This is a genomic window from Thauera sedimentorum (genome assembly GCF_014489115.1).
GTDB classification, from domain to species: domain Bacteria; phylum Pseudomonadota; class Gammaproteobacteria; order Burkholderiales; family Rhodocyclaceae; genus Pseudothauera; species Pseudothauera sedimentorum.
This window is the reverse complement of sequence record NZ_JACTAH010000002.1, coordinates 723,821-1,098,490: the sequence shown is the minus strand read 5'-3', so window position 1 is coordinate 1,098,490 and position 374,670 is coordinate 723,821. Positions and strand designations below refer to the sequence as shown.

Genomic DNA, 374,670 nt, shown 5'->3' with positions numbered 1-374,670 from the left:
CGCGTCCTGCACGCTCTGGATCGTCAGCGTGTCGCCTTCCGGATCCGTGTCGTTGGCCAGCAGCACCGACGGGGCAATGGTCAGCGCGGTGTCTTCCGCGGTGGTCAGTGCGTCGTCGGCCGCTTCGGTGGCGTTGTCGTCGCCGGCGTCCGGGGCGTCATTGACCGGGGTCACCCGCACGCGCACCGTCGCGGTGTCCGTGCCGCCATTGCCGTCGCTCACCGTGTAGGTGAAGCTCGCGTTGCCGGTGAAGTCCGCCGCCGGGGTGAACACCACCTGGCCACCGACCAGCGAGACCGTGCCGTTGACCGCGTCCTGCACGCTCTGGATCGTCAGCGTGTCGCCTTCCGGATCCGTGTCGTTGGCCAGCAGCACCGACGGGGCAATGGTCAGCGCGGTGTCTTCCGCGGTGGTCAGTGCGTCGTCGGCCGCTTCGAGCGAAGGCTCGGGCTGAGGCTCTGGTTCCGGCTCGGGCTCGGGTTCCGGCTCGGGCTGCGGTTCCGGCTCGGGCTGAGGCGCCGGTTCCGGTTCGGTCTGGCTATCTGCAATCAGTGCGGCTTCGGCCAGCGTAGACTGGGCCAACGGCACTTCATTCGTCTCACTCCCTCCGAACTCGAACTCCAGCGAATCCACACCCTCGCTGATCCGCAGCAGGCGCACGAAGTTGCTGCCTTCGCCGCCGCCACCGCCGGCCAGACCGGCCGCGGGGGCTTCGAGCAGGTCGTCGAGGTTGGCGCCCTGGTCGAGGGCCTGGAGGATCTGCTGGATGGTGCCGTCGGCCAGGGCCGCATCGGCCGCTGCGGGACGGGTTTCCTCGGACATCTCCGCGGAAACGGCGACGGTCTGGTTCTCGTCGATGCCGATCAGGGCGCCTTCCAGGCTGGCCAGCTCGACCCGGCCGCCGGCCGAGGTGACGACGATCTCGCCTTCGTGCAGGACGTCGCCGGCCTTCAGCGGGCGGAGGTTGCCCTCGGAATCTCGGGCGAAGGCATTGCCGGTGACGGCGACGACGGTTGCGACGGGCTGGTTGGCCATGTGGGATCTCCTGGTTGATTCGGGCGGCCGGGACGCGGAGGCACCCGGCGGACATATTCGATGACAGCAGGGAGCCTATCCGCCCGGCGGCGGCGGAAAAATTGGACCGATGGACAGGGTGTGAGAAAAATCACGCCCCCGCGGGCCGCTCCGGCGAGCGGAACGCCGCGCCTCAGGCGCTGACGCGCAGGGCGAGCTGCAGGCGGTCGCGCACGCCCAGCTTCTCGAATACGGTGCCGAGATGGGCCTTGACGGTGCGCTCGGTGATGCCGAGCAGACGGGCGATTTCCTTGTTGCTGTGCCCTGCGGCCACGGCGCGGGCCACTTCCTGCTCGCGCGGGGAGAGCCGGATCAGCACATCGGCGGCGGCCTGCGCCGGCTCGGCCGGCAGCGACTTGCGGAAGGCGCCGATGACCCGTCCCATGAGCTCGGGGCCGATCCACAGCCCGCCGTGGCTGACCACCACGGCAATCTCGCGCAGCAGCAGCGGCGCGGCGTAGGCGTGGCAGTAGCCCTGCGCGCCGCAGTCGAGCGCGAGCAAGGCCTCGTCCTGGGTCGGCTGCGGCGAGAGCACCACCACCGAGGGGGTCGCCGGGGCGCCGGTGAGGCGTGCCAGCCTGGCCTCCCAGTCCGGCAGGGAGGCCGACAGCCAGACGATGTCGGCCGGCGGCACAGCCGTGTGCGCGGCCTCCGGCGTGCAGCACACGGCGTCCGGGAAAGCGTCGCGCCAGCGCGCCATCGTGCTGTCGCCGGCAGCGATGAATACGTGTCTGGTCATCTTTCGGTCAACGCATTGGCCCTGGCCCGCAGCACGGGCTTGAGCAGGTAGGACAGGATGGTCTTCTTGCCGGTGAGGATGTCCACCTGGGCGACCATGCCGGGGATGATCGGCAGGCCCTCGCCCAGGCTGGCCTCGCGGGTGCGCACGCGGACCACGTAGAAGGCGTTGCCCTCATCGTCGGTCACGGTGTCCGCGCTGATCTGCTCCACCTCGGCCTCCAGGCCGCCATAGATGGCGAAGTCGTAGGCGGTGAACTTGACCACGGCCTCCTGGGCGGGGCGCAGGAAGGCGATGTCCTTGGGCAGCACCTTGGCCTCCAGGATCAGCGCGTCGTCCAGCGGCACGATCTCGACCACCTCCTTGCCCGGCTGCACCACGGCCCCGACGGTGTTGACCAGCAGGCGCGACACCGTGCCGCGCACCGGCGCACGCACTTCGGCGTGCTTGACGCGGTCGGCCAGGGCACGGCTGCCTTCGGAGAGACTGGCGAGCTTGCCCAGGGTGTCGGAGAGCTCGTTGCGCAACTGGTTGCGCACGTTGAGCTCCACCTCCTGGATCTTGGCCGTGGCCTCGGCAATGGCGGCCTGCACCCGGGAGATCTGCGAACCGGCCTGGTCGCGTTCGCCGCGCAGGCGGGCGACGTCGCGCTCCAGACGCAGCAGTTCGACCTCGGACACCGCGCCGGAATCGATCAGCGGGCGGGTCACCTCGAGTTCCTGGCTGACCAGCTCGAAAGCGCGGCCGGCCTGCTCGCGGCGCGAGCGCGCTTCATTGAGTTCCTGCTGGCGCTGGGCGAGTTGGTCGCGCGCGATCGACAGCTGTGCGTCCATGCCCTGGCGGCTGGAGAGGTAGAGTCGCTGTTCGTGCGCGGCAATCTCCGGCGCATCGCGCAGCACTTCATCCGGGAAGACGAGCTCGGTGCCGCCGGTCAGCGCCTCCAGCCGGGCAGCCTTGGCCTGCAGCGCCAGGTACTGGGCGCGGTTCTCGAGCAGGGAAGAGACGAAACGGGTGGGATCGACGCGCAGCAGCAGGTCGCCGGCATCGACCACCTGGCCTTCGCGCACCAGCATCTCTTCGACCACGCCGCCGTCCACCGTCTGCACCACCTGCAGTTGCGTGGACGGGATGACCTTGCCTTCGCCGCGGGTGACCTCGTCGACCTCGGCCACGGCCGCCCAGAGCACCAGCAGCACGAAGACCAACAGGGCAACGCGCAGCAGCGCGCGAGCACGCAGCGGCTCCTGCTGCAGGCGCGCCCAATCGGCGTCGCCCGCCCAGTCGAGACTGTCGGACTGCGCCGGCGGCAGGATGCGGGAGAACAGGCGGTCGATCAGCGGACGGGCCGTACCGGACAGGCGGTTGCTGGCGCGTCCGACCGCGTCGAACAGGCGGCGCTGGGCGGAAGCCTGCGTCATCAGCCGGCCCTCCCGATGCGCCCCTGGCGCAGCGCCTCGACCACCTGCGCCTTGGGACCGTCGGCCACCACGCGGCCGGCGTCGATGACGATGATGCGATCGATCAGGTCGAGCAGCGAGGTACGGTGGGTGACGACGATCATCGTACGCCCGCGGGCGTATTCGCCCAGGCGGCGCTTGATGTCCTCTTCCGACGAGTGGTCCATCGACGAGGTCGGCTCGTCGAGCAGCAGCACCGGCGGGTCGTTGATCAGCGCGCGGGCAATTGCCACGCCCTGGCGCTGTCCGCCCGAGAGCGACTCGCCGCGCTCGCCCACCAGCATGTCGAAGCCCTGCGGGTGGTTGTTGACGAACTCCAGGATGCCGGCGGTCTCGGCTGCGCGCAGCACCGCGGCATCGTCGGCCAGCGGGGCGGACAGGGCGATGTTCTCGCGCAGCGTGCCGTAGAACAGGGTGACGTCCTGCGCCACGTAGCCGACGTTGCGCCGCAGTTCGGCCGGATCGAGCTGGCGCACATCCACGCCGTCCACCAGCACCGCGCCGCCGGTTGGACGGTACAGGCCGAGGATCAGCTTCTCCAGCGTGGTCTTGCCCGAACCCACCCGGCCCAGGATGGCCACCCGCTCGCCGGGCTGGATGCGCAAGGAGACGTTGCGCAGGGCCAGCGTCTCCTGTCCGGGGTAATGGAAGCTCACGTCGCGGAACTCGATGGCGCCGCGCAGGCTGGGCCGGCTGACGAAATTCGACTCCTCGGGGCGCTCGACCTCCTGCGCCATCAGGGTATCGAGCGAGGCCAGCGCGGTGGCCGCGTTGTGGTACTGCACCAGCAGCCCGGCGACCTGGCCGATCGGCGCCATCGCCCGCGAGGACAGCATGTAGCAGGCGATCAGCCCGCCCATGGTGAGCTCCCCTTCGCCGATCAGGTACACGCCCAGGACGATCATCGCCACGCTCACCGCCTGCTGCACCCACATCGCGCCGTTGGTGGCCGAGGCCGACAGCAGGCGCAGCTGCGCGCCGACCCGCGCCAGCAGCGCCGCGCTGCGCTCCCACTTGCGCTGCACCGGTGCCTCGGCGCCCAGCGCCTTGATCGCCTCGATGCCCACCAGCCCTTCGATCAGCGTGGCATTGCGCTGCGCGCCGGCGCGATAGGTGGTTTCGGTGAGTTCGTGCATCTTGCCCTGCACCGCCATCGCGTAGAGCAGCAGCAGCGCGACGCCGACCACGAAGGGCAGCGCCAGCGGCCAGGCGATCCAGCCGATCACCAGCAGGAACAGCGCGGCGAAGGGCACGTCGATGAAGGCGATGACGGTGGCCGAGCTGATGAAGTCGCGCACCGATTCGAAGGCGCGCAGGTTGGCGGCGAAGGAGCCGGCCGATGCGGGGCGCTCTTCGAGCCGCAGCCCGAGCACGCGCTCCATGATGCGCGCGGAGAGCTTCACGTCGATGCGTCCGCCCGCGAGATCGACGAAGTGCCCGCGCATGGTGCGCAGCACCAGGTCGCCCACCAAGACCACCAGCACGCCGGCGGCCAGCACCCAGAGCGTCTCGATCGCGTTATTGGGCACCACGCGGTCGTACACGTTCATGACGAACAGCGGCATGGCCAGCGCGAACAGGTTGATCAGCAGGGCAGCGATCAGCACGTCGCGGTAGAGCGCGCGGTTCTCGGCGATCACACCCCAGAACCAGTGCTGCGCGCGCGCCGGGCGCACCATCGGGCTGCGCGCGTCGAAGCGGAAGCGCGGCCGCAGGTAGATGGCCCGCCCCGAGTAGCGGGCGGCGAGCTCGGCCACCGGCATGTCCACCGCTGCTTCGCCCAGTTCGGGAAACACCACGCGGGCCACGCTGCGCGTGTCATCCCAGCCGGCGAGTACGCAGGCACGGTCGTCGCCGAGCAGCAGGATGGTGGGGGCGAGCGCGTCGTTGAGCCCTTCCAGCGGGCAGGCCACCACCTTGCTGGTCATGCCGGCGCGCTGCGCCGCACGCTCGAACAGGGACGGCGTCAGCCCGGCCGCATCCACCGGCAGGCCGGCCAGCGCAGTCTCGCGGGTCAGAGTGCCGCCGTGCGCCCGGGTGACCAGAATCAGGCATTCGAGCAGGGCATCAGGCCTGGCAACGGCGACGGCGACCTCCGCTGAGCCGGGGGTCGCACTCTCCATTTCGGTCAGGCTGTGCGCTTCTGCCACGTCGTCGATTTCACAGGTCGAGGTACAGCGGCGCATTGTGCGGCTAGACCAATAATGGTCCAAGAGAAACCGCAAAAATGTTGCGGATTTTTGCACGCGCGCCGCCCATCGGATTCGCGCCGCGGCCGGAACCGGTCCCAGACCCTTGTCCGCAACGCCCGATGAGGACCACAATGAGCGCGGCGCGAACCCCGCGCCGAAGGACTGCGCAAGCGAGGTCAGCGGCATGCACACCCCCGAACACCGCCAGTTTTCCCGCGTCGGCTTCCACGGCGACGCACGCCTGTCGATCGACGACCGGGAGGCGTCCTGCCAGGTCCTCGATCTGTCCCTCAAAGGCGCGCTGCTGCAACTGCACGGTCCGCTCGACCTGCACACCGGCGAACGCTGCCTGCTCGAACTGACGCTGGACGATGGCGCTGCCGTGGTGCGCATGGAGGGCGACATCGCCCACCGCGAGGATGCTCGCGTCGGCCTGGTGTGCCGCGAGATCGACCTCGACAGCATCACCCACCTGCGGCGCCTGCTGGAGCTCAACCTCGGAGACGCGGAGTTGCTGCACCGCGAGTTCTCCGCGCTGATCGCCGACTGAGCACCGACTGAGCATATCGACCGCCGTATCGGCCGCAGCGCCGTGTTGCGGTCGCGGGCGCGAGCGGCACGCCCGATTCAATTCCATTGGCATTGCTCCTGAAGCCTGCGTTACATTGCAGGGCATCCCGTCCGCGGGGCTGCCGACAGTAACCGGGGAAATCCAGGAGATGAGCGACCGCGAGCACACGATCCACCCCGAGGAGCTCGAAGACTTCGTCCGCGAAACCCAGGCCGACGACCTGCTCTACGTCATGGGCGACGATGAAGGCGCCGCCGGCCTGTGCCCCTACATCACCTTCTACATGCGCCATGCGGCGGAGCGCGCCACGCCGCTTGCGCAGGACATGGTCGCGCTGTGCCGGGCATTCGCGGCACTCGCACCCCCCTCCTTCCGGCTGGTGCGCGAAGACGACGGGCGCGGCTGGCGTACCTGCCGCGGCGGTCGACTGCCCGCCCGGGTGGACACCGCCGCCCGCCGGGCCATCCGCCAGGGCAGGGGCTACCTGCTCGAGGCCACCGACAAGGCGCTCGGCTGCGACAGCGCGCGCTGGGCCATCGCCCTGCACGTCGATCGCGACCCCACCCGCTACAGCTACCTGAAGCTGACCTTCCGTCAGCACTGGTACCTGCGCAACCGCGAAACCTGGCACGGCTTCGTGCGCGAAGCCATCGCCCGTCTGCAACCCGTACAGTGCTACAGCGGCTTCGAGATCGGCAACGGCGGTTTTGCCCTGCCATTGCCGCGCTGGCACCGGATGCTGGAACGGGTCTGCGCCACGCGCTTGCTGGGGATGGACATCGACCACCCCGCCAGGATGGCCGAACACGGTCTGCGGCAGAGCGACGGCAGCATCCGCCCGGTCGGCCTCGGCAGCGGCCTGCGCCCGCCGACCTGGTGCTTCCTGCTCTCGCCACACTGGCTGGCCCGCCTCGACCGCAGGCCGCAGGAAGTGGCCGCGGCGCTCGCCCACCCCGAGATCGCCATCGACACCATCCCCTACGCAAGCGGGGGCGATACGGCCGGACAGGTCGCGCTGTGGATTCGCCTGGGCCAGCTCGACGCCTACCCGGCCGACGGTCCGCCGCCGCTGCTGCCCGGACTCGCCGCCCGGCTGCTGCGCCCGCTGCTGCTCAGTGGCCCTGAGCCATTCCTCAGCGAAGCCGGCGGCAGCCTGGACGCAACCGAAGCCACGCGCTGGCTGTACCGCTTCGACACCTACGGGGAAGGCTGAACCCGGCCCGTCACGCCGGAATCGCGCCGTAACCGGACCGGCCAGCCGCCTCAGGCGCGCCGGCGCGCAGCGGCCCCTTTCGAAGCCGCGCAGGATCTCCCGGCCTTGCCGCCGGCCGGCTTGCCGGGCGCCGTCCGTCGGCCGCCCGGTGCGCGTGCTCCCGCCTGGCCTGCCTGCGCCACCGGCTGCTGCCAGGGCACCAGCTGGTCCGGCCGGTTGCCGATCAGGTCGCGCCGGCCCATGGCCTGCAGGGCTTCGCGGATCAGCGGCCAGTTCTCCGGGTCGTGCCAGCGCAGCAGGGCCTTGTGCAGCTTGCGCGAACGGCCGGCGCGCGCGGTCTCCACGTTTTCCGAATCCGCCGAGACCTTCTTCAGCGGGTTGCGGCGGCTGTGGTACATGGTGGTGGCGAGCGCCATCGGCGTGGGCAGGAAGGTCTGCACCTGGTCGGGGCGGAAGCCGTTCTTCTTCAGCCACAGGGCGAGATTGACCATGTCCTCGTCGGTGGTGCCGGGGTGGGCAGCGATGAAGTAGGGCACCAGATGCTGCTTTTTGCCCGCCTCTTTCGAGTACTTGTCGAAGAGTTCGCGGAATTTCTCGTAGGTGCCGATGCCCGGCTTCATCATCTTGGAGAGCGGGCCGGATTCGGTGTGCTCCGGGGCGATCTTGAGCAGGCCGCTCACATGATGGGTGACCAGCTCCTTGACGTACTCGGGCGAGCGCACCGCGAGGTCGTAGCGCAGCCCCGAGCCCACGGTGACCCGCTTCACGCCGGGAATCGCGCGCGCCTTGCGGTAGAGCGAGATCAGCGGGGCATGGTCGGTGCCGAGGTTTTCGCAGATGCCCGGGTAGACGCAGGACAGCCGGCGGCAGGAGGACTCGATCTGCGGGTCCTTGCAGGCCATGCGGTACATGTTGGCGGTGGGACCGCCCAGATCGGTGATGTGGCCGCGAAAATCCGGCATCTTGTCGCGGATGTCCTCTATCTCGCGCAGGATGGAGGCTTCCGAGCGGCTCTGGATGATGCGCCCCTCGTGCTCGGTGATCGAGCAGAAGGTACAGCCGCCGAAGCAGCCGCGCATGATGTTGATCGAGAACTTGATCATGTCCCAGGCCGGGATGCGCGCCCCGCCGTAGGACGGGTGAGGCGCTCGGGCGTAGGGCAGACCGTAGACGAAGTCCATCTCCGGGGTGCTCAGCGGCACCGGCGGCGGGTTGATCCACACGTCGCGCCGCCCCGCCCCTTCGCCGTGCGCCTGGCGCAGCGCGCGCGCGTTGCCCGGGTTGGACTCCAGGTGGAAGACGCGCGAGGCGTGGGCGTAGAGCACCGGGTCGGCGCTCACTTCTTCATACGACGGCAGGCGCACCACGGTATGGGCGCGCTGCGCGCGGCGCTCGGACAGCCTTGCGCTGCGGCTGACGATGCGCACCGGCTGGGCGCCGTCCGCCGTAGCCGGGGCCGCCGCGGCGGGCTCCATGGCGTAAGGGTCGGGATGCGGATCGACACGACCCGGGCGGTCGAGCGCCAGCGAGTCGATCTCCTGCCACGCATCGCCGGGCAACCAGTCGGCGCGCACCATGAAGGCGGTGCCGCGCAGGTCGCGGATCTCGCCGATCGCTTCGCCGGCCGCCAGGCGCTGGGCGAGGGCCACCAGCGCGCGCTCGGCGTTGCCGAACAGCAGCAGGTCGGCCTTGGAATCGGCCAGCACCGAGCGGCGCACCTTGTCCGACCAGTAGTCGTAGTGCGCGATGCGGCGCAGCGAGGCCTCGATGCTGCCGATCACCACCGTGGCGTCCGGGAAGGCCTCGCGCGCGCGCTGCGCGTACACCGTGACCGCGCGGTCGGGCCGCCGGCCGGCCGCGGCGTCGGGTGTGTAGGCGTCCTCGGAGCGGATCTTGCGGTCCGAGGTATAGCGGTTCACCAGCGAGTCCATGTTGCCCGCGGTGATGCCGAAGAACAGGCGCGGGCGACCGAGCGCGCGGAAAGGCTCGGCGCTGGTCCAGTCGGGCTGGCTGATGATGCCGACGCGCAGGCCGTGCGCCTCCAGCAGGCGGCCGACCAGGGCCATGCCGAAGCTGGGGTGGTCGATGTAGGCGTCGCCGGTGACCAGAATGACGTCGCAGGCATCCCAGCCCAGCGCGGCCATTTCGGCACGCGACATCGGCAGGAAGGGCGCAGCCTGCTGCGGCGCGCGCGCGCCGGCGAAGATCGGCGCAGGGGTGGAGCTATCGGGGGACACGGGGAGGGCCTGCTGCGGGGTAAGGGCGTGATTCTACTCGGATTGTCCGGGCGCCGGCCGGTTCCCTCGGCGATGCCCGGACCGTAGGTAGGAGCGGCCTTGGCCGCGATTGCTGCGGAGGTTTCGCCGACAGACGGATCGCGGCCAAGGCCGCTCCTACAGCCGGGTCGGGGGGCTGTCGGCCACGTCGGCGCGGCGGCGGCGCCAGGCCCACAGGTAGATCGCCACGTTCAACGCCAATACGAACAGCCCGAGCCCGACCTGCAACTCGCGGGTGAGGCCGGCCGGGTAGATCAGCGGCCACAGGTAGTGCTCGATGAACCCGCCCTCGATGCCCGCCTGCCCGGCCAGGCGCCGGTAGTGATCCTCCAGCGGGGTGAGCGGGCAGATGAAGCCGCCCAGTTCCACCGCCGCCCCCCAGGCCGCGGCCGGCAGGTGCATCCACGCCGCGCGCGGCCAGCGCAGCGCCAGCAGGCCTCCCAGCACGACAAAGACGATGAAGGCCAGATGCAGCACCAGCAGCGCATCGGCAAGCAGGCGCGGGTCCATGCCGCCCGCCGTTCAGGCCGCCGCGGTGGCGCGCCGCCGGCCCATCGCCAGGCGGTAGATCAGCGGGATGGCGAACAGGGTCAGCACGGTGGAGAAGCCCAGCCCCCAGACGATGCTGGCGGCCACCGGCCCCCACATCAGCGACTTGCCGCCCAGGCCCACCGCCAGCGAGAACAGCCCGCCGATGGTGGTGATCGAGGTGATCAGTATGGGCACCACGCGCCGGCGCGCGGCGTAGATCGCCGCGTGCTGCACGCTCATGCCCGCGGCGAGGCGCTCGTTGGCCGCATCGATCAGCACGATGGCCGAGTTCACCGCGATGCCGGTGAGTGCGATCACCCCGTACAGGGTGTACAGCGACAGCGGATTGCCCGACACCAGCAGGCCGAGCACCACGCCGGTGAAGGCCAGCGGCACGGTGGTGAGGATCAGCAGCGGCTGGAAGTAGCTGCGGAACTGGGTGGCGAGGATCAGGTAGATCAGCCCGACGCCGAAGGCGAACAGGCGGGCCATCGAATCCAGGCTCTCCTGGATGTCGTCGAGCTCGCCGGAGAAATCCAGCGCCACGTTGGGGTAGGCGGCCTGCCGCCCGGCCCAGGCGGCCTTGAGGCGGTTGTTGGCCTCCAGCGTGTCGATGGTTTCGCGGTCGAGTTCGGCCTCCACGGTGATCGCGCGCTTGAACTGGTAGTGGCGGATGTAACCCTTGGAGACGCGGGTTTCGGCATCGACCAGCTCGCCCAGCTGCACGCTGCGCCCGTCGGCCAGCGGCACCGGGCGCTGCAGCAGCTCGGTGACGTCGACCATCGCTTCGGGGCGCGCGCGCACCACCACTTCCATCTTCTCGCCCTGGTCGCGGGTCACGCCGACCACCTCGCCCTCGCCGTAGAGGCGCAGCAGGCGGGCCACCTCGCCGGCCGAGATGCCTGCGCGCGCGAGCTTCTCGCGGTTGGGCACCAGGCGCAGCTCGCTGCGCCCGGCCACGTCGTCGTCGGTGATGTCGCGGGTACCGGGGATGCGCGCCACCTCGGCGAGCAGTGCATCGGCCGCGGCACGCAGTTCGGTGTAGTCGTCGGCCTTGAGCTTGATGCTGATCGGCTTGGCCGTCGGCGGACCACCCTTGAGTTCGAGGAAAGCCGGCTTGCCCTCGCCGCCGAGCGCCAGGATGTGCGGGCGCAGGCGTTCGATGATCTCCGCGGTGTCGGCCATGTCGCCGCGGCGCGGTTCGAGCGAGACGAGCACCTGGCCGTACTGGTCGCCATACAGCGGTTCGGTATCGGTGAACTTGAACCCGGCCGAGGACGACACCGAGCGCAGCTCGTCCGGACCCACCTGCTCGCGCACCACCTGCGCGGCGCGCTCGGTTTCTTCCAGCGTACGCGCCAGGGTCACCCCTGCGGGCATGTCGACGTGAATGTAGAACAGGCGGAGCGAGTCGAACGCGAAGAACTGCGTGCGCACCACCTCGGCGCCGATAGCGCCCAACGCACCGACGAAGGTCATCACCACCATCGCCAGCGCCAGCCGCGGATAGCGCATGACCGCGATCAACATGCGGGAGTAACGCACCCGCACCCTATGAGTGAAGCGCTCGCGCATCAACTGGGCGCGGCTGGGTGCGCGCCGGTAGTCGGGGCGGATCGCCAGCACGTGCGCAGGCAGGATCCAGAAGGCCTCGAACAGGCTGATGGCCAGCGCCACGGTGACCACGAAGGGCACCACGAACATGAACTTGCCGAGGATGCCCGGCAGCAACATCAACGGCAGAAAGGCGGCCATGGTGGTCAGCACCGAGGAGAGCACCGGCGCGCCGACCTCGGCCACCCCGCCCACTACCGCTTCCAGCGGCGGCTCGCCGCGCTGCAGGCGGTAGTAGATGGCCTCAACCACCACCACCGCGTCGTCCACCACCATGCCGAGCACGATCACCACGCCGAGCAGCACGGTGAGGTTGAGCGTGGAGCCGATGCCATCGACCACCAGGAAGGCGCCGGCCAGCGAGAACGGGATGCCGAGCGCCACCAGCACCGCCATGCGGGTGCCGAGGAACAGCCAGCACATGCCGAGCACCGCCAGCAGGCCGATCAGCGCGTTGGACTCCATCACCGCGATCGCGCTGCGGGTCTGGTAGGTCTGGTCGTCAAGCACGGTCAGCTGCACGCCCTGGCCGCGCAGCAGCGGATTTCGCTCGGCGGCGAAATCGGCCAGGCGGCCGACCAGTTCCAGCGTATTGGCGTCCGGCTGCTTGGTCACCGACAGCATGATCGCCGGCATGCCGTTGTAGGCCACCGTCTGCGTGGTGCGCTCGTGGCCGCGCGCCACCCGCCCGAGCTCGTCGAGCGCCACCCTGCCTTCAGGCGTGACGATGGCGGCCTGGGCGAGCACCTGCGGATCGGTGGTCTTGCCTTCCAGGCGCACCAGCCACTCGCGGTCGGCCACCTGCACCCGGCCGCCCAGCGTGTTGCGGAACCAGCCGGCCACGCCGTCGGCGACCTGGATCGGCGACAGGCCGGCGGCGGCCACCCGCTCGGGGTCGAAGTCGACATGCAGCTCGGGTTCGTCCAGGCCCAGCGCCAGCACCTGGTCCACCCCGGCGATCTGTTCGATGTCCTTCTTCAGGCCGAATGCGGCGCGGCGCAGTGCCTCGCCGCCGCCGGGCGCGTACACCGCGAGGATGGCCGAGGGGAAGCCGTTGGAGGAAGTGACCTCGATCACTTCCGGGTCGGTGGCGTCGAAGGGCAGCTCGGCCGCCGCCTTGTTCTGGATCTCGCGGCGCAGGTCGTTGATGCGCTTGTCGAAGAGTTGCTCGGAGATCTCCTCGAAGCGCACCAGGATGGACGACACGCCCTCGCGGCTGGACGAGGACACGAACTTGATGTCCTTCACCTTGGCGAGCGCATCTTCCAGCGGCGCGGTGAGCTCGCGCTCCACATCCTCCGCGGAAGCACCCGGCAGCGTGGTCAGGATGCTGACCCAGTTGAAGTTGATCTCCGGGTCCTGCGCGCGCGGCATGGTCAGGTAGCTGACGATGCCGCCGACGATCACCAGCACGAAGGCAATGTTGGCGAGCGGGTGATTGGTGATCAGCCGCTCGTACCAGCGGCTCACCGCGACGCTCCGGTGGCAGGCAGATCCAGGCCGTGGCGCCCCTCATCGACCAGCAGCGTCTCAGGCGCAAGCTTGACCGCAACCGGGCGCCCGGCTTCGGCCTGCGGCAGCGGCTCGAACACCGGGCGGCCGTCGCGCACCAGCCACACGCCGGAAGCGCCGTCGCGCTGCAGCACCCACGAAGCCGGCAGGTAGGGCTGCGGACTGACCCAGCGCAGTTCCCCGGCCAGGCCGGGCGGCACGCCGTCGCGGGCGGCGAACACCGCCACCTGCACCTGCCCGGCGGCGGACACCAGCGGCGAGACGCGCAGCAGTTTCAGCGGCAGCTCGCGCGACCCGGCCACCAGGCGCCAGGCGCCGGCCGCACGCATCGAGTCGATGTGGGCAGCCGGCACGCGGGCGCGCACCTCCACCCCGTCGTCGGCGGCGAACACCAGCAGGGGCGTGCCCGGCGCGGCCAGATCGCCGACGCTGGCGAGACGTTCGCGCACCACCCCGGCGTAGGGCGCACGGATGACCGTGCGCGACAACTGCAGGCGCGCGGCCTCCAGGCCCTGGCGGGTGGCCGCCAGTTCGCTCTGCAGCACCGCCAGCTCGGTGCGCTTGACCCGCAGCCCGTCGCTGCTGATGAAACCGCGCGCGGCCAGCGCCTCGGTCTGCGCAAGCTGGGCCTCGGCCAGCTTCACCCGGTTTGCCAGCAGCTCCACCTGGGCGCGGGCCCGATCCAGTTCCACGCGGTAGGAGGCCGGATCGATGCGCGCAAGCTCGCCCCCCTTGCCCACCCGCTCGCCCACGCGGGCGGGCAGGTAGTCGATACGCCCGGAAACCTCGGCGGCAATGTTCGCCTCATTGACCGCCACCACCTCTGCCGGCGCGCGGAACTCGGGATGGACGGCAATCTCGGCAAACGGACGGGAGGTCCATTCCGCCGCCGACAGCGCGGCGGGGAGGAGGCACAGCAAGGCCAGCAGAGCTTTCATGGTCGGGGGTATCCGGCGGATTGTGCACTTCTGGTGCCTCACCCGGCCGGCATCGTTCGAATGCGGTGCGCAATTGTGCGACGGCGCATGAATGCCGTCCACCGCGAAGGGCGGAAACGCCTAGTCGACGACGCGGAAGCTCAAGGTGGGAACGGTGAAGTCGTCCGGCGGCGCGCCCAGGGCGATCTCGCCTTCGCCATGCAGCATGATGCCGTCACGTCGCAGCATGAGCGCCTGCGCAGCGCCGGCCAGGCGCACCCAGGTGCCGTTGCTGCTGAAGTCGGTGAGCATGCACTGCCCGCCCGACCATTCGATGCGCGCATGCCGGCGCGACACCCGCGGGTCGTTGACGATGAAGCCCGCCTCCTCGCCGCGGCCGATCACCAGCGGCCCCTCGGCGGCGCCCAGCATGCGCTGCTGGTCCAGCCAGTTCAGCTCCAGGCGCTGTTCGCGCGGCAGTTCCTCGTCGACCTCGCCCACCCCTATCGGAAAGATCAGCGTGGTCTCGGCGGTACGTCCCCAGTCGACCCGCCACACCCGCACCGGCTCCACCTTGCCCTTGATGGCAATGCGGTCGAGGCTGTGGCAGCCCGCACGCTGCTCGTCGCGCAGGCGCTGGAACACCGAATCGGAGAGCAGGATCTCGTTGGCCTGCGCAAGGTCCGACAGCCGCGCGGCGACGTTCACCGCGTCGCCGTAGCAATCGCCGTCATGGTCCACCACGCTGCCGTAGTCGATACCCACCTTGACCGCCACCAGCGCCGGCAGCGGCCCGCCTTCGGCCAGGTCGCGCAGTACCGCCGGCAAGGCGACGCACACATCCACCGCGGCATCGACGTCGTCGAACAGCACCATCACGCCGTCGCCAAGATACTTGACGATGCGCCCGCCGGCCCGCGAAAGGTGGCCGCCCACGCACTGCATCGCCCCGGTGACCATGTGGGTGGCCATGACGTTGCCGACCGACTCGAAGAGGCCGGTACTGCCGGTCAGGTCGGCAAAGACGACCGTCCTCAGCGACTGGCGCACGTGCGTGCTCCGGTCCACGCCAAGCGCCACCGGCACCGTGCGCCAAGCACGGCCCTGCCGACGGGCGCGGCACGGCCGCCCGGCTCACTGGGCACTGCGGTATGGACTTCGCGGATCATGGATTCTCCCAGGTTGCCAGCGGTGCAAGAGCGCTGCGCAACCCCTCGGGCGGCAATCCTAACATCTGTGGATAAGCACGTCATCGCCTGCAACGGCGCGACCATGGCGAAAGCAGTCCACCGTGTGGTCATCGACCATGCCGACCGCCTGCATGAAGGCATAGCAGATCGTCGAACCGACGAACTTGAAGCCGCGCGCGCGCAAAGCCTTGCTCATGGCGTCCGAGACCGGCGTGCTGGCGGGCACGTCCGCGAGCGTGCGCGGGCTGTTCACCACCGGCTGCCCGCCGACGAAGGCCCACAGCCAGTCCACCGGATCGATGCCTTCCTCGCGCATCGCCAGCCAGGCGCGCGCGTTGATCACCGCGGCGTCCACCTTCGCGCGGTTGCGGATGATGCCCGGATCGGCCAGCAGCGCGGCCTTGCGAGCCTCGTCGAAACGCGCCACGCGCTCGGGATCGAAGCCTTCGAACACCTCGCGGTAGTGCGCGCGCTTCTTCAGCACGGTGAACCACGACAGCCCGGCCTGGGCGCCCTCGAGCAGCAGGTACTCGAACAGGCGATGCTCGTCGCGCACCGGCACGCCCCACTCCTCGTCGTGATAGGCGCGATAGAGCGGATCCTCGCTCACCCAGCCGCAGCGCACGCTCATGACGGCTGCTCCATGGCGCGCAAGGCGGCGGCGATGGCCGGCGCCACCGACACTGCATTGCTCGGATGGGCGATGCAGTCGGTGCTCCACACCTCGCCCACGCCGGCCGCCCGGATCGTGGCCAGCGCGTCGCCGGCGAACAGCGCATGGGTGACCGCCACGTCCACCGAAGCCGCGCCGGCCGCACGCAGCAGCTCGGCGGCACGCGCCAGGGTGCGGCCGGAACTGGCCACGTCGTCGAGCAGCACCACCGCGCGCCCGCGCACCGCCACGTCAGGCAGGCGGATGTCCACCTCGCGGTCGCCGTGCCGCAGTTTGGCGCACACCGCATGCTCGAAACCCTGCGCCGCGGCGGCCGCGGCAACCCACTGCGCGGATTCGGCATCCGGCCCCAGCAGCAGGGCGCCAGGCCGGCGTTCGGCCACTAGTGCCGCCAGCAAGGGCGCGCCGAAAACGGTGCGCGCGTCGACCACCGGCACCGCTGCGGCAAGCGTGGCAACCCGATGCAGGTGCGGGTCCACGGTGACCAGGGCGTCGAACAGGGAGGCGAGGAAATCGCCCACGATGCGCTGGCTCACCGCCTCGCCCGGGGCGAAGGCCTTGTCCTGGCGCATGTAGGCGAGATAAGGCGCCACCAGGGTGAGGCGCGCCACGCCCTGCGCGCGCGCCGCGCCGGCTGCGAGCAACACTTCCGTCAGCTTCTCGCTGGGCTGTTGCAGGCCGCGCAGCAGCACCACCTCCGCCGGCAGTTCGGGCGGCAGCCGCAAGCGCAATTCGCCATCGGGGAAGCGGTGGCGCTCGATCTTCACGCAGCGCAGACCGGCTGCGGCGGCGATGCGCCCGGCCAGCGCGGCCTCGTCGTCGAAGTGCAGCAGCAAGGCCGTCATCGCCCCTCCTCAGAACTCCACGAAAACGTGCGGCACCTCGGCTTCGCCGCCTATCGCGTAGCCGATCGCCTGGGCGCAGGCCTGGCGGGCGAACTCGAGGTCGGCCGCGTACTCGGCATGGACGCGGTAGAGCGGCTCGCCCTGGACCACCGGGTCGCCCAGCTTGCGGAACAGGTCGACACCGGCGCACGCCACCTTGGGCGCACCGGCCAGGCGGGCGATGCGCGCCAGCTGCAGGTTGTCGATGGCAGTGACCACGCCGCCCGCCGGCGCGGCCACTTCGAAACTGAGCCGGCCGAGCTTGAGATGGTCGGGGTCGAAGGCGCGCGCGCCCTGCGCACGGATCAGCGCGTTCATCTTGGCCAGCGCGCGCCCCGAATCGAGGATGTCACGGGCGATGGCAAACCCGTCGCCGCCGCGCACGTCCGGGTCGAACTCCAGCATCCGCCCCGCCAGCCGCAAGGCCTTCTGCCGCAGATCGTTGGGCGCCGCGGGGTGGTTCTCCAGCACGCGCATCACGTCGCGCGCCTCCAGCACCGGGCCGATGCCGTTGCCCACCGGCTGGCGGCCGTCGGTGATCACCACGTCGAGCGCCAGGTTCATGCGCGCGGCGACGAACTCGAACAGCTTGCGCAGGCGCTGCGCCTCGGGCATGGCGCGCACCTTGGCGGTAGGGCCCACCGGGATGTCGAGCACCAGGTGGGTGGAGCCGGCGGCGATCTTCTTGGACAGGATGGAGGCCACCATCTGCCCGGGCGAGTCGATCGACAGCGGCCGCTCCACCGAGATCAACACGTCGTCGGCCGGCGACAGCCCGGCGGTGCCGCCCCAGGCCAGGCAGCCGCGATGGGCGCGCACGATGTCGGCCAGCGCCGCCTCGGGCAGTTCGACCTGCGCCAGCACTTCCATGGTGTCCGCAGTACCGGCCGGCGAGGTGATCGCCCGCGACGAGGTCTTGGGGCACAGCATGCCGTGCGCGGCGACGATGGGCACCACCAGCATCGACGTACGGTTGCCGGGAATGCCGCCAATGCAGTGCTTGTCCACCACCGGCCGCTCGCCCCAGTCCAGCCGCCGCCCGGAGTCGACCATCGCGTCAGTGAGGAAGTACACCTCCTCGCGGTCGAGTTCGCCCTGGTTGGTGGCCACCACGAAGGCGGTCAGTTCGATCTTGGAATAGCGATGCTCGGCGATGTCGCGCACGATGGCGCGAAAATCCTCCCGCTCCAGGCGTTCGCCGGCGATCTTGCGGTGCAGCGCGGGAATCGAGGCCGCCGGCTCCGCCTGCGAGACGCTGGCCGGATGGCCGTTGTCCACCCCGAGCTGGGCAAAGGCGTCTTCCGACAACCCCAGCTCGCAGTTGCCGACGATGGCCTCGTCGTCCACCACGTTGAGGGTGGCGAGGATGCGCTTGCCGTTGGCGCGGACCTCCACCTTCGACAAGGCCTGGAAGCCTTCGGCGCGATAGACCGGGCACTCGCGATGCAGGTAGGCCACGTTCTCGCGGTAGGTGTCGATGGCCAGCCGCCGCAGGGCCAGGCGGGAACCACCTTCCACCGGCGTGGAAAGCTCGGGTCGAGGGGCACCGCCTGGGGCGTTAGGGACGTCGGGAGCAGTCATGCCGCAAGCCTACACCGGCGGACGCGGCAGCGACATCAGGCGGCGGGCGCCTTGTCCTTGCTGCGCGGCTTCTTGCGGAACTTGCGCGCCGGCTTCTTGGCGCCCGCACCCTGCTCGCCGCCCTGCGGCGCGCTGCCCGGCTGGGCGGCGTTGCCGCCGCCTTGGGGGCGCTGGCCACCACCGCCCTTGCGGCGCGACTGGCCGCCTCCGCCACCGTTGCGATCGACTGCCGGACCGCTGCGATCGGGCGTGCCGATACGGTTGCCCGGGGCGAACATGATCTCGAGTTCGTTCAACTCGTCCCACTCGGCATCGGTGCGCTGGCTGTCGGGAATGGCCTGCAGCGCCTGCATGCGGGCACGCGGGGAAACTGGTTTTGGTGCGTTCATGGCGCCATTATCCCACTGTTACATCCGGTCATGCCACGGCGCAGCGCGCCCGGCTTGCTCGCGGCTCGTGGCCGTGCCGCGGGCTCGATCGCCGCGAAGTATAGAGGATGGCGCCTCCATCGCCCCATCCGCCACAGGGCGGACGATGAACTTTTCCTACCCTGAACGGCGTAAACAGGCGAAAATTCGCCTTGCGTGCCGCGGACGGCAACGGACGGCTCCGCCCGCTCCGCCCGCCGTGGCGAACATTCCAGCAACCCTTGGCTCCCGCAAGAAGATGACCCAAGCAAGTCCCGCGTCCGCCGACGCCGCGCTGCACCGCGAAGTGGCGGAACTGATCGTTGCCGCCCTGAACCTGGAAACGAGTGCCGACGAGATCGAAACCGATGCGCCGCTCTACGGCGAAGGTCTGGGGCTGGATTCGATCGACATTCTCGAAGTCGCGCTGGTGGTCTCCAAGCGCTACGGCTTCTCGCTGCGCGCCGACAACGAGGACAACCTGCGCATCTTTTCCTCGCTGCGCAGCCTCTGCGACCACATCGCCGCCAACCGGACCCAGTAATGCACATCGGTCGGCGCGGCGCACGCAGCCTGCTGATCGGCGCCGCGGTCCTCGCCTGGCTGGTCCTCGCCTGGCTCACCACCGCCCCTGACGAACCGAGCTCCTTCGGCGCGCTGGTGGCCGTGGTGCCCTACATGGCGATCGCCCTGGTCATGGCCCTGCGCTCGCGCAGCCGGGCGCCGGCGGTGGCGCTGTGGCTCGCGGTCGCCGCCCTCGTGTGGTGGCAGTGGCCGCAGATCCGCAGCCGCTTCGAATGGATCTACCTGATCCAGCACGTCGGCGCATTCTCGCTGCTTGCGCTCGGTTTCGCGCGCACCCTGGCGGCCGGCGCGGAACCGCTGATCACCCGCATGGCGCGGCTGACCCACGAAGACCCGCTGCCGCCCGCGCTGGCGCGCTACACCCGTGGCGCCACGCTGGCGTGGACGCTGTTCTTCAGCGCCATGTGCGCCAGTTCGCTGTTGCTGTTCTTCCTCGGGCAGATGGCCGCCTGGTCGCTGCTGGTCACCCTGCTCACCCCGGCGCTCACCGTGGCGATGTTCGTCGCCGAGTACCTGGTGCGCCTGCTGGTGCTGCCCAACGACATCCGCCCGGGGCTGGTCGATTCGGTGCGCGCCGTGCTGCGCAATCGCAACGGCGCCACGCCGCCGGCGTTCTGAGCCTGCATCCTTCGTTCGCGATGAATCCGCTGCCGCTCGTCTCGCACACCGACCCGGACGCCGTGATCGCCTGGCGCAACGGCCAGCCGGTGAGCGTGCGCCGTTTTCTCGCCGACGTCGCCCGCGTGGCCGCGCGCCTGCCCGACTGCGAACACCTGCTCAATGCCTGCAGCGACCGCTACCGCTTCGCGGTCGGCTTCTGCGCCGCGCTGGCCAGCGGACGGGTGAGCCTGCTGCCGTCCACCTACACGCCCGACACCCTGCGCCACCTTGCCGAGTTCGCGCCGGGTTGCCAGGTGCTGACCGACGGCGACCCCACGGCCCTGCCCCTGCCGGCGGTCGTCTTTCCGCCGCTGGACGAGGCCGGACCGGCAGCCGGCGCGCCCTTCACCGTCCCGCGGATCGCCCCCGACCGCCTCGCCGCCTGGGTGTTCACCTCCGGCTCCACCGGCACGCCGGTGCCGCACCGCAAGAGCTGGGGCCTGCTGGTGGCCAATGTGCGCGCCGAAGCCGCCGCGCTCGGCCTGGACCCGGCGCGTCCGGCCACCCTGGTCGGCACGGTACCGCCGCAACACATGTATGGCTTCGAATCCACCGTGCTGCTGGCGCTGCAGAACGGCGCCGCCTTCGACGCCGGGCGCCCCTTCTACCCTGCCGACATCGCCGCCGCGCTGGCGCGCACCCGCGCCCCGGCGGTGCTGGTCAGCACCCCCTTCCACCTGCGCATGCTGCTGGACGAAGGCATCGCCCTGCCGGCGGCCGAGTTGCTGCTATCGGCCACCGCGCCCCTGCCCGAGGAACTCGCGCGCCGTGCGGAGGCGGCCTTCGACGCCCCGCTGATGGAGATCTACGGCAGCACCGAGACCGGCCAGGTGGCCATCCGGCGCACCGCCGAAGGCGCGACCTGGACGCTGTTCCCCGGCGTGCGCCTGGACGAGCGCGATGGGCAGACCTGGGCCTCCGGCGGGCACATCGAGGTGCCGGTGCCGCTGTCGGACGTCATCGAGCGGATCGACGAACGCCGCCTGCTGCTCAAGGGGCGCAACGCCGACCTGGTGAACATCGCCGGCAAGCGCACCTCGCTGGGCTGGCTCAACCGCCAGCTGCTCGCCATTCCCGGCGTACGCGACGGCGCCTTCCATCTGCCGGACGACGACGGCGGCGCGCAGGTCACCCGCCTGGCGGCCTTCGTGGTCGCGCCGGGCCTGGACGCGCGCGAGGTGCTCGCCGGCCTGCGCCAGCGGGTGGACCCGGTGTTCCTGCCGCGCCCGCTGATCCTGCTCGACACACTGCCGCGCAACGCCACCGGCAAGCTGCCCCGCACCGAATGCGAGGCGCTGCTCGCCGCCCACGGCAGCGCACGCGAGCTGCGCTCATGAGCGGCGGCACGGCGGTCCTGCACATCGCGGCCGACCATCCGGCCTTCGCCGGGCATTTCCCCGGCCGGCCCATCGTCCCCGGCGTGGTGCTGCTCGACGAGGCGCTGCGCGCGATCGCCGCCGCGGAGGGCCTCTCCGCCACCGCCTGGAAGCTGGGCTCGGCCAAGTTCGTCCGCCCGGTCGGCCCGGGTGAGCCTCTGCTGCTGCGCTGGCAGGCGCCCGGCGCCGGCGGCGCGATCGCCTTTGCCATCGAGACTGCCGGACAACCCGTGGCCAGCGGCAGCCTCAGCCCGCAGGGCAGCGGAGTCCCGCCGGCATGAGCGGCAGCCCGACGGCCCCCGAGCAGGGCACCGAGCACCCCGCCGAACGCCCGGCGACCGCCGACTGGGCGCAGCGCCCGGAACGCAGCAACATGGCCATGCTGCGCCTGATGGCCTGGCTGTCTCTGCACCTCGGGCGCCCGACCGGCCGCGTGCTGCTGCACCTGATCGCGGCCTACTTCGTTGCCTTCGCCCCGGCCGCCCGGCGCGCCTCGCGCGACTACCTCGGGCGCGCGCTCGGCCGCCGCGCACGACTGACCGACGGCTATCGCCACGTGTTCAGCTTCGCGGCCACCATCCACGACCGCCTGTATCTGCTCAAGGACCGCTTCGAGCTCTTCGACATCCGCATCGAAGGCGCCGAACTGATCCACGACCAGACCGCCCGTGGGCGCGGCGCACTGCTGTTCGGCGCGCACTTCGGCAGCTTCGAGGTGATCCGCGCGGTCGGCCGCAACCAGCCCGGCCTGCAGATCGCCCTGGCGATGTACGAGGACAATGCGCGCAAGATCAACACCCTGCTGTCGGCGATCAACCCCGCGGCGCGCCCCGAGGTGATCGGGCTGGGGCGGCTCGACGCGATGCTGCGCATCCGCCAGCGCCTGGCCGACGGCGCCCTGGTCGGCGTGCTCGCCGACCGCAGCCTGGACGACGACGCCCGCGTCCACCTGCCGCTGCTCGGCAGCCCCGCCCCGCTGCCCCTCGGACCTTTCCGCATGGCTGCGATGCTGCGCGCGCGGGTGATCTTCATGGCCGGCCTGTACCATGGCGGCAACCGCTACACCGTGCGCTTCCTGCCGATCGCCGACTTCGCCGGCCTCGGCGAACCCGGCGCACCCACGCGCGACGAGGCCATCCACGCGGCCATGCAGGCCTACGCCGCCGCACTGGAAACCTGCTGCCGCGAGGCCCCCTCCAACTGGTTCAATTTCTTTCCCTTCTGGGGCGACGCCCCGCAAGCGCCGCAATGACCGCTCTCCGCTTCCGCCTGCTCGCCTTGCTCGCCGCCATGCTGTCCGCCCCGGCAGTCGCAGCGGCCGGATGGAACCTCGACAGCCTGATGCAGCGCCTCGCCGCCAACGCCGGCGGCCGGGTGCAGTTCGAGGAAACCCGTCATCTGGCCATCCTGGACCAGCCGCTGCGCGCCACCGGCGAACTGGTGTACATCGCCCCCGCCCGCCTGGAACGCCACACCGAAACGCCGGTCCGTGAATCCATGGTGCTCGACGGCGACACCCTGACCCTGACCCGCGAGGCGCGCACCCACACCCTGAGCCTGCGCGACTATCCTGAAGCCGCCGCGCTGATCGACAGCATCCGCGCCACCCTGGCCGGCGACCTCGCCGCGCTGCAGCGCACCTACGCGGTCTCGCTGGCCGGCAGCGAACAGGCGTGGACCCTGGACCTGCTGCCCGCCGACCCGCAGGTCGCGCAGGTGGTGTTGCGCATCACCATCCGCGGTAGCGGCGCCGTGGTGCGCGGCGTGGACATCCTGCAGGCCGACGGCGACCGCTCGTCGATGAAGATAGCGCCGCCGGACGCGAAATGACCCGTCGCCGCATCCTCGCGCTGGGGCTGTGGCTGACGCTGGTGGCGGTGCTCGCCACCGTGGTGGCGCGCGCCAGCTTCACCGCCGACATGTCGGTGTTCCTGCCCGCCGATCCCACCGAGGAACAGCGCCTGCTGGTCGACCAGCTGCGCGAAGGCATGGTCTCGCGCCTGATCCTGGTGGGGCTGTCCGGCGGCGACGCGGCAGCACGCCAGCAGACCTCCCGCCACGTCGCCGCCGCGCTGCGCGGCGATGCGCGCTTTGCCGCGGTGAACAACGGCGAACCGGTCAACCTGGAAGCCGACCGCCGCTTCCTGTTCGACAACCGCTACGCACTCAGCCCCGCGGTCACCCCCGGACACTTCACGGTCGAAGGCCTGTGCGCCGCGCTCGGCCGCACCCTGGACCTGCTCGCTTCGCCCGCGGGGCTGCTTGCCAAGCCGCTGGTCACCCGCGACCCCACCGGCGAGATGATGCGCCTGCTCGACATGCTCGACCGCGGCGAGCAGCCGCGCCGCGACGGCGAGGTGTGGGTGTCGGCCGACGGCGGCAGCGCCCTGCTGCTCGCGCTCACCCGCGCCGAGGGTGGCGACCTCGACGGCCAGGAGGCGGCCATGGCGGCGATCCGCGAGGCCTTCGCGGCGGCGCCGGCGAGTGCCGGCCTGCAACTGGAGATGAGCGGCCCGGGCGTGTTCGCGGTGCATTCGCGCGACACCATCAAGCGCGACGTCACCCGCATCGCCACCATCGGTAGCCTGCTCATCGTCGGCCTGCTGCTGCTCATCTACCGCTCGCTGCCGGTGCTGCTGCTCGGCCTGCTGCCGGTGCTCACCGGCGCGCTGGCCGGCATCGCCGCGGTCAGCCTGGGTTTCGGCGTCGTCCATGGCCTTACCCTGGGCTTCGGCACCACGCTGATCGGCGAGGCGGTCGATTACGCCATCTACCTCTTCGTGCAGACCGGCCACGGCCAGGCGCGCGACGAGGCCGAGCGGCGCGCTTTCTGGCCCACCATCCGCCTCGGCCTGCTGACCTCCACCTGCGGCTTCCTCGCCCTGCTGCTGTCGGGCTTTCCCGGTCTCGCCCAGCTCGGCCTGTACTCGATCACCGGCCTGCTCACCGCCGCGCTGGTCACCCGCTTCATCCTCCCCGCGCTGCTGCCGGCCGGCTTCGCCCTGCGCGACGTCACCGCCCTGGGCGAACGCCTGGGCCAACTGGCCGCCCGCGCCCGCCGCCTGCGCGCCCTCACCCTGGTGCTCGCCCTGGGTGCGCTGGCGGTGATCGCCGCCCGCCACGACACCCTGTGGAACGACGAGCTGCTCGCCCTGAGCCCGGTGCCGGCCGCCGACCAGGCGCTGGACCAACGCCTGCGCGACGAACTCGGCGCGCCGGACGTGCGCTACCTGATCGTCATCGACGCCGGCACCCGCGAGGCCGTCCTGCAGGCCGCCGAAGCGCTCGCTCCCACGCTCGACCGCCTGCAGGCGGACGGCGTGCTGGGCGGCTGGGACAGCCCGGCGCACTACCTGCCCAGCCAGGCCGCCCAGCGTGCGCGGCTGGCCGCCCTGCCGGCGCGCGACGAACTCGCCCGCCGCCTGCAGGCCGCCACCGAAGACCTGCCGCTGCGCGCCGAGCGCCTCACCGCCTTCCTGGACGAGGTCGAAGCCGCGCGCAAGCGCCCGCCGGTCGAACGCGACACGCTGGTGGGCAGCTCGCTGGCGCTCGCGGTGGACGCCATGCTGATCGACGGCGATTTCGGTCATCGCGCCATGCTGCCGCTGCGCGCGCCGGCCGGCGGAGCCTCCGCCCACCTGATCGACGCCGACACGGTGCGCGCCGCGCTCGCCACCGCCGATCTGCCGGCGGGTGCCGGTACGCCGCGCTTCCTCGATACCAAGCGCGAGTCCGACGCCCTCTACCACAGCTACCTCTCCGAGGCGATCCAGCTCTCGCTCGGCGGCGTGGCCGCCATCGTCGTGCTGCTGGCGGTCTTCCTGCGCAGTCCACTGCGCGTGCTGCGCGTGGTCGCGCCGCTGGCCGCGGCGGTGCTGGTGGTCACTGCCGCGCTGGCGCTGGCCGGCCGCCAGCTGATCCTGCTGCATCTGGTGGGCATGCTGCTGGTGGTCGCGGTGGGCTCCAACTACGCGCTGTTCTTCGACCACGCCACCCGCGAAGGCCAGCGCCCGGCACCGCGCACCCTGGCTTCGCTGCTCTTCGCCACGCTGACCACCATGGCCGGCTTCGGCCTGCTCGCCTTCGCCGAAGTGCCGGTGCTGCAGGCCATCGGCGTCACTGTCGGTCCCGGCGCCCTGCTCGCGCTGGTGTTCTCGGCGGTGCTGAGCCGCACCGGCAGCGCGCGGGGCGCGGCATGATCCCGCCCCCGCCACCACGCAGCGGCGCCCGCCTCAATGTGCTGGAGATTGCCGCCGGCACACCCGCCGACACCTTGCTGGTCCTGCTTGCCGGCGCCTACGACCCGCCGCAGGCCTTCGTGCAGGGAGGCTTCATCGATGCGTTGCGCGCCAGCGGCCGCGCCGTCGACCTCGTCCTGGTGGAGAGCGACCTCGCCGCAGTGTGCGACGGCAGCTTCGCCGCGCGCATCGAGTGCGAGATCCTGCAACCAGCCCGCGCGCGCGGCCACCGCCGCCTGCTCACCGGCGGCATCTCCATCGGCGCGCTGTCCGCGCTGATGCACGCAGATGCCCTGCCCGGCGGTGCCGACGGCCTGCTGCTGCTCGCCCCCTACCCGGGCGACCGCACCGTGACCCGCGAGATCGCTGCCGCCGGCGGACTGCGGGCATGGCGCCCCGCCGACGATTACCCCCCCAACGACGAACGCCGCGGCTGGCGCGCGCTGCGCAATCTCGCCGCACGCGGCAAGGTGCCGTTGTGGCTGGGCTACGGCGCCGGCGACCGCTTTGCCGCCGGCCACGCGCTGATGGCCGCGGCACTGCCCGAGAAGGACGTCTGTGCATTGCCCGGCGGCCACGACTGGCCGACCTGGCTGGCGCTGTGGCAGCGCTGGCTGGCCGCCGGCTGATCGCCGCCAAGGCCGCTTCTACGCCAAAACGGTGGCCGCTCGCCCGTGGGAGCGGGCTTGCCCGCGATGCGTCGCTCATCGACGCCCCCACACCGGATTCCGGCTCCCATCCGGGCTACAATCCGCCCCCATGACGCCGCCCCTTGCCGCACGCCGCTGGCGCCCTTCTCCGCTGATCCAGACCACGCTGGGCATCCACCTGGGTGCGCTGGGCGTGCTGTTCGCGTGGCCGCAGCAGTGGGCCGGGGCGCTCGCCGCGGTGGTGGCCAGCCACCTGGCGCTGACCGCCGCCGGACTGTGGCCGCGCAGCGGCCTGCTGGGGCCCAACATCACCCGCCTGCCGGCCGCGGCCGCCGCGCGCGGCGAGATCGCGCTGACCATCGACGACGGCCCCGACCCGGCGGTGACCCCGCAGGTGCTGGACATGCTCGACGCCGCCGGTGCGCGCGCGAGCTTCTTCTGCATCGGCGCGCGCGCCGCCGCCCACCCCGAGCTGGTGGCCGAGATCGTGCGCCGCGGCCACACGGTGGAGAACCACTCCCACCACCACCGCCACCATTTCTCACTGTTCGGCCCGCGCCGCATCGCCGCCGACGTGGCCGAAGCGCAGTCCACCCTGGGCCGCCTGGCCGGCAGCACGCCGCGCTACTTCCGCCCTCCGGCTGGCCTGCGCAATCCCTTCCTGGAACCGGTGCTGGCCCGCAACGGCCTTCACCTGGCCGCGTGGACGCGGCGCGGCTTCGACACCCGCGAAGGCGACCCGGCGCGCGTGCTGGCGCGCCTGACCCGCGATCTCGCCGCCGGCGACATCCTGCTGCTGCACGACGGCCACGCCGCGCTCACCCCGGCCGGCCGGCCGGTGATCCTGGACGTCCTGCCCACCCTGCTCGAGCGCATCGCCGCCGCCGGCCTGCGCCCCGTCACCCTGCGCCAAGCCCTGCAATGACTGCTGCCTTCCGCAAGCGGCTGCTCGACGCCGCCACCGCCCCCTACCGTCCCGCCGGCCATTTCGCCTGGCACTTCGCCCGCGGCAAGCTGTCGCGCGACCCGGTGTTCTTCAGTTTTCTGAGCGACGGCCTGCTGCCCGCCGAGTGCCGCATCGTCGACCTGGGCTGCGGCCAGGCCCTGCTCTCCAATCTGCTCACCGCGGCCCACCGCCTGCACGCCGCCGGCGACTGGCCGGCCGACTGGCCGGCGCCACCCGTGCTGCACGCCTACCGCGGCATCGAGCTGATGGAAAAGGACGTCGCGCGCGCCCGCCCGGCGCTGCCTGCCGTCGCCGAAGTCGTCCAGGGCGACATCCGCCACGCCGCATTCGGCGATGCCAACGTGGCCATCATCCTCGACTCGCTGCACTACATCGACCGTGCCGCGCAAGACGCGGTGCTCACCCGCGTGCGCGACACCCTGCGTCCGGGCGGCACCCTGCTGATGCGCGTGGGCGACGCCGCCGCCGGCCTGCCGTTCAAGCTGTGCATGTGGGTGGACCGCACGGTAACCTTCGTGCGCGGCCATCGCCTGGGCGAGCTGCACTGCCGCCCCGCGGCCGACTGGCAAGCGGGCCTGGAGGCCCTTGGTTTCAGCGTGCGGACCATGCCGATGGACGCCGGCACGCCCTTCGCCAACACCCTGCTCGCCTGCCGGCTGGACGCACCGGGCGAGTGAGCAGCGGCCGGATCGCGGCCAAGGCCGCTCCTACAGCCGATGTGGGAACGGCCTTGGCCGCGATGCGGGCGTCCGGCGCGCCGCCGGCGTTTGTTAGAATCACCCGATATTCGCAGGGACTTTCGCCTTGACGCCGCTCTTCCTCTCCCACTACACCGCCACCAGCTGCATCGGCACCGGCCTAGCCGCCACCCGCGCCATGCTGGCCGCAGGGCGCTCCGGCCTGGGGCATTGCGATTTCGAAACGGTCACGCTGGACACCTGGATCGGCCGCGTGCCCGCAGTCGAGGACGTCGAGCTGCCGCCCGCGCTCGCACGCTACCGCGCACGCAACAACCAGCTCGCCTGGCTCGGCCTGCAGCAGGACGGCTTCATCAATGCCGCGCATGCGGCGGTCGCCCGCTACGGCGCACAGCGCGTGGCGGTCATCCTCGGCACCAGCACCTCGGCCATCCTTGAAACCGAGATCGCCTACCGCCGGCGCGATCCCGCCACCGGCGCGCTGCCGGCCGAGTTCGACTACCGCGGCACCCACAACATCCACTCGGTATCCGAATTCGTGCGCGCGGCCATCGGCGCCCAAGGCCCCGCCTGGGTGGTATCCACCGCCTGCTCGTCGAGCGCCAAGGTGTTCGCCGCCGCGGCGCGCCTGATCGCCACCGGCCTGGTGGACGCGGCCGTGGTCGGCGGGGTGGATTCGCTGTGCCTGACCACGCTGTACGGCTTCAACTCGCTGGAGCTGGTCGCTGCCACGCCCTGCCGGCCCTACGACCCCACGCGCAACGGCATCTCCATCGGCGAGGCAGCCGCCTACGCCCTGCTCGAACGCGCGCCCGCCGAACTGCCGGACGACGCGGTGCTGCTGACCGGCACCGGGGAGTCGAGCGACGCCCACCACATGTCCTCGCCCCATCCGCAGGGCCTGGGCGCGCGCCTGGCCATGGAAGGTGCGCTGCGCACCGCCGGTCTGGCGCCGGCCGACATCGGCTACATCAACCTGCACGGCACCGGCACGCCGGCCAACGATGCGGCCGAAGGCCTGGCGGTCAACACCCTGTTCGGCAGCGGCACCCCGGCCAGTTCCACCAAGGGCGCCACCGGCCACACCCTAGGCGCGGCCGGCGGGCTGGAGGCGGTGTTCTGCGCGCTGGCGTTCACCGACGGCCTGATCCCCGGCAGCCCCGGCACCGACACCGTGGACCCGGCCATCGCCATCCATTACGAACGCACGCCGCGCCGCGCCGCGCTGCACCACGTGCTGACCAATTCGCTGGGCTTCGGCGGCACCAACTGCAGCCTGGTGTTCTCGCGTGCAGGAGGAGCGAGCCGATGAGCCTGAGCGCCACACCCACGATTCCGCTCGCCGCGCGCATCGCCGGCATCGGCCTGATCGGCCCCGGCCTGGACGACTGGACGGCCGCACGCGCGGTGCTCGCCGGCGAAGCGGCCTTGGAGCCGGCCACCACCCGCATCCCTGCCCCCGACCTGCTGCCGCCCGCCGAACGCCGCCGCCTGGGCGCGGTGGTCAAGCTGGCGATCTCGGTCGGTCTGCAGGCCGTGCGCAATGCTGAAGCGGACGCCGCCCAACTGGCCACGGTGTTCGCCTCCTCGGGCGGCGACGGCGCCAACTGCCACGCGATCTGCGAGACCCTGGCCGGCGAGGACCGCCTGATCTCGCCGACCCGCTTCCACAACTCGGTGAACAATGCCGCCTCCGGCTACTGGGGCATCGCCACCCGCGCGATGGCCGCGTCTACCACGGTGTCGGCCTTCGACGGCAGCACCGGCGCCGGCCTGCTGGAGAGCTTCGCCCTGCTCGCCGACGGCAATGAGCCGGTATTGCTGGTGATCTACGACCACCCCTACCCGGCGCCGCTGGCCGCCACCCGGCCGATGCCCGACGCCTTCGGCATGGCACTGCTGCTGGTGCCACCCGCCCAAGGCGAGGGCCCCTTGCTGACGCTCTCCGGCTTTACCGACGCAGCGCCCGACACCCTGGCCGACCCGGCGCTGGAAGCGATGCGCCGCGAGATCCCCGCCGCACGCGCACTGCCACTGCTCGGCCGGCTGGCGCGTGGCGAAGCCGGCACGGTCGTGATCGACTACCTCGACCGCCTCGGCCTGCAGCTCGCACTCACCGAGCTCGCCGCATGACATTCGCCGGCCTGCCCGACCGCGCCTGGATCCTCGCCCACATCCCGCACCAGGGCGACATGTGCCTGCTCGACGCGGTCACCGCCTGGGACGAGGCACGCATCCGCTGCACCGCAAACGGCCACCGTGACCCGGCCAACCCGCTGCGCGCAGGCGGCCGCCTGGGGGTGATGGCCGGCATCGAGTACGCCGCGCAGGCCATGGCGGTGCATGGCGCGCTGCTCGCCGGCGACGCCGCCCCGCCCGCGCCCGGTTTCCTCGGTAGCGCGCGCGGGGTCGATTGCCTGGTCGACCGCCTGGACGACATCGACGCCCCGCTCGACATCGAGGCCGAGCGCCTGTCGGGCGATGCGCGCACCCTGCTCTACGGCTTCACCGTCTCGGCCGCCGGCCGGCCGCTGCTGCGCGGGCGCGCGGCGGTGGTGCTCGGCGCGGCCTCGCCCTCCACCTCCTGACCCGGAACACTCCACCATGACCCAGCGCGCCCTGGTAACCGGCGGCAGCGGCGGCATCGGCCGCGCCATCTGCAAGCGCCTCGCCGCCGACGGCTATGACGTGATCGTGCACGCCAACCGCAACCTTGCCACCGCCGAGGAGCTCGCCGCGGCGATCCGCGCCGCCGGCGGCCAGGCGCGCGCACTGGCCTTCGACATCACCGATGCGGCCGCCACCCGCGCCGCGCTGGAGGCACTGCTCACCGACGGGCCAGTGCAGGTGCTGGTGAACAACGCCGGCCTGCACGACGACGCGGTGTTCCCGGGCATGGCCGCCGAGCAGTGGCAGCGCGTCATCGACGTGAACCTCAACGGCTTCTTCAACGTCACCCAGCCGCTCACCCTACCGATGATCCGCACCCGGCGCGGGCGCATCATCAACATCAGCTCGGTGGCGGCGCTGGCCGGCAACCGCGGGCAGGTGAACTACGCGGCCGCCAAGGGCGCGCTGCATTCGGCCACCAAGGCACTGGCGCTGGAGCTCGCGCCGCGCGGGGTCACGGTGAACGCGGTCGCGCCCGGCATCATCGACACCGCGATGATCGAAGGCGCCTTCGACGCCGACGCGGTGGCCCGCCTGGTGCCGATGAAGCGCGCCGGCCGCCCGGAAGAGGTCGCCGACCTGGTCGGTTTCCTGGCCTCGGACCAGGCGGCCTACATCACCGGGCAGGTGATCTCGGTCAACGGCGGAATGATCTAGACCATGGCCGCTCCGGCGGATGCCCTGCACGCGGTGGGCGTGCACCAGACCGAAACCCTGCTGTTCTTCACCCTGCTGCAACTGGCGGTGATCATCCTCGCCGCGCGGGCCGGCGGGCGGCTGGCGTTGCGCCTCGGGCAGTCCGCCGCAGTGGGCGAGATCATCACCGGCATCCTGCTCGGCCCCTCGCTGTTCGGCTGGCTGGCACCCGGGCTGTTCGACTACGTGTTCCACAGCGCGCCGCCCGAGCCGATGCAGATCCTCTCGCAGGTCGGCCTGCTGCTGCTGATGTTCCAGATCGGCATGGAGTTCGACTTCGGGCACCTCGGCGAACGCCGCCACCGCCGCACCGTGGCCTGGGTGGCCGCCGCCGGCCTGCTGCTGCCCTTCGCTCTGGGTTTCGGACTGGGCGCAGGCGCGCCCGCCATGCAGGTGGACGGCGGCAAGGCCGTGCTCACCGGCTTGTTCGTCGCCACCGCGTTCTCGATCACCGCGCTGCCCATCCTCGGCCGCATCATGATCGAGTTCCAGCTCTCGCGCAGCGCGCTGGGGGTGATCGCGATCAGCGCCGCGGCGATCAACGACGTGGTCGGCTGGCTGCTGCTCGCGCTGGTGTCCACGCTGGCGGTGGCCGGTTTCCAGCCGCTCGCCTTTGCCGGCCAGATCGTGCTGGTGTTCGGCTTCTTCGCGCTGTGCTGGTGGGGCGTGCGTCCGCTGCTACGGCGCGCTGTTCGCCATGCCAAACCCGGGCGCGGGCGCTTTCCGCCCGAGCTGATGGGCCTGCTGCTGGCGATGATCTTCGTCGCCGGCATGACCACCTACCAGCTGGGCATCTTCGCCATCTTCGGCGGCTTCATGATGGGCGTGATCCTGCATGACGAGCACGGCCTGCGCGAGGCCTGGGAGACCCGCGTCGGGCACTTCGTCGCGGTGTTCTTCCTGCCCATCTTCTTCACCTACACCGGCCTGCGCACCGACATCGGCAGCCTGGACACACCGGCTGCCTGGGGCTGGTGCGCGCTGGTGGTGGTGCTGGCCACCGCCGGCAAGTTCGGCGGCTCCTGGCTCGCCGCGCGGCGCTGCGGCCTCGGGCATCACGAGGCGAGCATCCTCGGCATCATGATGAACACCCGCGCGCTGATGGAGCTGGTGGTGATCAACGTCGGCTACGACCTCGGGGTGATCTCGCGCGAGGTGTTCACCATGCTGGTGATCATGGCCATCGTCAGCACGGTCGTCACCACCCCCTGCCTGCGCCGCTGGCTGCCGAAGATCGGCCATCGTCTGCCTTCGGTGGTGCGCGAGTAGAGAACTCACGGTCGTTTGGCCGTTTTCGTCCCCTGACTGTCCGCGACGGACATGGCGGGTCGGGCCGCATGGACCTAACATGCACTCACCCCATCCCAGACAGAGACCCGAAATGTCCGCCACCACCGCCGCCCGCAGCGCCCTCATCGTCATCGACGTGCAGGAATCCTTCCGCCACATGCCCTTCTGGCGCGAGGACGAGCTGCCCGCCTTCCGCGATGCGCTGCTGCGCCTGGACGCCGGCTGCCGCGCGCGCGGCGTGCCGGTGGTGCACATCTTCCACGTCGGCCAGGCCGGCCCGTTCACCGAGGAATCCGGCCACGTGCGCGCGCTCGACTGGCTGCCCGGCGCGCCGGACGCGGTGTTCCGCAAGCACACCCACAACGCCTTCACCGACACCGGCCTGGACCTGTGGCTGCGCCGGCGTGGCATCGAGCGCCTGATCGTCACCGGCATGCGCACCGAGCAGTGCTGCGAGACCACCGCGCGGGTCGGTGCGGACATCGGCTACAAGGTCGATTTCGTCACCGAGGCGACGCTGACTTTCGCCATGACCCACGCCGGCAGCGGCGTCACCTACAGCGCGGACGACATCAAGACGCGCACCGAGCTGGTGCTGGCCGGGCGCTTCGCGCGCATCGCCAACGTGGATGAGGCGCTCGCAGCGCTCGACTGAACAGCGGAGGACACCTGCCATGGCCCTGGAACTGCGCCCCGGCTGCGAATGCTGCGACCGCGACCTGCCGGCCGATGCCGGCGGTGCCTTCATCTGCAGCTTCGAATGCACCTTCTGCGCGGCCTGCGCGCAGCGCCTCGGCCACCGCTGCCCGAACTGCGGCGGCGAACTGCTCGCCCGCCCGCGCCGCCCGGCCGCGGCGCTGGCGCGCAACCCGGCCTCGACCACGCGCGTCTGGCGGCCCGCCGGCTGCGCCGGAGCCTGAGCCATGCCGGCGCGCGACATCCTGCTGGCCCTCGCGGTGGTGCTGATCTGGGGGGTGAACTTCGTCGTCATCAAGCTCGGCGTGGACGAGGTGCCGCCGCTGCTGCTCGGTGCGCTGCGCTTTCTCGCCGCGGCCTTCCCGGCCATCCTGCTGTTCCGTCGCCCGCGTCTGCCGCTGGCGGCCTTCCTGGCCTACGGCCTGACCATTTCGGTCGGCCAGTTCGCCTTCCTGTTCTCCGCCATCCATGTGGGCATGCCCTCCGGGCTGGCCTCGCTGGTGCTGCAGTCGCAGGCCTTCTTCACGCTGATCTTCGCCGCCTGGTGGCTGGGCGAAGCCTGGCGCCCCAGTCAGGTGCTGGGCCTGCTGCTGGCCGGCGCGGGGCTGGCGCTGATCGGCTCGGCGCACGGGCTGACCATGCCGCTCGCCGGTTTCCTGCTCACCGTGGCGGCGGCGTCGATGTGGGCCGCAGGCAACATCGCCACCCGCGTGGTGAGCCGCCTTGCGCCGGCCGGCGAAGCGGTGGACATGCAGGCCTTCGTGGTGTGGTCCTGCCTGGTGCCGCCGCTTCCCTTCCTGCTGCTGTCCTGGTGGCTGGAGGGCGGCGAGGCGATCCGCGCGGCGCTCGCCGGCTTCAGCCTGCAGTCGGCCTTCTCGGTGGCCTATCTCGCCTGGATGGCCACCCTGGTGGGTTACGGGCTGTGGAGCCGGCTGCTCGCCCGCCATCCGGCCAATCTGGTGGCGCCATTCTCGCTGCTGGTGCCGCTGGTCGGCCTGAGCGCGGGCTGGATCGCTTTCGGCGAGGGCCTGCTGCCGGTGCATTTCGCCGGCGGCGCGCTGCTGATGGCCGGTCTTGCGGTGAATCTGTTCGGCACCCGGCTGCTCGCCCGCCTCAGGGGGGCGGCATGACTCACGCCACCGACCGCATTACCGCCTGTAGGAGCGGCCTTGGCCGCGATGGGGATGTCCGTTTTCCCGCACGCCGCATCGCGGCCAAGGCCGCTCCTACCGGGGGGCGGAGATGACGCTGCAGGTGTGGTTCGCGCTCACCCCCAACGTGCTGCTGCTCGACTACGCCGGGCCGGCCGAGGCGCTGCGCATCGCCGCGCAGATGGGCGCCGACCTGCAGGTGCACCACTGCGCCCCGGTCGCGCGCCTGCCCACTTCGGTGGGCGTGGATCTCGCGGGACTCGCCCCGCTGCCCGAGGTCCTGCCGCCGGAGAGCCTGGTGCTGCTCGCCGGCAACACCAACGAGGCGGTCGACCACGCCCTGCCCGAGGCACGCATGGTGATCGACTGGCTGGCGCGCGCACCGCGCGCCGAGACCCTGCTCGCCAGCGTGTGCTCGGGCGCCCTGCTGCTGGCCCGCGCCGGCCGGCTCGCCGGGCGGCGCTGCACCACGCACTACAGCCTCACCGAGGAGTTGCGCCGGCTCGCCCCGGACGCGCGGGTGGAGGACGACCGCCTGTTCGTGGACGACGGCCCGGTGCTCACCAGCGCCGGCATCACCACCGGCATCGATCTGGCGCTCTACCTCATCGAACGCCACTGCGGCCCCGCGCTGGCCGCCGCGGTGGCGCGCCGCATGGTGGTGTTCATGCGCCGCAGCGGGCAGGACCCGCAACTCTCGCCGTGGCTGGCGTGGCGCAACCACCTGCACCCGGCGGTACACCGTGCGCAGGACGCGATTGCGCGCGATCCGGCGCGGCGGTGGACGATCGAGGAACTGGCCGAGCGCGCCCACGTCAGCGCCCGCCACCTCACCCGCCTGTTCGCCACCCACGCCGGCGTGGGCGTCACCGAGTACCAGCAGCGCCTGCGCCTGGCGTGCGCGCGCGGCCTGCTCGTCGACCGCCGGCTGACGCTCGAACAGATCGCGGAGAAGAGCGGTTTCGGCTCGGCGCGCGACCTGCGCCGGGTGTGGCGGCTGCGCGAAGGCGCACCGCTGGCGCGCGCCTGATTCGCCGGTTCGAGCACCCGTCCACGGAACGCGGCGCCACGCATGTAGGAGCGGCCTTGGCCGCGATGCAGCGTGCGCCACAAGGAACATCGCCATCGCGGCCAAGGCCGCTCCTACAGGACGACGCCGGGGCTCCGGGTGCGGAGGGGCGAGGGTCAGCCGCGCAGGCGGCGCCAGACCAGCAGCGGCAGGCGCAGCAGGAAACCCAGGAACAGCCGGCTGTGCATCCAGGTGAGCAAGGTGTTGTCGCGCAGGTAGTTGAAGTGCGACACCCCGCCCTCGTCGGCGCGGAAGTACTTGACCGGCGCATCAATATTGACCGGACGCACGCCGCGCCAGGCCAGGCGCACCACCGCCTCCGGGTCGAAGTCGAAGCGCCGCATCCAGCGCTGGCCGCGCATCACCGCGCGCAGCGGCTCGACCGGATAGACGCGGAAGCCGTACAGCGAATCGCCGATGCCCATCCACAGCGTCTCCAGGTTGGCCCAGGCGTTGGACACCTTGCGCCCGCGCACCCGCAGGAGCGGCGCGCTGGCGTCGAACACCGGGCGGCCGAGGATCATGCGCGCCGGCTGGGCGGCCGATTCGGCCATGAAGCGCGGGATCAGCTCGGCCGGGTGCTGGCCGTCTGAGTCCATGGTCAGCACGTGGGTGAAGCCGGCGCGCGCGGCCTCGTCCAGGCCGTGCAGCACCGCCGCGCCCTTGCCGCGGTTCTCCGGCAGCACGAACACCCGCAGGCCGTCGTCGGCCGCGGCCACCTGCTGCAGCGCCTCGGCGGTGCCGTCGGTGCTGCCGTCGACCACCACCCACACCGGGTTCCACTGCGCTCGCGCCGCGCGCACGGTGTCGAACACCTTGGGGCCGGGGTTGTAGCTGGGGATCAGCACGGCGTGCGTGCGCGAGGAGTTTTCTGGCCCCGTGGCGGGCGAGGGCGGAACGGTCATCGGGCGGTTTCGAGGTTCAGGCGGCCCGCCGCTCGGCGGAGGCGGCGAACGGTGGCGTGTAGCGGGCGTGCGCGAGCTCGTCGGCGAAATAGCTTTCCAGCTCGGCGCCGAAGGCGGTGGCATCGCGCGGCGGATCGAAACGCCGGCCGAGGCGCACGCGGTAGTGGATGGGCATCGGCGGGCGGCGGAACAGCGGCCAGCCCTTGGACAGGTAGTCGGAATCGGTCTCGATGATGATGGCCTGCACCGGCACCTTGGCACGGCGTGCGATCAATGCCGCGCTGGGCATGATGGGATTGACCGGCGGGCGCACGGTGCGGGTGCCCTCGGGGAAGATCAGCAGCTGGCTGCCGGCGCGCAGCGCATCGCACGAGGCATAGACCATCTCCAGCGGTCGGCCGTTGGGGATGTAGCGCGCCAGCCTGGCGCCGCCCCCCAGAAAGATGTTGCGCAGCAGGCTGGCCTTCATGATGCAGGCCACGTCCGGCAGGCGCGAGATCACCATCACCGCGTCGAGCAGGCAGGGGTGGTTGGGCGCCAGGATCAGGGGACCCGCGTCGCGCAGTTCGTCCAGCTCGGAGAGGTCGAAGCGACAGGCTCCGAGCAGGGTGAGGATGTTCAGGTAGAGGCGGAACACCGCGGTGATCACCCGGCGCCCCAGCCGGCGCCCGGCGGCCTCGGGCAGCACGACGTGCAGTACCACCGCGAAAGGCAGCCAGGACAGGCACATCAGCCCGAGCGTGCCCAGCCCGAGGTACAGGCAGACGTATTCGTAGAAGGCGGGCAGGCGGCGGCTCATCGCGCGCTCCGGGGCAAGTGCACGGCCGGGCTTCAGTCGTCCACGGTGACCATGCGCGAGGACTCGCCCAGCACCCAGGCGATGCCCACGCCGGCTGCCCAGGCGCTCTTCTTCTCGACCAGCGGGCTATCCACGAAGGCCGCGCCGCGCAGGGTGTCGTAGCGGACGAAACTGCCGATCCAGAAACGGTCGTAGCGCTTGGACAGCGCCATGATGAACTGCGTGCCGCTATAGCCGCCGCTGGCACGGTAGGCGGGACGGCCGGGCTGCGCGTACCTCGGGTCGACGTCGTAGAAGTAGCGGTGCTGGCGCGCATCGGCGTAGATCGGCCCGGTCAGCATGCCGAGGTTCCAGCCGTGGTAACCGAACGGGTCCTTCACGTCGAGATTGATGAAGGGGGTGAACACCATGCCGACATGCTGCATGCCGCCATGCACGGTGAAGGCCGCGCGCAGCGGCAGGCGCAGGTCCACGCGGGCCAGCTGGTCGGCGCTGCGCCACAGGTTGAACTCCAGCGAGGGACCGACCTCGATGGTGGGTTTCAGGTCGGGCATGCCGCGCCGCGCGCCGTTGCCGCTGCTGTCCACCGGCAGCGAGGCGGCCAGGCTGAGGTTGAGCTCCACCCGCTCGCTGTCGAAGAACACCCCGCGGATGCCGTCGCGGTCGGCCTTGAGAAACTCGCCGCGGTAGATCAGGTAGGGCACCGGCAGGGCGTGGGTGCGTTGCCGGCTGGAGCCGCGGTAGTCCGGAAAGGACACCGCACCGACGCCGACGCCGACCTCCCACAAGGGCATTTCCTCGGCGGCCTGGGCGGCCGCGGCCGCAACGGCGAGCAGCGCGCTGGTCAGTAGCTGTCGAAACTTCATGGTTGTCTTTCCTGAACGGGGTGGCCTGCGCTCGCCTCGATCTCGACCAACAGGTCGGCACGGCAGACGTCGGCCTGCAGATAGGTCACCGGGACATGGCGTCCCAGGCGCGCTTCGACCACCGCGCGCACCGCGGGCAGATCCTCGCCGTGGCGCAGGTAGGCGATGCAGCACAGGTCGCCCAGCGCATAGCGCGCGCCCGGCGCCACCCGCGCGGTCTCGTCGAGTACCGCCTGCAGATTGTCCAGGGTCTCCGCGGTTTGCGCCGCCACGTCACCGACGTGCAGGCTGCGATGGCCGACGATGCTGGCCGTGCCGGAGATGAACAGCAGTTCCTGCCCGCTGCTGGCGAGCAGCGTGGCGCGCGAGAAGGTCGGGCTGCGCGGGCCGTAGTCGGCCGGATAATGGTAGGCGCTGACCTGGCGCGGATTCTCGATGGCCAGCGGCGCGGTGCGGCTGGCGAGGAAGGCGATCGACAGGGGCCCCGCGGGCACCCCGAGCGCGCAGGCCGCCGGCACCGCGCCGATCAGCACGCGGCCGGCGGCGGCGAAGGCTTCCTGCCGGCCGATGTTGAACTGGCGGTAGCGTTCGATGCCGTAGTGGTCGACCTCGTTGATGCGCGGCAGGTAGTTCCACACCCGCACCAGACCCGGATAGCCTTCGGCGTCGAGCACCCTGAACAGGTCGCCGTAGGCCGCACGGGCCGCCTGCTGCAGCGGGCTGGCGCCGTCGGCCGCGTCGAAGGCGGTCTCGGCGAGTTCCACGCTGCCGAACAGCAGGTCGCCGGCACAGCGGTAGCGCACCCGGCCGGCCTGCCCGTCGCGCACCTCGCCGCCCGCCAGCCAGCGCATGCGCCAGGGTTCGAGCGGCGCCAGCAGGGGCGCGGCCACATGGATGGCCGGCAATCGTCCGTCGTTTGCCGCACCGCCAAAGGCGAGATCGCCCAGCACACGGGCGCCGGCTTGGGCGGGTGCGGCGGATTCGATCAGCGGCCAGGCCAAGCGCAGTGCAGCAACCGTCATGCGCCCGCCGTGATCTCGCCGTCGTCCACCGGCTGGATGTTGCGCCGCCTGGCCTGCCAGGCGAAATAGGTGCGCCGCCAGTTGCGGATCGCCGACAGGTAATACACTGCCTTGAAGGCCTTGAGCGAGAACCAGATCGGCGTCTTGCCGTAGATGTCGCCGGCCAGCAGCGACAGCAGCGCCTCGCGCATGCGCAGGTAGTTGCGCGGGCCCATGAACAGGTCGCGCATGGTCGGGCTGGTCATGCGGTAGATGAACCAGGAGAACTCGCGCGGGCCGTGGCGCATGCCGCGGTCGAAGCGCTTCATCGCCGCCTCGGTGCGCGCCGGCTCGCGCAGCGCGGTATCCACCGCGTCGGCGCCGTAGAAGGCGCCCTGCATGGCGAGCATCACGCCCGAGGAGAACACCGGGTCGATGAAGGCGAAGGCGTCGCCGAGCAGGATGTAGTTCTTTCCGTAGGTGTGGTCGGTGGTGTAGGAGAAGTTGCCGGTGGCCTCGGCCGGCGACACCATCCAGGCATCCTTGAGGCGTTCGGCCAGCGGCGCGCACATGGCGATGGTGTCGAGCAGGAACTGCTCCTTGCTGCGCCCCTTGCGCATCTTCATGTAGTACGGCCAGGTCACCGCACCGACGCTGGTCGCGCCGTCGGCCAGCGGGATGAACCAGAACCAGCCGTGCTCGAACCAGTAGATGGTGATATTGCCCTCGTCGGTGCCGCAGTAACGCTCGGCGCCTTCGAAATGGGCGTACAGCGCGGAGCTGTTGTGCCTGGGATTGCGCTGCTTGCTGCGCTGACGGTTGGCGATGAAGGTGTCGCGCCCGGAGGCGTCGATGACGAAGCGCGCGTCCCAGTGCTCGCGCCGGCCGTCGTCGTGCTCGGCGGTGACACGCGCGCCCTGGTCGTGGAAATCCACCTCGCGCACCCGGCAGCCTTCGACGGTTTCGGCGCCCTTGCGCGCGGCGTTGCGGAACAGCACCTCGTCGAACTCGGAACGCCTGACCTGGTAGGCATAGGGCATGGACTTGTCCCAGGCCTGGGCAAAATGGAAGCGCTGCTTGTTCTCGTGATCCGGGGAGACGAACTCGGCGGCATGCTTCTCGATACCGATCGCGCGCATCTCCTCGGCCACCCCGAGTTTCTCGAACAAGGGCAGGTTGGCCGGCAGCAGGGACTCACCGATGTGAAAGCGCGGATGGCGGGCCTTCTCCAGCACGGTGACGCGGTGCCCGCGCTCGGCCAGCAGGGCCGCCGCGGTGGCGCCCGCAGGGCCACCGCCGATCACCAGCACGTCGCAGACATGTGCCTCGCCGGCGGCACCGGCCGCTGCCGGCGTGTCGACCGGCCGCTCACTTGTCATTGCAGTCATCCTCGTTCCCGCTCCGTCAATGCCAACAGGCCATGATGCAATCGCGGGAATATACCCCAGGCGCCTTGCGGTTGAAATGACGCCGCGCAATGCGCGGGCGTTTCCCTCCGGGAGCGGGCGCGATTGCATCCGGGTGTGACGGTCGCTGCCGGCGGTCCGGCGCTTGTGGCACAGTAACGCACCCTTCCATCGCCCCCATCCCAGCCATGAGACCCGCCCGCGCCCTCGTCGACCTCGATGCCCTGCGCCACAACTACCGCCTCGCCCGCAGCCGCCACGGCGGACAGGCGCTCGCGGTGGTCAAGGCCAATGCCTACGGGCATGGCGCGGTGCGCTGCGCGCACGCGCTGGCCGGCGATGCCGACGGTTTCGCGGTCGCCTGCCTGGAAGAGGCGCAGGAGCTGCGGGCGGCCGGCATCACCGCCCCGATACTGCTGCTCGAAGGCGTGTTCGAGGCCGGCGAACTGGACGCCGTGGAACGCGACTCACTGTGGATGGTGGTGCACCACCCCGAACAGCTCCGCATGATCGAACAGGCGCGGCCGGCAAGACCCTACACCGTGTGGCTGAAGGTCAACAGCGGCATGAACCGGGCGGGCTTCGCTCCCGAAGCGGCCGCAGCCGCCTGGCAGCGCCTGAACGACTGCGGCAAGGTGGATGAGATCACGCTGATGACCCACTTCGCCCGTGCAGACGAACCGCAGGTGATCAGCACCGCCACCCAGATCGCCCGCTTCGATGCCGCCACCGCCGGACTCCCGGGGGCGCGCAGCCTGGCCAACTCGGCCGGCGTGCTCGGCTGGCCGGGCGCGCACCGCGACTGGGCGCGCCCCGGCATCCTGCTCTACGGCGCCGATCCGATGCCGGCGGCGGACAATGGCCTGCAGCCGGTGATGACGCTGGAGAGCCGCGTCATGGCCGTGCGTGAACTGGACGTGGGCGAACCGCTGGGTTACGGCGCACGCTTCCACGCCGAGCGCCCCACCCGGGTCGGGCTGGTGGCGATGGGCTATGCCGACGGCTACCCGCGCAGCGCACCTGACGGCACGCCGGTGAGCGTGGACGGTCAGCCGACGCGGCTGATCGGACGGGTGTCGATGGACATGCTCACCGTGGACCTCACCGAACTGCCTGCAGCCGGGCTGGGCAGCCGGGTCGAACTATGGGGCCGGGAAGTGTCGGTCAATGAAGTCGCGAAGCGCGCGGGCACCATCGCCTACGAGCTGCTGTGCAATGTGAAACGGGTGCGCTTCGAGTATCGCGATAGCCTGCGAAACGCCTGACGCAACGACACCCTGGCGGCCGCTCAGGGCCGCACGGTGTCGATTACCAGCTTCACGCCGCCGGCGTCCGGCGCGAGGTCGCTCACCGCACCTTCGAGATCGCCCGCGCGCGCGGTCGCATCCCCGCTCTTCGACACCCGCGCCATCACCACCAGGCGTTCCGGCACTGGCGCATCGCCGGTCATCAGCGGCACATCCTCGAAGCTGAAATCACGCGGCAGTTCGCCGGCCCGGTAGCGCAGCGCGGCCAGCGGCATGCCGCCCTCGGCCGGACGCACGAAGACGAACACGGTATCGTCCGCGGCCACCTGCGCGCGCAGCGCCTCGGCAATGGCCAGCCGCCCCTGCAGCTTCAAGGCGGTGTCCGCGACCTGCGGGGCCGGCTCCGCGGGCGGCAGCGGCGGCATGCCCGCCCGCCCACGCGCCTCGTCGATGCTGGCACGCACCGTGGCCGCCGCTTCGTCGCCGGGCGGAATCGCCGCCAGGATGAGCTCCCAGTGGGACGCGGCGCCGGCAAAGTCACCGCGCTGGTAGGCGGCGGTGCCAGCCAGGGCGCGGGCCTTGAAGTGCCCCGGATCGAGGTCCAGCGCCTTGAGCACCAGCCGCTCGGGCTCGCCGCTGACGTCGCCTTCGCGGGTGGCGGCCATCACATCGGCCCAGTCGGCCAACACGTCGGGGTCGTCCGGGCGCAGCTCGCCCAGGCGTGCATAGGTAGCCAACGCCTTGGGGTAATCCTCCAGCACCAGATAGGAACGTGCCAGCATGGCCCAGCCCTCGACGTTGTCGGGCTCGCGCTCCAGGCGCGCCGCCAGGCCGCCGACCATCTCCTCGATCTGCTCGGGCGTGAAGCCTTGCTGGCTCGCGACCTGCTGAGGCTCCAGCCCGTCCGGCTCTCCCACCGCGAGATACACCAGGGCGGCGGTCAGCGGAACGACGAGCAGCAGCGCCACGCCCCACGCGGGCGAGGGTCCGCCGGCCGCGGCAACGTCACCGCCCTGCCCTTCTTCCAGCGCGCGGCGCTCGAGCTCCTCGCGGTTGCGAGCGTAGGCCGCGTCATCCACCCGGCCCGCTGCGCGTTCGGCGTCGAGTTCGGCCAGTTGCTCACGCAACACCGCCAGCGCGGTTTCGGTCTGGCGCTGGCGTTCATGCCCGGCAGAGGTCTGCGCCCGCGCGCTGAACAGGGGATACAGCACCCACAGCAGGGCGCCGGCCAGCATCAGGCCGGCGAGGATGGCAAAGGCGATCACGGACGGGGTTCCTCGGACGAATGATTGACCGGCCGCCCCTCGAGCAGGGCGCGGGCGCGGGCGTGCGCCGCTTCGTCGAGCGGCGCGGGCGGCGCTTCGGCCACGCGGCGGCGCAGCCGCCACACCAGCCCGCCTACGGCCAGCACCAGCAGGATGCCGGGGCCGGCCCACAGCAGCAGTGTGCTGGCACGGAACGGCGGCGTGAATACGACGAAGTCGCCGAAGCGGGCGACCAGGAAGTCGACCACCTCGCGCTCGCTCTTGCCCGCCGCGAGCTGCTCGCGCACCTGGTTGCGCATGTCCAGTGCCAGCGGCGCGCGCGATTCGGCCACCGACTCGTTCTGGCACACCAGGCAGCGCAGCTTGTGCGACAGCTCCAGCACCCGCGCTTCGAGTTCGGGGTCGTCGCTGACCTGCGCGGCCAGCCGCGCCGCCTCATCGGTGTCCGGCCCTGCGGCCAGCGCCGGGAAAGCCATGCAGCCGGCCAGCAGGGCGGCGCCCAGGGCACGCTTGAACAGGTCAGCCGGCACGGGAGAGCTCCGCGATCTTGGGCAGCAGCACCCGGTCGAGCGTGTCGCGGGTGATCGGGCCGATGTGCTTGTAGCGGATCACGCCCTGGGCGTCGATCAGGAAGGTTTCCGGCGTGCCGTACACGCCGTAGTCGAAGCCGACCGTCCCCTGCGGATCGACCGGAATCGCGCTGTAGGGATCGCCGTGGCGGGCCAGGTATTCGAGCGCATCGGCGCGCGCATCCTTGTAGTTCAGCCCGACCACCGGCACCACGCCGCTGCGCTGCAGTTCGACCAGCACCGGGTGCTCCTGGCGGCAGGACACGCACCACGAGGCCCAGACGTTGAGCAGCCAGACCTTGCCGCGCATCTCCTCCAGGGCAAAGCTGGCCTGCGGGTCGCGCAACTGCGCGACGCGGAAGGCCGGCGCGGGCTTGTCGACCAGCGGCGAGGGCACCTCGCGCGGATTGAGCTTGAGGCCGTAGGCGAGAAAGCCGGCCAGCAGCAGGAAGAGCGCGAGGGGGACGAGGAATTTCGCTTTCATGGGTGTCGGTGCTCAGGCGGTCTGGCGGGCGCCGGCCGGCGCGCGGCGCTCGGCCAGGCGGCGGTAGCGCCGGTCGGCCGCGGCGAGGATGCCGCCCAGGCCCATCAGCGTGCAGCCCAGCCAGATCCAGCTGATGAAGGGTTTGTAGTGGAGGCTGACGATCCAGCTGCCGTCCTCGATCTGTTCGCCGAGCGAGACATAGACGTCGCGGAACGGGCCGATGTCCAGCGAGGCCTCGGTCATCGGCATCTGCTGGGCGAGATAGAGGCGCTTCTCGGGATTCAGCGTGGCGATCGGCATGTCGCCGCGCGCAAGGTCGATGGTCGCGCGCGCCGCCACATAGTTGGCGCGCTCCACGTCCTCGACGCCGCGGAAGGTGAAGGTGTAGCCGGCGAGCCGGGCGATCTGGCCTTCGCGCATCTTCACGTCCTGGCTGGACTCCAGGCTGCCGACCATGGTCACGCCGATGATGAACACGCCCACGCCCAGGTGGGCGAGCCACATCCCCCACCACGCCGCGGGAATGCCACGCAGGCGGTTGACGGCGGCCGCGCCCGGGCGCTCGGCGAGCCGCGCCCACAACAACTGCACGCTGCCGATCAGCACCCACGCGGCCAGCACCAGGCCGAGCACGGTCCGCCAGGTGACGTGGCCGACCGCCACCGCCAGGCCCACGCCCAGCAGCAGGCTGGCGAGTGCGGAGGGCGCCAGGCGGCGCAGGATGCGCGCGCCGATGTCGCCCTTCCAGCGCACGAAGGGCCCGATCACCATCAGCACCACCACCGGCACCATCAGCGGCACGAACACCGCCTCGAAGTAGGGCGGGCCGACCGAGATCTTGCCCAGGTTGAGCGCATCCATGAACAAGGGGTACATGGTGCCCAGCAGCACCGCCGCGGTGACCACCGGCAGCAGCACGTTGTTGCCCAGCAGGGAGGACTCGCGCGAGATCAGCGAAAAGCTGCCGCCGCCGGTCAGCCTGGGGGCGCGCCAGGCGAACAGGGTCAGCGAGATGCCGATCACCAGCACCAGCAGGGCGAGGATGAACAGGCCGCGCGAGGGATCGGTGGCAAAGGCATGCACCGAGGTGATCACCCCCGAACGGACCAGGAAGGTGCCCAGCAGCGACAACGAGAAGGCGCTGATCGCCAGCAGCACCGTCCAGTTGCGGAAGGCGCCGCGCTTCTCGGTGACCGCCAGTGAATGGATCAGCGCGGTGCCCAGCAGCCAGGGCATGAAGGAGGCGTTCTCCACCGGGTCCCAGAACCACCAGCCGCCCCAGCCCAGCTCGTAGTAGGCCCAGCCGGAGCCGACCGCGATGCCGGCGGTGAGGAAGACCCAGGCCACCGTGGTCCACGGCCGCGACCAGCGTGCCCAGGCCGCGTCCAGGCGGCCGCTGAGCAGCGCCGCGATGGCGAAGGCGAAGGCCACCGAGAAGCCTACGTAGCCCATGTAGAGCAGCGGCGGATGGATGATCATCCCCGGGTCCTGCAGCAGCGGATTCAGGTCGCGCCCCTGCTCGGCCGCCGGCAGCAGGCGGGTAAAGGGGTTGGAGGTGAACAGCATGAAGGCGATGAAGCCGGTGCTGATCGCCCCGAGCACGCCGAGGACGCGCGCCATGAAGGCTTCGGGCAGGTCGCGGCTGAAGATGGTGACTGCCACCGTCCACAAGGACAGCGAGGTTCCCCACAGCAGCAGCGAGCCTTCGTGGTTGCCCCACACCCCGGTGATCTTGTAGATCAGCGGCGTGTCGGTGTGCGAATTGACCGCGGCCAGGCGCACCGAGAAGTCGCTGGTGATGAAGGCCCAGGTCAGGCAGCCGTAGGCGAACAGCAGGAAGAAGAGTTGCGCCTGCGCCGCCGGACGGCCGACCGCCATCAGCGCATAGCGCCCGCGCGCGGCGCCCACCAGCGGCACCACCGCCTGCACGGCGGCCAGCACCAGCGCCAGCACCAGCGCGAAATGACCCAGTTCGCCGATCATTGCTGCACCGTCCGCGCGGCCTCGTGGGCCTGGTCGATGGCGTACTGCGCCTCGACCGGCATGTAGTTCTCGTCGTGCTTGGCCAGCACCTCGGTCGCGGTGAAGCGGCCGTCCGCGCCCAGCGTGCCCTGTACCACCGCGCCCTTGCCCTCCTGGAAGAGGTCGGGCAGCGTGCCGCGATAGCTCACCGGGATGACCTTGGCGGTATCGGTGATCGCGAAGCTCACCGTCAGGCCGTCGGCTTCCCGCTTGATCGAGCCGGTTTCCACCATGCCGCCGATGCGGAAGGTGCGGCCCACCGGCGCCTTGCCGTCGATGACCTCGGTCGGGGTGTGGAAGAACACCAGGTTTTGCTGGAAGGCCGACAGCACCAGGGCCACCGCGGCCACCAGCAGGGCGACGCCGCCACCCACGAGCATCAGGCGTTTGTTACGGGCTTTCATTCAAGCGACTCCATCCGAACATCCTTGCCGACGGCGCGCCGCCAGCGCAACAGGCGCAGCACCGTGTCTTTCCGACGGCGCAGCACCAGCACGAGTTCCACCGCCACCAGCACCAGCGTGAGGCCGTAGCTGCCCCACACGAACGGGCCCGCTCCGCCCATCTGCCAGAAGGCCGACCACGATTCCCACTGCATCAGCGCACTCCTCCGGCCGTCCGCGCCTCGGCCTCCAGCACCTCGCCCACCCACTCGGTATGGCGCTCGCGCTCCAGGATCAGCGCGCGCACCCGCCACAGCGCCACCGCGATCGAATACATCCACGCGGCCAGCGCCATCACCAGCATGCCGGCGAGCATGATGCTGGCCATCGACGGCGCCTTGGTGAGGCTCACCGAAGCGCCCTGGTGCAGGGTGTTCCACCACTGCACCGAGAAATAGATGATGGGCACGTTCACCGCGCCGACCAGGGCCAGCACTGCGCCGGCGCGGTCGGCCCGGCGCGGGTCCTCGATCGCGCGGGTGAGCGCGATGAAGCCGAAGTACAGGAAGAGCAGCAGCAGCTGCGAGGTGAGGCGCGCGTCCCACACCCAGTAGGCGCCCCAGGTGGGTTTGCCCCACAGCGCGCCGGTCCACAACGCGACAAAGCAGAACATCGCCCCGGTGGGGGCCAGCGCCTGGCTCATGATGAAGGACAGGCGGGTGTTCATGACCAGCCCCACCGCCGACCAGAAGGCCATCACCAGGTAGATCAGCATCGACATCCAGGCCGCCGGCACATGGATGAAGATCACTCGGTACACCTCGCCCTGCTGGAAGTCGGTGGGCGCGAGGAAGAAGCCGATATACAGGCCGACGATGGTGAGCAGGGCCGCCAGGGCGGCGAACCACGGCGCCAGCCGGCCGGCGAGCGGGTAGAACTGCTGCGGGGCGGCGAAACGCAGCCAGCCTTCGGGCGCACGCGCCGCGGCTCGGCCTGGAGAGGTCATCAGGGTCGTCATGCAGGTCGGGCCAGCGTGCCGGCAAGTCGTTCGTTCATCATTCCATCGCTATCCTGAGGGCGGCGGCACAGGCCCACGGCGCCAGCGCCAGCGCGCCGGCCAGTCCTCCGCCGAGCAGCAGCAAATGGGCCGTGGCCCCGGTACCACCCAGCTGGGCATCCACCGCCCCGGCGCCGAAGATCAGCACCGGCACGTACAGCGGCAGCACCAGCAGGGCCAGCAACATGCCCCCGCCGCGCACACCCAGGGTGAGCGCGGCGCCCACCGCGCCCAGCAGGGCGAGGATGGGAGTGCCGAGTGCCAGACTAAGGGTGAGCACCGGCAAGGCGCCTTGTTCCATGTCAAACAGCAGGGCAAGCCCCGGGGCGGCCAGCACCAGCGGCAGGCCGGTGGTCAGCCAGAACGCGGTGATCTTGGCCAGCACCCACAACACTGCCGGCTCACTAGACAGGAGAAGCTGCTCAAGGGTTCCGTCGGCGTGATCCTGGGCGAACAAACGGTGGAGGGCGAGCAGGCTGGCGAGCAGCGCGGCCACCCACAGCACGCCCGGTGCGATGGCGCGCAACTGGTTGGGCTCGGCACCCACGCCGAAGGGGAACAGGCAGACCACGACGACGAAGAAGGCCAGCGTCACCAGCAGGTCGGCGCGCCCGCGCCAGGACAGCAGCAGGTCGCGGCGCAGGATGGCGAGGAAGCTGCTCAGCACGCGTAGGCCCCCAGGTCGAGCACCTGCGGGGCGCGCGCGAAGGGCGCTTCCTGGTGGGTGGTGAGCACCACCGTGCCGCCGGCCGCACAATGGTCGGAGAGCGTGGTGGCGAGCTCGGCCACCGCATTCACGTCGAGCGCGGTGAAGGGTTCGTCCAGCACCCACAGCGGGCGATGGGCGGACAGGAACAGGCGGGCCAGCCCCACCCGGCGGCGCTGTCCCTGGGACAGCACGCGGGCCGGCAGGTCGAGCTGGCGCGCCAGGCCGATGCGCACCAAGGCCTGCGCGCAGCGCTCCTCGTCCACGTCCTCGTCGCCGGCGGCCGCACAGGCGAAGCGCAGGTTCTCCAGCGGGCTCAGCAGGTCGTTGAGGGCGGCGGCGTGGCCGAGGTAGAGGAGCGCGCGATGGAAGGCCTCGCGCTCACGGCGCACCGGCACGCCATGCCAGGCGACCTCGCCGGCTTCCGGCCAGGTCAGCCCGGTGAGCAGGCGCAGCAGGCTGGTCTTGCCCACGCCGTTGGGCCCGGCCACCCGCAGCATGTCGCCCGGCCCGAGGGTCAGGGCGAGGCCGCGGAACAGCAGGCGGTCGCCCTTGAGGCAGGCGAGATCGGTGGCTTGAAGCATGGGGGAGGATTGAACCACAGGGACGGGGCGGCAGGAAGTCCCGCCGCTTGCCGCCGGACGGGGCGGCGGGTCGACCCTTGGGATCGCGGCCAAGGCCGCTCCTACGAGCTCAGGTAGGAGCGGCCCTGGCCGCGATGGGCGTACTGCCCCGGCGCAGTGACGCGCGGCTTACTGCTGCTGCGTGGCCGGCGGGTGGAACACGTCGGGCGCGACCGCCGGGCGCTCGGCACCGATCTCCTGTTCGATCGGCGGCAGCGAGTGGGCGATGCCCTTGTGGCAGTCGATGCAGGTCTGGCCTTCGGCCAAGCCGGTCTGGTGGGCCTGGTTGGAACGGCGCCCCTGCACCGAGTAGTCGAAGTACTCGAAGCTGTGGCAGTTGCGGCATTCGCGCGAGTCGTTGGCCTTCATGCGCCGCCACTCGTTCTGCGCCAGGCGCAGGCGCTCGGCCTCGAACTTCTCGGGCGTGTCGATGGTGCCCATGACCTTGCCGTACAGTTCGCGGCTCGCCTGGATCTTGCGGATCATCTTGGGCACCCACTCCTTGGGCACGTGGCAGTCCGAGCAGATCGCGCGCACGCCGGTGCGGTTCTGGTAGTGGATGGTGTTGCGGTACTCCTGGTAGACGTTCACCTCCATCTCGTGGCAGGAGATGCAGAACTTCTCGGTGTTGGTCCATTCCATCACCGTATTGAAGCCGCCCCAGAAGATGATGCCCGCGCCGAAGGCGACCACGATGGTGCCGAGCCCCAGTGCCCTGAGCTTTTGCCAGAGGCCTTTCTTCTTCTCGTCAGTCATGTCGTTCCCCGTAGTGTCTTAGCGCAGGCCTGCGGCGGGACGGAAGGAGTTGTCCACCAGCGGCTTGGCGTCGGTTTGCGGCACGTGGCACTGCAGGCAGAAATAGCGCCGCGGGGAAATGTTCGACAGTTCGCCGCCGTCGCGGTCCTTGAAGTGGGTCAGGCTGACCTTGGTCGCCCCGCTCTCCTGGTAACGCGACCATGAATGACAGTCCATGCACTTGTTGAAGTTCAGCGACACTTCGTAGCCTTCGACCTTGTGCGGCACCAGCGGCGGCTGCTGCACGTAGTCGCGCGGCAGCGGTGCGCTGTCGGGCATCTGACGGTAGTTGCCGGGCGCCGGCTCGGGGGCCGCGACATCCGCACCGCGCACACTGGACACGGTCTGCGCCAGCGGGGCGGTGCTTGCGCCAAGGCCGAGCACGGCCACCAGGGACAACACGAGATTACGGGTCTTACGGTTCATGACTCGCTCCTGTCAAATCGGGTCGTAATACGAAACACGTCCTTGCTGCACACGTCGACACAACGGCCGCAGGTGGTGCAGTTCCGGTCGAGGATGAGGGGATGGTCCTGTCCGGCGGCCTTGAGCGCCGGGCGGATGACCTGGGGTTCGGGGCAGACCGCGAAGCAGTCCATGCAGTCGTCGCAGCGGCTGCGGCGATCCGCGGTGACGCGCGGCAGCGCGACGCCGCCGAGCAGGCTGTAGGCCGCGCCCATCGGGCACAGGTGGCCACACCAGCCGCGGCTGGCGATAAAGAGGTCGTAAAGGAAGACACCGAGCACGATGCCCCAGGACAGGCCGAAGCCGAAGATCAGCCCGCGGTGGAACATCGACACCGGATTGACCCACTCCCAGGCCAGCGTGCCGGTGAGCGCCGCGGCGGCGAGCACGAAGCCGAGCAGCCAGTAGCGGGTGCTGGCGTGCGGCACCTTGCCGCCCTTGATGCCGAGGCGGCGACGCAGCCAGGCGGCGGCGTCGGTGACCATGTTCACCGGGCACACCCAGGAGCAGAACGCCCGGCCGCCGACCAGCAGGTAGAAGGCCAGCACGATGGCGCCGCCGAGCAGCGCCTCCTGGTACGGCCACTGTCCGGCCGCAACCGACTGAGCCAGCAGGAAGACGTCGGTGAGCGGCAGCACGCCCAGGGTGAGGCTGGACGACAGGTTGCCTTTCACGATCCACAGGCCGAACCACGGCCCGGCGAGGAACAGCGCCAGGATGCCCAGCTGGGACACACGGCGGGCCAGCAGCCACTTGCTGGCGCGCAGCCAGCCCTTTTCGGTCACCGCGTCGGCGCCGGGCCGGGTCACCGAGCCCCGCACCGCCGCACCGCGGGCGGCGGTGCGGGCGCGCACGGCGGGATCGCAGGCGCCGCTCATGGCTTCCACCCCGAATCGAGTCCGCCCGGTGCATAGGGCGCCGGATCGCCGCTGCCGCCTTGCCGCGGCGCCTGCTCGGTGCGCAGGCGCGTATCGCCATAGGCCTGGCCTTCCATGCCGCGCACCGGCAGCTCCACCTGGTCGCCGATCAGCGAACGGCCGAAGGCCTCGCGCTCTTCCCAGCCCTTGCGGTAGTGCTCGGCGGTCGAGCCCTTGGCAAGCTGGATGGGCAGCACCTTGATGGCCGCCTCGCCCGGCAGCACGCAGGCCTGCTCGCACTTGCCGCAGCCGGTGCAGTGGTCCGAATGCACCGTGGGCAGGAACATGGCGTGGCGGTCGGAGCGCGGGTTGTGGATCATCTCCAGGGTGATCGCCTTGTCGATCACCGGGCACACCCGGTAGCACACGTCGCAGCGCAGGCCGAGGTAGTTGAGGCAGGTTTCCTGGTCGATCAGCACCGCCAGGCCCATGCGCGCGTCCTCGATCTCGGTGAGATTGCGGTCGAGCGCACCGGTCGGACAGGCCACCACGCAGGGGATGTCCTCGCACATCTCGCAGGGGATGTGGCGGGCGTTGAAATAAGGGGTGCCGGTGGCGACGCCGTCGCCCAGTTCGGCGAGCTTCAGCGTGTCGTAGGGACAGTCGCGCACGCACAGGCCGCAGCGCACGCAGGCCGCGAGAAAGTCGCCCTCGACCAGCGCGCCGGGCGGGCGCAGCGCGGTCGCCGGCAAGGCGCTGGCCTGGCGGGAATAGAGGCCCACGCCGAGCGACAGCAGCCCGGCGCCGCCGGCCACCCCGGCCACTTCCCGCAGGAAGCGGCGACGGGGCGGGGCTTTCACCTCTCCGGCACGCTGGGTTTGTTGGTCGCTCATGATCGCGAAATCGTCTGTTAGCAGGTCCCTTCCCCTTCAAGGGGAAGGACAGGATGGGGATGGGTTGCCAGCGGGCTCAAACGATGCATGTGCGAACCTCGTGGGGAAACCCATCCCCACCCCGGCCCTCCCCTTGAAGGGGAGGGTGGGTACGGCGCCCCTTCCAGGGCGGATGGCACTCAGGCCTTGAGGACCTTCACCGCGCACTTCTTGAAGTCGGTTTCCTTCGAGATCGGGCAGGTGGCGTCCAGCGTGAGCTTGTTCACCAGCCGGCCTTCGTCGAAGAAAGGCACGAAGATCAGGCCCTTGGGCGGCTTGTTGCGCCCGCGGGTCTCCAGGCGGGCGACGATCTCGCCGCGGCGCGACACCACCTTGACCGCCATGCCGCGCTGCAGGCCGCGCTTGGTGGCGTCGTCCGGATGCATGAAGATCTGCGCCTCGGGCACCGAGCGGTGCAACTCCGGCACGCGGCGGGTCATCGAGCCGGTGTGCCAGTGTTCCAGCACACGACCGGTACACAGCCACATGTCGTATTCCTTGTCCGGCATCTCCGGGGGATCCTGGTAGGGCAGCGCGAAGATCACCGCCTTGCCGTCCTTGTGGCCGTAGAACTTCACGTCCTCGCCGGCCTTGACGTAGGGGTCGTAGCCTTCGCGGAAGCGCCACAGGGTCTCCTTGCCCTCGACCACCGGCCAGCGCAGGCCGCGCGCCTTGTGATAGACGTCGAAATCAGCCAGGTCGTGGCCATGGTCACGGCCGAACTTGGCGTATTCCTCGAACAGGCCTTTCTGCAGGTAGTAGCCCAGTTCCTTGGACTCGTCGTTCATGTAGCCGGCCCAGGCGTGGCTGTTGGCCTTGTCCACATCGGCGAGCGGGAACTTGTTGACCACGCCGTTCTTGTACAGCACGTCGAACAGGGTCTTGCCCTTGTATTCCGGCTTCTTGGCGAGCAGCTCGGCCGGCCACACTTCTTCCATCTTGAAGCGCTTGGCGAACTCGATGTACTGCCACAGGTCGCTCTTGGCCTCGCCCGGCGGGGAGACCTGCTGGCGCCAGAACTGGGTGCGGCGCTCGGCGTTGCCGTAGGCGCCTTCCTTCTCCATCCACATCGCCGAGGGCAGGATCAGGTCGGCCGACAGCGCGGAGACGGTGGGATACACGTCCGACACCACGATGAAGGCTTCCGGATTGCGCCAGCCCGGGTAGATCTCGTCGTTGATGTTGGGACCGGCCTGCATGTTGTTGGTGGTGGTGGTCCAGTAGCACTTGACCTTGCCGTCCTTCAGCGCACGGCTCTGCGCCACCGCGTGCAGGCCCACCTTGGCCGGCAGCGTGCCTTCGGGCAGTTGCCAGATTTCCTCGCTGATCGCGCGGTGCATCGGGTTCATCACCACCATGTCGGCCGGCAGGCGGTGGGCGAAGGTGCCCACCTCACGTGCGGTACCGCAGGCCGAGGGCTGGCCGGTGAGCGAGAACGGGCTGTTGCCCGGTTCGCTGATCTTGCCCACCAGCAGGTGGACGTTGTAGATCATGTTGTTCACCCAGGTGCCGCGGGTGTGCTGGTTGAAACCCATGGTCCAGAAGGAGGTGACCTTCTTGTTCGGGTCGGCGTACAGCTTGGCCATGCGCTCCAGGCGCTCGGCGGGCACGCCGGACAGCTTGGACACCTTCTCCAGGGTGTACTCGGAGACGAACTTGGCGAACTCCTCGAAGCTGCTGTCCTTGGCCGCGCCGCTGTTGCCCTTGGGCTTGCCATCGGCGCCGGGGTAGCCGTTGTTGGTGGCGTTCACCTCCAGCGCATGGTTGGGACGCAGGCCGAAGCCGATGTCGGTTTCGCCGATCTTGAACTTGACGTTCTTGGCGACGAAATCCTTGTTCACCATGTTGTTGCTGATGATGTAGTGGCAGATGTAGTTGAGGATGGCCAGATCGGTGTTGGGCACGAAGATCATCGGGTTGTCGGCCAGCTCGTAGGAGCGGTGCTCGAAGGTCGACAACACGTGCACCTCGCTGCCGGCGTGGCTCAGGCGGCGGTCGGTGATGCGGCTCCACAGGATGGGGTGCATCTCGGCCATGTTGCTGCCCCACAGCACGAAGGCGTCGGCGTTCTCGATGTCGTCATAGCAGCCCATCGGCTCGTCGATGCCGAAGGTGCGCATGAAGCCAGCCACCGCCGAGGCCATGCAGTGGCGGGCGTTGGGGTCGATGTTGTTGGTGCGGAAACCGGCCTTGTACAGCTTGGCGGCGGCATAGCCTTCCCAGATGGTCCACTGGCCGGAGCCGAACATGGCGACCGAGTCCGGGCCGTGCTCCTTCATGGCGGCCTTCCACTTCTCTTCCATGACGTCGAAGGCCTGTTTCCAGGAGATCGGCGTGAACTCGCCGTTCTTGTCGTACTTGCCGTTCTTCATGCGCAGCAGCGGCTTGGTGAGCCGGTCCTCGCCGTACATGATCTTGGACAGGAAGTAGCCCTTGATGCAGTTGATGCCGCGATTGACCGGCGAATCCGGATCGCCCTGGGTGGCGACCACGCGGCCGTTCTGCACGCCCACCAGCACCGAGCACCCCACGCCACAGAAGCGGCAGGCCCCCTTGTCCCAGCGCACCTTGGTGGCGTTGCCGTTCGATTGCGCCTGGGCCACCACCGGAATGCCGCCGATGCCCGCCGATGCCGCCGCGGCCGCAACCGCATTGGACTTGATGAATGCGCGTCGATCCATGTTCGTCATGCCTCCTGTAATTCAAGACCTTCGTCGGTGTACTCGTAGGCGAGGGTCACGCTGAGCGCATGCTCGGCCATGCTCACCGCCAGAATCGAATCGGTTGTTGCGTAGCCCTCGCCGTCTTCCACGGTGACGACCATGTGGCCGGTCTGCTCGCAGCGACCGTGCACCTCCACGCCGGGAATGCCGCGGTACAGCTCCTCCAGCAGCGCGAAGTGTTCCGGCTTGGCGCGGACCACCAGACTTGCGATGTTCATCCCTCGTTCTCCATTGCAATCGCCCCTACCGGGCAAGGCGCCACGCAGGCGCCGCATCCATTGCACGCAGCGGCATCCAGCTCCGGCAGCGCCACGCCGCCCAGGCGCGGGCGGAAGCGGATCGCCGAGCGCTCGCAGCATTCGCCGCACACGCGGCACTCCACGCCCTGCTGGGCCAGGCAGCTTTCGCCGGCCGCCGCCTTCAGCGCCCACGGCTCGCGGCCTTCGACGCGCCGCAGGGCGGCCGGCTCGCAGCGGTCGACGCACTCGCCACAGAAGCTGCATTCGCCACGGGAAAAATCGATCACCGGGTAACCGCCGTCGCCGTGCACGATGATCGCCGTGGGACAGGCCTGCACGCAGGCATCACAGCGGGTGCAACGCGCGACGAACTCTTCTTCGCCTGGCGCCCAGGGCGGGCGCAGGCCGGGAAGGACGGTGCGGAGACGGCCGCGCAGGAAGCCCCGACGCGACAGAGATACGGTTTCCACGGGAATCCCCATGACGCTCATGGGGGAATGTTGCGCCGCCCGGTTTCGGACGGTCATTGACAGCAGTCAAGTTGCGAACGAGTCGCAACTTGACTGCCGACGGGCCTCAGGCGGTGGCCCGGAGGGAGGCTCAATCGCCGGCGCGCTGGCGTTCCACCGCCCACACCGCGGCTTCCACCCGCGAGCGCAGGCCGAGCTTGCGCAGGATGTGCTTGACGTGCACCTTGACCGTCCCTTCCGCGATGTCCAGCTCGCGGCCGATCAGCTTGTTCGACAGGCCGCCGGCGATGAGCTCGAGGATGCGCCGCTCCTGCTCGGTGAGGCCGGCCTCGGCAACGGTGTCCGGACGGCGCTCGGCGCGCAGCGCGGCGGCCAGCAGATGGGTCAGCTTGTCGCTTACCACCACCCGCCCGGCGGCGGCGTTGCGCACCGCCTCGAGCATCTCCTCGGGCTCCATGTCCTTCAGCAGGTAGCCATCGGCACCGCCGCGCAGCGCGGCGACCAGGTCGTCGCCATGGTCGGAGACGGTGATCATCACCACGCGGGTGTCGAGCTTCGCCTCGCGCACCCCGCGCAAGACCTGCAGCCCGGAGAGATCCTTCATGTTGAGGTCGAGCAGCAGCAGGTCGGGGTGCAGCTCGCAGGCGAGCGCCAGCCCCTCTTCGCCACAGGTGGCCTCGCCGATCAGGCGGAACTCGGGCAGGGTGTGCAGCAACTGGGCCAGGCCCTTGCGGAACAGGGGGTGGTCGTCGACGATGACGACGCGCTGGACGGTCTCGGTCATGCGGTGCTCGTGGGCGGGCCGCCGTCGGCGGCTTCGGGTTCAAGAAAGGCTGCGGCGGCAACCGGAAAGCGCAGCGCCACGCGGGTGCCGCCGCCGGCGCGGGGATGAACGGCGATCTGCCCCTGCAGGCCGAGGGCGCGCTCGCGCATGATGGTCAGGCCGTAGTGATGGTGTCCATCCTCGGCCGCATCATGCAGGCCGACGCCGTCGTCCTCCACGTCGACGCTCAGTTCCCGCCCCTCGATGCAGGCAATGCGCACCCAGCCGCGCTGCGCGCGCGCATGCCGGAGCATGTTCGACAGCGCTTCGCGGACGATGTGCAGCACGTGGATCTCCTGGTTCGGCGTGAGGTGGCAGCCGCCCAGGTCCGCGTCCAGCCCGATCGGCAGATCGCCCCGCGCGGCATACTCTTCGACGGTGTTCGCCAGCAGGGTGCGGAAGTCGCCCTCCATCTTCAGCCGGAAGGAACCCAGCAGCTCGCGCAGCTGCCGGTAGGCCGAGGTGATGCCGTCGCGCAGGTCGGCCAGGATCACGCCGGCCTCGGCCGACCGCGCCGGATCGGCCAGCACCGGCTGCAGCAGGCTGACCTGGATCTTCATGTAGGACAGCGACTGGGCGAGTGAATCGTGCAGTTCGCGGGCGATGATCGAGCGTTCCTCCTGCAGCGCCAGCAGGCGCTCCTGCTCGGTACGCCGGGCCATGCCGAGCGCCATGCCGATGTGGCGCGAGAGCGCTTCGAGCAGCTGGCGCTGCCAGTCCTGCAGGCGCTGGCCTGCCGGCAGGGCCAGGCGCAGCATGCCGTAGCTGCGCTCGGCATCGCGCAGCGGCACCATCAGGATGTCGTGGCCGTCCTCGCGGTGATAGGTCCACGGCGCAGTCGCGCCGGAGCAGGCCGCACAATCCGCCGCGGATTCGTCGCCGCCCCGCTCGCGGCACGGGCCGATGCTGCTCGCCAGCACCACCGCCGGGCCGCCGTGCTTGGGCTGCAGGCAGGCGAAGCTGCCGTCCAGCCCGAGGATCTGCTCGATGTCGCGCAGGGTCGCCTCGTAGGTTTCGGGCGCCGCCGGCGCGTGATAGAGGCGCGAGATGGCGTGGTAGAGCAGCTCCAGCGAACGGTTGGTGCGCTGCAGTTCGGCGGTCTTGGCCTGCACCCGGCGTTCCAGGTCGCGGTAGAGCTTGGAGATCTCTTCGGCCATCTGGTTGAAGGTGGCCCCCGCCCGCCCGAGCTCGTCGCGACCGGTGCGCTGCACCCGGGCGCTGAAGTCGCCGCGGGCGAAGCGCGTCGAGCTGGTGAGCAGGTCGGCCAGCGGACGATGGAGCGAGCGGTTCAGCAGGTACAGCGCGCCGGCCACCACCAGCACGGTGAGCGCGATCGCCACCGCCAGGGTGCTGCGCAACTGGCGGATGCTGGCTTCGGTGTCGTGTTCCAGCACCGCCACCAGGGTGTTGAGCTGCTCGACGAAGTCGTCCACCTCGACCAGCATCTTCTCGTAATACTCGGCGGAAGGCGGCGGCGGACCGCCACCGTCGGCCTCGATGAACAGCGGCTTCAGGCGCAGCCGCCAGGCCGCGTCCACGCCGCGGTAGGTGGCCGCGAACACGCTGCCCGGCTCACGCTCCATCACCCGCATCAGCGAGGGGTGCTGGAGATTGGCCTCGAAATGCTCGATCGCGGCGACCACCCGATCCTGCGCGTAGCGCTCCTGCAGGGCATCGGCGACCACCAGGCTGGCGATCCGGTGGGTGAGCCGTCGCAGGCTGCCGGCCACGTTGATCGCACTGCCGCTGCCCTGGACCGTTTCGGCAACGACCACCGAGGCACTCATGCCCGCCACGCTGATCAGCGTGACCGCCAGCATCGCTAGGCCGACCAGCAGCAGGATCGAGCGCTTGGCGAGGGCGTCCCGTAATCGGTACATCAGTCATCTCCAAGTATCGGATGGCCTCGCGCCATCCACCAGGCGAACAGGATGCGGCGGCACCGGCGGGGCTGGTGAATAGGGGTATCCCCTTACGGCCCCGACAGCCGTGCAATCCGTTTCAACCCGGAATCCCGCACCTAATAATCAATGACTTAGAGCGCGCCGCAGATACCTCGAAGGGGGTATCCCGACAAGATCGGTCGGCCATTCCCGTCCTTCAACGCCCCCTGCATGCCGACTAGACTCCGGATTGTGTCACTGCGGACAACACTGCGGAGGAGTATCCGATGACCCGCGAATCCTGTCTGTCCATCGTCGAAGCGCTTGCGCGGATCGCCCCCTTCGACAGGCTCGCCGACGACGAACGCGAACTGCTCGCGGCCGGCGCCCGGGCCTTCCATTTCTACCGGCAGGAGATCGTCAGCCACAGTGGCCGCCCGGCGGAAGGACTCTACGTGGTCGTCGAGGGCGAGGTGAAGCGTTTCCTGCTGTCCCCGGCCGGCTCGGAGAAAATCATACAGCTCGCCGGCGCCGGCGAAACCTTCGGCGAAGAGGCCGCGCTGCTCGGCCGCGCCCAGCCGGTCACCACCCAGGCCACCCGCGACACCCTGCTGCTGCTGATCCCGTCGGCCTCGCTACGCCGCGCCATGACCGCCAGCGCCGCCCTCAACGGGGCCCTGCTCGGCAGGCTGTCCGAGCGCATGTACGCCCTGATCGAGAACCTGCAGCTGTGCGTGCAGCGCACCAGCACCCAGCGCGTGGCGCACTACCTTGCGCAGCTCGCCCCGCGCGAGGCGAAGCATTGCGACATCCGCCTGGATTCCGACAAGCAGACCATCGCCGCGCAACTCAACCTCACGCCCGAGACCCTGTCGCGCGCGCTGGGTCGCCTGACCCGCGACGGCATGATCCGTCCGCGCGGACGGCGCGGTCTCACCCTGACCGACGTCGGCATGCTGCGCAGTTGCGCGGCGGGCTAGGACGGCTCCCGGCGCCCACAAGCCGAATAATCGAAAGCAGGAGCGGCCTTGGCCGCGATGCGGCCAGCAAGGAAACGACCGCTGCATCGCTGCCAAGGCCGCTCCTACGGTTCTGTTGAGCCGCCCAGCGCCCGTGCGGCGGCCATGCGCGCCGGATCGGCGAACCAGCGCTGCAGGATGCGGCTGAGATCGGCATCGAAGGCGGGCACCCGGCGCTCGTCCAGCAGGGCATCCAGCTCGGCCGGCGTGTCCGCCGAGCCCAGCAGGCACCAGCGGTCCAGCAGGTGGCTGGTGCTGCGCCCGCTGTGCGCGCAGTGCTCGCTCACCACCACCGGCCCCGCCCAGGGCCAGGGTTTCAGACGCACCGCGGCGAGCGCGCCGGCCAGACGCGCATCGTGCTCCTCCGGACTCTCGCGCCCGGCGCAGACGCCCGCGCAACGCTTGGCCTGACAGGCCTGGCAGGCCCCCGCGCCCGCCGGCTCCAGCCCCAGGCGCCGGGGACACAGGCGATACAGCAGGGCGAACTCGCGCAGCAGGCTCTCGGCCTCCTTGCGTTCGCGGAAGCAGCCGTACAAGCCCTCCCAGTCCGCCGGATCGGTAGCGGCGATGCGCACGCGCTGCACCACCGCGCCGCGCTTGCGGCCAGGCGTCAGGCGCAGGGCGAAGGCCTCGTCGGCGCTGCGTTGCTGGCGGTTGTGTAGCGGACGCTGCTCGCGCACCAGGCGGGCCTCCAGCAGGGCCGCGCCGAGTTCGCCGGCGGTCTCGATCCATTCCACCCGTCGCACCGCGCGCGCCAGCGCCGCATCCTTGCCCTGGCGTCCGGCCGCGGACAGGTGATCCATCACCCGGGCGCGCAGCGATGCACCCTTGCCGACGAACAGCAGGCGCTCGGCTTCGCCGTACAGCAGATATACCCCCGGGGTCTCGGGCAGGCCCTCGATCGCGCCCTCGGGCAGGCCGGGCGGACGCGCGGGCGCCTTCATCGCACGCGCCGCGGCGGCGGCCAGGCGCTCGGGGGGGAAGCTCTCGCTCACCAGCCGGGCGAACTGCCACAAGGCCTCGGTGTCGCCCATCGCCCGGTGGCGGGCATCGCATTGCAGGCCGTGGCGGGCGATCAACGCATCCAGCCCGTGGCGGTGATGTTCGGGATGGAGCGCGCGCGAGAGCTTCACCGTGCACAGCACCGGGGCGTCGAAGTCGCCACCGGCGCGGGCAAACTCGTTGCGGATGAAGCCGTAGTCGAAGCGTGCGTTGTGGGCCACGAACACGCAGCCGTCGAGCAGCTCGCGCACCGTGGCGGCGAGCTCGGCGAAGGCGGGTGCGCCGGCCACCATGGCGTCGGTGATGCCGATCAGCTCCTGGATCATGCGCGGAATGGGCATGCCCGGATTGACCAGGCTCTCCCATCGCTCCACCACCCGGCCGTGTTCGACGCGCAGGATGGCGATCTCGGTGACGCGGTCGCGCACCGGGTTGGCGCCGGTGGTCTCGACGTCGACGATGGCCAGTCGTTCGGGCAGCGACATGCCGCGCTCGGGCGCGCTCAGGCTGCGGGCTTGCGCCCGAGGTACTCGCGGAACACTCCCAGGGTGACGTGGCAGCGCACCTCGGCAAAGCCGGCACGGCGCATCGCGTCCATCACCTCGTCCGGGCCTACGCTGGCCTGGATGGTGTCCCAGTAGTATTCCCACAGCCGGCCGACCTCGGGCCCGCTGCGTACCAGACGGGCCAGCAGCGGCACCACGCCGCGGATGTACAGCCGCATCAGCATGCGGCCGACCGCGCTTTGCGGGCGGGTGATCTCCATCACGCAGGCGCGCCCGCCGGGCTTGAGCACGCGCAGGTATTCGGCGAACACCACGTCCAGATCCGCGACGTGGCGCAAGGCGTAGCCCATGGAGAGGAAATCGACCTGGTCGTCGGCCAGCGGAATCGACTCGGCGTAGGCCTCCAGGGTCTCGACGTCGAGCTTCTTGCGCAGTTCGGCCAGCATCCCGGGCGAGGGGTCGAGGGCGGTGAGCCGCCCTGCGGGGCCGATCAGCCGGCAGGCCTCGCGCGCCACCAGGCCGGTGCCGGCGGCAACGTCCAGCACCCGCATGCCTTCGCCCAGCCCTGCGCGCGACAGGGCGTAGCGCCGGTACCAGGCGCCGGTGCCCAGCGCGGTGATCCCTTCAGCGCGGTCGTAGGCGAAGGCGGCACTGTCGAACATCTCGCGGGTCTTCTCGCGACGTTCGGTTTCGGTGGAGAAATAGCTGTCGAGCTGCGGGTCGGCCTGCAGCGGGCTGACGCTGCGGGAGGTATCGGTAGCGGGCATCAGGTCTGCGGCAGGCGGCACGCATGGCGCCTGCCGGGAAGGTCAGTGGTTGGCGTCGTAGTAGTAGGGCTTCACCGGCACCCGCGACTGGGCGTTGCGCGCGGTGCTGTCCAGGTCCTGCGGCTTGTCCCACCACAGGGCGCGCCCCTTCTTCTGCTCTTCAAGCTCCTGCGGGTGCTTCTCGAGCCACTCGCGCATGAACTTGGTGTGTTCCGATTCGTAGATTGCCATGGCCTCGTTCCTGATCTTCTCGGTATTCCGGGCGGGATTCTAACGTGAAAGCCGCGACACCGCGGGTGAATGCGCCCCCGCAAGGAGGACGGGGCCGAACCGGCGCACGCTCAACTCGCCCGGCCGTCGCCGCGCACGCGGCCGATGCGCACCACTTCCGGCACCCGGCGCACCGCACGCATGACCTGGGCCAGATGCATGCGGTCGCGCACCTGCAGGGTCAGGTTGAGCGCGGTGTAGGCCCCCTGCTCGTTGTCCATGGTGAGGTTCTGGATGTTGCAGTCGGCTTCCGAGATGGCGCTCGCCACCCGCGCCAGCACGCCGCGCGAGTTCTTGGTGAGCACCCGGATGGTGACGTCGAACAGGCGGTCGTCGTCACCGGTTTCCCACTCCACATCCACCCAGCGCCCGCGATCGCCGCGCAGCTTGGCCACGCTGGGGCAGTCGTGCAGATGGACTTCCAGCCCCTGCCCCTTGCGGATGGTGCCGATGATGGGGTCGCCCGGAATCGGCTGGCAGCAGCGCGCAAGCTGCACCGCGATGCCTTCCGAGCCGCGGATCAGGATGGCGCCCGCGGGCTTGGGCTTGATCACGTCCGGGCGGCCGGACTCGAGGTCCTGCGCCTGCGCCACGCGGCGCGCGACGATGACCGGCAGGCGCTTGCCCAGGCCGATGTCGGAGAACACCTCCTTCTTGCTGCGCACTCCGCGGTCGCGCAGGAAACGGTCCCAGGCGAAGGTGGAGATCTGCCCCAGCGTGAGGCCGTGCGGACGCAGCGCCTGGTTGAGCAGGCGTTCGCCCAGCGCCACGGACTCCTCCTGCTGGGCGTTCTTCATGAAGTGGCGGATCTGCGCGCGCGCCTTGCCGGTGCGTACATAGGACAGCCAGGCCGGGTTGGGGCTGGCGTGCGCGGCGGAGATGATCTCCACCTGGTCGCCATTGCGCAGTTCGGTGCGCAGCGGCATCAGGTCGCCGTTGATGCGGCAGGCGACACAACGGTTGCCGATGTCGGTATGCACCGCGTAGGCGAAGTCCACCGGCGTGGAGCCCTTGGGCATGGAGAAGATCGTGCCCTTGGGCGAGAACACGTACACCTCGCCCGGGAAGAGGTCGATCTTGACGTGTTCCAGGAACTCGGTGGCCTCGCCCGAGGTGTGCTGCAGTTCGAGCAGCGACTGCAGCCAGGAGTGGGTCTTCTGCTGCAGCTCGGTGAGCGTCTTCTCGTCTTCCTTGTACATCCAGTGCGAGGCCACTCCGGCCTCCGCGATGTGGTGCATCTCGCGGGTACGGATCTGCACCTCCACCGGGGTCCCGAAGGGGCCGATCAGCGTGGTGTGCAGCGACTGGTAGCCGTTGGCCTTGGGGATGGCGATGTAGTCCTTGAACTTGCCCGGCACCGGCTTGTACATCGAATGCAGCGCCCCGAGCGCCAGGTAGCAGCCGGGGATGTCGCGCACGATCACGCGGAAACCGTAGATGTCCAGCACCTGCGAGAAGGACAGGTGCTTCTCGACCATCTTGCGGTAGATCGAGAACAGATGCTTCTCGCGCCCCTGCACCTCGGCCGAAATGCCCCACTGAGGCAGGCGTTCCTCGATGGCGGCGAGCACCTTGCCGACCACCTCGCGGCGGTTGCCGCGCGCCGCCTTGATCGCGCGCGACAGCACGCGGTAGCGCAAGGGGAACTTGTGCTCGAAGGACAGCTCCTGCAACTCGCGGTAGAGATTGTTGAGCCCCAGGCGGTTGGCGATCGGGGCGTAGATTTCCAGCGTCTCGTTGGCGATGCGGCGGCGCTTGGCGGGGCGCACGAAGTCCAGCGTGCGCATGTTGTGCAGGCGGTCGGCGAGCTTGACCAGGATCACCCGCAGATCGCTGGCCATGGCCAGCAGCATCTTGCGGAAGTTCTCGGCCTGCGCTTCCTCGTGGGAGCGGAACTCGATCTTGTCGAGCTTGGACAGCCCGTCGACCAGCTCCGCGGCGGTCTTGCCGAAGCGGTCGGCGATCTCCGCCTTGGAGATGTGGGTGTCCTCCATGACGTCATGGAGGAGCGCGGCGATCAGCGCCTGGCTGTCGAGGTTCCAGTCCGCGACGATGGAGGCCACCGCGACCGGGTGCGAGATGTAGGGATCGCCGCTGATGCGGAACTGCCCTTCGTGGGCATTCGCCGAAAAATGGTAGGCAGCCTCGATGCGGCCGACGTCTTCCGGCTTGAGATAGGTGGCGAGCTTGCTCTTGAGCCGCTCGAAATCCAGCGACAGCACGCTGGAAGTTGGCGGGCGGAAGGGCTCCGGGGCCGGGGCGGCAGATGCGTCCATGGCTGGAACTCCTTCCCCCCGCAGGGGGTCAGGCCTGTCCGCGGTTCAGGACTTCCAGGCCCACCTTGCCCGCAGCGATCTCGCGCAGCGCAATCACCGTCGGCTTGTCCTTGTCACCCTTGTCCAGCTCGATCTGCGGCGTGCCGCCGACGGTCAGCTGGCGCGCGCGGTAGGTGGCGGCCAGGGTCAGCTGGAAACGGTTGGGGATCCTTTTCAGGCAGTCTTCAACGGTGATGCGGGCCATGTGGTTCAGTCCTGTTCGAGAAAGTCGAAATATTGCAGGTGGCGGGCATGCTGATTGGCATAACGCAGCCGGGCGGCACGCACGACCGCCACCAGGTCGTCCACCGCCGCCTGCAACTCGTTGTTAATTATAACGTAGTCGAACTCCCCCACATGGCGCATCTCGCCGCGGGCGCCCAGCAGACGGCGCGAGATCACCGCGTCGCTGTCGGTGCCGCGCCCGCGCAGGCGGGATTCCAGTTCCTCGAAGGACGGCGGCAGGATGAACACGCCGACCGCGTCCGGAAAGGCCTTGCGCACCTGCTGCGCGCCCTGCCAGTCGATCTCCAGCAGCGTGTCGCGCCCGGCGGCGATCTGCTCCTTCAGCCAGGTGCGCGAGGTGGCGTAGTAGTTGCCATGCACCTCGGCCCATTCGAGGAACTCGCCGCTGTCGCGCAGACTGCGGAAGCGGTCGACGTCCACGAAATGGTATTCGCGCCCGTTCTGCTCGCCCGGCCGCGGGTCGCGCGTGGTGAACGAGATCGACAGCTGGACCTTGGGGTCGCGTTCGAGCAGGCCGCGCACCAGCGTGGTCTTGCCGGCGCCGGATGGCGCGGTGACGATGAACAGGGTACCGGACATGGGGGAGGGCTGACTTCTTGCGGGTGGTCCATCTTACTACGACCACCGCCATATGCGCTGCACCGCCGCAAGCCCGGACGCCGGCGCCTATTCGATGTTCTGCACCTGCTCGCGCATCTGCTCGATCAGCACCTTCATCTCCATCGCCACCCCGGTGATGTCGGTGGCGGCGGACTTCGACGCCAGCGTGTTGGCCTCGCGGTTGAGTTCCTGCATCAGGAAGTCCAGGCGCTTGCCGGCCGCGCCGCCGGCCTTGAGGATGCGATCGACCTCGTCCAGGTGGGTGGCCAGGCGCGAGAGCTCTTCGGCCACGTCGATGCGCTGGGCGAACATCGCCACTTCCTGGCGGATGCGGTCCTCGTCCAGGCTGGCGACCGCCTCGCGCAGGCGGGTGGCGAGCTTTTCCTGATGATCGGCGACGATCGCCGGAATGCGCGGCGCCACCTGGGCGACCAGCTCGCGCATGCGCGCGGTGCGTTCGCGGATCATGTCGGCGAGCTTCTCGCCCTCGCGGCGACGCGCGGCGGCCAGTTCGTCGAGCGCGGCACGCGCCAGCTCCACTACCGCGGGCTGCATCTGCTCGAAGGCCAGGCTGTCGTCGGCCAGCATGCCGGGCCAGCGCAGCACCTCGCCCACGCTCAGCCCGGCGGCCTCGGGCAGGCGGGCGCGCACCGTGGCTTCGGCCTCGCTCAGCTGCTCGAGCAGGCCGGCGTTGAGCGCCAGGCTGCGCGGCGCGGCGTCGGTGGTCTGCAGGTTGAGACGGCATTCCACCTTGCCGCGCGACAGGCGGGCGGAGATCAGCTCGCGGATGGCCGGTTCGGCCTGGCGCAGGTCGTCGGCGATACGGAACGCAAGGTCGAGATAGCGGGAATTGACGCTGCGCAGCTCCAGGTGGAGGCTCACGCGCCCAAGGTCGCGGGTCTGCACCGCAAAGCCGGTCATGCTATGAATCATGGATGAATCTCCGGGGACTGACGGGATCGTTTACACTGCGCTTCCCGCCTTCACAGTGCGACGAAGCGCGAATCCTACCCCGCACGCCGATGCCGCCTCAAGCGAACGCTCCCCTGCCGACCGGCTTCCAGCTCGACCAGTACCGCATCGACCGGCAGCTCTCGCTCGGCGGCTTCTCTATTGTCTACCTCGCCTACGACGAGGACGACACCCCGGTGGCGATCAAGGAGTACCTGCCCAACTCGCTGGCGGTGCGCAAGGAAGGCGAACTGGAACCGCAGGTGCCCGACGACAACATGCCGGCCTTCCGCTACGGCATGAAGTGCTTCTTCGAGGAGGGGCGCTCGCTGGCGCGCCTGATGCACCCCAACGTGGTGCGGGTGATGAACTTCTTCCGCGCCAACGGCACGGTGTACATGGTCATGCAGTTCGAGCGCGGCCGTACCCTGCACGACTACATCCACCGCCACCGTGGCGAAGTGAGCGAACGCTTCATCCGCGGGGTGTTCACCCGCATGCTCAACGGCCTGCGCGAGGTGCACGCGCACAAGCTGCTGCACCTGGACATCAAGCCGTCCAACATCTACCTGCGCAACGACGGCACCCCGGTGCTGCTCGACTTCGGCGCCGCGCGCCAGACCCTGCTCACCGACCAGCCGATGCTCAAGCCGATGTACACCCCCGGCTTCGCCTCGCCCGAGCAGCTCAACAACCGCGACGCGCTTGGTCCGTGGAGCGACATCTACAGCGTGGGCGCCAGCCTCTACGCCTGTATCGAGGGCAGCGCACCGCCCCGCTCCGACGAGCGCCAGCAGAAGGACACCCTGCAGCCCGCCACCCGCAGCCATGCGGGAAAGTACTCCGCACAGCTGCTCGAAACCATCGACTGGTGCCTGAAGCTCGATCCGCTCGAACGTCCGCAGAGCGTGTATTCGCTGCAGAAGGCACTGATGCGCAAGGAAGCCGGCGAAGCCATGCCCGCCGGCTGGTTCTCCGATCTCGGCACCCGCCTCCGGTCGTTCATCGGCCGCACCTGAGGGAGTTTCCGTTGAAGTTCACCATCTACCAGGAAAGCCGCGTCGGGCGGCGCAAGTCCAACCAGGACCGCATCGCCTACTGCTACTCCCGCGACGCCCTGCTGCTGTTGCTGGCCGACGGCATGGGCGGCCATCTGCACGGCGAAGTCGCGGCGCAGATCGCGGTGCAGTTCATCACCCAGGCCTTCCAGCGCGAGGCCCAGCCGCTGCTGCACGACCCGTCGATGTTCCTGTCGCGCGCGCTGACCAATGCGCACAACGCCATCCTCGACTACGCCTTCGACAAGAACCTGCCGGAAGCGCCGCGCACCACGGTGGTCGCCTGCGTGGTGCAGGAAGGCCACGCGCAGTGGGCGCATGCCGGCGATTCGCGCCTCTACCTGTTGCGCGGCGGGCGCATCGCCGCCCAGACGCGCGACCACTCGCGGGTGCAGCTGATGATGGACCAGGGTCTGCTCGACGCGCAGAGCGCGGCCCGCCACCCCGGGCGCAACCGCATCTATTCCTGCCTGGGCGGCAGCCATCCGCCGCAGGTGGAGTTCTCCAAGCGCGTCGCGCTGCGCGACAACGACACCCTCGCGCTGTGCAGCGACGGCCTGTGGGGACCGCTGGGCGACAGCGGCGTGCTGCTCGGCCTGTCCGACACCTTCGTGCAGGAAGCGGTCCCCCGCCTGATGGACAAGGCCGAACACCTCGGTGGCGCCACCTGCGACAACCTTTCGCTGATCGCGGTGCGCTGGCACGACGACACCGCGCCGCTGTCGGCCGATTCGGTATCCACCCAGACCATGGCGATGAACGACTTCGCCACCAAGCTCGACAGCTTCGAGCTGAGCCGCAGCCCGACCGCCGCCCTCGACCTGACCGACGACGAGATCGAGCGCGCGATCGCCGAGATCAACGCCGCCATCCAGAAATTCAGCAAGTAAGTGACAAGGACTCTCCCGATGCGCCCCAGCCAACGCCAAGCCGACGAACTGCGCCCGATCCGCCTCACCCGCCACTACACCCGCCATGCCGAAGGCTCGGTGCTGGTCGAGTTCGGCCATACCCGGGTGCTGTGCACCGCCAGCGTGGAAGAGAGCGTGCCGCCCTTCCTGCGCGGCAAGGGCCAGGGCTGGGTGACCGCCGAATACGGCATGCTGCCGCGTGCAACTCACACCCGCAGCGCGCGCGAAGCAGCCAAAGGCAAGCAGAGCGGACGCACCCAGGAGATCCAGCGCCTGATCGGCCGCAGCCTGCGCGCGGTGGTGGACCTCTCCGCGCTGGGCGAACGCCAGATCACCGTGGACTGCGACGTGCTGCAGGCCGACGGCGGCACCCGCACCGCGGCGATCACCGGCGCCTGCGTGGCGGTGCATGATGCGCTCGGCCGCCTGCTCGCCGAGGGCAAGCTCACCGAAAGCCCCCTGCGCGACTTCGTGGCCGCCGTCTCGGTGGGCATCTACCGCGGCACCCCGGTGCTCGACCTCGACTACGACGAGGACTCGGACTGCGACACCGACATGAACGTGGTGATGACCGGCGCCGGCGGCTTCGTCGAAGTGCAGGGCACCGCCGAGGGCACGCCCTTCTCGCGCGCCGAACTCGACAGCCTGCTGGGCCTCGCGGAACAAGGCATCGCCCGCCTGATCGAAATCCAGAAAGCCGCCCTCGCCGCCTGAGTCGCCCCGCCCCGCCCCTGGAGCCCGCCCCATGACCGCCCGCCTCGTCCTCGCCAGCAACAACGCCAAGAAAGCCGCCGAACTGCAGGCCCTGCTCGAACCGCTCGGCCTGCAGGTGATCCCCCAGGGAGAACTGGGCGTGGCCGAGGCCGAAGAGCCGCACGTCACCTTCGTCGAGAACGCGCTGGCCAAGGCCCGCCACGCCGCCGAGGCCACCGGCCTGCCGGCGATCGCCGACGATTCGGGGCTGTGCGTGCGTGCCCTCGGCGGCGCCCCCGGCGTGCAGTCGGCACGCTATGCCGGCGAACCCAAGTCCGACGCGCGTAACAACGCCCTGCTGCTCGAACGCCTGGCCGGCGTCGCCGACCGCCGCGCGCACTTCGTCTCGGTGGTGGTGCTGGTGCGTGCGGCCGACGATCCGCAGCCGCTGATCGCCGACGGCGAGTGGCACGGCGAGATCCTCCAGGCCCCGCGCGGTGAAGGCGGCTTCGGCTACGACCCGCTGTTCTGGCTGCCGGAACTCGACCAGACCGCCGCCGAACTGGATGCCGCGCTGAAGAACACGCTGAGCCACCGCGGCGCCGCCATGCGCCACCTGCTCGACCGCCTGAAAGCAAACCCCCTGTGAGCGCACGCCGCATCATTCCGCTCACCGCGGTATCGTCCGCGGCGAGCGGCGCAGTACCCCTGCCGCAGCGCCCGCAACTGAGCGCTCCGCCACCGCTGGCGCTGTACATCCACTACCCCTGGTGCGTCAGGAAGTGCCCTTACTGCGACTTCAACTCGCACACCGCACGCGCGGCCGAGCCGCCGCATGCGGCGTATGTGGACGCGCTGATCGCCGACCTCACCGCCGCCCTGCCCCAGGTCTGGGGCCGCCGGGTGTACAGCGTATTCCTCGGTGGCGGCACGCCCAGCCTACTGCCGGCGGTCGAACTCGACCGCCTGCTCACCGCGGTGCGCACCCTGCTGCCACTTGAGCCGGGCGCCGAGATCACCCTGGAAGCCAACCCCGGCACCGTGGAGGCCGCGCGCTTCCGCGACTACCGCAGCGCCGGCGTCACCCGGGTGTCGCTGGGCGTGCAGAGCTTCGACGACCGTTTCCTGGCCGCCATCGGCCGCATCCACGGCGGCCGCGAGGCGCGTGACGCGGTGGACGTGGCGCTGTCGAACGTCGAGCGGGTCAACCTCGACCTGATGTACGCGCTGCCCGGCCAGGACATGGAACAGGCGCTTGCCGACCTGCGCACCGCAATCGCCAGCGGTGCCGGACACCTGTCCTGCTACCACCTCACCCTGGAGCCCAACACCCCCTTCGCCCACCAGCCACCACCGCTGCCGGATGCCGACCTGGCCGCCGACATGCAGGACGCCATCGAGGACGCCCTGGCCGGCGCCGGCTTCGGCCACTACGAAACCTCGGCCTTCGCCCGCGCCGGGGAGCAATGCCGCCACAACCTCAACTACTGGACCTTCGGCGACTACCTCGGCATCGGCGCCGGTGCGCACGGCAAGCTCTCCAGCCATGAGGGCATCGTGCGCGAGATGCGCCACAAGCATCCCGAGCGCTACCTCGCGGCCGCCGCGAGCGGCGACTTCATCCAGGAGCGGCGTGAGGTGGGCGTGGCCGACCTGCCCTTCGAGTTCATGATGAACGCCCTGCGGCTCACCGACGGCGTGCCTGCCGCGCTGTTCGCCACGCGCACCGGCATCCCGCTCGCCGCACTCGCCGGGCCACTGGCCGAGGCGCGCGGCCGCGGACTGCTGGCGCCCGATCCGGAACGCCTGCGCCCCACCCTGCAGGGGCGCCGCTTTCTCAACGACCTGCTGCAGATCTTCCTCGACGACGAGGACTGAGCCGCGGCGCGCCGGCCCGCGCTCAGCCCGCCTCGCGCGCGCTCGCGTCCGGCACCTCGAGCTCCCACACCGCCTGCAGCACCGCAACCAGCGCGCGGATGACCGGGTCGTTGGCGCGCCGGCGCAGGTAGGCAAAGCGCAGCGGCACCGAGGGCAGCGCCACCGGCAGCTCGAAGGCGCCGTCCTCTTCACCGCCGACAAGGCCCGCCCGCACGATGCCCAGCCCGACGCCGGCACGCACCAGTTCGATCAGCGCGTCCTCCTGGTTCGCCAGCAGGGTACGCGCGGGCTCGCAGCAGTGTTCGCGGAACAGGGCGTTCATCGCCTTGAAGTAGGCGCAATCGGGCGAGGTAAACACCCAGGGCTGACGCGCCAGCGCGGGCACGCTGACATCCTCGAGCTGCGCGCGCAGCGCCTTGGGCGCGGCGATCACCAGCGGCTCCTCGCACAACTCCAGGATCTCCATCTCGGCATCGTCCGGCTCGCCGGAGATGAACGCCCCGTCGAGCTTGCCGACGCGCAGCGCCGGCAGATTGGCGCCGGTGGTGCCGGCGAGCATGGCCACGTCCAGGCGCGGATGCCGCGCCGCCAGGCCGGCCTGCAGGGCGGTGACCCGCAGGAAGCGCGCATCGGTGTTCAGCCCGATGCGCACGCTGGCGACCAGCTCGTTCTGCAGATTGCGGGCGTGCTGCAGGAAGTCGCCCGCTGCGGCCAGCGCCTGGCGGGCGCGCGGCAACAAGTCCTCGCCCACCGGGGTGAGCCGCATGCCCTTGGGCGTGCGGTGAAACAGGGTGACGCCGAGCGTCTCCTCCAGCGCCTTGATGTGCGCGCTGATCGCCGGCTGGCTGGTGAACAGGCGTTCGGAGGCGCGCGTGAGATTGCGCTCCTCGGCCACGGCAACGAAGGTCCGCAGGTGATAGAGCTCCATGATCGGGTCCGCCAAGGCAGATGTGCGATGTCCGTCAGTAGACCGCAGTTGGCCTGCCCGCGCCATCACCTTTTCCGAAGACCCGCTTCCGGATAAACGATTGGATATGCCGGCGCGATGCGACCAAGCTTGAGCCAGATCCACCAAGACTGCGGGAGCATCCTCATGAACAGCCTGGTCCACATCGCCGGTCGCGCGCTTGTCCGGCCCGATCCACTCGCAGGTCTGCGCCGCCTTGCCCGCGGCGTGCCGAGCACGCTTGCGCTATGGGCGGCCCGCGCCCGTCAGCGCCGCGAACTGCTCGAGCTGGACGACCGACTGCTGCGCGACATCGACGTCAGCCGTGCCGATGCAGAGCGCGAGGCGCGCAAGCCCTTCTGGCGCGCCTGAGCGGCCGACGCATCACGGCGCCTCGCACAGGCAGTGCGCGTACAAGTGGTCGCGGTCGTTCCAGCGCAGCAGGTCCGCAGCGGCGCCTTCCAGCTTGCCGAGCAACTGGGCCAGGAGTGAAGAGCCGACGGTCGGCGCAGGATCGAGGCCCGCGGTCTCGAACAGGCTGCGCAGCAGGCGGCGCGCCGGCGACAGCTGCGCGGCCGGCCAGCTCAGCTCGAAGCGCTCGATGCCGGCCCGCCCGGCTGCGGCCTGCACCGCGGCGTCCAGGCCGCCCAGCTGGTCCACCAGGCCGAGCTCGGCGGCCGTCGTACCGGTCCACACCCGCCCGCGCGCAACGGTGTTCACCTCGTCCACGCTCATCCCGCGCGCATCCGCAACGGTCTGCAGGAAGCGCCGGTAGCCGTGCTCGATGCCCAGCTGCAGGGCTTGCGCAGCCGCCGGCTCCATCGGCCGCCGGGGATCGAAGGCGCCTGCCAGCGGCCCGGTGCCCACGCCATCGACGGTGACGCCGAGACGCTCCAGCGGCTCGGTGAACTCGGGGAAGAGCGCGAAGATGCCGATCGAGCCGGTCAGGCTCACCGGGCTGGCCCAGATCTCGTCGGCCCCGGCGGCAATCCAGTAGCCGCCGGACGCCGCCACCGAACTCATCGAGGCCACCACCGGCTTGCCCGCCTGGCGGGTGAGTTCGAGTTCGCGCCGGATCAGCTCCGACGCCCACGCGCTGCCCCCGGGCGAATCGATACGCAGCACCACCGCCTTCACGCTGTCGTCCTCGCGCGCTTCGCGGATCAGCCGGGCCAGGGTGTCGCCACCGACCGCACCGGGGGGCTGCTCGCCATCGACGATGGCGCCCTGCGCCACCAGCACTGCGATCCGCTCGCCCTCGCCAGGGCGCTCGGCACGCACCGCCGCCAGATAGGCGGCCGCGCCGATCTGGCGGAAGCCGCCGTTGCCGGCATCGAGGAGATTTCCAGCCAGTGCGTCGGCTTCGCCCACGCGCTCGATCAGCAGCTTGCGCCATTCGTCGCGGGTGCTGAGCCGGTCGACCAGCCCGGCGTCCAGGGCGGCGCGGGCCGCATCGCCGCCGGCGGCCGCCAGCGCCGCCGGATAGTCGGCGATGTAGCGCTCCAGCGCGGCCGCATCCAGTTTGCGCGCAGTGGCGATGTCGGCCCGCACCACGTCCCACAGGCCGTCGAGCAGGTCGCGGGTGGCCTCGCGGTCCTCATCCGACATGTCGCGACGGGTGAAGGGCTCGCTGAACGACTTGTATTCGCCGACCCGGAACACATGCACCTTGATCCCGAGACGTTCGAGCGCATCGCCGAAATAGGTGACGTAGCGCGCCAGCCCGCGCAGCAGCAGGAAGCCGTCGGGCGCCAGATGGATCTCGTCCGCCACCGAGCCCAGATAGTACTGGGCCTGGGTGAAACGCTCGCCGCGCACCAGCACCGGCTTGCCGGCGGCGCGGAAGTCCTGCAGGGCCTGGCGCAGTTCGGCGAGCTTGGACAGGCCGCCACCCTGCAGCTCGTCGGTCTCCAGCACCAGCATGCTGATGCGCGCGTCGTCCCGGGCGGCGGCGATCGCTTCGAGCAGGTCGGCCATCACGATCTGCCCCTCGGACGCGCGACTGCCGCGCAGCACGCTCAGCGGATCGTCGAAGGACGACTGCTCGACCAGGGCGCCACGCGGCTTGAGCAGCAGCGCCGCGCCTTCGGGCACCTGCGGCCCGGGGTGCAGGAAGATGGCGAGCACCACGCCCAGCAACAGCAGGAAGACGAGGTTTACCAGCGTGCGGCGTACCGCATCCAGCCACCGCCAGGCTGCGCCCAGCACCCGGCCGATGAAGCCGAAGAATTTTCCGATCATGTGAGGCGCTCCCTGCGTATCCGCGGCGTGACGCGCACGCCCGCCGCTATGACGCGGAGCTTACCGGAAGGTTCGGCGGGACGGGCAGGAAGCGCTCAGGCGCGGCGACGGAAGACCAGGTCCCAGACGCCGTGGCCGAGGCGCAGGCCGCGATTCTCGAACTTGGTCAGCGGGCGGTAGTCCGGCCGCGGCGCAAAACCGTCGGCGCTGTTGACCAGCGCCGGTTCGCCTGCGAGCACCTCCAGCATCCAATGCGCGTAGTCCTCCCAGTCGGTCGCGCAGTGCAGGTAGCCGCCGGGTGCGAGCTTGGAGGCGATCAGCGCAACGAAATCGGGCTGGATGATGCGCCGCTTGTGATGGCGCTTCTTGCGCCAGGGGTCGGGGAAGAACACGTGAACGCCCGCCAGCGTGCCGTCCGGGATCATGTCGCGCAGCACCTCGACCGCGTCGTGCTGCATGATGCGCACATTGCCCAGGCCCTGCTCCTCCACCAGCTTGCACAGCGCGCCCACGCCGGGAGTGTGCACCTCGATGCCGAGGTAGTCGTTCTCCGGGTGCGCGGCGGCAATGCGCGCAGTGGTCTCGCCCATGCCGAAGCCGATCTCGACGATCTTCGGCGCGCTGCGCCCGAAGGCTGCGTCCAGGTCCAGCGGCGCCTCGCGGTAGGCCAGGCCGATGCGCGGCAGCACGGTGTCGAGGTAGCGCTGCTGGGCCTCGGACATGCGCCCCTGGCGCAGCACGAAGCTGCGAATGGAGCGGCGCGAGAAGCGGTGCTCCTCGCCCTCGGGAAAACCGCGGTCGTGAATGCCTTCGCTCATGCTCAGGACCCGATCAGGCCGCTGGTGGGCGAGCTGGGATCGGCCGTGTACAGCTTGCGCGGCATGCGCCCGGCCAGGAAGGCCTCGCGCCCGGCCTCGACCGCCTTCTTCATCGCCCCGGCCATCATCACCGGCTGGCGGGCGGCGGCAATGGCGGTGTTCATCAGCACGCCGTCGCAACCCAGCTCCATGGCGATGGCCGCGTCCGAGGCGGTGCCCACCCCGGCATCGACGATCACCGGCACCTTGGCGTTATCGATGATCAGGCGCAGATTCCAAGGATTGAGGATGCCCATGCCGGAGCCGATCAGCGAGGCCAGCGGCATCACCGCGACGCAGCCGATGTCTTCCAGCATCTTCGCCTGGATGGGGTCGTCCGAGCAGTACACCATGACGTCGAAGCCATCCTTGACCAGGGTCTCTGCCGCCTTCAGGGTCTCGGGCATGTTGGGGAACAGCGTCGTCGGGTCGCCCAGCACCTCCAGCTTAACCAGCGCATGGCCGTCGAGCAGCTCGCGCGCCAGGCGCAGGGTGCGCACCGCGTCGTCGGCGCTGTAGCAGCCTGCGGTGTTGGGCAGGATGGTGAAGCGCTCGGGCGGCAGCACGTCGAGCAGGTTGGGCTCGTCCGGGTTCTGCCCGATGTTGGTGCGGCGGATGGCCACGGTGACGATCCCGGCCCCGCTGGCGTCGATCGCCGCGCGGGTTTCGGCGAAGTCACGGTACTTGCCGGTACCCACCAGCAGGCGGGAAGCGTAGGACTTGCCCGCAATGACCAAGGCGTCGTTCATGATGGACCTGTATGTGAAGGAGTTGCGGAGAATGCCGGAATGCGCCGCCGGTGACGCTCAGCCGCCGCCGACCGCGACGACGATCTCGAGCCGGTCGCCGTCGGCGAGCACGGTCTCGGCGTGACGACCGCGCGGCACGATCTCGCCGTTGCGCTCGACCGCCAGGCGCTTGCCGGCCAGGCCCCGGCGCTGCAGCAGATCGGACACGGTGAGGCCGTCATCCAGGGATTCGGCCTGGCCATTGATGAGAAGCTGGATCATGGAGGTCGGCTTGCGCAGTAGGCCAGCACGGCTGGCAGGGGCGTGGAATCTTATCACGCCGCCGATTGCGCGCCCCAGCCCCGCTCCATTAGAATGCCAGCCTCTTCCGGTGGCCTCCGCCACCGCTACAGCGGGCGTCGTATAACGGCTATTACCTCAGCTTCCCAAGCTGATGACGAGGGTTCGACTCCCTTCGCCCGCTCCACATAGATCTCCTGCCCCGCATCGATGCGCCAAAGACCAAGCGCGAGGTTACGCTGCGCTGCCCCTTCCGGGCTCGGACTGCAATGTGGCGGCGGCGGCCGACAGCGCCAGGATACCGACGGACAGCCATAGCCCCGCGCGGATTCCTTCAGCACCATCCGAAAGCACGCCGCTCAGCACCGGCCCGACACACTGCCCGATGCCGAATGCCACCGTCAGCGTCCCGATTGCCGCGGTCCACGCGTGCGGCGGCATCGTCCGGCGCGCGAAAGAGCCGACCGCCGCGATCACCGCAAGGAACGACCCACCAAACAGCGCGGCGGAAAGATAGGCCCCGCCTGGCGTGGTCCACACGAGCGGCAGCACCGCACCGACGATGACGGTGCCGACCGTGGCGGCTGTTCCCCAGCCGCCTTTCAGGCGCCCCAACAGCGGGCCCCAGGCGAACGCGGCGACGACGGACGCCAACCCGAGCACGGACCAGAACACGGCGACCGCGCCACCGCCAAAGCCCAGCTCGCCTTGCAGGTAAGCAACGATGAATGTCGCGTAGGCGATATACCCGGCGCCGAACAGGCCATAGGAGAACAGCGTCCACGCCATCGTCGCCGGCGACCAGCGCCCTGGCACGGCGGAGGCCGCCCGCGCAGGTTCCGGTGCTCGGCGCAGGGCAAGCCATGCGTACGCACTGGCGACAATCGACAGCCCGCCCAACGCCAGCCAGCCGGCACGCCAGCCCAATTCGGGCAGCAGCGGCGGCACGGCGAGCGCGGACGCCGCCACGCCCAGGCCGGCGCCGGCGAAATAGAGGCCGAGCACGGTCGGCGCGCGACTGCTGCTGCCACCCGCGGCGGCCGCGGTCGCCAGCCCGGCGCCCGCCACGAAGGCCAGCGCCCCGGCCAGCCCCGCGATCGTCCGCAGCACCAGCAGCAGCGCAAACGCCGACATCAGCCCGGAGGCGGCGATACTCAGCGTGGTGACCAAGAGTCCGCCGGCCAAGACGACACGGTCACCAAGCCTGCGGCCCAGCGGCGCGGCCACCAGTGCGCCGGCCAGATAGCCGGCCGCGTTGGCGGCGTTCATGGCGCCGGCCTCCGCGAAGGACCACCCGAGTTCCTCGCGCATGGGCGGGAGCAGCAGGGCATAGGCAAAGCGCGCCAGACCGAGCGCTACCGCGGGTGCCATCGCGAGCCCCACCACCACCCACCATGGGGTCGGCTGACCGCCCAAATCCCGCGCGCGTGGCAGTCCGCCTGCAGGCAAGATTTCGCTGTTAATCAAGATAACCTCCTGGAACAAATGCGGCTTGCCGGCAGGGACGTTCGGCTCTAGCCTTCAATCGTGAAAACTGCGTTCCTGAGTGAAATTCTCGACTGCCGTGCGGTGCCTTACAAACGAATTCGATTGGCGATTCATGTGAGTGAAATTAACAACCGATGATTCCTTACCTGCCTCCGCTCCAGGCCTTGCGCGCCTTCGAGGCCGCGGCCCGGCATCTGAGCTTCAGTCGCGCGGCCGATGAGTTGTCCCTGACCCACGGCGCCATCAGCCACCACATCGCGAGGATCGAGAGCGACCTCGGCGGCAGCCGGCTCTTCGTCCGCGTGGGACAGCGCATGCTGCTGACCGAGACGGGGCAAGTGCTGCTGGCGGATCTGCGGGAAGGCTTGCAGCGTCTGGCAGACGCCTTCGAGCGCGCTCGCACCCACCGCAGTCCTGCCGGTCAGCAACCCAGGCGGACGCTGCACGTGGGAGTGTTGCCCAGCCTGGCCGCACGCTGGCTGGTGCCCCGGCTGTCGCGCTGCCAGGCGGCCTGCCCGGAGGTGGACATCGCCCTTCGACCGTCCGCCGCGCTGGCAGCGCTCGACGGCCACGACGGCATCGACCTGGCGATCCGCTACGGCCCCGGTCGCTGGCCGGGCCTGCGCGCCGAAAAGTTGATGGACAGTCATGTGTTCCCGGTATGCAGCCCGGCCCTCCTCGGCCGCACGGTGCTCGAGGCTCCTGCCGACCTCCTGAAGGTCACGCTGCTGCGCAACCCGAGGCAGCCGTGGGCGCCGTGGTTCAGGGCCGCCGGCCTCGAATTGCCCGAACCGACCGAGGGTCCGCTGTACGATGACGCGGGCCTGCTGTTGCAAGCTGCGGCGACAGGCCAGGGCGTCGCCCTAGCGCGGTCTGCGCTGGCCATGGATGACCTCGCCGCAGGCACCCTGGTCAGGGTCTGCAATACCGCGCTGGTGGACGACTACCGCTGGTGGCTGGTGTGGCGCGAACCATTGCGTTGCGAGCGCGCCGACTTCGACGCCTTCCGGGGCTGGCTCAAGGCCGAGGCGGGGCGTCCCTGAATCGCCCTGCTGCACGCTCCGCCCCCCGCGCCCGCATCGGTCACGATTCGATCCTGAAGCCCACCTTGAGCGTCACCTGAAAGTGGGCCACCTTGCCGTCCACCACGTGGCCGCGGGTGTCGACGACCTCGAACCAGTCGATGTGGCGGACCGATGCCGCTGCGGTGTCGATGGCGTTGCGGATGGCGTCATCCACGCCGGTCGATGACGACCCGACGAGTTCGACGAGCTTGTATACGTGATCGCCCATGTGCGTCTCCTCCTGCTCGACAGTCCCGCCGCGACCGGCCGCCGGCGGCAGCCGGGTCCGCGAGCGGTGTCGCTGTGAGTCGCGCACGGCGCGGGCGGTTCCGCGGCGGCGCGGCACTCCCGCGCGGCGCGGCGGTCGAACCGCCAAGCCCCAGCCCGGAGGAGACCGCCATGACCCCGCAATCCATCGAGAGACTGATGGCCGACATCGAAGCCGAAGACCCCCTGGACGTCGGCGCCCTGTCGCTGGACGGCGAGGCCGCGCGCCATCTGATGGCCTGCCACTTCTGCGAGCTCGACCGCCAGTTGAGCGAGCATGGCCTGGACGCCACTGCACGCCTGGACGTGATGGCGGCCATCGCCGCGCACACCATGGCGGAGAACCTCGTGCTCCACGTCCAGCGCCTGCGCGCGGCAGACAGCAACGAGGCGTTCCGCGCATGGATGCGGCGATACGGCATGCAGTGACAGGCCGCATGCAGTCGTAGAATCGGGCCATGCGCCCGTTCGGGCGCCCCGCTGCGAGGATCACCCATGTGCCAGCTTCTCGGCATGAACTGCAACGTGCCGACCGACATCTGCTTCTCGTTCACCGGCTTTCGCGCGCGTGGCGGACTGACCGACCACCACCGCGACGGCTGGGGCATCGCCTTCTTCGAAGGGCGCGCGGCGCGCGTCTTCCTCGACCCGCAGCCGAGCAGCCATTCGCCGGTGGCCGAGCTCGTGCACCAGTACCCCATCCGCTCGCTCAACGTCATCGCCCACATCCGCAAGGCCACCCAGGGCGAGATCGGCCTGGAGAACACCCACCCCTTCCAGCGCGAGCTGTGGGGGCAGTGCTGGATCTTTGCCCACAACGGCAACCTGAAGGGCTTCGCCCCGGTACTCAGCGGCCGCTTCCGGCCGATCGGCGGCACCGACTCGGAACTGGCTTTCTGCCACCTGCTCGACACGCTGGCCCAGCGCCATCCCGACGGTCCGCCCGAGCCCGCCATGTTGTTCGCCACCCTGCGCGAGCTGGCGTCCGCCGTCGGTGTCCATGGCGAGTTCAACTTCCTGCTCTCCAACGGCGACCGCCTGTTCGCCCACTGCTCGACCCGGTTGACCTACATCGTGCGCCAGGCCCCGTTCGCCGCCGCACACCTGAGCGACCGCGACGTCACCGTGGATTTCCGCGAGCTGACCACCCCGGCAGACCGGGTCGCAGTGATCGCCACCACCCCGCTGACCGACAACGAACACTGGGAGAGCATCCCCCCCGGCACCCTGATGAGCTTTCATCTCGGCACCCCTGAAGCACTCGGCGAGGCCCGCACCGTGGCCGCCACCGCTGAAAACATCACGACCCGAACCTGATAGCCCTTCGCCTGCATAGTCGAAGGGGGTAAAGTCGACACTCCGGAATCCCGCCCTCGGGAGAGATAGACCATGACTTGCCCGCTATGCGCTCGCACGGACGAAGCACTGGTGTGGGAAGACCCGCTGTGCCGCGTCATCGCGGTCGCGGACGACGACTATCCCGGCTTCTGCCGCGTCGTGTGGCACCAGCACGTGGCGGAGATGAGCGATCTCGCCCCGCCCCAGCAGCGGCATCTGCTCAACGTGGTGATGGCCACCGAGATTGCCCTGCGCGAGGCGATGCAACCGGACAAGATCAACCTGGCCAGTTTCGGCAACATGGTGCCGCATCTGCACTGGCACGTGATTCCGCGCTTTGCCGACGACCGCCACTTCCCCCAGCCGGTCTGGGGCGCGGCGCAGCGTGCGCCCGGCCCGACCCGGCACGCGCCCGACCGGCGCGCCCTCGCCGCGGCGATCCGCGATTCGCTGGCGGAACTGACCGCAGGCTGAACGCACACAGACAGAGACCATCACTCACACGGACCGGCCCGAGCACGGAGAACCCATGGACTACCGCAATCCAGCAGAATGCCTGGCCGAGCTGTCCAGACTGCATCCACTAGACGTGGACGGGACCCGCACGACGCTCGACCGCATGATCGCCAGCCTGCTCGACGCGATGCCGGCAGCCAACCAGCATCTGGAGGTCCTGGAGGCCGCGCGCGAGCAGATCGCCCTGGTGCAGGCCGAGTACGCACGCCGCTATGCCGCCCACCCGCTGCCGCCCGACAGCGAGGAGAACAACACCCTGCTCGGCGTCGTCGGCCTGTGGCAGAACATGGCGCGCTCCTATGCGCAGATCACCCGCCAGGACGCACCGCACGGCACGCTCGCGGAACAACTGCCGCTGCTCATCCAGCGCCGCCTGCAATACACCGGCCTGGCCCTGCTCGAATACCTGCGCGCTCACCGCGCGGTGCCGCGCGGTTTGTGGGTCGATCTCCACGAATGCGTGGTGCTCGCCGAGCAGAGCGGCAAGCTGAGGATACGCGTCAGCGACCCGCTCAACGAGGTGTGGCGCGCGCAGAGCCCGCTGGAAGCCTACATCACCGTGTTGCTCGTCGATCTGGCCAACCCCTTCGGCCGCACCGAGCGCGAGTTCAACCTGATCTGCAAGTGGGCGCAGCGCTTCGCGCCCTACTGCAACATCGACGCCGACATCGACCGCTCCCGCCATGCGGCCTATGCGCTTGATCTCACCCTGGACCATGCGCTGCGTCCGCTCGGCCTGCTGACCCCTTCGGCCAGCCTGCGTTGCTTCGACAGCAGCCGTCTTGCCGGGCAGATCCAGGCGACCTTCGGGCAACTGAAGCAGGGCGTGAGCCCCGCTTCGCTCGGCCTCGGCGGCGACTGCCCGGCATCGACCGCGGCGCGCCTGCTGGTGTCGCTCTACCGCCCCTGGGGCCTGGCCTCGGCCGGACGCCGCTTCCCACGGCGTGGCGCCAAGGGCACGGCGTCGTTGTGCGGCGACTGGCTGGCCATCGGCTACCACGTTGCCGGGCAGGTGTTCGAGCAGCCCAAGGCGCTGGACGGTATCAAGAGCCTGCGTAGCGACATCAGCCTGATGACCTTCGGCGAACGCGCCCCCGAGGTCACTCACCCGCGCACCGCCGCCGACCGCGAACGGCGCGCCGAAGAGCTCGGCTTTGCCTGCGTGCGCTGGCAGGTGGCCGACCAGTCGGTCACCGGCTTCCGGCTGGTGCAGATGCATGAGCATGAGCGGCTCGAACACCATCAGCTGATCGGCATCCGTCCGCCGGACAGCGAGCACTTCCTGCTCGCCCGGATCAGCTGGCTGATGTACCGCAACGACGGCGTGATGGAGGCTGGCGTGCAGGTGCTGCCCGGCCTGCCTCAGGTCATCGCCGCGCGCATCCTGACCCTGCAGGTCGGCAACCGCACCCCTTACAGCCAGGCTTTCCTGATTCCCGGCTCCGCGCCGCTCAAGACCCCGGATTCGCTGGTGCTGCCGCACGGCTGGTTCCAGCCCAACCGCGTGCTCGAGGTGTTCCGCAACGAGACGCTGGTGCAGTATCGCCTGCTCAAGTCCCTGGCCCAGGGCCCGAACTTCGACCAGGTCAGCTTCGAGGTCTCTGCGCCGACTGCCTGAGCGGGGCCCGGTTCAGGTCTGCGCGAGGCGAGCCCTGGGGAAGCGGGCGCTGAACCGGCTGCCCTTGCCGAGGCTGCTGTCGACCTTCAGTTCCGCCTGATGGCGGCTGAGGATGTGCTTGACGATCGCCAGCCCGAGGCCGGTGCCGCCGGTCTCCCGTGAGCGCCCCAGGTCCACGCGGTAGAAGCGCTCGGTCAGTCGCGGCAGATGCTCGGGCGCGATGCCGATGCCGGTGTCCTCCACGGAGAACTCCGCCCCCTCGGCGTCGCGTTTCCACAGCAGACGGACCTTTCCGCCGGCCGGCGTATAGCGCACCGCGTTGCTCGCCAGGTTGGCGAAGGCGCTGTGCAGTTCCTTCTGGCTGCCGAGCAGCACGCCGTCGCCTTCGATCTCCAGCGTCACCTCGTGCCGGCCACCGGAGAGCAGATCGGTCTGCTGATGTACTTCGCGCAACAGGCCGGCGACATCGACACGCTCCTCGGCCGGCGCCGGCGCGCCGGTTTCCAGCGCGGACAGCGTCAGCAGATCCTCGATCAGGCGCTGCATGCGCGTCGACTGGTCGTGGGCAAGCTTGAGAAAACGGGCGATGTCCTCACGGGGAAAATCGTCCCAACCGTCCATCAGGGTCTCGAGGAAACCGCTGACCACGGTGAGCGGCGTGCGCAGTTCGTGCGACACGTTGGCCACGAAGTCGCGGCGCATGGTTTCCAGCTTCTCGATCTGCGTGATGTCGCGCGACACCACCATCTTTTGGTCGTCGCCGAAGGGAATCACCTGCACCAGCAGGGTCAGCCCCTTGCGGCGCGCCGAAACCAGCACCAGAGGTTCGGCGTAGTAACCGGAGGCCAGGTAGCGGCCGAACTCGGGCTGGCGCACCAGGTTGGTGACCGGCACACCGAGATCGGAGGCGTGATCCAGACCGAAGTGCTGCTCGGCCTTGCGGTTCATCCACTCGATCGCTTCGTGCTCGGAGAGATAGAGCACCCCGTCGGGCATCGCCTGGCTGGCATCGCGGAAACGCTCCAGCGCCGCGGACAGCCGTTCGCGCATGTCGTAGGCGAGCTTGGCCCTTCTACCCAGATCGGCAAACAGGAATCCCCACACACCGTGGGCTCGCGGCACCGGGGTACCGATGGGTTCGCGGGTCCATAGCGCGAGCTGCTGCATGCTGCGCAGATGATGCCAGCCGGCCAGCAGCAGGCCTGCGACGACCGCCAGCAAACCTGCCTGCGTACCAGCGACGAGGGCCACCACCAGACCCGCCACGGCCAGCAGCGCAAGCGTGGCGAGCGCGCCCACCCAGATGTAGCGCACCGAACGGATCGTCATGCTCCCGAGCTACCGTAGTGGTGCGGATTATCGCACGGCGTCGGCTTGGTCAGCCTGGGCCGAGAAACGGTAGCCGCTGCCGCGCACCGTCTGGATCAGGCGGTCGTGGGCGGTCGGTTCCAGCGCGCAGCGCAGGCGGCGGATATGCACATCGACCGTGCGTTCCTCGACGAATACGTGGTCGCCCCACACCTGGTCGAGCAACTGCGCGCGCGAATGCACGCGCTCCGGGTGCGTCATCAGGAAATGCAGCAGGCGGAACTCGGTGGGCCCCAGGCTAATCGGCTGGTCGCCGGCGGTGACACGGTGGGTGGCGGGGTCGAGTCGCAGCCCGCCGAGTTCGACCGCGTCCTCGGTGGCCTGGGGTGCGCGGCGGCGAAGCACCGCCTTGATCCGCGCCACCAGCTCGCGCGGGCTGAAAGGCTTGGTGATGTAGTCGTCCGCCCCGGTCTCCAGACCGGCAACCTTGTCCTGCTCCTCGCCGCGAGCGGTGAGCATGATGATGGGAATCTCGCGGGTGCGCTCGTCGGCACGCAGCCGGCGCGCGAACTCGATGCCCGGCATTCCGGGCAGCATCCAGTCGAGCAGCACCAGATCGGGCAACGCATCGCGCACGATGCGCTGCGCGGTTTCCGCATCCGCGGCGCGCACCACATGGTGGCCGGCGCGGGCGAGGTTTGCAGCGATCAGTTCCTGGATCGCCGGTTCATCTTCCACGAGCAGAATGTTGGCTGGCATGGCTGGGCTCCGTTTGACCGCGGCCAGTGTATTGCAGCAGTTTGAATCTTTTATGACACGTCACGGCACTGCAACAGCCACTTGTGCGCCGCCGGCCCACCCGAACCCGGGCGCGGGCCGTGATTCGGGTATTATTGTGGCCCCCGACCGGAGCAGCGCACCATGGCAGGACTCGACCAGAACACTCCGCTCCCCACCGGCATCACCCTCCACCGTGCCAGCAGGGTGCTGGAGATCGCCTTCGACGACGGCAGCAGCTTCCGCCTGCCTTTCGAGTTCCTGCGGGTGTACTCGCCTTCCGCCGAAGTGCGCGGACACGGCGCCGGGCAGGAGGTGCTGCAACGGGGCAAGCGTGACGTAGACATACTCGGCCTCGAGCCGGTGGGCAACTACGCGGTCAAGCCGGTGTTCTCGGACGGTCACGACAGCGGCCTGTACTCCTGGGACTATCTCTACGAGATCGGCCGCAGGCAGGAAGCGCTGTGGGCCGAGTATCTCGCCCGTCTGGAGCGCGAAGGCGGCAGCCGCGATCCGGCCGACGTCCCGCCGCCCGCACCCAAGGGCGGCTGCGGCCACCACCACTGATCTCACCCTGAAGGCCGTCGGCCAGCAGATTTACGGGTTCGGACCATGAACGACAACACCACGCACTTCGGCTTCCAGACCGTGGCCGAGAACGAGAAACGCAAGAAGGTCGCGGAGGTATTTTCCTCGGTGGCCGGCAACTACGACATCATGAACGACCTGATGTCCATGGGCCTGCACCGCGTATGGAAGGCCTTCACCATCCAGGTCTCAGGTGTGCGCGAGGGCGACCGCGTACTGGACGTCGCCGGCGGCACCGCCGATCTCTCGCTGGCCTTCGCCCGGCGGGTCGGCGCCAGCGGCCAGGTCTGGCTCACCGACATCAACCACGCCATGCTCTCGGTAGGCCGCGACCGGGTGCTGGACCGCGGCTACGCGCTGCCGGTGGCCCAGTGCGACGCGGAGAAGCTGCCCTTCCCCGACGACTGGTTCGACTGCGTCACCGTGGCCTTCGGGCTGCGCAACATGACCCACAAGGATCAGGCGCTCGCCGAGATGCGCCGTGTGCTCAAGCCCGGCGGACGTCTGCTGGTGCTCGAATTCTCCAAGGTGTGGAAACCGCTCGAGCCGGCCTACGATCTGTACTCCTTCAGGCTGCTCCCCTGGCTCGGCAACAAGGTGGCGAACGATGCCGACAGCTACCGCTATCTCGCCGAATCGATCCGGATGCATCCCGGTCAGGAAGAATTGAAGGCAATGATGGAACAAGCAGGCCTGGGCAAGGTCGATTACTTCAACCTCACGGCGGGCATCGTCGCCCTGCACCGTGGATACAAGTTCTGAACCACGAGACCAAAGCTCCATGAAACAGCTCCTGCTTTCCCTGATCGTCACCGTATTCGCCTTTGGACTGGCCATCCCCGAAGCCGAAGCCAAGCGCTTCGGCGGCGGCAGCAGCTTCGGCATGCAGCGCCAGGCCACACCGCCCTCCGCCCCGCGCCAGCCGGCAGCGACCCAGTCGCAGCCCTCCGGCGCCGCGGCGGCGGCCAACAAGCCGAGATCCTCGTGGATGGGGCCGATCGCCGGCCTCGCCGCCGGCCTCGGCCTGGCTGCCCTGTTCTCCCATCTGGGTCTTGGCGAGGAGTTCGGTTCGCTGGTCCTGATGCTGTTGCTCGCCGGCGGGGCCTTCCTGCTGTTCCGCATGCTGACCCGCAGCGCCGCAGGTGCCCCCAACCGCATGCAGTACGCCGGCGCCGAGCGGGCCGGCGCCGTTGCCGGCGGGCCGGTGCACTTCGAGGCTCAGCCTTCCGGTTCCAGCGGCGGCTCACGCATCCCCGCGGGCTTCGATGCAGAGGCCTTCGCGCGCGAAGCAAAGGTGCAGTTCATCCGCCTGCAGGCCGCCCATGACGCCGGCGACCTGGAGGACATCCGCGCCTTCACCACCCCTGAGGTCTTCGCCGAGGTCCGCATGCAGCTCGCCGAGCGCGGCAGCGCCGCGCAACGCACCGACGTGGTCGAACTCGACGCCGCCGTGCAGGACGTCGCCGAGGAAGGCGGACAGTACATCGTCAGCGTCCGCTTCAGCGGCCTGCTGCGCGAGGAAGCGGATGCCGCGCCGGCACCGTTCGACGAGATCTGGCACCTGGTCAAGCCGATTTCCGGCGGCCGCGGCTGGCAGATCGCGGGCATCCAGCAACTGGGCTAAACTTCGCCCACACGGCTTCTTTCAAAGGGCGGCGTGGCCGCCCTTTTTTCGTTCATGATCGATAACGCCTTCGTAGCGGTCCTCAACCATCTGCTGGCTCGCGCCCCCTGGGCGCGCGAGCGTCTGCAAGCGCATGCCGGCCTCTGCGCCCGTCTCGACGCGCCGCCAGTCACGGTATTTTTCACGGTCACCTCGGCGGGCGAACTCCAAGCGGCCGAAGGCGAAAAGCCGGACGTGGTGCTCACCGTACCGCTCGCCGTGCTCCCGCAGTTTGCCCTGGGACGTTTCGAGGAAGCCATGCGCAGCGTCCATCTGCAGGGCAACGCAGAATTCGCCGACGCCCTCGGCTTCGTGTTCCGCAACCTGCGCTGGGACGCCGAGGAGGACTTGTCGCGCCTGGTCGGCGACGTCGCCGCGCACCGCCTGAGCGGGACCGTCCGTGCGATCGGCGAGGCACAGCGGCGCATGGTCGAAGGCGCTGCCGGCAACCTCGCCGAGTACTTCACCGAAGAGCGTCCGATGCTCGTGTCCCGGGCGGCGACAAGCGGACTAGAGGATGAGCTGCGGGCCTTGCGCGACGCGGTCGCGCGCACCGAGAAGCGCATCGACCGTCTGGCCTCGCGCCTGCACGGCAAACCACGCGCCTGAAGCGCGCGCTGGCCAAGCCGGGACAAAAAAAGGCAGCCCGAAGGCTGCCTTTTCTCTTTCCGGTCGCGCCGGCCGCGATCAGTGACCGCGCTTGCGCAGCTTCTGGATCGCCGCGAGCTGCGCGATGGCTTCGGCCAGTTCGGCCTGCGCCTTCGCGTAGTCCAGCTGCGAGGTCTGGTTCGCCATCGCCTCTTCGGCCTTCTTCTTGGCGTCGAGCGCCTTGGCTTCGTCGAGGTCGCGACCGCGGATCGCGGTATCGGCCAGCACCGTCACCAGCCCAGGCTGAACCTCGAGGATGCCGCCGGCGACGAACACCAGCTCGTCGTCGGCCTGGTTCGGCACCTTCACCCGCACCGCACCCGGCTTGATCCGGGTCATCAGCGGCATGTGCCCGGGCAGAATGCCCAGCTCACCCGCTTCGCCCGGCAGCGCGACGAACTCGGCCAGCCCGGAGAAGATCTGCTCCTCCGCGCTGACGATGTCGACATGTACCGTCATAGCCATAGTGTTTCCTCATCAATTCCGCGCGACGCCTGAACGCCGCGCGGGCGGGCGGATTACTGGAGCTTCTTCGCCTTCTCGATGGCCTCGTCGATGTTGCCGACCATGTAGAAAGCCTGCTCCGGCAGGTGGTCCAGTTCGCCGCTGACGATCGCCTTGAAGCCGGCAATGGTGTCCTTCAGCGAAACGTACTTGCCCGGCGAGCCGGTGAACACTTCCGCGACGTGGAAGGGCTGCGACAGGAAGCGCTGGATCTTACGCGCACGAGCCACGGCGAGCTTGTCGTCCGGCGACAGTTCGTCCATACCCAGAATTGCGATGATGTCACGCAGTTCCTTGTACTTCTGCAGGGTCTGCTGCACGGCACGCGCGGTGTTGTAGTGCTCCTCACCGACGATCAGCGGATCGAGCTGACGGCTGGTGGAGTCGAGCGGATCGACCGCCGGGTAGATACCCAGGGCGGCGATGTCACGCGACAGCACGACGGTGGAGTCGAGGTGCAGGAAGGTGGTCGCCGGGGACGGGTCGGTCAAGTCATCCGCAGGCACATACACGGCCTGGATGGAGGTGATCGAGCCCACCTTGGTGGAGGTGATGCGCTCCTGCAGACGGCCCATTTCCTCGGCCAGCGTCGGCTGGTAACCCACCGCGGACGGCATACGACCCAGCAGCGCGGACACTTCGGTACCGGCCAGGGTGTAGCGGTAGATGTTATCGACGAAGAACAGGATGTCGCGGCCTTCGTCGCGGAAGCGCTCGGCCATGGTCAGGCCGGTCAGCGCCACGCGCAGACGGTTGCCCGGGGGTTCGTTCATCTGACCGAACACCATCGCGACCTTGTCGAGAACGTTGGAGTCCTTCATCTCGTGGTAGAAGTCGTTGCCCTCACGGGTACGCTCGCCCACGCCAGCAAACACCGACAGGCCCGAGTGCTGCTTGGCGATGTTGTTGATCAGCTCCATCATGTTCACGGTCTTGCCCACGCCGGCGCCGCCGAACAGGCCGACCTTGCCACCCTTGGCGAACGGGCAGATCAGGTCGATAACCTTGATGCCGGTCTCGAGCAGCTCCACCGAGGGAGACAGTTCGTCGAACTTGGGCGCCTTCTGGTGGATGGCGCGCAGTTCGTCGGTCTCGATCGGACCGGCTTCGTCGATCGGGCGACCCAGCACGTCCATGATGCGGCCAAGCGTGCCGTGGCCGACCGGCACCGAAATCGGCTTGCCGGTACCGGACACTTTCATGCCGCGGCGCAGGCCGTCGGAAGAACCCAGCGCGATGGTACGCACCACGCCATCGCCGAGCTGTTGCTGAACCTCGAAGGTCAGACCAGCTTCGGCGAAGGAGTCGGCGCTGTCCTCGAGCTTCAGGGCGTCATACACCTTGGGCATGGCTTCGCGGGGGAACTGGATATCCACCACGGCGCCGATGCACTGAACGATCGTTCCTTGACTCATCGTCGTTTCCTTAAATCAATAATCCGTTACACCGCGGCGGCGCCGCCCACGATTTCCGACAGCTCCTTGGTGATCGCGGCCTGGCGGGTCTTGTTGTAGACCAGCTGCAGCTCACCAATGACGTTCTTGGCGTTGTCGGACGCGGCTTTCATTGCCACCATGCGCGCACTCTGTTCCGAAGCCATGTTCTCAGCCACCGCCTGGTACACCAGCGCCTCGACGTAACGCACCAGCATTTCGTCGATGACCACCTGCGGATCCGGCTCGTAGAGGTAATCCCACGAACCTTCCGGCGTACCGAGCTTGTCGCCGGTCAGCGGCAGCAGTTGCTCCAGCACCGGCTCCTGCTTCATCGTGTTGATGAAGCGAGTGTAGGCGATATAGACCGCATCGACCTCGTCGTTCTGGAAAGCGTCGAGCATGACCTTGACCGGTCCGATCAGCTTTTCCAGGTGCGGGGTGTCGCCCAGGTGCACCACGTGCGAGACGACCTTCGCCCCTACGCGCTGCATGAAGCCGAAACCCTTGTTGCCGATGCAGCAGGCCCGGACTTCGGTGGCGCCATTGGCCTCCCATTCCTTCATGGCGTTGATCGCCACGCGCTGGATATTGGTGTTGAGGCCGCCGCACAGACCCTTGTCGGTGGTGACGAGGATCAGGCCCACCCGCTTGACCTGGTCCTTGCGGACCAGGAAGGGGTGCTTGTAGTCGGTCACATTGGCTTGGGACAGGTTCGCGGCGAGTCGGCGGATCTTTTCGGCATAGGGACGAGCGGACCGCATCCTGTCCTGCGCCTTGCGCATCTTGGATGCGGCCACCATTTCCATGGCCTTGGTGATCTTGCGCGTGTTTTGCACGCTCTTGATCTTGGTACGGATTTCCTTACCGCTAGCCATATTCCGTCTCCGTCCTGGGCCTTAGGCCCAGCTCTTCTTGAACTCGGCGATCGCGGCAGCCAGAGCCTTCTCGCCGTCGGCGTCGAGCTCCTTCTTGCTGAGGATCGAAGAGACCAGATCGGCGTTCTTGGACTTGACGTGCTGCAGCAGCGCAGCTTCGAAGGCCAGCACGCGGGAGACGTCGACATCGTCGAAATGACCGTTGTTGACCGCGTACAGCACGATAGCCATCTCGGCGATGGACATCGGCGCGTACTGGGCCTGCTTCATCAGCTCGGTCACGCGGCGGCCACGCTCGAGCTGCTTGCGGGTCGCGTCGTCGAGGTCGGAGGCGAACTGGGCGAAGGCCGCCAGTTCGCGGTACTGCGCCAGGTCGGTACGGATACCGCCGGAGAGCTTCTTGACGACCTTGGTCTGCGCGGCGCCACCGACGCGGGACACCGAGATACCGGCGTTGATCGCGGGGCGGATACCGGCGTTGAACAGGTCGGTTTCCAGGAAGATCTGACCGTCGGTAATCGAAATCACGTTGGTCGGCACGAAGGCGGACACGTCGCCGGCCTGGGTCTCGATGACCGGCAGGGCGGTGAGCGAGCCGGTCTTGCCCTTGACTTCGCCGTTGGTGAACTTCTCGACATACTCGGCGTTCACGCGGGCGGCGCGCTCGAGCAGGCGGGAGTGCAGATAGAACACGTCACCCGGGTAGGCTTCACGGCCCGGCGGACGGCGCAGCAGCAGGGACACCTGACGGTAGGCCCAGGCCTGCTTGGTCAGATCGTCATAGACGATCAGCGCGTCCATGCCGCGGTCGCGGAAGTACTCGCCCATGGTGCAGCCAGCGTAGGCGGCCAGGTACTGCATGGCGGCGGACTCGGAAGCGGTGGCGGCCACGACGATGGTGTATTCCATCGCGCCGTTCTCTTCCAGCTTGCGCACCACGTTGGCGACGGTCGAAGCCTTCTGGCCGATGGCCACGTACACGCAGTACATGTCCTGGCCCTTCTGGTTGATGATCGCGTCCACCGCGACCGCGGTCTTGCCGGTCTGGCGGTCGCCGATGATCAGCTCGCGCTGGCCACGGCCGATCGGCACCATGGAGTCGACCGACTTCAGACCGGTCTGCACCGGCTGGGAGACGGACTGGCGGGCGATCACGCCCGGGGCGACCTTCTCGATCTTGTCGGTGAGCTTGGCGTTGATCGGGCCCTTGCCGTCGATCGGCTGGCCGAGCGCGTTCACCACGCGACCGATCAGCTCGGGGCCGACCGGCACTTCGAGAATGCGGCCGGTGGCCTTGACGGTGTCGCCTTCGGTGATGTGCTCGTACTCGCCGAGGACCACCGCGCCGACGGAATCGCGCTCGAGGTTGAGCGCCATGCCGAAGGTGTTGCCGGGGAATTCCAGCATTTCGCCCTGCATGACGTCGGTGAGACCGTGGATGCGGCAGATACCGTCGGTGACGGAGACCACCGTGCCCTCGTTGCGCGACGTGGCGGCGAGCTGCAGGTTCTGAATCCGGCTCTTAATCAGATCACTGATTTCAGAGGGGTTGAGTTGCATGGATGTATGCTCCTAGTTCTTTAGCGCAGCGGCCATGTTCGCGAGCTTGCCGCGGACCGAGGCGTCGATCACTTCGTCGCCGATGGCGATGCGGACCCCACCGATGAGTTCGGGGTCTACGCTGACCTGCACGTTGAGCTTGGTCTTGAAGCGTGCTTCAAGATCGCTCTTCAGGTTGGTCAGCGTGGCATCGTCGAGCGGGAAGGCGGAGGCGATCTGCGCCTCCTGGACGCCTTCATGTTCGTTCTTCAGCTGAACGAACAGGTCACGGATCTCCGGAAGCAGCTGCAGGCGTTCGTTGGTCACGAGGACGCGGACGAAATTCTGCAGTTCGGCGGACAGCCCTTCCCCGGCCAGCCCGAGCACCAGCTGGATCAGCTGGTCGTCGGTCAGCTTGGGGTCGGCAATGCAGTCCCGCATCTGCGGATCGGCGGCAATCGCTGCCAGCCGATCCAGTGCTTCCGACCAAGGCCCCAGCGCACCTGCCCCGCGGGCCAGCTCGAAGGCGGCATCCGCATATGGGCGCGCGATGGTGACGTTCTCGGCCATGACTTATTGCAGTTCCTGTTTCAGGTTGGCGAGCAGCTCGGCGTGGGCCTGGGCGTTGATTTCCTTGCGCAGGATGCGCTCGGCACCGGCGACGGCAAGCTGGGCGACCTGTTCGCGCAGGGCTTCCTTGGCACGTTGCGCGGCGGCACCGGCTTCGGCTTCTGCGTCTTCACGGGCCTTGGCAATGATGCGTGCGGCTTCGGCGCGAGCATCATCGACGAACTTGGCAGCCTGCTTTTCAGCAGCGGCGCGCGTGTCGCCCGCGGATTCGCGAGCCTTGCGCAGTTCGTCGACGACCTTCTTTTCGGCCAGCACGAGGTCGGCCTTTGCCTTGTCCGCAGCCGCCAGCCCGTCCGCGATCTTCTTCGCGCGCTCGTCCAGTGCCTTCACGATCGGCGGCCACACGAATTTCATCGTGAACCAGCCGAGAATGAAGAACACAACGAGCTGAGCTATCAGGGTTGCGTTCAGATTCACTGTTCCGTTCCCTCTGTTGCGTTAAGGGGATGAACCGAACCGATCAGAGCTGGAACGGGTTGGCGAAGGCGAACATCATGGCGATACCGACGCCGATCAGGAAGGCCGCGTCGATCAGGCCGGCCAGCAGGAACATCTTGGTTTGCAGCGCGTTCATCAGCTCGGGCTGGCGAGCGGAGGCCTCGAGGTACTTGGAACCCATGATGCCGATACCGATACAAGCACCGATGGCACCCAGACCGATGATCAGACCGGCAGCCAGCGCGACAAAACCCAGAACGTTTTCCATGACAACTCCTTGCTTAGAGGTTGGTGAGTTTAAGAAACCAGGTACAGCGTAAAAGAAACTTAGTGGCTCTCGTGAGCCTGCCCGACGTAGACCAGGGTGAGCATCATGAAGATGAAGGCCTGGAGCACGATGATCAGGATGTGGAAGATGGCCCAGACGGTGCCCGCCACGATGTGACCGATGAAACCGAACGCGGTGGCAGTGCCGCCGAGCAGCGCGATCAGGATGAAGACCAGTTCACCGGCATACATGTTGCCGAACAGTCGCATGCCGTGGGACACGGTCTTGGCGAGGAACTCGATGATCTGCATGACGAAGTTCACCGGCCACAGCAGGGGGTGGGCTCCGAACGGAGCGGTGAAGAGCTCATGCACCCAGCCGCCGACACCCTTGATCTTGACGTTGTAGTACAGGCACAGCAGCAGCACGCCGATGGACAGGCCGAGCGCGGCAGACAGGTCGGCGGTTGCCACCACACGCATGTAGGCATGGGCGGGATCGCCTCCGGCAGCGGAATAGACACCGGTCCAGATCATCGGAATGAGATCGACCGGCACCAGGTCCATGGCGTTCATCAGGAAGATCCAGACAAACACCGTCAGCGCCAGCGGGGCAACGAACTTGCGCGACTCGGCGCTGTGCACGATGCCCTTGGCCTGATCGGCCACCATCTCGACCATCATCTCGACGAAGCCCTGGAAGCGTCCGGGCACGCCGGAGGTGGCCTTGCGGGCCGCCAGCCACAAGATGAAGATGGTCAGCAGGCCGAGCGACAGCGACCAGAACATCGAGTCGATGTTGATCACACCCCAGTCAACGATGCTTTCCTGGGGATGCCCGGTGTTGTTGAAGTGTCCGAGGTGGTGAATGACGTATTCGGATGCGGTGGGAGCGTTTCCAGCCATGGTCAGGTCTTTACCAAAAATGCAAACAAGTTCGCTTTAAGAGCCAGGATCAGCGCGATCAACAGAGCGCCCCAATGGACGTCCGGATACAGCGCCAGTCCCAGCACCAACAATCCCACTATCGACGCAACTTTCAGCAGTTCGCCGACGACGAAGGCGGTGACGTGCGTGGCAGCCTGCCGACGGGCAAGCACGACCAGACGCAGCGCAAAGAGCCCGCTCGGAATCACCACCGACAAACCGCCCATCGCAGCGGATACTGCCCCGCGCAGCCCGAAAAAAACGGCCGCAATGGCCGTTGCCAGGAGGGTTGCGCCAAGCTGGAGTAGAACCGCCTTCAGCATTTGCGTCTTGCCGGTGCGCCGCAGAGCCGCGCCACCGCGTTAAAAATCCGGTGAATACTAGGGGTTAACCGTAACAAAGTCAAACCTTCGACGCAGTGCAACAAGTGACCGCACGGTCGGTCATGCATCATATATATGACCGGATTTACAGGGCTTATGGACGCAGCCTTGCGAGCAGCCCGTCGAGCTGGTCGAGGTCGCCGAAACGGATGGCGAGTTCGCCCGCACCCTTGCGGTTTGCCTTGATCTTCACCGTCGCGCCGATGGTGTCGGAGAGCTCCTCTTCCAGGCGCAACAGGTCGCGGTCCGGGGGTGGCGCGGCCTTTTTCTGACGCGGGTTCAGGGTGTGCTGCACCAGGCGCTCGGTTTCGCGTACCGACAAGCCGCGCGCGGCGACGTGGTTCGCGAGCTGGATCTGCCCGGCGCCGTCAAGCGGCAGCAGGGCGCGCGCGTGGCCCATGTCGATGTCGCCGGCCATCAGCAGTTCCTGCACCGGAGTCGCCAGGTTGAGCAGGCGCAGCAGGTTGGAGGCGGCCGGGCGCGAGCGCCCCACCGCGTCGGCGGCCTGCTGGTGGGTCATGCCGAACTCGTCGATCAGGCGCTGGATGCCGCTGGCCTCTTCGAGCGGGTTGAGGTCCTCGCGCTGGATGTTCTCGATCAGCGACATTGCCAGCGCGGCATCGTCGGGAATCTCGCGCACCAGGCAGGGCACTTCGGTGAGCCCGGCAATCTGCGAGGCGCGCCAGCGCCGCTCGCCGGCGATGATCTCGTAGCGCGGCGCACCGTTGACCGCTTCGATCGGGCGCACCAGGATGGGCTGCATGACGCCCTGGGCCTTGATCGACGCAGCCAGTTCCTCCAGCGAACCCGGGTCCATGCGGGTACGCGGCTGGTACTTGCCGGGCTGCAGCGCCTCGGCCAGGAGAGTCTGGAGCTCTCCGCGCTCGGCGTCGTCGTCGCGGTTGGCCGCCAGCAGCGCGTCGAGGCCGCGGCCCAGGCCCTTGAGTTTCGGTGGCGTCATGGCAGTGTCGTGTCGGTTAGAGCGTCTTGACCCGCTCGATCATTTCTTCCGCGAAGGCCATGTAGGCCTGCGCACCCTTGGCGGCACGGTCGAACACCACGCCTGGCATGCCGTGGCTGGGCGCCTCGGCGAGACGCACGTTACGCGGCACGATGGCGCGGAACACCTTGTCGCCGAAGTGCCCTTCGAGCTGCGCCGAGACCTGCTGCTGCAGGGTCACGCGCGGATCGAACATCACCCGCAGCAGACCGATGATCTTGAGGTCTCGGTTGAGGTTGGCGTGCACCTTCTTGATGGTGTTGACCAGATCAGAGAGCCCTTCCAGCGCGTAGTACTCGCATTGCATCGGGATGATCACCCCGTGCGCGGCGCACAGTCCGTTGAGCGTCAGCATGGACAGCGACGGCGGGCAGTCGATGAGGACGAAGTCGTAGTCCTGGTCGAAAGCCTTGAGCGCGTCGCGCAGCCGGTTCTCGCGCCGCTCTAGGTCCACCAGCTCCACTTCGGCACCGGCCAGATCGCGGTTGGCGGGCAGGATGTCGAAGCCGCCGGTCGGCGAACTCGCGCGCGCCTCGGCCAGCGTGGCCAGCCCTACCAGCAGGTGATACACCGACTTGTCCAGCGCGCGCTTGTCCACGCCGCTACCCATGGTGGCGTTGCCCTGCGGATCGAGGTCGACCAGCAGGGTGCGCTGGCCGGCCTGATGCAAGGCCGCGGCCAGATTCACGCAGGTGGTGGTCTTGCCGACCCCGCCTTTCTGGTTGGCAACACAGAAGATGCGAGCCATTCAGTCCCCTTTGTGCTCCGTGCCATCCCTTTCCAGGATGATCAGGTGGCGCTCCGCCTCCAGCCCCGGCACGGCCAGGCGCACCGTTTCGGCGACATGCCATCCAGCTGGCAGGCGGGCGATTTCCTCTTCAGGATACACGCCCTTCATGGCGAACATGCGCCCGCCGGGCGCCAGCAGATGGCCGGCCAGCTCGACGAACAGCGCCAGCTCCGAGAAGGCGCGCGAGATCACGCCGTCGAAGGGCTGCACACTCGCAAGCTTCTCTACCCGCGCGTTCTCGGCGCGGAAGTTGGCCAGCCCGAGCTCGATCTTCGCCTGCTGCTGGAACGCCGCCTTCTTGTTCACCGTCTCGACCGACACCACCTCCAGCTCCGGACGCACGATGGCGAGCGGAATACCCGGCAACCCGCCGCCCGAGCCGATGTCAGCCAGGTGCGCGACGCCAGTGAGATGCGACAGCACGGCGAGCGAGTCGAGCAGGTGGTGGGTGACCACTTCCTGCGGCGCACGGATGGCGGTGAGGTTGTAGACCTTGTTCCACTTGAGCAGCAGCTCGCCGAATGCGATCAGGCGGTCCTGCGTTTCAGCTCTCAGGTCCAGCCCGAGCGCAGCCAGGCCCTCGGCCAGCAGGCCGCGGTAGGGGGCGAGCGCGCTCATGCGCTCTTGCGCCCGTCGTCGGTGCTGCGGGCGGCCAGTTCGCGGCGCTTGAGCCACACCAGCAGCAGCGAGATGGCCGCCGGGGTCACGCCCTGGATGCGGCTCGCCTGGCCGATGGTTTCGGGCTTGCCGGCGGAGAGCTTCTGCTGCACTTCCTTGGACAGGCCGCGCACCTCGGCGTAGTCGAGGTCGGCCGGCAGGCGGGTGGCCTCGGCCTGCAGCTGCTTGGCCACCTCGTCCTGCTGGCGGTCGATGTAGCCCTGGTACTTGGCGGCGATCTCGATCTGCTCGATGACCTGCGGATCGGTTTCCGGCGTGTCCGGCGCACCGGGCAGACTCATCAGCCCCGCGTAGCTGGTCTCGGGGCGGCGCAGCAGTTCGAAGTAGCGCTGCTCGCGCTCCAGCGCCTTGCCCAGCACACGCTCCTGCTCGGCGGCAGGAATCTGCTCGGGGCGCGCCCAGGCGGCCTTGAGCTGCGAGGTGCCGCGCTCGATCGCCTCGCGCTTGGCGCAGAAGGCGGCCCAGCGCGCGTCATCCACCAGGCCCAGCTCGCGGCCCTGCTCGGTCAGGCGCAGGTCGGCATTGTCCTCGCGCAGCTGCAGGCGGTACTCGGCGCGCGAGGTGAACATGCGGTAGGGCTCGGACACCCCGCGGGTGATCAGGTCGTCGACCAGCACGCCCAGGTAGGCTTCATCGCGGCGCGGGCACCAGGGCTCGCGCCCGGCCACCTGCAGCGCGGCGTTCGCGCCGGCCAGCAGGCCCTGCGCGGCGGCCTCCTCGTAGCCGGTGGTGCCGTTGATCTGCCCGGCGAAGAACAGTCCGGCGATCGACTTGGTCTCCAGCGAGCTCTTGAGGTTGCGCGGGTCGAAGTAGTCGTACTCGATGGCGTAGCCCGGGCGCAGGATGTGGGCGTTCTCCAGCCCGCGGATAGAGCGCACGATCTCCAGCTGCACGTCGAAGGGCAGCGAGGTGGAGATCCCGTTCGGGTAGATTTCGTGCGTCTCCAGCCCTTCCGGCTCGAGGAAGATGTTGTGGCTGTCCTTGTCGGCGAAGCGGTGGATCTTGTCCTCGATCGACGGGCAGTAGCGCGGTCCCACCCCTTCGATCACCCCGGAATACATCGGCGAGCGATCCAGGTTGGCGCGGATGATGTCGTGGGTGCGGCTGTTGGTCTGCGTCATCCAGCACGGCAGCTGGCGCGGGTGCTGGGCGACCGAGCCGAGGAAGCTGAACACCGGCACCGGATCGTCGCCCGGTTGCTCGCTCATCACCGAGAAGTCGATGCTGCGCGCGTCCAGCCGGGGCGGCGTGCCGGTCTTCAGCCGGCCCTGCGGCAGCTTGAGTTCCTTCAGGCGCGCGCCGAGCGAGATCGCCGGCGGATCGCCGGCGCGGCCCGCCGAATAGTTCTGCAGGCCGACGTGGATCAGCCCGTTGAGGAAGGTGCCGGCGGTCAGCACCACCGCGGGGGCCTCGAAGCGCAGGCCGATCTGGGTGACCACGCCGGTGACGCGGTCGCCGACCACGGTGAGGTCGTCCACCGCCTGCTGGAACAGCCACAGGTTTTCCTGGTTCTCCAGGCGACGGCGGATCGCCGCCTTGTACAACACGCGGTCGGCCTGCGCGCGGGTGGCGCGCACCGCCGGGCCCTTGGAGGCGTTGAGGATACGGAACTGGATGCCACCCTCGTCGGTGGCCGCGGCCATCGCCCCGCCCAGCGCGTCGGCCTCCTTGACCAGGTGCCCCTTGCCGATGCCGCCGATCGACGGGTTGCAGCTCATCTGCCCCAGGGTCTCGATGTTGTGGGTGAGCAGGAGCGTCTTCGCGCCCATGCGCGCCGCGGCCAGCGCGGCCTCGGTCCCGGCGTGGCCGCCGCCGACCACGATGACATCGAAACGGGTGGGGTAGAGCATGGGGGCGCTCCGCGCTACAGGGCTGGGGAAAGGCGGCGGATTCTACGCCCTTGCGGCGCAAAAGCCTAGCAAGGCACCGCCCTGTTTCACGGAATTACCATTGCCAAACATTGGTTTAGGCGCGCTGCAGAAAGAGCACCGAGCGCGCCTTCAGGCCGGCGCCAGCGGCGCCGCAGCACGCCCGGCCACCGCCCGCTGGCGGGCGTCCAGGCTGTCGCGCAGCAGTTCCAGCGCCGCCTCCGCCGCCGGTCCCAGGCGGCTGCGCGCCTGCAGCACCAGTTGCGAGTCGGGCAGCGGCGGCAGGCCTTCGGCCGCGCCCAGCCGGCGCAAGCCCGGCGCCAGCGCGCTGTCCGACAGCACCGACACGCCCAGCCCGGCACGCACCGCGGCCAGCACGCCGGCCAGGTTGGGGCTGGTGTAGGCCACCCGCCAGGCGCGGCGCTGGCTCTCCAGCACGTGGACGGCATGGGCGCGGTAGATGCAGCCCTGGTTGAACACCACCAGCGGCAGCACCGGCAGCTGTTCGGGCGTGGCCTCGTCGGCGGCCACCCAGTTCAGTGCATCGCGCCAAACGCCAGCAGCCGCGGGCGCCGGGCCGAGGCGCTTGAACAGCGCGATGTCCAGCTCGCCCGCCTCCACCTCGGCCTCCAGCTGCACCGACAGCGCGCAGCGCACCTCCAGGCGCGCCGACGGGTGGCGGCGCGCAAAGCGGCCGAGCAGCAGCGGCAGCTCCTCGATGGCGTAGTCCTCCGGCACACCGATGCGCACCAGCTCCGGCACGTCCTCGGCGAACAGCTGGCGGGCCTCGTCGTTGAGCGCCAGGATGCGCCGCGCGTAGGCGAGCAGGCGCTCGCCGTCCTCGGTGAGCTCGACGCCGCGCACCCCGCGCAGCAAGACCTGCCGGCCGATCTGCTCCTCGAGCTTCTTGACCTGCTGGCTCACCGTGGACTGGGTACGGTGCACCCGGTCGCCGGCGCGGGTGAAGCCGCCGCTCTCCACCACCGAGACGAAAGTGCGCAGCAGCGCGATATCCAGGTCGGCCATGACCACTCCATCGACAGATCGAATGCAAGACATCAGAACTTCGCGTTTTTAAATAGTGAAGACCGCGCTTAGGCTTCAGTCAAGCCCCACCCGCCGGAGTCCGACGATGAAAGCCACCGCCCAGGTCCTGACTGCCCCGCCGCCGGCGAGACGCCTCGCGCTGCCGACCGTGGCGCTCGCCCTGCCCTTCGTGCTGATCTGGACCAGCGCCTTCCCGGCCGCCAAGATCGGCCTCGCCGACAGCCCGCCGCTGATCTTCCTCGCCGCGCGCTTCCTCACCGCCGGCGCGCTGCTGCTCGGCTGGGCGGCGCTGCGCGGCGAACTGCGCGGCCTCACCCTGCGCGACCTCGCCACCCTGGCCCTGCTCGGCCTGCTCAACCACGCGCTCTACCTCGGCCTGAGCTGGACCGGCATGGGCACGCTGTCCTCCGGGCTGACCACCATCATCATCAGCGCCAACCCCATCCTGGTGGCGCTGTTCTCGGCCGCGCTGCTCGGCGAGCGCTTGAGCGGGCGCAAGCTCGCCGGGCTGGCGCTGGGCTTCGCCGGCGTGGTGCTGATCGCGCGCAACCGCCTGGCCGGCGGCAGCGATCCGGCCGAGGGCCTGCTGCTGGTCACCGGCGCGCTGTTCACGCTGGCGCTGGGCACCGTGCTCTTCAAGCGCCTGCGGGTGTCGGTGGGGCTGGCGGCCAACACCGGCCTGCAGACCTTCCTCGCCGGCGCACTGCTGCTGCCGCTCGCGCTGGCCACCGAGAACCCGGTCGAGGTGCAGCTCACGGCCGGCTTCCTGGCCGCCTTCGCGTGGATGGTGGCGGTGGTGTCGATCGGCGCCTACCTGCTGTGGTTCGCCCTGCTGGAGCGCGGCAGCGCAAGCGCCGCCAGCGCCTGGCTGTTCCTCGCCCCGCCGCTGGGGCTGGCCGCCGGTGAGCTGCTGCTCGGCGAGCAGGTCGGCGCGGCCGACTACCTGGGCATCCTGCCGGTGGTGCTGGGCATCGCGCTGGTGACCCGCGCGCGCTGAGCGTGAGCGGGCGGCGCTCAGCGGGCCTCGACCACGCTCACCTCGCCGTCCGCGTCGGTGATCTCAGCGGACAGCAGCGCGCCGTCCGCCGCGTATGTGTAGCGGTGGGCCAGCTCGACCTCGCCATAGACCAGCTTCTCGAACGCCAGCAGCGTACCGGCGGCGTCGAAGTGGCCGCGAAAATAGGTGTTGCGGTTGTTGATCTCGGCCTCGCCGAGTTCGGCGGTCAGGCGGAAGGGCAGCTTCACCCCGCTGTAGGTATTGAAGTAGCGGACGGTCGTGTCGCTCATCAAGCAATCTCCGTATGCAGTTTTTCCCGCAGCACGGGGCCGACCTGTGCGACCCAGTCCTGCAGGCGTTGGTCGGTGAGCCGGCTTTGCGAGCGCTGGTCGATGACGAGGCCGACGAAGCGGCCATCGACCACCGCCGGGCTGTGCTCGAACTGGTAACCCGCCAGCGGCCACTGGCCGACCACCTCGGCACCGCCGTCGACCGCCCAGCGATAGAGGTGGATCAGCGAATGGGCGAAGCGGTCCGGGTATTTCTCCTGGTCACCCAGGCCGAACAGCGCGATGCGCTTGCCGGCGAGCGAACGCCCGGCCAGTTGCGGCATGAACTCGTGCCAGCTCGGTTCCGCGATACGGGTATTCAGCCCGGGCAACTCGTCGATACCGTAGGACGGCGTGCCGAGGATCAGCGCGTCGTACTTCAACAGGTCGTCCGCCGTACAGCGGTTCACATTCACCGGCTTGGCCGCCGTTTCGCCGAGCAGCTTGGCGATTTTCTTGGCAATCAAACGGGTGGTGCCTGAATCGGTGCCGAAGAAGATGCCGATCTGTTCCATGGGTCGCCTCGCGCTTCGGCGCAGCCGATGCGGCCGCACTCAAAATGGAGGGAAAGCACGCGGCATGCCACGGCCGTCAGTGCGCCCAGAGCCTCACAGGCACTGACGAACCGGCGCACGCCTGCCGGTTTGTGCGGTGACGAACGCGACAAGACGGGCCCGGCATGGAGCGGGGCCGACAATCGCCGCCGACCGCAACTCAGTGCTGCGGATCGGCCGGTGCCGGGCGCGCGACCGGCACGACGACCGGCCTGACGCGCAGCGCGGCGATCACGCCGACGATCAGCAGCGCGATACCGGCCAGGGTCAGCGGCGCCGGCCAGGCGGCGCGCAGCATGAAGGCATAGGCCAGCGCGGCCAGCGTCTCGAAGACGATCAGCTGGCCGGCGAGCGCGGTGGGCAGGCGCTGGCTGGCCTGGTTCCAGCACAAGGTGCCGAGCCAGGAGGCAAGCAGGCCGATGGCGAACATCAGGCCGATGAAGAAGGCCGGCCGGGGGCCGAAAGGCATGGGGAGCTCGGCGCCGCCCAAGGCCATGCCGCCCCACAGCAGCGCATAGCCGGCGAGCGCCAGCGGCAGCGTGGCCACGCCCTGCGCGGTGGCCCAGGCACGCGGGCTGCGGTCCGGGTGGGCGCGCAGCCAGTCGGCGTTGCGCAGCGGATACCAGGTCCAGCACACCAGGGCGCCCACCGCCAGCAGCGCACCGAAAGCGTAGCGCGCCGGGTCCGCCGCCTCATCGGCCCGCAGGGCAGCGAGCTCGACCTGATTCACGCAGGCGATGCCGGCCGCGATCAGCGCCAGCGGCAGTGCGAGGCGCGCCCACGGCAGGCGGCCGTCGCGCGCGCCGTTGCGCAGGTTGGCGCACACCGCGATGACCACCGGCAGGGTGCCGATGATCATCGTCGGCAGGGGACCGCCGGCGCGCTGGATGGCGCTCGAGAGGCACAGGTAGTAAAGCAGGTTACCGATTGCGGCGAGCTTGAGCGCCTCCAGCCAGTCTGCGCGGGTGAGCCGCGCCAGCGCGCGGCGGTCCGCCCAGGCGAGCGGCAGGGCGATCAGGCCGAAGGCGAGGTAGCGCCCCACCGACTGCAGCGCGCCGGGATACTCGGGCAGCAGCAGCGGGCCGACGAACACCAGGCCCCACATCAGCCCGGCCGCGAGTGCGTAGAGGGTTCCGATCCACATGATGCAGGCAGTGTGGCAGCGCCACGGTCCGCCGTCTTGTACCGGATTGCGCCACTGGCTATAGGAGCGGGCTTGCCCGCGATTGCGGCCTGCGGAAAAACGAGCGCCGCATCGCGGCCAAGGCCGCTCCTACACGAAAGCTGCTGCCTCAACAGTCGCGCAATTGGCGCTGGTAGCGCGCCGGGGTCACCCCGTAGCGCCGCGCGAAGGCGCGGGTCAGGTGGGCCTGGTCGGTCAGACCAGTGGCCGCAGCCACCTCGGCAGGCGGCGTGCCGGCGGCGAGCTGGCGCTTGGCTTCCGCCAGGCGCAGCGCCATCAGCATCTGCTGCGGGGTGACGTGGTAGTGCGCGCGGAAGCTGCGCAGGAAGTGCCACGGGCTCAGGCCGGCGAGCGCCGCCAGTTCGTCCAGCGTGATGCGCTCGCCCAGTTGCGCGCGCAGGTAATCGAGCACCGGCGCAAAACGCGGCGCGGCGCCGTCACGCGCAGTGCGTCCGATGCTGGCCTGCGGGCGAAAGACCGCCAGCAGTTCGGCGAGCAGGCTGTCGAAGGCCAGCGGCTCGCGCGCCATCCACAGCGCGTCGAGCAGCGCGGTGACGCGCCGCGCGGCGGCCGCATCCTCGCGCACCGCGTCGCGGAAGCACCAGCCGCGCTCGCCGCTGATGCCTTCGACCACCTCCGCATCGATGTAGAGCATGCGGTAGCGCCAACCGCCGGCGGTTTCGGCACGGCCGGTGTGCAGTTCGTCGGGATTCATCTGCACCAGCGAGCCGGCGGGCGCGAGCAGCTCGGCGCCGCGGTAGCGGAAGCGCTCGGCGCCGGTTTCGACCGCCCCCAGGCCGAAGGCGTCATGGCTGTGCGGCTCGAAGGCGTGGCGCACGATGTGCGCGCGGTAGCACTCCACCCCCGGGCGGTGCGCGGGGCGGAAGAAGCGCGCGGCGTCGCGCGCGTCGTCGAAGGTCTGGGGCACGCCTTGCATGGCGGGGAACATAGCACGGCGCGGGGGCGACCAGTGGGAGCGGCCTTGGCCGCGATTCGGCCTTCGGGAAACCACCGCCGCATCGCGGCCAAGGCCGCTCCTACAGGGGCCGCTAGGTGTGCCCTACCGGCAGCGCGGTGTGGTCGAGCACGCGGCGCAGCACGAAGCTGGAATGCACGCCGGTGACCCCGGGGATGCGGGTGATGCGCTGGAGCAGCAGCTCCTGGTAGGCATCCATGTCGGCGACCACCACCTTGATCTGGTAGTCGGCATCCTGCCCGGTGATCAGCAGGCATTCGAGCACCTCGGGGATGCTCGCCACCTCGGCCTCGAAGTGGTCGAAGCGCTCGGGGGTGTGGCGGTCCATGGAGATGTGGATCAGCGCCATCAGGGTGAGCCCCAGCTTCTTGGCATCGAGCAGCGCCCGGTAGCCGGTGATCAGCCCGGACTCCTCCAGCGCGCGTACCCGGCGCAGGCAGGACGAGGGCGACAGCGCGACGCGCTCGGCCAGGTCCTGGTTGCTGATCCGCCCGTCCTGTTGCAGCAGGTCGAGGATCTGGCGGTCGTAGCGGTCGAGTTGCAGCTTGTTGGCCATTCGAATCACCGGAATGCAGTGGATTTCGATTATAGAGTCAATACTGCAAGATTCTGCCGCAAATGGTCGTATCGCAACGCAACAACGCAATCTTCCGCCACGCGGACTCGCCTAAGATTTCTCCATCGCAGATTCAGCACGAAATCCCCGGAGCGCCGCCATGATGTTGTCCGACCCGTCCGCCAAGTACCGCCCCTTCCCCGCCATCGCACTCGCCGACCGCCAGTGGCCGAACAAGCTCATCGAGCGTCCGCCGGTGTGGATGAGCACCGACCTGCGCGACGGCAACCAGGCGCTGTTCGAGCCGATGAACGTGGAGCGCAAGATGCGCATGTTCCGCACGGTGTGCGGGATCGGCTTCAAGGAGATCGAGGTCGGCTTCCCGTCCGCCTCGCAGACCGACTTCGACTTCGTTCGCCAGCTCATCGAAGGCGGCCACGTCCCCGAGGACGTCACCATCCAGGTGCTCACCCAGGCGCGCGAGGACCTCATCCGCCGCACCATGGAATCGGTACGCGGCGCGCGCCGGGCCATCGTGCACGTCTATAACGCCACCTCGCCGACCTTCCGCGAGGTGGTGTTCAACATGGACAAGCCGCAGGTGGTGGCGCTCGCGGTGTCCGCGGTGCGCCTGATCAAGCAGATCGCTGCCGAGATGAAAGCCGAGTGCGGCACCGAGATCGCCCTCGAATACAGCCCCGAAACCTTCTCGGCCACCGAGCTCGAGTTCGCCAAGGAAGTGTGCGACGCGGTGACCGCCGAATGGGGCGCCACGCCGGACAACAAGGTCATCCTCAACCTGCCGGCCACGGTGGAAGTCGCCACCCCCAACGTCTATGCCGACCAGGTCGAGTGGATGCACCGCAATCTCGCGCGGCGCGACAGCGTGGTGCTCTCGCTCCACCCGCACAACGACCGCGGCACCGGCGTGGCCGCCGCCGAGCTCGGCATGATGGCCGGCGCCGACCGCGTGGAAGGCTGTTTGTTCGGCAACGGCGAGCGCACCGGCAACGTGGACATCGTGACGCTGGCGCTCAATCTCTACACCCAGGGCATCCACCCCGGGCTCGATTTCTCCGACATCAACGCGGTGGCGCGCACCGTCGAGCACTGCAACCAGTTGCCCATCCACCCACGCCACCCCTATGTGGGGGATCTCGTGTTCACGGCCTTCTCCGGCTCCCACCAGGACGCCATCAAGAAGGGTTTCGCCGCTCAAAAGGCCGGCGCCCCGTGGAACGTACCCTATCTGCCGATCGACCCGGCCGACGTCGGCCGCAGCTACGACTCGGTGATCCGCGTGAACAGCCAGTCCGGCAAGGGCGGCATCGCCTACCTGCTGGAGACAGAGTACGGCATCGTCATGCCGCGCCGCCTGCAGGTGGAGTTCTCGCGCGAGGTGCAGAAGGTCACCGACGCCACTGGCGCCGAGATGAGCGCGGCGGCGATCTGGGATCTGTTCAGCGCCACCTACCTGGATAGCGTGGAGCCGGTGCGCTACGTCGAGCACCACCTCTTCGAGCACGGCACGGCCCAGGGCATCCGCCTGGTGGTGGAGATCGCCGGCACCCGCCACCTGCTGGTGGGCGAAGGCAACGGGCCGATCGACGCCGCGGTGCACGCGCTGCAGGGCGCCGGCATCCACGTCACCGTGCGCAGCTACGAGGAGCGCTCGCTCGCCCCCAGCCACGACGCCGGCGAGGCGCGCGCCTGCGCCTTCCTGGAGCTCACTGCGGAAGGCCGCGGCGACTGCTACGGCGTGGGGCTGGACGGCAACATCGTCACGGCGTCGATCCGCGCCATCGTCAGCGGGGTGAACCGCCTCGACCTGGCGCTCGGCAGCGGCGACCGCACGCTGGCCGCCTGAGCATGCCCGAGTAAGTCTGCCACGCCGGCCGCAGCCGCCTCACTGCGCGCCGGCGATCACCATCCACGACACGCCGTAGCGGTCGGCCACCATGCCGAAGCTGGAGGCGAAGAAGGTCTTGCCCAGCGGCATCTGCACCTGCCCGCCATCGGCCAGCGCGCCGAACAGGCGTGCGGCTTCCGCGTCGTCCACGGCGTTCAGCGTCATAGAGAAGCCGTTGAAGCGCGGCGCGCCGCCGCACATGCCGTCCGAGGCCATCAGCATGGTGTCGCCGATGCGCAGGTTGGCGTGCATCACCTTCTCCGCGCTGCCGGGCGGAATCGTCTGCGGATCGGGCGACTCCTTGTAGCGCATCAAGGCGAGGATCTCCGCACCGAGCGCGCTGCGGTAGAAGGCCAGCGCCTCCTCGCAGCGGCCGTCGAAGAACAGATAGGGTTCGACTCGCATCGGGCGTCCTCCTCAGGGGGTCAGGTCGAACAGGGCCTTGCCGCTCTGCATGTCGAACGGCACCGAGATGTGCTCATGGGCGATGCGCCAGCCATCGGCGCCGCGGCGCAGGCCGACGGTGCCGCGCAGCCACGAGGTCTTCAGTTCGCCGTGCTCGTCCGGCCCGCCGCAGCGCAGCAGGTAGTGGGCGAAGGCCAGCGTGCCGCCGTCGGCGACGATGGCCGGTTCGGCCATCTCGAACAGGGTGCCGCCCGGGCACATCTCCATGCAGCGCTGCCAGTGCGCGCGGTAGGCCGCGGCACCACGGAACTGCAGTTGCAGCACCGCGTCGTAGGCGACCAGATCGTCGGTGTAGCAGGCCATCACCGCATCGAGATCGGAGGCGCAGGCGGCCTGCACCCAGCGCTTCAGCAGCGCCTCGATGGCGCTGCGCTCGTCGGGGACGGAAGAATTGGGGTTCATGTCGTGACTCCTCCACGATTCAAGGCTGCAGGGTGCGCACCGGACGCACCTCGACGCAGCCGACGCGCGCGGCGGGGATGTGACCTGCGAGCTGGATCGCCTCGTTGAGGTCGCGTGCGTCGATCAGGTAGAAGCCGGTGAGCTGCTCCTTGGTTTCGGCAAACGGGCCGTCGGTCACCGTCAGGCGGCCCGCCCGCATGCGCACCGTGGCGGCCGTGCGCACCGGCTGCAGGGCCTCGGCAGCCAGCATGTGGCCGCTCTCCGCCACGCTCTCGGCGTAGGACTGGCATTCGGCGTCCTGCGGACTGTCGGGCTGGCTGTGCAGCAGGCTTTCGTCGGCATAGACGAGGCAGAGATACTTCATGGAATCCTCCGGGTGGGGTGGCTGACACCCATGGTCGTCGGCGCGGTCGCGATTTCGACACTGCGCCGCGCACGACGTCCTCAGTCTCCGTCCGGCGGCTCGCTGCCCTCCAGCACCCGCAGGCGGCGGGCGAGGAAACGGCGCTCGGGCTGCTGGCGCGACAGGTTCAACGCACGGTGGTAGGCCGCGCAGGCCTCGTCGGTACGCCCGAGCCGGCGGCACAGTTCGGCGCGCGCCGAATGCGCCGGGCCGTAGGCGCCCAGTTCGCCGCGCGCCAGCAGCGCATCGACCAGCGCCAGGCCAGCGCCCGCGCCGTCGCGCATGGCCACCGCCACCGCGCGGTTCAACTCCACCACCGGCGAGGGCGCCAGACGCAGCAGGGCGTCGTACAGGCCGACGATCTGCGCCCAGTCGGTGTCGGCCGCGCAGGCCGCCTCGGCATGCACCGCGGCGATCGCCGCCTGCAGCGTGTAGGGGCCGAAGCGTCCGCCGCGCAACACGTCCTCGACCAGCCGGCAGCCTTCGGCGATCGAGGCGGCGTCCCAGCGCCTGCGGTCCTGCTCGGCGAGCAGCACCGGTTCGCCCGCGGGCGTGGTGCGCGCCGGGCGGCGCGCCTCGGTGAGCAGCATCAGCGCGAGCAGACCGCGCACTTCGGCCTCCGGCAGCAGTTCGGCGAGCAGGCGGCCCAGGCGGATCGCCTCGGCGGACAGTTCGGCGCGGGTCAGCGCATCGCCCGCGGAGGCGAAGTAGCCTTCGTTGAACACCAGGTAGATGACCTGCAGCACCGCATCCAGGCGCTCCGGCAAGTCCCCGCGCGCGGGCACCGCGTAGGGCAGGCGCAACTCGCGGATGCGGTTCTTGGCGCGCACGATACGCTGCGCCACGGTCGGCGTGGCGGTGAGGAAGGCCGCGGCGATGGCCTCGGTGGTCAGCCCGCACACCTCGCGCAGGGTCAGCGCCACACGCGCCTCGCGCGGCAGCGCCGGGTGGCAGCACACGAAGATCAGCCGCAGGCGGTCGTCGGCCGGCTCCTCGGCGGTGGTCGCGGCCTCCGCTTCATCCACACCCTCTTCCAGGCGCCAGGCCAGTTCGGCGAGCGAGGTGTCGAAGCGCGCACGCCGGCGCAAGCGGTCTATGGCCTTGAAGCGCCCGGCCGACACCAGCCAGGCGCGCGGGTTGGCCGGCAGGCCGTCGCGTGGCCACTGCGCGAGCGCGGCGAGGAAGGCGTCCTGCACGGCCTCCTCGGCGAGATCGAAGTCGCCCAGCAGGCGGATCAACGTGGCCTTCACCCGCCGTGCCTCGGCGCGGAAGATGGCATCGATGGCCGCCTGCAGCGGCCCGCTTGTGTACTCGCCCATGATGCGCCCGGGCCTCCAGGCCCCGTCCGTTCCGTTGCTTCATCGTAGGACACGCGCGGCGTTTCGCCCGGCCACTTGATGCCTCACGATGCGGCGCGGGCGGCGAAGAACTCGCCGGGCGAGGCGCCGAACTGTTCGCGGAAGGCGGCGATGAAGGCCGACACCGATTCGTAGCCGCAGTCCAGCGCCGCGTCGGTGACCCGCGCGCCGGCTTCGAGCGCGGGCAGCGCGCTCAGCAGGCGCAGGCGCTGGCGCCACAGGCGGAAGCTGAGCCCGGTCTGCGCGCGCAGCAGGCGGGCCAGGGTGCGCTCGGAGACGCCCAGGCGCACGCTCCATTCACGCAGGCCCTCGCGCGAATCGGGCTGCGCCTCCAGGCGCGTGCACATGCGGCGCAGGCGGGCGTCCTGCGGCATCGGCAGCACCACGCCGGCCTCGGGCGCGCCGGCCAGCTGGTCGAGCAGCACCGCGGCGAGGCGCCCGCCCGGCCCGGTCTCGTCGTAGTCCACCGGCAGCTCGCCGAAGGCACGGATCAGCTCGCGCAGCAGGGCGCTCACCGCGACCACCCGGCAGCCGGGCGCGCCCCATGGCGCGGCAGCGGGGTCGATGTACAGGCTGCGCACCTCGGTGCCCGCGGTGCAGCGCACGCGGTGCTCGACGCCCGCAGGGATCCACACCGCGCGCTGCGGCGGGGCGACGAAGCGGCCGGCCGCGCTGCGCACGTCGACCACGCCGCGGCTGGCGTAGGAGAGCTGGATCCACGGATGGCGGTGGCGGAAGCCGAGCACCTGGTTGGGCAGGGCTTCCACATGGCCGTAGAGCGGGCGGGGCAGGCGGCGCAGTGCGGCAAGCTGGCGGGCGACGGGCGGGTTCATGTCCGGTTGGCGATATCGGCAGTCATTCTGCCGTTAGCCGGAAGTATCCGGCTCCGCTATGGTGCGCGGCAAGCCACTTTCGCAACCCGGAACCCTTCGATCCCATGCACCGCCTGCGCCTCCTCTTCGACAACTTCACCCTCGCGCTGCTCGGCGTGGTTGCGCTCGCCAGCGTGCTGCCGGCCGCCGGCGCCGCGGCCACCGCCTTCGAGCGCCTCACCTGGGCGGCGATCGCGCTGCTGTTCTTCCTGCACGGCGCGCGCCTGTCGCGCCAGGCCATCGTCGCCGGCGCCCTGCACTGGCGCCTGCACCTGCTGGTGTTCGGCTGCACCTTCGTGCTCTTCCCGCTGATCGGTCTGGCGTTCACGCCGCTGCTGCAGCCCCTGCTGGGGCGCGAGCTGTGGGTGGGCATGCTCTACCTGTGCGCGCTGCCGGGCACGGTGCAGTCGGCGATCGCGTTCACCGCGATGGCGCGCGGGAACCTCCCGGCGGCGGTGTGCAGCGCCTCGGCCTCCAGCCTGATCGGCATCCTGCTCACCCCCTTGCTGGTCGGCCTGATGATAGGCGCGCAGGCGGGCAGCGTGCCGCTGGGCGAGGCGGTACTGAAGATCGGCGTGCAGCTGCTGCTGCCCTTTGCCGCCGGGCACTTGCTGCGCCCGGTGATCGGCGGCTGGGTGCAGGGCAATCAGCGCTGGCTGAAGTACGTGGACCAGGGCTCCATCCTGCTGGTGGTGTACACCGCCTTCAGCGCCGCGGTGATCGGCGGCCTGTGGCACACCGTGCCGCCGCAAGCCCTCGCCCTGCTCACCGTGCTGTGCTGCGCCCTGCTCGCGCTGGTGCTGTGGGCGACCCGCGCGATCAGCCGCGCGCTGGGCTTCCCGCTCGAGGACGAGATCACCATCGTGTTCTGCGGCTCCAAGAAGAGCATGGCCACCGGCGTGCCGATGGCGCAGATCCTCTTCGCCGGCGGCGCGGTGGGCGCGGCCATCCTGCCGCTGATGCTGTTCCACCAGATCCAGCTGATGGTCTGCGCGGTGCTGGCGCAGCGCTACGGGCGACGCCCGGAACCCGGGATTCAGGGCGACAGCTGCAGCGCCGCGAGCCGCGCATAGAGGCCGCCGCGCGCGCGCAGGTCGGTGGACGTGCCGGTCTCGACGATGCGCCCCTGCTCCATCACCACGATGCGGTCGACCTGCTGCACGGTGGCCAGGCGGTGGGCGATGATCAGCGTGGTGCGCCCCTGCATGGCCGCCGCGAGGCCGCGCTGCACGAGGATCTCGGACTCGGCGTCGAGCGCGCTGGTGGCTTCGTCGAGCAGCAGCAGGCGGGCGCGCTTGAGGATGGCGCGCGCAATGGCGATGCGCTGGCGCTGCCCGCCGGAGAGCCGCGTGCCGCGCTCGCCGAGGAAGGTGCCGTAGCCTTCCGGCAGGCGGGCGATGAACTCGTCGACGGCCGCCGCGCGCGCCGCGGCGAACACCTCCTCGTCGCTCGCTGCGGGGCGGCCGTAGCGGATGTTCTCCAGCGCGCTGGCGGAGAAGATCACCGGGTCCTGCGGCACGATGGCGATCTCGCCGCGCAGTTCGTGCAGGGCCAGCTCGCGCACGTCCTGGCCGTTGATCAGGATGCGTCCGGCGGACACGTCGTAGTAGCGCAGCAGGAGCTGGAACAGCGTGGTCTTGCCCGCCCCCGAGGGCCCCACCAGCGCCACCCGCTCGCCGGGCGCGATGTCCAGGTCGATGTCGTCCAGCGCGCGCTGCGCGGGGCGCGCCGGGTAGGCGAAGCTCACCGCCTCGAAGCGCAGCGCCGCCTGGTCCGCCGCGACCGCCGCCTGCGGGCGAACCGCCTCGCGGATCGCCGGCGCGGCGTGGAGCAGCTCCAGCAGGCGCTCGCTGGCGCCGCCTGCACGCATGATGTCACCCCACACCTCGGCCAGCGTGCCCACCCCGCCGGCCACCAGCGCGGCATACAGCACGAAGGCGGCCAGCTCGCCGCCGCTCAGGCTGCCGGCGCGCACCTGCTGGGCGCCCACCCAGAGCACGAACAGGATGCTGCCCATCACCGCCGTGATCACCAGCACGGTGAGCAGCGCGCGCACGCGGGTGCGGCGGATCGCGGTGCGGAAGCCGGTTTCGCTGCGCTCGGCGAAGCGCCGCGCCTCTGCCGCCTCCTGGGTGAAGGCCTGCACCGTGGGCATGGCGTTGAGGATCTCGCCGGCGAGTGCTGAGGCGTCCGCGATGCGGTCCTGCGATTCGCGCGACAGGCGCCGCACGCGCCGCCCGATGGCCAGGATCGGCAGGGTGAGCAGCACCATCAGGCCGAGGTTGAGCGCAAAGAGCTGGAAGCTGGTGAGCGCCAGCATCACCATCCCGCCCACACTCTGGAACAGGCTGCGCAGACCCATCGACAGCGAGCTGCCGACCACCGTCTGCACCAGCGTGGTGTCGCCCGACAGGCGCGACAGCACCTCGCCGGTCTGCAGGGTCTCGAAGAACTGCGGCGACTGCCCCAGCACCCGCGCATACACCGCGCTGCGCAGGTCGGCGGTGACCCGCTCACCCACCCAGGAGACGGTGTAGAAGCGCGCCGCCACGGTCAGCGCCCAGAAGCCCGCGAGGCCGAAAAGTGCGATGAAGTGGCCGTCCAGGGTGTGCGCGCCGAGCAGGCCGGCGCCGTTCGCCACGCCATCGCCGAAGCCGCTGTCGATGAGGTCGCGAAAGGCCAGCGGCACCACCAGGATGGTGGCCGAGGCCACGCTGAGCAGCACGAAGGCGAGCAGCAACTGGGCGCGGTAGGGACGCAGGAAGGGCCACAGGCCGCGCAAGGCGGAGAGCGGCGGGGACGCGGCCGCAGCGGGCCGCCGGGCGGCAGCGCTGCCGGCGCCGTCAGCCCGTCGCACGGTCCGGCGCGCGCATGACCGGGGGCAAGGGACGCTGCTCCGCCATCCACAGGTCGTAGTCCATCTGCATCCTCAGCCACACTTCGGCACGCCCGCCGCGATCCACCCCGAGCCAGGCCTGGATACGCCGCGCCATCTCCGGCGAGATGCCGGCGTGCCCATGCAGCACGCGCGACAGCGCGGTACGCGTCACGCCGAGCTGCTGCGCCGCCTCGGTGACCGTCAATCCGAGCGCCGGCAGCACATCCTCGCGCAGCGTCTCTCCGGGATGCGGGGGGTTGAACATGCGTGCCATGTCGATTTCCTAGTGATAGTCGCGGTAGTCCACCAGCACCGCATCCTCGCCATCGAATGCAAAGGTGAGGCGCCAGTTGCCATTCACCCACACCGACCAATGGCCGCTCAGGTCATGCGCAAGAGGGTGAAGACGCCAGCCGGGCAGATTCATGTCTTCCGCCCCTCGCGCGCAGTCCAGTTGGCGCAACTGACGGGCAAGCCGCGGCGCGTGATGAGGCTGGATTCCCGCCCGCGAGCCCTTGCAGAAGAAGGCCTCGATACCCTTGTGCCGGAAGCTCTTGATCATTTGTGTGTAGTGTAGCTTAACGCAAAACAACGGTCGAACGGTCGTATCCCTGAACGAAGCAGATCAACCCCGAAAACTGCCATTACCATATCGCCGAGTTCGCCGCGTTTCGACAGCCGGGAGTCACCTCATGGCCAACCGCAGGCGCCGCACCGCCTCCATCGCCTGGCCTTCGTCCAGGTTGCCGTAGCCCAGCACCAGCCCGTTGCAGGCCATCGGCGGCAGGGCGTAGCGCGACAGCGGGCGCACGCCCAGGCCGAGCGCGGCCGCGCGGCGGGCGATGGCGGTGTCGGGCAGGTCGGGCGGCAGCCACAGGGTGAGATGCAGCCCGGCCTCGCCGCCGGTGATCGCCAGTTCCGGGCCGGGCAGGCGGGCCAGCGCGTCGCGCAGCGCGGCCTGGCGGCGCTCGTAGCGACGGCGGATGCGGCGCAGGTGGGCGGTGTAGTGGCCGCGACGGATGAAGTCGGCGAGCGCGGCCTGTTCGATGCCGTGCCCCGGGCGGGTGGCCTGCCCGGCGGCGCGCACGAAGTCGGCGGCGAGCGCTTCGGGCACCACCAGGTAACCGATGCGCAGCCCCGGATAGAGGGTCTTGCTGAAGGTGCCGGCGTAGACCACCGGCGCATCGGGCTGCAGGCCGTAGAGCGCGGGCAGGGCCGGGCTGCCGCGGCGGAACTCGCTGTCGTAGTCGTCCTCGACCACCCATGCGCCGGCCGCACGCGCGCCGTCCAGCACGGCGAGGCGGCGGGCGAGCGACATGACCCGCCCGGTGGGGTACTGGTGCGAGGGCGTGAGCAGGATCAGGCGCGGGGCGTGCGTCTGCCAGTCGGCCGCGTCGGGGGCCAGCCCTTCCGCATCCACCGCCACCGCATGCAGGACCAGACCGGCCAACCCGAGCGCGGTACGCGCCGCCGGATAGCCGGGGTTCTCCACCCAGGCGGTGTCGCCGGCGTCGACCAGCAGGCGGGCGCACAAGTCCAGCCCGGCCTGGGTGCCGCCGGTGATCACCACCTGCTCCGCACGCACCGCGAAGCCGCGCAGGGTGGTGAGGTGTTCGGCCAACGCGGCGCGCAGGGCCGGTTCGCCGCCGTGCGGCGCGTAGCCGAGCTGGCGCGGGGTCGCCGCCCGCCAGGCGCGCTCCAGACTGGCGCGCCAGGCGCGGAAAGGGAAAGCCCCGAGTTCGGGCAGGCCGGGGGCGAGCAGCGCGGCATCGTCATCCGCACCGGCCTCGGGTTGCAGGGCGGCGACTGCGCGGCGGGCCAGGCCGGGAAGACTGGCCGCCCCCGCCCTGACCGGCGACCTGCCGGCCCCCGCCAGCGTCGCAACGCGGGTGCCGTGGCGATCAGCGACCAGGCAGCCCTCCGCCGCCAGTTGCTCGTAGGCGAACAGCACGGTGTTGCGCGCGATGCCGAGTTCCTCGGCCAGTGCGCGGCTGGCCGGCAGGCGCAGTCCCGGCGCCAGCCGTCCATCCACGATGGCGGCGCGCAGGCGCTGGTAGAGCAGCTGCTGGCGAGGCAAGGCCGCCGGCAGCGGTTCGGCCAGCAACCAGTGAAATCCGCCGGCGCGCGTGCCCCGCCGGGCATCTTCGGGAACGACCGCGGTGACGGACGGGGAGCACTTTGGCGACACGGTGGCTCTATCAAACTGCTGGATGGTGGCACTACGGATGGTGCCATCGGACAGCTAGGCTTGCATCACCTGAAACACATGCACAGCCCGGAGCACCATCATGACCCGTCTTCCCGCCCCCTCGCCGCGCACCCGCGTCCGCCGCCTGCCCGACCGCGCCCATTACGACGCGGACACCGTCGCCGCCGTGGTCGACGCGGCGCGGGTATGCACCGTGGCCTTCAACTGGAACGGCTCGGTGCACGCCTTGCCCACCGCACACTGGCGCGAGGGCGACCACCTCTGCATCCACGGCGCGCGCGCCTCGCGCATGTTGCAGGCGCTCACCGAAGGCGAGTGCTGCGTGACCGTGGCCAGCATCGACGGCCTGGTAATGGCGCGCTCGGCCTTCCACCATTCGATGAACTACCGCTCGGCGGCGATCTACGGGCGCTTCGAGGCGGTCGAGGATGCCGCACACAAGGAAGCGGCACTGCGCGCCTTCATCGAGGCGCTCGCCCCCGGGCGCTGGGCACAGCTGCGCCCGGTCAGCGCCAAGGAGCTCAACGCCACCACGGTGCTGCGCCTGCCGCTGGCCGAGGCCTCGGTGAAGATCCGCAACTGGGGCGTGAAGGACGACGCCGAGGACATGGACTGGCCGGTGTGGGCCGGGGTTGTGCCGCTGGCCACGGTGGCCGGCGCGCCGCAGACCGATCCGGACAGCGTGGTACGTGAGGTGCCGGCGGCCTTCGGCTAAGGCTTCGCGGCCTGCGCTGGCCGCCCGCCGATAATGCCGATAACATTTTCGTGTTGACGTTATCGGCATTCACCATGAGATACCTCTGCATCCGCCGGCTGGCGCTGCACACCCTGCTGGCGCTCTTCTGCCTGGCCCCGGCGACAGGCATGACGGGCGCCGCGACGCCGCCGGCCGTGATGCTCGCCGAGCGCTACCACGAGGCTATCGACCCGGCCGGCTACTGGGTCAGCGAGAAGCTCGACGGCGTGCGCGCGATCTGGGATGGGCAGCAACTGCGCCTGCGCAGCGGACGGCCGATCGTCGCCCCGCCCTGGTTCCTCGCCGCCTTGCCCGCCCAGCGGCTGGACGGCGAGCTGTGGCTGGGGCGACGACGCTTCGACGAGCTCTCCGGCCTGATCCGCCGCGAGGCGCCGGACGATCCGCGGTGGCGCGAAGTGCGCTACATGCTGTTCGAACTGCCGGGCGGGCAAGGCGACTTCAGCGAGCGGGTCGAAGGCCTGCGCGCCATCGCCGCGAGCATCGGCGTGCCCTGGGTGCAAGCGGTGCCGCAGCGGCGCGTGGCCGACCGCCGCGCCCTGCAGGCGCTGTTCGACGAAGTGGTGCGCGGCGGCGGCGAAGGGCTGATGCTGCACCGCGCCGACGCAGCGTGGACGGCCGGGCGCAGCGACGCGCTGCTCAAGCTCACCCCCTGGCTGGACGCCGAGGCGCGGGTGATCGCCCATCTGCCAGGCAAGGGGCGGCTGGCCGGCATGACCGGCTCGCTGCTGGTGGAAACACCGGACGGGCGGCGCTTCCGCGTCGGCAGCGGACTCACCGACGTCTTGCGTCGGACCCCGCCCGCACCCGGCACCCTGGTCACCTACCGCTACCGCGAGCTCACCCCCAAGGGCCTGCCGCGCTTTCCGCGTTTCCTGCGAGTGCGCGAGCTGCCCTGACGGGTGTTGTGGGCGCGGGCCTGCCCGCGATGGCGACATCCGGTTTCCCAAAGTGCGGATCGCGGCCAAGGCCGCTCCTACATCAGCTGCGCTTTGCCCGGCTCCGGCGGGCGTGCAACACTTAGGGCCCCGCCCAACTCTTCACGCCGCCCATGAACAAGACCATCGCCGTCGCCTTCACCGGCGCTTCCGGCATGCCCTACGGCATGCGGCTCGTCGACTGCCTGCTGGCTGCCGGCTGCCAGGTATGGCTGCTGTATTCGCAGGTCGCGCAGATCGTCGCCCGCCAGGAGATGGGCATCGAACTGCCCTCGCGTCCGGCCGAGGTGGAGGCGGCGCTGCGCGAGCGCTTCAAGGATGTCGACGGCCGCCTGCGGGTGTTCGGCCGCGAGGAATGGTTCGCCCCGCCGGCCTCCGGCTCCAACCCGCCGGACGCCATGGTGGTGTGCCCGTGCACCATGGGCACGCTGGCCGCAATCGCCGCCGGCCTGGCGCAGAACCTGATCGAGCGCGCCGCCGACGTGGCCATCAAGGAAGGCCGCAAGCTGGTGCTGGTACCGCGCGAGACGCCGCTGTCCGCGCTGCACCTGGAGAACATGCTGCGCCTGGCGCGCCTGGGCGTGGTCATCCTGCCGCCCAGCCCGGGCTTCTACAACCACCCGCAGAGCATCGACGATCTGGTGGATTTCGTGGTCGCGCGCATCCTCGACCAGTTGGGCGTCGCGCACAACCTGATGCCGCGCTGGGGCGAGACCGGCGAGGGGGCCGACGATGGCCGCTGACACCGCGCGCCTGCCGCTGTTTCCGCTCGGCACGGTGCTGTTCCCCGACGGCCTGCTGCCGCTGCGCGTGTTCGAGGCGCGCTACATGGACATGACCGCACGCTGCCTGCGCGAGCAGTCGAGCTTCGGCGTGTGCCTGATCGCCGCCGGGCAGGAAGTGGGCGAGCCGGCGCTGCCCTACCTGGTGGGCACCGAGGCGAAGATCGAAACCTGGGACATGGGCGAACCGGGCGTGCTGTCCATCGTCGCCCGCGGCGGGCGGCGCTTCCGCGTCGAGGACCACGAGGTCCAGGCCGACGGCCTGCTCACCGCCACGGTGCGCTGGCTGGACCCGGCGCTGGCGCAATCGGTGCCGGACGCCCAGGCCGACATCCTGCCGCTGCTGGGCGCGATCGCCGGCGAGGTCGGCAACCCGCTGCCCGAACCGCACCGCTTCGACGACGCCGCCTGGGTGGGCGCGCGCTACGCCGAACTGCTGCCGATTCCGCTGCGCGCCCGCCAGGCGCTGCTGGAGCTGGACGACGTGGTCAGCCGGCTGGAGATCATCCAGCAGTACCTGCGCCAGCACGGGTTGCTCGGGCGCGAGGGCTGAAGGCGGCCGGCAACAGTGCGGTAGGAGCGGCCTTGGCCGCGATGCGGCGGTCCGCGTAGGCAATCAACGCCGCATCGCGGCCAAGGCCGCTCCTACAACACAGGCAAGCCGAGGCTCGGCCGGAGATTCCGGGGCCGCACGCGCTCAGTGCCACGCCACCTCGGCACACAGCAGGTAGCCGGCGCCATACACCGTCCTGATCAGCCGGGCGTGCTGCGGGTTTTCCTCCAGGCGCTTGCGCAGGCGCGAGATGCGCAGGTCGATGCTGCGGTCCAGCGCGTCCAGGTTGCGCCCGTCGAGCAGTTGCTCGCGCGACAGGATCTGGTTGGGGCGTTCCAGCAGGCGGCGCAGCACGCTGGCTTCGGCCAGCGACAGGCCTTCGCTGCGGCCGTCCGGCGCGGTGAGTTCGTGGGTCGCGGTGTCGAAGCGCCAGCCGGCGAACTCGGCCACCCGCGGCGCCTCGGCGCTGGGTGCGGCCGGCTGGTAGCGGCGCAGCACGCTGCGCACGCGGGCGATCAGCTCGCGCGGCTCGAAGGGCTTGACCATGTAATCGTCGGCGCCCAGTTCCAGGCCGGTCACCCGGTCGTGGGTGTCGCCGCGCCCGGTCAGCACCAGCAGGCCGAAGCCGTGCCGGCTGCGGATCTGGCGCAGCAGTTCCAGCCCGTCCATGTCCGGCAGGCCGAGGTCGAGGATGCACAGTGCCGGCACGCCCTGGCGCAGCTGGCGCAGCAGCGCGGCGCCGGTGGCGAAGTGCTCGCAGCGGAAGTCGTACTTCTCCAGCGCGCCGCGGATCAGCTGCGCGACCGCGGCGTCGTCCTCGACGATCCAGATCGACCCGGCGCTACGCGTCATCGTCCGGCCTCCCGGGCACGAGCGGGGCAATGCGGCTCAAGGCCGCATACAGGCCCTCGCGGGTAAAGGGCTTGGCCAGGATGGGCAGCGCCAGGTCGTCGCCGATGCTCGCCGCGGCGTCGGTGTAGCCGCTCATCAGGATCACCGGCAGCTCCGGGCGGAAGCCGCGCGCGAAGCGCGCCAGCGCGTGGCCGTCCATGCTGCCGTGCATGACCACGTCGGATACCACCAGCGACACCGCGGGGACGCTCTCCAGCAGGTCGGCGGCCTCCTCGCCGTTCTCGGCTTCCAGCACCGCGCAGCCCAGGGCGGCAAGCTGCTTGCGCACCACGCGGCGCACCTCGGCGTCGTCCTCCACCAGCAGCACCAACCGGCCCTTGAGCCAGCCGGCCGGATCGCCCGCCGCCGGGCAGTAGTCGCCCGCCGCGCCATCGCCGGCCTGGGCGCAGGGCAGCAGCAGCGCCACCGTGGTGCCGCAGGCCTGGCGGCTGCGGATGCGCACCCCGCCGCCGGACTGCTTGATGAAGCCGTACACCATGGCCATGCCCAGGCCGGTGCCGCCGCTGGCCTTCTTGGTGGTGAAGAAGGGCTCGAACACCCGCGCCAGGGTGCTGCCGTCCATGCCCTGGCCATTGTCGCCGACGCTGATCTGCACGTAAGGCCCGGGCGCGAGTTCCAGGTCGGCCGCGGCGACTTCGCCCAGCGTCTCGATGCCGGCGTGGATACGGAGCTCGCCGCCGTTGGGCATGGCGTCGCGCGCATTGAGCGCGAGGTTGAGCAGTGCGCTCTCCAGCTGGTGCGGGTCGGCCAGCGCCACCGGCTGCGGCGTGTCGGCCGCGGTGTAGATGGCGATGTTCTCCGGCAGCGAGCGGCGCAGCAGGCGGGTGAGCCCGTGGATCAGCTCATCGACCTCCACCGCGCGCGGCGACAACGGCTGCTGGCGCGCGAAAGCGAGCAGGCGGCGGATCAGCGCGGCGCCGCGGTTGGCCGCGAGCAGGGCGGGGTCGGCGTACTCGGCCACCACCGCGTCGCCGGCGCGCGCCGCGCGCAGTTCGTTGAGGTTGCCGGCGACCACGGTGAGCATGTTGTTGAAGTCGTGCGCCAGGCCGCCGGTGAGCTGGCCGATGGCCTCCATCTTCTGTGCCTGCGCCAGCGCGCTCTGCGTGCGGCGCTGCTCGGTGATGTCCACGCCATGCACGAAGCAGCCCAGCACCTCGCCGGCGGGGCTGAAGTCCGGCACCAGCGTGCTGCGCGCATGGCGTTCGCTGCCGTCCGCGGCGGCGAGGACGTATTCGTAGCTCACTTCCTCGCCGCCCAGCGCGCGGCGCACCGGCTCGGCCACGTGGTCGAACAGGCGGGCACCGATCACCGTGGGAATGGGCTGGTCGACGATGGTCTCGCTGGTCCACCCGAACCACTCGGCATAGCGCCGGTTGGCGTAGCGGTAGGTCCAGGTCTTGTCGAAGTAGGCGATGTGCGCGGGAATCGCGTCGGTGATCTGGCGCAGGCGGCCTTCGCTGTAGCGCAGCGCCACGGTGATCTCGCGGTTCCGCTCGATGGCCGCGGTCAGCTCCGCGTTGGCCGCGGTGAGCTCCGCGGTGCGGCGCTGGATGTGGGCTTCGAGCTCGGCCTTCTGGCGGTCGATCTCGTCCTGGCGCTGCTGCTGGTCGGTAATGTCGGCGTAGAAGGTGACGAAGCCGGCATCGTCGGGCAGGGGCTGGCCGCGCAGTTCCAGCACCCGGCCGTTGGGCCGCACCCAGCGCGTGTGGTGAGGGTGGAAGCGGCGCGCGGCGGCCATGCGCGCGGCCACCAGGGCCTCCACGCAGGCTGCGTCCGCGGTACCGGCACAGTCGTCGTACTCGCCGTACTCGCCGCGCGCCACGTTGTAGCGCACGAAGCGCTCGTAGGGCGTGCCGGCCACCAGCAGCTCCGCGGGAAACTCCAGCATGGCGACGAAACGCCGGTTCCAGGCGATGAGCCGCAGCCCGGCATCGAACACGGTGACCCCCTGATCGAACAGTTCCAGCGCGCCGCCGACCATCTGGCGGTAGAGGTGGTCGCCGACGGGGGCGCCGTCGGCTTGCGGGGCGGCGGAGAGCTGGCGGGCGGCCTGGAGGTTCATCGGTTCGGAAGCAATAGGTTGGCGCGGGCCGGACAGCATGGATTCTAACCGCTGCGCGGGGGCCGGCACGCCACGCCGGCAGCCGCCGACAAGATTGCGTACATTTCCGCGCAACTTCCGACAACTTCCTCTGCCATGTTCCCCGGTCGGGTCGCCATACGCTGGCGTACGTAGCGCGGGGCGCCCGAGCACAAGATCAAGACCGGGAAAGGGAGGAACAGGTGTCGCAATCCGCTTACGACCAGGGGCTGGACCGCAACCCCGCCAACTACGTGCCGCTGTCGCCGCTGTCCTACATCGAGCGCAGCGCCTATGTGTATCCGGACCGCACGTCGGTCATCCACGGCAGCCGCCGCTTCACCTGGGGCGACACCTATGAGCGCTGCCGCCGCCTGGCGAGCGCGCTGGTGCAGCGTGGCATCGGCCGCGGCGATACCGTGGCGGTGATGCTGCCCAACGTGCCGGCCATGGTCGAGGTGCATTTCGGCGTGCCGATGACCGGCGCGGTGCTCAACACCCTCAATACCCGCCTGGACGCCGAGGCCATCGCCTTCATGCTCGGCCACGGCGAGGCCAAGGTGCTGATCACCGACCCCGAGTTCGCCCCCACCATCCGCGCCGCGCTCGAGCTGCTGGACGGGCCGCGCCCGCTGGTGATCGACGCGCTCGACCCGGAGTACCCCGGCACCGAGCGCCTCGGCGAGATCGAGTACGAGGAACTGCTGGCCGGCGGCGACGCCGACTACGCCTGGCAACTGCCCGCCGACGAGTGGGACGCGATTGCGCTCAACTACACCTCCGGCACCACCGGCAACCCCAAGGGCGTGGTCTACCACCACCGCGGCGCCTATCTGAACGCCGCCTCCAACATCATCAGCTGGGGCATGCCCAACCACGCGGTGTACCTGTGGACGCTGCCGATGTTCCACTGCAACGGCTGGTGCTTCCCGTGGACCATCGCCGCCAACGCCGGCATCAACGTCTGCCTGCGCAAGGTCGACCCGGCGCTGATCTTCGAGCTGATCCGCGCCCACCGCGTCACCCACATGTGCGGCGCGCCCATCGTGTACGGCATGCTGATCAACGCCCCGGACGGCCTGCGCGCCGGCATCGAGCACAGCGTGGCGGGCCTGATCGCCGGCGCCGCGCCCCCGGCGGCGATCATCGAGGGCGCCGAGAAGATCGGCTTCGACATCACCCACGTCTATGGCCTGACCGAAACCTACGGCCCGGCCTCGGTGTGCGCCAAGCACCCGGAGTGGGACGCGCTGCCGATCGACCGCCGCGCCGAGCGCAACGGCCGCCAGGGCGTGCGCTACCACATGCAGGAAGCGATCACGGTGATGGACCCGCAGAGCATGGACCTGGTGCCGGCCGACGGCGAGACCATGGGCGAGCTGATGTTCCGCGGCAACATCGTCATGAAGGGCTACCTGAAGAACGAGAAGGCCACCCGCGAAGCCTTTGCCGGCGGCTGGTTCCACACCGGCGACCTGGGCGTGATGCAGGCCGACGGCTATGTGAAGATCAAGGACCGCTCGAAGGACATCATCATTTCCGGCGGCGAGAACATCTCCTCGCTGGAAGTCGAGGAAGTGCTCTACCGCCACCCAGCGGTAATGACCGCCGCGGTGGTCGCCAAGCCCGACGAGAAGTGGGGCGAGGTGCCGGCGGCCTACATCGAGGTGAAGGACAGCGCCAAGGTCAGCGCCGAGGACATCATCGAGCACTGCCGCGCGCATCTGGCGCGCTACAAGGTGCCCAAGCACATCGAGTTCTGCGTGCTGCCCAAGACCTCGACCGGCAAGATCCAGAAGTTCGTGCTGCGCCAGCAGGCGCAGTCGGCCTCGGCCATCGGCTGAGCGCCCTTTCCCGCCACACCGCCGACATCGCGGCCGCGCCCTCAGCAGGCTGCGGCCCGCGGTGTCGCGCGCCGCATACAAGACGAATCATCGACAAAGGAGACGCAGACCATGCTATTGACCCGCAAACACGGTGAGGAACACCCCTACTGGCCGGCCGGCCCGTTCAAGATCCGCCTGCCCTTCATCCACTACCGCTGGGAAGTGGCCGAAACCATCCAGGCCCTGGTGATGTTCGTGGTCGCCATGGGCATGATCCCGCTGCTGCAGAAGTACCTGGGCCTGCCCTACGACGTGGCGCTGGCCTACGTGGTGGTGTGCGGCATCGGCTTCATGCTGCCCAACCTGCTCGGCGTGCCCTTCGTGCCCGGCTGGATCACCCCGGCGATTCCCGTCGTGCTGCTCTTCATCGGCCAGCACGAACCCGGTCCCGACGCCATCCGCGCGCTGGTCGCACTGCAGATGGTGGTCACCTTCATCTTCCTGTTCATGGCGGTCACCCGCCTGGGCTCCAAGCTGGTGAACAACATCCCCAAATCGATCAGCGCCGGCATCCTGCTGGGTGCGGGCATCGCCGCGCTGTCGGGTGAGATCAGCCAGGGCGGCCGCGCCTACAACACGCCGATCTCGCTCGGCATCGGCGGCCTGGTGACCGCCTACGTGCTGTTCTCGCTGTCCTTCCGCGACTGGACCGAGCGCCACCGCTGGGCCAAGATCGTCGCCGGCTACGGCATGGTGCCGGGCATGCTGATCGCCATGGGCATCGGCTGGGCGGTGGGCGAATACCCGCTGCCGGCGGTCGAATGGGGCATTGCCACCCCGGCCTTCGGGCAGATCTGGGACTACCTGCCCTTCACCGTCGGCTTCCCCGGCATGGACCTGCTGCTGGCCGCCATCCCCACCGCGATCATCGCCTACATCATCGCCTTCGGCGACATCATCGTCGGCCAGAGCCTGATCGCCCGTGTGGACCACCTGCGTCCGGACGAGAAGATCGAGGTGGACGTGGACCGCGTGCACCTGGTCACCGGCATCCGCAACGCCATCCATTCGCTGTTCGCGCCCTACCCCGGCCTGGCCGGTCCGCTGTTCACCGGCGCCATGGCCACCATCGCCGAACGCTACCGCTACGGGCGCAGCGCGATGGACACCATCTACTCGGGTGCCGGCGTGTTCTGGATCGTCGGCTTCATCGCGCTCTTCCTGCTGCCGCTGATCACCCTGTTCAAGCCGGTGCTGCCGATCGCCCTGTCGATCACCCTGCTGATCACCGGCTACCTGTGCATCGCGGTGGCCGTGGAGCAGATCGACAACGCCACCTCGATGGGCGTGGCCGGCGTGATGGGCGTGGTGCTCGCCACCCACGGCGCGGCCTGGGGCCTGGGTGCCGGCCTGGTGCTGTGGCTGCTGATCGAGCGTCGCGGCAAGGACGTGCCGGCCGACGAGCCGATCCACGTGGAGGACAACATGCCGCACGAGCCCGACGCCGAAGACCCGGTGCCGGCCAAGGCCGGCTGAACGGCCATCCGTCCCGCGCATTGCGGTGCCTGCGCGCCGCAATGCGCCTCCCCTTATTCGCCCGGCAACGGGCACAACGGCAGGAGCATTTCATGCGCAAAGCCAGACTCGTGACCCTCGCCACCCTCGCGCTTGCGGCAATGTCCACGCCGGCTGCGGCCGACGACCTGCATGTGCGCGACGCGTGGATCCCCGCCTACGCGGACAAACCGGCCAGCGCGCCGCTCTTCCTTACCCTGGTGAATACCGGCAACACCGCCGACCGCCTGCTGGGCGCCAGCAGCCCGGCGGCCGATTCGGTCAGCCTGCAGGGCATGGCGCTGAGCGACGGCGCGCTGAAGGCGCAGCCGGTCAAGGCGGTCGACCTGCCGGCCGGGGTGCCGGTGCCGCTGGCCGCCGGCGGCGTATGGCTGCAGCTCGAAGGGCTCAAGACGCCGCTGCGCGCCCGCGCGAGCTACACCGTAACCCTCAAGTTCGAGAACGGCGGCGAACGCGAATACGCCGTGCGTGCGCGCCCCACCCTGCTGGCCTCGGAGTCGCTCGACAACCTGCGCACCGACCCCCTGCAGCAGCCCGGCCAGCCCACCCGCACCGAAGGGCTGGACGACGCCCTGCGCAGCGACCCCTTCCTGCGCTGACAGGACCAGCCGCCGCGGGCGACGGCCGCGGCGGCGATTTCAGCCCTGGTGCAGCACCTGCTCCAGGCGCCGCTCTAGTCCGACCAGAATATCGGCCATGTCGTCGGACGACTGGAAGAGCGACAGGATGTCCTGCGTGCGCGCGTGCACCATGTCGACGATTTCTTCCTCGAGCTCGTTGCTCAGCCCGAGCGGCGCAAACGAGACTTCCAGCCGGGTCAGCAGCCCGTGCAGATGCTCCGCAGCCCCCTTGTGCAGATCATCCTGATGCCGGTTGTAGTTCGCCAGCGTCCGCCGCGTATCCTCCAGCACCTCGGCCAGCCCGGACTGGGTGGCGCGCAGGCGGTGGCCGCCGATCAGCGACTGGACCCGCGCATCGGCCATCTCCGCGGCGATCGCGAGATGGTCGCGCAGCCGCCCGCACAGCTCGCTGTCGTGCACCGGCATGTCGTTGACCAGCACGGTGACGCCGGCGAAGTTATAGACGCTGCGCGTGTTGAACTCGAAGATGCGGTCCATGGTGGCCATGTGGGCGATGACCGCCTGCTCCAGCGGACGGTCCCGCCCCTGCTCGCTGAGCGTGAAGGTCTGCCAGGGCGCGCGGATCTGCACCGCGCCCTGCAGGTGGAAGGCGCGCAGCATGGCCAGCAGGGCCTGCGCGACCGCGTCCAGGTCCTCGCTCTCGTTCAGCGTGCGCATGAACTTGATGAGTACCGCGTACTCATCCATGTTCGACAGCAGCAGGGAGCTGAGCATCTCGGTGTCGCTGAGTTGCTGGCGCAGGTTCGCCGCATCCGCCAGCGCACGCTGCACCACGGCCACCCTGCGGCGCACCTCGTCGAGCGCATAGGGTTTGAGGATGAAGTCCTCCCCACCGGCCTCGTAGCCCTCCAGGCGCGCGGCGAGGTCCTCCCTGTGCGAGATGAACAGCACCGGGAGGTTGTGCGTGGCGTAGTCGTCCTTGATGCGCCGGCACAAGTCGTAGCCGTTCATCCCCGGCAGCTCGACGTCGAGCAACATCAGATCGGGACGCCGCTGCGCGACGCGCGCCAGGCAGTCCTCGGCGCTGTCGAAGCACTCGACCTCGTGGTCGCGTTCGAAGATGGACTTCAGCACCACGCGCGAGACCGGATCGTGATCCACGCAATACAGGGTCAGGGCGCTCATGCCGACACCCCCAGCACCTCGAGAAAGGGCGCGCCGATGGCCGGCGGCAAGGCCTCGCAGAGGCTGCGCGCCTGGGCGTAATCGAAGACGAAGGCGTCCTCCGGGCCGGCACAATCGCCGGCAGTCGCCGACAGATAGCCCATCGCCCAGGTCGGCATCGCGGCCTGGGCGGCTTCCTGGCGCAGGACCACCTCGACGCCGTGATGACGCGGGTCGCGGGCGATGCGCTCGTACAGGGCGAGCACGGCATCGGGCGGACCTTCCAGCAGCTGCACGAAGACGGGCGCGCGGTGGATCAGCAGCCCCGAGATCCTGTCCCGCTGGTTGCGCGCCTGTGACACGCGCAGAATGTCCAGCATTTCGGGCTCGTCGAACCCCTCGCGCGCAAGGCTGCGGTAAACGATCTGCAGAACCGGCATGGCTATCCTTCGCGGGTCCGCACGAACCCGTCAGTGGCGTTGGCGTACGGCCGCGGCACAGCCTCTCTGCCGCGTCTGACGCAATGCGACATTTCACCACAGCGCCGTACGACCTAAGTGGTATTTGGATCAAACTTCGACAGATTTTCCACGGCGGGGCGGCTAACCTGAGGCCCGGGCGTTCGCGCTAAACTCGGCCTCCCCACGGATACCAAGAACATGAACGAATCCTTCAAGCGCGGCGCCACCGAAGGCTTCCGCGCCTTCCTGCCTTTGTCGGTCGGCCTGATCCCCTGGGCGGTGGTCACCGGCGTGGCCATGCGCTCGATCGGCCTCAGCCCGCTCGAGGCCATGGGCATGAACGTCATCGTCTTCGCCGGCACCGCCCAGCTCGGCACCCTGCCGCTGATCGCCGCCGGCGCGCCGCTGTGGCTGCTGGTGCTCACCGCGCTGGTGCTCAACCTGCGCTTCGTGATCTTCTCCGCCGCGCTGGCGCCGGCCTTTGCCGGCTATTCCAAGGGCCGCCGCACGCTCGCCAGCTATCTGCTGGTGGACGGCGTGTTCGCCATCCTCTCCGAGCGCATCCTCAAGTCGGACGATCCGCACTGGCGCTGGGGCTGCTACATCGCGCCTTCCGTCTGGTGCTGGGTACTGTGGCAGCTGTTCGCGCTGGTCGGCGTGCTCGGCGCCGGCGTGCTGCCGGCGGACTGGTCGCTGGAGTTCATGGCCACCATCGCGCTGATGGTGATGCTGGTGCCGATGAGCGCCACCCGGCCGATGCTGGTCGCCGCGCTCGCCGGAGGCCTGGGTGCGGTGCTGCTGCGCGGGCTGCCGCTCAAGCTCGGCCTGATCGCCGGCATCCTGGTCGGCATCGCCGCCGGCTTTGCCGCGGAACACTGGCAGCAGCGCAGGAGGCAGGCATGAGCGAAGGACTCTGGCTGTGGCTGACCCTGGCTGCCATCGGCAGCACCACCATACTGACCCGCGGCAGCTTCATCATCCCGGGCGAGCGCGCCCGCCTGCCGGCCACCCTGCAGCGCGCGCTGCGCTACGCACCGGCCGCCGCGCTGGCCGCCCTGATCGCCCCCGACCTGCTGCTGGCCGGCGGCGAGTTCGCCCCACTCAACCCCAAGCTCGCCGCGGGGATCGTGGTCATCCTGGTATGCACCAGCCTGCGCAACCCCTGGCTGCCCTTCATTGCCGGCATGGGGGTGCTGCTGTTGCTGCGCAAGGGATTCGGCCTGTAGGAGCGGCCTTGGCCGCGATGCGGCGTACGGGAAAACGACGGCCGCAATCGCGGCCAAGGCCGCTCCTACAGGCACGCGCCGGGTGTGCTCCGGCTAAACTTGACCGCTTCAAACAGGCCCGAGGACGCAGATGCTCTCGATCGAACAGTTCGCCGGATTCCTGCTCGCCGCGGTGCTGCTGACCGCCGCGCCGGGGCCGGACAACATGATGGTGCTGAGCATCGGCATGTCGAAAGGTCGCAGGCAGGGCATCGTCTTCGGACTCGGCTGCGCCCTCGGCTGTCTAAGCCATACCGTGCTGGCAGTGGCCGGGGTGAGCGCGCTGATCGCCACCTCCGCCGAAGCCTTCACCGCGCTGAGGATCTGCGGCGGGCTCTACCTGCTGTGGCTCGGCGTCAGCGCGCTGCGCAATGCCGGGCCAGCGGGTGTCGCGGCGGTGCAGGGCGGCACGCAGACGCTGGGCAGGCTGTTCCTCAAGGGCGTGTTTGCCAACGCCATCAACCCCAAGGTGGTCCTCTTCTTCCTGTCCTTCCTGCCGCAGTTCGTGGTGCCGGAACAGGGCAGCCCGGGCCTGCAGATGGCACTGCTGGGCGTGGCCTTCACCGTGCAAGCGGCGGTGCTCTTCGGGCTGCTCGGCTACTTCTCCGGCACCGTGGGACAGTGGCTCAAGCGCCGCCCGGGCGTCGGTACGCTGCTGGACCGCGTGGCCGGCGCGGTCTTCATCGCGCTCGGCCTCAGGCTGCTGGTGAACCGCTAGGCACGCGGCGCAAGGCCGCTCCTGCCGCTCGCCAGGCTGCGATTACATGCCCAGCGACTTGAGCAGCTCGTCGTGGTCCTCGGCCGCGGCCGGCGCCGCGGCGGGGCGGGCCTGCTGGCCGGCCTGATCGATCAGCGCGTCCGGGTCGGGCACCTCGTCGGCGACGAAGTCGTTCATCTTGATGAACTCGGTGCGGTCGATCGCCAGTTCGAGGTAGAAGATGTTGTTGCGCCCGGTGAAGAAGGTCACCCGGCGCGCTTCCGGTTCGTCCAGGTTGGTGTCCACGCTCAGCATCACCTGCTTGTTGAGCGCCAGCATCTTGGGCTGGTTCTGGGTGATGTGGGTCTGCAGCTCGCGCGCCACCTTGCCGGTGAAGTCGCCGACGATCTGGTTCATCAGCTCGCCCATGACGTTGCTGACCTCGTCCGAGGTGTGCGAACTGGCCAGTTCGTCCTTGGACATGCCCATGTTCAGCATGTACTGCTCGTAGAGCTCCATCGCCGCCGGCGCCGAGAAATTGATCACCACCAGGCCGGAGAAGCCGCCGTCGAACAGCACGAAGCAGCCGATGTCCGGCTTGAGGCAGGTGCGGGTGATGCGCTGGACCATGCCGGAGTAATGCAGCTGGCTCTGCGTGGCGACGGTCAGCACCTTGGTGACCGAGTTGCACAGGCTTCTGAGGATGTCTTCGGTGCCGTACACCACCGGGTTGTCTTGCGTGCTCATGGATGCCTACCGGTCCTGCCCTGGGGAACAAGCCTGAATGTATAACACAGTCGCCGCCGCCACCGGGACTCCCGCCGCGTTCGCACCGTCGCGCTCATTGCGCGCGCAGCGCCGCCAGCGAGCGCGCCGCCACGCCGAGGTCGCGCCAGTTGCCGGGATGGCAGGTGAATAGCAGGATCTGGTGGCGGGTGGCGGCGTCGAACAGCACGCGCTTCATCTGCGCGAGGCGCTCGGGGTCGCTGTGCACCAGCGCGTCGTCGAGGATGACCAGCGTGGGGCGGCCGGCTTCGGCGAGCAGGTCGGCGTAGGCCAGGCGGGCGATCACCCCCATCTGCTCGCGCGCGCCGAAGCTCAGCGCATCGAAGGCGCCGCTCTCGCTGCCGGCGCCACTGGGGCGGGTCAGCGGGCCGGGGGTGAGGTCCTCGTCGATCTCCAGGATGGCCTGCGGGAAGAGCAGTTGCAGGTAGCGGTTCAGGTGCTTCTGCAGCGGGGCCTGCAGGCGGCGGGTGAGCGCGCGGCGCTTGTCGCGCAGCAGGCCGAGCAGCAGATCGAGCGCGGCGGCGCGGCGGCGCAACTCGTCCGCGCGCCGTGCGGCCTGGGCGTGGTCGCGGGCGAGCTCGGCGCGACGCTCGTCCTGGCCGCGGGCGCCTTCGGTCTGCAGCTCCACTTCCAGGCGCAGCAGGCGCTCGCGGCGTTCGCGGTATTGCTTCTCCAGTTGCTCGGCGCTGGCGCGCAAACGCTCGACGTCCTGCTGCAGGATCTCGGGGCGGGCCTCGGCGACCTGGCGTTCCAGTTCGGCGACGCGGGTGGCGAGCGCGGCCTGCTCGGCGCGCGCGTCGGTCAGCTCGCGGCTGGCGGCGGCCAGGCGTTCGGCGCGATCCGGGGCTTCGCACAGGGCTTGCGCCGCGGCGTGCTCACGGGCGGCGGCCTCCAGCCGGCTGCGCGCATCGGCGGCGGCGAGCTGGGCGCGGTGGGCGTCCTCGCGCAGGGCGGCGAGGCTTTGTGCGGCGGCCTGCTCGGCGGCTTCGGCCTCGGTCGCGGTGAGCAGCTCGGTGGTGGTATCGGACGGCGCCGGCAGGCGGCCGAGGGCCTGGGCGAGCTCCTCGGCGCGGGCGGCCAGCGCCGCATGTTCGGTGCGCAGCGCATCGACGCCATGCGGGGCGAGCGCCTGCAGCGTGGCCTGGGCGGCGGCGAGCTCGTTCTGTAAGCGGGCGTATGCCAGCTCGCGCGCCTCGGCGGCCTCCAGCGAATCGAGTCCAAGCCGGGCGAGCAGCGCGCCCTGCGCATCGGCCAGCTCCGCGGCGCGCGCGGCGAGTGCGGCCAGGTCGCTGCCGCCAGGGGCGATTTCCAGGCGGCCGAGGCCGGGCAGCACCAGGGTGGTGGCGGCCAGCACGCGGGTTTCGCCGCTGCCGGTCAGCGTCTGCCCGCCCAGTTCGATCTGTCGGCCCGGCTCCAGCGCATAGCTGAGCCGGGTGGCAGCGGCGCCTCGGCGGATGTCGATGTCGGCCAGTTCGCGCGCCTGGGCGCGCAGGGTCTTGAGATCGGCGGGGCGGATGGCGGCGGATGCGGCCTCGCGCTGCAGCGCCTGCACGCGGGCCTGGGCGGCGTCGGCTTCGCGCAGCTGGGCGGCGGCGCTCTCCAGCTGCCGGCGCGCGGCTTCGGCGTCGCGCGCCAGGCGGGTACGTTCATCACGCTGCCGCGCGAGACGCAGGATGTTGCGGGCGGCCTCCAGCTCGCGCCCGGCCTGTTCCAGGCGCGACTGCCACTGCCCGGCGGGCGCGGTCGCCGCCGCGCTGGCCTGGCGGGCGGCTTCGAGTTCGGCGCCGCGTGCGGCCAGCGCCTGGTCGTCGCGCGCGAAGCCGTCGAGCTGGGCACGCAACAGGCCGGCTCGGCTTTCGATCTGGGCGGCGCGCTGGCGTTCGGCAGCCAGCGCTGCCTGCAGCTCGTGGGTGGCCTGCAGGCGCGCTTCGGCTTGCTGTTGCTGGACGCGGAAGCCGCGCCAGGGCTGCTCGGCCTCGTCCGCGGCGTGCTCGCGGCGCAGCGCGGCGAGCGCATCGACGCGCTCGCGGTAGCGGGCGATCTCGTCGTCGAGCCGGGCGAGCTCGGCGGCCAGCGCGCCCTCCTTGTCCAGCGCCTCCTTGTAAGCGCCGCGCGGGCGCCCGCCGGCTTCGGTGAGCAGTTCGTTGCGCTGCGCTTCCACCGCGCCCAGAAGTTCGTCGCCGCCGCTGGCGGCCACCTCACCGAGCGATTCGTTAAGCGCGCCGCGCAGGTGGTCGGTGGCGTGGCCGACCGCCTCGCGCAGCTCCTGCGCCGCGCCCTGCTCTATCCACAGCAGGCCGGGGATGCCCCAGTGCTCGGCCTTGCTCGCGCCGCGCCCTGCGTGCTGGTAGCCGAGCAGTTCGGCCAGGCGGTTCTCGGCCTCCTCGCCGTCCAGGCTCTCGCGACCGATCTGCAGCGTGCAGCGCTTGCGCGCGAGGAAGGTCTTGGCGAGATGACAGGGCTGGCCGTCGAGTTCGAAGTCGAGCTCCACGGTGGGTGCAGCGGCGGGCTCATTCCAGGGGCGCAGGTCGTCCACGCTGGAGGAGCGGTGACGCTCGAAGAAGGCGGCGCGGATGGCGGCGACCACGGTGCTCTTGCCGGCTTCGTTGGGGCCGGTGAACAGATTGAGCCCGGGGGCGAGATCGGCGATTTCCAGCGCCGTGCGGAACTGGCGGAGTTGCTCGATGCGGATGCGGGTGAGCTTCATTGCGCCTGCCCTCCGGCGGCCGGGCGGCGCGCGGCGAGCAGGCCGGCGAGCAGCGCCAGCGCGTCGCGTGCCGCCTCGGCACGGGCCGGGTCATTAGCCCGTTGTGCGGCCTGCAGCTCGCCGACCACGTCGGCGAGATAGCCGTCGGCGGCGAGCGCTTCGATATCCGCCTCGGTGGGTTCGAGCTGCAGCGCGGCGAGGTCGGCCACCAGGCTGCGCGCGCGGCCCTGGGCCTGCGCGAGCGCATCGGTCAGCCGGCGATGGCCGGCGAGATCGGTGCGTCCGCTCACTTCCATCTGCACCACGTCGGCCGGACCGAAGGCGGCCAGGCGCTCGAGCAGCAGGTCGAGATCGCTCGGCACCTGCAGTTCGGCCCCGGCGCTGTGCCAGCGGTAGCGCCCGGTGACCACCGGGGTCACCACCGGCGGTGCGCCGGGGGCGGCGATGTCGACCAGCAGGGCCTGGCCTGAGGCGTTGGCGCGGAAGCGATCGGTCTCCGGCGTACCGGCGTACCAGGTGCGCGGGTCGATCTCGCGGGTGCCGTGCCAGTCGCCCAGCGCCAGGTAGTCGAGCCGGGCGCTGGCCGCACGCCCGGCGGCGATCGGGTTGGCCGAGTCGATGTCCTCGGCGAGGATGCCCTGCACGCTGCCGTGGGCGAGGCCGACGCGCAGGTAGCCGGCCGGGGTGTCGGCGGCGGCGAACCATTCGGTGAGATCGGCGTGGGTGTTGCGCTGGGTGAGCGGCGCGGGCAGCAGGGCCACGCGTGCGTCGTCCAGCAGCAGCGGCTCGGGGCTGAGGCAGACCGTGAGGTTCGCCGGGATGGCATCCAGCCGCGCGGCGCGGGTCCACACCGACTCGGCGAGCGCGGCGTCGTGGTTGCCGGGGATCATCACCCAGCGCCCGGAAAAGCCGCCCAGGGCATGGAACAGGCGGTGCAGGGTGCGGTCGGTGACGGTCTGCGCGTCGAACACGTCGCCGGCAACCAGCACTGCATCGACGGCGTGCACGGCGGCGAGCTGGGCGAGGCGTTCGACCGCGTTGAAGCGCTCGTCGGCGAGCAGGGCGGCCTCGTCGGCGTCGAACTGGCCGAACAGCTTGCCGATCTGCCAGTCGGCGGTGTGCAGGAATCTGGGCATCGAATCTCGGAAAAAGGAAGGCGGACGGACCGGGCAATGATAGATGAGTCGGGCGCGCAGGAGCGCCCCGGTGGCCGGCGGGCGGCTCACGGTCCATACTGGGACAATCACCGACGCAGAGACTCGCATGCACGCATCCAAACCCGCACGCTGCACCGCCGCGCTGCTGCTCGCCCTGGTGCTGGCGCTGACACCGACCAGCGCGGTGCTGGCGCAGCACTACGACAGCGACACGGTCACCGGCGACCGCGCCACCGACATGGCCGCGGACCTGATCGTCGTGCGTCCGCTCGGGCTGGTGGGTGCGGTGATCGGCACGGCGGGCTTCATCATCGCGCTGCCCTTCACCATCCCCACCGGCACGGTGGACGACACCGCGCGCGAGTGGATCCGCGACCCGCTGGAATACACCTTCAACCGCCCGCTGGGCGACTTCGAGCACTGCGGCGCCGACCGCCACCCCTGCGGCAGGACGCGCTAGGGCGTGCTCACAGCATCCACGGCGGCCACGCCGATGCGATAGCCCGGCAGCAGGCCGTCGGCGTAGGGCGAATGCGCACGGCCGCGCATCTTGCTGCGGTAGGCCTCGCTCGCCTCGCGCCCGCACCAGGCCTCGATGACGTCCGGCCGGGAAGGGTGTTCCGGCAGATAGGCGGTGAGGTCGTACACCACCCCGTCGATGATCATCCAGCAGTCCTCCGCGCGGTCGTGGCGCGCCACCTCGGCGGCGACGTAGCGCGGCTCGCCGCTCGCCACCACTTGCGGCGCCTCCTCCGCCGGCGACAGCCAGGCGGCCAGCCACAGCGCAGCGACGGCGAACCAGAAGGACAGGGTGGCGACGGCGAACAGGCGGCGCATCAGCGGAAGTCGAACAGTTCGAAGTGGATGGCGCCGGGCGGCACGCCGCGGGCGGCGAGCTCACTGCGGGCGGCGTCGATCAGCGGCGCTGGGCCGCACAACTGCACCGCGCGCCCGGCCAGTTGCGGCACGCGGCCGAGCAGATCCGCCAGCGGCGGCGGCCCGTCGGCGGCTTCGGCGAGCAGGGCGAGCTGCGGGTCGGCGCCGGCGAGGGTCTGCAACTCCTCCAGGTAGGCGGCATCCTGTGCCCCGCGGAACAGGTAGATCAGCACGGTCGGCTGCGCGAGCGGCCCGGCGCGCAGCGCGGCGATGAAGGGCGTGATGCCTACCCCGCCGGCCAGCCACAGCTGCGGAGACTTGGCGCGGTCGGCGAGAAAGCGCCCGAAGGGCCCTTCCAGGCGCACGGTGACGCCGGACTCCAGCGCCTGGACATGGGTCGAACACGGTCCCAGGGCCTTGATGCCCACAGCCAGCGTACCGTCGTCGCCGACCCCGCTGACCGTGAACGGATGGAACTCGCGGCAACCGCGGAAATGCGCGCCGTCGCCGAAGGCGGCAAAGACGAACTGCCCCGGCGCCACCGCCATGCGCGGCCCGCAGGGTTCGAGCACCGCCTCGACCATGCGCGCCGCCGGATGGGTGACGCTGCGCACCCGGTAGGGGCGAGCCGCCAGGCCGAGATCCGCGCCCAGCAGCCGCCAGGCGATTGCCAGCACGCTGGCCGGCAGCAGCAACCACAACGGCCCCAGCTGCGCCAGCAGCGCGGCCACGTGCCCCAGCCCGGCGAGCACCCCGGCCCCGGCCAGGTAATGCAGCGCCCGCCAGCGGCGGTAGGGCAGATGCGCGCTGAAGGTGGCGGCCAGGCCGATCATCAGCAGTACCAGCCCCGCCCACCCCAGCCACACCGGCCAGTGATGCGCCCACGGGGCGAGCGCCAGCCAGGCCACCGCGGGCGACTCCTGCCAGCCGGCACCGGCCAGCGCGAGCGGGTGGATGAGCAGCAGCGCATAGGCGAGCACACCGCCGCGATGGTGCCAGCGGTACTGCGCATCCAGCCCGCCGAACAGCGCCGCAAGGCGCGGCTCGCGCACCATCAGCAACAGGCTGCCGGCCAGCAGGCCGCTGCCGGCCCAGGCGCTGACAATGGCCAGTGCGCGCCAGCCGTCCAGCCCCGCCGGCCAGGCCCAGGCCACACAGCCGGCGGCCAGCGCGAGGAGCAATGCGGGGGCGGCCAGACGGTTTGCCGGGGACACGACGGACACCCCGGCGACCGCGTTCATTGCAACCGCCCCTGCGCGCGCAACTGCTCGCAGGCGGACTGCCGCCGCGGGCTCAGCACCACCCCGGCAGCGCGGGCGCGCTCCGCCATCTCGGCGTGATGGGCCTGCTGGTAGGCGCGGCAATCGTCGTAGGAAGTGAAGCTGCGCAGGCGGCGCTGGTGCTCGATGCGCTCGTCCGGCGTCATCACCTGCCAGCCGTAGATGTTCTGCTCACCCGCCCGCCACGGCCCGGCATGGACCGGGAGCTGGACGGCCAGCAGCACCAGCAGGCAGAACGGACGCCACATGCGGACACCTCGCGCGCAAGGCGCTTGTCTGGATGGGCCCAGTATGCGCCGCTGCACCGCTGCTGGCGCTGCGGCAGGTCAAGAATCCCGCATGACAGGATCGCCAGCGGGCGATGCGGCTGCGCTGCCATCCGGGCAAGAGCGTGCCTGCCCCGGCCGGAGCAGGCAGGAAGGGGAGGACCGGCCGGGGCCGCTCCCCCCTCGGCAGGACTCAGCCGAGCACTGCGAGCGCCGCGGCGTAGTCCGGTTCGTCCTTGATCTCGGGGACCATCTGCGCGTGGATCACCTTGTCCGCGGCGTCCAGCACCACCACCGCGCGCGCGGTGAGGCCGGTGAGCGGACCGGAGGCGATGGCCACGCCCCAGTTGCGCGCGAACTCCGGGTTGCGGAAGGTGGACAGGGTGTGCACGTTGGCCAGCCCTTCGGTCTCGCAGAAGCGCTTGGCGGCAAAGGGCAGGTCGGCCGAGATCACCAGCACCACGGTGTTGCTGAGCTTGGAGGCCTCGGCGTTGAACTTGCGGGTGGAGGTGGCGCAGGTGGGGGTGTCCAGGCTGGGCACGATGTTCAGCACCTTGCGCTTGCCCGGCCAGGCATCCAGGCCGACGTCCTGCAGGTCGGCGCCGGTCAGGCAGAAGGCGGGGGCGGCTGCGCCCTTGGCCGGGAAGCTGCCGGCGACTTCGACGGGGTTGCCACCCAGGGTAACGGTGCTCATGGTGTTCTCTCCTTGTTGGTTTCTCTTGCTTGGGGGGTGAAACGCCACCGCACGGCCAGGCCGTGTCAGCGGGTGTAGTAGCCCACGCCCACCAGCATGCCCTCGACCATGCGGAAGAAGGTGGTCTTGCTCTCGACCTTGCCGGTGAGCGGGTTGCGCCAGGCGTACTCGAGCTGGCCTTCGCCCTTGCTGCGGGCGATGTTGAGCATGTCCGAGATGATCGGCTTGCCCCTGGGGTCACGCAGTTCGCGCGCATCGCGACCGACCAGCGCGGGACTGGCGCCGTGGGCGAGGAAGCGGCCGTCGTCCGCGGCGACCACGAAGACGTAGAGGTCGTCCTGGATGAACGCGCCGCCGACCGCCTGGAAGGCGTCGAGCGCGGCCGCCCGGTCCTGCGCCAGCGCGCCGGAGGCCCGCGCCAGCATCTCGCGCGCCTGCGCGGCGCTGGCGCGCGGGGTGTAGAAGCCGACCGCGACGATGTAGTCGCCCACCTTGCGGAACAGCGTCACCTTGGGTTCCTCGCGGTTCTCGGCCGGATTCAGCCAGCGGTACTCCACCCGCCCGGCGCCGTCGCGCGCGGCCGTGTCGAGGATCTCGCGGAAGAAGGCCTTGCCGGCCGAATCGGTACGCCCGGAGACGTTCTGCCCGATCAGCGCGGCCGAGGAGCCGCCGCTGGCAAGAAAGCGGCCGTCCGGCGCCAGCGCGTAAACATAGAGATCACGGTCGACGAATTCGCCCTGCCGGGAGAAATCCGCCAGGGCCGCCTCGCCACCGGCGGCAAGGTGCTGCGCAGCGCGTTCGAGCAAGGCTGCGGCACGCTTTTCGTCCCAGCGCTCGGACAGGCGCTCCGCCGCGGCGGCAGGGCCACCGGCCAACAGGGACAGCAGGGTGAAGCAGGACAGCAGGGCTCGCAGCAGCGAACGGGACATGCGGACACTCCGGGAAACGGGAAAGGAGTTCCAAAGATAGTTAGGCGCGCGGGCGCTGTCGAGCCGGGCGGGGCTGCGCAGCACTCGCGCCGCCCGCGGGCCTCACTTGGCGAACAGCTGGCCGATGTCCTTGAAGGCCTTGAACTCCAGCGCATTGCCGCAGGGATCGAGCAGGAACATGGTGGCCTGCTCGCCGACCTGGCCCTTGAAGCGCACATAGGGCTCGATGACGAACGGCGTGCCCAGCGAGCGCAGGCGTTCGGCGAGCGCTTCCCACTGCTCCCATTGCAGGACCACGCCGAAGTGCGGCACCGGCACGTCGTGGCCGTCCACCGGGTTGGTATGCGCCTGCTCCTGGGCGGCCGTCTTCGGGTGCTGGTGGATGACCAGCTGGTGGCCGAAGAAATCGAAATCCACCCACTGCGCACTGGAGCGGCCCTCGGCGAGGCCGAACACCTCGCCGTAGAAGCGCCGCGCGGCGGCGAGGTCATGGACCGGAATGGCGAGGTGGAAGGGCTGCAGGCTCATCGGCGGCTCCTCAGGAAATTCTGCCTGGCAGGATCGTATCAGCCGGCCATCTGCGACTGCAGGTAGTTCTGCAAGCCGACCAGCTTGATCAGGCCGAGCTGCTGCTCCAGCCAGTGGGCGTGGTCTTCCTCGGTGTCGTCGAGCATCTTCTCGAGGATCTCGCGGGTCACGTAGTCCTGCTCGGCCTCGCACAGCGCGATGGCTTCGCGCAGGTTCTTGACCACCAGCATCTCCACCGCCAGGTCCTTGGTGAAGATGTCCGGCAGGTCCTTGCCGACGGTGAGCTTGGACGGGCTCATCGCCGGCACGCCTTCGAGGAACAGGATGCGGCGGATCAGCGCGTCGGCGTGCTGGGTTTCGTCTTCCATCTCGTGGGCGATGCGCTCGGCGGCCTTGGCCAGACCCCATTCGGAGAGCATGCGCGAGTGGATGAAGTATTGGTCGCGCGCTGCCAGTTCGTCGGCAAGCAGTGCGTTGAGGGCGGCGATGACCTTCTTGTTTCCTTTCATGGCGGGCTCCGCGAACGGTTGGTCGTGTGGATCGGGGAATGATAGGCCGATATGCCGATCTGTAGGAGCGGGCTTGCCCGCGATTGCGGCGAGGTTTACTCGACGGGCGTATCGCGGCCAAGGCCGCTCCTACAGGGGCGGCGGCGGCGGTCAGGCGGGACGGGCGTGGTTGTCGAAGGCGAAGGGATGCGGCCAGTGGCCGCGCGGCTGCGCGCTGGCGGCGGCCACCTGCCACAGGTCGCCGCCGTCGCCCGTGGCGACCAGGCCGCCCCCGGCCACCGTCAGTGCGCACACGCCGGGCGTGGGCAGCTGGCCGACGAAGGCGCCGTCCGCCCGCCACAGCGCGAGCGTGCCGGCGACGCTGCAGCTCACCGCGAACAGCGGGCCAGCCGGATGCTCGACCGCGACGATGTCGCCGGCGTAGCCGCCGCAGGCGGCCAGCACTTCTGCGGAGGCCGCGCCGTAACGCAGCACGTCGCCATCGACGCGGGCGAACAGCGGGCGGGCGTAGTCCGGCGCGGCGGCGTCGGCGGCCTCGTTCTGCAGCGATACCGCGATGCGGCCGTCGGCGGCCTGGGCGATGTGGCGCACGCTCATCCACGGGTCGGGCAGGCGGTAGTGGGCGAGCAGGCGGCCGTCGGCCGGGTCGAGCAGCGCCAGCGAGGGGTCCATGCTGTCGAGGTTGCGCTTCAGGCGTCCGGTTTCCGGCAGCGTGAGGATGCCGCCGTTGGCCACCGCGATGCGCCCGTCGGCGAGTTGCTGCACGGCGTGCGGGCCGATGCCGCCGGTCGGCCAGGCGGCCAGGCGTTCCAGGGTGTGCGCGTCGTAAACGCCCACCCTGCCCTGGCCATCGATCAGCTCGCTCTCGGTGGCGAACAGCAGGCGGCCGTCGCGGCTGAAGGCCAGGTGCCCTTCCAGGCGGATGTCCTCGTCGGCGTCATAGACGTCGAACTCGGCGAGCGGACGGCCGCTGGCGACCTGCCAGCGCATCAGGAAACGGCCCGGGCGGCGCGCGGCGACCACCGCGGAGCCGTCGCCGGACGGATGCCAGGCCAGGTCGTGGCCGCGCGCAGGCAGCTCCAGCGCGCTGGCGAGCGCGTCGCTGCGCCCGGCGAAGAAGCGCCGCGGACGCTCGGGCGAATCCGCCCAGCAGGTGAGCAGCGCGGGTTCGGCGCCGGCCAGCGCGGCACGGGCCGGCGCGGCGAGCTGCGCGAGCAGCAGGCCGGCGGGCACGGCGCCGAGCAGGCGGCGGCGGACGAGGTCAATCGCCATCGCTTTCTCCGAAGCCCACGGTCACCTTCATGGCGTCGGCCACGTCCTCGGCGAGCAGGCGCTGCAGGCGGCCGAGTTCGGTCATCAGGTTTTCGGCGGCCGGGCGGGCGGCCTCGGCGCCGAGATCCCCGGGCAGGTCGGCCAGCGCCGCGGCCACGGCGTCAAGGCGCACATCGACACGGTCGGCGAGCACCAGCAGGCCGCGGCCGCGCATCACCGCGGTCAGGCCCGGCCAGCCCTCGCCGCCCTGCAGCCCGGCGCGCAGGCCGCCGAAGTAGGCAAGCAGACCGTCGCGCGCGGTGGCGCTGCGCCAGGCGTCGGTCTCCGCCGGCCCGCTGCGCGGACGCAAGGGCTTGTCCAGATACTTGAGGCGCAGCACCTCGGTGCTGCCGATCAGGATGTTGATGCCATCGCCGATCAGGCGCGCCTCGCGCTCCGGGTCGGCTTCGGCCAGCGCCGCGCGCCATGCCGGCCAGCCGGTGGCGGTGTCGGCCAGGGCGGCGGCGGCATCCTGCGCCAGCCAGGCGGCGTAGCGGCAGGCCGCCGGGTCGTCGGCGAGCGGCGCGCGCCCGGCGTCGAACAGCAGGTATTCGATGGCCGGCAGGCCGCGCGCGGACAGGCCGATGCGCGCGGTGTCGTCCGGGCTCTGCGCATACTGGGCGATGGAGCGCTCGATCTGCGCCGGCCGGGTGGGCCAGAAGTCGATGCGCCGCAGCACGCGGGTTTCCAGCACCGGGCCGAAGGGCAGCGGCGAGAGCGCGCGCAGCGCAAGCTGGGCCTCGCGCCAGCGCACGCGGGCGGCCGCCAGCGCGGCAGGCCGGCCGGCGCAGGTGGCTTGCAGCGCGGCACCCAGCGCCTCGACCCGCTCGCCCAGCCCGGCGTAACCGGGCGCCAGGCGGGCCTCGGTGAGCGCCGCCATCCACTGCGAGGGCATCACGTAGGGCGCCGGCGCGGCGGCAGCCGCGAGCGGCGCGGCAAGGGCGAGCAGCAGGGTCGCCAGACGGTGCGCGGCGCGCATCACAGCGACTCCACGAACTTGACCAGCGCCTCGCGCGCTTCCTTGCTCAGGCCCAGCACATGCTGCTTCGAGGCTTCGGCCTCGCCGCCGTGCCACAGGACGGCTTCCAGCACGCCGCGCGCGCGGCCGTCGTGCAAGAGGTACTGGTGGCCGTTGACCGCCGGAATCAGGCCGATGCCCCACAGCGGCGGGGTGCGCCATTCGCGGCCGTCGGCCTCGAAGTCGGGGCGGCCGTCGGCCAGCCCTTCGCCCATGTCGTGCAGCAGCAGGTCGGTGTAGGGCCAGATGGTCTGCCCGGACAGTTCGGGGAAGTCCTTGGCCTCGCCGGTGACATGGCTGGGCACGTGGCAGCTGGCGCAGCGCGCTTCGTGGAAGATGCGCTTGCCGGCCAGCACCTGCGGGTCGCGCGGATTGCGGCGTTCCGGCACGGCCAGGGTGGCGGTGTAGAAGATGGTGCGTTCCAGCGCGCGGTCGTCGATGTCGGTGCGGTGTTCGCCGCGCTCGGCACGCCAGGCCGCCTCCTGCTTCTGCCGGGCCACGCAGTCGGCCTGCGCGGCGGTGCATTCCTCGTGCGGGAACAGCCGCGAGGTGATGCCGATGTCGCCATTGAAGGCGCCGGCGGTCTGGTGGGCCACCGTGCCGACGTTGGCCTTCCAGCCGAAGCGGCCGATCACCCAGTCCTGCCGGGAGGTGTCCCACACCCGGTTGGGGCGCCCGGAGATGCCCGCATCCTCGGCGGCCTGGCGCTCGGCAAGCTCGCGCAGGCGGGCTTCGGGGATGGCCTCGAGCAGGCCCAGGCCGATGACCTGGGGCGCGACGCGCGGGGAGACGAGCGTCTGCGGATGCATCGGCCCGTAGCCCAGCTCGGAGAGCTCGTAGCTCGGCTTGCGCAGGCTGTAGGGCGTGCCGTCGGCGAACTGCCCGGCGATCTCCTGGTAGCGCACGGTGATGCGCGCCTCGGGACGCAGGTCGGGCAACGCCAGGTTGTTGAGCTGGCCGCCGTAGGTGGGTTCGGGCACCACGCCGTCCTTGCCGCCCTCGCCCGGAATCGACAGGCGCAGCAGCAGGCCCACCGGCTGTTCGGTGCTGACGCCGTGCTCATCGACCGGCGGCGGGGCGCCGCGGCCGTCCATCGCATGGCAGCCGGCACAGGCGCGGGCGATGAAGTGCGGGCCGAGCCCGTCGCGCCCGGTGGTGGAGGCCGGCGCACCGACCCAGCTCTTCTTGAAGAAGGAGTTGCCGATGAAGAACGGCGTCTGGCGATCCACCGACAGATTGGCCGCCGGGTAGGAAAAGGCGTTGCGGCCGTGGTCCGGGGTGGTGGTGGCGCCGCCGGGCAGTTCTTCGCCGGGCTCGAAGCCGATGCCGGTTGCGGCGGACAGGGTGGCGGAGAGAGCGGCGCCGGCGGCAAGCGCGCCGAGGCCGAGGAGCAGGCGGGGAGAAGTCATGGGCAGCAGGCGGGATTCGGCAATGGCAGGGCGGAGGGGATGCTGCGCGGCAGGCGGGCACCGGCCCACCCGCCGCGCATTCACGAACGGCCGTTTACTCCGGCAGCGCGGTGTTCAGGCGCTTGATGCCGAGCGCGGCCGCGGCTTCGACCAGGCCTTCGGTCTGCTTCTTCAGCGCCACCACGGTGGCCTCGACCTTGGCGCGGCCCGGATTGCCGGCGAGGATCGCGCGGTCGAAGGGCGCGGGAATCGCCTCCGCCGCCTTCACCGAGCCGTCGATCTGGCTATCCACGCGGGTGGCCAGCGCCTTGTTCTTCGCCGCCACCAGGTCGCGCACGCCCGGGCCCTTGAGCACGCTGCCGTCGGCACGGGTGTACTGGCCGCGCCACACGTTGCGGATGCCGGCGGCGTTGGCGACGATGTCGCGGTGGGTGTTGTCCGAGAAGCACGAGTGCTCGTCTTCCTGGTTCTGCGAGTCGAGCGCCACCTCGATGCGCTCGCCGGCCAGCTCACCGCGCGACAGGATGCCGATCGCCGAGATCACCCTGGCGAGATTGCCCTCGTCGGCCGCGAAACTCTTGCGGTAGTTGTCGGCATTCGGCGCCCAGGCGTCCACCAGGCCGGCGAGGTCCTTGACCAGCAGCTCGGTGGTGACCTTCAGGTAGTCGCGGCGACGGTCGGCGTTGGGCGCCTGGCCGTCGACGAAATCGGTGTAGGCACGACGGCCCGGGCTGTCCTCGTAGAGATCCTGGCCCCACAGCATGAACTCGATGGCGTGCCAGCCGGTGGAGATGTTCTCCTCGCCGTCCTTCTCGTTCAGGCCGGCCAGGGTGTCCATGTCGATGCTCACCGAACGGTCGGCGATGATGCCGGCCTCGGCCGCGCCATTGACGAAATCTACATAAGCCTCGTCCATCGGCCAGGCGTTGATCTGGCCTTCCGGGCCGTCCTCACCGTCGATCGGGCCGCCGTAGAAGCGGAAGGCCTCGGTCTGGCCGTACCATTCGCGCGCTTCCAGCCAGGCCTTGCGGGCGGCCTGCAGGCCGGCCTCGGACGGCGCAGCGACGAAAGCGTCCACCGCCTTCTGCAGGGCCAGGGCGCCGGCGTGGGCGTCGGCGTAGCTGGCATGCACCAGCTCACCGTAGTGGGCGAGCACGCGCGGCGCGCTCACCGGCTCGGCGGCCAGCGTGACGGTGGAGAACTGCAGCGCGGCAAGCGCGGAAACCAGGGTGATCAGTCGCATCGGGGTCATCTTCCTTGTAGGTTGTCGGTCAACAGGACGACCGGGCGGCGTGCCGCCCGGTCGCGTGCGGGAGCGGCGCCGGCAAATCAGAACTCCCAGGCGATGCCCGCGTTGGCAAAGCTGCGGTCGTTGCCGCGCCCGACTGCCGCAGACACCTTCAGGCCGTCGACGATCTCGTAGCGCAGGCCGAGCGCGCGGTCCGGGCGGCTGTGTTCGGCGCCGAAGGTTTCGACCACGAAGTTCAGCTGCTCGGTGAGCGGCAGGTCCAGCGCCACGCCCCAGGTGTTCACGCCTTCGCTCTCGCCGCGCTCGCGGGTGATCTCGCGGCCGAGGTTCAGGTGCACCATCTGCCCGCCCTCGAAAGTCCAGGTCGCCAGGCCGCTGAGCGCATGCACGCGGGTGGACACGCCGTCCAGGCGGTCGCGGCCGTATTCGTACTTCAGGCCGGCCGAAAGGCCGGTCTCGGACTGCAGCGGCACCCACTTGATCGCCAGCCCGTGGCCGTTGATGGTGTCGGTGGGCGAGGAGGCGTGGTCGCGGGTACGGGCGAAGCCGATCTCCATTTCCACGTTGTCGATCGGCCCGAAGCCGGCGGCGGCCTCGAAGCCGCGCGCCTCGTCGTCCTTGGACCAGCCGGCCTCCAGCTTGGCGCCACCCTTGTCCAGGGTGCCGGCATCGTCGACGTTGAGCGGGCGCTCGGCATGGGCCAGGCCGCTGGCGCCCAGCAGCGCGGTGGCGAACAGCGGAATCAGACGGCTACGCAGGTCTTGCATGTTGAACCTCGGAATATTGTGGTTTTCAGGTGGACGAGCCGGCCTCCCCGGCGGGCAGGGCGGAAACCACTACCTCAACAGGGATATCCGCGCAGAGGAATACTAATAAGAGTCAGTATCATTTGCAAACAGGAATTGCTGCGCTGCGGCGTTTACGCCACAGGATTGGCGATATCCTCGCGCAGCCCGGCGCAAGCCGACTGCCCATCGCCGCGCGGGCGGCTGAGCACAGGCCAGGCCGCGGCGAACTGCCAGGCGAAGGCGGCGACCCACAGCCCGCCGGCGGCGCCGAGCAGGAGGAGCGGGGCGAAGCCGTAGCCTGCGCGCAGCAGCGCCGCGCCGACGATCAGCCCGGCGCCCAGCGGCACCCGCAGGCCGCGCTCCAGCGGCACCCCGGCATGGATGCGCCCGGCGATGTTCATCACCACGAAGATGGACAGGCCCATGCCACCCGCCATCAGCAAGTGGCGCCCGGCCGAGGGCGACAGCGGCACGCCCAGCAGCGCGAGGCCGAGCAGCAGGTAGCCGGCCGCCATCAGCCAGTACACTAGGTAGAGCATGAACACCCAGCGGCTGAACAGCACCCGCCCGAGGTGCCAGTCATTGGTCAGGTTGAACAGCGCGGCCGCCGCGGCCAGGGCGATCCAGCCCGAGACCGGGGCCAGCGGCGCGAGCAGTTCGACCACGGTGTACAGCGCGATGCAGAACATCGCCAGATTGCGCCGCGGCGGGCGGGCGAGGTATTCCACCGCAGTCTCGCCACGTTCTTCGAGTGCGCCGTTGACCACCCGCATGGAGATGCGCGACAGCGCCAGCACGATGAACACCATCATCACCCCGACCGCCGCGTTGAGCCAGGCGAGCTGCTGGCCGCCGCCCAGCGCGGCGGCGTGGTAGCCCACGGTGCATGCCAGCAGGGCCGCCAGTCCCCACAGGAAGGCCAGATGGCGGCGTGCCGGGTCGCGCCACAGGCGCGGCGCGGCCATCGCCAGCGCGCCGGCGAGCAGCGCGCATTCGGCCACTGCGGCGAGCCACTGCCCGGGCGCCCCGCCCAGCACGAAGCCGGCACGCGCGCCCAGCCACAGCAGCGCCAGCATGGCGACCTGGCGGCGCGGCACCGCCGCGCTGGCGGTGAACTCGGGCAGCGCGGTGAGCAGGAAGCCGAGCAGCGCCGCGCCGCCGAAACCCAGCGCCATCTCGTGCGCATGCCAGGCGAGCGCGCCGCCGGCCACCGTGGGCAGGGCCAGCGCGCCGCCCAGCGCGGCCAGCCAGGCGGCAAACGCCAGCGCGCTCCAGGCCGAGGTGAACAGGAAGAAGGGGCGGAAGCCGCACAGCAGCAACGCATCGAGGCGGGCACGCAGGCCGCCGCTCAGCATTGCAGCCCCCTGCGCGCGGCCGGCGCCCCGCCGGAGGCCACCAGGCGCAGCCCGCCGCCGGCCTGGCAGGTCGCCTCGGCTTGCGGCGCGCCCGCCGCGGTGCCCAGCGCCGGCAGGCCGAAGCTCGCGCGCACCGTGGCGTGCTGCAGCAGCTCGGCGGTGTGCTGGTAGACGAAGGCGTCATCGCGCGCGAGCGCGGGACGGGCAAGGTCGAAGCGCGCGACGATGCGCCCCGGATCGGGCGCCATCACCAGCAGCTGGTCTGAGAGGCGCACCGCTTCCATCAGGTCGTGGGTGATCATCAGCACCGCCATCTCGCGTCCGGCCAGATGCTCGGCGAGCAGGGCGTAGAGTTCGGCCTTGAGGCCGATGTCGAGCGCCGAGAAGGGTTCGTCGAGCAGCAGCAGGTCGGGCTCCATGACCAGCGCGCGCGCCAGCGCCACCCGGCTCTGCATGCCGCCGGAGAGCTGGTGCGGGTACTTCTCCAGGTCGTCGGCCGCCAGCCCCACCCGCAGGCCGAGCTCGAAGGCGCGCCGTTCGCGCTCGCGCCGCACCACGCCGCGCGCCTTGAGGCCCAGGGCAATGTTGTCCAGCGCACGGTTCCAGGGCAGCAGGCGCGGCTGCTGGAACACCGCGGCGGGCGCGGCGAAGTCCGACGCCAGCCGCCCCTCGCGCACTGCCAGCAGGCCGGCGACCAGGTGCAGCAGGGTGGTCTTGCCGCAGCCGGAGGGACCGACCAGGGCGGCGACCTGCCCGACGGGCAGCTCGAAGTCGATGCCGGCGAGCACGGTGCGCAGCGCGTAGGCGTGGCCCAGGCCCTGGGCCTGGAGGCGTTTCGGGATCGTCATCTTGCGGTCCGCCAGCGCTCGACCTCGCGCTTGATGGGTTCGAGCAGCAGGTATTCCACCGCCAGCAGCAGGCCGACCACGGCAAGAATCCAGGCCAGCGTGGCGGCGGTGTCCAGATGCGAGCGGGTCACCGCCAGCGCGGCGCCCACGCCGTCGCTGGTGGCGAGCAGCTCGGCCATCACCACCACCTTCCAGGCGATGCCGAGCGCGGTGATCCAGGCGGGAAAGAGATAGGACAGCACATGCGGCAGATAGACGTCGGTCAGGCGCATCAGCGGCGGCAGGCGATAGGCGGCGGCGAGCTCGGCGAGTTGGCCGTCCACGGTGCGCGCGCCCTGCAGCGCGCCGACGAAGATCACCGGGAAGGCGGCGACGAACACGGTGAATACCGGGGTGCCGTCGCCGGCGCCGAACCACAACAGGGCGAGCACCAGCCAGGCGATGGGCGGGGTGCCGATCAGCACGGTGACCACCGGGCGCGACATCATCGCCGCGGTCATCGACAGGCCGGCGAGCAGGCCCATCGCGCTGCCGGCGGTGAGCGCCAGCGCGAAACCGATGAGCGCGCGGCGCGCGGTGACCAGCAGCTCCGGCCAGGCGCTGCCGTCGGCGAGCAGCCCGGCCAGGGTGGCAAAGGCGGTGCGCGGGTCGGGCAGGATCAGCTCGCCGTAGAAGCCGGCGGCCCACTCCCACAGCGCGAGGCAGAGCAGCAGCGAGGCCAGCGCGCCCCAGCCGCTCCACAGGTAGGCCGGCAGGCCGGCCAGCCAGCGCGCCGCCGCGTTCATCTGCCCGCTCCGGCGTAGAAGCCGTCGTCCGGCAGGCGGCCGCCGACCAGCGCCGGATTGCGCTCGGCCAGCACGCCGTAGAAGAACTCCAGCTCGGCGCGCGCGCCCGCAGCCGGCAACGCTTCCAGCGGGCTGACCGCCAGCGCATCCATCACCGCCTCGGCGCTCAGCAGCTCGACGCGCGCCGCCACGCTGCGTGCGCAGGCTTCGCGATCGGCGATGCATTCGCGCAGCGCCGCATCGTAGGCGGCGTGGATGCGCGCGACGAAGGCGGCGTCCTGCGCGCGCGCGCCGACCACCGCGATGCCGGCCTGCGGCATGCGTGCGGAGCGCTGCAGCACGCGCCCCCACTCGGCCTGCAGGTCGATGCTGCGGTGCAGTTCCGGGGCGATCAGGCCGACCGGGAAGGACTTGGTCTTGCGCAGCGCCATCGACACCGCCGGCTCGGCCAGCAGGGCGTGATCCACGCGGCGCGCGATCAGCAGCTGCATGGCGTCCATCGGGGTGGCCACGTAGCGCAGGCGGAAATCCTTGCGCGGATCAAGGCCCTGGCGCTCGGCCACCACGCCGAAAACGATGTCCGGCATGTCGGCGCGGAAGGGCATGGCGATCTCCTCGCCCTTCAGGTCGGCCAGGGTCTTCAACTCCGCCGAGCGCGACACCAGCCACAGGATGCCCCAGGTGGACACGTTGGCGAGCTTCAGCTGCGCGCCGCGGTTGTACAGGTTGGCCGCCACGTTGGTGGGCATGGCGAGCACGTCGGCGCGCCCTTCCAGCGCCATCACGCGCAGCTGGTCGGGGTCGCGCCAGAGGACGAAGTCCACCTCGTCGGCAATGTCCGCCAGCGCGCCGGATTCGGCCATGCGGATCAGCGGGAAGGACACCGCTGCGGCCGGGCCGGCGAGCACCAGGCGGGGGAGTTTTTCGGCCTGCGCGGAAAGCGGCGCGAGCAGCGCGGCCAGCAGCAGCAGGCAGAGGCTGAAAGGCCGCATCGCGGGCAAGCCCGCTCCTACCGGTACCGCTCGGTGTGTAGGAGCGGGCTTGCCCGCGATCGCCAGAATCCGGCGCAAGACGGCATTCATGCTCAGAACTTCCCGTTCCAGCTCACGACCAGGCTGCGCCCGGGCGCCTGGATCTCGGCGCCGGACACGCCTTCGGTGAGGTGTTCGTGGTAGGCCTTGTCGGCCAAGTTCTTCACCGCCACGCGTACGCTGTGCGCGCCGCGCCGCCAGGTGGCGCCGAGGTCGGCGGTGGCGAAGCCGGCGGTCTCGTTCTCGCTGCCGCGGGCGAACACGGTGGCCACGCGGTACTGGCGGCGCACCAGGCGCAGGGTGGTGTCCAGGGTCCATTCCTGCGTCACCCGGCCTTCCCAGCCCAGGGAGAGCTCGTCGGCCGGCATCTGGAACAGCGGTTCGTCGAGTTCCTCATTGGTGCCGCGCACCATGGACAGCCCGGCGCTCGCCCAGTGGCCGTCGACGAACTGCCAGCGCCCGCGGGCTTCCAGGCCCTTGAGGGTGACCTTGCCGATGTTCTCGGTCTGCTTGACCGGCAGGCCGCTCTGCATCGCACCGGTGATGCGCCCGGTGATGTAGTCGTCGATGCGGGTGCGGTACACCGCCACGCTGTAGTCGAAGCGGCTGTTCGCGCCCTTCAGGCCGAGCTCGATCTGGGTGGCGGTTTCCGGCTTGATCTGCGGGTTGCCGACGTAGAAGTAGCCGTCGCCGCGCGGCGAGGACTCGAAGCGCTCGCGCATCTCGCCGGCGCGCACCCCGCGCGACAGGTTGGCGTAGGGGCGCAGCAGCGGGCTCACTTCGTAGATCGCCGCCAGCGAGCCGGACCACATGCGGTCGCGGCGCGACAGGTTCTCGGTGACCGGCGGATTGCCCACCGCGTCGGCGTCGCCCTTCACCGTATCGTGGCGCAGGCCGGCCAGCACGCCGAGCTGGCCGAAGCGCATGTCGTCCTGCAGATAGACGCCCAGCGCCTCGATGCGGCCGTCGTCGAAGGGGTCGTTGCGCACATAGGCTGCGGCCGGGTTGGGCGGCGCGGTGCGCATCAGGCGCTCGGGCGAGGCCTCCATGCGCCAGGCATTGACGCCGAAGGACAGCAGGTGCTGCGGATGGGCCAGCCAGTCGGCGCGCGCGTCCACGCCGTCGGTGACGAAGCTGACATGGGTGCGGGCGATGTCGCCGATGTCGTCGCCCGCGGCACTGTAGGCGCGCGAGTAGATGCGGCGCTCCATCTCCTGGCGGTAGACGCGCAGGTCGAGGTTCACCGGCGACTCGCCCGATCCCTTGTGGCTGTAGCCGGCCTCGAACAGGACGCGCTTCTGCTCCGGCGAATGCACCGTGGTTTCGCTGATCTGGGCGTGCGGATGGGGCTTGGTGGAGCCGGGATACCAGATGTCCTCGTCGGTATGCTGCTGCAGCGACACACGCAGCTCGTTGGCCGCGTCGATGCGGAAGCGGTACTGGCCGATGAAGCTGTCGGAGTCGTAGCCGGTGTCGTCCACCCGGCCGTCCGGCGCCTCGTAGTCGTCGATGCGCGCGAGCGAGGCGCCGAGCATCAGCGCGTGGTCCTGGTTGGCCGCGTTCATCACGCCGGTGGCGCGCACGCCGCGGCTGGCGCTGTCGTAGGACACCGCGGTGTCCAGCCCGACCCCGGGTTCGAAGCGCGCCTGCGGCAGGCGCACGTTGATCGCCCCGCCCAGCGCGCCGCTGCCGTACAGCACCGATGCCGGGCCCTTGACCACTTCCACGCGCTCGGCCAGCGGCAGGCTCATGAAGGAAGCGATCGCCCCGGCCGGCTGCGCCGAGTTGAAACGGATGCCGTCGACCAGCAGCACCACGCTCTCTTTCTTCAGCCCGCGGATTACCGGGTTCTGGCCCTGGGCGCTGTCGCCGGAGACCGCCAGGCCGGGTTCGCCGCGCAGCGCCTCGCCGAGGTTGTTGGCGCCGCGGCGCTGCAGCGCGTCACGCGACAGCGACAGGGTGGCGGCCGGGGTTTCCAGCTCGTCGGCAGCATAGCCCTTGGCGGTCACGCTGACTTCGCCGAGCACGCTGTCGGCGGTGTCCGCAAGCGCGGGCGGCACGACCAGCGTCAGGCAGGCGAGGGCAAGGGGGCGCATTCTCATCACGATCTCCAGATGGCGGTAAGGCTGGCTGGCGTCGTGCTGGCTTGCCCGGGGTTCAGAATGGCGCCGATGGTACCGTAATGCGAACGATTATCACTTGATGTCGATCAATTCTGCCCGCCCGCGCATCGACCCGCCGGCTCGACGAGGGCTTGACCCCAGGCTCACGATCCTTAAAATGAGATGCGTTATCATTTGCATTCAATCAGGAGCCTCCCTTGTCCCGCTACACCGGCCCCCGCCTCAAGGTCCAGCGCGCACTCGGCACCGCGCTGCCCGGCCTGTCCCGCAAGTCGCCCGACGAACGCAACTACCCGCCGGGCCAGCACGGCGCCAAGCAGAAGCGCAAGTCCGACTACGGCCTGCGCCTGATGGAGAAGCAGAAGCTGCGCTTCAACTACGGCCTCACCGAAGGCCAGATCCGCCGCCTGTTCCGCGAGGCCAAGAACGCCAAGGCGCCGACCGGCGACAAGCTGCTCGAACTGCTCGAGCGCCGCCTGGACAACTTCGTCTTCCGCGCCGGCTTCGCCCCCACCACGGTGGCCGCACGCCAGCTGGTGTGCCACCGCCACGTGCTGCTCAACGGCCGCTCGGTGAACATCCCGTCGATCCGCATCAAGCCGGGCGACACCATCACCCTCACCGAGAAAGGCCGCCGCATTCCCGCCACCGCGGAATGCCTGGGCGAGCCCGCGCTGAGCCGCCCCGAATGGCTGAACTTCGACGAGCAGGCAGTCAGCGCCACCGTCACCCGCGTGCCCGATGCCTCGGAAGTGCCCTTCCCGATCGAGGTCCAGCACGTGGTCGAGTACTACGCGGTGCGGCTGTGATGGGCGCGCTCGCGGTCCACGACGAACGCGCGGCGGACGGCCCGCAGTACACCAGCCGGCCGGAGCTGGCGCTGTCCGCGGTGCTCTACCTGATGTCACGCTTCCCGGCCACCCGCAGCAGCGCGGTGGCCGACGCCATCGCCGACCATCTGCAGATCCTCTGCAACGATCCGCGCCAGCCCGCCTGCGTCCGCGAGACTGCCGACAAGCTGATCGGCGACTGGCACACCTTCGGCGCCCTGTGCGACGAGGAGCTGCTGCCGCAAGGCGGCCTCGCCAACTGAGAGGGCCGGGATGAGCGCGCAGGCCGGCACGGTGGACGAGCTCTACCGCCAGCACCACCCCTGGCTGCTCGGCTGGCTGCGCACGCGCCTGGGTTGCCCGCACAACGCTGCCGACCTGGCGCACGACACCTTCCTGCGCCTGCTCGGCAGCCGGCGCCCGCTCGGCCGACTGAACGAACCGCGCGCCTACCTCACCACCATCGCCCGCGGCCTGGTCATCGATCACTGGCGGCGGCGCGACATCGAGCAGGCCTGGCAGGAGGCGGTCGCCCACCTGCCCGAAGCCCAGGCCCCCTCCCCGGAGACCCGCGCGCTGGTGGTCGAGGCCCTGCTGCGCATCGACGCCATGCTCGACGGGCTGCGCGACAAGGTGCGCGAAGCCTTCCTGCTGGCGCAGCTCGACGGCCTCGGCTACCGCGAGATCGGCGCCCGGCTGGGCGTGTCCGAGCGCATGGTGAAGAAGTACATGGCGCAGGCCATGCTCGCCTGCGTGCTGGCCCTGGACGAGTGCCCCGCCGATGCCGCCTGAGCACCAGCCCGGCATGGCCGCGCTGCAGCAGGCAGCCGAGTGGTTCGCCACCCTGGGCGAGGACGGTGCCGACGAAGCTCAACGCCGGCGCTGGCAGGCCTGGCTGGCGGCCAGCGCCGAACATCGACATGCCTGGGCGCGGGTCGAAGCGGTCAGCGAGCGTTTCGCCCGCATCGGCCAGCAGTCCTCGCCGGAAGCCGCCCGCCACGCGCTGTCCATGCACCCCTCGTCCGGCCGACGCCAGGCCCTCAAGCTGCTTGCCGGCTGCGGCGTGACCCTGCTCGGCGGCTGGCTGGGCCACACCCTGCTCGCCTCCGGCGGGTTGATCGACCTGGTCGCCGCCTGGACCGCCGGCGAACGCACGGCAGTCGGCGAGGTTCGCGAACTCGCTCTCGACGACGGCGGCCGCCTGTGGCTGAACACCGCCAGCGCAGCCGACATCGACTACGGCCCGCAGTGGCGCCGCATCGCGCTGCGCGCCGGCGAACTGCTGATCAGCACCGCAGCGGACCGCCATCAGCCTCCGCGCCCGCTGGTCGTCGACACCCCGCACGGCCGCCTTACCGCGCTCGGCACGCGCTTCTCGGTGCGCCTGAGTCCCGAGGCCACCCAGGTCAGCGTGTTCGAGGGCGCGGTAGAGATCGCCACCGACGGCAAGCTGGTCGGCGTGCTTCCCGCCGGCAGGCAGGCGCGCTTCTCTCGTCACGCGCTGGGCCCCTTCGATCCGGCGGAAACCGCGCGCGAGAGCTGGGTCCGCGGAATGCTGGTAGCCGACAACCGGCGGCTGGACGACTTCATCGCCGAGCTCGCGCGCTACCTGCCGGTGCATCTGGAGGTTGCTCCCGAGGTGGCCACGCTGCGCCTGGTCGGGGTGTATCCGATGCGCGAGCCGGTGAGCGACTTCGGCCGCACGATGATGGCCATCCAGCAGGCCCTGCCGGTGCGTGCCCGCCGGATGGACGCGCACCACTGGCGCATCGAGGCGCGCTGAGCCCTCCGCCCGGCGATTTTCGCCCGGGGCGGTTCCCTTTTTCGCGGCTCGCCCGGCAAGGGAGGTGAACACCCGCTCACACCCATAACAAGACGTTCACCACCATGACCCGACCGACCCGCCCTACCCGACCGACCGTCGCCGTGCGCAGGCTCGCGCGCGCGCTGGCCGCAATCACCCCCGCCATCGCCACCATCCATGCCCCGGCAAGCCTCGCCCAGGCGGCTGCGGTGCGCGACTATGCGATCCCCGCCGGCACACTGTCCTCCACGCTCACCCGCTTCGCCGCCGAGGCGGGCGTTGCCCTGTCGGTGGATGCGGCCCTGCTCGAAGGCCGGCAGAGCGCCGGGCTGCAGGGGCGCTACGGCCTCGCGGACGGTTTTGCACGCCTGCTCCACGGCAGCGGCCTGGGTTTCCGCATCCAGGACGGCCTGGTGCTGATCGTGCATGCGGATGAGGCCGCCCGCCAGGGCCGGCCGGCCGCACTGCTGCCCGAGGTGCAGGTGCTCGACCGCCCCGACTCGCTCGGCACCAGCGTCATCGACCGCCGCCGGCTCGACGCGCTGACCACCGGCAACGGCGACATCACCAGCGCACTGCGCGTGCTGCCCAACATCCAGTACGACATCAACCAGTACGAGGCAGGGCGCCAGGGCGAGATCGCGCCGGCCGAAGTCAGCATCCACGGCGCCAAGACCTACGACAACGCCTTCCTGTTCGACGGCATGTCGTTCTCCAACAACCTGGACCCGATCCAGACCAACCCCAACAACGCGGCCCAACCGTCCTCCTCCAGCCAGGGACTGGCGATCGACACCAGCCTGCTGTGCAGGATCACCGTGCGCGACGCCAACGTTCCGGCCGAGTTCGGTCACTTCAGCGGCGGGGTGATCTCCGCCGACACCTGCGAGCCTACCCGCAGCTTCGGCGGCAGCGTGTCGATGGAGATCGCGCGTTCCGACTGGATGCGCTACCACCTGAACGAGGCCCAGGAGCAGGCCTATGCGGAATCCACCTCCGACACCAGCGCGCCCGAGTTCGACAAGCGCACCTACCGCGTCGCCCTGCAGGGCCGCCCGACCGAGAACCTCGGGCTGATCGCCAGCTATGTGCGCAAGACCTCGGAGATTCCCCTGCGCGGCTATGCAGGCGGCAGGGTCAGCGCCAACGACGACAGCGAGAAGACCGAGGAGCGCCTCAGCGAGAACTACTTCCTGCGCGGCTTCTGGACCCTGACGCCGACGGTGAAGGCGGACCTCTCGGTGTTCCACGCGCCGCAGCGCGACCGCCATTTCATCAACAACGCGAAGAACTCGTGGTTCGACATCGAGCAGGGCGGCCAGGGGGTCAACCTCGGGCTCTCCCACCGGCATGACAAGGTGCTGGTCTCCCACCGCCTGACCTGGAACGAGTACGAGAGCTCGCGCGACGCCGGCCAGAACTGGTACGGCAACTGGCGCTATTCGGCGGGCGACAAGAACTGGGGCTATCGCTCCAGCGCCACCGCCTGGAACAGCGGCGAAGGGCAGTACGGCGACATCGAGCAGACCCAGCACACCGCGAGCTACCAGATCAAGGCGGACTGGCTGCCGCTGCAGCTGGCGAACACCACGCACAGCTTCCAGACCGGCCTGGAGTTCACCCGCCAGGAGAGAACCTTCCACCGCCTTGAAGACGCGATGATGTACCTGCGGACGGCATCGACCACCACCTGCGCCACCGCGGGCGGCGGCACCGACGCCGAGGGCTGCTCGCTGAGCCCGACCTGGAACGGCTGGCCCGGCCAGTATTTCGATCGCGTCACCCGCTACAGCGCCGGTGAGTTCGAGCTCGACAACACCATGCTGAGCCTGTTCGGCCAGTACGAGCTCGAATGGGAGCGCCTGCGCCTGCGCCTGGGTGCCCGCTACCAGAAGGACGATCTCACCCCGGAGTCCACCGTCTCGCCGCGCACCGCGCTGTTCTGGGACGTGTTCGGCAACGACGCCACCCGGGTCGAGCTGGGCGCAAACCGCTATTACAGCCACAACTTCATGAGCCACTACACCAAGCAGCACGTGCTTGCGCTACAGAGCAGCGGCACGCGCAGCCTGAGCGGTGGCGTGCTGAGCGAGTGGAACTACACCCCGGCCACCAGCTGGCGCAACTACCGCGAGAACCTCGACGGCCTGAAGACGCCCTACAGCGACGAACAGGTCGTCGCCCTCAGCCAACGCTGGCTGGGTGCGCGCTGGGGCTTGAAGCTCGTCAAGCGCGAGGACCACGACCAGGTGATCCGCCGCCCGCATCCCGACGGCGGCAACGTGTTCGCCAACGAAGGCCGCAGCGCGGCGCGCACCGCCGCCTTCACCATCGAGACCGAACGCCCGCTGCGCCTGGGCCCGAGCTGGAACACGCTGTCCTTAGGCATCGACTACACCGACGTGCAGACCTCGCACGCCGACTACGAGGAACTCGTCACCGAATCCGAGGAGCAGGAACCGATCCGCTACGACGGCAGCTGCATGGCCTGGAACGAACGCCCGGCCGACAACTACAACCGCCCGGTCACCGCGCGCCTGAACATCATCACCGAGCTGCCCGCCCAGCGCCTGACCATCGGCAACCTGTTCCGCTACCGCGACAGCTACCGGAAGTTCGTCCGCCAGGGCACTGCCGACTGCGGCGGCATGGTCGCCGACAACTACGAACTCACCACCTTCCGCCCGGCGGTCACCTGGGACATGCGCATCAACTACGCCATCCCGGTCGCCAGCGGACAGGAAGCCTTCGTCGCCCTGTCGATCGACAACGTGCTCGACCGGACCAACGAGATCGAGGACAGCAGCAGCGGCATCGTCTACGAGAAGGGCCGCCAGTTCTGGGTCGAGTTCGGCTACCGCTTCTGATCCGCCCCGCCCGGCATTCCGCCGGGCGGCGCCCCTCTCCCCGACCGGATGACCTTGCACATGAACCCACCGAGCTTCCCGGCCCGCCCCACGCGCGCCCGCCGCCCAGCCTTGCTCGCCCTCGCCGCCCTGTCCGCGGCGCTGTGCGCCCACGCCGTAGCCCCCGCGCCGCCGTGCGCCACCGCCGGTGGCTGGGACGCCGCCTGCCTGCGCGCCGCCTACCACCGCGAGATCGCCGACTGGCCGCGCCCCGAGGGCGTAGACCGCCCCGACTGGCGCGAGATGGCCCCGGTGCCGACACTCCCACGACCCGACCAGCCGGCCGCGCTGGTGGCGCTCGGCGAACGGCTGTTCAACGACCCGCGGCTGTCGCGCTCCGACATGCTGGCCTGTATCAGCTGCCACCGCCCCACCCACGGCTTCGCCGACACCCAGGCGGTATCGTCCGGCCACGAGGGCCGGCTGGGCACGCGCAACACACCCACCGTGCTGGGTGCCGGCCATGCCTCCTCACTGTTCTGGGACGGCCGCGCGCCCACGCTGGAAGCGCAGGCCACCGGCCCGATCGCCCACCCGGACGAGATGGCGATGCCGCTCGACGAACTGCCGGCCAAGCTCGCCGCGCTCGACGACTACCCGGCGGCTTTCGCCCGCGCCTTCGGCGACGAGCCCGCCACGGCCGACCAGCCGGCGGTCAGCCTCGCGCGCGTCGCCGCCGCGCTGGCGGCCTACCAGCGCACACTGCTGCCGCCCGAAACGCGCTTCGACCGCTTCCTGGCCGGTCAGCGCGACGCGCTCGACGACCGCGAACTGCTCGGCCTGCACCTGTTCCGCACCAAGGCGCGCTGCATGAGCTGCCACGACGGCGCCCTGCTCAGCGACGGGCGCTTCCACAACCTCGGGCTGACCTGGTACGGGCGCAAGTACGAGGACCTCGGCCGCTACGCGGTGACCGGCGAACCCGCCGACGTCGGCCGCTTCCGCACGCCCACGCTGCGCCAGGTGGCGCACACCGGTCCGTGGATGCACAACGGCCGCTTCCCGGCGCTGCGCGGCGTGCTCAACATGTACAACGCCGGCATGCCGCGGCCCAAGCCGGCCAACGACGAGCAGGCGCGCGACCCGCTGTTCCCGCAGACCTCGGAGCTACTCCAGCCCCTGCAGCTGGACCAGGCCGAACTCGACGCCCTGGAAGCCTTTCTGGGCGTGCTGTAGCGCGCGCCGCCGCGGTGGTCCGCGCCGCCCCGGCGGGGCCATGACAGCCCGCCGGGGCGGGTTCGCTGCCCCACGCGATCCGCGCGGCTAATGCGAACACGCCCTAGCTGCCACCTTCCGGCACATACACGAAGGAGCCGTCCTTCATGCGATAGGCCACGCCGGCGCGCGCGCCTTCGCCAGTGCCGATCTCGCCACTGGCCTGGTAGTGCTCGATGACCTCGCCTTTCTTGACGACCATCTCCATGTTCGGCTTGCCGGGGTTCTTGATGATGGTCACGTCTTCCTGCGTGAACGGGTTCATCGGGTTGTTGGCGATCGCCAGCAGCAGCGCGGCGATGATGACCAGAAAGACGTCGATCAGGTTGACCACCGACAGCACCGGATCGTCGGCCTCGAGGTCGTCCATCAGGCGCAGGCTCATTGCACGCCCTCCGCGGCCAACGGCGCGACCGGATCGTCATTGACCGCCGGCAGCGCGTGCGCCCGCCCACCATGCTTCTCGATTTCCGCCAGTTCGGTGGCCAGCCAACGCCGGCGCACGCTGACCACGCAGTAGGTGATGGCCGAGGCGATCAGCGCCAGGATCACCGCCGAGAAGGCGACGGTGAGGTTGCGGCTGACGTCCTGCAGATTGCCGTCGGCCAGTGCCATCAGCGCCGGCCCCATCGGGATCATGGTCGCCACCAGGCCGAGCATCGGCCCGACGCGGGTGGCGATGCGCAGCATCTCGAGGCGGCGCACCGCGATGGCTTCCAGGTCGGTGACCGCCAGCGCCGGGTCAGCGTGCAGCGCCTCCCGCAGCACGAAGGCGCGCGGGTCGTTGCGGCGGCGCTGGTGTGCTTCCATGATGAAGCTGCCCAGCGCGTGGAAGGCGTAGAAGAACATCAGGGCGACGAACAGCAGCACCGGCAGCATGAAGAGCTGGCTGAGCCCGTACATGGACGATTCGATGAAGTGCGACATGGATTGCATTCCTCCTGTTGAAAACGGATCGGGGATCAGGACGCCGGCCGCAGCGCCGGCGCCGCCCGGCGGCGGGCCTGCTGCAGACCACCGGCCACCAGGGCGAGCAGGGTCAGCGCGGCGAGCAGCAGCTCCGCCCACGGGGCGGGCGCCACCTCGGCCTGGGGCGCAGGCTGCTTCTCCAGCACCTGGCCGGTTACGGTCTCGCCGGCCGCGGCCCCGGCCGCATCGGCCTGCGGTGCACCGGCGGCGAGATTGAGGCCGAAGCCCGCGGCGAGCGCGTTGACGTACTCGTCCACCTTGCTGCTGGCGGGCTGGTAGTCCAGGCGCTCGACGGCGTCGGCATAGACTTCGACCAGCCGGCGCAGGGTGGCCTCGTCGGTCTGCCAGTACTCCTTGCGCGCGGCTTCGAGCATGCGGTCGGCGATCTGCGCCCGGGCGGTGGGGTTGTGGCGCTCGAACCACTCGTTCATGCCGAGGTCGAGCTTGTCCTCGACATAGACGTCGAAGAAGCCCTGCCACTGGTCGTCGCGCACGATCTCGGGCGCCACCGCGGTCCACCCCCAGAAGTTGTTCACCGTGTCCAGCACGTTGATCGTGCCGGCATAGCCTTCCTGCTGCATGGCCTCGATCCACTGCGGGTGGAAGTAGCGCGCGCGCAGCTCGGCGGCAAGGAAGCGCTCCGCCGGCTCGACCTTGCCGTTGGCCGGGTCGCGCAGGTTGCTGATGTACAGCCCCGGCGTCTCGCCGCCCAGGTGGCGCACCGCCAGGCCGATGCCGCCGAGGTACTGGAAGGGGTCGTCGGTGGTGAGCATGCCGTAGAGGTTGGACGAGCGCGCCAGCACCGCGGCCTCGGTGCCCTTGAGGTGCTCGGCATAGAGGTTGAAGCCCGCCGCGCCGTCCGGCCGCGCGACCTTCTCGCCCCAGTGCGCCTCGTCCGGCCCGTAGGCGAACTGCATGCGCGCGAGGTAGAGCTCGGCGAGCTTGCCTTCGGCCTCCCAGGTGTCGGTGGCGAGCGTGGCGTCGTCCAGGCCGGTGCCGTAGGCCCCGCTCTCGCTGGAGAAGATGCGGGTCAGCGCGTGCAGGCGCGCGTCGGCGGCGGGGAAGCCCTGCGCCAACAGGCCGCTCTCCAGCGCCAGGGTGTTGGCGCGCACCGCGTTGTCGGGCTCGTCGAGCGCGGCGACCTTCTCCACCGCGCGCGCGATGTGCAGCATGACATTGGGGAAGTGGTCGCGGTACAGGCCGGTGGCCGACACCACCACATCCACCCGCGGGCGGCCGAGTTCGGCACGCGGGATCACCTCGACGTCGGAGATGCGCCCGAAGCGGTCCCACACCGGCTTGACGCCCAGCGCGTGGAAGACCTGGGCCTCGAGCACGCCGAGGTGGCGCATGGCCTCCACCGACCACAGCGAGAAGGTGGCCTTCTTCATGTCCTGGCCGTTCTCGGCGCGATGGGCGGCGAGCAGCTGGGCGAAGGCCTCCCCGCCGGCGCGCCAGGCCTGCTCGGTGGGCAGGCGCGAGGGGTCGAAGCCGTAGAGGTTGCGCCCGGTGGGCAGGCTGTCCGGGTTGCGCACCGGGTCGCCACCGTACTGGGTGTCGACGAAGCGCCCGTCGAGCGCGCGCAGCAGGCCGGCGTGCTCGCCGGCGGCCGCCAGGGCGTCGAAGTAGCGCCGCCCCTCGGCCAGCAGCGCCGCGCGTGCCGGGTCGGACTCGGGCTGCGCCGCGCCGGGTTGCAGCAGGTGGCCGGCCAGCAGGCGGTAGGGGGCCGAGGCCGGCAGGTTGCGGTAGTCGTCGACGAACAGCTCTTCCGGTTCCTTGAGGCCGAGCGTGGCGTAGAGCGGCGCGCCCAGCATCTGCATCACCGTGCCGATGCGGTGCTCGGTGGCCGGCGCCTCGCCCAGGGTGTGCAGGCCCAGCGGCTGCGCGCTCTGCGCCAGGGTGTGCAGCCAGTCGTGCAGTTCGCGCTCGAAGAGCTTGAAGTCGGCGCGTGCGCGCTCGGCGGTCCAGCCGATGTCCTCGATCAGGTTCAGGCGCGCGGCCTCGTCGACGATCGCTCCTCGCGTGCGCTCCTTGACCGCGCCCTCGTCGAGCAGCTCGTACTGGTGGATGAGGTCGTGCAGCGGCATCAACTCCTTGTGCAGCCCGGCCGGCGAGAACGGCGGCGTCTGGTGGGTGATGATGGTGGCGCGCCCGCGGCGCTTGGCCTGGGTGGCCTCGCCGATGTTGTCGACGATGTAGGGATAGACCACCGGCAGGTCGCCAAGCACCAGGTAGGGGTCGTCATGCACCGACAGGCCGCGCTCCTTGCCCGGCGTCCATTCCTGGCTGCCGTGGGTGCCGAAGTGGATCAGCGCGTCGGCGCCGAAGCCCTGGCGGGCGTAGAGATAGGCCGCCATGTAGAAGTGGGTCAGGGGCACCTTGGTGTCGTGGTAGATGGCCTTTTCGGCCGCTTCGCCGACTTTCCCGCGCGGCGGCTGCGGCATCAGCACCAGGTTACCGAGCTGCATGCGGGGAATGACGAAATGGCGTTCCGGGCCGTCGCCGGCCAGCATCGGGTCGTCCTCGGGCGCGCCCCAGTGGGCGGTCACGCGCTCGCGCACCGCCGCCGGCAAGGCGTCGAACCAGGCGCGGTAGTCGGCCAGCGGCAGGCGTGCGGCGAGGTCGTCGGCGATCAGGGCGTCGAGCCGGCCGCTGCGGTAGAACGGGGCCAGCATGCGGGCCACCGCATCGATCACAGCCTGCTCGCCCGCCGCCGGCACGCTATAGCCGGCAGCGCCCAGCGCAGTGCTGAGCTGCGCCAGGCTGCGCGGCACGTTGAGGAAGGAGGCGGAGACGTTCTTCTCGCCCGGCGGGTAGTTGTAGAACATCAGCGCGAGGCGCTTGTCGGCATTTGGCATGCTGCGCAGGCGGGCCACGCGCAGGAGCTTGGCGACCAGGGCTTCGGCCTGTTCCGGGATCAACGTCGCACGGCCGTCTTCGATGGCGGCGACCATCAAGGGGTCGGTCAGGCCGCTCTGTTCGGGCACGGCGAGCGCGAACGGCACCGACCCGCTGGACACGCCGACCGCGCTGGCGCGCCAGTGCGCCGCGTCGCCCTCGCGCCAGGTCATCGCCTGCAGCACCGGCACGTCCAGGCGCCGGTAATCCTCGCGCCGGCGGTCCTGGTACATGGCCTGGAAATTGACCAGCACGTCCACCGCGGCACGGCCGTTCTCGGTGACGATGTCCAGCGCGCCGACGTCAGCCATCAGCGGATGGTAGAACACCACCGGCTGCGCGCCGCGCGCCTCCAGCCGGCGCACCAGTTCGTCGATGTGGCCCATGCCCATGTTGCCGATGTAGGACTGGTGCACCACGATGCCCACCGCCGGACGGCGCGCGGCGCGCTCGGCGCCCAGCCAGGCGCGGTACTCGCCCAGGCTGGCGACGACCAGGCCCGGGTGGTCGGGGTGGTAGATGCCGGATTCCGGGAAGATAACCGGCTCGGGCACCGGCACCGATGCTTCGCCGAACAGGTGGTGACGCACATAGGCGAAGAAGCCGGCGAAGTTGCGCTGGCCGCCATTGCGGTAGTAGGCGTGCAGGGTCTCGCCGCGGGCCGCATCGAGCCCGCCGCCGGTACGGGGCCCACGCGCGGCCACTTGCAACCAGGGCACCCCGGCGCGGTCGAGCAGTGCTCCGACGGCTTCGTGCATGCGCCGCCCGTCCTCCTCACGGGGCGCGTCGAGCACGACCAGTCCGGCGCCGCCGAACAGTTCCGCCAAGCGCGAGCCGTCGTCGCGGTCAATGTTGGCGATGCGCAGTTCGACCGCACTCTCCGCAGCGATGCGCGACAGCTCGGTGAACTTGCCGCCGAGCACGAAGTCGCTGCTGACGACCACCACCGGCCGCTCGACTGGGCGGACGGACCACAGCACCGCCGCCAGAACCAGCAACAGGAGGAAAGCGAGAAGGGGCAACCACCTGCGGGCCAGCTTGCGGGATGAGGTGGGTGCGGGAGAGGGGGTCAGGGCTTGCATGCGCTAGTCCGCAGAAGGGCCACCGCCCGCGACGGGCGGGCGGACGGCGTTGAAGACAATCAGAAGGAACCGTGCAGCGCCACGCGCAGGGTGCGCGGGGTCTCGGCGTAGCTGAACAGGTCCGACTTGTCGGCCAGGCGCACGTCGGTCAGGTTGTCGATGCCGCCGGTGACGCGGAAATGACGGTTGATCGCGTAGCCCGCGTTCAGATGCACCAGGTTGTATGCCGGCGCCTTGCGGTCGGCCGAGCTGACGTACTGGGGTCCCATGCGCTCGACGCGCAAGCCGGCGTCCCACTGGCCGGCGCGCCAGCCCAGCCGCGCGTTGAGCAGGTGGTCAGTGCGGCCGTTGAGCGGCTTGCCGGTGGTCTCGTCCTCGGTATCCAGCCACTGGGCGCCAGCGCTGGCCTCGAAGCCGTGGCCGAGATCGATGCGCAGCGCGGTCTCGATGCCGTCGATGCGCGCGTTATTGACGTTGTCGTAGATGTAGAAGCGCCGCGGGCCGATCTGGTTGAACTGGCGGGTGGTGATCAGGTCGGTCACCTTGTTGCGGAAGGCGGTGGCCTCCCAGTCGAAGCGGCCGGAGGCGTAGATCACGCCGATCTCCCACGACTTGCTGGTCTCCGGGCGAATGTCGGAATTGCCGTAGAAGGTGTGCGGCCCTTCGGCCCCCTCATAGTTGGAGGAAGCCTGCTTGAGCGTCGGCGCGCGGAAGCCTTCGCCATAGCCGCCGCGCAGCGTCCACGCATCGGAGGCGTGCCACACCAGGTAGGCCCGCGGGCTGGTTTCCGCACCGAAGATGCTGTGGCGGTCGCGGCGCACCCCCACGGTGAGCAACAGGTCGGGGCGCAGCGCGATCTCGTTCTGTACGTAGTACGCGCGGAAATCGGCGTCGTCCTCGCCGCCGGCCAGACCGGCGTTGGTCAGCGTCTCGGTACGCAGGTCGGCGCCGACGGTCAGGTACTGCATGTCGCCGACGGCAAAGCCGACCCTGCCGTCCGTACCGCGTTCGCGCATGCTCTGCGGCCGCGTCGGCGCCACCCCGTTGGTGCGCGAGTTGCTGACCTCGAAATCCGACTCCCAGGCACGCAGCTGGGTGGCCACCCCGTTCCAGTCGGCACGCCAGGTAGCGACCGATTGCGAGCGTTCGATGTCGTAGGTGTCGCGGTAGTACACCCCACTGCGCACCTGGTCGCGCTCGCGCTCCTCGTTGCTGGCACGGTGTTCGAGATCGATCATGTGCGCAGCCATGGGCTGCCAGGAAAGCAGCACATGGCCGGCGGAAAGATCGGTGCCCTCGATCTCCGACAGGCCCGGATCCTCCTCCAGTTCGAGCGCATCGCGCTGCAGCCGGGTGGCCGAGACCGCCAGGCGCAGGGTGTCACTCAGCGCGCCGGACAGGTGCAGGCCGCCGCCGAGCGAGTCGCCATCGCCCGCGCCGCGCACGTCGCGCGCGCTCAGCCGCACGCTGCCGTGCCATTCCGCGTCCGGGCGGCGGGTGATGGTGTTGACCACGCCGCCAACCGCGTCGGAGCCGTACAGCACCGACATCGGCCCGCGCACCACCTCGATGCGCTCGATGCCATCGACCGGCGTCCAGTCGTACTGGAAGTCCGAATGCCCCACCCAGTCGTCGGTGTTGATCACCCGCAGGCCGTTGACCAGATACAGCGTGTGCTTGCCGTCCATGCCGCGCAGCGACATGGTCTTGCGCCCGCCCACGCTCTGGCCGACCAAGCCGACGCCGGTGGTCTCGCGCACGGCGGCCAGCACGTTGTCGGCCGCGGCGGCCTCGATGTCGTCGCGGCCGACAACGGCCGCGGCGGCCGGGGTGTCGCGCACCGACTGCTCACGCTGGGTGGCAGTAACGACGATTTCGTCCAGCGGCGAGTCCGCGATCGCCACCGGCGGCAGCGTGCCAGCCACCACGAAAGCCAGGAGCGGGACAAAGAGACGGCGAAGTCTGGTGTCCGCGCACGCGGACACCATCAACGGGGACAGGCGAACCATCAGGATCTCCAAGGAGTCGTGGCTGGCTACCTATCCACCCGGTGAAATCGGTTGCTGGCTAAGGGGTTGGGGAAAACGGAGGCATTGGCTCCGAAAGCACGAATGTATTAATGATAATGATTCTCTTTTCTACAATCAAGTCATGCCCGCCGAATCGCCAGCGAGCCCGCCCCGAATGGAAAGAGCGCCTGAGACGAGCTTGCCGCCACCTTGCGCTTTATTCGCGAACGATTATCATTTCTAACATAACTCCCGGAGGCGCCCATGCACACCACTGACGCGAATGCCGTACTGAGCCTGGTCAACAGCGCGGTCCAGAACTTGCACCATTACATGGGCTCCGGCTGCCCGCGCGCCGAACGCCAGGCGCGCCTGGCAATCGATCATCTCCAGCTCTACAGCGCCGACCCGGCGGTCGACGCTTCATGCTGCGCGCTGGAGCACTTGCTCGATGCGGTCGCACCGAGATGAACCGTCGTACACGACCGTTCTCCGGGGACGAGTTCGAAACGGCATCGCTGGCGCTTTTCACCCGCTGGCAAACCGCCCTACGGGCCACGACGGCACCGCTGCCGGCGCGACTGACGGGACATGGACCGCTGGGTCGCGCCGTACGGGAACTGTCCCGGTCCGGCATGCCCCCGGCCAGTGGCGGAATGAACGTCTCCTGACTGCAAGGTGCCGCCGTCCGGCGCCCGGCCGGGACGACCGCACTGCCCCCCACCGATCAATCGATGATCTTGCGCACGCCCGACAGGTAGGCCTTGCCGTGCTCGATCACGTCGTCGCGCTTCAGCCCTTCGGAGGCGAAGTGCATGTCGCCGGCGATGTCCTTCATTTCGAGCAGGTGTTCGGAAAGACGGGCGAGGCTGTCCTCGATGGTGTAGCTCAGGCTGTGCACGTCGTGCATGTCGTACTCGCCGACCTCACCGGCCAGGATGGCTTCGAGCTGCTGGTTGGCCTCGCGCAGGTTGGCGATGGTCTGCTCGATGTCGTCGGCCTGGCGGGCCTGGTAGTGGTCCACCCGCGGAGCCGCAGCGGCGTCATCGGCCTGCGCGGCCGGGGTCCATACCGCGCACGCCGCGATGAGGGCGAGAACCGGCAGTTTCTTCATGATCGATCTCCTGTGGTTGAAGTGTTGAATCCCGATGGCTTGGCGGCAGGGCCCGCGCCTCGCCTCAATAAACGTCGCGCCGGTAGCGCCCCTCCTCAGCCAGCCGGGCGAGCGCATCCGCCCCGAGCAGGCGGCCGAGGGTCTCGTGCACCGCCGGGGCCATGCCGACCGCGTTGCCGCAGACATAGATCGCCGCGCCGCCCTCCACCCATTCGCGCAGGGTGTCCGCGGCGCGCTCGAGGCGGTGCTGCACGTACTCGCCTGCCGGCGCATCGCGCGAGAACACCCGGTCGCAGCGGGCGAGCAGGTCGCGCGCCTCGAGGCTGGCGAGCTCGTCGGCATGCAGGGCGTCGAAGGCAGCCTGGCGTTCGCCGAAGATCAGCCAGTTGCGCCCGTCGCCCTGCTGTGCCCGCCAGCGCAGGTGTGCCAGCAAGCCCGCCAGGCCGGTGCCGTTGCCGATCAGGATCAGCGGCCGGGTGGCATTGGCGCCCAGGCGGAAGCCGGGGTGCGCCCGCACCCGGCCGGCGAAGCTCGTCCCGGTTTGCGCCGCACCGCCGAGCAGGGCCGACATGCACCCCGGACGTCCGTCCTCGTCGCGCACCTCGCGCACCAGCAGTTGCGCCATGCCGCTCGCGGGCAGCGAGGCAATCGAGTAATCCCGCGGGCGTTCATCCTCTCCGGGGGGGAAGAGTTGCAGCAGGTCGCCAGGCTCCCAGTCGGGCAGCGCGCACGGCGCGCCGGCGGCATCCACCGCCTGCAGTTCGACCTGATACACCGGCCAGCCCGCACTGCCGGCATTCAGCAGCCGGCTGCTGCGCAGGCACCAGTGCTGCAGGGGCGCGCGCGTCACCGCCGGTGCAGACGCTTCGGACAGCCCGCCGACACTAGCCAGGCGGTGCTGCCAGTGCGCCAGCGCAGCGGGCGCCATGCGGTCCACCTCGATGCGGTCGAACAAGGGACGGGCGCCACTGCGCTGCAGCCAGGCGTCCAGCCGGCGGCCGAAGGCGCAGAAACGCGCATAGCTGGCATCGCCCAGGGCCAGCACCCCGTATCGCAGCGCGGGCAGGTCCGCGGCCACGTGCAGGTATCGATCGACGAAGCCGGCCGCATTGTCGGGCGCGTCGCCCTCGCCGCAGGTACTGACCACGAAGAGCGCTTGCCGGCAGGTCTGCAGGCGGGCGAGATCGACGCGCTCCAGCGGCAGGCAGATGGCGGGCACCCCGGCCGTGCCCAGGGTCTGCGCAGCCTGCTCGGCCAGCTCCAGCGCCTGCCCGCTCTGGCTGGCGTAGGCGATCAGAACGCCGTCGGCGGCGGTCTCCGACGCCGACGGCGTGCGCCGCCGCGCCCTGCCCAGGCATTGCCAGCACAGCGCGGCATAGGCGGCCAGAACGCCGCCGGCCGCCAGCCAGCGGCCGGCATCCAGCGTGCTCAGCATGCCGGGCATCCGGTCACTGCGGGGCGGCCTCGCCCCCTCACTGCGGCAAGACTTCCAGGGTGGCGGTGTAGGCCATGCGGCGTTCCATGTCCGGGTTGCTCGGGCTCTTGCCGGTCATCACCGCGTTGAGGTAGTACAGGCCGGGGCGGGCGAAGGTATGCCGGATGCGCCCCTGCTCATCGGGGAGCAGTTCCACCTTGTCGAGCTGGTCGCGATAGCGGGTACCGCCCTCGACGATGGCGACCTTCAACTGCCCGGCAACCTGGCCGTTGGCATGGAAGGCGAAGCTGACCTCCTCGCCGGCGTACAGATCGTTCGGGTGGGTGACCGGCACCATCTCCAGCCCCTCACCCACCGGCTTCAGTTCGGTGGGGCTGCCCACCGTGACGAAGGTCTCGATGCGCGTGGCGTTCTCGCGCAGCACCAGGTCGGTGGCGCCTGCCGGCACCTTCTCGGCGATCTCGGCCTGCGTGCCGCGCATGCGCTTGGGCTGGCCGTTCTCCTTCCAGCTCGCCATCACGGCCGCGTTGGCCACCGCGATGCGGTAGGTGCCGGGGGCGTCGAGCTTGACGTCGAACACGCTGCGCAGCTGGCCCTGCACCAGGTTCTCGGCCTGCACCGCGCTACCGTCGGCCGCCAGGATGGACAGGCTCTGGCCGACGCTCAAGGGGCGGTAGTTGAAGTGGAAGACCTGGTTCGACACGGCCGCATCCACGGTCACATAGCCATTGCTGGACAGCACGGTGGACGAGGGCACCAGCCAGGTTTCGTGGGCCTGGGCCAGCGGTGCGGCCAGGGTGGCGGTCAGCGCGGCGAGGGCGATGCGGTGCTTGATCATGGTGAATACACTCCTGTCGATGATGGAATTCAGGGCTTCAGGTGCACGGCGACCTTGCCCAGTTCGCGCTCCCCGCGCGCCTCGCGCACCACAGCCTCACGCGGCGGCCAGTCGAAGGGCAGCGTCAGCACTTCGCGGCCACCGTGCTCGCGCGAGGCCTCGACCACCAGGCGATACGATCCGGCCGCCAGTTCGCCCAGGGGCGCGTCGCCGGCCGTGAAAGCGAGCCGGTGCGCGCCGGGATGGCGGGTCGCGCTGGTGACGCCATCCACCGGCACCTGCATGTCGCGTCCGGCGCGCCGCCACCACTGGCGGATGTCCTTCAGCCACTTGGTACCTTCGCCGTTGCGCATCTTCACGTCGTACCAGACGGCCAGATTGGCGGCCACGCTGTTGTCGGGGCGTTCCAGCCACACCGCGACATAGGGGCGCCGGTAGTCGGCCACGTCGATGCGCGGCAGTTCGATGTCGACCTCGATGCCGGCGGAGAGCGCCGGCGCCGCCACGAGCAGGCCGAGGGCGAGAAGCACGGTCTTGTGCATGGGATGCTCCACAACTAGTGAATAAAGAGGATGACCAGCAGCGCCGGCAGCACCACCCCGAGGCCTACCACCGGCCACACGGCGGCGCGACTGGCGGCGTGGACCTGCAGGATGAGCAGGCCGGTGATCGAGAAGACCACGCAGGCCAGCGCGAACAGGTCGATGAACAGGCTCCAGGCCGCGCCGCTGTTGCGCCCCTTGTGCAGGTCGTTGAGCCAGGCGATCAGCCCGCGGTCGGTCAGCTCGTACTCGGCCTCGCCGCTCTGCAGGTCGAACCTCAGCCAGGCGTCGCCGCCCGGGCGCGGCAGCGCCAGATAGACCTCGTCCTCTGCCCACTCGGCCGCACGACCGGCGGGCCGGACGTCGAGGACCTCGGCCAGCCAGCGCTCCGCGGCCGGCGGCAAGGCGGCCTCCTCGCCCTCCATCCGCCCGGCCTGCTCGCGCAAGGCCAGGAGCAGCGCCTGCGGCAGGCCGGCGCTGCGCGTCTCCACCTGCGGGCGCGACTCGATGGCACCCGAATGGTTGAGCGTGATGCCGGTGACCGCGAACAGCAGCATGCCGAACAGACACAGCGCGGAGCTCACCCAGTGCCATTGGTGCAGGGTGCGCAGCCACGCTGCCCGGCGCGCACGAGGCGGCGCGGGCGCGGCGATGGCGGTGGCGGAAGATGCGTCAGCGGAAGGCGGAGGGTAGGTAGGCATACGGATCGGGTGCGGAAAAGGTGTCCTTGCTGCGGCCAAGGGCCGGAACACCGGAGCTCCGGACGACGGCGCGCGGGCCGGGGCGGGTCGCGCCGCAAACGGCGACGGACCCGCCTTCGACCTCACGACCGCGTCAGAAGCGGGCGTTCAGGCTGACCCAGAAACTGCGGGCCTTGTCCTTGTTGTTGTAATCGTCCTCCGGCGCCCAGCCGCCCACGCACTGGCTGCCGCTGGTGCAGCTCACGAAGGAGTAGGTGGTGAAGTCCTCGTCCAGCAGGTTGTTCACGCGCGCATTGAGCGTGAAGTTCTTCGACAGCGCGTAGCTCGCCCCGAGGTGGAAGACCTCGTAGTCCTTGAAGTAGCGGGGCTTGTTGTCCGCGTCCTTGCCACGGTAGCGCTTGGAGCGCGCCTCCATGGTGAGGAACACGTTGAGCTTGGGCATGGCCTGCCAGTCGAGCGTAGCGTTGAGCATGTGCTTGGCCGAGTTGGTCAGCGGCAGGCCCCTGTCGGCGCCGCTCAGCTGCTCGCTGTCGGTGTAGGTGTAGTTGCCGCGCAGCGCCAGCGTGTTCAGCATCTGCCAGCGCCCGGCGATTTCCACGCCCTGGATGCGGGCTTCGTCCACGTTGATCTTCTGGCTGTAGCTGGTGTAGCCGAGGCTGGTGTAGTCACCGAGATTCACGCACGGACGCACGCCGCCGGTGACGTCGCAGCTCTGCGTGGCCTCGCCGGACATGATCTTGTCCTTGAAGTCGTTGCGGAACACCGTGAGGTTGAAGTTGTGGCGGCTGGGATGGTTCCAGTACACCGCGAGCTCGGTGTTGCGGCTCTTCTCGGGCTTGAGGTCGGGGTTGCCGACGAAGGGCGAGGTGCCCTGGCCGCCGAAACCGGTGACGCCGTCATAGAGGTCGGTGGTCTTGGGTGTCTTGTAGCCGGTGCTGATCCCGCCCTTCAGGGTCCACAGCGAGCCGAGCTTGTAGGTGCCGTACAGGCGCGGCGAGAGATTGGTGCCGAACATCTCGTGGTCGTCGTGGCGCAGGCCGGCGGTCAGCGTGAAGGCGTCGGTCGGCATCCAGTTGTCCTCGACGAACACCGACCACATGTTGTGTTCCTGGACCTTGCCCGGGGCGCCCGATTCCATGCCGAACACGCCGTCCTCCAGTTCGCCGCGGATGACCTGCCCACCCAGCACCAACAGGTGGTCGCCGGCCAGGTTGGACAGCGGGATGTCGAGGCGGCCGTCCAGGGTGTACTGGTTGCTCTGCAGCGTGCGCTTGCGCCGCGGCAGGAAGGTGGCTTCGGCGATGGCCTTGCGCTCGTCCACGCTCAAGCCGGCATAGGGGCCGGCGGCGTCGTAGATCTGCTGCAGGAGCTCGCGCTCGGCCACGGTGAAGGGCAGGGTACGGCCGTTATTGTCGGTCTCTACATAGGACAGCGCGACGAAGCTGGTACCGAAGTCCCACTTGCCCTCATGGCTGATGGACCACGAGTCGCGGGTGAACTCCTGCTCGTCGGCATATCCTGCCCGCGGCTGGACCTTGCCGCCGCTGGCACGCCAGATGGTGGCTATGCTGTCGACCGTGCCGAGCGGATAGGCGATGGTGCCGTTCGACTCGAAGGGGCTGTTGTCATAGACCTGCTTCGAGGCGTCGAAATCGAAGCTGATACGCTGATTGTCGGTGGGCGTCAGGTACAGGCTGAAGCCCAGCGCCTTGTTGGTGTTGTCGACCGTCTTGCCGCCGCCACCGAAGCCGAGCACCCGGGTGCGGGTCACGCCATTCGGGTCCACGGCATCCTCGAACTCCGGGTTGGAGGCGTCGCGCTCGTAAAGGCTGCCGCGCAGGCTCATCGCCAGCAGGCCGGGCACGATGGGGCCGCGCAGACTGAAGTCGGTGGTGGTGTCCTCGCCGAAGGCATCGTCGCTCTGGAAGCTGCGGCCGACGGTGATCGACCCGGTCCATTTGCTCACGTTCTTCTTGGTGATGATGTTGATCACCCCGCCCAGCGCGTCGGCGCCGTACAGCGTGGACGCGGGGCCGCGGATCACCTCGATGCGCTCGATGGCATCGAGCGGCGGGATGTGGTTGAACTGGTTGCCGCCGAAGCTGTTCGGGTAGATGTCGCCGTGGTTGTTCTGGCGCTTTCCGTCGACCAGCACCAGGGTGTAGTCGGAGCCCATCCCGCGCATGCTGATGGTCTTCTGCCCGGTCTTGTCGGCGGTCTCGCCGACGTCCACGCCCTCCAGCTCGCGCACCGCGTCGATCAGGGTCATGTAGGGCTTCTTGGCGAGCTCCTCCTGGGTCACCACCGAGATGCTGGCCGGCGCATCGGTGATCTTCTGTTCGAAGCCGGTGGCCGAGACGACCACCTCGCCCAGTTGGTTATCGGCCTCCTGGGCCAGTGCGGAAAACGAGAACGCGGCCAGCAGCGCAGCAACGCAGGGTCGCAGCGCCGGCGCGCCGGCGCGGGACGGAAGGTGAGCCATGGAATCCCCTCTTGGCAATTACAAAGGTCTGGCTGGCTTCCAGGCTCGCGCGCCGGTGGCTGGCTATGTATTACGAACTATTTGCGCATGATAACAATTCTCACTTCTGAATACATTCTTTCGATTCCTTGTGTTGCAACGCCGCAACAATCGCGCCGCGGCCACCGGCCCGCGCCTTGCGAAGTCAGCCCCCGGACACGAGCCTGGCGGCAGCGTCCGGATGCTGCCAGCCACCACCCAGGGCCTTGTACAGATCCACCGTCGCGCTCAGGCGCGCCAGGCGCTGCTGCACCAACTGGTCCTCGGCGGAGAACAGGCTGCGCTGCGCGTCCAGCAAGGTGGTGAGGCCATCGCTGCCTTCCTTGTAGCGCAGCTCCGACAGGCGCAGGGCGCGCGCGGTCTCGTCGCGGATCTCGCGCTGGGTGCCCTCCTGGATGCGGCTGCGCTCGGCCGCGGCCAGCGCATCGTCCACTTCCTTGAGCGCGGTGAGCACAGCCTTGCGCCAGTTCTCCACCAGCACGCGACGCTGCGATTCGCTGGTCTGCACCTGCCCGCGCAGCCGGCCGCCGTCGAAGATCGCCTGCATCAGCGACAGCGTCAGATTGGCGGTATTGACCGGGTTGGCGAGCCCGCCAAAGCCGAACTCCGGGCTGGACACCGCGCTCGACAGACCGATCTGCAGCTTGAGCGGAAACAGGGCTGCGCGCGCCACCGCGATGTTCGCGTCGGCCGCCGCCAGGCGGGCCTCGGCGGCGGCAAGGTCCGGGCGGCGTACCAGCAAGCCGGCGGGCAGCGCCGGGGCGACCGCCGGCACCGCCAGGCCGTCCAGACTGCGACCGCTCACCTCGAAGCCCTGCGGCACCCGGCCGACCAGAATCGCCAGCGCGCGCAGGCTCTGGCGCTCCTGCACCTCCAGCGGCAACAGGGCGTCGCGCGCGGCCAGCACGGTGCTGCGCTGGCGGCTCAGGTCCAGCGCGGAGGCCGCCCCGTAGCGGTAGCGCGCTTCGACGACCGCGAACAGGCGCTCGGCGATGGCGAGGTTGCGCCGCGCGATCTCCAGCCGTTCGCGCAAGGCCAGCACCTGCCAGTAGGCATTGGCCACGCCCGCGGTGAGCGACAGGCGGGTGGCCTCGAAGTCGTAGCGGGTGGCGTTCAGGGTGGCCTTGCTGCCCTGCCAGTTGGCGATGTTGCTGCCCCAGATGTCGATCTCGTAGCTGATCGCCAGGGCTGCGGAGGAGGCCTCGCTGCGGGTGGACACCGTGCCCAGGTCGGTACGCTCGCGTGTCTCGCCGCGGTTGGTGGCGGCGTTCAGGTTGAGGGTGGGAAACAGCGAGGCGCCGGCGCTGCGCACCGCGATCTCGGCCTGCAGCACGCGCTCGGTGGCCACCGCCACGTCCGGGCTGCCGGACAGCGCCTCGGCCACCAGGGCCTCCAGTTCGGCCGCCGAGAAGCTGCGCCACCAGTCGGCGTCCACCGCCTTATCCGCGGGCGCCGCCACCGCGGCCTCGTCCCAGCTGGCCGGCAGGTCGAGCTGGGCGCCGGGATGTTTCAGCGGCAGGGCGCAGCCAGCGACCAGGCCCGCGCCCAGAAAGGCGAGCGCGGTGCTGCGCAGGCGGGACGCCGGCCACCGCAGGGGGTGTTGCGAATTCAGGATCATGCGGACTATCACTCCGAAGCGAGGGCGACCACCGGGTCGAGCCGCGCGGCCTTGCGCGCCGGCAGGAAGCCGAAGACCAGACCGGTGGCGAAGGCGCAGCCGAAGGCGAGCAGCACCGGGGCGAGCGAATACTGGATGGGCGTGCCGAAGGCCTCGACGATGGCCGCCACGCCCAGCCCGGCGGCCACGCCCACCAGCCCGCCGAGCGCGGACACCGCCAGCGCCTCGACCAGGAACTGCTGCAGGATGTTCCTCATGCGCGCGCCGGTGGCCATGCGGATGCCGATCTCGCGGGTGCGTTCGGTGACCGACACCAGCATGATGTTCATCACCCCGATGCCGCCGACCAGCAGCGAGATCGCCGCAATCGAGCCGAGCAGGATGGTCATGGTGTTCTGCGTGGCCGACACGCTCTCGATCAGCGAGGCCATGTTGCGGATCTGGAAATCCTCGGTGCCGTGGCGGGTCAGCAACAGCGCATGGACCTCCTCCTGGGTGCGATCGATCTGCTCCACATCCTCGACCGCGACGGTGACGTTGCGCAGGTGGCGCTGGCCGGTGAGGCGCAGGCTGGCGGTGGTGTAGGGCACGAAGATGGCGTCGTCCTGGTCCTGCCCCCAGGAGGTGGCGCCCTTGGGCGCCATCACCCCGACCACCTGGAAGGGGATGTTGTTGATCAGGATGAAGCCACCCAGCTCGACGCCGTCGGGGAACAGCGCATTGGCCACCGTCTGGCCGATCACCGCCACCGGCGCGTAGCGCGTCTCGTCCTCCACCGAGAAGAAGGTGCCGCTGGCCACCGGCCAGGTGCGCGCCACCACGTAGTCGGCGGCAGTGCCGACCACCTCGGTGCGATGGTCCAGGTCGGCGCGGCGCACCGTCACCGAACTGCTCTGTTCGGGGGCTGCGGCCAGCACGTTGGGCAGTTCGCGAATGGCCTCCACGTCCTCCGGCACCAGGGTGACGATGCTGCCGCGCCCGCGCATGTTGGGCGCACCGGGACGCACCATCATCAGGTTGCTGCCCATGGCGCTGATGCTGTCGACCACCGCGCGCTTGGCGCCGTCGCCGATCGCCAGCATGGTGATCACCGAAGCGACGCCGATGACGATGCCGAGCAGGGTGAGGATGGTGCGGAAGACGTTGGCGCGCAGGGCACGCACCGCGGTGCGCGCGGCCTCCACCAGGTCGGTGAGCGGCGAGCTGCGGTCCACGTGCGGCGTGAAGTCTGGCTCGTCGCGCGCCGGCGGGCGCGGGCCGGGGTCGGACTGGATGAGGCCGTCGCGGATCTCGATGACCCGGTCGGCCGCCTCGGCCACCTCGCGCGCATGGGTGATCAGGATGATGGTGTGCCCGGCCGCCGACAGCTCGCCGAGCAGGCGCATCACCTCGGCGCCGCTGCGGCTGTCCAGCGCACCGGTCGGCTCGTCGGCAAGGATGATGCGCCCGCCGTTCATCAACGCGCGGGCAATCGACACGCGCTGCTGCTGGCCGCCCGAGAGCTGGCCGGGGCGGTGGTCCAGGCGGTCGCCCAGGCCCAGTTCGGTGAGCAGCTCGGCCGCCCGCGCGTGGCGCTCGGCGGGCGGCATGCCGGCATACACCGCCGGCACCTCGACGTTCTCCAGCGCGGTGGCACTGCCGATCAGGTTGTAGCTCTGGAAGACGAAGCCGAACTCCTCGCGCCGCAGGCGGGCCAGTTCGTCGCCGTCCAGCGCCGCCACGTCGCGGCCCATGAAGCGGTAGCTGCCGCCGCTGGGACGATCCAGGCAGCCGAGGATGTTCATCAGCGTGGACTTGCCCGAGCCCGAGGCGCCGACGATGGCGACGAACTCGCCGGGATGGATGGCGAGGTCGATGCCGTGCAGCACCTGCACCGCCAGTTCCCCGCTGTGGAAGCTGCGGGTCACCCCGGACAACTCGATCAGCGGCACGGCCGGCGCTTCGGCGGGCAGGTCGGCAAGAGCGGTCTCGGCCTTCATCAGCGCGGCAGCCTCGGCATCGGCCCGCCCTGCTGGCCGCCGGCGGAGGCCAGGCGCAGGCCGGCCACCACCTGTTCGCCCTCCTGCAGGCCGTCAACGATCTGCGCCGCGATGCGGCTGGTCACGCCGACCTGAACCTGACGTTCCTCGATGCTGCCGTCGCCGGCGAGCACGCGCACCGTGGCGCTGCGCGGCCCTGCTGCGTCACGCGGGCGCCCTGCCCGTCCGTTGCCCTCGGCCGACGGCCGGCGCATGCGCTCGGTCGCCGCGGCGCCGTTGCCCGCGCCGGTCCTGGCGGCCGCAGCGCCCGGCGAGCGCACCCCTGCCCCGGCGAGATTGGACAGCGCCCCCATCGGCACGCTCAGCGCATCGGCCGCGCGCGCGACCACGAAGAACACCTGCGCGGTCATCTGCGTCATCAGCCGGCGGTCCGGGTTGGGCACGTCGAACAGCGCGTTGTAGAGCACCACGTTGTTGGTCACCGTCGGCGTGGGCTCGATCTTGCGCAAGCTGCCGGTCCACCGCTGCCCCGGGTTGCCCAGGGTGGTGAAGTAGGCATCCATGCCCAGGCGCAGGCGGCCGACATCGGCCTCGGACACCTGGGTCTGCACGGTCATGGTGGACAGGTCGGCCACGCGCAGGATCACCGGCGCCTGCTGGGTGGCGTTGAGCGCCTGGCCCTGGCGCGCGGAGATCGACACCACGGTGCCGGCGATCGGCGCCTCGATGCGGGTGTATTGCAGATTGGCCTCGTCGGCGCGCAGGTTGGACTCGACCTGGTCGATCTGCGCCTTGAGCGCCTCGATCTGCGCACGCACCGAGCGCAGCGTGGCCTCGGCCTGCTGCAGCGATTCGGTGGTGGTGGCCTCTTCGGCGATCAGGTTCTGCTGCCGGCGGTGCTGGATCTCGGCCAGCGTCAGGCTCGACTCGCGGTCGGTGAGCTGGGCGCGCAGGTTGCGCAGCTGCGCACGGGTCGCATCGACCTTGCTCTGCAGCACGGTGGCGTCGATCTCGGCCAGCAGGTCGCCGGCCTTCACCTCGCTGCCCACCTCCACATGAAAACGCTTGAGCTGGCCGGACACCTGCGCGCCCACGTCCACGTAGTCGCGCGGCTGCAGGGTGCCGGTGGCGGTGACCAGATCCTCCACGTCGGCGCGCTGCACCGCGACCAGCTGGTATTGCTCGGCCGGCGAGGCGCTGCCGCGCAGGTGCTGCCAGGCAAGGTAGCCCCCTCCGGCGGCCAGGGCGAGCAGGATGGTCACGACGATGATGGGGGTACGGCGGGTACGCGGGGCGGTGGAAGCGGTTCGGCTCATGTCTCGGCAGGCGTCAGGCAATCGTTTGTGCGACGGGAATGAAGGATATTGGAGCAATGACGCTCGGTTTGTATCGTATTGCAGTGCACGGTCGTCATCGTCCGGCAGGTGGACAGACCGCCGGTCGTCACGTAGATTTCATCCAAATGACCGGCGGGCAAGGCCGGCGAAAACCCTGATCAGGATCAATACGGACCTCCGCAGAGATGGACAGACTCACGACCCGGGAGATGACCGCGCGCCTGCGTGCCGCCGGCATTCCGGTCACCCTGCAACGCCTGGAGATCGCCCGCGTGCTGCTGCCGCGGCCGGTACACATGAGCGCCGACCAGGTGCTCAGCGAAGTCCGGGCGACGGTGCCGGAGACTTCCCGGGCAACGGTCTACAACACGCTCAAGCTGTTTCGTGAGAAGAAATTGGTCAAGGAACTGATCGTCGATCCGGATCGCGTGGTGTTCGATTCCAACACCGACCCGCACTACCACCTCTACGACGTGACCACCGGCGAGCTGACCGACGTGTCCGCCGACGAACTGCAGGTGGTCGGCGTGCCGCAGCTGCCGCCGGACATCGAACTCGAAGAGGTCGACGTGATCATCCGGGTGCGCGGCAAGCGCGGCTGAGCCCCTCGCCCCGCCCCGTCATGCGAAGGCCGCCCGGCAAGGCGGCCTTCTTCGTTTCCGCGGCAGGAGCGGCCTTGGCCGCGATACGGCTCTCGTTTCCCCGAAGGCCGCGCCTACCGCGCCGGGACGGTGATGAAGCCCATCTTCTGCACCCCGGCCTCACGCGCGGCCGACATCACCTCGGCGATCTTCTGGTAACGCGTCTCGCGGTCGGCGCGCAGGTGCAGTTCCGGCTGCGGCGTGGCTGCCGCGGCATCGGCCAGACGGACGGCCAGATCGGCATCGGCCAGCGGCTGGTCGTTCCAGAACAGCTTGCCCTCGCCGTCCATCGCCAGGGTCACGGTCTCGGGCTTTTCCACGTTGGGGTCGCTGGAGGCGGCCGGCAGGTCGATCTTGACGCCGTGGGTGAGCAAGGGCGCGGTGATCATGAACACGATCAGCAGCACCAGCATCACGTCGATCAGCGGCACCATGTTGATCTCGCTCATCGGCGCCTGTCCGCCACCCTGGTTGAATCCACCGAAAGCCATCATGCCGCTCCCGCGCTGGGACGCAGCGCCACGGTCCTGGCCCCGCCCGCCTCGCGCGCCGCGCCGGCATCGGGATGGGCGGCCAGGCGCGAACCGGTGGTGAACCAGGCGTGCAGGTCGTGGGCGAAGGCGTCGAGCTCGGAGAGCTCCAGCCGGTTGGCGCGGCTGACCGCGTTGTAGGCCAGCACTGCGGGGATGGCGACGAACAGGCCGAAGGCGGTCATGATCAGCGCCTCGCCGACCGGGCCGGCCACCTTGTCCAGGGTGGCCATGCCGGAGACGCTGATGTTCACCAGCGCGTGGTAGATGCCCCACACGGTGCCGAACAGGCCGATGAAGGGCGCGGTCGAGCCGATGGAGGCCAGCATGGTCAGCCCGGCTTCCAGCTTTGCGGTGGACAGCGCGATCGACTTGCGCAGCGCGCGGGTGACGAACTCCTCGGCATCGAGCTTGCCGCCCAGCGACTGCTGGTGTGTGTGCTGGCGCACATGTTCGGCCGCCGCGGCGCCCTGGCGCGCCAGCGCCTCGAAGGGCGAATCCGGCGCCAGCTTGCGCAGGCGGGCCAGGCCGTCCTGCAGGTCGGACGCCGCCCAGAAGGCTTCCACCGCCTGGTCATGGCGGCGAGCCTGCAACTGACGCACCACGCGCACCAGGATCAGGTACCAGCTGGTCACCGACATCAGCACCAGCGCAAAGGCCACCAGGCGGATCGCCAGGTCGGACTGCGCCCACAGGTGGGCCAGACCGAAGGTTTGCTGCATTTCCACGTTCAGGATCCTTCCAGTTTGAAGACGATGGGCACCAGCACCCAGGCGGCAACCGCGCGATCGCCCTGGCGCGCGGGCACGAAGCGCCAGCGGCGCACAGCGTCGGTCGCGGCACGGTCGAGCCGCCCGGAACCGGAGCTGGCGGACAGTTCGATCTCGGCCGGCAGCCCCTCGGCAGACACCCGCACACGGAGCATCACCCGGCCTTCCTCGCGCATCCGCCGCGAGAGGGGAGGATACGCCGGGGGCGGATTGTTGAGGTAGTCGGCGTCGAAGCGCGCCGCGGTCACCACCGGCGTGCTCGGCCCCGGCGCGGCACGCGAGGGCGCGGCTGGCGCCGCAGCGGGTGCCGGCGGAGCGGGCGGCGCCGGTTCGGCCGGCGCGGCAGCGGCGGGCGGTTCGGGCTCCGGCGGGGTCTCCGCGGTCAGCGCGGTCGGCGCCTTGCTGACCGGCTTGGGCGGAGGCGGCGCGGGGCGCGGCTTGGGCTTGGCCACCGGGACGGGCTTGGGTTTGACCACCGGCTCGGGCGGGGGCACCGGTGCCGGCGGCACTTCCGGCGGCGGCGCCGGCTGCGCCGCTTCGATCAGCGCGACCTGCAGCGGCGCTGCCGCCACCAGCGCCGGACTGAAGTCGGCGCGCGCGATCGCATACAGACCCGCGGCATGCGCCGCCATGACCAGCGCCAGCGCCAGGCCTCGAGTACGCCTGCGCAAGCGCATGGGTCGCGGCCGCCCGGGCCCCGCGGACCGCGGTGCGCGCGCACGAACCGGCGCCGCGCGTTCGCGCGCCGGCGCCCGCTCGGCGACGGGGAAGAATGCAGGGGCAGGCAACGCCCGGTCGGCTAGGCTCATGAGTCCGCTTTCCGGCTTGCCCGTTCAGAGCCCGGCAACGGGCAGCAGCGGCCCCATCGCCAGGTTCATCAGCACCGCGGCAACCACCAGGTAAAGCGCCACCCGCCGGGCGGCGAACGCGGCACTCGCCAGCCGCGCAGGAAGTCCTCGCATCGTCGGTAACATGGCAAACCAGTCCTGTTCGTATCTTGGCGCTGGCTAGCCCGCGACGCGGCGGGGCATGGCTGGCGTGCGGCGCGTCCGGGCCGCCCGGCGCGGCTCAGGAGCCGCCGTCCATCTGCGACTGCAGGTAGTTCTGCAGGCCGACCTTGTCGATCAGGTCGATCTGCGTTTCCAGGTAGTCGATGTGCTCCTCGGTGTCCTCGAGGATGTCTTCGAGGATCTCGCGGGACACATAGTCCTTACAGGACTCACAGTAGGCGATCGCCTCGACCAGCAGCGCACGGCCCTCGGTCTCCAGCTTGAGATCGCCCTGGATGCACTCCGGCACGTTCTCGCCGATCAGCAGCTTGTTGAGGTTCTGCAGGTTGGGCAGTCCTTCGAGGAACAGCACGCGCTCGATCAGCTTGTCGGCGTGCTTCATCTCCTCGATGGATTCTTCGTATTCGTGCTTGCCCAGGCGGACGAGACCCCAGTTCTTGTACATCCGCGCATGCAGGAAGTACTGGTTGATCGCGGTCAGTTCGATCGTCAGTTGCTTGTTCAGGTATTGGATGACCTTCTTGTCGCCTTTCATCGTGCCTCCATCAGGGAAAAAGCCGCGGGGAACGCCTGCGGCGCACCAGCCGCCTGCGAGCCGAGTGCCGACTTCAGGCAGGAGTGCGCGCAGCTTGCGCAACGACCGCAATCGGCGGCCACCCCGAGGTGGTCGCGCAGATCGCGCATACGCCGCACGCCACCCTCCACGGCATCGTGAATATGACGCTCGGTCACCGCGTTGCACACACAGACGTACATGTCAGTCTAGCCCCTGATGGTGGTTGCGAACAGCGCGGCACGCCGCGCCGCCGGCCTGCCTACTTGGTCAGGATCAGCTTGCCCGCCCGGGTGGCGCGCAAGGCATACAGCGCGTCGCCATGGCGGATCATCACGCACGAGCGACCCTGCAGCAGCTTCTCGCTGGCGATCGGCTGCTCGCCGCAGCGCGCGAGCGCCGTCTCGGGCAGGTCGAAGGCCGCGTCGGCTGCATCGCTCTCATCGTGATGTGGACGCTGTTCCATTACGTGTAAGCTTAAGTACAACAAGAATGATTCGCATTAAAACACCGCGAGGCGGCAAGGTCAAGCACGGACCATCGGTGCACGAAGCATGCCGGCGCCTCCTGACCGGGCCGGGCGCCGCGGCGCCTGCCGCTGCGGGCCGTTTCCGACTGTGCCGCGCTCACCTCCGCCCGCTGGGATGCGACAATCGGCGGGCAATGTCGCCAACCCAACAGGAGTCAGCATGTCGGACAAGTACGTGATCGCAGCGCCCGCGCAACCGGCCGTGCCGGTGGTCGGCGGCGGGTTGTTCCCGGTGCGGCGGATCTACTGCGTGGCGCGCAACTATGCCGCCCATGCCCGCGAGATGGGGGCGGACCCGACCCGCGAGTCGCCCTTCTTCTTCACCAAGCCGGCCGATGCGGTGCTGTCGGTGGCCGAAGGCGAGTGCGGCCGCTTCCCCTACCCGCCGGCCACGCGCAGCGTGGATCACGAGCTGGAACTGGTGGTGGCCCTGGGCGCCGGCGGTGCGGACCTGAGCGCCGAGCAGGCCGCCGGCTGCATCTGGGGCTATGCGGTGGGACTGGACATGACCCGGCGCGACCTGCAGGCCGAGGCCAAGGCCAAGGGGCGGCCCTGGGACATCGGCAAGGCCTTCGACGGCGCGGCGCCGATCTCGGCCATCGTGCCGGCCGCCGGCAAGGTGCTGGCGGCCGGCGAGATCAGCCTGCAGGTCAATGGCGAGACGCGCCAGCACGGCGACCTGGCCGACATGATCTGGTCGGTGCCCGAGGTGATCGCCTTCTTCTCTCGCTACTACCGGCTGATGCCCGGCGACCTGATCTTCACCGGCACGCCGGAAGGGGTGGGGCCGGTGGTGCCGGGCGACCGCCTGAGCGGACGCATCGCCGGCGTGGGCACGCTGGAGATCGAGGTGGTGGGCCGCTGATCAGCGCGCGACCGGCGGGCCACGAAGGCTCAGCCGGGCGTTGCGGCTTTCCATCCCGCCCAAGCGCAGGCGGCCGACGAGCACCTCGGCGGTGAGCGGCCAGTCCTCCCAGCGCGGCGTCCCGCCGTCCGTGTCGGCGGACGGCAGGCGCGCGCGCAGCGCATCGAGGTCGAGCGCGTCGATCGCGAGCTGCAGGTCGGGCACGCCGTCAGCGCGCAGCGGCCAGGACCAGCGCCCGCTCAGCGCGCTGCCGGCGAGCCTACCCTCCAGCGTGCCGGACAGGACATCGCCCTCGCTGCCGGACAGGACATCGCCCTCGCCATGGAAGGCGGTGGCGGCATCGATCTCGATGCGCGGCGCGGCGAACGCCGCCCTGCCCGCCGCCTGCCAGCGGCTCACGGCCATGCCGGCCTGATCGATTCTGGCCGACAGCTTCAGCGGCCCCTGCGGGCCGTCCGCCTGCGCCGCGAAGTCCGCCGATTCCAGCTGAACCCCCTCGCCGGCCGCGATGCGTGCGGCGGCGATTTCCAGGCGGCCTTCGTCCAACCGCCACACCCCGTCCAGCTGTCCGCTCAGTCCGGCCGTCAGCGCATCGAGCCGGATGCCTTGCGCATCGAGGCGATAGCCCGTCTCCCCATCCACCGCCAGTTCGCCGGCCAGCGGCCCGGTCAGCTCGATGCGCGCCGTCAGCCGCAGGCGGCCGACCTCGCCCATCGCCACCGGTCCGGCCGCCAGTTGCGGCAGCAGCGCCCGCAGGCGCAGGTCCCGGGCGGGATAGTCCAGCAGCACTTCCGTATCGGCCAGCGTCAACCGGCCGATGACCGGGGCCGGCGGCGCGCCTGCAGTTTCCTGCGGGGCGGCAGGCAGCAGCCAGTCGAGCGGGCTGGGGCGGCCCTGCCCGTCGATATCCACCTTCAGGTGCAGGCCGCGGACATCGAGCGTGGTGATGCGCGGCCGATCGGCCAGCAGCTCGCCGAACGCGAAGCCGGCGGCGATCTCGTCCACCGCGGCCAGCGGCGTGCCATCCGGGCCGCGCAGCACCAGGCCGCGCAGGCGCACCTGCCCGAGCGGCCAGACCCGCCATTCGACCGGTTCGGCCAACGTCACCTGCGGCAACAGCCTCGCCTGCAGGGCGTCTTCCGCCGCACCGCGCAGCCACTCCCCTGCGCGCCAGGCGAGCAGGCCGAGCGCCAGCCCGCCGATCAGCGCGAGGAACAGCAGGGCGAGAACGAGGCGGCGCAGCAGCTTCATCGGTGGGTTCAGGATGGTCCTCCGGGGCTCGATGGTAGCGGCATCGCCGAGATTGTGCGCCGCGCGAGCCACTGGCTATGATGCGAGGGTGCGGACAACGACAATTCCCGCCGCGCTTCCACCCCTTCGACCAGGAGAACCCAGCATGAGCTTCATCAAGGAATTCAAGGAATTCGCGATGCGCGGCAGCGTCGTCGATCTTGCCGTGGGCGTCATCATCGGCGGCGCCTTCGGCAAGATCGTCGATTCGCTGGTCAAGGACATCGTGATGCCCATCATCGGCCGGCTGCTGGGCGGGGTGGATTTCCGCCATCTCTACATCAACCTCGGCGACCAGGTCTTCGAAACCCTGGCCGAAGCCGAGAAGGCCGGCGCGCCGCTGGTGAAGTACGGCTCCTTCATCAACACCGCCATCGACTTCATGATCATCGCCTTCGCGATCTTCGTCGCCATCAAGGCGATGAACCGCCTCAAGCGCGCCGAACCGCCGGCACCGCCGCCGGAGCCCGCGCCCGAGCCGGAAGACGTCAAGCTGCTGCGCGAGATCCGCGACGCGCTGAAGGCGCGCTGAAGGCCTAGCGGGCCTTGCCCGGGCGCCCCGTTGGCCTCGCGCCGGGGCGCCGCCCGTTTGACCGGCGTCAGCGCATGGCGGGCAGGAACAGGGTGAAGGTGCTGCCCGCACCCTCCTCGCTGCGCACCGACACCGAGCCGCCATGGCGCTCGGCCACCGTGCTCACCATCAGCAGGCCGAGCCCCACGCCTTCGACCGCCGGGCCATGTTGGGCGCCGATGCGGCCGAAGCGGCGGAACAGGCGCGACAGATTCTCCGGCGCGATGCCGCAGCCGCTATCCTGCACCGCGACCGCCCAGCCGCCGGCCTCGGCAGCGAGCGCCAGCCGGATCTCCGCGCCGCGTGGCGAATACTTGATGGCATTGGTCAGCAGGTTCACCACCGCACGGAACAGCAGTTCGCGGTCGCCCATGACCAGGCAGGCCTCCTCCTCCTCGATTCCGGGCGCGAAGCGGGTGACGACCCGCTGCTCGCGGCCGCGCGCGAGAGCCCACACTTCATCGGCGGCATCCATCAGCAGCATCTCCAGCGCCACCTCGCTGAAGCTGTCCGCCTGCAGCGCCTCGGCGCGCGCCAGGCGCAGCAGCTTGTCGGCCATGCCGAGCGCCTGGCGCGCATAGCCCTCCAGCCGCGCCTTCCCCGCCGTCATGTCCCCGGCCGCAGGGTGGCCGTCGAGCAGGGTGAGGATGGAGGCCAGCGGCGCGCGCAGATCGTGCGAAAGGAAGTACATCAGGTCCTCGCGGCTGCGCTGCGCCGCGCGGATCGGCGCGATGTCGGAGAGGCCGAACACCGCACCGAGCGGCCCGCCCTGCTCGTCGTACAGACCGCCGACGCTGACCATCAATGCGCCGCCGTCCGCCTGGTCGGTCTCGATGACGCAGCCGCCGCCGGCAGCGGGCATCGGCAGCCCGCCGGCGAAGGCCTGCCCAGCCGGCCAGGGCATGGCAGCGAGCATCTCGCCCTGGGCCTCGGCGCTCCCGCTGCCCAGCAGGTCCGCGGCACGGCGGTTGGCCAGGCGGATCCGGCCGGCCGGATCCGCCACCAGCACCCCCACCGGCAGCGCGTCCAGGGTATCGGCGACGAAGCGCTGCAGGGCACGCTCGCGCCGTGCGGCGTCGCGCACCACCGCGATGCGGGCGCGGAAGGGATCGATCGAACCCGGCGGTGCGGCCTGCACCGTGCCGGTATCGAACGGACCGGCCAGGCCACGCAGCGCGGCCAGCTCGGTATCGAGATAGCGCTGCGCCGCTTCCAGGCGGCGCCAGCTCCACAACGGATAGGCCAGCAGACAGCCGGCCAGCGCGCCAGCCGGCGGCAGCCACAGCTGGCCGAGCGCGAGCAGCGCCCAACTGCCGGCGAGCACCGCCGCCGACACCGCAAAGGCCACCACCAGGGTGAAGCGCGGCCCGGCACGCAGCATGGCGAGCAGCAGGCCCGCCACCGCCAGCACCGCGAACGCCGCCCCGGCGAGGCGGCCGACCGGCACCACCGCGATCCCCTGACGCAGGGCGTTGAACACGTTGGCGTGCACCTCCACCCCCGGCATCGGCCGTGCATGGCCCGAGGTGGGCGTGGGCACGATGTCGCCCATGCCCACCGCGGAGGCACCCACCAGCACCACCGCGCCGGCCAGTGCGCCGGACGGCAGTTCACCGCGCAGCACGTCGGCGTAGGAGAGATAGCGGAAGCTGCCCGGCGGGCCGATGAAGGGGATGTGGAACCAGCCGTCGCGCCGCCAGCCCGGCAGCGCCCGGTCGTCGGCCGGCGGTCGACCCGCCCGCGCCGCCGCGGCGGGGTCGTACAACTGCAGCGCGGCGAGCGCCAGCTGCGGGTGGCGGGCGCTGCCCATGCCCTCCCACAGGTAGGCGCTGCGCGCGATGCCGTCCGGGTCGAGTTCGATGTGGATGTGGCCGAGCGCCGCGGCCGCCTCGGCAAAGGGCGCTGCCGGCAGGGCCTCGCCCGCGCTGGCCGCCGCACGGGTGCCGTGGGTGACCGGCAGCACCACGCGGCCGTGCGCGGCCATCGCCCGTGCGAGCGCCGCATCGCCGGCACGCTCCTCCGGGTCGGACTCCGCGAGGATGATGTCCAGCGCGACCACGTCGGCGCCGGCCTGTGCAAGCTGCTCGATCAGCGCCGCATGCACTGCTCGCGGCCAGGGCCAGCGACCGATCTCCGCGAGGCTGTGGTCGTCGATCGCGACGATGGCCACCGCCGGGTCGGCCGGCAGGCGCTGGGTGGCCATGGCCGCGTCGTAGAGCAGGCTGTCCACCCGCCACAGCCAGCCGTTCCAGGCCGCGCCGCCGGCCAGCCCGGCGCACACCACGGTCACCGCCAGCCACTCGGCCAGCGGCTGGCCGACCAGGCGGCGCAGGCCGTTCAGAGCGCGAGCAGCGGCAGCAGCAACATCCACCACGGGAAGTCGGCCGGAACGATGATGCGCTGCGCGCCGGACCAGGCGCCGACGAAGCCGTCGGCGTCGATCGCACGCACGCGCATGTAGTAGGTGTCCGGCGCCGGACGCGGCAGCTGCACCGCCGGTTCGGCGACCGTGCCGGCATGCAGCACTTCGGCAAAGTCGTCCTGCACGGCGAACTGGTAGTCGAAACGCTGGCCCGGCTCGCCGGCCCAGCGGAAGGCCAGCGTGTCCTCGCCCACTTCCGGCGGTTCGGGCACGGCCGCGGGCTCGCGCACCACCAGGCGCGACACGGCGGACCACGGTCCGTGGTCGCCGTCGGCGCGCACGCTGGCCACCCGCCAGCGGTAACTACCCGGGGCCAGCTCACGACGCAGGCCGGTATCGGTCAGGGCTTCGCGCACCGTCCCGGGTGCGCTGAAATCCTCGCCAGCGACCAGTTCGAAGCGGTAGCTCGCCGCCTCCGGCGCACCGCTCCAGACGAAGTTCACCGGGCCGGCAGGCGCCTTGCCGAGATCGGCCGGTTGGCCGGGGAAGGGCGGTTCCGGCCGGGCCTTGAGGCGGAAGCTGTGCAGCGCGTCGTGGCCTTCCAGGCCTTGCGCATCGACCAGGCGGGCGCGCAGGTGGTATTCGCCGTCCGGCAGTCCGTCGAAGCGGACCTCGCCGCGCGCGCTGCGCTCGGCCAGCACCGGACGGAAGTCCGGGTTTGCGGCGACCTGCACCCGCCAGCGCTCGGCGCCGTCGACCGCCGGCAGGGCGAAGCGCACCACCGGCTCGATGAACAGGGTCGGCCAGCCGCCGAGGTCGGGCGCCGGCGGCAGGGGCTGCGGACGGCCCAGGGCGCGGGAGCCGTCGGCGAGCAGGCCGAAGCCGGCGTCGAGCGCCCGGCGCACGCCGCGCGCGCCGACCTCGACCCGGCCGTGGGTCACTTCCGCGCGGCTGATGCCGGTCTGCGCGTCGTTGGCCACGCGGAAATCGGTGCCGCGCACGCCGATCACCGCGGTGGGCGTCTCGATGCGGTAGCGCGCCGCGGGTCCGCGCTGCGGCTCGGTATGGGATTCCACCCGGCCCTCTTCCAGACGCAGGCCGACGTCCTCGCCGGCCAGGTCCGGATGGCCGTGCAGGCGCTCGACCTGCAGGCGCGAGCGCGCGGGCAGTTCCAGCGTGGAACCGTCGGGCAGGCGCAGGGATACGTGGCCGTCGGCGCCGGTACTGAGCCGGGCGCCCGACTTCACCTCGTCCCCGGCGGCCAGCGCGCGGCCGTCGGCCAGCGCCGCGCCGCTCACCGCCTCGACCCGCATGGCGCGCGGCTCCGGACGCAGCATGCCGCGCGGGATGCGCAGCACGGTGCCGACCGGGATGCTGTAGGGATCGGCCACGCCGTTGAGCTGCTGCAGGCGGGGCCAGGCCGACGGCCGCGCGAGGAAGCGCTCGCCCAGGCCGATCAGGGTGTCGCCGGCGACCACCCGGTAGCGGATGTCGTCGGCCACGGCAGCGCCGGCTGCGAGGACCAGCCCGCTCAACAGCAGGCCACGGATGATGACGGGAATACGGCGGAACGTCATGAGGGCGCCAGAGGGGAAGGTGGAAGGCGGTCGATTCTAATCACCGATGCCCGCCGTCAATTGCAAAATCACGCAAAATCGGCATCCCGCACACCAATACCCCCTTCGTCGGCGCCCCGAACCTCATCCGATTTCGTCGACCGCTGCCGGTGCCTGCACGGCGATGACCCTGTCCTTGCCGGCCCGCTTGGCCCGGTACATCGCCTCGTCCGCCCGCTCAAGCACGGCCTCGGCGCTTTCGCCCGCCTGCCAGGCCGTGACCCCGCCGCTGAAGGTGATCGCCATGTCCTGACCGCCGGCCCGGAACGCCGTGTCCGCCAGCTCGCGGCGCAACCGGTCCAGGGCAGTAGCGGCCTGTTCCAGCCCGGTCTCCGGATAGACGATGACGAACTCCTCGCCGCCATAACGTCCGGCACCATCCTGCGGGCGCAGGTTGCGACGGATTGCCTCGGCGCAATACCGGAGCGCCTCATCGCCGGCCTTGTGCCCCAGTTCGTCGTTGATCTGCTTGAAATTGTCCAGGTCCAGCACCGCCAGACACAGCGGGCGCGCGAGACGCGCTGCGCGCGCGGCCTCCTTGTCGAACAGCTCTTCCAGGCCCCGCCGGCTCAGCAGGCCGGTCAGCTGATCATGGCGCAACAGGCGGCTCGCCTTGTCGAGCTCCTGCTGGAGTTCGTCGATCTGCTGCCTGGCCGCGTGCGCCTCCGGGTGGGCTGCGACGGGTGGCTGCCCGCCCTGCGCGGCATCGGCGTCGCCGGCAGCCACCGGCGGTGCTTCGAGCCGCTCCAGGCGATAACCGTAGTTGTAGGTCGGGCTCAGGCGGAAACCGCGCTCGGGACGCAGGCCCAGCTTGGCGCGCACCCGGCTGATGTGGGTGTCCACGGTGCGGGTGGCGACATTGGGGTTGCGCCCCCACACCGCCTCCAGCATGTGTCCGCGGGAGATCAGGCGGCCGAGGTTGCGGAACAGGAAGACCGCCAGGTCGAATTCCTTTTCGGTCAGCGCCACGGGCTCACCCTCGCAGCTGGCTGCCTTCGTCGCGGTGTCGAAGCGGTAGGCGCCCACTTCCAGCACCGGATCGGCTGCCACCGGGCGCGCCCGCCGCATCACCGCCTCGATGCGCGACAGGGTCTCGAAGCGGCGCATCGGCTTGACGATGTAGTCGTCCGCACCAACGGACAACGCGGCCACCACGTCCTCCTCGGCGTCGCGCGCGGTGGTGAAGATGGCCGGCACGTCGTCGCCGCGGTCCTCGCGCGCCCAGCGCAGCACGTCGTGGCCGGTCATGTCGGGCAGGGTCCAGTCGAGCAGGTAGAGGTCGAAGCTCTCGCGCCCTGCGCTGCGGATGAAGTCGCGCCCGCAGGGGAAGGCATGCACGTCGTGGCCGGCCTCGCGCAGCCAGGCCGACAGCGTGTCGCGGTGTACCGGGTCGTCCTCGAGGATCGCCACCCTCATGCGTAGTCCCCCACGTAGGGATTGTCGGCGCGCTCGTCGCCGAAGGTCGAGCGCGGGCCGTGGCCGGGCACGAAAGTGACGTCGTCGCCGAGCGGGAAGAGCTTCTCGCGGATCGAGGCGATCAGCGTGGCGTGGTCGCCGCGCGGGAAGTCGGTGCGCCCGATGGAGCCGGCGAACAGCACGTCGCCGACGATGGCCAGCCGGCTGCCCGGGTGGAAGAACACCACGTGTCCCGGCGTGTGGCCCGGGGCATGGATGACCTGCAGGGTTTCCGCGCCCACGGTGACCGTGTCGCCGTCGTTCAGCCAGCGCTCGGGCTCGAAGCTGTCCACCTCGGGAAAGCCGAACATCTTGCTCTGCTGCGGCATGCCGGCGATCCAGAAGCGGTCTTCCTCCTGCGGGCCCTCGATCGGCACCTTCAGCTGGCGCGCCAGCGCGGCGGTGCCGCCGGCATGGTCGATGTGGCCGTGGGTGATGAGGATCTTCTCGACCTGCACGCCTTCCTCGCGCACGGCGGCGAGGATGCGCTCGATGTCGCCGCCCGGATCGACCACCGCCGCGCGGCCGGTGGCGTCGCACCACAGCAGCGAGCAGTTCTGTTCGAAGGGGGTGACGGGGATGGTGCGGCAGTGAAGCATGGCGGCATCAGCCTTGCAGGGAAAAGGGGCAATGATAGCCGATGCACTCCGCCCGCTCAGCCCAGCAGCGCCACCGCCTTGATCTGCGCCCACATGCGCAGCCCGGGTTCGATCTGCAACTGGTCCAGTGAACGCCGGGTAATGCGCGCGATCAGCGGCGTGCCCTCGGCCTCCAGGCGCACCAGCACGTGCGCCGGGGTGTCGGCGTCGGCGATCTCGCTGACCATGGCGGGCAGCAGGTTGGTGATGCTGGTGCCCTCCACCTTGCAGAAGGCCAGGCTGACGTCGCGCGCATGCACGCGGAAACGCAGGCGGTTGCCTGGGGCTTCCGGACGCCGTGCAACGAATACATGGCCACCGGGGAAGTCCAGCCGCGTCAGGTGATAGCGTTCATCGTGGTGGCCGACACGCGCCTCGATGACCACCCCGGCGTCTTCCGCGAAGGCCAGCGGCAGGTCGAGGCGGGCCAGCGTGTCCTGCAGGCCGCCGCTCGTCACCACCCGGCCGTCTTCCATCAGCACCACGTGGTCGGCCAGGCGGGCGACCTCGTCCGGCGCGTGGCTGACGTAGAGCACCGGGATGTCCAGCTCGTCGTGCAGGCGCTCCAGGTAGGGCAGGATCTCCTGCTTGCGCGCGTGATCGAGCGCCGAGAGCGGCTCGTCCATCAACAGCAGGCGCGGGCTGGTGAGCAGCGCACGGGCGAGCGCCACGCGCTGGCGCTCGCCGCCCGACAGGGCGTCCGGATAGCGCGTCAGCAGGTGGCCGATGCCCAGCAGCTCGATCACCTCGTCCCAGCCCACGCGGCGCTCGCCCGCCGGGGTGCGGCGCAGCCCGTAGCGCATGTTGGCCGCCGCATCGAGATGCGGGAACAGGCTGGCCTCCTGGAAGACGTAGCCGAGCGGGCGCTTGTGGGTGGGCAGAAAGGTGACGCCGTCCTGCCAGGTCTCGCCATTCACCACCAGGCGTCCGCCCGCAGCCTGCTCCAGGCCGGCCACGCAACGCAGCAGCGTGGTCTTGCCAGAGCCCGAGCGGCCGAACAGCGCGCTCACCCCGCGCGCGGGCAGCGACAGATCCACGTCCAGCACGAAGCCGCCGCGATCGACCCGGAAACGCGCCTCGATGCTCATTGCGCCACCCCCACCACCTTGAAGCGCCGGTTGATCGCGTACACCGCGAACAGCAGCGAGAAGGCGAGCACCACCAGGATGGCCGCCAGCGCGTGGGCGGACTCGAAGTCCATCGCCTCGACATGATTGAAGATGGCGATGGAAGCCACCTGGGTGCGCCCGGGGATGTTGCCGCCGACCATGATGATCACCCCGAATTCGCCCAGCGTGTGGGCGAAGGACAGCACCGCCGCGGTGAGGAAACCACGCCGCGCGAGCGGCAGCGACACGCTCAGGAAACGATCCAGCGGCGAGGCGCGCAGCGTGGCCGCCGCCTCCAGCATGCGCTGCCCGGTGGCGGCGAAGGCGTTCTGCAGCGGCTGCACCACGAAGGGCAGGGAATAGATCATCGAGCCGATCACCAGGCCGGTGAAGGTGAAGGCCAGGTGACCGACGCCGATGTCCTCGAAGAAGCCGCCCACCACGCCGCGCGGGCCGAGCAGCAACAACAGGTAGAAGCCGAGCACGGTGGGCGGCAGGACCAGTGGCAGCGAGACGAAGGCTTCGACCACGATCTTGCCGCGCCAGGCGGTCCGCGCCAGCCACCAGGCCAGCGGTGTGCACAGCACGATCAGGATCGCGGTGCTGACCGCTGCGAGCTTGAAGGTGATCCACAGCGCGGTGAGGTCTTGCGCGGACAATTGCATGCTTGCCGACTCACTCCAGGCCGTAACCGGCGTCCTCGATCACCTTGCGCGCCGCAGCGTCGCTGCGCAGCCAGGCGAGGAAATCGGCCGCCGCGGCCGGATGGTCGGCGCGCTTGAGCGCCACCGCGGCCTGTGCGATCGGCGTATACATGTCGGTCGGCGGAATCCAGTGCGAGCCCGGAATGCCGTCTGCCCCCTTGATCTGCGCCAGCGCGACGAAGCCGAGTTCCGCCGCGCCGGAGGCGACCTGGCCATGGGTCTGCCCGATGGAGTTGCCCTTGACCACCCTGCCGGCCGCTTCCAGCGCGTCCCACACCCCCAGCGTGCTCATGATCTGCTGCGCGGCGGCGCCATAGGGTGCATTGCGCGGCTCGGCGATCGCCAGGTGGCGGAAGCTACCCTCGCGCAGCACCTTGCCCTCGTCATCGACCACGCCGGCCGACGCGCTCCACAGCACCGGTACGCCCAGCGCATAGACGAAGCGCGAGCCCGGCACGGCGAGGCCATCGGCCTCGAGCTTTTCCGGACGCGCCGAATCGGCCGAGAGGAAGACGTCGAACGGCGCGCCATTGACGATCTGCGTGGTCAACGCCCCGGACGAGCCGGCGCTCAGCACCAGGGTGTGGCCGCTGGCCGCCTTGTACATCGCGGCCAGCTTCTGCAGCGTGCCGTTGAAGTTGGCGGCCACCGCCACCTTGATCTCGGCCGCCGCGGACAGGCCCGGGAGAATCGCAACCGCCAGGACGGCCAGGACTCGGGAAACAGGTTTCATCGTCTTACTCCATCAGGGTGAAGGGAAGATCAGTCGTAGGTCGCCAGGATCACGCTGGACGACTTGAAGATGGCGCAGGCGCGGGTGCCGACCGCCAGGCCGAGGTTTTCGCAACTGCCGTGGGTGACCACTGCGGTCACGTTCTTGCCCGAGGGCAGCAGCAGGGTGACCTCATCGTTCACCGAGCCTTCATGGATGGCCGAAACCTCGCCCCACAGCTGATTGCGCGCGGTCAGGCGGATCTCGCTGTCGGTGGACAGCAGCACCGAGGAGGACTTGACCAGGGCGAACACTTCCTTGCCGATCGCCAGGGCGAGGTTCTCCGCGCTGGCCTTGGTGATCACCGCGACGATCTCGGTGTGCTTGTCCAGACGCAGGCGCACCTCGTAATCCACCTCGCCGTCACGCAGCGCTACGATGGGGCCGGAGAACTGGTTGCGTGCGCTGGTCTTCATGGCCATGCGCTGCATCAGGCGGCGGAACTCGTCGATGCTCACCGGGCCGTCGTCGGCCAGGCGCGCGGCCACGCGCTCCAGCGCCGCCTGGGTCTCGATCTCCAGCGCGCGGTACATCGCCACCATGCGCCGGCCGTAGTCGGTGAGCAGCGTGCCGCCGCCCTGGCGCCCGCCGGTGACGCGTACCACCAGCGGTTCGGGCGACAGGTTGTTCATGGTGTCCACCGCGTCCCAGGCCGCCTTGTAGGACAAGGGCACCGCCTTGGCGGCCTGGTTGATCGAGCCGAGGCGGTCGATCGCCTCCAGCAGGCGCACCCGGGTATCGGACAGCGCGCTGCCGGCCGGGGCATCGATCGACAGGCGGCCCAGCAGGCGTTCGGGACATTGCGGGGTCATGGTCGCTCCTTTTATGTTCATCGATATACAGCGAAGATCATGCCAGCGGCCCTGCCTGCACCCATCGCTTGCATTGAAGCACTACAAGCCATGCGCGCCACCGCCAGCGGACAATGCCTGTCGTTTTTTATGTAGTCAACAATATAAAGCGTCAACATCCCTACACCACTGTCCGGCTGCCCGCGGATCAACGCGGCATCGTCTCGCTAAGCACGTAGAAGACCTGCCCGGGTCCGCAGGCGTCATTGCCAATCACCACCCTGCGCACCAGCCAGCGCTCATCGCGCAGCAACCAGGCAGTTACCGCTTCGCCGGCCGCGGCGCGCAGGTAGAACTCCTCGTCGTCGTCCGAGCATGGTTCGCTGAGCATCCATTCGTGCGCGTAGTAGCAGCACGCGCCATCGGCGTCACGCCCGAATACCCGCTGCGCGGCGAGTTCCGCGTCACAGTGGATCTCGAAGGCAATCGGCACGATGACCTGCGTCCGCCACGCCGCAGGCAGTTCGCGGCGCCACGGATGTTCGGCGGCGCGATGCCCGCCGGCTCTCCCGCGCGGCTCGGGCGCAAGGTGCTCACGCATGGCGCCCTCCCTTGCCCGCGCACTCGAAGCGCACCGCCACGTCCGCGGGCGGCGCCGTATAGGGCGCCGAGGTAGCGATCATGTCGGCACCGGACGAGGCATAGGCTGCGGCGTTGTGCACGCCCACGCCGCCGGTGGCCACCAGCAGCGGGGCGAGGCCGGCGGCCTGCAGGCGTTCGCGCAGCGCGGCCAGCCGGTCCGGCGGGAACTTCTCCAGTTGCAGGATCTCGGCGCCGGCCTCGGCCCAGGCGAGCACCTCGTCCGCGTCGCCCACTTCGACCACTGCGCGCTTCTCCGGCTGCAGGGCGCGCAAGCGGCGCACCGTGGCGCCCGGCTCGGCGTCGATGAACAGGCGGTGCTCGGCGAACACCAGCAGGGTCTCCGACAGGCCGAGACGATGCACGATGGCGCCGCCGGCGCGCACTGCCTTGACCGACAGCGCCTTGGTGCCGGGCACGTTCTTGCGCGTGCATGCCACCGCCAGCGGGCGCGCGGCATCCACGATGGCCGCGGCCGCGGTGGCGATGCCGCTCATCCATTCGACCAGGTTCTGCGCGGTCTTCCACGCCCGGTGCAAGGCGGCGGCCGAACCTTCCGCGCTCAGCAGCAAGGCGCCGGCCTCGACCGGCGTGCCGGAGCCGGCCCGTACCTCGCAGCGCGTGTCGCCGGCCAGCTCGAACAGGCGGCGCGCTTCCTCGGTGCCGCAGGCGCGCATCGCGCCCCGGGCGCGGAACTCGACGCGGGCCGGGGCCGCGCCGATGCCGAGCGTCTCGGTGGTGAGATCGCCGGCCGGCACGTCGTCGGCCAGCAGGCGGTACAGGGCATCGTCGGACAGGGCACAGTCGCTCATCGGATCTCCGGGGATCGGCTTGTTTATCTACCGTCGTATATAGCGATATCCATGCCAAGCGAGGGGGCGTTATTCGCCTCGCTATGGTTGCGGCAAAACAACGCTAACAAATAGAGTGCGCCTCACGGAGACAGGCGTGAGCATGCCCGCGTTTCTATGTAGCGAACAACACAACGCGACAACGAACCGACAAACAGTCATACGGAGAACGACATGAAGGTCAGCGCCCGCAACGTCTTCCGCGGCAAGGTCGCCGCCACCCGGCCTGGCTCGGTGAATGCCGAAGTGGACATCGACCTGGGCGGCGGCGACCGCCTGGTGGCAGTGGTCACCCTCGCCAGCCTCGAGGACCTCGGCCTAGCCCCCGGCAGCGAGGTCATCGCCCTGGTCAAGGCACCCTGGGTGATGGTGCTCACCGACGCCTCGGGCGTGAAGCTCTCGGCACGCAACAATCTCGCCGGCACGATCAGCGCGGTGGCGGTGGGCGCGGTCAATGCCGAAGTCACCATCGCCCTTCCCGGCGGCACCGAGGTGATGGCGGTGATCACCCGTGACGCGGTCAACGAGCTCGGACTCAAGCCCGGGGTGGCGGCCACCGCGGTGATCAAGGCCTCGCACGTCGTGCTCGGCGTGCCGGTCTGAGCGCCACTGCGTCGCAAACCCGACAATCCTGTCGCACAGGCGCCCCGGACCAGCACTCCGCCACAAGTCCGGGTTTCCGCGAACTCCCTGTAATGGCGCTGCATGGCGGCCACCCGGTCGCCTTGCCGGCGACATGGCGCGCTTCCTGCTGACTGGAGGCATTTCATCCACTGCACGAGGACGCGAGATGCTGCTCAAGCGCTACGAAGAACAGAACCTGCTGTTCAACTCCAACTTCACCGAGCCGGCCGGTGGCGGGCTGACCGCCTATCGCGGCGACCTGGTGCTGACCGAAGGCGAAGTGGCCGACGCCTCCGGCCGCCGCAAGCCGCCCACCGCCAGCGTGCGCCAGGCCGTGCTGCTGGCCGGCGACGACAAGCTGGTGCTGGCCGCCGGCCAGCTCGACGAACTCGCCAAGCTGCCGCTGTTCGTCGAGCGCTACGCGGCCGACTTCGCGCCCGACATGCAGGCGGTGTTCTTCGTGAACAACATCGGCAAGCCGATGCAGCTGGCGCTGGGCGGGGTGACGTTCCGCCTGCTGCCGCTGGAGGACGGCATGGTGTGGAACGAGTTGCTGGAAGAACTGCGCCTGGAAAAGAGCGACCTCAAGGGCCAGTCGGCTGGCGAGAAGGTGGCCACCGTCTGTGCCGCGCTCAAGGACTACAAGGCGCGCGGCGCCGAAGTGGCGCTGGAAGCGGCGCTGGCTGACACCATCGAGGTGAAGCACGGCGGTCGCGGTCCGGTGTGAGGCGCCGGCCGACCAACGGGTAGGAGCGGGCTCGCCCGCGATGCGGCCGTCGTCTTGCCACACGCCGCATCGCGGCCAAGGCCGCTCCTACACGGACAGGCGCGTCGCCAGCCCTGGGTGGCGCCGGTACGCCCGACACAGGCGGCAAGCGAAGGCCGGCGCGTGGCGCGGGTAACGCCGATGTACGCTTCGGCCGGCCAACGGGTAGGAGCGGGCTTGCCCGCGATACGGCCGTCGTCTTGCCACACGCCGCATCGCGGCCAAGGCCGCTTCTACACGGACAGGCGCGCGGCCAGCCCTGAGTGGCGCTCGGTGCGCCGGCCGCAGGCGGCGGCGAAGGCCGGGGCACTGCCGGCGATCGCCACCCGCTGCGCAGCGCGGGTGACGCCGGTGTACAGCAGTTCGCGGGTGAGCACCGGCGAATCCGCTTCCGGCAGCACCATCAGCACTTCCTCGAATTCCGAGCCCTGGGCCTTGTGCACGGTGAGCGCGAAGGCGGTCTCGTGCGCCGGCAGGCGCAGCGGCGCGAGTGCGCGGTAGCCGCCGCCGGGCGCCGGGAACCAGACCTGCAGTTCGCCGGCGGCATCGGCCAGCGTGAGACCGATGTCGCCATTGAACAGTCCGAGCAGGTAGTCGTTGCGCAGCACGATCACCGGGCGCCCCGGATACCAGTCGCTGCCCGGACCGCGGTCGGCCGGATGGACGAGGGCGGCGCGCAGCCACTGGGCGAGGCGCGCATTGAGCGCGCGCACCCCGCGCGGCCCCTCGTGCACCGCGGCGAGCACGCGGAAACGGTCGAAGGCGGCGAAGGCTGCCGCCGGATCGTCGACGCCCGCGCGCAGGGCATCCAGGAATGCGCCGTAGCCCGCCTCGGCGTGCGCCAGCACCGCGGGCGCGGGCGCGCGCTCGGCGTCCTCCAGCCAACGTACCGCGGGATCCTCGGCCTCGCGCAGCCAGGCCAGCGTGGCACCGCCTTGGCCCGAGTTGATCCCGGCGGCCAGCCGGCCGATGCCCGAATCGGCGGCGAAGCGGTGGCTCTCGGTCAGCCACACCACGCTGTCGGCGAGCGCCCCCGGTTCGCCCGCTTGGGTCGGCGCGTGGCCGGCGAGCGCTTCCAGCCGCGCGCCGGTAGCCGCCGAGAAGCGGCTGCCGGCCGATAGCTCCGCGAACACCGCGCCGGCCTCCACCGCGGCGAGCTGGTCCTTGTCGCCGAGCAGGATCAGGCGCGCGGCGGGCGACACCGCATCGACCAGGCGCGCGGCGAGCGCGAGGTCCAGCATCGAGGCCTCGTCCACCACCACCACGTCGAAGGGCAGCGGATTGTCGGCGTGGTGGCGGAAGCGCCCGGCCTGCGGGGTGACGCCGAGCAGGCGGTGCACCGTCCACGCCTCGGCGGGCAGACGCTCGCGCAGTTCGGCCGGCAGGCGCCCGGCACGGCCGCGCAGGGCTTCGAGCATGCGCGCGGCGGCCTTGCCGGTGGGCGCGGCCAGCGCCACGCGCAGGTCGGGTTGCAGGCTGAGCAGGCAAGCGAGCAGGGCCGCCACCGTGGTGGTCTTGCCGGTGCCCGGCCCGCCGCTGATCACCGTGAGCCGGCGCAGCAGGGCGAGCGCGGCGGCGAGCTTCTGCCGATCGGGGCCCCCGTCGGCACGCGGCGGGAAGAAGGCATCGAGCAGGTCGCGCAGGCGCGCATCCTCGGCCGGAGCGCCGGCAGCGTCCTGCGCACGGGCGCGCAGGGCGGCGGCCAGGGCACGCTCCAGGTCGTAGTGACGGCGCAGGTAAAGGCGGCCGGCGGCGTCGAGCACCAGCGGATGCGCGCTGCCCGGCGCCAGCGCCTGCCCGTCACGGGCGACCACGCCGCTGGCCAGCAAGTGCTCGCGTAGCGTCGCCGGGTCGTCGTCGGCGAACTGATCCAGCGGCAGGCACACATGGCCGGCGCTGCCGGCGAGCGCGAGCTGGCGCGCCACCCGGCGCAGCGCGGCCTGCGCGGCGGATGGCGCGCCCAGGCGCTCGGCCCAGGCCGCGGCGTGGTCGGCGAAGCCGTTGGCAAGATCGAGCGCCGCCGGGGCGGCGCCCGCTGCGGGGGGCGGAAGGTCGGCGTTCATGGTGTTCATGCGGGCTGCAGCGTGGGTTCGCCTGCCAGCAGGCGGTCGAGCGCGTCGATCACCGCGGCCTCGGCGCGATGGCGGAACACGCCGGCGGGCACGCCGTCCGTCTGCCAGTGCGGGCGCACACCGCGCACGAAGAGGTAGAGCACGCCGCCGAAGTGGCGTTCGTAGTCGTAGTCCGCCAGCGTGCGGCGTAGATGGCGGTGCACCGCGACGGTGTAGAGCAGCTGCTGCAGGTGGTAGCCATGCGCAGCCATGGCGCCGGCCAGCGCCGGCGGCGCGTAGTCCTGCATGCGCTCGCCCAGGTGGTTGGACTTCCAGTCCAGCACCCAGTAGCGCCCGTCGTGCTCGAACACCAGGTCGATGTAGCCCTTCAGGTAGCCGGTCAAGTCACCGAAGGCGAGCCGCGGCGCGGGATAGCGGTGCGCGGCCAGCCAGGCATTGAGCGCCTCCGCGCACAGTTGCGGGGCCGGCAGGTGGAAGCCCAGCTCCACCGCACGGCGCGCGGGCGCCACGCGGTCCAGGCGCAGGCCGGGAGCGAGTTCGGTGGCGAGCACATCATGGAGCATCGCACGCAGCATGCGCGGCAGGACCGCAGCCTCGCCGGCGCGCTGCGGATGGTCGGCCAGCGCGCCGGCGATGGCCGCATCCCAGCCGGCCGGGTCGCGGAAGTCGATGCGCTCGAACACCGCGTGGATGCAGTCGCCGGCCACCGGGCCGCGCGGAAAGCGCAGGATGTCGTCGGCCGGCGGCGCCTGCCCGGCCATGGCCTCGGGCGCCACCGGGCGAGCATGGGCGTCGTGGTCGCGCGCGGCCTCGTCGTGGCGGGCGCCGGACACCAGTGCGCTGAAGCTGCCCACCCGCCAGCCCGGCGGGATGGGCGGCGGAGTGAGCGCCTGCGGGCGGCGGGTGGCGTCCAGGCTGGCGGGCAGGGCCTGTCCGGCGCCTTCCGGCAGCGCGGCGAGCGAGATGCTCGGCCCTTCGGAATGCGCGGCGGAGGCTGCGGCCAGGCCCTGCCAGGCGGCCTCGACCGCCTCCACGCCCGGCTTGGCGGCGAACCAGTCGGCCGGTGCGCTGCCCTGCCCGGCGACCATCCAGTTGAGCAGGCTGCGCGTGCTCTCGCTGTAGCCGGGCTTGCCGAAGGACAGGGTGGCGTAACAGCCCACCACCAGGTAGCAGCGGTGGATCGCGCGGGTCAGCGCGACGTAGATCAGGCGCAGGTCCTCGGCGGCGGCCTCCAGCCTGAGGCGGGTGTCGATCTCCGCCTTGTCCGCCGGGTCGAGCGCGCGGCGGTAGTCGAGCAGCAGTTCGCCGGCCTCGTCGTGCCAGGCACGCAGCTCGCCGTCGCCGCCACGGCGGGCATAGCCGTCGAACAGGAAGGGGCAGAACACCACGCCGTACTCCAGGCCCTTGGCGCGGTGGATGGTGACGATCTGCACCAGGTTGCGGTCGGACTCCAGGCGCAGCTGGGCAGCCTCGCCGCCACCGCTCTCCGCGCGGCGGGTGGCGAGCAGGCGCAGCAGGGCCTCGGGCGCGGCGGCGCCGGCGTCCTGCTGCAGCAGTTCGGCCAGATGCATCAGGTTGGTCAGCCGGCGCTCGCCGTCGGGGCGGACGAGCAGACGGGCGGCGACGCCTTCGTCGGCCATCCAGCGCCGCAGCATGACGCCGAAGCCGCGCGCCAGCCACAGCTCGCGCCAGCGCGCAAAGCGCTCCAGCACCGCCGGCAGGGCGGCCTCGTCGGCGGCGAGCGCCGCCAGCGCGGCGGCATCGCGCCCCATCGCGGTGGTGGACAGCGCCGCCAGCACCCGCGCCGGGCGGGTGGGTTCGGCAATCGCCAGCAGCACGCGTTCGAGCTCCTCGGCGTCCTCACCGTGGAACACGCTCATCTGCGCCAGCTCCACGCTGCCCACGCCCAGCGCGGCGAGCGCGCGGCGCATGCGGCTGCCCTGGCGGTGGCTGCGCACCAGCACGGCGATGTCGCCCGGCGCCAGCGGACGCTCGCCGATGCGCAGCTCGCCGGCAGCGGCCGCGGCGAGCAGGCGGGCGATCTCCGCCGCGCTCGCTTCGGCCGCACGCGCCAGCGCCTGGGCGCGCGGCAGGCGCTCGTCCGGCGCCTGCGCAAGTGCCGGGATCTGCCACAGGCGCAGCGCGGCGGGGTCGCTGCCGGAGGGCGTGCGGTCGATCAGCGGCGCGCGCTGGCGGCCGCCGGGCAGCACCGCCGCGTAGTCCAGCCCGGGAAGCATGAACACCGCCGGGTTGGCGGCGAACAGGCGGTTGCAGGCGTCGATCAGCGCGGGCGTGGAGCGCTGGTTGTGGGCCAGGGTGTAGCGCGCATCGGCCTGCTCGCGCGCGGCGAGATAGGCGAACAGGTCCGCGCTGCGGAAGCTGTAGATGGCCTGCTTGGGGTCGCCCACCAGGAACAGGCTGCCGCGCGCGCCGGGACGGTCGTAGACGCGCGAGAAGATGGCGAACTGCAGCGGGTCGGTGTCCTGGAATTCGTCGATCAGCGCGGCCGGGTAGCGTGCGTGCAGGGCTGCGGCGAGCCAGGGCTGGTCGTCGCCGGTGAGCGCGCGGTGGGCGTTCCACAGGATGTCGTCGAAGGCGATCTGGCGTTGCGCGCGCTTGCGGGTACGCAGGTCTTCGGCACACTCGGCGAGGAAGTCGCGCAGCAGCGCGAGGCGGGCGGCGGCCGTGGCCTCCTCCAGCGCGCTGCGGGCCGCAAGCAGGGTGTCGGCGGCGTCGAAGAAGGGGTGGGCGGGCGGGGCTGCGCCGCCGGTGGACTTGTCCGCCAGCGTGGCGGCGGCGAGCAGGTGCAGCTTGCGCTCCTTGGCGGCCGGCAGGGGGTGCAAGGGGTCGCCGCTGGCCAGCCAGGCCGACCACTGCGCGGCGGCGGTGGCGACGGTTTCCGGCTTGTAGCTGCCCTTGTGCAGCTTGACCGCCGGGCCGTTCAGCATGGCGAGCGCGGCGGGCAGCTGCGTCCCGTCCAGGGCGGCGAAGGCGCGGCGCAGCGCGGTTTCGGCCTCGTCCGGGGAGGATGCGGCAGCGGTTTCGTCCCACAGCCGGGTGGCCAGCGGGCGGGCCATGTCGGCACGCAGGTAATCGGCCCACTTCTCCGGACAGTCGCCGCTGCCCACCAGCAGACGGGCGAGCGCGGCGGGCAGCGCGGCGCCGGCCACCCGGCGGCGCCAGAAATCCTCCGCCACCTCGCGGCGCAAGGCGCTGTCGTCCTCGACCAGTTCCAGCGCATAGGGCAGGCCGGCGGCGAAGGGGGTGTCGGCCAGCGCGCGCTGGCAGAAGCCGTGGATGGTGAAGATGGCCGCTTCGTCGAAGACCTGCAGGGCGTGGCGCAGACGCTCGGCCATGGTCGCCGGATCGATGCCGGCGGCGGCGCTGACCGCGATCAGGCGCGGCACGAAGGGGTCGGGCCCGGGGTCGCCGCCGTCGAGCACGCGCAGGGTGTCGACGATGCGTGCGCGGATGCGCGCGGAGAGTTCGGCGGTGGCGGCCTTGGTGAAGGTGACCACCAGCACGCGGTCCACGGTGAGCCCGCCTTCCAGCAGCAGGCGCAGGTAGAGCCCGCAGATGCTCCAGGTCTTGCCGGTGCCGGCCGACGCCTCGATCAGGCGGATGCCGTCGAGCGGATAGGCAAAGACGTCGGGGGCGAGGTCGGGCGCGGACATGCGCCCGATGATAACGCGGCGCGGGCCTGCGCCGATGTCATCGGGCGGTGCAGCTGCGGTCTTGGCTGCAATCGCGGGCAAGGGAGCGCCTATGCCCGGCCGGCGGGGCTGGCCCGGTCCGCGACCGCCCCGGGGAATGCCGACGCTCAGTGCCTGAAGCGCGCCACCAGGTCGCCGAGCTCGCGGGCGACCTGCTCCAGGCTGTGGGCCGACTCGGCGGTCTGCTGCATGGACGCGCTGGTCTCCTCGACCATCTGCGCGATGCTCTCGACCTGCTGGGCGATGGCGTTGCTCGCCGCACTCTGCTCGCGGGTGGCCAGCGCCACGTCGCGGATGCGCGCCAGGGTGACGCCGGCGCCGTCGCGGATGTCGCGCAGCGACTGGGCGGCTTCCTGGGCGAGGTCGACGCCGCGCTCGACCTGCGGCAGCGCCTTGTCCATGGCGCCCACCGCGCTGGCGGTGTCGCTCTGGATGGCGCCGATCATGCCGCCGATCTCCTCGGTGGCGGCCGAGGTGCGCTCGGCCAGCTTGCGCACCTCGTCGGCCACCACCGCGAAGCCGCGGCCCTGTTCGCCGGCGCGCGCGGCCTCGATGGCGGCGTTGAGTGCCAGCAGATTGGTCTGCGCGGCAATCTCCTTGATCACGTTGGCGATCGAGGAGATCTCGTTGGTGCGCGTCTCCAGCGAACGGATCATTTCGGCCGCCGAGGACACCGTGGTGGCGATGCGGTGCATCTCCTCGGTGGCGGTGGCCACCTTCTGCTCGCCGCTTTCCGCGAGGGCGGCGGCCGAGGAGGAGTTGTCCTCGGTGTCGCGCGCGGAGTCCGAGATGTGGTTGATCGACACGGTCATCTCCTCGATGGCGGCGGCCATCGAGGAGGTGGAGTCGGCCTGGCGGTGCGAGGCCACCGCCACCTGGCTGGAGGCGTGGGAGATGTTCTCCGCGGTGTCCTTGAGCGTCTGCGCGCCGCCGGAGATCTGCCCGACCATGTCGCGGATCGAACGCAGCATGCGCGACAGGCCGCCGAGCAGGCTGTCCGGCGCGGCCGAAGGCACGTCCACGGTCAGGTCGCCACCGGCCGCACGCTCCATGATGGCCATCGCCTCGGCCGGTTCACCGCCGATCTGGCGCAGCACCGAGCGGGCGATCGTCACGCCCAGGCCGATGATGATCAGCATGATCACGCCGCTGACGGTGAGGTCCACCATCAGGCGCGACATGAAGGCCTCGGTGACGTCATCGACGTACACCCCGGTGCCGATGATCCAGTTCCACGGGCTGAAGGTGGCCACGTACTGCAGCTTGTCCACCGCCACCGTGGTGCCCGGCCGCGGGAAGGAGGTGTCGACAAAGCCGGCGCCCTGCGAGCGGGCGGTGTTGACGATGTCCTTCACCGTGAAGCGCCCCTGGCCGTCCTTGACCTCCTCGCTCATGTTGCGGCCGGCCCATTCGGTGCGGATCGGGTGCATCACCGCCACGCCGTCGTTGCGCCAGATGTACACGTATTCCGACTTGCCTTCCGGCCCGCCGAAGCGCATGTCCTGCATCGCCCGCTTGGCCAGTTCCTGCGCCTCGGGCTCGGACAGTTCGCCCGCCGCGGCGCGCGCATGGTAGCCGGCGGCGATCTGCAGGGACGCCTGCACCACCGACTGCACCTGCAGCTTGCGGGCGTCCATCAGGTCTTCCTTCACCGCCAGCGCGCTCAGCATCACGCTGAGTGCCAGGCCGATGAAGGCGGCCAGCACGAGCAGGACGATCTTGGTCTTGAGTTTCATCGAATCGAGCATGGCTGCCATTCTCTCTATGGTTCGGAACGCACTCGCAGGGCGGGTTCCAACGGGTCATCGTCCTGCAATTATCGGATCGCCCCCTGATTGACTTTAGGCATAGCGAAGCGGCGTGGCAAAGCGGGGTGTTGCCGGCGCGCTCAGGATGCGGTCAACACCCGCCAGGCCTCGGCCTTGCGCGCCAGGTCCAGGGCGGCGTGCGCGGGGCTGGTGGACGGCAGGCGCAGCGCCGGCAGATCGGCCCAGGCGCCTTGCGGCAGCACGTGGCGGCGATACGCGGCCTCGGCCGCCGCGCCGTTGAAGTAGACGCGCCGGATGCCCGGATAGGCAGCGAAGAAGGCGCGAAAGTCGTTGGGCTGCGCGCTGGCCGCATCGATCGCCGAATCCAGGCTGCCCGGACGCACGCAGGAAGCCAGCACGTCCCACACCGCCACGCCGGCGGCCTGCAGGCAGGCGACGCGCTCGGCGTAGGCGGCGCGCGGATCGAAGCCGTAGAGCGCACCCATGATGGGCCAGAAGGCATTGCGCGGATGGGCGTAGTACTGCCCGGCGGCCAGCGAGGCGGCGCCCGGCATGCTGCCGAGCACCAGCAGGCGCGCGTGCGGCGCAGCGATCGGCGGAAAGCTGAACACCCGCGTCATGCGCCCGCCTCCGTGGCCGGATAGCGCGCCAGCACGCGATAGCCGCCGTCCGCGCCGAGGTCCGAAGCCACCAGGGCGTAGTGGCTCACCGCCCAGCGCAGCGCGACGGCCTGCGCCGGCGGGCGGGCGCCGGCGGCGCGCCGCGCCAGGGTCAGGTGGGGGCGGAAGGGACGCGCCTCCACCGGCAGATCGGCGGCACGCAGGACGTCGCCCAAGGCGGTGTGCAGGGCCGCCAGCGGCGGCGGCACGACCTGCGGCTCCAGCACCGCGAGCCCTTGCGGCCACAAGGCGGGGCGGTCGAGCACCACTTCGAAAGCGTCGAAGGGCACGGCAAGCCCGGACAGCAGCCCGGCGGTACGCGCGGCCGGCACCGCGCCGATGAAATGCAGGGTCAGGTGCAGCTTGTCGCTGCGCACCCGGCGCGCATCCGCCGGCCAGCGCCAGGCGTCGCGGTGGCGGGCGAGCGCACTGCGCAGGCGCTTGTCCGGCCACAGGGCGAGGAACAGGCGGTCGGTGGGAGGGGCGTGGGCGGGCCGGATCACGCCCGGATTCTACCGCCGGCGGGGGCATCGACTGCGGGAGCGGGCTTGCCGGCGATGCGGCCTGAGGGAGCACGAGCGCTGCATCGCGGCCAAGGCCGCTCCTACGGGAGAAACCGGCCCCTGCGCCGGCGGTGGGTCGGCCAGTTGGAGCGGCCTTGGCCGCGATGCGGGCGGCGAGAAGGCGGAGGCCGCTTCAGCTCAGAATGTGTGAAGAAATCGTAGCGAGCGGGTCGGTGGCAAGGCGCGCGGCGCGCAGCGACCGAGACATTTCGGATGGATAGGCGAGGGAGCGGGCACCACGCAGCGCCGCCAGCGGCCCGCGCAGTAGATTCATTCACACCTTCTCAGTCGTCGGGCTGGACCTCGGCGAGCACCAGGCCGATGGCGGCGGCCGGGTCGGTGGTGAGCGACAGGCAGTGCTCGCCGCCGGCGATGTAGTACAGCGCCCAGCCCTCGCCTGCGGCCGCGGGCTTGAGGCGCGGAGGCACGTCGTCGTCCGGGCAGGCGACGAAGCGCAGCGCCGGCCACTGCTTGCGCAGGGCCTCGATGGCGACTTCGCCGTAGCCATGGCGGCCGAGCGCGTCGGCCGCAGCGTCGATGACCTCGGCGCCTATCATGCCTCGGCCTCGGCGGCCGGAACGAAGCGCGCCAGCGAGCGCGCCTCCTTGCCGAGCGCGCGGGCCAGCCAGGGCGGCGGGCTGTTGAGCACCGACTGCAATTGCTTGAGTACCTCGCGCGCCGCACCGCCCGCCGGGAACTTGACCGGGTGCACGCCGACGCGCACCACCTTGGCGGCCGCCGGGCCGCCGATGGACTGCACATAGACCAGCTGGCAGCCGGCGAGCAGTTCGGCGCGCGCGGCGTTGCGGTCCTCGGCGCCGTCGGCCTCCAGCGTGGCGCGCACGCCGGTGAGCCAGATGCCGTCTTCGGCCACGCGGTAGATCAGGAAGCGGTTGCAGGAGCCGAAATGGCCGTCGAGCTGCTCGGCGCTGTTGGAGGCCACCGCCACCGTCAGGGCGCCCTCGCCCTGCGGCGCATCGGCGTCCGGCGCGGGGGCGTCGTCGGCCAGGCCCTCGCCCCACAGGTAGCGCACCGCACTCTTCAGCACGCTGCCTTCGATGCCGGGATCGACGATCTCGTCTCCCTGCAGCATGGCCTTGAGGTCGGCCACGGTCATGCGCGCGAGCTTCTCGTCGGTGACCGGCAGGCCGAGGCGCTCGCCCAGGGCGTGCACGAAGGCGGCGACATTGACCCCGGGCAGGGTGCGCGCGGCCATGGCGATGCGCAGCGCGGTTTCGCGCGAGACCGGGCTGCCGTTGGGGGCGGTGGCGTTCATGGCAAGGGCTCTCCTGGGTATTCGGTGCAGGCGCGGGCGGCAGGCGCCGTCCGCGCCGCTGAAAGTCCGGCTCAGGCGGCGAGCGGGACGATGGTGCTGTCGGTACCCGGGCACACCGCCACGCACTGGGGCTCGTCGAACTCGCCCTCGCACTCGGTACAGGTATCCGGGTTGATCTTGAAGATGCCGCCCTTGTCGGTGATCGACTTGGTCGGGCACACCGGCTTGCAGTCCCCACAGGAGGTGCATTCGGATTGCAGGATCTTGAGCGCCATGATGGTTCTCCTAGCGTGTCATTCCGGGGCGTCGACGCGTTTGGCGCGCAGCGAGATCGGCAGCTTGGGCTGCGCGTCCAGCGGATCGACGTAATAGGTGCCGCCGTTGGCCAGCTTCAGCTCGCCACCCCACTTGTCGGCCTGGTCGAATTCGATCGAGACGATGTTGTCTTCCAGGTCGCGCTTGGGCAGGTAGAACGACAGCCCGCCCTCGGCGGTCTTGCGGATCATGATGTTGGCCATGGGTTTCCTTCTTTCTGTCGGTCGTGTGCGGGCCGGCGGGGATCGCGGCCGAGGCCGCTCCTACGGATGCATGCGCGCGGTAGGAGCGGCCTCGGCCGCGATGCGGCCGCCGGCCTTGCACGGACTCAGCGCACCAGGTCGTAGTTGAAGTCCGTGGTGCCCATGCCGCGGGTCTCGTCGTCGAGCTTCTCCAGCACGGCGTTGACCAGGGTGGTGAGGATGTACATCGCGCCCTCGTAGCCCAGGGTGGTCATGCGGTGCAGGTGGTGGCGGTCGAAGATCGGGAAGCCGAGGCGGATCAGCGGCACTTCGAACTGCGGGCCCTTGTGGGCGGTGTCGCGCTGGATGTACTTGCCGTAGGAGTTGCCGATGAGGAAGTCGGGCTTCTCGGTGAAGCACAGGCTGCGCAGGTGCCACAGGTCGTTGCCGACATACACCTTGGCGTTGGCGCCGTAGGGGCTGGAGGCCAGCAGCTTGTCCATCGCCTTGCCCCAGCGCTTGTTGGCGTTGTTGGACAGTACGTGCAGCGGCTCGGCGCCGAGTTCCAGCAGGAACTGGGTCATGCCCATGACGAAGTCCGGATCGCCGTAGAGCGCGAACTTCTTGCCGTGCAGCCAGGTGTGGCTGTCCTGCATCATGTCCATCAGGCGGCCGCGCTCGATCTCCAGGGAGGCCGGGATTTCCTTGCCGGTGATCTCGGAGACCTTCATCAGGAACTCGTCGGTCCAGGCCAGGCCCATCGGAATGTTGAGCTTGGGCACCTCGTGGTTCCAGGTGTTCTCGACGAACTTCTTGGTCTTCTCGAGTTGCCAGGGCTGCAGCAGGATGGTGTTGTGCGCGTTCGGGGCGTCCTTCACCTCATCCATGGTGGTGCCGCCGGCGTACATGCGGTACTCGCCGTCCGACGGGGTGTCGAGCACTTCGGTCGGGTTGGAGAGGATGCTCGCCTCGACGCCCATCTCCTTCATCATGCGGGCGATGACGCGGTAGTTGCCCAGGTAGGTCTCGAAGCCCGGCACGAAGTTGAGCTTGCCGTTGCTGCCCGGGACCTTGCCTTCCATGGAGTTGAGGGTGAAGTAGCGCGCGATGCCCTCGAACATGTTGTCCCAGCCGGTGGTGTGGCTGCCGACGAAGGACGGGGTGTGGGCGAAGGGCACCGGGAAGTCCTGCGCGATGTGGCCTTCCTTCTTGGAGTTGTTGATGAAGGCGTTGAGGTCGTCACCGATGACTTCCGCCATGCAGGTGGTGGACACCGCGATCATCTCCGGCTTGTACAGCGCCTTGGCGTTTTCCAGACCGTCGAACATGTTCTTCTGGCCGCCGAACACCGCCGCGTCTTCGGTCATGGAGTCGGACACGCAGGCGATCGGCTCCTTGAAGTGGCGGTTGAAGTAGGTGCGGAAGTAGGCCACGCAGCCCTGCGAGCCATGCACGTAGGGCAGGGTCTTCTCGAAGCCCAGCGCGCACAGCACCGCGCCCAGCGGCTGGCAGGCCTTGGCGGGGTTGATGGTCAGCGCTTCGCGGGCGAAGTTGAGCTCCTGGTATTCCTTGGTGGTGGTCCACTCGAAGGTTTCGGCGATCTTGTCGTCGGGCACCTTCTCTTCGAACAGGTCCTGCTTGTTCTTCAGCGACGCCTTGTAGTCGTCGTCGCGGAACAGCGGGTAGCAGGGCTTGATGTCGTCAACGATCTGCATTTGAGGCTCCTTGGCCGGCGCCACTCATCCGTGGACGCGGCACATAAGGTTGATTCCGTGCGGCGGGATGCCGGATTGGGGCCGGCACCCCGCCGTCTGGCTCGTGTTACGTCAGGCGGCAGCCTTCACTTCGTCCGCTTCGGCACTCTTCTTCCACGGCGGGGTCTGCTTGCCCCAGCACGGGTTGTTGAGCGTCATGTCCATGTCGCGGGCGAAGATCGCGAAACCGTCGTAGCCGTGGTACGGGCCGGAGTAGTCCCAGCTGTGCATCTGGCGGAAGGGGATGCCCATCTTCTGGAAGATGTACTTTTCCTTGATGCCGGAGCCGACCAGGTCGGGCTTGACGCGCTTGACGAACTCTTCCAGCTCGAAGCCGGTGACGTCGTCATACAGCAGGGTGGCGTTGCCCATTTCCTTGATGGTGCGATCGTAGTCGTCGCCGTGGGCGAATTCGTAGCCGGTGCCGACCACTTCCATGCCCAGGTCCTCGTACGCGCCGATGACGTGGCGCGGACGCAGGCCGCCGACGTAGAGCATCACCCGCTTGCCCTGCAGACGCGGCTTGTACTTGGCGATGACGGCTTCCATCATCGGCTTGTACTTGGCGATCACGCGCTCGGCGCCTTCCTTGATGCTGTCGTCGAAGAAGGCGGCGATGCGGCGCAGCGACTCCTCGATCTTGGTCGGGCCGAAGAAGTTGTACTCCATCCAGGGGATGCCGTACTTCTCTTCCATGTGCCGGCTGATGTAGTTCATCGAGCGGTAGCAGTGCAGCAGGTTGAGCTTCGCCTTCGGGGTGTTCTCCATCTCGGCGATGGTGCCGTCGCCGGACCACTGGGCGATCACGCGCAGGCCCATCTCCTCGAGGAAGATCCGCGAAGCCCAGGCGTCGCCGCCGATGTTGTAGTCGCCGATGATGGTGACGTCGTAGGGGGTGGACTCGAACTCCTTGCCGTCGCGGTTCGACAGCACCCAGTCACGGATGGCGTCGTTGGCGATGTGGTGGCCGAGCGACTGCGACACGCCGCGGAAACCTTCGCAGCGCACCGGCACAACGACCTTGTTCATTTCCTTCGCGGCCTTCTTGGAGACGGCTTCGATGTCGTCGCCGATCAGGCCGATCGGGCACTCGGACTGCACCGAGATGCCCTTGTGCAGCGGGAAGAGCTGCTCGATCTCCTGCATGATCTTGGCGAGCTTCTTGTCGCCGCCGAAGACGATGTCCTTTTCCTGGAAGTCGGAGGTGAAGTTGATCTCGGCAAAGGTATTCACGCCGGTGGCGCCGACGTAGTAGTTGCGCCGACCGCCGCGCGAATACTGGCCGCAGCCGACCGGGCCGTGGGAGATGTGGATCATGTCCTTGACTGGTCCCCACACCACGCCGCGCGAACCGGCATAGGCACAGCCACGGATGGTCATCACGCCGGGTTGCGACTTGCGGTTGGAGGTGATGCACTTCTTCGACTGCTCGATCGACTGGTCATTGACCGCCAGGTGCTTGGCGCGGTCCTTCTTGGCCTTCTCGGGATAAACCTCGAGAACCTCCTGGATCAGGCTCTCGGTTTCTTCACGGGTGAGCGTAGACATCCTGCTTCTCCTGTTCACACCGGCACCAATCCGTGCACGGCATGCATAGGTTTGCTCGATACCCGGCGACGCACGCCTTGGCGCGCCGCCGGGCGGGTTTCGCCCTGGCGGACGATCAGGCGGCAGCGGCTTCGGCGGCCAGTTCGGCGGCGGTCTTGCCGACGATGGACTCGTCTTCCTGCTCCATGATGCCGAACTCCATCAGCAGCTCTTCGAGCTCGTCCATGGTGCAGGGGGTGGGGATCACGAACTTGGTGTTCTCGATGATCTTCTTGGCCAGCGCGCGGTACTCGTCGGCCTGCTTGGCCTTCGGGTCGTACTCGATCACGGTCATGCGGCGGATCTCGGCGTGCTGCACCACGTTGTCGCGCGGCACGAAGTGGATCATCTGGGTGCCCAGCTTGGCGGCCAGCGCCTCGATCAGTTCGTCTTCGCGGTCGGTGTTGCGGCTGTTGCAGATCAGGCCGGCCAGACGCACGCCACCGGAGTTGGCGTACTTCACGATGCCCTTGGAGATGTTGTTGGCGGCGTACATGGCCATCATCTCGCCGGAGCACACGATGTAGATTTCCTGCGCCTTGTTCTCGCGGATCGGCATGGCGAAACCGCCACAGACCACGTCGCCCAGCACGTCGTAGAACACGAAGTCGAGCTCTTCGTCGTAGGCGCCTTCCTCTTCCAGGAAGTTGATCGCGGTGATCACCCCGCGGCCGGCGCAGCCCACGCCGGGTTCCGGGCCACCGGACTCGACGCACTTCACGCCACCGAAGCCGACGGACATCACGTCCTCGAGCTCGAGGTCTTCCACGGAGCCGGCCTCGGCAGCCAGTTCCATGACCGAGTTCTGCGCCTTGCTGTGCAGGATCAGGCGGGTGGAGTCGGCCTTCGGGTCGCAGCCGACGATCATCACCTTCTTGCCGGCTTCAGCGAGCGCGGCGACCAGGTTCTGGGTGGTGGTGGACTTGCCGATGCCACCCTTGCCGTAGATGGCGGCTTGACGAAGTTTTGCCATGATGCGTTACTCCTTGTCGAAACGGGATTCGGTAATCGATCGTGTAGCACTGGACCACGGCCTCACTTCCGCAAGGACTGTGCCAATCCCGCAAACGGCGCCTAACACACTGAAATGACTGATTTTTGCAGCGATGACCGGGCATCCGACGGCGGCATCCCGTGCGACAAAACCCCTACAATTTGTAGGGCCACGAACATCCCTCCGGCGCTCGCCCGCCTGAGCGCCCCTCCCGCCGCGCGCCTGCCGGTGAATCGCTGCAATCTGCCCGCCGAAGCCCTGGCCAGCCTGGCTTTCCAGCTCGCCCCGGTGGATCTCGAAGTGGACGGCGTGCAGCCCCTGCACCGCCCCTTGTTCGAGCGTTTGTCGCTTGTCGACGATGCGACAGCGCGCGCGCAACTCTTCATGCACTACATGACCGCCCACTTCCTGCTCGACGACGCCCCGGCGCAGGGCCTCACCGAGCACGCGCGCATCGACCGCAGCCGGCTCGACTACCTGCGCCTGCTGCGCGGCTGGTTGTTCGACTCGGAAGGCCGTGAAGGGGCGGTGCTGAAGAGTTGGGTGGAATCGCGCTTCGGCCTGCTCACCGGCTTCCACCGCGGCCCGCTGGGCGACGGCGACTGCCCGGCGCGCACCGCCTTCGAGCACGAGCGCGCGGCCGGCCTGTACGGCACCGGCGCGCTGGAAGCGCAGGTGGATCTCCTCTACGCCTACGCCCAGCACGAACTGGCGCGCCGCCACGCGGGAAAGCGCCACCTCACCCTCTACCGCGGCATCAGCGGGCGCGACGCGCTGGCGACGCTCGCCCCCCTGCCCGACGGACGCAACGCGGTGCTGCTCAACAACCTGAGCTCCTTCTCCGCCAGCCGCGAACGCGCCGGCGAATTCGGCGACCGGGTGATGGAATGCGCGGTGCCGCTGCCAAAGGTGCTGGCCTTCGCCCGCCTGCTGCCCGGCCGCCTGCAGGGCGAGGACGAATACCTGGTGATCGGCGGCGTGGCCGCCGTGCGCCGGGTCGATTGACGCCGCCCCCGACGCTTGTTCGCCCTTGGGAGCGAGCTTGCCCGCGATGCGGCCTTCGTTCTTGCCCACGCCGCATCGCGGCCAAGGCCGCTCCTACAGGCGGGTTCAGGTCCGCTTGAGCAGCAGGTGGGCGATCTCGCCGAAACTCATCGGCCCGGCAAAGGCGCCGGTGCGCTTGAGCGGACGATCCTTCACCCGTAGGAGCGGGCTTGCCCGCGATGCGGCCTTCGTTCTCCCCCGCACCGCATCGCGGCCAAGGCCGCTCCTACAGGCGGGTTCAGGTCCGCTCGATGGCCAGATAGACCAGGGTCTGGTTGAGCAGCAGGTAGGCGATCTCGCCGAAGGTCATCGGCCCGGTGAAGGCGCCGGTGCGCCGGCCTTCCAGGCGGTCGTAGAGGTAGTTGAGGATGCAGTTGCAGGAGAACGCCGCCCCCTCCGCGCCGGCGTGCCCGGTCCCGTCGACGCGCCGGCGTGCCAGCCGGTACTCCACGTCGCCGAACACCGGGGCGTAGAAATCCACCCGCCCGTTCGCCTTGTCCACGCCCTTGAAGGACACGTTGACCATCGCCCCGCAGTAGTCGGCCACCAGCGGCAGGCTGAGGTCGATGTCGCGCGCCGCCAGATAGTCAGCCAGGCGCGCCGGCTGGCCGTTGATCAGGCATTCGCCGGCCGAGAAGCCGGTCTCCGGGAAGCGGATGCGGTCGCCGTCGCCCTGTTCGAGCAGGTTCACGATCTCCACGCGCGCGTAGCGGTCGGCCGGCAGCGGCACGTGCATGACCAGCGCGCGCTCGCTGTCGAACACCCCGGTCTCGCCGTCGATCACCCCGGGGGTGGCATCGCTCAGTTCGTCCAGGTGCACGCCGGCGACCCAGCCGACCACCGGCTTGACGAACATGTCCTCGAAGCCCGGGGCGTTGCGCGCATAGTAGGAATGCACCGCGGAGAACGCCGGGATGATGAGGAAGGAGTAGCCGTGCTCGGGCGCTTCGGCACACAGGCGCGCGAGCGAGGTGAGGTCATGGAAGCGGATCTGCGGCGGCGCGCCATGCACCTCCACCTCGGTGACGAAGAGCTGCTCGCGGCTCGTCTGGCCGCCGTCCTGCCCCATGAAGTAGGGGATGGTGCCGCCGATCCAGTGGCCGCGCGGCAGGCGGTGCAGCAGCGCCTCGTCGCCGGCGATCCACAGCCAGGCGCCGGCGGCGATGCGCTCTGCGGCCTCGGCCACGCTCATCAGGCGGCCGGCGGAAGGGGAAATCGCTGCTTTAGTCATGGCCTGGCTCCGGCATGCGCGCTCACTGCACCACCCGCCCCTCGCCGCGCAACTGGGCGAGTTCGTGGGCAAGCAGATGCTTGTTCTTGAGGAAGTAGCGGCGGCACTCCTGCAGCTTCAGGCTGCGCACCTCGGCGTCTGCGATCAGCTCGAACTGCGCGCGCAGGCGGGTCAGCAGCAGGCGCAGGCCGAGCGCTCGGATCTCGATCGGCAGCGAGCCGTCGAGCAGCGCGGTCCAGACCGGGTCGGCCGGATCGGGCACGTCCGGATCGCCCTGCTCGCGCGCGGGCGCATCGCCCGCCGAGGGCGCGCCGGCGGCAGGTGCTTCACCCGGCGGCGGCATCCCTGCGGCCGACCAGCGCCCGCTGTCGAGCGCGTAGCGGAAGCGCCACAGGTCGGCGATCGGCAGGCGCAACAGGGCGCAGATGCTCTGCAGGCTGCAGCCCTCGCGCAGGTGGGCGAACACCTGGCGGGTGAGCGCACGCGAGAACGGCAGGTCGGCGTCTCCCGTCCACGGCTGATGACTCAGATCTGCGCTGGGCGGTGCGGCGACATGCACGTGCACCTCCCAGTCGCCGAAGTTCACATGGCGCCAGGAGACCGGTGGAGCACTGGGCGGCGCCTTGGCACGGCCGAGTCCGAACCAGCCGCGCGGCGTTTCAAGCGAGATCCATATGTCGTGGCGGCGGCGCGCCGCATCGAGCAGGGACTCGGTCACCGTCCACGGCTCCTCGATCTGCAGCAGTTTGCGCAACACCTGTTGTGGGTCGTTCATGGTCGGGCACGCTCCGGCGGGCTGTGGAGAAACCCGCAGCGGCGCTCGCCGCCCTGCGGGTGTCACCCGCGGGACAAACGCAATTGCCATACCATGCCGGGCCGCCGTCCATGCATTTTGCGATGCATCACGGATGCATTCCGTCATATCCAAAGGACATGAACGCCAAGCGGGGCCGCAGGTGCTGCAACGCGCAAGCCGACCCGGGCCGGGTATCGGTCACGCCGCTGCGCAGAAACGGTACAGCCGGGTGCTGCGACCTGGACCATGCGGACACCGGCGCGCCCGCAGGCACCCTCAACCGTGGCGTTCGGCCACCATCGCGTCGATCGCGGCCAGCACCTCGCCGCTGGCCGATTCGGCCTCGCGCATCGCGCCTATCATGCGCTCGCACACCTTGGGGTCGTTCTCCCAGTCCTGCGCCAGCAGTCCGATCACCTCGTGCACCCGCGCGTGCACGCGCTCGTTGGGCTTGGCCATGCGGGCATAGGCGCTGGTGCCGGCAAAGCGCGCGCGCCCGCCGCCTTCCAGATACCAGCGTCCCAGCTCGGCCTCGTGCGCCGCCTTGGAGGCGGTCAGCGACTCCTCGCCTTCGCCGTTGCGCTCGATCGCCATGTAGGCGCTCTGCATGTAGAGCACGTGGTCGAGCTTGGCGAGCGAGGCGTTCGACAGGTCCTTGGCGCGGTCGAGCAGTTCCAGCGTGCGCTCGGACGACTCGGCCAGACGCTCGAAGCCCGCGCGGAACTCGGTGACCTGGCCAGCGGCGGCCTCGGACACCTCGCTGGTATGGGCGGTCTGCCCCACCATGCCGTCGACCCGATCACGCAGGCCGCCGATGATGCTGCCGACTTCGGTGGCGGCGTTCTTGGTGCGCTCGGCCAGCTTGCGCACCTCGTCGGCCACCACCGCGAAGCCGCGCCCCTGCTCGCCGGCGCGCGCCGCCTCGATGGCGGCGTTGAGGGCCAGCAGGTTGGTCTGGTCGGAGATCTCGGCAATGATCAGGATGGTGCGGTCGATCTGCCGGCTGGCCTCGCCCAGTTCCTCGGCGGCGCGGCGCATCTCCGTCATGCGGCTGCCGATGCCTTCCAGCGCGCTGCCGATGGCCTCGGTGGTCTGGCGGCTCTGCCGTGCGGCGGCCAGGTTCCGGTCGGCGATCTGCGTGACCTCGTCCATCTCCCGGCTCACCGCGCTCAGATCCGCCTGGTTGCCCTGCAGATTGCCCAGCAGCTTGCTCATGTTGAGCCCGTGCATGCCCGAGCCCAGGCGGTTGCGCGCGATGTAGTGGGCGTTGTCCTCCATCGCCTGCAGCGCCTCGTTGATGCGGTGCAGGGACTCGGCAAACTGCCCCGGCATGGCGCCGTCCAGCGCCCGGCGGTGGTACTCGCCGCGCGCCGCGCGGGCGAAGCAGGTGGACACTTCCTTGAAGTAGGTCTCCACCAGGTCCAGCAGTTCGTTCAGCTCCCAGGCCACCAGCCCGACCTCGCCGAGCTTCTCGGTGCGGGTGATGCGCTTGTGCAGGCGCCCTTCGCGCGCCTCGGTCACCACGGTGCGCATGTAGTTCAGGGTATGCAGCGGCCGGCGGAACTGGCGCACCGCGAACAGCGCAAAGGCGATGGACAGCAGCGGAAACAGCAGGTGGGCGTAGTTGAGCCCGGCACGCAGCGCGCCGACCACGGCCAGCGCCACGGTGATGGCGCAGAACACGGCGCACACCATCTGGAAGCGGCGCTCCAGATTCAGCGAGCCGTGGCTGCGATGGTGGCGGCCCACCTCGATTGCATGTGGCATGACCGGCTCCTCAGCCCAGTTGCAGCGCAAGCGCGAAGCGTTCGTAGGATTGCCCGCCGAGGCGCTCTTCGAGCAGCGCCCGGGAGGCTTCGATCGCGCGGGCCGGGCCGGCCTGGCGCTCGGCCGCGACCATCTCGGCGTACAGCGCGCCGGCGGCCTCGACCCCGCGCTGCGAGGGCCGGCGGCGCACCGAGAAGTAGCCCACCACCTCGCCGCCGGGCTCGCGGTCGGGGGTGACGTTGGCGAACACCCAGTAGTGGTCGCCGTTGGCGGTGAGGTTCTTCACGAAGCCGAAGAACTCCTGCCCGGCCTGCAGGGTTTCCCACATCATGTGGAAGACCGCACGCGGCATGTCCGGGTGGCGCACGATGTTGTGCTGCACACCGAGCAGATCGTTCTCGGCGTAGTCGCACAGATGCATGAAGGCGCGGTTGGCGTAGGTGATCTGCCCCTTCAGGTTGGTCTTGCTGACGATCTGCTCGTCCGCCCCGAGCGACACCTCGCGCCCGGTCAATACGATGTTCTTTTTCTTCACTGCCGGTCCTCCCGGAATGGCCCGCTGCCTGCCGCGGGCCGGCGCCTCGTCCGGCGTCCGCATCCTGCGCCGCCGTGCATGTCCTTCGGCATATCGACACCATGCAATTGAAATTAAGCCCCATTTTGGGTTTTGTCGCAAAGCCGACATCGTCGCATGGGTATCGACCACCGCCTTCGACCAGCAAGGGCGCGGCTTTCGGGCGCGCCGGCAGCGTGGCACCGTTCTTGCACGATCCCAGGCATCCGCCCATGCAACCGACAGGACCCATCATGGACACGTGCCTTGCAGAGATCCGCGCCGCCCTAGCCAGCGGCACCGTCGTCCCCTTCCTCGGCGCCGACGTGCTGGCCGACGTGAGCCACCGCGACACCGGGCGCAAGATGCCGGCGACCAGCGACGAGCTGATCCTCGCGCTCAACAACGGCCAGCCGATGGCCCCGCGGCTGATGTACGAATTCCCGCGCGCGGCGATGAACGTCGAACTCAAGCGCGGGCGCAGCGCGGTGAACCGCGCCATGGAGCAGATCTACGCCAACGACGGCTGGAGCGAGGCCGCGGTGCACCGCTGGCTGGCTGGCCTCGAACTGCCCTACGTGATCGACCTGAACCGCGACAGCGGCCTGCAGAAGCTTTACGCCAACCGCCCGCACACGCTGATCGTCGGCACCGCGCGCATCGCCAGCGGGCTGCGCTACAAGCTCTACCGGCACGACGGCACCGGCTACAGCGCCGCGGTCGAAGAGAGCGAGATCGACCCGGCCGCACCCATCCTCTTCAAGCCCTGTGGCACGCCCTGGCCGGAGCCACAGTGGATCGCCTCGGACGCCGACTATGTCGACTACATCACCGAGCTGATGGGCGGCTTCGCCATTCCCAACTACCTCAAGGAACGGCGCAAGGGCCTCAAGTACCTGGTGGCCGGCACACGGCTCAACCGCGACACCGTGCGCATGCTGCTCTCCGACTTCATCTACAGTGCGGCGCAACCGGCCGGCTGGGCGCTGATCCCCGAACCCAACGACAAGGAGCGGCGCTTCTGTGCGCGCATCGGCCTGACCGTGGTGGAAGCCGACGTGCGCGAACTGGCCGGCATCAGCATCAACGAGCCGGCAGCGGCCTGATGGGCGCGCTCACCTTCATCGACGAACGCCACGCCCTGGGCGTGGCGGAGATGGATGCCACCCACCGCGAGTTCGTCGCCCTCGCCGCCGAACTCGCGGCAGCCGACGATGCGCGCTTTCCCGCGCTCTACGCCGGCTTGCTGGAACACACCCGCGCACACTTCGCCGCCGAGGACGCGCGCATGCGTGCGACGCGCTTCCCGGCCATCGGCGAGCACACCAACGAGCACCAGCGCGTGCTCGGCGAACTGATGGCCTTCGGCCGCGGCGTGCAGGCCGGCCGGCTCAAGCTCGCGCGCGCCTACGTGCGCGAGAGCCTGCCCGGCTGGTTCGACCTGCACCTGGCGACCATGGATGCGGCGCTGGCGGCGCATCTGAAGCGTTTGGTGGATGTGCCCGGCTGAACGGGGCTGCCGCTGAAGAAACCTATCGCGGCCAAGGCCGCTCCTACACGCTGGCAAGCGGCGCGGTCGTTCACTGCCTCCGCATCTGTAGGAGCGGCCTTGGCCGCGATCACCCGGCTCAGCCTCCGGCCTCCGCCTTGTAGCGCTCGCGCAGCTCGCGCTTGAGCAGCTTGCCCGACGCATTGCGCGGCAGGTCGTCGACGAAATACACCCGCTTGGGCGCCTTGAACGGCGCCAGGCGCTCGTGGACATGGGCGATCAGCGCCTCGGCGCTGGCGGTCGCGCCCTGCTTGAGCGCCACCACCGCGACCACCGCCTCGATCCAGCGCGCGTCCGGCAGGCCGATCACCGCCACCTCGGCCACCGCCGGATGGGTGTACAGGCATTCCTCCACCTCGCGCCCGGCCACCACCACGCCGCCGGTCTTGATGATGTCCTTGATGCGGTCGGTGATGTAGAGGTAGCCGGCCTCGTCGAGATAGCCCACGTCGCCGGAGCGGAACCAGCCGTCGGCAAAGCTCGCCGCGGTTTCCTCGGGCTTGTTCCAGTAGCCGCTCATCAGCTGCGGCGAGCGGTGCACGATCTCGCCCATCTCGCCCGGCGGCAGGTCGCGCATCTCGCTGTCCACCACCCGGGTCTCGACCATGTAGATCGGCCGGCCCGCGGACGCCGGACGCTCGGCATGCTCCTCGGGGCGCAGCACGGTGGCGAGCGGGGCGATCTCGCTCTGCCCGTAGCAGTTGTAGAGCTGCAGCGCGGGCAGGCGGGCGGCGAGCTCCTGCAGCACCGGCACCGGCATGATGGAGGCGCCGTAGTAACCCTTCTGCAGCGAGACCAGACGCGCCGGCTCGAAGCCCGGGTGGCGCAGGAAGCCGATCCACACCGTGGGCGGGGCGAAGAAGGAGGTGATGCGCTCGGCGGCGATCAGCTCGAAGCACTGCTCCGGCTGCGGGCTCTGGATCAGCAGCGTGGTGGCGCCGACCAGCAGCTGCGGCATCAGGAAGACATGCATCTGCGCCGAGTGGTAGAGCGGCAGCGCGGCCAGCGCGCGGTCCTCGGCACGGATGTCGCAGGCCAGCAGGGTGCTGGCGTACTCGGCGAGCAGCGCGCGGTGGCTCATCATCGCGCCCTTGGGCGCGGCGGTGGTGCCCGAGGTGTACAGGAGCTGGGCGATGTCGTCCTCGTCGACCTCGATCTCCGGCGGCGTGGCATCACCCGCGGCCTGCGCCCAGGCCAGCACGTCGTGCGCGTTACCGCCGCACAGCGTGCCCTGCCAGGCGCAGCCCAGATCCGGGCCGAGCGCGGCGACGTGTTCGGCCATGTCCGGGTCGCAGAACAGCGCCCGCGCGCCGGACTGCTCGACGATGTAGCCCAGCTCGGCATCACGCAGCGCGTAGTTGATCGGCACGTGGATCAGCCCGGCGCGCACGCAGCCCAGCCACAGCAGCACATAGGCATCCGAGTTGCGGCCGTAGGCCGCCACCCGGTCGCCGGTGGCCAGGCCCAGGGCGAGCAGGCGCTGGGCCACGCGGTTGGCGGCGGCGTCGAGTTCGGCGTAAGTCCAGCTGCGCGCCTCGAAGCGCAGCGCCTCGCGCGCCGGGTTGCGGCGCACCGAGCGCGCCAGCGCGTCGCCGATCAGCTCGCGGCGCGCGCGGCGCACATTGGCCGCGCTGCGGGGGTCGAGTTCGGTCGGGGTCATCGGCACGTCTCCATCCCTGGTCCGGTCATCACTTGGCGGCCATGCGCAGCGCGCCGTCGATACGGATGACCTCGCCGTTGAGCATCGGGTTCTCGCAGATCGATTTGACCAGTTGCGCGTATTCGCTGGCCCGCCCCAGGCGCGAGGGGAAGGGCACCATCTTGCCGAGCGAATCCTGCACCTCCTGCGGCAGCCCGCGCAGCATCGGGGTCTCGAAGATCCCCGGGGCCAGCGTCATCACGCGGATGCCGTAGCGCGCCAGCTCGCGGGCGATCGGCAGGGTCATGCCGACCACGCCGGCCTTGGAGGCGGAATAGGCCGCCTGGCCGATCTGGCCGTCGAAGGCAGCCACCGAGGCGGTGGTGACGATCACCCCGCGCTCGCCTTCCTCGTTGGGCGCCTGCCGGCTCATTACGTCTGCGGCCAGGCGGATCGGGTTGAAGGTGCCGACCAGGTTGATCATCACCCCGCGGGTGAAGCTCTCCAGCCCGTGCGGGCCGTCCTTGCCGACCACCTTCTCGCCCGGCGCCACGCCGGCGCAGCACACCAGGGCGTTGAGGCTGCCGAAGGCGCTCACCGCAGCGTCTACCGCGGCACGGGTGGAGGCCTCGTCGGTGACGTCGGTGCGCACGAAGCGCACCGCCGCGCCCAGCTCGTCGGCCAGCGCGTGGCCGGCCGCTTCGTTGAGGTCGGCCAGCACCGCCTTGCCGCCGCCCGCCACCACCATGCGCGCGGTGGCCGCGCCCAGGCCGGAGGCGCCGCCGGTGATCAGGAATACCGAGTTGTCGATCTTCATTGCTGTTTCCTTCGCGTGTTTCAGAGTCGTTCGATGACGGTGGCGGTGGCCATGCCGTGGCCGATGCACATCACCTGCAGGCCGAACTGCCCGCCGCTGCGCTCCAGGCCGGTGAGCATCTTGGCCATCAACCCGGCACCGGTGGCGCCCAGCGGGTGGCCGTGGGCAATCGCCCCGCCCCAGGGGTTGAGGCGCGCCATGTCCGGGCGGAATTCGCGGGCGAAGCACAGCGCCACGCTGGCGAAGGCTTCGTTGACCTCGATCCAGTCGAGGTCGCCCACCGTCAGGCGGGCCATTTCCAGCGCGCGGTGCGCGGCCGGGATCACCCCGGTGAGCTGCATCACCGGGTCGGAACCCACCGCCACGCGGGCAAGGAAGCGCGCGCGCGGCGCCAGCCCCAGCTCCGCGGCGGCGCGTCGGCTGCCGACCACCACCGCGGCGGCACCGTCGGTCATCTGGCTGGCGTTGGCGGCGGTGACCACCCCGGTTTCCGGCGAGCGGAACACCGGCGGCATGCCGCGCATGCGCGCCTCGTCGATCTGCGCGCGGATGCCTTCGTCGTGGGCCAGGGTGAGCGCGGCGCCCTCCTTGTCCACGCCCTGCTGCGGCAGGATCTCGTCGTGCCAGCCGGCCACGCGCGCCTCGTTGGCGCGGCGGTGGCTTTCGATGGCGTAGTCGTCCAGCTCGGTGCGCGACAGCTGCCAGCGCTCGGCGATCAGCTCGGCGCTCTCCACCTGGTGCGGGATGGCGTAGCGCGCGAGGATGTCCGGGTGCAGGCCGTCGAAGCCGCGGAACTCCCCCTTGCCCAGGGTCAGGTCGAGGAACATCGGCACCCGGCTCATGCTCTCCACGCCGCAGCCGATGGCGAAGTCCAGGTCGCCGGCGGCCACCGCCTGCGCCGCGGCATGCACCGCAAACTGGCTGGAGCCGCACATTCGGTTCATGGTGACGCCCGGCACCTCGGCCGGCAGGCCGGCCAGCAGCGCCGCCTGGCGGGCGATGTTGGCGCCCTGCTCGCCGGCCTGGCTGACGCAGCCGGCGAGCACGTCGCCGATCTTCTCGCCGGGCACGCCGCTGCGCGCCAGCACGCCGCGCAGCGCGGCGGCCAGCAGTTCGTCCGGGCGGGTCTCGCGCAGCGCGCCGCCGCGGCGGCCGAAGGCGGTGCGCACCGCGCCGAGGATGACCGCTTCGTTGGGATTATGGTTTGTCATCGCTGTTCTCCTGTGTTTCAGGCCCGCTGCATTTCGCGGGCAATGATGTTGCGCTGGATCTCGCTGGTGCCTTCGTAGATCTGCAGCACCTTGGCGTCGCGGAAGAGCTTCTCCACCGGGTATTCGGTGGAATAGCCCATGCCGCCGAAGATCTGCACCGCCTCGGTGGCCGCCCACATCGCCGCATCGGCGGCAAAGGCCTTGGCGATGGAAGCTTGCACGGTGTTCGGCCGGCCCTCATCCACCAGCCAGGCCGACTGATAGGTGAGCAGGCGCGCGGCTTCGAGCTTCATGCGCATCTCGGCCAGCTTGTGCGCCACCGCCTGGTGCTCGATGAGCGCGCGGCCCATGCTGCTGCGCTGGGTGGCATAGGCCAGGGCCTCGTCCACGCAGCGCTCGACCAGTCCCACGCCAAAGGCGGCGACCATGGGGCGCGAGTGGTCGAAGGTCTTCATCGCCAGCGCGAAGCCCGCGCCCTCGTCGCCCAGGCGATGGTCCTCGGGCACGAACACGCGGTCGAAGAACACTTCGCAGGTCGGCGCCGCGCACTGGCCGAGCTTGCCCAGCGGGCTGCCGACGCTCAGTCCTTCGCTCTCGCGCGGCACGATGAAGGCGCTCATGCCGCGATGGCGGGCGGCCACATCGGTCTTGACGAAGACCACGAAGAACTCCGCCAGGTTGGCGTTGGAAATCCAGATCTTGCTGCCGCTGAGCAGGTAGCCGTCCTGCACGCGCTCGGCGCGGGTACGGATGCCGGCCACGTCGGAGCCGGCGCCCGGTTCGGTGAGCGCAAAGCTCGCCAGCGCGCCCTGCGCCGCGCGGCCGAGGTAGCGGCTGCGCTGCGCCGGCGTGCCGGCGATGACGATGGGCTCGGTGGCGAGCGCGTTCACGCACAGCGCGGTGCCGATGCCCAGGCAACCGCGGCACAGCGCCTCGGTGACCAGCACCAGCTCCAGGCAGCCCAGGCCGCCGCCGCCCACGTCCTCGGGCAGATTCACCCCCAGCAGGCCGAGTTGCTGGGCGCGCTCGTGCACTTCGACCGGGAAGCGCTTGTTGCGGTCGGCCTCGGCCGCGCGCGGGACGATCTCGCGTTCGGCAAAGCGGCGCGCGAGTTCGCTGATCTCGCGCTGTTCGGGGTCGAGTTGGAACTGCATGGGGTCTCCTTGTGAGGATCTCTTGCTTGGCGGAGGGGGCAACCCATCCCCATCCTGTCCTTCCCCTTGAAGGGGAAGGAACCTTCTAATGCGGCCCGCGCGTGTTCATCGCCAAGCAATCCAGAAGGCGATGGTTTGCTCCCTCCCCTTCAAGGGGAGGGCTGGGGTGGGGATGGGTTTACCGCGCGCTATCCGATCTGCCCGAAGCGCGCCGGACGCCGCGCGGCGAACGCGCCCACGCCCTCGGCAAAATCCGCCTGCACCACCATCTCCAGAAAGCTCTCACGCTCGGCCGCCAACGCGGTCGGCAGGTCACTGTCGAGCGCGGCGCGCAGCAGGCGCTTGATGCCGGCCTGGGCCGCGGCCGGGCCGGCGGCCAGGCGCTCCGCCAGGGCGCGGCCGGCGGTGGCCAGTTCCGCGGGCGGGACCACCTCGCAGGCCAGGCCGAGGGCGAGCGCTTCGTTGGCGTCGATCGGCTTGTTCAGCAAGGCGGCCGCGAGCGCCCGGCGCAGGCCGAGCAGGCGCGGCAGGTGCCAGGTGGAGCCGCCGTCCGGTGTGGTGCCGATGGCGCCGTAGGCGAGCACGAAGCGGGCGTCGTCGGCGGCCACCAGCAGGTCGCAGGCCATGGCCAGCGAGAAGCCGAAGCCGGCCACCGAGCCGCCGGCCAGGCCGATTACCGGGCAGGGCAGCGCGGCGATGCCGGCGATGGCCTCGTGCACCGCGCCGATGATCCGGTCGATCTCGTCTCGGCAGGCTGCGGGTCCGTCGGCGAGCAGGGCGTTGAAGCGATGCACGTCGCCACCGACCATGAAGTGGGCCCCGCTGCTCTCGATCAGCACGGCGCGTACCGCGGGGTCGGCGGCCACGGCGGCGACCGCGTCGCGCAGGCCGCGCGCCATCGGCAGGTCGAGCGCATTGCGCGCCGCGGGACGGTCGAGGACGATGCGGGCGATGGCACCCTCGCGTTCGAGGCGCACGCCGGCAGGCTGCAGATCAGGCATGGGACGGGGCTCCTGAGTACATAGCTTCGATCACCTCGGCGTAGGTCTTGTAGATGCTCGACCGGCGCACCTTCATGGTGGCGGTGACCTCGCCGTCGTCGTGGTCCAGTTCCTTGGTCAGCAGGTGGAAGCGGCGGATGTGCGAGACCTGGGCGAGCTGGGCGTTGCCGCGGGCGATCTCGGCGTCGATCAGCGCGCGCACATCGGGGTGTTCGACCAGCGAGCGGAAATGGGTGAAGGCGATGCGCCGCCCTTCCGCCCACTTGGCCACCGTCTCGTAGTCGATCTGGATCAGCGCGGAGACGAACTTGCGCCCGTCGGCGATGACGATGCACTCCTTGATGTAGGGGCTGGCCTTCATCGTCTTCTCGATCTCCGAGGGCGTCAGGTTCTTGCCGCCGGCGGTGATCATGATGTCCTTCAGGCGGTCGACGATGTGCAGCTGGCCGTCGCGCTCCTCGACCACGTCGCCGGTGTGCAGCCAGCCGTCGCGCACCGTCTCGGCGCTGGCCTCGGGGTTCTTGTAGTAGCCGGCGAACACCATCTCGCCGCGGATCAGCAGTTCGCCGCGCTCGCCGATGCGGTAGTCGGCGCCGAGGATGGGGCGGCCCACCGAGCCCAGGCGCACCGCGTCCGGCGGCTGGCCGGTGATCATGCCGGTGGATTCGGTGAGGCCGTACACCTCCACCAGCGGCACCCCCAGGGTGCGGAAGAAGGCCACCACCGCGGGCGGGATGGGCGCGGCGCCGGTGAGCGCGATCTTCGCCCGGCGCAGGCCGATGAAGTTCTGCAGCGCGCGCAGGATGAGCCAGTACCACAGGCCGTAGGTGAGCCGCTCGCCCACGCTGCGCTGCGCCGGCGCCTTGTGCGCGAAGGGCGCGCAGGCCGCCTGCGCACGGGCGAACAGCCAGCGCTGCAGCGGGCCGGTCTCCAGCATCTTGATGTTGATCGCCGAGTGCAGCTTCTCCCAGATGCGCGGCACGCCGAGGAACATCGACGGGGCGATCTCGCGCAGGTCCTCCTGCACGGTGCGGATCGACTCGCCGAAGCTCACCGTGGAGCCGAGATAGACCGGGGTGAAGGTGGTGAGCATCTGCTCGGCCACGTGGCACAGCGGCAGGTAGGACAGGTGGCTGGTATCGGCATCCAGCCCCAGGCGGTCGATGATGCCCGGCGCCACGCCGCGGATGTTGGCGTAGCTGATCATCGCCCCCTTGGGCTTGCCGGTGGAGCCGGAGGTGTAGATCATCAGGCCGACCTGCTCCAGGGTCTGCGCGGCCAGCGTCTCGTCGATCAGGTGGCGGTGGGTGGCCTCGTGCTCCACGCCGATGCGCTCCAGCTCCTCGAAGGAGATCACCCGGTCGCGCACGCGCTCGTCCACGTTGCGCAGGCCCTTGGTCTCCATCACCACGATTCGCCTGAGGTGGGGCAGCTGGTCGAGCGCCTCCACCACCTTGTCGGTCTGCTCCTGGTCCTCGCACACCACCAGTTCGACGTCGGCATGGTTGAGCACGTAGGCCACTTCGGGCGCCGGGCTGGTGGGATAGACGCCCACGGTGACGCCGCCGACCAGGCCGGCGCCCATCTGCGTAAGCACCCACTCGATGCGGTTCTCGGCGAGCACACCGACGTGGCCGCCGGGCGACAGGCCGAGCGCGCGCAAGCCCAGGCCGACGTGGCTGGCGCGGCGGTAATAGGACTCCCAGCTGATCGCCTGCCAGATGCCGAAATCCTTCTGGCGGATGGCGGTGCGCGCCGGGTTGCGGCGGGCCTGCTCGCGCAGCATCTGCGGCAGGGTGAGCGGAGGTAGCGGATTGGTATGCATGTCAGGACAGCCAGCGCTTGCGGCGCTTGTAGTGCTTGATGTCGCGGAAGCTCTTGGTCTCGCCCCCGCCCCCGACGCCGAGGTAGAACTCGCGCACGTCGTCGTCCGCGGCCAGCTTCTCGGCCGGCCCGTCGGTGACCACCTTGCCGGTCTCCATGATGTAGCCGTAATGGGCCACCGCCAGCGCCACCGAGGCGTTCTGCTCCACCAGCAGCATGGAAACCTTCTGCTCGGCGTTGATGCGCGCGATGATCTCGAAGATGTTCTCCACCAGCAGCGGCGCGAGGCCCAGCGAGGGTTCGTCCAGCAGGATCAGCTTGGGCCGGGCGATCAGCGCGCGGCCGATGGCGAGCATCTGCTGCTCTCCGCCGGACAGATAGCCGGCCAGGCCGTTGCGGCGCTCGAAGAGACGCGGGAAGTACTCGTACACCAGATCGAAGTCGGGCTTCACACGCTCGACGCGACCGGTGAGCGCGTAGGTGGCCGATACCAGGTTCTCCTCCACGGTCAGGTCCTCGAACACCCGGCGCCCCTCCATCACGTGGAAGAGCCCGGCGCGCACCAGCTCGTGCGGGCGCAGCGCGCCCACCGGCTGGCCGTCGAAGCGCACCTCGCCGCGGGTCAGCTCGCCGTTCTCCAGCCCGAGCAGGCCGGAGACGGTCTTCAGCGTGGTGCTCTTGCCCGCGCCGTTGGAACCCAGCAGCGCGACGATGCTGCCGCGCGGCACGGTCAGCGACAGCCCGCGCAGCACCTGCACCGCCTTGTTGTAGATGACCTCGATGTTGTTCACCTCGAGGACCGCATCCGCAGGCGCCTGCGGGGCGGCGGCTAGCACCGCCCCGAGCGCGGCATCGGCCACGTTCATGCCCGCCTTACTCCAGCACGATCCAGTCGGAAGCCGGCACCATGCGGCCCGCCTTCACGTCCGCACGGTAGATGCGCCCGACCGGGATCGAGTTGCCGCGGATGGTGATCGGGGTGCCGATCAGCCCGCCGGTGTCGAAGTTCTCGATGGAGTTCAGCGCCGCCTTCAGGTTGGCCGCGGTCATCGGCTTGCCGGCCGCCAGCGTGCGGCGCGCCGACTCGGTGTACAGCATGGCCGACAGGAAACCCTGGATGTAGGGCACCGACTGGTACTCCGGGCGCATCGTGCGGATCTTCTCCAGCATCGGCGCGGCCTCGGTGTCGTAGTAGTAGCGGTAGGGCATCACCCCCATGAAGCCCTCGGCCGCCTCGCCCATCTTCATCACGGTCGAGTTGTCCATGGTCCAGAAGGTGCCCATGAACTTGGTGTCCATGCCCAGCTTGCGCGCCTGGCCGATGAACTCCGGGATCGGCCCCAGGATGTAGCCGTGGAAGATCGTGTAGTCCGGCCGCGCGCGGCGCAGCTTGGCGATCTCGGTGGACACGTCCACCGCCCCCGGCGGGGTCATGATCTCCACCGCCATCTTCAGGCCGAGCTTCTCGGCCGCCGCGCGGCTGCTCTCGATCGGGTCGCGGCCGAACTCGGTGTCCGAGTAGATGAAGGCCACCTTGGCGCCCGGCTTCTCCTTGGCGATGTGGCGCAGCAGGATGCCGAACATCTCGGTGTAGTCCGGGCCGGCGATGAACTGGTAGGGATACTTCTGCGGGTCGTTCAGCTCGGTGGCGAAGGAGGCCCCCGACATGATCATGCTGCCGGCGCGGTCCAGTTCCGGGTTGATGGTCTTGCTGAAGGCGGTGGAGTCGCCGTAGTAGAAGTTCACCGCGTTCTGGCTGGTGATCTTCTTGAAGGCGGCCACCGACACGTCCACCTTGTAGGCGCTGTCCTCGGGCACGTAGCGCAGCTTGTAGCCGTCCACGCCGCCGGCGTCGTTCACCATCTTCACGTAGTCCTGGATGCCGGCGTGGATGCCGATGCCGGCAAAGGCGAACACGCCGCTCATCGGAATCGAGCCGCCGATGACGATCTCCTTGTCCACGGCGTGCGCCGGCGCAATGGCGGCCAGGCCCGCGGCGGCGGCCGCAGTGGCCAGCCAGCGCTTCAGCTTCGTTGTCTTCATGGGTGTCTCCTCCTAGGGTTTGTTGTGCTCAGGCACGGAAGGGCCAGAGATGGAAGAAGCGTCGGATGCGCCGCCAGATTTCCTGCAGGCCGAGTGGCTCGAAGACCAGGAAACCGACGATCAGGGCGCCGAACACGATGGTGCGCACCGGCGACAGCGCCAGGGTGGCGTCGGCGAAGGGCAGCCAGCCGACCACCAGCTTGAGGGCCTCGGGCACCATGGTCATGAAGGTCGCGCCGAGGACGCCGCCCAGGATGGTGCCCATGCCGCCGACGATGACTGCGGCGAGGAAGAAGATGGACATGATCAGCGGGAAGCTCTCCGGCGTGACCACGCGGAAGAAGTAGGCCCACATGCCGCCCGCCACCCCGGCGTAGAAGGACGACAGGCCGAAGGACAGCAGCTTGTAGCGCAGCAGCGGAATGCCCAGCACCTCGGCGGAGATGTCGCGGTCGCGGATGGCGATGAAGGCGCGCCCGATGCGGGTGCGGAACAGGTTTGCCGCGCCCAGCAGCATCAGCAGGGTGAGCGGCACGAACAGCCAGTACAGGCGGAAGGAGGTGTCCAGCGCCACGCCGAAGAACTCCGCCGGCGGCACGGTGATGCCGGCATGGCCGCCGGTCACCGAATGCCAGTTGGCGAACACGAAGTGCAGGATCACCGAGGCCGCGATGGTAGCGATGGCCAGGTACAGGCCCTTGACCCGCAGCGAGGGCAGGCCCACCACCACGCCGGCCAACATGGCCACCGCGCCGGCGGCCAGCAGGTTGAGCAGCACCGGGCTGCCGAACTGCTGTTCGAGGGCCGCAACGGTGTAGGCGCCGACGCCCATGAAGGCGGCCTGGCCCAGGCTCACCAGGCCGGTGTAGCCGGTGAGGATGTTCAGCCCGGTGGCGCTGGCGATGTTCACCGCCACCAGGCAGGCCAGGTACAGCCAGTATTCATCGGCCATGAAGGGGAAGACGAGCAGGGCCACGCCGAGCACCGCCAGCCAGAAGTACTGGGTGCGGCTGTCGAACAGCGCTTCGTCGTGCCGGTAAGTGGCGCGTGCGGTTCCGATACGCATTACAGCCTCTCGATTTCATGGGTGCCGAACAGGCCGTAGGGCCGGACCAGCAGCACCGCGATCAGGATCGTGAAGGTGGCGAGCAGCTTGTATTCGCCGCCCATGTAGCCGCTGGCCAGCGCCTCGACCACGCCGATGAAGATGCCCGCCACCAGCGCGCCGAGCACGCTGTCCAGGCCGCCGACGATGACCACCACCAGCACCGACAGGCCGAACACCCCCATGGTCGAGGAGATGCCGCCGACCGCACCGACGATCACCCCGGCAATCGCCGCGATCATCGCCGCCACCGTCCAGGACAGCGAGAACACCTTGGGCACGTTGATGCCCATCGAATAGGCCGCCTGCTGGTCCGAGGCGGTCGCGCGCAGCGCCACCCCGCCGCGCCAGAAGCGGAACACCGCCAGCGCCACGCCGATCAGCGCCGCCGCCACCAGGAAGCCGTAGAACACCTTGGGCGGCACGAAGGCCTCGCCGATCATCACCGGGTCGTCGGGCATGAACTCCGGCAGGCGGCGCGGCTCCGAGGTCCAGATCAGCTCGACCACGCCCACCAGGATGGAGGCCAGACCCACGGTGACCATGAACACCGAGATCGGCGACTCGCCCAGCATCGGGCGGATGGCCACCCGCTCCAGCAAGGCGCCGGCCGCGCCGCTGCCGATCACCGCCACCAGGATGGCCAGCCACATCGGCAGGTTGAAGCTGGTGGCCAGGCCGAAGCACAGGTAGGCGCCGATCATCAGCATCTCGCCGATGGCCAGGTTCACCACCCGGGTGGCCTTGTAGATCATCACGAAAGCCAGCGCGGTCAGCGCGTACAGCCCGCCGGAGCCCAACCCGGCCAGCACGATTTCCGCCAGGTACAGCCAGTCGAAGTCCATGCTCACACCCCCGCCGCCATCGCCGGCGCATGCTTGTGCAGGCGCTGCCGCAGTTCGGACACGTCGCCCGAGCCCAGGTAGGCCTTGATCACCTCCGGGTTGGCCTGCACCTCGGCCGGCGTGCCGTCGGCGATCACCTGGCCGAAGTTGAGCACCACCACGTGGTCGGAGAGGTCCATGACCATGCCCATGTCGTGCTCCACCATCAGCACGGTCACGCCCCACTCCTCGCGCACGTCGAGGATGAAGCGCGCCATGTCCTCGGTTTCCTCGCGGTTCATGCCGGCGACCGGCTCGTCGAGCATCAGCACCTTGGGGCGCATGGCCAGCGCGCGCGCCATCTCCACGCGCTTCTGCAGGCCGTAGGAGAGCACCGACACCGGCATGTGGCGGATGTGGTCGATCTCCAGGAAGTCGATGATGCGTTCCTCCACCTCCTGGCGCAGGCGCATCTCCTCGCGGCGCGCCCGCCCCAGATAGAACAGCGCGTCGAACACGTTGGTGCGCAGATGGGCGTGGCGGCCGAGCTTGATGTTGTCCAGCACGGTCATGCCGCGGAACAGCGCAATGTTCTGGAAGCTGCGCGCCAGGCCCAGCCTGGCGCGCTCGGGCGGGCTCACCCGGGTGATGTCCTCGCCCTGGAAGCGGATGCGCCCGGTGGACGGCTTGTAGAAACCCGAGATGGTGTTGAACAGCGAGGTCTTGCCCGCGCCGTTCGGCCCGATGATGGTGGTGATCGACCCCGGTGCCACTTCGAAGCCGACGTCGTTCAGCGCACGTACCCCGCCAAACGCCAGCGTCAGCCCCTCGACCTCGAGGATCGGGTTGACCTTTCCTGGATGCACTTCGTCTCCTCCGCCCCGGCGCCTCTTCACGGGCCCCGTGGGTTATGCTGTGCTTTCGCTGCCACTGGCGTGGCAACAGGAAAATTCTCTGTTTCTGCCGCACTGCAAAAAACTCGCGCTGCGGCAGTAACTTGCGCTCCATACTAGGCAGTACGGGCGGCGATGTGGATGACAGAAGCCGCCTAAAACTTGGCATTTCCTGCCATGTTGCAAACCGGGATCTGCAATGCACGAAAACCTCGGCGCCCGCTCCGCCACGCTACCGATCCGCTTCGTCGGCGACCTGCTGCTGCGCCTGGGCGACGAGCGCCGCACGCGCGCGCTGGCCTGCATGCAGCGCGCCGGCATCGCCCCCGCGCTGCTGCAGCAGGACACCGCGCGGGTCACCGTGGAACAGTTCGCCCACGTCTATCGCCTGCTCGCGGTGGAACTGGACGACGAGACGCCCGGCTACTTCTCCCGCCCCCTGCGCGGCGGCACGCTCAAGTTCCTCTGCCTGGGCATGCTGGATGCGGCCAACCTGCGGGTGGCCATGCACCGCTTCTGCTGGTTCTTCCGCCTGGTGATCGACGACATGCACTTCGTCATGTCGCAGGAGGGCGCGCTGACCCGCATCGCCCTGGTCGAGCACGTCGCCCTCGGGCCGGCGCGCGAGCTGATCCTGGAGACCATGCTCATGCTGGTGCAGGGCGTGGCCTCGTGGATGGTCGACCGGCGCATCGCCTTCGCCCGCCTGGACCTGGCCTACCCGCCGCCGCCCTACGCCGCCGAGTACATGCACATCTACCCCGCGCCGGCGCACTTCAACGCCCCGGTGACCGCCTTCCACCTCGACTCCGCCCTGCTCGACGCGCCCATCCGCCAGGACAAGGCCGCGCTCTCGGCCTTCCTGCGCAACGCCCCCACCGACTGGATCTACGTCACCGGCGGCAAACGGCTGATGACCCACCGCGTGCGCGAACTGCTCGAAGCCCAGCTGGCCGACGCCCCCACCGTCGAGGACGTCGCCCGCGCCCTGCACATCTCGCCGCGCACCCTGGCGCGCCACCTAGCCCAGGAAGGCACCGGCTTCCAGGCGGTCAAGGACGCCCTGCGGCGCGACATCGCCATCGCCCGCATCTCACGCACCGACCAGCCCATCGCCACCATAGGCGCCAGCCTGGGCTTCGACGATCCGGCCACCTTCAACCGCGCCTTCAAGCAATGGACCGGCAGCCCGCCCGGCGCCTACCGCAAGCGCCGCGCAGCGGGGGCCGACAACCCGCGCCCGCGCTGACGCCCGCGCTGACGCCCGCGCTCACGGGCGCTCACTCACAGGCGATCACTCACAGGCGGTCAAACTCATCCGCCATGCGCCGGCGCAGCGCCGCATCCGGCATCGGCCCGCGGAGCGCCCCCATGTTCTCGCGCATGTGCGCCGGCTGCGAGGTGGCCGGAATGGCGCAGGTAACCGCCGGATGCGAGATCACGAACTTGAGGAAGACCTGCGCCCAGTTCGTGCAGCCGATCTCCGCGGCATAGCCGCGCAGCGGCCGGCCGCGCACGCGGTGGAACAGCCCGCCGCCGTCGAAGGGGCGGTTCACGATCACTGCGCAGCCGCGCTCGGCGGCCAGCGGCAGCAGGCGGGCCTCGGCCTCACGGCGGGCGATGCTGTAGGTGAACTGCACGAAGTCGAGCGGCTCGCTGCGCATCAGCGCGGCAAAGTCCTGGTGCCGGCGCCCGTGCGAGGTGGTGATGCCGATGTAGCGCACCGCGCCCTCGGCCTTCATCCGCCGCAGGGTGGGCAGGTGGGTCTCCCAGTCCAGCAGGTTGTGCACCTGCATCAGGTCGAAGCGCGGCACGCCCCACAATTCCAGCGAGCGCGCCATCTGCCGCTCCCCCATCCACCCGCCCGGGGTCCACACCTTGGTGGCGGAAAACAGCGCCGCTGCCCCCGGGCTCTGCGGCAACAGCTCGCCCAACACCGCTTCGGCGCTGCCGTACATCGGCGAGGAATCGATCAGGCGTCCGCCCGCAGCGAAGAACTCCTGCAGCACCTGCCAGCGCGTGGTGAACGCCTCTCCCGTGCTTACCCCGCCGCGGCCGATGTCGAAGGTGATCCAGGTGCCCATACCGATCGCCGGCAGACGTTCGCCGGAAGCAGGCACCGTGCGCATCGCCACCGCCTCGCCCGCCTGCGCCGCCGACAGCCGCGGCAGGCCGGAGAGCGCCAGCGCCGCCAGCGCCAGAAAGCGGCGGCGCCCGGCGCACGCTGCGGGAAAGCGGAGATCACGCCCGCTCATGCCAGCCTCCAGGGACGATAACGGCTGGTTCGACCCCGATCGGCGCCGCAGGGTTTCGTCGCCCGGTGCTTCCGCACGCGGCGGGGTGGCAAGGCGGCGCCCACGCCGCACCCGCCTGGCACGATCCCTGCACTACACCCGCATGCCCACCCGGAGGCCATCGTCATGCAGATCAGCTCCGCGTCCTACGCTCCCATCCCGCAGAACACCCCGACCCGCGCCAGCACGCGGGAATCCGCCCCCGCCGCAACACCGGACGCTGCGCCGCAGACCCTGCACACGCTGCCGCCGCTGCGCCTGCTCCAGGGCGCCGAACTGCAAGGCGCAACGGCAGACTTTGCCGCCGACCTCGGCAAGCTGTTCCGCTCGGCCGGCATCTCCGTGCCGCCCGACCCGGTGCTGAGCATGGACTTCGCCGGCAAGGTCGTGGTGGCCAACGACCACCCGGACAAGGACCGCATCGAGCAACTGTTCGTCGACAAACCGGAGATGCGCGACCGCTTCGCCGAACTCTCCGCCGCGCACTCCCTGCAGCGCGCGGTGGAAGGCTACGACGACTTCGTCGCCGCCTACGAACGCCTCCAGGGCAACCCCGAAGCCCAGGCCGCCCTGGTCCGCGACCGCATCGCGCACAACAAGGCGCAGTTCTTCATGAACATCGGCGCCGACGGCGCTGAACCCTTCTTCGGCGGCCTGGGGCGGGTAACGGCCTAAGCGTCCCGATCGGCCCACCAAAACCATCCGGACGCCACTTCCGCGAACCGAAAAGAAGTTTGCGAACAGACGCGATCACCTGACCAACTGACTCTGGCATTCATAGACACCTAGCGATTCGGCCGGGTGCGCGATTGCACCACGTAGTTGGGACTTTCGTATCGCGCGAGATTGCTTGATCTAGGTCATCCATTGATGACCATGGACTAGTCACAATTCGTATCAATGTGTAACGTTTCGCCGCAATCTACTGTTGAGAAAGCCCGGGGCACTGATCGCGGCGCATCTCATCTACGAATTTTCCGTGTGGCTTCACAGGGGTTTCTCACACTCGGTTCGGTGATGCGACTCACCTCGTTGATCCAACCCGTCCCATAGGACCACGCAAGACAGACCACCGGAACGGTCAACCACCGACAACATAGGTATCGTGAATGCCCAAATACATAGCAAGAGTAGGAGCCTCGGCAATCTGTATCGCGCTAATTAGCGGATCGCTGCTGTCCGGATGCGCAACCGAGAGTTCCCGCACATTGGCCGTACAACAGGTGGCATCGGCAGCCACACCTTACGTTGGAAAACGTAGCCCGATTTCCGTCGGCAAGTTCGACAATCGCTCCAGCTTCATGCGTGGGATCTTCTCCGACGGAGTCGACCGCCTTGGAAGCCAGGCCAAGACCATTCTGATCACTCATCTGCAACAGACAGGAAGGTTCAGGGTGTTGGATCGCGACAACATGACAGAGATCAAGCAGGAAGCTGCTCTTTCAGGGGCACAGCAGAAGCTTAAGGGCGCGACCTTCGTTATCACCGGTGACGTGACCGAGTTCGGCCGAAAGGAGACCGGCGACAAACAACTATTCGGAATTCTCGGACGCGGAAAATCTCAAGTGGCCTATGCCAAGGTAAGCCTCAACGTTGTCGACGTTGAAACATCCGAGGTCGTCTATTCATCCCAGGGTGCCGGCGAGTACAGCCTGGACAACAGGGAGGTAATCGGCTTTGGCGGCACAGCTAGCTATGACTCGACACTGAACGGCAAAGTACTCGATCTTGCGATTCGCGAAGCAGTCGACGGGCTTGTCGCTGGCATCCATGCAGGCGCATGGCAGCCAGCTCAGAACTGAAGAACGAAGGAGAGCCCTCGATGCCCACATTCACCATGCGTCGTATGGCGCGAGTCATCGCCCCTGCAACACTGCTACTGCTGAACGCCTGCGCAACCGGGCCCGGCCCGCTGTACTACTGGGGTGAGTATCAACCACAAGTCTATGGACACCTAACTGGCGAGAAAGGCCCTGACGAACAGATAGCAAGCCTAGAGGCTGGTATCGAGGAAGCGAAAGCCATCGGCAAACCCGTGGCACCCGGATACCTTGCACACCTCGGCATCCTCTACGCTGAGAAGCAGGATGGCGAAAAAATGCTTGAGTACCTAGATGCCGAGAAAAAGTTGTATCCAGAAAGCTCCGCTTACATTGACTTCTTGATGAAGTCCAAAGCCAAGCCATCCAACTAGAGGTGTCGCTCCACAATGACCTGGTCACCCATTCTTAAGGCCATGCCACTGGTCGCCGCAGCACTGCTCTCAAGCGGCTGTGCAACTCAACAGCCCTACGACTATACGGCGTACAAAGAGAGTCGCCCCAGTTCCATCTTGGTCCTACCTCCGCTCAACATGTCACCGGACGTATTGGCGACAAACAGCGTTCTCTCCCACGTAACACTGCCCTTGGCAGAGTCCGGCTACTACGTTTTCCCCGTCACCCTGGTAAACGAGACGTTCAAGCAGAACGGGCTCGTGAATCCGGCGGAGATGCACGACGTTACTTTGCAGAAGCTGAGGGATATATTCGGAGCAGACGCAGCGCTGTACATCACCGTACGTCAGTATGGGACCACCTACGCGATCATCTCGAGTGAAAGCCGAGTCACCGCCGAGGCACGCCTCATAGATCTAAGAACCGAACAGACTTTGTGGTCAGGCACCGCAACTGCGTCGAGCGCAGAGGGACGCAGTTCAAGCGGAGGACTGGTTGGGCTCTTGGTGTCAGCCCTAGTTCATCAGATCGTCGAGAGCACTACGAACCGCGCACACCCCATCGCCGGCATCACGAGCAACCGGCTACTCGCCGCAGGGCGCCCCAATGGAATTTTGTATGGCCCGCGGTCACCGAACTACATGACCGACGGCAACACCCGCCCTTAGGGCGAAACTGGGGACAGACCACGGTTTCAAGTGCAGAACATGCTCTGTCCCCAATCGCATGATCCGTCTTTCAACCGAAGGGGAGCAGCAGCGCGCTCCACGCCCGTTGCACTCAGCACAGTAGCTACTGCACCAGACGCCCGAGCGTACCCTCTACAGCTCCTCCAACCCCTCATGCAGCCGCTCAGCCACCCGTAGCCGGTTCCCCGCCTGAATCTCCGGCAGGCGGGCGAGTGCGGATACCAGCAGGTTGAGCACGCTCATCGCGGCGGCGTAGGAGTCGAACTGCGCGGAGCCGCGCGATTCGCAGGCGATGCGCCAGGTGGCGTCGACTTCCCTGGCGGGGGTGGCGGCGTCGGTGAGGACCAGTACCGGTACGCCGGCCTTTTTCGCAAGGCGGGCGATCTGGGCGACGATGGGCACGCGGCGGCGGAAGGCGAGGATGACGAGCATGTCTTCCGCGCCGAAGCCGGCGAGGTCTTCGCCGACGGTTTGTCCGGGCTGGGGCAGCAGGGCGACCTGGTCCTTGAGCAGGACGAGCTGGCGGGCGAAGTATTGCGCCAGGGCGTGGCTGTTGCGGTAGCCGACCACGCCGATGCGGCGCGCGCGAGCCAGGGCGGCGACCGCCGGTTGCACGACGCCGGGGGTGAGGCGTTCGAAGGTGAGGGCGAGGTTCTGCAGGTCGCGGCGCAGGTGTTCGCCGAAGGCCTCGTCCGAGGCCGGGGGCAGGTCCGGCGCGGCCTGGAAGCCGGGCGCGCCCCAGCGCTGGGCTTCGCGCGCTTCGCGACGGGCGGCGGCGAAGCTCTCGTAGCCGACGCGCTGGATGAAGCGGGTGACCGCGGCCTTGGAGCTGCCGGCGATGGCGGCGAGTTCGGTGGCCGAGTGGGTGGCGAGCAGGGCCGGCTGGGCGGCCAGCAGTTCGGCCAGCTTGCGCTCCGAGTCGGGCAAGGGTTCGGCGAGCGCTTCGATGCGCTCGTCGATGGGCTTGAAGCGTTTGGCTGGCTTGGGGGTCATGCGGGGCTGGGGGTGTTGTTCTTGGTGGGGTTGATTGCCGTTGAGCCGAACGCTTGTGCTGGGTGAGCCTGAATGATCGTTGTGATGCGTTCCTCCCCCTTCAAGGGGGAGGACAGGTGGGGGATGGGTTTCCGGAGGGCGTAACCGGCGATTCTTTGTGCCTCGTCCGAAACCCATCCCCACCCCGGCCCTCCCCTTGAAGGGGAGGGGGTAAAACAAGCGCCCCTTCAAGGGTGCGGTTGAAACTACGCGGGTTCGACCGGCCCCTTGGTATCGACGATCAGGCGGTACGTTTCCGGTTCGCGGTGCAGGCCGAAGTTGAAGACATTGTCCTTGAGTTCGCGGCAGCGGTCGAGGTCGCACACCGCGGTGACCAGCTCGTCTTCCACCGTGGAGCACATGGCGACGATTTCGCCGGTGGGGGCGATGATGGCGCTCTGGCCGAGCAGGTCGCAGCCTTCTTCCTTGCCGGCCTTGGCGACGCCGACGATCCACATGCCGTTCTGGTAGGCGCCGGCCTGCAGCACGAGGTGGTTGTGGAAGCCCTGCAGGTGGTCGTGTTCCGGCACCGGCGGGTAGTGCATGGGGGTGTTGTAGCCGATGAAGGCCATCTCCACGCCCTGCAGGCCGAGCACGCGGTAGGTTTCCGGCCAGCGGCGGTCGTTGCACAGCGCCATGCCCATGATGCCGTTCATAGTGCGCCAGGCGCCAAAGCCGAGGTCGCCGCGCTCGAAGTAGCGCTTTTCCAGGTGCTGGAAGGCGCGCCAGGGTTCGTGTTCGCGGTGGCCGGGCAGGTGCACCTTGCGGTACTTGCCGACGATGGCGCCGGACTTGTCGACCAGGATGGCGGTGTTGAAGTGGCGGGGCGCGCCGCCCTGCTCGACCAGTTCGGCGTAGCCCAGGTAGAAGCCGATGCCGAGCTTCTTTGCCTCATCGAACAGCGGGCGGGTTTCGGGGCCGGGCATTTCGCGCTCGAACCACTGGTCGATCTCGGCCTGGTCTTCGAAGAACCAGCGCGGGAAGAAGGTGGTGAGCGCGAGTTCCGGGTAGGCGACCACGTCGCAGCCGCGCGCCTTGGCTTCGCGCATCAGTTCGATCAGGCGGGCGACCACCTGGGTGCGCGTCTCGCTGCGGGCGATGGGGCCGAGCTGGGCGGCGCCGACGATGAGCTTGCGGGTCATGGATTGCGGTCTCCTGCAGGGAGGCCGGCGCCGGCCAGCTCGCTCAGGACGGCGAGCAGCACCTGGGCGCCTGCTTCGATGTGTTTCGGTTCGGTGTATTCGCGCACGTTGTGGCTGATGCCATCCACGCTGGGCACGAAGATCATCGCGGTGGGGCACACGGCGGCGAGCATCTGGGCGTCGTGGCCGGCGCCGCTGGGCATGCGCCGGGTGGTGAGGCCCAGCGCGCGGGCGTGGCCTTCGATGCGGTCGGTCATTTCCGGCGCGAAGGGCACCGGGGCGAAGCGCGCCAGCTTGCGGGTGGAGATCTCCACCTTCTCGGCGTCGCGCAGGGCGGCCAGATGGGCGGCCAGGCGCGCCTCGGCGCGCTGCAGCAGGGCTTCATCGGTGTTGCGCAGATCGACGGTGAGCACGGCGCGGTTGGGCACCACGTTCACCAGGTTGGGGAAGAACTCGATACGCCCCACGGTGGCGACCTGGTCGCCGCCCAGTTCGGTGGCGAGTTCGCGCACGAAGGCGATGATCTCGCCCGCCGCCCAGCCGGCGTCGCGGCGCATGCTCATGGGCGTGGTGCCGGCGTGGTTGGAGGTGCCGCGGATGTCGATCTCGGTCCACGAGATGCCCTGCACCGATTCGACCACGCCGATGTCGATGCCTTCGCGGTCCAGCACCGGGCCCTGCTCGACGTGCAGCTCGACGAAGGCACGCGGCGCGGCGGCCGGCACCGGCGCGGGGCCGGCGTAGCCGATGCGGGCGAGTTCGTCGCCCACGGTGGCGCCGTCTATGCCCTGCACTGCCAGCGCCTCGGCCAGTGGCAGCGCGCCGGTGTAGACCAGGCTGCCCATCATGTCCGGGGCGAAGCGCGCGCCTTCCTCGTTGGTGAAGAAGGCCACCGCCAGCGGGTGCTCGGTGGTGAGCCCAGCGTCGTTGAGCGCGGCCACCACCTCCAGCCCGGCCAGCACGCCGTAGTTGCCGTCGTAGCGGCCACCGGTGCGCACCGTGTCGATGTGCGAGCCGGTCATCACCGGCGGGCCGTCGCTGCGCCCGGCGCGCACGCCGACGACGTTGCCGATGGCGTCCACGCTCACCGCGAGGCCCAGCTCGCGCATCGAGCCGCAGACCAGATCACGCCCGGCGCGGTCGGCATCGGTGAGCGCCAGGCGCGCGCAGCCGCCGCCGTCGATGGCGCCGACGGCGGCAAGATCGGCGATGCGCTGGTGCAGGCGGTCAGGGTTGATTTGAGGTACGGAGGGGGTCATGGGGTGTACCTGTGGGTGAGTTGGGTGGGGGTGGTGGGGGGAGCGGTGGGAACCCATCCCCCTCCCGACCTCCCCCTTGAAGGGGGAGGAGAAATGCCCCGGACTGCCGCGGACAGCTCCCTCCCCTTCAAGGGGAGGGTTGGGGTGGGGATGGGGCTCATCCGCCCGAACACAACCCCACTCATCCCATCCCCCCTTCCACGGCCTCCGCGCTGCGGCCGACCAGTTGGGCGTACAGCTCGGGGTCGGTGGCGCCTTCGCTGCCGATCAGCAGCACCCGGCTGTCCGGGCCCAGGCCGAGGGCTGCGGCCATCTGCGGGCGCACGGCGGCCATCAGCAGGCCGGCGAGGCCGGCTACGGCGGATTCGCCGGCGGCCAGCGGCTGGTCGCCAAACGGGGCATCGGCCAGCAGGCGCATGCAGGCCACCGCGGCGGCGTCCGGCACGGTGAGGAAGTCGGCGGCGCCGGCGGCGAGCACGTCCCAGGCGATCAGCGAGACTTCGCCGCAGGCCAGGCCCGCCATCAGCGTGTCGAGTTCGCCATGCACCGCGACCGGCGTGCCGGCGGCGGCGGACTCAAACAGGCAGGCGGCCTTGTCCGGCTCTACCACCACGAAGCGTCCACGCTGATCGCCCAGGCGCTCCCACAGCTGGGCGCACACCGCGGCGGCCAGGCCACCGACGCCGCCCTGGATGAACACATGGGTGGGCGGTGCGGCTTCGGGCCACTGGCGCAGGGCTTCCTCGACCATCACCGAATAGCCCTGCATGACGTCGCGCGGCACGTCGGTGTAGCCGGGGTAGGAGGTATCGGAGACCACGAAGCGGCCGTGTTCCCTGGCCGCGGCGTCCGCGGCGCGTACCGCGTCGTCGTAGTTGCCGGCGGTGCGCACCACTTCCGCGCCGTAGCGCGCGATGGCCGCGCGGCGGCCTTCGGAGACGGTCGAATGGATGTAGATGACGCACTTGCAGCCGAACACCTGCGCGCCCCAGGCCACCGAGCGGCCGTGGTTGCCGTCGGTGGCGCAGGTCACGGTGATGTCGGCGACCACGTCGCGGAACTTGCCGTCCAGCAGGTCGCGGCTGCTGGCGACCTGGCCGGTGCGGCTCAGGATTTCCTTCTTCAGCAGGCGCAGCACGGCGTAGGCGCCGCCCAGGGCCTTGAAGCTGCCCAGGCCGAAGCGCCCGGCCTCGTGCTTGTAGTGGATGGCGCCCAGACCCGCCGCGCGGGCGATGCCGGCGAGGCTCACCAGTGGCGTGGGCGCGTAACCCGGCCACTGGGCGATCTCGGTCATCGCCTCTTCATGCGCGGCGAGGCTGAGGATGGGCTTGAGGCGCTCCGGGTAGGCCCCGGCCTGCGGCCGGCCGGCGCAGTGCGCCAGCGGCAGCGAGGCCAGTTCGCCCAGCAGCTGCGCGTTGTTCACCGTGCCGCTCACTTTCCGGCGGCCTCGACCGCCTGCTCCAGCGCGCTCAGCATGTCTTCGCCTTCCTTGCCGAAGGTCTCGCTCACATAGGCCTTCACCGCGGGCTGGGCGGCGCTGCGGAAAGCGGCCTTCTCGGCGGGCGTCAGCGAGGTCACCGTCATGGTCTTGGCCAGCGCCGGCAGGCCCTTGCTGGAGGCTTCGATGATGCGGCTGATGCCGCGGTTGGCGACGATGGCGCTCTTTGCCGCGCTCCGCACCACGGCCTGCTCGTCGGGGGTGAGGCTGTCGAAGAACTTGCGGTTGATCACCCAGACGTAGGGCGCGAACAGGTGGTCGGTGAGGGTGATGTGCTTCTGCACCTCGTTGAACTTGGCCATGGTGATGATGGGCACCGGGTTCATCTGGCCGTCGGCCACGCCGGTCTGCAGCGCGGTGTATACCTCGGCCCAGGCGATGGCCGCGGGCTGGCCGCCCAGGCTGGAGATGATGCGCTTGTGCGGCTCGCTGGTCATGGTGCGGATCTTGAGGCCGGCCATGTCGGCCGGGGTCTTGATCGCCTTCTTGGAGTTGGTGATGGCGAAGAAGCCGCCCGAATCACCGAAACCGAGCACCGCCATGCCGGTCTTGGCCTCGATGTCGGCCGCCAGCTTCTGGCCGAAGGGGCCGTCGAACACGGTGTAGGTGGTGGAGATGTCCGGGAACAGGAAGGGCACGTCGAGCACGCCGATCATCGGATAGGCGCTGGCGAAGCCGCCCACCGAGAAAATGCCGGCCTGCACCAGCCCGCCCTTGACCTGGCTGAGCACCTCGTTGTCCTTGCCGAGCTGGCCGTTGGGGAAGGTCTGCACCTTCACCGAACCGCCGGTGCCGGATTCCACCAGGTTCTTGAACACCGTGACCATGGCGCCGGTGGTGCTCTCGAAGGGGTCATCCACGTTCAGGTGGTGCAGCTTGATGATCTTCTCCGCATGGGCGGGAGCGACGGCGAAGGCCAGCGCGGTGGCGGCGGCGGTGAGCAGGGTCTTCAGTTTCATGGCGGGTGACTCCTTACGGATTGACGTAGCCGAACAGGCGGGGGAGGAAGAGGGTGAGGTCGGACCAGTAGGCGATCAGGAACAGGATCACGACCTCGGCGACGAGGAAGGGGGCGAGCGCGCGGGCGATGCGCTCCAGGCGTTCGCCGGTGACCGAGCACAGTACGAACAGGCAGGCGCCCACCGGCGGGGTCATCAGCGACAGGTTGAGCGCCAGGATGATCATGATCCCCGCATGCACCGGGTCGATGCCGACCGCGGCGGTGAGCGGGCCGAGCACCGGGGCGAGGATGATCAGCGCCGCGGTGATGTCCAGGAACATGCCGACGAACAGCAGCAGGGCCAGCACCATGCCGATGACCCCGGCCTTGCTGTCGGTGATCGACAGCATGGCGCTGGCAATCATCTGCGGGATCTGGTGGAAGGTGAGCCACCAGCTGAGGATGGAGGCGGCGGCGATGATCAGGAACACCGCGCCGGTGATGCGTGCGGTGCGGATCAGCATGATGCCGACCTGCTTCAGGTTGAGCGTGCGGTAGATGACGAAGCCGACGAACATGGCGTAGGCCACCGCGATGGACGCCGCCTCGGTGGGGGTAACGATGCCGAACAGGATGCCGCCGAGGATGATGGCCGGCATGGTCAGGCCGATCAGGCTGTCCTTGAAGCTCACCAGGATGCTCATCAGGCTGGGCCGGCCTTCGCCCTTGGGCAGGCCGAGCTTCTTGCCCAGGGCGCCGATCACCGCCATGCAGATGGCGCAGATCAGCAGGCCGGGCACGATACCCGCGGCGAACAGGCCGGCAATCGACACGCCCATGATGGAGCCGTAGATCACCATCAGGTTCGAAGGCGGAATGGTCGGCCCGATGATGGAGCCGGCGGCGGTCACCGCGCAGGCGAAGGGCTTGCTGTAGCCCTGCTTGACCATCGCCGGCACCAGGGTGTTGCCCATGGCCGCGGCGTCCGACACCGCGGCGCCGGTCATTCCGGCGAACAGCACCGAGGCCACCATGTTGGCGTGGGCCAGGCCGCCGCGCAGGTAGCCCACCAGCGACAGCGCAAAGGCCACCAGGCGCTGGGTGATGCCGGAGGCGTTCATCAGCTCGCCGGCCAGGATGAAGAAGGGCATGGCCATGAAGGTGAACATGTCCAGGCCTTCGAAGTAGCGCTTGGGCGCCATCGCCAGGAAGGACACATCCCCCAGCTGCAGCAGGCCGACCGCGCCGGAGATGCCCAGCACCACCCCCACGGGCATGCCGAGCAGCATCAGGCCGAAGAAACACAGGGCGACGATCCACATGGCGGCGGGCTCTCAGTAGGGCACCGCAGCGGTTTCGCCGCGCGGCAGGTCTGCAAAATCGGTGGCGAGGCGCACGCCGAACTGGAAGGCGGCCAGCGCCGAGGACACCGGCACCGCGGCGAACGGCCACTGCATGGTGATGCCGAACAGGGTGGAATACTGGCTGCGCCCTTCGGCCACCATGTCGATGCCGTAGACGCACATGAAGGCGAAGAAGCCCACGCAGGTGGCGTCGATCGCCAGCTTGAGCACCCGGCGCGGCCCCGGCGGCAGCTTGCCCGACAGCAGGTCCAGGCCGACGTGCTCGCGCCACCAGGCCGCGCAGGACACCGCCAGCAGCGCCGCCCAGATCATCAGGTAGCGGGCCAGCTCCTCGCTCCAGCTGAAGCCGCCCTCGGTGAAGTAGCGCCCGATCACGCCCAGCCAGACCACCAGCACCATCGCCGCGACCAGCCCGGCGCACAGCCATTCGACCACGCGGTTTACCCGCCGGCCGACGGATTCGATACGCTGTGCGAGCGCGCTAAGGGTCATGACGATTCCTGGTCTGTTGAGGGGTGATTCCGACGCCGGAAACGGGCGTGTTGGAACCACTCTAAAACACAAATTTCAGAACTGCAAAACTAAAATTTTTGTTTCCATGATGGTGCATGCCGGTGCTGCGGCGCATCATCCCGGTGCATCGCAAGTTACTGAGGAAAAAGCGAAAGCGCACCCGGATCGACGATGCGGTGCACCGACGCACGCAAACGGGGAACGCCGGCCGTGTGACGCGCCGGCAGCGTCCCGCCGCCCATGACGGCGTCCATCTGGCCTACAATGCGGGCCGTCCTCGCTTCACCCCCCACACCCATCATGCCGACCTTCGCCACCGCCACCCGCTCCGTCCATGTGCATCCGTGCGCAGGCGGCGTCGTGCGTGCAGGCCGTGCCGCGCTGCGTTCGCGCGGCGTTGCGCCCGAGCTGGCATTCAAGGTCAAAGGGTCCCCGGCCGTGCTTTCCACGGCCGTGCGGGACCGGCACAGGGACTAAGCCCCTCACCCCCCGCACGGCACATTGCCCAGGGCGCATCGCGCCTTGTTCAACGTGCAGCCGGGCGGTGACCTCCACGCCCATCCGCCCTTGCTCAGCCGCTCTCCGCGCGGCATGCGGGGCCGGGCCCACACACCGCCATGGCTGCGATCCGGCCGCCGCGCTTCAGGCGCGACGGCACGCTCGCACGCATACACGCCATGGATCTCACCAAGAATTTCGTCAAAGCCAAACGCCCCTGCACCGAGGGCTTCCGCTGGTTCCTGCGCCACTACCAGGACGGCGGCAACTACCAGGAACTGCTCGACGCGCTGGTCGCCGACGGGCGCATCAACGACGCCTGCTGGCTGCTCGACCAGTTCGGCCCCACCGACGCGGTACGCACGCTGGACACCCTGTTCGCCGAGGCGATGGTGTTCGCCGGCACCCTTGAAGTACGCGGCAACATCGAAACAGGCGGTCTGGTGCGCGCCGGGCGCGACATCCGCGCTGGCGGCGGCATCCACGTCGGCGACGAACTGAGCGCCGGCGGCGACCTGCGCTGCCAGGGCGGGGTGTGGACCGGCGGAAAGCTGGTCACCGGCGGCGATCTGCGCGTCGCCTGGGGCATCGAGACCCATGCCGACATCCTCTGCGGCGGCGACCTGCGCGCCGGCTGGGCGCTGCATTGCAGCGGCGAGCTCACCGTGGTGGGCAATGCGGTGGTCGGCCAGGACGTACACATCGACGCCGACCTGCACTGCGGCAAGAGCCTGCACGCCGGTGGCGACATCCGCGCGCACGCCCTGCGGGCCGGGCACGGCGTGCTCGCCGACGGGTCGATCGCCTGCGCGGACCACCTGGAGGCCGGCTGGGGACTGCGCGCCGGCGGCGACATCTTTGCAGGCGGCGCGATCCGCGCCGGCGAAGGGCTGGAAGCGGGCGGCCAGATCCGCGCCGGTGCCGGCTACGGCGTGTTTGCCGGTCTGGACGTGCAGCGCGAGGCCTGGGAGGTCAGCGCCCGGGTCAGCGCCCGCGAGCACCCCGCCGGCCTGATCAGCGGCTGGTGGACCGGGCCCGCAGCCCTGCGCTGAGGAGGCTCCGCCATGACCACCCTGACCATGCCGGCCCGCCCGGCAGGCCGCCCCACGTCCGCCTGGCGCCGGATGCTGCACGCACTGCGTCCCTTGCTGGAACTGCGCATCGACGTACACCACCGCCCGGACGACATCGCCGCCGAACTGGCCGCCCTGCACCGCCGGCTGAACACGCCGGGCGACACCCTGCACGGCATCGGCGCGCTCCCGGCGCTGTTGCCGGGCCTGGTCTTCCGTTACCGCGAGGCCGACGGCGAGCACTACGTCTATGTGGAAGACCCCGCGCGCGGCGTGCTGGCCGGCTACACCGTGTTCAACCGCCTGATCGAGGTCAGCCGCCGCGCCGACCGCCACCTGCGTTCGCCGCACTCACGCTACGCCCCGCCCTACCAGGGGCGCGGCATCGCCAGCGCGGTGTATGAGTGGGCGCTGGCGCGCGGCTTCTGCCTGGTCAGCGGCGCCCGCCAGTCCACCGGCGCACACGCGCTGTGGCGCGCCCTCGCCCGCCGCCACCCCTGCGGCTATCTCGACATCCGCGCCAAACGCATCCGCTACCTCGGCCCGCAAGTGACCCCGGCCACGCGCGACGACCTGCACACCCGCATGATCCTGCTCGGCCGGGGCTGGGATCTCCCGCGCCTGCGCGACGAGGCGGACGTGGGAGACATCGCGGCCAAGGCCGCTCCTACAGGTCGGTAGGAGTGGCCTCGGCCGCGATTGCGGCGCGCGTTACCGCCGTTCCCCCCGCAGCGCCGCAACCTGCTGCTGCAGGGCTTCCGGCGTCACCGACTCCGGCCCCACCGGCGCGGCGGCGACCAGTTCGATGCGGTTGAAGGCGCCGCGGCGGAAGGGGCGGCTCATCGCCGGGCCGTCCTTGCGGCTGAAGAAGCTGCCCCACAGCCCGCGCAGCGCCACCGGCACTACCGGCACCGGGGTGCGTTCGACGATGCGCGCGATGCCCGGGCGGAAGGGATAGAGCTCGCCGGTGTCGGTGATCCGCCCTTCCGGGAACAGGCCGACCAGCTCGCCGGCTTCCAGCGCGCGGGCGACCTCGTCGAAGGCGCGCTCCATCATCGCCGGGTCTTCCTTCGCCGGGGCGATGGGAATCGCCCGGCTGGTGCGGAACACGAAGGAGAGGATGGGCCAGCGGAAGATCTGGTGGTCCATGACGAAGCGCACCGGCCGGCGGCAGGCGGCCATGATGATCAGCGCATCGACGAAGCTCACATGGTTGGCGACGATCACCGCCGGCCCCTTCTCCGGCACGTGGTCCATGCCGTCCACCTTCAGGCGGTACACGGTGTGCACCAGCAGCCAGACGATGAAGCGCAGCAGGAACTCCGGCACCAGGGTGTAGATGTAGATCGCCACCGCGGCGTTGAGCAGCGCGGTGATCAGGAAGAGCTGCGCCACGCTGAGGCCGGCGGCCAGCAGGCTCGCACCCATGGCGGCGGCCACCACCATGAACATGGCGTTCAGGATGTTGTTGGCGGCGATGATGCGCGAACGGTGCGAGGGCTCGGAACGGCTCTGCACCAGCGCGTACAGCGGCACGATGTAGAAGCCGCCGCAGATGGCGATCATCACCAGGTCGAAGAGGATGCGCCAGGTGTCGGGTTGGGCGAGCAGCTCGGAGAGCGGGCGCATCGCCGCACCGGCTTCCAGCGCCGGGCTGGCCCACCACAGGTCGAGCCCGAACACGGTGAGGCCGATGGAGCCGAAGGGCACCAGGCCGATCTCCACCTGCTTGCCGGACATGCGCTCGCACAAGAGCGACCCGACCGCGATGCCGACCGAGAACACCGCCAGCAGCAGGGTCACCGCCTTCTCGTCGCCGCCCAGCACGGTGGCCGCGTAACCGGGGAACTGCGACAGGAAGACCGCGCCGTAGAACCAGAACCAGGAGATGCCGAGGATGGACAGGAACACCGTGCGGTTCTCGCGCGCGAAGCGCAGCATCTGCCAGGTCTGGGTCAGCGGGTTCCAGGCGATCTTCATCTTCGGGTCGGCCGCCGGCACCGGCAGGATCGCACGGCTGGCCAGATAACCCAGCACCGCGGTGGCCACCACCCCGGCAGACACCCAGGTGGGGCCGTCCGGCACCGCGATCAGCAGGCCGCCGACGATGGTGCCGAGCAGGATGGCGACGAAGGTGCCGGATTCCACCAGCGCGTTGCCGCCCACCAGCTCATGCTCGGCCAGCATCTGCGGCAGGATGGCGTACTTGACCGGGCCGAAGATGGCCGACTGGGTACCCATCAGGAACAGCGTGGCGAGCAGCAGGTTCACCGAGGACAGTGCGAAGGCCGCCGTGGCGATGAGCATGATCGCCACCTCAAGCAGCTTGGTGAAGCGGATCAGCCGGCTCTTCTCGAACTTGTCGGCAAACTGCCCGGCGGTGGCGGAGAACAGGAAGAAAGGCAGGATGAACAACCCGGCGGCGATGTTCACCAGCACGCCGGGCGCCAGCTCGGTGAGCTGCGCGGCCTGGAAGGTGATCAGCACCACCAGCGCGTTCTTGTAGAAGTTGTCGTTGAAGGCGCCGAGGAACTGGGTCAGGAAGAAGGGCAGGAAGCGGCGCTCCTGCATCAGTTTGAACTGCGAGCTCATGCGGTCGTCCGGTCGAAGAAGCGGCGGGTCTCGAACACGCTCGCCGGCAGGCGGCGGCCGTGGCTGCTGAGGTGGCGCTTCAGCACAAAGGTGAACAGCAGCGGATTATGCGCGCGGATTTCCTCCAGCACCGGTACCGCGGCCTCGTCCAGCATGCCCTCGTGCGCGAAGGCGGCGGGCGAGATCAGCGGCAGGATGCCGGGCAGCGGGTAATCGGTGCCGTAGAGCAGGCGCGGATGCCAGTCCTCGCGCTCGATGATGGTGCGCACCACCTCGATGCGACGGTTGCGCAGCTCGATGGCGGAGATGTCGCCAAAGAGCAGCGCCTTGTAGCGATCCTCGCCCATCATGCGGTCGAAGAGCGCGAAGCTCGGCACCCGCGGGCCGTTGGCCCCTTTGTCCAGATCCACGTCCTCGCCGATGCTCGCGCAATGCGCCATCACCACCCGCACGCCATGGTCCAGCGCGCGGCGCAGATGCAGCGGGTTGGACCACTCCGGCCGCCCCGCGCCATGCACCGCCTGCTCCTCGCCGACGTGGGTGATCAGCGGCAGGTCGAGCTCGACCAGCGCGCGGTAGAACGGATCGCAGGCCGGGCTGGCCGGGTCGATACCCATCGCCGGCGGCAGCCACTTGACCGCGCGGGCACCCTCCGCCGCGGCCTGCGCCAGCGCATCCAGCGCATCGGCCCGGTAAGGGTGGATCGAGCACACCCACTCGAAGCGCTCCGGGGTGGCGCGCGCCACGTCCCGCGCATAGCTGTTGGGCACGTAGAGCGCGCTCTTGTCCGGCAGCGGCGTGCCGTCGGCGGCATGCGCGCGGTCGAAGGCGAACAGCATGGTCTTGTAGCCCGGCGCCATGCCGTCGGAGAGGTTGTGCAGGCGCTCGACGTAGCTGTCATCCACCCGCCCCGGCGCCTGATGCACGCAGCCGGCGTTGAGGTAGAACAGGCGCTGGATGTACTGCAGCGGATTGAGCGGGCTCAGCATGTCCGGCGACATCACGATGCCGTGCCCGCCATCGCCCGTGCCGGCCAGATGCGCGTGGCAGTCCCACACCATCGTCGGGTCCAGCCCGCGCCAGGCGGCGGCGACCAGCGGGTGGCCGGCGAGGTCGTCGGGGAGGTCGGAGAGGCAGGGGTTGAAGATCTTGGGCTGGGCGAGCACCACCGCCGCACCGCCGGTGGCAGCCAGGGCACCCGCGGCCAGCCCGGCGCGCAGCCAGCGGCGGCGGGCGGGGGAGAAGCCGTTGGGTTTGGAGTTGGGCTGTGGATAAGACATTGCAGCTCGCTCAAGTACGCAGGAACACTGTTAGCAGGTCCCTTCCCCTTCAAGGGGGTGAGGGCGGGGTTTCGCGGAGCATCGCTCCGTGCCGACCGAACGGGCTGGCTGTGCAAAGCCAGCCCTCCGGACAGGATGGGGATGGGTTTCGGGTCAGTTGGGCCGCGCGGAGCACCCCATCCCCACCCCAACCCGGGAGTCTCCGCTTCGCTCCGCCGCTCCGGCGGCGCAGAGCAGTGCTCTGCGAAACCCCGCCTCCGCCCCCTTGAAGGGGAGGGAGCAGCCCCCTACCGGCGCCGTCACTCCACCACCTCCGCCCGCCGCTTCAACGCCACGTGGTCAATTTTCCCCGTCCCCAGCAACGGCAAGCCCTCCACCACTACGATGATGCGCGGCACCGCGAGTTCGGCCAGCCCCAGGCCGCGCGCGGCGGCGGCCAGCGCGTCGCGGGTCAGCGTCGCGTCGGTGGTGAACAACACCAACGCCTCCCCCTTCGCCGCATCCGCCCGGCTGCTCGCCGCGTGCTGCCCCGCAGGCGACGCGCTGGCGGCGAGCTTTTCCACCGTCTCCAGGCTGACCATCTCGCCGGCGATCTTGGCGAAGCGCTTCACCCGCCCGACGATGCGCACGAAGCCGTCGTCGTCGATCTCCACCACGTCGCCGGTTTCGTACCAGCCTTCGCCCATGCTCGAAACCGGCGCCTGCAACACGCCCGGCTGGTCCACCTTGAGGTAGCCGCTCATCAGGTTGGGCCCGCTCACATGCAGCATGCCGCGCCGCCCGCCCTGGTCGTCGATGCCCGGCACCGCTTCCAGCTTGGCGTGCAGGCCGGGCAGCACCTGGCCAACGGTGCCGCGGCGGAAGGCCATCGGGGTGTTCACCGCGATCACCGGGGCGGTCTCGGTGGCGCCGTAGCCTTCGAAGATGCGGATGCCGAACTTGTCGAACCACGCCTCGCGCACCGGCTCGGCCAGCTTCTCGGCGCCGGCGATCACGTAGCGCAGGCGGTGGAAGTCGTAGGGGTGGGCGTGCTTGGCGTAGTTGCCGAGGAAGGTGGAGGTGCCGAACAACACGGTGCAGCCACGGTCGTAGGCCAGCTCCGGGATCACCCGGTAGTGCAGCGGGCTGGGGTAGAGGAACACGTTGGCCCCGCACAGCACCGGCAACAGACCGCCCGCGGTGAGGCCGAAGGAGTGGAAGAGCGGCAGCGCGTTGAGCACCTTGTCATCCACCGAGAAATCCACCACCGCGCGGATCTGCGCGATGTTGGCGAGCAGCGCGCGGTGCGAGAGCACCACGCCCTTGGGCTTGCCCTCGGAGCCGGAGGTGAACTGGATCACCGCCGGCTCTTCGGCATGGCCGATGTGGGTGGCCGCCCGCGGAAAGCGCACCGCCCACAGCACCAGCCACAGCTTGTCGGCCAGCGTCATCGAAGCGCGCAGGTCTTCCAGGTAAAGGAGTTGCACGCCCTCCAGCGCGGCGAGCTTGCCCGCCAGCTTGGCCTGCTCGACGAAGGCGCGCGAGGTCAGCACGCTGCGGATCTGCGCCGCAGTGCAGGCGGCCTGCAGGCCATCGACGCCTGCGGTGTAGTTGAGCATGGCCGGCACCCGGCGCTGCGCGCTGAGGCCGAACACCAGCGCCAGCGTCGGCGCCAGATTGGGCAGCATCACCCCGACGTTCTCCCCCGGCTGCGTGTGGCGCGACACCAGGCGGCCGAGCCCCAGTGCCATGCGCAGCAACTCGCCGTAGGAATACTCCTGCTGCTTCAGGTCTTCCACCAGCCGGCGCTTGCTGCCGTGGATGGCTGCGGCGTCGAGCAGGGCTTCGAACAGGGTCTGCTTCGGGCGGGTGGCGAAGATCATCTCCTGCATCACCCGACGCATCGCCTCCCCCGCCTTGCGCCGGCGCTCCCGCGCGGTGGGCGCGGCCGGCATCACTATGCGCGTCGTCGGCTGGATGTACAGGCTGATCTGCGGCAGCAGCCGGCGCGGATAGCGCCCGCCGAGGCGGGAGAAGTAGGTGCGCGCCGCCCCGTCGATGCGCACCGGCAGCAGCGTCGCCCCGGTACGCGCGGCGACGAAGGCCGGGCCGTCATAGGTCTTCATCAGGCTGCCGGTGGTGGTGATGCGACCTTCGGGGAAGATCACCACCGGCCGGCCGGATTCGATCAGCCGCACCACGCGCTTCATCGCCATCGGGCTGGTGGGGTCGACCGCGAGGTGGTCGACCAGCATCAGCACCAGGCGGAACAGCGGGTTCTTCGCCACCGTGGTGTGCACCACGAACACCGGATCGAGCGGCAGGAAGAGGCCCAACAGCAGGCCGTCGAGCAGCGATTCGTGATTGGCGATGACCAGCAGGCGGTCGGTGGGCGCAGGCATGCGGCCTTCGATGCGCACGCGGAAGAGCACGCGGGCGATGCTGCGCAGGAGGGATTTGATCAGGGTGCGGAACATATGGGCTCCGTATAGAGATTCGTTCGGTGCAATCAAGAACAGCGTCGATTCAGCGTGGCAAGGCCCACTCCCTCCCCTTCAAGGGGAGGGCTGGGGTGGGGATGGGTTTCCGTCGGAGGCGACCAAGACCCATCCCCCTCCTAACCTCCCAGGGCCGGCTTTGCACAGCCGGCCCGCTCAGCCGGCGCGAAGCAGTGCTTCGCGAAACCCCGGCTTCGCCCCCCTTGAAGGGGGAGGAACCCGCCCTAAGACGCGTCCGGCCAGGCAACCTCCTCCCGCTTCATGTCCCGAAACGCCGCCATCAGCCACGAGCGCATCGCGATCACCAAGGTGTAGGGGCGGCGCTGCGCAGCGGGCAGCTTCTGATCGACGATGTGCTGCCGCGCGAAATCCTCGCCGACCCGCGCCAGCCGCTCGCGAAAGCTGTTCGCCAGCCCCGCCCCGATCTGCCCATGCACCACGGTAAGCATCTCCGCCTCGCCATCAAACCCGCCGGCGAAGTAATCCTCCAGCACCTCACCGCGGAAGTAGCTCATCACCGGCCCATGCGCGCGCCAGCGGAAACCCTTGGCCACGCGCAGACGGTAACGATTGAGCGGGCGCAGCTCGATGATGCCCAGGCGGTCCAGGCGCAGCAGATGGCCGGTGCATTCGGCCGCGTCCATGCGGTAGGTGGCGACGATCTGCTCCGCACTCCACTGGCTCATGCAACAGATCGCCACCAGCAACAGCCTGCGGTCGGCCACCACCGCCTGCTCCTGCTCCAGCGTGAGTTCCGCGAGAAGCGGCTGGCGGTCGGCGACGCGGCGCGCGAGATCGGCAAAGTCCAGCCCGAGCACGCGACAGACTTCATCGACACGCGACAGCGGCATGTCGCCGCCGCGCGCAAACATGCGCTTCACGGAAGACTCGGCCAGCCCGATGCGGCCGGCCAGTTCGGCATAAGTGATGCGGGCGTCGCGCAGTTCGGACTTGAGGGCGGCGACGAGATCGGCGGAGGTGCTCATGGTGATGGGGGGCTGCGGTGATGAAGATGCGTGGAGGATAGTATTCGATGCACTTCAACGCACGTACAACATGCTTAGTATCGCATTGCGATACCTTCCGTCGATATAGTCGCGACGCCGCCCCCCTATCCACCCCACCGACCACAAGCATTGAGGGCTCACACCGCATAACCAGCCAGCTACGCCACATTTGTGTTCACGTATCCGAATGGATACGCTACATAGGGCGTACACCTTTCACCGCTCCAGCGAGTTCGACTCCTGGCTCTCGGCACTGAAAGACAAGCTCGGCCGGGCCCGCATCCTTCACCGCACCCGCGCTGCCGAGCACGGCAACTTCGGTGACTGCGAACCCGTTGGCGAAGGCGTCTCGGAGATGCGCATCCACGTCGGCCCCGGCTATCGCGTCTATTTCACCCGCCGCGGCGACGTGGTCTACCTGCTTCTGCTGGGCGGCGACAAATCCTCGCAGAAGCGCGACATCAGGCGCGCCATCGCGATGGCGCGGGCTTTGGACAAGGAGTGATCGCCATGGCCAGCTTCACCCCCTTCGACGCCGCCGATTACCTCGACGACGAGGAAACAATCGCGGCCTACCTCAGCGCCGCGCTGGAAGACCCCAATCCGGACGTCTTCCTGACCGCGGTACGCGATGTCGCCCGCGCGCGAGGCATGTCCCAGCTCGCAAAGGATGCCGGCCTCGGGCGCGAAAGTCTGTACAAGGCGCTCACGCCTGGCGCCAAGCCTCGCTACGACACGGTCCTGAAACTGCTTCACGCACTTGGGGTCAAGCTGTCGGCCTCGCCGATTCATTCATGAACCGTCTGTCGATTCCGTGCCGGTTCTATGACATGGAAAGCCTGGACAACACTTGATGAGCACCTTCACGGATTCGCAAGCAGGCTTGTAAGCGAAGGGGCATGAGCCGATTGATCCGATCGACTGCGCTTCAGTGGTAATCGTCCTCGCGCTGATGCCGCACCGCCAGCACCGTAACCGTCTCGGCGTCGTCAATCTCGAAAAGCGCGACATAGCCGGCCGCCCCAAAGGGAATCACCAACTCACGCAAAAACGGCGAATCGGCGGCGGCCTTACGGCAGGTGAAGGGCAGCTGCTCCAGTGTTTGAATACCGGCGCGTATCGCGTCCAGCGCCCGCTCAGCCAGCGCCCAGTCAGCGGCGTCCTGCTCCAATAGGAACGCGTACAACCTGACGAGATCGTCTTCGGCTTCCGGGGCAAACCGGACCCTGTACGTCATGTGCGGGATTTGCCGGACTTGGCCTTGTCGAGCATGCCCTGGAGGCGATCCACCACGGCGGAGGCATCGACATAGCTCCCCGCCTGCCGCGCCTGATCGCGCGCGATCAGGCCACGTGCGATGAACTCCTGTTCGGCCTGGCGATAGGCGATGGTCTGGCGGATGGCCTGCTCGACGAAACCCGACAGGCTTTCCCCTTCGCGCAGGACACTTTCGGCAGAACGGCGCAGTTCGGGATCAACCCGCAGGGAAGGAATGGTGGCGGTTTTCATCTGGGCACCTTTTGCGTTGCATTTGCGATGCAGTATGGCGTCTGCTGAACCGCTGCACAAGTGGATTGGCAGGGAGGCGGCGGCGGCTTTACGGGGCGAAGGGGGAAACAATCAGTTGAGGTCGATTACCCCTAGTAACCCATCCCCATCCTGTCCTTCCCCTTGAAGGGGAAGGAACCTGCTAATCGCGTCTGCCTGTAGCCCTCATCACCGGCGCCAGTTCGATCACCTCGCAAGCCAAACGCACCGCCTCCCGCCGCACCTCCACCTTCACCGCCCGTCGCCATTCCGCCGGCAACCCCGACTCCCCCACCAACGCCCCCATCACCATGCCGGCAATCGCGCCGGTGGTGTCGGCATCCCCACCACGGTTCACCACGTCGGTGAGCACCGCGGCGAAGCCGTCGTTGTTGTCGATGGCCTGGCAGACGGCGCGCATCGTGTCGACGATGTAGCCGGTGGGGTTGTCGCAGCGTTTGCTGCGGAAGGCGAAGTCGGGGTGGGCGGCGGCCAGGGCGTGGGCGACGTTTAGCACGCCGCCGAGGCCGCGGCCGGCCAGTGCGGCGTGCACCATGCGCACGACGGCGATAGTGGCGGCGTCGGTGAGCGGGTTGTGGTGGGTGACGCGGGCCTGGGTGAGGGCGGCGGCGGCGATGTCTTCATCGGCCGCGCCGAAGGTGGCAAGTGCGACGGGCAGGCAGCGCATGGCGCCGCCGTTGCCGGCGTCCTCGGAGACTTCAGCTTCCGCGGTGCCGTGCAGGCGCCAGCGCAGGATGCCGCGGCGCACGGTGTTGCCGATGTCCACCGGCTTGGCGCGCATCCAGGCGTCGAAGGCTTCGGCGCATTGGGCCGCGCTGGGCGGGCCGCCGGCGGCGAGCCAGGCTTGGGCGAGCGCGAAAGTCATCGTGGTGTCGTCGGTGACTTCGCCCGCGGGCAGGCGCAGCCAGCCGCCGCCGATGATGCGCTTGTGCACGCCGTACTGGGCGGCGATCTCGCGCGGGGTCATGAATTCGACGGTGGCGCCGAGCGCGTCGCCGATGGCGAGGCCCAGCATGGCGCCGCAGGCGCGGTCGATGAGCCGGGCGGGGTCCGGCGGCAGGGTGTCGTCGGGGCCGGACTCGCCCGCTCGAGGGGCCGCGCCGGCCCGCACGGGCCTAGCGAGGGCGCCGCTCACTCAGACCTCCGGGCCGAAGCACACCGCGTGGTCGTTGCAGGCCTCGCAGCTGGGCGAGGCGCAGACGTAGACGCCTTCGCGCTGGCACAGCTCGCGGTAGAGGAATTTCTTCCACTTCATGTCGCGCGTGTTGGCCGCGGCCAGCGCCGGGAAGTTGAGCGCGACCAGTTGCGAGAGTTCGCGCCGCGAGGGCAGGCCGAGGTCCTGCCACAGGTGGTCGGCGCCCATGCAGGCGGTGGCGACGATGAGCGCCATGTCGTCCGCGCCGGGCACGGCAGCATCCGCTTCGCCGGCGAGGAAGCCGAGCAGGTCTTCGAACTCCGGGAACAGCTCGGGGCGCGGGGCGAGGTCCGCCTTGGGGCGCCAGGTGAGGCCGGGGAAGTGGCGGGCGACGAGTGCGGCGAAGCGCTCCGTGCCCAGTCCGAGGTCGGCGGGCAGCATGCCGTCACCGAGGGTCCAGCCGGCGATCAGGTGGGCGAGGATCTCGTCGTTGGGCGTGCCGGCGGCGTGCGCCATCAAATGCGCCTGCAGCGCGAGGCGGGCGGGCGAAGGGCGGTGGGTCAGAGGCGCGAGCATGTTCGGGACTCCCATGTTGTTGCTGGCCGGCGCCGCGCGCGGGCGGCACCGGACCGGGTGGTGCTCAGTACTCGACGTGCAGATCCTCGTCGCGCACGATCAGCTGGCAGGCCAGGCGCCACGGGGTGTGGACGACGTCGTCCACGCGCATGGCTTCGATGTCCTCGGCGCTGATCTTCTTGTGCTCCTTGAGCACGAGGATTTCCTTGTCGGTCAGCGGGCCGGCCATCGAGCCCTTCTTGGACAGGACGGTGACCTTGACCATGCAGGTGGCGCACTCGCCATCGCCACAGGAGAAGTCGATCGGGATGTGGTTGTCCTTGGCGATCTGCAGGATGGTCTGGGTGTGCGAGCCGGCCACGGCGTAGACGGTCTTGGACTTGTGGATGGGGCTCGAGAAGGTGACATTGGGCATTGCGGCACTCCGTGCGTGGTTGAACAAAGGGTGTTGCGCGGGATCAGCCCGGCCGCACCACGACGTGCCCGCCGAGCACCTGGGCCTGGCAGGCCAGGCGGTCTGCGGCGCCGGCGTAGATGTCCTTGAGCACCTTGTCCTCCAGCACCGAGGGGCTGGCCAGATGCTCGGCGCCGGAGACGATCTTCATCATGCAGGTGCCGCATTCGCCTTCGCGGCAGCCGTAGGTGAGGCCGGCGCCGACTTTCTCGGAGACTTCGATCAGGCGGGTGCCGGCGGGCACGGTGACGGTGACGCCGATGTCCTCGAAAGTGACCTGGGCCTTGGGCATGTTCGGTTCCTCTAAGCGGTGAGCGCGCCGGGCGCGGTGAAATCGATGTGACGGGGGGCTGCGCGGCCGACCAGGTGTTCGGCCAGTTCGCGGCCGAGCGCGCTGCACGCGCCCAGTTCGTCGTCGGTGGGGATGAGCTTGACCTTCACGCCGGGCCGCGGCACGCGCAGCTTGAGCCCGCGCAGGCGGTCCTCGATAAGGCCGACGGCCTCGCCGCTCCAGCCGTAGGAGCCGAAGGCGGCGCCGAACTTGCCCTTGACCTTGACCAGGGTGAGCGAGGAGAGCAGCTCCCATACCGGCTTGACCGCGTCGCCGTTGATGGTGGGCGAGCCGAACACCAGCCCGTCGGCCTCTTCGATGAGGTCGACGAAGGGGCCCGGCTCGCTGCCGATCAGGTCGTAGAGCGACACGCGCACGCCATCGACGCCTTCGGCGCCCTCGCGCACCGCCTGGGCCATGCGCGCGGTGTTGCCGTAGGCGCTGATGTAGAACACCAGCAGGGTCTTCTCGCGCTCGCCGGCTTCGTTGGCGAGCAGCGGCGCGGCCATCTGGCGGTAGCGGCGCACGTAGCTGGCGGGTGCGTCGCGCAACACCGGGCCGTGGGCCGGGGCGATGAGGCGGATGGGCAGCGGCTCGATCTGGTCGAGCGCGGTCAGCACATGCTCGCGGAAGGGCCGCATGATGTGCTGGTAGTAGTAATCGAAGGAGAAACGGAAGTCGCCGACGCGGTCGTTGAACAGGCGCGCATCGCAGTAGTGGCAGCCGAACACGTCGCCGGAGAACAGCAGGCCGTCTTCCTCCACCCAGGTGCATTGGGTGTCCGGCCAGTGCAGGTAGGGGGTGTAGAGAAAGCGCAGGCTGCGCCCGCCGAGGTCCACCCGGGTGTCCTCATCCACGACCACCAGGCGGGATTCGTCCACGCCGTCCTTGACGATGCCCTTGAGCATCTTGAGCGCGGCCGCCGACAAATACACGCGGGCCTGGGGCGCGGCGACCAGCAGCGCGGGCAGCGCGCCGGTGTGGTCCGGCTCCAGGTGGTTGAGGACGATGGCGCGGATTTCCTCCGGCCGGCAGCAGGCCCACAGGCGGGCGAAGAAGTCGTCGGCGAACTCGGCCTTGACGGTGTCGATGACCGCCACGCCTTCCGTGCCGCGCACCGCGTAGGCGTTGTAGCTGGTGCCGTTGGCAGTGCGCAGGATGATGTCGAACTGGCGCAGGTCGGGGTCGAGCGCGCCCACCCAGTGCACATCGGAGGCGATGGCAACGGGCTGGCCGGGCAGGACGGCGACCGGGGCGCTCATTCTCGTGCAGCCCCGGGTGACGGACAGGAGGCCGCGTGGGCGTGGTCGCCGTGGCTGCAGGCTTGCGGGACGTCGGCGTCCGGCAACTCGATGCCGCGTGCAGCGAGCCATTCGGGATCGAAGCCGGCGCGGCGCAGGCCGGCGACTTCGATCAGCGGGCGGCGGATCAGCAGCGGCTCTTCCACCATGCGGGCGAGCGCCGCCTCCGGGCTGAAGGCGGCCGGCACCACGCTGCCGGATTTCACCGCCGGCGCGGCCGGGTTGAACCACTGCGCCACCGGCTGCGTGCCGAAGAAGCCGGCCAGCAGCTCGGGCGTCCACGCTTCGCTGAGCAGGTCGCGCACCGTCACCTTGCAGCCCGCCGCTTCCAGCAGGCGGATCTGCTTGGTGTTGGTGGCGCAACCCGGCTTCCACCAGAGGCTTACATGCGACATTCGCCTTCCCTCCAGTGCAGTGCCTTGCAGGCGGCTTGCGGCCATGAAACCAATGGATTTCTTCGGCAAGCAAGGCGCGGCCCCGCAGGCATATCGACCATATGGCAAGGGGGCGCAACGCCGCATGCCGGAGAAAGACGCGGTTTCATAGCGAGCCGCTTGCGAGGCACTGCACCCGATCGAGGAGATGGAGCGGGATGCCGGTGAGCGAACCCGGCGGGTTCAGCGGCTCGCCGAACTCATCCACGATGGCGCCTTCGATCGGGCAGATTTCCGAGCACTGCGGCAGGTCGTGGTCACCCAGGCACTCGGTGCACTTGTCCGGATTGATGAAGAACACCGGGCGGCCCTTCTCCACCGGGGCACTGATGGCCTTGTTGGGACACAGCGGCTCGCAGGCGTAGCAGCCCACGCAGAGGTCGTTGATGACGAGGCTCATGGTCGCTGTCCTCCTCAGGCCGCGGCGCGGGTGGTGTCTGCAGCGGCGGCGAGCTTGCCGGCGGCGGCCAGCTCGTCGTACACCGCGCGCAGGGCGTCGTCGATCGGCTCCATGGCGTGCTCGCCATTGGGCTGGATGCCGGCCTTTTCCAGGTCGCCCCAGGGCTCGAAGCCGATCTTGCTGGCGAGCAGCACTTCCACGCCTTCGAGCGAGCGGATGATGCCGGCGAGCACGGTCTCGCCGTCGCCACAGGAGGTGTCGCCCATGCAGTAGGGCGTGCACTTGCGGTGGCCAAGGAAGCGCGCCGACTGCGGGCCGACCTCATAGACGAGGAACTCGTGCGCGTGGCCGAAGTGCTCGTTGATCACCCCGCCGCCCTTGGTGGCCACGGCGATGCGCACGTTGCGCAGCGCGGGGGCCGGTGTCTCTTCGACGACCTCGGGCTGGAACTTGGGCGCGGCGCGCAGCGCGCGCTTCATGTCCAGTTCGGCGGTGATCTGCTCGTGCACCTTGGCGCGCTCGACCATCGCCGAGGCGTAGTCGATTTCCATGGCGTCGATCTTGTCGAGGGTGAACTCGGCGCCGCGGTCTTCGCCCAACATGCCGACCGCGTCGGCACGGCACTGGCGGCAGTGGCGCATCATCGACATGTCGCCGGCACAGGCGTCCTGCAGGGCTTCGAGCTCCAGCGCGGTGGGTTCGCGCTGGCCCATGATGCCGTAGTAGGTGCCGTGCTCGGCCTCGGCGATCAGCGGCATGACGTTGTGCAGGAAGGCGCCCTTGGCCTTGACGATCTTGCTGACCTCCTTGAGGTGCTCGTCATTGACCCCGGGGATCATCACCGAGTTGACCTTCACCAGGATGCCGCGCGCGGTGAGCATCTCCAGGCCTTTCTGCTGCTGCTCGATGAGGATCTTCGCGCCTTCCACGCCGCGGATGCGGCGGTTGTTCCAGAAGATCCACGGATAGATCTGCGCGCCGATCTCGGGATCGACACAGTTGATGGTGATGGTGACGTGGTCGATGTTGTGCTTGGCCAACTCGTCGACACAGTCTGGCAGCGACAGGCCGTTGGTGGACACGCACAACTTGATGTCCGGCGCCTGCTCCGAGAGCTGGCGGAAGGTCTCGAAGGTGCGCTCCGGGTTGGCGAGGGGGTCTCCGGGTCCGGCGATGCCCAGCACGCTCATCTGCGGGATGGCCGCGGCCACCGCGAGCGTCTTCTTGACCGCCTGGTCGGGGGTCATCAGCTCGGACACCACCCCCGGGCGCGACTCGTTGGAACAGTCGTACTTGCGGTTGCAGTAGTTGCACTGGATGTTGCAGGCCGGGGCGACGGCCACGTGCATGCGGGCGAAGTGGTGGTGCGCCTCTTCCGAGTAGCAGGGGTGGTCCTGCACCTTGGCGCGGATGTGGTCGGGCAGGTGCGCGAGCGCATCCGGCGCGCTGCCACAGCCGCTGGAACTACAGCCGCCCGATTCCGCCGGCGCGGCGTTGCTGATGACCGGAAGTTCCATCGTCGTTCCCCTTGCGATGTCTGATGCTTTGGCATCGCAAGCGGCATGCCAGCCGCGGGAACGACTCAAGTCATTGTTTACATGATGGTTGTGCGCGCCTCAGGCGGGCTTTGTCGCATATGCCACAGGCCGCCGACCGGCCCTTTGTGGCACTCGCAACAAGGCCCGCGGCCGGGCGCCGGCGTCTTCCCTCAGCCGCCGGCCAGCTTCATCTCCGCGAAGCCCACCGCCAACCACACCAGGCTGCCGATCTGGCTGACCAGCTTGGGCGAGGCCTTGAAGGTCTTCTCGAAATGCGCCGGCGGCAGCAACTGCGCGCCCAGCAGCAGCGCGGCGACGATGGCGGCGACGTTCCAGCCGGCGAGGGCGACCACAACGTACTGCACCAGGTGCAGCACGATGAAACCGATACGGACCAGCACGGGCGACATTGCGGGCGATTCCATGTTCAGTGAGGACGGGCGGGATTCTGACATGGATCGGCCGCGGGCAAGCCCGCGGTGACGGCATCCGGTTTCCCGACGGCGGCAATCGCGGCCAAGGCCGCTCCTACGGGGAAAGCGCTGCGCCTGTAGGAGCGGCCTTGGCCGCGATCCGGCGGTTCAGGCGCCCCGCGCCCGCACCGTACCAAACCCATGCGGCGCAGCGCGGAACTCGGGCAGGCGTTCGGCGCTTTTCGACAGCGCCTGCAGCGCCGGGTAGTCCTCGCCCGGCACCGCCTCGGGCACCATGTCCTGGATGAAGTACCAGGCCACCGCCGTGGCGACGTCGCCGCGGGTGAGCGTCCCGCTGGCCACCTCCACCGGCTGGGCGGCGTAGGCGGCTTCCAGCCCGGCGCAGGCGGCGAGCAGTTGGCCGGAGACGCGCTCCACCCAGGGCGCGTGCACCTTCTCGGCCGGGCGCAGCTGGCGTTCATAGACGATCTGCACGCTCTTCTCGCAGGCCGCCAGCGCCAGGCCGACCAGGTAGAGGTCGCTCTGCAAGGCGACCGCATCGGCCGGCACCAGGCTGCGGCGCTTGGCGGGGAAGCTTTCGGCGTATTCCAGGATCAGGCTGGAGTCCATCAGCACCAGGCCGTCGTCGCAGATCAGCGAAGGCGCCTTGACCACCGGGTTGATGCGGCGGAACTCGTCGAAGTGGCGGAAGACCGACACCGGGCGGTGTTCGAAGGGCAGGCCGAGGAGCTGGAGCGACACCGCCACGCGGCGGACGTAGGGGGAATCGAGCATGCCGATGAGCTGCACGGGGGCCTCCTTGCTGATCTGCTTGTGCGGCCCGCCAGTATGCACCGGCTCAGGCGAGCTGGAAGCGCGCGATCATGCGGTTCAGGTCGACGGTGAGCTGCTTGAGCGCGGCGGCGGATTCGCCAACTTCGCGCTGGGTGCCGGTGAGCTGCTCGACCGAGGCGCTGACCTGCTCGACGCGCTCGGCCACCGCCTGGCTGGTCTGGCGCTGTTCGTGCAGTGCGTCGGTGATGCCGCTCACCCCGTGCAGGGTGGCGTCGATGGCCGTGCGGATCTGCTGCATGGCCTCACCCGCGCTGGCCGCGCACGCCTTGCCCTGCCCCACCTGGCCGCAGGCGTCGGTGATCTGGCGGGTGGTGGCGTCCATGCCCTCGCGGATGGCGGTGACCACGCCGACGATCTCGGCGGTGGAGGACGCGGTGCGCTCGGCGAGCTTGCGCACCTCGTCGGCCACTACCGCGAAGCCGCGCCCCTGCTCGCCGGCGCGCGCGGCCTCGATGGCGGCGTTGAGTGCCAGCAGATTGGTCTGGTCGGCGATCTCGCGGATGACATTGACGATGGTGCCGATACGCTGCGACTGCTCGTTGAGGCGGGCAATGCTCTGCGCGCCATCGCCGATCACGCGCTCGATCTCCTCCATGCCGGCGATGGTCGAGGCGATCACCGCCAGGCCGGTTTCTCCTGCGCTGCGCGCCTCGTCGGCAGCGCGACGCACTTCGGCCGAACTTTCCGAGATGTGGGCGATGGACACCGCCAGCTCCTGCATGGCCGCGGCCATCACGCTGGACGACTCGCCCTGCTGCAGGGTGCTGCGCAGCGCACATTCGGAGGTTTCCGCCAGCCGCCCGGCGTTCTGGTCGATATGCCCGGAGCTGTGCGAGATGCCGCGGATGATGTCCACCAGATTGCTGCGCATGGTGTGGATGGACGCCATCACGCCAACCGGCTGCGCCTCACCGGCGGACACGGCGGCCAGGCGTCCGGAGGAGATGGCCGCTGCCGACTGTGCCAGCGCATCCGGCTCGGCGCCCAGTTGGACCAGGATGCTGCGGCGGATGGCCAGCGACAGGCCGATGCCCACCGCCATCGCCAGGCCGCCGACGCCGACCATCAACATGAAGTCGGTGGCGTAGCGTGCCTGGGCGGCTTCGTATTCCTCGCGGGCGAGGTCGAGCTGCAGTTCGATCAGGTCGGAGATCTTCTGCGAGATCGGGTCGATCACCGCGGGCAGGGTCTTCACCATGTACTGGTTGAGCCCGAAGTAATCCTCCTGGTCGAGCAGGGCCTTGAGTCCGGCGATCGGCTGCGCGGCCTCGGCCACCAGCACGCGCACCTCCTCGGCCAGTGCCTGCTCGCGCGCGCCCTTGCGGGTGGCGAGATAGGCGCGCATGTGTTCGTCGATACGCCGCTCGGCCTCCTCGATGAGCTCCTTGGCGGCGGCGGTGGTCAGCAGGCTGCTGTTGGCCTTGTAGGAGGCGTTGACGATGTTCACCGCGAACATGTCGGCCACCACCTTGAGGTCGCGCACCGCCACCACACGGTCGGCGTACAGGGTCTCGAGTCCATCCACCGAGCTGCGCATGCCTTTCAGCCCGAGTCCGGCCAGCAGGGTCAGGCAGGCCAGCAGCACCGCGCTCAGCAACAGCACGCGGGTTCCCACTTTGAGTGAGTTCATGTGTTCGGATTCCAGTCAGCGGCCCGCGGTTGGGGGAGGCGGGCGCGACGATTCTCTGGCTGGAATGTTGCGGTCTGATGACATGTCACAAACCGCGGCGCGGCCCGGACGGGCGCCGTCATGACGACCGGAAACACCGCGCATGCCGCGCGGGTGGAGACCTACTGCGCCGCGCCGGCCGCGCCCGCATCCTCGGCCTGCGCCTCGGGATGGGCGAGCAGGCCATCGACCACGCCGACCAGCGCCTCGCCGAGCGTGAGGTGCTCGGCGGCGTCCAGGTGCACCCCGTCCAGCGGGCTGGCGTTGACCACGCTGCCGGCGTCGAAGAAGTGGCAGCCCTGCTCCTCGCACATCTCGCGGTAGGCCACGGCGAGCCCGGTGCATTTGCGGTCGGCACCGTCGAACTTGGGCGCGATCGGCCCGCTGGGCGGGCGCAGCACCGGCGGACAGACCACCAGCACCGGCGGCACCGGCATGCCGGGCTCGATCGGCGCACTGCGGATGGCGCCGACCAACGTAGCCACGCCGGTAGCGGCATGCCAGGCGTTGTGCGGGTGCATGGACTGGAAGTCGTTGGTGCCCAGCATCAGGATCACCAGGTCGAGCGGCGACTGGCTCTCGATGCACTGTGCCAGCCCGTCCAGGCCGTTGCGCCCCGGTTTATAGGGATCTTCCCAGACGGTGCGGCGGCCGTTCAGGCAGTCTTCGATCACCCGTACCCGGCGCCCGCCGGCGGCGAGGCCCAGTTCCAGCACACCCGGCCAGCGCTGCTCGAAGTCCAGCCGGCGGCGCGTGCGCGGGATGATTCCCCAGGAGAGGGAGTCGGCATAGACGAGGATCTGCTGCATGCGGGGCCCCCGGTTCGGACGATGATGGTCGCGGGCGGCGCGGCAAGGCCACCCGCTGTTCATGGTAGCCCCCGCAGCCGGGCCGGCAAAGCGGCCGCGGCAGGAACTCAGTCGTCCAGGCGCTCGGAGATCACCGCGCCCGAGTACGGATCGACCCGCAGGTCAAACCGGCGCCCCTCGCGGTAGGCCTCCACTTCCCAGCGCCCGTCCTCGAACTCCACCTCGACGATCGGCCCGTAGCCCTGGCGCTCCAGCCCCGCGACGATCTCGGACAGCGGACGGGCGTCGCCCGGCGGACGGCTCGCCGCAGACAGCGGCATGGAGAAGAAGGCGGCGCTGGCAAGCAGGAAGGCAGCGATGGTGTTCTTGTTCATGGCTTGGGCTCCATCGAAGGATGGGATTGGACGAGCCACGATTCTGGCACGCCGCCCGGCCTGTCTTGCCGATGTCTTACACCTGGAAACAGGGTCGGGCGCAGCCCGGCCCCTGGGCCCGGACGCGCCCGCCGCCGGCGCTCAGATCTGCCTGACCTTGATGTTGAGCGTCTGGATGCGGTAGGCGATCTGCCGCGGCGTCATGTTGAGCAGGCGGGCGGCCTTGGCCTGCACCCAGCCGGCCTGCTCCAGCGCGGCGATCACCCGCTCGCGCTCGTCCAGGTCGGGATCGTCCAGATCCACCGCGCCGCCGCCGCGCAGCGGGGTCACGCGTTCCTCGATGCCGGAGATCAGGATCAGGTCGCGGTCGATGCTGCCGTCCTCGCTCATCACCGCGGCGCGCTCGATGCAGTTTTCCAGTTCGCGCACATTGCCCGGCCAGGCGTGGTGCAGCAGCACGCGCAGGGCGCTGTCGGTGATCGACAGCGGACGGCCCTGCACGCCGGCGATCTTGTCCACCAGGTGGCGGGCGATCTCCGGGATGTCCTCCACCCGCTCGCGCAGCGGCGGCAGCATGATGGGCATGACGTTCAGCCGGTAGTAGAGGTCCTCGCGGAACTTGCCGGCTTCCACCTCGGATTCCAGGTCGCGGTTGGTGGCCGCGATCACCCGCACGTCCACCTTCAGGGTGCGCGCGCCGCCCACCCGCTCCAGTTCGCCTTCCTGCAGCACGCGCAGGAGCTTGGCCTGGAAGGAGGCGGAGATCTCGCCGATCTCGTCGAGGAACAGGGTGCCCGCGTCGGCCATCTCGAAGCGGCCCTTGCGCTGGGTGAGCGCGCCGGTGAAGGCGCCCTTCTCGTGGCCGAAGAGTTCGGATTCGAGCAGGTTCTCCGGCAACGCCGCACAGTTGAGCTTGACGAAGGGGCCGGCCGCGCGCGGCGAGTTGTAGTGGATGGCCTGGGCGATCAGCTCCTTGCCGGTGCCGGTCTCGCCACGCACCAGCACGGTGGTGTTCCACTTGGCGACCTGGCGCACCTGCTCGAAGACCTGCTTCATCTTCGCGGTGTGGCCGACCACGTTGTCGAAGCCGTAGCGGTTGCGCACGGTGCGGCGCAGGGTGTCGCGCTCTTCGGCGATGTCGCGGCGCTCCTGGCGCACTTGCAGGGCGAGGCGCACGGTCTGGCCGATGAGGTTGGCGACCATCTCGGCCAGGTGGGCGTCGTCCTCCAGGCGGTCGCGCGCCACCAGCGGCGGCTGCAGCGCGAGCACGCCCAGGGTCTCGTGGCCGACCCGGATCGGCACGCCGACGAAGGGCGCCTCGCCGTCGAACAGGCCGCGCTGGGCGAGGTAGCGGGGGTCGTCGGCGAGGCGCTCCAGCACCTGCGCGCGGCCGCGCTCGAGCACCAGGCCGATCACGCCTTCGCCGGCGCGCCAGCGCATGTCCGGCGTACAGGGCGCGTCCACGCCGTGCAGCGCGGAGATCGCCATGGCCTCGCCGTCCGGCTCGGTCAGGGTGACCAGCGCGCGGTTGAAGCCGCACTCCTCGTCGAGCACGCGCAGCACCTCGGCCAGGGTCTCGCGCAGTTCCAGGGTGCGCGACAGCACGCGGCTGACGCGGTAGAGCGATTCCAGGGCGGATTCCAGCCAGGCGACGCGCATGTCGCCCGCATCGGCAGGCAATGGCGAACTCATCCGTGGGCCTCCACCGAGCGGGTGGCCGGGAAGCTCACCCGCAGACGACAGCCGCCGACATGGCGCGGATCGATCTCGAGCACGCCGCGGTGGCGGCTGACGATCTCCTGCGCCAGCGACAGGCCGACGCCGCGCGCCCCGCCGCGCGAGGGCTTGGTGGAGAAGAAGGGCTCGAAGATCTTCAGCCGCAGCGCTTCCGGGATGCCCGGCCCGGTGTCGACGATCTCGGCTTCCACCTGGCCGTCGCGGGCCACGGTGGAGAGGAAGAGCGCGCGCTCGTTCCAGCCGCGCACGTTCATCGCCTCGATGGCGTTGCCGACCAGCTGGCGGAATAGGTTGCGCAGCGCCGCAGGGTCGCCCTGCACCGAGGGCAGCACATGGGCGGGTTGCCAGTCCACGGTGATGCCGGCCGACAGCAGGGCGTCGGTTTCCAGCATCAGCACGTCGCGCAGCACTTCGTTGAGGTTCACCGGGCCGGTGGGCTCCAGCGGCTCGGGCGGCATGGCGGCCTGCAGGGTGGCGATGGCCTGCTCGCCGGCAGCCTGGGCGTCGGCCAGCGCGCGGGCCAGCGGGTCGATGGCGGCGCTCTGCCCGGCGCGACGCTTCTGCAGCGTGGCGGCGGCGGAGATCAGGTTGACCGGTCCCTGGAGCTGGAAGATGGCGCCGGAGAGCGCTTCGCGCAGGCTCTGGTTGAGCTCCCCTTCGGAGAGCATGGCGCGCATCGCGGCGAGGCGCAGCGCCTCCTCCTGGCGCTTGGATGCACTGATATCGTGCATGACCAGCAGCTGGTAGTCGCTGCGGTCGTCGCCGTAGAAGGCGTCCGGCAGCGTGGAGCGTTCCTCGAACCAGGTCAGCGAACAGGCGTACCAGCGCGCCTCGCCGCCGCCCGCGCGCTCGAAGCGCAGTTCGTGGTTGGCAAGCGGGCGGCGATGGGTCACCGCGGTGTGGAAGGCCTCGCCCAGGCTCTCCTGCAGCGCGCTCATCACCGCGTGGGCAGGCTCGGCCACCCGCATCTCGACGGCGATACGGCGGTAGGCCGGATTGTCCAGCACCACCTGGCCGTCGCTGTTGAGCAGGGCGACCGCCACCGGCGCCACCGAGATCACCGATTCGATCAGCTGCTTGTGGTTGGTAAGTTGCTGCGCCAGGCGGTGTTCGTCGGTGGCATCCCAGTGCATGCCCAGATAGTGCGTCTGGCCGCCGTTCTGCGGCGCCAGCGGGGTGACGGTGAGTTCGGCCACATAGGGCAGGCCGTCCTTGCGGCGGTTGAGCAGGCGGCCGGTCCACGGCCGGCCCTCGTTGAGCGCCGCCCACAGCGCCTGGTACACCGGCTTGGGCGTGGACCTGTAGGACAGCAGCGACTGGTTCTGCCCCACCACCTCTTCGGCGGCGTAGCCGGTGATCGCGCAGAAGGCCTTGTTCACATAGAGGATGGTGGCCGCCGCATCGGTAATCGAGATCGCGATGGCGGACTGATCGACCGCGTGGTGGAACAGCGCATCGGTGATGTCCGCGGGAATCTGCGGCAGCGGCGAGGAAACGGGGGCGGGAGTGGCCATGCTTGAAATCTCGCGACGGTGGCGGGAGTTCCGAAGCAAGCGATGTGCCACGGCGGCGGACACGGGCGCCGGGCCTGGACCGCGCCGCCGGCTGTCGCAATCGCGACAAAGCCGCGGACGATGGCGGACTCGATACAGCAAACACCCCGCATCGCAGCGCACCAACTCCATTAAATCATGGCTTTACGATTCCATCCGGGCGTGGCACGCGTTCTGCTGACCGGAGCTTGAACGCGTGGAGAACGAGGCGATGAACGAGTGGTTGATGCTCCTGCTGGGAACGGCGCTGGTGAACAACGTGGTGCTGGTCAAATTCCTCGGCCTGTGCCCCTTCATGGGGGTGTCGCGCAAAATCGACAGCGCGGTCGGCATGGGGCTGGCCACCACCTTCGTGCTGGTCCTGACCAGCGCGCTCACCTGGGCGCTCGAACACTGGCTGCTGGTGCCGCTTGAACTCGGCTACCTGCGCCTGCTGGGCTTCATCCTGGTGATCGCCGCCACGGTGCAGTTCGTCGAGATGGCGGTGAAGAAGAACGCCCCCGAGCTCTACCAGGTGCTGGGCATCTACCTGCCGCTGATCACCACCAACTGCGCGGTGCTGGGCGTGGCCCTGCTCAACGTGCAGGAGGGCGCGGGCTTCGTCACCAGCGTGCTCTACGCGCTGGGTTCGGCGATCGGCTTCACCGTGGTGCTGATCATGTTCGCCGGCCTGCGCGAGCGCCTGGCGCTGGCCCGCGTGCCGGCCGCCTTCGCCGGGGCGCCGATCGGCTTCGTCACCGCCGGCCTGCTGTCGCTCGCCTTCATGGGCTTCGCCGGCCTCACCAACCACTGACAAGGGGGTGCCAGAGATGTTGTACGCAATCCTCAGTCTCTCGCTGCTCGGCGTCGCGCTCGGACTGATCCTGGGCGTGGCCGCGCGCAGCTTCCGCGTGGAGGCCAGCGGCATCGAAGCCGAACTGGAAGCCATGATGCCCGGCACCAACTGCGGCCAGTGCGGCTACCCCGGATGTGCCGGCGCCGCCGCCGCGCTGGCCAAGGGCGAAGCGGGCGCCACCTGTTGCCCGCCCGGCGGCAAGGCGCTGGCCGAGGCGCTCGCCGCCCGCCTGGGTCTCTCCCTGGACGCCGCCGCGGTGGCCGACGAGCTGCCGGTGGTGGCCGGCGTGCGCGAAGACATCTGCATCGGCTGCACCAAGTGCTTCAAGGCTTGCCCCACCGACGCGGTGATCGGCGCGGTCAAGCAGATCCACGCGGTGATCCGCGAAGCCTGCACCGGCTGCGCCAAGTGCGAGCACATCTGCCCGACCGGGGCGATCACCCTGACCCCGGTGCCGGTGACCCTGCAGACCTGGGTGTGGCCCAAGCCGGCGCTCGAAGCAGCGCCCGCGGCACCGGCCGCCCCCGCGCTGGCGAGCGCGAACGCATAAGGACCGACCATGGGCGCACCCGACATCTCCCTGCTCACCCGCCTGACCCGCCTGGTCAAGCGCTGGGGGGCGCACCCGGACGGCCGCAAGGACCCGGCCGCCGGCACCGAGACCACGGCGATTCCGCTGCCGCCGCTGCTCACCCTGCCGCTGACCCAGCACATCGGCGCACCGGCCCGCCCGCTGGTGAGCGCCGGCGAGCGCGTGCTGCGCGGGCAGCTGATCGCCGAGGCCGCCGGGCCGGTGTCCGCGCCCCTCCATGCACCAACTTCGGGCACCATCCTGGGCATCGGCGAGGTGCAGGTGCCACATCCCTCCGGCCTCACCGGTCCGGCCATCCTGCTGGAGAGCGACGGCCTGGACGAGGCGGTGGCATTCACCGGCGCCAACCCCTTTACCCTGGAGCCGGCCGAGATCGCCCGCCGGGTGGCCGCGGCCGGCATCGTAGGCCTGGGCGGCGCCACCTTCCCGGCCGCGGTCAAGCTCAGCCTGGGGCAGCGCACGCCCATCCCCACGCTGATCCTCAACGGCGGCGAGTGCGAGCCCTATCTGTCCTGCGACGACCGCCTGATGCAGGAGCGCGCGGGCGAGGTTATCGACGGCGCGCGCATCATCCTGCGCGCCATCGGCGGCAGCCGCGTGCTGATCGGGGTCGAATCCAACAAGCCACAGGCCATCGCCGCGCTGCGCGAAGCGGCCGCCGGCTTCGGCGAAGTGGCGGTAGTCACCGTGCCCAGCCGCTACCCAATGGGCTCCGAAAAGCAGCTGATCGCCTGGCTCACCGGCCGCGAGGTGCCCTCGCAGGGGCGCTCTGCGGACATCGGCGTGGTGGTGCACAACGTCGGCACCGCGGCGGCCATCCACCGCGCAATCCGCTACGGCGAGCCGCTCACCAGGCGCATCGTCACCGTGGCCGGCGGCGCGGTGCGCACCCCGCGCAACCTGGAAGTACGCCTCGGCACCCCGGCCTCCGCGCTGGTGGCCTTCTGCGGCGGACTCACCGAAACCCCGGCGCGCCTGGTGATGGGCGGGCCGATGATGGGCATCGCGGTCACCACCCTGGAGCTGCCGATCATCAAGGGCTCGGGCGGGGTGCTGGCGCTCACCGCCGCGGAGACCGGCGCGCGCCAGGCCGCGGAAGGCCCATGCATCCGCTGCGCGTCCTGCGTCGGCGCCTGTCCGATCGGCCTGCTGCCGCTGGAGATGGCCGCGCGCATTCGCGCCGGCGACCTCGCCGCCTCGGTCGACCTCGGGCTCAAGGACTGCATCGGCTGCGGCACCTGCTCCTTCGTGTGTCCGTCGAAGATCCCGCTGGTGCAGTACTTCAACCACGCCAAGGGCGAGCTGGCCGCGCGCGACCGCAACAAGCTCAAGCAGGACGCCATCCGCGAACTGGTCGAGGCGCGTAACGAACGCATGGAGCGCGAGGCGCGCGAGAAGGCCGAGGCCGCCGCGCGCCGCAAGGCCGAGCGCGAGCGCGCCAAGGCCGAAGCCGCCGCAAAGGCCGCCGCCGCGGCCGCCGAACAACCCGCCAGCGAGGAAAGCGCGGCATGAACATCGTGTCCTCCCCCCACGCCCACGGCGCCCGCCCGGTCGGCCAGGTGATGATGCTGGTCATGCTGGCCCTGCTGCCGGCCACCCTGGCCGGCTTCTGGCGCTTCGGCTGGCCGGCGGTGTACCTGTGGCTGGTCACCGTGCTGGCCTGCGTGTTCGCCGAGGCGCTGTGCGTGCGCCTGGCCGACCGCCCGGCCAAGCCGGCGCTGGCCGATGGCTCGGCGGTGCTCACCGGCTGGCTGCTGGCCCTGTCGCTGCCGCCCTGGGCGCCGTGGTGGCTGGGCGCGGTGGGCGGCGCCTTCGCCGTCGTGGTGTGCAAGCACGCCTTTGGCGGCATGGGGCAGAACCTGTTCAACCCTGCGATGGCCGCGCGGGTGATGCTGCTGATCTCCTTCCCGGTGGAGATGACCCAGTGGCTGGCGCCGCTGCCGCTGGGCAGCGCGGGCGCCCCCGACGCGCTGGGCGCGCTCGCGATCACCTTCGGCGCGGTGCCCGACGGCATGACCAGCGCCTCGCTGCTCGACCACGCGCGCAGCGCGGTCTCGCGTGGCCTGCCGATCACCGGCGAGGTTGACCCGCTGGCCCTGGGCCTCGGCGACCGCGCCGGCAGCCTGGGCGAGACCAGCGCGCTGCTGCTCGCCGCCGGCGGCCTCTTCCTGGTCTTCATGCGCGTGATCGGCCTGCGCATCCCGGCCGCCTTCCTGCTCGGCGTGGCCCTGCCCGCGGCCATCGCCCACTTCCTCGCCCCGGAGCGCTTCCTGCCGCCCATGGCCCACCTGCTGGCCGGCGGGGTCATGCTGGGCGCCTTCTTCATCGCCACCGACTACGTCACCTCGCCCTCCACGCCGCTCGGCCAGTGGATCTTCGGCCTCGGTTGCGGGCTGCTGAACTGGATCATCCGCACTTGGGGCGCCTACCCGGAAGGGGTGGCCTTCGCGGTGCTGCTGATGAACGCGGCCACGCCGCTGATCGACCACTACACCCGTCCGCGCATCTTCGGCCGCACGCGCAGCGGACGCAGCCTGACGCCGGCCGCACCGAAAGGGAACTGAGCGATGCACTGCACCACGCCCACCCCGTCGGCCCCCGCCGCCAGCGGCGACCGTCTCGACACGCTGTGGTACCAGACCGTGTCGCTGGGCGTCGTCGCCCTGGTCGCGGGCGGCGCGTTGGCGCTGGCCCACACCGCCACCGGCCCGGTGATCGCCGCGGCCGAGGCACACGACGTGGCCACCTCGCTCGCCCAGGTGCTGCCGGAGAACTTCCACGACAACGACCTGCTGGCCGACACCACCACGGTGACCGGCACCGACGGCCGTCCGCTCACCGTGCACCGCGCCCGTCAGGGCGGCGAAGTGGTGGCGGTGATCTACCAGATGAGCGGCAAGGGCTACGCCGGGCCGGTGCGCCTGGTGATGGGCGTCGACCGCAACGGCCGCATCACCGGCGTGCGGGTCACCGGCCACGCCGAGACCCCCGGCCTGGGCGACAAGATCGAGGCCGCGCGCAGCCCGTGGATCCATGGCTTCGCCGGCAAGTCGCTGGAAGACCCGGTGCCCGCGCGCTGGGCGGTAAAGAAGGACGGCGGCGAGTTCGACCAATTTGCCGGCGCCACCATCACCCCGCGCGCGGTGGTCGGCACAGTCAAGGCCGGGCTGGATCTCTACCTAACGCAACGCGCGGCGATGTTCGCCGATCCGGCCGCGAGCAGCACTGAGGAGGCGAAACCATGAGCACGACTGCCGAGGCCACCGACCTGCCGGCCGAGGGCATCCCCGCCGCCGCCGCGGCCCCTGCGAAACCTGCGGTGGACTACCGCGGCATCGTCGGGCGCGGCCTGTGGACCGAGAACATGGTCTTCGCCCAGATGCTGGCGCTGTGCCCGCTGCTGGCGGTCACCGGTACCGCCACCAACGGCCTGGGCATGGGGCTGGCGACCACCGCGGTGCTGGTGATGGCCAACGTGGGCGTGGCGCTGATCCGCAACTGGGTGAGCGCCAGCGTGCGCATCCCGGTGTTCGTGGTGCTGATCGCCACCCTGGTCACCCTGGTGGACATGAGCATCAACGCCTGGCTGCACGACCTCTACAAGGTGCTGGGCCTGTTCATCGCGCTGATCGTGTGCAACTGCGGCATCCTGGGGCGCGCCGAGGCTTTCGCGTCGAAGAACCCGGTGGCCGCCTCGGCGGTGGACGGCCTGGCGATGGGCCTGGGCTTCACCCTGGCGCTGGTGGTGCTCGGCGCGGTGCGCGAACTGCTCGGCGCCGGCACCCTGTTCGCCGGCGCCAGCCTGCTGCTGGGCGAGGCCTTCCGCTTCCTGGAGATCACGGTGATCCCGGACTACAAGGGCTTCCTGCTGATGATCCTGCCGCCCGGCGGCTTCCTCGCCCTGGGCTTCCTGATCGCAGGCAAGCGGGTGTGGGACACCAAGCGCGAACGGCAGCGCGCTGCCGCGCTGACCGAAGGCGCGAACGCCTGAACGAGGGGAGAAACACGCAATGAGAGTCGGAGTGGCCTACGCGGACGACGGCCGGCAGGTGTGGCTGCGGGTGGACGTGCCCGACGGCGCCACCGCGCTGGAGGCGATCGAGCGTTCCGGCCTGCTGCAGATGTACCCGGCGATCGATCTGGAGATGCAGAAGGTGGGGGTGTTCGGCAAGGTGGTGAAGCTCGACACCCCGTTGCAGGTCGGCGACCGGGTGGAGGTCTACCGCCCGATCACCTGCGATCCCACCCAGGTGCCTCGCCGCGACACCGGCGACGGCGACGAGGACTGAAGCACCCGCCCGGCCGCGCTCAGCTGCCCGCCAGCGCGAGCAGGCCGTGCTGCGGCACGCCGCCGCCCAGCAAGACCACGAACAGCATCACCGCCACCAGCGCGCTCAGCGCCACCCAGGTGGCGACGTAGCGCTCGTCGATCTCGCGCAGCGCGCCGCGCCACATGCGGCGCAGGCGGCAGTGGGGACACAGGCCGTCCGCGCCATCCACCCGCAGCACACCGCAGTCGGCGCAGCGCCCCGCGGCGTTGATGGTCATCTCCCTTGCATCCATGCCCGGCTCCGTCGTGTTGAACACGCGGACCAGCATGCCGAATGACCATTACAGTCTCATGGATTTTGCGTGGCACCCGGCAGCGCGGTGCACACCCGGTTGCGCCCGGCGTGCTTGGCGGCGTACACCGCGCGGTCGGCCTCGGCCAGCAGGTGGTCGAAGTCCGGTGCGCGGCGGCGCTCGCCCGGCGCGCAGGCCACCCCGATGCTGACCGTGAGCCGCAGGGCCGCGCCGCCCGGGCTGGCCGGCACGCTGGACGCCACCGCCTGGCGCAGCTTCTCGGCCACCGTGCGGGCGCCCTCGACGCCGGTGTCCGACAGCAGGACGAGGAATTCCTCGCCCCCGAAGCGCCCCACCATGTCCACCGCGCGCACGTTGCCCGACAGGACGTTGGCCACGCCACGCAGGCAGTCGTCGCCCACCAGGTGCCCCCAGCGGTCGTTGACCTGCTTGAAGAAGTCGATGTCGATCAGCAGCAGCGCGAAGCTGCTGCCGGTGCGCTGCAGGTGCGCCGCCTCCAGCTCGTAGCGGCTGTGGAACTTGCGCCGGTTGGCCAGGCCGGTGAGCGGGTCGTGCAGGGCGATCTGCTCCAGGTCGCGGTGCGCGCGGGTCAGCTCGCTGACGTCCACATCCACGCCGCGGTAGCCGAGCAGCTCGCCGTGCTCGTCGTGCACCGGCCGCGCGGTGCATGACAGCCACACCGCTTCGCCGCGCCGGTTGCGGGTGGCCAGCGTCCAGCGCTCGATCGGTTCGCGCGCGGCGATGGCCCTGCGCACCCGGCAGTCGCCACGCTCGCCCGAGGCGGCGGCGCCCGCGCAGCCTTCCGCGCACTCGTCGCCGCACAGGCGCTGCCAGCGATCCTTGCCCAGCATGTGCGAGTCGGGCACGCCGAGGATCTTCTCCATGCCCTGCACGAAGGTGTAGCGGCCATCGGGGCCGGTTTCCCAGATGCAGGTGGGCGAGAAGTTGACCGCCTCGCCCATCAGGTCGCGCACCCGGCGGATGGTGCGCTCGTTGTTCACCCGCTCGGTGATGTCGGTGTAGGTGGTGACGAAGCCGATCGGCCGCCCGCCCTCGCTCACCACCCGGCCCTCGACCTCCATCACCCCGCCGTCGCCGCGGGTGCGCTCCAGCCTATGGGGCTCGAAGCGGCGGGCGAGCTCGACCATCCGGCGGACCTTGTCCTCGACATCGACCTCGCCGTATTCGCCGCGCCGGGCGTTGAAGCGGATCACGTCGGCAAAGCTCACCCCGGGACGCATGAAGTCGTCCGGCAGGTTCTGTACCTTGACGAAGGCCGGGTTCCACAAGGCGATGTCCAGCGCCTCGTCGATCACCGTGATGCCCTGCGGCAGGGCGCTGACCACCGCGTCGAGGTAGCTGGCCGCGCGGCGCGCTTCCTCCTCGGCGCGCTTGCGCTCGGTGATGTCGGTGTAGATGGTGACGAAGCCGCCGCCGGGCAGCGGGTTGCCGCGCACCTCCAGCACCCGGCCGTCGGGGCGCGTGCGCTCGAACACGTGGGCCTGCATGCGCCGCGCGCGTTCCAGCACGCCTTCGACCTGCCCGGCCGGGTCGCCCGGCCCGTACTCGCCGCGCGCCACGTTGAACTCGGCCAGCCTGCGCATGCACGGCAGCCCGTCGGCGAAGAGCTCGTCGGGGAATTCCAGCAGTTCGCGGAACTGGCGGTTGCAGGCCACCATGCGCAACTCGCTGTCGAACAGCGTCACCCCGCTGGGCAGGAAGTCGATCAGGGTCTGGAGCAGGTCGTGGGGCAGCGTGCCGCCCCCGTCCCCGGCGGTCCGGTCGGTATCCATCGTCGTCTCCTCCTGTTCTCGCCCCGGCGGCTCTGCGGCCGCACTGCGGGCTGGGTGTCATGCGTGGCCGCTGGGCGCCTCCAGGACATTGCCGGGCGCCTGCTCCAGCGGCAGGGCGCCGTCCCTGACAAGCTGTGCCAGCGCGTCGCCGGGCATCGGCCGGCCGTGCAGGTAGCCTTGCAGCACATGGCAGCCGATGCCGGCGAGGAAGTCGCGCTGGCGGGCGGTCTCGACGCCCTCGGCCACCACCTCGATGTTCAGGTTGCGCGCCAGCGCGACGATGGCGCGGGCGATGGCGCGGTCGCTGTCGTTGTGTTCGAGGTCGCGCACGAAGCTGCGATCCATCTTCAGGCGGTCGAGCGGGAAGGTCTTGAGGTAGGCCAGCGAGGAATAGCCGGTGCCGAAATCGTCGATCGCCACGCGCACGCCCAGGGTCTGCAGGCGCCGCAGGGTCTCGGCCGCGCCGGCCGGGTCCTCCACCAGCAGGCCTTCGGTGATCTCCAGCTCCAGCAGCCGGCCCGGCAGGCCGGTCTCGCGCAACACGGCCTCCACCTCGTCGAGCAGCCCGGCGTCGGCGAACTGGCGCGCCGACAGGTTTACCGCCACCGGCAGCTCACGGCCCAGGCTGGCCTGCCAGCGCCGCGCCTGCCAGCAGGCGGCCCGCAGCACCCAGGCGCCGATGGGCACGATCAGCCCGGTCTGTTCGGCCACCGGGATGAACTGCACCGGCGACACCATGCCCAGCTCGGCGCTGTGCCAGCGCAGCAGGGCCTCGACCCCCACCAGTCCGCCGCCGCTGGCATCGACCTGGGGCTGGTAGTGCAGTTCGAACTCGCCCTGCTCCAGCGCGCGCCGCAGCATGCGCTCCAGGCGCAACAGGCGGACGCCTTCGCCGCTCATGTCCGCAGCGTAGCGTCGCCAACTGCCCTGACCTTGCTGCTTGGCCCGGTTCATCGCCGCCTCGGCCTTCATCAGCAGACCGGCGGCCTGGTCGTCGTCGTCCGGCGCACAGGCCACGCCTATGCTCACCGTCACGCCCAGTTCGTGCCCGCCCGGGTGCATCGGCGGGATGAAGGCCTCCAAAAGGGCCTGGCAGCGGGCATCGAGGCTATCGAGTCCGTCCTCGAGCAGCGCGGCGAAGCGGTCGCCGGCCGGGCGCGCCAGCGGGGCATCGGCCGGCAGCGCGGCGCGCAGGCGGGCGGCGATCTCCTGCAGGACCTCGTCGCCCAGCGCATGGCCGAGCGACTCGTTGATCAGCCGGAAGCGGTCCACGCCGATATCCAGCACCGCGCAAGCCGGCCCGCCACTGGCCGCGCCTTCCACCGCGCGCGCCACCACCGCCTGCCAGGCTTCGCGGTTGAGCAGGCCGGTCAGGCGGTCGTGGTTGCGCAGCTGCTCGATGAGCTGCTCGGACTGCCGGCGCTGGCTGAGGTCGAAGATCATGGCGATGTAGTTGGCGACCACGCCCTGCGCATCGCGCACCGCCACCAGCGAGAGCTGGGCCGGGTACTGCTCGCCGTTGCGCCGGCGGTTCCAGACCTCGCCTTCCCAGCTGCCGTGGCGCAGCAGGTCCTGCCACATGGCGGCAAAGAAGGTGGCGTCGTGGCGGTCCGAACGTAGCAGGCTCATCGACTGGCCGATCACGTCGGCCGCCGTATAGCCGGTCATGCGCGAGAAGGCCTTGTTGGCCTGCACGATGACTGCCTGCGGGTCGGTGATCACCATGGCCTCGGCGCAATCGCCGAACACCGAGGCCGCCAGCTGCAGGTCGTTCTCCGCCAGGCGCTGGCCGCGGCGCACCTGCAACCAGCCGGCGGCCGCCAGCAGGCAGGACAGCAGCGCCAGCCCGACCGCCACCAGCAGGGTGTGCTGCGTGAACTCCAGGTGTTCCCGGGCCCCGCGCGCCACCGATTCGCCCAGCAAGACCTCCACCGATTTCATCGCGTCGATCTTCTGGGTGGCCACCGCGAACCACTCTTCCGCGCTGGGCAGGGCGTCGGCCATGAAGCGGGGGGCATCCGCGATATACACGATCTTGCGGCGGATGGCCTCGGCGCGCAGCACCAGCGGACGTTCCTCCATGTCCCAGTAGGCCTCGCGCAGCGCCGGGTCGACCAGGCCGAAGAACTGCCGGATGAACACCTCCTTCTGTGCCTGGATGCGCAGCAGCGCCTCGCGCCGCGGCCCGGGGTCGAAGTTGCCCGCCGCCAGCATGGTGGTGAGCAGGGCGCGCTCCTGCCCGGCCATCTCCTTGGCCTGCAGGAAGGCGATCAGGGCCAGCTGGGCGCGCAGCAGACGACCGTCGGCGAGCTGCGCGGTATCGAGCATCAACTGGAACAGGGACTGGACGATGTCGGTATAACGCGCCACGGCCACGTCCCGCGACAGCACGCGTCCGCCCACCAGGCGGCGCAGTTCGCCCAGGCCGTCGAGCGCCGCAAGCTCGGGCGCGGGCGTGTCCTCGCCCCGGCTGGCGGCCTGCGCAGCCATGGCCACCCGCAGCGTCGCCAGTGCCGGATCGGCGCGGGTGTACTGGTCGGCAAGCTCCGCGCCGAAGCGCGCACCGCCCGAAGCCAGCAGGCCGCTGGAGATGCCGCGCTCCTTCTGCAGTTCGTCCACCGCCTGGCTGATCAGCGCATTGGCGTCCACCTGGGCGTGGATCTGCCGCGCCAGGCGCCACTCGCGCAGCTTGTCGAGCACATTGCCGGCGGCCAGCAGCGACAGCGCGCCGAAGAATACGATCAGGACCCAGGGGAAATGCCGCCTCAACAGGCGAAACGGGATGCGACCGGCAGCGGACGGGTCGGATGCCAAACAACGCTCCTCCGCCTCGCCACGGCACATGCGCCAAGCGCGGCGATGCCGGCTCGGGCGAGACACACGCCGACCAATATAGTCAGGACGCGCGCCGCACGAACTGATGCGGGTCAAGAATGAATTGCCGCCCGCATGCGAGCATCACCGGTTTCCGCCCATCACGCCCAACGTGGAGCCCCCCATGCCCGTGGCCTGGACGTCCGAACTGAGCACCGGCATCAGGACGATAGACCTGCAGCACGAGGAACTGGTCGACATGATCAACGCCTTCCAGGCGGCGGTCTCGCGCGGCGAAGCCGCGGCGACGCTGGACGCGCTGCTGCCCCGCCTGGCCGCTTACGCACTGTTCCATTTCGGCACCGAGGAGGCGCTGCTCGCCGAGCTCCCGGCCGGTCACGGCCATGCGCAGGCCCACCTGCGCGAGCACGCCGCCTTCGCCGCCCGGGTGGAGGCCTTCCGCACGGCCGATGCGCACGCGCGCGCGGCCACCCTGGGTGAATTCGGCGACTACCTGTCGACCTGGATCGTGCAGCACATCATGAAGACCGACCAGGAACTGGCCCGCCTGCTCGCGGCGGGCGGCGGGGGGCGCCCGCCGCTGTCCCCCTGAGGACGCGCGCCTCAGCGCCGCTCGGCCGGGGGATGGGTATCGCAGGCCGGCAGTTCGCTGTCGAGGAACTCCTCCGGCGTGGGCAGCGGGGTGTTGGGCAGCACCATGTCCTGCGGACGCAGCTGCTCGGTGAAGCCTTCCAGCGAGCCCATGCTGCGGCAGTCACGGCGCGCCACCGGTTCGCTGGTCATGTAGGCGATCACCAGCTGGGTGAGCGCCACCAGCGCCTCGCGATGGGTGCGCTCCTGGGCGTGCGAGGCATCGGCGCCGAAGCCGATCAGCGCGGTACGGATGTCGTTGCCGGCCTCCACCGCGGCGGCCGAGTCCGATCGGTAGTAGCGGAACACGTCGCGGCGGTGGGCGATGCCGTGCTCCTGCGCCAGGCCGATGAGCTTGTGGGTGAGGTGGTAGTCGAAGGGGCCGGACATGTCCTGCACGCAGATGGTGGCGGCGTGCTCGGAGGTGTTCTGCCCGGGGGCGGCGATGGAGATGTCCAGGCTGACCATCTCGGCGATCTCGCCGTGCAGCGCGGCCGAGGCGCCGGAACCGACTTCCTCGGTGAGGGTGAGCAGGGGGTGCACATCCACCGGCAGCTTGAGGCGGTGGTCGCGCACCGCCTTGCAGGCGGTGAGCAGCGCGGCCACCGCGGCCTTGTCGTCGAGATAGCGCGAGTTGATGTAGCCGTCGGGCTGGATCTCGGGCAAGGGGTCGAAGGCGATCCAGTCGCCGACGTGGATGCCGGCCGCTTCCAGGTCGGCGCGGCTGGACACCGGCAGATCCACCCGCACCTCGACATGCTCCCAGCCCACCGGCTGGGTGTCGATCTCCGGGCCGAAGGCGTGGCCGGAGGTCTTCAGCGGCAGGCAGGTGCCGCGCACCTGGCCGTGGTCGGTGAAGATGGTCAGGCGGAAGCCCTCGGCGAAGCGCGCCGACCAGTGGCCGATGGGCACGATGGCCAGGCGGCCGTTGGACTTGAGCTCGCGCACCATGGCGCCCAGGGTGTCGAGGTGGGCGACGATGGCGCGCGCCGGCTGGGCCTCGCGCCCGCGCAAGGTGGCGCGGATGGCGCCGCGGCGGGTCATCTCGTAGGGAATCTCCAGCGCTTCCAGGCGGCCGGCGGCGTAGCGCACCGCAGCGTCGGTGAGGCCCACCGGGCTGGGGATGGCCAGCAGCTGCAGCAGGGTTTCCTCGAGGTAGTCGTAGTCGATTGCGGGCAGGGCGCCCGCGGGCAGGCGGGGTTCGTTCATGCGCCATCTCCTTGCTGGCTGCGCGAGCGCGGGAACAGCAGGTCGACGAAGCGCTCGGCGGTGGGCTGGGGTTCGTGGTTGGCCAGCCCGGGGCGTTCGTTGGCTTCGATGATCACGTAGTCCGGGCCGTCGACCGCCGGCACCAGGAAGTCCAGCCCGGTGACCGGGATGTCGAGCTCGCGCGCGGCCTTCTCCGCCGCCGCGCGCAGCGCCGGGTGCAGCTCGTCGGTGACGTCGTGGATGGTGCCGCCGGTGTGCAGGTTGGCGGTATTGCGCACCTTCAGGCGCTCCTCGGCGGGCAGCACCTCGTCCAGACCGTGGCCCTGGGCGCGCACGCAGCGCTCGGTCTCCGCATCCAGCGGGATGCGCGACTCGCCGCCGGTCGCCGCGGCGCGGCGCCGGCTCTGCTTCTCGATCAGCTCGCGCACCGTGCTGCGCCCGTCGCCCACCACCATCGGCGGACGACGCACCGCGGCGGCCACCACGCGGTAGTCGATGACCACGATGCGCAGGTCCTGGCCGCTGCAGTACTGCTCGACGATGACCCGGTCGCAGAACTGGCGGGCGCGCTCGATGGCCGCCCGCACGTCCCCGGCAACGCTCAGGTTCACGCTGATGCCCTTGCCCTGTTCGCCCTCCACCGGCTTCACCACCACCGCACCGTGCGCGGCCAGCAGGGCCTGCCAGGCGGCCTCGTCCGCCGCATCGGCCTGCACCGGCACCGCCAGCCCGGCGCCGGCGAGCAGCTTGAGGGTGACGCGCTTGTCCTGGCAGCGGCTCATCGCCACCGCGCTGGTCAGCTCGGAGAGCGACTCGCGGCAGACGATGCTGCGCCCGCCCAGGGTGAGGCGGAAGTAGCCGTTCTCCGCATCCAGCACCTCGGCATGGATGCCGCGCCGCGCGGCCTCGTCCACGATCAGCCGGGCGTAGGGATTGAGGCCGGCCAGGCCCTCGGCGGAGCCGGTGAACAGCGGCTCGTTGATCGCGTTGCGGTTCTTCACCGCGAAGGCGGGAATGCGCTGGAAGCCGAGCTTCTCGTAGAGCGCGATGGCCTGGGCGTTGTCGTGCATCACCGAGACGTCCATCCACGCGCGCCCGCGCGCCAGGTAGTGCTCGGCGAGGTAGCGCACCAGGGCCTCGCCCACCCCGGGATGGGCGGCCTGCGGGGCCACCGCCAGCGCCCACAGGCTGGCGCCGTGCTGCGCGTCGGCAAAGGCCTCGACATGATCCAGGCCCATCGCCACACCGATCACCTCGCCGCTGGCGCGGTCCTCGGCCAGCGCGTAGGTGATGGCCCGGCTGGCGCGTTCGCGCCACACCCGCTGCGGGTCCACCGGCACCATGCGGCGCGCGCGGTACAGGGCGTTGATCGCCGCCACGTCGGCGCGGGTACGCAGGCGGCGCAAGGTGAAGCCGCGCCGGCCGGCGCGCTGGGCACGGTAGCCGGCCAGTTGCAGGCGGAAGGCGTCCGAAGGGTCGAGGAAGAGCTGCTGCGGCGCGCTGGCCACCACCACCTGGGGCTTCTCGACGTAGAAGGCGATGTCGCGCTGACCGGGGCGTTCCTGCAGCAGCTCGGCGGCCAGCTGCGCCGGGTCGCGCCAGGTCTGCGCCGGCAGCCAGCGCCCCCAGCCGCATTCGACGATGACGTTCTCGGGCATGGCCACCGCCTCGGGCTGCCCGGCGGGCAGGTGCAGGGGCTGGTTGCCGGCGCGCAGCGCGCGGGCGATCTGCTTGCGGATCATCGGGCGGGCCTCAGGCAGCATGGCTCTGCAGCCACCATTCGAGCAGGCCGAGCTGCCACAGCTTGGACCCGCGCAACGGCGTGATGTGGGCGGAGGGGTCGGCCAGCAGGGTGTCGACATAATCCTGGCGGAACAGCCCGCGCTCGCGCGCGGCACGGCTGGAGAGCGCGTCGCGCACCCGTTCGAGCACCGGGCCCTGCAGGTACTTGAGCGCCGGCACCGGGAAGTAGCCCTTGGGGCGGTCGATGACCGCGGACGGAATCACCTTGCGCGCCGCCTCCTTGAGCACGCCCTTGCCGCCGTGCGCCAGCTTGTGGCGCGCCGGGATGCGCGCGGCCAGCTCGACCAGTTCGTGGTCGAGGAAGGGCACCCGCGCCTCCAGGCCGAAGGCCATGGTCATGTTGTCGACCCGCTTCACCGGGTCGTCCACCAGCATGATGGTGGTGTCCAGGCGCAGTGCCTTGTCCACCGGGTCGTCGGCGCCCGGGGCGTTGAAGTGCGCCGCCACGTAGGCGCCCGAGCAGTCCACGCCCTGCCAGGGGGCATTGACCACGCGGCGGTACTCCTCGTAGTCGCGGTCGCGGAAGGCCGCCAGGTAGTCGGCCACCGGGTCGGCGCTGCCGGCGAGCTTGGGATACCAGTGGTAGCCGCCGAACACCTCGTCCGCGCCCTGGCCGCTCTGCACCACCTTGCTGTGGCGCGACACCGCCTCGGAGAGCAGGTAGAAGCCGATGCAGTCGTGGCTCACCATCGGCTCGCTCATCGCCTCGACCGCTTCGGGCAGGCGGGTGAGCAGCTGCGCCTCGGGCACGAAGATGCGCTCGTGGTGGGTGCCGAACTCGCGCGCGACGATCTCGGCGTACTCGAACTCGTTGCCCTTCTCGCCGCCGACGTCCTCGAAGCCGACGTTGTAGGTGCGCAGGTCGCGCACCCCGGCCTCGCTCATCAGGCCGACGATGAGGCTGGAATCCACCCCGCCGGAGAGCAGCGCGCCCACCGGCACGTCGGCCACCAGGCGGCGCTTCACCGCGGCGCGCAGGCCGTCGAGCAGGATTTCGGTCCATTCCTCGAAGCTGCGCGCCTCGTCGGCCGGGTCCTGCGGGTACATCAGCGTCCAGAAGCTGCGCTCGCGGCGGCTGCCGTCGGGTTCGATCTGCATCAGCGTGCCGGGCGGCAGCTTGCGCACCCCGGCATAGATGGTGTGCGGCGCCGGCACCACGGCGTGGAAGGAGAGGTAGAAATTGAGCGCGGCCGGGTCCACCGTGGTGTCCACCCCGCCGGCCTCGACCAGCGCAGGCAGGCTGGAGGCGAAGCGGAAGCCGCCGGGGATTTCCGCGTAGTACAGCGGCTTGATGCCCAGGCGGTCGCGGCCGAGCAGCACGCGGCCGCTGTCGCGCTCCCAGATGGCGAAGGCGAACATGCCGTTGAGGCGCTGGACGAAGTCCGGCCCCCAGGCGTGGTAGGCCTTGAGCAGCACCTCGGTGTCGCCGTGCGAATAGAAGCGGTAGCCCTTGCCTTCCAGCTCGCGGCGCAGTTCCGGGTGGTTGTACACCGCGCCGTTGAACACGATGCCGAGCCCCAGCTCGGGATCGACCATGGGCTGCTGCGCGGATTCGGAGAGATCCATGATCTTCAGGCGCCTGTGGCCCCAGGCCTGGGAGCCCTGGGCATACACCCCGCCATTGTCCGGGCCGCGCCGCTCCTGGCGCTGGTTCATGCGTGCAATCGCACCCAGGTCGGGGGTCTGTCCGTCGAATCTGATCTCACCGGCTATACCGCACATAGAACTTCCTTCTGTTGGGAAAAACGCATCTATTGTAGCAAATTGGTTTTGTGCAAAAGTTTCAGGGGGTAAGGACGGGCTGCGCTAAGCTCTTCAGCCGTCACGCAATCGCTCCGATCGACATCATGCCAGGTGAATTCGACCTGATCCGCCGTCACTTCAGCCGGCCCGCCATGCACACCGCGCTGGCCGGCGGCGACGACGCCGCCCTGGTCGTCCCGCGCCCGGACATGCAGCTGGCGGTATCCACCGACATGCTGGTGGCCGGCACCCACTTCTTTGCCGACACCGACCCGACCGACCTGGGCTGGAAGGCGCTGGCGGTCAATGTCTCCGACCTCGCGGCCATGGGCGCCGAGCCGCGCTGGGCCTTCCTCGCGCTGGCGCTACCCGCCGCCGACGACGCCTGGCTGGCGGCCTTCGCGGATGGTTTCTATGCCTGCGCGGAGGCCTTCGGCGTGGACCTCGCCGGCGGTGACACCACCCGCGGCCCGCTCAACCTGTGCGTCACGGTGGTCGGCGAAGCGCCCGCCGGACAGGCGGTCACCCGCGCCGGCGCGCGCCCCGGGGACGAACTGTGGGTGTCCGGCCGGCCGGGGCGCGCCGCGCTCGGCCTGTGGGCGCTGCGCGACGGCCTGGCGCTCAGTGGCGAAGGCCGCGCACGCTGCCTGGCCGCCCTGCACCGGCCGCAGCCGCGCGTCGCCCTCGGCCTGGCGCTGCGCGGCCTGGCCAGCGCAATGCTCGACGTGTCCGACGGACTGATCGGCGACCTCGGGCACATCCTCGAAGGCTCTCGCTGCGGCGCACAGATCGAGACTGCCGCACTGCCGCTGGAAAATCTGCTGGACTGTGGTGCGCCGCATGACGCCGCCCTGCGGGCGCTGCTGTCGGGGGGGGACGACTACGAGCTGCTGTTCACCGCCACGGCCGCCCGCCACGCGGACATCGCCGCACTCGCCGACCGCCTCGATCTGCCGTTACACTGCATCGGTCAACTCAACGATAGACCGGGCGAGATGCTGTTGCGCGCCGCCGACGGCAGCCTGCAGCCGCCCCAGATGACCGGCTATGACCACTTCGCTTGAGATGCGACCCGACGCCCGCTTCCTGTTCAGCCATCCGGCGCACTTCATCTCTCTCGGCTTCGGTGCCGGCCTGTCGCCCAAGGCGCCGGGCACGGTCGGCACCTTGGTCGGCTGGCTGCTCTTCCCACTGCTGCGCACGCCGGTCTCCGAAGGCGTGTTCCTCGCCTTCCTGGTCAGCCTTTTCGTCGCCGGCGTGATCGCCGCCGACCGCACCGGACGCGCGCTGGGCGTGCCGGACCACGGCGCCATCGTGTGGGACGAGATGGTGGCGATCTGGCTGGTGCTGCTGTTCACCCCGGTGTCGCTGCTGTGGCAGGCGGCCGCGGTGGCCATCTTCCGCTTCTTCGACATCGTAAAGCCGCCGCCCATCCGGCTGGCCGACCAGCGCCTCAAGGGCGGCTTCGGGGTGATGTTCGACGACCTCATCGCCGCCGGCTACACCTTGCTGGTGCTGGCCGTGCTGGTCTCGCTGTTCGGCTGATGGACGCCGCCGATGGACGCTGAACTCGCCGCGCTGTCGCGCCGGTTGGGCGAGGCGCTGCTGGCGCGCCGCTGGAAGCTCGCCAGCGCCGAATCCTGCACCGGCGGCTGGATCGCCGAGGCGGTCACCGCCACCGCGGGCAGTTCCGAGTGGTTCGACCGCGGCTTCGTCACCTACTCCAACGACGCCAAGTGCGAGATGCTGGAAGTGTCGCCCGCCACCCTGGCAGTACACGGCGCGGTGAGCGAAGCCACGGTGCGCGAGATGGTGGCCGGGGCGCTGGCGCACAGCCGCGCCGACGTGGCGGTGGCGGTATCCGGCGTCGCCGGCCCGTCCGGCGGCAGCGCCGCCAAGCCGGTCGGCACCGTCTGCGTCGGCTGGGGCGCCTGCGGCCATCCACCGCACGTCGAAACCCTGCTGTTTACCGGCGACCGCGAGGCCGTCCGGCGGCAAACGGTGGCGCACGCCCTGGGCCGGCTCATCGCGCTGGCGGGCGGCGAAGGCCCGCCGATTGCTTGATGTAAATCCATACAGTCAATAGACTGCGGACTGGCACGTCCCGCCCCCATCTGCCCGGGCACATTCCAGCAAACTCTGTGCCATAATCCGCCAATCACTCAGGAATATCTCTCATGGACGACAACAAGGCCAAGGCGCTTGCCGCCGCGCTCTCGCAGATCGAGAAACAGTTCGGCAAGGGTTCGATCATGCGCATGGGCGACGGCAGCATCGAGCGCGACATCCAGACCGTCTCGACCGGCTCGCTGGGCCTCGACATCGCACTGGGCCTGGGCGGCCTGCCGCGCGGCCGGGTGGTCGAGATCTACGGCCCGGAATCGTCCGGCAAGACCACGCTGACCCTGCAGGTCATCGCCGAGATGCAGAAGCTCGGCGGCACCGCGGCCTTCATCGACGCCGAGCACGCGCTCGACGTCGGTTACGCCGAGAAGCTCGGGGTGAACATCTCCGACCTGCTGATCAGCCAGCCGGACACCGGCGAGCAGGCGCTGGAGATCGCCGACATGCTGGTGCGCTCCGGCGGGGTGGACATCGTGGTCATCGACTCGGTCGCCGCGCTCACCCCCAAGGCCGAAATCGAAGGCGAGATGGGCGACCAGCTGCCCGGCCTGCAGGCCCGCCTGATGTCGCAGGCGCTGCGCAAGCTCACCGCCAACATCAAGCGCACCAACACCCTGGTGATCTTCATCAACCAGATCCGCATGAAGATCGGCGTGATGTTCGGCAACCCCGAGACCACCACCGGCGGCAACGCGCTGAAGTTCTACTCCAGCGTGCGCATGGACATCCGCCGCACCGGCACCATCAAGCGCGGCGAAGAGGTGGTCGGCTCCGAGACCAAGGTCAAGGTGGTCAAGAACAAGGTCGCCCCGCCGTTCAAGGAAGCGCGCTTCGACATCCTCTACGGCGAGGGCGTCTCCCGCGAGGGCGAGATCATCGACCTCGGCGTGGACAACAAGATCGTCGACAAGTCGGGCGCCTGGTACGCCTACAACGGCGACAAGATCGGCCAGGGCAAGGACAATGTGCGCGAGTTCCTGCGCGCCAACCCGGCGCTGGCGCGCGAGATCGAGAACAAGGTGCGCGTCGCCCTGGGCCTGAAGGAGCTGCCCGCGCTGGGTGGCGAACCGGCTGCTGCCGCGGCCTGATCTGCGATCATGGCGGAAGCGGGCCTGCGCGAGCGCGCACTGCGCTACCTGGCCCAGCGCGAGTACTCGCGCGCCGAGCTGGCACGCAAGCTCGCCGGCCACGGCAGCGCGCCGGAGATCGACGCGGTGCTCGACCGCCTGACGGAGCTGGAACTGCTCTCCGATGCACGCTTCGCCGCGGCCTGGGTGCGCAGCAAGGCAGGGCGTTTCGGCGCCGCGCGGCTGCGCCACGATCTGGCCAGCCGCGGCGTGGCCGCCGAGTTGATCGAGGCGGCGCTGGAGGGCGAGGCTGGGGACGAGGAGCTCGACCGCGCGCGTCGCGTGTGGCGGGCGAAGTTCGGCCAGGCGCCGGCCGATGCGCGCGAATGGGCGCGCCAGGCGCGCTTCCTGCAAGGTCGCGGCTTTGCCGCCGCGGTAATCCGCAAGCTGTTGAAAGAGACCCCGGATGAGTCTGCTGAAGGTTGAAGGACTGCAGAAACGCTACAAGGCACGCACCGTCGTGCACGACGTCGGCTTCACGGTCGACGGCGGCGAGGTCGTCGGCCTGCTGGGGCCCAACGGCGCGGGCAAGACCACCTGTTTCTACATGATCGTCGGCCTGGTACGCGCCGATGGCGGCGAGATCACCCTCGACGACGCCCGCCTGACCCACCTGCCGATCCACGAGCGAGCGCGCCGCGGCTTGTCCTACCTGCCGCAGGAGATGAGCGTGTTCCGCAAGCTCACCGTGGAGGAGAACATCCGCGCGGTGCTGGAACTGCAGAAGCTCGACCGCGACGCCATCGACCAGCGCCTGGAAACCCTGCTCGACGAACTGAACATTGCCCACCTGCGCGACAGCATGGCGGTGTCGCTTTCCGGCGGCGAACGCCGGCGCTGCGAGATCGCCCGCGCACTGGCCACCGACCCGCGGCTGATCCTGCTCGACGAGCCCTTCGCCGGCGTGGACCCGATTGCGGTGCTCGACATCCAGAAGATCATCCGCTTCCTCAAGCAGCGCGGCATCGGCGTGCTGATCACCGATCACAACGTGCGCGAGACGCTGGGCATCTGCGACCGCGCCTACATCATCAGCGAAGGCCGGGTGCTCGCCAGCGGCCAGCCCGACCAGATCGTGCGCGACGAGCGCGTGCGCCAGGTCTATCTCGGCGAACACTTCCGCCTCTGAGCGCCAGCGACACCAGCATGAAACCGACCCTCCAGCTCAAGCTCTCGCAGCACCTCACGCTCACCCCGCAACTGCAGCAGTCGATCAAGCTGCTGCAGCTGTCCACCATCGAGCTGAACCAGGAGATCGAGCGCTTCCTGCTGGAGAACCCCATGCTCGAGCGCGAGGACGGCGACGGCAGCGAGTTCGGCGCCGCGCAGCCGATCGGCAGCGCGCCGGCCAGCAGCACCGCCGAAGCGCCGGCTGCGGCCGAGGGCGGCGAAGGCGGGCGCGAGGAGGCGCCCGAGCACGATGCCGCGAGCTATGACGAGGCCGGTGAATGGCTGAGCGCCGCGGGCAGCGGCAGCACCCGCCGCGACGATGACGACGACGTCGATTTCCAGGAGTTCCAGGCCGCCGAAACCTCGCTGCGCGACCACCTCGACCAGCAGGTCGCGCTCTCCCCGCTGACCGACCGCGACCGCGCCCTGGTGCGCTTCATCATCGAGGCGCTCGACGACGACGGCTATCTGCACCAGTCGCTGGAAGAACTGCTGCCGCTGCTGCCGGAGGAGCTCGACCTCGATCTGGACGACCTGAGCATCGCGCTGCGCCATGTGCAGAACCTGGAGCCTGCCGGCATCGGCGCGCGCACCCCGCAGGAATGCCTGAGCCTGCAGCTGCGCGCCACGCCCGCGGACACCACGCGCGACCTGGCGCTGCGCATCGTCGACCACCACCTGGAACTGCTCGCCGAGCGCAATTTCGTCAAGCTCAAGCGCCTGCTGTCCTGCGACGACGACGCGCTGCGCGCGGCCCATGCGCTGATCTGCAGTCTGGACCCGCACCCGGGCTCGCGCTACGCCGCGCAGGAAACCCGCTACGTGATCCCCGACGTGGTGGTGCGCAAGCTGCGCGGCCACTGGACCGTGAGCCTCAACCCCGAGGCCATGCCCAAGCTGCGCATCAACGCGCTGTACGCGCAGATCCTGCAGCAGAACCGCGGCAACGGCGGCGGCCTGACCGGGCAGCTGCAGGAGGCGCGCTGGCTGATCAAGAACGTGCAGCAGCGCTTCGACACCATCCTGCGCGTCTCCCAGGCCATCGTTGACCAGCAGCGACAGTTCTTCGATCATGGGGAGGTGGCGATGCGCCCGCTCACGCTGCGCGAGATCGCGGACCAGTTGGAACTGCACGAATCCACCGTGTCGCGGGTCACCACCCAGAAATTCATGGCCACGCCCAGGGGGGTGTTCGAGCTCAAGTATTTTTTCGGCAGTCACGTCGCCACCGATACCGGTGGGGCGGCATCCTCCACTGCGATTCGCGCGCTGATTCGCCAGCTGGTGGATGCCGAAGACAGAAAGAAGCCCCTGTCCGACGCCAAGATTGCCGATCTGTTGGGCCAGCAGGGTATCGTCGTCGCGCGGCGCACCATCGCCAAATACCGCGAATCGCTCAATATCCCGCCGGTCAGTATGCGCAAGACGATCTGATCTGAAAAAGAGGAGTCATCATGAATCTCACCATCACCGGGCATCATGTCGAAGTCACCCCGGCCATCCGCGACTACGTGAGCTCGAAGCTGGACCGCGTCATTCGCCACTTCGACAACGTCACCAGCGTCGGAGTGATCCTGTCGGTGGAAAAGCTCGACCAGAAGGCGGAAGTCACCCTGCACACGCGCGGCAAGGACATCTTCGTCGAAGCCCACGATGGCGACATGTATGCCGCGATCGACGCGATGACCGACAAGCTCGACCGCCAGGTCCAGAAGCACAAGCAGAAGGTCCAGGAGCACAATCACGAAGCGCTGAAGCACCAGAACAGCGAGCTGTGATCCCTTCACTACTTCTTTCGGCCTAGGGTGTGGGTATAATTCGCGCGTTTTCCGAACCGCGTCGCCAACCGACACCCGACCGCCCCCGCCCGCGCGGCACCCTGCGGTCCTGTGCCGCGCGGGGCTTGACCCAATGAGCCTGATCGCCCAACTCCTCCCCCTGTCCAACGTGGTCATCGACCTCGACGCGAGCAGCAAGAAGCGCGTGTTCGAGCAAGCCGGGCTGCTGTTCGAGAACCATCAGGGCATCGCGCGCAGCGTGGTGTTCGACAGTCTGTTCTCCCGCGAACGCCTCGGTTCGACCGGGCTGGGGCAGGGCATCGCCATTCCTCACGGCCGCATCAAGGGCCTGCAGGAAGCGGCCGGCGCCTTCTTCCGGCTCGCCACCCCGGTACAGTTCGACGCCCCCGACGGCCGCCCGGTGAACCTGCTGTTCATCCTGCTGGTCCCGGAGCAAGCCAACGAGACCCATCTGCAACTGCTCTCCGAACTGGCCCAGATGTTCAGCGACCGCGCCTTCCGCGAGGAACTGCAGAACGCACCCGACCCGGCCACCATCCATGCCCTGTTCGCCAGCTGGGGACCCCATGCGACAGACGAGCGTCGCGCGGCTGTATGAGTCGCTGCGCCAACGCCTCGCGCTGACCCACGTCTGCGGCGCGCTGGACACCGCGATCGCCGTTTCCGAAGAGCGCATCTGGCCCGCCGACCTGGTCGGCCACCTCAACCTCATCCACCCGCAGCGCCTGCAGATCCTGGGGGCCGCGGAGCTCGCCTGGGCGCGCCGCCAGTCGCGCGAGAAGATCGCCCATCACCTCAACGAGATCCTCGCCGCCCGCCCGCCCGCGATCGTGGTGGCCGACGGCTGCGAGATTCCCGGCCTGCTCCACGGGCTGTGCGAGAACATCGGCGTGGCGCTGTTCACCACGCCGCAGCCCTCGGCCGGCGTGGTCGACCAGCTCCGCCAGTACCTGTCGCGCCAGCTGGCGGAGAAGGTCTCCCTGCACGGCGTGTTCATGGACGTGCTCGGCCTGGGCGTGTTCATCACCGGCAACTCGGGGGCCGGCAAGTCTGAGCTTGCGCTGGAGCTGATCTCGCGCGGCCACGGCCTGGTGGCCGACGACATCGTCGAGTTCTCGCACATCGCTCCCACCGTGCTGGAAGGGCGCTGCCCCGAACTGCTGCAGGACTTCATCGAGGTGCGCGGGCTGGGCATCCTCAACATCCGCACCATCTTCGGCGAGACCGCCTGCCGGCGGAAGATGCGCCTGCGCCTGGTCTGCCACCTGGAACGCCGCCAGCCCGGCCAGGACGACCCTTCGCGCCTGCCCCTGCACCAGGAGGTGCAGGACGTGCTGGGCGTGCAGGTGCCGCGGGTCATCCTGCCGGTGGCCGCCGGGCGCAACCTCGCGGTGCTGCTCGAGGCCGCGGTGCGTTCCACCATCCTGCAGTTGCGCGGCATCGACTCCACCCAGGAGTTCATCGACCGGCAAAGCCGCGCCCTGGCATGCGATCTGCCCGACTGAGCGGCTCGCTCCCGGACGGCCCGATGGCCGGCCAGGCTGCTTCGCTGCGCTGCACGATTGTGTACGCGGCCGTCATGCCACATAATTGCCGATTGCCGCAAACACAGTCGCGCGATGACCGCCCTGCCGCCCCACCCGTTCGACGACCGCCTGTACGCCCTGCGCACCCGTTGGGAGCAGTACGTTGCCGACGGCCAGCTCGAGCAGTTCATCGAGTTCGCCGTGGCGGTCAACAGCCTCGCCGAACACTTCGCCCGCCTGCGCCTGCCCGGCCTGAGCCGGCTGTGTGAAGGGCTGGAAAACGCCGTTCTCGCCCGCATCGGCGACGCGGGCTCCCATCCGATGCGCCCGCAGGAGATGGTGGCGCTGCAGCGCCAGATCGACGCGCTGTTCGGCTCGATCGCCACCTCGCAGCCCAGCGTCCCGGTGCGCCGGGCCGAGGAGAAGGCGCCGGCGCGCGACCTCGAATGGCACCGGCCGCGCAGCGTATGGATCGTGGCCGCGGCGGACCGCGAGGACGTGGCCGACGGCCTGCAGCGTCAGCTCAACTACTTCGGCTTCCGCGTCCTGCGCATGGGCTGGGACGCCGAAGGCGAAGTCGAGCCCGGCGAGGCACCGCTCGCGGTGCTGTTCATTCCCGCGGGCAGTACCGCCGAGGCCGCCGAGCTGGCCCGCATCGAAGCCTGCCGCAAGGCCTGTCCCGCCAGCCAGCTGTTCTATCTCGGCGTGGCCTCGGTCATCGACCCCATAGTGGCGCTGATGCGCGCCGGCATCGACGTGGCCATCCCCGACGACGAACAGCCGTCCATGGTGGTCAACCGCCTGCTCGACCTGATCCAGACCGAAGAGCAGGAGCGCTACCGCGTGCTGGTGGTGGAGGACTCGCGGGTCGCCTCCACGCTGATCTGCCGCACGCTGACCGAGCATGGCATCGACAGCCACGCCATCGCCGACCCGGGCCGGCTGCTGGAAGTGCTGGAGTCCTATCGCCCGGACCTGATCCTGATGGACATGCACATGCCGCGCTTCAACGGGGTCGAAGCCACCCGCGTGCTGCGCCAGATGTCCGCCTACCAGACCCTGCCCATCGTCTACCTGTCCGGCGAATCGAACATCGGCATGCAGGTCGAGGCCCTGCGCCTGGGCGGCGACCAGTTCCTCATCAAGCCCTTCAACCCGGTGCTGCTGGCCGCGGTGGTCAAGACCAAGATCGCCCGCTTCCGCGACATGCAGCGCTCGACCCGGGTGGACGGCCTCACCGGCCTGCTCAACCACTCGGCCGCCAAGGCCAGGCTCAAGGCCATGGTGGAGTCCGCCGCGCCGGGCGAGCGCTTCACTGTGGCGATGATAGACATCGACCACTTCAAGGCGGTCAACGACACCTACGGCCACCCGGTCGGCGACCAGGTGATCCGCGGGCTGGCCTGGCTGCTCAAGGCCCGCCTGCGCGAAGGCGACCTGATCGGGCGCTACGGCGGCGAAGAGTTCATCGTCGCCCTGCCCGGCACCGATCCGGCCCTGGCGCAGACCGTGCTCGACCGCATCCGGGTGGACTTTGCCGCATTGCCGCACACCCATCCGGGCGGCGCGCTCTACGCCACCTTCAGTGCCGGCCTGGCCGCCTACCCGACGGTCGACTCGGCCGCTGCGCTCACCGAATCCGCCGACGGCGCCCTGCTCGACGCCAAGCGCCTGGGGCGCAACCGGGTCGAGATCGCCGACTGCTGAGCGCCGGAGCCGGGCAGGCGCTTGCGGCAGCGCATCATCGGCTGCTACCCTCGTCCTCTTTCGCCGCCCGCACGGAACGCCCCGCCATGACCGCCGCCAACCCGGACTACCTGGAACGCATCCTCAACGCCCAGGTGTACGACGTGGCCGTCGAGACCCCGCTCGACCTCGCTACCAACCTGTCCGCCCGCCTGCACAACCGCATCTACTTCAAGCGCGAGGACATGCAGCCGGTGTTCAGCTTCAAGCTGCGCGGCGCCTACAACAAGATGGCCCAGCTCTCGCCGCAGGCCCTCAAGCGCGGGGTGATCTGTGCCTCGGCCGGCAACCACGCGCAGGGCGTGGCGCTCTCCGCGCAGAAGCTGGGCGTGCGCGCGGTGATCGTCATGCCCACCTCCACCCCGCAGATCAAGATCGACGCGGTACGCGCGCGCGGCGGCGAGGTGGTGCTGGCCGGCGACTCCTATTCCGACGCCTACGCCCACGCCCTCGAGCTGGAGAAGGCCGAGAAACTCACCTTCGTCCATCCCTTCGACGACCCCGACGTGATCGCCGGCCAGGGCACCATCGGCATGGAGATCCTGCGCGCCCACTCCAAGCCCATTCACGCCATCTTCTGTTGCGTGGGCGGTGGCGGCCTGATCGCCGGCATCGCGGCCTACGTCAAGCGCCTGCGCCCGGAGACCCGCATCATAGGCGTCGAGGCGGTGGACGCCGACGCCATGACCCGCTCGCTGGCCGCTGGCGAGCGCGTCGAGCTCGACCAGGTCGGCCTGTTCGCCGACGGCGCCGCGGTGAAGAAGGTGGGCGAGGAAACCTTCCGCCTGTGCCAGCAGTACGTGGACGAGATGATCCTGGTGGACAACGACGCCATCTGCGCGGCGATCAAGGACGTCTTCGAGGACACCCGCTCCATCCTGGAGCCGGCCGGCGCACTGGCCGTGGCCGGCGCCAAGGAATACGCCAAGCGCCACAAACTGCGCGACAAGAGCCTGGTGGCGGTGGCCTCCGGCGCCAACATGAACTTCGACCGCCTGCGCTTCGTCGCCGAACGCGCCGAGCTGGGCGAACAGCGCGAAGCCGTGCTCGCGGTGACCATCCCGGAAAAACCCGGTTCCTTCCGCAAGTTCATCGGCGTGCTGGGCAACCGCAACATCACCGAGTTCAACTACCGCTTCGCCGATGCCGCCACCGCCCACATCTTCGTCGGCGTCACGGTACACAACCGCGCCGAGGTCGGCCGCCTCACCGAGATGCTCGCCCGCCACGAACTGCCGGCGGTGGACCTCACCGACGACGAGATGGCCAAGACCCACATCCGCTACATGGTGGGCGGCCGCGCACCGCAGGTGGACAACGAACTGATCTACCGCTTCACCTTCCCCGAGCGCCCCGGCGCGCTGATGAACTTCCTCTCCAACCTGCATTCGGACTGGAACATCAGCCTGTTCCACTACCGCAACCATGGTTCCGACTTCGGCCGCGTGCTGGTCGGCATGCAGGTGCCGCCGGGCGACCGCGAGGCCTTCCAGGACTTCCTCGGACGGCTGGGCTACGAGTACGTGGACGAGACCGCCAACCCCGCCTACCGCATGTTCCTCGGCTGAACGCGCGGCGCGCCATGCTGCCCATTTCGGGCAGCGGACCTGTTGCGGACATACCACTTAGGCATTAAAAGCATGCGCTCCTGCGCTGCCTCCGCCGGACGTTTGAGCGCCGTCAACACGTGCTTTCGACGACGGCGAGAAGCTCGGCGAAATACAGCCTTGTTCGGAGCCTGCCATGCGCCGTCTCGCCCTCCTTGCCGCCGTCGCGCTGGCCAGTCTGCTGCCGAGCGTCCCGGCCGCATCCGACAACCGTCTTGAACGCATCCGGGCCTCCGCCGCGCTGCGGGTGTGCGTGTGGCCCGACTACTACGGCATCTCCTGGCGCAACCCAAAGACCGGCGAGCTCTCGGGCATCGACGTGGACCTCGCGCACGAGCTGGCCAAGGACCTGGGCGTGGCGCTCGAGTTCGTCGACAGTGCCTTCTCCCGCCTGTTCGACGACGTGCTCGGCGACCGCTGCGACGTGGCCATGTTCGCCATCGGCATCACCCCGCAGCGCCAGGAAAAGCTGCGCTTCACCTCGCCTCACCTGGCCAGCGACATCTACGCCATCACCACCCGCAGCAACCGCCGCATCCGCAACTGGGACGACATCGACCAGCCCGGCGTGGTGGTCGCGGTGGCCAAGGGCACGCTGCACGAGCCGGTCATGCGCGACAAGCTGCGCCACGCGCAGCTCGCGGTACTCGCCTCGCCGCACGCACGCGAGCAGGAAGTCGAATCCGGCCGCGCCGACGTGTTCATGACCGACTTCCCCTACAGCCGGCGCATGCTGGACAACGCCGCCTGGGCGCGACTGGTGTCGCCCACCGCGACCTACCACATCACCCCCTACGCCTGGGCCATCGCACCCGGCGACGACGCCTGGCACCAGCGCCTGGAGCAGTTCGTCGACACCATCAAGCGCGACGGCCGGCTGGCCGAAGCGGCCCGCCGCCACGGGCTGGAGCCCATCCTCGTAAGGCGATAGACGGCGGCATGAGACGCTACCGCTGGAGCCGCCTGGCCGATCTCGGCTTCCTCGCCTTCCTCACCGCCTGCGCCGCCGTCGCCGGCGCGGCGCTGTACTACCACGGCCAGCGCCTGGAACGGCAGGCGGCCACCGCCGAGCGCCGCCTGCTCGAGGCGGATGCACTGCACACGCTCGACCATCTGGAGCAGACCCTCACCACGGTCAACCTCACGCTGCAGAGCCTGCTGGAGACCGGCTACACGACCCACGACGCCGGCACCTGGAACACGCTGCTGGCCGATGCGCTGCGCCATGCGCCCCACCTGCGCTCGCTGTCGCTGCTCGACGACCACGGGCAGGTGCAGGCCAGCTCCAACCCCGCGAACATCGGCCTGCGCCCGGCACTCGAGGATTACCTGCCCCACGAGTCCGGGCGGCTCGGACTGCTGCGCATCGGCAGCCTGCACACCGGGCGCGACCTGGCGGACGGCCGCCCGGTCGGCGATCCCACCGCGGCACCTCCGGAGCTGGGCTTCCTCCCGGTGATCCGCGGCGTCGCCAAGGGCGAGGCGGGCATGCTCAGCCTGCTTGCCACGGTCAACGTCGACTACTTTCTCAACCGCATCTGGGCCCACGGACTCGAGCAGACAGCGTGGATAGACGTGCTGCGCTACGACGGCGCACTGCTGTTCTCGACCCGCGAACGCGCGCTGGACGCCGCCATCCAGACGGCCAACACGGACATCGTGACCGGCTGGCGCACCGGCTACGAACTCGGCGGCCTCGACCAGGCTCCCGCCGGCCACACGCTGATCACCACCTGGCGAGTGGCACGCGCGCTGCCCATCGGCGTGCTGGCCCGAGCCGAGCGTGAGCAGGCGGTGCAGGCAGCACGGCTGGAGATCCACCGCCAGGCCATCATCCTGGTGCCGCTGATCATCCTGGCGATGGCCGGCGTGCTCGCAGGCTATGTGGCGCTGCGGCGCGACGCCCGCCGCCGGATCGCCGCCCAGGACCGCGACTTCGACCGCATGGCCTGCCTGCTCGACGCGCTACCCGCGAGCGTGCTGCTGTTCGGTCAGGACGGACGCGCGCTGCTCACCAACCGCGCCTGGCAGGAGTTCGCCGCCACGCACGCAGCACAGGTGCCGCACGGCGCCCTGCACTACCGCGACTACGCGCGACTGTTCCGGCCCGACGGCAGCCGCAGCGACGACACCGCCGAGGCCGGCATCGGCGCCGTGCTGCTCGACGAAAAACCCGCCTTCGAGGGCGAGTTCACCCTGGCCGACGGCCACAGCGCCTTGCGGCTGCTGGCCCGTCCCTTCTCGCACGACAGGCTGCGCGGGGTGGTGGTGCTGCAACTGGACGTCTCCGACCGCAAGCGGGCCGAAGAGCGCAACCGCCTGCTGCATGCCGCGCTCGATGCGGCGGCGAATGCGATCGTGATCACCGACCCCGACGCGGTCATCGAATGGGCGAATCCGGCCTTCGCCGCGCTGACCGGCTACACCCCCGACGAGGCGGTGGGGCGCAAGCCCAAGGATCTGATCAGCTCCGGCCGCCAGGACGCGGCCTTCTACAGCGCCCTGTGGGAAACCATCCTGCGCGGCGAGGTGTGGCGCGGCGAACTGGTGAACAAGCGCAAGGACGGCCAGCTCTACCACGAGGCGCTCACCATCACCCCGGTGCCCGACCGCAGCGGCCGGGTGGCGCATTTCGTCGCGGTCAAGGAAGACGTCACCCAGCGCAAGCTGCAGGAGCACGACCTCAAGCGCCTGGCCAGCGTCGACCCGCTCACCGGCGTGAGCAACCGCCGGGTGTTCATGGAACGCCTGGCCTTCGAGCTCGCACGGGTGCGGCGCTACGGCGAAGCGGCGGCCCTGCTGATGCTGGACCTCGACCACTTCAAGCTGGTCAACGACCGCCACGGCCACGCCGCCGGCGACGCGGTGCTGCGCAGCTTCACCGAACGCGCCGCCGCCGAGCTGCGCCAGACCGACACCCTGGGCCGCCTGGGAGGCGAGGAGTTCGCCATCCTGCTGCCGGAGACCGACGAAGCCGGCGCCTGCGAGCTCGCCGAGCGCATTCGCTTGCGTCTGGCCGGACAGCCGATCGAATACGGCGGTCAATCGATCGCCGTCACCGTGAGCACCGGCGTCGCCCTGCTGGAATCCACCGATCCGCACGCCGACGCGGTGCTGGCCCGCGCCGACGAAGCGCTCTACCGCGCCAAGCAGCGCGGCCGCAACCGCATCGAATGCGCCGACGCGCTGCGCTGAGAATGTGTGAATGAATCTACTGCGCGGGTCGATGGCGGCGTTGCGCGGTGCTCGCTCCCTCGCCTATCCATCCGATATGTCTCGGTCGCTGTGCGCCGCGCGCCTTGCCACCGACCCGCTCGCTACGATTTCTTCACACATTCAGAGCGGGCGTCAGGCCCCGCCCGCGCGAAACACCCCGGCCTCGGTCACCAGCCAGTCCATCGGCAGGTCGTGCGCCTGCGGCAGCACGCTCGCAGCCCGGCCGAGCTCGAAGCCCACGCCCACCGCCACCGTGTCCAGCGTCGCCAGCGTGCGGTCGAAGTAGCCCCCGCCGTAGCCCAGCCGGTAGCCCTGTGCATCGAAGGCATTGAGCGGCACCAGCACCAGGTCCGGATGCAGGGACTCGCCGCCCGGCGGGTGCGGAATGCCGTGGCGGTCCAGTTCCATCTGCATGCCCGGCCACCAGCGGCGGAACACCAGCGGCCGATGGCGCTCGACCACCGCCGGCAGGGCCACGCTGCGCCCCGCATCCTGCGCCAGCCAGCGCGCCACCCAGGGGCGCAGGTCGGGCTCGCCGCGCCATGGCCAGCAGAAGGCCAGCACCCGCGGCGAGAGATCGGCGCACAGCGCATCCAGATGGGTTTCGATGCCCCGCTCCAGGCGCTCGCGCTCCTCGCCCGACAGCGCCTCGCGACGCGCCACGGCGTTGCTCCGGAGCGCCTGGCGAGCCGCCGCAGCGGCATCCGGACCGGGGTTTGTAACAGCGCTGGCGGCTTGGTTCATTGTGGTAGTTTGTGCAGCAAACGGAGAGGATGGTAAGCGATGGTGAAGGGCTTGTGGGGGGTCGTTCTGGCCGGTTTGCTGTGGGCAAGCGGACAGGCGGCAGGGCAGGGCGGCGATGCACGCATCCTCGCGGCGCGCGAGGCACTGCGCACCGGCGACCGCAACACCCTGGAAAGGCTGGCCACGCAGCGCGAACCCCATGAACTCGACGCCTACGTGCACTACTGGCTGCTGTACAACAAGCTCGCCCGCCCGGAGCCGCCGCCGGCAGCTGAGCTGCAGGTCTTCCTGCAGGCGCATCCCGGCACCCTGCTGGCCGAGCGCCTGCGTGCCGACTGGCTGCGCAGACTGGCCAAGGACGGCGAATGGCGGGCCTTCCTGGACCTCTACCCGGCGCTCGAGCGCCCCGACGACGAGCTCGCCTGCCACGCCTGGTACGCCCGCCTGCTCTATGGCGACGCGCGCGTGGCGGGCGAGGTGGCCGGCCTGTGGACCGAGCGGGTCAACAATCACGCCGCCTGCCTCCCGGTGCTGCGCACCCTGGCGATCGAGCGGCGCGCCACGGTGGACGACCTGTGGTGGCGCATCCGACGCCAGCTCGAACAGCGCGACACCGCCCCCGCGCTCGCCACCCTGGAATGGCTGCCGGCGGGCGAAGCCCCCGCGGTGGCGGAGTTCTCGCGCGCGATGGGCAATCCCGGCCAGTACCTGTCCCGCCTGCAGCCCGCCACGCTCAAGCAGCGCAGCGCGCGCGAACTGGCGCTCGCCGCCATCGTCCGCCTGGCGCGCGAGAACATCGAGGCAGCCCACCTGCACCTGCTGCGCCTGCAGGACGCGCTGGGCAGCGACAAGGCCGCCCAGGCCTACGCCGCCCTGGCCCTGCGCGCCGCCTACCAGCAGCTGCCGCAGGCGGTGGCCTGGTTTGCCGCCGCCGGCGATGCGCCGCTGTCGGCCGAGCAACGGGCCTGGCGGGTGCGCAGCGCGCTGCGGGCCGGCGACTGGGGGCGGGTGCGGCAGGCCATCGAGGCGCTGCCGCCGGCCGAGCGCGACAAGGCCGACTGGACCTACTGGCTCGCCCGCGCGCACGCCGAACTGGGCAACCCGGCGGCCGCCCGCCTGCTGTACGAGCAGATCGCCGGCCAGCCGCACTTCTACGGCATGCTCGCCGGCGAGGAGATCGGCCAGGTCTTTGCCCTGCCGGCCCGGCGCGGCAGCCTCGGCGGCCCCGACCGCGCCCGCGCCGAAGCCGACCCCGGGCTGCGCCGCGCGCTCGCGCTCTACCGCCTGGACATGCGCATGGACGCCATCCGCGAGTGGAACTGGGCGCTGCGCGGGCGCGACGAAGGCTTCCTGGTGGCCGCCGCCGAGCTCGCGCTGCGCCACGACATCTACGACCGCGCGATCAACACCGCCGAACTGGCCAACATCGGCGACCACTTCGACCTGCGCTTCATCACTCCCTACCGCCAGGTCATCGAACCGCAGGTGCGCCGCCAGGGGCTGGACATGAGCTGGGTCTATGGCCTGATGCGCCAGGAGAGCCGCTTCATCGCCCCGGCACGTTCCAGCGCCGGCGCCCAGGGGCTGATGCAGGTGATGCCGGCCACCGGCAAGTGGGTGGCGGGCAAGATCGGCCTGCCCAACTACAGCCAGCGCATGCTCACCGACCCGGACACCAACGTGCTGCTCGGCACCAGCTACATGCGCATCATCCTGAACGACCTGGACAACCACCCGGTGCTGGCCTCGGCCGGCTACAACGCCGGGCCGGGTCGCGCGCGCCGCTGGCGCGACGAACGCCCGCTGGAAGGCGCGATCTACGCCGAGACCATCCCTTTCGACGAGACCCGCGACTACGTCAAGAAGGTGATGGCCAACACGGTGATCTACGCCGCCATGCTGGAAGGCCGTCCGCAGTCGCTCAAGGCGCGGCTGGGGGTGATCGCACCGCGCCCGGACGGCAGCTGAACGCTCGGCACGGGTAAGGAGATCCGCGCGGGTAGGCCGGTGGGCGCAGGCGGGGTCTCACCAGGCAGCGCTTCGGCCCGCACAGTGGATCACGCAGATCCTCAACCGGCCGCGCGCTGGTGCGTTGCCGGATGTGCCGGCCGCTCGCTTTCCGCTGCGGATGCCGGCCGCGGCACCAGCGTATCGATGCTGACTACGTTGGTGGATACGCCGGTGCCGAACACCCCCGGTACCGCCATGCGCATCGTGATGCGCGAGGCTTCCGCCCCCTCCGGATCATCGGCACGCCGCAGCGGCACGACCGCGGTGTCGAACTTCGGCACCCAGGGCAGGGCGTCGGCACGCCGCTCGCCATCGGCGGGCAGGTCTTCGATAGACGGCACGACGCGACGCATCGCCGCATCGAACGGCGCACCGACAAGCTTCAACCAGCCTTCGAACAAGACCTGGCCGGACATCGCCGCACTATCCCAGAAGGCGGCAATGTCCCGCGCGAGCTCGGTGGTCGCAGCGGACAGTTCGGTGCCGGAGCGGGCGGTCGCATCCCGCCCGCGTGAATGCCTGGTAGTCATGTGGCTCTCCATGTGCCTCGATGGGAACTCTCGCTATAGCACCGGACAGCGACCGTTCAATACCGTGATCCCGTAAACCGCCCCCGCTCCGGGGCAGGAATCCAGCCCGGAGCGAGGAGGCGCGGCCACCCGGCGCCGCTTCAGCCCGCCTTGCGCCGGTCGGCGAAGGCGATGGCCAGCGCCTGCTGGCGGCGGTCCACCAGCGGCTCGCCGTCTCCGGCGGCGCCGGCCGGGGGCGCCATGCCGGTAAGCGCGCTCATGTTGGCCCGCGCGGTGTCGATCAGCTCGAACCATGCGCGCGTTACCTGCTCGATCTGCCCGGCACCCTGCTGATCGAGCGTCGCCGCCGAGCCGCCACCCGCCCCCTGACGCCGCGACATGGCGGCGATGGCCACGTTGGAGGCCTCGCTCATCAGGCGCAACAGGCGCTCGCGCAGCGCCACATTGAGTGTGTTCATCCTCACCACCGTCTGGGCGGTGAGTTGCGGCGCGTCCTTGCCGCGCCGGTAGCCGGGCGCGGCGCTCCACTGATGGGCATCGTCGGCCAGCGCCGCACTCGCCTCCTGCCAGGCCTGCGCCGCATCGAGCTGGCGCCCCCAGGACGGTCCCCAGTCCACCGTGCAATCCACCGGCGGCGCGGACTCTCCGGCGTGCTCGTCCCGGATCGACTCGTCTGTGCTGTCGTACGTTCTCATGTCTCCTCCTCGTCATCAACCGACGCTGCGCAGGCGTGAAGGGCGCAGGCGTCCGCGCGAATCCAGCCGGAAACCGCAGGCAGCAGCCCGCCGGCCCGGCTCTTGAAGCATAGGAAATCGGCGGGCACTTGCCGCCCGGGAACGGGCCGGCACCGCATCTGCCACGACCCCGCGGATATTCGCCCGCCGGCGCGCGGTCTATGGTGTATGTGACGCGATGAGATCGAGCGCCCCCTCGAACGCACCCCGGAGTCCAGCGATGAGCCACAAGCACACCAGCCTGCTGCGCGCGATCTACCAGGATCCGATCAGCGCCAACATCCACTGGCGGGAAGTGGAGTCGCTGCTGCTTCACGTCGGTGCCACCATCGAGCCCGGCCACGGCGCACGCTTCCGCGTGCTGCTCAACGGCAAGGAAGGTGTCCTTCACCACCCCCACCACGGCAGCACCTGCAGCAAGCAGGACATCAAGCTCTTGCGCGAATACCTCGCGCGCGCCGGCGTGACGCTGTCCGCCTACCAACAGGCCGACAGCGGCTGAGCGGCGCCCCGGTAGCTCGCGCAGCCAGCTCCGCGCGCGCGAACGATCACGCCTGCAATGCATTTCGCCTTGAGTTATCGACACCGCTGACCATACTGACACGGTGGCTAACGAGCGTCTTACTGCATCGAAAAGCTCGTAACTACCGGTTTTAGGGTATGCCGACACGTTCCGAAAAAGGGGAGGAACGATGAGTGTGGCAGCGGCAGCGGCAATCCCGGAGGCAGCTCTGGACGAGGCTCGCTCGCGCGGTCGGATAGGCCTGCTCGACTACCTCGCCATCCTCGTCCAGCTCGGCCTGCTGTTCCTGCTGCTGCGCCAGTTCCAGATCGAATCCGGCGCCTTCCTGCGCCTGGCGATGCTGGCCTTCGCCGGCTTCGCGGTGCACGCCTGGCTGCCGCTGGCCTGGCGCCTGCCCTTCTTCGCCGCGCTCAGCCTGGCCGGCATCGCGCTGGTCATGGGCACGGCCAACGCCGCCTGGCTGGTGGCCATCGGCCTGCTGCTGATCGGCATCTGCCACCTGCCGGTCGCCTTCGCCTGGCGTGGCGCGCTGCTGATCGCCACCACCGCGGTGCTCGCCCTGCAGCGCGCGGGCTACCTGCCCTTCCCGTGGTCGGACGCAATCTGGCCGATCCTCGGCGCGATGTTCATGTTCCGCCTGATCATCTACTTCTACGACCTGCGCCACGACAAGACGCCCTCCACCCCGGCGCAGTCGCTGTCCTATTTCTTCATGCTGCCCAATGCCTGCTTCCCGCTGTTCCCGGTGGTCGATTACAAGACCTTCCGGCGCAACTACTTCGACGACGACGCGGCGCGCATCTACCAGACCGGCATCGACTGGATGCTGCGCGGGGTGATCCACCTGATCCTCTACCGCATCGTCTACTACTACCTGACGCTGGCCCCGCACGAAGTCGCCGGCCCGGCCGACCTGAGCCAGTACCTGGTAGCCAACTTCCTGCTCTACCTGCGCGTCTCCGGGCTCTTCCACCTGATCATCGGCATGCTGTGCCTGTTCGGCTTCCGCCTGCCGGAGACCCACAACCGCTTCCTGCTGGCGTCGAGCTTCACCGACTTCTGGCGGCGCATCAACATCTACTGGAAGGAGTTCATGCAGAAGGTGTTCTACTATCCGGCGGTGTTCCGGCTGCGCAAGCTGGGCACCGAGAAGGCGCTGGTGGTGGCCACCCTGTACGTCTTCCTGATGACCTGGTTCCTGCACGCCTACCAGTGGTTCTGGCTGCGCGGCACCACCCTGCTGGTGGCGCAGGACATCCTCTTCTGGACCATCCTCGGCCTGCTGGTGGTGGGCAACTCGCTCTACGAGATGCGCCACGGCCGCAGCCGCAGCCTGGGCAAGCCGGGCGCGCGCAGCTGGCGCGACACCGCGGTGCTGGTGGCCAAGACCTACGCCACCTTCTGGTTCATCTGCGTGCTGTGGTCGTTCTGGACCGCCGAGACGCTGTCCGGCTGGCTCGCCATGTGGAGCGCGCTGGGCGGCGAGTACAGCGCCCGCGCGCTGCTGTTCCCGGCGCTGATCCTCGTGGTAATCGCCATCGGCAGCATCCCCGGCGAGGCGCTGCGCAACCAGCGCGGCGGCACGCAGGACGCGCGCGCCTGGCAGCGAGGGCGGCTGGCCACCGCGGCCGCGCTGGTGGCGATGATCGGGGTGAGCGTCGAGGGCCTGCATTCGCAGCTCGGCCGCGACGCGGCCACCTTCGTGCATTCACTGCGCTCCGGGCAGTTGAGCCGCCTCGACACCGCCCGGCTGGAGCGCGGCTATTACGAGAGCCTGCTGTCGGTGGACCGCTTCAACTCCCAGCTCTGGGAGGTGTACATGAGCAAGCCGAAGAACTGGCTGGACATCGACAACGCCAACCTCAAGCACTTCGTCGGCGGCTTCGTGCAGACCGAACTCATCCCCTCCTTCGTGCAGAACACCCGCTTCGGCACCATCAGCATCAACCGCTTCGGCATGCGCGACCAGGATTACGCCGAGCAACCGGCGCCCGGCACCCATCGCACCGTCCTGCTCGGCGCCTCCTCGGTGATGGGCTGGGGCGTGGGCGACGGCGAGACCTTTGAGGCCCTGGTCGAGCAGCGCCTGAACCGCGAATGGCGCGACGCCGGCATCGAGCGCTTCGAAGTGCTCAACATGGGCGTGCCCGGCTACCAGCCCCCGCAGCAACTGCCGGTGATGGAGCGCGCGCTCGGCTTCGCGCCCGACGCCGTGATGTTCGTCGCCACCGGCCGCGAACTGAGCCGCTCGGTGGCCTACCTGGCCGAGGTGGTGCACAAGGGCATCGCCATTCCCTACGACGGCCTGGCGGCCATCGTCGCGCGCGCCGAGGTGTCGGCCGGCATGGACGAGACCCTGGTACGCCAGCGCCTCGCGCCCCACGGGCGCGCCGTGCTCGCCGAGGTCTACGGGCGCATCGCGCGGCAGGCCCGCGCGCAGGGCGCCGCGCCGGTGCTGGTGTTCCTGCCGCAGGCGCGCGAAGGCAGCTGGCAGGAAGAGACGCCGGAGACGCTCGCGGTGGCGCGCGAAGCCGGCTTCAGGGTGATCGACCTCTCCGACGTGTACCGCGGCCACGACATCGAGGCGGTGCGCCTCGCGCCCTGGGACGACCATCCCAACGCCTACGCCCACGGCCTGATCGCCGACCGCCTGTTCGCCGCGCTGGCCGTGGCCCGCGACGAGATCTTCCGCCCGGACCGGCCCTGAGCCGGACGGACGCCCCAACCGCACGAGGGAGGACGCAGCATGGAGACCGGTATCGACTTCGCCCGCGAAGTGAAGCAGTACATCCTCGACGAGTTCCTGCCCGGCGAGAACCCGGACGACCTCACCGACGACCTGCCGCTGATCAGCGGCGGCATCATCGACTCGATCGCCACGCTGAAGATGGTGCTGCACTTCGAGGAACGCTACGGCATCGCGCTCGAGGCCCACGAGGCGGACAAGGAGCACCTCGACACCATCCGCGACATCGCCGCGCTGCTGGCCTCCAAGGCGAGGTAGGCGGCCATGATGGAGATCACTCCCCGCCCGCTGCACCGGGCACTGGCCGAATCCGCCGCCCGCCACCCGGAGCGCCCCGCGGTGGTGGCGCCAGGCTGCGGCACGCTCGACTACCGCGAACTCGAGGCCTTGTCCGCGCGCGTGCGCGACCGCCTGGCCGCCATGGGCGTGCGCCCCGGCGACCGCGTCGGCATCCATCTGCGCAAGTCGATCGACGCGGTCGCCGCGCTGTTCGGCATCCTGCGTGCCGGTGCGGCCTACGTGCCGGTCGACCCCACCGCGCCGGCCGCGCGCAACGCCTACATCCTGCACAACTGCGCGGTGCGCTGCGCGCTGGTGGAAGCGGCGCGCGCCGACGGCCTGCGCGCCGAGTTCGACGCCCTCGGCAGCCCACCGCCGGCGCTGATCCTGGTGGACGAACCGGGCGCGGGCGAGGCGCTGGCGCGCGCGCTGGACGCGGCCGACGCCGCATCGCCCGCCGCGCCGGTGGCCGACGCCGACAGCGGCGCGGACGCGCTCGCCTACATCCTGTACACCTCGGGCTCCACCGGCAAGCCGAAGGGCGTGATGCTCTCGCATCTGAACGCGGTGAGCTTCGTCGACTGGTGCTCGGCGCTGTTCGAGCCGAGCGAAAAGGACCGCTTCTCCTCGCACGCGCCCTTCCACTTCGACCTCTCCATCCTCGACATCCACGTCGCCATCAAGCACGGCGCCGCGCTGGTGCTGATCCCCGAGGACAAGGGCAAGGACCCGCTGCACCTGGCGCAGCTGATCGAGGCCGAGCGCATCAGCGTGTGGTATTCGGCGCCCTCCATCCTCAGCCTGATGGCGCAGTTCGGCAACCTGCCCGCGCACGACTGCTCATCGCTGCGCCTGGTGCTGTTCGCCGGCGAGGTCTTCCCGGTCAAGCACCTGCGCACGCTGTGCGCCCAGCTGCCGCGCCCGCGCTACTACAACCTCTACGGCCCCACCGAGACCAATGTGTGCACCTGGTATGAGGTGATCCCGCCGGTGCCGCCCGAGCGCACCGCCCCCTATCCGATCGGCAAGGTCTGCGAGCACCTGCGCGACCGCGTCGTCGACGAGCACGACCAGCCGGTCGAGGCGGACGGCGAGGGCGAGCTGTGCATCAGCGGCCCCGGCGTGATGCAGGGCTACTGGGCGCTGCCCGAGAAGACCGCGCAGGGCTTCCTGATCGACCCCGACGGCACGCGCTGGTACCGCACCGGCGACATCGTCGTGGCCGGCGCCGACGGCCGCTACGTCTACCGCGGGCGGCGCGACCGCATGGTCAAGCGGCGTGGCTACCGCATCGAGCTGGGCGAGATCGAGTCCGGCCTGTACCGCCATCCGGCGATCGAGGAGGCCGCCGTGGTCGCCCTGCCGGACGCCGACGAGGGCGTGCGCATCACCGCCTTCCTGAGCAGCAAGAGCGGCGAGCGCCTGTCGCTGATCGCGCTGCGGCGCTTCTGCGCCGAGCAGATGCCGCTGTACATGATCCCGGACCAGTTCGCCTGGATGGACGCGCTGCCGCGCACCTCCACCGACAAGACCGACTACCAGCGGCTGAAGGAGAGCGCCTGATGGACTTCGCCTACAGCGACGAGCAGAAGGCGCTGCGCGAGAACACCATCCGCTTCGCGCGCGAGGCGCTCAACGACGAGCTGATCGAACGCGACCGCGCGCAGCGCTTCCCCCGTGAGCTGTGGCGCGAATGCGCGCGCGTCGGCATCCAGGGCCTGCCGGTGCCCGAGGAGTACGGCGGCACCGGGCTGGATGTGCTGTCCACCGCGATCGTGCTCGAAGCCCTGGGCTACGGCTGCCGCGACGGCGGGCTGGTGTTCTCGCTCTCGGCCCACCTGCTCGCCTGCGTGGTGCCGGTGTGGCGCCACGGCAGCGAGGAACAGCGCCGCCGCTACCTGCCCGCGCTGTGCGACGGCAGCCTGGTCGGCGCACACGCAATCACCGAGGCCGGCTCGGGCTCCGACACCTTTTCGATGCGCACCCGCGCGCGGCGTGACGGCGAAGGCTGGCGCCTCGACGGCAGCAAGACCTTCATCTCCAACGGCCCGGTGGCCGACCTGGCGGTGGTGTTCGCGCTCACCGACGCGGACAAGGGCTTCCACGGCGGGGTCACCGCCTTCCTGGTCGAGGCGGGCACGCCCGGTTTCTCCTGCGGGCAGAAGTTCGACAAGCTCGGCCTGCGCACCTCGCCGGTGGGCGAGCTGGTGTTCGACGACCTGTTCCTGCCCGACGCCGCGGTGCTCGGCCAGATCGGCGGCGGCTCGGCGGTGTTCGCCACCGCGATGGACTGGGAGCGCTGCCTGCTGGTGGCCGGGCACCTGGGCATCATGGAGCGCCTGCTGGAGACCTCGGTCAGCTATGCGCGCACCCGCCAGCAGTTCGGCCAGCCCATCGGCAAGTTCCAGGCCGTGGCCCACCGCATCGCCGACATGAAGGTGCAACTGGAGGCCGCCCGCCTGCTCGCCTACCGCGCCGCCTGGCGCCTGGACCACCTGCGCAACGCCTCGCTGGACGCGGCGATCGCCAAGCTCGCGGTGAGCGAATCGCTGCTCAAGGCCGCGCTCGACACCGTGCACCTGCACGGCGGCTACGGCTACATGGTCGAGTACGAGGTCGAACGCGCGCTGCGCGACGCAGTCGGCGCGACGATCTACTCCGGCACCTCGGAGATGCAGCGCAACATCATCGCGCGCTGGCTGGGACTCTGATCCCTCCGTAGGAGCGGCCTTGGCCGCGATACGGCGTCCGTTCCTGCGCAGCCCGCATCGCGGCCAAGGCCGCTCCTACCGGCGGCAGCACGGCATGCAGCGCGCGCTTTTGCGATAATCGACCGGCGTGCCCCCGTATTCCGTCGATCTTTCCGCCTCCGGTGAATCCATGACTCCCACCCGCGTCGTCCTCGTCGGCGGTACCGGCTTTGTCGGTAGCGCCATCGCCAATCGCCTGTCCGCCGCCGGCGTCGGCGTGCTCGTTCCCACCCGGCGGCGCAGCCGCGCCGCCCACCTGCTGTTACTGCCTACCGTGGAAGTGGTCGAGGCCGACGTCCATGACCCCGCCACCCTGGCCCGCCTGTTCGCCGGCGCCGATGCGGTGGTGAACCTGGTCGGCGTGCTGCATTCGCCGCCGGGCCGGCCCTGGGGGGTGGCCTTCGAGCGCGCCCATGTGGAGCTGCCCAAGCGCATCGTCGCCGCCTGCGACGCCGCCGGCGTACGCCAGCTGGTGCATGTAAGCGCGCTCGGCGCGGACGCCGACGGCCCCTCCGAATACCAGCGCTCCAAGGCCGCCGGCGAAGCCGCGGTACGCGCGGCGCGCTGCGCGTGGACTCTCCTGCGGCCTTCGGTGATCTTCGGCCACGGCGACAGCTTCCTCAACCTGTTCGCCGGCCTCGCCCGCATCTTCCCGCTGCTGCCGCTGGCCGGTGCCAATGCTCGCTTCCAGCCGGTGTGGGTGGAGGACGTCGCCGACGTGGTGTGGCGCAGCCTCACCGATCCGGCCGCCGCCGGGCAGACCTGGGAGCTGGCCGGCCCGCACGCCTACACCCTGCGCGAGCTGGTGCGCTACGTATCCACGCTGGTCGGCCATCCGCGCCCGGTGCTGGCACTGCCCGAGGCGCTGGCCATGCTGCAGGCCCGCCTGATGGAGCTGGCCCCGCAGCCACTGATGAGCCGCGACAACGTGCGCTCGATGCGGGTGGACAACGTCACCGGCGGCGCGCCGCTGCCTTTCGGCCTGGAACCCACGCCGCTGGAAGCCATCGCGCCGCTCTGGCTGGGCAAGGCCGGCACGCGCGCGCAGCTCGATCCCTTCCGCCGCAACGCCAACCGGATCGGCCGCTGATGCGCTGCTACGTGGTCGGCGGCGCGATCCGCGACGAGTTGCTGCAACTGCCGGTGAAGGACCGCGACTGGGTGGTGGTCGGCGCCACCCCGGAGGTGATGCTGGCGCACGGCTTCCGCCCGGTGGGCAAGGACTTCCCGGTATTCCTCCACCCCGAGACCCAGGAGGAGTACGCGCTGGCGCGCACCGAGCGCAAGACCGGCCACGGCTACAAGGGCTTCGCCTTCCACGCCGCACCGGACGTCACGCTGGAGGACGACCTCGCGCGCCGCGACCTCACCATCAACGCCATCGCCCGCGGCGAGGACGGCAACCTGGTCGATCCCTACGGCGGCCAGCGCGACCTCGCCGCGCGGGTGTTCCGCCACGTCAGCCCGGCCTTTGCCGAGGACCCGGTGCGCATCCTGCGCGTGGCGCGCTTCTCGGCGCGCTTCGCCGACTTCTCGCTGGCACCCGAAACCCTGGCGCTGATGCGTGCGATGGTGTCCGAGGGCGAAGTCGACCACCTGGTGGCCGAGCGCGTGTGGCAGGAACTCGCCCGCGGGCTGATGGAGCAGGCCCCCTCGCGCATGATCCGCGTGCTGCACGAGTGCGGCGCGCTGGCGCGCATCCTGCCCGAACTCGACCGCCTGTTCGGCGTGCCGCAGCCGGAGAAATACCACCCCGAAGTCGACACCGGCGAGCACGTGCTGCGGGTGATCGACCGCGCGGCGGCCACCGAACAGCCGCTGGCGGTGCGCTGGGCCTGTCTGCTGCACGACTTGGGCAAGGGCGACACCCCGGCCGACATCCTGCCCCACCATTACGGCCACGAGGCGAAGAGCGCACGGCGCGCGCGCGAGGTCTCCGAGCGCCTCAAGGCGCCCGCCGAATGCCGCGAGCTGGCCGAACTGGTCGCCCGCGAGCACGGCATCATCCCGCGTGCCGCCGAACTGCGCCCGGAGACCATGGTGAAGCTGCTCGAACGCGCCGACGCGCTGCGCCGCCCGGAGCGTTTCGAGCAGGCGCTGGCCGCCTGCACCTGCGACTACCAGGGCCGCCCCGGCTTTGAATCGCGCGACTACGCCCCCGCCGTGCGCTGGCGCGCGGCGCTGGCCGCGGTGCAGGCGGTGGACGCCGGCGCGATCGCGCGTGCCTGCGAGGATCGCAGCCAGATTCCGGTGCGCATCCATGCCGCGCGGGTCGCCGCGGTCAAGGCCCTGGCGACAAGCTAAAGCGCTCGCTTTCCGCTCACTCCACCGTGATGCTGATGCGCTTCGACATCACCGGCGGATCGTGCGGCACGTGCAGGTGGTCGCCGAGCAGCAGTTGCAGTTCGTGACGGCCGGGCGGCAGGTCGAGCTTGACCTCGGTCTGCCCGCCGCCGAAGTGGCGGTACTGCTCGGAGGACGGCACCGGCTGGTCCATTGGCGGCAGCGGCGCATCGATGATCAGGTGATGGTGGCCGGTCTTCTGCATATCCACTCCGGCCGGCGCCACCCCCATGCCACGCAGGCCGAAGCGCACGACGACGGGGTTGCGCACGGTGGCGCCGTCGGTCGGCGCGATGAAGTACAGCTCCGCCCCCTCGGGCGCCGGCGAGCGCGCCCCGGCAGCCGGTGCCAGCGCCAGCAGCAGCGCCGCGCCGCAGATGGCCAACGCGCGGTGCGGGAAAACGGATCCCTTGTTATTCATGGTGTCGTCTCCTGTCGGGTGGTCGGGAGGCGGCGCCGGCTCCGCCGGCCGGACACTCCCGCTGAAGTATAGACAGCGCGCCGGCTGCCGCCCGGGACACCGCGGTGAGCGGAATCCCGCCTTGTTTGCTGCACTGCGGTGGTGTTAAAAGTCGGACGGACTGCCATTCCGTCCGCGCCATGCCCAAGCTGCCCCCCCCGACCGCCGCGACCCGTCCCGCTCCACCGTCGCTGGCCGAACGCATCGCCCTGCTGGCGCGCCACCTGCCCGAGAGCCTGTGGCTGGTCGATGTTGCCGAGCGACGGGTGATCTACGCCAACGACGCCTACGAACAGGTGTGGAACGCCTCGCGCGAGCTGCTGTTCACCGACCGCTTCGACTGGCTCAACCACGTGCACCCTGACGACGCCGACCGGCTGCGCGCCACGGTGCGCCGCCACCCGCACGGCGGCATCGACACCCGTTTCCGCCTGGCCGGCGACGATGCGCAGCCGCACTGGCTGCACATGAAGAGCTTCGCCATCGGCGACGGACCGCGGCCGCACACTATCGGCGGCATCGCCTTCGACGTCACCGACGTGCTCGCTGCCGAGGCGCGCGCCCAGCACCTCACCCACTTCGACGCGCTGACCGGGCTGGCCAACCGCAACCGCTTCCGCGAGCAGGCCTGCGAGGCACTGCGCAGCGCCGAGCGCCACCGCCGGCGGGTGGCGGTGCTGTGCCTGGGGCTGGACAACTTCCAGTCCATCAACGAGAACCTGAGCTACAAGGTGGGCGACAGCGTGCTGGAGATCCTCGCCCACCGCCTGCGCGGCCACCTGCGCGCCGGCGACCTGGTCGGCCGGCTGGGCGGCGCACAGTTCGGCTTCGTGCTCAACGAGCAGGAGACGCCGTGGGACGTCTCGCGCGCCGCCCGCCGCCTGATCGAGCTGGCGGCGCGGCCGATGGTGGTCGACGGGCACAACGTCTTTCTCGGCGCCAGCGCCGGCATCGCCGAGTACCCCGAGGACGGCGGCGACTGGGACCAGCTGCTGTACCGCGCCGAGAGCGCGCTGCACGAGGCCAAGCAGGCCGGCGGCAACTGCTTCCGCTTCTTCGAGCCTTCGGCCAACGAGCTGGTGCGCGCGCGCCAGCAGGCCGAACTGGCGCTGCGCCGCGCGGTGCAGGAAGAACAGTTCGTGGTGCATTACCAGCCCAAGGTGAGCTGCCACACCGGTGCGGTGATCGGCGTCGAGGCGCTGGTGCGCTGGGCCCATCCGCAGCGCGGCCTGCTCGCACCCTCGGAGTTCATCGGGCTGATGGAGGAGACCGGCCTGGTGGTCGCGCTCGGCAACTGGGTGCTGCGCCACACCTGCCGGCAGGCCGCGCAGTGGCGTGCCGAAGGCCTGGAGCCGGTCACCGTGGCGGTGAACCTCTCCGCCCGCCAGCTGCATGATGGCGGCCTGGTCGAGCAGGTGCGCGACGCGCTGGCCGACAGCGGCCTGCCACCGGGCGCGCTGGAACTCGAGCTCACCGAGAGCATGCTGATGGAGGACGTCGAGGCCACCATCGACACCCTGCGCGCGATCCGCGCGCTCGGCGTGCGCCTGTCGGTGGACGACTTCGGCACCGGCTATTCCAGCCTCGCCTACCTGAAGCGCTTCCCGCTCGACGCGGTCAAGGTGGACCGCTCCTTCGTGCAGGACATCACCGCCGACCCGGACGACGTCTCCATCACCCGCGCGGTGATCACCATGGCCCACGCCCTGCGCCTCAAGGTGGTGGCCGAAGGGGTGGAGACCGAAGGCCAGCTCGCCCTGCTGGTCGCCAACCGCTGCGACGAGATCCAGGGCTACTACTTCAGCCGCCCGCTGCCCGCCGACGAGCTGGCCGCGCTGCTGCGCGCCGGCCGCACGCTGCCGCAGCACCTGCTGCATCCCGGCGACCGCGAGCGCACCGTGCTGCTGGTGGACGACGAGCCTCACATCCTCGCGGCGATGCAGCGCATCCTGCACCGCGAGGGCTACCGCATCCACAGCGCCGCCGGCGCGGCCGAGGGCCTGGAAGTGCTCGCCGCCCACCCGGTGGACGTCATCGTCACCGACCAGCGCATGCCGGGCATGAGCGGCGTGGAGTTCCTGCGCCGCGCCAAGGTGCTCCACCCCGAGACCATGCGCATCGTGCTGTCGGGCTACACCGACCTGCAGACGGTCACCGAGGCGATCAACGAGGGTGCGGTGTACAAGTTCATCACCAAGCCCTGGGAGGACGAGCAGCTGCGCGGCAGCATCGCCGAGGCCTTCCGCCAGAAGGAGCTGGCGGAGGAGAACCGCCGCCTGTCGATGAGCGTGCAGCTGGCCAACCGCGAGCTGGAGGACGCCAATGCGCAGTTGCGCCAGCTGCTCGCCGAACGCGACGAGCGCATCGTGCGCGACCAGGCCGCCCTGGGGGTGATGCGCGAGCTGCTGGAGATGCTGCCCTGGCCCCTGCTGGGGGTGGACGAGGACGGCCTGGTGGTGATGATGAACCAGCGCGCCGAAGCCCTGTTCGGCCCGCAGGGCGCCCTGCTGGGCATGCACGCGAGCCACCTGCTGCCCGGCGCCGCCCTGCCTGCGCTGATCGACGGCCGCGCGGACGAAGCCGCGCTGGAGCTGGGCGGCGTGCGCTACCGTGCCCGTGCCCAGTCGCTCGGCCTGAACTCGGCCGGACGCGGGCGGGTGCTCACCCTGCACGCCGGAGACACGGATGGGCACTAGACACCCTCCCGCGCAGCGCAAGCCATCGGCGGCACCCGGCGTGGACGACGACGACGGACTGGCGCGCGCCGAGCGCGAGCGCCTCCAGCGCCGTTTTGCGCTGGCCGGCGGCAGCGCGGCAAGCCGGCAGTTGTTCGACATGCTGCTCACCTATCGCCTGTCCCGTCTGCGCGGCGGGGAGGGCCGCAGGTGACGGCCGCGGCCCTCCCGTCCGACGCGCTCGCCCCGCTCACCCGCGAGGCGCTCGCCGCGCGCATCGACGCCCTGCCGGCGCTGCCCACCGTGGCCAGCGGCCTGTTGCGCGGGTTCGACGACCCGGATGTCGACACCGCCCAGCTCGCCCGCCAACTCGCCGCCGACCAGTCGCTGGCGGCGCGCGCGCTGCGCGTGGCCAACTCGCCCTTCTACGGCCTGCCCGGGCGGGTCGAATCCATCCGCGAAGCGATCATGGTGCTCGGCCTGCGGGCGGTGCGCTCGCTGGTGTTCTCCGCCGCGGTGGTCCGCACGCTCTCGGCGACGCAGACCGCCGCGCCCTTCGATGCCCTATCCTTCTGGCGGCACGGGGTGGCCACCGCGGTGGCGGCACGCCACCTCGCCCAGCATGCGGGATGCAGCGCCGACACCGCCTTTACCGCCGGGCTGCTGCACGACGTGGGCAAGCTGGTGCTGGCGGTCACCTGCCCGCAACACTATGCTGCCGCCCTGGCCTGGCAGCAGCAGGCGAACTGCCTCACGAACGAGGCCGAGCAGCAGGTGATGGGCCTCACCCATGCCGACGCCGGCGCGCTGCTGGCCGAACGCTGGGGCCTGCCGGCCGCCATCGGCGCGGCGGTCGCCCACCACCACCACCCTGGCGAGGCCGCGCGCCAGCCGCTCGCCGCGGTGGTCTGCGCGGCCAACGTGCTGGCCCACGGCCTCGGCCTGGCCGACGGCGGCGACGAGTCAGTGCCGCCGCTGGACGATGCGGTGTGCGCAGCGCTGAAGCTCGACTGGGCACGCCTGGGCGGCGCGCTCAGCCGCATTGAGACCGAGTTCGAGGACACCCTCAATGCGCTCATCGACTGAACCCCCGGCGGGTGCCGATGAGGCGATGCGGGCGGTGGGCCTGCCGGCCCACCCCGACGCCGAGTTGTTGCTGTCCCACCTGCAGGTCAGCGTGGCCGACGACGCGGGCCGCATCCTCTACGTCAACCGTCGCTTCTGCGAAGCCAGCGGCCATGCGCCCGAGGAGCTGGTCGGCCAGTCCTACGCCTGCATCGCCAGCGGCCGCCATTCGCCAGCCTTCTTCCGCGAACTGTGGGACACCCTGCGGGCCGGCTTCACCTGGCACGGCGAACTGTGCAACCGGCGGCGCGACGGCTCGGAGTTCTGGGTGGAACTCACCGCGGTGCCGCTGCCGGCCGCCGACGGCCTGCCGCAGCGCTTCGTCGGCATCGGCACCGACATCACCCGCGTGGTGGAGGCCGAGCAGCAGGCGCGACGCAGCGAGACACGCTTCCGCGGCCTGGCCGAGACCATCAGCGCCGCGGTGATCCTGCACCGCGGCGGGCCCTTGCTCTACACCAACCGCGCGCTCGAGCGGATCAGCGGCTACAGCCGCGACGAGTTGCTGCGCATGAGCATCTACGACCTCGCCCACCCCGCGGTGCACGACGAACTGCGCCGGCGTGCCGAGAAGCGCATCAGCGGCCAGGACGGCGAACCCGAGACCTACGAGACCCGCATCCTCACCAAGGACGGCCAGGTGCGCTGGCTGGAGATCTCCGCCGCCCACATCGACTACGAGGGCGGTGGCGCCGCGCTCGGCACCGCGATCGACGTCACCGAGCGCAAGCGCGCCGAAGCGGCGCAGCGGCACATGCAGCAGGTGCTGCGGCAGATCATCGACGGCGATCCCGTGCCCACCTTCGTGATCGACGCCAACCATGTGGTCACCCACTGGAACGCCGCCTGCGCACTGGTCACCGGCGTGGCGGCCGGCGAAGTGGTGGGCACGAAACGGGCCTGGGCGGCCTTCTACGAACGCGAGCGTCCGGTGCTCGCCGACCTGATCGTCGACGGCAGCATCGACACCCAGATCGACACCTACTACCACGGCCACAGCCACCGCCGCTCGGCGGTGATCCCCGGCGCCTTCGAGGCGGAGAGCTTCTTTCCCGAGTTCGGCGAAGGCGGCCGCTGGCTGTTCTTCACCGCCGCGCCGCTGCGCGATGCCGCCGGGCGGGTGGTCGGCGCCATCGAGACCCTGGTCGACATCACCGAGCGCAAGCAGGCCGAAGCCTCGCTGCAGCGCGCCCATGCCGAGCTGGAACACCTGGTCGAACGGCGCACCGCCCAGCTCGCGCAGGCCAACGCGGCGCTGGAAGAGGATGTGCTCAAGCGCGAGGCCTCGGAAGCCGAACTGCGCCGGCGCAACGACGAGCTGCAGCGGGTCAACCAGCGCCTGCAGCAGGCCCAGGAGCAGCTGCTGCAATCGGAGAAGATGGCCTCCATCGGCCAGCTCGCCGCAGGCGTGGCGCACGAGATCAACAACCCGATCGGCTTCGTGCAGTCCAACCTCGGCACCCTGGAGCGCTACCTGGCAGACCTCGGCAGCGTGATCGCCGCGCTGGACGCCGCGGCGGCGCAACTGCCCGCCGAGCACCCGGCCGCGCGCGCGGTGGCGCGTGCCAAGCAGGACAGCGATTTCGATTTCCTGCAGGAAGACCTGCCGCTGCTGCTGCAGCAATCGCGCGAAGGCATAGACCGGGTGCGCAAGATCGTGGCCGACCTGAAGGACTTCTCCCGCGTGGACAGCGGCCAGGACTGGCAACTGGCCGACCTGCGGCGCGGCATCGAGTCCACGCTCAACATCGTCAACAACGAGATCAAGTACCGCGCCGACGTCAGGCTGGAGATCGGCGAACTGCCGCAGCTGGAATGCCTGCCTTCGCAGCTCAACCAGGTCTTCCTCAACCTGCTGGTGAACGCCGCCCAGGCCATGCCCGACGGACGCCGCGGCACCATCACGCTGCGCGGCGGCCACGACGACGACCGACTGTGGATAGAGGTGGAGGACGACGGCAAGGGCATCGCCGCGGAACATCTGGGGCGCATCTTCGACCCCTTCTTCACCACCAAGCCGGTGGGCAAGGGGACCGGCCTGGGTCTGTCGCTGTCCTACGGCATCGTGCAGAAGCATGGCGGAAGCATCGAAGTGCGCAGTATGCCGGGGACGGGCACCTGCTTCCGTGTCATGCTTCCCCTGCGCCGCGGGGAGGCCGCCGACGCCTGAACGCGGCGACAAGCGCGCGCCGCGGGCGGCGCGCAGGGAAGGAGCTGGCAAGATGCAGATCGAACAACTGAGCTGGCGCAGCGCCGGCGGCTGGCGGACCGAGCGCGGCGCCCTGGACGGCGACGCCGACCTGGTGCTGGCATTCGGCGCCCGCGCCCTGCTCGACGCCGCGCGCCACGCCGAACTGGCCGCGCGCTATCCGCGCGCGCGGCTGCTGGGCTGCACCACCGCCGGCGAGGTGTGCGGCGACGCGGTCGAGGACGACTGCATCGTCGCCACCGCGGTGCGTTTCGCGCACAGCCGGGTGGCGCTGGCGCGGGTGGAGCTCGCCACCGCAGGCGACAGCGCGGCGGCCGGCCGGACGCTTGCCGCGCAGTTGCCGGCCGCAGGCCTGGTGCATGTGTTCGTGCTGGCCGACGGCCTGCAGACCAATGGCACCGAACTGCTAGCCGGGCTGACCGGCGCGCTGCCCGCCGGGGTGGCGGTCACCGGCGGGCTGGCCGGCGACGGCACCGCCTTCGCCGAGACCGGCGTGCTGGCCGACGCGCCACCCGCCAGCGGCGTGGTGGCGGCGCTGGGCCTGTACGGCGAACGCCTGGCGGTCGGCTACGGCTCGCTCGGCGGCTGGGACAGCTTCGGTCCCGACCGGGTGGTCACCCGCGCCGAAGGCAACGTGCTCTACGAGCTCGACGGCCAGCCGGCGCTGGACCTGTACAAGCGCTACCTGGGCGAGTTCGCCGACGGCCTGCCGGCCAGCGGCCTGCTGTTCCCGCTCGCCCTGCAGACGCCCGGCCAGGGCGGCAACGGGCTGGTGCGCACCATGCTCGCGGTGGACGAGACCCAGGGTTCGATGAGCTTCGCCGGCGGCATCCCCACCGGCGCCCATGTACGCCTGATGAAGGCCAACTTCGAGCGCCTGGTCGAGGGCGCCGAGGGCGCCGCCCGCTCCAGCCGCGAGCGTCTCGGCGAGGCCCCGGCCGAACTCGCGGTGCTGATCTCCTGCGTGGGCCGCAAGCTGGTGCTGCAGCAGCGCATCGACGAGGAGATCGAAGGCGTGCGCGACGTCCTCGGCCCGCAGCCGGTGTTCTGCGGCTTCTATTCCTACGGCGAGATCTCGCCGTTCACGCCCACCGCGCGCTGCGAACTGCACAACCAGACCATGACCATCACCACGCTCGCCGAACGCTGAGAACCCCGCATGGCACCACCAGAGCCTCCACGCGAAGACAGCCCCCGCCCGCTGCACCCCCTGCTCGCCCGCCAGCTGCGCCGCCACCTGGGCGAATCCGCGCCAGCCCCCGCCGAACCCGCGGCATGGACGCGCTTCCTGACCGCGGTGAGCGACGCCTACGAGCAGTTCGACCGCGACCGCCGGATGACCGAGCATTCGCTGGAGCTGATGTCCGAGGAGCTCAACCAGCGCAACGACGAACTGCGCCGGGAGCTGGCCGAACGCCGCGACGCCGAGGCCGCGCTGGAGCGCGAGAAGGCCGAACAGGCGGTGCTCATCGAACGCCTGGCCGACGCCCGCCAGCAGCTCTTCCATGCCGAGAAGATGGCCTCCATCGGCCAACTCGCCGCCGGCGTGGCCCACGAGATCAACAACCCGGTGGGCTACGTGCAGGCCAATCTCGGCGCCCTCGGCAACTACGTCGACGACCTGCTGCAGCTCGCCGGACTGGTCGAAGCGCTGAGCGCCGCGCTGCCCGCCGACCACCCGCAGCGCGCCCAGGCCGAGGCCGCCTGTCGCAACCTGGACCTGCCCTTCCTGCGCGAGGACATCCCCAGCCTGATGCGGGAAACCGCCGAAGGGGTCGCGCGGGTGCGCAAGATCGTGGCCGACCTGCGCGACTTCTCCCACCCGGACTCGGGCGGTTTCACCGTGGTCGACCTGCACCAGGGCCTGCGCTCCACGCTCAACATCGTGCACAACGAGCTCAAGTACAAGTGCGAGGTCTGCACCGACTTCGGCGAACTGCCGCAGATCGAGTGCAACCCCGGGCAGCTCAACCAGGTCTTCCTCAACCTGCTGGTCAACGCCGGCCATGCGATCGCCGAGCGCGGGCGCATCGAGATCCTCACCCGCAGCCACGCAGAGCGCGGCGAGGTGTCGGTGGCGATCACCGACACCGGTTGCGGCATCGCCGCCGAGCACCTGGGGCGCATCTTCGACCCCTTCTTCACCACCAAGTCGGTGGGCAAGGGCACCGGCCTGGGACTGTCACTGTCCTACGGCATCGTCCAGCGTCACAACGGACGAATCGAAGTGGACAGCGCCCCGGGGCGCGGCAGCACCTTCCGCGTGGTGCTGCCGGTGAGCCAGCCCGCGGATGCGCCGCCCGCTTGATCGGCGCACCGCTTTGGCGCACAGTCGGCCCAACGCCATGCCCACCGCACGAGCCATGCCGACCGACCTGCTGCCCCGCACCCCGCGCCTCGACGGCACCGACCCGGAAGCGAAGCGCGCCGAGATCCTGCGCTACTTCCACGCCACCTTCGACCGCTACGAGTCGCTGTTCGGCCTGCTTGCCGAAGACGAGGCCTACTATCGCAAACCGATCAGCCTGCGCCACCCGCTGATCTTCTACCTCGGCCACACCGCCACCTTCTTCACCAACAAGTTCGTGCTCGCCGGCCTGCTCGAACAGCGCATCGACCCGAAGCTGGAATCGATGTTCGCGGTCGGCGTGGACGAGATGAGCTGGGACGACCTCGACGACGCCAACTACGACTGGCCGCCGGTCGCCGCGGTGTGGGACTACCGCCGCAAGGTGCGCGCGATGGTCGAGCAGGTCATCCGCGACACCCCGCTCACGCTGCCGATCGGCTGGGACAACCCGTTCTGGGCGGTGCTGATGGGCATCGAGCACGAGCGCATCCACCTGGAGACCTCCTCGGTGCTGATGCGCCAGCACGCGCTGCATTACCTGCGCCCGCAGCCGGACTGGGAACCCTGTCGCGAGCACGGCGCAGCGCCGGAAAATACGCTGGTGGACATCCCCGCCGGCCGTGTGCGGCTGGGGCGCGCCTTCGACGACCCCTGGTACGGCTGGGACAACGAGTACGGCCACCACGAGGCCGACATCCCCGCCTTCCGCGCCGCCAAGTACCTGACCAGCAACGCCGAGTTCCTGAGCTTCGTGGACGCCGGCGGCTACGCCGACGACAGCCTGTGGGACGAGGAAGGCCTCGCCTGGCGGCGTTACGCGCGCGCCGAGCACCCGAGCTTCTGGGTGCCCGACGGCGCCGGCTGGCGCCTGCGCCTGGTGGCCGAGGAAGTGCCCATGCCCTGGGACTGGCCGGTGGACAGCAACTGCCACGAGGCGCGTGCCTTCTGCCGCTGGAAGGCGCGCGAAACGGGGCTGCCGGTGCGCCTGCCGAGCGAGGACGAATGGCACCGCCTGTTTGATCACGCGGGCCTGGCCGACGTACCGCCCGACGCCCCGGCCTCAGCCAACCTGCATCTGGACCACTGGGCCTCGTCCTGCCCGGTGACCCGCTTTGCCCACGGCGAGCTGTTCGACGTGGTGGGCAACGTCTGGCAGTGGTGCGAGACCCCCACCTACCCCTTCGACGGCTTCCGCGTGCATCCGCTGTACGACGACTTCACCACGCCTACCTTCGACAACCGCCACAACATGATCAAGGGCGGGGCGTGGATCTCCGCGGGCAACGAGGCGCGCCACGTTTCGCGCTACGCCTTCCGCCGCCACTTCTTCCAGCACGCGGGGTTCCGCTACATCGTCAGCGACGCGCCGGTGGAGCAACCCGGCTCGCTCTACGAGACCGACGCGCTGCTCTCGCAGTACGCCGAGTTCCACTACGGCGACGAGTACTTTGGCGTGCCCAACTTCCCGCAGGCCGTGGCCCGGCTGGCCATCGAGGCCTTCGAGCGCCACCACGGCGGCCAGCCTGGCCGTGCCCTCGATCTCGGCTGTGCCACCGGGCGGGCAAGTTTCGAACTGGCGCGCTTCTTTGACGCGGTCGAAGGCGTGGACTTCTCCGCACGCTTCATCAATGCCGGGGTGCAGCTCAAGGACCACGGCGTGCTGCGCTACACCCTGCCGGACGAGGGCGAGCTGGTGTTCTATCTGGAACGCCGCCTGGATGCACTGGACCTCGCCGAAGCTGCCCCCAAAGTGGCCTTCTGGCAGGGGGACGCCTGCAACCTCAAGCCGGTGTTCGCCGGCTACGACCTCATCCTCGCCGCCAACCTGATCGACCGCCTGTACGCCCCGCGCCGCTTCCTCGCCCAGGTGCATCAACGCCTCAACCCCGGCGGGCTGCTGGTGCTGGCCTCGCCCTACACCTGGCTGGAAGAGCACACCAAGCGCGAGGAGTGGGTGGGCGGGTTCAAGAAGGACGGCGAGTCCTACACCACGCTGGACGGCCTGAAGGACGCGCTGGGCGCGCACTTCGAACTGGTCGAGGGTCCGCTCGAAGTGCCTTTCGTCATCCGCGAGACGCGGCGCAAGTTCCAGCACACGCTGTCCGAGCTCACCGTGTGGCGCCGGCTGGATTGAGTTCGGAGCGGTTCTGGACACAGATCGTGCCCGGATTCGTTGAGGCTTGATGGTCGGGGGTGGCCAGAAGGGGGTGTGGGCCGCGGCTCATGCGTGCCGAAATCGCCGCGGCCCACACCCCTCCTGGCTGGAACCGCCGCCGGCCCTCTCAAGACTGACGCGTTTTTTCCGCCCGTCGTCCTGCCACCTGCGTTCCCAGCCGTGTGGTGGAGGCGGCCGGCAACGATTTCGGCACGCATGAGGCGCCGGCCGCCTCCACCACACGGCCGGCCACCACCCCACCCACCACAAAGGACCAAGCCGCCCTAGACGCCCGCCTCAACGAGCGACAGCCGGCGCGCCATCCAGTCCTTGAAACTCTCCAGCAGCGACAGCAGCGCCGGCACGAAAAACAGCACCAGCGCCGCCGAGAAGCCGAGCCCGAAGGCGATCGAGGCGGCCATCGGGATCAGGAACTGGGCCTGCAGCGAGGTTTCGAACAGCAGCGGGGTGAGGCCGCCGATGGTGGTCAGCGAGGTCAGCAGCACCGCGCGCAGACGCCCGCAGGCCGCGCCGACCAGGGCCTCATCGAACTCCATGCCCTTGCGGTGCAGCTCCTGGAACAGGCTGACCAGGATGATGGAGTTGTTCACCACGATGCCGGCCAGGCCGAAGAGGCCGAACATCGACAGGATGGTGAGGTTGAGCCCCATCACCCAATGGCCGAAGATCGCCCCGGCGAGACCCAGCGGAATCGCCGACATCACCACCAGCGGCCAGCTCCAGGACGAGAAGGACCACACCAGCACCAGGTAGATCAGCGCCAGGCCGAGCGCCAGACCGGTGCCCATGTCGGCCATGGTCTCGCGCTGGTCGGCCGCGCGCCCCTCGAAGCTGAAATCCACGCCATGGGCGGCGGCCAGCTGCGGCAGCGCGTTGCGCGCGAGTTCGCTGCGGATCGCCTCTGCGTCGTAGCGCGCGGCGTCGATCTCGCCGCTCACTTCCACCGCCAGCCTGCCGTCGGCGTGGCGCAGGGCCTCGAAGCCGCGCCGCGCCTCCCAGCTCGCCACCGTGGCGAGCGGAACGAAGCGCCCGTCGGGCGCGCGGATGACGATGCGCTCGAAGACGTCCAGCCGGCTGCGCTCGCCGCGCGGCAGCAGCACGCGCACTTCCAGTTCGTCGCGCCCGACCTGCACCAGCTGGGCGAGGTGGCCGTCGAAGGCGGCGCGCAGCTGCCGGCCCAGGCTCTCGGTGGTCAGGCCCAGGGCCTCGCCGGCCGGGGTCAGGCGGTAGATCAGCTGCTCACGGCCGAAGGGCATGTCGTCCTCTGTGTCGGTCACCCCGGGGATGCCGCGCAGGGTTTCGGCGAGCGACAGCGCCGCGGCCTTGAGCGCTTCGGCGTCGTCGCCGGTCAGACGCACGGTGAGGTCGCGCCCCGGCGGGCCGGACTGGCGCGCGGTAAGGGTGAGCTGCTCCAGTCCGGTGGTCGGCGCGAGCTTGGCGCGCCAGGTTTCGATGAAGCTGGCGTTGCGCACCTCGCGCTCGTCCGGCGGCTGCAGCTCGACCATGATCGAGGCCAGCTGGTCGCCGGTGGCGCCGCTGCCGGCAGCGCCCAGCGTGCCGCCGAGACGGGCCACCGCGGTCTGCACCAGGCCGCCACCCAGTTCGCGGTCGGCCTCGAACATCGCGCGCTCCAGTTCGCGCAGGTAGGCCTCGGTGTGCTCGCGCGGCGTGCCGGCCACGAAGGTGGCGTTGGCGTAGAGCATCTGCGCTTCCGGCGTGGGGAAGAAGTTGAAGCCGATGCGCCCGCCGGCCAGCAGCCCCACCGCAAGGATCATCAGCCCGAGGCTGATCGCCACGGTGGCGCCGCGCCAGGCCAGCGCGAGGGTCACCAGCGGACGGAAACGCTGCTCGCGGAAGCGCTCGAAGCCATCGTCGAGCCGGCGGCGCAGCGGCGAGACGCGGCGGGCGGCCTCACCGGCGAGCGCGCCGCGCAGGTGGGCGGGAAGGATCAGGAAGCTCTCCAGCAGCGAGGCGGTGACCACCATGATCATCACGAAGGGGATGTCGCCGAGGATGTTGCCGATCACCCCGCCGACCAGCATCAGCGGCAGGAAGGCGGCGACGGTGGTGAGCGAGGCGGCGATCACCGGCCCCAGCATGCGCCGTGCGCCGCCCAGCGCGGCGTGCTCGGGCTCCTCACCCATGCGCCGGTGGGTGTCGGCGTCCTCGCTGACCACGATGGCGTCGTCCACGATGATGCCCAGCGCCATGATCAGCGCGAACAGGCTCATCATGTTCACCGTGCCGCCGAACACCAGCATCAGCCCCAGGGTGGCGAGGAAGGCGGTGGGGATGCCGACCATCACCCACAGCGCGACGCGCGCCGGCAGGAACAGGTAGAGCACCGCCACCACCAGCAGCAGGCCGGACAGGCCGTTGTTCACCAGCAGGCCGATGCGGTCGCTGATCAGCTCCCACTGGGCGTCGAACACTTCCAGGCGCACCGAGGGCGGCAGGGTCGGGCGGGTGCGCGCCAGCCAGTCCTCCAGTACCTGTGCGGCGCGCAGCGAATGGCCGGATTCGGCGCGCTGCAGGGTCATCTCCACCACCGCGTCGCCACCCTCGGACAGCTCCAGGCTGCCCGGGCGCGGCTCGCGGGTGATGTGGGCGATCTCGCCCAGGCGCAGCAGGCCGTCGGTGTCGCTGACCAGCGGCAGGCTGGCGAAAGCTTCGGCGCTGCGACGCTGCTCCAGGCCGCGGATCTCGCGCGCGCCGTCGGCCTCGCCAGCCACCCCGGCGGGCACGTCACGCGCCAGCTGGGCGACCCGCTCGCCGACGTCTACCAGCGACAGGCCGAGTGTTTCCAGCGCCGCCGAGGGAATCTCGATGGCGATGCGCTCTTCGGGCAGGCCGGTGAGCGTCACCCGGTCGATGCCGGCGGAGAGCAGTTCGCGCTCGAACTGGCGCACCCAGGGGCGCAGTTCCTCCACGCTGTGCCCGCGCACCAGCAGGCGGGCAATCGGCTCGTAGCGCGCCACCCGGCTGACCTGCGGGGTCTCGGCGTCGCGCGGCAGGTTGCGGAACTCGTCCACGCGCTGGCGCACCTGGTCGAGCGCCAGCAGCGGGTCGGTGCCTTCCTCCAGTTCCAGGGTGATGCTGGACACCCCCTGCGCGGAGGTGGAGCTCATCTTCTTCAGCCCGTCGACGTTCTTCAGGCGTTCTTCCAGCGGCGCGGTGATGCCGGTTTCCACGTCCTCGGAGGCCGCGCCGCTCCACACCACGCGCACGCTGATCACGTCCAGTTCGAAGGGCGGGAAGAACTGCACGTTCATGCGGGTGACGCCGATCACCCCGAGCACGAAGGCCAGCAGCATCAGCACATTGGCCGCCACCCGGTGGCGGACCAGCATGGGCAGCAGGCCGTGCTTCATTGCGCGGCCGCCTGTGCAGCCCGTGCGGCGGTACCGCCGTCCACCACCTCGACCGCCAGGCCGTCCAGTGCATTGGGCAGGTGGGTGGTCATCACCGGCGCCTCAGGCACAAGGCCTTCGGCGCGTACCAGCAGGCGAACCTGGCCGCCGTCGCGGCGCTCGCCCAGGCGGCTCACCCGCACGCCGGCCAGGCGCCCGTCGCGCACCTGGTAGATGCGCTCGCCGCCATGCAGCGCGGAGAACGGCAGGCTGTACACGCCCTGCAGGGCGGGACGCTCGAGCACCGCATTGACGAAGGCGCCGACCGGCACCGCGACCGACTCGTCCAGGCGCAGCAGCACATCCACGCCGCGCGCGTCGGCTTCGCCGGCGATGCGTTCCAGGCGGGCGTTCAGACGGCTGGCGCCGAACTCGGCGGTCGCGCCGAGCGCCTCACCGGCGGCGAGCGCACTGCGCAACTCTTCTGCATAGATCGCCGGCACGCGGGCGCGCAGGAACAGGGTGTCGGACGAGTAGAGCGTGAGCAGCGCCTGCCCGGCCTGCAGCTGGTCGCCGGCCGCCACCTGCACGGTGCCGATGCGCGCGTCGAAGGCGGCGCGGATCTCGCCGCGCGACGCATCGCGCTCGACCTCGGCAAGCTTTGCCTGCAGCTGCGCAAGGCGGGCGGGATGCTCGCGGATCGACTGCTCGCGCTGGGTCAGCGACAGGCGTACGCGGGCCAGCTCCTCGCGCGCCTGGTCGAAGGCGCTCTCGGCGCTGAATCCCTTGTTCTTGAGGCGCTCGAAACGCGCCACCTTGGCCTCGGCCAGCGCCAGCAGCGCACGCTCCTGCTCGATGGCCTGCAGGTCGGCACGCTGGCGGATCTGCTCGCGCTCGATGTCGGCACGCGCCTGCGCCACCCGCGGCTGCAGGTCGCGCGGGTCCAGCCGCGCCAGCACGGTGCCGGCCGCGACCCGCTCGCCGTCGCGCACCCGCACTTCCAGCACCCGCGCGGACACCGGTGCCGCGGCACGCACCTGGTCGGGCGCCTCGACCCGGCCATAGAGAGTCAGCGTGGGGCGCGCGGACACCGGCTGCAGGTGTTCGGCGGCGACCCGCCAGATGCGCTCGCGCGCTTCGACCGGCGGCGGCGCGGGGCGAGTGGCCTTGAGTACCAGAAAGCCCGCGATCGCGAGCACGACTATCCCCACTGCAGCCAGACGCCGACGCATGTTGTTCCCGATTCCAGTCAATGTAGAAGACGCGCAGCGTCTCTCGAATCTCCCCTCTCCCGCCCGCGGGAGAGGGGCGGGGGTGAGGGGGCGCGGTCATGACGGCTTCCATTATCCCGGTCGAAAGCCGGCATGAGCGCTGCCGGACCGGCGCGCGTGCGCCGAAAGTCCATTAGTTTATGCTTATTTTCACTCCGCCGCCCGCGCGCCGCCGAGATCGAGCCAGCTCCGGCCCTCGCCGACCACCTTGTAGAGTCGCCACGGCCCGCCCGCCAGCGCACCGCACAGTCCGTAGCGGAAGGGCAGCTCGGTGCGTCCCGGCATCTCGAAACGCAGGTCGCGGAAGGCTGCGCACCGCATGCCGGCCGGGTCGGCCGCATCCACGCGATCGAGCACCGGAAACAGCGCGAACCAGCGGTAGAAGGCGAAATCCTCCGCTTCCCAGACGCTGCGCGCAAGCGCTTCGGCCTCGCCATTGCCGAACCGGGCGCGGCGCTCCCACACCGCCTGCGCCACCGGCTGGTAGGGCGCGGAGTAACGGCGGATGAAATTGTCGTCCGGGCCGGCCAGCATGGGCTCGCTGCGCCGGGTATTGAGATGGGCCAGGTGATAGTCGCGCCCGTCGAAGACCACCACCGTCCAGTTGAACGGCGAGGCCGGCCGCGGTGCCGCGTCCAGCGTGACGATGGGAATGCCCTGTGCCGCGGCGTAGGCGCGCCCGGCCTCCAGCGCCTCGCCACGCCCCATCCAGCCCACGCCCACCCAGCCGGCCACGGCGACCAGCGCCAGGGCGGCCGGCACGCGGCTGCGCCGCCAGATGGCGCTGGCCAGCAGGCCGCCGAGCAGGATGCCGGAGAACACCAGGTCGATGATGAAGGTGGTGCCCAGCCCGAAGCGCCGGTCGGAGAAGGGCGCCAGCATCATGGTGCCGAACTGGGTGATGAAGTCGCCGGCGATGTGGATCAGCAGTGCGCCCAGCGCCACCGGGTAGAAGGCGCGCCACGGCCGCGCGTCCCCGCCCCCCAGCCGGCTGATGCGTGACATCAGCCCGGCGAGCAGCAGCGCCCACAGCGGCGCGAGCAGCACGGAGTGGGTCACGCCGCGGTGGCCGCGCAGGTAGGCGATCTCGGAGACGTAGCCGAGGACGAAGTCGATGTCGGGAAAGGCCGCGGCAGCGGCCCCCGCGGCCACCGCCTGAGCGGCGCGCAGCTGCAGCGTGCCGGTGCGTCCCGGGCGCGCGAGCACGCGCCCGAGCACCGCACCGGAGAGGGCATGGGTCAGGGTATCCACGGGGCGTTGGAGGCGGGCAAGGGCCTATGGTTCCGCCGCCACCCGCCGGGCGCTCACTGCCAGCCGCCGCCGAGCACCTTGTACACCGTCACCCGGTTGGCCGCTTCCGCCAGGCGGGTGGCGATCAGCTCCTGCTCGGCGGCGTAGAGGGTGCGCTGGGCGTCGAGCAGCACCAGGAAGCTGTCCACCCCGGCCTGGTAACGCGCCCCCGACAGGCGGTGGCTTTCCCGGGCGGCGGCGAGCAGCATCTGCCGGGCGTCGAGCTCCTCGCCCAGGGTGCCGCGTTCGGCGAGCGCATCGGCCACCTCGCGGAAGGCGCCCTGGATGGCACGTTCGTACTCGGCCACGGCGATGTCGCGGCGCACCTCGGCCACATCCAGGCTGGCGGCCAGCCGTCCGGCCTCGAAGATCGGCAGGGTGAGCTGGGGCATGAAGCTCCAGGCACGCGAGCCGCTGTCGAACAGGCCGCCGAGTTCCGCGCTGGCGGTGCCGGCACTGGCGGTCAGCGTGATGCGCGGGAAGAAGGCCGCACGCGCCGCACCGATGTTGGCGTTGGCCGCGCGCAGACGATGCTCGGCGGCGAGGATGTCGGGACGGCTGGCCAGCGCCTCGGCAGGCACGCCGGCCGGCAGCTCGGCCACACGGGTCACGGTGATGTCGAACTTCGCCGGCAGGAGTTCGCTCGACAGGCTGTTGCCCGCGAGCAGCGCCAGCGCGTTCGACGCGCGTGCGGCACTGGCCGAAAAGGCCGCCACATCGGCGCGCGCGCGTTCCATCTCGCCCTGCGTCTGGCGCAGGTCGAGCGCGGACACCGCACCGGCCTCGAAGCTCGCCTGGGTCAGCTCGAAGGCCTTGCGGCGGGTCTCCAGCGTGCCGCGCGCGAGTTCCAGGCGCTCGCGGTCGGCCGCCAGCTGCAGCCAGGCGGTGGCGGTTTCCGCCACCAGGGCGATACGCGCGCTGCGGTGGGCCTCCTCGCTGGCGAGGTATTGCTCCAGCGCGGCGTCGCGCAGACTGCGCACCCGGCCGAAGAAGTCGAGCTCCCAGCTGGCGATACCGGCGGACACCCCGTACTGGCGGCTGACCATCGACTGGCCGCTGCTGTTGAGATCGCCCGGGACGCGCTGGGCGTTCTGGCTGGCGGTCACGCCCAGCGAGGGAAACTGGTCGGCGCGCTGGATGCGGTACTGGGCGCGTGCCTGCTCGATGTTGAGCGCGGCCACGCGCAGGTCGCGGTTGTGTTCGAGCGCCAGCTCGATCACGCGGCGCAGGCGCTCGTCGGCAAAGTACTCGCGCCAGGCGATGTCGGCCGCGGCGCGTTCACCCGCGGCGGCGCCGTCCCAGGCGGCGGGCACCGGAGCAGCGGGGCGCTGGTAGTCGGGCGCCAGCGTGGTGCAGGCGCTCGCGCCCAGGGTGGCGAGCGCGAGGGCGAGAATGCGGAGCCGGTTCATCAACGGGCCTCCCCGGGTTGCGCGGCCGGCGCGGGCTCGGCCGGCTTGTCCTTGAAGATCCGCTTGATCACCACGTAGAACAGCGGCACGAAGAAGATGCCCAGCACGGTCGCCGAGATGGTGCCGCCGAGCACGCCGGTGCCGATGGCGTTCTGGCTGCCGGCGCCGGCGCCGGTGGCGATGGCCAGCGGCAGCACGCCGAAGCCGAAGGCGAGCGAGGTCATCAGGATGGGACGCAGGCGCATGCGCACCGCCTCCAGGGTAGCGGCGACCAGTTCCTTGCCTTCTTCCATCTGCGCCTTGGCGAACTCGACGATCAGGATGGCGTTCTTGGACGACAGGCCGATGGTGGCCAGCAGGCCGACCTGGAAGTAGATGTCGTTGGACAGCCCGCGGCCGGTGGCGGCGAGCAGCGCGCCGAGCACGCCGAGCGGCACCACCAGCATCACCGCGAAGGGCACCGACCAGCTCTCGTAGAGCGCCGCCAGGCAGAGGAAGACCACCAGCAGCGACAAGGCGTAGAGCGCCGGCGCCTGCGAACCGCTGCGGCGTTCCTCGTAGGAGGTGCCCGACCATTCGTAGCCGATGCCCGGCGGCAGCTTGGCGATGATCTCCTCCGCCGCGGCCATGGCCTCGCCCGAGGACAGGCCGGGTGCGGCCTGGCCGAGTATCTCCATCGACGGCTGGCCGTTGAAGCGCTCCAGGCGCGGCGAACCGAAGGTCCAGTGCGCGGTGGCGAAGGCCGAGAAGGGCACCATGTCGCCAGCCTGGTTGCGCACGTACCACTTGCCGAGGTCTTCGGGGGTCATGCGCGCCGGCGCGTCGGCCTGCAGGTAGACCTTCTTGATCCGCCCGCGGTCGAGGAAGTCGTTGATGTAGCTGCCACCCCAGGCGGTGGACAGGGTCTCGTTGATGTCCGCCACGCTCACCCCCAGCGCGCCGGCCTTGGCATGGTCGATGTCGAGCGCGAGCTCGGCCATGTCCTCCTGGCCGTTGGGGCGCACGCCGACCAGGCGCTTGTCCTGCGCGGCCATGCCGAGGAACTGGTTGCGCGCGGCGAGCAGGGCATCGTGGCCGAGGCCCGAGCGGTCCTGCAGCTGCAGGGTGAAGCCGCCCGAAGTGCCGAGCTCCAGCACCGCCGGCGGGACGAAGGCGAACACCATGGCCTCGCGGATCTGCGAGAAGGCGCCCATCGCCCGCCCGGCTATGGACTTCACGTCCATGCCCGGTGCCTGGCGCTCGTCCCACGGCTTCAGGTTGACGAAGCCGATACCCATGTTCTGGCCGCTGCCGCCGAAGGAGAAGCCGGCCACGGTGAACAGCGCGCGCACGGTGTCCTTCTCGTTCTCGAGGAAGTGCTTCTCGACCTTCTTCAGCACTTCCAGGGTGCGCTCCTGGGTGGCGCCCGCGGGCAGCATGACCTGGTTGAACATCACCCCCTGGTCCTCTTCCGGCAGGAAGGAGGTGGGCATGCGCACGAACAGCACGCCGAGCACCACGACGATGGCCAGGTAGATCGCCATGAAGCGCACGCTGCGCCGGAGCATGCCGCCCACGGTGCGCTCGTAGCGCTGGGTGCCGTTGTGGAACTTGAGGTTGAACCAGTGGAAGAAGCGCCCGAACGGACTCCCTTCCCCGTGCTCATGCCCCTTGGCCACCGGCTTCAGCATGGTGGCGCACAGCGCCGGGGTGAACACGATGGCCACCAGCACCGAGAGCGCCATCGCCGAGACGATGGTGATCGAGAACTGGCGGTAGATCACCCCGGTTGAACCCCCGAAGAAGGCCATCGGCACGAACACCGCGGAGAGCACCAGGCCGATGCCGACCAGCGCGCCGGTGATCTGCCCCATCGAACGCTTGGTCGCCTCCTTGGGCGGCAGGCCTTCCTCGCTCATCACCCGCTCGACGTTCTCCACCACGACGATGGCGTCGTCCACCAGCAGGCCGATCGCCAGCACCATGCCGAACATGGTCAGCGTGTTGATCGAGAAGCCGAAGGCCGCCATCACCCCGAAGGTGCCGAGCAGCACCACCGGCACCGCGATGGTGGGGATCAGCGTGGCGCGCAGGTTCTGCAGGAAGAGATACATCACCAGGAAGACCAGCACCACGGCTTCGATCAGGGTCTTGACCACCTCCTGGATGGAGATGCGCACGAAGGGGGTGGTGTCGTAGGGCACCACGTACTTCACCCCGGCGGGGAAGTAGCGCTGCATCTCGTCCAGCCGCGCGCGCACCGCGGTGGCGGTGTCCAGCGCGTTGGCCCCAGCCGCCAGGCGGATGCCCACACCGGCCGCCGGCTGGCCGTTGAAGCGCGCCACGGTGCCGTAGTTTTCCGCGCCGATCTCCACGCGGGCGACGTCACGCAGGCGTACCTCGCCACCACCGGCGCTCGCGCGCAGCAGGATGTCCTCGAACTGTTCGACGGTCTGCAGCCGGCTCTGCGCGGTGATCGAGGCGGTGAAGCCCTGCCCCGGCACCGCCGGGGTGCCGCCCAGCTGGCCGGCCGAGACCTGGGTGTTCTGCGCCTGCAGGGCGGCGCGCACGTCACCCGGGGTGAGGCGGTAGTTGTTCAGCTTGGCCGGGTCCAGCCAGATCCGCATCGCGTACTGCGAGCCGAACACGGTGACCTCGCCGACGCCGTCCACCCGCGAGAGCGGGTCCTGCACCGAGGAGACGAGGAAGTCCGACAGGTCGGTGCCCGTCTGGCGACCGTCCTCGGAGACGAAGCCGATCACCATCAGGAAGTTGCGCGCCGACTTGGCCACGCTCACCCCCTGCTGCTGCACCGCCTGCGGCAGCAGCGGCAGCGCGGTCTGCATCTTGTTCTGCACCTGCACCTGGGCGATGTCGGGGTCGGTGTCGGCGCTGAAGGTCAGGGTGATGGTCGTACGGCCGAAGGAATCCGAGGTGCTGTTCATGTACAGCAGACCGTCCAGGCCGGTCATCTTCTGCTCGATGATCTGGGTCACCGAGTCCTCCACCGCCTTGGCGGAGGCGCCCGGGTAGCTGGCGTTGATGGCGATCGCCGGCGGGGCGATGGACGGGTACTGCGACACCGGCAGGCTGAGGATGGACAGCGCGCCGGCGAGCATGATGACGATGGCGATGACCCACGCGAAGATGGGCCGGTCGATGAAGAAGCGGGCCATGGCTCAGCTCCTCAGTTGGCCGCAGCAGGCGCGGGCGCACCGGCGACCTGCACCTGCGCGCCGGGGCGCACGCGCTGCAGGCCTTCGACGATGACCCGCTCGCCGGGGGCCAGCCCCTCGCTAACAACCCACTTGTCGCCCAACGAGCGCTCGGCCTTGACCACCCGCGCCTCGACCTTGTTCTCGCCATCGACCACCATCACCGTGGCGTTGCCGCGCGGGTCGCGCGACACCGCGGCATGCGGCACCAGCACCACGTCGCTGCTCACCCCCTGTTCGAGCCGTGCGCGCACGTACATGCCAGGCAGCAACACGCCGTCCGGGTTGGGGAACACCGCGCGCAGCGTCACACTGCCGGTGGCCGGGTCCACCGAAACCTCCGAGAAGGCCAGCTTGCCGGCCGCAGCGTACTCGCTGCCGTCTTCCAGCAGCAGACGCACCGGCACGCTGTCGGCCGTCTTGCGTTGCACCCGCCCGGCTTCCAGGTCGCGGCGCAGCTTGAGCAGTTCGGCGCTGGACTGCGTGAGGTCAACGTAGATCGGGTCGAGCTGCTGGATGGTCACCAGCGCCCGCTCCTGGTTGGCGGTCACCAGGGCGCCCGGCGTGACCTCGGAACGCCCGGCGCGGCCGGGGATCGGCGCGCTCACCCGGGTGAAGGCGAGATCCACCTTGGCCTTCGCCAGTGCGGCGCGGGCGCTGGCGACTTCGGCCTCGGCCAGTTTGAAGGCGGCCTGCGCCTCGTCGTTGGCCTGCTTGCTGACCGCCTCGATCTGCACCAGGCCGGCAAAGCGCTCGGCCTTCAGCCGCGCAGCGAAGAGGTTGGCCTCGGCGCGCGCCAGTCCGGCCTCGGCGCTGTCGTAGGCGGCCTGGTAGGTGGCCGGGTCGATCTGGTAGAGCAGTTCGCCCGCCTTCACTTCGCTGCCTTCGCGGAAGGGGCGCTGCTTGACGATGCCGGTGACCTGCGGGCGCACTTCGGCGATCAGGTAGGGCGCGGTGCGCCCCGGCAGCTCCAGCACCAGCGGCACCGGTTCCGACTGCACTTCGAACACCGCCACCTGCGGCGCGGGCGGCGCGCCGGCCGCACCCTGCTGGGTCTGGCCCTTGCCGCAAGCGGTCAGCATCACGGCACTCAAGGCCACGGCCAGCACGACCGGCGTTGGGCGAAGATGGATCTGCATCGGGGAACCTCTCATCGTTCGGGGCGGGCGGTACCGGTTGTGTCAGCGATGCCCGTTGGGATTGTTCTGATAGAACGTTCGTTCTAGATTGAGCGCTCATTCTATGTTAGCCTCGGATCTGTCGCAAGCACGCCGAACCCCTACGTCGAACGTCAGACCCGGAGGATTTCCATGACCGCAGCCCCCAACGCCACCGGCGAATCACCGCGCAGCGAAGCACGCCGTGCGCAGATTCTCGCCGCCGCGCGGGACTGCTTCCGCCGCAACGGCTTCCATGGCGCCAGCATCGCGCAGATCTGCCGCGAGGCCGGCATGAGCGCCGGGCACATCTACCACTACTTCGAGAACAAGGAAGCGATCATCGCCGCCATCGTCGAGCAGGACCTCGACCGCCTGCTGACGATGACCGCCGAGCTGCGCGCCGCGCCCGACATCCTGTCGGCCATCGCGGCCTGTACTGCGGACGGCGTACGCGACAACCTCGAAGCCGAGGAAGCCGCGCTCAAGGTGGAGATCGTCGCCGAGGCGGCGCGCAACCCCCGCGTGGCGGAGATCGTCCGCGCAGCCGACCTCCGCTGCCGCGCCAGCGTGATCGAGACCCTGCGCGAGCACCGCCGCATCCTCGGCCTGGACGAGGACGAAACCTGGCTGGACGCGATGGCAGAGCTGTTCGCCACCATGTATGACGGCTTGCTGATTCGCGCCGTGCGCAACCCCGACATAGATAAGGACAAACTCATATCCTTGTTTCGTAACGTCATATTGGGGGTCATCACCTCCCCCAAGGCCGCTTCCGGAAGCTATTGACCCGCCCCCTGCGCCGTGCGAGGCTGCGGTTCCAACAAGAACCAAGAACGCTCAGGGGCTCAATTGAATCGCCGTCGCACAGGCCATGGCCAGGCCCGCATCGCGCTGCTGACGCTCGGCACGCTTGCCGCGTCCGCACAGGCCGAAACACCGCTGGAAGGCGATCTGTTCTTCAGCGACCTCCCCATCGTCGCCTCGGTCAGCCGTCTGCCGCAGCGGCAGGCCGACGCGCCGAGCTCGGTGACCGTGATCGACCGCGCCACCATCCGCGCCTCCGGCGCACGTGCGCTGAGCGACCTGTTCCGGCTGGTGCCGGGCTTTCAGACCTTTGCCGCAAGCGACACGGCCGCGCGCGTGAACTATCACGGCATCACCGACGACAACGACTATTCGCCGCGGGTGCAGGTGCTGGTCGACGGGCGGTCCCTGCATTCGCCACTTTTCCGGGGCGGCATGAACTGGGCCCTGGTACCGGTGGCGCTCGAGGACATCGAGCGCATCGAAGTGGTGCGCGGCTCGAACACCACGTCCTACGGCACCAACGCCTTCCTGGGCGTCATCAACATCATCACCGTGGATCCTGCACTGGTACGCGGCGTCTCGGTTTCGGCCAACAATGGCAGCCAGGGCGTGCGGGACTACACCCTGCGTACCGGGGGCCCGCTGGGCGAACTGGGCAATTTCCGCTTGACCTATCAGAGAGTCGGTGACGACGGGCTCGATCCGCACACCGACGTGATCACCGAAGCGATTCCCGATTGGCAAAGCGGCAGCCGGACCGATCTGCTGGATCTGAAGGCGCATCTTCAACTCGGCGTCGAGGATGCGCTGGAGCTCAACTTCGGACACATAAGGGGCCAGATGGTGAACGGCCGCCTCGACACCGAGAAGATTGCGGGGATCGAGGTGGTGAAGCCGGGAGTCTCGAAGCCTTCGGACCCCATCCGCGATTTCGATCAATCGTCGACATGGCTGCAGATGCGCTGGTTGCGGACCTTCTCGGACACCGCCGACTTTTCGCTGCGCTACACATACAGCGAGGACAGGGCGAGCGACGAGTACATTCATCCCGACCGGGAGCCGGCCTACCAGAAGGTCAACGAGGTCGGGGACCGAGGCACCCGCCACGAGGTCGAAGCAATTCACACCTTCCTGCCACTGGCGGATACCCGTCTGGTCTGGGGAGGCAGTTGGCGACATGACACACTCCGCTCGGACACCGTCCTGCGTGGAATGGGCGAGGTCAGCCGCGACGTGGGTCGCGTCTTCGCCAACGTGGAATGGAAGCCCTACGAGTGGTTCACCGGTAATGCGGGCATTTCCTACGAAGACGATTCGCTGGCGGGCAGCCATGTCGCTCCCCGCGGCAGCCTGAGCTTTCACCTGACGCCGGAGAATACGGTCCGCATCGGCTATGCGCGAGCCTGGCGCACGGCGGGCACGCTCGACTACCGCGCCAATCAGTTCTACGTGCGGAGCAATGGCAGCGCCAGGTCGGACTGGCAAGGCAATCCCGACCTGCCTGCGGAGCGCCTGGACAGCTGGGAGCTTGCCTATCTGGGGGACTGGCGCGACTGGCGCATGAGCCTGGACGTACGCCATTTCCGCGAGAAACTCAGCGACCGCCTGATGCACAAGATCCGCACCGGCGAGATCCCTGCCGGACTGTCTGCCTCCCCCTATACGGTGCAGGACGTCCAGGACATCCGCATCAGCGGCTATGAGTACCAGCTCAAGTGGCAGCCGTTCGAAGGCACCCGCCTGGCCTTCGCCCAGGCCGACATTCGCATCGAGAGCGAAAACACCGCCAACGGCGCTCGCCTCGCCGCCAACGAGGACAGCAACTACAACGGCGCCTTCGAGAGATACGTTGCGCTCGCAGAAGAATCCGCACCGCGCCGCTCGAGCTCCTTGCTGCTGATGCAGGAACTGCCGTATGGCATCGACCTGTCAGTGGCCCGCTACTGGGTGCGCGAAATGAAATGGACGCGCAATACCGAGGTAGGCAAATACAACCGCACCGATCTGCGTATCGCCCACCCGTTCAAGCTCGGTCCGCAGCGCGGCGAACTGGCCTACACGGTGCAGTCCCTCGATGGCGCGCACCATGAACAGCGCCTGCAGCGCCGGGTCGACCGCCGCCACTGGGTCTCCCTGCGTCTCGATTTCTGACCGCCCGTCGCATCGTCCGCCGTGCAGGAGGTCATGACGGCTCGCGTGTTGCGCTTGCCGGCTGCATCCGGCGCGAATACGCTGCCGGGACATGTCATCAACATCCACCGGAAGCTGCCATGCCCGAGCGCTTGACCGGCTGCAACACATGCTCCGCGGACTTCGCCGGATAATCACCCTCCTTGCGGCTTGCGCCCTCGTGCCGCAGGCGGCTGCGCACGAGGTCGCGCTGGTACTGTCGCAGAAGGGCGGCGCCTATGAGCGGTTTGCCGATGCCCTGCGGGCGGCCACCGCCGGTGGCGGCCACCAGATCGTGGACGGCGGAAACATGGAGGACGGCGTGGATGCCGCGGTGCTCGAACGTGCCGAGTTGATCATCGCCGCCGGCGGGCCGGCGGCCGACGCGATGGCGGCCCGCGCCGGCCGGCCGACCCTCGGCGTGCTGATCGGCCGCCAGCAGTTCGAGGCACTGCGTCGCGCAAACCCGGGCGCGCCGTTCTCCGCGATCGTGCTCGACCAGCCGGTCGAACGTCACGTCGCCCTGATCCGTGCGGTCCTGCCGGAGGCACGCCGCGTCGGCGCAGTGTTCGGCCCGGACAGCGCGGCGCTCCAGCCCGGGTTCGCCAAGACGCTGGAGGCGGCGGGCCTCAAGCTCGGTGCCCGGCAGATCTCCGCGCCGGCGGAGCTGCTGCCGGCACTCGAACGCACGCTCGAGTCGAACGACGCCCTGCTCGCCCTGCCCGACCCGCTGGTGTCCAGCCCCTCGGCCGCGCGCTCCCTGCTGCTGACCAGCTATCGCTATCGCCGGCCGGTATTCGCCTATTCCCAAGCCTATGTGGATGCCGGCGCGCTCGCGGCGGTATTCAGTTCCACTGGCGACGTCGCCCGCGACCTGGGCGAGTGGCTGAACGGCACGCACGGCACCGCCTGGCAGCTGCCGGCACCGCGCTCGCCGCGCCGCTTCAGCATCGCCATCAACCGCCAGGTGGCCCGCGCGCTCAACCTGGACATCGCGGACGAGGCCACGCTGCTCGAGCAGCTGCGCCGGGGAGAAGGCCAATGAAAATGCTGCGCCGCCTCTCACTGCGACAGCGCCTGCTGCTGGTGGTGCTGCTCCCCGCCGCCTTGCTGGCCAGCGCCATCGCCGGCCTGTTCGTGGTGCGCGGCACCCAGGCCGCCGACGACGCTATGCGCGACCGCGGCCTGGCCATCGTCAGCTTCCTTGCCCCGGCGGCCGAATACGGCGTGATCTCCGGCAACCACGGCACGCTGATGAGCCTGATCCAGGCGGTGCTGGAACAGCGCGACGTGGCCGCGGTGGCCATCTACGACAGCGCCGGCGAACTGATGGCGGTGAGCGGGCGCCCGCGGCTGGCGGTAACCGGACGCATCCTCGCCACCCGCCGCGCCGAAGTGCTCGACCACCGCGACCAGCGCCTGACCCTGGCCGCGCCGGTGATGGCCACTCCGCTGGCGGTGGACGACCTCGCTGCAAGCTATGTGAGCAGCGCGGCGCGACTTGCGCCGGTGGAAACCGGCTGGGTCTATGTCGAGCTCGACACCCGCGAGCTGGACACCGCCAAGCGCGCCATCCTGTTCACCACGCTGGCGCTGACCATCGGCGGCCTGGCCCTCACCGCGGTGCTGGCGACCCGTCTGGCGCGGGCGGTGACCGATCCGGTGGTGCGCCTGGCCGACGCGGTGAGCGGCATGGCCGACGGCCAGCTCGACATCTCGGTGCCCGACGATGCGGCGATAGGCGAACTGCGCGCCCTGCAGCGCGGCTTCAACACCATGGCGCGCTCGATCGCCACCGCCCACCAGACGCTGCAGGCCAGGGTGGATGAGGCCACCGCCCAGCTCGCCCACCAGGCCCTGCACGACCCGCTCACCGGCCTGCCCAACCGGCGCGCCTTCGAACAGGCGCTCGACGAGGCGGTGGCGGCCTCCCGCCGCGCCGGCGACCAGGGCGCGCTGTGCTTCATCGACCTCGACCGCTTCAAGATCGTCAACGACACCTGCGGCCATGCAGCGGGCGACGAGTTGCTGCGCCGCATCGCCAAGCTGCTGCGCCAGCGCGTCAGGGCGGACGACCTGATCTGCCGGGTGGGCGGCGACGAGTTCGCGCTCATCCTGCGCGGCTGCTCGGCGGAAGAGGCCCTGCGCATCGCCGAAGGCCTGCGCGAGACCGTGGCGGCGTACCGCTTCAACTGGGACGGACGGCGCTTCTCGGTGGGCGCCAGCGTCGGCCTGGTGCGCATCGACGGCGGGCTGGACAGCGCCTCCGACGTGCTGGTGGCCGCCGACCTCGCCTGCTACGCGGCCAAGAAGGGCGGGCGCAACCGGGTCATCGAACACGAGCACGCCATGGCGCCGAAGCGCCGGCAGAGCGACCGCAACGTCCTCAGCGACGGCCCCGAGGGCATCCCCTTCGCCCAGCTCGAGTTGTACGGCCAGCGCATCGTCGGCATCGGCAGGCAGGACTGCCCGCCCTGGCACGAGGTGCTCCTGCGCATCAGGGACGGCGGCGACACGCCGATGGCGCCCGGCGACCTGTTGTCGCGCCTGGGGGCGGGCAGCTCCGGCCTGCTCCTCGACCAATGGGTGGCCGAGCGCGCCTGCGTGCACCTCGGCAGCCAACAGACCGTGGCCGGCGAGCCCCTGTCCCGCCTGGGCCTTAACGTCACCCAGGCCTCGCTGACCCACGCGCACCAGTATCTCGACACGCTGGTCGGCCAGTTGCACCGCCACGCGGTGGAAGCGCAACGCCTGGTGCTGGAGATACCGGCGGCGCTGGCCGGCCAGTGCCCGGAGGAAACCGCCAGGTTCGCCACCCTGGTCCGCGAGGCAGGCTGCGCGCTGGCCCTCGAGCGGCTGGACGGCAACGCCAGCTCACTGCTTGCCGAGCTGCGCCCGGACTACGTCAAGATCAGCCTCAAGACCCTGGCCGATGCCTACGGGCTGGAAGCCGGCTGCAACCTGGCGCAGGCGCTGTGCGGCATGGCCGCCGCCCTGTCGATCCGCACGATCGCCTCCGAGGTGGAAGACGAGCTGTTCCGCGAGGCCCTGCCCGATTATGGCTTCGACTACGCGCAGGGCCTGGTCATCGGCGCACCCGCGGCGCTCTCGCGCTGAGTGGCGGACAGGTGCGCTCAGACGCGCCAGAAGGGCTTGTCCGCCTCGCGCAGCGCCTGCTCACGGCTGAGCCCCACGTCGCGCAACAAGCGCTCGTCCAGTTCCAGCAGTTCCCGCCGCCCGCGCCGCCGCAGCAGCAAAGCGGACAGCACCTCGCGCAGACGGCGCAGCAGCTCGATCACCAGCATCATGTCCTCCTCGTCGCACACCATTGAAACGACGGATTCAGGATATGGTCGGCAATCGCTTGGGTACAGACCCAAAGAACGATGAATGTACTGGGTACATTCAGCTTACGAAGCGCACTGTATTGCCCCGTGCCGGACCCTGCTGTACCCCTTCGGCGGCCAGCCGCTCCGCGCGCGGCGAAACCCTGACACAGTGCTCGGAAGGCCGCAGACCGATTCGGTATGATGACGGCCGAGCCGGACACGAAGAATCCGGTCGGCCAGATTGCAGCGCCGCGGCGCGGAACATGGTTCCGCCCGGCCACGGAGACCGACGCATGCCTGTCACACCCTTCCCTCATCCCGCCCCCGCGCGCTGACCCGGACCGGCCATGTCGCTCGCCCGTCCCGTCACCACCCTGCGGCGGACCATCCTGGTCCGCATGCTGCTGCTGGTCGGCGGCAGCGCGCTGGTGATCACCGCCGGCTTCCTTGTCCTGTGGATGATGCCCACGCTCGACCGCATGGCCGAAGCCGAGTTCGACCGCGTGGCCGAGCGCGTCCAGGGCCGGCTCGACCACACCTTCAAGCCGGTCGAGCAACTGCTGGAGACCGGCGCCGGGTGGATCGCCGCCGACCCGCCGCACATAGACCGTCCCGAGTCCTTCAACCAGCGTTTCACAGCCCTGCTGACCGCGTCCCCCACCATCACTTCGGTGGTCGCCGGCACCACGGACGGCCGTGGCTGGCTGCTGCTCGAGCAAGGCGACGGCCGGCTGCTCAACCGCTTCACAGACCTCGCCCGCTGGGGCGACCGCCACCGTTTCGTCGAGCGTGGCGCGGACGGCTCGCAGACCGACTACTGGGAAACGCGAAACTACGATCCCCGCCGCCGCCCGTGGTTTACCGGCGCCATGACCGCCGCCGAGGGCGGGCAGGTGCACTGGACCCAGCCCTACACCTTCCTGTCTACCGTCGATCCGGGCGTCACCGCCTCGCGGCGCATCCAGCTGCCCGACGGCAGCAGCTTCGTGCTTGGCTACGACGTGATGCTGCGCGACCTGTCCTCGGCCACGCTGGACGAACAGGTCGGCAGTCGCGGCTTCGCGCTCATCCTCACCGAGGACGAGCGCGTCCTCGGCCTGCCTGCGATGCCGGCAGGCATCAGCACCGACGACTGGTTCGGCAGCCTGCTGCTGCCGGTCAGCGCACTGGGCATCGCACCGATCAACGACGCCCTGGCGGTATGGCGCCAGGCCGGACGACAGACGGTGCCGGTGCGGCGGGTGTCGTCGTCCGGCGAGGACTGGCTGCTCTCCCAGCGCCCCTACCCGCTGGGCGACCACCGCCTGTGGGTGCTCACCCTGGCGCCGGCCGACGACTTCGCCCCGCCCTGGATACTGATCGGCACCGGCCTGGCCGGCGCCCTGGCGCTGCTGATGCTCGCCGCCGGCCTCATCGCCCACGGCCAGGCCCGCCGCATCGCGCAGCCGCTGGAGACCCTGGCCGCCGCCAGCCAGCGCATCGGCGCGCTCGACTTCAGCGCTCCGCCACCGGTCAGCAGCCGCATCGGCGAGATTGCCCAGCTCGCCGGCGCGCAGGAGACGATGCGGCAGATGCTGCAGCGCAGCCAGCAATCGCTGCGCGACCAGGCCGCCCGCCTGCTCGGCCAGGTGCAGGAACTGCGCGAAGCGGAAGAGCGCATCAATGCACTGGCCTTCTACGACCCGCTCACCGGCCTGCCCAACCGCCGCCTGCTCGGCGACCGCCTCAGGCGCGCCCTGTCGGCCTGCCGGCGCCACCGCCAGCGCGGCGCCCTGCTGTTTCTCGACCTGGACAACTTCAAGACGCTCAACGACACCCTGGGCCACGAACTGGGCGACGCCCTGCTCAAGGAGGTGGCCAGCCGCCTGCTGGGCTGCGTGCGCGACACCGACACCGTGGCGCGCCTGGGCGGCGACGAATTCGTCGTGGTGCTGGAGGAGCTCGACGGCCACATTCCGGTCGCCAGTGAGGAAACGCAGGCGGTCGCCGGCAAGATCCTCGCCGCGCTCGGGCGGCCCTACCGCCTTGGCGGACAGACCCACGCCAGTTCCGCGAGCATCGGCGCCACGCTGTTCGACGGCAGCGGCGACGAGGGCGACGAGCTGTTCAAGCAGGCCGACCTGGCCATGTACCAGGCCAAGGCGGAAGGACGCAACCGCCTGTGCTTCTACGGCCAGGCCATGCGTGACCGGCTGACCGCGCGCACCCAGCTGGAGAACGAGCTGCGCGAGGCCATCGAAGCCCGCCAGTTCATCCTGCACTACCAGCCGCAGGTGGATGCGGCCGGCCGGCTGATCGGCGCCGAGGCCCTGCTGCGCTGGCTGCACCCGCGCCGCGGGGTGGTGCCGCCCGGCGAGGTCATCCCGATCGCGGAGGAAACCGGCCTGATCCTGCCGATCGGCCACCAGGTCATCGAACTGGCCTGCGCTCAGCTCGCGCAATGGGCCGGCATGGCCGACCGCGCCGGCCTGACCCTGTCGATCAACGTCAGCGCCCGGCAGTTCCGCCATGCCGGCTTCGTCGACGACGTGCGCACCGCGCTGCGCGACACCGGCGCCAACCCGGCGCGGCTGCGCATCGAACTCACCGAAAGCATGCTGCTCGAGGACATCGACGAGGTCATCGAGCGCATGACCGAACTGCGCAGCCTGGGCGTGAGCTTCTCGCTCGACGACTTCGGCACCGGCTACTCCTCGCTCGCCTATCTCAAGCGCCTGCCGCTGGCCGAACTGAAGATCGACCACTCCTTCGTGCGCGACGTGCTGGTGGACGCCAACGACGCCGCCATCGCCCGCACCATCATCGCGCTGGCGCACACCATGGGCCTGGAGGTGATCGCCGAAGGCGTGGAGACCGAAGCCCAGCGCGCCCTGCTCGCCGAGGGCGGCTGCGACGCCTACCAGGGCTACCTGTTCGGCCGCCCCGCTCCGGCCGACGAGTTGCCGCGCACCGCGCGCGCGCCGGCGCCTTCGCTCGGGCCGCACTGACGCCCGCGCAACGCAAGCGCCGGGGCGGTGTCCAACCGGCACGACCCACTCGCGGAGGCCGCGGACATGTCCCCCTCAAGCTTCATCGTCGCTCACGCGGCGAACGCGGACTGGCAGGCGGCGCTGGACGACTGCGTCGCCCAGCTCGCGCCGCAGCTCGCGGCTCGGCAGGAAGGCGGGCACACGGTGGAATACACCCTCGGCTGGTGCTACCTCACCGACCACCTGGCCGCCGACGCGGAGAACATCGTGCATGGCCTGAACCGCCGCCTGCCCGGCATGACCTGGGTGGGCACGGTGGGCCTGGGCGTGGCCGCCAACGGCCGCGAGCATTTCGACGAACCGGCGCTGGCGCTGATGATCGCCCCGCTGCCGGCGCACGCCTTCCGCCTGTTCTCCGGACGCCAGCCCCTGCACCCCGGCACCGGCGGCTTCCAGCCCTACACCGCCCTGGTGCACGCCGACGGCAGCACCCCGGACCTGCAGGAGCTGCTGCAGGAACTGGCCGAACGCACCGCCACCGGCTACCTGTTCGGCGGCCTGTCCGCGGCGCGCAACCGCAACCTGCAGATCGCCGGCGAGGTGTTCGACGGCGGCCTCTCCGGGGTGGCCTTCGACGCCGGCGTAGGCGTGCTCTCGCGGGTCACCCAGGGCTGCCAGCCGGTCGGGCCGCTGCGCACCATCACCCACGCCCAGGAGAACTACGTGATCGCGCTCGACGGCCAGCCCGCGCTGTCCTGCGCGCTCGACGACCTGGGCCTGGCCGGCGACCTGCCGCTGGACATCACCGCGCAGGCGCTGGCCGGGACGCTGGTCGGCCTGTGCGCCGACGAGGAGGATCTGGCGCTGGCCCCAGGCCTGTTCGGCCCGGACACCCGGGTACGCCACATCATCGGCCTCGACCCGCAGCAGCAGGTGCTGGCGGTGGCCGACGAGGTCGCCCCCGGCATGCAGTTGGCCTTCTGCCGGCGCGACCCCGGCGCGGCGCTGGCCGACCTGGTACGCATCGCCAGCGAGATCCGCGCCGAACTGGCGAGCACCGGCCGGCAGGCCGCCGGCGCCCTGTACGTGAGCTGCACCGGGCGCGGCGGCGCGCATTTCGGCGCTCCGCACGCCGAAGCGCGCGCACTGCGCGAGGCGTTCGGCGAGGACCTGCCGCTGGTCGGCTTCTACGCCGCCGGCGAGATCGCCCGCGACCGGCTGTACGGCTACACCGGGGTACTGACGGTGTTTGCCACCACGGCCTAAAGCGCCCCCGTAGGAGCGGCCTTGGCCGCGATGCGGCGCGTGGCAAGAACGCTGTTGCGATCGCGGCCAAGGCCGCTCCTACATCGGCACCGTCATGCGACGTCCGCGGTCCGGCATCCGCCGCCATCGACGGCGGCGATCAGCCCTTGGGCACGCGCCCCATCAGGTAGAACTGCTCGTTGGGCGGCGTGCCGGTGAGGTGCACCAGGCGGTTGCTCATGCTGAAGAAGGCGGTGATCGCGCCGATGTCCCAGATCGCCTCGTCGTCGAAGCCGTGCTCGCGCAGGGCTGCGAAGTCGGCCTCCTCGATCTCGCCGCCGCGGGTGGACAGCTTGATGGCGAAGTCCAGCATCGCGCGCTGGCGCGGGGTGATCTCGGCCTTGCGGTAGTTGGTGGCGAGCTGGTCGGCCACCCGCGGGTTCTTGGCGCGGATGCGCAGCACCGCACCGTGGGCGATCACGCAGTACAGGCACTGCCCGGCGCCCGAGGTGGCCACCACGATCATCTCGCGCTCGGCCTTGGTGAGGCCGACATCCTTCTCCATCAGCGCGTCGTGATAGTCGAAGAAGGCGCGGAACTCGGCCGGGCGGTGCGCGAGCATCAGGAATACGTTGGGAATGAAGCCGGCCTTTTCCTGAACGCCGAGGATGCGGTTGCGCAGGTCTTCGGGCAGGGCGTTGAGGTCGGGCACCGCGAAGCGGCTGATCTTGTCGGTCATGCTGGTCTCCTTGAAACGGTTGTCGTCGTATTGCGTGTCGAATATCTGCCTGCGGCTCAGCGGTTCACATCCACCACCACGCGGCCGCGCACCTGGCCGGCCATCAGGCGGCCGGCGGTGTCGATCACCTCGCTCAGGCCGATCTCGCTGGTGATCAGCTCAAGCTTGGCCACATCCAGGTCGCGCCCCAGGCGCTGCCAGGCCTCCAGGCGCTCGGCGCGCGGCGCCATCACGCTGTCGATGCCGGCCAGCGTCACACCGCGCAGGATGAAGGGCGCCACCGTGGAGGGGAAATCCATGCCCTGCGCCAGCCCGCAGGCAGTGACGGTGCCGCGGTAGCGGGTGCTGGCGCACACGTTGGCGAGCGTGTGGCTGCCCACGGTGTCCACCGCACCGGCCCAGCGCTCGCGCGCCAGCGGCTTGCCCGGGGCGTTGAGGGTGGCGCGGTCGATGATCTCCGCGGCGCCCAGGGTCTTGAGGAAGTCGGCCTCGTCCGGCCGGCCGGTGGAGGCCACCACGGTGTAGCCCAGCTTGGCCAGCACGGCCACCGCCACGCTACCCACCCCGCCGTTGGCGCCGGTCACCAGAATCTCGCCCTGGTCCGGGGTCACGCCGTGGCGTTCGAGCGCCATCACGCACAGCATCGCGGTATAGCCCGCGGTGCCTATGGCCATCGCCTGGCGGGCGGTGAATGCGGACGGCAGCGGTACCAGCCAGTCGCCCTTGAGGCGGGCGCGCTGGGCGAGGCCGCCCCAATGACCTTCGCCCACGCCCCAGCCGTTGAGCACCACCGCATCGCCCACGGCGACGTCCGGGTGGCTGCTGGCTTCCACCGTGCCGGCCAGGTCGATGCCGGGCACCATCGGGAACTTGCGCACCACCGGGCCCTTGCCGGTGATCGCCAGGCCGTCCTTGTAGTTCAGCGTCGAGTAGGCCACACGCACGGTGACGTCGCCTTCCGGCAGCGCGTCGTCGGCCAGCTCGGTGAGTTGTGCGCGGTAACCGGCGTCGTCCTTCTCAATCAGGATTGCCTTGAACATGTCCATCTCCTCCATGTGGTTCTAGACCGGTCGTCTAGAAATACTCGTAAAAAGAATCAGCGCGGCAGGCCGGCGAGGAAGCCGGCGGCGAACTGCCGCAGTGGCGCCTCGCTGCGCGCGAGCTTGGCGCGCAAGACCGCACCCTCCCAGCCAATCCAGAAGAAGGCCGCGAGGGCCTCGCAGTCCGCATGCGGCGCGATCTCTCCCGCCTTGCGGGCCTCATGCAGACAGGCGGCCAGGCGCGCCTGCCAGTCCTCGAAAACCTCCTCCAGGCGGGCCCTGTAGGCCTCGGGCAGCACCGCCATCTCCTGGCCGAGGTTGCCGATCAGGCAGCCGCGGCGGAATTCGTAGCGCGCCATGCCGCCGCAGGCGTCGTCCACGAAGGCTTGCACGCGCGCCAGCGGCGGGCGCGAGGCATCGAAAAAGCAGCGGTTGAGCTTGCGCGCGAAGTAGGCGGCGTACTGGTCGATGACCGCGCGGCCGAAGGCTTCCTTGTTGTCGAAGTAGTGATAGAAGGAGCCCTTGGGCACGCCCACGCGGCGCAGCACCTCGTCGATGCCGGTGGCGGCGAAGCCCTTCTCGGTGAGCACCTCGGTGCCGCAGCGCACCAGCGCCTCGCGGGTATCGAGGCGGTCGTCGATGCGTTTCGGGGGGCGGCCGGGACGGCGGCGCAGGGCGGGGGGCGCTTCCATGGGCTGAATATTAGACCGCTCGTCTAGAAAAATGCAAGACCGTCGCCCGCCGTTCGCCCAAGGCTCCCCGAACAGATTGCCCGACGCGAGGCGCTTGCCGTATATTGCGCACTGCATCGATCAGGAGCCCCGTCGCGCATCCGCGCTCCGGGGTGAAACGGGAAGTCCGGTGACGCCGGCGCACAACGCGCCCGCCATTCCGGCGCAGCCCCCGCTGCTGTAAGCCTGACGGAGCCGCCACACACGCCACTGGGCCCTCGCGCCCGGGAAGGCGGCGGCCTCCGGACGACGGCGAGCCAGAAGACCGACCCGATCGACGACAAGGTAGGTGCCCCGGGGTGTGGGCGATTCACCGACTGGTCCGTGGGCGCCTCAGCCCGAGCATTCGCCAGCCGCAGTGCAGGGCAGCCGTCCGTAACGGTCCTGCCCGACGTGTTTCGTCCTTCCCCGCCCGGCACCTTCGACATGAACACTCGGAGCGCCGACCATGGACGAGGACAAGAAGCACAGCCACAACGAGCGCATGCAGCGCAAAAAGGACGTCGTCGACGCCGCCATCGCACGCGCCCAGGAAGAACGCGGCATCGTCATCCTGATCACCGGCAACGGCAAGGGCAAGACCACCTCGGCCTTCGGCACCCTGTACCGCGCACTCGGCCACGGCCAGCGCACCGGCGTGGTGCAGTTCATCAAGGGCACCCAGGCCACCGGCGAGGTCACCTTCCTGCAGCAGAGCCCGGCCGGCGCCGGCGTGCAATACCACGCCATGGCCACCGGCTTCACCTGGAACACCCAGAACTGGGACGCCGACAAGCGCGCTGCCGACGAGGCATGGGCGCAGGCCGCGCGCATGCTGCGCGACCCGGCGGTGAACCTGGTGCTGCTCGACGAGCTCACCTACATGCTGAAGTACAACTACCTCGACACCGCCGAGGTGCTGGCTGCGATCGCGAACCGCCCGCCGATGCAGACCGTGATCGTCACTGGCCGCGCCGCCAAGCCCGAGCTGGTCGAGCTGGCCGACACGGTAAGCGAGATCGCCGACCGCAAACACGCCTTCAAGGCCGGCGTGAAGGCCCAGGCCGGCATCGACTTCTGATGCGCCACCGGCTCGCCGCCCTGCTGCTGGCTGCCGCGCCGCTCGCTGCGGCGGCAGCCGGCCCGCTGCCGCGGGTGATGTCCACCAATCTGTGCGCCGACGTGCTGCTGCTCTCGCTCGCCGACCCGGCGCAGATCGTCTCGGTGTCCCTGAAAAGCCAGGACCCGGCGCGCTCCTCGCTCGCCGCGCGCGCCGCGCACTTCGCCGCCAACAGCGGCAGCGCCGAGGAAGTGATCGCCGCACGGCCCGACGTGGTGCTCGCCTCGCGACGCTGGCAGGCACGCCACCAGCAGGCGCTGTTCGCCCGCCACGGCATTGCGATCGTCACCGTGCCCTTCCCCAACGACTGGGACGGCATCTTCGCCAGCACGCGCAAGGTGGGCGAGGCCATCGGCCGCGGCGCCGCCGCCGAGGCCCTGGTCGGCGAGGTGCAGGCACGGCTGGCCGCCCTGCGGGGCGACGCTACACGCCCGAGCGCGCTCTACCTGCGCCCCAATGGCGGCACCGCCGGCGCCGGCACCCATGTGGACGCGGTGCTGCAGGCCGCCGGCCTCGCCAACCACGCCGCCGCGAACGGGCGCCAGGGCTGGGGCCGCGCCGCGCTGGAAGAGGTGGTCGCCAACCCGCCCGAACTTCTGGTCACCAGCCAGATGGTGCACGACGGCGCCTACGCGCGCGCCGGCTTGAGCCGCCATCCGCAGATGCGGGAGGTGGCCGCCACCCGCCCGACGCTGGCGCTCACCCACAACGACTGGGGCTGCAGCAACTGGCAGCTGGTCGAGGCCGCCGAAGAGCTCGCCGCCGGCCTGCGCCGCGTAACCTCCAAGGAGGCGCACCGATGAGCGCTGCGCCGGGCCGCCCCAAGCAGCGCTCGCTCCCGCCTGGCGGGACGGCGCGCAGCGCCAAGGGTGCCCAATGAGCAGCGCCCGCTTGAACGGCGCCCTGCTCGCCGCGCTGGCGCTGCTCGCGCTGGCCTCGCTCGCCATCGGCCCGGTGCCGCTCGGCCTCGCCGACATCGCCGGCGCCCTGCTGCCGGGCGGCGACACGGTCGCCGACGAACTGCTGCAGCGCCGTCACACCATCGTCGCCGAGATCCGCCTGCCGCGCGTGCTGCTCGCCATCCTGGTCGGCGCCTCGCTGGGCATGGCCGGCGCCGCGCTGCAGGGCCTGCTGCGCAATCCGCTCGCCGAGCCCGGCCTGCTGGGAGTGAGCGCCAGCGCCAGCCTGGGCGCGGTGCTGTGCCTGTACTTCGGCTTCGCCGCGATCAACATCTGGCTGCTGCCGGCCGCGGCGATGGGCTGCGCCGCGCTCGCCACCGCGGTGCTCTACCTGGTCGCGCGCCGCGGCGCGGGCAACCTCACGCTGATCCTCGCCGGGGTCGCGCTGTCCTCGCTCGCCGCCGCGCTCACTTCGCTGGCGATCAACCTCGCCCCCAACCCCACCGACGTGCAGGACATCGTGCTGTGGCTGCTCGGCTCGCTGGCCGACCGCAGCTTCGACGAAATCCGCCTGGCACTGCCCTTCGTGCTCACCGGCCTCGCCCTGCTGCTGTCCTGCGCGCGCTCGCTCGACGCCCTGACGCTGGGCGAGGACGAGGCCGCCAGCCTGGGCGTGAGCCTCGCCCGCCTGCGCGCGCGGGTGGTGCTCGGCACCGCCCTGTGCGTGGGCGCCAGCGTCGCCGTGACCGGGGCGATCGGCTTCGTCGGCCTGGTGGTGCCGCACATGCTGCGCCGCGCGGTGGGCTACCACCCAGCGCGCCTGCTGGTCGCCAGCGCGCTGGGCGGCGCGCTGCTGCTGCTCGCCGCCGACGTGGTGCTGCGCCTGGTGAGCGGCGGCTTCGAGTTGATGCTGGGCGTGGTCACGGCGCTGATCGGCGCGCCTTTCTTTCTCGCGCTGGTGCTGCGCGAGCGCATCGGAGCGCAGCCGTGACCCTGCTCGAAGCCGACGCCATCACCCTGCGCCGCGGCGCCGCGACCCTGGTAGACGGGGTCTCGCTCGCCATCGCGCGCGGCGAGCTGTTCGGCCTGATCGGCCCCAATGGCGCGGGCAAGAGCAGCCTGTTGCGCGCCCTCGCCCAGCTCGTCCCGCACGAGGGCGAGGCGCGTCTTGCCGGCACCGCGCTCGCCCGCCTGTCGCCCCAGGCGCGCGCCACCCGGCTCGCCTACCTGGCCCAGGGCGACCAGGCCGCGTGGCCGCTCACGGTGCGCGACTTCGTCGCGCTGGGCCGCCTGCCCCACGGCCGCAATGACGCTGCCGGCCGCGCGGCGGTGGACGCGGCGCTGGCCCACATGCATCTCGACGCCCTGGCCGAGCGCCGCCTCGACCGCCTCTCCGGCGGCGAGCGCGCCCTCGCCCGCCTGGCCCGCGCGCTGGCGGTGGAAGCGCCGCTGCTGCTCGCCGACGAGCCGGTCGCCGCGCTCGACCCCTACCACCAGCTCAGCGTCATGGAGCTGCTGCGCCGCCAGTGCGCGCTCGGCCGCAGCATCGTCGTGGTGCTGCACGACCTCACCCTCGCCAGCCGCTTCTGCGACCGCGTGCTGCTGATGCACGCCGGCCGCGCGGTGGCCTGCGGCGAACCGCGCCGGGTGCTCACCCCGGCCAACCTGCAGCGCGTCTACCAGGTGCAGGCCATGCACGGCGAGCACGAGGCGCAGGCCTACGTCCTGCCCTGGCGCTGCCGCCCCGAGCCCGACCCCGCGCTGCAAGCGGAGGCGGCCCGATGAGCGCCACGCTGATCGTGTGCGCCACCTGCGGCTACGACGCCGCCGCGCCCGACGGCGAGCGCCCGGGCGAGCGCTTCGCGCGCCAGCTCGAAGCCCGCCTCGCCGCGCGCCCCGCGCCCGCGCTGCGGCTCGAACGCACCGCCTGCCTGATGGCCTGCAAGCGCCACTGCACCGTCGCCCTGCGTGCGCCCGGCAAGTACGCCTACGTGTTGGGCGACTTCGCCCCGGACGCGGCCGCGGCCGACGCGCTGCTCGACTACGCCGCCGGCTACCAGGCCGCCGAGCGCGGCGTGGTGCCTTTCAAACAATGGCCCGAGGGCGTCAAGGGCCACTTCGTCGCCCGCGTGCCGCCGCCGGGCGACGACCTGTAACCGAACCGGAGAACCCCATGTCCACCCGAGCCAAGATCCCCGCCACCATCGTCACCGGCTTCCTCGGCAGCGGCAAGACCACGCTGCTGCGCCACATCCTCGCCAATGCCGGCGGGCGGCGCATCGCGGTGATCGTCAACGAGTTCGGCGAACTCGGTATCGACGGCGAGATCCTGCGCGGCTGCGGCATCGGCTGCGAAGAGGACGGCCGGGAACAGGCCGGCGAGCTCTACGAGCTGGCCAACGGCTGCCTGTGCTGCACGGTGCAGGAGGAGTTCTACCCGGTGATGCGCGAGCTGATCGCGCGCCGCGACGACATCGACCACATCCTCATCGAGACCTCCGGTCTGGCGCTGCCCAAGCCGCTGGTGCAGGCCTTCAACTGGCCGGAGATCAAGAACGCGTGCACCGTGGATGCGGTGATCACCGTGGTGGACGTGCCCGCCGCCGCGGCCGGCCAGTTCGCCGCCAACCCGCTGGCGGTCGACGCCCAGCGCCGCGCCGACCCCAACCTGGACCACGAGTCGCCGCTGCACGAGCTGTTCGAGGACCAGCTCTCCGCCGCCGACCTGGTGATCCTGTCCAAGACCGACCTCGCCGACGACGCGGCGCGCGCCGCGGTCGAAGCGCTGGTGCGCGAGGAGCTGCCGCCCGAGGTCAAGCTGGTGGCGAGCGAGCAGGGCCGTGTCGACCTCGATCTCATCCTCGGCCTGGAAGCCGCCGCCGAGGACAACATCCACCTGCGCGCCAGCCACCACGACCACGAAGAAGGCGAGGACCACGACCACGATCACGACGCGTTCCAGTCGATCTCGGTCGAGCTGCCGGTGGTCGATCGCGAGCGCCTGCTCGCCATCCTCCACGAGCTGGTGCAGGCCCACACCCTGTACCGCATCAAGGGCTTCGTCGCCCTCGCCGACAAGCCGATGCGCCTGGTGGTGCATGGCGTCGGCCGCCGCTTCGATAGCTACTTCGACCGCCGCTGGCGTGCCGACGAGGCGCGCCGCACCCACTTGGTGCTGATCGGCCAGGACCTGGACGCCGCCGCGCTCGCCAGCGCGCTGCAGGGCGCGGCGCTGGCCGAGGCCGCCTGATGCACCTGCTCGCCGCCCAGCCGGGGGGCTTCGTCGAGGACGATTCGGTGGTCACGCGCATCGCGCAGGACCCGGCCGAGATCGTCGTGCTCAGCGCCGCCGACACCACGCTGGCGCTGCTCGCCGCGGCCTGCCCGGGCGACGGCTTCCCCGCGGTGCGCCTCGCGAACCTGCTGCACCTGCGCCAGCCGGCCTCGGTGGACCTCTACCTGGACGAGGTGCTGCAGCACGCCCGCGTGATCGTCATCGATCACCTGGGCGGCGAGAGCTACTGGCCCTACGGCACCGAGCGGGTCGGCGAGCTCGCCCGCGCGCGCGGCATCGCGCTGGCGATGTTCTCCGGCGACACCAGCGAGGATCTCAACCTGCTGATGAAGGGCACGGTGGAGATGGACGACGCGCGCACGCTGTGGCGGTATCTCCGCGAAGGCGGCCCGGCCAACGCGCGCAACTTCTACCGCTTCCTCGGCGCGCGCTACTTCGGCCGCGGCGAGGCGCCCGAACCGCCGCGCGCGCTGCCCAACGTCGCGGTCTTCCACCCGCGCCACGACCTGGGCAGCGTCGCTGCATGGCAGGACGACTGGACGCCCGGCGCGCCCTGCGTGCTGGTGCTGTTCTACCGCGCCCACCTGCAGGCCGGCAACACCGCCGCCTTCGCCCACCTGTGCGCGGCGCTCGCCGCGCGCGGCCTGAACCCGCTGCCGATCGCGCTCACTTCGCTGAAGGACGCGCTGTGCATCGACACCCTGCGCAGGCTCGCCGCCGAGCACGACGCCGCGCTGATCCTCAACACCACCGCCTTCGCGCGCTCGGCGCTCGACGAGCCGGGCGACCACGCGCTGGCGGGCGACCTGCCGGTGCTGCAGCTCATCCTCTCCGGCGGCAACGAGGCGGTCTGGCGGGCCGACGCCCACGGCCTCGCGCCGCGCGACATCGCCATGCACATCGCGCTGCCCGAGGTGGATGGGCGTATCGTCACCCGCGCAGTGAGCTTCAAGGGCCTGGAGCGCCGCTGCGAGCGCACCCAGAGCGACGTGGTGCAATACCGCGCCGAACCCGGGCGCATGGCCTTCGTCGCCGAGCTCGCGCAGCGCTGGTGCCGCCTGCGCACGCGGCCCAACGCGGACAAGCGCCTCGCGCTGGTGCTGGCCAACTACCCGACCCGCGAAGGCCGGCTGGGCAACGGCGTGGGCCTCGACACCCCGGCCTCGGTGATCAACATCCTGCGCCGGCTGGCCGACGAGGGCTACGCGGTGGACGCCATCCCGGCTGACGGCGACGCGCTGATGGCGAAGCTCAAGGAAGGCGTCACCAACGACCCCGAGCACTGGGCGGTGCGCCCGGCGCGCCAGAGCCTGGCGCTGGCCGACTACCTCGCCTTCTTTTCCACCCTGCCGGCCGCCAACCGCGCCGCCATCGTCGAGCGCTGGGGCCCGCCCGAGGCCGACCCGATGCTGCGCGCCGGGCGCTTCATGCTCGCCGGCCTGCGCTGCGGCCGGGTCTTCGTCGGCATCCAGCCGGCGCGCGGCTACCAGCTCGACCCCTCGGCGAGCTACCACGACCCCGACCTGGTGCCGCCCCACCATTACCTCGCCTTCTACTGCTGGCTGCGCGAGGCCTGGCGCGCGGACGCCATCGTGCATGTCGGCAAGCACGGCAACCTGGAATGGCTGCCGGGCAAGAGCGTGGCGCTCTCCGAACAATGCTGGCCGGATCTGGTCTTCGGCCCCATGCCGCATCTCTATCCCTTCATCGTCAATGACCCCGGCGAAGGCACCCAGGCCAAGCGCCGCGCCCAGGCGGTGATCATCGACCACCTGATGCCGCCGCTGACCCGCGCCGAGAGCTATGGCCCCACCCGCGATCTGGAACGCCAGGTGGACGAGTACTACGAGGCGCTGATGCTCGACCCGCGCCGCGCCGCCGAGCTGCGTCGCCAGATCCTCGCCCACATCGTGCGCCACGACCTGCACCGCGACCTGGGCCTCGAAGCGCCGCGCAACGCCGAGGAAGAGCAGCAACTGCTCAACCGCACCGACACCTACCTGTGCGAACTGAAGGAAGCGCAGATCCGCGACGGCCTGCACGTGTTCGGCGCCTCGCCCGCCGGGCGCCTGCGCCGCGACACCCTGCTCGCGCTCGCCCGCCACCCGGCGGGCGACGGCCGCGACGCGCGCCAGGGCCTGACCCGCGCGCTGGCCGCCGACCTCGCGCTGGGCGAGGGCTTCGATCCGCTCGATGCCGACTGGGGCGCGCCCTGGGGCGGCCCGTGCCCGGCGGTACTCGCCGTGCGCGACGCCGGCCCCTGGCGCACCACCGGCGACACCCGCGAGCGCCTCGAACTGCTCGCCCTCGACGTGCTGAAGCGCGGCCTGCCCGCCACGCCGGAGACCGACTGGCCGCACACCCGCCCAGTGCTGGCCCGCATCGAAACGGAACTCGCCCCGCGCCTGGACGCCTGCGGCGGCGAGGAACTCCACCAGCTCGTGCGCGGGCTGGCCGGCCGCTTCGTGCCCGCCGGCCCCAGCGGCGCGCCCACCCGCGGCCGCCCCGACGTGCTGCCCACCGGGCGCAACTTCTACTCCATCGACACCCGCGCGGTGCCCACCCAGACCAGCTGGACCCTGGGCCTGCGCTCGGCCGAACGCCTGGTCGAGCGCTACCTGCAGGAGCACGGCGACTACCCGCGCGCCATCGGCCTGTCGGTGTGGGGCACGGCGACCATGCGCACTGGCGGCGACGACATCGCCCAGGCCTTCGCGCTGATCGGCGTGCGCCCCAAGTGGGCCGACGGCAGCCAGCGGGTGAGCGACTTCGAGATCCTGCCGATGTCGCTCTTCGACCGCCCGCGCATCGACGTCACCTTGCGCGTGTCGGGCTTCTTCCGCGACGCCTTCGCCAACGTCATCCGCCTGTTCGACGCAGCGGTGCAGGCGGTGGCCGCGCTCGACGAACCCGAGGAGGTGAACCCGATCCGCGCGCGCATCGAGCGCGAGGCCGCCGCACTCGCCGCCGACGGGCTGGACGCCGCCAGCGCGCGCCGCCAGGCCGGCCACCGGGTGTTCGGCGCCAAGCCCGGGGCCTACGGCGCCGGCCTGCAGGGCCTGATCGACGGGCGCAACTGGGACGACGACGCCGACCTCGCGCGCGCCTACCTCGAGTGGGGCGGCCACGCCTACGGCCAGGACGACTACGGCAGCGCGGCGCGCGACACCTTCGCGCGGCGGCTGGCCGGCATCGAGCTGGTCATGCACAACCAGGACAACCGCGAGCACGACCTGCTCGATTCCGACGACTACTACCAGTTCCACGGCGGCATGAGCGCCGCGGTGCGCCACCTTGGCGGAGCGCAGCCGGCGCTCTACTTCGGCGACCACAGCAACCCCGGCGCGCCGGTGGTCCGCACGCTGGAAGAAGAGATCAGCCGCGTGGTGCGCAGCCGCATCACCAACCCCAAGTGGATAGACGGGGTGAAGCGCCACGGCTACAAGGGCGCCTTCGAGATCGCCGCCACGGTGGACTACCTCTTCGCCTACGACGCCACCGCGCGCGTGGTGCGCGACGACCAGTACGCCCGCGTCACCGACGCCTACCTGGAAGACCCGCACACCCGCGACTTCCTCGCCCGCCACAACCCCGACGCCCTGGGCGAGATCTGCGAGCGCCTGCTCGAAGCCATGGACCGCGGCCTGTGGGCCGCACCCGGCGACTACCGCGAACGCGTCGAGCAGCACCTGCACGCCGCCGAACAGCACCTGGAAGAACGATGAGCCTCGACACCCCCTTCCCCTTCACCGCCCTGCACGGCCAGCCGCTGCTGCAAACCGCATTGCTGCTGGCCACCGTCGATCCGCTGATCGGCGGCGTGCTGGTCGAAGGCCCGCGCGGCACGGCCAAGTCCACCGCCGCGCGCGCGCTCGCCGCGCTGCTGCCGGGCGGGCGTTTCGTGAACCTGCCGCTCTCCGCCAGTGAAGAGCAGCTGGTCGGCTCCCTGGACCTCGAAGCCGCGCTGCAGGGCGGCCAGGTGCGCTTCCGCCCCGGCATGCTCGCGCGCGCCCACGAAGGCGTGCTCTACGTGGACGAGGTGAACCTGCTCGCCGACGGCCTGGTGGACCTGCTGCTCGACGTGTGCGCCAGCGGCGTGAACCGCATCGAGCGCGACGGCATCAGCCATGCCCACGCCGCGCGCATCACCCTGGTCGGCACCATGAACCCGGAGGAAGGCGAGCTGCGCCCGCAGCTGCTCGACCGCTTCGGCCTGTTCGTGCGCCTGGGCGACACCCTCGCGCCCGCCGAGCGCCAGGCCATCGTGCGCGCGCGCCTGGCCTTCGACGCCGACCCGGCCACTTTCGCCGCACGCCACGCCCCCGCCCAGCAGGCACTCGCCGCACGCATCGCCGCCGCACGCGCGGCGCTTCCCGCGATCGCCTTCGGCGACGCCGACCACGAACGGGTCGCCGCGCTGTGCCATGCCGCCGCGGTCGAAGGCGTGCGCGCCGATCTGGTCATGCTGCGCGCCGCCCGCGCCCACGCCGCGTTGGACGGCCGCGGCACCATCACCGCAGCCGACATCGACGCGGTCGCCGAGCTGGTGCTCGCCCACCGCCGCAAGGCCGACGACAGCGCTGACGAACCGGCCGACGCCCCGCACCCGCAAGGCGGCCAGTCGCAGCAGCCCGACAACCCGCCGCCTGCCGCGGACAGCGCCGACGACTGGGGCGCGCTGCCGCCGCAGGCGGTGCCGATCCGCGCAGTGAAGAACGTGAGGCCGCTCTCCGCAAAAAAGCCCTGACGCGTCCGTCGGCGCCCGGCCCGGGCGCTGGCGGACGCGGCGGAAACCCCGCGCGCCGCGGGCGCAAGGCACGCCGGCCGGGGACGCGCATCGACTGGGCGCGCACGCTCGCCGCCAAGGGCCCGGCCGCGCTCGCACGCAGCCACCTGCGCCACCGCCCGCCGCCGGCCGGCGCCGCCACGCTGCACTGCCTGCTGCTCGACTGCTCGGCCTCGATGCTGCGCGGCCGGCGCCTCGCGCTCGCCAAGGGCCTGCTGCTGGCGTGGACCGCAGCGCTCTACCACCGCCGCGAGGCGCTCGCGGTGATCGGCTTTGCCGGCGGCGCCGCGCGCGTGCTGCAGCCGCCGAGGAAGGCGGTGGCCTTCAACGAGCGCTGGATCGCCGCCATCGCCGGTGGCGGCGGCACCCCGGCAGCCGCCGCGGTGGCGCTCGCCGACCGCCTGCTCGCGCAACGCCGGCGCCGCGCCCCGGACGAGCGCGTCGCGCTGTGGCTGCTGTCGGACGCACGCTTCGCCACCCTGCCGCCGCCCCCGCGGCACGCCGACCAGTGCACCGTGATCGATTTCGACGAGGGCCCGCGCGCCCTCGGCCGCGCGCAGCGTCTGGCGCGCGAATGGAATGCGGACTGCGTGTCCGCCTGTAGCCTGGCCGCCTCGTGCGGCCCGTGATTCACCCGTTTCCTAGCGCAACAACCGAAAACAAGGAGAACGCAACATGCATATCGAACCCGGAATCGTGGAAGGTTCCAAGATCCTGCTCAGCTACGGCACCGCCGCCGCCGCGCTGGGCTACACCGCCAAGCTCGCCGCCGACACCCTCCGCCGCGACGGCGCCGCCTCGCTCGCGCTGCGCTCGCTGATCGCCAGCGTGCTGGTGTTCTGCTTCTTCGAAGTGCTGCCGCACCACCCGGTGGGCGTCTCCGAGGTGCACCTGATCCTCGGCTCCACCCTCCTGCTGCTGTTCGGCGCCGCGCCGGCGGCGATCAGCCTGGCCGCCGGCCTGCTCGCCCAGGGCGTGCTGTTCGCCCAGTTCGACCTGCCGCAGTACGGCATCAACCTCACCACCCTGCTGGTGCCGCTGTTCGCCACCGCCGCGCTGGCCCGCCGCATCATCCCGGCCAAAACCGCGTATGTGGACATCGGCTACGGCCAGGCGCTCAAGCTCTCCGTCGCCTACCAGGGCGGCATCGTCGCCTGGGTGGCCTTCTGGGCCTTCTATGGCCAGGGTTTCGGCGCTGACAACCTGCAGAGCGTCGCCAGCTTCGGCGCCGCTTACATGAGCGTGGTGCTGCTCGAACCGCTGGTCGACCTCGCCGTGCTCGCCGCCGCCAAGGCCATGCACCAGATGAAGGGCAGCCTCGCGCTGGAAAAGCGTCTATACGAAGGCGCATCCGCCTGACGCTCTCCCGCACGAAGCAAGAACGGGCACCCGCGGGTGCCCGTTCTTTTTTGCCCGCGACCGGGCGGCTCACGAACGGCGCGCTAGCTCTTCAACCGGTACCCGGTCTTGAAGATCCACGCCACGATGGCCATCGACACCACGAGGAACAGCAGGGTCATGGCCAGGCTCACCCCGACGCCGACGTCGGCGACGCCGTAGAAGCTCCAGCGGAAACCGCTCACCAGGTACACCACCGGGTTGAACAGGCTCACCGTCTGCCAGAACGGCGGCAGCATGTCGATGGAATAGAAGCTGCCACCGAGGAAGGTCAGTGGCGTAATGATCAGCAAGGGCACGAGTTGGAGCTTCTCGAAGCTGTCTGCCCAGATGCCGATGATGAAACCGATCAGGCTGAACGTGACCGCCGTCAGCAGCAGAAACAGGATCATCCAGAACGGATGGGCGATGGTGAACGGCACGAAGAAAGCGGCGGTGGCGAGGATGATCACCCCGACGATCACCGACTTGGTGGCCGCCGCGCCCACGTAGCTCAGCACCGCCTCGAAGTAGGACACCGGCGCCGACAGCAGCTCGTAGATGGTGCCGGAGAAGCGCGGGAAGTAGATGCCGAAGGAGGCGTTGGACACGCTCTGGGTGAGCAGCGAGAGCATGATCAGCCCCGGCACCAGGAAGGCGCCGTAGCTCACTTCGCCGATCTGCGGGATGCGCGAGCCGATGGCGGCGCCGAAGACCACGAAGTAGAGCGAGGTGGAGATGACCGGCGAGATGATGCTCTGCAGCAGGGTGCGCCGGGTGCGGGCCATCTCGAAGCGGTAGATGGCGCGGATCGCGTGCCAGTTCATCGGCTGTCCTCGACCAGGCTGACGAAGATGTCCTCCAGCGAACTCTGGCTGGTCTGGAGGTCCTTGAAGGCGATGCCGGCGGCGGCCAGATCCTCCAGCAGCTTGAGGATGCTGGCACGGTCGCCGCAGGCGTCGTCGTAGGTGTACACCAGTTGGCTGCCGCGGTCGGCCAGTTCCAGGCCATAGCCGGCCAGCGGCGGCGGCAGTTCGGCGAGCGGCGCGTCCAGGTGCAGGGTGAGCTGCTTCTTGCCCAGCTTGCGCATCAGCTCGACCTTGTCCTCCACCAGCACGATCTCGCCGCGGTTGATCACGCCGATGCGGTCGGCCATCTCCTCGGCCTCCTCGATGTAGTGCGTGGTCAGGATGACGGTGACCCCGCTCGCGCGCAGGCGGCGCACCAGCGCCCACATGTCGCGGCGCAGTTCCACGTCCACCCCGGCGGTAGGCTCGTCCAGGAAGAGCACCTGCGGCTCGTGGGAGAGCGCCTTGGCGATCAGCAGGCGGCGCTTCATGCCGCCGGACAGGGTGATGATGCGGTTGTTGCGCTTCTCCCAGAGGGACAGGTCGCGCAACACCTTCTCGATATGCGCCGGGTTCGGCGCCTTGCCGAACAGGCCGCGACTGAAGCTCACCGTGCCCCACACCGACTCGAAGGCGTCGGTGGTCAGTTCCTGCGGCACCAGGCCGATCATCGCTCGCGCGGCGCGGTAGTCGGCAACGATGTCGTGCCCGCCCACCAGCACGCGCCCGGCGCTCGGCCTGACCAGCCCGCAGACGGTGCCGATGAGCGTGGTCTTGCCCGCACCGTTGGGGCCGAGCAGGGCGAAGATCTCGCCCTGGCGGATGTCGAGGTCGATGTTCTTGAGCGCCTGGAAGCCGCCGGCGTAGGTCTTGCTCAGACCGGAGATGGAGATGATCGGCTGCATGGCGGGGACAATAGCAGAGACGCGGCGCTCTGCAATAATGCCGTGGCCGCGCCAGCCGGCGTGGCGACCCACGACCCTAACGGAGAACAAGATGATCGGCTACGTCACCCTCGGCACCAATGACCTGCCCCGCGCCACCGCCTTCTACGACGCCCTGCTCGGCGAACTCGGTGCCCGGCGCGCGCTGGACCTCGGCCGCCTGATCGGCTGGGCGGTGAAGCCGGGCCAGCCCATGCTGGCGGTGTGCACGCCCTTCGACGGCCAGCCGGCCAGCGTGGGCAACGGCAGCATGGTGGCGCTGCTGGCGGACAGCCCGGAGCAGGTGGACGCGCTCTACCGCAAGGCGCTCGAACTGGGCGGCAGCGACGCCGGCGAACCCGGCTTCCGCACCGACAACTACTACGGCTGCTACTTCCGCGACCTGGACGGCAACAAGCTGAACTTCTTCTGCATCAAACGCGGCTGACGCACCCGGCCGCACGCGCCGCCAGGGCAGCGATGGCCGGCCGGTCGATCCGGTAAAATGGCGGGTTTCCGCCTTTCCCCGCAGGAATCCAGCATGCTGAACAAGCTCCCGTCCTTCCCCGGCATCGCCGGCCCGGTGGTCGTCATCGTCATGGACGGCTACGGCATCCCCAAGACCGAGGTCGGCAGCGCCATCGCCGCCGCGCGCAAGCCCACCCTGGACGCACTGTTCGCCAAGTACGCGCACATCAGCCTGCGCGCGCACGGCACCGCGGTGGGCATGCCCTCGGACGACGACATGGGCAACTCGGAAGTCGGCCACAACGCCATCGGCGCCGGCCAGGTCTATGCGCAGGGCGCCGCGCTGGTAGCCGGGGCGATTGCCTCCGGCGCCATCTGGCAGGGCCAAGCCTGGCAGCAGATCGTCGCCGGCGCCAAGGCGGGCGCGAACGGCAAATCGGGCGTGCTGCACTTCATCGGCCTGTTCTCCGACGGCAATGTGCACAGCCACATCGACCACCTCAAGGCCCTGGTGCTGCGCGCGCGCGACGAAGGCCTGCGCGCGGTGCGCATCCACGCCCTGCTCGACGGCCGCGACGTGCCCGAAACCAGCGCACTGGACTACCTGGAACCCTTCGAAGCCTTCCTCGGCGACCTGGCGGCCGCCGGCTTCGACGCGCAGATCGCCTCCGGCGGCGGCCGCCAGGTCATCACCATGGACCGCTACGACGCCAACTGGAAGATGGTCGAGCAGGGCTGGCACACCCACGTACTGGGCCGCGGCGAACAGTTCGCCAGCGCGTCCGAGGCGGTGCGCGCGCTGCGCCAGCGCCTGCCCGGCACCATCGACCAGGACCTGCCGCCCTTCGTCATCGCCCGCGACGGCGCCCCGGTGGGCACCATCGAGGACGGCGACGCGGTGGTGTTCTACAACTTCCGCGGCGACCGCGCGATCGAGATCACCCGCGCCTTCGAGGAAGGCGCCGAGTTCGACAAGTTCGACCGTGTGCGCACGCCCGCAGTGACCTACGCCGGCATGCTGCAGTACGACGGCGACCTCAAGCTGCCCAAGCGCTTCCTGGTCGACCCGCCGGCCATCCGCGACACCATGAGCGAATGGTTCTCCAAGAGCGGCGTCGCCCAGTTCGCCTGCTCGGAGACGCAGAAGTTCGGCCACGTCACCTATTTCTGGAACGGCAACCGCTCCAGCAAGTTCGCCGGCGAGACCTGGCAGGAAGTGCCCAGCGACGTCGTGCCTTTCGAACAGCGCCCGTGGATGAAGGCCGCCGAGATCACCGACGCGATGATCGCGGCGATCCAGAGCGGCCAGTACAAGGTGCTGCGCTGCAACTACGCCAACGGCGACATGGTCGGCCACTCCGGCCACTTCCGCGCCGCCACCATGGCCATCGAGGCGGTCGACCTCGCGCTCTCCCGCCTGCTGCCCGCAATCGACGCGGCCGGCGGCGTGGCGCTGATCACCGCCGACCACGGCAACGCCGACGAGATGTTCGAGCTCGACAAGAAGACCAAGCAGCCGGCGCTCAACCCCGACGGCTCCTACAAGGCCAAGACCGCACACACGCTCAACCCGGTGCCGCTGGTGCTCTACGACAATGTCAGCGGCGGCAAGCTGGGGCTGAAGGCGCTGGAAGGCGCCGGCCTGTCGAACATCGCCGCCACCGTGGCCAACCTGATCGGCTTTGAAAAGCACGAAGCCTGGGACGAAAGCCTGCTCTCAACTTCGCAGGCCGATTGACGTTGATACCATCTCGCGAGCACGGCGGCATGCGCCGCCGGCTTGCGTTTACACATCAAAAAATACCTATAAGGAAGAGACATGCGCATCTGGGGCGGACGCAAGGATGAGACGGACGCGGAAATCGGCCGATTGAAGGCAGCGCTCGACGAGCGAACACAGCAACTGGCCGAGGCCGAGCGGCGATTTGCCGACGCCGAGCAGCGTGCCCTGGCATGCGAGAACAGGGCCAGGTTCCTGAACGACGTCGTTGCCAATCTGTCTTCCTTCGCCCAGTCCCTCAAGGTGACTCAGTCATCGCTGGCGGCACTGGCGAACACCATGCGGGACGAGAAGGACCGCGCGCTTGAGGCCCAGAGCCTGTCGCTGGACAGCGGCAACTCGATCGACCGCATCGCGGCAAACCTGTCGGAACTGGCGGTCGCCTCCAACGATGCCGCGGGCCGGGTCGGCCAACTGGACGAGCGCGCCCAGCAGGTCGGCGGAATCCTCCAGCTGATCAAGGAAATCGCCGACCAGACGAACCTGCTGGCGCTCAATGCGGCCATCGAGGCCGCAAGGGCCGGCGAGGCCGGCAGAGGCTTTGCCGTGGTCGCGGACGAGGTACGCAAACTGGCGGAACGAACCGCCAGCGCCACCTCGGAGATCGCCACCATGGTTCAGCAGATTCGCACCGACACCGCCCGCAGCCGCGACCAGATGGTCGTGCTCGCCGAGCAGGCCGGCGCATTCAGCCAGGACGGCCAGGCCGCATCGGAGACCATGCGCCAGCTCCTGGGCATGTCCGGCCACATGGAAAAATCGGTGGCCGCCTCCGCCTTGCGCGGGTTCTGCGAACTGTCGAAGATGGATCACCTGCTGTACAAGTTCCGTGTCTATCAGGTGATCTTCGGACTCTCCGACGAAGACCCCAGCGAATTCGCGGACCATCGCAACTGCCGGCTGGGCAAGTGGTATTACGAGGGCGAAGGAAAGGCCTGCTTCTCCGCGCTGCCCGGCTACAGGGAGATCGAACCTCCCCATGTGAAGGTTCACGAATCCGCGCTGAGGGTATTGCAGGCCTATCGCAACGGCGACGAGAGCAGCGTCGTGAAGGCCATCTCCGACATGGAGCACGCGTCACTGGCCGTCATGGACGGTCTGGAGTGCATGGCGCAAAGCGGTCAGGCCGATGCGAGCCTGCTGTGCTCGCATGCGCATTGAGGGCGGCGTCGGACGCACGAGCTCGATGAGAAGGCCGGGGAGGGCGTAGCGGCCTTGCCGCGCAGCGGCGCGGTTCGCTGAAGGATTCAGGGCGAACGGTGGGACGTAGCCGGTAACCGGCTCAGCTTCGCCCGCGCAGCGGATCGAGCAAGCCGCTCAGGTTGTTGTGGTCGAGCTCGTGCATCAGCGCCAGCAGCTGGCCCAGCTGCCCGGGCGGAAATCCGTTGCGCGCAAACCAGGCGAGGTAAGATCCGGGCAGATCCGCGATCACCCGGCCCTTGTACTTGCCGAAGGGCATCTCGCGGGTCAGCAGCAGTTCCAGGTGTTCGGGATTCATCCCTTATCGATCCCCCATGACGGGCACCCCCGCGCCCCGATGCAACAAAGGTGAAGCACTTGAGCCTTCCCCACTCCGCTGGCCTCCACTTCGACACCCCGCCCATCGAACTGGAAACCGGCCCCGATCCGCGCTTCAGCGTGATCTGGATGCACGGCCTGGGCGCGGATGGCGGCGATTTCGAACCGATTGTCGCCGAACTGGCGCTGCCCGACACCCCGGCGCTGCGCTTCATCTTCCCGCACGCACCGTACCGCGCGGTGACCTGCAACGGCGGCTACGTCATGCGCGCCTGGTACGACATCATCTCGCTCGCCCCCGACAGCCGGCAGATCGACGAGGCCGGGCTGCTCGAATCGCGCGCGCTGATCCGCCAGCTGATCGAGCAAGAAACCGCGCGCGGCGTGCCCAGCGAACGCATCATCCTGGCCGGATTCTCGCAAGGCGGCGCGGTGGCCTACGTCACCGGGCTCACCCACCCGGCCCCGCTGGCCGGCATCATCGCCCTGTCGACCTACATCCCCAGCCCGCGGCTGCTGATCGAGGGTTTCGAGGCGGCACGCCGCCACATCCCGGTCTTCGCCGCCCACGGCAGCGACGACGACGTCGTGTCGCCAACCCTCGGGCTGCAGGCGGTCGAACTGCTCAGACAGCTGGGCATGGCGCCGGAGTGGCGAAGCTATGAGCTGCCGCATTCGGTAAGCCTCGAGGAAATCGCCGATATCGGCGCCTGGCTGCGGCGTGTGTGCGGCATGGGCGGCACAGGGCGCTGAACGGCCCGGCTGCAAATGAAAATGGGCCAGGCCCGTAAGGACCTGACCCATTGATGCATCTGGCGCGCCCGAGACGATTCGAACGTCCGACCCCTGCCTTCGGAGGGCAGTACTCTATCCAGCTGAGCTACGGGCGCGTGAAGGCCGGGAGTGCGTCCCAGCAAGGCGCGCAAGCATATACCGGAACTTGGGCGAAGTCCATGATGCGGCGCCACAAGCCGCAACGGGGCCGCTATAATTCGCGCTTTGCTCCCGCCAGTCAAAGGACCAAGCATGTCGGAACATCGCGCTATTCGTGCCGCCAAGCGGCCTCTCAGCATCGCACTGCCTGTCGTTGCCGTGGTCGCAGCCTCGCTGCTGGCTGGCTGTGGCAAGCAGTCTTCGGTCGACCCGGAAGTTACCGCGTCGGCCATTGCCCCGGTCGCCAGGATCGAGCTGAAGGTGGAGAAGGTTGCCCCGGGCTCGCGTACCGGCGAGCAGATCTACAACAGCGTGTGCACCAGCTGCCACGCCGCCGGTGCGCTGGGCGCGCCGAAGACCGGCGAGGCCGGCGAGTGGGCCGGTCGCCTGGGCAAGGGCCTGCAAGCCCTGGCCGCTTCGGTGACCAACGGCCTGGGCAACATGCCGCCCAAGGGCGGCGCGGCCGACCTGACCGATACCGAAATCGTGCGCGCCACCGCCTACCTGGCCAACACCGCGGGCGCGAGCTTCACCGAACCGCCGGTGGAATAAGCCGCGGCGCGGTTCGCACGGTTTGAGAAGGGCAGCCCGTGGGCTGCCTTTTTTCGTTCTGGTCACGGAGACTCCGGTAGGAGCGGCCTTGGCCGCGATTGCGGCGTCCGTTCTCTCGAGCGCTGCATCGCGGCCAAGGCCGCTCCTACAGGCGGGCTGCGCCCTTACCCGCGCCGTTCGAGCATGGCGAGCAGCGCGGCGGCGCGGTTCTTGCCCTCTTCCTTGGGCAGCGGGTCGTTGCTGCGCCGGTTGCTCATTTTCACGTCGCCGCCCATCTCGGCGATGAAGCGGCTGATCTCGCAGGGGCGGAATTCCTTGCCCGCCTTGCGCCGCTCACACCAGCTGATGGTGAGCGTGCGCTGGGCGCGGGTGATGCCGACGTACATCAGCCGGCGCTCCTCCTCCACCTTATCCTCGTCGATGCTCGCCTGGTGCGGCAGCAGGCCTTCCTCCACGCCGACCAGGAAGACGTGGGGGAATTCCAGGCCCTTGGAGGCGTGCAGGGTGGCGAGCTGGACGCCGTCGAAGTCCGGGTCGTCCTTGTCGAGCATGGAGATCAGCGCGATGGTCTGGGCGAGCTCGATGAGGTTCTTGCCGTCCTCGTCGCCCTTGCGGGTGAGCCAGCCGACGAAGTCGCGCACGTTGCTCCACTTGCTCTCGGCCTCGCGGCTGTCGAGGTGCTCGAACAGCCAGGCTTCGTAGCGGGTGGCGGCGAGCAGGTCTTCAAGCAGGCGGCCGGCCGGCTCGCGCGGCACGCGGTACTTGAGATTGTTGATGAAGGTGGCGAAGGCCTGCACCGCCTCGAGCTGGCGGCCGGCGAGGTGTTCGGCCAGGCCCTCCTCGAACACCGCGGCGAACAGGCTCACATGGCGCTCGCCGGCGTAGCGCCCGAGCGCTTCCAGCGTAGCCGGGCCGATGCCGCGGCGCGGGGTGGTGATCGCGCGGATGAAGGCGAGATCGTCGTCCTCGTTCTGCAGCAGGCGCAGGTAGGAGATCAGGTCGCGGATCTCGGCCTTGTCGAAGAAGCTCTGCCCGCCCGACATGACGTAGGGGATGCCGGCGTTGCGCAGCGCCTGCTCGACGATGCGCGCCTGGTGGTTGCCGCGGTAGAGGATGGCGTAGTCCTTGTAGAGCGTGCGCGCGGCGAACCTGTGGGCGTTGATCTTCATCGCCACCCATTCGGCCTCGGCGTCGGCATCACGGCAGCAATGCACGGCGATCTGCTCGCCGTCGCCGTGCTCGGACCACAGGCGCTTCTCGAACAGCTTCTCGTTGTTGGCGATCAGCGTGTTGGCCGCTTCCAGGATGCGACGCGAGGAGCGGTAGTTCTGCTCCAGCTTGATCACCCGCAGCTTGGGGTAGTCCTGCTGCAGCAGCTTGAGGTTTTCCACGTCGGCGCCCCGCCAGGCGTAGATGGCCTGGTCGTCGTCGCCCACCGCGGTGAATTGCCCGCGCTCGCCGGACAGCAGGCGCAGCAGGCGGTACTGCGCGCGGTTGGTGTCCTGGTACTCGTCGATCAGCAGGTAGCGCAGGCGGTGCTGCCAGCGCTCGCGCACTTCCTCGTTGTTCTCGAAGAGCTGCACCGGCAGGCTGATCAGGTCGTCGAAATCCACCGCCTGGTAGGCGCGCAGGGTGCGCTCGTACTGGACATAGGCCGCGGCCGCGGCGGCGGCGAGCTCGTTGTCGGCGAGCTGGGCGGCCTCGGCCGGGGTGATCATGGCGTTCTTCCACGAGGAGATCTGCCACTGCATCTGCTTGGCGATGCCCTTGTCGGCATCCTTGGCGGCGTCGGCAACGATCTGCACCGTGTCGGCGGCATCGAGGATGGAAAACTGCGGCTTGAGCCCGCAGTGCACCGCCTCCTGGCGGATGATGCGCACGCCCAGGGCGTGGAAGGTGCACACCGTGAGCCCCCGCGGCGCCCGCCCGCCCATCAGGTGGGCGACGCGCTCCTGCATCTCCTTGGCGGCCTTGTTGGTGAAGGTGATCGCGGCGATGTTCACCGGGCTGAGGCCGCACTCGTCGATCAGGTAGGCGATCTTGTGGGTAATCACCCGCGTCTTGCCGCTGCCCGCGCCGGCGAGCACCAGCGAGGGGCCGTCCAGGTAACGGATGGCCTCGCGCTGCGGGGCGTTGAGCAGGGCGGACACCGGCCTTACTTGATGGCGCCGAAGATGCGCTTGGCCCAGCTGCCGGCCGCGCCCACCGGGTTGGCGCGGATGGCGCGCTCTTCCTCGGCGATCATCAGGTAGAGGCCGTCGAGCGCCTTGCGGGTGACGTAGCTTTCGATCTGCGCGTCCTCGCTCTTCAGCAGGCCGACGCCGGCGGCCTGGCCGGCCAGCGCGTTGTACTGGCCGGCGAGCGCCAGGCGGTCGGTGTTCTGCTTGACCACCGGCAGGAAGAGTTCGGTGAGCCGCCCTTCGGTGTTGCGGCGGAAGTACTGGGTCACCGAATCGTCGCCGCCGGTGAGGATCTTTTTGGCGTCTTCCACGGTCATCTGCTTGACCGCGTTGGCCAGCAGGCTGCGCGCCTCGGGCACCGCGGCTTCGGCGGCACGGTTCATCGCGGTGACCAGGCGGTCGAGCTCGGCGCCCTGGCCGGTCAGGCGGAGGATGGGTTCGGCCTTCTGCAGCACCTCGGGCAGCGGAATCTTCACCTTGGGATTGCCGAGAAAGCCGTCCTGCTTGCCGAGCAGGTCCACCGCACGCGCCGCGCCCTGGCCGAGCGCCTCGCGCAAGCCGGTGGCGGTATCGCGGTCGCTGAAGCGGGCCAGCGCGGACAGGTCGGCCGCCCACAGCGGCGCGCAGATGACAAGCAGGGCGAAAGCCCGGAGAATCGAAGCCATGACGCACCCCCTCTCTCGGTAATAGGCACATGAAGGTCAAGATTATCGCCGCGATCGCGGTCCTCGTTCTCGCCATCGCCGGCTTTTTCGTGTTCACCCAGAAGCCGTCGGCGCCGGACGTGGCCTTCACCACCTTGCAGGGCGAGAGCTTTCGCACCGCCGACCTGCGCGGCCAGGTGGTGCTGGTGAATTTCTGGGCCACCACCTGCACCACCTGCATCAAGGAGATGCCCGCGCTGGTGCAGACCCACGAGAAGTTCGCCGCCCGTGGCTACCGCACCATCGCGGTGGCCATGGACTACGATCCGCCGGCGCAGGTGAAGGCCTACGTGGAACGCAGCGGGCTGCCCTTCACCGTGGCGCTCGATACCCGCGGCGAGGTGGCGCGGGCCTTCGAGGGTGTGCGCCTGACCCCCACCACCTACCTGATCGACAAGCGTGGGCAGATCGTGCAGAAGTACCTGGGCGAGCCCGACTTCGACAAACTGCATGCATTGCTCGAGCGCCTGCTGAACGAAGCCGTTTAGCGCGGTGCCGGGCCGGGAGCCGGACATGCTCACCGACTGGCGCAACCACTTCCTCCGTCAGGCCGACTACCAGTTGTGGGCCAACCAGGTGCTGTTCGACAGCCTGGCCCGCCTGCAGCCGGAGGCGCTGCACACCGATGCCGGCCTGTTCTTCCGCAGCATCCACCGCACCGTGGATCACATGCTGGTGGTGCTGCGCCTGTGGGCGGCCCGCCTGCGTGGCGAAGACCTGCCGGTAGACCTGCACAGCGTGGCCGAACCGCAGTGGGGCGATCTAAAGCACACGCTGCAACACGAGCTGCGCCAGTTCCGCCACTGGCTGGCGCAGCAGCCGGACAGCGCCTTCGAGCGCACCGTGCGCTACACCCGCACCGGCGGCGAGGTGCATCACTCCAGCGCCAGCGACATCCTCACCCACCTGATGACCCACTTCGCCCACCATCGCGGCCAGGTCTCGGCCGCTGCCACCCGCCTGGGCGCGCCCGCCGCGGAGATGGATTTCATCTACTTCGTGCGCGACATGGAACGCGCGGCCCGCGAAGCGCAGCGCCAGCGCCAGGAGCAACAGCAACAATAGCGCAGGAGCGGACTTGGCCGCGATGCGGTAGGCGGATTTTCGAAGGCCGCATCGCGGCCAAGGCCGCTCCTACCGGCGGGCGCGCAGCGCTGGGCTAGGACGGTGGCGAACGCAGGGCGTAGGCGCGGTCCGCATGGAACAGATACTCGACGCGCAGCAGGGGCGGCGGGTCGTCCTGGCGCAAGGGGTAGCCCACCACCGCAACACGTTCGCCGGGCGCAATGCGCGGAATCCGCCAGGCATGCAGCAGGCGGGCGGAGGCCAGCACCAGCGTCCATTCGGTGGCGTCGCGTGTCGGCAACCGGGTTCGGGCCAGCAGGGCCGCCCCGTCGACCTGCGCCCGCTGGGCGGGCAAGGACCAGGCGCGCAGATCGGCAGGCAGCGAGAGCGCCGGGTCGGGCGCGATCAGCAGTTCGACATGCGGTGCGGACCAGCGCGCCGCCGTCACCCTGCCGGCGAGATACCACGGGTGTGCGGTGTCGACATCGCCCCAGCCTGCGGGCCGGGCATGGGCCAGCAAGGGCGATGCGGCACATGCCGCGAGTCCGCCGAGAAACAGCCGACGTTCCATGAAGCGCTCCACTCGAATCCGCACGATTGCCCGTCCCTCGGGAGTCGGGCTGTCGGTTCGATGGCTTCAGCGCGCCGGAGTTCGCACCGTCCGCCGGTCCGCCGTGGCAGGCTGCGCGGCGGCGGTGCGCGCCGTCAGACCACCCCGGCGCCGTGGGCCTGCTGGTCGGCCCAGTAGGAAGAACGCACCATCGGTCCACAGGCGGCGTTCTTGAAGCCCATTTTCAGCGCTTCGGTCTCGAACATCTTGAAGGTGTCCGGATGCACATAGCGCAGCACCGGCAGGTGGCCGCCTGACGGCTGCAGGTACTGGCCGATGGTGAGCATCTCGACGTCGTGGGCGCGCAGGTCGCGCATCACTTCGAGGATCTCCTCGTCGGTTTCGCCCAGACCGACCATCAGGCCGGACTTGGTCGGCACTTCGGGGTGGCGCGCCTTGAACTCCTTCAGCAGCTTCAGGGAATAGGCGTAGTCGGCGCCGGGACGGGCCTGCTTGTAGAGGCGCGGCACGGTTTCCAGGTTGTGGTTCATGACGTCCGGCGGGGCCTGGTCGAAGATCTCCAGGGCGATCTCCATGCGCCCGCGGAAGTCCGGCACCAGCACCTCGATGGCGGTCTTGGGCGAGGCCGCGCGGGTTTCGCGGATGCAGTCGACGAAGTGCTGGGCGCCGCCGTCGCGCAGGTCGTCGCGGTCGACCGAGGTGATCACCACGTAGTTGAGGCGCATCGCGGCGATGGTGCGTGCGAGTTCGGCCGGCTCGTCGGCGTTGAGCAGTTCCGGGCGGCCGTGGCCGACGTCGCAGAAGGGGCAGCGCCGGGTGCAGATGTCGCCCATGATCATGAAGGTGGCGGTGCCCTTGCCGAAGCACTCATGGATGTTCGGGCAGGAGGCTTCCTCGCACACGGTGTGCAGCTTGTGGTCGCGCAGCGTGGCCTTGATCTCGTTGAAGCGTTCGGCTTCCTGGCCGGCGCCGAGCTTGATGCGGATCCACTCAGGCTTCTTCAGGCGTTCGGCCGGGACGATCTTGATCGGGATGCGGGCGGTCTTGTCGGCGCCGCGCTGCTTGCGCACGGGGGTTTCCATGTCGGCTTCTCTGTGTTCTGCGGGGGTGGGGGGTATTGTGCCTCGTTATACGGCGGCCTGGGCACTGGGGCTGTCCGCAGGGCTGCGGAGCGGGTCGATGGGCGGCAGCAGGCGCAGCAGGTGGCCGAGCAGGCGTTCGCCGACCGCGGCGACATCGTCGGTCGCGCCGAGATCACGCATGCGGATGGTGGCGAGGCCCTCGTAGCCGCAGGGATTGATCCAGCCGAAGGGGGCGAGGTCCACATCCACGTTGAGCGCCAGGCCGTGGTAGCTGCAGCCGTTCTTCACCCGCAGGCCGAGCGCGGCGATCTTGGCGCCGTCGACGTACACCCCAGGGGCGCCAGCCTTGCGCTCGGCCGCGATGTCATAGTCGGCCAGGCAGTCGATCAGCGCCTGCTCCATCAGGTTCACCAGCTCGCGCACCTTGAGGCGGCGGCGCGGCAGGTCGATCAGCAGGTAGGCAACGATCTGGCCGGGGCCGTGGTAGGTGATCTGCCCGCCGCGGTCGATCTTGACCAGCGGGATGCCGGAGTCGCGCCCGGCGGGCAGCAGGTGCTCGGGGCGTCCGGCCTGGCCCAGGGTGTAGACCGGCGGATGCTCGAGCAGCCAGATTTCGTCGTCGGTGGCGTCACTGCGGGTGGCGGTGAAATGCTGCATCGCTTCCCAGGCCGGGGCGTAGTCCACCCGGCCGAGGCGCTTCACCACCAAGCCAGCGCTCACAGCACGACCTTGACCATGGGGTGGGCGGTGAGCTCGCGGTACACCGTGTCCACCTGCAGCTGCGACACCGCGCGGAAGGTGCAGGTCACCGCCAGGTAGTTGCCCTTGGCCGAAGGGCGCATCTCGACGCTGCCCGGGTCGAAGTCGGGGGCATGGCGCTGGACCACTTCCACCACCGCCTGGGCAAAGCCCTCCACCCGCAGGCCCATGGCCTTGATCGGGAAGTCGCAGGGGTACTCGATCAGGGTCTGGCGACCCTGGGGGTTGTCGGGCGTGTTGTCAGCCACCGCGCATCACCGTGTTCTTGAAGTCCTGATACCAGGCATGCATCTGCCGGCCCACCGGGCCGGGCCTGCCGCTGCCCACCGGGCGACCGTCCAGGGTGGTGATCGCCAGCACCTCCTTGGTGGAGGAGGTCATCCAGATCTCGTCCGCGGCGCGCACCTCGTCCTCGAGGATCTCGCGCACCTCGTGCGCCAGGCCGTGGCGCTGCGCGAGCTCGAGCACCACGTCGTAGGTGATGCCGGGCAGCATCAAATGGCTCTTGGGCGGGGTGAGCATCACCCCGTCACGCACGATGAAGATGTTGGAAGCCGCCCCTTCGGTGAGGAAGCCGTCGCGGAACAGGATGGTCTCGGCGCAGCCCTGGGCCACCGCCTGCTGGCGCAGCAGGCAGTTGGCGAGCAGCGCGATGGTCTTGAGGTCGCAGCGCAGCCAGCGGAAATCCGCCGCGCTCACCGCCGCCACGCCGCTTTCCAGCTGGGCGACGGACGGCGTGACCAGCGCATCGCTCATCAGGAACACGGTGGGCCGCACCTCCGCCGGAAAGGCGTGGTTGCGCTTGTCGTCCGCGCCGCGGGTAACCTGCAGGTATACCGACTGGTCCTGCCAGTCGTTGCGCGCCACGATCTCGCGCACGATGGCCGCCCATTCGGCGGCGCTGTGGGGATCGGGCAGGCCGATGGCCGCCAGCGTGTGGCCCAGGCGGACGATGTGCTCCTCCAGGCGGAAGGGCCGCCGGGAATACACCGGGATGACCTCGTAGCCGCCGTCACCGAACAGGAAGCCGCGGTCCATCGGCGACACGCGGGCCTGCTCCAGGGGCAGGTACTGACCGTCGAGATAGCAGATGCTCATGCGTGCCTCCGCGCGCTGGGTTGGGGCCTGCCCGAAGGGCTCAGAGGTTCTTGATCCACATCAGCAGGGCGTCCCACAGGCGGCCGAAGAAGCCGGCCAGCGGAACGTCCTGCAGGGCGACCACAGGATATTCGCCCAGCACCCGACCGTCGAGCGCGAGCTGCATGGTGCCCACCGCCTGGCCCTTCTGCACCGGGGCGACCAGCGGCTGCTGGCTGGTCAGCGTGGCGCTGATCTTCTCGGCCTGGCCCTTGGGCAGCGACATGACGAAGTCGCTGGTGAAGCCCACCGCCACTTCCTTGGCCTGACCCTTCCAGATGCGGAACTGGCTGAGCGCCTGCTCGGCGGCGTAGAGCTGCACGGTATCGAAGAACTGGAAGCCGAAGTTGAGCAGCTTGAGCGATTCCTGGGCGCGGATGGTGTCCGAGTCGGTACCCACCACCACCGAGATCAGCCGGCGCGGGCCACGCTGCGCGGAGGCCACCAGGCAATAACCGGCGCTGCTGGTGTGGCCGGTCTTGATGCCGTCGACCGTGCCGTCCATCCACAGCAGGCGGTTGCGGTTGGGCTGGGTGATCTTGTTGTAGGTGAATTCCTTCTCGGCGTAGAGCGGGTAGTACTCCGGGAAGTCGCGCACGATGGCCGAGGCCAGCAGCGACAGGTCGCGCACCGTGGTGTAGAGCTGCTCGTCGGGCAGGCCGGTGGCGTTGGTGAAATGGGTGTCCTGCATGCCCAGGCGGCGCGCCTCGCGGTTCATCAGTTCGGCAAAGGCCTCTTCCGAACCGGCCACCAGCTCGGCCAGCGCCACGCAGGCGTCGTTGCCGGACTGCACGATCATGCCGCGGATCAGTTCTTCCACGTTCACCGGGCGGCGCGGCTCGATGAACATGCGCGAGCCTTCCTGGCGCCAGGCCTTCTCCGACACCGCGACCTGCTGGTCCAGCGTGATGGTGCCGGCCTTGAGCGCGGCAAAGGTCACGTAGGCGGTCATCAGCTTGGTCAGCGAAGCCGGCTCGATGCGGGTGTCCGGCTCATGCGCGGTCAGCACCTGGCCGGTGCCGTGGTCCAGCAGCAGCCAGGCCTTGCCGGCCAGCACCGGGGCGGGCACGTTCTGCGCGGCGGCGGAAAAAGCGAAGAGGGAGAGCAGCAGGGTCAGGACAAAACGCATGGGTGGGAAGAACCTGTTGAATGACAAGGGGAATCGGGCGGGCAAAAACGATACACGCCCCAGGCAGACCCGGGACGCCGGGGTTGGTTCAAAGTGTTACCGGACCACCAGGAAGGGCTGCAGGTTCAGCGTGCGGGCCACCTGCTCGGCCACCCCGCGGGCTTCGCCCTCGCTGCCCCAGGGGCCCAGGTGCAGGCGGAAGCGGCTGCCGTCGGCCAGCAGCAGCACGCGGTCGGCCAGTTCGGACAGTTCGCGCTCGATACGGCTGCGCAGATCCTCGGCGTTGGCCCGCGAGGCGAACACGCCAAGCTGCAGGAAGACCTGCCCGCCGCCCGCCCCGGCCTCGATGCGCGCCGGCGCCGCAGTGGTGGCAGCGGCCACGGCCGTCGGCTCGGGTGCGGCCCGCACCACGCCGCCGCCGTCCTCGCCGGGCACGATCAGCTCGACTTCCACATTGGCGTGGCCGGCATTGATGTAGCCCAGGCGGTGCGCCGCGGCGTAGGACAGGTCGATGATGCGGTTGCGCAGGAAGGGGCCGCGGTCGTTGATGCGCACCACCACCGAGCGCCCGTTGGCGAGATTGGTCACCCGCACGTAGCTGGGAATCGGCAGCGTCGGATGCGCGGCGGTCATCGCGTACATGTCGTAGGGCTCGCCGCTGGAGGTGGGCTTGCCGTGGAAGCGGCGGCCGTACCAGCTCGCCACGCCGCGCTGGCGGAAGGGCTGGACCGCGGTCACCGGCACGTACTCCTGGCCGAAGACGTTGTAGGGGCGGTTGGCGAAGCGGTGCAGCGGCTCGGCACGCGGCACCGCGTCGGGCACGCGGTCCAGGTCGGCCGGCGGGTTGGCGCCGGGACCGTCGTCCTTGTAGTAGCCGCCGCCGGACTGGCTGGCCTGGGTACCGGGCTGGCCGGCGGCATCGTCCGGCGCGCGGGGCGCGGTGCCGCAGGCGGCCAGCGCCAGGCTGAGCACGAGCGCGGGCAGCAGCCCGGCGGACCGGGGGGCATGTAAGGCGGAAGAGGCAATACGCAAAAGCATGTCGGCTCCGGGTCAGTCGGCGGCGCTCACCCGATGGCGATGGATGCTCATCAGGATACCCACGCCCAGGCACAGTGTCACCAGCGCGGTGCCGCCGTAGCTGATGAAGGGCAAGGGCACCCCCACCACCGGCAGGATGCCGCTGACCATACCCATGTTCACGAAGGCATAGGTGAAGAAGATGGTGGTGATCGCGCCGGCCAGCAGGCGGGTGGCGAGCGAAGGCGCGCGCAGGGCGATCTGGTAGCCGCGCACCAGCAGCAGGATGTACACGGCCAGCAGGGCGAGCGCGCCGGCCAGGCCGAACTCTTCGGCCAGCACCGAGAAGATGAAGTCGGTGTGGCGCTCCGGGATGAAGGCCAGGTGGGTCTGGGTGCCGTCCAGCCAGCCCTTGCCGAACAGCCCGCCGGAGCCGATGGCGATGGTGGACTGGATGATGTGGAAGCCCTTGCCCAGCGGGTCGCGGGTCGGGTCGAGCAGGGTGCATACGCGCTGCTTCTGGTATTCGCGCATGCCGTACCAGTCCACCCCGGGCTGGCACAACTGGTCGCCGAACACCACGATGGCGCCGATGCCGACCACGCCGGCCAGCACCACCGGCACGATCAGCTTCCAGGACAGGCCGGCGAAGTAGATCACGTACAGGCCGGCCGCGGCCACCAGCAGGCTGGTGCCCAGGTCCGGCTGGGTGACGATCAGCCCCACCGGCACCGCCAGCAATACCCCGGCGACGATGAAGGTCTGCAGGTTGGCGACGCCCTCGCGCTGCTGGAAGTACCAGGCCAGCATCAGCGGCATGGCAATCTTCATCAGCTCCGAAGGCTGGATGCGGGTGACGCCGATGTCCAGCCAGCGTTTCGCACCCTTGGAGGTTTCGCCGAACGCGGCCACGCCGATCAGCAGCAACACGCCGAGCAGGTAGAGCGGCACCGCAAGCATCAGCAGACGCTGCGGCGGCAGGCGCGCGGCGACCCACATCGCCGCCAGCGCCACGCCGGCATTCACCATCAGGGCCTGCTCGCGCTCGGGCGAGGCCGACATCATCAGCAGGTAGGAGGCGGCCAGCAGGATGAGCAGGATGGCCAGCAGCACCGGGTCGATCGGGCGCACGAAGCCGCGGATGAGGTTGAAGGGATGAAAGCGCTGTTCGGTCATCATTGGCTTTCGGCTCCTGCGGCGTCTTCCGGTGCGGGGTCGTCCTGCTTGCGGCCGAGCAGGTGGAAGTCGATCACCTGGCGGGCGATCGGCGCGGCAGACTGCGAGCCGAAGCCGCCGTTCTCCACCAGTACGGCCAGGGCGATGGTGGGTGCTTCGGCGGGCGCGAAGGCCACGAACAGCGAGTGGTCGCGCAGGCGCTCGGCCACCTTGCCTTCCTCATAGCGCTGGCCGCGCAGCGAGAACACCTGCGCTGTGCCGGTCTTGCCGCCCACTTCATACGGCGCGCCGGCAAAGGCGCGCGCGCCGGTGCCCGTCTTGTTCACCTCGACCATCGCGCGGCGCACCGCGGCCACGTGCTTGGGATTGAGCGGAATCTGGCGGATCGGCTCGCTTTCCACCGCGCGCCGCGTACCGTCGCGCGGATTGACCACATGACGCACCACGTGCGGACGAAACACCCGCCCGCCGTTGACCATGATGGCCATCGCATTGGCCAGTTGCAGCGGCGTGTAGGCGTTGTAGCCCTGGCCGATGCCCACCGAGATGGTCTCGCCGCCGTACCAGCGCTGCTGCTCGGGCTTGCGGAAGCGCTCACGCTTCCACTCCGGCGAGGGAAGCACGCCTTCGGCCTCGCCCGGCACGTCGATGCCGCTGCGCTCGCCGAAGCCGAACTGGCGCATGAAGGACGCAATGCCGTCGATGCCCAGGTCGTTCGCCAGCTGGTAGTAATAGGTGTTGCTGGAGACCACGATGGACTCGTGCAGATCCACCGTGCCGCGCGCCTTGTGGTCCATGAAGCGGTGGCCGCCGTACACGAAGTAGCCGGGATCTGGGACGCGCTGCTCGATGGTGCGCTTGCCCGCGGCCAGCCCGGCCAGCGCCATGAAGGGCTTGAAGGTTGAGCCGGGCGGGTAGGCGGAATAGATCGCCCGGTTGAGCAAGGGCAGGTCGGGCGAGTCGTTGAGCCCCTGCCAGTCCTTGGTGGAAATGCCGTCGACGAACAGGTTGGGGTCGAAGGTGGGCATGGACACCAGCGCGAGCACGCCGCCAGTGTTCGGCTCGATCGCCACCAGCGCGCCGCGG

362 protein-coding genes, 2 tRNA genes, 2 pseudogenes and 1 riboswitch (1 of these 367 running past the window's edge) are annotated in these 374,670 nt (G+C 69.9%); of the genes and pseudogenes, 138 read left to right on the top strand and 228 right to left on the bottom strand.

The annotated features are described in order from the left end of the window. The 4 genes from IAI53_RS14970 to IAI53_RS14955 form a co-directional block, all read right to left on the bottom strand. Positions 1 to 1,035: retention module-containing protein (locus tag IAI53_RS14970; protein WP_187718966.1), on the bottom strand; the 1,035-nt coding region annotated here is incomplete at its 3' end. A gap of 172 nt (positions 1,036 to 1,207) precedes the next feature. Continuing rightward, entirely contained in the window at positions 1,208 to 1,813 is a 606-nt protein-coding gene (locus tag IAI53_RS14965) for a response regulator transcription factor (protein WP_187718965.1), read from the bottom strand. Continuing rightward, on the bottom strand, positions 1,810 to 3,231 hold the full coding sequence (locus tag IAI53_RS14960) for an HlyD family type I secretion periplasmic adaptor subunit (RefSeq protein WP_187718964.1): 1,422 nt from the start codon (positions 3,229 to 3,231) through the stop codon (positions 1,810 to 1,812). The genes IAI53_RS14965 and IAI53_RS14960 overlap by 4 nt, the downstream gene beginning before the upstream one ends. Continuing rightward, positions 3,231 to 5,393, bottom strand: coding sequence for a type I secretion system permease/ATPase (locus tag IAI53_RS14955; protein WP_187719464.1), 2,163 nt, complete (start codon positions 5,391 to 5,393; stop codon positions 3,231 to 3,233). Before IAI53_RS14955 ends, IAI53_RS14960 begins: the two co-directional genes overlap by 1 nt. Positions 5,394 to 5,646: 253 nt before the next feature. On the opposite strand from IAI53_RS14955, the gene IAI53_RS14950 reads away from it, so the two are divergent. After that, positions 5,647 to 6,012: a PilZ domain-containing protein gene (locus IAI53_RS14950; protein ID WP_187718963.1), complete on the top strand. Its 366-nt coding sequence runs from the start codon at positions 5,647 to 5,649 to the stop codon at positions 6,010 to 6,012. 169 nt (positions 6,013 to 6,181) lie between these two features. Then, entirely contained in the window at positions 6,182 to 7,246 is a 1,065-nt protein-coding gene (locus IAI53_RS14945; RefSeq protein WP_187718962.1) for a hypothetical protein, read from the top strand. A gap of 50 nt (positions 7,247 to 7,296) precedes the next feature. Here the strand turns inward: IAI53_RS14945 and IAI53_RS14940 are convergent, their stop codons facing one another. The 9 genes from IAI53_RS14940 to IAI53_RS14900 all read right to left on the bottom strand — a co-directional run bounded on the left by IAI53_RS14940 (position 7,297) and on the right by IAI53_RS14900 (position 18,813). Further along, positions 7,297 to 9,405, bottom strand: a complete 2,109-nt coding sequence (locus IAI53_RS14940; protein WP_187719463.1) for a YgiQ family radical SAM protein — start codon at positions 9,403 to 9,405, stop codon at positions 7,297 to 7,299. A gap of 234 nt (positions 9,406 to 9,639) precedes the next feature. Beyond that, on the bottom strand, positions 9,640 to 10,032 hold the full coding sequence (locus IAI53_RS14935) for a DUF2784 domain-containing protein (RefSeq protein ID WP_187718961.1): 393 nt from the start codon (positions 10,030 to 10,032) through the stop codon (positions 9,640 to 9,642). A 12-nt stretch (positions 10,033 to 10,044) separates the two neighbouring features. Beyond that, positions 10,045 to 13,137 (bottom strand): efflux RND transporter permease subunit, encoded by a 3,093-nt coding sequence (locus tag IAI53_RS14930; protein ID WP_187718960.1) that lies wholly within the window; start codon positions 13,135 to 13,137, stop codon positions 10,045 to 10,047. Further along, complete coding sequence (locus IAI53_RS14925; protein ID WP_187718959.1) at positions 13,134 to 14,117, bottom strand: efflux RND transporter periplasmic adaptor subunit; 984 nt, start codon at positions 14,115 to 14,117, stop codon at positions 13,134 to 13,136. Before IAI53_RS14925 ends, IAI53_RS14930 begins: the two co-directional genes overlap by 4 nt. Positions 14,118 to 14,237: 120 nt before the next feature. Continuing rightward, the gene (locus tag IAI53_RS14920; RefSeq protein ID WP_187718958.1) at positions 14,238 to 15,146 is read right to left on the bottom strand and encodes an adenylate/guanylate cyclase domain-containing protein; all 909 of its coding nucleotides are present in this window, start codon (positions 15,144 to 15,146) and stop codon (positions 14,238 to 14,240) included. Between the two features lie 177 nt (positions 15,147 to 15,323). Next, positions 15,324 to 15,917 carry a DNA-3-methyladenine glycosylase I gene (locus IAI53_RS14915; protein ID WP_187718957.1) on the bottom strand — a complete coding sequence of 198 codons (594 nt, stop codon included), beginning with the start codon at positions 15,915 to 15,917 and terminating at the stop codon, positions 15,324 to 15,326. Beyond that, the gene (locus IAI53_RS14910) at positions 15,914 to 16,804 is read right to left on the bottom strand and encodes a ribose-phosphate diphosphokinase (RefSeq protein WP_187718956.1); all 891 of its coding nucleotides are present in this window, start codon (positions 16,802 to 16,804) and stop codon (positions 15,914 to 15,916) included. Before IAI53_RS14910 ends, IAI53_RS14915 begins: the two co-directional genes overlap by 4 nt. A 9-nt stretch (positions 16,805 to 16,813) precedes the next feature. Continuing rightward, positions 16,814 to 18,424 carry a thymidine phosphorylase family protein gene (locus IAI53_RS14905; RefSeq protein ID WP_187718955.1) on the bottom strand — a complete coding sequence of 537 codons (1,611 nt, stop codon included), beginning with the start codon at positions 18,422 to 18,424 and terminating at the stop codon, positions 16,814 to 16,816. A 35-nt stretch (positions 18,425 to 18,459) separates the two neighbouring features. After that, positions 18,460 to 18,813: a hypothetical protein gene (locus IAI53_RS14900; protein ID WP_187718954.1), complete on the bottom strand. Its 354-nt coding sequence runs from the start codon at positions 18,811 to 18,813 to the stop codon at positions 18,460 to 18,462. A gap of 277 nt (positions 18,814 to 19,090) precedes the next feature. Between IAI53_RS14900 and IAI53_RS14895 the strand changes: the two genes are divergently transcribed. The 19 genes from IAI53_RS14895 (at position 19,091) to IAI53_RS14810 (ending at position 35,538) form a co-directional block, all read left to right on the top strand. After that, positions 19,091 to 19,375: a phosphopantetheine-binding protein gene (locus tag IAI53_RS14895; RefSeq protein ID WP_187718953.1), complete on the top strand. Its 285-nt coding sequence runs from the start codon at positions 19,091 to 19,093 to the stop codon at positions 19,373 to 19,375. Beyond that, positions 19,375 to 20,034, top strand: a complete 660-nt coding sequence (locus tag IAI53_RS14890) for a COG4648 family protein (RefSeq protein ID WP_187718952.1) — start codon at positions 19,375 to 19,377, stop codon at positions 20,032 to 20,034. Before IAI53_RS14895 ends, IAI53_RS14890 begins: the two co-directional genes overlap by 1 nt. 20 nt (positions 20,035 to 20,054) lie before the next feature. Next, a complete protein-coding gene (locus IAI53_RS14885) occupies positions 20,055 to 21,413 on the top strand; it encodes an AMP-binding protein (protein ID WP_222948316.1) in 1,359 nt (452 codons plus the stop codon). Then, positions 21,410 to 21,733 carry an ApeI family dehydratase gene (locus IAI53_RS18480; protein WP_222948315.1) on the top strand — a complete coding sequence of 108 codons (324 nt, stop codon included), beginning with the start codon at positions 21,410 to 21,412 and terminating at the stop codon, positions 21,731 to 21,733. Before IAI53_RS14885 ends, IAI53_RS18480 begins: the two co-directional genes overlap by 4 nt. Beyond that, positions 21,730 to 22,704: a lysophospholipid acyltransferase family protein gene (locus IAI53_RS14880; RefSeq protein WP_187718951.1), complete on the top strand. Its 975-nt coding sequence runs from the start codon at positions 21,730 to 21,732 to the stop codon at positions 22,702 to 22,704. Before IAI53_RS18480 ends, IAI53_RS14880 begins: the two co-directional genes overlap by 4 nt. Next, positions 22,701 to 23,282, top strand: coding sequence for a LolA-related protein (locus IAI53_RS14875; protein WP_187718950.1), 582 nt, complete (start codon positions 22,701 to 22,703; stop codon positions 23,280 to 23,282). Before IAI53_RS14880 ends, IAI53_RS14875 begins: the two co-directional genes overlap by 4 nt. Next, the gene (locus tag IAI53_RS14870; protein WP_187718949.1) at positions 23,279 to 25,651 is read left to right on the top strand and encodes an MMPL family transporter; all 2,373 of its coding nucleotides are present in this window, start codon (positions 23,279 to 23,281) and stop codon (positions 25,649 to 25,651) included. The genes IAI53_RS14875 and IAI53_RS14870 overlap by 4 nt, the downstream gene beginning before the upstream one ends. Beyond that, the gene (locus IAI53_RS14865) at positions 25,648 to 26,319 is read left to right on the top strand and encodes an alpha/beta fold hydrolase (protein WP_187718948.1); all 672 of its coding nucleotides are present in this window, start codon (positions 25,648 to 25,650) and stop codon (positions 26,317 to 26,319) included. Before IAI53_RS14870 ends, IAI53_RS14865 begins: the two co-directional genes overlap by 4 nt. A gap of 130 nt (positions 26,320 to 26,449) precedes the next feature. After that, a complete protein-coding gene (locus IAI53_RS14860; RefSeq protein ID WP_187718947.1) occupies positions 26,450 to 27,265 on the top strand; it encodes a polysaccharide deacetylase family protein in 816 nt (271 codons plus the stop codon). Further along, positions 27,262 to 27,984 (top strand): class I SAM-dependent methyltransferase, encoded by a 723-nt coding sequence (locus tag IAI53_RS14855; protein WP_187718946.1) that lies wholly within the window; start codon positions 27,262 to 27,264, stop codon positions 27,982 to 27,984. The genes IAI53_RS14860 and IAI53_RS14855 overlap by 4 nt, the downstream gene beginning before the upstream one ends. A 127-nt stretch (positions 27,985 to 28,111) precedes the next feature. Continuing rightward, entirely contained in the window at positions 28,112 to 29,317 is a 1,206-nt protein-coding gene (locus tag IAI53_RS14850) for a beta-ketoacyl-[acyl-carrier-protein] synthase family protein (RefSeq protein WP_187718945.1), read from the top strand. After that, on the top strand, positions 29,314 to 30,138 hold the full coding sequence (locus IAI53_RS14845) for a beta-ketoacyl synthase chain length factor (RefSeq protein ID WP_187718944.1): 825 nt from the start codon (positions 29,314 to 29,316) through the stop codon (positions 30,136 to 30,138). The genes IAI53_RS14850 and IAI53_RS14845 overlap by 4 nt, the downstream gene beginning before the upstream one ends. Beyond that, the gene (locus IAI53_RS14840; RefSeq protein WP_187718943.1) at positions 30,135 to 30,593 is read left to right on the top strand and encodes a hotdog family protein; all 459 of its coding nucleotides are present in this window, start codon (positions 30,135 to 30,137) and stop codon (positions 30,591 to 30,593) included. Before IAI53_RS14845 ends, IAI53_RS14840 begins: the two co-directional genes overlap by 4 nt. A 16-nt stretch (positions 30,594 to 30,609) precedes the next feature. After that, positions 30,610 to 31,332 carry a 3-oxoacyl-ACP reductase FabG gene (fabG, locus tag IAI53_RS14835; RefSeq protein ID WP_187718942.1) on the top strand — a complete coding sequence of 241 codons (723 nt, stop codon included), beginning with the start codon at positions 30,610 to 30,612 and terminating at the stop codon, positions 31,330 to 31,332. Between the two features lie 3 nt (positions 31,333 to 31,335). Then, positions 31,336 to 32,640, top strand: a complete 1,305-nt coding sequence (locus tag IAI53_RS14830; protein WP_187718941.1) for a cation:proton antiporter — start codon at positions 31,336 to 31,338, stop codon at positions 32,638 to 32,640. A 112-nt stretch (positions 32,641 to 32,752) separates the two neighbouring features. Next, positions 32,753 to 33,316, top strand: a complete 564-nt coding sequence (locus tag IAI53_RS14825; RefSeq protein WP_187718940.1) for an isochorismatase family protein — start codon at positions 32,753 to 32,755, stop codon at positions 33,314 to 33,316. A gap of 19 nt (positions 33,317 to 33,335) precedes the next feature. Beyond that, positions 33,336 to 33,581 carry a DUF1272 domain-containing protein gene (locus tag IAI53_RS14820; protein ID WP_187718939.1) on the top strand — a complete coding sequence of 82 codons (246 nt, stop codon included), beginning with the start codon at positions 33,336 to 33,338 and terminating at the stop codon, positions 33,579 to 33,581. 3 nt (positions 33,582 to 33,584) lie between these two features. Further along, positions 33,585 to 34,487, top strand: coding sequence for an EamA family transporter (locus tag IAI53_RS14815; protein ID WP_187718938.1), 903 nt, complete (start codon positions 33,585 to 33,587; stop codon positions 34,485 to 34,487). A 112-nt stretch (positions 34,488 to 34,599) separates the two neighbouring features. After that, the gene (locus IAI53_RS14810) at positions 34,600 to 35,538 is read left to right on the top strand and encodes a GlxA family transcriptional regulator (RefSeq protein WP_187718937.1); all 939 of its coding nucleotides are present in this window, start codon (positions 34,600 to 34,602) and stop codon (positions 35,536 to 35,538) included. A 155-nt stretch (positions 35,539 to 35,693) separates the two neighbouring features. Here IAI53_RS14810 and IAI53_RS14805 read toward each other — a convergent pair whose 3' ends face one another. Genes IAI53_RS14805 through IAI53_RS14785 form a run of 5 tightly spaced genes read right to left on the bottom strand, consistent with a single transcriptional unit; the run spans position 35,694 to position 40,527 of the window. Further along, complete coding sequence (locus tag IAI53_RS14805) at positions 35,694 to 36,482, bottom strand: glycosyltransferase family 2 protein (protein WP_187718936.1); 789 nt, start codon at positions 36,480 to 36,482, stop codon at positions 35,694 to 35,696. Between the two features lie 16 nt (positions 36,483 to 36,498). Next, complete coding sequence (locus IAI53_RS14800) at positions 36,499 to 37,281, bottom strand: lysophospholipid acyltransferase family protein (protein WP_187718935.1); 783 nt, start codon at positions 37,279 to 37,281, stop codon at positions 36,499 to 36,501. Between the two features lie 32 nt (positions 37,282 to 37,313). Then, complete coding sequence (locus IAI53_RS14795; RefSeq protein ID WP_187718934.1) at positions 37,314 to 38,147, bottom strand: MipA/OmpV family protein; 834 nt, start codon at positions 38,145 to 38,147, stop codon at positions 37,314 to 37,316. Then, complete coding sequence (locus tag IAI53_RS14790) at positions 38,144 to 39,169, bottom strand: chorismate transformation FkbO/Hyg5 family protein (protein WP_225433321.1); 1,026 nt, start codon at positions 39,167 to 39,169, stop codon at positions 38,144 to 38,146. The genes IAI53_RS14795 and IAI53_RS14790 overlap by 4 nt, the downstream gene beginning before the upstream one ends. Then, a complete protein-coding gene (locus IAI53_RS14785; RefSeq protein ID WP_187718933.1) occupies positions 39,166 to 40,527 on the bottom strand; it encodes an NAD(P)/FAD-dependent oxidoreductase in 1,362 nt (453 codons plus the stop codon). Before IAI53_RS14785 ends, IAI53_RS14790 begins: the two co-directional genes overlap by 4 nt. A gap of 215 nt (positions 40,528 to 40,742) precedes the next feature. Between IAI53_RS14785 and alr the strand changes: the two genes are divergently transcribed. Then, positions 40,743 to 41,819: an alanine racemase gene (gene alr, locus IAI53_RS14780; RefSeq protein ID WP_187718932.1), complete on the top strand. Its 1,077-nt coding sequence runs from the start codon at positions 40,743 to 40,745 to the stop codon at positions 41,817 to 41,819. A 23-nt stretch (positions 41,820 to 41,842) separates the two neighbouring features. Here alr and ccmI read toward each other — a convergent pair whose 3' ends face one another. The 18 genes from ccmI to IAI53_RS14690 form a co-directional block, all read right to left on the bottom strand. Next, a complete protein-coding gene (gene ccmI / locus IAI53_RS14775; RefSeq protein WP_187718931.1) occupies positions 41,843 to 43,066 on the bottom strand; it encodes a c-type cytochrome biogenesis protein CcmI in 1,224 nt (407 codons plus the stop codon). After that, positions 43,063 to 43,596, bottom strand: a complete 534-nt coding sequence (locus tag IAI53_RS14770) for a cytochrome c-type biogenesis protein (RefSeq protein WP_349771934.1) — start codon at positions 43,594 to 43,596, stop codon at positions 43,063 to 43,065. Before IAI53_RS14770 ends, ccmI begins: the two co-directional genes overlap by 4 nt. Further along, on the bottom strand, positions 43,586 to 44,119 hold the full coding sequence (locus tag IAI53_RS14765; protein WP_187718930.1) for a DsbE family thiol:disulfide interchange protein: 534 nt from the start codon (positions 44,117 to 44,119) through the stop codon (positions 43,586 to 43,588). The genes IAI53_RS14770 and IAI53_RS14765 overlap by 11 nt, the downstream gene beginning before the upstream one ends. 12 nt (positions 44,120 to 44,131) lie before the next feature. Further along, positions 44,132 to 46,102 (bottom strand): heme lyase CcmF/NrfE family subunit, encoded by a 1,971-nt coding sequence (locus IAI53_RS14760; protein WP_187718929.1) that lies wholly within the window; start codon positions 46,100 to 46,102, stop codon positions 44,132 to 44,134. After that, positions 46,099 to 46,545, bottom strand: a complete 447-nt coding sequence (gene ccmE, locus IAI53_RS14755; RefSeq protein ID WP_187718928.1) for a cytochrome c maturation protein CcmE — start codon at positions 46,543 to 46,545, stop codon at positions 46,099 to 46,101. Before ccmE ends, IAI53_RS14760 begins: the two co-directional genes overlap by 4 nt. Further along, complete coding sequence (gene ccmD, locus IAI53_RS14750) at positions 46,542 to 46,739, bottom strand: heme exporter protein CcmD (RefSeq protein WP_187718927.1); 198 nt, start codon at positions 46,737 to 46,739, stop codon at positions 46,542 to 46,544. The genes ccmE and ccmD overlap by 4 nt, the downstream gene beginning before the upstream one ends. Then, the gene (gene ccmC, locus IAI53_RS14745) at positions 46,739 to 47,530 is read right to left on the bottom strand and encodes a heme ABC transporter permease CcmC (protein WP_187718926.1); all 792 of its coding nucleotides are present in this window, start codon (positions 47,528 to 47,530) and stop codon (positions 46,739 to 46,741) included. The genes ccmD and ccmC overlap by 1 nt, the downstream gene beginning before the upstream one ends. 49 nt (positions 47,531 to 47,579) lie before the next feature. After that, a complete protein-coding gene (gene ccmB, locus IAI53_RS14740) occupies positions 47,580 to 48,248 on the bottom strand; it encodes a heme exporter protein CcmB (RefSeq protein ID WP_187718925.1) in 669 nt (222 codons plus the stop codon). Continuing rightward, positions 48,242 to 48,871 carry a cytochrome c biogenesis heme-transporting ATPase CcmA gene (ccmA, locus tag IAI53_RS14735; RefSeq protein ID WP_187718924.1) on the bottom strand — a complete coding sequence of 210 codons (630 nt, stop codon included), beginning with the start codon at positions 48,869 to 48,871 and terminating at the stop codon, positions 48,242 to 48,244. The genes ccmB and ccmA overlap by 7 nt, the downstream gene beginning before the upstream one ends. 168 nt (positions 48,872 to 49,039) lie before the next feature. Next, positions 49,040 to 49,666, bottom strand: a complete 627-nt coding sequence (locus IAI53_RS14730; RefSeq protein WP_187718923.1) for a NapC/NirT family cytochrome c — start codon at positions 49,664 to 49,666, stop codon at positions 49,040 to 49,042. A gap of 18 nt (positions 49,667 to 49,684) precedes the next feature. Continuing rightward, positions 49,685 to 50,131 (bottom strand): nitrate reductase cytochrome c-type subunit, encoded by a 447-nt coding sequence (locus IAI53_RS14725; RefSeq protein ID WP_187718922.1) that lies wholly within the window; start codon positions 50,129 to 50,131, stop codon positions 49,685 to 49,687. Continuing rightward, on the bottom strand, positions 50,128 to 51,048 hold the full coding sequence (gene napH, locus IAI53_RS14720; protein WP_187718921.1) for a quinol dehydrogenase ferredoxin subunit NapH: 921 nt from the start codon (positions 51,046 to 51,048) through the stop codon (positions 50,128 to 50,130). Before napH ends, IAI53_RS14725 begins: the two co-directional genes overlap by 4 nt. After that, positions 51,045 to 51,920, bottom strand: a complete 876-nt coding sequence (gene napG, locus IAI53_RS14715; RefSeq protein ID WP_187718920.1) for a ferredoxin-type protein NapG — start codon at positions 51,918 to 51,920, stop codon at positions 51,045 to 51,047. The genes napH and napG overlap by 4 nt, the downstream gene beginning before the upstream one ends. A gap of 179 nt (positions 51,921 to 52,099) precedes the next feature. Then, a complete protein-coding gene (napA, locus tag IAI53_RS14710; RefSeq protein WP_187718919.1) occupies positions 52,100 to 54,640 on the bottom strand; it encodes a nitrate reductase catalytic subunit NapA in 2,541 nt (846 codons plus the stop codon). 5 nt (positions 54,641 to 54,645) lie between these two features. After that, positions 54,646 to 54,900: a chaperone NapD gene (locus IAI53_RS14705; RefSeq protein ID WP_187718918.1), complete on the bottom strand. Its 255-nt coding sequence runs from the start codon at positions 54,898 to 54,900 to the stop codon at positions 54,646 to 54,648. After that, positions 54,897 to 55,403, bottom strand: a complete 507-nt coding sequence (gene napF / locus IAI53_RS14700) for a ferredoxin-type protein NapF (RefSeq protein WP_187719460.1) — start codon at positions 55,401 to 55,403, stop codon at positions 54,897 to 54,899. The genes IAI53_RS14705 and napF overlap by 4 nt, the downstream gene beginning before the upstream one ends. Before the next feature lie 118 nt (positions 55,404 to 55,521). Next, positions 55,522 to 56,175, bottom strand: coding sequence for a two-component system response regulator NarL (gene narL, locus IAI53_RS14695; RefSeq protein ID WP_187718917.1), 654 nt, complete (start codon positions 56,173 to 56,175; stop codon positions 55,522 to 55,524). Further along, positions 56,172 to 58,094: an ATP-binding protein gene (locus IAI53_RS14690; protein WP_187718916.1), complete on the bottom strand. Its 1,923-nt coding sequence runs from the start codon at positions 58,092 to 58,094 to the stop codon at positions 56,172 to 56,174. Before IAI53_RS14690 ends, narL begins: the two co-directional genes overlap by 4 nt. A 290-nt stretch (positions 58,095 to 58,384) precedes the next feature. Here IAI53_RS14690 and IAI53_RS14685 point away from each other — a divergent pair, with 290 nt between their 5' ends. Continuing rightward, the gene (locus IAI53_RS14685) at positions 58,385 to 59,077 is read left to right on the top strand and encodes a Crp/Fnr family transcriptional regulator (RefSeq protein WP_187718915.1); all 693 of its coding nucleotides are present in this window, start codon (positions 58,385 to 58,387) and stop codon (positions 59,075 to 59,077) included. Positions 59,078 to 59,181: 104 nt separating this feature from the next. Here the strand turns inward: IAI53_RS14685 and IAI53_RS14680 are convergent, their stop codons facing one another. The 7 genes from IAI53_RS14680 to IAI53_RS14650 all read right to left on the bottom strand — a co-directional run bounded on the left by IAI53_RS14680 (position 59,182) and on the right by IAI53_RS14650 (position 65,755). Next, on the bottom strand, positions 59,182 to 60,603 hold the full coding sequence (locus IAI53_RS14680; protein WP_187718914.1) for a 3'-5' exonuclease family protein: 1,422 nt from the start codon (positions 60,601 to 60,603) through the stop codon (positions 59,182 to 59,184). Between the two features lie 17 nt (positions 60,604 to 60,620). Next, positions 60,621 to 61,391 (bottom strand): class I SAM-dependent methyltransferase, encoded by a 771-nt coding sequence (locus tag IAI53_RS14675; protein ID WP_187718913.1) that lies wholly within the window; start codon positions 61,389 to 61,391, stop codon positions 60,621 to 60,623. A 42-nt stretch (positions 61,392 to 61,433) separates the two neighbouring features. Further along, positions 61,434 to 61,622, bottom strand: a complete 189-nt coding sequence (locus tag IAI53_RS14670; protein ID WP_187718912.1) for a DUF3460 family protein — start codon at positions 61,620 to 61,622, stop codon at positions 61,434 to 61,436. A gap of 110 nt (positions 61,623 to 61,732) precedes the next feature. Further along, entirely contained in the window at positions 61,733 to 63,937 is a 2,205-nt protein-coding gene (locus IAI53_RS14665; RefSeq protein WP_187718911.1) for a RelA/SpoT family protein, read from the bottom strand. A 28-nt stretch (positions 63,938 to 63,965) separates the two neighbouring features. Next, positions 63,966 to 64,181, bottom strand: a complete 216-nt coding sequence (rpoZ, locus tag IAI53_RS14660; RefSeq protein WP_187718910.1) for a DNA-directed RNA polymerase subunit omega — start codon at positions 64,179 to 64,181, stop codon at positions 63,966 to 63,968. Positions 64,182 to 64,186: 5 nt separating this feature from the next. Next, the gene (gmk, locus tag IAI53_RS14655) at positions 64,187 to 64,801 is read right to left on the bottom strand and encodes a guanylate kinase (protein ID WP_187718909.1); all 615 of its coding nucleotides are present in this window, start codon (positions 64,799 to 64,801) and stop codon (positions 64,187 to 64,189) included. An 87-nt stretch (positions 64,802 to 64,888) separates the two neighbouring features. Then, positions 64,889 to 65,755 carry a YicC/YloC family endoribonuclease gene (locus IAI53_RS14650; RefSeq protein WP_187718908.1) on the bottom strand — a complete coding sequence of 289 codons (867 nt, stop codon included), beginning with the start codon at positions 65,753 to 65,755 and terminating at the stop codon, positions 64,889 to 64,891. An 89-nt stretch (positions 65,756 to 65,844) separates the two neighbouring features. Here IAI53_RS14650 and IAI53_RS14645 point away from each other — a divergent pair, with 89 nt between their 5' ends. The 5 genes from IAI53_RS14645 to hemW are packed head-to-tail and all read left to right on the top strand — an operon-like array spanning position 65,845 to position 70,313. Continuing rightward, positions 65,845 to 66,792 carry a serine/threonine protein kinase gene (locus IAI53_RS14645; protein WP_187718907.1) on the top strand — a complete coding sequence of 316 codons (948 nt, stop codon included), beginning with the start codon at positions 65,845 to 65,847 and terminating at the stop codon, positions 66,790 to 66,792. An 11-nt stretch (positions 66,793 to 66,803) separates the two neighbouring features. Continuing rightward, positions 66,804 to 67,721: a PP2C family protein-serine/threonine phosphatase gene (locus IAI53_RS14640; protein WP_187718906.1), complete on the top strand. Its 918-nt coding sequence runs from the start codon at positions 66,804 to 66,806 to the stop codon at positions 67,719 to 67,721. Between the two features lie 18 nt (positions 67,722 to 67,739). After that, entirely contained in the window at positions 67,740 to 68,456 is a 717-nt protein-coding gene (gene rph, locus IAI53_RS14635; RefSeq protein ID WP_187718905.1) for a ribonuclease PH, read from the top strand. 31 nt (positions 68,457 to 68,487) lie between these two features. Next, on the top strand, positions 68,488 to 69,084 hold the full coding sequence (rdgB, locus tag IAI53_RS14630; protein WP_187718904.1) for an RdgB/HAM1 family non-canonical purine NTP pyrophosphatase: 597 nt from the start codon (positions 68,488 to 68,490) through the stop codon (positions 69,082 to 69,084). After that, positions 69,081 to 70,313 (top strand): radical SAM family heme chaperone HemW, encoded by a 1,233-nt coding sequence (hemW, locus tag IAI53_RS14625; protein ID WP_187718903.1) that lies wholly within the window; start codon positions 69,081 to 69,083, stop codon positions 70,311 to 70,313. The genes rdgB and hemW overlap by 4 nt, the downstream gene beginning before the upstream one ends. Before the next feature lie 22 nt (positions 70,314 to 70,335). Here hemW and IAI53_RS14620 read toward each other — a convergent pair whose 3' ends face one another. Then, on the bottom strand, positions 70,336 to 71,241 hold the full coding sequence (locus tag IAI53_RS14620) for a LysR family transcriptional regulator (RefSeq protein WP_187718902.1): 906 nt from the start codon (positions 71,239 to 71,241) through the stop codon (positions 70,336 to 70,338). A 165-nt stretch (positions 71,242 to 71,406) separates the two neighbouring features. Here IAI53_RS14620 and IAI53_RS14615 point away from each other — a divergent pair, with 165 nt between their 5' ends. Then, positions 71,407 to 71,631: a YjiS-like domain-containing protein gene (locus IAI53_RS14615; protein ID WP_187718901.1), complete on the top strand. Its 225-nt coding sequence runs from the start codon at positions 71,407 to 71,409 to the stop codon at positions 71,629 to 71,631. Between the two features lie 12 nt (positions 71,632 to 71,643). Here IAI53_RS14615 and sppA read toward each other — a convergent pair whose 3' ends face one another. From sppA to thiS, 4 genes are all read right to left on the bottom strand, one after another. Further along, entirely contained in the window at positions 71,644 to 73,500 is a 1,857-nt protein-coding gene (gene sppA, locus IAI53_RS14610; protein WP_187718900.1) for a signal peptide peptidase SppA, read from the bottom strand. A gap of 95 nt (positions 73,501 to 73,595) precedes the next feature. Continuing rightward, positions 73,596 to 74,318, bottom strand: coding sequence for a tRNA (guanosine(46)-N7)-methyltransferase TrmB (trmB, locus tag IAI53_RS14605; protein WP_187718899.1), 723 nt, complete (start codon positions 74,316 to 74,318; stop codon positions 73,596 to 73,598). A 2-nt stretch (positions 74,319 to 74,320) separates the two neighbouring features. Beyond that, positions 74,321 to 75,106 carry a thiazole synthase gene (locus tag IAI53_RS14600; protein ID WP_187718898.1) on the bottom strand — a complete coding sequence of 262 codons (786 nt, stop codon included), beginning with the start codon at positions 75,104 to 75,106 and terminating at the stop codon, positions 74,321 to 74,323. A gap of 57 nt (positions 75,107 to 75,163) precedes the next feature. Continuing rightward, positions 75,164 to 75,367, bottom strand: a complete 204-nt coding sequence (thiS, locus tag IAI53_RS14595) for a sulfur carrier protein ThiS (protein ID WP_187718897.1) — start codon at positions 75,365 to 75,367, stop codon at positions 75,164 to 75,166. A gap of 130 nt (positions 75,368 to 75,497) precedes the next feature. Here thiS and IAI53_RS14590 point away from each other — a divergent pair. Next, positions 75,498 to 75,572: transfer RNA gene (locus IAI53_RS14590), tRNA-Gly, on the top strand. Positions 75,573 to 75,619: 47 nt separating this feature from the next. Here the strand turns inward: IAI53_RS14590 and IAI53_RS14585 are convergent. After that, positions 75,620 to 76,852 carry a YbfB/YjiJ family MFS transporter gene (locus tag IAI53_RS14585; RefSeq protein ID WP_222948313.1) on the bottom strand — a complete coding sequence of 411 codons (1,233 nt, stop codon included), beginning with the start codon at positions 76,850 to 76,852 and terminating at the stop codon, positions 75,620 to 75,622. A 155-nt stretch (positions 76,853 to 77,007) separates the two neighbouring features. On the opposite strand from IAI53_RS14585, the gene gcvA reads away from it, so the two are divergent. After that, the gene (gene gcvA / locus IAI53_RS14580; RefSeq protein WP_187718896.1) at positions 77,008 to 77,916 is read left to right on the top strand and encodes a transcriptional regulator GcvA; all 909 of its coding nucleotides are present in this window, start codon (positions 77,008 to 77,010) and stop codon (positions 77,914 to 77,916) included. 40 nt (positions 77,917 to 77,956) lie between these two features. Here the strand turns inward: gcvA and IAI53_RS14575 are convergent, their stop codons facing one another. Then, complete coding sequence (locus tag IAI53_RS14575; RefSeq protein ID WP_187718895.1) at positions 77,957 to 78,166, bottom strand: dodecin; 210 nt, start codon at positions 78,164 to 78,166, stop codon at positions 77,957 to 77,959. A 170-nt stretch (positions 78,167 to 78,336) separates the two neighbouring features. On the opposite strand from IAI53_RS14575, the gene IAI53_RS14570 reads away from it, so the two are divergent. The 4 genes from IAI53_RS14570 (at position 78,337) to IAI53_RS14555 (ending at position 81,676) form a co-directional block, all read left to right on the top strand. Continuing rightward, positions 78,337 to 78,633, top strand: coding sequence for a hypothetical protein (locus IAI53_RS14570; protein WP_187718894.1), 297 nt, complete (start codon positions 78,337 to 78,339; stop codon positions 78,631 to 78,633). 66 nt (positions 78,634 to 78,699) lie between these two features. Next, positions 78,700 to 79,521, top strand: coding sequence for a class II glutamine amidotransferase (locus tag IAI53_RS14565; protein ID WP_187718893.1), 822 nt, complete (start codon positions 78,700 to 78,702; stop codon positions 79,519 to 79,521). A 72-nt stretch (positions 79,522 to 79,593) separates the two neighbouring features. After that, positions 79,594 to 80,016 (top strand): HIT family protein, encoded by a 423-nt coding sequence (locus tag IAI53_RS14560; RefSeq protein WP_187718892.1) that lies wholly within the window; start codon positions 79,594 to 79,596, stop codon positions 80,014 to 80,016. Between the two features lie 55 nt (positions 80,017 to 80,071). After that, the gene (locus IAI53_RS14555) at positions 80,072 to 81,676 is read left to right on the top strand and encodes a cyclic-di-GMP receptor FimW-related protein (protein ID WP_187718891.1); all 1,605 of its coding nucleotides are present in this window, start codon (positions 80,072 to 80,074) and stop codon (positions 81,674 to 81,676) included. A gap of 12 nt (positions 81,677 to 81,688) precedes the next feature. Here the strand turns inward: IAI53_RS14555 and phoR are convergent, their stop codons facing one another. Further along, entirely contained in the window at positions 81,689 to 83,005 is a 1,317-nt protein-coding gene (gene phoR / locus IAI53_RS14550) for a phosphate regulon sensor histidine kinase PhoR (protein WP_187718890.1), read from the bottom strand. Positions 83,006 to 83,032: 27 nt separating this feature from the next. Continuing rightward, positions 83,033 to 83,743, bottom strand: coding sequence for a phosphate regulon transcriptional regulator PhoB (gene phoB / locus IAI53_RS14545; protein WP_187718889.1), 711 nt, complete (start codon positions 83,741 to 83,743; stop codon positions 83,033 to 83,035). Positions 83,744 to 83,905: 162 nt separating this feature from the next. On the opposite strand from phoB, the gene IAI53_RS14540 reads away from it, so the two are divergent. From IAI53_RS14540 to IAI53_RS14525, 4 genes are read left to right on the top strand one after another with little or no spacing between them, the layout of a single operon-like run. Further along, on the top strand, positions 83,906 to 84,328 hold the full coding sequence (locus tag IAI53_RS14540) for a gamma-butyrobetaine hydroxylase family protein (protein WP_187718888.1): 423 nt from the start codon (positions 83,906 to 83,908) through the stop codon (positions 84,326 to 84,328). 45 nt (positions 84,329 to 84,373) lie between these two features. After that, a complete protein-coding gene (gene ubiE / locus IAI53_RS14535; protein WP_187718887.1) occupies positions 84,374 to 85,111 on the top strand; it encodes a bifunctional demethylmenaquinone methyltransferase/2-methoxy-6-polyprenyl-1,4-benzoquinol methylase UbiE in 738 nt (245 codons plus the stop codon). A gap of 19 nt (positions 85,112 to 85,130) precedes the next feature. After that, the gene (locus IAI53_RS14530; RefSeq protein ID WP_187718886.1) at positions 85,131 to 85,973 is read left to right on the top strand and encodes a Tim44 domain-containing protein; all 843 of its coding nucleotides are present in this window, start codon (positions 85,131 to 85,133) and stop codon (positions 85,971 to 85,973) included. Between the two features lie 33 nt (positions 85,974 to 86,006). Beyond that, positions 86,007 to 86,621, top strand: a complete 615-nt coding sequence (locus tag IAI53_RS14525; RefSeq protein ID WP_349771932.1) for a ubiquinone biosynthesis accessory factor UbiJ — start codon at positions 86,007 to 86,009, stop codon at positions 86,619 to 86,621. Positions 86,622 to 86,699: 78 nt separating this feature from the next. Here IAI53_RS14525 and IAI53_RS14520 read toward each other — a convergent pair whose 3' ends face one another. The 14 genes from IAI53_RS14520 to IAI53_RS14455 all read right to left on the bottom strand — a co-directional run bounded on the left by IAI53_RS14520 (position 86,700) and on the right by IAI53_RS14455 (position 99,021). Beyond that, the gene (locus IAI53_RS14520) at positions 86,700 to 87,125 is read right to left on the bottom strand and encodes a F0F1 ATP synthase subunit epsilon (protein WP_187718885.1); all 426 of its coding nucleotides are present in this window, start codon (positions 87,123 to 87,125) and stop codon (positions 86,700 to 86,702) included. A 53-nt stretch (positions 87,126 to 87,178) separates the two neighbouring features. After that, the gene (gene atpD / locus IAI53_RS14515; RefSeq protein WP_187718884.1) at positions 87,179 to 88,579 is read right to left on the bottom strand and encodes a F0F1 ATP synthase subunit beta; all 1,401 of its coding nucleotides are present in this window, start codon (positions 88,577 to 88,579) and stop codon (positions 87,179 to 87,181) included. Positions 88,580 to 88,605: 26 nt separating this feature from the next. After that, positions 88,606 to 89,475 carry a F0F1 ATP synthase subunit gamma gene (atpG, locus tag IAI53_RS14510; RefSeq protein ID WP_187718883.1) on the bottom strand — a complete coding sequence of 290 codons (870 nt, stop codon included), beginning with the start codon at positions 89,473 to 89,475 and terminating at the stop codon, positions 88,606 to 88,608. 21 nt (positions 89,476 to 89,496) lie between these two features. Next, complete coding sequence (atpA, locus tag IAI53_RS14505; RefSeq protein ID WP_187718882.1) at positions 89,497 to 91,035, bottom strand: F0F1 ATP synthase subunit alpha; 1,539 nt, start codon at positions 91,033 to 91,035, stop codon at positions 89,497 to 89,499. 12 nt (positions 91,036 to 91,047) lie between these two features. After that, on the bottom strand, positions 91,048 to 91,584 hold the full coding sequence (locus IAI53_RS14500; RefSeq protein WP_187718881.1) for a F0F1 ATP synthase subunit delta: 537 nt from the start codon (positions 91,582 to 91,584) through the stop codon (positions 91,048 to 91,050). A gap of 3 nt (positions 91,585 to 91,587) precedes the next feature. Then, positions 91,588 to 92,061: a F0F1 ATP synthase subunit B gene (locus IAI53_RS14495; RefSeq protein ID WP_187718880.1), complete on the bottom strand. Its 474-nt coding sequence runs from the start codon at positions 92,059 to 92,061 to the stop codon at positions 91,588 to 91,590. A gap of 43 nt (positions 92,062 to 92,104) precedes the next feature. Next, positions 92,105 to 92,350 (bottom strand): F0F1 ATP synthase subunit C, encoded by a 246-nt coding sequence (gene atpE / locus IAI53_RS14490; RefSeq protein WP_002925444.1) that lies wholly within the window; start codon positions 92,348 to 92,350, stop codon positions 92,105 to 92,107. A gap of 59 nt (positions 92,351 to 92,409) precedes the next feature. Continuing rightward, positions 92,410 to 93,255 carry a F0F1 ATP synthase subunit A gene (atpB, locus tag IAI53_RS14485; protein WP_187718879.1) on the bottom strand — a complete coding sequence of 282 codons (846 nt, stop codon included), beginning with the start codon at positions 93,253 to 93,255 and terminating at the stop codon, positions 92,410 to 92,412. Positions 93,256 to 93,257: 2 nt separating this feature from the next. Further along, complete coding sequence (locus IAI53_RS14480) at positions 93,258 to 93,599, bottom strand: ATP synthase subunit I (protein WP_187718878.1); 342 nt, start codon at positions 93,597 to 93,599, stop codon at positions 93,258 to 93,260. A gap of 154 nt (positions 93,600 to 93,753) precedes the next feature. Then, entirely contained in the window at positions 93,754 to 94,620 is an 867-nt protein-coding gene (locus IAI53_RS14475; protein WP_187718877.1) for a ParB/RepB/Spo0J family partition protein, read from the bottom strand. A 16-nt stretch (positions 94,621 to 94,636) separates the two neighbouring features. After that, positions 94,637 to 95,407: a ParA family protein gene (locus IAI53_RS14470; protein ID WP_187718876.1), complete on the bottom strand. Its 771-nt coding sequence runs from the start codon at positions 95,405 to 95,407 to the stop codon at positions 94,637 to 94,639. Continuing rightward, positions 95,408 to 96,067, bottom strand: coding sequence for a 16S rRNA (guanine(527)-N(7))-methyltransferase RsmG (gene rsmG, locus IAI53_RS14465; RefSeq protein ID WP_187718875.1), 660 nt, complete (start codon positions 96,065 to 96,067; stop codon positions 95,408 to 95,410). Continuing rightward, on the bottom strand, positions 96,064 to 97,977 hold the full coding sequence (gene mnmG / locus IAI53_RS14460; RefSeq protein WP_187718874.1) for a tRNA uridine-5-carboxymethylaminomethyl(34) synthesis enzyme MnmG: 1,914 nt from the start codon (positions 97,975 to 97,977) through the stop codon (positions 96,064 to 96,066). The genes rsmG and mnmG overlap by 4 nt, the downstream gene beginning before the upstream one ends. 150 nt (positions 97,978 to 98,127) lie before the next feature. Beyond that, on the bottom strand, positions 98,128 to 99,021 hold the full coding sequence (locus IAI53_RS14455) for a LysR substrate-binding domain-containing protein (protein WP_187718873.1): 894 nt from the start codon (positions 99,019 to 99,021) through the stop codon (positions 98,128 to 98,130). A gap of 106 nt (positions 99,022 to 99,127) precedes the next feature. On the opposite strand from IAI53_RS14455, the gene IAI53_RS14450 reads away from it, so the two are divergent. Then, positions 99,128 to 100,039 carry a DMT family transporter gene (locus tag IAI53_RS14450; protein WP_187718872.1) on the top strand — a complete coding sequence of 304 codons (912 nt, stop codon included), beginning with the start codon at positions 99,128 to 99,130 and terminating at the stop codon, positions 100,037 to 100,039. 17 nt (positions 100,040 to 100,056) lie between these two features. Here the strand turns inward: IAI53_RS14450 and IAI53_RS14445 are convergent, their stop codons facing one another. From IAI53_RS14445 to IAI53_RS14425, 5 genes are all read right to left on the bottom strand, one after another. Beyond that, positions 100,057 to 100,329 carry a DUF6156 family protein gene (locus IAI53_RS14445; protein ID WP_187718871.1) on the bottom strand — a complete coding sequence of 91 codons (273 nt, stop codon included), beginning with the start codon at positions 100,327 to 100,329 and terminating at the stop codon, positions 100,057 to 100,059. Beyond that, positions 100,329 to 100,883, bottom strand: coding sequence for a flavodoxin (locus tag IAI53_RS14440; protein WP_187718870.1), 555 nt, complete (start codon positions 100,881 to 100,883; stop codon positions 100,329 to 100,331). Before IAI53_RS14440 ends, IAI53_RS14445 begins: the two co-directional genes overlap by 1 nt. A gap of 199 nt (positions 100,884 to 101,082) precedes the next feature. Beyond that, positions 101,083 to 102,066 carry a DMT family transporter gene (locus tag IAI53_RS14435; RefSeq protein ID WP_187718869.1) on the bottom strand — a complete coding sequence of 328 codons (984 nt, stop codon included), beginning with the start codon at positions 102,064 to 102,066 and terminating at the stop codon, positions 101,083 to 101,085. Positions 102,067 to 102,214: 148 nt separating this feature from the next. Further along, positions 102,215 to 103,042 carry an AraC family transcriptional regulator gene (locus IAI53_RS14430; protein ID WP_187718868.1) on the bottom strand — a complete coding sequence of 276 codons (828 nt, stop codon included), beginning with the start codon at positions 103,040 to 103,042 and terminating at the stop codon, positions 102,215 to 102,217. Between the two features lie 112 nt (positions 103,043 to 103,154). Next, positions 103,155 to 103,625, bottom strand: a complete 471-nt coding sequence (locus IAI53_RS14425) for an Lrp/AsnC family transcriptional regulator (protein ID WP_187719457.1) — start codon at positions 103,623 to 103,625, stop codon at positions 103,155 to 103,157. A gap of 172 nt (positions 103,626 to 103,797) precedes the next feature. Here IAI53_RS14425 and leuA point away from each other — a divergent pair, with 172 nt between their 5' ends. Further along, on the top strand, positions 103,798 to 105,504 hold the full coding sequence (gene leuA, locus IAI53_RS14420) for a 2-isopropylmalate synthase (protein ID WP_187718867.1): 1,707 nt from the start codon (positions 103,798 to 103,800) through the stop codon (positions 105,502 to 105,504). A 39-nt stretch (positions 105,505 to 105,543) separates the two neighbouring features. Here the strand turns inward: leuA and IAI53_RS14415 are convergent, their stop codons facing one another. From IAI53_RS14415 to IAI53_RS14395, 5 genes are all read right to left on the bottom strand, one after another. After that, entirely contained in the window at positions 105,544 to 105,951 is a 408-nt protein-coding gene (locus IAI53_RS14415; protein ID WP_187718866.1) for a VOC family protein, read from the bottom strand. Between the two features lie 12 nt (positions 105,952 to 105,963). Further along, positions 105,964 to 106,413 carry a YybH family protein gene (locus IAI53_RS14410; protein WP_187718865.1) on the bottom strand — a complete coding sequence of 150 codons (450 nt, stop codon included), beginning with the start codon at positions 106,411 to 106,413 and terminating at the stop codon, positions 105,964 to 105,966. 19 nt (positions 106,414 to 106,432) lie between these two features. Then, the gene (locus IAI53_RS14405; RefSeq protein WP_187718864.1) at positions 106,433 to 106,777 is read right to left on the bottom strand and encodes a YciI family protein; all 345 of its coding nucleotides are present in this window, start codon (positions 106,775 to 106,777) and stop codon (positions 106,433 to 106,435) included. An 80-nt stretch (positions 106,778 to 106,857) separates the two neighbouring features. Next, a complete protein-coding gene (locus IAI53_RS14400; protein WP_187718863.1) occupies positions 106,858 to 108,135 on the bottom strand; it encodes an RNA polymerase sigma factor in 1,278 nt (425 codons plus the stop codon). A gap of 83 nt (positions 108,136 to 108,218) precedes the next feature. Further along, on the bottom strand, positions 108,219 to 109,007 hold the full coding sequence (locus tag IAI53_RS14395) for an AraC family transcriptional regulator (protein WP_187718862.1): 789 nt from the start codon (positions 109,005 to 109,007) through the stop codon (positions 108,219 to 108,221). Between the two features lie 104 nt (positions 109,008 to 109,111). Here IAI53_RS14395 and IAI53_RS14390 point away from each other — a divergent pair, with 104 nt between their 5' ends. Further along, the gene (locus IAI53_RS14390; protein WP_187718861.1) at positions 109,112 to 110,119 is read left to right on the top strand and encodes a bile acid:sodium symporter family protein; all 1,008 of its coding nucleotides are present in this window, start codon (positions 109,112 to 109,114) and stop codon (positions 110,117 to 110,119) included. Here the strand turns inward: IAI53_RS14390 and IAI53_RS14385 are convergent. The 4 genes from IAI53_RS14385 to pdxR all read right to left on the bottom strand — a co-directional run bounded on the left by IAI53_RS14385 (position 110,083) and on the right by pdxR (position 114,028). Next, complete coding sequence (locus IAI53_RS14385) at positions 110,083 to 111,903, bottom strand: ABC transporter transmembrane domain-containing protein (RefSeq protein ID WP_187718860.1); 1,821 nt, start codon at positions 111,901 to 111,903, stop codon at positions 110,083 to 110,085. The genes IAI53_RS14390 and IAI53_RS14385 overlap by 37 nt on opposite strands. Then, entirely contained in the window at positions 111,890 to 112,198 is a 309-nt protein-coding gene (locus IAI53_RS14380; protein WP_187718859.1) for a HigA family addiction module antitoxin, read from the bottom strand. Before IAI53_RS14380 ends, IAI53_RS14385 begins: the two co-directional genes overlap by 14 nt. A gap of 9 nt (positions 112,199 to 112,207) precedes the next feature. Then, positions 112,208 to 112,486, bottom strand: coding sequence for a type II toxin-antitoxin system RelE/ParE family toxin (locus tag IAI53_RS14375; protein WP_187718858.1), 279 nt, complete (start codon positions 112,484 to 112,486; stop codon positions 112,208 to 112,210). A gap of 123 nt (positions 112,487 to 112,609) precedes the next feature. Then, entirely contained in the window at positions 112,610 to 114,028 is a 1,419-nt protein-coding gene (gene pdxR / locus IAI53_RS14370) for a MocR-like pyridoxine biosynthesis transcription factor PdxR (RefSeq protein ID WP_222948312.1), read from the bottom strand. Between the two features lie 184 nt (positions 114,029 to 114,212). Between pdxR and IAI53_RS14365 the strand changes: the two genes are divergently transcribed. The 4 genes from IAI53_RS14365 (at position 114,213) to IAI53_RS14350 (ending at position 117,160) form a co-directional block, all read left to right on the top strand. After that, positions 114,213 to 114,848, top strand: coding sequence for a pyridoxamine 5'-phosphate oxidase family protein (locus IAI53_RS14365; RefSeq protein WP_187718856.1), 636 nt, complete (start codon positions 114,213 to 114,215; stop codon positions 114,846 to 114,848). A gap of 74 nt (positions 114,849 to 114,922) precedes the next feature. Further along, positions 114,923 to 115,786, top strand: a complete 864-nt coding sequence (locus tag IAI53_RS14360; RefSeq protein ID WP_187718855.1) for a DNA ligase — start codon at positions 114,923 to 114,925, stop codon at positions 115,784 to 115,786. A gap of 152 nt (positions 115,787 to 115,938) precedes the next feature. Beyond that, complete coding sequence (locus IAI53_RS14355) at positions 115,939 to 116,568, top strand: flavin prenyltransferase UbiX (RefSeq protein WP_187718854.1); 630 nt, start codon at positions 115,939 to 115,941, stop codon at positions 116,566 to 116,568. Beyond that, complete coding sequence (locus IAI53_RS14350; RefSeq protein WP_187718853.1) at positions 116,558 to 117,160, top strand: LON peptidase substrate-binding domain-containing protein; 603 nt, start codon at positions 116,558 to 116,560, stop codon at positions 117,158 to 117,160. Before IAI53_RS14355 ends, IAI53_RS14350 begins: the two co-directional genes overlap by 11 nt. A 144-nt stretch (positions 117,161 to 117,304) precedes the next feature. Here IAI53_RS14350 and IAI53_RS14345 read toward each other — a convergent pair whose 3' ends face one another. Beyond that, complete coding sequence (locus IAI53_RS14345; RefSeq protein ID WP_187718852.1) at positions 117,305 to 118,012, bottom strand: response regulator transcription factor; 708 nt, start codon at positions 118,010 to 118,012, stop codon at positions 117,305 to 117,307. Further along, a complete protein-coding gene (locus IAI53_RS14340) occupies positions 118,002 to 120,134 on the bottom strand; it encodes a PAS-domain containing protein (protein ID WP_225433320.1) in 2,133 nt (710 codons plus the stop codon). The genes IAI53_RS14345 and IAI53_RS14340 overlap by 11 nt, the downstream gene beginning before the upstream one ends. A gap of 221 nt (positions 120,135 to 120,355) precedes the next feature. Between IAI53_RS14340 and IAI53_RS14335 the strand changes: the two genes are divergently transcribed. From IAI53_RS14335 to IAI53_RS14325, 3 genes are all read left to right on the top strand, one after another. Beyond that, complete coding sequence (locus IAI53_RS14335; protein WP_187718851.1) at positions 120,356 to 121,996, top strand: acyl-CoA synthetase; 1,641 nt, start codon at positions 120,356 to 120,358, stop codon at positions 121,994 to 121,996. 111 nt (positions 121,997 to 122,107) lie between these two features. After that, positions 122,108 to 123,514, top strand: coding sequence for a solute carrier family 23 protein (locus IAI53_RS14330; RefSeq protein WP_187718850.1), 1,407 nt, complete (start codon positions 122,108 to 122,110; stop codon positions 123,512 to 123,514). A 92-nt stretch (positions 123,515 to 123,606) separates the two neighbouring features. Continuing rightward, positions 123,607 to 124,152, top strand: a complete 546-nt coding sequence (locus IAI53_RS14325; protein WP_187718849.1) for a copper chaperone PCu(A)C — start codon at positions 123,607 to 123,609, stop codon at positions 124,150 to 124,152. Positions 124,153 to 124,191: 39 nt separating this feature from the next. Here the strand turns inward: IAI53_RS14325 and IAI53_RS14320 are convergent, their stop codons facing one another. Together IAI53_RS14320 and IAI53_RS14315 are read right to left on the bottom strand one after the other, a co-directional pair. Beyond that, complete coding sequence (locus tag IAI53_RS14320; RefSeq protein WP_187718848.1) at positions 124,192 to 125,319, bottom strand: response regulator; 1,128 nt, start codon at positions 125,317 to 125,319, stop codon at positions 124,192 to 124,194. Next, the gene (locus tag IAI53_RS14315) at positions 125,316 to 125,738 is read right to left on the bottom strand and encodes a BLUF domain-containing protein (RefSeq protein ID WP_187718847.1); all 423 of its coding nucleotides are present in this window, start codon (positions 125,736 to 125,738) and stop codon (positions 125,316 to 125,318) included. The genes IAI53_RS14320 and IAI53_RS14315 overlap by 4 nt, the downstream gene beginning before the upstream one ends. 219 nt (positions 125,739 to 125,957) lie before the next feature. On the opposite strand from IAI53_RS14315, the gene IAI53_RS14310 reads away from it, so the two are divergent. The 3 genes from IAI53_RS14310 to IAI53_RS14300 all read left to right on the top strand — a co-directional run bounded on the left by IAI53_RS14310 (position 125,958) and on the right by IAI53_RS14300 (position 127,742). Then, positions 125,958 to 126,662: an AzlC family ABC transporter permease gene (locus IAI53_RS14310; RefSeq protein WP_187718846.1), complete on the top strand. Its 705-nt coding sequence runs from the start codon at positions 125,958 to 125,960 to the stop codon at positions 126,660 to 126,662. Continuing rightward, positions 126,659 to 126,985, top strand: coding sequence for an AzlD domain-containing protein (locus tag IAI53_RS14305; RefSeq protein WP_187718845.1), 327 nt, complete (start codon positions 126,659 to 126,661; stop codon positions 126,983 to 126,985). Before IAI53_RS14310 ends, IAI53_RS14305 begins: the two co-directional genes overlap by 4 nt. Positions 126,986 to 127,115: 130 nt before the next feature. Beyond that, positions 127,116 to 127,742, top strand: coding sequence for a LysE family translocator (locus tag IAI53_RS14300; protein ID WP_187718844.1), 627 nt, complete (start codon positions 127,116 to 127,118; stop codon positions 127,740 to 127,742). A 42-nt stretch (positions 127,743 to 127,784) separates the two neighbouring features. Here the strand turns inward: IAI53_RS14300 and IAI53_RS14295 are convergent, their stop codons facing one another. From IAI53_RS14295 to IAI53_RS14285, 3 genes are all read right to left on the bottom strand, one after another. Then, positions 127,785 to 128,468 (bottom strand): DUF3334 family protein, encoded by a 684-nt coding sequence (locus tag IAI53_RS14295; RefSeq protein ID WP_187718843.1) that lies wholly within the window; start codon positions 128,466 to 128,468, stop codon positions 127,785 to 127,787. Positions 128,469 to 128,562: 94 nt separating this feature from the next. Further along, positions 128,563 to 131,214 carry an AAA family ATPase gene (locus IAI53_RS14290; protein WP_187718842.1) on the bottom strand — a complete coding sequence of 884 codons (2,652 nt, stop codon included), beginning with the start codon at positions 131,212 to 131,214 and terminating at the stop codon, positions 128,563 to 128,565. Then, on the bottom strand, positions 131,211 to 132,350 hold the full coding sequence (locus IAI53_RS14285; protein ID WP_187718841.1) for a metallophosphoesterase family protein: 1,140 nt from the start codon (positions 132,348 to 132,350) through the stop codon (positions 131,211 to 131,213). Before IAI53_RS14285 ends, IAI53_RS14290 begins: the two co-directional genes overlap by 4 nt. Positions 132,351 to 132,477: 127 nt before the next feature. On the opposite strand from IAI53_RS14285, the gene IAI53_RS14280 reads away from it, so the two are divergent. Continuing rightward, on the top strand, positions 132,478 to 132,831 hold the full coding sequence (locus IAI53_RS14280) for a hypothetical protein (protein WP_187718840.1): 354 nt from the start codon (positions 132,478 to 132,480) through the stop codon (positions 132,829 to 132,831). Here IAI53_RS14280 and IAI53_RS14275 read toward each other — a convergent pair. The 17 genes from IAI53_RS14275 to IAI53_RS14195 form a co-directional block, all read right to left on the bottom strand. Then, complete coding sequence (locus tag IAI53_RS14275) at positions 132,828 to 133,208, bottom strand: cytochrome b5 domain-containing protein (RefSeq protein ID WP_222948311.1); 381 nt, start codon at positions 133,206 to 133,208, stop codon at positions 132,828 to 132,830. The two genes, IAI53_RS14280 and IAI53_RS14275, sit on opposite strands and share 4 nt — an antisense overlap. Next, complete coding sequence (locus IAI53_RS14270; protein WP_187718839.1) at positions 133,208 to 134,488, bottom strand: ferredoxin reductase family protein; 1,281 nt, start codon at positions 134,486 to 134,488, stop codon at positions 133,208 to 133,210. The genes IAI53_RS14275 and IAI53_RS14270 overlap by 1 nt, the downstream gene beginning before the upstream one ends. Beyond that, positions 134,485 to 134,775, bottom strand: coding sequence for a hypothetical protein (locus IAI53_RS14265; protein WP_187718838.1), 291 nt, complete (start codon positions 134,773 to 134,775; stop codon positions 134,485 to 134,487). The genes IAI53_RS14270 and IAI53_RS14265 overlap by 4 nt, the downstream gene beginning before the upstream one ends. A gap of 211 nt (positions 134,776 to 134,986) precedes the next feature. Continuing rightward, the gene (tpx, locus tag IAI53_RS14260; RefSeq protein WP_187718837.1) at positions 134,987 to 135,487 is read right to left on the bottom strand and encodes a thiol peroxidase; all 501 of its coding nucleotides are present in this window, start codon (positions 135,485 to 135,487) and stop codon (positions 134,987 to 134,989) included. Positions 135,488 to 135,552: 65 nt separating this feature from the next. Continuing rightward, positions 135,553 to 136,416, bottom strand: coding sequence for a cache domain-containing protein (locus IAI53_RS14255; protein ID WP_187718836.1), 864 nt, complete (start codon positions 136,414 to 136,416; stop codon positions 135,553 to 135,555). 102 nt (positions 136,417 to 136,518) lie between these two features. Beyond that, positions 136,519 to 136,944, bottom strand: a complete 426-nt coding sequence (locus IAI53_RS14250; protein ID WP_187718835.1) for a VOC family protein — start codon at positions 136,942 to 136,944, stop codon at positions 136,519 to 136,521. 38 nt (positions 136,945 to 136,982) lie between these two features. Further along, positions 136,983 to 137,453 carry a bacterioferritin gene (gene bfr, locus IAI53_RS14245; protein WP_187718834.1) on the bottom strand — a complete coding sequence of 157 codons (471 nt, stop codon included), beginning with the start codon at positions 137,451 to 137,453 and terminating at the stop codon, positions 136,983 to 136,985. A 150-nt stretch (positions 137,454 to 137,603) separates the two neighbouring features. Next, complete coding sequence (locus tag IAI53_RS14240; RefSeq protein ID WP_187718833.1) at positions 137,604 to 138,725, bottom strand: DUF1513 domain-containing protein; 1,122 nt, start codon at positions 138,723 to 138,725, stop codon at positions 137,604 to 137,606. Then, a complete protein-coding gene (locus IAI53_RS14235; protein ID WP_187718832.1) occupies positions 138,715 to 139,743 on the bottom strand; it encodes an imelysin family protein in 1,029 nt (342 codons plus the stop codon). Before IAI53_RS14235 ends, IAI53_RS14240 begins: the two co-directional genes overlap by 11 nt. Beyond that, entirely contained in the window at positions 139,743 to 141,191 is a 1,449-nt protein-coding gene (locus IAI53_RS14230) for a di-heme oxidoreductase family protein (RefSeq protein ID WP_187718831.1), read from the bottom strand. Before IAI53_RS14230 ends, IAI53_RS14235 begins: the two co-directional genes overlap by 1 nt. 94 nt (positions 141,192 to 141,285) lie before the next feature. After that, a complete protein-coding gene (locus tag IAI53_RS14225) occupies positions 141,286 to 142,434 on the bottom strand; it encodes an imelysin family protein (protein ID WP_187718830.1) in 1,149 nt (382 codons plus the stop codon). 86 nt (positions 142,435 to 142,520) lie between these two features. Then, positions 142,521 to 143,207: a PA4824 family protein gene (locus IAI53_RS14220; protein WP_187718829.1), complete on the bottom strand. Its 687-nt coding sequence runs from the start codon at positions 143,205 to 143,207 to the stop codon at positions 142,521 to 142,523. Positions 143,208 to 143,359: 152 nt separating this feature from the next. Continuing rightward, positions 143,360 to 144,583, bottom strand: a complete 1,224-nt coding sequence (locus tag IAI53_RS14215; RefSeq protein ID WP_187718828.1) for an NnrS family protein — start codon at positions 144,581 to 144,583, stop codon at positions 143,360 to 143,362. Next, positions 144,577 to 145,431: an ABC transporter ATP-binding protein gene (locus IAI53_RS14210; protein ID WP_187718827.1), complete on the bottom strand. Its 855-nt coding sequence runs from the start codon at positions 145,429 to 145,431 to the stop codon at positions 144,577 to 144,579. The genes IAI53_RS14215 and IAI53_RS14210 overlap by 7 nt, the downstream gene beginning before the upstream one ends. Continuing rightward, positions 145,428 to 146,216 carry an ABC transporter permease gene (locus IAI53_RS14205; RefSeq protein WP_187718826.1) on the bottom strand — a complete coding sequence of 263 codons (789 nt, stop codon included), beginning with the start codon at positions 146,214 to 146,216 and terminating at the stop codon, positions 145,428 to 145,430. The genes IAI53_RS14210 and IAI53_RS14205 overlap by 4 nt, the downstream gene beginning before the upstream one ends. Further along, on the bottom strand, positions 146,213 to 147,208 hold the full coding sequence (locus IAI53_RS14200; protein ID WP_187718825.1) for an ABC transporter substrate-binding protein: 996 nt from the start codon (positions 147,206 to 147,208) through the stop codon (positions 146,213 to 146,215). Before IAI53_RS14200 ends, IAI53_RS14205 begins: the two co-directional genes overlap by 4 nt. 92 nt (positions 147,209 to 147,300) lie before the next feature. Beyond that, on the bottom strand, positions 147,301 to 149,349 hold the full coding sequence (locus IAI53_RS14195; protein WP_187718824.1) for a TonB-dependent receptor: 2,049 nt from the start codon (positions 149,347 to 149,349) through the stop codon (positions 147,301 to 147,303). 218 nt (positions 149,350 to 149,567) lie between these two features. Between IAI53_RS14195 and rpsD the strand changes: the two genes are divergently transcribed. From rpsD to IAI53_RS14165, 6 genes are all read left to right on the top strand, one after another. Next, a complete protein-coding gene (gene rpsD, locus IAI53_RS14190) occupies positions 149,568 to 150,179 on the top strand; it encodes a 30S ribosomal protein S4 (protein WP_187718823.1) in 612 nt (203 codons plus the stop codon). Then, a complete protein-coding gene (locus IAI53_RS14185; protein WP_187718822.1) occupies positions 150,179 to 150,463 on the top strand; it encodes a hypothetical protein in 285 nt (94 codons plus the stop codon). Before rpsD ends, IAI53_RS14185 begins: the two co-directional genes overlap by 1 nt. A gap of 10 nt (positions 150,464 to 150,473) precedes the next feature. Then, the gene (locus IAI53_RS14180; RefSeq protein ID WP_187718821.1) at positions 150,474 to 150,992 is read left to right on the top strand and encodes a sigma-70 family RNA polymerase sigma factor; all 519 of its coding nucleotides are present in this window, start codon (positions 150,474 to 150,476) and stop codon (positions 150,990 to 150,992) included. Next, on the top strand, positions 150,982 to 151,983 hold the full coding sequence (locus IAI53_RS14175) for a FecR domain-containing protein (protein WP_187718820.1): 1,002 nt from the start codon (positions 150,982 to 150,984) through the stop codon (positions 151,981 to 151,983). The genes IAI53_RS14180 and IAI53_RS14175 overlap by 11 nt, the downstream gene beginning before the upstream one ends. 104 nt (positions 151,984 to 152,087) lie before the next feature. Continuing rightward, entirely contained in the window at positions 152,088 to 154,871 is a 2,784-nt protein-coding gene (locus tag IAI53_RS14170; RefSeq protein WP_187718819.1) for a TonB-dependent receptor, read from the top strand. A gap of 60 nt (positions 154,872 to 154,931) precedes the next feature. Then, positions 154,932 to 156,086: a cytochrome-c peroxidase gene (locus IAI53_RS14165; RefSeq protein WP_187718818.1), complete on the top strand. Its 1,155-nt coding sequence runs from the start codon at positions 154,932 to 154,934 to the stop codon at positions 156,084 to 156,086. Between the two features lie 103 nt (positions 156,087 to 156,189). On the opposite strand, the gene IAI53_RS14160 is transcribed toward IAI53_RS14165, so the two are convergent. Genes IAI53_RS14160 through IAI53_RS14145 form a run of 4 tightly spaced genes read right to left on the bottom strand, consistent with a single transcriptional unit; the run spans position 156,190 to position 163,083 of the window. Next, positions 156,190 to 156,510: a DUF2149 domain-containing protein gene (locus IAI53_RS14160; RefSeq protein ID WP_187718817.1), complete on the bottom strand. Its 321-nt coding sequence runs from the start codon at positions 156,508 to 156,510 to the stop codon at positions 156,190 to 156,192. Next, complete coding sequence (locus IAI53_RS14155; RefSeq protein WP_187718816.1) at positions 156,507 to 157,052, bottom strand: MotA/TolQ/ExbB proton channel family protein; 546 nt, start codon at positions 157,050 to 157,052, stop codon at positions 156,507 to 156,509. The genes IAI53_RS14160 and IAI53_RS14155 overlap by 4 nt, the downstream gene beginning before the upstream one ends. 35 nt (positions 157,053 to 157,087) lie before the next feature. Further along, on the bottom strand, positions 157,088 to 161,074 hold the full coding sequence (gene cobN, locus IAI53_RS14150; protein ID WP_187718815.1) for a cobaltochelatase subunit CobN: 3,987 nt from the start codon (positions 161,072 to 161,074) through the stop codon (positions 157,088 to 157,090). Between the two features lie 59 nt (positions 161,075 to 161,133). Beyond that, positions 161,134 to 163,083, bottom strand: coding sequence for a TonB-dependent receptor plug domain-containing protein (locus tag IAI53_RS14145; RefSeq protein ID WP_187718814.1), 1,950 nt, complete (start codon positions 163,081 to 163,083; stop codon positions 161,134 to 161,136). Between the two features lie 264 nt (positions 163,084 to 163,347). Here IAI53_RS14145 and IAI53_RS14140 point away from each other — a divergent pair, with 264 nt between their 5' ends. Then, positions 163,348 to 163,554 carry a hypothetical protein gene (locus tag IAI53_RS14140; protein WP_187718813.1) on the top strand — a complete coding sequence of 69 codons (207 nt, stop codon included), beginning with the start codon at positions 163,348 to 163,350 and terminating at the stop codon, positions 163,552 to 163,554. A gap of 256 nt (positions 163,555 to 163,810) precedes the next feature. On the opposite strand, the gene IAI53_RS14135 is transcribed toward IAI53_RS14140, so the two are convergent. The 9 genes from IAI53_RS14135 to IAI53_RS14095 all read right to left on the bottom strand — a co-directional run bounded on the left by IAI53_RS14135 (position 163,811) and on the right by IAI53_RS14095 (position 175,147). Beyond that, positions 163,811 to 164,197, bottom strand: coding sequence for a DUF6746 family protein (locus tag IAI53_RS14135; protein WP_187718812.1), 387 nt, complete (start codon positions 164,195 to 164,197; stop codon positions 163,811 to 163,813). A gap of 64 nt (positions 164,198 to 164,261) precedes the next feature. Further along, entirely contained in the window at positions 164,262 to 165,632 is a 1,371-nt protein-coding gene (locus IAI53_RS14130) for a sulfite reductase subunit alpha (protein WP_187718811.1), read from the bottom strand. A gap of 37 nt (positions 165,633 to 165,669) precedes the next feature. Further along, complete coding sequence (locus IAI53_RS14125) at positions 165,670 to 166,470, bottom strand: DUF4198 domain-containing protein (protein ID WP_187718810.1); 801 nt, start codon at positions 166,468 to 166,470, stop codon at positions 165,670 to 165,672. Between the two features lie 29 nt (positions 166,471 to 166,499). After that, a complete protein-coding gene (locus tag IAI53_RS14120; protein WP_187718809.1) occupies positions 166,500 to 167,012 on the bottom strand; it encodes a DUF2271 domain-containing protein in 513 nt (170 codons plus the stop codon). A gap of 14 nt (positions 167,013 to 167,026) precedes the next feature. Then, positions 167,027 to 167,713, bottom strand: a complete 687-nt coding sequence (locus IAI53_RS14115) for a PepSY-associated TM helix domain-containing protein (protein WP_187718808.1) — start codon at positions 167,711 to 167,713, stop codon at positions 167,027 to 167,029. Between the two features lie 133 nt (positions 167,714 to 167,846). Beyond that, the gene (locus IAI53_RS14110) at positions 167,847 to 170,195 is read right to left on the bottom strand and encodes a TonB-dependent receptor domain-containing protein (RefSeq protein WP_187718807.1); all 2,349 of its coding nucleotides are present in this window, start codon (positions 170,193 to 170,195) and stop codon (positions 167,847 to 167,849) included. A 184-nt stretch (positions 170,196 to 170,379) separates the two neighbouring features. Continuing rightward, positions 170,380 to 171,852, bottom strand: a complete 1,473-nt coding sequence (locus IAI53_RS14105) for an efflux transporter outer membrane subunit (protein WP_187718806.1) — start codon at positions 171,850 to 171,852, stop codon at positions 170,380 to 170,382. Between the two features lie 8 nt (positions 171,853 to 171,860). Next, positions 171,861 to 173,831 carry a MacB family efflux pump subunit gene (locus IAI53_RS14100; RefSeq protein ID WP_187718805.1) on the bottom strand — a complete coding sequence of 657 codons (1,971 nt, stop codon included), beginning with the start codon at positions 173,829 to 173,831 and terminating at the stop codon, positions 171,861 to 171,863. Then, the gene (locus IAI53_RS14095; RefSeq protein ID WP_187718804.1) at positions 173,831 to 175,147 is read right to left on the bottom strand and encodes an efflux RND transporter periplasmic adaptor subunit; all 1,317 of its coding nucleotides are present in this window, start codon (positions 175,145 to 175,147) and stop codon (positions 173,831 to 173,833) included. The genes IAI53_RS14100 and IAI53_RS14095 overlap by 1 nt, the downstream gene beginning before the upstream one ends. A gap of 206 nt (positions 175,148 to 175,353) precedes the next feature. Here IAI53_RS14095 and IAI53_RS14090 point away from each other — a divergent pair, with 206 nt between their 5' ends. Further along, a complete protein-coding gene (locus tag IAI53_RS14090) occupies positions 175,354 to 175,770 on the top strand; it encodes a Fur family transcriptional regulator (protein WP_187718803.1) in 417 nt (138 codons plus the stop codon). 113 nt (positions 175,771 to 175,883) lie between these two features. Here the strand turns inward: IAI53_RS14090 and IAI53_RS14085 are convergent, their stop codons facing one another. The 7 genes from IAI53_RS14085 to hemP all read right to left on the bottom strand — a co-directional run bounded on the left by IAI53_RS14085 (position 175,884) and on the right by hemP (position 179,138). After that, positions 175,884 to 176,300 (bottom strand): ExbD/TolR family protein, encoded by a 417-nt coding sequence (locus IAI53_RS14085; protein ID WP_187718802.1) that lies wholly within the window; start codon positions 176,298 to 176,300, stop codon positions 175,884 to 175,886. Beyond that, the gene (locus IAI53_RS14080; protein WP_187718801.1) at positions 176,300 to 177,067 is read right to left on the bottom strand and encodes a MotA/TolQ/ExbB proton channel family protein; all 768 of its coding nucleotides are present in this window, start codon (positions 177,065 to 177,067) and stop codon (positions 176,300 to 176,302) included. Before IAI53_RS14080 ends, IAI53_RS14085 begins: the two co-directional genes overlap by 1 nt. Positions 177,068 to 177,069: 2 nt before the next feature. Next, positions 177,070 to 177,786, bottom strand: a complete 717-nt coding sequence (locus IAI53_RS14075) for an energy transducer TonB (protein WP_225433319.1) — start codon at positions 177,784 to 177,786, stop codon at positions 177,070 to 177,072. A 156-nt stretch (positions 177,787 to 177,942) separates the two neighbouring features. After that, a complete protein-coding gene (locus tag IAI53_RS18670) occupies positions 177,943 to 178,071 on the bottom strand; it encodes a hypothetical protein (RefSeq protein ID WP_262407743.1) in 129 nt (42 codons plus the stop codon). Positions 178,072 to 178,177: 106 nt separating this feature from the next. After that, positions 178,178 to 178,654 (bottom strand): bacterioferritin, encoded by a 477-nt coding sequence (bfr, locus tag IAI53_RS14070; protein ID WP_187718800.1) that lies wholly within the window; start codon positions 178,652 to 178,654, stop codon positions 178,178 to 178,180. Continuing rightward, a complete protein-coding gene (locus tag IAI53_RS14065; RefSeq protein WP_187718799.1) occupies positions 178,651 to 178,875 on the bottom strand; it encodes a (2Fe-2S)-binding protein in 225 nt (74 codons plus the stop codon). Before IAI53_RS14065 ends, bfr (IAI53_RS14070) begins: the two co-directional genes overlap by 4 nt. A gap of 59 nt (positions 178,876 to 178,934) precedes the next feature. Next, positions 178,935 to 179,138, bottom strand: coding sequence for a hemin uptake protein HemP (hemP, locus tag IAI53_RS14060; protein WP_187718798.1), 204 nt, complete (start codon positions 179,136 to 179,138; stop codon positions 178,935 to 178,937). Between the two features lie 223 nt (positions 179,139 to 179,361). On the opposite strand from hemP, the gene IAI53_RS14055 reads away from it, so the two are divergent. Continuing rightward, complete coding sequence (locus IAI53_RS14055) at positions 179,362 to 180,066, top strand: fumarylacetoacetate hydrolase family protein (RefSeq protein ID WP_187718797.1); 705 nt, start codon at positions 179,362 to 179,364, stop codon at positions 180,064 to 180,066. Here IAI53_RS14055 and IAI53_RS14050 read toward each other — a convergent pair whose 3' ends face one another. Next, the gene (locus tag IAI53_RS14050; protein WP_187718796.1) at positions 180,067 to 181,317 is read right to left on the bottom strand and encodes an AsmA family protein; all 1,251 of its coding nucleotides are present in this window, start codon (positions 181,315 to 181,317) and stop codon (positions 180,067 to 180,069) included. It abuts the gene before it with no gap. A gap of 145 nt (positions 181,318 to 181,462) precedes the next feature. On the opposite strand from IAI53_RS14050, the gene mscL reads away from it, so the two are divergent. Then, a complete protein-coding gene (gene mscL / locus IAI53_RS14045) occupies positions 181,463 to 181,888 on the top strand; it encodes a large conductance mechanosensitive channel protein MscL (protein ID WP_187718795.1) in 426 nt (141 codons plus the stop codon). 67 nt (positions 181,889 to 181,955) lie between these two features. Here mscL and IAI53_RS14040 read toward each other — a convergent pair whose 3' ends face one another. The 10 genes from IAI53_RS14040 to modD form a co-directional block, all read right to left on the bottom strand. Beyond that, positions 181,956 to 184,298 carry a CHASE2 domain-containing protein gene (locus tag IAI53_RS14040; protein WP_187718794.1) on the bottom strand — a complete coding sequence of 781 codons (2,343 nt, stop codon included), beginning with the start codon at positions 184,296 to 184,298 and terminating at the stop codon, positions 181,956 to 181,958. After that, positions 184,265 to 185,866, bottom strand: coding sequence for a FecR family protein (locus IAI53_RS14035; RefSeq protein WP_187718793.1), 1,602 nt, complete (start codon positions 185,864 to 185,866; stop codon positions 184,265 to 184,267). Before IAI53_RS14035 ends, IAI53_RS14040 begins: the two co-directional genes overlap by 34 nt. 123 nt (positions 185,867 to 185,989) lie before the next feature. Then, entirely contained in the window at positions 185,990 to 187,321 is a 1,332-nt protein-coding gene (locus tag IAI53_RS14030; RefSeq protein WP_187718792.1) for a GGDEF domain-containing response regulator, read from the bottom strand. Next, entirely contained in the window at positions 187,318 to 187,959 is a 642-nt protein-coding gene (locus IAI53_RS14025) for an MBL fold metallo-hydrolase (RefSeq protein ID WP_187718791.1), read from the bottom strand. The genes IAI53_RS14030 and IAI53_RS14025 overlap by 4 nt, the downstream gene beginning before the upstream one ends. 56 nt (positions 187,960 to 188,015) lie before the next feature. Next, the gene (modC, locus tag IAI53_RS14020; protein WP_187718790.1) at positions 188,016 to 189,086 is read right to left on the bottom strand and encodes a molybdenum ABC transporter ATP-binding protein; all 1,071 of its coding nucleotides are present in this window, start codon (positions 189,084 to 189,086) and stop codon (positions 188,016 to 188,018) included. Continuing rightward, positions 189,083 to 189,772, bottom strand: coding sequence for a molybdate ABC transporter permease subunit (modB, locus tag IAI53_RS14015; RefSeq protein ID WP_187718789.1), 690 nt, complete (start codon positions 189,770 to 189,772; stop codon positions 189,083 to 189,085). The genes modC and modB overlap by 4 nt, the downstream gene beginning before the upstream one ends. A gap of 10 nt (positions 189,773 to 189,782) precedes the next feature. Further along, positions 189,783 to 190,544 carry a molybdate ABC transporter substrate-binding protein gene (modA, locus tag IAI53_RS14010; RefSeq protein WP_187718788.1) on the bottom strand — a complete coding sequence of 254 codons (762 nt, stop codon included), beginning with the start codon at positions 190,542 to 190,544 and terminating at the stop codon, positions 189,783 to 189,785. A gap of 29 nt (positions 190,545 to 190,573) precedes the next feature. Beyond that, on the bottom strand, positions 190,574 to 191,395 hold the full coding sequence (locus IAI53_RS14005) for a TOBE domain-containing protein (protein WP_114650151.1): 822 nt from the start codon (positions 191,393 to 191,395) through the stop codon (positions 190,574 to 190,576). Positions 191,396 to 191,582: 187 nt separating this feature from the next. After that, positions 191,583 to 191,975 carry a hypothetical protein gene (locus IAI53_RS14000; protein ID WP_187718787.1) on the bottom strand — a complete coding sequence of 131 codons (393 nt, stop codon included), beginning with the start codon at positions 191,973 to 191,975 and terminating at the stop codon, positions 191,583 to 191,585. Continuing rightward, positions 191,968 to 192,825, bottom strand: coding sequence for a ModD protein (gene modD / locus IAI53_RS13995; protein ID WP_187718786.1), 858 nt, complete (start codon positions 192,823 to 192,825; stop codon positions 191,968 to 191,970). The genes IAI53_RS14000 and modD overlap by 8 nt, the downstream gene beginning before the upstream one ends. A gap of 213 nt (positions 192,826 to 193,038) precedes the next feature. On the opposite strand from modD, the gene IAI53_RS13990 reads away from it, so the two are divergent. Both IAI53_RS13990 and IAI53_RS13985 read left to right on the top strand, forming a co-directional pair. Beyond that, complete coding sequence (locus IAI53_RS13990; protein WP_114650154.1) at positions 193,039 to 193,467, top strand: TOBE domain-containing protein; 429 nt, start codon at positions 193,039 to 193,041, stop codon at positions 193,465 to 193,467. A gap of 187 nt (positions 193,468 to 193,654) precedes the next feature. Then, a complete protein-coding gene (locus IAI53_RS13985) occupies positions 193,655 to 194,215 on the top strand; it encodes a hypothetical protein (protein ID WP_187718785.1) in 561 nt (186 codons plus the stop codon). A 272-nt stretch (positions 194,216 to 194,487) separates the two neighbouring features. Here the strand turns inward: IAI53_RS13985 and recD are convergent, their stop codons facing one another. The 13 genes from recD to nifH all read right to left on the bottom strand — a co-directional run bounded on the left by recD (position 194,488) and on the right by nifH (position 209,117). Next, positions 194,488 to 196,326, bottom strand: coding sequence for an exodeoxyribonuclease V subunit alpha (recD, locus tag IAI53_RS13980; RefSeq protein ID WP_225433318.1), 1,839 nt, complete (start codon positions 196,324 to 196,326; stop codon positions 194,488 to 194,490). Further along, the gene (recB, locus tag IAI53_RS13975; RefSeq protein WP_187718784.1) at positions 196,323 to 200,000 is read right to left on the bottom strand and encodes an exodeoxyribonuclease V subunit beta; all 3,678 of its coding nucleotides are present in this window, start codon (positions 199,998 to 200,000) and stop codon (positions 196,323 to 196,325) included. The genes recD and recB overlap by 4 nt, the downstream gene beginning before the upstream one ends. 146 nt (positions 200,001 to 200,146) lie before the next feature. Next, positions 200,147 to 201,796, bottom strand: coding sequence for a methyl-accepting chemotaxis protein (locus IAI53_RS13970; RefSeq protein ID WP_225433317.1), 1,650 nt, complete (start codon positions 201,794 to 201,796; stop codon positions 200,147 to 200,149). 131 nt (positions 201,797 to 201,927) lie between these two features. Beyond that, positions 201,928 to 202,428, bottom strand: coding sequence for a DNA-deoxyinosine glycosylase (locus IAI53_RS13965; protein WP_187718783.1), 501 nt, complete (start codon positions 202,426 to 202,428; stop codon positions 201,928 to 201,930). Further along, entirely contained in the window at positions 202,425 to 202,970 is a 546-nt protein-coding gene (gene thpR, locus IAI53_RS13960) for an RNA 2',3'-cyclic phosphodiesterase (RefSeq protein ID WP_222948309.1), read from the bottom strand. The genes IAI53_RS13965 and thpR overlap by 4 nt, the downstream gene beginning before the upstream one ends. Before the next feature lie 193 nt (positions 202,971 to 203,163). Beyond that, complete coding sequence (locus tag IAI53_RS13955; protein WP_187718782.1) at positions 203,164 to 203,304, bottom strand: hypothetical protein; 141 nt, start codon at positions 203,302 to 203,304, stop codon at positions 203,164 to 203,166. 10 nt (positions 203,305 to 203,314) lie between these two features. Next, positions 203,315 to 203,587 carry a DUF6129 family protein gene (locus IAI53_RS13950; protein ID WP_187718781.1) on the bottom strand — a complete coding sequence of 91 codons (273 nt, stop codon included), beginning with the start codon at positions 203,585 to 203,587 and terminating at the stop codon, positions 203,315 to 203,317. Further along, positions 203,584 to 204,306 (bottom strand): dinitrogenase iron-molybdenum cofactor biosynthesis protein, encoded by a 723-nt coding sequence (locus tag IAI53_RS13945; protein ID WP_187718780.1) that lies wholly within the window; start codon positions 204,304 to 204,306, stop codon positions 203,584 to 203,586. Before IAI53_RS13945 ends, IAI53_RS13950 begins: the two co-directional genes overlap by 4 nt. Positions 204,307 to 204,377: 71 nt before the next feature. Then, positions 204,378 to 204,581, bottom strand: coding sequence for a 4Fe-4S dicluster domain-containing protein (locus IAI53_RS13940; RefSeq protein ID WP_187718779.1), 204 nt, complete (start codon positions 204,579 to 204,581; stop codon positions 204,378 to 204,380). Between the two features lie 18 nt (positions 204,582 to 204,599). Then, entirely contained in the window at positions 204,600 to 204,824 is a 225-nt protein-coding gene (gene nifT / locus IAI53_RS13935; protein ID WP_187718778.1) for a putative nitrogen fixation protein NifT, read from the bottom strand. Between the two features lie 125 nt (positions 204,825 to 204,949). After that, complete coding sequence (gene nifK / locus IAI53_RS13930) at positions 204,950 to 206,518, bottom strand: nitrogenase molybdenum-iron protein subunit beta (RefSeq protein ID WP_187718777.1); 1,569 nt, start codon at positions 206,516 to 206,518, stop codon at positions 204,950 to 204,952. 111 nt (positions 206,519 to 206,629) lie between these two features. Continuing rightward, entirely contained in the window at positions 206,630 to 208,105 is a 1,476-nt protein-coding gene (gene nifD / locus IAI53_RS13925) for a nitrogenase molybdenum-iron protein alpha chain (protein ID WP_187718776.1), read from the bottom strand. A 115-nt stretch (positions 208,106 to 208,220) separates the two neighbouring features. Beyond that, positions 208,221 to 209,117, bottom strand: a complete 897-nt coding sequence (nifH, locus tag IAI53_RS13920) for a nitrogenase iron protein (RefSeq protein WP_187718775.1) — start codon at positions 209,115 to 209,117, stop codon at positions 208,221 to 208,223. Between the two features lie 249 nt (positions 209,118 to 209,366). Between nifH and IAI53_RS13915 the strand changes: the two genes are divergently transcribed. Continuing rightward, complete coding sequence (locus IAI53_RS13915) at positions 209,367 to 210,143, top strand: NAD(+)--dinitrogen-reductase ADP-D-ribosyltransferase (RefSeq protein ID WP_222948308.1); 777 nt, start codon at positions 209,367 to 209,369, stop codon at positions 210,141 to 210,143. Between the two features lie 277 nt (positions 210,144 to 210,420). Here IAI53_RS13915 and IAI53_RS13910 read toward each other — a convergent pair whose 3' ends face one another. The 5 genes and pseudogenes from IAI53_RS13910 to IAI53_RS13895 form a co-directional block, all read right to left on the bottom strand. Next, the gene (locus IAI53_RS13910; protein WP_187718773.1) at positions 210,421 to 211,413 is read right to left on the bottom strand and encodes a DUF6976 family protein; all 993 of its coding nucleotides are present in this window, start codon (positions 211,411 to 211,413) and stop codon (positions 210,421 to 210,423) included. Between the two features lie 22 nt (positions 211,414 to 211,435). After that, entirely contained in the window at positions 211,436 to 212,188 is a 753-nt protein-coding gene (locus IAI53_RS13905) for a hypothetical protein (protein WP_187718772.1), read from the bottom strand. A 297-nt stretch (positions 212,189 to 212,485) separates the two neighbouring features. After that, complete coding sequence (locus IAI53_RS18805) at positions 212,486 to 212,818, bottom strand: CZB domain-containing protein (RefSeq protein ID WP_432813931.1); 333 nt, start codon at positions 212,816 to 212,818, stop codon at positions 212,486 to 212,488. Between the two features lie 117 nt (positions 212,819 to 212,935). After that, positions 212,936 to 213,361, bottom strand: a pseudogene (locus IAI53_RS18800) (methyl-accepting chemotaxis protein); the annotation flags it as partial. 625 nt (positions 213,362 to 213,986) lie between these two features. Continuing rightward, positions 213,987 to 214,511: a PAS domain-containing protein gene (locus IAI53_RS13895; protein ID WP_349771931.1), complete on the bottom strand. Its 525-nt coding sequence runs from the start codon at positions 214,509 to 214,511 to the stop codon at positions 213,987 to 213,989. A gap of 272 nt (positions 214,512 to 214,783) precedes the next feature. On the opposite strand from IAI53_RS13895, the gene IAI53_RS13890 reads away from it, so the two are divergent. Both IAI53_RS13890 and IAI53_RS13885 read left to right on the top strand, forming a co-directional pair. After that, positions 214,784 to 215,635 carry an SIR2 family protein gene (locus IAI53_RS13890; protein WP_187718769.1) on the top strand — a complete coding sequence of 284 codons (852 nt, stop codon included), beginning with the start codon at positions 214,784 to 214,786 and terminating at the stop codon, positions 215,633 to 215,635. Beyond that, positions 215,635 to 216,039, top strand: coding sequence for a bacteriohemerythrin (locus IAI53_RS13885; RefSeq protein ID WP_187718768.1), 405 nt, complete (start codon positions 215,635 to 215,637; stop codon positions 216,037 to 216,039). Before IAI53_RS13890 ends, IAI53_RS13885 begins: the two co-directional genes overlap by 1 nt. 118 nt (positions 216,040 to 216,157) lie before the next feature. Here IAI53_RS13885 and IAI53_RS13880 read toward each other — a convergent pair whose 3' ends face one another. The 11 genes from IAI53_RS13880 to IAI53_RS13830 all read right to left on the bottom strand — a co-directional run bounded on the left by IAI53_RS13880 (position 216,158) and on the right by IAI53_RS13830 (position 228,562). After that, positions 216,158 to 217,738 carry an acyl-CoA synthetase gene (locus IAI53_RS13880; protein ID WP_187718767.1) on the bottom strand — a complete coding sequence of 527 codons (1,581 nt, stop codon included), beginning with the start codon at positions 217,736 to 217,738 and terminating at the stop codon, positions 216,158 to 216,160. Positions 217,739 to 217,766: 28 nt separating this feature from the next. Further along, positions 217,767 to 218,534 carry a 3-hydroxyacyl-CoA dehydrogenase gene (locus IAI53_RS13875; RefSeq protein ID WP_187718766.1) on the bottom strand — a complete coding sequence of 256 codons (768 nt, stop codon included), beginning with the start codon at positions 218,532 to 218,534 and terminating at the stop codon, positions 217,767 to 217,769. A gap of 20 nt (positions 218,535 to 218,554) precedes the next feature. Next, positions 218,555 to 219,745: a thiolase family protein gene (locus IAI53_RS13870; RefSeq protein ID WP_187718765.1), complete on the bottom strand. Its 1,191-nt coding sequence runs from the start codon at positions 219,743 to 219,745 to the stop codon at positions 218,555 to 218,557. A gap of 17 nt (positions 219,746 to 219,762) precedes the next feature. Continuing rightward, on the bottom strand, positions 219,763 to 220,899 hold the full coding sequence (locus tag IAI53_RS13865) for an acyl-CoA dehydrogenase family protein (RefSeq protein ID WP_187718764.1): 1,137 nt from the start codon (positions 220,897 to 220,899) through the stop codon (positions 219,763 to 219,765). Between the two features lie 188 nt (positions 220,900 to 221,087). After that, on the bottom strand, positions 221,088 to 221,900 hold the full coding sequence (locus tag IAI53_RS13860) for an enoyl-CoA hydratase/isomerase family protein (RefSeq protein ID WP_187718763.1): 813 nt from the start codon (positions 221,898 to 221,900) through the stop codon (positions 221,088 to 221,090). After that, complete coding sequence (locus IAI53_RS13855; protein ID WP_187718762.1) at positions 221,893 to 223,725, bottom strand: AMP-dependent synthetase/ligase; 1,833 nt, start codon at positions 223,723 to 223,725, stop codon at positions 221,893 to 221,895. The genes IAI53_RS13860 and IAI53_RS13855 overlap by 8 nt, the downstream gene beginning before the upstream one ends. A gap of 1 nt (position 223,726) precedes the next feature. Further along, the gene (locus IAI53_RS13850; protein ID WP_187718761.1) at positions 223,727 to 224,590 is read right to left on the bottom strand and encodes an ABC transporter ATP-binding protein; all 864 of its coding nucleotides are present in this window, start codon (positions 224,588 to 224,590) and stop codon (positions 223,727 to 223,729) included. A 7-nt stretch (positions 224,591 to 224,597) separates the two neighbouring features. Then, a complete protein-coding gene (locus IAI53_RS13845; protein ID WP_187718760.1) occupies positions 224,598 to 225,767 on the bottom strand; it encodes an ABC transporter substrate-binding protein in 1,170 nt (389 codons plus the stop codon). A gap of 28 nt (positions 225,768 to 225,795) precedes the next feature. Further along, positions 225,796 to 226,833 (bottom strand): branched-chain amino acid ABC transporter permease, encoded by a 1,038-nt coding sequence (locus IAI53_RS13840; RefSeq protein WP_187718759.1) that lies wholly within the window; start codon positions 226,831 to 226,833, stop codon positions 225,796 to 225,798. Further along, the gene (locus tag IAI53_RS13835; protein ID WP_187718758.1) at positions 226,833 to 227,717 is read right to left on the bottom strand and encodes a branched-chain amino acid ABC transporter permease; all 885 of its coding nucleotides are present in this window, start codon (positions 227,715 to 227,717) and stop codon (positions 226,833 to 226,835) included. The genes IAI53_RS13840 and IAI53_RS13835 overlap by 1 nt, the downstream gene beginning before the upstream one ends. Positions 227,718 to 227,719: 2 nt before the next feature. Further along, on the bottom strand, positions 227,720 to 228,562 hold the full coding sequence (locus tag IAI53_RS13830) for an ABC transporter ATP-binding protein (protein ID WP_187718757.1): 843 nt from the start codon (positions 228,560 to 228,562) through the stop codon (positions 227,720 to 227,722). A 226-nt stretch (positions 228,563 to 228,788) separates the two neighbouring features. Here IAI53_RS13830 and IAI53_RS13825 point away from each other — a divergent pair, with 226 nt between their 5' ends. Continuing rightward, complete coding sequence (locus tag IAI53_RS13825; protein ID WP_187718756.1) at positions 228,789 to 229,838, top strand: AraC family transcriptional regulator; 1,050 nt, start codon at positions 228,789 to 228,791, stop codon at positions 229,836 to 229,838. A gap of 49 nt (positions 229,839 to 229,887) precedes the next feature. Here IAI53_RS13825 and IAI53_RS13820 read toward each other — a convergent pair whose 3' ends face one another. After that, positions 229,888 to 230,844, bottom strand: coding sequence for an aldo/keto reductase (locus IAI53_RS13820; protein WP_222948307.1), 957 nt, complete (start codon positions 230,842 to 230,844; stop codon positions 229,888 to 229,890). Between the two features lie 165 nt (positions 230,845 to 231,009). Between IAI53_RS13820 and IAI53_RS13815 the strand changes: the two genes are divergently transcribed. The 4 genes from IAI53_RS13815 to IAI53_RS13800 all read left to right on the top strand — a co-directional run bounded on the left by IAI53_RS13815 (position 231,010) and on the right by IAI53_RS13800 (position 233,767). Then, entirely contained in the window at positions 231,010 to 231,558 is a 549-nt protein-coding gene (locus IAI53_RS13815) for a hypothetical protein (RefSeq protein ID WP_187718755.1), read from the top strand. 434 nt (positions 231,559 to 231,992) lie between these two features. Beyond that, positions 231,993 to 232,685, top strand: a complete 693-nt coding sequence (locus IAI53_RS13810) for a CsgG/HfaB family protein (protein WP_187718754.1) — start codon at positions 231,993 to 231,995, stop codon at positions 232,683 to 232,685. 20 nt (positions 232,686 to 232,705) lie between these two features. Continuing rightward, positions 232,706 to 233,077 (top strand): DUF4810 domain-containing protein, encoded by a 372-nt coding sequence (locus IAI53_RS13805; protein ID WP_187718753.1) that lies wholly within the window; start codon positions 232,706 to 232,708, stop codon positions 233,075 to 233,077. Between the two features lie 42 nt (positions 233,078 to 233,119). Then, positions 233,120 to 233,767 carry a DUF799 domain-containing protein gene (locus IAI53_RS13800; protein WP_225433316.1) on the top strand — a complete coding sequence of 216 codons (648 nt, stop codon included), beginning with the start codon at positions 233,120 to 233,122 and terminating at the stop codon, positions 233,765 to 233,767. A gap of 153 nt (positions 233,768 to 233,920) precedes the next feature. On the opposite strand, the gene IAI53_RS13795 is transcribed toward IAI53_RS13800, so the two are convergent. The 7 genes from IAI53_RS13795 to IAI53_RS13765 form a co-directional block, all read right to left on the bottom strand. Beyond that, positions 233,921 to 234,781 carry a MurR/RpiR family transcriptional regulator gene (locus IAI53_RS13795; RefSeq protein WP_187718751.1) on the bottom strand — a complete coding sequence of 287 codons (861 nt, stop codon included), beginning with the start codon at positions 234,779 to 234,781 and terminating at the stop codon, positions 233,921 to 233,923. A 245-nt stretch (positions 234,782 to 235,026) separates the two neighbouring features. Beyond that, positions 235,027 to 235,962 (bottom strand): N-carbamoyl-D-amino-acid hydrolase, encoded by a 936-nt coding sequence (locus tag IAI53_RS13790; protein ID WP_187718750.1) that lies wholly within the window; start codon positions 235,960 to 235,962, stop codon positions 235,027 to 235,029. After that, positions 235,959 to 237,221 (bottom strand): Zn-dependent hydrolase, encoded by a 1,263-nt coding sequence (locus tag IAI53_RS13785; protein WP_187718749.1) that lies wholly within the window; start codon positions 237,219 to 237,221, stop codon positions 235,959 to 235,961. The genes IAI53_RS13790 and IAI53_RS13785 overlap by 4 nt, the downstream gene beginning before the upstream one ends. A 181-nt stretch (positions 237,222 to 237,402) precedes the next feature. Next, positions 237,403 to 238,644 carry a diaminopropionate ammonia-lyase gene (locus IAI53_RS13780; protein WP_222948306.1) on the bottom strand — a complete coding sequence of 414 codons (1,242 nt, stop codon included), beginning with the start codon at positions 238,642 to 238,644 and terminating at the stop codon, positions 237,403 to 237,405. An 8-nt stretch (positions 238,645 to 238,652) separates the two neighbouring features. Further along, entirely contained in the window at positions 238,653 to 239,678 is a 1,026-nt protein-coding gene (locus IAI53_RS13775) for a TRAP transporter substrate-binding protein (protein ID WP_187718748.1), read from the bottom strand. A gap of 13 nt (positions 239,679 to 239,691) precedes the next feature. Then, positions 239,692 to 240,981 (bottom strand): TRAP transporter large permease, encoded by a 1,290-nt coding sequence (locus tag IAI53_RS13770; protein WP_187718747.1) that lies wholly within the window; start codon positions 240,979 to 240,981, stop codon positions 239,692 to 239,694. A gap of 12 nt (positions 240,982 to 240,993) precedes the next feature. Further along, positions 240,994 to 241,515: a TRAP transporter small permease gene (locus IAI53_RS13765; protein ID WP_187718746.1), complete on the bottom strand. Its 522-nt coding sequence runs from the start codon at positions 241,513 to 241,515 to the stop codon at positions 240,994 to 240,996. 698 nt (positions 241,516 to 242,213) lie between these two features. On the opposite strand from IAI53_RS13765, the gene IAI53_RS13760 reads away from it, so the two are divergent. Both IAI53_RS13760 and IAI53_RS13755 read left to right on the top strand, forming a co-directional pair. Beyond that, the gene (locus IAI53_RS13760) at positions 242,214 to 243,086 is read left to right on the top strand and encodes a FapA family protein (RefSeq protein ID WP_187718745.1); all 873 of its coding nucleotides are present in this window, start codon (positions 242,214 to 242,216) and stop codon (positions 243,084 to 243,086) included. A gap of 12 nt (positions 243,087 to 243,098) precedes the next feature. Continuing rightward, entirely contained in the window at positions 243,099 to 243,788 is a 690-nt protein-coding gene (locus IAI53_RS13755) for a hypothetical protein (protein ID WP_222948305.1), read from the top strand. Between the two features lie 30 nt (positions 243,789 to 243,818). Here IAI53_RS13755 and IAI53_RS13750 read toward each other — a convergent pair whose 3' ends face one another. From IAI53_RS13750 to IAI53_RS13735, 4 genes are all read right to left on the bottom strand, one after another. Further along, positions 243,819 to 245,699 (bottom strand): MFS transporter, encoded by a 1,881-nt coding sequence (locus IAI53_RS13750; protein WP_187718744.1) that lies wholly within the window; start codon positions 245,697 to 245,699, stop codon positions 243,819 to 243,821. Continuing rightward, complete coding sequence (locus IAI53_RS13745) at positions 245,696 to 246,979, bottom strand: amidohydrolase family protein (protein ID WP_187718743.1); 1,284 nt, start codon at positions 246,977 to 246,979, stop codon at positions 245,696 to 245,698. Before IAI53_RS13745 ends, IAI53_RS13750 begins: the two co-directional genes overlap by 4 nt. A gap of 299 nt (positions 246,980 to 247,278) precedes the next feature. After that, positions 247,279 to 249,435 carry a bifunctional acyl-ACP--phospholipid O-acyltransferase/long-chain-fatty-acid--ACP ligase gene (aas, locus tag IAI53_RS13740; RefSeq protein WP_187718742.1) on the bottom strand — a complete coding sequence of 719 codons (2,157 nt, stop codon included), beginning with the start codon at positions 249,433 to 249,435 and terminating at the stop codon, positions 247,279 to 247,281. A 245-nt stretch (positions 249,436 to 249,680) separates the two neighbouring features. Next, positions 249,681 to 250,442, bottom strand: coding sequence for a helix-turn-helix domain-containing protein (locus tag IAI53_RS13735; RefSeq protein WP_187718741.1), 762 nt, complete (start codon positions 250,440 to 250,442; stop codon positions 249,681 to 249,683). Positions 250,443 to 250,650: 208 nt separating this feature from the next. Between IAI53_RS13735 and IAI53_RS13730 the strand changes: the two genes are divergently transcribed. Both IAI53_RS13730 and IAI53_RS13725 read left to right on the top strand, forming a co-directional pair. Then, complete coding sequence (locus IAI53_RS13730) at positions 250,651 to 250,968, top strand: type II toxin-antitoxin system RelE/ParE family toxin (protein ID WP_187718740.1); 318 nt, start codon at positions 250,651 to 250,653, stop codon at positions 250,966 to 250,968. A 5-nt stretch (positions 250,969 to 250,973) separates the two neighbouring features. Further along, positions 250,974 to 251,261, top strand: coding sequence for an addiction module antidote protein (locus IAI53_RS13725; RefSeq protein WP_187718739.1), 288 nt, complete (start codon positions 250,974 to 250,976; stop codon positions 251,259 to 251,261). A 130-nt stretch (positions 251,262 to 251,391) separates the two neighbouring features. Here IAI53_RS13725 and IAI53_RS13720 read toward each other — a convergent pair whose 3' ends face one another. The 17 genes from IAI53_RS13720 to nifL all read right to left on the bottom strand — a co-directional run bounded on the left by IAI53_RS13720 (position 251,392) and on the right by nifL (position 265,551). Beyond that, positions 251,392 to 251,700 carry a type II toxin-antitoxin system RelE/ParE family toxin gene (locus IAI53_RS13720; RefSeq protein WP_187718738.1) on the bottom strand — a complete coding sequence of 103 codons (309 nt, stop codon included), beginning with the start codon at positions 251,698 to 251,700 and terminating at the stop codon, positions 251,392 to 251,394. Continuing rightward, positions 251,697 to 251,972 carry a YlcI/YnfO family protein gene (locus tag IAI53_RS13715; protein WP_187718737.1) on the bottom strand — a complete coding sequence of 92 codons (276 nt, stop codon included), beginning with the start codon at positions 251,970 to 251,972 and terminating at the stop codon, positions 251,697 to 251,699. The genes IAI53_RS13720 and IAI53_RS13715 overlap by 4 nt, the downstream gene beginning before the upstream one ends. 181 nt (positions 251,973 to 252,153) lie before the next feature. Beyond that, positions 252,154 to 253,146 carry an ADP-ribosyl-[dinitrogen reductase] hydrolase gene (gene draG, locus IAI53_RS13710; RefSeq protein ID WP_349771930.1) on the bottom strand — a complete coding sequence of 331 codons (993 nt, stop codon included), beginning with the start codon at positions 253,144 to 253,146 and terminating at the stop codon, positions 252,154 to 252,156. Next, positions 253,147 to 253,722 (bottom strand): nitrogen fixation protein NifQ, encoded by a 576-nt coding sequence (locus IAI53_RS13705; RefSeq protein ID WP_187718736.1) that lies wholly within the window; start codon positions 253,720 to 253,722, stop codon positions 253,147 to 253,149. A 64-nt stretch (positions 253,723 to 253,786) separates the two neighbouring features. Then, positions 253,787 to 254,137: a 2Fe-2S iron-sulfur cluster-binding protein gene (locus IAI53_RS13700; protein WP_187718735.1), complete on the bottom strand. Its 351-nt coding sequence runs from the start codon at positions 254,135 to 254,137 to the stop codon at positions 253,787 to 253,789. 43 nt (positions 254,138 to 254,180) lie between these two features. Beyond that, positions 254,181 to 254,468 (bottom strand): 2Fe-2S iron-sulfur cluster-binding protein, encoded by a 288-nt coding sequence (locus IAI53_RS13695; protein ID WP_187718734.1) that lies wholly within the window; start codon positions 254,466 to 254,468, stop codon positions 254,181 to 254,183. 11 nt (positions 254,469 to 254,479) lie between these two features. Then, positions 254,480 to 255,769: an FprA family A-type flavoprotein gene (locus tag IAI53_RS13690; protein WP_187718733.1), complete on the bottom strand. Its 1,290-nt coding sequence runs from the start codon at positions 255,767 to 255,769 to the stop codon at positions 254,480 to 254,482. Next, positions 255,766 to 256,203, bottom strand: a complete 438-nt coding sequence (locus IAI53_RS13685; protein ID WP_187718732.1) for an ArsC/Spx/MgsR family protein — start codon at positions 256,201 to 256,203, stop codon at positions 255,766 to 255,768. Before IAI53_RS13685 ends, IAI53_RS13690 begins: the two co-directional genes overlap by 4 nt. A 145-nt stretch (positions 256,204 to 256,348) precedes the next feature. Then, the gene (locus IAI53_RS13680; protein ID WP_187718731.1) at positions 256,349 to 256,642 is read right to left on the bottom strand and encodes a 4Fe-4S binding protein; all 294 of its coding nucleotides are present in this window, start codon (positions 256,640 to 256,642) and stop codon (positions 256,349 to 256,351) included. Between the two features lie 14 nt (positions 256,643 to 256,656). Continuing rightward, on the bottom strand, positions 256,657 to 258,159 hold the full coding sequence (nifB, locus tag IAI53_RS13675) for a nitrogenase cofactor biosynthesis protein NifB (RefSeq protein ID WP_187718730.1): 1,503 nt from the start codon (positions 258,157 to 258,159) through the stop codon (positions 256,657 to 256,659). 191 nt (positions 258,160 to 258,350) lie between these two features. Continuing rightward, on the bottom strand, positions 258,351 to 258,590 hold the full coding sequence (locus tag IAI53_RS13670) for a hypothetical protein (RefSeq protein ID WP_187718729.1): 240 nt from the start codon (positions 258,588 to 258,590) through the stop codon (positions 258,351 to 258,353). A 171-nt stretch (positions 258,591 to 258,761) separates the two neighbouring features. Further along, positions 258,762 to 259,403: a glutathione S-transferase gene (locus IAI53_RS13665; RefSeq protein WP_187718728.1), complete on the bottom strand. Its 642-nt coding sequence runs from the start codon at positions 259,401 to 259,403 to the stop codon at positions 258,762 to 258,764. Positions 259,404 to 259,452: 49 nt separating this feature from the next. Beyond that, positions 259,453 to 261,078, bottom strand: a complete 1,626-nt coding sequence (locus IAI53_RS13660; RefSeq protein WP_187718727.1) for a methyl-accepting chemotaxis protein — start codon at positions 261,076 to 261,078, stop codon at positions 259,453 to 259,455. 161 nt (positions 261,079 to 261,239) lie between these two features. Beyond that, positions 261,240 to 261,926, bottom strand: a complete 687-nt coding sequence (locus tag IAI53_RS13655) for an SGNH/GDSL hydrolase family protein (RefSeq protein WP_187718726.1) — start codon at positions 261,924 to 261,926, stop codon at positions 261,240 to 261,242. Positions 261,927 to 262,033: 107 nt separating this feature from the next. Continuing rightward, positions 262,034 to 262,300, bottom strand: a complete 267-nt coding sequence (locus IAI53_RS13650; RefSeq protein WP_187718725.1) for a PepSY domain-containing protein — start codon at positions 262,298 to 262,300, stop codon at positions 262,034 to 262,036. A 141-nt stretch (positions 262,301 to 262,441) separates the two neighbouring features. Beyond that, positions 262,442 to 263,992, bottom strand: coding sequence for a nif-specific transcriptional activator NifA (gene nifA, locus IAI53_RS13645; protein ID WP_187718724.1), 1,551 nt, complete (start codon positions 263,990 to 263,992; stop codon positions 262,442 to 262,444). Continuing rightward, a complete protein-coding gene (gene nifL / locus IAI53_RS13640; RefSeq protein WP_187718723.1) occupies positions 263,989 to 265,551 on the bottom strand; it encodes a nitrogen fixation negative regulator NifL in 1,563 nt (520 codons plus the stop codon). The genes nifA and nifL overlap by 4 nt, the downstream gene beginning before the upstream one ends. Positions 265,552 to 265,801: 250 nt before the next feature. On the opposite strand from nifL, the gene rsxA reads away from it, so the two are divergent. From rsxA to IAI53_RS13605, 7 genes are all read left to right on the top strand, one after another. After that, entirely contained in the window at positions 265,802 to 266,383 is a 582-nt protein-coding gene (rsxA, locus tag IAI53_RS13635) for an electron transport complex subunit RsxA (RefSeq protein WP_187718722.1), read from the top strand. Positions 266,384 to 266,399: 16 nt separating this feature from the next. Then, positions 266,400 to 266,975 (top strand): RnfABCDGE type electron transport complex subunit B, encoded by a 576-nt coding sequence (locus tag IAI53_RS13630; RefSeq protein ID WP_187718721.1) that lies wholly within the window; start codon positions 266,400 to 266,402, stop codon positions 266,973 to 266,975. A gap of 9 nt (positions 266,976 to 266,984) precedes the next feature. Further along, entirely contained in the window at positions 266,985 to 268,529 is a 1,545-nt protein-coding gene (gene rsxC / locus IAI53_RS13625; protein ID WP_187718720.1) for an electron transport complex subunit RsxC, read from the top strand. After that, entirely contained in the window at positions 268,526 to 269,581 is a 1,056-nt protein-coding gene (locus IAI53_RS13620; RefSeq protein WP_187718719.1) for an RnfABCDGE type electron transport complex subunit D, read from the top strand. The genes rsxC and IAI53_RS13620 overlap by 4 nt, the downstream gene beginning before the upstream one ends. 3 nt (positions 269,582 to 269,584) lie before the next feature. Continuing rightward, the gene (rsxG, locus tag IAI53_RS13615; protein WP_187718718.1) at positions 269,585 to 270,262 is read left to right on the top strand and encodes an electron transport complex subunit RsxG; all 678 of its coding nucleotides are present in this window, start codon (positions 269,585 to 269,587) and stop codon (positions 270,260 to 270,262) included. Between the two features lie 74 nt (positions 270,263 to 270,336). Beyond that, the gene (locus IAI53_RS13610) at positions 270,337 to 271,008 is read left to right on the top strand and encodes an electron transport complex subunit E (protein WP_349771946.1); all 672 of its coding nucleotides are present in this window, start codon (positions 270,337 to 270,339) and stop codon (positions 271,006 to 271,008) included. Positions 271,009 to 271,027: 19 nt separating this feature from the next. Then, a complete protein-coding gene (locus IAI53_RS13605) occupies positions 271,028 to 271,306 on the top strand; it encodes an RnfH family protein (protein WP_187718716.1) in 279 nt (92 codons plus the stop codon). A gap of 19 nt (positions 271,307 to 271,325) precedes the next feature. Here the strand turns inward: IAI53_RS13605 and IAI53_RS13600 are convergent, their stop codons facing one another. From IAI53_RS13600 to IAI53_RS13590, 3 genes are read right to left on the bottom strand one after another with little or no spacing between them, the layout of a single operon-like run. Continuing rightward, positions 271,326 to 271,580, bottom strand: a complete 255-nt coding sequence (locus IAI53_RS13600; RefSeq protein ID WP_187718715.1) for a hypothetical protein — start codon at positions 271,578 to 271,580, stop codon at positions 271,326 to 271,328. A gap of 56 nt (positions 271,581 to 271,636) precedes the next feature. Then, entirely contained in the window at positions 271,637 to 273,394 is a 1,758-nt protein-coding gene (locus tag IAI53_RS13595) for a PAS-domain containing protein (RefSeq protein ID WP_187718714.1), read from the bottom strand. 57 nt (positions 273,395 to 273,451) lie between these two features. Then, entirely contained in the window at positions 273,452 to 276,208 is a 2,757-nt protein-coding gene (locus tag IAI53_RS13590) for an EAL domain-containing protein (RefSeq protein WP_187718713.1), read from the bottom strand. A 184-nt stretch (positions 276,209 to 276,392) separates the two neighbouring features. Between IAI53_RS13590 and IAI53_RS13585 the strand changes: the two genes are divergently transcribed. Next, complete coding sequence (locus IAI53_RS13585) at positions 276,393 to 276,821, top strand: bacteriohemerythrin (protein ID WP_187718712.1); 429 nt, start codon at positions 276,393 to 276,395, stop codon at positions 276,819 to 276,821. Positions 276,822 to 276,832: 11 nt separating this feature from the next. Here IAI53_RS13585 and IAI53_RS13580 read toward each other — a convergent pair whose 3' ends face one another. Genes IAI53_RS13580 through IAI53_RS13570 form a run of 3 tightly spaced genes read right to left on the bottom strand, consistent with a single transcriptional unit; the run spans position 276,833 to position 281,593 of the window. Beyond that, on the bottom strand, positions 276,833 to 278,068 hold the full coding sequence (locus IAI53_RS13580; RefSeq protein ID WP_187718711.1) for an osmoprotectant NAGGN system M42 family peptidase: 1,236 nt from the start codon (positions 278,066 to 278,068) through the stop codon (positions 276,833 to 276,835). Next, a complete protein-coding gene (gene ngg, locus IAI53_RS13575) occupies positions 278,065 to 279,831 on the bottom strand; it encodes an N-acetylglutaminylglutamine synthetase (RefSeq protein WP_225433315.1) in 1,767 nt (588 codons plus the stop codon). The genes IAI53_RS13580 and ngg overlap by 4 nt, the downstream gene beginning before the upstream one ends. Continuing rightward, positions 279,821 to 281,593 carry an N-acetylglutaminylglutamine amidotransferase gene (locus tag IAI53_RS13570; RefSeq protein ID WP_187718710.1) on the bottom strand — a complete coding sequence of 591 codons (1,773 nt, stop codon included), beginning with the start codon at positions 281,591 to 281,593 and terminating at the stop codon, positions 279,821 to 279,823. The genes ngg and IAI53_RS13570 overlap by 11 nt, the downstream gene beginning before the upstream one ends. 125 nt (positions 281,594 to 281,718) lie before the next feature. On the opposite strand from IAI53_RS13570, the gene thiL reads away from it, so the two are divergent. From thiL to IAI53_RS13500, 14 genes are all read left to right on the top strand, one after another. Beyond that, on the top strand, positions 281,719 to 282,678 hold the full coding sequence (gene thiL, locus IAI53_RS13565) for a thiamine-phosphate kinase (protein ID WP_187718709.1): 960 nt from the start codon (positions 281,719 to 281,721) through the stop codon (positions 282,676 to 282,678). Between the two features lies 1 nt (position 282,679). Further along, the gene (locus IAI53_RS13560) at positions 282,680 to 283,159 is read left to right on the top strand and encodes a phosphatidylglycerophosphatase A family protein (protein WP_187719445.1); all 480 of its coding nucleotides are present in this window, start codon (positions 282,680 to 282,682) and stop codon (positions 283,157 to 283,159) included. A 12-nt stretch (positions 283,160 to 283,171) separates the two neighbouring features. Further along, positions 283,172 to 283,678, top strand: coding sequence for a CinA family protein (locus IAI53_RS13555; RefSeq protein ID WP_187718708.1), 507 nt, complete (start codon positions 283,172 to 283,174; stop codon positions 283,676 to 283,678). Between the two features lie 113 nt (positions 283,679 to 283,791). Then, positions 283,792 to 284,826, top strand: a complete 1,035-nt coding sequence (recA, locus tag IAI53_RS13550) for a recombinase RecA (protein ID WP_187718707.1) — start codon at positions 283,792 to 283,794, stop codon at positions 284,824 to 284,826. Positions 284,827 to 284,835: 9 nt separating this feature from the next. Further along, positions 284,836 to 285,291 (top strand): recombination regulator RecX, encoded by a 456-nt coding sequence (recX, locus tag IAI53_RS13545; protein ID WP_187718706.1) that lies wholly within the window; start codon positions 284,836 to 284,838, stop codon positions 285,289 to 285,291. Next, the gene (gene lptB / locus IAI53_RS13540) at positions 285,272 to 285,994 is read left to right on the top strand and encodes an LPS export ABC transporter ATP-binding protein (RefSeq protein ID WP_187718705.1); all 723 of its coding nucleotides are present in this window, start codon (positions 285,272 to 285,274) and stop codon (positions 285,992 to 285,994) included. The genes recX and lptB overlap by 20 nt, the downstream gene beginning before the upstream one ends. Positions 285,995 to 286,011: 17 nt before the next feature. Further along, positions 286,012 to 287,469: an RNA polymerase factor sigma-54 gene (locus tag IAI53_RS13535; protein ID WP_187718704.1), complete on the top strand. Its 1,458-nt coding sequence runs from the start codon at positions 286,012 to 286,014 to the stop codon at positions 287,467 to 287,469. A 20-nt stretch (positions 287,470 to 287,489) separates the two neighbouring features. Beyond that, complete coding sequence (hpf, locus tag IAI53_RS13530) at positions 287,490 to 287,813, top strand: ribosome hibernation-promoting factor, HPF/YfiA family (protein WP_187718703.1); 324 nt, start codon at positions 287,490 to 287,492, stop codon at positions 287,811 to 287,813. A gap of 133 nt (positions 287,814 to 287,946) precedes the next feature. Next, positions 287,947 to 288,432, top strand: a complete 486-nt coding sequence (gene ptsN, locus IAI53_RS13525; RefSeq protein WP_187718702.1) for a PTS IIA-like nitrogen regulatory protein PtsN — start codon at positions 287,947 to 287,949, stop codon at positions 288,430 to 288,432. Further along, positions 288,401 to 289,339, top strand: coding sequence for an HPr(Ser) kinase/phosphatase (hprK, locus tag IAI53_RS13520; protein ID WP_187718701.1), 939 nt, complete (start codon positions 288,401 to 288,403; stop codon positions 289,337 to 289,339). The genes ptsN and hprK overlap by 32 nt, the downstream gene beginning before the upstream one ends. A gap of 114 nt (positions 289,340 to 289,453) precedes the next feature. After that, positions 289,454 to 291,067 (top strand): diguanylate cyclase, encoded by a 1,614-nt coding sequence (locus IAI53_RS13515; protein WP_187718700.1) that lies wholly within the window; start codon positions 289,454 to 289,456, stop codon positions 291,065 to 291,067. Beyond that, entirely contained in the window at positions 290,998 to 292,674 is a 1,677-nt protein-coding gene (gene ilvA / locus IAI53_RS13510; RefSeq protein ID WP_349771945.1) for a threonine ammonia-lyase, biosynthetic, read from the top strand. Before IAI53_RS13515 ends, ilvA begins: the two co-directional genes overlap by 70 nt. Positions 292,675 to 292,849: 175 nt before the next feature. Further along, the gene (locus tag IAI53_RS13505; RefSeq protein ID WP_187718698.1) at positions 292,850 to 293,644 is read left to right on the top strand and encodes an ABC transporter substrate-binding protein; all 795 of its coding nucleotides are present in this window, start codon (positions 292,850 to 292,852) and stop codon (positions 293,642 to 293,644) included. A gap of 8 nt (positions 293,645 to 293,652) precedes the next feature. Next, entirely contained in the window at positions 293,653 to 295,908 is a 2,256-nt protein-coding gene (locus tag IAI53_RS13500) for a sensor domain-containing diguanylate cyclase (protein ID WP_187718697.1), read from the top strand. A 153-nt stretch (positions 295,909 to 296,061) separates the two neighbouring features. Here the strand turns inward: IAI53_RS13500 and IAI53_RS13495 are convergent, their stop codons facing one another. After that, on the bottom strand, positions 296,062 to 296,673 hold the full coding sequence (locus tag IAI53_RS13495; RefSeq protein WP_187718696.1) for a 5-formyltetrahydrofolate cyclo-ligase: 612 nt from the start codon (positions 296,671 to 296,673) through the stop codon (positions 296,062 to 296,064). A 39-nt stretch (positions 296,674 to 296,712) separates the two neighbouring features. On the opposite strand from IAI53_RS13495, the gene IAI53_RS13490 reads away from it, so the two are divergent. After that, entirely contained in the window at positions 296,713 to 298,641 is a 1,929-nt protein-coding gene (locus IAI53_RS13490; RefSeq protein ID WP_187718695.1) for a lytic transglycosylase domain-containing protein, read from the top strand. A 101-nt stretch (positions 298,642 to 298,742) separates the two neighbouring features. Here IAI53_RS13490 and IAI53_RS13485 read toward each other — a convergent pair whose 3' ends face one another. Next, a complete protein-coding gene (locus tag IAI53_RS13485) occupies positions 298,743 to 299,225 on the bottom strand; it encodes a hypothetical protein (protein ID WP_187718694.1) in 483 nt (160 codons plus the stop codon). 128 nt (positions 299,226 to 299,353) lie between these two features. Beyond that, positions 299,354 to 299,908, bottom strand: coding sequence for a hypothetical protein (locus IAI53_RS13480; protein ID WP_187718693.1), 555 nt, complete (start codon positions 299,906 to 299,908; stop codon positions 299,354 to 299,356). 259 nt (positions 299,909 to 300,167) lie between these two features. On the opposite strand from IAI53_RS13480, the gene IAI53_RS13475 reads away from it, so the two are divergent. The 7 genes from IAI53_RS13475 (at position 300,168) to IAI53_RS13445 (ending at position 308,549) form a co-directional block, all read left to right on the top strand. After that, positions 300,168 to 300,449, top strand: a complete 282-nt coding sequence (locus IAI53_RS13475; protein WP_187718692.1) for a type II toxin-antitoxin system HicA family toxin — start codon at positions 300,168 to 300,170, stop codon at positions 300,447 to 300,449. A gap of 190 nt (positions 300,450 to 300,639) precedes the next feature. Next, positions 300,640 to 303,177, top strand: coding sequence for a hypothetical protein (locus IAI53_RS13470; protein ID WP_187718691.1), 2,538 nt, complete (start codon positions 300,640 to 300,642; stop codon positions 303,175 to 303,177). A gap of 39 nt (positions 303,178 to 303,216) precedes the next feature. After that, positions 303,217 to 303,474: an acyl carrier protein gene (locus IAI53_RS13465; RefSeq protein ID WP_187718690.1), complete on the top strand. Its 258-nt coding sequence runs from the start codon at positions 303,217 to 303,219 to the stop codon at positions 303,472 to 303,474. 6 nt (positions 303,475 to 303,480) lie between these two features. After that, entirely contained in the window at positions 303,481 to 305,058 is a 1,578-nt protein-coding gene (locus IAI53_RS13460; protein WP_222948303.1) for an amino acid adenylation domain-containing protein, read from the top strand. Then, positions 305,058 to 306,206, top strand: coding sequence for an acyl-CoA dehydrogenase family protein (locus tag IAI53_RS13455; protein WP_187718688.1), 1,149 nt, complete (start codon positions 305,058 to 305,060; stop codon positions 306,204 to 306,206). The genes IAI53_RS13460 and IAI53_RS13455 overlap by 1 nt, the downstream gene beginning before the upstream one ends. A 169-nt stretch (positions 306,207 to 306,375) precedes the next feature. After that, on the top strand, positions 306,376 to 307,335 hold the full coding sequence (locus IAI53_RS13450; protein ID WP_187718687.1) for a complex I NDUFA9 subunit family protein: 960 nt from the start codon (positions 306,376 to 306,378) through the stop codon (positions 307,333 to 307,335). Further along, positions 307,335 to 308,549, top strand: coding sequence for a multifunctional CCA addition/repair protein (locus tag IAI53_RS13445; protein WP_187718686.1), 1,215 nt, complete (start codon positions 307,335 to 307,337; stop codon positions 308,547 to 308,549). The genes IAI53_RS13450 and IAI53_RS13445 overlap by 1 nt, the downstream gene beginning before the upstream one ends. 16 nt (positions 308,550 to 308,565) lie before the next feature. Here the strand turns inward: IAI53_RS13445 and IAI53_RS13440 are convergent, their stop codons facing one another. Further along, entirely contained in the window at positions 308,566 to 309,009 is a 444-nt protein-coding gene (locus tag IAI53_RS13440) for a DUF4399 domain-containing protein (protein ID WP_187718685.1), read from the bottom strand. Between the two features lie 179 nt (positions 309,010 to 309,188). Here IAI53_RS13440 and IAI53_RS13435 point away from each other — a divergent pair, with 179 nt between their 5' ends. From IAI53_RS13435 to ovoA, 7 genes are read left to right on the top strand one after another with little or no spacing between them, the layout of a single operon-like run. After that, positions 309,189 to 311,744: an EAL domain-containing protein gene (locus IAI53_RS13435; protein WP_187718684.1), complete on the top strand. Its 2,556-nt coding sequence runs from the start codon at positions 309,189 to 309,191 to the stop codon at positions 311,742 to 311,744. Continuing rightward, positions 311,734 to 311,937, top strand: a complete 204-nt coding sequence (locus tag IAI53_RS13430) for a hypothetical protein (RefSeq protein WP_187718683.1) — start codon at positions 311,734 to 311,736, stop codon at positions 311,935 to 311,937. Before IAI53_RS13435 ends, IAI53_RS13430 begins: the two co-directional genes overlap by 11 nt. Next, positions 311,934 to 312,809: an HDOD domain-containing protein gene (locus IAI53_RS13425; RefSeq protein ID WP_187718682.1), complete on the top strand. Its 876-nt coding sequence runs from the start codon at positions 311,934 to 311,936 to the stop codon at positions 312,807 to 312,809. The genes IAI53_RS13430 and IAI53_RS13425 overlap by 4 nt, the downstream gene beginning before the upstream one ends. Beyond that, complete coding sequence (locus IAI53_RS13420; RefSeq protein WP_225433314.1) at positions 312,793 to 315,018, top strand: PAS domain S-box protein; 2,226 nt, start codon at positions 312,793 to 312,795, stop codon at positions 315,016 to 315,018. Before IAI53_RS13425 ends, IAI53_RS13420 begins: the two co-directional genes overlap by 17 nt. A 52-nt stretch (positions 315,019 to 315,070) precedes the next feature. Then, positions 315,071 to 316,207: an FIST signal transduction protein gene (locus tag IAI53_RS13415; protein ID WP_187718681.1), complete on the top strand. Its 1,137-nt coding sequence runs from the start codon at positions 315,071 to 315,073 to the stop codon at positions 316,205 to 316,207. A gap of 9 nt (positions 316,208 to 316,216) precedes the next feature. Next, positions 316,217 to 317,365: an ATP-binding protein gene (locus IAI53_RS13410; protein WP_225433313.1), complete on the top strand. Its 1,149-nt coding sequence runs from the start codon at positions 316,217 to 316,219 to the stop codon at positions 317,363 to 317,365. 37 nt (positions 317,366 to 317,402) lie between these two features. After that, positions 317,403 to 319,541: a 5-histidylcysteine sulfoxide synthase gene (gene ovoA, locus IAI53_RS13405; RefSeq protein ID WP_222948302.1), complete on the top strand. Its 2,139-nt coding sequence runs from the start codon at positions 317,403 to 317,405 to the stop codon at positions 319,539 to 319,541. A 305-nt stretch (positions 319,542 to 319,846) separates the two neighbouring features. Here the strand turns inward: ovoA and IAI53_RS13400 are convergent, their stop codons facing one another. The 6 genes from IAI53_RS13400 to IAI53_RS13375 form a co-directional block, all read right to left on the bottom strand. After that, positions 319,847 to 322,954 (bottom strand): efflux RND transporter permease subunit, encoded by a 3,108-nt coding sequence (locus tag IAI53_RS13400; protein ID WP_187718680.1) that lies wholly within the window; start codon positions 322,952 to 322,954, stop codon positions 319,847 to 319,849. Next, a complete protein-coding gene (locus IAI53_RS13395; RefSeq protein WP_187718679.1) occupies positions 322,951 to 324,165 on the bottom strand; it encodes an efflux RND transporter periplasmic adaptor subunit in 1,215 nt (404 codons plus the stop codon). Before IAI53_RS13395 ends, IAI53_RS13400 begins: the two co-directional genes overlap by 4 nt. Positions 324,166 to 324,354: 189 nt before the next feature. Next, positions 324,355 to 325,455, bottom strand: a complete 1,101-nt coding sequence (locus tag IAI53_RS13390; protein WP_187718678.1) for a metal-dependent hydrolase — start codon at positions 325,453 to 325,455, stop codon at positions 324,355 to 324,357. A gap of 53 nt (positions 325,456 to 325,508) precedes the next feature. Beyond that, positions 325,509 to 326,903: an AdeC/AdeK/OprM family multidrug efflux complex outer membrane factor gene (gene adeC / locus IAI53_RS13385; RefSeq protein WP_187718677.1), complete on the bottom strand. Its 1,395-nt coding sequence runs from the start codon at positions 326,901 to 326,903 to the stop codon at positions 325,509 to 325,511. Beyond that, on the bottom strand, positions 326,903 to 330,058 hold the full coding sequence (locus IAI53_RS13380) for an efflux RND transporter permease subunit (protein WP_187718676.1): 3,156 nt from the start codon (positions 330,056 to 330,058) through the stop codon (positions 326,903 to 326,905). Before IAI53_RS13380 ends, adeC begins: the two co-directional genes overlap by 1 nt. A gap of 11 nt (positions 330,059 to 330,069) precedes the next feature. Then, positions 330,070 to 331,236 (bottom strand): efflux RND transporter periplasmic adaptor subunit, encoded by a 1,167-nt coding sequence (locus tag IAI53_RS13375; protein WP_187718675.1) that lies wholly within the window; start codon positions 331,234 to 331,236, stop codon positions 330,070 to 330,072. A gap of 171 nt (positions 331,237 to 331,407) precedes the next feature. On the opposite strand from IAI53_RS13375, the gene IAI53_RS13370 reads away from it, so the two are divergent. The 4 genes from IAI53_RS13370 (at position 331,408) to IAI53_RS13355 (ending at position 337,350) form a co-directional block, all read left to right on the top strand. Beyond that, on the top strand, positions 331,408 to 332,043 hold the full coding sequence (locus IAI53_RS13370) for a TetR/AcrR family transcriptional regulator (RefSeq protein ID WP_187718674.1): 636 nt from the start codon (positions 331,408 to 331,410) through the stop codon (positions 332,041 to 332,043). Positions 332,044 to 332,106: 63 nt separating this feature from the next. Next, entirely contained in the window at positions 332,107 to 334,215 is a 2,109-nt protein-coding gene (locus tag IAI53_RS13365; protein WP_187718673.1) for a TonB-dependent receptor plug domain-containing protein, read from the top strand. 199 nt (positions 334,216 to 334,414) lie between these two features. Continuing rightward, a complete protein-coding gene (locus IAI53_RS13360) occupies positions 334,415 to 335,278 on the top strand; it encodes an ABC transporter substrate-binding protein (protein WP_187718672.1) in 864 nt (287 codons plus the stop codon). Then, positions 335,275 to 337,350 (top strand): diguanylate cyclase, encoded by a 2,076-nt coding sequence (locus tag IAI53_RS13355; RefSeq protein WP_187718671.1) that lies wholly within the window; start codon positions 335,275 to 335,277, stop codon positions 337,348 to 337,350. Before IAI53_RS13360 ends, IAI53_RS13355 begins: the two co-directional genes overlap by 4 nt. 17 nt (positions 337,351 to 337,367) lie before the next feature. On the opposite strand, the gene IAI53_RS13350 is transcribed toward IAI53_RS13355, so the two are convergent. After that, complete coding sequence (locus IAI53_RS13350) at positions 337,368 to 337,541, bottom strand: YjiS-like domain-containing protein (RefSeq protein WP_222948301.1); 174 nt, start codon at positions 337,539 to 337,541, stop codon at positions 337,368 to 337,370. Between the two features lie 368 nt (positions 337,542 to 337,909). Between IAI53_RS13350 and IAI53_RS13345 the strand changes: the two genes are divergently transcribed. Together IAI53_RS13345 and IAI53_RS13340 are read left to right on the top strand one after the other, a co-directional pair. Then, the gene (locus IAI53_RS13345) at positions 337,910 to 340,549 is read left to right on the top strand and encodes a bifunctional diguanylate cyclase/phosphodiesterase (RefSeq protein WP_187718670.1); all 2,640 of its coding nucleotides are present in this window, start codon (positions 337,910 to 337,912) and stop codon (positions 340,547 to 340,549) included. A 66-nt stretch (positions 340,550 to 340,615) separates the two neighbouring features. Further along, positions 340,616 to 341,797 carry an FIST signal transduction protein gene (locus IAI53_RS13340; RefSeq protein ID WP_187718669.1) on the top strand — a complete coding sequence of 394 codons (1,182 nt, stop codon included), beginning with the start codon at positions 340,616 to 340,618 and terminating at the stop codon, positions 341,795 to 341,797. A 139-nt stretch (positions 341,798 to 341,936) separates the two neighbouring features. Here IAI53_RS13340 and IAI53_RS13335 read toward each other — a convergent pair whose 3' ends face one another. Genes IAI53_RS13335 through acuR form a run of 3 tightly spaced genes read right to left on the bottom strand, consistent with a single transcriptional unit; the run spans position 341,937 to position 344,247 of the window. Beyond that, complete coding sequence (locus tag IAI53_RS13335; protein WP_187718668.1) at positions 341,937 to 342,515, bottom strand: peroxidase-related enzyme; 579 nt, start codon at positions 342,513 to 342,515, stop codon at positions 341,937 to 341,939. A gap of 56 nt (positions 342,516 to 342,571) precedes the next feature. Beyond that, positions 342,572 to 343,555, bottom strand: a complete 984-nt coding sequence (gene acuI, locus IAI53_RS13330) for an acrylyl-CoA reductase (NADPH) (protein ID WP_187718667.1) — start codon at positions 343,553 to 343,555, stop codon at positions 342,572 to 342,574. 56 nt (positions 343,556 to 343,611) lie between these two features. Further along, the gene (gene acuR / locus IAI53_RS13325; protein WP_187718666.1) at positions 343,612 to 344,247 is read right to left on the bottom strand and encodes an acrylate utilization transcriptional regulator AcuR; all 636 of its coding nucleotides are present in this window, start codon (positions 344,245 to 344,247) and stop codon (positions 343,612 to 343,614) included. Positions 344,248 to 344,352: 105 nt separating this feature from the next. Beyond that, a riboswitch (cobalamin riboswitch) is annotated at positions 344,353 to 344,574 on the top strand. Between the two features lie 160 nt (positions 344,575 to 344,734). Here acuR and cobO point away from each other — a divergent pair. The 10 genes from cobO to IAI53_RS13275 all read left to right on the top strand — a co-directional run bounded on the left by cobO (position 344,735) and on the right by IAI53_RS13275 (position 355,724). After that, on the top strand, positions 344,735 to 345,346 hold the full coding sequence (cobO, locus tag IAI53_RS13320) for a cob(I)yrinic acid a,c-diamide adenosyltransferase (protein ID WP_187718665.1): 612 nt from the start codon (positions 344,735 to 344,737) through the stop codon (positions 345,344 to 345,346). Beyond that, positions 345,346 to 346,188: an ABC transporter substrate-binding protein gene (locus tag IAI53_RS13315; RefSeq protein WP_187718664.1), complete on the top strand. Its 843-nt coding sequence runs from the start codon at positions 345,346 to 345,348 to the stop codon at positions 346,186 to 346,188. The genes cobO and IAI53_RS13315 overlap by 1 nt, the downstream gene beginning before the upstream one ends. A gap of 73 nt (positions 346,189 to 346,261) precedes the next feature. After that, entirely contained in the window at positions 346,262 to 347,275 is a 1,014-nt protein-coding gene (locus IAI53_RS13310) for a FecCD family ABC transporter permease (protein ID WP_187718663.1), read from the top strand. Beyond that, positions 347,272 to 348,069 carry an ABC transporter ATP-binding protein gene (locus IAI53_RS13305; RefSeq protein ID WP_187718662.1) on the top strand — a complete coding sequence of 266 codons (798 nt, stop codon included), beginning with the start codon at positions 347,272 to 347,274 and terminating at the stop codon, positions 348,067 to 348,069. Before IAI53_RS13310 ends, IAI53_RS13305 begins: the two co-directional genes overlap by 4 nt. Then, complete coding sequence (locus IAI53_RS13300) at positions 348,066 to 348,440, top strand: DUF1636 domain-containing protein (protein ID WP_187718661.1); 375 nt, start codon at positions 348,066 to 348,068, stop codon at positions 348,438 to 348,440. Before IAI53_RS13305 ends, IAI53_RS13300 begins: the two co-directional genes overlap by 4 nt. Before the next feature lie 17 nt (positions 348,441 to 348,457). Beyond that, complete coding sequence (gene cobW, locus IAI53_RS13295) at positions 348,458 to 349,534, top strand: cobalamin biosynthesis protein CobW (protein ID WP_187718660.1); 1,077 nt, start codon at positions 348,458 to 348,460, stop codon at positions 349,532 to 349,534. Continuing rightward, on the top strand, positions 349,534 to 353,304 hold the full coding sequence (gene cobN, locus IAI53_RS13290; protein ID WP_187718659.1) for a cobaltochelatase subunit CobN: 3,771 nt from the start codon (positions 349,534 to 349,536) through the stop codon (positions 353,302 to 353,304). The genes cobW and cobN (IAI53_RS13290) overlap by 1 nt, the downstream gene beginning before the upstream one ends. After that, positions 353,301 to 354,326, top strand: coding sequence for a magnesium chelatase ATPase subunit I (locus IAI53_RS13285; protein WP_187718658.1), 1,026 nt, complete (start codon positions 353,301 to 353,303; stop codon positions 354,324 to 354,326). Before cobN (IAI53_RS13290) ends, IAI53_RS13285 begins: the two co-directional genes overlap by 4 nt. Before the next feature lie 89 nt (positions 354,327 to 354,415). Next, the gene (locus tag IAI53_RS13280; protein ID WP_349771944.1) at positions 354,416 to 354,994 is read left to right on the top strand and encodes a VWA domain-containing protein; all 579 of its coding nucleotides are present in this window, start codon (positions 354,416 to 354,418) and stop codon (positions 354,992 to 354,994) included. Positions 354,995 to 355,040: 46 nt separating this feature from the next. After that, the gene (locus tag IAI53_RS13275) at positions 355,041 to 355,724 is read left to right on the top strand and encodes an energy-coupling factor ABC transporter permease (RefSeq protein ID WP_187718657.1); all 684 of its coding nucleotides are present in this window, start codon (positions 355,041 to 355,043) and stop codon (positions 355,722 to 355,724) included. A gap of 83 nt (positions 355,725 to 355,807) precedes the next feature. On the opposite strand, the gene IAI53_RS13270 is transcribed toward IAI53_RS13275, so the two are convergent. Together IAI53_RS13270 and IAI53_RS13265 are read right to left on the bottom strand one after the other, a co-directional pair. Beyond that, positions 355,808 to 356,569 carry an ABC transporter permease gene (locus IAI53_RS13270; RefSeq protein ID WP_187718656.1) on the bottom strand — a complete coding sequence of 254 codons (762 nt, stop codon included), beginning with the start codon at positions 356,567 to 356,569 and terminating at the stop codon, positions 355,808 to 355,810. After that, on the bottom strand, positions 356,566 to 357,495 hold the full coding sequence (locus tag IAI53_RS13265; protein ID WP_187718655.1) for an ABC transporter ATP-binding protein: 930 nt from the start codon (positions 357,493 to 357,495) through the stop codon (positions 356,566 to 356,568). The genes IAI53_RS13270 and IAI53_RS13265 overlap by 4 nt, the downstream gene beginning before the upstream one ends. Positions 357,496 to 357,586: 91 nt before the next feature. Here IAI53_RS13265 and IAI53_RS13260 point away from each other — a divergent pair, with 91 nt between their 5' ends. The 4 genes and pseudogenes from IAI53_RS13260 (at position 357,587) to IAI53_RS18790 (ending at position 360,922) form a co-directional block, all read left to right on the top strand. Next, on the top strand, positions 357,587 to 357,961 hold the full coding sequence (locus IAI53_RS13260) for a VOC family protein (protein WP_187718654.1): 375 nt from the start codon (positions 357,587 to 357,589) through the stop codon (positions 357,959 to 357,961). Between the two features lie 93 nt (positions 357,962 to 358,054). After that, positions 358,055 to 359,719, top strand: a complete 1,665-nt coding sequence (gene gpmI, locus IAI53_RS13255; RefSeq protein ID WP_187718653.1) for a 2,3-bisphosphoglycerate-independent phosphoglycerate mutase — start codon at positions 358,055 to 358,057, stop codon at positions 359,717 to 359,719. A gap of 492 nt (positions 359,720 to 360,211) precedes the next feature. Further along, positions 360,212 to 360,466: pseudogene (locus IAI53_RS18795) on the top strand (methyl-accepting chemotaxis protein); the annotation flags it as partial. Positions 360,467 to 360,481: 15 nt separating this feature from the next. Then, positions 360,482 to 360,922: a CZB domain-containing protein gene (locus IAI53_RS18790; RefSeq protein WP_432813930.1), complete on the top strand. Its 441-nt coding sequence runs from the start codon at positions 360,482 to 360,484 to the stop codon at positions 360,920 to 360,922. A 121-nt stretch (positions 360,923 to 361,043) separates the two neighbouring features. Here IAI53_RS18790 and IAI53_RS13245 read toward each other — a convergent pair whose 3' ends face one another. Then, positions 361,044 to 361,259 carry a DUF3820 family protein gene (locus IAI53_RS13245; protein ID WP_187718651.1) on the bottom strand — a complete coding sequence of 72 codons (216 nt, stop codon included), beginning with the start codon at positions 361,257 to 361,259 and terminating at the stop codon, positions 361,044 to 361,046. Between the two features lie 59 nt (positions 361,260 to 361,318). Here IAI53_RS13245 and IAI53_RS13240 point away from each other — a divergent pair, with 59 nt between their 5' ends. Further along, a complete protein-coding gene (locus tag IAI53_RS13240) occupies positions 361,319 to 362,032 on the top strand; it encodes an alpha/beta hydrolase (RefSeq protein ID WP_222948299.1) in 714 nt (237 codons plus the stop codon). A gap of 60 nt (positions 362,033 to 362,092) precedes the next feature. On the opposite strand, the gene IAI53_RS13235 is transcribed toward IAI53_RS13240, so the two are convergent. Then, positions 362,093 to 362,169, bottom strand: a tRNA-Arg gene (locus IAI53_RS13235). Between the two features lie 136 nt (positions 362,170 to 362,305). Between IAI53_RS13235 and IAI53_RS13230 the strand changes: the two genes are divergently transcribed. Then, the gene (locus IAI53_RS13230; RefSeq protein ID WP_187718650.1) at positions 362,306 to 362,764 is read left to right on the top strand and encodes a c-type cytochrome; all 459 of its coding nucleotides are present in this window, start codon (positions 362,306 to 362,308) and stop codon (positions 362,762 to 362,764) included. 164 nt (positions 362,765 to 362,928) lie between these two features. On the opposite strand, the gene IAI53_RS13225 is transcribed toward IAI53_RS13230, so the two are convergent. Next, the gene (locus tag IAI53_RS13225; protein WP_187718649.1) at positions 362,929 to 364,914 is read right to left on the bottom strand and encodes a UvrD-helicase domain-containing protein; all 1,986 of its coding nucleotides are present in this window, start codon (positions 364,912 to 364,914) and stop codon (positions 362,929 to 362,931) included. Between the two features lie 5 nt (positions 364,915 to 364,919). After that, positions 364,920 to 365,609 (bottom strand): DUF4197 domain-containing protein, encoded by a 690-nt coding sequence (locus tag IAI53_RS13220; protein WP_187718648.1) that lies wholly within the window; start codon positions 365,607 to 365,609, stop codon positions 364,920 to 364,922. A gap of 29 nt (positions 365,610 to 365,638) precedes the next feature. Between IAI53_RS13220 and IAI53_RS13215 the strand changes: the two genes are divergently transcribed. Both IAI53_RS13215 and IAI53_RS13210 read left to right on the top strand, forming a co-directional pair. Continuing rightward, entirely contained in the window at positions 365,639 to 366,136 is a 498-nt protein-coding gene (locus IAI53_RS13215) for a TlpA disulfide reductase family protein (RefSeq protein WP_187718647.1), read from the top strand. A 25-nt stretch (positions 366,137 to 366,161) separates the two neighbouring features. Continuing rightward, the gene (locus tag IAI53_RS13210; protein ID WP_187718646.1) at positions 366,162 to 366,713 is read left to right on the top strand and encodes a DinB family protein; all 552 of its coding nucleotides are present in this window, start codon (positions 366,162 to 366,164) and stop codon (positions 366,711 to 366,713) included. A 94-nt stretch (positions 366,714 to 366,807) separates the two neighbouring features. Here the strand turns inward: IAI53_RS13210 and IAI53_RS13205 are convergent, their stop codons facing one another. The 9 genes from IAI53_RS13205 to mrdA all read right to left on the bottom strand — a co-directional run. Further along, entirely contained in the window at positions 366,808 to 367,284 is a 477-nt protein-coding gene (locus IAI53_RS13205; RefSeq protein WP_187718645.1) for a hypothetical protein, read from the bottom strand. 134 nt (positions 367,285 to 367,418) lie between these two features. Then, the gene (lipA, locus tag IAI53_RS13200) at positions 367,419 to 368,366 is read right to left on the bottom strand and encodes a lipoyl synthase (protein ID WP_187718644.1); all 948 of its coding nucleotides are present in this window, start codon (positions 368,364 to 368,366) and stop codon (positions 367,419 to 367,421) included. Positions 368,367 to 368,411: 45 nt separating this feature from the next. Further along, complete coding sequence (gene lipB, locus IAI53_RS13195) at positions 368,412 to 369,074, bottom strand: lipoyl(octanoyl) transferase LipB (RefSeq protein ID WP_187719438.1); 663 nt, start codon at positions 369,072 to 369,074, stop codon at positions 368,412 to 368,414. A gap of 8 nt (positions 369,075 to 369,082) precedes the next feature. Next, positions 369,083 to 369,295, bottom strand: a complete 213-nt coding sequence (locus IAI53_RS13190) for a YbeD family protein (RefSeq protein WP_262407747.1) — start codon at positions 369,293 to 369,295, stop codon at positions 369,083 to 369,085. Positions 369,296 to 369,365: 70 nt separating this feature from the next. Beyond that, a complete protein-coding gene (locus tag IAI53_RS13185) occupies positions 369,366 to 370,223 on the bottom strand; it encodes a D-amino acid aminotransferase (RefSeq protein WP_187718642.1) in 858 nt (285 codons plus the stop codon). Between the two features lie 40 nt (positions 370,224 to 370,263). Continuing rightward, entirely contained in the window at positions 370,264 to 371,391 is a 1,128-nt protein-coding gene (locus IAI53_RS13180; RefSeq protein ID WP_187718641.1) for a D-alanyl-D-alanine carboxypeptidase family protein, read from the bottom strand. Positions 371,392 to 371,487: 96 nt separating this feature from the next. Beyond that, a complete protein-coding gene (locus tag IAI53_RS13175; RefSeq protein ID WP_187718640.1) occupies positions 371,488 to 372,429 on the bottom strand; it encodes a septal ring lytic transglycosylase RlpA family protein in 942 nt (313 codons plus the stop codon). 12 nt (positions 372,430 to 372,441) lie between these two features. Next, entirely contained in the window at positions 372,442 to 373,584 is a 1,143-nt protein-coding gene (rodA, locus tag IAI53_RS13170; RefSeq protein ID WP_187719437.1) for a rod shape-determining protein RodA, read from the bottom strand. Then, positions 373,584 to 374,670, bottom strand: partial view of a penicillin-binding protein 2 gene (gene mrdA, locus IAI53_RS13165; protein WP_187718639.1) — the 3' portion only. The gene runs 797 nt beyond the window's last position; 1,087 of the gene's 1,884 nt are visible here — the last part of the coding sequence; the start codon falls outside the window, past its right edge; its stop codon occupies positions 373,584 to 373,586. Before mrdA ends, rodA begins: the two co-directional genes overlap by 1 nt.

Bases quoted from the DNA above. Each gene is read 5' to 3' on its own strand.
- IAI53_RS13725 (WP_187718739.1), top strand. From the start codon at position 250,974: ATGGCCAGCTTCACCCCCTTCGACGCCGCCGATTACCTCGACGACGAG.
- IAI53_RS14795 (WP_187718934.1), bottom strand. From the start codon at position 38,147: ATGAAGTTTCGACAGCTACTGACCAGCGCGCTGCTCGCCGTTGCGGCC.
- IAI53_RS14875 (WP_187718950.1), top strand. From the start codon at position 22,701: ATGACCGCTCTCCGCTTCCGCCTGCTCGCCTTGCTCGCCGCCATGCTG.
- IAI53_RS13950 (WP_187718781.1), bottom strand. From the start codon at position 203,587: ATGATAGGCGCCGAGGTCATCGACGCTGCGGCCGACGCGCTCGGCCGC.
- IAI53_RS14500 (WP_187718881.1), bottom strand. From the start codon at position 91,584: ATGGCCGAGAACGTCACCATCGCGCGCCCATATGCGGATGCCGCCTTC.
- IAI53_RS14820 (WP_187718939.1), top strand. From the start codon at position 33,336: ATGGCCCTGGAACTGCGCCCCGGCTGCGAATGCTGCGACCGCGACCTG.
- IAI53_RS13190 (WP_262407747.1), bottom strand. From the start codon at position 369,295: ATGGGCCTGCGGGTGGAGGGCTTTGCCCAGGCGGTGGTGGAAGTGGTC.
- IAI53_RS14615 (WP_187718901.1), top strand. From the start codon at position 71,407: ATGAACAGCCTGGTCCACATCGCCGGTCGCGCGCTTGTCCGGCCCGAT.
- IAI53_RS14915 (WP_187718957.1), bottom strand. From the start codon at position 15,917: ATGAGCGTGCGCTGCGGCTGGGTGAGCGAGGATCCGCTCTATCGCGCC.
- modA (WP_187718788.1), bottom strand. From the start codon at position 190,544: ATGAAACCTGTTTCCCGAGTCCTGGCCGTCCTGGCGGTTGCGATTCTC.
- atpA (WP_187718882.1), bottom strand. From the start codon at position 91,035: ATGCAACTCAACCCCTCTGAAATCAGTGATCTGATTAAGAGCCGGATT.
- IAI53_RS13440 (WP_187718685.1), bottom strand. From the start codon at position 309,009: ATGAATAACAAGGGATCCGTTTTCCCGCACCGCGCGTTGGCCATCTGC.
- IAI53_RS14225 (WP_187718830.1), bottom strand. From the start codon at position 142,434: ATGCGACTGATCACCCTGGTTTCCGCGCTTGCCGCGCTGCAGTTCTCC.
- modD (WP_187718786.1), bottom strand. From the start codon at position 192,825: ATGAGCGACTGTGCCCTGTCCGACGATGCCCTGTACCGCCTGCTGGCC.
- IAI53_RS14900 (WP_187718954.1), bottom strand. From the start codon at position 18,813: ATGAACGCACCAAAACCAGTTTCCCCGCGTGCCCGCATGCAGGCGCTG.
- IAI53_RS14115 (WP_187718808.1), bottom strand. From the start codon at position 167,713: ATGCCTACCTACCCTCCGCCTTCCGCTGACGCATCTTCCGCCACCGCC.
- IAI53_RS13705 (WP_187718736.1), bottom strand. From the start codon at position 253,722: ATGCTCGCGCCTCTGACCCACCGCCCTTCGCCCGCCCGCCTCGCGCTG.
- IAI53_RS14305 (WP_187718845.1), top strand. From the start codon at position 126,659: ATGAGCGAAGGACTCTGGCTGTGGCTGACCCTGGCTGCCATCGGCAGC.
- IAI53_RS14100 (WP_187718805.1), bottom strand. From the start codon at position 173,831: ATGAAGGCCGAGACCGCTCTTGCCGACCTGCCCGCCGAAGCGCCGGCC.
- IAI53_RS13835 (WP_187718758.1), bottom strand. From the start codon at position 227,717: ATGGACTTCGACTGGCTGTACCTGGCGGAAATCGTGCTGGCCGGGTTG.
- IAI53_RS18480 (WP_222948315.1), top strand. From the start codon at position 21,410: ATGAGCGGCGGCACGGCGGTCCTGCACATCGCGGCCGACCATCCGGCC.
- cobO (WP_187718665.1), top strand. From the start codon at position 344,735: ATGGACGAGGACAAGAAGCACAGCCACAACGAGCGCATGCAGCGCAAA.
- IAI53_RS13910 (WP_187718773.1), bottom strand. From the start codon at position 211,413: ATGACTAAAGCAGCGATTTCCCCTTCCGCCGGCCGCCTGATGAGCGTG.
- IAI53_RS14560 (WP_187718892.1), top strand. From the start codon at position 79,594: ATGACTTGCCCGCTATGCGCTCGCACGGACGAAGCACTGGTGTGGGAA.
- IAI53_RS14690 (WP_187718916.1), bottom strand. From the start codon at position 58,094: ATGTACCGATTACGGGACGCCCTCGCCAAGCGCTCGATCCTGCTGCTG.
- thiS (WP_187718897.1), bottom strand. From the start codon at position 75,367: ATGATCCAGCTTCTCATCAATGGCCAGGCCGAATCCCTGGATGACGGC.
- IAI53_RS14140 (WP_187718813.1), top strand. From the start codon at position 163,348: ATGCACACCACTGACGCGAATGCCGTACTGAGCCTGGTCAACAGCGCG.
- IAI53_RS13470 (WP_187718691.1), top strand. From the start codon at position 300,640: ATGAGTGTGGCAGCGGCAGCGGCAATCCCGGAGGCAGCTCTGGACGAG.
- IAI53_RS13940 (WP_187718779.1), bottom strand. From the start codon at position 204,581: ATGGCGCTCAAGATCCTGCAATCCGAATGCACCTCCTGTGGGGACTGC.
- IAI53_RS13310 (WP_187718663.1), top strand. From the start codon at position 346,262: ATGAGCAGCGCCCGCTTGAACGGCGCCCTGCTCGCCGCGCTGGCGCTG.
- IAI53_RS13355 (WP_187718671.1), top strand. From the start codon at position 335,275: ATGAAAATGCTGCGCCGCCTCTCACTGCGACAGCGCCTGCTGCTGGTG.
- IAI53_RS13595 (WP_187718714.1), bottom strand. From the start codon at position 273,394: ATGGATACCGACCGGACCGCCGGGGACGGGGGCGGCACGCTGCCCCAC.
- rodA (WP_187719437.1), bottom strand. From the start codon at position 373,584: ATGACCGAACAGCGCTTTCATCCCTTCAACCTCATCCGCGGCTTCGTG.
- IAI53_RS13750 (WP_187718744.1), bottom strand. From the start codon at position 245,699: ATGAGCTCGCAGTTCAAACTGATGCAGGAGCGCCGCTTCCTGCCCTTC.
- IAI53_RS14530 (WP_187718886.1), top strand. From the start codon at position 85,131: ATGAAACAGCTCCTGCTTTCCCTGATCGTCACCGTATTCGCCTTTGGA.
- IAI53_RS13660 (WP_187718727.1), bottom strand. From the start codon at position 261,078: ATGAACTCACTCAAAGTGGGAACCCGCGTGCTGTTGCTGAGCGCGGTG.
- ubiE (WP_187718887.1), top strand. From the start codon at position 84,374: ATGAACGACAACACCACGCACTTCGGCTTCCAGACCGTGGCCGAGAAC.
- IAI53_RS14295 (WP_187718843.1), bottom strand. From the start codon at position 128,468: ATGAGCACGCAAGACAACCCGGTGGTGTACGGCACCGAAGACATCCTC.
- IAI53_RS13400 (WP_187718680.1), bottom strand. From the start codon at position 322,954: ATGAAGCACGGCCTGCTGCCCATGCTGGTCCGCCACCGGGTGGCGGCC.
- IAI53_RS13760 (WP_187718745.1), top strand. From the start codon at position 242,214: ATGGATCTCACCAAGAATTTCGTCAAAGCCAAACGCCCCTGCACCGAG.
- IAI53_RS14785 (WP_187718933.1), bottom strand. From the start codon at position 40,527: ATGACAAGTGAGCGGCCGGTCGACACGCCGGCAGCGGCCGGTGCCGCC.
- IAI53_RS14300 (WP_187718844.1), top strand. From the start codon at position 127,116: ATGCTCTCGATCGAACAGTTCGCCGGATTCCTGCTCGCCGCGGTGCTG.
- IAI53_RS13800 (WP_225433316.1), top strand. From the start codon at position 233,120: ATGCCACTGGTCGCCGCAGCACTGCTCTCAAGCGGCTGTGCAACTCAA.
- IAI53_RS14575 (WP_187718895.1), bottom strand. From the start codon at position 78,166: ATGGGCGATCACGTATACAAGCTCGTCGAACTCGTCGGGTCGTCATCG.
- IAI53_RS13990 (WP_114650154.1), top strand. From the start codon at position 193,039: ATGAAGGTCAGCGCCCGCAACGTCTTCCGCGGCAAGGTCGCCGCCACC.
- IAI53_RS14455 (WP_187718873.1), bottom strand. From the start codon at position 99,021: ATGGCCGACCTGGATATCGCGCTGCTGCGCACTTTCGTCTCGGTGGTG.
- recB (WP_187718784.1), bottom strand. From the start codon at position 200,000: ATGTCCGCGCCCGACCTCGCCCCCGACGTCTTTGCCTATCCGCTCGAC.
- IAI53_RS13720 (WP_187718738.1), bottom strand. From the start codon at position 251,700: ATGACGTACAGGGTCCGGTTTGCCCCGGAAGCCGAAGACGATCTCGTC.
- lipA (WP_187718644.1), bottom strand. From the start codon at position 368,366: ATGGAAACCCCCGTGCGCAAGCAGCGCGGCGCCGACAAGACCGCCCGC.
- IAI53_RS13555 (WP_187718708.1), top strand. From the start codon at position 283,172: ATGGACGCTGAACTCGCCGCGCTGTCGCGCCGGTTGGGCGAGGCGCTG.
- IAI53_RS14880 (WP_187718951.1), top strand. From the start codon at position 21,730: ATGAGCGGCAGCCCGACGGCCCCCGAGCAGGGCACCGAGCACCCCGCC.
- IAI53_RS13630 (WP_187718721.1), top strand. From the start codon at position 266,400: ATGTTGTACGCAATCCTCAGTCTCTCGCTGCTCGGCGTCGCGCTCGGA.
- phoR (WP_187718890.1), bottom strand. From the start codon at position 83,005: ATGACGATCCGTTCGGTGCGCTACATCTGGGTGGGCGCGCTCGCCACG.
- IAI53_RS18670 (WP_262407743.1), bottom strand. From the start codon at position 178,071: ATGCGAGGACTTCCTGCGCGGCTGGCGAGTGCCGCGTTCGCCGCCCGG.
- IAI53_RS14250 (WP_187718835.1), bottom strand. From the start codon at position 136,944: ATGAGCCTGCAGCCCTTCCACCTCGCCATTCCGGTCCATGACCTCGCC.
- IAI53_RS14320 (WP_187718848.1), bottom strand. From the start codon at position 125,319: ATGAGCGCCCTGACCCTGTATTGCGTGGATCACGATCCGGTCTCGCGC.
- IAI53_RS13955 (WP_187718782.1), bottom strand. From the start codon at position 203,304: ATGAATCTACTGCGCGGGCCGCTGGCGGCGCTGCGTGGTGCCCGCTCC.
- IAI53_RS13620 (WP_187718719.1), top strand. From the start codon at position 268,526: ATGAACATCGTGTCCTCCCCCCACGCCCACGGCGCCCGCCCGGTCGGC.
- IAI53_RS14035 (WP_187718793.1), bottom strand. From the start codon at position 185,866: ATGACGTTCCGCCGTATTCCCGTCATCATCCGTGGCCTGCTGTTGAGC.
- IAI53_RS14830 (WP_187718941.1), top strand. From the start codon at position 31,336: ATGGCCGCTCCGGCGGATGCCCTGCACGCGGTGGGCGTGCACCAGACC.
- IAI53_RS13220 (WP_187718648.1), bottom strand. From the start codon at position 365,609: ATGGCTTCGATTCTCCGGGCTTTCGCCCTGCTTGTCATCTGCGCGCCG.
- nifT (WP_187718778.1), bottom strand. From the start codon at position 204,824: ATGGCCAACATCATGATCCGCAAGACCGCCGAGGGCGGGCTGTCGTTC.
- rph (WP_187718905.1), top strand. From the start codon at position 67,740: ATGCGCCCCAGCCAACGCCAAGCCGACGAACTGCGCCCGATCCGCCTC.
- IAI53_RS14470 (WP_187718876.1), bottom strand. From the start codon at position 95,407: ATGGCTCGCATCTTCTGTGTTGCCAACCAGAAAGGCGGGGTCGGCAAG.
- napF (WP_187719460.1), bottom strand. From the start codon at position 55,403: ATGGGGATTCCCGTGGAAACCGTATCTCTGTCGCGTCGGGGCTTCCTG.
- IAI53_RS14240 (WP_187718833.1), bottom strand. From the start codon at position 138,725: ATGGCGATTGACCTCGTCCGCCGCCGCCTGCTCGGCGCCGTGCCCGCC.
- IAI53_RS14095 (WP_187718804.1), bottom strand. From the start codon at position 175,147: ATGAGCCGAACCGCTTCCACCGCCCCGCGTACCCGCCGTACCCCCATC.
- IAI53_RS13455 (WP_187718688.1), top strand. From the start codon at position 305,058: ATGGACTTCGCCTACAGCGACGAGCAGAAGGCGCTGCGCGAGAACACC.
- IAI53_RS14205 (WP_187718826.1), bottom strand. From the start codon at position 146,216: ATGAACGCGGCGGCGCGCTGGCTGGCCGGCCTGCCGGCCTACCTGTGG.
- IAI53_RS13445 (WP_187718686.1), top strand. From the start codon at position 307,335: ATGCGCTGCTACGTGGTCGGCGGCGCGATCCGCGACGAGTTGCTGCAA.
- IAI53_RS13435 (WP_187718684.1), top strand. From the start codon at position 309,189: ATGCCCAAGCTGCCCCCCCCGACCGCCGCGACCCGTCCCGCTCCACCG.
- atpE (WP_002925444.1), bottom strand. From the start codon at position 92,350: ATGGAAAACGTTCTGGGTTTTGTCGCGCTGGCTGCCGGTCTGATCATC.
- IAI53_RS14400 (WP_187718863.1), bottom strand. From the start codon at position 108,135: ATGGGCGAGTACACAAGCGGGCCGCTGCAGGCGGCCATCGATGCCATC.
- IAI53_RS13370 (WP_187718674.1), top strand. From the start codon at position 331,408: ATGACCGCAGCCCCCAACGCCACCGGCGAATCACCGCGCAGCGAAGCA.
- IAI53_RS14110 (WP_187718807.1), bottom strand. From the start codon at position 170,195: ATGGCTCACCTTCCGTCCCGCGCCGGCGCGCCGGCGCTGCGACCCTGC.
- IAI53_RS14965 (WP_187718965.1), bottom strand. From the start codon at position 1,813: ATGACCAGACACGTATTCATCGCTGCCGGCGACAGCACGATGGCGCGC.
- narL (WP_187718917.1), bottom strand. From the start codon at position 56,175: ATGACCGAGACCGTCCAGCGCGTCGTCATCGTCGACGACCACCCCCTG.
- IAI53_RS14185 (WP_187718822.1), top strand. From the start codon at position 150,179: ATGGGCGCGCTCGCGGTCCACGACGAACGCGCGGCGGACGGCCCGCAG.
- IAI53_RS13560 (WP_187719445.1), top strand. From the start codon at position 282,680: ATGCGACCCGACGCCCGCTTCCTGTTCAGCCATCCGGCGCACTTCATC.
- nifH (WP_187718775.1), bottom strand. From the start codon at position 209,117: ATGGCAAAACTTCGTCAAGCCGCCATCTACGGCAAGGGTGGCATCGGC.
- IAI53_RS14445 (WP_187718871.1), bottom strand. From the start codon at position 100,329: ATGAGCGACACGACCGTCCGCTACTTCAATACCTACAGCGGGGTGAAG.
- IAI53_RS14160 (WP_187718817.1), bottom strand. From the start codon at position 156,510: ATGAGCCTGCGCCTGATGGACGACCTCGAGGCCGACGATCCGGTGCTG.
- IAI53_RS13885 (WP_187718768.1), top strand. From the start codon at position 215,635: ATGGGCGCGCTCACCTTCATCGACGAACGCCACGCCCTGGGCGTGGCG.
- IAI53_RS13585 (WP_187718712.1), top strand. From the start codon at position 276,393: ATGCCCGTGGCCTGGACGTCCGAACTGAGCACCGGCATCAGGACGATA.
- IAI53_RS13245 (WP_187718651.1), bottom strand. From the start codon at position 361,259: ATGAATCCCGAACACCTGGAACTGCTGCTGACCCGCGAGATGCCCTTC.
- IAI53_RS14665 (WP_187718911.1), bottom strand. From the start codon at position 63,937: ATGGACGCATCTGCCGCCCCGGCCCCGGAGCCCTTCCGCCCGCCAACT.
- IAI53_RS13480 (WP_187718693.1), bottom strand. From the start codon at position 299,908: ATGAGAACGTACGACAGCACAGACGAGTCGATCCGGGACGAGCACGCC.
- IAI53_RS13460 (WP_222948303.1), top strand. From the start codon at position 303,481: ATGATGGAGATCACTCCCCGCCCGCTGCACCGGGCACTGGCCGAATCC.
- IAI53_RS13175 (WP_187718640.1), bottom strand. From the start codon at position 372,429: ATGCTTTTGCGTATTGCCTCTTCCGCCTTACATGCCCCCCGGTCCGCC.
- IAI53_RS13205 (WP_187718645.1), bottom strand. From the start codon at position 367,284: ATGGAACGTCGGCTGTTTCTCGGCGGACTCGCGGCATGTGCCGCATCG.
- IAI53_RS13805 (WP_187718753.1), top strand. From the start codon at position 232,706: ATGCCCACATTCACCATGCGTCGTATGGCGCGAGTCATCGCCCCTGCA.
- hpf (WP_187718703.1), top strand. From the start codon at position 287,490: ATGAATCTCACCATCACCGGGCATCATGTCGAAGTCACCCCGGCCATC.
- IAI53_RS14135 (WP_187718812.1), bottom strand. From the start codon at position 164,197: ATGAAGAAACTGCCGGTTCTCGCCCTCATCGCGGCGTGCGCGGTATGG.
- IAI53_RS13315 (WP_187718664.1), top strand. From the start codon at position 345,346: ATGCGCCACCGGCTCGCCGCCCTGCTGCTGGCTGCCGCGCCGCTCGCT.
- IAI53_RS14725 (WP_187718922.1), bottom strand. From the start codon at position 50,131: ATGAACCGTAAGACCCGTAATCTCGTGTTGTCCCTGGTGGCCGTGCTC.
- IAI53_RS13985 (WP_187718785.1), top strand. From the start codon at position 193,655: ATGCTGCTCAAGCGCTACGAAGAACAGAACCTGCTGTTCAACTCCAAC.
- IAI53_RS13275 (WP_187718657.1), top strand. From the start codon at position 355,041: ATGCATATCGAACCCGGAATCGTGGAAGGTTCCAAGATCCTGCTCAGC.
- IAI53_RS13420 (WP_225433314.1), top strand. From the start codon at position 312,793: ATGCGCTCATCGACTGAACCCCCGGCGGGTGCCGATGAGGCGATGCGG.
- IAI53_RS13465 (WP_187718690.1), top strand. From the start codon at position 303,217: ATGGAGACCGGTATCGACTTCGCCCGCGAAGTGAAGCAGTACATCCTC.
- IAI53_RS13350 (WP_222948301.1), bottom strand. From the start codon at position 337,541: ATGATGCTGGTGATCGAGCTGCTGCGCCGTCTGCGCGAGGTGCTGTCC.
- IAI53_RS14000 (WP_187718787.1), bottom strand. From the start codon at position 191,975: ATGCGTGAGCACCTTGCGCCCGAGCCGCGCGGGAGAGCCGGCGGGCAT.
- IAI53_RS14415 (WP_187718866.1), bottom strand. From the start codon at position 105,951: ATGCGAGTCGAACCCTATCTGTTCTTCGACGGCCGCTGCGAGGAGGCG.
- IAI53_RS14410 (WP_187718865.1), bottom strand. From the start codon at position 106,413: ATGAACCCCAATTCTTCCGTCCCCGACGAGCGCAGCGCCATCGAGGCG.
- mnmG (WP_187718874.1), bottom strand. From the start codon at position 97,977: ATGCTCTACCCCACCCGTTTCGATGTCATCGTGGTCGGCGGCGGCCAC.
- IAI53_RS14285 (WP_187718841.1), bottom strand. From the start codon at position 132,350: ATGCCCAGATTCCTGCACACCGCCGACTGGCAGATCGGCAAGCTGTTC.
- IAI53_RS14360 (WP_187718855.1), top strand. From the start codon at position 114,923: ATGAGATACCTCTGCATCCGCCGGCTGGCGCTGCACACCCTGCTGGCG.
- ccmC (WP_187718926.1), bottom strand. From the start codon at position 47,530: ATGACCTCTCCAGGCCGAGCCGCGGCGCGTGCGCCCGAAGGCTGGCTG.
- IAI53_RS14935 (WP_187718961.1), bottom strand. From the start codon at position 10,032: ATGGACCCGCGCCTGCTTGCCGATGCGCTGCTGGTGCTGCATCTGGCC.
- trmB (WP_187718899.1), bottom strand. From the start codon at position 74,318: ATGAGCGAAGGCATTCACGACCGCGGTTTTCCCGAGGGCGAGGAGCAC.
- IAI53_RS14730 (WP_187718923.1), bottom strand. From the start codon at position 49,666: ATGACTGACGAGAAGAAGAAAGGCCTCTGGCAAAAGCTCAGGGCACTG.
- IAI53_RS14290 (WP_187718842.1), bottom strand. From the start codon at position 131,214: ATGAAGCTCACCCGCATCCGCATCGAGCAACTCCGCCAGTTCCGCACG.
- ptsN (WP_187718702.1), top strand. From the start codon at position 287,947: ATGAGCCTGATCGCCCAACTCCTCCCCCTGTCCAACGTGGTCATCGAC.
- IAI53_RS14940 (WP_187719463.1), bottom strand. From the start codon at position 9,405: ATGTCGCGTGCCGAAATGGCCGCGCTGGGCTGGGATGCCTGCGACGTC.
- IAI53_RS14085 (WP_187718802.1), bottom strand. From the start codon at position 176,300: ATGGCTTTCGGTGGATTCAACCAGGGTGGCGGACAGGCGCCGATGAGC.
- rsmG (WP_187718875.1), bottom strand. From the start codon at position 96,067: ATGAGCGCGCTCGCCCCCTACCGCGGCCTGCTGGCCGAGGGCCTGGCT.
- IAI53_RS14805 (WP_187718936.1), bottom strand. From the start codon at position 36,482: ATGACCGTTCCGCCCTCGCCCGCCACGGGGCCAGAAAACTCCTCGCGC.
- ccmE (WP_187718928.1), bottom strand. From the start codon at position 46,545: ATGAAAGCCCGTAACAAACGCCTGATGCTCGTGGGTGGCGGCGTCGCC.
- IAI53_RS13790 (WP_187718750.1), bottom strand. From the start codon at position 235,962: ATGACCCGCAAGCTCATCGTCGGCGCCGCCCAGCTCGGCCCCATCGCC.
- IAI53_RS13680 (WP_187718731.1), bottom strand. From the start codon at position 256,642: ATGAGCCTCGTCATCAACGACCTCTGCGTGGGCTGCTACGCCTGCGAG.
- recD (WP_225433318.1), bottom strand. From the start codon at position 196,326: ATGAACACCATGAACGCCGACCTTCCGCCCCCCGCAGCGGGCGCCGCC.
- napA (WP_187718919.1), bottom strand. From the start codon at position 54,640: ATGGATCGACGCGCATTCATCAAGTCCAATGCGGTTGCGGCCGCGGCG.
- IAI53_RS13395 (WP_187718679.1), bottom strand. From the start codon at position 324,165: ATGCGTCGGCGTCTGGCTGCAGTGGGGATAGTCGTGCTCGCGATCGCG.
- IAI53_RS14810 (WP_187718937.1), top strand. From the start codon at position 34,600: ATGACGCTGCAGGTGTGGTTCGCGCTCACCCCCAACGTGCTGCTGCTC.
- IAI53_RS14815 (WP_187718938.1), top strand. From the start codon at position 33,585: ATGCCGGCGCGCGACATCCTGCTGGCCCTCGCGGTGGTGCTGATCTGG.
- IAI53_RS14055 (WP_187718797.1), top strand. From the start codon at position 179,362: ATGTCGGACAAGTACGTGATCGCAGCGCCCGCGCAACCGGCCGTGCCG.
- IAI53_RS13180 (WP_187718641.1), bottom strand. From the start codon at position 371,391: ATGCGTTTTGTCCTGACCCTGCTGCTCTCCCTCTTCGCTTTTTCCGCC.
- IAI53_RS14350 (WP_187718853.1), top strand. From the start codon at position 116,558: ATGGCCGCTGACACCGCGCGCCTGCCGCTGTTTCCGCTCGGCACGGTG.
- IAI53_RS14825 (WP_187718940.1), top strand. From the start codon at position 32,753: ATGTCCGCCACCACCGCCGCCCGCAGCGCCCTCATCGTCATCGACGTG.
- phoB (WP_187718889.1), bottom strand. From the start codon at position 83,743: ATGCCAGCCAACATTCTGCTCGTGGAAGATGAACCGGCGATCCAGGAA.
- IAI53_RS14705 (WP_187718918.1), bottom strand. From the start codon at position 54,900: ATGAACATCGCAAGTCTGGTGGTCCGCGCCAAGCCGGAACACTTCGCG.
- IAI53_RS13410 (WP_225433313.1), top strand. From the start codon at position 316,217: ATGGCACCACCAGAGCCTCCACGCGAAGACAGCCCCCGCCCGCTGCAC.
- nifK (WP_187718777.1), bottom strand. From the start codon at position 206,518: ATGCAGATCGTTGACGACATCAAGCCCTGCTACCCGCTGTTCCGCGAC.
- IAI53_RS13430 (WP_187718683.1), top strand. From the start codon at position 311,734: ATGGGCACTAGACACCCTCCCGCGCAGCGCAAGCCATCGGCGGCACCC.
- IAI53_RS14450 (WP_187718872.1), top strand. From the start codon at position 99,128: ATGAAAGCCACCGCCCAGGTCCTGACTGCCCCGCCGCCGGCGAGACGC.
- IAI53_RS13795 (WP_187718751.1), bottom strand. From the start codon at position 234,781: ATGACCCCCAAGCCAGCCAAACGCTTCAAGCCCATCGACGAGCGCATC.
- napH (WP_187718921.1), bottom strand. From the start codon at position 51,048: ATGAGCGGCGCCTGCGATCCCGCCGTGCGCGCCCGCACCGCCGCCCGC.
- IAI53_RS13715 (WP_187718737.1), bottom strand. From the start codon at position 251,972: ATGAAAACCGCCACCATTCCTTCCCTGCGGGTTGATCCCGAACTGCGC.
- IAI53_RS14330 (WP_187718850.1), top strand. From the start codon at position 122,108: ATGCTATTGACCCGCAAACACGGTGAGGAACACCCCTACTGGCCGGCC.
- hemP (WP_187718798.1), bottom strand. From the start codon at position 179,138: ATGGAACAGCGTCCACATCACGATGAGAGCGATGCAGCCGACGCGGCC.
- IAI53_RS14365 (WP_187718856.1), top strand. From the start codon at position 114,213: ATGACCCGTCTTCCCGCCCCCTCGCCGCGCACCCGCGTCCGCCGCCTG.
- IAI53_RS14380 (WP_187718859.1), bottom strand. From the start codon at position 112,198: ATGGCACGCATGTTCAACCCCCCGCATCCCGGAGAGACGCTGCGCGAG.
- IAI53_RS13485 (WP_187718694.1), bottom strand. From the start codon at position 299,225: ATGGAGAGCCACATGACTACCAGGCATTCACGCGGGCGGGATGCGACC.
- nifL (WP_187718723.1), bottom strand. From the start codon at position 265,551: ATGGCCACTCCCGCCCCCGTTTCCTCGCCGCTGCCGCAGATTCCCGCG.
- cobN (WP_187718659.1), top strand. From the start codon at position 349,534: ATGCACCTGCTCGCCGCCCAGCCGGGGGGCTTCGTCGAGGACGATTCG.
- nifD (WP_187718776.1), bottom strand. From the start codon at position 208,105: ATGTCTACGCTCACCCGTGAAGAAACCGAGAGCCTGATCCAGGAGGTT.
- IAI53_RS14845 (WP_187718944.1), top strand. From the start codon at position 29,314: ATGAGCCTGAGCGCCACACCCACGATTCCGCTCGCCGCGCGCATCGCC.
- IAI53_RS14790 (WP_225433321.1), bottom strand. From the start codon at position 39,169: ATGACGGTTGCTGCACTGCGCTTGGCCTGGCCGCTGATCGAATCCGCC.
- IAI53_RS14200 (WP_187718825.1), bottom strand. From the start codon at position 147,208: ATGCGGCCTTTCAGCCTCTGCCTGCTGCTGCTGGCCGCGCTGCTCGCG.
- IAI53_RS14030 (WP_187718792.1), bottom strand. From the start codon at position 187,321: ATGAGGGTGGCGATCCTCGAGGACGACCCGGTACACCGCGACACGCTG.
- IAI53_RS14105 (WP_187718806.1), bottom strand. From the start codon at position 171,852: ATGATCCTGAATTCGCAACACCCCCTGCGGTGGCCGGCGTCCCGCCTG.
- IAI53_RS14870 (WP_187718949.1), top strand. From the start codon at position 23,279: ATGACCCGTCGCCGCATCCTCGCGCTGGGGCTGTGGCTGACGCTGGTG.
- IAI53_RS14390 (WP_187718861.1), top strand. From the start codon at position 109,112: ATGCACCGCCTGCGCCTCCTCTTCGACAACTTCACCCTCGCGCTGCTC.
- IAI53_RS14865 (WP_187718948.1), top strand. From the start codon at position 25,648: ATGATCCCGCCCCCGCCACCACGCAGCGGCGCCCGCCTCAATGTGCTG.
- IAI53_RS14165 (WP_187718818.1), top strand. From the start codon at position 154,932: ATGAACCCACCGAGCTTCCCGGCCCGCCCCACGCGCGCCCGCCGCCCA.
- modB (WP_187718789.1), bottom strand. From the start codon at position 189,772: ATGCAATTGTCCGCGCAAGACCTCACCGCGCTGTGGATCACCTTCAAG.
- IAI53_RS14235 (WP_187718832.1), bottom strand. From the start codon at position 139,743: ATGCGCGCCGCGCACCGTCTGGCGACCCTGCTGCTCGCCCTTGCCGCG.
- IAI53_RS14650 (WP_187718908.1), bottom strand. From the start codon at position 65,755: ATGATTCATAGCATGACCGGCTTTGCGGTGCAGACCCGCGACCTTGGG.
- cobW (WP_187718660.1), top strand. From the start codon at position 348,458: ATGTCCACCCGAGCCAAGATCCCCGCCACCATCGTCACCGGCTTCCTC.
- IAI53_RS14435 (WP_187718869.1), bottom strand. From the start codon at position 102,066: ATGTGGATCGGAACCCTCTACGCACTCGCGGCCGGGCTGATGTGGGGC.
- IAI53_RS13580 (WP_187718711.1), bottom strand. From the start codon at position 278,068: ATGAACGAACCCCGCCTGCCCGCGGGCGCCCTGCCCGCAATCGACTAC.
- IAI53_RS14340 (WP_225433320.1), bottom strand. From the start codon at position 120,134: ATGAACCTCCAGGCCGCCCGCCAGCTCTCCGCCGCCCCGCAAGCCGAC.
- IAI53_RS13210 (WP_187718646.1), top strand. From the start codon at position 366,162: ATGCTCACCGACTGGCGCAACCACTTCCTCCGTCAGGCCGACTACCAG.
- IAI53_RS13695 (WP_187718734.1), bottom strand. From the start codon at position 254,468: ATGCCCAAGGCCCAGGTCACTTTCGAGGACATCGGCGTCACCGTCACC.
- IAI53_RS13475 (WP_187718692.1), top strand. From the start codon at position 300,168: ATGAGCCACAAGCACACCAGCCTGCTGCGCGCGATCTACCAGGATCCG.
- nifA (WP_187718724.1), bottom strand. From the start codon at position 263,992: ATGAGTTCGCCATTGCCTGCCGATGCGGGCGACATGCGCGTCGCCTGG.
- IAI53_RS13655 (WP_187718726.1), bottom strand. From the start codon at position 261,926: ATGCAGCAGATCCTCGTCTATGCCGACTCCCTCTCCTGGGGAATCATC.
- IAI53_RS14375 (WP_187718858.1), bottom strand. From the start codon at position 112,486: ATGATCAAGAGCTTCCGGCACAAGGGTATCGAGGCCTTCTTCTGCAAG.
- gcvA (WP_187718896.1), top strand. From the start codon at position 77,008: ATGATTCCTTACCTGCCTCCGCTCCAGGCCTTGCGCGCCTTCGAGGCC.
- ccmA (WP_187718924.1), bottom strand. From the start codon at position 48,871: ATGCTTCAAGCCACCGATCTCGCCTGCCTCAAGGGCGACCGCCTGCTG.
- IAI53_RS13880 (WP_187718767.1), bottom strand. From the start codon at position 217,738: ATGACCCCGACCGAACTCGACCCCCGCAGCGCGGCCAATGTGCGCCGC.
- bfr (WP_187718834.1), bottom strand. From the start codon at position 137,453: ATGAAAGGAAACAAGAAGGTCATCGCCGCCCTCAACGCACTGCTTGCC.
- IAI53_RS13765 (WP_187718746.1), bottom strand. From the start codon at position 241,515: ATGACCCTTAGCGCGCTCGCACAGCGTATCGAATCCGTCGGCCGGCGG.
- IAI53_RS14170 (WP_187718819.1), top strand. From the start codon at position 152,088: ATGACCCGACCGACCCGCCCTACCCGACCGACCGTCGCCGTGCGCAGG.
- IAI53_RS14670 (WP_187718912.1), bottom strand. From the start codon at position 61,622: ATGGCAATCTACGAATCGGAACACACCAAGTTCATGCGCGAGTGGCTC.
- recA (WP_187718707.1), top strand. From the start codon at position 283,792: ATGGACGACAACAAGGCCAAGGCGCTTGCCGCCGCGCTCTCGCAGATC.
- IAI53_RS14945 (WP_187718962.1), top strand. From the start codon at position 6,182: ATGAGCGACCGCGAGCACACGATCCACCCCGAGGAGCTCGAAGACTTC.
- IAI53_RS13690 (WP_187718733.1), bottom strand. From the start codon at position 255,769: ATGAGCGCCCCGGTCGCCGTCCTGCCCGGCCAGCCCGTTGCCATCGCC.
- IAI53_RS13285 (WP_187718658.1), top strand. From the start codon at position 353,301: ATGAGCCTCGACACCCCCTTCCCCTTCACCGCCCTGCACGGCCAGCCG.
- IAI53_RS14855 (WP_187718946.1), top strand. From the start codon at position 27,262: ATGACTGCTGCCTTCCGCAAGCGGCTGCTCGACGCCGCCACCGCCCCC.
- IAI53_RS14220 (WP_187718829.1), bottom strand. From the start codon at position 143,207: ATGCAAGACCTGCGTAGCCGTCTGATTCCGCTGTTCGCCACCGCGCTG.
- adeC (WP_187718677.1), bottom strand. From the start codon at position 326,903: ATGAACCGGCTCCGCATTCTCGCCCTCGCGCTCGCCACCCTGGGCGCG.
- IAI53_RS13450 (WP_187718687.1), top strand. From the start codon at position 306,376: ATGACTCCCACCCGCGTCGTCCTCGTCGGCGGTACCGGCTTTGTCGGT.
- IAI53_RS14960 (WP_187718964.1), bottom strand. From the start codon at position 3,231: ATGACGCAGGCTTCCGCCCAGCGCCGCCTGTTCGACGCGGTCGGACGC.
- IAI53_RS14645 (WP_187718907.1), top strand. From the start codon at position 65,845: ATGCCGCCTCAAGCGAACGCTCCCCTGCCGACCGGCTTCCAGCTCGAC.
- IAI53_RS14050 (WP_187718796.1), bottom strand. From the start codon at position 181,317: ATGAAGCTGCTGCGCCGCCTCGTTCTCGCCCTGCTGTTCCTCGCGCTG.
- leuA (WP_187718867.1), top strand. From the start codon at position 103,798: ATGATGTTGTCCGACCCGTCCGCCAAGTACCGCCCCTTCCCCGCCATC.
- IAI53_RS14345 (WP_187718852.1), bottom strand. From the start codon at position 118,012: ATGACGCGTAGCGCCGGGTCGATCTGGATCGTCGAGGACGACGCCGCG.
- IAI53_RS14075 (WP_225433319.1), bottom strand. From the start codon at position 177,786: ATGCGCTTGCGCAGGCGTACTCGAGGCCTGGCGCTGGCGCTGGTCATG.
- IAI53_RS14600 (WP_187718898.1), bottom strand. From the start codon at position 75,106: ATGAACGACGCCTTGGTCATTGCGGGCAAGTCCTACGCTTCCCGCCTG.
- IAI53_RS13905 (WP_187718772.1), bottom strand. From the start codon at position 212,188: ATGAACGACCCACAACAGGTGTTGCGCAAACTGCTGCAGATCGAGGAG.
- IAI53_RS13735 (WP_187718741.1), bottom strand. From the start codon at position 250,442: ATGAGCACCTCCGCCGATCTCGTCGCCGCCCTCAAGTCCGAACTGCGC.
- IAI53_RS14405 (WP_187718864.1), bottom strand. From the start codon at position 106,777: ATGAAGTATCTCTGCCTCGTCTATGCCGACGAAAGCCTGCTGCACAGC.
- bfr (WP_187718800.1), bottom strand. From the start codon at position 178,654: ATGAAAGGCGACAAGAAGGTCATCCAATACCTGAACAAGCAACTGACG.
- IAI53_RS14430 (WP_187718868.1), bottom strand. From the start codon at position 103,042: ATGCAAGGCGTGCCCCAGACCTTCGACGACGCGCGCGACGCCGCGCGC.
- IAI53_RS13730 (WP_187718740.1), top strand. From the start codon at position 250,651: ATGGATACGCTACATAGGGCGTACACCTTTCACCGCTCCAGCGAGTTC.
- IAI53_RS14760 (WP_187718929.1), bottom strand. From the start codon at position 46,102: ATGATCGGCGAACTGGGTCATTTCGCGCTGGTGCTGGCGCTGGTGCTG.
- IAI53_RS13825 (WP_187718756.1), top strand. From the start codon at position 228,789: ATGCACGAAAACCTCGGCGCCCGCTCCGCCACGCTACCGATCCGCTTC.
- IAI53_RS14325 (WP_187718849.1), top strand. From the start codon at position 123,607: ATGCGCAAAGCCAGACTCGTGACCCTCGCCACCCTCGCGCTTGCGGCA.
- IAI53_RS13875 (WP_187718766.1), bottom strand. From the start codon at position 218,534: ATGAAGATCGACAACTCGGTATTCCTGATCACCGGCGGCGCCTCCGGC.
- IAI53_RS14280 (WP_187718840.1), top strand. From the start codon at position 132,478: ATGCACGCATCCAAACCCGCACGCTGCACCGCCGCGCTGCTGCTCGCC.
- IAI53_RS14090 (WP_187718803.1), top strand. From the start codon at position 175,354: ATGGACAGACTCACGACCCGGGAGATGACCGCGCGCCTGCGTGCCGCC.
- IAI53_RS13945 (WP_187718780.1), bottom strand. From the start codon at position 204,306: ATGAACGCCACCGCCCCCAACGGCAGCCCGGTCTCGCGCGAAACCGCG.
- IAI53_RS13515 (WP_187718700.1), top strand. From the start codon at position 289,454: ATGACCGCCCTGCCGCCCCACCCGTTCGACGACCGCCTGTACGCCCTG.
- IAI53_RS14180 (WP_187718821.1), top strand. From the start codon at position 150,474: ATGAGCGCGCAGGCCGGCACGGTGGACGAGCTCTACCGCCAGCACCAC.
- IAI53_RS14675 (WP_187718913.1), bottom strand. From the start codon at position 61,391: ATGCCCGCTACCGATACCTCCCGCAGCGTCAGCCCGCTGCAGGCCGAC.
- ccmD (WP_187718927.1), bottom strand. From the start codon at position 46,739: ATGCAGTGGGAATCGTGGTCGGCCTTCTGGCAGATGGGCGGAGCGGGC.
- IAI53_RS13600 (WP_187718715.1), bottom strand. From the start codon at position 271,580: ATGGATGCAAGGGAGATGACCATCAACGCCGCGGGGCGCTGCGCCGAC.
- IAI53_RS13870 (WP_187718765.1), bottom strand. From the start codon at position 219,745: ATGACAAACCATAATCCCAACGAAGCGGTCATCCTCGGCGCGGTGCGC.
- acuI (WP_187718667.1), bottom strand. From the start codon at position 343,555: ATGTTCAAGGCAATCCTGATTGAGAAGGACGACGCCGGTTACCGCGCA.
- IAI53_RS14440 (WP_187718870.1), bottom strand. From the start codon at position 100,883: ATGGAACAGATCGGCATCTTCTTCGGCACCGATTCAGGCACCACCCGT.
- IAI53_RS18805 (WP_432813931.1), bottom strand. From the start codon at position 212,818: ATGCAGAGCGCCTACATGGCGATCGAGCGCAACGGCGAAGGCGAGGAG.
- IAI53_RS14910 (WP_187718956.1), bottom strand. From the start codon at position 16,804: ATGACGGCCTTGCTGCTGCACTTCGACGACGAGGCCGCGCTGGCCGGG.
- IAI53_RS14395 (WP_187718862.1), bottom strand. From the start codon at position 109,007: ATGAACCCGCCCGTCGCCCGCCAGCTTGCCGCACTGCGCCGCCTGCCC.
- IAI53_RS14155 (WP_187718816.1), bottom strand. From the start codon at position 157,052: ATGTCGCACTTCATCGAATCGTCCATGTACGGGCTCAGCCAGCTCTTC.
- IAI53_RS13815 (WP_187718755.1), top strand. From the start codon at position 231,010: ATGCAGATCAGCTCCGCGTCCTACGCTCCCATCCCGCAGAACACCCCG.
- mscL (WP_187718795.1), top strand. From the start codon at position 181,463: ATGAGCTTCATCAAGGAATTCAAGGAATTCGCGATGCGCGGCAGCGTC.
- IAI53_RS14355 (WP_187718854.1), top strand. From the start codon at position 115,939: ATGAACAAGACCATCGCCGTCGCCTTCACCGGCGCTTCCGGCATGCCC.
- rsxG (WP_187718718.1), top strand. From the start codon at position 269,585: ATGCACTGCACCACGCCCACCCCGTCGGCCCCCGCCGCCAGCGGCGAC.
- ngg (WP_225433315.1), bottom strand. From the start codon at position 279,831: ATGCTGCCTGAGGCCCGCCCGATGATCCGCAAGCAGATCGCCCGCGCG.
- lptB (WP_187718705.1), top strand. From the start codon at position 285,272: ATGAGTCTGCTGAAGGTTGAAGGACTGCAGAAACGCTACAAGGCACGC.
- IAI53_RS14175 (WP_187718820.1), top strand. From the start codon at position 150,982: ATGCCGCCTGAGCACCAGCCCGGCATGGCCGCGCTGCAGCAGGCAGCC.
- IAI53_RS13770 (WP_187718747.1), bottom strand. From the start codon at position 240,981: ATGTGGATCGTCGCCCTGTGTTTCTTCGGCCTGATGCTGCTCGGCATG.
- fabG (WP_187718942.1), top strand. From the start codon at position 30,610: ATGACCCAGCGCGCCCTGGTAACCGGCGGCAGCGGCGGCATCGGCCGC.
- IAI53_RS13650 (WP_187718725.1), bottom strand. From the start codon at position 262,300: ATGAACAAGAACACCATCGCTGCCTTCCTGCTTGCCAGCGCCGCCTTC.
- IAI53_RS14475 (WP_187718877.1), bottom strand. From the start codon at position 94,620: ATGACGCCACCGAAACTCAAGGGCCTGGGCCGCGGCCTCGACGCGCTG.
- IAI53_RS13860 (WP_187718763.1), bottom strand. From the start codon at position 221,900: ATGCCTGATCTGCAGCCTGCCGGCGTGCGCCTCGAACGCGAGGGTGCC.
- IAI53_RS13345 (WP_187718670.1), top strand. From the start codon at position 337,910: ATGTCGCTCGCCCGTCCCGTCACCACCCTGCGGCGGACCATCCTGGTC.
- gmk (WP_187718909.1), bottom strand. From the start codon at position 64,801: ATGTCCGGTACCCTGTTCATCGTCACCGCGCCATCCGGCGCCGGCAAG.
- IAI53_RS13970 (WP_225433317.1), bottom strand. From the start codon at position 201,796: ATGGCAGCCATGCTCGATTCGATGAAACTCAAGACCAAGATCGTCCTG.
- IAI53_RS14215 (WP_187718828.1), bottom strand. From the start codon at position 144,583: ATGCTGAGCGGCGGCCTGCGTGCCCGCCTCGATGCGTTGCTGCTGTGC.
- hprK (WP_187718701.1), top strand. From the start codon at position 288,401: ATGCGACAGACGAGCGTCGCGCGGCTGTATGAGTCGCTGCGCCAACGC.
- thiL (WP_187718709.1), top strand. From the start codon at position 281,719: ATGCCAGGTGAATTCGACCTGATCCGCCGTCACTTCAGCCGGCCCGCC.
- IAI53_RS13700 (WP_187718735.1), bottom strand. From the start codon at position 254,137: ATGCCCAATGTCACCTTCTCGAGCCCCATCCACAAGTCCAAGACCGTC.
- IAI53_RS13965 (WP_187718783.1), bottom strand. From the start codon at position 202,428: ATGACGCGGGTGTTCAGCTTTCCGCCGATCGCTGCGCCGCACGCGCGC.
- gpmI (WP_187718653.1), top strand. From the start codon at position 358,055: ATGCTGAACAAGCTCCCGTCCTTCCCCGGCATCGCCGGCCCGGTGGTC.
- aas (WP_187718742.1), bottom strand. From the start codon at position 249,435: ATGTTCCGCACCCTGATCAAATCCCTCCTGCGCAGCATCGCCCGCGTG.
- IAI53_RS13505 (WP_187718698.1), top strand. From the start codon at position 292,850: ATGCGCCGTCTCGCCCTCCTTGCCGCCGTCGCGCTGGCCAGTCTGCTG.
- atpG (WP_187718883.1), bottom strand. From the start codon at position 89,475: ATGGCTAGCGGTAAGGAAATCCGTACCAAGATCAAGAGCGTGCAAAAC.
- IAI53_RS14555 (WP_187718891.1), top strand. From the start codon at position 80,072: ATGGACTACCGCAATCCAGCAGAATGCCTGGCCGAGCTGTCCAGACTG.
- IAI53_RS13260 (WP_187718654.1), top strand. From the start codon at position 357,587: ATGATCGGCTACGTCACCCTCGGCACCAATGACCTGCCCCGCGCCACC.
- IAI53_RS13490 (WP_187718695.1), top strand. From the start codon at position 296,713: ATGGTGAAGGGCTTGTGGGGGGTCGTTCTGGCCGGTTTGCTGTGGGCA.
- IAI53_RS13300 (WP_187718661.1), top strand. From the start codon at position 348,066: ATGAGCGCCACGCTGATCGTGTGCGCCACCTGCGGCTACGACGCCGCC.
- nifB (WP_187718730.1), bottom strand. From the start codon at position 258,159: ATGGAACTTCCGGTCATCAGCAACGCCGCGCCGGCGGAATCGGGCGGC.
- napG (WP_187718920.1), bottom strand. From the start codon at position 51,920: ATGAGCGACCAACAAACCCAGCGTGCCGGAGAGGTGAAAGCCCCGCCC.
- IAI53_RS13855 (WP_187718762.1), bottom strand. From the start codon at position 223,725: ATGCATACCAATCCGCTACCTCCGCTCACCCTGCCGCAGATGCTGCGC.
- IAI53_RS13340 (WP_187718669.1), top strand. From the start codon at position 340,616: ATGTCCCCCTCAAGCTTCATCGTCGCTCACGCGGCGAACGCGGACTGG.
- IAI53_RS13375 (WP_187718675.1), bottom strand. From the start codon at position 331,236: ATGCAGATCCATCTTCGCCCAACGCCGGTCGTGCTGGCCGTGGCCTTG.
- IAI53_RS14685 (WP_187718915.1), top strand. From the start codon at position 58,385: ATGACCCGCGAATCCTGTCTGTCCATCGTCGAAGCGCTTGCGCGGATC.
- atpD (WP_187718884.1), bottom strand. From the start codon at position 88,579: ATGAGTCAAGGAACGATCGTTCAGTGCATCGGCGCCGTGGTGGATATC.
- IAI53_RS13840 (WP_187718759.1), bottom strand. From the start codon at position 226,833: ATGCGTATCGGAACCGCACGCGCCACTTACCGGCACGACGAAGCGCTG.
- IAI53_RS18790 (WP_432813930.1), top strand. From the start codon at position 360,482: ATGCGCCAGCTCCTGGGCATGTCCGGCCACATGGAAAAATCGGTGGCC.
- IAI53_RS13570 (WP_187718710.1), bottom strand. From the start codon at position 281,593: ATGTGCGGTATAGCCGGTGAGATCAGATTCGACGGACAGACCCCCGAC.
- rdgB (WP_187718904.1), top strand. From the start codon at position 68,488: ATGACCGCCCGCCTCGTCCTCGCCAGCAACAACGCCAAGAAAGCCGCC.
- IAI53_RS14895 (WP_187718953.1), top strand. From the start codon at position 19,091: ATGACCCAAGCAAGTCCCGCGTCCGCCGACGCCGCGCTGCACCGCGAA.
- IAI53_RS13605 (WP_187718716.1), top strand. From the start codon at position 271,028: ATGAGAGTCGGAGTGGCCTACGCGGACGACGGCCGGCAGGTGTGGCTG.
- IAI53_RS13535 (WP_187718704.1), top strand. From the start codon at position 286,012: ATGAAACCGACCCTCCAGCTCAAGCTCTCGCAGCACCTCACGCTCACC.
- IAI53_RS14315 (WP_187718847.1), bottom strand. From the start codon at position 125,738: ATGCCGGTTCTGCAGATCGTTTACCGCAGCCTTGCGCGCGAGGGGTTC.
- IAI53_RS13495 (WP_187718696.1), bottom strand. From the start codon at position 296,673: ATGAACCAAGCCGCCAGCGCTGTTACAAACCCCGGTCCGGATGCCGCT.
- IAI53_RS13890 (WP_187718769.1), top strand. From the start codon at position 214,784: ATGGACACGTGCCTTGCAGAGATCCGCGCCGCCCTAGCCAGCGGCACC.
- IAI53_RS14025 (WP_187718791.1), bottom strand. From the start codon at position 187,959: ATGCTTCACTGCCGCACCATCCCCGTCACCCCCTTCGAACAGAACTGC.
- IAI53_RS14195 (WP_187718824.1), bottom strand. From the start codon at position 149,349: ATGAGAATGCGCCCCCTTGCCCTCGCCTGCCTGACGCTGGTCGTGCCG.
- IAI53_RS13270 (WP_187718656.1), bottom strand. From the start codon at position 356,569: ATGAACTGGCACGCGATCCGCGCCATCTACCGCTTCGAGATGGCCCGC.
- IAI53_RS13845 (WP_187718760.1), bottom strand. From the start codon at position 225,767: ATGAAGACAACGAAGCTGAAGCGCTGGCTGGCCACTGCGGCCGCCGCC.
- IAI53_RS14520 (WP_187718885.1), bottom strand. From the start codon at position 87,125: ATGGCTATGACGGTACATGTCGACATCGTCAGCGCGGAGGAGCAGATC.
- IAI53_RS14570 (WP_187718894.1), top strand. From the start codon at position 78,337: ATGACCCCGCAATCCATCGAGAGACTGATGGCCGACATCGAAGCCGAA.
- ovoA (WP_222948302.1), top strand. From the start codon at position 317,403: ATGCCCACCGCACGAGCCATGCCGACCGACCTGCTGCCCCGCACCCCG.
- IAI53_RS13685 (WP_187718732.1), bottom strand. From the start codon at position 256,203: ATGTCGCATGTAAGCCTCTGGTGGAAGCCGGGTTGCGCCACCAACACC.
- IAI53_RS13230 (WP_187718650.1), top strand. From the start codon at position 362,306: ATGTCGGAACATCGCGCTATTCGTGCCGCCAAGCGGCCTCTCAGCATC.
- IAI53_RS14230 (WP_187718831.1), bottom strand. From the start codon at position 141,191: ATGACTTCTCCCCGCCTGCTCCTCGGCCTCGGCGCGCTTGCCGCCGGC.
- IAI53_RS13745 (WP_187718743.1), bottom strand. From the start codon at position 246,979: ATGTCTTATCCACAGCCCAACTCCAAACCCAACGGCTTCTCCCCCGCC.
- IAI53_RS14860 (WP_187718947.1), top strand. From the start codon at position 26,450: ATGACGCCGCCCCTTGCCGCACGCCGCTGGCGCCCTTCTCCGCTGATC.
- alr (WP_187718932.1), top strand. From the start codon at position 40,743: ATGAGACCCGCCCGCGCCCTCGTCGACCTCGATGCCCTGCGCCACAAC.
- IAI53_RS13670 (WP_187718729.1), bottom strand. From the start codon at position 258,590: ATGTCGCCCGTGCTGGTCCGTATCGGTTTCATCGTGCTGCACCTGGTG.
- IAI53_RS14905 (WP_187718955.1), bottom strand. From the start codon at position 18,424: ATGACTGCTCCCGACGTCCCTAACGCCCCAGGCGGTGCCCCTCGACCC.
- IAI53_RS13810 (WP_187718754.1), top strand. From the start codon at position 231,993: ATGCCCAAATACATAGCAAGAGTAGGAGCCTCGGCAATCTGTATCGCG.
- IAI53_RS14265 (WP_187718838.1), bottom strand. From the start codon at position 134,775: ATGTGGCGTCCGTTCTGCCTGCTGGTGCTGCTGGCCGTCCAGCTCCCG.
- IAI53_RS14955 (WP_187719464.1), bottom strand. From the start codon at position 5,393: ATGGAGAGTGCGACCCCCGGCTCAGCGGAGGTCGCCGTCGCCGTTGCC.
- IAI53_RS14765 (WP_187718930.1), bottom strand. From the start codon at position 44,119: ATGAAAGCGAAATTCCTCGTCCCCCTCGCGCTCTTCCTGCTGCTGGCC.
- IAI53_RS13185 (WP_187718642.1), bottom strand. From the start codon at position 370,223: ATGAGCATCTGCTATCTCGACGGTCAGTACCTGCCCCTGGAGCAGGCC.
- atpB (WP_187718879.1), bottom strand. From the start codon at position 93,255: ATGGCTGGAAACGCTCCCACCGCATCCGAATACGTCATTCACCACCTC.
- IAI53_RS14145 (WP_187718814.1), bottom strand. From the start codon at position 163,083: ATGGTTCGCCTGTCCCCGTTGATGGTGTCCGCGTGCGCGGACACCAGA.
- IAI53_RS13775 (WP_187718748.1), bottom strand. From the start codon at position 239,678: ATGAAACTGAAGACCCTGCTCACCGCCGCCGCCACCGCGCTGGCCTTC.
- IAI53_RS13335 (WP_187718668.1), bottom strand. From the start codon at position 342,515: ATGACCGACAAGATCAGCCGCTTCGCGGTGCCCGACCTCAACGCCCTG.
- modC (WP_187718790.1), bottom strand. From the start codon at position 189,086: ATGAGCATCGAGGCGCGTTTCCGGGTCGATCGCGGCGGCTTCGTGCTG.
- IAI53_RS14925 (WP_187718959.1), bottom strand. From the start codon at position 14,117: ATGAAAGCTCTGCTGGCCTTGCTGTGCCTCCTCCCCGCCGCGCTGTCG.
- IAI53_RS14125 (WP_187718810.1), bottom strand. From the start codon at position 166,470: ATGATCAAGCACCGCATCGCCCTCGCCGCGCTGACCGCCACCCTGGCC.
- acuR (WP_187718666.1), bottom strand. From the start codon at position 344,247: ATGGAAGCGCCCCCCGCCCTGCGCCGCCGTCCCGGCCGCCCCCCGAAA.
- IAI53_RS13865 (WP_187718764.1), bottom strand. From the start codon at position 220,899: ATGCAGTTCCAACTCGACCCCGAACAGCGCGAGATCAGCGAACTCGCG.
- IAI53_RS14270 (WP_187718839.1), bottom strand. From the start codon at position 134,488: ATGAACGCGGTCGCCGGGGTGTCCGTCGTGTCCCCGGCAAACCGTCTG.
- IAI53_RS13500 (WP_187718697.1), top strand. From the start codon at position 293,653: ATGAGACGCTACCGCTGGAGCCGCCTGGCCGATCTCGGCTTCCTCGCC.
- IAI53_RS14210 (WP_187718827.1), bottom strand. From the start codon at position 145,431: ATGACGATCCCGAAACGCCTCCAGGCCCAGGGCCTGGGCCACGCCTAC.
- IAI53_RS14950 (WP_187718963.1), top strand. From the start codon at position 5,647: ATGCACACCCCCGAACACCGCCAGTTTTCCCGCGTCGGCTTCCACGGC.
- IAI53_RS13850 (WP_187718761.1), bottom strand. From the start codon at position 224,590: ATGAACGTGGCCGATGCCGCGCTCGGGGCGGTGCTAGCCGCCGCCCCG.
- IAI53_RS14120 (WP_187718809.1), bottom strand. From the start codon at position 167,012: ATGCACAAGACCGTGCTTCTCGCCCTCGGCCTGCTCGTGGCGGCGCCG.
- IAI53_RS13215 (WP_187718647.1), top strand. From the start codon at position 365,639: ATGAAGGTCAAGATTATCGCCGCGATCGCGGTCCTCGTTCTCGCCATC.
- IAI53_RS14565 (WP_187718893.1), top strand. From the start codon at position 78,700: ATGTGCCAGCTTCTCGGCATGAACTGCAACGTGCCGACCGACATCTGC.
- recX (WP_187718706.1), top strand. From the start codon at position 284,836: ATGGCGGAAGCGGGCCTGCGCGAGCGCGCACTGCGCTACCTGGCCCAG.
- IAI53_RS14255 (WP_187718836.1), bottom strand. From the start codon at position 136,416: ATGTCCCGTTCGCTGCTGCGAGCCCTGCTGTCCTGCTTCACCCTGCTG.
- IAI53_RS13265 (WP_187718655.1), bottom strand. From the start codon at position 357,495: ATGCAGCCGATCATCTCCATCTCCGGTCTGAGCAAGACCTACGCCGGC.
- IAI53_RS13755 (WP_222948305.1), top strand. From the start codon at position 243,099: ATGACCACCCTGACCATGCCGGCCCGCCCGGCAGGCCGCCCCACGTCC.
- sppA (WP_187718900.1), bottom strand. From the start codon at position 73,500: ATGATCGGAAAATTCTTCGGCTTCATCGGCCGGGTGCTGGGCGCAGCC.
- IAI53_RS13415 (WP_187718681.1), top strand. From the start codon at position 315,071: ATGCAGATCGAACAACTGAGCTGGCGCAGCGCCGGCGGCTGGCGGACC.
- IAI53_RS14130 (WP_187718811.1), bottom strand. From the start codon at position 165,632: ATGCTGAGCACGCTGGATGCCGGCCGCTGGCTGGCGGCCGGCGGCGTT.
- rpoZ (WP_187718910.1), bottom strand. From the start codon at position 64,181: ATGGCCCGCATCACCGTTGAAGACTGCCTGAAAAGGATCCCCAACCGT.
- IAI53_RS14005 (WP_114650151.1), bottom strand. From the start codon at position 191,395: ATGACCCCGCAATGTCCCGAACGCCTGCTGGGCCGCCTGTCGATCGAT.
- IAI53_RS14480 (WP_187718878.1), bottom strand. From the start codon at position 93,599: ATGCTGAAGGCGGTTCTACTCCAGCTTGGCGCAACCCTCCTGGCAACG.
- IAI53_RS14540 (WP_187718888.1), top strand. From the start codon at position 83,906: ATGGCAGGACTCGACCAGAACACTCCGCTCCCCACCGGCATCACCCTC.
- IAI53_RS14800 (WP_187718935.1), bottom strand. From the start codon at position 37,281: ATGAGCCGCCGCCTGCCCGCCTTCTACGAATACGTCTGCCTGTACCTC.
- IAI53_RS14840 (WP_187718943.1), top strand. From the start codon at position 30,135: ATGACATTCGCCGGCCTGCCCGACCGCGCCTGGATCCTCGCCCACATC.
- IAI53_RS14680 (WP_187718914.1), bottom strand. From the start codon at position 60,603: ATGTCGCTGCCCGAACGACTGGCCATCGTCGACGTCGAGACCACCGGC.
- tpx (WP_187718837.1), bottom strand. From the start codon at position 135,487: ATGAGCACCGTTACCCTGGGTGGCAACCCCGTCGAAGTCGCCGGCAGC.
- IAI53_RS14065 (WP_187718799.1), bottom strand. From the start codon at position 178,875: ATGTACGTCTGTGTGTGCAACGCGGTGACCGAGCGTCATATTCACGAT.
- rsxC (WP_187718720.1), top strand. From the start codon at position 266,985: ATGGGCGCACCCGACATCTCCCTGCTCACCCGCCTGACCCGCCTGGTC.
- IAI53_RS14890 (WP_187718952.1), top strand. From the start codon at position 19,375: ATGCACATCGGTCGGCGCGGCGCACGCAGCCTGCTGATCGGCGCCGCG.
- IAI53_RS14310 (WP_187718846.1), top strand. From the start codon at position 125,958: ATGAACGAATCCTTCAAGCGCGGCGCCACCGAAGGCTTCCGCGCCTTC.
- IAI53_RS14275 (WP_222948311.1), bottom strand. From the start codon at position 133,208: ATGCGCCGCCTGTTCGCCGTCGCCACCCTGTCCTTCTGGTTCGCCGTC.
- IAI53_RS14885 (WP_222948316.1), top strand. From the start codon at position 20,055: ATGAATCCGCTGCCGCTCGTCTCGCACACCGACCCGGACGCCGTGATC.
- IAI53_RS13820 (WP_222948307.1), bottom strand. From the start codon at position 230,844: ATGAGCGGGCGTGATCTCCGCTTTCCCGCAGCGTGCGCCGGGCGCCGC.
- IAI53_RS14620 (WP_187718902.1), bottom strand. From the start codon at position 71,241: ATGGAGCTCTATCACCTGCGGACCTTCGTTGCCGTGGCCGAGGAGCGC.
- rsxA (WP_187718722.1), top strand. From the start codon at position 265,802: ATGAACGAGTGGTTGATGCTCCTGCTGGGAACGGCGCTGGTGAACAAC.
- cobN (WP_187718815.1), bottom strand. From the start codon at position 161,074: ATGCAAGCCCTGACCCCCTCTCCCGCACCCACCTCATCCCGCAAGCTG.
- IAI53_RS13380 (WP_187718676.1), bottom strand. From the start codon at position 330,058: ATGGCCCGCTTCTTCATCGACCGGCCCATCTTCGCGTGGGTCATCGCC.
- IAI53_RS13785 (WP_187718749.1), bottom strand. From the start codon at position 237,221: ATGACCCCCTCCGTACCTCAAATCAACCCTGACCGCCTGCACCAGCGC.